Origin of the sequence: Rhizobium sp. RU33A (genome assembly GCF_900156055.1) — a bacterium.
Taxonomy (GTDB): domain Bacteria; phylum Pseudomonadota; class Alphaproteobacteria; order Rhizobiales; family Rhizobiaceae; genus Allorhizobium.
This window is the reverse complement of record NZ_FTMQ01000005.1, coordinates 1-324,919: the sequence shown is the minus strand read 5'-3', so window position 1 is coordinate 324,919 and position 324,919 is coordinate 1. Positions and strand designations below refer to the sequence as shown.

Genomic DNA, 324,919 nt, shown 5'->3' with positions numbered 1-324,919 from the left:
ACGCTCCGCCACGGGCTTGTTACCGACGATGCCAACGATGCCGCACATGAAATTCTCCGTTTCGTATCAACCACGCGGCTTTTCCTAGCGGTTCCGCCGCAATAGGCAATCGCGCGCCAGGTCAAATTGCGTTTCGTCTCGTAAGGTAGTCCTGGCTTTTCAGTGGGTCGTGAAGCGCTGCCGATGTGATGTGACTTGATGCGGCAGTTCGGCCCAGCGACAAGCGCAATTAGTCTTTAGCGCGGGGTACAGGACCAAGGATTCCCAGTGCTTCACGGGCGACAATGTGCCAGGTTCTCAAACTTGATTTTGCTTCGCTGATGCGTTGCCGAATGCGCCGCTGAAACTCAACCTTCTCCTCCAGATCATTTATGATCATAGCCAGTTCAACTGCATCGTCGGGTTCGAAGTAGAGTGCCAGATCCCCGCAAACTTCTCGCAGCGCTTCAGCCGTCGAACAGACCGCCGGAGTGCCGCACCAGAGCGCTTCGCCGGCTGGCAGGCCCCAGCCTTCAAGCTTGCTTGGCATCACCAAGGCAAGTGCGCCTTTGTAGAGCTTTACGAGGTCGGTCTGGTTAGGGTTGTCGATGAAGACGAGACGATCTTGGATGTCGTTGAATTCAGGTCTTGATGCGTATCGACGCAAACGCTTTCTGTGGGAGCCGGCGATTACAAGCTGCGGCACCGGCTTTCCACTCGCATGCAGTTGGCGCAAGGCCTCCAGAACGACCTCGATGTTCTTTCGGCCGAGATTAAGCGCCACCGTCAGGATATAGGCTTCTGTCGGTAAGGAGATCTCTGATGCTTCGGTGCCGTCAGGACAGTGATGAACGAGTTGCACAACTCTCACGCGGCCACTCGGTTTTGGAAGCATTCCCTTGTCGACAAAGCTTTGGAGCTCCTTCGCCGTGAAGTTCGAGTTCGTCAGGATCTGGCTGGCTTGCTCAATCAGGAACCGGTTGTCCGCTAGGAAGTTGCGGTCGAGCTTGCGAAAGCGTTTTGTTGCTCCGTCATGCAGCGGCATAAAGTCGTGCAGCAATGGTACGATATTTGCCGTCGATCCTCGTTCTCGAAGCGCCCTGACCATGTCCACGATCAGTTTTGGTCGCGCCGCTGAAAAGAAAGTGCCGCTTTCGATCCTGATAGGCTCCAGAAGTCCGGCATGCTTCAGCCAATTGTCCTTGTTTCTCTTGATCGTCGCTCGGTTCAAAATACGGAAAATGAGCGGCAGGATCGGGTTTCCGCCGAAGTAAGACCTCACCCATTTCTGGCCAATATCCTTCGGGAGATTAAATTCGACACTTCCGTCTTCTCGCTTGTGCCAAATCACTTCGTAGAACTGCTCTGTGCCAAAGGAAAAGACGACGAAGCGGATGTCATCTTGGAGAAGGGCTGTTTCTCGGCCGATCTCGTGCACGGTGCGGGAAATGCCGTAATACTGCGTGCGCTTGCCGGAGGTCGAGATCAGCGCCTCAGTGAGATCGAAATAGTAGGGACCGCTCATCTTGTTCCCTCGTCCTGCATGCTGTTGGACAGGGCATAGAGTAGGCCTGAGAGGAGACAGAGGTAATGTGTGTAGAATTTGAGGTTGAGGAATGCGTCGAACATCATTGCTCCCCCCCAGAATAGCGATACTCCTACTGTCAGCATGATCCTATCGGCCGCCGTTAGGCCCTTGGAAACGAACCAAGGGATCGCCAGGAAAATCAGGCCAAGTGTGAGCTGGATCACTCCGCCTGTGACCAGCCAGGTCAGGTATTGGTTGTGATTGTGCTCATAGCCATAGGTCGCATGGATTAGCTTTTGAAGATAAAGTGAGCCATGTCCGAAAATGGGGCTGTCCTTGATGGCGGTGATCGAAGTCTCCCACATGGCGAGGCGATGGCTGATGGCCTCATCCTTCGTGACTGCGACTGAAGGATTGCTCTCTGCAAGCGTTTCAGGTGCCGGCGAGGTGGCTGCAAAAGGCTCCCCAGTCTCAGGCGCTGGATCGACGTTGACGGCAGTTTGGTCCTCAGTCTCCGTCAGCTGCGTAGCCATCGACTGAAGGGTTTCGAATGTCGATGAAAATCGGCTTGCGGGGCCGCAGTCGGTAACCACGCCGATGAAGAAAGAGACCATCAGACCGGCGCTCGCAGCTAAGCCCAGATGATACCAGCTTGGGATCTTGCCTTTTAACGAAGGCAGAAAACCAAGGATCAGGAAAACGCCGAAGACCCCCACTTGTGCCAAAGCCACGCCCCGGGATCCAGTGTAGGTGGTCGAGATGACGATGCTGAATGCCATGAGGGCGACGCGGAGCCAACGTTCAGCCCCGGTCAGTTTTTCCCAGCTGACCAGACAAATGAATGTCAGCGTCGAAAACAACAGGGCAGGGATGAACGGCCAAGGCGCAAGGCCCCTGACCCGACAGGCATCGCGGATGCCGGCAAACATCATATAGGACAGGACAATGAAGCAGGCGACCAGAAGCCAGGGCATGACCCTTCGAAAGAGCAATGCAAGGTTTCTGATCTGCAAGCCGCGAATCAGTCCCACTGCCAACATGGCAATGGCAATCGCATAGGATTCAAGGCTTGGATTGACGGGCCTTGGATCTGAGGCCTCAAGGCCGGTGAAAAAGAAGAGTGTTAAAAGACAGTAACCAAAATAAAGGCTGAAGGGGACCAAAAGCCTCCAGATCGATACGTGGTAGTGCCTGTTCTTGAGGGCATTGAGGAGAAATGGAATCGGCAATAAGCCGGCGACAAGAAGAAGCGGCGTGACCTTGCTGCCGAGAAACAATGCAATGGCAAGTCCGATGAGGAACAGCAGGTCGGCTAAGCGCCATAATTGGTAGAGGTAAATGTTCATGAAGCCGCTTCGGATCGTCTATTGCCTGTTGCTTGCGTTTTGGTCGCTAACTGAGATTGACCGGTGTCCATGGTCATAGCTTACGCACGCAGTGCATATCGAAGCCTCACGACATCGTCGCGCAGCCTCCTGATATAGGTGCCGAGCCGTTTCCATTTGGGAAACTTTACAGATCGGTAGATGTCTCGTGTTGCAATTGTGGTCCCCCCTTGCGCAATCGTCGCGATGTTGTAGCGCGATGTATAGACTTTTGCTCCATGTTCCCAGCCTCTCTCGAGAGCAGCATCCCAAGGATAGCGCATGATGGTCAAGTGTTTGATCAGCTGCAAGGCACCCCGTCTGGTCACGCCGTAGCATGCCGACGATCCCAGAGGACCGTGGATGGCTCGACCGAACTGATCTCCAAGAGGCGAGGTTGCGCTTCGTTTGAAACCGACCACCCGATGGTTGAAAAACTTGATCACGTCGGCCTTTGGCATGGCAGTAAAGGCTGCCATTGCCCGGTCTTGGAGGCGAGGTTGCAACTCGATATCATCTTCGATGATCAATCCGACATCGACGCCGCTATCGAGGAAGACATGCAGCGCCCTGATATGGCTTCTGTAACAACCATATTCACCAGCGAGCATGAGGCGCCCAGTATTGCGGCGAAAGGCGAGATCATCAGTAGCTTCGCGCTGGTTTTCCCCTGTCGATTTGCCATCGACTGCTGAGACCCTTGTCACGCCTAGGCCAAGTTCGTTTGCCCGGCTCGATAATTTCTGCCAGCGATCGGTAGATCGATCGAGATTGATGGCGAATAGTCGAATGCTCATGAAGGTGTTCCTGCTAGTCCCCTCATGACTGACGCTTCATGAGTGTGTAAGGTTTGATATTCGTCTGCATTTGTCGATATCCGGGCAGATCACCGCAGCTCGTTTCGGCGACAATGTAATCGGCATCTACATCCGCCTGCTTGGCAATGCTGATCTTGTAGAAGCGTTGCATGTATGTGTGCAATGCCCAGTCCTGCCAGGCATTTTCGCAAGCGCTGATCGACGCTTTGCAGGTGCTCTGACCTGCACAAACAGTCCTTTCGATCACCATCGCCTGCTCGATCGTCTGTGCATCTGTGCCGGGGCGCCCCATATTTGCAATCACAATCACAACAGAGGCCACCAAAATTGCCAGTGCGGCCATGCTAAAAATCTTTGTCCACTCGTCTCTCAGTCGTGACAGAGCTTCCATGATCGTTGGCGAAATGAGGATTGCAAAACCTGCTGAATAGAAAAACAGCGACGTGTTGAAATAGAAGTTGGCAATACGCGGGCTGAGCATGATTGGCAAAGAAGCAGATATACCAATCAGGATCAGGAATGCGGCCCGTTTGACGCGTGGGTCTCGGTAGAGGCCAATACTTCGGCCAAGTCCAAAACGCCAGCGTGCGAGGACTGAAAGCGCAAGGATCGTGAGAGAATATCCGTTGACCGCGAGGATCGAGCGCAAGACATGGACAGACTTGTCAAACTGACTGTCGGCTCCAGTCAAGCTTGACGCCCGCTGTGCGATAATAAAGCGATCCATGGCATCGCGTGACGCCTCGAATGCATATAGCGTCGCAAAAAAGAGCAGGATCACAGCTAGGATGATCAATGTATCCAGCACCATGACCAGGAATGTCGGCCGGCGAAACACGAGCCAAGAAATGATAGGCGCTGCAAGTGGGAAGAGCCCGATCGGTCCTTTGGTCATCAGCGAAAAGCAAATGGCAACCCCAGTCAAGATGACGGGTGCTAAGCGCTTGGTGGAAAACATGGGACTTGGTCGATCGTAAGCGACGACCACAAGTAGGACTGCCGTCAGTGAGAAGACAGCCAGCAAATTGTCGATAATGCCATTGGCAAAGCCCCAATTGACCCGCCCGGCAATCAGCGTCATGACAAGGGCAAGAGGGAATGCTTTCTGAACGACGATGTCGTCGATGTTGACCCGCATCCAGATTTTGAACAGCAAAACGGCCGACAAGACGAATGTGATGAGCGAAAAGGCTTTTTCGACCACGATTGTGTCGCCGAAGAGAGAAAAGCCGATTGCCAGCAGCCAGAATATCAGCGGCGGATGTCCCACAAAGGTTGGAAAGAGCGTTTCTGAGAAATGTGGCGCCCAAATCGTTCCGCGCCCCTCTGAGAGGTTCCGGGCAACGCTTGCAACAATGCCGCCGTCGAAAAACATTGAAACATGGACGAGTTTAAGCAGGATCTGCAGGCAGACTGCAGCGCATAACAATATCCATACGGCGTTGATTACCGTTTGAGAGGGCAGGGAGCTTCGAGCTGATTTAGTGCTCATTCCCAGATGGACCTATTGGCGTCTAGGATTTTCCAGTCTACATCGATGGCAATGCCTGCAAGTGCTGCAATGAAGACCGCATGAATGAGGTTTTCATGGTCACGCATCGAGGCAGAGAGGTTGGCGAGGCTGGCGACCAATGAGAGCGCGAGGAAGTTAAGAGCGCCTGTAAGTGCGAGCTTGGCAAAACAAAGCTCGAAGGTCAATGAGTAAGCCTTGGCGCTGAGGCCTGGCTCATGCCATGCCACCCTATCGGCTTGACTACGCATGGTCATTCTCCGCCCACCCCGCCTTAGATTTGCAGACGTCATCCCTCGTTCTACCCGTGGCTGGGTAACATCTGGGCGCTTTTGCAGCAACAGGCGGCACAAATCTCACCATATTAGGACGTTTGTCTGCCGCGGGCCGTCCCAAGGGTGGTGAAAGGGGGGCAGCCGGATATACCGCGGCACCTCTTGCAGGCCGGTGCGTGTATCTCGTGCTCTGAACGACACGGGTTTGCTTGGTCCTGTATGGTCGATGTCGCAGTCGATAGAAACTCTGGGCTTTCTTCATTTCTCGTAGTCCTCCGCGATCAAACGGGCACTTGACCAGAGGACGGGTGACGAGGTTCTTGATCGCTTGCCCCCTATGACCTCAAAGGCCACAGTCTCATGCGGAACCCGACTAAGGTCGCCAATCAAGCCTACTCGCAGAGCTCGCAGTCACGCTGTGTTGCAGCTATTCATTGCTTTCATCGCGGGTATCAAGCGTCAATGCCTATATCCCTCATGCCCCGAGAATAACCGGTCCCATGGATACACAGTGCTTGCGTTGGAAGCTGCTAACTGTTCAGCGGCATTCGAGCGACTCAATACCCCTGGGTTACGGTCGGTCCACCTGGAGCGCTTCGAAAAGCGTCGACCTCACGCTGAACGGAGTATAGCGCAAGCTCTGCATCACTCTGATCAAGCCGAGACATGCGAATATCACGATCAAGACGATCGATTTCATTGCGGATGTTCCTGCGCGCTTGCTCGTCTTGGGTTTCGCTCATCTGCTGATAAAGATTGTTTATGGACGTATATTTAGACGAGATCCCGTCTCGGAGCGAACTCACGCGCGACCGGGCGCTATAGGCTTTTTGTCCGATACCGTAACCGCGAAGAAAATCCCCAGCAAGTTCGCTTGGGCAAACATTATAGTAAGCATCGCCCGCTTCACCACGGCTTAGTCCGTTGAGCGGCGTACAATAGCGCCTTACCCCGACTTGATAGCCTTGGTACCATCTCGTTTGGTCCGGCACGATCTTGATGCGGGCGCAAGATTTGACATGAGCGGCGAAGCGCTCTTGGGGATTTTGACCGGATGCCCCATCGGTTTCTCCAATGATGGCCCAGTCTGCGGCCGCGCACTCTTCTTTCGACATGGAATTACATGAACTCAGCGCAACAACTGAAACTACAAGAGCGCCCCATAATGCTACACGCATGATCACCCCTCAATAATACGCAAGCCGACTAGACGTTAACCGGTTTTTAACGCGCGTCAATTTCCATTAATCGTAAACTTTTGAGACGAGGCAACAATATTGCCACCCGCTAGCCCAACCCTCTGATTTCTTTTGCCCGTCAAGCAACCTTCGCAGACAGCCGATCACCCTAATCGCCTGCGAACTTGACAGGCGGCGAGCGATCGCGTCCGCGAAGCTGGTGTGATTTCGGGGGCGATTTGAGTGGAGTAAGCGGCGGAGATTGTGCTTTCGCTTTCCACGAGACGTCAGGTGGCCACCGGGCCCGTCGCAGAAGGTGGAGTTGCGAGACTTCAAGCTGATCGAATGGAGGACCCGATGAGCGACGACAGATTGCCTCTTGAGAAGCTTGCCGCAAAGAGTGGAAATCCGGATTTTCTCCAAATGACTGCCGAAAGCGTGCTGCAAATGATCATGTTGTTGGCGCCCACCGCTTTGAGAACCGGTGATCGGATGGCACCGGACAGGTTATCGGTCTCGGTGGTTTTTGAAAGGCAGTGCGCATCAGCAGGGCTTGCTTCGCGCCGGCGTCGGTGTCTGGCGCTTGATCGACACTTTCTGTGACAGGCAACGCGACAACCAAAGGCGAGACGTCCATCGTCTTGGCTGGAAGCAAATTGGAGGCTTGCCTTCTGAGCTGTAGAAACGCCTGGTCGTCTCTCTCATTCTGATGGGCTCGAACTGTTCATTGAGCCTATCGGCTTGAAGATCCGTGGCCAAAGCGGGGCGAGCACGTCCGGCTGCAAGCTTGACGAAGCCGAGGCTTAGATGATTGCCTTCTGTGACCACAAGCGCCAAGATGAAGCTGAAACACCGTTGTTGCAGATTTGGGGATGCAACAGAACGGCAGCTTGTCTCAGAAGCAGGTTACTAACGTGTCACAAGATTGTGCTCTGTATGCGAGAATTTCCGATCTCGGTCACTTGCCGGACATCCAGGAGAGAGCTCTCCAATACGGTTTGAGGATTCGGCGTTTGAGCGATCATTCTGAGCTTCTTAAGATTTATGGTTCGCTTGACGAAATTCGTACCTTTCTCATCGCCTCGGGATATCCGCGGAAACTGCCATGAGCAGAATACATCCCGGATAAGCCATTGTTACGGCCCTCTAGCCTAAGCAGTCTCTGAAGTTTTACATTGATCTATCGAGGACATTGTCCAATCCGTTGGCTGGGTTCATGATCGCAGTAGTTTTTCTACGACTATCCCTGTTGCAATGTTGCGTGACGGTGGCCCTGTCTTCACAAGCCTGTGCTGCATCAGCGCGCCTAATCGACGGCACCTCTATTGAAGTGGACGGTGAGACAATACGCATCAGCAACATTGAAACGCCTGGTATCCGCAACGCTCAGTGCGAAGCAGAGCGTCGTCTAGGCATGCGCGCGCGCAAGAGAATTAGAGAGCTATCCAGAACCGGCTCGATCGCTATACATGAAAGCGAGCTCGGCCGTCATGACGATGAGCCCGGCCGCCTCGAGGCAACGATTTCGATCGACGGGACGGACTTCGGAGAGAGACTGATCGAGGAAGGGTTTGCGCGGCCACGCACCGGTGAAGGCCGCGGCTGGTGTCGCTAGTGCAAGATTGCTGCCTGTCAAATTCTGCCGGTCCTAATTCTGTCCATTCGAGCCGGGACTATTCGCTGCAAATCAGTTGGTACACGGCTTACTGCTCAGCTAATGCTCGATCATGAGTTTTACCTCGCCATGATGCGTCTGAAGCAGGTGAATGATGATCGAGACCTTGACCAATGTTGCTGGTTTTTGCGTGGTCTGAAAGGGTAATCCAGAAACGTGAGAACATCCGGAAAGACGAGCGTGTCAATGAAGTGGGACATGTTTTTACTCGTTTTGATATGCCTTATGATCGCCGCGACGATTGTCTCTGGCGTGGTTCGGGTTTGGCACCAGTTGTGACCTGGTAAATCTGCCTCTCAATCGAGAGGCGGTCGCCGACAGGTTGCGTTTTCTATCGTTTACTCGGTCGAAATTCGGTCGGCTTTTGATTAGGACCATCTACGCCCTCGACCGCCGAAAGAGTTGAGGATGGGGGTAAACTTGGCACTGTGTTCAATCTCTTTCAGATCGAAAGCGAAGCCGCCATGTTAGGGGAAACGTGGATGTGAATCCTGTCGCGGCGACTTGAGAGACCCATGTCGCTTCGTCAATCATCGATATCATCGACGGATAGGAGCCGTGTCAGTTCCTTGCGCCACTCTTGGTCCTCGCTGAGGCTGGCCTTTTCGAAAATCATTTCGAGAACGCGCTCAGCTAGGATGATCTTCAGCTTGGTGTTTTCGGCTTTCAGCGCGACCATGCGATCTTTCTGGGCCGATCCGGTGGCTGTTGTCTTCGACAGCCAGTAGTAGAAGGTTGATCGTGCTATTCCGAACTTGCGGCACAGCTGGGCGGCGGGCATGCCGTCTTCATAGGCCTGAAGCGCCTTTTCCATGAGCTCAACATCGATTTGATCTTTTTTTGTCATGCCGAATACACTGCCGCTCGGAAATAAGCTAACGCCCTTAGGTCGGACCAGACGTGATATGGGCTGGTGGAAGGGCCAAGGTCAAGTCGAACAGCGCTTTAGTGCCAGATCCAGAGGATGAGGATTTCTACTTTTTTGCAGGCATCGGTTGCTATTGGGAAGTTGGTTTATTGAGCTTTCGATTGCACAGTGCCGCGATTCGCGCGATCATTGGACCCTGTATTTTAGGAGTAGAGCTATGCGTAAAGCCCCTGATGCTATCGACCGGCATGTTGGTGCGCGCATTCGACTGCGCCGCAACATGCTTGGGGTAAGCCAGGAGAAACTGGCTGAAGGATTGGGACTGACGTTCCAACAGGTGCAGAAATATGAAAAAGGCACCAATCGCGTTGGTGCAAGCCGTCTGCAGCATATCGCTTCGATCCTGAATACCCCCATCAGCTATTTCTTCGAAGAAGGGCCGAACCCTGCGACCTGTGCAATTGAGCATCAGGGCGACACATCGACCCTGCTTTTGACCTCAAAGGACTGCCTGGCGCTGGCGCGGGCATTTGTTTCGATTAAAGATGAGAAGGTTCAGCAAAAAGTACTCTCGCTCGTGCGCGCGCTTGGTTCCGGCAACGCTGCTCCCGGTGAGCTTGAGGATTGCTTACATTCTGGGCCTTGAACCTCGTTCCAACCCCCGCTTGGCGTTCGTTCGTTCGCCCTGAAGGCCACTCACTTAGACCGGCATGCGGTCCGCGATTCCACAGGACACTTTTGTGACGGCTGAGGAGTTCGATTCGTGTGACACGCGATAAGTCGCCCGTTCCAAAAGACCAGGACGAAGAATGTGTTTGGCAACTGCTGAGCGCAAATGAGCGGCGATTAATCGAAGGTCTTTCTCAATCCGGCATCTTCTGTTCCACAAGCGGCAAAATGGTGATTTCTTTTACACATCTCCTGTAAAACGGACTGGCCCGGAGTACACCGAACCATACAAGCTCAAGCGGGATGAGATGAACGGCGCTGCATTTTTTCTGGTCGTCAACTTTGTTGTCGCACTGTCGTTCAGTGTGGTTTTTGTCGTTGTCGCCATGCGCAGCCATTCACGCACGGCCGCAATTTGGCTGGGAGTTGGTTTTGGTGTCGCATCGCTATCAGCGATCTGCGAGCTATTTGTTGCCTATGCCGGTCCGACCCGGTTTTGGGCACTCTGCGCCTTTGCCACGGTGCTGTGCGGCATGGCCATGCTGACGATCGGGATCGCTCAAATGTACGGGCGCTCTATCCCGTTACCGATTGCTTCACTTTATGTTCTCGCCAGTGTGATGCTGGCCTACCTGATCTATGAGCTGCCGCGTGGCACCCCAATGCAAGCCTTGCTTTATCAAGGCCCGTTCGCGCTGGTTGTTCTCGTCGGCGCGATGACGGTGATGCTTGCGCGGCAACGTACCACCCTAGACCTCTTCCTCGGCATCCTCTTGACGATCACGAGCGCGCATTTTGTCGGCAAGGCTGGCCTTGCAGTCTGGGTTGGCTCGGGAGCGACGGCCAAAGATTATGTTTACACCGACTATGCCCTGATTTCGCAAAGCCTTACAGCTGTGCTGATCGTGACCGTCGGTTTGACGCTTCTGGCAAAGCTTGTGCTTGAGATACTGGCCGTGCACAGGACGGAATCAGAAGTTGACAGCCTATCAGGGCTCGCTAACAGGCGCGGTTTCGAGCGCCAGATCCATGAAGCGCTTCGGCAGTGTCGGCGAGGGCAGCATGCCATCATCATCACTGACCTGGATCACTTCAAGCGTATCAACGATACCTACGGTCACCATACCGGTGATCAGGTCATCAGGATCTTCGCCGAAGCTTTGCGCTCAAAGGCCCCGCAAGGCTCTGTGGTCGGACGGCTGGGAGGGGAGGAGTTCGCGGTCTTTCTTCCACAGACGTCTGTCCAAGAGGCAAGACGATTGGCTCAGACGTTTAGGCTTGCGACTATGTCTCTGCAAGGTCTGCCGCCAGCACTATGTGTAACTGCCAGTTTCGGGGTAGCAGCCGTCTCGTCTGCGGATGATTTGGATATGGCCTATCGTCAAGCTGATGTTGCGCTTTACCGGGCCAAGGGTGCTGGGCGCAACAGGGTCGAATTGGCGACCAGTGTGGGCCAATCAGTCGCTGCACCTTGTTGATCGTTTCGAGTGAGCCGTGTCTGAGGAAAATGTGGCATCAATCTGCTTCACTCTGGTGGCAATAGTTCCATAAGATACCTTATGCGATCTTTGTTTGTAGCCGCAAAGTTAGAATGTCCTGTTTCTGCAAAGTTGGAATGTCACACTTCCCGGCTCTGAAGGATGCCTGGGAGATTGCAGATGGGATTGATAGCGATGAGCGAGCGCGATCTGCAGCGGATCGAGGTTCTGTCGAAAGTGGTTGCCGGGCGGATGACCACGGTGTCAGCGGCACATGTGCTTGACCTGAGCGAGCGTCAGGTACGCCGGCTGCTGGAGCGTATTCGGACTGGCGGCGCAACACGTTCCATGATCGTGAACTGCCGGACTATGATGGCTACTACAGCACGCTTGCCAATGATCTGGCTCGGGAACGGCGATGCAGGCTGAGGAAGCTCAGACGTCATCCCGATTTGCGCGAGGAAATCATCAGTCATTTGAAGGCGCGCTGGTCACCGGAACAGATTGCCGGACGCCTGGTTTCGGACGGCGTATGCATGGTTCGTGTCTGCAAGGAAACGATCTATCGCTTCATCTACGACAAGGAGGATTACGGCTTAGGTCTCTATGAATACCTGCCGGAAGCGCGCCGCAAACGTCGTCCATTGCGCTCGAGGAAACCACGCGACGGTGCGTTTCCATCGACGCAACGGATCTCGGAAAGGCCTGATATCGTTGGGCAAAGACTGCAATTCGGTCATTGGGAGGGTGACCTGCTGATCTTCGAGCGTCCATTCGGCCAGGCAAACATCACCTCGCTTGTCGAGCGCAAGAGTCGCTACCTCGTGCTGATCAAGAAACCAAGCCGGCACTCCGGTCCGATCATGGACAAGATCATCAGATCATTCTCACCCTTACCGGCATTCGCACGTCGAAGCTTCACCTTTGACCGCGGTACCGAGTTCGCTGGATTCAGGGCTTTGGAGGATGGGATGGGCGCATCCAGCTGGTTCTGCGATCCCAGTGCACCCTGGCAGAAAGGCACGGTCGAGAACACCAACAAACGTCTTCGTCGCTTTCTACCCGGCAACACCGATCTGGTGTCGGTGTCACAACGCGACCTGACCACGCTTGCAAGGCATCTCAACAATCAGCCGCGCAAATGCCTTGGATACAAGACGCCGGCCGAGGTGTTCATGGCCAATTTGCACGGAAGCTCGTGATCCCCTACCCTTCGGACAGGCATGATGCACTTGGGTTGGCTCCTCCAAAAACAACATCGCGGGCGATCTCTGTGATGAGGACGAAGCGCACTAAAGTCCTATGAGGCTTGTAAAAGTATACAAGCCCAAAAATATCATTGCCCACATAGAAATTGTCAATGCAAGCAATAGGAAAATGCTCTGTCCTATAGGAATTCTTCTTTCCTTTTGCATGTTCAGCGATCCAATCGAGAGCAGATATTGTATTTAAAAAAAGTGTCGTCGGAATTGATTTTGTCTCTTGGTGTTTGTCGACTTTAATTTGTGTTCAATATGAGTGTGAACAATATCTTTGCGAATAACATAAAAATTTACATAGAAAATCCCCCGAATGGGGGATGGAAATCGGTTTTATGGAAAGACCGAACCAGCGTAACTCTCTTTCAAGATAAAGAACTCAGGCCCCATGGCAGCATTGGTTCATCGCGTTACGTGTTCTCCGACCGACCGCAGGCCGACCAAAAGACGTACCAACTGAACTTGGCGCTTCGCGCCTGTCTTGTGAAATACGGACTTTAAGTGAGAGCGCACCGTTTCGCGAGATATACGCATAACAATCGCGACTTCCTCGATGGAGAGCCCTGAGGCGATTTTCTGCGCTACAATTGCTTCCGTTTTGGTCAAATCGAATAGGCCGCAGATAACGCGCATATCGGTCGAGCCTGTCTCTCCAACTGGAGTGATAACAGCCAGAGCGCATGATCTTTGGAAGACATCTCTTGCCGCCCGGCGGATGGGCATCAAGTGCACGATGAGGCGCTTAAGATCATCTCGTGAAACTACTGGAATAGATTGCACCGGTGCTGCAAAACCAATTTTGATCTGCGCTAGCGCTGAGGCATAAAGTGCCTGGGCATTTGGGTTGTTGATTATCAGGCGATCGTTTGCGCCTGTGCTGACCTGCGGTGCAAGCGCCTCGAATTCTTCGTTGGTCGCAACGACAGAACCATCGTCGCCGATGACAGCGCTTGCGAGGCCGACCAGGCTTAAGCTCTGGGCGATCGATTGTGCTTCTCTCAAGCCGAGACGAGTGGCCAGAAATGCAGCCCGTGCCAGGTCCGGCTTTAGCTGGTTCATGCGGGCCACAGCCTTTTCAGAGAAGGGACCACACTCTGTTTTCATGAGTTGGCTGAAGATAAACAGGGATCCCGAGGGCTCCATGAATGCAGCGCCCATCTCCCAAGCAAGTCCTATTGGTTCGAGCAGCTCTCGGCGCACCAGCTCGGTCGTCAACTCTTTTGTCGTAAAAAGGTCAACATCGCGCAGGAAAAAATTTGGTGCCTTTTCTAAGCCTCTTTTGGGGCGCTCCGATCTGTCTGCAAGGCCGCTTTTCTCGTATGTCTCCATGTGTTCGGCGATGCACGCACTGGAAGTCCAGCGAAGCGGCGCGCCTGGTGCCAGTGTGATCACAGCCGTCGAGTAGGCGCCAATCTCTCGGCTAATCCGGTCGCAAACTTCCGGCCAAAGCTCCGGGATCGCAGCAGCTTCATAGACGCGGTCTGAAATATCGGAATCATTGTTTTTTTGCATCGGATATCTAACCCCTTGTGAAGCGATACCAGTAACCTTGAGTGAGGAAATCTTTATGCAGATTATTGCAGATTGTCCTTAGTATTGCGAAATAAAAGAAAGTTAAGAATGAATCTTTACGTTGCCAGCTCGGTCATGAAATTTGATCGGTTTGGCTTGGCGACCTCAGATTAACTCATTATCAATGTCGTTCGCGCCCGCCAGTTGGTGCAGCAATGCGACCTAAGCACACTCGTAATACAGCACAACAATTACCGGCTCAAATACCTTCATTACTGACGCCGGCGGATCTATACATGGCTAACTTGCACAGAAGCTCGTGATCCCTACGATGTAAAGCCGGCATGATGCAGTTGGATAAGCTGAGGGTAATGATGATCTGCCGCCCGCTGCACAAGGCATGCTGCGTTCGTTGTGGCGGCATCTCTCATCGTGAAGCGCAGCTAGTAGAGTTCGACAAGGAAATCCAAAAGCGGGTGCGTGACGATCTTGATGCGCGTCGGTTGACTTCAGTGCCCAAGATTGGCCCGGTGACAAAGGCAGCAATCGCGGCCCGTGCTCCAGATCCGGCGACCTTCCGCGAGAAACATGACTTCTCGGCATGGGTTGGCTTGACCCCGCTTGAGCGATCCACCGGAGGAAAACAGCACTTCGGAAGAATATCCAAAATGGGCGAACGGACGCTCAGGCGTCTGCTGATCATGGTTGTCAGGGCCGTCGTATCCTGGGGGCGGTGTGGGAAAATGCATCCAAGCGCCTGAGGGCCAGCATTCTGCACAGAAAGCCATCGATGCTGGCGATGTTAGCGTTAACGAACAAGATGGCTCGCATCGCCTGGGCAATTCTAAAGAACGGAAGGTCCTACTTGCCGCCAGCCTCATGAAGACCCGTGTAGCAATGAAGGTCTTAGGATCGCATGGCCGAGGAATTTGAACGAGGCTCGGAGAACGAGATTGAAGATAAGTGCTGGCAGCACCTAAGCCTGAAGTGGATCGAGCTCGCGTAATCCATACTGGCTGGCGAAGATGGCATCGTCAAAGCAAGCTTGGTCCACGATGCCAGCGCAATCCATGCAGGAAGGTATGGCCGAGGAGGCCAATCAATTGCTGTGCCGCATACTTCGGTGCGCGTGAAACTTGCGTCGGAGTCGGAAGCGCCAAATCCCAGATTTTAGTCGAGGATCTCGGAAGTTTCTTCGCTTGCATGGTCTATGCTGTAGAGATAAGCGGCGATCTCAAGCTGAAGATGACTTCGGTTGCCATATCGTTCGCAGATCGCGTTGACCTCATTACTGACGCTTTCGCTCAATTCCTCAGGGACCGCGAATTCTGCGATTACGTAGATTGAACGGTTAACTGCATATATCGGACAACCGGTTGCCAAGATTTCGGCTACAAATTGGGGGATCTGATCCGACGTCATCTATCTCTCGTTAGGCTTAAGCACGTTAACAAACACTTCTTCCATCATGCCAATACCCTTCAACACATGGTGCCGGAGGTAGCACGGACTCTGGGCCGTCTCATTGAATGACCCCAGCAGCCAAAAATGCTGTCTCTGACGTCAAATATCTAGTTATCGTTGAAGGGTGGTTGAACCCATGATGACCATTCTATTTCCGTTGACCAACTAGCTGTTCCTGTCGCGCTTGGGACGGCCCCGCTTAATGTACATCGCCGACGGAGGCGCCCATTCCCATGATCCATGAATCCAGTCTCACTCATTTGCTCCAACATCACTCCGGGTAAATTTAGTAAAGTAAAAAAGTCAAATGGCGAAGGCCTCACTGCTTCACTGATCGTTTGGATCCGGTGGGTTCATGGCGCCCCTTGAGCGCTTTGTATCTTTAAACGGGAGAATAAGCTCTGAGCCATCAGGCATTTTTCGCAGGGCCAACAGTTTGGTTTTCCGGCAGCTTGTGAACGGATAGAAGCAGCTGCCTCTCGCATCAGAGCCATTGGTCGGCCATATGAATAGCTAATCCAGATCTATGGCGTCCTGGACAAGAATACTCTTCCCTCATCAGTCCGCCGCGACTTTTGTCGAGGTCTGAGACCTGTGTGGCCCCGATATCATATGCTTTTGAGCAGCTGCGCTACAGGCCATGTCGTTTCCAACTGGCGCCGAGTGCTACATATCGGCGACATTATCGCCCCCGGTCATCGCCCAACCCGCCACAAGGTCCGTCCGTTTCAACGAGGTGGAGTTGGCGAAAGCCTTTCAAGCGGGCAGTCAGGACTTGTCGTCATCGACATGTGCGGCCACCTGATTTCCGTCACGCTCGTCTTTGATACCTCTTGAGATATCGGCGTCCAGCCGTCCCCAAATTGAAGATTTTTGTGCGTCGGGTTTTGGTTTGCGGGATGGTTTGCGCTCAATGATAAACGGTTTTGTCTGACGCATTGGTCCTCCAAGCAGCGATTCGCGATCTCAACGTTATTGCAAGGCGTGTCTGGGGCAAGTGGGCAATGTTCTGCTACAGGTTCGTTTCCCCAGCCGTTACAAGTTTCAGCCGCGGTGCAAGTGCGATTGACCAAGTATATCGCCTACGCTTTGCGGGAACGGAAGGCCAAATGGCGCTGTCGTCATCCCTTTCATTTGATGGTTTCCGACCGCCCATTGCGGCTCGATGAGGCATGTCTGAGCGGAGATCGGCTGCGCCTCGATCGCCTTACCGCAACGGCAGTCGCAGATTTCTTGCCCCGGAGCCAAAGCTTACCCACTCGCTTGGGCGAGCGGGTAAGCTTGAAGGTCCTCCTCGCCCTCCAACAAATCTGCACCTTGCCGCCCTCCATTGTATTGCGGCCTTAATCAGGTGCGGTCCGATCGTCTCCGTTCTTTGTGACAGCCATCGAGGCCGCGATGGGCGTGGCCCGAATACGAAAAGAAGGAATGAGTACAATGGCAACCATCGGCACTTTCACTGCAAACGAGAACGGCTTTACTGGCTCGATCCGCACACTCGCCCTCAACGTCAAGGCGCGCTTCGCCCGGGTCGAAAACCCCTCCGACAAGGGCCCGCAGTACCGCGTCTATGCTGGAAGCGTTGAGCTCGGCGCGGCATGGCAGAAGCGCTCCACCGAGACGGACCGCGACTACCTCTCGGTCAAGCTGGACGATCCAAGCTTCCCTGCCCCGATCTATGCCACGCTGACTGAGGTCGACGGCGAGGAAGGCTACCAGCTCATCTGGTCACGAGCGGCCAGGGACTGACGCGGATCCCGAGGCTCCGCAATCGGCGGAGCCTCTTTCCAGCCAAACGATCGTCAAGTCATTGCAGTAAAACACCTGGCTGGACACCTTGCTGTGAATTCAGGCAGGCCGACCACAACGGCGTCTTGTGGTAGACGCCGTCCTGGATGGAATCGCGGTCTTCACGCTGTTCATACAGCAGCCCGAGCCAGCACAAGCGTCGCAGGTAGCCGTATTTCAGGTCCATCTTCAAAGACCAGGCTTTCAGAAAGATCTCGACGTCTGACATGTGAGCGAGATCGGGATTGAGAGCTCGCAGGAGTTCGTTTGGTGAACAACCATGATCTGCCTCGATTTCAAGCCGTTCCAGAAGTGGTTTCCACAAAGGCATCCGCTCTTGCACCTCCCTCGCCTCTTCGCCCTCGTCCACGTGAAAATAGAGATACTGCGCAGCGATAAAATTGAAGTACGGCCGAGGATTAGCCAGAAACTCAAGGCCGCGTTTGCTTGCTAGAAGACGTTTCTTGTCCCGGAGAAGAAATTTCAGGCGTTGCAACAGGTCGCGTACTGGCCACAGAGGCGGCATGTCACTTTGGTCCAAAACCTTGTTCACGCTGTAGAGGTCTGCATCGCCAAAGCCTGGCCACTGGAAACTGACTGCGGCCCAATGCACAAACTTGCGGTTCATGGCGCCCGCTGGTGTCAAGCCAATGCCGTCATGGGTCTCTGCATAGGACAAAGCGAGCAGCATTCCCCTGAAGAGTGGGGAGAGAGCTGCCACATCAAGGTTACCATCGAGCCTGATTTCTGGAAGCATTTATGCCCCGTTTCCCACGTGTTTGGTCAAAGTTACACACGGGAAATAACAAGAAGATCTCTTGGTGGAAATGTAAGTGTTGCCGTGTTTCCATCTGCCTTGTGGCATTTGGTCTGGCCACGTTTGATCGAGTGCGCTGTTGCCATTTAGGGAAGGCTGGACTGAGCTCAGTTCATTCTCTCCGAAGTCGGGCCATCGTTCCGATCAGCACGCTAGAAATCGCGCGTCAACGCTTGAGGTTGACCAGCACTTCCATCAGCTCGGAGCCGGTCTGAAAGACCTTCGAATTCGCCGTGTAGTTTCGTTGCGCCTCAATCATTGCCGTGAGCTCTTCAGCGACGTCGACATTGGAATCCTCCAGCGCACCTGACAGGACATTTCCATTGCCGCTGCTGCCGGCGTAGCCCATGACGATAACCCCTGATGAGTTGCTCTGCGAATATGCGTTTCCGGAGACGGGGTTCAGGTTGTCTGGGCTTTGAACATCTGCAATCGCCAGTCGGTATCTGGGCTCTAAATCGCCGTTTGAATATTGCAGGAAGACAATCCCCTTTTCGTTGATCTCGTAACCGACCACCTGGCTGGAGGGGTTGCCGTCAACGCGTCCATTGGTGACTGCGAAGTCTGACGCTAGCTGGGTCGAGCCACTGATGTCGAGGGTAAGGCCGTTCAAAACGGCCCCTGCGACAGTCACGGCCTCTGTTTCTATTTCCGATGGACTGGTCAGCTGACCATTGCTGTCGAATGTCAATTCAATTGGAGACCCCGCAGTGGCCACATTTCCATTAATGGCGGCAGTCAAGGAGAAGGGGGCAGCGACTGATGTCAGGCCTGAGAAATACATGTTGATCGTGCCGGTCGACCAAGTTTCGATGTTTATCGGGGGTATGACTTCCGGAAGGGGGTCGATGTAGTTGCCTGCACCATCGAACTCACTATCATCAATATAATCAGTGGCGAATATGCTGCCCGCATGATCGAATTCCAGGTCCCAGCCGGACGCGGCGCGGGTGTAGATCACGCTGAACGGTCGGACAACGCCGTCGGTATCCACGAGAGAATAGCTCCCTGTCACCGTAGAGCCCACCGCCGCAGACATATCGAGGTTACCGGCGATATCGATGACAGAGGTTGGAGCAAAAGAAGGGCTGGTGATCGAGACGCCATTGAACTGGACGTCTAGTTCCCAGGTGTTCTCTGCGGTCTTCACATAGACATAATCGAGAAGCCGCGGTGCACCTTGGCTGTCATAGGCAGCGAGGGATGTCGTTTTGCTGTATCCAATTTCCGCCGACGCCGGCAAGTTTACATCCAGGTCGCCGGTTAACGAAGGCGCGGCACTTATAGAAGTTGAGGAGAGATTGATCTGGGTCAGGCCATCAAAGCCGTTTACGACGATCGTTGGATCGGCGGTCGAGGAATACTCATAGCCCATGAGCGTAAAGCCTGCGGCATTTTTGAGTGTCCCGTCGTCTAACGGGACGAAGCTCCCGGCACGGGTTAGATATTCGGTGCCATCTGAGCCCTCGACAACGAAAAAGCCCCGGCCGTTGATCGCCAGATCGGTTGACGACGTGGTGTAGCTAAAGGTCCCCTGGCTTGAAATCGCGTAGCGAACGTTTGTCTGAACGCCGCCAGAATTATAGGAGCCATTGGTGGTTGGCAGGATCATGGAGGAAAACTGAACCGAGGCCTTCTTGTAGCCCGTCGTGGATGCATTGGCGATGTTTTCACCGACTGTGCTGAGCCTGTTGGCCTGAGCAGACATGCCCGAAACACCAGTCCTCATGGTACCATAAAGGCTCATCTAAATTCCACCCCGCACAAACCAAGGTTGTTTTGATTGCTTAAGCCTGCGCGAGGCTTGCCAACCCTGCTTGGACTGTAGGGCGAAAACCTATAGGGCCGGATCGTCACAGGTGAGTCTACCTCCCTCAATGCCATTAATGCCGTCGACCGTTCGACTGCCATAATCGAGCTCGAATCCTGCCTCAGGCATGATGCTTTGCCGCTGCAGTCACTGCAGAAAGTGTGCTTGGGGTTTTCGCGATCGATAGGCTTGGATTTCTTGACCACGTGCATCTCGATCTCTGCCCCGCGGCCATCTATGCAGCGCCTCATTCAGCGGACTGGGTGGCGAGATCTGACGTTCTAGCGGCCTGCAACAAGAAGTGTGGCCGCTCCATTGGAGTCTGATCGAGGCCAATGGGGCGGGCGACCGCATCTTTTGGACACGGCAGCGCCTTGGGGTGCGCTCGGTCGGGGTCGGACCGCGCCCACTGTATATTTTAATGGCAATAATTCAGAAATAGCGACTGTTTTTCGCAGATAGTGAGTGCTTTCCGTTCAAGTGCTGAAAATACTATGTATGCGGATTATCCATGGGCTTTTAACAGCACGCCAGTTTACACAAACGCCTTGTAGCGCAGCACGCCGGATGAGAGACGAAATATGCGTTCTACTTGTTATGGCCGCGCTGGATGATGGAACAGAATATACGGTTTTACGACGGCATCGTACCGAAGGTCTAAAGGTGCTGATCCAGTGGAACCGAATTAAGGATCAAAAGCGGTATCAGCCCATCCAATCGTCGCGACGGTCACTTTAAGCCCAAGGAGTGTTCGTCAACTTGGTCGTGAGCTACCACCGACGGCCATCCAACCTTCAAAAACGGGGCCATGGGTTTGCCACGTCGATCGCTTTTAGTCCGCGCTGTGGGCTTCGATATCCCCTCGCCTTCTTCTGTCTCAGAAGCTCCAGAAACAGGCTCACGGCCTCTTCCTCCCGTTGGAAGGAGTGGATCCGCCTTTGTCCGCCCTTGCCAATTCGGCCCCATGCCCTGGTCAGGCAGATATCACCGAACAGGCTTGCCGAAATCTCCATGGCATAATAGCGCGCCATCTTCTTAGAGGCGTCCGTGCGTTCAACATAGAGCTGGTATGGCTGTGTGATCATGCTTCCAGCATCGAGAATTTTGAAAGACGCGTCCAACGAGAGTTATGAATCGGTTCGAGGGGACGGATTCATATCGTTGATCTATCGCTGTCTCATCTGAGGGCTCGTCGAGGACGCCAGAATGAAACAGGAAGGCATGAGGAAGGAAAAGCCGATACTCTCAAGACGCTATCGTTCGGGCCAGAAAGCGGCGCCAAGCCGGCTGCTTTCTAAAGCACGTCTATTGAAAATCCGTCCGCAGTTTTGCGTCCCTGCGGCGTTGAACTAGGGAGAGGGAGCGTGTTCAAGGATACGGTATTCACCGGATACTTTTGGATTTCCGTTTCTGGCCGAAGCGGCTTTCATTCAGGCAAATGCGCAATTCCGAGCGGCGAAACCACAAAGCCCGACCGCAGCGCAAAGGTGGATTGCCGCTGGTAAAGACGATCTGCTCGTCAGCCCGCATCTGTAGGACTTCATGCGGTAGGATCAACGGCCGGCTAGCCACTTGCGTCGAACGAGTTCTTGACGTGCCTTTCGCTTGAAAACTGCGGCTGATCTTGTCGATCTCGACGGTCGTCATGCCGCAACGCCTCGAAATATAGTCGGCCGTTTCCGGATCATTGATGGCTGAAAAACTGATCCAGCTTGCGCTCTCAAACCACTTACTGGCCGCATCCCGGCCACCGAAGCTCTCGCGCATCTGTCCGATGGATTGGTAAAGCAAGATGAGGCTGATGCCGTATTTGCGGCCAGCATCACGCGCGGTTTCAAGGATACGCATGAAGCCCAGGCGTGCGACCTCATCGAGGAGAAACAGAGCGCGTCCCGGCATTGCCCCGTCCCGACCATAGATCGCATTCAAGAACGTACCGATCATGACCCTGGCCAGCCCCGCATGCATTTCCAGGGTTTTGAGATCAAGAGCGATGAAGATATCAGTCTTTCCATTTGCCAGGTCGTCAGTGGCAAAGGTCGATCCGGAAACGAGTGCGGCGTAGTTGGGATAGCTCAGCCAATGGGTTTCCTTGATCGCATTGGCATAGACGCCGGAAAAGGTCTCAGGTGTCATATTGACGAATGTGGCGACATTCTCCTTGACGAAGTCAGACTGCGAAGTCTCGTGGATACGCTCGAGCCTTGCTCTCAATTTGGGCTCGGGCTCTGACAGGTTTGCCCTGACGGTGCGTAAGTTTTGGTTTCTTTTGTCCGTATGACCAGACAGGCAGACATCTGCAATTACGGCCGTTAGCAATTGTAAGGCCGATGCACGGAAGAAGTCGTCGCGGTGGCCGCTTGCACGACCGCTTTCACTCATGATCCAGGAGGCAACAGCTGCAATATCTTCCTCTTTGCTGGCGCCGTGACGACCGATCCAGTCGAGTGCATTGAAGCCGATAGTCGGATCCTTGGGATTGAGAATAAAGACATCTCGACCGTATGTCTTGCGATGCTCTTCGACCATAGGGGCCACCTCGTTTGATGGGTCGAGGACGACGAGCGTGCCGTCCCATTTGAGGGCCGTCGGTATCGTCACCGACGTCGTCTTGAAACCGCCAGACCCGGCAAAGGCGATCCCATGCGTTGATCCAAAGGAGGCATCGAAACACAAGAGCTTTGACTTGCCCCCTGCCCCCCAGGTCGTCTCATTATCCGCGCGAAACGCAACGCTTGCTGCGCTGTCATGGTCGACCCGGTAGCACTCACCGATCACGATGCCACCGCCCTCACCAAAGAGCTTGGAAGCCTTGGCCAAGCTCATCCAGTCGGCATTACCATGAAGAGCCCGTCTGCCGCGGATACGTTTGGGCTCACGTCGCTGAAATGCAGCATTGCCCAGGACTGCCACACGCAGAGCAAAGCCTCCACATAAGGCCAGGAGAACGGGACCGATCGCTGGTGCTACATCAAGCCGGGAGAAGCCCGAGGCGTCGATTGCATCGCCTCCACTCGACAAGAAATGACGAGAGATCTTAGCCGCCACGTCAAAGAGGAGCACCAGGATCGCACCTGCCGCGACGCCCCAGCCTGTCGCCTTGATACTGAGCGTCCCCCTTGTTGCGAAAAGCAGGACAAGGCCAGACGCAGCCGCTACCGCATGGGGCAGGATTGCGCTTAAGTGATCCAGCATAATGCGTGTTCTGTCGCTTCCGCCGAATGAGAGATGCCATGGAGAGATGACCAAAGGCAGGACAAGCGCGCAAAGACCCATCATTGCCGCGGCAGCTGTCGCGATGAGAATTCTAGTCGGGGTCATGACCAAAGGCCTTGACCCCGATCGCCAGTAGCCGGGCTTTCTCGTCGACACTCGCTTCGATCCTGCTTGCCCCGTCGATCAACAGGCCAAGCAGCAATGCGCGTTTTTCATAACGCAGCCCGGCTTTGACGATCAGGCCGCCGAGTTCGATCTTGTCGCGGGTATCGCGCTTTCTCGCTTCAACTGTCTTCAATCTTTGCATCCGCTCAGTCCTCGATATCTGGGCTTTGAGCCGTGAAAGCACCGTGTGGTTGGGTGTCCTTGGCTTCGGGGTCTCCTCCTCTTGCCTTGTTCTGGGCCCCTGGCCCTTGCCGGGACCATCCCAATTGTTGGGGCGCCTGGCATGCGCTCCGAAAGCAGTCTGCCAGTTCTTCGAAGGCTGATTGCAATTGGCTATCGTCAACGACGATCTCGCCGAGCCCTGCCTTCAAGGCGATGCGTCCGATCCGCTCGGCGTCTCGTGATTCTGCCTGTCTCAACTGCTCCTGCAAACGTGCCAGGTCTTCTTTGATTTTGGCCGTCGTCTTCTTCATCGGATGTCTTCTCCTCGTGGTGTCGATGATCACGCAAAGACAGGTTCACGGAATTTCTCGCATTGGGCGAGGTACAAATTTGTACCTCGCCCAAGACCGGCATCTGGCCAATGATCCCACCGCTCGACGAGAGCGGATCCGAAGGGCGCAATTATACGTCGCTGGCGCGACGTTGATCCTCAATACCCCAGGCCTCGGTTTCCTTTTCGGCGAAGCTATTGATTTCTATGGAAGAGGAAGGGGTCTCCGATGGCCGTTCCACATTTTTCCGTCAGCATTGTCGCGCGTGGTTCTGGCCGCAGTGCTGTCATGTCGGCAGCCTATCGGCATTGCGCCCGGATGGACTTCGAGCGGGAAGCCCGACGGATCGACTACACCCGAAAGCAGGGCCTCAGGCACGAGGAATTCGTAATCCCTGCCGATGCGCCGGACTGGCTTTGCAAAATGATCGGCGATCGCTCCGTTGCCGGGGCATCGGAGGCTTTTTGGAACCATGTCGAGATCTTTGAAAAGCGCGTCGATGCACAGCTTGCCAAGGATATGACAATTGCGCTCCCGGTCGAGCTATCGACTGCTGAGAACATTCAGCTGATGCGGGAATTCGTCGAAGTGTTTATCACCTCGAAGGGCATGGTCGCCGATTGGGTCTATCACGATGTGCCGGGCAATCCGCATGTGCATCTGATGACCACTTTGCGTCCTTTGACCGAGGATAGTTTCGGTGCGAAGAAACGGACTGTTTTGCTGCCGGACGGCCGACCGCTCAGGAACGATGCCGGCAAAATTGTCTATGAGGTATGGGCTGGAGGCACCGAGGACTTCAATGCCCTGCGCGATGGTTGGTTTTCGTGTTTGAACCGGCATTTGACGCTGGCCGGGCTCGACCTCTATGTCGATGGTCGCTCCTTCAAGAAGCAAGGCATCGAGCTTCAGCCGACAGTTCACATCGGGGTTGGCGCAACGGCCGTCGACCGGAAGTCGAAGGAAGTTCAGGCGCGAGATACGGTCGCTCTATCCGCTGGTTTGCTCGTGCCCGGGGCAGCGTCTGCGCCGCCCAGTGCTCCAAACAAAGCCTCTGGCTCTTCAGCTGACCGATGGGAGCTTGAACGCATCGCCTTGCAAGAGCAGGTCCGAGCACACAATCTGCGCAGGATCGAGGAGAATCCTCGTATTGTTCTTGACCTCGTCACCCATGAAAAGAGCGTCTTTGACGAACGGGACATCGCCAAGGTCCTTCATCGCTATGTTGATGACGCCGGACGATTTCAGGGGCTGATGACACGGATCATGCAGCATCCCGACATTCTGCGGCTCGACCAGGAGCGGATCGATTTTTCTTCTGGCATGAGACAGCCGGCTCGCTTGACCACACGCCAAATGATCCGGCTCGAAGCCCGGATGGCCAACCAGGCGATCTGGTTGTCAGAGAAGTCCGCGTTTGATGTCAGCCGAGCCCGTCTTGAGAGAGCCTTCTTGAACTTTCCCCATTTGTCGGATGAGCAGAAGGCCGCGATTAGTCATGTTGCGGCAGCGTCCCGCATTGCCCTTGTGATCGGGCGTGCTGGCGCTGGCAAGACAACGATGATGAAGGCAGCCCGTGAGGTCTGGGAGGCAGCGGGCTATCAGGTCGTGGGAGCGGCACTGGCGGGCAAGGCGGCCGAAGGTCTTGAGAAGGAGGCGGGTATCGTCTCGCGGACCTTGTCGTCGTGGGAATTGCGCTGGGATGGGGGCAAAAACCATCTCGATGAAAAGACGATCATGGTCCTGGATGAAGCTGGAATGGTGTCTTCCAGGCAGATGGCGCGGCTGGTGAAGGAAGCGACACTGCGCGGGGCAAAGCTCGTCCTGATCGGTGACCCTGAGCAACTGCAGCCGATCGAGGCGGGTGCCGCGTTTCGCGCAATCGCTGACCGGATCGGTTATGCTGAACTTGAAACCATCTACCGCCAGTATCAACCCTGGATGCGAGAGGCGTCACTCGATCTCGCCCATGGCCATGTTGAAAAAGCTGTGGCATCCTATGCAAAACACGATCGCATCCTGGGATCTGAGACCAAGATAGAGGCCGTCAGATGCCTGATTGCCGATTGGGACCGGGACTATGATCCGGGCTGTTCGTCTCTGATCCTTGCTCATCTTCGTCGTGACGTCAGACTGCTCAACCAGCTTGCCCGGGAAAGGCTGGTCGAGCGCGGTATCGTTGAGCCGGGTCACCACTTCAAGACAGAAGAGGGCATTCGTCTTTTTGCCGCTGGCGACCAGATCGTCTTTTTGAAGAATGATGCTTTGCTCGGCGTCAAGAACGGCCTGCTGGCCAAGGTCATTGCTGCCGGACCTGGTTTCGTCACGGCAGAGATTGGCGCTGGTGATGATCGTCGGCTCGTCAGGATTGATGAGCGTCTCTACGGCAATCTCGATCATGGCTATGCGACCACGATCCACAAGAGCCAAGGGGCAACGGTTGAGCAGGTCAAGGTGCTTGCCTCACTCTCGCTTGACCGCCATCTGACCTATGTGGCGATGACCCGCCACAGACAAGAACTCAGTGTCTATTACGGGAGACGATCCTTCAAAAAGGCAGGTGGGCTTGGGCGCGTGTTGTCGCGCAAGAACGCCAAGGAAACGACACTCGACTACGAGGAAAACAACTTCTACCGCGCAGCGCTTCGGTTTGCTGAAGCGCGTGGCCTGCATCTTCTCAATGTTGCCCGCATGCTTGTTCGCGATCGCCTGGAATGGACGTGCAGGCAAAAAGAGAGGCTGACGGAGCTTGGCTCACGCCTGATCGCAATTGCCGGCAGGCTTCGCCAAAAGCAGTCGGTCATGGCAACAGTCCAGACACCGTCTGATCCAGTCAAACCGATGATCTCAGGCATGACGGCATTTGCAAAATCGATCAGCGAGGCTGTCGAAGAAAAGCTCGCGGTCGATCCCGGGCTGAAACGGCAATGGCAGGAAGTTCTGGCGCGGTTCAACAAAGTCTACCGTGATCCTGAAATTGCATTCAGGGCGCTGCAAATCGACGCCATGATGAAAGATCCGGAGGCCGCGCCTCTGAAGCTTGATAGGGTTGCCAAGGCGCCGGAGAGTTTTGGAGAGCTCAATGGTAAGCCGGGGCTCTTTGCCAGCGCCCGTCAAAAGCGGGCCCGTGACGTGGCGCTCACCAATGCACCGGCGCTTGCCAGACACCTCGAACGCTATCTGAAAGCCCGCGCAGAGGCAGAATTGCGCTTCAAGCAGGATGAGCATGCGATACGACAGCGTGCATCGCTTGAGATTCCCGGCCTTTCTCCGGCTGCCATGGAGACCCTGTCACGCTTAGAAGCTCGACTGGATCGACAACAATCTCCCGGAGGCCTCGACACCCCCGAAATTGACGGCAAGGTCCGCGCTGAACTTCAACGCTTTGCCGAGGCCGTAGCCACACGCTTTGGTGAGCGGACATTGTTGTCACTGGCAGCCAAAAACGCTGATGGGGAGGTGTTTCAAAAGCTGACTGCCGGCATGACCCCGGCGCAGAAAAGCGAAGTGCAAGCTGCATGGATGGCCATGCGCACTAGCCAGCAGCTTTCAGTCTCTGAGCACCTGACAAAGGTGCGGCAGCATGTGGAGGGGCTGCGCCAGACACAAAGCAAGGGGCTTTCCCTGAAATGAGCGCGAATGCGGAACGTGATAGGATCGTCCGACAACGATGTTTTGTGGGCCAGGCTCTGTCGGCTGCTTTGGTTGCCGGTGCCATGATTGCGTTTCTGGGTCTGGTCGGTGGGTTGAGACTTAATCTGACCCCGAGTGCAGCCCTTGGGCTCTGGAGGATTGCACCGCTTGAACTCCCTGTCACGATCGGCCAGAGCGTCTTTGTTTGCTTGCCCAATGGGCCCGCCATGCAAGTGGCGCGTGAGCGTGGTTACCTTCGGGCTGGCTTGTGTTCCGGGGGCCATGCACCGCTCATCAAAAGGGTTGTGGCGATTTCCGGGCAGCGCGTGGTGATTTCGGATCATCTTTGGGTGGATGGTGTCAGAATCCAGGCCTTGCATCTTCTCAACCATGACGCCAAGGGGCGTCCGCTTCTCCATGACACCGGCGGCATCGTTCCCGCCGGTATGGTCTACCTGTTTTCACCTTATCCAGGATCGTGGGATTCGCGCTATTTCGGGCCGGTGCCGGCGTCCGGTATCCTGGGGCTTGCGCAGGAGATCTGGACCTATGCGCCATGAAAGCTGGAATTCCGTTAGCCATGCTTTCGGCCTCAGCAGCCTTTCGGGAGCAATTGCAGTCTTCGCCTGGACTGGGGATGCTACATCACTGCCACTTGCCCTTGTCTTTCCGCTCATCTGGTCGCGGGCAAAAACCCGGTTGGCGGCAGCGCTGATCTCTGCCTCTTACATCTTGGTCGCGTCCCGTGATTTGCCGCTGAGCGTTGCCGAGTTTTTTAAAGCCGATATCCTCTTGGGCCTTGGCGTCTGGATTGCCGCCGCCTTTTCCTTTGTCCTTGTGCATATCCTGCTTTGGAGTGAGGCAGCCGATTGGCGACGCGCCTTGCGTTATGCCCTGATCATGGCTCTCACTGGCTTTCCTCCGCTCGGGATCACGGGCTTTGCCCATCCTTTGACGGCAGCGGGGATTGTTTTTCCCGGATGGGGCTGGTTTGGGCTTTGTGCGACTGTGATACTCGCCTGTTGTCTGGTCACCAGGCACTGGTGGATGGCGGCACTTGCGCTGGGGGTACTGTGGCTGTGGTCGAGTGCCCCGGATTTTTCTAGCAAGATCGAAATGGTTTCGCCCAATGCCTCGCCCGAAAATTTGTCCCCCGCTTCGCCTGAAGCGAAGCCCCTCGCCTTGCTGGCGGCCGGGCCCACAGCCGAGCGGATAGCGTGGCCCAGGGCCTGGAAAGCCGTCGAGCTTCGCATGGGCAAGAGCCTTGGCCGTGATCCGTCGCTTCGTCATCAGCGTGAGCTCATGACGAAAGTTCTAGAGGCCGCTGGTCGCGATGAATCGCTCATTCTACTGCCAGAAAGTGCGCTGGGGCTTTGGACGTCTCCGCGAGAGCGATTTTGGAGGAAATCGCTCGAGGCTCGGGCGATAACGGTGATCGCGGGTGCAACCGTGATAAATGCCGATGGTTATGACAATGTTATTCTGGCGCTCGACAAGTATGGGAGCCGGGTTATCTATCGCCAACGCATGCCTGTACCCGTTTCCATGTGGCGACCCTGGCATGCATGGACCGGTCAATCAGGCGGCACGCGGGCACGGTTTTTTGACAACCCTGTCGCCGAGTTTGATGGGATGAGGGTCGCGCCACTGATCTGCTATGAGCAGCTGCTGCTTTGGCCCATCCTGCATTCGATGGCTTACGACCCCGATCTTCTTGTTGTGATCGGAAACGGATGGTGGACGGCAGGAGCTAAGATTGTTGCGGTTCAAAGAGCCAGTGCGACTGCCTGGACGAGGCTCTTTTCCTTGCCGCTCGTCATGGCCTTTAATCTCTGATGGTATGGCAATTCAGATGCCAGTTCGAAGGCGAGCTCGGCTCGTGGCAAGGCCAGGCATGATTAACAAACAGTTAATATATATGGTACAATACTCCATTGTCTGTTAATCAGTCTGATTACAAAAAATTCAGAAGCATGTATTTGGAAAATCGGTGGGGATAACGTGACCAAGCGTTACAACTTCAAGACATCGAAATCTGAGGCTGGCCGTCCGTCTGATGAAGCTCTTTTGAGCCTTCTTAAGATGAATATGCAACGATTGCCTCTTAATGACAACATATCCCCGACCGCTTCGGCAAAGCCTTTGGGCCTGTTTGCTTCAATTGGCTCCTCTGTAGCTTCTGGGGTTATTCTTTTGATAGGTGCTTTTATTTTGTTCATATTTGCACTGGTGCCCGCATCGAAAGACAGCGAACACTGAGGTTTTTGTTCGGAGAAGTTAAGCGTTACTGAAAGATAAACATCCGCTTACTGAACGCAGTAAAGCTCGTCGTCCTGAGACCATCCAGTCCACATGGACACTAACGTTTCAATGTTGCCAGCAGGGCGTGTTGTATGGCCCGCTAAGCCCCCCGGTGAATGCCGAAGCGCATCAAGGCTTGTCATGTGCGTGTTAACCATCAGCATCATTAGCTCTACAAGCTGAAGCAACGACGATTGACCTGTTGTTTATATTTTAGGAATGTTTGGTATTCGCGTTGAGGGCTGCATGATGGAGAGTTCCAGTACAGATGCGGGGTTCTTGGATCTGACCTTAGATCTGCAAGAGCGTGGGGGGCATGCGCGGATATTGGGTCTAAACCTGGACGAATTCGCCGAACGTGTCTCGTCATCAAACCGTTTTCGCGATGTCGATATCGTCTGGGAAGATTTCTACCGTTTCGGCTGGGCGATTGAAGATGCCTTCAGAACAGCCGGCCTTGATCACTGCGTTGTCTCAGGCGGTGGCTTGCTTGTGGTCAGAGAGGAAAAACTGGCCCTTACTCGTTAGTCTGTGGATCTGGGCTTCAAGGGCAGCCGCGGTAAGGTTGACCGGCCTTGCCTGGAAAAAACTGATGGACCGCGCCCGTGGCAGGATCGGTGGTAACTCCAGCCACCGCGGCGAGGCATTTGAGTGCTAAGATTGCCCAGATCAGCGCATGACGTCTCGGGGGGGCTGGAGCGTTCCCTACGTTGTTTGGCTCGCACTTCGCGACTGGGTTTCCTTGATCACCGAGAGGCTGAACTCTTCACAAATAAGTTTTAGCAGATCACAAACACATAACCTAACAACAACAAGATAATGCGTTAGTCCGCGTTTGATGGCTTGCGCTGCAGCTATGGATTATTTCTCGTTCTTGAGCCGTCAGCCAGTTATGACCCTGGGTATAGAAGCGAAACACCTCATCGTTGACGTTCTGAACCGTCGTGCTGACATGCCGGGCGGCATCGGCGCGCCAGGCGACATCACGGATCGATGCGAGTGCCAGAGGCCGTCGTGCCTGTTCGGCATCGGTCTCTGACGAGCTCGCCGCCGCAACACTCACACGTTCAGAGCAAATTCATTCATTGCGGGTTGCACCCCGGACCTGACGTGGTTGTAGGGTTTGATAGTTCGTTGTTTGATTAGCTATCGCGATGAATCCGGTGCAGTCACTATTAGACCGCTTGCACCCATGACGGCACCTTCTTTCTGGGAACAACCAGAAGAAAGTGAGAGCTGCCATGGGTATGCGTATGCGACGTGTGATCGTCGGTCTTTTTCCCTTGCTTGGTTTTGTCGGTGATGCCGGTTCGGTGGCTGCAGAGCAGCTTGTGCTGAACAGCTATGGCGGGCCTTACGAGGAACTCATCCGCTCAAGGATCATCGAACCGTTCGAGGCTGAGACCGGGATTGAGGTGGTTTATGATGCGGTCGGATCATCGTCGCAGGATTATGCGAAGATCAAGGCAACCGGTGGTCGCCCCGGTTTCGATGTCGTCGTCATGACGGCGGCCCAAGCCTTGCAAGGGTGTCAGGAAGGTCTGCTGGAAGAGCTGCCGGTTGATGTGATTGGTGAGCTTTCTCATCTGTCGCCGCGTCTATCTGATGCTGCCGGTCCCTGTGGGGCGGTGCATGAAGTGCAATACATGTCGCTGCTTTATCGCACCGATCATGTCGAGGGCGTGCCGTCCTCCTGGAACCTGTTGCTGGATCCGGCTCTTTCCGGTCGGGTGATCCTGCCGACCTTTCAGAATGTCATGGCAGTCAACCTGCTGCAGGTCATGTCGGTCATGAATGGCGGCGGACTGGTCGATGATCTTGACCCGGGTTTTGCTGCCATGGCCTCTGTGGCGCGTCAGTCGATTGGCTTTGAACAGTCGTCTGCCCTTCTTGAAAGTTATATCAGGGACGGTTCCGTCTGGGCCATGCCGTTCTGGAACGGACGGGCGCAGCTGCTTGTCGATTCCGGTGCGCCTGTCGATTATGTTCGTCCCGCGGAGGGCACGATCCCGCTGATTGCGACTCTGAGCGTGCCGGTCGGTGCTGAAAACAAGGAAGCCGCCTATCGCTTCATCGACTTCTTCCTGAGGAAGTCCAGCCAGGAAGCCTGGGTCGAAGGCTACCGTGTCAGCAGTGCGCGCAGTGATATTACTGTGCCGGAGGAGCTTCTGTCCCGTCAGATCAGCGCGGAAGAGCTTGATCAGCTTCTCCTGCCTGATCTCACAGTAATGGCGACACGCATGTCCGAATGGTCCGAGCGTTGGGACCGTGACGTCGTGTCGGCGGCGCGGTGAGGATCAGTCATGAGCAGTCTCTCTCTTGTCCTGCCCGCGGCGCTGCCGCGGGCAAAGGGACCGGCGCATCTGTATCTTGCGCTTTCTCCCTCCGTTCTGATGCTCCTGATCTTCTTTGCCCTGCCGATGGGTATGATGATGGGGCTCAGCTTTACCGATCCCGCATCAGGCCTGCCGTCGCTTGCAAGCTACCAACGCTTCTTGACAGATGGTCTGTCACTGCCGGGTATTCTTCGCACGGTTGTGATGTCGCTTTGCGTGGCGGTCTGCGTCACGGTGCTTGGCTATCCCGTCGCCTATTATCTGGCGCGGGCACGGGGACGGACTCGGGCTCTGGTCTTTGCTCTGGCGCTGGCGCCTGAGCTCGCCGGCGTTGTTCTTCGCACCTATGGCTGGCTGATCATTCTCGAGGACCGCGGCTTCATCAATGATGCGCTTTTGCATCTCGGTCTGATTGCCTCTCCCCTGCCCTTGTCGAAGAACATGTTTGCCGTTGTTGTCGGGCTGACCCATGTGGTGCTGCCCTTCGGCATTCTCTCTTTGATGACCAGTATTCAAGGCATCGATCCCAATCTGGAACGGGCAGCCCAGGTGCTGGGAGCGTCACGGATCAGCGTCATGCGCCATGTCGTTCTGCCGCTTTCCGTGCCCGGTATCATCAGCTCCCTTCTCATCTCCTTCACCATGGCGGCGAGTGCCTATGCCACCCCTGCCCTGCTGGGTGGCGCGGGGTTCAAAGTGCTGGCGACCATGATCGCCGAACAGGTGCTGTTTTATGTCAACTGGCCGTTTGCGGCCGTGATGGCCAATGCCCTCTTTCTCATGATGCTCGGGGTCTCCTTTCTCGGGATCCGCTTCGAGGCACGTCGTCGTATGAGGCTGAGTGGCCGAGGAGGTGTTGCATGATGAACCGTGTATCCAGTCTTCTGTTCTGGGTATCGCTTTTTGCGGTCCTCGTTTTCATCACCATGCCGATCATCGTGGTTCTCGCTGCATCCTTCAGCCCGACCTCCGAGGTGACGCTCAATCCCCTCAACTGGACACTTCGCTGGTATGGGGATCTCGTCGATCCACGTTGGCTCGAACCTTTCTGGCTCAGCGTCAAGATTGCCGTGATCGTCAGTGTCATCAGTGGATTGGCAGGACTGATGGCGGCCTATGCCATTGTCTTTGAGCGCTTTCCGAAAAGCGATGTCGTCATGTCCTTCCTGCTATCACCGCTTTCGGTGCCGCAGATCGTTAAGGGTGTTGCGGTCGTTCTGTTCATCTCGCAACTGGGCCTGCAGCAGTTACTTGGGACGGAAGCCCTGATTGCCGCCCATGTCGTGCTGACCCTGCCATTTGTGACGCGCATGGTGGCCGGTTCGATCGCGAATTTTGATCGGGGGCTCGACCAGGCGGCCCAGATCCTGGGGGCCGGCCGCTTTGATCGATTGCGCTACATCCTGCTGCCGCTGATCAAGCCGGGCCTTTTGTCCGGTGTCACCTTCGCCTTCATCATCTCCTTCAACAACATCCCGCTCTCGGTCTTCCTCGTTCGACCGGGTGATACCACGCTGCCGATCAAGGTGATCAATCACCTCGAATACAGCCTCGACCCGGTCATGGCGGCCGTCAATGTCGCCTCGATGATCTTCATTCTGGCGGCAATCTTCATCTTTGAAAAAATCGGCGGTTTTTCCGCTCAACTCCATGGTGGAAGCAAATGACCCCACTCGATATCGAACTCCAGTCGGTGAGCAAGTCCTATGGCGCAGTGCCCGTTGTGCGCGATCTCAGTCTGTCCGTGCCGCGCGGTGAATTTGTCAGCATCCTCGGGCCCTCCGGTTGCGGCAAGACAACGACACTCAACATGATTGCCGGCTTTGCCACACCGTCGTCCGGTGACATCAGGATACGCGGCAAGAGCCAGGTGCGTGTCTCGCCCGAACACCGCAATATCGGCCTCGTCTTCCAGAATTATGCGCTCTTCCCCCATATGACGGTCTCGGAGAATGTTGGCTTCGGGCTCAAGATGCGCAAGGTGCCCAAAGAGGAGATCGCGGGCCGGATCACCGATGCGCTTGAGAGCGTCCATCTATCGGGATTTGCCGAGCGTTATCCGCGCGAGCTCTCTGGTGGCCAGCAACAACGGGTGGCGCTGGCCCGGGCAATTGCACCACGTCCCTCCGTCCTCCTCCTCGATGAGCCGCTTTCCAACCTGGACTTGAAGCTTCGCGAGGCCATGCGCATCGAGCTGAAGGAAATTCAGGCAGAGCTTGGCATGACCTTTGTCTATGTCACCCATGACCAGGAAGAGGCCATGGCCATGTCCGACCGCATCATCGTCATGTGGGGTGGCGAGATTGCCCAGGAAGGACGGCCGGGCGAGATCTATCGCAATCCGAAGTCCCGCTTTGTTGCGGATTTTATCGGGCGATCGAACCTTATTCCCTATTCCGCCTGGAAGACGACCGGGCGAGGCACGGAGGTGATGCTGGCCGATAGCGGCATCTCGCTGGTCTCTGCCGCCAAAAAGGTGACACCGGAAACAGGCTTTGTCTGCATTCGCCCCGAACATCTGCATCTTTCGACTGCGGCAGAGGTCGGGCCGAACAGGCTTGCCGGACGCCTGAGGCGGGTCGTCGATCTCGGGGCTCAGTTGGAGCTTTCTGTCGAACTCGCTGCCGATCTGCTGATCACCCTTGTCTGCAGCGCCTCTCAAGGTCTCGCACTGCCGGCACCGGGCGGTGAGCTCTGGCTATCGGTGGCGCCGGAGGATGTCAGGCTGCTTTCATCCTGAAGGCGTGAGCGATCGGCCGCGCCTATCAATGGCGGCCGATCGCTATTGGAGCGCCGGGCAAGGACCGGCCTAGGGTTTGACAACGGCTGGGTGCCGTATCGGTTGAGGACTTCCTCGCCGCATTTCAAGGAGACAGGACTATGATGCTCAAGGAAAAGATCCACGCGACGCAGAACTCCACCAATGTCTGCGCCGAAGTCGAGGGATTTGATTTTCATGACTATGACGACCGCGATATCGCCGAGCTACGCCGGCTGTGGCTCGAATATGGCGTGCTGCGCTTCAAGCGCACTCAAATCTCCGACGCCGATCAGGTGCGCTTCTCGCGGTATTTCGGGGAGTTTGTCATTCACCCTAAGCAATTGCAGGAAGGTGGCCACCTGACCCACCCGGAAATCCTGGTGATTTCCAACCAGATGAAGGACGGCAAGCCGAGCGGCGCGCTCGGCAATAGCGAGGCGACCTGGCACACCGACACCTGGTTCTACGAGCGTCCGCCGGCCGGTGCGATCCTGCGCGCAATCCAGGTCCCGCCGTCGGGTGGTGACACCTATTTCCTCTCCACCTATCTCGCTTACGAGAGCTTGCCCGAGGCACTGAAAAAGGCTGTGACCGGCCGACAGATCTTCTTCCAGAATGTCTATGACAAGACCGGCAAGCTTCGGCTGAACAAGCAGGAGCCGAAAAGCAAGGACTTCCGGGAATGGGACGGGGTCGTTCATCCGCTTGTCCGCACCCATGGCGAAACGGGTCGCAAGGCACTTTATCTCGGTGGCACGATCGAAGGCGCTTGGATCGTCGGTATGCCACAGGACGAGAGCTTCGGCCTCTTGCAAGAGCTTTGGGCGCACACGACAGGCCAGAGCGACATCTTCGTACAGTCTTGGGAGGAAGGCGACATCATGATGTGGGACAATCGCTGCACCATGCATCGCCGTGATGGCTTCGATCCCAATACCATCCGCATCATGCATCGTACGACCACGTCGGGCGAACGTCCGGTCTGAGTGGCCAAGTCTAAGTGGGGCGGGAATGCGAGAGCAGGAGAAGACGATGCGAACAGACTATCAGGTCGAGCCCAACCAGCCTCCTCTGTCGAAGGCGCTCGTCGACCTGCTCTCGCAGACCGAAGCTGCCACGATCGGCCATGTGGAACATCTAGGTTTTGTCGGCGATGGCATATTGCCGATCACGCCGGCACGGGTTTCGGGTCAGGCTTTGACGGTCGCGGCACCGGGTCGTGACGGTGCGGTGATCTACAAGGCCATTGATCTCATTCAGCCCGGCGACATCTTGGTGATTTCGCGGGTCGATCGCGATGATATCGCCTGTGTCGGCGGTGGTGTTGCGCTTGCTGCTCGGGCGCGGGGAGCTGCAGCCATCATCATCGACGGGCCGGCGACCGATTTCGAGGAGATTATCGCGGTCGGCTTGCCTGTCTGGTGTCGTGGTCGTTCAGCGCGCACCACAAACCGCAAGATTGCAGTCGGCGGCTCAATTAATGTGCCGATTGCCTGTGGCGCTACCGCCGTTCTGCCAGGCTATGCCGTACTCGCCGATCACGAAGGGGTTTTTGTGGCTGAGCGGCAGCGCATGGAGGCGCTCGCCCATTTCGCCATCGAGCGGCAGAAACGTTCGGCACGTCTGCGCGCGCACTTGGCCAAGGGCCTTTCCATTTTTGATTTTGAAAGCGATCAGCAATCATGAAGATCTCTCTTATTCAGATGAATTCGCAGCCGGATCGCAAAGGCAACATCGCCCAAGCTCTGCGTTTGATGCGCGACGCCTGGGCTGTAGCAAAGCCCGATCTCCTTGTCTTGCCGGAGCATTTCGACTGGACGGGTGGAACGCCGGAGGACAAGCGCCAGGCGGCCGATCTTGTACCCGGTGGTGAAGCCTATGAAATGGTTCAGGCCTTTGCCCGTGAGGCAGGCGTCGCTGTCCACGCCGGTAGCCTGCTGGAGCGACGCCTTGATGATCCGAGTATCTTCAACACGACTGTCGTCTTCGGTCCAAAAGGCGAGGAAATCGGCTGCTACAGGAAGATCCATCTCTTCGACATCACGGCGCCTGACGGCAAGCGCTATGCTGAATCGGCAGTAGTGGCACCGGGGGATGGGTTGCTTGTCTATGAGATCGGCGGGTTCAGGATCGGCTGTGCCATCTGCTATGATCTGCGTTTCTCGCGCCTCTTTGATCGGCTGGCGAGCCTCGAGGTTGATCTGGTGATCTTGCCAGCCGCTTTCACTGAGCAGACGGGCCGGGACCATTGGGAGGTTCTCTGCCGGGCCCGTGCTATAGAGTTTCAATGCTATTTCGCAGCCTGTGGCCAATGCGGCAGCTACCGAGCTCCGGACGGCGAAGACCGCGCAATGTTTGGGCATTCCATGATGGTCGATCCTTGGGGTCGGATCATTGCAAGGGCGGGGCAGGACATCGGCATCGTCAACGTCGAGATTGACCGAGCAACCGTCGACAAAGTGCGCCAGATGATCCCTATGGCCGAGCATCGACGCGATCTGAGTCAGATGCCGGTCGCGTGTGCCTCGGTTGATCGCGGCCGGCAGGCCATGGGTTGAGAAGGGCAAGGCGCAATTTCACTCGGAGAAATTGAGATGGTCGTTGTGTCTCGGGTCGTACCGGGTCGAAGGGCGCATGGCTGCCCTGCATTGGCGGATATTGATCAGCGCTGGTGGAGCTGCGATATCGCAAGCCTGCCAAGATTATAGCTCTTGCGGCTCGGTTGGCATTCGTCGCTGGCGGCTTTCTTGCCTTGCCGCTGGTAGGCGTATTTTTTTCATGGATTGCCGACCATTCGCAGTTTCGTCCGCTTTGCCGCCTGGACAGGGTTGGCCGTCATCATCTTTGTCACGGTCGCACCGATTGGGGTGAGACCCGCGACGATAACCTCGGCAGATCTTGATCGAGCGATTGCTTTCGTCGTGATGTCGGCGCTGTTCGTGATCGCCTATCCGCGCCGGATACTTCCAATTGCCCTCGCGTTGTTGCTGGCTGTGTTCTTGATCGAGCTGGGTCAGTATTTTTCCGTAACGCGGCACCCCCAGTTTCATGATGCTCTGGTCAAGGCATTCGGCGTGCTGATTGGTGTCAGTACAGGCGGGTTGATGAACCGCGTGTCACGCAGAGGGGAAAAACTGCTTTAGGCCCATCCGGCTGGACGACGGACACCATCTACCGGCTTTAATCGAGCACCAGTATCTTGCTTACGGTAAGCCGGCCAAGCGCTTCACTATATCTCTTGCGGCTGCGAGTGACCCGCCTGCCGAATTCTCTGTAGAATTCGCAATCAATTGAGGTGCGGCGTAAACTGAGTGAACACCCATCAACTATTTCCCCTTTTGCCTTCAGTTTGGCGGTTTGGAGATACGCGAGTTCTTCGCATCGTTCTCCAACAGTGCCGGCGGCCGAGGCGGCTGTTAAACGCTACGGGTCATGCCGCGCAAATCGCAGAAGTAAGTCGCCTCGGTGTTCAAGGGTCGAGACGTCAGGCTTCGTTTTCAAGAACTGTCTTACCAGATTGCTCAATTGGCTGGATTTCTTGCTCCATGCTCTCATATGGAGAAGTTGTTGGACTGAACAACTTAAAGCTACACCCAGATTATGCCGATAGGCAGTCGAAGGAATGTCTTGCCTTCAACGCCGTGATCACAGTTTAAGTTACACAAACTTAACCGGATCTCGAAGCAACTCGGCCGCGCCCCGCTCCGCTGAGCAGATCTTCTTGCGCCCTATTGCATGCCAGGAGACATAATGTCTGCTAACTCCCTTCATGCCTTGATGCTGAGTGCCTTGCTCGTCTCCACTGCTCTTTCTCCGTCACTTGCTCGGGCCGAGGAGGCCTTCAAGGTCAGCGTTGAGGCTGGCTCTCAACAGCTTGTCGATGCGTTAAACCTCGCTCACGCCCATGGACAGTCCTCGCTCCTGGCGTCCGTTTATGAAAACACCCGCATCACGCCCTTTCGAGCGGTCGCCATCCAAAGCCAGGCCTTGGCTATTGCACCCGAGCTTGCAGATGCAATCCGGCTGGCAACGGCGGTCGGTGCCAGTCACCGGCGCACTCAGATCAACGCTTCCAGTTATTCATTTAGCGCCGCAGAAAGCATTCAGAATCGTGCTCGTCCGCCAGGTGCCGACAATTCCGTCAATCTCGCAAACATTCCGGAATTCGACCGAAACTATGGTCTTGGGCTCATCGGAGCACAAAAAGCGCTCGATCTTGGATTGACCGGCAGGGGCGTTGTTGTTGGCGTCATCGACAGTGGAATAGATAGGACGACCGATGGCGGCTCGCATCATGAATTCGCCGGGCGGATCGATCCACGTTCTACCTCTGTCTTCCACTGGTTTGATCCCAATGCTGCGGTCGCTGCCGGAGACGTTTCTGCCGGTTTTGTCAGACCGGCTGATGCGTCCGAAGATGGAAATGGACATGGGACCCATGTGTCGGGGATTATCGGTGCGGGCCAAAACGGGGTCGGCATGCAGGGTGTCGCACCAGGCGCAAACATCCTGTCGATTCAGGCGCTGCTTTCATTGCCCGCATCACAATGGCTGGACAGTCGTAACAATTTTACGATCGGTGACACGACGTATAACGCCCATTTTCTCGCGCTATGCGGGAGCGATGCCTATCTCACCGACGAGGATCAGTGCGTTCAGGCCAACCCGCTTGGGATTGGTACGGCCGGTGCGATCAGCTATCTGGCGACGCAGTCTGATGTCAGGGTCATCAATGGGTCATTCGGCCCCATCATCCCGGATGGATCGGTGACCTGGAACACCGGTGATCTTACAGATGAGGCAAATGCGGTGCGTGCCGCCTTAAGAGCCGGCCAGATTCTGACAATCGCTGCAGGCAATGACGGTGCTTCCGCACCGATATCGGCTGAGAACCCTTCTGGCATCGGCCTCTTTCCGTTTATCCGGCCCGGAAATGCCTCTGTCACCAATTCTGCGGGCCATCGGATCTATACCGGATCCGAAACGGCAGATTTCTCCGATATGACTGACACAGCCCTGGCTGCGGCAGAGGCCGCGGACGGTATCAAGCGGGGCCGCATCATCGTCGTGGTCGCTACCGATTCTCAAAAAGTGCTTGCCGAATACTCCAACAAGTGTGGTGTGGCGGCCAACTGGTGTCTTGCCGCGCCTGGAGGCACGTATGATGACAGGGTCGAACGGCCAATTGTTTCCACCTTTACCAACGGTACCTACCGCGCCCTTCAGGGGACCTCGATGGCGGCACCTCATGTTGCTGGCGCAATCGCTATCCTTGTTGAAGCGTTCCCAACATATACGCCGGCACAGATCACCAATATCCTATTTGAAACAGCTGAGGATCTGGGGGCGCCCGGTGCTGATTCTGTCTATGGTCGGGGCTTCCTGCGGCTTGATCGGGCGCTGGAATCGGGGCCGGCAGGTCTCGATGGCAATAGCACTGGCAGATTCGTTGCCACCGCAGGAAGTCAAAAGGGTGACCGACAGGTCTGGACAACGCCAATTACCAGCAGCGGTTCTTTGACCAAAACGGGACAAGGTACCCTGGTTCTGCTGGGAAACGCCACTTTCCAGCGGGGTGTCTCTGTCAATCAGGGGGAATTGCGCGTCGATGGTACGCTTACCGGATCCTCTATCGAGATCGGTCAAAACGGAAATCTCTCAGGAAATGGCACGATCGTCTCCAATCTCTTTTTACGAGGTCAGCTTTCTCCGGGACAATCGCCAGGCCTGCTGACGATCAATGGTGACTTCACGCTTGCTGCCGGTAGTCAGACGAATATTGAAATAGACGGTCTTATCGCCCAGGATGGCATAGGCGGGTTTGACCGGATTTCCGTTATCGGCGTCAACCGCGCCGTCGCAGTCGGGGGCACTCTGGCGCCTGTTCTTCGGGGTATCACCGGTGCGGCAAACAACAATTTCACGCCAAAGCTTGGTGATAGCGTCCGCTTTCTCGATGTTGCAAACGGTACGATCACTGGTTCTTTTACGGGGCTGGCACAGCCAGGAAGTGGGCTTGCAGCTGGGACCCGCTTCGATGTGGTCTATGGAACAGGAAGCCTTCTGCTTGCTGCGACACCGCTATCCTATGCCGACCTTTCGGGTCATGGTATCCGCCAGAGTGCAGCTGCCGTCTCTATTGGTCGAGCGATCGATGCCTCGCGACCTTTGGCCGGCATTCGACCAAGTGATGCCCTTCAGCCACTTTACTCCAGTCTGTATTTGGCAAATGCCGAGGGGTTGGCGCATGGTCTCGAGCAGGCATCGGGGGTGATCTACATCGATAGTGGGCAGGCCACCGTGATGTCTCTTGGGCGATTCGCAGATGAGATCTGGTCGCACCAGGGTGAACTCGCAAGAACTGACCTTTCGAGCATGGATGCTGCTCGCTTCTGGTCGAAAGGCGGCCGTTGGGATGGCGATCATCGGAGTTTTGCCGCCGAAAGCGCAGGCGTCACCTTCGGCCTTGATGTACCACTGGACCTGGGCTGGTTGGGAGGGGCCTTTCGTTACGAAGGAACAGATGTTCATGGCGGACGACATGGTCAAGCCGATTTGGCGACCTACCAGGCCGCTGTCTTCGGACAAACGGCGTGGTCAGGTTTCGACGTTGCTGCACGAGCAGGTCTTTCGCATGGTCGACTTGATGTGGCCCGTAGCATCAGCTTTGCGAAGGGATCGCAGACATTCCTGAACAGCAAGGATCACGGCTGGGGTGGGTTCGCGGAAGCGTCGATCTTTCAGACAATGGAACTCGGCGACACACGTATCATGCCCTCGCTTTCAGCGGGCTATAGAGGCTTCAGTTTTGGTGGAGCGCAGGAGGCCGGCACTGTCCTGCCCCTTTCGACACCCAACGATCTCTATGAGCAGGCCCATATCACCGCAGCCGTTAACCTGTCTCGAGAGTTTGCACTTGAAAGTGGTGTCAGCCTGATCCCGTCACTGACCATGGGCTATCGCCATGACATTATCGAAATGACGCATCAGGCAGGCGCTGAGGTACTAGGCACTGGATTTACTGTGAGCGGCGCGGAGATTGGTCGCGACGCCCTGATTGGCGGATTGAAATTGGCAGCTGTCAGCAATTCTGGGCTGTCTGTTTCTGCTGCCTATGATTTTGACATTCGTGAGGGTTCCAACCAGCACAAACTGACAGGCTCTTTGGATTTTAGGTGGTGAAAGACGACGTCTGGTGCCGGGCCGATGGAAAGCCCCGGCTTTCCCTTGGGCTGCGCTTTTGGTTAAAGCTGTCGGTCTACAAATGGCGCTGCAAAAATACCAAAGGCCTGTCAGACATTTCGGCCCTGCTTTCAGTTGTGCGGATTGCACCGCGCCGATCAATGAGGCCAAGTGTCTTTGAATGACCAGAATATCGACAGAGGCAAAGCAAATAGGTTTTCGCCGAAAGTGAGGACGCGCTCTCCCATATAGATGACGATGCCGACCACGGGACGGCCCGCACCTGGGCCTTCCTCTCGAAACCATCGCAGATGTTTAAAGTCCTTAGCTTCGACCGTAGTCGATGCCTTCACCTCAAAGCCGATAATCATCCTGTCCGATTCGGCTAGGATGTCGATCTCGCGTCCGCGTTGATGCCGCCAGTGATATAGTCGCCATTGACGCATCTGATAGGGCAGAGATTTCCAGATTTCATTGAAAACGAAATTCTCCAACACGCCGCCAAGTGCTGTGGGGTTCGCCCCGATACTGAAGCTCTGGGTGTTCATACTCCTCAGAGCTGCGACGATTCCGGTATCCACGAGATGAATTTTCGCTTGGCGTATGTCGCGTCCCGACTCTCCAGAAGTCCATGCTGGCAAACGACGCAATAGAGAGAGCTTGGTTAGAATATCGAGATAGGTTTCAGTCGTATTCCGTTGTAGACTGATAGTTGAGCTAAGCTCGTCTATGTTGAGTTCGTTCCCGACGCGCGTAGCCAGTTGATCGATCATCCTCCTCATCGCGTCTGATTTTCTTATTTTTAAGATGTACGCAACATCGCGTTCGACGACACTATCGACGTAATCCCTATATCGATTTTGTCTCCAGCGGTCTTCCAGAGTTCGTATCTCTGGAAATCCGCCTGCAACCATCAGGTCGATATACTGTGTCCTGGACAGTGTTTCTCCTATCGGAAGATTTAGCGGATCGGGACGCTCACTTGCCGACGCCCAATCGAGAATCTTCGCGGGCCCCACGCATTGTGTTTCGGCGACACTCATCGGAAGCATGGTGATCGTGTAGACCCGACCTGCCAACGAGTCAGCGACATGCGCGGAAGTGAAAACGTTGGATGAGCCTGTCAGGATGAACTGACCCATCGCGCGGTTCTCGTCCACGATCCTTTTCAACGCCAACGCTAGTTTGGTGGATCGTTGGGCTTCGTCGATAATCAGAGGGCCTGCCTTATTCTCAGCCAGCAGAGTATCCAGCTGTCCTTTTGGATCGGCCTCTATAGCTGCAAGCATACTCTCGTCATCCAAGGTGATGAATTTTCCAACGCTCATTAGGTCCCGTACAAGCGTCGTCTTGCCGACTTGGCGCGGCCCGATGAGGTTAACGATGCGCGCAGATGCGAGTGCAGCTTTTAGCTCTGGCTGCAAATGACGCGGGAGAAGACCTTCTTCCATTACAACCACTAAATTTCCCATCCTGGCAGCATGGGAGAAATGTTAATAGCAATGCGGGCGAAGTGTCAATAAAGATGCGGGGAAAGTGTCATTAGGAGAGTCGTGAAGGTGCCATCAAGTGCCAAAAATTTGTCGGCTCTCGTTGACAGATCAATAACGGAGACTTTGGCAAACACCGCCAACCGCAGGATTTCAGCTGATGGACATCGAGGATGTCCTGCGCCTCAAGTCCCGCTGGCGACTTAAAGGGCAATCGCCTGTTTTCAGCCGGATAGGTTTTCACAGGCCAGTCGATTCTCGTGCGTGCACAGGCGATGCAGTCAGGCGGCCAGTCAACCGAACTGCGGCTGCACTATTGCTACTTCGCATGCTGTTCACAAAAATGGGCGCAAGGTCATTTAAAGTTCATTATTATGAACGTAGTTTGACAGTGTGCTGAGCTCATGTCACGATGTTCGCGATGACGATGACCAAGAGCCTCTGCCTCAGCAAAGTGAACAAGGCGCCACCCCAATGCCGCGCAACAGAAGCTATTCCAGGGTCACGCGAGAAGCCCTCCTCGTCCTAGGCAAACTGATCCGCGTCAACCGAACAGAACGCGGACTGACGGCGCAAGAGCTTGCTGACCGTGCAGGCATTAGCCGGACAACCTTGTTCAACATCGAGAAGGGTTCGCCAGGCCCAGAGATCGGCATTGTCTTCGAAGTCGCGTCGATCGTCGGAATTCGTCTGTTCGACCATGATGAGCGTAACACGCTCAAGGCGCGCATGACCTATCTCGATGAAAAACTGACCTTGCTGCCCAAGAGTGTTCGTCACAGCGTGAAGGATGTTGACGATGACTTCTAAGGCAGAGGCAAAAGAGGCATTTGTCTGGATATGGCTGCCGGGAGCCACTGAGCCAGTCGTGGCCGGCCGTCTCGATCAGGATGGCGACCAGTTGCTCTTCATCTATGGTGCAAGTTACAGGCGGCGTAACAATGCGATCTCCATCTACCATCCGGAGCTCCCCCTGCAGGAGGGCGTTATCGAGCCTGCCAATGGGCTGAACATGCCAAGCGCAATCCGTGATGGATCGCCTGACGCCTGGGGACGCCGCGTGATCATGAACAGGCTGACGGCACAAGCGCCCGTCGGAGCGGGTGTGTCGGACCTCAGCGAACTGACATTTTTGCTGCAGTCCGGATCTGACCGGATCGGCGCGCTCGATTTCCAGCAGTCCGCAAGCGAGTACGTTCCTCGCGTGGCCGCGCGGGCATCGCTTGACGAGTTGATGGAAGCTGCGACGCGCATTGAGAGAGGACTGCAGCTGACGCCTGCTCTGGATCAGGCTCTCAACCATGGCACATCGATTGGCGGTGCCCGGCCCAAGGCGCTCATCGACGACAAAGACAAGAAATTCATCGCAAAATTCTCCGCCAGCAACGACACCTATAGCGTTGTCAAAGCGGAGTTCATCGCAATGCGGCTGGCATCAGCCTGCGGCCTTGATACCGCACCTGTGTCGATAACCCAAGCCGCCCACAAGGATGTGCTGTTGATTGAACGCTTTGATCGGCGACGCTCGGCAACGGGCTGGACACGACGTTCCATGGTGTCGGCACTGACGATGCTCGGGCTCGATGAGATGATGGCGCGCTATGCCTCTTATGAAGATCTGGCAGAGCTCATTCGACACCGCTTCAGCGATCCGAAGGAAACGCTTAAAGAACTCTATGGCCGCATCTGCTTCAATGTGCTTTGCGGCAATACTGACGACCACGCCCGCAATCATGCCGCCTTCTGGGACGGCAGACAGCTGACGCTAACGCCTGCATATGACATATGCCCGCAAGGTCGCACCGGCAGCGAGGCCACTCAGGCCATGCTGATCAAGGGCAACCTTCGTGCAAGCACGCTTTCCGCATGCCTCGCAGCGGCGCCCGATTACCATTTGACGCATGCACAAGCGTCTAAGCTTATCGAACATCAGCTCACAACCATTGCGCAAAACTGGCGCTCGATTTGCGATGAAGCCGAGCTGACCGAGGTGGACCGCAAGCTGTTTTCCAAACGCCAGTTCCTCAACAGCTACGCTCTTGAAGGACTTGATGTGCATGGCTCCTTGCGGGATTCCTATGAAAGTGCACAGGATACGCTGCTTGCCCGCGGAGCGACTTGAATGAGACGCATGAACGCGGGCAACCGGCGTCGTTAAGCCGGCGTGGTTTGATCGGCAGGTGCATCAGCTCCAGGAGAAACCCTGACGGGGCGCCGACCTCGCAACCGATTGCGGCGCCTGCCCGACGCAAGGCGCTCAATGCATGCCATGCCGCGTCTGGAGGTTTCCCTTGAGCAGGGTTTGGATGCGGATCTTTTCCTGGGCAGCAAGCGGTTGGCGAGCATCCGAACGGGCATGCGTGATGCGCATTGCGCTGCGCACGGCATGCCCCGGGTCCTTCGCGATGACTGTATCGATCCGGTCGTCGCGAAGCGCTTGTTCGCCGAAGGGCGTTCGTTCGTGCACAGCCACGGCAATCTTATCCAACTCGGCGTTCCCGGCAGCGGCGAGGATCGGCACCTGGGCCTCTGCGCTCAACACATACCCGCACGCATCACTCAATCTTTGGGCAGCGGTGTCGTCGGCGGCATGGACCAGAGGATCAGTGGAGTTCTGGCCGCCAGATACAATCGAGTACTTTCCCCGATGAAAACAATCTGGGCTTCAGGAAACTTCGAACTGGCTGGCGAGGCAGTTTGTCAATTGTGACGCAAAGCGTGCAGCAGCCACTGGCAAGGTGCGGCCCTTCAACTGACCGAGATAGAGGATGCCGGCGGGCACATCGCGTCCATCAAGCGGGCATGAGACCATCCGGCCCGTTGAGGTCTGGTCCGAGAGACCGATTGGTATCTGGAAGGTGAGGATGTTCTCCATCACCGCGTGGTTTCGCAGGAATTCAAAATTGTCGGACTGGATAACCGGATCGAGGCGCACGCCGGCGATGCGCATGGCAATGTCGAGCAGATGGCGCACACCATAGGCCGTCGTCGGCAGCGCGATCGGGTAATCGACACAATCAGATAGCCTCACCGTCGACCTCGCCGCCAGCGGATGATCGGGGGACATGACGACATGCACCGGTTGGCGCACGCGGATGAGCGTCATGAAATCCGTGAGACGCACAGGCTCAAAGACGATAGCAAGATCGGCGCTGTGATCGACGAGCGCGTGCTCGGCCGCCTCGCGATCCCGCAGATGGACGCCGAAGGTGACGTTCGGGTGTTCCTTGCGATAGAGCGCGATCTGGCTCGGCAAGAAGTAAGGCAAGAGCGCTTGGCTACAGGCAATCGACACATGGCCGCGCCGCACTCCAGAGAGATCGGCGATCTGCGAACGCACCCGCTCCATATCCGAAAGTTGGTTGCGAATGTGGTGAATATAGATCTCGCCGGCGGCCGATAGGCGCACACCATGGGCCAAGCGTTCGAAGATCGGCACGCCGAGCTCCTCCTCCATGGCGAGAATGCGCCGATTGAGCGCCGTCGAAGTGATCGCGAGCGTATCGGCGGCGGCCCGGATCGAGCCCGCCTTCACCACGGCATCGATGTATCGAATGGAAGCGAGGTAGCGCATGAAAGGCCCTGTTTAGGCTGCTGCATTTTTTGCAGCAGGCCGGCCAAAACATAGCACAAGACAGAAGCGCGTCCATCTGGATTACTGGCGTCGAAAGCCAGACGCTGAGCCCTCAAGATCGGGCCACGCCGGCAAAACAAGCAAAAACGGGGAACGTCCACATGTCGAAGATCCTGATGCCCAATCGTCGCCAGTTTCTGATGAACTCAGCCGGTCTCGCCGGCGCAGCTGCCCTTTCGGGTCTGCTGCCGGGTGGAATGGCACATGCGGCGGGCCTCACGGTCGGCTTCATCTATGTCGGACCGAAGGATGATTTCGGCTACAACCAGTCGCATGCCGAGGGCGCAGCCGCGGTCAAGGCTATGGAAGGCGTCACGGTAGTCGAAGAGGAGCAGGTTCCCGAAACGGTCGACGTGCAAAAGACCATGGAGAGCATGATCAGCTTTGATGGTGCAACACTCCTTTTCCCGACCTCCTTCGGCTATTTCGATCCCCACATCCTGGCTCTGGCACCGAAGAACCCGGAGGTGCGCTTCCAGCATTGCGGCGGCCTCTGGACGCCGGACAATCCGGCAAATGTCGGCTCTTATTTCGGCTATATCGGCATGGGCCAGTATCTGAACGGCATTGCGGCCGGCTATGCCACGAAGTCGAAAAAGATAGGTTTCGTGGCCGCGAAGCCCATTCCGCAGGTGCTGTTGAACATCAATTCCTTCCTGCTCGGCGCGCGTGCCGTCGATCCCTCGATCACCTGCCAGGTCATTTTCACCGGCGAATGGTCGCTGGCGGTCAAGGAGGCGGAGGCCACCAATGCGCTGGCCGATCAGGGCATCGACGTCATCACCTGCCATGTGGACGGCCCGAAAGTGGTGATGGAGACCGCGGCTGGTCGCGGGATGTATCTGTGTGGCTATCATGCCAACCAGAGCGCGCTCGCGCCGGACAAGTATCTGACCGGAGCGGAGTGGAACTGGGCCAAGGTCTACACCGACATGGTCAAGACCACGCTTGCGGGCGGCACGATCGACAACTTTGTCCGCGGAGGACTGGCAGACGGCTTCATCAAGATGAGCCCGCTCGGACCGGCCGTCAGTGAGGAGGCGCGCACCCGCTTCGAGGCAGTCCAGGGCGAGATCATGAAGGGCGGCTTCGCGGCGATCACCGGGCCCCTCAAGGACAACAAGGGCAATGTGGTGGCAACCGCCGGGCAGGCTCTGGTTGAGACCGATGTTGCGCTTGAGAGCATGAACTACCTCGTGGAAGGCGTCGTCGGCTCCACCTCCTGACAGAACAGCGCGAACAGGGGGCCAGTTCATGAGCCTGCAGGTCGATCAGATGGCGCCACTTAACCGATGGACCCGATTCCTGAACGAGGCCGGTGCCCGCCGTATCGAAGCGGTCCTTCTGCCCATGGCAGCCCTGTTTGCGGGAATGCTGGTCTTCGCAATCTTCCTTATTCTGCTAGGCAAGTCACCGGTCGAATTCTATGGGCTTGTCTTGAAGGCGGGCTTCGGCACCGCCTTCTCCTGGACGAACACCCTGACACGTGCAGCACCGCTGCTTCTGGCAGCGCTCTGCGTTGCACTGCCGGCCCGCCTCGGGCTCGTTATCATCGGTGGCGAGGGCGCGATCGTGCTTGGGGGCGTCGCGGCAGGCGCCGTCGCCATGCTGATGCCGGGCCTTCCGGCTGTCATCGGCATCACCCTCATGGCTATTGCCGGCATGGCGGTCGGCGGCTTCTGGATTGGCACGGTCGGTGCACTTCGCCACCTGCGCGGTGTGAATGAGACGATCTCAAGCCTGCTGATGGCCTATATCGCAATTGCCCTGATGAACCACCTGATCGAGGGCCCCTTTCGTGATCCAGCAAGCCTCAACAAGCCCTCCACTGCACCGCTGCCCGAAACCTGGCAGATCGGCGAGATGCCCGGCATCGGCGTTCACTGGGGGCTTGTCCTGGGCATTCTCGCCTGCATCCTCGCCTGGATACTGATTGAGCGGACCACCATCGGGTTTGCGGCACGCATCGTTGGAGGCAACGTCCGCGCGGCGGAAATCCAGGGACTTCCAGCGGGTACCCTCGCCATCGGTTTCACGGCGCTTGGCGGCGCCTTCGCAGGGCTGGCCGGCATGGTCGAGGTCGCAGCGATCCACGGCTCGGCCAACGCCTCGCTTGCGGCGGGCTACGGCTATACCGGCATCCTCATTGCCTTTCTCGCCCGCCACAACGCGCTCGCCATCATCCCGGCCGCCATTTTATTTGCCGGCATCGAGGCGTCGAGCGGGCTCATACAGAGGCGCATGGACCTGCCCGATGCGACTGTGCTCGTTCTGGAGGGCATGGTCTTTATCGCCATCCTATTGACTGACACGCTGCAGGGTCGCGTCCGCTTCCTCACTTTCCTTGAAAGGAGGCAGACATGACTGAAGATATCGGCCTGTGGGGTGTGCCTCTTGCAATCCTTGGCGGCGCGATCCGTGTCTCCACGCCGTTCATATTCGTCTCCATCGGCGAGTGCCTGACGGAACGATCGGGGCGTATCAATCTTGGACTCGAGGGCACTCTGGTCTTCGGCGCCATGAGTGGATATGCGGTCGCCTATCACACGGGATCGCCCTGGCTCGGCACCTTGGCCGCCGCCTTCTCCGGCCTGATCTTCGGCCTTCTGCATGGCTGGCTTTGCCGCCTGCCGCGCGTCAACGACATCGCCATCGGCATCGCGCTGATGATCTTCGGCACGGGCCTCGCCTTCTTGTTCGGCAAGCCTTACGTGCAGCCCGTCGCACCGGATCTGCCGGCCATCCCACTCGGTTTCTGGTCAAGCCTGCCGCAGGTGCAGGCCGCATTGAATGTCAATGTGCTGTTCCTTGTGGGCATCGTACTCGCATTCGCCACGGCCTGGATGTTGAAGAACACCCGCGTCGGGCTGACGATCCGAGTGACCGGCGACAGCGCCGATGCGGCGCGTGCCCTTGGGATCGACGTCAACCGGGTGCGGCTCTGGAGCACAGCGGCCGGCGGTGCTCTTGCCGGTGTCGGTGGCGCCTATCTCTCGCTCTACTATCCCGGAAGCTGGAACGAAGGCATCTCCTCCGGCCAAGGGCTGATGGCGGTGGCACTGGTGATCTTTGCCCGCTGGAATCCGGTCAACTGCCTCTATGCCTCACTGCTGTTTGGCGGCGCCGGCGCGCTCGGTCCGGCGTTGCAGTCCGTCGGCATCACCAGCGGCTACTATCTCTTTTATGCCGCTCCTTACGTGCTCACCCTGGGACTACTGGTCGCGACCAGCTCACGCACCCGCGCCATGCCATCGGCACCCGGCGAACTCAGCATAGTCAAGTAAACAGTGCCGCAGCCGCGGCAAGCGAATGGAGACCGTGATGACCACCATTCAGGCCGATCCCTATCTCTGGCCCTATAATGGAGATCTGAGACCGGACAATACGGTCCTGATCATCATCGACATGCAGACGGATTTCTGCGGGCCGGGCGGCTATGTCGACAAAATGGGCTATGATATCGCGCTCACCAGAGCGCCGATCGAGCCGATCAAGGCCGTGCTTCAAGCCATGCGTGACAAGGGCTACCACGTCATACACACCCGCGAGGGTCACCGGCCGGACCTTTCCGACCTGCCTGCGAACAAGCGCTGGCGCTCACAACAAATCGGCGCCGGCATTGGCGATGCTGGTCCCTGCGGGCGCATCCTGGTGCGCGGCGAGCCAGGCTGGGAGATCATCGACGAACTGAAGCCCATGGACGGTGAGCCTGTCATAGACAAACCGGGCAAAGGCTCCTTCTGCGCCACCGACCTCGAGCTACTCCTGCGCACCCGCGGTATCGAAAACATAGTGCTCTCGGGGATCACCACTGATGTCTGCGTGCATACCACCATGCGCGAGGCGAACGATCGCGGCTTTGAATGCCTGCTCCTCGAAGACTGTTGCGCTGCCACCGACCCCGGCAACCATGCGGCTGCGATCAAGATGGTGAAGATGCAGGGCGGCGTCTTCGGCGCGGTTTCCGACAGTGGCAAGTTTGTCGAGGCACTGCCATGAGCACCAAAGCTCAGCAAGCCAAGGCACTGACGCGCGCCATCGGTGTGGAAACGGTCGGCATGACGATGCGGTTTGGAACGTTCACCGCGCTGAACGACGTCTCGCTGAAGGTCAAAGCGGGCTCCTTCCATGTCCTGCTCGGCGAAAACGGTGCGGGCAAGTCGACCCTCGTCAAATGCATGATGGGCTTTTATCGTCCGACGTCCGGCCAGATGATGGTCGCTGACCGCGAGGTGCAGGTCCGAGACCCGCGCGACGCCCACGATCTGGGCCTCGGCATGGTCTACCAGCATTTCACGCTCGTGCCCTCGCTGACGGCAGCAGAGAACCTGGTGATCAGCCGCGCGGATGTGCCGGCCCGTATCGACTGGGGCAAGGAGCGCACTGACCTTGCCGCTTTCATGGAAAGAATGCCCTTCACCGTACCGTTGGACGTCCCCGTTGGACGGCTCGCGGCGGGCGAGAAGCAGAAGCTGGAGCTCCTAAAGCAACTTTATCTCGGGCGCAGATTTCTCATTCTGGACGAGCCGACTTCGGTGTTGACACCCTCGGAAGCCGACGAGTTACTCGGCATGGTGCGCGGCCTGACCACGGCTGGCGAGCTCACCTGCCTGATGATTTCGCACAAGTTCCGCGAGGTGACGGCCTTTGCTGACGCAGTCTCGGTATTGCGCCGCGGCGAGCATGTCGGCGGTGGCAAGGTGGCTGACCTTTCGACCGCAGAGATGGCAGCGATGATGATCGGCGAAAAGGAACTGATGCGTCCTGCTGCCCGCGTCCCGATGAACGGCGCGCCGGTGTTGACCGTCTCCAGCGCCAAGGCGCCGGATCGATCGGGCCTCAAGACGATCACCATTGATGATCTTACGGTACGTGCTGGAGAAATCGTCGGCATCGCCGGCATTTCTGGAAACGGACAGATGGAACTGATGGAGATCCTGTCGGGGCAGCGACCGCTGTCTGCGGGAAGTGTCAAGGTCTGTGGCACGCCGTTTCGGGCCAGCCGTAGCGAGATGCGGACTTTGAATGTCCGCACGCTGCCGGAAGAGCCCTTGCGCAACGCCTGCGCTCCAAAGATGAGCGTAGCCGAAAACATCTTCTTTCGCGATTTCGATTTCTTGGCAGAAAAGCGCAAATTCTGGCTGGATCGGCGCCGCATGTCCGCGCTGGCAGCCCGGCTGATTGGCGATTACAAGGTCAAGACTGCGTCGCTGGACACGCCAATAGCGTCCCTTTCCGGCGGCAATGTTCAGCGTGCCGTGCTGGCCCGCGAGCTGAGTGGAACCCTTGACCTGCTGTTGATCGCCAATCCCTGCTTCGGCCTTGATTTCTCGGCCGTGGCGGAAATCCGCGCGCGCGTCATGGCGGCGCGCAATGGAGGTGCTGCCGTCTTGCTGATCAGCGAGGATCTCGACGAGATCCTCGAACTCTCCGACCGCATCCTTGTCATGTCGGAAGGCGCAATCGTATTTGAGACGCAAGCTGACGGAGCCGATATCGGGGAAATTGGAAGACATATGGCAGGACATCACTGATGGCAGTTATCAAGGCACGCCCCTTCGACATCACGATCACCCCGCAAAAGACCGCTTTGGTCGTCATCGACATGCAGCGCGACTTCATTGAACCGGGCGGCTTCGGCGCCACGCTCGGCAATGACGTCACCCTTCTTCAGGCGATCATCCCTGCCACCGCGCGTCTGATTGATGGTTTTCGCCGTGCCGGCCTGCCGGTGATCCACACGCGCGAATGCCATGCGCCAGACCTTTCGGACTGCCCGCCTGCCAAGCGGGCGCGTGGAAAGCCATCCCTGCGCATCGGTGATCCCGGTCCAATGGGCCGCATCCTCATTGCAGGCGAAGACGGAGCCGATATCGTCGCCGCCCTTGCACCGCTGCTTGGCGAAACGGTCATTGACAAGCCCGGCAAGGGCGCGTTCTACGCGACCCCTCTTGACGAAATCCTTCAGGAGAAGGGCATTTCGCAACTCGTCTTTGCCGGCGTGACCACGGAGGTCTGCGTGCAGACCACCATGCGCGAGGCAAACGACCGGGGCTATGAGTGCCTGCTCGCGACCGATGCAACCGAAAGCTATTTCCCAGAATTCAAGAAGGCCGCCATCGCCATGATGACCGCACAAGGCGCGATCGTTGGCTGGGCGGCGACGGTGGACCAGATTGTCGAGGCCCTCGATGCGTGAGACCCTGCATATGGCACAGTTCCTGGCGAGCCGCTGGAAGGAAGCCCCCTTCGAACATTTTCGCGATGGCGTGGAGATCTGCCGTCTCATCCAGGGTGAACCGGAACTGGCGCTCTTGCGCTATGCGCCGGGCGCCAGCGTGCCGCAGCACAGGCATACGGGGCTGGAAACCATTCTGATACTGGAGGGCTCACAAAGCGACGAAAACGGCCACTATGGGCCAGGTTCGCTTGTCGCCAACCCCGAAGGCACCGTGCATTCCGTCTCCTCGGCAGAAGGCTGCGTCGTCCTCATCCAGTGGACGAAGCCGGTCGAAATCCTCTGACATCTGAAAGTGCCGTCATGAACATGATGACCATGCCCTTCACCTTTAAGCAGTTGCACACCGCCTATGCCGCAGGCCTCAGCCCGATGACTGTGATCGAGGAGGTCTATCGGCGCATTGAAGAGGCTGACGATCCTGGTATCTTCATCCACTTGGCACCGAAAGAGGCAATGATGGCGGCCGCTGCAGCCCTTGGCCCCTACGATCAGGCACGCCCGCTCTATGGCATTCCCTTCGCAGTAAAGGACAACATAGATGTCGCGGGCATGCCGACCACCTGCGCCTGCCCGGCCTTCGAGTATGCCGCAACGGCTGACGCCTTTGTGGTTGCAAAACTGAAAGCTGCCGGTGCACTTCCGATCGGCAAGACCAATCTCGACCAGTTCGCCACCGGCCTTGTTGGTGTGCGTTCCCCCTATCCGATCCCCAAAAACGCTATTGATCCTTCCATCGTGCCGGGCGGTTCCAGCAGCGGCTCGGCCGTGGCTGTGGCGCGTGGCATTGTGCCCTTTGCTCTTGGAACGGATACAGCCGGCTCCGGCCGCGTGCCAGCCGCGCTCAACAATATTGTCGGGCTGAAGCCGACGCTCGGCACACTGTCTGCCACCGGCATGGTGCCGGCCTGCCGCACGCTCGACACCATCTCGATCTTCGCCTTGACTGTCCCCGATGCATTCGCGGTCTACATGGCAGCCGCCGGCCATGACGAGGCCGACGCCTATTCCCGCGATCTTGCAGCCCCCTTCCTGGAAGTCCCGGGCGCGGGCTTCAGCATCGGCGTTCCCGATATAGCCTCGCGCCGCTTCTTTGGCGATGTCGTCCAGCAAGCATCCTTCGAGGCGGTGATTGCTGTTTTGGCGGGTATGGGACACCGCATCGTGCCTCTCGATTTCACACCGCTTTATCGCATCGCCGAATTGCTCTACGAAGGCGCATGGGTGGCGGAGCGTTATGCGGCCATAGAACAAATGATCCGCACCATGCCCGATTCGCTCTTTCCGGTGACCCGCGGGATCATCGGAAGGGCTGAAAGCTTAACCGCGTCAGATGCCTTCCGTGACATCTACCGACTTGCCGATCTCAAGCGCAAGGTAGCCCCATTGATCGCCACGGCGGACCTCCTTTGTGTCCCCACCATTCCGTGCTTCTTCAGCGTCACGGATCTGACACAGGATCCTGTCGGGCCGAATTCGAAGCTCGGCACATACACAAACTTTGTCAACCTGCTGGATCTATGTGGGATCGCCGTGCCGGTCGCGACGCGTGACGATGGAAGACCCGGAAGCGTGACCCTGCTGGCTGCTGCCGGGCTGGATGGCCGCATCGCCGGCATAGCGGCCAGCCTGCAGGTTGAAGCCTCCCCGCCACTTGGTGCCACAGGCTGGGAGCTCGAGCCGATCGCTACCCTTCCACCGGCAGCCGGCCCAGCCGAGATCCCTATCGCACTGGTCGGCGCCCATATGCGCGGCCTGCCGCTCAACGGCGAGATCACCCGTCTTGGTGGCCGCTTTCTTGCGCAGCGCCAAACCGCACCCGAATACCGCTTGCACGCACTTGCTGGCGGACCGCCTCAGCGGCCGGGGCTCGTCCGGTTGAACGAGGGGGGACAGGCGATTGCGCTTGAGGTCTGGGCGCTCCCCCTCGACCAGTTCGGTACCTTCATGACAACTGTTCCTTCGCCGCTCTCGATCGGGACCGTAAAGCTTGATGACGGATCTGCCGTCAAGGGCTTCCTTTGTGAACCGGCCGGCCTCCCTGGGGCCGAGGATATTACAGACCTCGGCGGCTGGCGCGCTTTCCTGGCAGCAGCGTCCAGATAGGGTGATGATCACAAGCCTCAACCGGTGCGATCTTGCTGGAACAATAGTCGCCCGACATCCTGTCACCTCAGGTAAGGCTGTGGGGTAAATGGGAAGGCCAACAACTCATGAGCCTCTGTTGGCCTCCCTTCCAATCCATAGCCATCTGAACGGCCTATCCGCTTGATGTAACAGGCTGAAGGATCGACAAGACAAGGCGGCACCTTGTTCTGCATGCGCAGCCTGGCGAAATCGAACGTCGTTCAGAATAGGTTCGAGAAAGCCGGACCGATCACGAAACGCCCTGAGAAGGCAAAGTGACAGCGGCTCGTGCCCTCGAAAGCTCAGAGTCTTGACCACAAGGAGCCACCACATATGGCGCTTTCTGCCCGGCTTTTGGTCGGGGTGTGGGAGGCGCAAGTCGTTCAAACGTCTCCCAGCGAAGTGCCCATTAAACCAGTTCAAATCGGATTGGCTGCGCCCCGTCCCACAGTGTCTTGTTGCCAAGCTCCGAAAGCTTGTCGAGGTTGGATGTCAGGGTGATGAAATGATTGCCAGCGAGCTGGCCCATTTTCGATGAGAAATCGACACCGCCATAGGCAAGCAGGATCTCGGTTTCGCTGATGCCGCCTGGATAGAGAATGATATGGCCTGGAGCAGGATGGCTTGTATGGTTCTCGTAGCCGACACCAAAGTTGTAATCGCCAAGCGGAATCCAGACACCTTCACCCGACCAGCGAACGTGGACGATCTGTCCGTCAAATGGCAAGCGCTCCATGAAGGCCTTGCACGTCTCAGGCGCCTTCTGGGTTTCAAGCACTGCGTCAAAGACGAAGGGGCCGGCGGTGACTTTCAGCTTCATGATCAGATCTCCTTCATGTTCATGCTGTCGATTGGTGGGCGGGTCTTGGCCGAACGGTATGTTCCGGCACCTTTCTCACCGACGAGAACCCCGTCTTCGACCATCACCTGGCCGGATAGAATGACGGTGGTTGGCCAACCGGTGACCTCAAGGCTCTCGTAGGGCGAATAGTCGGCTGCGTCGTGAAGATCGGCATGCCGTATATGCCGTCGCTGCTCCGGGTCCCAAATTGCTAGATCCGCATCGGCTCCGATCGCAATCGTGCCCTTTTGAGGGTAAAGGCCATATGTTTTTGCGTGATTGGTGGCCGACAGGGCCACAAAACGGGGAAGATCAATCCGGCCCTTCATCACACCTTCCGAAAACAAGATTGGAAGCCGGGTTTCAACCCCGGGGATGCCGTTTGGAATATGGCGAAAGCTCTTCAATCCCTTCGGATTGCGCTTGCCTTGCGCATCATCATAGCGGAAGGGACAATGATCGGAGGAAAACAGGTCGAAGGCACCGGTTTCTATGCCGAGCCAGCAAGCTTCTTGTGCCGCCTTGTCACGAGGAGGCGGCGAGCAGACGAACTTGGCACCTTCCCAATCCATTCCGTCAAGATCGTCAGCGGTCAGCATCAGATACTGCGGACATGTTTCTCCGATGACTTTGACACCCCGGGCGCGGGCCCGAGCAATTTCGTCCATAGCCTCACCGTTAGAGACATGAACGATGACAATCGGGACATCGACAATTTCGGCAAGCGTCAGCGCCCGATGGGTGGCTTCACGCTCGACAGCCGCCGGCCTGGTGGAGGCATGGGCGCGAGGAGAAACCATGCCCGCCTGCTCATGACGATCGATCAGAAAGCGGATCGCATCCTCGTTTTCGCAGTGGACCATGACAGTCGCACCGGTTTCTCTGGCAACATCAAGGGTCTTGAGAATGTCAGCATCGCTCAGGCGCAGATCCTGGTAGGTCATGAACACCTTGAAGGACGCATATCCATCGGCAGCAAGGGCTCGAAGCTCTTGCCCGATCAGACTTTCGGTCGCATCGCTGACGATCAGGTGAAAGCTCACATCCGTATAGCAATTCCCTTCTGCGAGCTTGTGATAGTCATTCAGAGCCTCGCGCAGAGGGCGCCCTTTTTCTTGAAGGCAGAAGGGCATAACGGTGGTGTTTCCGCCAAACAGCGCCGACAGCGTTCCGCTCTCGAAACCATCAGCCATGACGATCCCTTCGCCTGAGGGTTGCGCCAGATGGACGTGGCTATCGATGCCACCGGGCAGGACATATTTGCCATCGGCATCTATAGTCTTCCGCGCTCCGGCAAGGCCTTCGCCAATCTGGACAATGCGTCCATCCCGAACACCAATGTCAGCCTTAAAGACATCCGACGCCGTTGCAATCGTGCCACTGCGAACGATTAGGTCAAAGTCACTCATCGCCTGGCCTCAATGATGCAGGATCTTGCTGAGGAAGGCCTCAGTGCGCGGATTTGTGTGGTTGTCGAAAAACTCGTCCGTCGGCAGATCTTCGACGATCTCGCCCTGATCGATGAAAACCACACGGTTTGCGACCTTGCGCGCAAAACCCATTTCATGAGTCACGACCATCATTGTCATGCCTTCACGCGCAAGGCCCGTCATCACATCGAGAACCTCCGAGATCATTTCCGGGTCAAGCGCGGAGGTCGGCTCATCAAAAAGCATGGCTTTCGGATTCATCGCCAGCGCCCGGGCAATCGCCACGCGCTGCTGCTGGCCGCCCGATAGCTGACCAGGATACTTGTGGGCGTGTCCTGACATGCCGACCCGGTCCAGGAGATCCATTGCGCATTTGCGCGCCTCGGTCTCCGAGCGGTGCAGGACAATGCGCTGGGCCAGCATGATATTGTTTTCGATCGTCAGGTGCGGAAAGAGTTCGAAGTTCTGAAAAACCATACCGATGCGGGAGCGCAGATCAGGCAGGTCGGTTGAAGGATCGTTCACCTCGATCCCATCGACGCGGATGGATCCTTTTTGAATTGGCTCCAGCGCATTGACGCACTTGATCAGCGTCGATTTTCCCGACCCTGATGGTCCGCAGACCACGACCACTTCACCTTTAGAGACTCTGGTCGAGCAATTCTTCAGAACGGGGTGGTGGCCATAGTATTTGAAGATGCCGTTGATCTCGATCATGGCTGCCCTCCTTTGAAGCGAGAAATCGAAAATGCAGAAAGGTCTCGGCCTGGATCGCGACGGCATACCAGGTCTGCAGTGATCTGACCGACGATCGGGCCGAGCGTGTAGCCGTTGGACGTAACGGCATTGAAAAAGCCTGGCATGTCTGGATGCTCCCCGAGGATCGGCGCCCCATCGATATTGATGTTCATCGCAGCCCAGCTTCTGATGACATGCAGTTTGCGCAGTCCAGGCACGACATGCTGAGCGACCCACAGATTGCCCTCGATACTGGAAAAGATCGGCCGAGGATGGCTGTGGACGGGGTCGAGACCGGCAGTCCATCCACCTCCGATAATGAAGTTGCCATTGGCGGCCTGCTTCAACGTCAAATGACGGTCGGCATGAGCCACAAGATGGGAAATCGCAGGTGCTGCAGCCTCCGTGACGACCATTTGAAGCGGCGCGCCAAAGACAGGCACCTTCAGGTCAAGCATGGCACCAATTCGGGACGCAAAGGCGCCAGCAGCATTGACAATCCGGCCGGCCCTTATCGTGCCGCGCGACGTCTGGATCTCAAATCCTGCGTCAAGCCGAACAATTGCCTGTACCTCCGTCCGGTCGAAGATCTGCGCGCCAGCGGCGACGGCCGCGTCCTCAACATGACGCGTAGCGACCAGCGGATTGATTTTGCCCTCCTGAGGACAATAGGCGGCACCGATCAACTCAGGCGATAGCAGAGGTTCCAGCGCCTTAAGGTCGGCACGCCCTATCACATGGCATTCAATGCCTTGCTGTCTTTCAAGCCTGGTTTTCTCTTCCAGGAAGCGCATTTGCGCTTCCGTCTCGGCAACCATCAAGCCTCCGGTGATCTTCATTTCGAAGTCGACACCAAGCTCATCCTGAAACCGTTGCCAAAGCGCGATAGAATCCTTTTGGAGGGACAGGCTTCGCGCAGCGGGCCCGCCGCCGGCTTCAGCCCGAGCGCCGTGATCAAAGGAGAGAAGTTGCGCGTGGAGGCTTCCCGCATTGCCGCCGGAGGCGAGACCCCCAGGGAATCCACGTTCCAGCACGATCACGTCTTCGCCGGCCTGGGCGAGGAACATCGCTGTCGATAGACCTGCAATTCCCCCGCCGATCACCACCGTCGCTGCTTCCTTCAAGGGCAAAGCAGCGCCATGTGGGACGGGCGGGCGATCCGGCAAAAGCGCACGCTTGTGGCCACCCCATTCGGGCTTTTCGACCGCCAATGCTGCAAGCGGCAGCGGCCTGAGCGGCATTTGTGGGGCGAGCACACCCACCGTTTCATTGATGGGGTGTGCCGTAAGCGCAGTCAGTGTTGGAGAGCAGTACCGCCCCTGACAACGGCCCATGCCCGCACGTGTCAATCGCTTGAGCGTTGCAATATCGGGAGGGCCTTGTCTGGCAGCTGTCTTGAGGGTTCTCATCTGCACGCTTTCGCAGCGGCATACCAGGACATCGTCGGGAACCGTCAGTGTAGGTGTTTGAGACGCAAAGAGATGCCAGAGGGATTGTTGAAATGACTTCGCGCGGGTGAGCTTGCGCTCATGCGATGTCGCCGAGAGGACGGTGAGGCCGAGCTTTCTGGCAATGGCGCGTCCGGCCAATCTACCCTCGGCCAGAGCAACCTGCGCTCCTGCGAACCGTCGTGCCTCCCCGATGATGTAAACATCGGGCCGTGAACTCATGCCTTCGCCGTCGCATTCAGCGCGCAGTTGTCCGTCGGCCCCGACGCGATGAGCACAACCGAGCAGTCGGGGCAATTCGCTGGATGACGCAAAATTACCGCCAAGCAATACCGTATCGATCTCGAACGTGGTGTCGCCCTTTGGCCCACGCACGACAGCCGTTTTGACCTTGCCAGGTCCTTCGATCGACAAAACTTGTGATTGCCAGGCGACATCAACCCCGGCACGCTCAAGCCGTGCCAGTTCGCGCATTCCCTTGATCGCCAATGCTGGATCAAGCTTTAGAAGTGCGAGTGCATCGATTGGTTTAGACCAAGGAGCAGAGGCTCTCTCCACCAAAGCAACGACGTCAGCACCTGCCTTGACGAGCTCGGCTGCAACCTGAATGTTGAGCGGCCCATTGCCGGCGATCAGGATGCGTTTTCCGGGTACCGTGCCATAACTGCGCAAAAGCGTTTGCGCTGCGCCGGCTGTCATCACGCCCGGCAAGGTCCATCCAGGTACAGGATTGGGACGCTCATAGGCGCCTGTAGCGATGACCAGCATACGCGGACGGCAATAAAAGGCGCCATCGGGCCCAAGACACGAAATGACTGTTGCACTCCCGTCGCGACCAGCACCCCATACAGTGACACCTGGCAAGACTGTTACGCCGAGTGCACGGGCTTGACCGATCAGAGCACGACCATCAGCAGCCTGGCGATCATCGCTAAGAGAGCTAAGCGCAGTTGGCGTGTTTGGCTGCTTGTAGAACTGTCCCCCGAGCGTGTGCCGTTCGTCAACGAGAGTGACCCGGGCGCCAGCTTCGGCTGCAGAGATGGCCGCTCCGAGACCGCCTGGGCCTGCACCAACGATCATCACGTCCACGTCAAAGTCAGGGATGTTCTCAGGAACGGGTTTCAAGTCCTGGAGCGTCGGATCTGCGATATCGGGCTTTGACGCCTGCCAGTCGATCCGCATGCCATCTTCAACCTGTGTCATGCAGGATCGCTGGCTGGTTTTTCCGTCGATGGTAACCAGACACTCGTTGCAAACGCCCATACCGCAGAACAGCCCGCGGTTTGCACCTGCTGCGTCAATCGAAAAATCAGCGCAGCCGATGCTAGTCAGCGCAGCGGCAACAGAGAGGCCCGTCTCGACACGGTGTGCCACACCGTTGATCAAGAGGGTCTTGTGGTCGTCCTTCAAGGTTTCGGCTGCCACCGCGGAACTCCAATTTCGCCTTTAAGAGAAGGCCATGCCGAAACGCTCGACCAATGCCTTCATCTCGGCATCCTGCTGTGTTGGCAACGGGAGGCGCGGAGGAAGCGGAGCTCCCGCGGCAAAGCCCATATGGTTCAGAAGAGCCTTCGAGCCCGCAACATAGGCTTGACCGCCGACGGCCTGAATGATTGGCAACCACTTCAGATAGAGCTCACGCGCTTCATCATACTTTTTCTCATCAGCCACGAGCGTGAAAATTCGTGCCATGACCGATGGCGCCACATTGGATGCGACGGCAACCCAGCCTTCGGCGCCCATGACGAAAGACTCAAAGCCCAAAATCCCGCCAAATGGCGTCATCTTGCCCTTGGCCAGCCGGACGATATCGCGGATACGCGTCACCTCGAGCGTCGATTCCTTGACATAGTCGCAGCCGTCAATATCTGCGATGCGCGCCAGAAGCTCGGGCCTCATGTCGACGTTGGAGGTCGCAGGATTGTTGTAGACCATGATCGGAATGGTGATAGATGCGGCGATCGTCTGGTAATGCTTGACGATCTCATCCTCGGTTGGCGTCGAATAGAAGGGCGGGATAATCATCACGCCATCGGCGCCGAGTTCTTCTGCTTTCCGGCTCAGGCGAACAGACTCTCGCGTATCTTCGGCACCGGTCCCGATCAGGACAGGCACGCGCCCGGCAGCGGTCTCAATGACTGTTCGGGCGACAGCCTCCCAGTCCTCGTCAGACAGCGACAAAAACTCACCTGTGGAGCCGAGCGGAATGAGCCCGTGAATCCCTTCCCTGATCTGCCAGTCAGTGAATGCAGCAAGCGCTTTCAGGTTGACCCGGCCTTCGGGATCGACAGGCGTAATCATCACGGTGAAGACACCGCGAAACGTCTTGGACATGAAATCTATTCCTTGTTTTGTAGATATCAGCGCTGTTCTGCGAGCTGGACCGGTGCTGTCGATTGCCCGAAGCGTCTTTCGATCCGTCGCTGGATGAAGTCCCAAACAGTCGTGAGAAGCAGATAATAGAGGGCCGCAACGGCGAAGAGTTCGAGCACCATGAACTTCTCCTGGATGAGCACTTGAGTGCGGCGAAGCAGCTCTTCCATAGAGATGACAGAGGTAACGGATGTCGTCTTCAATAGCCCGTTGACGGAATTCCCGAGCGGCGGAATGATCACCTTGAAGGCTTGTGGCATCACGATATAGCGCATGATCTTTCGCTCAGTCATGCCAAGCGCTCTTGCAGCACGCGATTGCCCTTCGGGGACGGCCTCGATCCCGGCTCTGATGATTTCGGCAAGATAAGCCGCCTCGTTGAGCGCAAGACCGATAAGGGCTGCCTCCACCACGGAAAAACGCAGGCCCAGTTGCGGCAGGGCGGTATAGATGACGATAAGCTGGACCAGGAGCGGCGTGCCTCTGAATATCCAGATGTAGACCCAACCGATGCTTCGGAGCAGGCGGAGCTTTGAGCGACGCAACAAGGCGACGACAAAGCCGAGGACAAGCCCTGCGATCAGCGATACGCAGGTCAACCATATGGTCGTGACCACTCCACCCAGAATGAATGGGTTGACGAGATAGTCGAAGAAACCGGACCAACTCCAAAATGACATGCCCGAGGCCTTTCTGAGTTCATGAGGGTGCCGGCATTCACCGACACCCGGGATCAAACTGAACCGCTCTCGATTAGCGGTTCGGCCCCTTCACCGTATAATCGCCAGCGACCATAGGCATTCCGTAGGCATCGAAGAGCTTGGCAAGTGAACCGTCAGCCTTCATCTCCTGCAGGACCGCCGAGACCGCATCCGAAAGCGCAACACTCTTGAAGGCAACAGCCACGGGAGCCGGATAGAGCCCGCTTACCGCGCGCCGAAAATCACCGCGGGTATCGTATTCTTTTGCAACACCGTCGATCGACACCACGCCCTGCACCTGGCCTGCACGCAGCGCCTGATAGGCCAGCGCAAAATTGTCGAAAGTCTGGATTGCCAAACCTTCCTTGCCAGCCGCCTTCAGCTCCTCGTCGAGGAGCCTTGTCTTGGTTTCCTCAAAGCCTCCGATCTCGACCCCGATGCGCATGCCAGCGAGATCTTCCTTGGTCTTGACCGTCTCGTTGTCGGTGGCGACCGAGATGCTGATTGCCTGATCTTCATAGGGGATCATCTGCATCATGGCGGCGCGTTCGGGTGTGAAAAAGATGCCGGTATTGATCATGTCCCAGCGACCGGCCTGAAGTCCCGGGATCATCGCAGAGAATTCGATACGAACATATTCAGGTGTCAGGCAGAGCCGCTTGGCGATCTCTGTGCCAAGCTCGATGCGCATGCCCTTCAATTCGCCCGAGGAGTCAACGAACTGCAATGGCGGGAGCGTGGGGTTTGTCGACATGATGAGCGTGCCAGGCTTGACGAGCTCGCTGTCCGCGATCCTGGGGGTGCAATCTTGTGCATATGCTGAAACGGCAGTCGTGAGCAGCAGTCCGGCTGCAACGGAAATGGTGCGAAAAGACATGAGAACCTCTGGTGATTTTTTGATCTTCTGGTGGACCAACCCTCGAATGCTGAAGCTTCGCATTCAATTGGTATACCAAAGTCATACACAAAAATATTCGGCCCGCAAGCGGTTGATCGAGTGGCCGCACAATTTTGATAGAGTTAATGAGAGGAAGGGGGCAAAGCGCCGCTCAGTATGTCGACAGCACGTTGCGGCGGATATGCTCGAGATGCTCGGTCATGGCGTTTCGGGCCGCTTCAGCATCCCGGGCAGTCAGTGCGTCCAAGATCGCTTGATGGTCAGCAAGTCCAGGTTTACGTTGGGCAAGCTTGCGCTGGCGCTCGAATATTGTGGTGTACCGTCGCATCTGGCCAATGATGTCGGCGAGAAACCGGTTGCCGCTTGCAGCAGCAATACCATTGTGAAGGGCATCATCGAAGGCCCAGACAAACGCAGGTGCCGGGTCTGGATCAGCCTCGATCTTTTCCAGCATCTCTCTCAACGCCCCAAGCACCTCACCCGAAATCATGTTGCAGGCAAGCGCTGCCGCACTCGGCTCGAGCATCAGCCGGACTGCGATACTGTTGAGGTAATCTGCAAGCGTGATCACCTTGACGGTCAAAACGCCCTTGGCATTGCGCACCAGAAGCCCCTGCCCTTCGAGGCGCCCCAACGCGTCGCGCATGGGCGAACGCGACACCCCAAGGCGCAAAGCGAGCCGCCGTTCCTGGATGACCGCACCGCCGCTCAACTGCGCCGAGAGAATTTCGTCGAGGAGGCTGCTGTAGGTTTCGTCCGCAAGGCTCCTGTCAGTCGCAGCGGCTTCGTCCATGTCCCGTCACTCCAAGCCATTTGACATCTACGCCCCGTATGGACCATGGCTTGTCGCAAGAAAACCCTTTAGGCAGATTTCAATGGATCAAAGCACCGTGGAGGCCGGGAGGCCAGATGCATCGTGACGAATATTGATTCGCATCGTGAAATCGACAGAACTGCAAAAGAAGGCGGCCACAAGCTCGCAGCGCTCGCCTATAATGCAGTCTCCGATATGATCCGGCATCGTCGTCTGGGCGGCGGCCATGTCATCGTCGAAGCGCGTCTTGCTGAAACCCTGGGGGTGTCACGAACCCCTTTGCGAGAAGCACTGCAGAGGCTTGAGGGCGAAGGCCTGGTTCACAAGGGAGACGGTCGAAACTATGTGGTACGGCACGTCGATATTGGCGAATACATCCAGAGCCTGAAGCTTCGCTTGCTGATAGAGCCACAGGCAGCTGTTGAGGCGATGGACAACATCCCTGGGCGCAAGCTCATCGAGGTTCACCGCGAAATCGACGAGCTTATGGGAGCAACGGCCTACCATACCGACGCACACTGGTTCTCAGACGATCACCTGCACAACCTCATTATCGACTATTGCGGCAACGAAGTCATGGCTGGCGTACTTCGGAGCCTGAGAGCCACCACCCGCCTCTTCGAAATCGGACAATTGAAGGACCGGCTGAAGCCTGATTCAACCGAACACCTCCTGATCATCGATGCCTTGCAGCGAAAGGATTCGGTGGCCGCCCACAAGGCTGTCGCGGCGCATGTCGAGAGCCTTATCGCATTCGCCCGGATGCATATCGTGGTCAACGAATAGTTGCAGATGGCGCTCATGCGCGGCCTAGGCCCGCGACAACAGACGTGCCGGGGTCTCGACAAGCATGCGATTGATCTCTTCCGTACCGAAACCACGATCGCGCATCAGGGGGATCACATTCGAAATCATGTGGCCATACCCATGACCGCCGTAAGATTGAAGGCGTGAACGGGTGCAAATATCCTGCGAGATGACGACATTTGCTCCCAAGCCAGCATCGAACAGCCGCCTGATATCGTAGATGCGCATCCAATCAGTGGGCAGATCAGCGATACCGAGCCAGTATTGCGATTGCTCGATACCAAAGAAATCGTATTCCACGACACAGCCTCGGCGGGCTAATGCCAGGACGTTTTCTGGGTCTGTAAACGTGCGCTCCATATGATCGATGATTGTTCGGCTTACGTCGGCGCCTGCGTTCTCGAGGATGTCGAGGATCTGGTTGGGGGCGTCCGGATGGCGTCCGGGATGGACCGTAATCGCGGCACCGGTTTTGTCCTGGGCCTTGGCAGCGGCTCGCAGAGAGCGCTCTTCAAACGGGGTCAACGGCCATGAGCAGCCAATCTCACCAATAATCCCACAGCGCACATCCGTGCCCCAGGCGCCTTCAGTCAATTGTTGGATGATAGTTTCCGCCATCTCATCTGTGTCGAGTGAGAGGGTTTCCTCGTCCTGGTAGGGTTCCGTATAAAAGCCCGCGCCCAAAACGATGTTGACCCCTGTCTTGGCACTGATCAGCTGCAGGCTCAGTGGATCAGGCTGCAGCCCCCCGGTCGTCATCTCGACGATCGTACCACCACCCAGTGCACCAAATCGTGCCACCTCCTTGAGAGCAATCCCAACGTCTTGAAGCCTGTGGTTACCTGGATAATCGTTAGGGCGGTATGTGACGTCAAAGACGTTCTCCAGCGTGATAATCACCTCCTCTTGTGGGTCAACACGGCGCGCCCGCGGTGTGAGTTCGCACAAGACATGCTCATGCATCAGCGTCATGCCCAACTGCTCGGCATCAACACTGCCATTTACCGTCTGAACCATGCCGTCCTCCATTGTGATCCTCCAAGGTCGCTGCACCACTTGTTCGCAGCATAATATTGGTATACCAAACGAATACAAGCGAGCTTAAGGGATCGTTTCGACAGGCGGGGTGGGAGGATAGTTTGAACGGAAAACGACAGGTGGTTTATTCACCTCGCAAAATAGCTAGATGCCATGCGTTGTAATCCGGCACTTGAGCGCTTGGGCATTATTGGTTTCGGAGCAATCGGCTCGCGTCTTGCCAGATTTTTCGCTAGCGGCGAACACGGTCCGAAAACGAGTGCAATCCTGGTGCGAGACCATCAGCTGTCCAGCGCCCGTGCAGTGGTACCCGAAGCAACGGTCTGCACAAATTTCGAAGAATTTCTCGAGGCGTCACCGTCAGTCGTTGCGGAATGTGCATCCGCAAATACCCTGGCAACCCTTGGTCCCCTTCTGTTGGAAGCGGGCTGTGATGTCGTTCCACTGTCTTTGGGCGCCTTCGCCGATGAGCGTCAGCAGCTTCGGTTTTACGGTGCAGCAGCGTCAGGGCCCGGCCGTCTGGAGATTCCTGCCGGCGCACTCGGGTCAATCGGTTTTCTAGCAGGGGCACGCGAGCACGAACTTGAAAAGGTCACCGTCACCGTTGCGTATCCCACCAAACGTTGGAAATCGATGGGGGCGCTGCAGTTCGTTGATCTTGACCAGGTGCTCGTGCCGAAAGCATTTCTGGAAGCCAGCGCCCGTGAAGTAGCAAGGCTGTTTCCGGGCCATCTTAATGTCGTCACCGGGGCAGGCCTTGCAGGGCTAGGCCTCGATCGCACACAAGTCGTTCTGGTGGCAGATCCAACGATCACACAAGCCTGGTTCCAGATTGAGGCAATTTCGGGCTCTGGACCGATCACGATCAGGGTCGATGGCCGCAACGCTGCTGTCGATGAAGATCCTATCGATCATACAGCTTTTTCGGTCATTCGCCTCTTGAAGAGGCGATGCGCCTCTGTGGCCATCTAGGAGTACCCGCATGCAAGATATCCTCACGCAGATCTGGGACAGAGCACAGGAACACCGCGGCGAGATTATCTCGGGCCTGAGACAATACATCGCTGCTCAAGAGGACGGAGAACCGAAGGTTCAGGCCCTGTTTCGCCGAAATGCCGAAGCACTTGGATGTGATGTAGAAGCCAGCACCTACAACCCGGCCGACGTCGCCCTCGTGGAAGAATTTGCAAATGGCGCGACAATCAGTCCCCAGCCGCGCACCTGCATTGTTGCACATTTAAAGGGAGTGGGCAGCGGACGCAGCCTGATCCTGTTCGCCCACCCCGATTGCGAAGCATTCCGTGCAGACAATGGCTGGAAGCATGATCCTTTCAAAGGCGAAATGATCGATGGCAAGCTCTATGGCTGGGGCGTTGCTGATGACCTCTCGGGTATTGCTGCGGGATTGCAGGCGATCGCATTGCTTAACTCTCTCGGCTTTTGTCCTCTGGCAGACGTTCATGTTGCAAGCACCCCAAGCAAGCAGCACGCCAGGGGTGTTTCTCATGCCTTGCAACGCGGCATGAGCGCCGACGCTGTCGTTTACCTCCATCCCGCGGAGTCTGGTGTCGGCATGAAGGAGATCAAAGCTTTCACATCCGGCCAGATCGAATTTCGGATCGAGATCGAGGGCCAGGCACCACCGACGACAGAGCCTCACCAGACAGCTTTTGCGCACAGAGGCGTCAATGCGATTGAAAAGGCAATTCTTCTTGTTCAGGCTTTGAGGGCTTTGGATGACGAGCGGGCAGCAGCTGTTCACCATCCGGCGCTTGAAGGAGAGATAGGACGCTCGACCAACCTCATGGTGTCGTATATTAAAGCAGGCGATGAAGACCGGCTGTCTCGCGGTGCAGACCGCTGTATTCTCGGCGCTGCGATTGCCTTTCCTCCTTTCGAGAAGCTTGAGACCGTGCGTGCCGCGATCGAGGCGGCGATTGAACGTGTCACCGCCAACGATCCTTGGTTGGCAAATCACCCTCCGAAGATCCTGTGGGACGCTGGCGTTGCCGGTGCAGAAGTTCCCGTCGACCACGAATTGGTCAAGGCTGCGGCCTCATCAATTGAGACGATCTGCAGCTTCAAACCCTTTATCAATCCGATGCATACCGGCTCCGACATTCGAAATCCGATGGTGCAGAAGAACATCCCGACGATAGGTCTTGGGCCGCTTTGCGGTAACCTGACGCAGAACGGCGCAACTGATGAATGGGTCGACAGCGAAGATCATGTGAGATTTGTCGCAACGACGGCCATGATCATTGCCAAGTGGTGTGGCCTGGCCCGCTCAGCGACTGTTTCGACCTAGCAATAAATATAAGTGCCATGAACTGACGGCGATGACTGTTCGAGGTGCTCCAAATCGATCAACCTGCCAACCTATTTCCAGAGCCTGAACCAAGGAGACCCAAATGCTGACCATCAAACGCTTGAGCCTCACCGATGCCCGCATGCTGATCGAAGGCGCGCGCAACAAGGCCGAAGAGATCGGCGTACCAATGTGCATCGCGGTGACCGATGAATCGGGTCAGTTGATCGCCTTTGAACGCATGGACGGCGGAAAGATCACCAGCACGATTATCGCACAAGACAAGGCATATACTGCCGCAGGCGCAAAGCGCACCACAGAAAGCTACGGCGCCGCGAGCCAGCCAGGTAGTCCCGCATACGGCATCAACTCGGCCATTGGAGGCCGATTGATGGTCGTTGCGGGAGGCCTGCCCGTGATCATAGATGGTGAGGTCGTCGGCGCAATTGGTCTGAGCTCAGGCACTCCGGCACAGGATAGCGAATGTGCTCAAGCGGGTATAACGCACCTGATGTCAACACTCTGATGGTCCGGGGGAAAGGCTGAGAAGTCTCAAGCATTTTATGCGGGGAAGAAGCAAGCTACGCTTCTCCCGCACTGATGGCATTGCGTGCCAGCTGAACCATTACGGCTGGTGGCCTAAAGCGGCACCCGAAAAGGCTTTCGGAGCCTCCAAACTGGAGCGGGAGCGCGAGTTCTGCCTCAGCATTGGCCTGGAGCGGACGCGGCAGCTCCCCTCACCTGTATCGGCCGGCCATAGCGAAAAGTTTCAACCGCCGAAACCGAATTAACTGGCATGCCTGAAGCAAAATGCCGAAAGCCTCCAGACTGTTGAGCCCGACCGGCCAGACACTGAAGCGTTACTCTTAGTGCCCTATTCTCGATCCCCTGAACGACCTTGATCGGAGTCAGTCGCCGCCGCACAGAACGCAGGATGGTTAAGCCACCAGCATGAGTTGGAAAGCACCAGACAAGCGCATTTCTGCTGAGCGAAGCAACACACTGCTCTGCTGTGAGAACGGCGATCTTAGCCTAGGCGGTGGCCTGTCTTCGGATCGAAGAGATGAAGGTCATCAGTCGCGACATCGAAACCGAGTACCTCGCCTTGCCTGACGCGTAGCGACGCCGGCACTGATACAGAGAGTTCGTTTGAACCTATGCTGAGCGTCAAGAGCCGCGTCTCACCATGAAACTCATTGCGCTCGACCCGTCCTCTGATTGAACCCTGATCGCCGCTCAGACGGAGTGCTCCGGGCCTGATCCCGACGGTGACCGGGCCCGGCTTGACCGGGAAAGGTGTTGGCAGAGTTATATGGGTGTCCACGAGATCCTCGCCCGTCTTGTCGAGCGTCAGGAAGTTCATATTCGGTGTGCCAATGAAACCGGCCGCAAAGACGGTTGCCGGCTTCTGGTAGATCTCTTCCGGCGTTCCCATCTGCTCGATCCGGCCGTCTTTCATCAGGACAATCCGATCGGCAAGCGTCATCGCCTCGAGTTGGTCATGGGTGACGTAAATGCTTGTCGTCTTCAGATCGCGGTGCAGCTTGGCGATCTCGACGCGCAGGCTGCCGCGCAGCTTGGCATCGAGATTGGAGAGAGGCTCGTCAAACAGAAAGACTTCGGGCGTCTTGATCATGGCGCGCGCGATCGCCACGCGCTGTTGCTGGCCGCCTGACAGTTCCGTCGGCTTGCGGGCGAGATAGACGCCGAGCCCCAGCGCCTCGACGACGGGTGAGAGGCGCTGGTCGATTAGACCTTTCTGGATGCCTGCCCGCTCCAGCCCGAAGGTGATGTTCTCGCGCACGCTCATATGCGGATAAAGGGCATAGTTCTGGAAGACCATGGCGATGCCGCGATCGCCTGGATCGCGCTCATTCATCCGATTGCCACCAATGAAGAGATCGCCGCCGGAAATCTCTTCAAGCCCGGCGATCATGCGCAGCATGGTGGACTTCCCGCAGCCGGATGGGCCGAGGAAGACCACGAATTCATGATCATCGATCTTGAGATCGAAGTCGCGCATGACTTCCAGCGCGCCATAGACTTTGCGGATGCCGCGGCATTCGACAGTGGCCATCAGTTCCCCTCCCCGTCCACGATGATCTGCAGCTTCACATCTTCCGGCCGGCCTTCGGCTGCACGCTCAAAGGCAGCTATTGATTGCTCAAAAGCATAGGTGCCCGAGACCAAGGGTTTCAGATTGACCTTGCCGGCGGCAATTAGGGCCAGCGCCCGGTCAAAGACATTGGCGTAGCGGAAGACGGTCTCAATCCGGCATTCGCGAAAGCAGGCGGCTGCAAGGTCGACGGCGACCGGTTCCGGTGGCAGGCCGACGAGCACGATCGTGCCACCAGGGCGGACAAGCTTGAACAGATCCTTGATGGCCGCGCCCGCGCCCGAGCATTCAAAGACGATATCCGCACCCCAGCCGTCTGTTGCCGCGTTGACCGTTTCGACGAGATCCATCTGCTTGAGATTGACCCCGGTGATGCCGCCATAGCTTTCGGCAAGCTTGAGCTTAGTTTCGGAGAGATCCGAGATCAGCACGCGCGAGCAGCCACCGGCAAGAGCTGCAAGCGCCACCATGATGCCGATCGTGCCGCAGCCGGTCACCACGGCTGTGTCGCCTGGAGTGATCCTGGCTCTGGCAGCTGCCTGCATGCCGACAGCGAAGGGCTCGACCATCGCACCTTCCGCAAAGGTGACATTGTCCGGCAGCTTGTAGGTGAAGCTTGCCGGATGCACCGTCTCAGAGGTGAGCACGCCGTGGACCGGCGGAGTTGCCCAGAAGGCGACGGCCGGATCGACATTATAAAGGCCAAGCCGCGAGGCGCGTGATTTCGGGTCGGGAATGCCGGGCTCCATGCAGACCCGGTCACCGGGCTTCAGATGGGTGACATTGGCCCCGACTTCGGTCACCGTTCCTGCCGCCTCATGACCGAGCACCATGGGTTCATTGACGATGAAATCACCGATCCGGCCATGGGTATAGTAATGCACGTCGCTGCCACAGACACCGACGGTGTGGATGCGGATGCGGACGTCGTCCGGGCCCATCTCTTGGCTGAGATCGATGTCGCGCAAAGAGAGTTCACCGACACGCTCGAGGACAAGTGCTTTCATGGAATTATCAACCTTGATCGGATTTCTTGGAAAATGCGGCATTGAGGCCACCGGCCAGGACCCCGAGCAGGATCAGCGGCGGCAGAGACAGAAGGACGACGGCGGCGTTGAGGATGCCCCAGGGCACATTCATGCCGAGCTGCGACATCTCCGACGCGATGATCGGCAGGGTTTTCGCGCTTGAGGTGGTTAGCATCATGGCAAGCAGGAACTCGTTCCAGACCAGTACGAAGGAAAAGGCGATGGCACCGAAAACCTGGAACCGCGCGATCGGCAAAGCGATGCGGAAGAAGGTGGCGTAGGGACCCAAGCCATCGACGCGCGCAGCCTCTTCCACTTGCAGGCTGACACGCTCGAAAGCCGGCACCGACAGCCAGATGGTGATCGAGGCTGTGACAATCAGATAGGTCACGATCAGCGAGAGGCGGGTGTCATAGAGATCAAGTCCGAGCCAGATGACCAGCATGGGAATGGCGATTGCCACCGGTGGCAGGAAGCGCAGGGACAGGACGAAGAACTGGGCTTCTGCAGTCAGCCGGTTCTTGAAGCGGGCAATCACATAGGCCGCGGGCACCCCGAGCACGGCGCCGAGTGCTACGGCACTTGTGCAGATGATCAGCGAATTGGTCAGCGCGCGAGCCACCGAACGGCGGTTGAGCACATAGCTCATATTGTCGAGCACCGGCTGGAAGAAGAGTTTCGGTGTCGAGACCAGAAGGTCGGCATTGGTCTTGAAGGCGTTGAGCAAGGTCCATAGCAGCGGCAGCACGACAAGCGTTGCGGCAACGACCAGAATAAGCTTGAGCAGAAGGGTCGAGAGCTTCATCGGTTCAGCCTCTTCCAGGTAAAGGTGAAGGTGACGATGGTCAGCACCATCATGATGACGGCCATGGAGGAGGCGTAGGAGATCTTGCCGGCTTCGATGAAGCCTTGCGAATAGGCATACATGTCGAGCGTCTCGGTGGAGATGCCGGGGCCGCCACGGGTCATGACATAGACGAGGTCGAAGGAGCGCAGGCTCTCGATCGCCTTGACCAGAAGCAGACTGATCAGTGGTGCTTTCAGCATCGGCAGCGTGACGAAACGATGGATCTCGAAACGGGTGGCGCGGTCGATGCGGGCAGCTTCCAGCGGCTGTGGCGGCAGGGATTCCAGGAGCTTCAGGATGATGACGGCAAAAAACAGGCCCCATTGCCAGACATCGACAAAGGCAACGGCGAGAAGCGCGCCAAGCGGGGTTGAGAGAATGTCTGGTGTGATGCCAGTCAGTTCGCGAACCGGCCATGTCAAGGCGCCATAGAGCGGGTGAAATGCAAACTTCCAGACAAAGGCGGCGCAGACCCGCGGCAGGAGAACGGGGATGATGAAGAGTATGCAGAGCAGGTTGCGCGCCTTGGGGCTTGCGGCTTCGAACATGGCGATGCCCAGCACCACCCCTGTCACCATGGTGGCAGTAACGCTGATGATCTCCCACTTGAAGGAGACCCAGAGCGCGTTAAGGAAGCGGGCGTCCGAAAACAGCGCGAGATAATTGGCGAACCAGACATAGTCGGCATCGGGCGCCGACAGAGTGCGGTTCTGCAGCGAGATGTTCACTGCGTAGAGCGTTGGCACCAGGGCCAGGATGATCAGGATGCCCAGGGTCGGGCCCAGGAAAACATAAGGCAGCGAGCGGCCGCGGCGCATGGCGGATCCTTTGATGAAGAAAAAGGGGCGCGCCGGGGGACGCGCCCGAGTTGGCTGCTTGGGGGGCCTTAAAGCTTGGCGGCGAAGGCTTCGAGTTCGCCAAGCGTCGCCTTGATGTCGGTGCGGCTGCCGGTGATCAGCTCTTCCAGCATGATGCCCCACTGATTGCCCAGTTCCTGCCAGCGCGGATCCTGCCAAAAAGTGACCGTGGTCTTCTCACCGGTGGCTGCCATGGCGTCCGCCAGGTTCTGGCCGAAGGTCTTTGCATATTCTGGGCTCTGATAGGTGCTGGTGCGTGTCAGCTCGCCGGGCTGGCCAGCGGCGAGGCGACGGGCCTCCTGCTCCTTGGATGTTGCCCAGGCAACGAAAAGACCGGCGCAGGACTTTTCCTCATCTGTCGCATTGGCCTTGGAGGCGATGGCAAAACCATGGGCATAACCGCCACCGGGCAGCGGCGACGGCGGAACCGAGAAAGCGACCTTGTCGGCGACCTGGCTCTGCGCCTTGTCGACGGACATGCCGCCAAGCGGCGCGGATTCGATGATGATCGCCACTTTGCCCGAGCGGAAGGCGCCGGTCGATTCATCCCAGGAGCCGGTCTGCGTGCCCGGAGCCGAATACTTGAAGAGTTCGAGATAGGTCTCGGTTGCCTTCACGGCAGCTTCCGAGTTGAAGGCCGGTTTGCCGTCCTTGAACCATTCGCCGCCATTGGCCTTGAAGAAGGGCATCCAGCGCCAGACATTGGCGCCCGAACCACGTTGGCCGCGCAAGGCGGTACCGTAGACGCCATTTGCCGGATCGTGCAGCTTCTGGACGGCTGCGAAATACTCATCCCAGGACTTGGGCGGCGCAATGCCGGCCTTTTCGAGAAGATCGGTGCGATAGACCATCAGGTCGCCGCCGCCCTGGACGGGGGCAAACCACTGCCTGCCGTCATAGGTTGCAGCAGCCCGCATGCCAGCGTCGAAGTCGTTGTAATCATATTCGGACGGATAAAAACCATCCAGCGGCACGATCCAGCCGGAGGAGGCAAACAGCGCCAGATTGGCTTCGTCGACATAGTAGACATCGAAGCTGCCAACGGTCGAGGCGTCGGCCTGTGACTTGGCGCGGCGATCGTTTTCGTTGAGATAGCTGATCTCGAAGCCGGCACCGGAGAGGGCCTCGAACTCGTCGACATAGTCTTCGAGAAGGGTCAGACCGTCGCGCGGCTGCGCCAGGATGCGAACGTCATCCGTGCATTGTGCGGCAGCCAGAGCGTTCGAGCTGGCAAGGATAGCGATGACCGCGCAGCCTGCGCGGAGAGCATTTAATGTCATGATTTCCTCCCTTGATGGCAACTCCCTTGCCATCGACGGGGGCACTTTTGCCGAAGAGATCAGCGCGAACTAGTTGGACTTCGTCGCAGAAATAATACTATTTTGACATCTGTGTATCGTCACATGAGTCATCGCATGCCTATTGCACCAGATTTTCCGCAGTCTCCCTCCGAGACCTTTACCGCCACCCGTGAACAGATCGTCCTGCCCGGAGGCGCCTCCTATCTGATCCGCCGCGACGACTATCCCAATCCGATCTGTATCTGGAACTACCACCCCGAATGGGAGATCCACTTCATCCCGGACGCGAGTGGCTTTGCCTATGTCGGAGACTATATCGGCCCGTTTCGCCCCGGCCATCTGATGCTGACGGGAACCAATCTGCCGCATAACTGGATCACGCCCGGCGCTCCACCGCTTCCCGGCCGGGACATGGTCTTGCAGTTTGATGCCGATGCTCTGATCGGCGTCCGGGCGGTCTGCCCTGAATTCGATGTGCTGCACCGGCTCAAACCCCTGGCGCAACGTGGGGTCGAGATCCTGGGGCCGGAAGCTCAAAGGATTGGTGAAAAGATCCTCGAGCTCCATGCGATCGGCCATCGGGGTAGCCATCGGGGTGGCCATGGGGGTGGATTGGGGCTCTTCCTGGAGATCCTCGAGGCGATCGATGCAGCACCTGAAAAGCGTTTGCTTGCCAGTGAACATTTCATCTCGATCTACAATCAGGTGTCGGATCGCAGACACCGGCGTATCGACCAGGCCATCCAGATCCTGCAATCGGATCCCGGCGCGCAAATGCATGAGGTGGCGCAAGAGGTCGGTTTCGAGCCCTCCGCTTTCTCGCGTGCCTTTCGCCGCCTGACCGGCATGAATTTCTCCGACTACAGCCGTTCCGTTCGGGTCTGGCGCGCACGAACCCTGCTCAGCGAGACCCAGACGTCGATTACCGATATCTGCTTCGAGGCCGGCTTCAACAATCTGTCGAACTTCAATCGCACCTTCCGTTTTGAGACGGGTCTCACGCCACGGGCTTATCGAAAGGCGGCAAGGATCAGGGCTAAGTCGCTCGTCTGACCCTCGATCGGACCGGTGGATTGAATTTTTGAGCGATATCAGACGGTGCTCAAGCTTGGTCGGAGCTGCCTCCCCCGGGTCCTCGTCCCCCGCTTTGTCCAAGTCTTTGCCAAGACTTCGCCTCTGAAACCTTACCCCTCGGCTATCATCTTCTTTTGTCGCGTGAGCGAGGCTAAGGGAGGATCAGGTCACATGGAAGGCGATCAGACTGATACAAGACTGGCTTCAACCTTGCGGTTCACACCGCATCGGGCAGAGCCGGTCGTGCTTGGCGAAAAGGAGATCGCCGCCAGTGGCTCTGCGCTATCGGTGAGGGAAGTGCATGACGTGCTCGATCAGGCCTGGCACGATATCCGCAACGGTCGGGCACTGGGGCATAAGTCCGTGCTGTCGCTTCCCGAGGAGGCGTTCTGGCAAGAGGCGGGTTATCAAGGCCGACCAGTCGAGTTTGCCGGTGAGAGGCTCGGCTGGAAGCTCTCCTGTCTCTATGGTGCAAATCCCGAATTTGCCGGGGTCAAGGTCATCGGTGCCAATGCCTTCAACCGGCATTTCGGCCTTCGACGCTCCAGGTCGACCTATATTCTCATGGAGAAATTCTCCATGCAGCCGATCGCGATCATCGACGCGACCGCGCTTTCGGCCGCCCGCACAGGCGCGTACGCGTCGCAAGTGCTTGGTCTTTGTCCGATCGAAAAAGATCAGATTACGGTGTTTCTGTTCGGTGCCGGGCCAGTTGCCAAGGCGATCCTCGCCTCGCTGGCGGATCGCGCAGCCTTTCGCATCGGCCGCGTCTATCTCAAGGCAAGGAGGGTTGAACGCGCAAAGGCGCTGCAGGCTTCTCTATCCATGACACTGCCCTTCGATATCGTGGCTGTCGAAGACAGTGGTTTTCTGGCGGAAGCTGATTTCGTCATCACAGCCACAAATTCCGACCGACCGGTTTTCGGTGATCACGAGCTCAGACGCGATGCCTGTCTTCTTCATCTGGGGGGCGACGAAGTGCCAGCCGAGACCTTGCGCCGGATCCTGAGGCAGGGCCAGGTCGGCTGCGATGATTTGGCGACCGTCTCCAGGCGAAATTCGCAGAGCCTTGCCTTGCAGTTCTCAAGGGCTGGCAGCTCGCTTGAAGCACTCGGCCCCCATCTTGGCATTCTGGAACTATCGAAGACAAAAGACTGGCGTGTTCAGCCAGGTGCGCCGCTCTCTGTCACCTGTGTCGGTCTGCCAGTGCTTGACCTCTATGTGGTGGCGGCACTGTTTCAGAAGTATCGGGCAAGTCGCGAGACTTAAGGCATGGGTATTGGCGCATTCCGCCCTGACCTGAGAGGGAGGCCATCATGTCATCCATGACAGAACGCCTCGCACGACATGCGCTTCAAACCGATGTCGAGGCAGGCGAGCCTAAGCTGAAAGAGATCGCGCTTTGCTGCGTGCTTGATCTTCTGACGGCCGCAATTGCGGGAGCGGGGACAGCAGCACCGCATGCAGCACTCGGTATCACTGACATGCATGGCGAGGGAGATGCGCCCGTCTGGTTTGAGGCTCGGCAATCTTCCCTGGCGCTTGCCTTGCTGCATAATGGTCTTTGCGCCTCCGGCCTCGACTTGGATGACGGCAATCGGGCAGCCCGCGGCCATCCTGGTGCCAGCGTCATCCCAACTGTCCTGACACTTGGCGCAAGTCTGCCAGAGGTCACGGGTTCGGAGATCTTGTCGGCGATCATCGCCGGCTATGATGTCGGTGTCCGGATTGCGGCCTCGCAAAGGCTGGACGCCATTGCGACGCGTCAGACCGGGCGGTGGGCGGCCTTTGCATCCTGTGCGGCTGCCGGGCGTCTTCTTGGGGTCTCGCACGAAGTGCTGTCTGAGGGGCTCTCGATCGCCGGCGTTCTGGCGCCAAACCAGCGGGCCAATGGCAGTTCCGGTTATTCCAGGGCGACCGGCAATCTGGTCAAGGAGGGGATCGCGTTCAGCGCAAGGACTGGGCTTGAAGCGCTTTTCTTGGCGCAGCGCGGCTTTACTGGTCCCATCGATCTCCTTGATCATGACCGTTTTTATGATCAGGCCCGCCTTACAGCTGAGCTCGGTGATCGGTTCGAGATCCTTGACACCTATTTCAAGCCCTATGCCTGTTGTCGCTATATTCATCCAGCCCTTGATGCGCTGAGCCAACTGATGCACGGCCATGACCTGGTCGCCGATGACATCGAACGGATTGACGTGCACACCTTCGCGCAGGCGCTGCGGCTGGCCAACAGTTGCGCCCCGCAGACACTTGTCGGCCTGCAATACAGCCTTCCATTCTGTCTGGCAGTTCTGGCCATCGAAGGCGAAGAGGCGCTCCTTGCTGTTTCGCAAAGGCTTCTTGATCGCAAGGATCTTGTGCTTTTTGCCGAAAGGATCACCCTTTGCACCGACGAGGAGGCGGAGGCACGGTTCCCGCGCGAGACCCTGGCCAGACTTCAGCTCACCCTGAAATCAGGCAGGATAGTTTCCAGCGCATTGGTGACGCCTCGCGGCGATCCTAGCCAGCCCATGGACCGCGCGGATCTGGCCTTGAAGCTCCAGCGTGTGATGAGCAATCGCGGCATCACAGATGTTTATGAGCATGTTGTTGGTGCCGTCGACTGCTTTGACGGGGGCGATCCAAGGCCCTTGCTGAACGTGCTGGAAACAAGGCTCCAGCGGTCCTGACCAGGCTCGGAGACGGAAACAATGAGATCCCGGATATGATTGTCAGCAAAGGCAGGGCGTCTTAATCTTGTAATCGCAGCATGCTCGACATCAGGTGCAAGCCACCGGGCTCTTGGGGATGGATATGGCCGATCGCGCTGAAAAGACCGATGAGGAGAAAGGCGATGAGGTGCTTCGGCGCCTGCTCAAGACCCTGCCCGACCCAAAGCCCGGCAAACAGCCCGTGCCCGTGCCTCAAGGCTTGAGGCACGATGGGAAAATGCTTGAGAACTGAGCGCATATAAGTTCGTCTTGACCGGGTACTCTCCAGGCCAGCGGACTATGTCAGGACATTGTCGATACGCTCTGTCATCTGGCAGGCGGATTTGTAGCTAACGTTAAGCATGCGGTGAAGCTGATTGGCGTTCATGCGGTAGCGGTAGGCGCCCATGAGATGGGCAGCCAGGACCCATTTGTGCAAAGGGATGTTGGAGCCCTCCAGCACGGTTCCTATGGTGACCGAAAAAGGCTTGCGGCATTCCTTGCACTTGTAGAGGCCGGGCCGGGTCGATTTGCCGGCAAACTTCATGATCCGGAACTTGTCGCCATTGCCGCAATGCGGACAGATCGGGCCTTTTGGCCAACGCAGCTTTTCCAGGTGTTGGCGTGCCGTCTCTGGATCGTTGTAGAGATCAATCGTAAGGTCAAACATCCGTCTTGGTCCGGCCCTTGAGATATAAGCGCGCTGGTCAGGTGGTTGCGCCAGCATTGCCGCAGCAGATTTTCGTCATCGACCGTCCCCGAAGGTCGGCAGAAAATCAAGATCATCGTCGGATATGGTGAGCGCAGCCTGTGCCGTCCTGAGATCGCCGACCTCAATGCCGACAGTGCGTGCGACGACCAGAGACTTTTCAAGCTGGCAGCTCGGCTTGCCGGACTCAAGCTCGACAATGAACCGCTCACCCGTACCAGACCGTCTGGCCAACTCAGCCTTTGTCCAGCCCAGGAACTTCCGCCTTTGCCTGATGGCAGCACAGAAATTTCCTGCGGATCTGAACATGGATCAACTCCTGATTTGGCTGACCGTAGAGGAGGATTTTCTGAGAGACCATGCGGTCCTTACCGATCGGGAAGTATTGACGCAAAATAGCAAAGATCGACCCGATCGGGAAGTTTTCGGCTACCGCTGCCATTGAAGAACGGGTCTTGATTTCGGTATCGAGCGTGTTTGTCCCGCCCGGTATCATGGGCCTGACGGGTGAGGAACGTATTGTCTCTGGCGACTTCCCCTGCCCTGCCCTGCCCTCCTCTCCTCCCCCTCCTCTGCCCTGGCACGTCCTCAACGAGTGATCTCCAGAGATTGCCTTGCGTCACCCTGTGGTGAACCGATGCGCCTTTATTGCCCGGCATAAGGCTGCCTGAGGCGATTTGTCCCCGGATGACAAAACTTCGGGCCTCCCCCTTTATTGCAGGTGCGAAACCTGTATCTCCATAGCATGATGTTCCGGAGGTATTTATGGGGCCTGGTTTTATTCTGGTGGTGGTACAGATTCTGGCCGGCGGGACAGAGCTCGAGCATGTCTCGGCTTTCGAGAGCCGCAAGGAATGCGTGAGCGTTGGCGAGCAATGGGTCGATGACGCTTTCGGACGCCCGGGGTGACGAAACCAGTGCCGTCTTGTCCGCCTGGTACTATTGCCAGGAGGTCCGTGGTGCAAAGCGCTAGACGTCCTCAAGCGCTGAGAGGGTCAGGCCTGCCACGATCCGCCTCGTCGAGCTGGTTTTCATTTCTGCAATCCATAGGCCACGCCGGGAAACAGCACCCCATCTGATACAACCAGACGGCCGTCTTTGTAGACATGGCGGATCTTCGAGATGTTATACGGCTCTGCGATGACGATATCGGCTTTTCTGCCAGCTTTGAGCAGTCCTCGGTCGGCGAAAAGCTCGGGAAAGACATGCGCAACGTTGCCAGTTGCAAGTGCGACAGCACGTGGCAGGCTCCAGCCGTTCTTTCTCGTTATCCGGTGAAGAGCAGAACCAATGCTATCCCAGTCGCCGCCGGCATAATCCGTGGACAAGGTATCGATGAGACCCGCATCGACAAGCGCATCGAGATTGTTGGGGTGGTTTCGAAACCTCGTTTCGATCATGTCGAGGGTTGAAACGTCAATTGTAACACCGAGCGCTTTGAGCTCTCGCGCGTAAGCGCACGCCTCTTCAGGCCGGAACGATGGATGATTGGCATGGGCTGCCACCATCCGCGCACCCGGATACTGCTTGGCGAGCGCGATGAGCGTCGTGGCGGTTGGCAAGGCATGATGAAAAATGGCCGGCAGCTTCAGTCGCGCTGACGCTTCGGCAATTTCTTCAAGGCCAAGCCGCGCGCAATGAACCGGGGCAAGCACTTTTGTGCGTAGCAGTTCGGCAAGCGTGCGGGCGGTGAGATCGATCGCGTGCTCATCGAGCAGGTCCTGAAGCCCAGCCTCGCTGACCCTCATCTTGCCATTGAGGTCTCGGCCCAGCACCGCTTCCTTCAGCTGGCGTGCCAGATGTGCCGAGATCCTGACGCCCGTCTTTTCTTCGATGGCATCGGGGATAAAGCGATAGTCCTGGGCACCGCCACCGAGCGTCTGTCCCCCACCGGCTTCGCCAAGCACCCGGCACCCCCGTGAAACGAGATCCTCGATCCTGGCTGATCGATGACGCGATGTGAGCCCCTGGCCATCGATCTGGTCGGCTGCAGCAATGCTATGCGGTGTATGGCCACTCGTCATGTGGATGTCGAGCGCATGGGGCTCGAGCGCTCCGTCTCGTTCTTCGGGCAAAGCGAGCCCACAGACATTGATGAGTGATGTCGTTCCCGACAGGAGATGCCGATTACGTTGATATCTGACGTCATCGAGTGACAGCGGGGTAGAACCGCTCGGCATGGACGGGCCTGCGATCGTGGCATGGGCATGACCATTGATGAAGCCTGGCAGCATCAGATGCCCCTTGGTCGAAACAACGCTCTCGCCATCGCTCGCTTCGATCAGCCCCTCAGTGATGTCGACGATCACGCCGTCTCGGATCCGGATCGATGCGCTCTCAAGATGCGTCTTGCCGTCGCCGGTAATCAGACTGCCGCCTTCAAGGACAAGCTGAGTTCCGTGGTTGTTGCTTCTGCCTGTCATAGGGGGGCCTGTCATGGGGTGCTCCTCTCAAGGTCGAGATCTGTTCGATCAAGCGCATAGCCGTAGCCGCGCACTGTGCGGATGAGGTCCGGCCCACCTTGGGCGTTCAGTCGACGTCTGAGATGGCCGATATGGATATTGACCGTGCGGGCTTCGACAAAGACACCACGGGGCCAGGCTCGAGCAATCAGGCTCTCGCGGGAAAACACCCGGCCGGGTTCCCGCATGAGAGCCGACAGCAGTTCGAATTCAATGCCCGTCAGTCGGATTTCTCGGCGCCGCCGCCAGACTTTCCGAGCGGCGAGGTCGAGCTTGATATCGGCAAAGACCAGCCGGTTGCGATCGTTGACGCGGATCTGACCCGCAAGGCGCTGGATTGTCTCGATGAGACCGGCAGGGTCGAGCGGGCGGGGAAAGCTGTGAACTTTGCCCATGTATCTGTACCCCAACGGGTCGTCCGTCCCGTGATGAGCGCCAAGAGCCAGAATGGTCAGGCTTTCCTCTGGCATGACATCTGAAAGCGCTCGAAGGAGCCATGGCGCTTCTGGAAGCTGGCAGTCGATCAGGGCCATCACCGGTTCCTGGCTGACGATCTGGTCAAAGCCTTCTTTCGCCGATGTGGTAAAGATCGCGGCGATGTCTTCGCATTCGAGACTATGTCTCAGAAAGAGCGAAAGCTCCGTTGCTGCCGTGCAGACAACAACCAGCGGTGCGCTGTCCTGCGCATCTGGATCCAGGTTTTGCATGAGCAGGCCTCGTACTTGGGTTCTTTGCCCGCATGACGAAGATGCCACGACCCGTGAGAAGGTTCAAACGGCAAGTGTCGGATCTAGATGAAGAATTGTTGCGGGGGCAAGGCGGGTCACTCTAGCAGATTTGTCACTTGGCAAGCCGGATGGAATGGATGTCAATGATGAGCCTGCCCGCTCCGGTTGAGATCTTCATATGATCCCAAGGGCGCTGTGAAGTCTCGCGACAGTGGCGAGACAAACATGGAGTGCCTAGCGCATGCCGACATCGTCAATGTCTTCATTCCCGGCAAGGCCGGATCCGCGCCGCAAAGCCGAAGTCTTGCTGCTGAGCCTTGCCGATCGAGGCGGGCGGCGCATTTTGAAGGCCCTTCAAGCAGAACACCAGATCCGCTCTGTCGAGACGATCGAGCAATTGCGTCAAACGCTTCTCATAAAGGGGGTCGATCTCCTTATCCTCGATCGCTCGGCGAACCCCGCAGACGACGTCATCCAGTTGTGTCGGGACATCCGCCTGACCAGTTCGGTCGCCATCATCTTCATGGTCGGATCAGACGATCCCACTCTTCGCATCGAAGCGCTTGAGGCGGGCGCAGACGATTGCTTCTGGCGCAGGCTGGGCTTGCCAGAGATCAAGGCACGCGTCGTTAGTCTCTTGCGCCGGGCAGCATTTGGCGCGGCCGCGTTCTCGACAAATCGTGTGCTGTTTTTCGAAGGGTGGTCCATTGATCCCCATAGGCGGATCTTGACCGATCCGGCCGGTCGCCTGGTCGATTTGACGGCAGCCGAGTTCGATCTGTTATGGGCCTTTTGCCGCAATAGCGGCAAGACCCTGTCACGCCAGACGCTTCTGACCTTGACCAGAGTGGGCGCTGCGCGTCCCGTCGATCGCAGCATCGATGTCCATATCAACCGGCTTCGCAGCAAGATTGAAGTCGACCCTCACCGGCCGGTGTTTTTGCGCACAGTTCGGCTTGGCGGCTACATCTTCACGCCGGCAGTCGAGGTCGATCTCCTCCCCGAAAGGAACAGGGCGCGAAAAACCAGGACATGACCGAATTCCAGAATTGCTGATCAGGTGGTGTTTCTGGAGCGGGCTGGGCAAAACTGATCCCGGAAGATCCGACAGCTTGCAGCATGCGGCATGCCGTCATGTCAGAGTGGGTGCGAGCATTGTTAAATTTTGTTTCTTTTGTCTGTCAAAGTTGCGCGCGGCACATGTGCAGCTATAACTTGTCCGCATAACAATTGCAGATGACACTATTTTGTACCTGCCAGCGTCCCCTTAGGGACTGGCTCTTCTTTAGAGTTCAATCGATGCGCACGGAACCGGTCACCTGCAGTGGCCGGTCCTCGACCCTCACTGCCGAAAAGGATCTCTCCATGGGCAAGAAGCATCCATTTGACAGCCTCATCGAAGCCATCTCGACAGCCAGTGATCCCGATGCATTGACAGCTGCCCTGTCAGAGTTCGGAGAAAGACATGGCTTTCCCTTCTTTGCTTATCTCCGGCTGGACGGTTCGCGTTGGCGAGCGGTTTCCAACTATCCCTCTGAATGGCAAGATCGCTATTATCGCAACAATTACGGCCGTATCGATCCCATCGTCCGTGCTGTGAAACGCGGTGTCCATCCCTTCTGCTGGTCACTCGACGATCCCGTCTTTGAGACCGAACGGGCCGAGGTCGTCGCCTTTCGTGACGAAGCTATTGCCCATGGTATCAGGGCAGGATTTTCGATTCCAATCCGGGTCGGCTTCAGTCATCAGGCGGTTTTGACCTTTGCCTCATCCGACACGCATTGTTTGAACCTCGCCGCCATGCTCGACATTGTCGAGGCTGCGGCGGCCGCTGCAATGCTGCATGTTGCTTTTTCCCTTCCCCGCATGCGTTGGCATCAAGCTGTCCCCAGCGATCTCACCTCGTTTGAGAGGATGTGCCTGCGCTGGGTTGCGGAGGGCAAGACCATGCAGGACGTGGCCGATCTCCTCGATGCCAAGTATTCGACGGTGCGGATCTCGATCGACAAGGCGCGGGACAAACTGGATGCCGTGACGATACAACATGCGACGGCTGTCGCTATTCGCCTGTCCCTGATTTGAGCGCTCTTGTCGCTTGGATGACATTGAGAGGTTTAACGGAAAGCTATTGTGTCTTGCCCGTTGGTCAGACGAAACTGCGGCCCACTTCGAATGGTCAGGACCGATCATCCAAACACCAGGTCCTGATCAACCAGGATGTTGAATCGGTAGCCTGGTCTGATCGTCAATGTCGGCTGCGTGTCGAGGCCTTTTGAAACCGAGCCTTCGGCAAGCCGTCCGAAGGTTTCTGCAAAGCTGCGTCTGGCGGCGTCGGATGGGTCTGAGACCCCAAAAGCATTTCGCGACTGCGGAAGAGAAAGGTCGATGCCGGTGCCAATCAGCGCCACCAGCGCTGCAGTCCCGAAGTTTCGCATGAAATGGCGGTTGACCTTGTCCTTGAAGCCCGCCTCCCCTGCTTGGTCAATGCCGGCCATCGCGCCGAGGTCAAGACGCTGACCGTCCGGCAGGACGATATCGGTCCACACGACCAGCACCCGGGACTGACCGTAAGAGACCTTGGAGTCATACTGGCCGAGCAGTCGTGAGCCTTGCGGGATGAGAAGGTGTCGTCCCGTGGCGCTGTCATAGACGTTCTGGCTGACCTGGGCGAGAAGGCGACCGGGAAGATCAGCGTTGAGACCGCTCAACAGCAAAGCTGGAATGACGGAACCGCGCAACAATGTTCTAGAGCCCAAAGGCTCAAGGCGGGCCCCAGGGTTTCTCGCAGCTCTCGCTTTGTCGAGGAAGGCCTGCTTTTGACCCTGCCCGTTGGGATCGCCCATGCCCTCCCCCGCCATGCCAATGCTCTCGGCGGCCGCCATCAGCCGCTGTGTCAGGCGATCGCTTGAGCCAAGGTCTCTTCCGGAAGCTGCAGCCCCCTCCCCTTCAGGCTTTGTCGACAGTCTTTCAGATAACACGCTCGTATCGATCCTGAGCGGCGAAGCCTTTGCGCCCTCCGCCCTTTGCAGGCTTGCCATGACCTGGCGCTGGCGCTCATTGAGGATCTGTTCCTGGTGTTCGCGCTCCAGTCGCTTGCGCCAGAGATCATCCTCGTCGAGCTCAAGAGGAGCCGGCGAAACCGTCTGGTCTCTTCCCGGTCTGGTTTGCGTCACAAGCTTGGGCGCTTGGATCACTTCTGGCGGGTCCGCGATGCTTGAAGGAGGCTGGACTACGGGCGGTGACGGATTTTCCCCGATGATCCCGTCGCCGATCCCCTGTTTCAATGTGTCGGCAAAGCTGGTCGCTGGCCTGCGATCCAACCCATCTTCTGACCCTTGTCCACTGCGCCACAAACCGCGTGAAGACAGTCCAAAGACGATTGTTGCGATAACGAGAATGGCGCCTGCCAGAACGAGGATGACTGGCAGACGGTTGAGCCGCTGCATCCCCTGCTCAACCCCATTGCGGGATCTGGCTGTCAAGACCTGGGGCGCACCGGAAAGCTGCAATGCTTCGCTCATGGACCGTTCGCTCCGCCGATGGTTTCGAGGACCGGCGGTCCTGCAACATGAATGGCGCGCATTGTCGAGGCGCCGCCAGCATCATCAGCGACATCGCCAATTTGGGCGCTACCTGCCGCCTTCATGCGATACACTTTCGACAGCCTGATCGCCGGCGTCGTCACCCGCAGGAGGAGATCCTCTCCCACCTCGAAAACTTTGAGCTTGAGGAGGATGTCCTTGCCTTGCCTGTCATCTGCGCTACCGACACGATAGCCCTTGGTTGACAGGGTTTGTCTGAGGGCAGCACGCATGACCGGCGGCATATCCTGATCGAAGACAAGCTTTGCGGTTTTCGGGATGAGGCCTGCAAGATCCTCTGTGAGATCCGTTGCAATTGGCTGAGCGACGGCCGGGTTCTCAAGCGTCGACAATACCGCGTTTTGGCCGGTTAACATCGGCTCGCCGCTTTGCAGCTGGCAGGAGGCGAGCGAGAAGCCGATAACGAGCAGGCTCGGGACCAAGGCTGGGAGCGAGGTGGGGATCAGGGCTTGGGTGTTTTTCATCTCAACGCCCCCGCCTGATGGTGATTTTCTTCTGTCGCCAGCCCGTTCCTGCCAGAAGCACGGCTGCGTCCACCTGATGGTCGACGATCATCAGGTCCTTGTTGACCCGGTAGTTGACGATTTGCCGCGCCCCATCGGACATCAGGAAGAGAAGGGGCATCTCGCCATTGGCAATCCCGGCTGGAAACTGGATGTAGGTCTTATCGCCATCAAAATAGACACGTTTGGGCCGCCACTTTGCCTGCCCCTCGATCCTGTAGGCAAAATCAAGCCGGCCGGTCGATGGTGCATCGCCCCTAGCCGCAAGCCTCGCATTGACGATCGCGATCTGGCTTGACGCCGTTTGGGGGTAGGAAAAGCCGATACGCGCCATATAGCGGCTCTCATGCGATCTCAGTCGGATGTGATAGGTGCGCATCGATGTCGTGACGATCATCGAGGTTGCCAGATTGGCCTCTGTCGGGCGCACGATCAGATGAATTGTCTGTTGCGCGCCCTCGCCGGAGCTTGCAGCCTCCACGCTCCAGCGCACGCTGTCGCCGACCAGAACGTCTTTAACGGTCTCCTGTGCTTGAAGCTCGATAGCGCAGACCTGCAGCGGCGCACAGATGATCGAAGCCTGCCCGTCTCCGAAGACGAAGAGCACCTTGCCATCGGGGCCGTGTGTAACGCCACCCCGCCCGCCTTGCCAGGCACTGGAATGGCTGAGCGCCTTGACTTCGGCAGGTGTCATTTCCTGTGACAGGGCCTGCCGGCCTGCGTTTGAAAAGGCCAATATGCTGATCAGAATGCCCGTTACATGCTGTTGGAACCTGTATGTCACGACGATCTCCATTGCTGTCTGAAAAGCCGCCTGTCGGGTCGCTTGTCGGATCCCGTTGCTAGAGCTGTGCGGTCCAGTCGAAGTCATGCACGTAAAGCCCGATCGGATTGAGCCGGATCACGGCCTCATCCTGGGGTTCGGTCAGCGTTACCGACGCAATGGCGCGAAATCGTCGGCTTGCTGTTTCCCGCCCTCTGCGGTCTCTTTCAAACTCGCTCCAATCGATCTGATAGGTTCGTTCCGACAAAGCGACGATGCTCGAGACTTCGACTGAAACCGTGACCCGTTTGGCGGCCTCAAAGGGCGAATTGCTCCGAAACCAGGCATTGATTTTCTCGGTCGACGGATCGGATGCCCTCAAAAGCGCGTAGGTGCGGTCGATATACTGCTTTTGAACCACCGCATCGGGGGTGACAGAGCGAAAGCTCGATATGAAATTGCCAAGGATTGCCCTCACGACGCGCTGGTCGGCATATTCGATCTGTTCGGGTACCCCTGCTGCGACCGGACTACCCAAGCGGTCGATCTCGACGATGTAGGGAACCAGTCTGGTTGTCTGACTGAGGAAGAGAGCGTAGCCAAAGCCGATGGTCGCGAGAGCAAGACTTAAGACGGCAACCGCCCTCCAGGCCCTGGCCTCCCGCACGAAACCGCCATAGCGCTCATTCCATTCGAGCCGGGCCGACAGATAGGGGTTCTCTGGCACTGCATTGCTCTTCGTCATCACCGCCTCTCCCCAGTTCTTGGAGCTTCAGGGGATACCCCTGAAGTCGATGCTGTCTTGTTGGTGACTGATGATGCAGCCGCTTCGAGTTTGGCGTTGGCAAGGCCAAGCAACGAAGCGTGCTGGGCACCGGGTGCTGCAATCATCTTGTCGCGAGCCGCAGCGCCCAGCGCACGCGCCGCCTGCCCGGCGCCAGCTGAAAGCCCGATCATGGCGGCGCCACCGCGAGAGGCACCCCCAGCCCGTGCCGCATCGGCTGCACCAAATCCGATCTTTCCAGCGGTGGCGGCCAGGAAGGCGCCGCCTGCAGCCATGGTGCCCGCCTGCGTGCCATGGCGGATCACTTCAAGGCCCTGTGTGACCGAAACACCCTGAACGACACCCTGGACGATGGTCGGGACATAGAGCGAGATGAGGAACACCACCACAGACAGGCCGGCCATCGAGAAGGTCGAAAGCAGTGGATCACTGTCATTGACGGGGGCGGCGGCAAGACCAAGCAGAACGTCAGATCCGATCCGGGCGATCATCACCAGTGCCATCAGCTTCATACCTACCGAAAAGGCATAGACCAGATAGCGTAGCGAGAAATCCTTGGTGAAAGACGAGCCGCCAAGCCCCAGCATGATCATTCCGGCCAGAAGCCCGACATACATTTCCACCATGACAGCGACGAAGATGGCCGCGACGAGCGAAAAGCAGATGACCACGACACCCATGGCTATCACCGAGGCAATGGCCAGTGCATTGTCCTCGAAGACCCCGAAACGGGCCTGCTGCGAAAGACCGGAGGCCACCTTTATGCCCGCGTCAAAAATCTCGGCAGGCGAGGCGGAACCCTGCCCTGCCCCGATCGCAAACAGACTGTCGACCACTGACTTTGCAAAACCTGGCCCCTGTTCGAGAAGAAAGGCAAAGAAACCGATAAACAGGATCCGGCGCACCAGTTCGGCAAACCAGCCGTCAAGGGAAGCCGCTGACAAGGCAAGCCATATGGCCGCAATCCCGATTTCGATCGCGGCCAGGATCCAGAACAGGGATCGTGCGGCTTCCATGATGGTGGACTGCCAGTCGTGAGTTGCTGCAACCACCTGGTTTTCCAGCTCGGTGAGCATGGCGCCTTGCTGTGCAAGCACTGGTGTCGACAGGCAAACCAGGCTGATGGCTGCAAGCCAGATACTGGCTGACGCAGGCCAGGATAGGCAGCACAAAATGCACTGTTGTCGTCTTGATCTTCTCACCAGCGTGGCTCCATTTTCTGACCTTCCGGGATTTCCTCAATCGCATCGCCGAAGAAGGCCTCGCGCCGGGCCTGGGCCAGATCTCTCAAGCTCTGCTCGGATTGCAGCCATGCGGCAGACAGGGTCATCTGCTGGGCAAAAAGACCCCGCAGTTTCTGCAGTTGGGCGATCTGTTCGACGGCAATGTCATGGCCGACCTGCAAGGCCTTCATCTGCCCGTCGGATGTCTCGGACAGACGTTTGAGCGCCCGCGTGGTGGTGGCCTCGTTTTCAAATTGCTCTGTCGTCAGGCCGGCGACGCGCAAACTCGCTGCAATCGTCTCCTGATTGCTCTTCGACCAGGTTTGATAGGTCTCTGCGAAGCTTTCTCCGCCCGGACGCGCTTGCCGGAAGTCGGCATAGCTACCAAATCGCTGCGAAAGGATCTCGTCGGCATTGCCCATCGTAAAGGCGATGCCCTCGCCTTGCGCGGCAATGTCTTTGAGCTTCAGGAGATCGGCTTCGACATCGCCCCAGACATGCGCAGGCAAGGCTGCCGTGTTCTGCAGCAGGGTGGAATAGATCTGCAGCTGGTTCTGGATCTGCTGGGCAAGCTGGCTGATCTGTGTCAGTTGATGATTGACTTGCGTGCCTGAGCTTTCCAGAAGCGCGACGAGTTCGGCATTGTTGGCGAGCTGCGTCCATTCGGTCGCCGCCCCGGTGACGGAGCCAGCGAGCGCAGAGGAGATATGGCCAAGAACCATGGCCGAGGACAAGAACGCCAGCCATGGCCGCTTTTGGTGGGTGCTGTTATTGATCAAGCAGCGATAAGGCATCTGTCTCTCCTTTCAAGCTCAGCCAGTGCCTCGACCAGTCCGGGCCATGGTTTTGACAAAGTGTCTTGATCGTCCTGATCTGTTCAGCGTCCGACACGCCGGTGAAGGCGAGTGTCAAAGGACCAAGCGCCATCTCGAAAAGTCTGCGTCCTTTAGGCGTCACACAGTAATAGTCCCGCTTCGGGCGAGCCGTGGCGATGATCTCGATCTGCCGCTGGTTGAAACCGAGCCGCTCGTAAAAGGATGCCATTGACGTGGTCTGGGCTGCCGGATTGGCAAGGCAGATCTTGGTGGGGCAGCTTTCAATGAGAACATCGACGATCCCGGACCGTTCGGCATCGGAGATCGACTGGGTTGCAAGAATAACGGCGCAGTTTGCCTTGCGCAGCACCTTCAGCCATTCGCGGATCTTCTCACGGAAGACCTGGTGGCCCAGCATCAACCAGGCCTCATCGAGAATGATCAGGCTTGGTGCTCCGGTCAGCCGCTTTTCAATGCGCCTGAAGAGATGCACAAGAACCGGAACGAGGTTGCGCTCACCCATGGACATCAAGGCTTCGAGCTCGATGCACTGGAAGGACTGGAAGGCGAGCGTATCCATCTCTGCATCCATCAGATGGCCCATCGGCCCATCGATGGTATAGTGCTTCAAGCCATCCTTGATGTCCCGCAATTGAACGCCGCTGACGAAGTCCGACAGGGACCGACCGGAGGATGCCGCCATCAGAGTGATCTGGTGGGCAATTGCGTTGCGGTGCAAAGGTGTCACCGTGACGCCCTGGAAGACCAGAAGCATCTCGATGAATTCCGTGGCAAAAGCCTGGTCGGCATCGCTTTCGAGGTCGGCAAGCGGGCAGAATGACAGGCTTGCCCGTCCATCCTCTTCTGCGCCGATCTCATGATGGTCACCACCGACTGCGCGTGTCAGCGGCATCAGCGACATGCCTTTGTCAAACGCAAAGACCTGCGCATTTTGGTAGCGACGAAACTGTGCGGCAATCAGCGCAAGCAGGGTCGATTTTCCAGACCCGGTCGGACCGAAGATCAGCGTGTGGCCGACGTCTTCATGATGGAGATTGAAATGAAACGGTGTCGACCCTGACGCCACCTGGATCAAAGCTGGCGCATCGGACGGATAAAATGGGCATGGGGCAGTCGTTTCGCCGGTCCAGACCGAGTTGACCGGGAGAAGATCTGAGAGATTGCTCGTGTTGATCAAAGGGTCGCGGACATTGGCGTACCAGTTTCCAGGCAAGCTGCCGAGATAGGCTTCCGTTGCGTTCAGTGTTTCGATCCGGGCGCCGAAGCCTTCGGCCTGGATCATGCGTCGGACCAGTTCGGCGTTTTCAAGCAACCGATCAGGGTCATCGTCAAAGAGGATGATCACTGAGGTGTAGTAGCCAAAGGCGACGAGGCCCGAATTGGCCTGGGCGATGGCGGTTTCTGTCTCGGCCACCATGGCTGCAGCATCCTGGTCGAGAGAGCGCCCCTGCGTCTGAAACAGCTGATCGAGAAACGGCCTCACCTTTTGCTGCCATCGCCGCCGTTTCTGTTCGAGCCTTCGTCTGGCATCGTGAGCGTCAAGGAAGATGAAGCGCGAAGACCAGCGATAGGATAAGGGCATCTGGTCGAGTGAATTCAGGATGCCCGGCCAGCTTTGTGACGGAAAGCCATCGATCGCAACCACGCCAATATGCCGGTCGTCGAGCTTCGGCGTCGTGCCGTGCTCCATCTGGGCGGTTAAGATGCAATCGAGATACATGCCGACATCAGGAAGCCTGACCGGCATGTTTTCGCCGCTGATACAAAACCTGACGAACTGAAGCAGGCTGTCGAAGCGTGCCTCGCGAAGACCAAAGGCTTCGTTCAGGCGATGAGCCTGCATCCTTTGCAGCGAAATCGTTGCCGACAGATATTGCTCGATTTCCCTGATCGCGTTGGAAAAGGCGGCGAGCGCTCTATCGGCCGGACCAGCCTTTGCAGCGCCATCACTCGAGAAGACGAACTGCGATAACCCCTCCCCCGCCTGATGACCGGGCTTATAGGTCAAGACAAGGCTCTGCCGACTTTCGAAATGGCGATCCTGGACCGCAAAGTGACGTCGCCGCTCCTCGTCGATCGCTCGAGATACGGGGTCTGGAAAATGCGAGCGGTCCCGGTCGTGATACCCCGCGCTGGGGACCCGTAGACTGTCGACCTGCAACATCCAGCCAGAGCCAAGTTTTGATATTATGCTATTGATTTCATGTGATATTCTGTTCCTTTCATAGGCTGTCGCGCTCTCTGTGTCCGGCCCGAAGAAATACCAGCCGGCAAGCAGGCTGCCGTCCTTCAACAGCAGTGTTCCATCCTCGATCAGGGCGGCATAGGGCATGAGATCTGCAAAGGATGGGCCACGGTGTCGAAACCTTGAAAGGCCAACCATCTTTCTTCTCCTCTTCACCTGGCAAAGGGGGTGGATGTGGCGCGGTAGACGGGGCGGTAGCGGGTATGGCGCAGATAGATGCGGCGCATCATCGGATCCTTGCGTGCCATCAGACGCAGAACCGAAAGCACGATGACCCATGCCAGGGCGCCGAGAATGGCAGCGGTGATGGTAATCACCACAAACACCAGAATGACGCAGACAAGCCCGGTCAACAGGACGAGTTCGCGATCAGCGCCCATCAGAAGATTGGGACGCGACAAGGCGCGATGAATGGGATGAGTGATGAGAGCATTCTCAGCCACGGGCATCATAGCAAGCGCCCTCTGGCCTGTTCAAGGATGCGATTGGATAGCTCGAAGCTCTGAACGGCAGGTCTCGTGTTTGTTGCAAGTGTTGCGCCCGTGGCGCCAAACAGGCCGACGATCTGGCTTGCCCCAAGCAGAATGCCGGCTACGAGCACGACATACATCAGCCTTCGGGCAAAATCGTTCAACTCGCCGCCGAAGATCAGCATGCCGCCGGCGACAGCGACGGCCGCAAGGGCAATGAAGCCTGCGACAGGCCCCGTGATCGATTGCTGGATCTGTTCCAGCGGCGCTTCCCAGGGAAGTCCACCGCCAGAGCTTGCATGTGCGGTACGTGTCTCAATGAAGGTTGCAACCGCAGTTGATGCCACGTTCATCGTTTGAACAGCTTTCATCTTCAGCTCCTTTTTGATCAAACAAGCAGGTATCGTCCCGCGTCGAAGCCCTCGACGCTGACGACTTCGTCAATCCGGCGCTTGCCGTCTGAGCGCTTGATCGACACGATGAGATCGATCGCGTCTGCGATGACATGCTGCATGGGCATGTGGCTCACTTCGCAGACCAGTTGCTCCAGCCGCCGCAACGCGCCTGGGGCATCATTTGCATGCAATGTCGTGAAGCCACCGGGGTGGCCGGTATTCCAGGCCTTCAGAAGTGTGAGGGCCGCGCCGTCCCTCACCTCCCCGACCATGATGCGGTCCGGGCGCAGGCGAAGCGTGCTTTTCAACAGCCTGTCGATGGCAAGGCTGTCACTGCTTCTGAGCGTGACGGCGTTCTTGGCTGGGCAATCGATCTCGAGCGTGTCTTCGATGAGGACGATGCGATCGTCCGGGAAGCACTTGTGGATCTCCTGCAGCACGGCATTGGCAAGTGTCGTCTTGCCGGACCCTGTGCCACCACAGACGAGGATGTTGTGCCGCGCCTCGATCGCCCGCAGCAGACGATCATATTGCGGAGCGCTCATCGTTTCCTGCTTGACATAGTCCTCAAGGGCGATGCGGTTGACGGCACGTCGCCTGATCGAAAAGGTCGGAGCACTGACAGCCGGCGGCAGCAAACCTTCGAAACGATGCCGGCCAAGCGGGATTTCGCCAGAGACGATCGGCATCTTGTCGTTGACCTCTTGGTCAAGCGCATGGGCGACAAGTCCAATCAGAATTTCCGCCTGTTCAGGCTCAAGTGAGCCGGTACACTCCATTCCGCCGCGCAGTCTCTCGATAAACAGTTTGCCGTCGGGATTGAGCATGATCTCGATGACCTCGGGGTCCGCCAGGCTGAGGCAAAGATCAGTGCCGAGCGCCTGCTCCAGTTTGCGGTTCAGGCGGGTGCGGCTTTCAATCCTGTTCATCATGAAGCCCTTTGCTGGGTGGTCAGCGCGAGGAACGGCCGATAGCCCTCAGGCCGTAGCCTCTCGAACACCGCTTTCGAGATCTCAAGCGAACCGGCAACACTTTCCGTCTCGTTGATGACAGTGACGGGTCCGAGCCGCTTCATTGGCCAGCCGGCCATACGCAGGATACGCTCGAACCGGACATCTGTGGCCGTCACCAGTTCCAGGTACTCGTTCGACAGGCACCAATCGATGATGCCGGCCAGAAGCATTCTCGTTCTCAAACTGGAAAACGAAGGCTGGGCGATTGCGGCGGTGCGCTTCAGACGCTTATAGCCCGGTGACGGCGAAGGCTTATGCTTGTCGACGCAAAAGCGCGAGCTCTCGATCATCCTCGGATGCACATGAAGCTTTCCGCCCTCAAGCAGCATGGGAAAGACTTGCCTGAGCATGCTGCAGCGCGCTGCAGGGTGCAGCCTGACGCTGCCGACGACCTGATGGCTCCCTTCCACAAGCAGGATGTAGACCGGCGCTTGATCGTCAAATTGATCGCGCTCTTGGCCGTCCACGTTTTCGACATCCCAGTGGAGACGGTCGGCAAACACCTTCGACCTCAACTGCAGCTTGGCTTGCATGAGTGACGCGGAGTGTGGCTGCTGGGCATCTTCGATAACGACCAATTGCATGACGGTTCCCTCGTTTGTCCTCTCATGAGAGTGAAACGAGGCGAGGCGGTCCAGATACAAATCTGTTGAACGGCTGAGCTTCTGCCGGATGGGACGTGAGTCGGGACTTGTGTCGCTGAGAGAATCGGTTTTGCTCGATATCGTCGGTCAAAACCGCCGAGCATCCGTCCGTTCTACGAGGCTTTCCACGACAAATCTGTCGTGCGCTCCAGCGGATCTGCCTTGGGGAGAAGTGTCCAAGCCTCTGCTTTTTCAGGATCATTCCATCAAGGCGCAGTTTTCAAGCGCGCTGGCATTGTCCAAACTTGGGCATCGTTTGGGGGCTTCTTGCTTGCCAAGCGGGGGGAATCGGATAACAGTCCCGATAATTTCCGGATTTACACGAAAATATCGTGACTAGAGGCTTCCTGGCAAATGAATGTGAGACGGGCAATGCAGGATACGGTGACGAGCTTTGCCGATATCATCCTCGAGCAGGGCGGAGAGATCTCGGCCAAGCTCGACATGCTGCGCATGGAGAAGTTTCCGCCCAATGCGCAAAAGACACTTCGGCTGTTTCCATTGGCGGAAGTTGCGCAGTTCGTTGGTGTATCAGCAAGCTATTTGAAGAAGCTCCATTTGCAGGGCAAGGGCGTCGAGCCGTCGGTCACCTCGACAGGACGGCGATACTACACGGCGTCACAGATGGATGAACTGCGCGCCCTTCTCGACCGTGTCCCGCATCGGCGCAATGGCGAAAAGCTCCAGGTCCTGGCCGTTGTCAACTTCAAGGGCGGCTCCGGCAAAACCACGACGTCTGCCCATCTTGCCCAGTTCCTGGCTCTGAGCGGCTACCGCGTCCTTGCCGTCGATCTCGATCCGCAGGCGTCGCTGACGGCACTTTATGGCATCCAGCCCGAACTGGACGAGAAACCGTCCTTCTACGAAGCGATCCGGTATGATGACACCCGTCGCTCTATTACAGAAATCATTCAACCGACAAATTTCCCGAACCTGCACATCGTTCCAGCGAATCTCGAACTGCAGGAATATGAATACGAGACCCCGCTTGCGATGCAGCGGAAGGACTCGATGGAAGGTAAGCTGTTTTATACGCGGATCGGCAAGGCGCTTGCCGAGGTCGATGATCAGTATGATGTGGTCGTCATCGACTGCCCGCCACAGCTCGGCTATCTGACGCTGACTGCACTCACGGCTGCGACCTCCGTCTTGATCACAGTCCATCCTCAGATGCTCGACATCATGTCGATGTCGCAGTTCCTGCTGATGCTCGGCGATATCTTGAAAAGTGTCGAAGGAGCGGGCGTGAATGTCAGCCTCGACTGGTTTCGTTATCTGATCACGCGTTTCGAGCCCATGGATGTGCCACAGCAGCAGATGGTGGGCTTCATGCAGTCGATGTTTGCTCAGCAGATGATGAAGAACCACATGGTCAAGACCACAGCTGTTTCCGATGCGGGCCTGACCAAGCAGACACTCTACGAGGTCGAGCGTTCGCAGTTTACATCAGCGACATATGACCGTGCGCGCGAAGCCATGGATCTGGTCAATGGCGAAGTGGTCGACCTTCTGGAGCTTTCCTGGGGGCGTCGTCGTGGGTGAGCCGTTGTCAGCCGTACAGATTGATGTTTTGTCCAAGTTTTTCAGGATCTTGGGGCGCAAAAAGGACGAGTATCATGGCGCGTAAGGACATCTTTGCCAATATCACCTCGACGGAAGGGCCGCGACTTGAGCGTCGGGCAACGCCGGGCTACGCCAACAAGGGCGCCTCGCGGTCGATGATCAGCTCGCTCAGCGAGTTGGCAGAAAAGGCCGCGATGGCGGATCAGACACTGTCTGGTGAAGCTGTTCTCGAACTAGACCCTGTGCTGATTGATGATTCTTTCGTCTCGGATCGCATGGGAGAGGACGAAGAGGCATTTCAGGAGCTGGTTGAAGCCATCCGGGAGCGCGGTCAAGATACGCCGGTTCTGGTTCGCCCTCACCCGGATGCGAAGGATCGATATCAAATCGTCTTCGGTCACCGGCGCGTGCGCGCTGCACGGCTACTGAAGCGTCCGGTCAAGGCCGTGGTCAAGACGGTGTCAGACACCGATCATGTGATTGCCCAGGGACAGGAAAACTCTGCACGAGAGAACCTGTCCTTTATCGAGCGGGCAAGTTTTGCCCACCACCTGCAAGAGATCGGTCATGATCGACGCGTAATCCAACTTGCTCTGTCGGTTGATGGCGCGCTTCTGACCCGTATGTTGTCCGTCACAAGCAGGGTGCCCGCCAACGTGATCAAGGCGATCGGTTCGGCCAAGAGCATCGGTCGCGATCGTTGGCTCGATCTTGCCCAGACTGTTGAACATCCGGATCTTCGCCTTGTGGCGGAGGCCTCGATTGCCAGGGATGATTTTGCAGATCTGCCATCTGAAGCGCGATTCGAGCGTCTTGTTCAGGATTTGCGAAATGCACGCAAGCCAGCCAGGAAAACGCGCCCTGCAGGCAACTGGCAGTCGGGAGATGCCGCAGTCAGCGCCGAGTTCAAAGGTGCTGGCAAAAGCTACTCGATTTCCCTGAAGTCCCGGGAAGCCGTGAGTTTTGGTCGCTTTATTACCGAAAACCTGGAACGGCTCCATGCCGAATTCAGAGCCCAGTCAAAGTCGTAAGGAGACGAAACGCAAAAGAAAAAGGCCCCCCAAGCGTCGCCGCCCTGGAAGCCTTCCTCATATCCTAGCAGAATGAGAATCGCATCTCCGGGGATTTCAGTCAAGAGTCTTTGGCACCGTTTTTGGTGAGCAGTTTTCGTTTGCCTTCAAGAAGGTGAAGAAAAATGCAGAGGCATTCCATAACCACGCCCTTTGGGCGGGGATCGATCAAACTCGCCCATGTCAGCCGTCAATTCGAGGCGGCTAGGACTAAAGATGGCAGGACTGCCGACAAGTGGAAGGTGTTTCGTGATGTTTGCGAGGCACGCCTTTTGATTGGGATTCCGGATCGGGCCTTGACGGTTCTCGACGCCCTTTTGAGCTTTTATCCGCAAAGCGATTTGTCGGAAGAAGCTGGTCTGATCGTCTTCCCGTCCAATGCGCAACTTTGCCTTCGCGCGCATGGTATGGCTGATGCCACGCTCAGGCGTCACCTGGCACTCCTTATCGATGCGGGGCTGATTTCGCGCAAGGACAGCCCGAATGGCAAACGTTACGCCCACAAGGCACGTGACGGGCGGGTCGAAGATGCGTTTGGCTTTTCGTTGGCGCCGCTTCTTGCTCGCAGAGACGAGCTTGCGCAATTGGCCCAACAAGTGGTGGAGGATCGCCGGCGTTTGCAGCTGGCGAAAGAGGCACTCACGATATCAAGACGTGATCTGCGTAAGCTGATCACCGCTGCGATCGAAGAAGGTGCTGCTGGCGATTGGCATGCGCTTGAAGAGGTATATATCGACATTGTGTCCCGACTGCCACGAAGCCTGACGATCCAGCTTGCCGAGGATTGCCTGCAGAAGCTCACCGCCTTGCACCTGGAGGTTTCTAGCCTCTTGGAAAAGCAGCTTATTTCTCAAGATATGAGCGGCAATGGCGCTGAAAATGAGCGTCATATACAGAATTCAAATACCGAATCCTTCAATGAACTTGAACCTAGCTCTAGAAGAGAGCAGGGCGAAAGCCCGAGCCTGGAGCTGAAAGCGAAGCGGGAGCCGATAAAGGCATTCCCTCTTGCTATGGTGTTGAAGGCCTGCCCACAGATTATCGACTATGGTCCGGGGGGCGCGATTGGGAACTGGCGCGAGCTGATGCAGGCCGCGGTCGTCGTTCGGTCGATGTTGGGGATCAGTCCGTCAGCCTATCAGGACGCCTGCGAAACCATGGGGCCGGAAAATACGGCAGCAGCGGTTGCGGCGATCCTCGAACGGGCAGGGCATATCAATTCGGCTGGTGGTTACTTGAGGGATCTGACGCGGCGGGCGGAGCGTGGCGAGTTTTCGCTCGGTCCGATGCTAATGGCCTTGATGCGTTACAATCTGGAAGAAAAGAAGCGCTCGGCTTGACTGTAACTTGTCATATTTGGCACGGTTTCGGCGGTAATGGCGCAAATAGCAGGCAGGGCAGGGCGGGCGCGATTGTTCGTTTGATGCATGTAGAGGAAGACGAAGCACGTCATGGCCCATCAACTATGAGAAGGTCAGGTGATCGTGGGATGCTTTCGTCGGGTCTACTATCAGTAAAGCGCCGATCGATAGCGTACCGGGATTGGGGAAGTCTGAACTTCGAAGCATCACAACTCACTCACACGATGGTGGTCACCTCGCCACACCGCTTGGCGGCTACGAGTCTTCGGTTTTTCTGCGAACAACGAGAAGCATATGACCGCACGCTTTTGTGCGGCAGCTTTAGCCCGGGAAAGCACCCCGCAGCGACGTTGCTAACTCTCGGGCGTACGGATCTCGCGGTCTCACAAATGAGAGGATCCGACAGTGTTGCGTTGTTTGAAATCATGGTGAGCTTCGACCTCTGCAAGGCCGGTTATCAGTATTCGTCAGAGTTATCGTTCTAGACGCATATTTTAAATTAAAATTAGATTTTAGAGCGCTAGTTTAACGGGAATCGGTTTTTGATCACGACGCGTGTCCAATTCCACCAAGATTACGCTTCTGGTGGCGTTGCTGATGTCATCGTCGAGGTCTAATCAGTGCATCAAGGGCGTCCTCGACGCAGGTCCCCGCATTCAAACCTTGGCTTCTATGTGTTCTGAGAGTTTCTGAAGGCATCTTTGCAATGGACGAACGGCGATACGACAATGCGGTTGCAGCCGAACTCAGAGCGCTCAATCAGCTCTTTGCGACTGTCCGCTATGATCGCAGGGGACGCATCAAATCGGCAAATTATCGTTTCGTCCGCTTGCTCGGACATGAACTCGAAGACATTGTTGGCTTGAGTGCCGAGGTCTTTGAACGTTCAGGTGCTACGCCACTATTGCAGACGAGCGCCTGGGACCTAATCCTGGATGGAGAGACCCATCGTGAAGGGCGGTTCTGGTTGACGAAGACGGGCCAAGAGCTTTGGCTCGACATGACGCTTGTGCCGATCGGTACACCTTCTGACGACGATTTCGAGGTTGTGCAGATCATCTCGGATCTGACTGACCAGCAAGAGAAGATCGCAGACGAGATTGGCCAGATTGAAGCGATCGGAAATTCTCAAGCCGTGATCCAGTTTTCTGTCGATGGCCACGTGCTGGATGCCAATACGCTCTTCTTAGAGGCTATGGGTTACGAGCTGTCTGAGGTTTTGGGGCGGCACCATTCGATTTTTGTCGATCCCGACTTCTCCAGTCACCAGGAATACCGTGATTTCTGGGCTTCGCTGGGGCGAGGGGAGCATCAGTCGGGTGAGTATCGCAGGCGCCACAAGTCTGGCCGGGATGTCTGGTTGCAAGCCGTCTATAGCCCCGTCCTTGATTTCGCCGGTCGTCCCATCAAGATCGTGAAAATTGCCACAGATCGGACGGCTGAGAAACTGCGACAAGCGGATTATGAATGGCAGATCAATGCCATCCACAAGTCCAATTGTGTGGTAACGCTTGGAATGAACGGCACGATCCTTGATGCCAACGACAAGTTCCTCGACGCGGTCGGCTTCAGCCTTGAGGAAATCGCAGGCCGGCACCACCGTATTCTGGTGGATGGCGCTGAGGCCCATGGTTTGGCCTATAGTCAGTTCTGGCATGCATTGAGACGTGGGCAGCATCAATCAGGTCTGTACAAGCGCGTTGGCAAGGATGGTCGCCAAATCTGGCTTCAGGCAACCTATAATCCCATCTTTGACGCCAACGGAATGCCTTCCAAGGTGGTAAAGTTCGCTTCGGTTGTAACGGAAGAACGTCTTCTGCAGGCCGAATATCAGGGACAGATTGCGGCAATCAACCAGGCGCAATGTGTGATCTCGTTTGCACTTGATGGGACTGTCATCGATGCGAATGATAATTTTTTGGAACTCACCGGCTACAGATTTGGCGAGGTCTACGGACAACATCACAGCATGTTTGTCTCAGCCGATGCGGCGGCCTCTGACGAATATCGCAGTTTCTGGCGTGATCTTGGCTTGGGTCGACATAAAGCGGGTGAATATAAGCGCATTGGCAAGGATGGTCGCCAGGTCTGGCTGCAGGCAACTTACAATCCGATCCTCGATATGGAGGGAAGGCCATTCAAAATCGTCAAATACGCAGTCGATGTGACCGCCGAACGGCTGAGACAAGCCGATTATGAGGGGCAGATCGAGGCCATCAACAAGTCGCAAGGGGTCGTACAGCTTGCGCTTGATGGCACCATCTTGGAGGCCAACGACAACTTTCTCGCAGCCCTTGGCTTTGCACGTGGAGACCTGATCGGCAAGCATCACTCTGAGCTGGTCGAGAAGTCTTACGCCAAGAGCGTCGAGTATTCCATGTTCTGGGACAGTCTCCGCAGCGGACAGTATCACGCAGGCCTTTACAAAAGGCTCGGCAAAGACGGCAAGGAGATCTGGATACAGGCTTCATACAATCCAATCCTCGACCTGAACGGTTGCCCACGCAAAGTGATCAAATACGCGACGGACGTGACATCAAACGTCGCACTTGCTGAGGCTTTCGAGGATGCAAAACGGCAAGCGCATCTCGATGCAGGGACCTCTCTACCGAACCGGACCAAGCTTACCACATTCATGGAAACGGCGCTGGTAAGCGCCGCGTCGAGCATGACTGTATTCTACATTGATCTGGACCGCTTCAAACCAATCAATGACACACATGGTCATCACGTCGGCGATCTGGTCTTGGGAACAGTTGCCGATCGCTTGCGGCGTGCCATTCGTCCTGATCAGATGGTCGCTCGCGTTGGTGGCGATGAATTTGTGATCGCAGCCCCTGCGATGCCTGCCGAAACGGTCGAGCGATTTTGCACGAAACTTATCGAGACGATCGCCACCCCTATTCGCCATGAGAGCGGCGAATTGACTGTCGGCATGTCGATTGGTGTGGCGATTGCGCCGATGGACGGCACAACGCCAGACGAGCTCCTGCGTGCCGCCGATACGGCTCTCTATCGCTCCAAGCAATCGGGACGCGGCCAGTTCAGTTACTTTGCCGCTGAGATGAACGAAAAGATCATGTTGCAGCGGAAGATGACGGATGACATGCGCCACAGCCTGACCGCTGGTCAGTTTTTCCTCGAGTATCAGCCGCGATTTGATACGCGTGCCCGTCAAATGCGGAGTGTCGAGGCCTTGGTCCGTTGGGCGCATCCGGAGCGTGGTCGTATCCCGCCTTGTGACTTTATACCGTTGGCTGAACAAAATGGTTTGATCGTGCCGCTCGGCGATTGGGTCCTCGACACGGCATGTGAAGCTGCCGCGAATTGGTCTGGGATCGGCGTTTCGGTCAACGTCTCGCCAGTGCAGTTTCGTGATTCAAGATTTGTCGACAAGGTCAGGGATTGTCTTCAGCGCTCTGGTCTAAACGGTGAGCTTTTGGAACTGGAGATTACCGAGGGCGTCTTGCTCGAAGATGCCGAACGGGCGATTGAAGTACTCAACGAGTTGAAGGCTATGGGCGTGAAACTTGCCATGGACGATTTTGGTACCGGTTACTCTTCCCTGAGCTATTTGAGGAATTTTCCCTTCGACGTCATCAAGATCGATCGGAGTTTCATCAGCGATCTGGATACGCGAGAGAGTGCGCGGCCCATCGTTCAAGCAATTCTCGGCCTTGGCCGGGCACTCGGTTTGAGTGTCACGGCTGAAGGTGTCGAAACAAACGAACAACTCGCCCTGCTGACGGCCGACCACTGCTCTGAGATCCAGGGCTTCCTGATGTCGAGACCACTTTCGCAAGCCAAGATCTCCGAGCTGATCGAGAAAGTGCCGGAAATCACCAGGGAAGCGTTGCTGCAAACTGCGTGAACACCGAGACGACTGATCGGTAAGCACTAAAATGTAGCGTCACTATACGAAGAAAGGCGCTGAGTTCGCCGTCAGCGGGAATTCGTCGGTACCTAGAAGCGGTTTAAGATGCGAATGATATTTGACTACCACGACGCTCTCAAAGCACTCGCGCATCCGGCTAGATTACAATTCCTGACTTGGTTGAAGACGCCAGAGCAGTATTTTGATCCATCTGCATTAACGCGCGACGGTGGGGCAACTGCCGGTAGCTTTCAGCGGACTGGCCTTTCCCAGTCTGCCGTTTCGTCCCATCTTGGCATTCTTCACCGTGCGGGCTTGGTGACATCGCAGAAATCCGGCGCGAGCGTCTACTACCGCCGGAACGAGTTTAATATTACTCTCCTTAAGAGTTGGCTGAATCGCCAGATCTGACAAGTCGATGGGAAAACCCCTTGGCGACGATTGCTGCCTCGCTTTCGCAGGCGGCAATCGTCGCGTAACGCATTGGAATTCATAAATCTCATGGACGACCACGCCCACGTTTTTCCTGCAATCGACCGGGCTCTTGAGTCGATAACGAGTTACCAGGAAGTCTGCCGCGCGTTGGAGGCAGATTTCCTCAGCCCGACCGGGAAGGTTGCAGTAGTTGTGGACGTTTATATCGAGGCGGTTATGGCAAACAGCTCCGCGTCGGACGAAACAGCGCAAGCTGCTTACGATGTCCGCCGAGCGCTGCGCGAATATCAGAATGCGCGCAAATCGACCGTTTTCGGTTTGGGCGTGAGTGACCGCACTAAAGCCGCGAAGGAGGGTCTCTCAGAGAGCCTGAGCCGCCTGCAGGCGCTCAGTTCTATATGTGCATCGGATGGTTAGTGAGTAGTGCAGCCCCAATCTCGTCCATAGATGTAGACACCCGTCATCTGCATGGCGGCTAGCCTGAGTAGATGTAAGCAAAAAGTATTCGCCAGAAGTGGGCCTCGAAACGGAGGCGGGTTTAGTTCGAAGACGCTCTGACTTTGAATGTTCAAAGATGATCGACGTTTGCGCCGGCGCCTATTGTAAGCATGCAGTTTTGGGCCTTCGTTGACCAGATGGCGGGATGTGTCGCCATCCTGGTCTTGGCCTTGCGTCTATTCGGCGACAGGTGGTGCAAGGCGAGGCATGGCAGGAGGCATGGGAACAGGACGAGGGGTAGCGAGAGCCACTGACAGCGGGCAGGGCGATGAGGCCAGACCGCAAGTGCCACGCTCATTGCGGGGCTGAAGAAGTGGAGAAGTCCAAGCAAGGTATTCGCCTTGCACGACGGAAATCGACTTGCCACAGTAATGTTCTTTTTATTCAGTAGAAGCTAGGACGGTCGCGACTTGCATGCCTTGGCTCCGCGGAGACAAGATGCTGCGTTTGCTGTGACCGCTGTTTTTGATAGCTTCTCGGCTCCATCGGGAAGGCAACGAGGCTGGCGAAGCTATTCAACACAGCGGACACCATAAATTGCTCCTGTAAGTTGGCAAAGCCTTCTCGAGAAGCCGTTGCTCAGATTCCTTTTGGTGTAGTTTTTTACTCTTCCAAAACCTTTTGCATTGATGCTTTAGCCTGTTTTGCAACCCGTTAGTCACTGATAACACATCAGTAACATTGATTGCGACGCACTTTGTGCGTTTCGCTAATCCGAATAATCAAAACATCCACATACAAAGGTTGCAGGGGGCACTGATGGCCAATTTCGAAGCGATCTATAACACCGATCTTATTTATCAATCAGACTGTTGGAAACTTTGCGGCGACGCACATTGCTGTACGTTCGGTCGGCACAAGGCACGATTCAAGCTGATCGGCAGGATGTCTGCCCAAGAGTTACCGCTTCTTCCGGGAGAGCATGAGTTCCTCATTGAAAGCGGTCTGATTGATAGCTTCGCCGAACACAGTCATCGTTGCGTTGAATTCAGATTTGGCGACCATCGGCTTATGATCGAAAGCCTTGTTATCAAAGAGGCTATTTGCGCGTGTCGGCACGATGCTAGAACAACTGTTTGCAGGCTTTATCCGGTACTTCCTGTCTTTGACATCGGCGGGCGCATGATCGGGATCGACAAGCTTGGCATTTATGATCAATTGGAGGCAATGGACGGTGCTGCATCGATCTGCCAGATCAAATCGGTTCCCTTGACCGAACTGCCAAAGCTGCTTGCAATCGGACAAGCAATTGCGAGCGACCCACGCAGTCTGTTTTATGTGACAGCTTATCACTTGGCGCAAAGCCACGTGATACGGCAGGTTGAAATGTTTCTGCAGACCGTTGAGAGCGGTGGGCGGCCGGATCCCTTTCGTGCTTTTGAGACGCTGCTGCTCAGGCAAAAAGCCATCAACACTGGTGAGTTTGAAACGGAACTCATCAATCTCGCAGAGCGCTTCACCGCGCGCTATGGAGACGCGTTTAGGCTTTGACAGGCTTGTCGAGAGCGGTTGGACGGGCAATGTTGCATCGCCTTATGCCCCATTAGCCTTTTGAAGTTTCGATAGGCGCGCGCTTATCGTTATAAGCGTTAGAAGTGCAGTCTCCGATCAAGCCGAATCTTGATCCTGCCAAAGGGACTGGACCATCTTTTGATGCTCTTGTCCTCACAAGCGCGCTGAACAAATCGATACCCTATGAGACGTGGCGTCAGTATAGACGCAAGGGTGCCGACAGGCCCTTGACGATTGTAATGAAAGTATCCTCGATCTCCTTAGGAGTCGTCGCCTTCATGACATGCGTGGGATCGGCGGCACAGTCCTGGAAGCGTTTGGGGATGATCGGAAACAGACTATCTGTAACGAAGCCAAAACGCTTCTTGTCGTGATCGCTAATCTTGCCGAACTTCGGTTCGAGATATTCCATGTAGATGAAGTATATGTCTATTTCCTTGTTCTTCAGTGACTGGCAGGCCTTGGTGTTGAGGGCGTAGTTCACCTCATGCTTCGCATAGGCCTGTTGCGGCGTGTTGACCTGTGTCGACTGATGTAGGAACCAGTTCATTGCGGCAGTCCACGCTTGCCCGCTTTCTACCCCGTCAGTTAGCACGATCACATATTGCCGACGATCGTCGGGTCGCAGACCAGACCCGCTTTCTGGTAGAGTATCGCTGAGTTGCTTGAGCGCATTTTCGATGTTCGTCCCGCCCAAGGTTATTGCCATTTGGACCTCGTCTCGCAATTTCGACTTGAGGTACGAGCCATTTGATCCACGTTGATCGCCCTGCGGCACGACGGTGTTTATTTCGTTGCTGAACGTGTAAATGCCGAAGGTGACTTGATCGTTGAATTGTGACGTGCTGGTACTCGTATCGATGGCGGACATTGCTGCGGACCGGACAACATCGATCCGCATATCTGCGCCTGCAGCCCGAGCTTTATCATAGGAGGAACTACCCCTTGATTGGCCGATATGGCACGAAAAGGCACAGTTGAGCACTGAAGCAACCTTTTCTTGATCGGCATCCGTGGCACCGATGCCCATTGAGGCGGAAACGTCGATTAGGAAATTGATGTTGACATAGGAGCGCAGGTTGACGATGGCTCTGCCACGATTGCCGATCGGGATGGTCTTGTGTCCAAAAACGCTCAGTAGCTTCGTCGGATAGGTCGCCGTATAGTTGATTGTGGCGCTCAATTCGCTTTTATTGATCTTGGGCTCGACCTCAACACTGTCGAGCTCTGCAAACAGGGTGTTTCCGACATTTGCGCGGAAAAATGCCTCGCCTGAAGACTTGATGAGTTCCTTGAGGTCAACTTTCTCCTGCTGAACGAAAGCCTCTTGTGCTTCGGCGACGGCCGCTAGTGCTGCTGCGTCGGCCGCAGCTTTGAGCCGCTGGTGTGAATCCACCGCTAATCCGTAGTCCACGCCAAGGCCTGCGACAAAAATCAGCGCTGGCATGACGATGGCGGAAAGAATAGCAAAATTCCCGCTTCTGTCACTAAGGAGACGCTTCATCATGCCGGACACCTCGTCACAAAATCATCGCTCGCATGTTCCAGTACCGTTCCGCTTCTTGTGCGCCTTGAAGCGCTGACATGGAGCTCCACGCTTGGTAGGAGCCAGCCTTCGAGCAGTGGTCGATAGGGATAAGTGAAATCCGCAATGACGATTGGTACCCGTCCTGTTGCGCCTTGGCGGATCACGCCTCCGTTCAGTTTGGTTTCATTGGATACGACCGCAACATCGCACTGCATGTAGACCGGCGATTTGACGTTATCCTGGTAGAGAAAACTCCAAACCACTTTCGGCTCATAGGGACAGTCGCTCGAGCAGCCGGGCTTTTTTTCGAAACGCACCGACGATAGTGCCCGACTGTAGCCGTTCGCCCAGTTTCCGGGTTTGACCTGGGTTGCTGCTTGCGCCGTCGGGTTCATAATCATCCAGATGTCTTCGACGATATGTCTCTCGGACACTTGCATGACGCCATCGCCATCACGGCTGATGTATTCGGCCGCGAAGTTTGCAGCCATGGCTGCTCGCCTTGACTGCATGTTGTAGTTGACGAGTTCGATCGTTCCAAACAACAGGACGAGAAACAGCGGGAAGATGATGGCAAACTCAATCGCCGCTACGCCCTTATTATCGGACCATAGCTTGAGCAGCGGTTTCAGCATTCGGAGCCTCCTGCAAACATCGGCTCTCGACGAATGACTGCTCGGCTGCGGTAGTATTCGCCTCCGTTGTCGTTCACGACGTCAGCTATGACGATCGGGCTAACCAGTTCGGTGTAGGGATAAGTCAGCTCTATGATGACCGTGTCGCCTGCACAGCCGAGTGACCAAACTGATGACCCGATTATCATGTTTCGAAAGTCGACCATCCGCCCTTCAACTTCCGTCGCGCCAAGCCGAAGCTTCGTGCAGTCCAGCACTGACCCGACATAGTCCTTGCATGGACCTTTCGCTAAGTAGTCTGAAGACGTCGGTTCGGCATGCGCGAAGGAGGAGATATGCTGGGCGATTGTTGTCGTCGCTCTGTCTAGTTCCGACTGGATCAGCGCGTGATAGCCGACTTCAATGATCGCAAAGATCATCGCGAAAAACGGAATGGCCAAGATCGAAAACTCGATTGCCACTCCCCCATGCTTGTCCCTAAACCAAGCGCCAATCATCAGCTTACCCCACGAAAACAGCCCACAAAATTAGGAAGGTATCATGAAAATATGATTAAAGAGCTGGCTCGGGAAATCTGCACAGATCGGATGAGTGGAATTTCTGCCTGACTTCGGCTTAGATGCCGGGAACTGGCCTGCTGCCGGTTTCATGGACACCGAGTTAAGGTGTTCCTCCTGAAACCGGAGAGCATGAATGCAACGAAGAAAGTTCAGCCGCGAGTACAAGCTTGAGGCGGTAAAGTTGGTCAAGGAGCGTGGGGTCGCTGTTGCCCAGGCGGCCCGTGACCTTGATGTCCACGAGAATGTGTTGCGCAAATGGGTTCGCGAATACGGCGACGATCCCAGCCAGTCCTTTCCTGGAAAAGGCCAGATGAAGCCAGAGCAGCTTGAGATTGATCGGCTCTGTCGTGAAGTCGCCAAGTTGAAGGCGGAGCGCGACATCCTAAAAAACGATCACGGGCTTCGGTCCGCCTGTGCGCGGTAGAAACAGGCTGTGTTACGCTGCCCACCGGAGGGGAGTTGCCGACTGCTTATTGGAGGTGATCGACCCCGTTAAAAAACGTGGCACATGGGCTGTTGCGGACTTGAGAGTGGTGACGCTGTTTCGGCGGCGATCCCGGTTAGGAAAATGACGAACTTGCTCGGCCCAGCCCCTCCCGATCCAAAGGAGGAGAAGCCATGCCAAAGACAAGTTCATCCATGCCGCAGAACCTGACCCGCATGAACCCTGGAGCGGCGGCCATCGACATCGGGTCCACGATGCATATGGCCGCGGTCAATCCAGATTGTGCCGAGATGCCAATCCGCTCATTCGGGACCTTCACCCACGATTTGCATGATCTTGCCGCCTGGTTCAGATCCTGCGGTGTCACCAGCGTGGCGATGGAGTCGACCGGCGTCTACTGGATACCGGCTTACGAAATTCTGGAGCAGCACGGCTTCGAGGTGATCCTGGTCAATGCGCGTTATGCGAAGAACGTCCCTGGCAGGAAGACCGACGTCAGCGACGCGGCATGGCTTCGCCAGTTGCATTCCTATGGCTTGCTGCGCGGGAGCTTTCGGCCGAACGCACAGGTCGCAACGCTGCGTGCTTACCTGCGCCAGCGAGAACGGCTGGTCGAGTATGCGGCGGCTCACATCCAGCACATGCAGAAGGCTTTGATGGAGATGAACTTACAGCTCCACCATGTTGTCTCCGACATCACAGGCGTGACGGGCATGAAGATCATCCGTGCTATCGTCTCCGGCGAGCGCGATCCCGACGTTCTGGCATCGTTGCGTGATGTTCGCTGCCACTCGTCGGTCGAAACAATCAGAGCATCCCTGATCGGCAACGATCGTGATGAGCACGTGTTTGCCCTTTCCCAGTCACTGGAGCTTTACGACTTTTACCAGGCGAAGATGCTCGAATGCGACCGCAAGCTTGAGGCAACAATTGCGTCCATGACCGTGGACCCTGAAGCCGCTCCCGCGACTACCACAGGTCCGGACGAAGACCAAACAGACGAATGCACCGTCCTTCGATGTGCGAGCTGCACTCTACGGTCTCACCCGGACAGATTTGACCCAGATTCACGGCCTGGGCTCCTCGCTTGCGCTAAAGCTCATCGGCGAATGCGGAACGGACCTGAGGGCATGGCCCTCCGCCAAGCACTTCACATCGTGGCTCTGCCTCGCACCCGGCAACAAGATCTCCGGCGGCAAAGTGCTGTCATCCCGAACCCGTCGCTCGTCCAGTCGAGCGGCAGCATTGTTGCGGTTGGCTGCTACCACGATCGGGCGAAGTGGCACCGCCCTCGGCGCGTTTTATCGACGGCTGGCCGGGCGCATCGGTAAGCAGAAGGCAGTGACGGCGACGGCGCGGAAGATTGCAGTCCTGTTCTACAATACCTTGCGAGTTGGGATGGCCTATCGCGATCCAGGCGCTGCGGCCTACGATGAACGGCATCGTAGCCGCGTCATGGCCAACCTACAGCGGCGGGCCCGGTCCATGGGCTATGAGCTGGCATCCATGACTGCTGGAGATTGTGTTTCTTAAGGCCGCAGCCTACTTTGCCAGGGACGTGATATGAGGTTCGCGTTCATTGCAAAGCACCGTTCGATCTGGCCGGTGGCATGGCTCTGCGAAGCGCTAGGGGTTTCTCGTTCAGGTTTCCATGCCTGGCTCAATCGTTCTGCGAGTGAACGCGCTCGCTATGATGAGGTTCTGCTGGACAAGATCAGGCAGAGCTTCAAATCGAGCGACCGCACTTATGGTGCTCGCCGCGTATGGCATGACGTGCTGGAACAAGGATTATCCTGTGGCCTCCATTGTATCGAGCGGCTGATGCGCTTGAATGCGCTCAGGGCCAGGCCGCGACGGCGTGGCTTGCCGAAAGATGCCGGTGACCCTGCCGTAATCATGCCGAACGTGCTGGACCGTCAGTTCATGGCAGAGCGACCGAACCAGAAATGGGTGGCCGACTTCACCTATATCTGGACAGCAGAAGGCTGGCTGTATGTCGCGGCCGTCATTGACCTGTTCTCACGCCGTGTTGTCGGCTGGTCGATGAATGCCAACATGAGGGCCCAACTCGTCACAGATGCGCTGATCATGGCAATCTGGCGTCGAGGAAAACCAGACGCGCTACTGCATCATTCCGATCAGGGAAGCCAGGGCAGATTCAACCGGTCGCCGCAACACCCCAAACTTGGAGGTGTTTATGGTGACGGGAAGACGGAAGTCGGAGCGATCAACGCGGCGCAAATTGTCCTCGCCAGGTCGACCACCGGTGTGGCAGCGTCAAAACCTGTGCCGGTTCTGGCAAGGAGTGTCGGCAGGTCTGTCGAGTGAAGAAGCAGCCGTCGAAGACGGCGTTTCCGGCCCTGTTGGTATCCGGTGGTTTCGGAGTTCAGGTGGCATGCCTCCCACACATCTTTCGCCTGCAGCGGCGCCACTCACGGGCCGCAACCTGACTTTCCGGGAACGTGAGGAAATTGCTTTGGAATGCGCTCGGGGCAGTGGCATTCGTGCCATCGCACGGAAGCTGGGACGGTCGCGAATTAATCTCTTTCAAACCCTCCTTCGATACCCTCTACGCTCGATTGCGAAAAAGCCACATCCTGGCGCGGGAAACTTCAATTTAATGGCATCACGATGACAACATCCCAAAACGCTCTTAAGCGTCATGCCGTGTCCATTGAAGGTACCGGTGATGATCTTGTGGTTTTCGCCCACGGATATGGATGCGACCAAAACGTCTGGCAAAAGGTACGGCCGGCCGTCTCGGCGATGACCAAAACCGTCGCATTTGATACCACGGGAGCGGGACACTCGGATTTGTCTCACTTTCAGCCGTCCCGCCGACATGCTGGTTTAGAGGGATATGCATGCGACCTGATTGATGTCTGCGAAGAGCTGGACGCGCGCTCGATCACCTTCGTCGGACACTCGGTGAGCGCGATGATTGGAGTGATAGCAGCTGTCAAGAAACCGGACCTGTTTGACAGCATGGTGCTGATTACACCTTCTGCCTGTTATTGGAATGACGGAGCGTACCGCGGCGGTTTTGACCGACAACAGCTGGACGGGCTACTGGAGTTGATGGGAAGCAACTTCTCCAACTGGGCCGACGTCGTTGCTCCAATCATCATGAGCAATCCTTATCGACCCGGACTGGCGAGCGAGTTGTCACAGAGCTTTTGCCGATGGAATGAGCCGGCGGCAAAGCATTTCGGGTATCTCACGTTCATGTCGGATTGCCGCAGCTTCCTGTCCTCAGTCAGGCCGGATTGCTTGCTCCTCGAGTGTACTGACGACACGATCGCACCTCGGTCGGCCGTTGCTCATCTCCACGAAGCACTGCCCAGCTCCGGCTTGGTGAAGCTTCAGGCCCAAGGGCACTGTCCTCATGTCAGTGCGCCGGAAGAGACCGTTCATGCAATAACGCGCTACCTTCGCTCGCGAGGAAGGCTAAAGCTCAATGCGGCTTGACACCATGTCCCAAGTATCGATCGAAGACACCGCACCAGTAGGATTGGTCGAAACCGACCTCTTGGGCGGAATTACTCGTGCCAACCAGTTCTTGTGCAATATGCTCGGCATTTCCGGACTGGACGAGCTGGCCGGACAGCCCATTCAGGCGCTGCTCAGCCCGATCTCGAGAACGTTTTTTGAGACCCAACTCCGACATCTTCTGCATCTGAACGGCGAGTTCGCAGAAGTAGCGCTGCAACTGGCAGGTACTGCCTGCTTAGATGTTCTGGTCAGTGCAAAGCGGCATGGATCAAGAATGACCTTTGTCATCTATCCTGCTTCCGCCAGGCGCAATCGCGAGCGTGAGCTTGCTGCAGCAAGGGCGTTGACTGAAACCAAGAACAAGCTGCTGTCGCAGATCGAGACCATGGCCTCTATCGGTGGGTGGACGATTGAGCTGCCCTCGATGCAAGCGACTTGGTCGGATGCCGTGTTCGAGATCTATAATCTTCCCCAGGGGGAGCCGCTGGATCTGGGTCGCGCATTAGATGCCTATCCGGGGCAGGCGCGCCATGAAATACTCTCGCGCATCGAGCGAACTCTGTCCACCGGCGAGCCTTTCGACTACAATTGCGAATTTATCGCGGCAGGCGGGAAGAAGCTATGGGTTCGAACTCTGGCTGAGATCGAGTACTTCGCTGGCAAACCAGCGCGTCTGATCGGAGTTATTCAGGATGTGACGGCGCAACGAGCGTTACAGTCGGAACTGGCGGCAACCCAAGCCCTGCTCCAGACTGCTATGAACGAGATGGCCGATGGTCTAGCGATGTTCGATCAGGTTGGCCGGCTTACCGTCTGGAACAAGCGGTATACATCGCTTTTTCCATATGTGGACGCACAGAGCTGCTACGGTCAAACACTGGCCGAGATCCTGAGCGCCGGTATCCTGAAAGGGGAGATCGCGATCCCTCAGGATGTTACACCGGCGGATTGGGTCGAAGATGAGGTCCAGCGCAGTGCCTCGGCCGAGGCATCAGAATTGTTGTTGAGCAGTGGGCGGTGGGTGTCGAAGACAACCAGCGCTCTACCGGATGGAGGTTGGGTCACACTCTATGCCGACATTACGGAGAAGAAGGCGGCGATTGAGCAGCTGGAGGGGCTAGCTAACAAGGACGGACTGACGGGGCTGGCCAATCGGCGATGCTTCAATGAGCGGCTAGACGCCGCAGTCGAAACAGCCGAGCGCTCACACGAGCCGCTCTCGCTTCTAATGATCGATGTCGACCATTTCAAAGCTTACAACGACACCTATGGGCATCCCGCAGGTGATGACGTTCTGAGAGCTTTGGCCACAGCCCTTCAGGCGTCTTGTCGGGGTGGTGTCGACCTGGTTGCGCGCTACGGCGGGGAAGAGTTCGCGGTCATCATACCAGGAGCCGCGGAAACAGTGGGGCGCAAGACCGCAGACAGGATCGTCCAATCTGTTCGGGAGCTGGATATCCCGCATCTGTCTTCTGACAAAGGACGAATAACGGTCTCGATCGGGGTTTCGACACTGGAACGAGGGTCGATCGGTGACCCCTCAGGCTTGCTGGAAATCGGAGATCAGGCGCTTTACGCCGCCAAGTGCGCCGGACGTGATACCGTGAGAACTGCTGCCTATGGCAGCTTGATGACGCTGGCCGACTCGGCTCCAGCTTCTCAAATGATGATTTGGTGACTCGCATGCATAAGATCTGTTAGTCGAGAATTCGACTCGCACGACCGCTGCGTCTCTGAGCATTGTTGTAGTAGCTAGAGGCCTGCTGGACAGATCGGTGACGGGACTGCTCCATAGCCTCAGATAACGGTATCCCGCGGTTGGCAGCCTCAGTGAGGTAGCCCGAGCGGAGGCCATGGGCTGAAAACTCCTCCGGATTGAGCCCGGCCAGTTTCGCCCGCTGCTTGACGATATCATTGATGGCCTTGGGGTCGAGCGGACGGCGCGAAACATTCCCCCACCGATCAATCGCCCGGAAGATACTGCCCTTGTCGATATTCGACGCCGCAAGCCAGGTGTTTAGTGCATCAACCGGTCGACCGCTGAGATAGACCACTTCATCATTGTCGGCGCCGCTGGTCTTGGTGCGACCGAGATGAATGGAAAGAGAGAGCAGGGGAGGGCTCCCGTCGGGCTGGATCGCCTCTTCCGGCTGCAGCTGCTCGACCCTGAGGCTGGCGATTTCGCTGCGGCGGCGGCCGCCCGAGGCAAAGGTCACCATCAGGATAGCCCGGTCTCTGATATCACTTAGGTTTCCCGTCATGCAGGTAGCGAGCAGCCTCGACAGAATATCCCCTGTGACGGCCTTGGCGCTTTTCCGCTTCCTTGGCCGCGGTGTCGCACGCACGGCTAGACGGATTGCGGACTGGAGGGCAGGAGAACTGAAAAAGCCGTCCAGCCCACGCCATTTCGTCAGCGTCGACCAGGTGGCAAGACGCCGACGCACGGTGTCAGGCGCATGCGGGCCGGGCGATCGAAGCAGTCCTTGAATGCGGAGCTTTTGCTCGACGTCAGCTGGCATGCCGTGATCCAGATCCATTAGGCGCTTTTCGGCATCCCAGAGATGGTGCGCGACGAACTTGAGAAGCAGTGCTTCCGGCGCTGGCCAAGGGAGCGATCGGCCGGTGGCAGCAAGCGACCAAGCCTGTAGATAGGCAAGATCAGACGTCAGGGCTCGCAGGGTGTTTTCGCCCATGCCCTGGTTGACCAGATGGCGCAGCGTCTCGACATCCTGGTCGGTTAGAAGTTCCGCCAGTTCGTCGCGCCGCTCCATCGGCAGCACTGCGGCGATAGTATCGAGGTTCTGGATCCGGCGATCAACCGCACTCATTTGGGCAAGCCGTGTTCATCGTAAAAATCGGAATGGTCGGAGGTTGTGCCAGACGGCACGTTTTTACGGCCCTCCTCTGCCAGAGCAAGGAACTCGTGAAAAGGATCGATATTCCGCGCAATCGGTGTGAGCATTGCGACCGGTCTCTCGTCTCGGCAGATTACGATCTCATCGCCACGCAGTGACAGTTCAATCAATTCCTCAAGCCGCGTTGCCGCTTCCGTTACGTTAACGAGTATTTTCACAGCTTTCTCCTTACCAGACCCTGTCTTGCAGCACGGCATCGAACACCACGTCCGTCGAGATGAGTGCGCAATGCTCTAGCCGTGTCTGCGCGGCAAGGATCCGGTCCCAGGGATCCCGGTGTTCCCAGTCGAAAGCCGCCGCAAGTTCTGCATGCAAGTCACTGATGGCCAGTGTCTGGAAGCCGCTGGAGCTGATAGCGGCGCGCAACTCTTGCGGTTTGAGATCAAGCTTCTTCAGCCGCATCTTGTTGTCCAGTTCATAAAATGAGACGGCGCTGACGAGAACCGTGTTGCTCTTGTCCTCGATTAGGTAGCGTGCATTTGGTGAAAGTCGCGCACTACCGATCGTCCACCAATAGACCGCATGGCTATCAAGAAGAAGCTTCACGAGCGCTTGTCACCGTTGACCGCTTCACCTTGGAAGATTCCGACGTCGTCGTTCCAGTCGCCGGCGTCGATTTCGGTCTGTTCAGGATCATGCTCGTCAAACAGGTCGTCCGGCAGACCCCGCCGCGCCAGCAGTCCGAAAGGTCTCTTGCCGGCGGGATCAGCCGGACCAATACGGGCATAGATCTCATTGCCGCGCATGATGATGATCTCTTCGCCCTGATTGGCGCGGTCGAGAACCTCGGCGAAGTTCTTGCGCGCCTCGCTGATCTTGTAGTGCGTCTGGGGCAACACGGTCTCCTGTCTTCGCTTCGACGGCAAATTACCACTGAAGGTAAACGCGTACAACCGGTTTGTACGTCTGACCTCCGATAAGGGTTACTTATCGGAGGTCAGGGACCCCAGCCTCATTTATGCAATGTACAGAACCGTAATACCCATATAGCTTTCGCTTAACGAATCATTTACCATAAATTCAATGTCTTACGATCTCGCCAGATTGCCCATCCAGAGCCTGCTGCGGCCGATCTCCGAGGCAGCGGTCACTCTTGCCCGTCTTGACGAGCGCATTGGCCGCTCTCCCGTCGGCGAGGGCTTTCTCGAGCGCTCGCATTTCCTCGATGCACATGCCTCGCTCTGGGTCGACGGTGAACTTGTCCATCTCGAGGACCTCGTCCTGCATGACGCGCTTCGAGATATCCGTGCACCCACCCACGAACTCACCATCGCCCGCGACATCCTGAAAACCCGCCGTCGCATCGCCGCCCATCCATCCAGTTGGGCTCTCTCTGCTCAGGGCCTCGCCTCGCTCCGGGGGCAGGCGTGGCCTGCAGCATCATCGGGTGGAGACGGGGAGGGGGTGCCGCATGGCAATGTTGAGGTGAGCGACACTCGGGCTGGGGTAGGGGAGGCCGAAGATCCTGATACCGACGGTCTGAGTGATGCGTTTGCCGCAATCGACGCGGTACTCGCCCGATCCGGTGCTGCGATCGAAGAGGCCAAGAAGCCGGTGCGCGCCAAAAACGCTCCGGAGAGGGATCCCTTCGTCTACGATCTCGATTGGGATGAGGACGAACGGCTTGAGGAGTGGCGGGCCGTCTTGACGCGTGCCCAGGATTTGCCGCCGGTTCTGCTGGCCATCGTGGCGCTCGACGCCTGGAATGAAATCGCCGTACTCCAGCACGCGCCCTGGCTCGGCCGGCTGCTGGCCGCCTCGATCCTGCGCGAAGGCTGTGTGACCACCGGCACTCATCTCGTGGCGATCAATCTCGGGCTGAAGGCCATTCCCGTCGATCGGCGCCGGCATCCTGATCGCGAGACGCGGTTGCTGGCGATTTCAAGGGCGTTGGTGATTGCCGCGGAGACGGGGCTGAAGGAGCATGATCGCCTGGTGCTGGCGCGGCAGATGATTATGCGCAAACTTGAGGGACGCCGGACGTCATCGAGGCTGCCGGAGCTCGTGGAGCTCGCTATGGCCCGACCGCTGATCTCCGCCGGCATGGTGGCGAAGACGCTCAAGGTGACGCCGCAAGGAGCGCGGCGCATCGTGCAGGAGCTTGGTCTTCGCGAGATGACGGGGAGGGGGAGGTTTCGTGCGTGGGGGATTATCTAAGTGATCTACTCTTCGCTTCGGTCGCCCCGAAGCTGTTTTTGAGTTATAGAAAGGCTGGCTATAACTCAAAAAATGCAACTGGCAGAAAAGCCGATTGGGTAAATTTCCGGCATGACGCCGCAAGCCTACTGAAAAGCAGCTCGCAGTTTCGTCCCTTCGTGGGGGAGAAGGTCGGCTCTGGTTTCTCTTCCTGCTTCCCCGCGAGTCACTTGAAAGACGATATCATGTGAACTAAAATGATATCATTATTGTTGGCTTAATGAGGTCATAAAGATGCCGGCGGTTACCATTCGCAATCTTTCTGATGAAACCCACCGTGCGTTGCGTGTGAGAGCAACTCATCATGGCCGGAGCACTGAGGCGGAAATTCGGGCCATCCTCGAGGCTGCTGTTCGGCCCTCTCAGCGCGTAAAGCTTGGGACATTGCTTGTGGATATCGGGCGACAGGCCGACTTGTCCGAGAGCGATGTTGAATCGCTGCAACAGCGCGAAAAGGTGCCAGCTGAACCAATGACTTTCGAATGATCTTGATAGACACTAACGTGATATCAGAGCCTTGGAAGCCGGCTCCGGCTGCACAGGTAGTAGCTTGGTTGGATGCACAGGCAATCGAAACGCTCTTTATCTCGGCGATATCAGTTGCGGAGCTTAGGTTTGGGATCGCATCAATGCCTGCCGGGCGGCGTCAAGCCATCCTACACACCCGTCTTGAGGATGAAGTCCTACCGCATTTCGTTGAGCGTATTCTGCCCTTCACCGTAGGCGCATCGCGGTTTTATTCTGAACTAATGGCAGGCGCGCGAGTATCTGGTAAAGCCATCGGTATGGCCGATGGATTGATTGCGGCTACAGCTGCAGAGAAGGGTCTCGTGGTGGCGACGAGGGACACAAGCCCGTTCAAGGCAGCTGGATTGAAAGTTATCAATCCTTGGGACGGTCAGGACTTCGATTAAGGGTCATTGGTTCGAATCTGTTCAAGGCGGAGGCGCGGGGAAAATTCTTAGGTCGACACATCGCGAACACCCCCACTTTGAGCGATCCATGCGATCTGTTTCATGATTGCCATGGAGGCGAGAGGGCCATTGTAGCGGCTTAAGTTCGCACCAATGCACTTCAAGCCCAGTGAAAGCCGCGACCCTTGCTACTGCCTCACGACATAATCAATCCGCCGTCCACGTTGATTGTCTGTCCCGTAATGTATACCGCATCGGCTGATGCCAGGAACGCGACGAGAGCGCCGACTTCGGCGGGTGTTCCAGCACGGCCCATCGGAATGCCTTCGACCCATTCGGCCATCAGTTCGCCCGGGCCGTAATCGCCCAGCATCTTGCCCCATACACGATCATTGTAGTCCCACATCTCGGTGTGGATGATGCCAGGGCATATCGCATTGACGGTGATGCCTTCTCTGGCGAGTTCCTTGGCAAGGCTCTGGGTCAGTCCCACTACGCCGAACTTCGAGGCGGCATAGTGAGGGGTGTAGATGAAGCCTTGGCGTGCCTGCCCGGAGGCAGTGTTGATCAGGCGCCCCTTCGTACCGCTGGCGCGGAAACGGGCCACGGCTTCCTGACAGCAGAGGAAAACGCCCTTGGTGTTGACGTCGAGGTTGAGGTCCCACTCGCGCTCGCTGAGATCCTCGACTTTGGCGATTGTGATGACGCCGGCATTCTGGACCGAGATGCTCAGGGGCCCGAGACGCCCCTCTGCTTCGGCATAGGCCGCGCGCACGGCGGAAGCATTGGTGACGTCGAGTTGCAGGCCAAGCGTTTCGGCGCCCGTCTCTTCTGCAAGCCGCAAGGCGACGTCTCTTGTGTCAGGCTCAATCGCTGCGATTGCGACCTTGGCGCCCTCTTCGGCAAAGCGGCGGGCAATGCCCAGTCCAATACCCTTGTTGCCACCGGTCACGAAGACGGTTTGGCCGGAAAAACGCTGCATAGTCCTACTCCTCCTATATGCAGCCAATCCGACAGTCCGCCCAGCAGCGGGCGTCAGGCCGTCAGACGAGCCGCTGTGAACTTGTCCGTCACGAGGACGTCGATGATTCCCATTCTGAGGGCACCGGCGATCGCTTCGGTTTTCGATTCTCCGCCAGCAAGCGCCATCACCCTGTCGGCCTTGCGAAGGTCTTCTAGCGAGATCCCAATGACCCGCTCGTTGAGCGGTGTTTCGACCGGCTTACCGTCACGGTCATAAAAGCGGAACGAGATTTCACCGACTGCTCCCGCGTCGTGCAACATTGCCATTTCCTGGCGCGAGAAGACGTTGCCGGAGCGAGCCAACAGTTCAGACGGCTCAACGGCGCCAATACCGATGATGGCAAGCGTCAGACGGCCAAATAGATCCATCGTGCCCCTCACAACCGGGTCAGCCAGCATGACGAGCTTTGCCTCCCGCGACGAGGTGATGCCCTGGACAAGCAGCAGGCGCGGCTCACCGCCGGTAAGCTTTGCAAGCCTTGCAGTGAGCTGGGTGGCATGGGTCTGAACCGTGGCCTCGCCCATGCCGCCTAAGATCTGGACGATGTATTTGGCTCTCCCCGTCTTTAGCGGATGAATGTTGTCGACCATGCGTAGAATGGTCTGGCTCCAACTGGACACCCCGATGATTTCATCCTGCTGCAGGGTGACTTCGACGAAGTGCGCAGCCGCCTCGCCTATGCGGGCCATGATCGCGCCATCGCGGTCTTCCGAACAGTCGATAACGATCGCCTCTGTGAGGCCGTAACGATCACGCAGCGCCATTTCCAGGTCGGCAAAGGTGCCGGGCGGGGGAATAATCGTCGTTCTGACAATCCCCTCCATCTCTGCTCGCTTCAGCATGCGGGAAACGGTCGCCTGAGACATATGCATGATCTCGGCGATCTCGGCCTGCCGCTTGCCCTCGGCGTGATACATCTGCGCGACCCGGGCGATAAGTCGAAGCTCGTTGAGACGTCCCATAAACCCCTCCGGTGGGTGAATTTTTATTCACCCATAGATGAAGTCGGTGAAACGGTCGAGCGGAAGATTGCATCCTGCCAGGTCATCAGACGCCTGCTGACGTCGCTCTCTTTTGCATCGAGTGTCGCCGTCTTACGCGGCAGGGCCTTGATCGCGTCAGGACTGTCCCAAAGGCCGAGGGTTAGGCCCGCGAGATAGGCGGCGCCGAGTGCCGAGGCTTCGGCGGCATCGCATTGGATGACCGGATGGGCGAGAGCATCGGCCACGCACTGCATCAGGAAGCTGTTCTTACTCGGCCCACCGTCAACGAAAAGGCGGCCCAGCGGCGCCGGGGACTGTGCGGCCATGGCCTTGAAGACATCATGGACCTGGAAAGCGATGGAGTCGGTGACGGCCCGCGCCATCTGCGCCCGTGTCGTGTTGAACGTGATCCCGGAAAACAGGGCGCGTGCATCGGCATGCCAATGGGGGGCGCCGAGACCGACAAAGGCCGGCACGAAGCCCGGCCCCTCCGGCTCCGCTGTGCTCGCAAGGTCAACCAGCGCTTGAACATCTGGCAGACCGAGGATCTCCACCATCCATGGCAACGATGCGGCAGAGACAAGGATATTGCCCTCGAAGGCATAGGTCGGAGTGCCGCCGAGCGACCATGCAACTGTCGTGGTGATGCCGTTTTGCGGCGCGATGAAATGCGGCAGTGTCGTCATGATCGACGAACCGGTCCCGAAGGTGACCTTTCCATCGCCGGGCCCGAAGGCGCCATGACCGAAGAGGGCTGCGTGGCTGTCGCCGATTGCCGCGGCAATCGGTATCCCATCCGGCAGACCGGGGACACCAAGGGTCTCACCGAACCGCGAAGCGCTATCGCGAACCTCCGGAAGAAAGGCCTTTGGCACACCGAAAAGGACTGAAAGCTCGTCGCTCCACTCCATCCTGTTGAGATCGAGCAGCTGGCTGCGGGCCGCATTCGACGCATCGCAGGCATGAACCCGACCGCCGCTCAGGCGGTGGATCAGCCAGGCGTCAATCGTACCAAGGCGGATCGGCCTTCCCACAGGTGCGCGGTCGAGGAGCCATTTCATCTTGGGTCCGGGAAACATCGGATCGATCGGAAGGCCGGTCAAAGCCTCGACCCGGGCGGAATGCCCGGCCGCATTCAGCTCGGCGCAGACCGGCGCGCTGCGGCGGCACTGCCAGCTCACAACAGGGCCGAGCGGCTCACCGGTTTCGCCGTCCCAGATGGTCACGGACTCGCGCTGGTTGGAAATGGCAATCCCGGCGATGGACACCGGCGGTGCATTGACCAGGCAGGCGGCAATCGCTTCCAGCACCGATGTCCAGACGCGGTCAGCGCTTTGCTCCACCCAGCCGGGCTGCGGATGCGCGATGCCGACAGGCGATGCCCCGCGCGCCATGATGATACCATCGCTCGAGACAATTACGGCCTTGGAGTTGGTGGTCCCCTGGTCGATGGCAAGAATGGCGGTGATCATGTAGGGCTCCGAAAGCGGTCAGATGCCGCCGTGCTGCGTGCGGCGACATCCTGGAGAGTATTAGCCGTTAGCTGCGCCCGCGTTTGCGCGCCAGCAGTTCTTCGGCAGCGTTTGCCATGGCCTCCGGTGCCATGCCGAATTCGTCGAGCAGGAATTCCGCTGATCCGGTAGGCGCAAAGATACCGGGAACGCCGAGGATTTTCATCGGAACCGGCGCTTCTGCGACGATGACCTCGGCGATCGCGGAGCCGAGCCCACCATAGACCGAATGTTCTTCGGCCGTGAGAATGGCGCCGGTGTCACGGGCTGCAGCTATAACGCTGTCGACATCGATTGGGCGAACGGTCGCCATGTTGAGCACGCGTGCCTCGATGCCACGGGTGGCGAGGATCGCGGCGGCCTTCATGGCGCGGTGGGTCAGGGTGCCGTTGGCGATTAGGGTGACGGCATCGCCGTCGCGCAAAAGATTGGCCTTGCCGGGCTCGAAGACATGGCCCTGAGGCAACAGGTCAGGCACCCCCACGCGCGAGAGGCGCAGGAACACCGGCCCTTCGTAGCAGGCAGCCCATTCAACAGCCGCTGCTGTTTCGATGGAGTCGCAGGGTGCGATGACGGGCAGATTAGGCAGCACCCGCATCCAGGCAAAATCCTCGATCGAATGATGCGTCGGACCCAGTTCACCATAGGCCATGCCAGAGGAGATGCCGACAAGCTTCACATTGGCATTCGAATAGGCGATGTCGGCCTTGACCTGCTCAAGCGAGCGACCGGTCAGGAAGCAGGACGCACCACAGACGAAAGGCAATAGGCCGCCATTGGCGAGGCCAGCACCGACGCCGACCATGTTCTGTTCGGCAATGCCAACATTCACCAACCGGTCCGGCCATTTTGACTTGAACCCGCCGAGCTTCGAGGAGCCGACGGAGTCATTGCAGACAGCAACGACCTTTGAGTTCTCAGCGCCAAGGCGCTCAAGCACTGAGACGAACGCATCCCGGCAGTCATGCAGTTTTTCGGTCATAGTTACGGCGTTCATCACAGCACCTCCGAGAGTTCGGCCAGAGCAATTTTGTATTGTTCGGCGTTCGGCACCTTGTGATGCCAATCGACGCGGTCCTGCATGAACGAAATGCCGTGGCCCTTGTTCGTATGGGCGACGATGCAGTGAGGCTGATTGGAGCGGTGCTGCAGCGCCGGCACGATTTCCGCCATGGCGTTCCCGTTGATTTCAGTGACGTCCCAGCCGAAGGCCTGGAGCTTGGAGCCAAAGGGCGCCATGTTATTGGTGTCGCTTAAGGCGGCACCTTGCTGGAAACGATTGTGGTCGATGATCAGGGTCAGGTTGTCTAGACCGAACTGGGCGGCCGAGGAAATGGCTTCCCAGTTGGAGCCTTCCTGCATTTCGCCGTCGCCGGTCAAAACGTAAGTGCGGTAGGCAGCGCCAGTCAACTTGGCTGCCTTTGCCATGCCAACCGCCACAGGCAGGCCATGACCGAGAGGCCCGGTATTGGTTTCAACCCCTGGCACCTTGTTGCAGTTGGGATGCCCATTGAGACGCGAATGTGGCTTGAGGAATGTTGAAATCTCCTCTTCGGGGAAGAAGCCACGCTTCGCCAGCGTCACGTAAAATGCCAGTGCGACATGCCCCTTCGACAGCACGAAACGATCGCGCTCCGGATGCTTTGGCTGTTCCGGCCAGATCGTGAGGACCTGAAAATACAGTGCCGTCAGGATGTCGATCGCTGACATCTCGCCACCGATATGGCCAGCTCCCGCTTCGTACACCGCCTGAAGATCGCGGAGGCGGATCTGCCTTGCGATGCGGTCGAGATCATTCGGCTGCATGGAAACCTCTTAGTGAATAAATATACCGTAGCTCATATAATTGCATGAGGCGTTTGTCTGTCAAGCAGGAATGGCGAAATTAATTCTGATCGACCGGATGCGTGGGGCAGTTGACAGCCCCCGGAAGCCTGCGCTACGAATTTACAGACAGCAATGAATAATTATACCAGCACCGTTGCTGGAGCAGAATGGGAGGCATGGATGTCGATATCAACGACAGACCAGGAGCGCGGCGCTGGAGCGAGTGCTCTGGCAGCACTGAGGGGGACGACCGGTCCATTGATCGGGCTGATCCTGCTTTGCGTCTTCCTCTCGTTTGCCACCGACAAGTTCATGTCGGCGCGCAACCTGCTGAACATCCTCGACCAGGTGACTGTGCTCGGCATCATGGCGGTCGGCATGACGATGGTCATCATGATCGGCGGCATAGATCTGGCCGTCGGGTCTGTCCTGGCGCTAACGATGATGGTGATGGGCTATCTTGCCAACCAGGTTGGACTTCCCCTGCCTGTAGGGATCCTTCTTGCCCTTGGCGTCGCGGCTGCTACAGGAGCGGTCTCCGGCATATTGATCACTGCGCTCGGGGTGCCTGCCTTCATCGCCACGCTGGCGATGATGTCGGTGGCACGCGGCGTGGCCAATATGATCACTGACGGTCAGCAGATTGTCGGCTTCCCTTCCTGGTTCAGTCTGCTCGCCTACACCCGCTACGGCGGCTTCCTGACCCTTACCGTTGCTGTGATGCTGGTCGTCTTCGTGCTCGGCTGGATCTATCTGCGCTACACATCCGGCGGACGTTCGCTCTACGCGATCGGTGGCAATCAGGAAGTCGCCCGCCTCGCCGGCATCAATGTCAACCTCTACACGATCGGCGTCTATGTCGTGTCCGGCCTGCTTGCTGGTCTGGCAGGCGTGGTGCTTGCGATGCGTCTGGACTCGGTCCAGCCAACTGCAGGCGTTTCCTACGAGCTCGACACGATCGCCGCCGTCGTGATTGGCGGAACGAGCCTGAGCGGCGGCAAGGGTGGTATTCTGGGAACCATCATCGGCGTCCTGATTATCGGCGTGCTTCGGAATGGCCTGAACCTTCTCGGTGTCTCGCCCTTCACGCAGGCCGTCGTCATCGGCGTCGTCATTGCGCTCGCAGTCGCAGCCGAAGCCATCAAGAGGAAGTGACGCTTCGGATCAGTTTGACGGCTTAGCCGTCAGTTCACCGCCAGGCGTGTGCCAGGCAAAACTTCGGTCCTGCGATGGTAGCGGGGGTGCCGAAACAACGGAGGAGATCTACCATGAAACTTAAGACCATGCTTCTGGCCGCCGCAGCACTGGCGACGACTGCTCTTAACCCGCTCGGCGCTTCCGCCGCAGAGGTCAAGAAGATCGGGCTCGCAGTGTCCAACCTGCAGGCCGACTACTTCAACCAGATCAAGATCGGCGTCGAAGCCTATGCCAAGGAGAAGGGCATCGAGGTCATCACTGTTGACGCCAAGAATGACAGCGCGACGCAGGTCAGCCAGGTGCAGGACCTGCTGACACAGGATATCGACGCCTTCATCTATATTCCGGCAGGCGCTGCTGCTGCTGCCGTTCCGACCCGTCTTGCCAAGGAAGCCGGCATCCCTGTCGTCAACGTCGACCGCAATGCCGACGGCGCCCCAGGTGACACTTTCATCGCTACCGACAACGCAACCTCGGCTTACGAAGTCTGCAAGCACATTATTGGCCTTGCCGGTGGCAAAGGCAAAATGCTGATGATCCATGGACAGAAGGGTACGACGCCAGAAGTCGAGCGCACAAAGGGCTGCATGAAGGCGATCGAGGAGAATTCGGGCGTCGAACTGGTGGCTCAGCAGTGGAGCGAACAGTGGTCGCAGGCCGAAGGCCTTAACATCGGCCAGAACCTGCTTCAGGCTCACCCGGATGTATCGCTGATCTTTGCCCAGGCTGACGGCCTGGCTCTCGGTGCCGCACAGGCAGTCAAGGTCTCCGGCGTGTCGCAGCGCGTTTACGTTGGCGGTTTCGATGGCGACACCACGGCTCTGCCAATCCTTGCTGAAGGCGGCTTCGACGCCACCGCAACGCAGCAGGTTCGCGGCATTGGGCGTCTCGCGGTCGACAGCGCCATCAAGCTTGCTGCAGGCGAAACTCTGCCGGCCGAACAGCTGCTTCCAGGCTTCCTGACGACGCCGGAAAACGCTGCGAAGTTCGTTGCCGAGCATCCCTGATTACGACCGGAAGACAGCGCCATGACTGCCAATGACCTCCCTCCCATCCTCTCGCTCCGGCAGATCCGCAAGGTCTACGGATCGCTCGAGGTCCTGCACGGCATCGACCTCGATGTGAGGGCGGGTGAAGTCGTGGCACTGCTCGGTGAAAACGGCGCCGGAAAATCTACTCTTTCGAAGATTATCTCCGGCGCCGTTCAGCCAACTGCCGGGTCGATGACCTGGTTCGGCGCGCCTTATGCGCCAGCCACACCACGCGCCGCCATGGATGCCGGTGTCGGCATGATCCACCAGGAGCTGAAACTCCTGCCACAGTTGTCGATCGCCGAAAATGTCTTCGTCGGCCGCTACCTTACCAAGAGCGGACGCATTGACCGCCAGGCGATGGAAGAGCGTGCCCATGCCGGCCTCCAGAGGCTCGGTCTTGATGTATCTCCCCGACGCCTGGTGGAAGGCCTGTCCACGGCCAAGCAGCAGTTGATCGAAATCGCCAAGGCGATGACACTGAACGCTCGCCTTCTCATCCTCGACGAGCCTACGGCAGCGCTCGGAGGCGAGGAAACGCAGCTCCTGTTCCGTCAGATCGAGCGCCTGAAGGCCGACGGCGTCGGCATCATCTACATTTCACACAGACTTGAGGAAATTCGCCAAATCGCTGATCGGATCGTCGTTATGCGCGACGGTGCCAAGGTGCAGGAGTTTGAAAGTGGCGACGTTCCGGTGCGCACCATTGTCGAGGCCATGGTTGGCCGCTCGTTGGACCGCATGTTCCCCGCCGTGCCTGTTCCGTCCGACGACGTCATGCTCGAAGTGCGCGGCCTGTCCTCTCCATCGGGCACGTTCGGCAACATAAACTTTACGGTGAAGCGCGGCGAAGTCTTCGGCATTGCGGGTCTGGTGGGTGCGGGCCGGACCGAACTCGTTCGCGCGATCACGGGGGCGGACCCGATCGCGACCGGCGACGTGGTGCTCGACGGTGCGGTAATCACTCCGCGATCGCCCAGCGACGCGATCCGCAATGGTGTCGTCCTCGTTCCAGAAGACCGGAAGCTCCAGGGTCTCGTTCTCGAACACTCGATTACCGAAAACATCGGCTACGCCAATTTCGACGCGGTCTCTAAGTCCGGCTGGATAACCTCAAAGCGGCTAAGCCAATTCGCCAACGGCTACATCAAGAAGTTCGGCGTCAAGGGTCGCGGCGAGCAGAATGCAGGCGAGCTTTCGGGCGGCAACCAGCAGAAGGTGGTTCTCGCCAAGTGGCTGGCTAGAAATCCCAGGGTTGTTGTCCTTGATGAGCCGACGCGAGGCATTGACGTCGGCGCTCGCTCATCGATCTACGACACCATCATGGAACTCGCTCGTCAGGGCATAGCCGTCATCGTGGTCAGCTCGGATCTGGAAGAGGTTCTCGGCGTCTCCAACCGGATCATGGTAATGGCTCAGGGAAAACAGGCGGGCATTCTCGACCGCGCGGAAGCCAATGACGTGTCGGTGATGGAACTGGCCACGATCTGAATTGCAGGAGAAATACCCATGTTGGATATGACTTTGAACGCCCCGAAACTCTTCGATCTCTCGGGCAATGTCGCTTTGGTGACGGGGGCCGGCAGCGGCATCGGCCAGCGGATTGCGATCGGCCTTGCACAATGCGGTGCGGATGTCGCGCTTCTCGATCGCCGCACCGATGACGGACTGGCAACGACCGCGCGTCACGTGAAAGCCGCAGGCCGCCGCAGTATCGAAATCGCAGCGGACGTAACACAATCCGCCTCCCTGAACGAGGCCGTTTCCCGGACGGAGGCCGAACTCGGCCCGTTGACGCTCGCTGTCAATGCTGCAGGAATTGCCAATGCCAACCCGGCGGAGGAGATGGAAGAAGCCCAGTTCCAGACGATGATGGACATCAACCTCAAAGGCGTCTTTCTCTCGTGCCAGGCGGAAGCCCGCGCGATGCTGAAAAACGGCCGAGGATCGATCGTCAATATCGCCTCCATGTCAGGCGTGATCGTCAACCGCGGCCTCAACCAGTGCCACTACAATGCATCGAAGGCGGGGGTGATCCACATGTCCAAATCGATGGCTATGGAATGGGTAGGTCGTGGCATCCGCGTCAACACCATCAGCCCCGGCTACACGGCAACCCCTATGAACACCCGTCCCGAGATGGTGCACCAGACCAAGCTCTTTGAGGAGCAGACACCGATGCAGCGGATGGCGACGGTCGATGAAATGGTCGGACCGGCGGTCTTCCTACTTTCCGGTGGCGCAAGCTTTGTCACTGGTGTCGATCTTCTGGTGGATGGCGGTTTCTGCTGCTGGTAGTCGCGACACAATACAAACGTCTCCCAAGCCTGCACGGTGCTATCTGCACCGTGCTTTTTTCGTTTCGCGACCTTCACATACTGACTTGCGACACTCACGCCGGTAATTGCTGTATTTGCTCAGTTTCCTCTTGAAAAACCTATGTCTTCTCCCCTACCTTACTGATGTTCTCAGGGCGGGGTGAAACTCCCCACCGGCGGTATCCGGCTTTGCCGGGAGCCCGCGAGCGCTTTCATCTCGGTGAAAGGCAGCAGATCCGGTGCAATGCCGGAGCCGACGGTTAAAGTCCGGATGAAAGAGAGCATCGGCTATTGCGGCTCCCTGCACAGGGAGGCGCGTATGCTGTGTTCGCCCAAGGGATGGAATTGCGACCGTCAGGTCGTGTTTTGACCGCTCACGCGGTAACCCTTGAAAGGCACTGAAATGACACTGTCGAAAATTGAAGATGCATTGGAGACCCTCGCACGCGGGGGCATGGTCGTGGTCGTTGACGACGAGGATCGCGAAAACGAAGGCGACATCATCGTCGCTTCCGATTACGTGACGCCGGAGACCATCGCTTTCATGATGAAACATGCCCGTGGGCTTGTATGCGTCGCCATGGAAGGCGAAAGGCTGGATGCGCTCGACATCCCCCTGATGGTCCCGAACAACACCGAGTACCTCAAGACGGCCTTCACCGTGTCGGTGGACTATATCCACGGGACAACCACCGGGATCTCCGCGGCAGATCGAGCCGCGACAGTCCGGGCGCTTATGGATGAAGCAACCAGGCCCGACGACTTCGCGCGACCGGGACATATCTTCCCACTGCGTGCCCATCCGGAAGGTGTGCTAGGTCGCCCAGGGCATACTGAGGCAGCCGTCGATCTCGCGCGGCTCATCGGCGCCAGACCGTCCGGCGTGATCTGTGAGGTTGCCAACGATGACGGGACCATGGCGCGGCTGCCCGAACTTATCGAATTCTGCGACCAGCATGGTTTGCCGCTGATTTCGATCGAGGACCTGATCCGCTACAGGGTTGACAGCAGTGATGAATCTCCTGCCGCCGTCGCTGCCTAACGACAACTAGCGTGCCGTATCATGTAACGAGGGACTTTGTTCCTCGCTACATGAGCGTGCTTTTGTGCTTCAGGACCTGGTGAAGCTCCTGAGCGACGGGAGTGCCCTGCGCGAATTGGCATTGGCGGGATGAGCGGCGAAATTGAAATAGTGTGCCACCTTGCCGTTATTTAATCCGAAATGCAGACATTCGCGATTGACGGTTTCCCGTCTCATTGCAGGTCATCGGATAGACATCGACCCACATGCCGCCTCCAGCGGACTGTGCGCTCTATCTTGAGGCCGCGTTCAAAACCGATGACATAACGTCCTGTTCGCTGGAAATCGGCTGCAGCAGCTCATAGCACTCGATAACCTTCAATTCGTTGGATCCGTGATCCGGTGCGGGAATGAATTGGCGATAAGTCGTGTCAGTTAGTCCAAATAGACCAGATGTGTGATCTGTCGGATTTCTTTGGCGTCTCGCATCCGAAGTAATGTCGGGTCTCCGGTTCGTGTCCGTTCAAGGCGGAGGCCAAACCAAGTGCGTGCATTCTACAAGTGAGGTCTAGCGAACCCGGAAAGGCGCGGAAATACAACTCAGTGTAATTGCTCCCGATTGTGGCGAACATTTTGTTGACAAGCGCTTGGGAGTATTGGGCCAGGGCCTACCCGGCCTCTCAACTCTCCGGCGCTTGCACAACACAGCATGGTCTGCGAGCCTCAATTATTACCGAGGGACGCCGCCGAGCGCCAGCGCTGAAACTTCGGCATGAGAAGCGGCACGAGAAAGACTGCGGCTGCCATGGTCCAGAGCACGATCGAGATCGGGCTCGACCAAAGTATGCTGATTTCCCCAGCCGAAAGAGAGAGCGCCCTGCGGAGGCTCTGCTCCAGGATCTTGCCGAGCACCAATCCTAGGATCAGGGGCGCCATGGGTACCCCTAGACGTCTGAGCAGGTAGGCGCCAATTCCAAGAGCCACCATCAGGACCAGCTCGAACGTGGTCGACTTGCCCGAGTAGACACCGATTGTGCTCACGACCACGATGAACGGCACCAGGACCCAGGCTGGAACGGATAGCATACGGGCGAAGACACCAACGAGTGGGATGTTGATGGCGAGCAGGATGAAGTTGCCGATGAACAGCGAGGCAATCAATCCCCAGACGAGATCCGGCTGTGATCTAAACAGCGCAGGGCCCGGGGTCAGATTATAGAGCGTCAGGACGCCCAGCATGATCGCCGTCGTTCCAGAACTTGGGATCCCGAGTGTGAGCATGGGGATGAAATTGCTGTTGGAAGCGCTGTTGTTGGCGGCTTCTACGGAGGCCAGCCCACGCATGTCGCCCCTGCCGAACTGGCTGCCTTCAGGGTCGATCTTTTCAACTATGCGTTTTTCGGTCGTGTAGGCGAGCGCAGAGGCGACGGTTCCGCCCGCCCCCGGGAGAATGCCGACAAAGAAGCCGATGACGGACCCCCGGAGGGTGGCCATTCGGGTGAAGGCCATTTCGCTCCGATTGAAGAGGGAGCGGCCCATCTGCTTGATCCGGACAGCAGTACCGCCATGCATGGTCTCCAGCATGATCAGCAATTCGCTGATGGCAAAGAGGCCAATGACGACCGTGGCGAACTGAACGCCATCAACGAGGTTTGGCGTGCCGAATGTGTAGCGGTAGACTCCCGAATTCGCATCGATGCCGATCGTAGAAATCGCCAGTCCCAATGCGATAGCCAGCATGGCCTTCACCGGTTGGTCGGTCAGAAGTCCGGTCAGACAGGCAAAGGCGAACACCATCAGCGCCACGTATTCGACCGGGCCAAAGGCAAGCGCCCAACCAGCCAGGACAGGAGCGGCCAGAACTATGCCGATAGTCGCCACCGCCGAGCCCACGAAGGACGTCCAGGCCGAGAGCGACAGCGCGATGCCAGCCTTTCCTTGTTTCGCCAAGGGATAGCCCTCAAGAGCGGTCATGACCGCTGAGGCTTCGCCTGGAACATTGAGCAGAATGGCACTGATGCGGCCGCCATATTCCGAGCCAATATAGATGGCGGCCATCAGGATGAGAGAACTTTCCGGCGGCAGTCCGAGCGCGAAGACAACTGGGACTAGCATCGCGACGGCATTGATAGGCCCGAGGCCCGGCAGCACGCCAACCATGGTGCCGACGATCGCACCCAATGATGCAAGCAGAAGGTTGGTCGGCGTCAAGGCAACGCTGAAACCATGGATGAGATAACCGAGGGTTTCCATCAGATAAGACCTCCCAAAGGGCCGACGGGAAGAACCACATCCAGCACGCGATCGAAAAGCATGAAGGACGAGACGGCAAGAACGACGCCGGTCAAAGCGCCCTGCCACCACTTGGCTCCAAAAATCATCGCGATCGGCACCATGAGCGTGGCAGTCGAGATGACGAAACCGAGCGGCTGAAACAGGATGGCATAGGCGAGGAGTGAGCCCGACAGTGCGAGAACCGCTCTGCCGGGCATCGGAGTTTCAGAACCACCCGCAGCCCCCGATTTCAAGAGCAGGATCACGCCGCAAACGGCGATGATCGATGCGGCGATCAGCGGGAATGCCCGGGGGCCGACCGGTTCGTAGGCAAATGGTGCCTCGAGCCCGTACCCATAGGCGATCAGGATCGCTGCGACCGCGATTGCGGCCGCCCCGAGAATGCGGTCGGTATACATTGTTCTGAAACCTTACTTGGTCGCCAGACCGAAATCGGCCGCGAGGGTCTTGTAAGCGGCGACCCGTTCCTCGATGAATGCGGTGGTCTCAGGACCTGTCATGGAAAGAGGGAAGAGATTGCGCTCTTGCAGCGCAGTCGCGTAATCAGGCGACTTCATGGTTGCTTCGAACGCGTCCGACCACCACTTGTAATCCTCGTCGGAAACGTCGGGACCGACATAGAATCCACGCACGATCGGCCAGAGGATATCGAAGCCCTGTTCCTTGGCTGTTTGCACTTCGGCGAGCTTGCCGGGCAGCCGCTCCTCGGAGAAGATTGCCAGCAGCTTCAGCGGCGCACCGCCGTCGATGGCGGCCTGACTGTCTCCGACATCGTTCATGCAGACATCGACATGGCCGCCCTGGAGCGCGGTTGCGCAATCGCCGCCGCCTTCAAAGGCGACAAAGCGCATCGCCTTGTAGTCTATGCCGGCCGCGCGCGCCGCCATGGCGGCTTTCATCCAGTCCTGGCTGCCGATCGTTCCTCCCGCACCGATGATCACGGATGTCGGATCTTTCTTGATGGCACCCATCAATTCAATGAGGTTCTTGTAGGGGCTGTCAGCCTGGACCACGACCGCGCCATAGTCCGTGCCGATGCTGGCCACCCAGCGGACATCTTTCTCGGAGTAGGCGCCGAACTTGCCCTGAGCGATGTTGAGAAGCGAGCCTGCCGAAAAGGCGACGATCGTACCAGGCTCTGCCCGGCGCTGGCCGACGATGGCGTTGTAGGCCACCGCGCCGATGCCGCCCGGCATATAGGATACGCGAAGCTGCGACTGCAATGCACCAGACTGCTGAAGCGCTGACTGAGCAAGCTTGCAGGTGATGTCGAAGCCGCCGCCAGGCTGGGCCGGCGCGATACATTCGGGGTTGGCGGGCTCTGCAAGTGTGATGGTTGGGGCGGCGATTGAAAAAGCCGAAGCGGTCGCCGCCAAAAAGGCAGCGCGAATAGAAAGTGACATTGATTTCTCCTCCAAAAACTGATGCAGACCTCCAATCTGCACACATTGGATATATCGCAGCGAAGCTTTCATTCGGCTTTCAACGACTGACAGGTAAGGAAATCTTTACCAACAGACCGGTCCGGTCTTGCCGGTTTTGCAACGCCATCGTCCCACCATTTGCTCGGGCCACCGTGAGGGCGATTGCCAGCCCAAGGCCGCTTCCAGAGCTCGTTCCGCTTCTGAAGCGTGTACCGGCAAGTCGAATATCTTCCTCGCTCATGCCCTTGCCCTCGTCCATGATCTCGATCTCGGCGCGGCCGGTAGCAGTAGCAAGGGATACGGTGATCAGTGACCCTTCCGGGGCGTAATGAACGGCGTTGTCAATGATATTGGTGAGCGCCTCGCGCAGAAGGCCCTCGTTGACCCGCACGATCACTGCGTGTTCCGAGGCGTCGAATACGCAGTTCATTTTCCGGGATCGGATTCGCGGCCAGAGCATGCGGATCGTGTCGGCGATCGTCTCGGAGAGATCGAGCCTTTCCTGCGGATAGATTTCAGTCCCTTGAGCGGTGCGCGCCTTTGCCAGGGCAAGGAGTTGGTTGGTCGTTCTGATCGATCGCTCCAATACCTCACGCGAAGATACGAGCGTCGCCTTGACATCCGGGAGCGAGGACTGGTGCAGCGCATACTCGATCTGGGTTCGCAGGATGGTCATCGGCGTACGGAGCTGATGCGATGCGTCATCGAGGAACCGGCGTTGCTGGCTTGCCTCTTCGGCAGTCCTTTGCATGATCCCGTTCATCGCCTGCACGAGAGGTTGGACTTCGAGCGGCAGGGAGGCGACGGCAACCGGCTTCAGATCGTCGGGCTCGCGCGCATCGATTGTGTCCTTCAGACGGTTCAGGGGCTGGAGCGCCTTGAAGACGCCGAGACCAATCAGAAGACCAAGGATGAGCACGACGAGCACATCCCGAAGGATCGCCCGCTTGATTAGCGCATTCTGGAATGTCCCACGCGATACTTTGGTCTCTGCCACCTGGATGGTGATCTGGACCCCTTCGGGACTTGCCGGGTCGAGCGGACGTTTGAGGGCACCAACTCTGATATCCTGACCGAAATAATTGCCGTCATGAAACCGAATTTCGCCGCTTTCGAGTCCAGGCGTTTTCGGTAAAAGAACGTCACCGATTTGAACCAGATTGTCGCTGGTCGAGACATTGAAGTAGACCGTGCCCTGGGCAGTCAATTGAAAGAAGGCGAAGAGATTATAAGGAAGCTCGACGCCCACGCCGCCGCTTTCGCTAGAGATATTGGCATCGATCGCGCGGATGGCACCCGCAAGTGATCGGTCATAGGCACTGTCTGCAAGTTCTCGGATTGTCGTCGTGCTGAACCACAATGTCGAGGCCATCGCAACGATGATGGCTGGTAGGATCCAGTAGCCGATCGTGATCGCCAGGCGGCGTCCGCTGCGTTCCGGTTGATGTGTCATGGCAGGTTCGCTTCAAGAACATAGCCGATGCCCCGCAGCGTCGTAATCTGAACTGACCCCGATAGCTTCTTCCTCAGGCGATGCGCGATGACCTCGATTGCTTCGAGTTGGATATCGGCATCGTAGGAGAACATCCGGTCCATGATCTTTTGCTTCGACATTGGTTCGCCTGCATGTTGGATCAGGACACGCAGCATGGAGTGCTCACGCGGAGTGAGTTCAAGCGGCGCGTCATCAAACGTGAACCGCTGCTCCGCTGGAGAGTAGGTCAGGCCGCCGCAGGAAAACGTGCCCGTATTTCGGCCATGCGATCGTCTGACAAGCGCCACCAGTCTCGCCTCGAGTTCTTCGATCGCGAAGGGCTTTGCCAGGAAATCATCAGCCCCTTCGTGAAGGGTACCGATCCGCTCGGTGAGTGTGTCCCTGGCAGTGAGGATCAGGGTCGGTGTGTTGTCACCCCGGTTTCTCATCGCGGCAAGCAGCGACCTTCCATCGATCACGGGAAGTCCGAGGTCGAGGATCACGACGTCGAACTCTTCCGTCCGCAAACGGTTGTCCGCCACGGCGCCGTCCTCAGCCCAGTCGATGATGAAGTCGTATCGCTGCTTGAGCGCCTTGATCATCCAACGAGCCAGCTCGGGATCGTCTTCCACGAACAGGATCTTCAATTAGTCCTCCCAAACAGGACACGTACGAACGGTTCACATACGCTTATGCGCTGGTCCTCGTTGTTATCTCTAGTCGAATTGTGGGCAGGAGGGGTAGGGCCGAACGAATCAGATCACATACAGTATCTGGATGCGGGGTGACCTTCGACTCTGCTGAGTTCGTTTCTGGAGCACGCAAGCCGTCGGAGGCACGACTACAATGCTCGCGTTGGATCCCCAGCCGATTTCGCGAAGCTCCCAGAAGGACGACGGGTGGCCTGAAGAACTGCGCAACTGTTGCTCAAGTTGTTGAGAAGGCGTCGCTTTTTCTCTGAGAGATAGTCGCTGTTTTTCAGCGGAAAACCGACCTAAAATGGCCTGCCTGGAGAGGCTGGATTCTCACATGATTTCAATGGCTTAGAAAAATAGCCTTTGATTTTCCTCTGTTTTCCTGCCGCGAGCGACCGTGGATGCCATCTTTGTGCCCTGGCGTTGGGCCGACGTCAACATGGCGGACGAGCGGAATTATTTCCGTTTTTGGTTATCCAGGTTTCTGTCATGCTCGGCCGAATGGTGAGGGCTAAAGCCCTTCAATGGTGAGCTTGGACCCGCTCGTGTTCAGCCTGCCACGGCGTTGCATCCGACTGCGACGGAAGGAAACAAAGCTCTACGCGTGTGCCTTCCCACAAGCGAGAGGTGATTCTGACTTCACCACCAGACTGGCGGACGAACCCGTAGACCATGGCGAGCCCGAGGCCAGACCCTCCGGTTTTCGACCTCGTGGTGAAGTAGGGTTCCATCGCTTGGTCGAGGACTTCGGGTGACATACCGACACCTTCGTCGATGACTGCGATGGTGACCGTGTTTGCCTCCCCGCGCGCTTCAATTCGGACTGTTCCGCCATCTGGCATTGCGGCCGACGCGTTCAGGCAAAGGTTCAGAATGGATTGCTCGAGCAGCGCAGGATCGAGACTGACGGTTGGCAGATTGGCTGCGAGATCCAGCTCCAAACGATTGCGGGCGCCAATTGCCATTTCCAGTACATCCGCCATCCCTTGAAGGATCGTGGCGATGTCTATCGAGGCTGGCCGTATCTGCTGCTGGCTACCGACGGATAACATGCTGGAGGCGAGTGCGCGCCCTCGTTCAGCGGCCTTTCTTATGCGCCCGAGGTGCCGCTTCTGCCGTTCGGTGAACTCTGGTTCGCGCTCCAGTAGGCCAAGACTGCCGGTGATGATGCCGATCATATTGCCAACCTCGTGGCTTACCTGATGCGTCATTCGCATGACCACATCCAGGCGCTGGGCGCGGGCCGCCTCGATCTCCTGGCGATCCATGGCCGTCACGTCGCGGGCGAGCAGGACCACGCCGCCGTCAGGTTGCCTTGAAGCAGAAATCTCCACCACCTGGTCGTCAACAAACCGGTGCCGCAGCATCTGACGCTCCACAAGCGAGCCGCTCTCGTTTTCGGTGGGCATAAGAAGGGGATCGATCTCCGGGACCGTTCCAACGAACCGGCGCAGCGACATTTTTCGCGACGATCCCGTTTGGCGCATCAGTTCGATGATGCGACGGTTCATCGTGATCGGTCGGCCAGTCGGATCGAAGAGGGCAATGCCCTCATTCATCGACCGAAAAGTGGATCGGATCGTCCGAGCAGCCGCTTCTGCCGTGCGTCTCAGACGGGACACGCGATCGACGCTCTCCTTGAAAGCGCGAAAGGCGTCAAGCAAGCGGATCAGCTCCGTTTCAGTCCCGGCATAAACGGGCGGCCCGACATTTTCCTCTCCGCGAGCCAGCGCATTCATGCCGCGCGAGAGGTCACCTATTCCGTGTGAAACGCGCATAACTGAGCGAATTGAGAGAATAGCGAGGATAACGACCGCGAAGGATGCAAGCACGATCATGAAAAGCAGTTGGCGCAATGCGCTTGAGGTGGCTTCGAGATTCTTGTTCAGCGCGCTGGCAACGAATGCGCTCTGGGTTTCGGTTGCATGCGAGAGGTCGCGCGAGACTGTGTGCAGCCGTGAGACCGATGCGCGGATGGTGAACATCTCCAGGAGGTAACGGGTCTGTGCCTCAAAGATCCGACGGTAGGGTTCCAGTTGCTCAGGCGAGACCCTTAGATTGGGGCCTGGTACCAGCATTCGGACGGTCGTCTCGGCCACGAAGCGTCGTTGAAGTTCGCCAAGCTGGAAGAGACTGTCCGACGTGGAGGCTGATTGTGCGATGTCGTTCAGGCGCTGCCGTAGCTCCTGATCCTGAATGGCGCGAGCGGTAGCTATCTCTCCGAGTGCGACGGCCGCTTCTGCCTTGTGTAACTGTGCGGCATCTGCATTTGCCGCAAGTGCCAGTGTCTGGGCCTCGATCCTCTCAAGCAGTTCGATGATCCGGTGCGCGCCGGTGCCTGGCATGCCAGCGCCCGGCTTATCCGGTGCCATGGTTTGCAGAAGGGTGCCCACCTGGGCAACCACGGCACGGCTTTCACTCGAGACACGGTAGGGGGACGTTGCATTCATCAGGAAAGGTGCGCTCGAAACGAGGTCGGAAACCTGCCTTGAGACGAGCGAGGCCTTGGCGAGACTTGAGAAGGCCTGCACACTGTAGGCCGACATTTCGCTGCGCGCCCTCTGCAGACCATAGATGGCGACGGTCGACAGGAGGAGAACCGAGACGCAGATGAATGCAATTGCGAAGGGCAATCGAAAGGCGATGGACGAGAGGAATGCACGGTTAATCAAGGCAGGGATCCAGCATCGTCAGTGTGCAAGACATAGCCCTTGCCGCGCCGGGTCTGGATATGGCGTGGGAGGTCTGGGTTCCGCTCGATCTTACGCCTGAGACGTAGCACCAGGACATCGACGTTGCGATCAACGAAACGATCGGAGTCAGCGCCCATACGGTCGAGAATCTGGGCGCGGCTCACGGGCGCGTTCGGCGTCTCGGCGAGGATCTCAAGCAGGGCGAACTCTGCTGCCGTTAGCGCCTTGGTTGGATCGGTCAGGCAAACGGCGCGGCGCTGAGCCAAATCGACAGCCCATTCGCCGAGCCTGAGCGCCGTCGACGGCTGTTCGCGCTCAATCTCCCTGTCGTGGCGCAGTTGTGGATGGGTACGACGGAGAACAGCCTTGATCCGTGCGGTCAGTTCGTTCGGTTCGAAGGGTTTGACCACATAGTCATCCGCCGCAGTTTCGAGCCCCAGCACCCGATCGGTCGCACTTCCTGCTGCTGTCACCATGACGATGCCGACATCGGTCTGCGCCCTCAAACGCTGCGCGAAGGCTCGGCCCGAAAGGCCCGGCAGATTGTGGTCGACCAGAACCAGTTGAACCGTCTCATGTTGCAATCGTTCTTGTGCAACCTCGGCTGAGGGGGCGGTAACTGGTATCCATCCCTCTGCCTCCACCAGGTCACAGATAAGCTCCGCCATATCCGGATCGTCTTCGACGATCAGAATTTTCACCTTTTGGTTCAACACGTTGCAGTCCTCCCATCGGCATCATAACCGGGCAGGGAGAAAACGCCAAAGATTTGCTGGTTATCGCTGGACGTCACAATTGTAATATTTGAAATCCCTGAAACGCATGGAAGCGGCCCTGTTGAAAGATCGGTAACCATTCTCCGGGTTGCCAGCCGGAACCGATATGGACATGATTCAGTCATTGGAACGGGGAGGTTCCAAGGGAGGGCGACGTGAAGTTATTGACCGCCATCGGCGCAGGGGTGCTTGTAACCTTTGCCACGGCTACGAGTTCGCGGGCAGCCGACGCGCTCAACATTCTGTGCGGTGTCGACGAGGTCTGGTGCGCCGTCATGGAAAAGACCTACGAGGCGAAGACCGGGCTTGCCATCAACATGCCGCGGATGAGCACCGGAGAAATACTCGACCGTGTGCGGGCTGAGAAAGACGCGTCGACGGTCGATGTCTGGTGGGGCGGGACCGGGGTCACGCATCTGCAGGCAGCCTATGAAGGATTGCTTGAACCCTATCGTCCCCAGCAAGAAGCAGACCTTCTGCCCTGGGCTCGGAACTTCTTTTCCCTGTCCGGCGGCACGTCCGTCGGCCTTTATGCCGGGGCACTCGGATTTGCTTATAACGGTGAGCTTCTGGCGGCTGCAGGATTGCCGGCGCCCAACTGCTGGAAGGATCTCGCCAAGCCGATCTATCGCGGCCACATCCTGTCTGGAAACCCGCATTCGTCAGGCACCGCCTTCACAACGCTGGTGACGCTCGTGCAGTTGCTTGGCGAAGACGAGGCTTTTGGCTATATGCGCGAACTCGGCCAGAACATCACCGAATATACCAAGGCCGGTGCAGAGCCGGTCAAGGCGGCGGGCAGGGGAGAGATCACGATCGGCATCTCCTTCATGCATGATGCCGTCACGCAAAAAGAGGCGGGCGCTCCCCTCGTGATCGTCGCGCCCTGCGAGGGCACCGGCTACGAAATCGGAGCGGTCAGCATCGTCAAGGGCAGTCGCAATCTGGAAGAGGCGCGGCGATTCGTCGATTTTGCGCTGAGCCCCGAAGGGCAGGCGACCGGTGCTGCCGCGGGCCAGAACCAGGTGCCATCCAATGCCCGGGCCGTGCTGCCGCCCGCCGCTCCCGATATCTCGATGATCAAGATGGTGGACTATGATTTTGCCACTTTCGGATCACCCGAACAGCGAAGTCGGCTCCTGAGCCGCTTCGATAGCGAGATCAACCCGACGAACTGATTTTTCCACGACCGGACGATCTCAGACACGGTGCCTTCCAGGCACCGCCGCCGAAGGCTTGTCCGTTTTCTTCGACTTCCATCAGACGCAAGCAACAGGAGGATACCCATGCGACTGACAATACTCTCGACTCTACTCTTCGCCGGCACGAGCTTGTCTGCCGGTTCGGCTCTGGCTGCCGGTGAGCTCAACCTTATCTGCGCCGCCGACGTCGTGATCTGCGAACAGATGCAGGGCGATTTCGAAAAGGCACACGACATCAAGGTCAACATGGTCCGCATGTCCTCCGGTGAGGCCTATGCCAAGATCCGCGCCGAAGCCCGCAATCCGAAGACCGACCTCTGGTGGGCCGGCACCGGCGACCCTCATCTCCAGGCCGCTTCCGAAGGGCTGACGGAAGAATACAAGTCGCCGATGTTGGACCAGTTGCAGGATTGGGCAAAGAACCAGGCCGAAAGCTCGGGCTTCAAGACCGTCGGCGTCTATGCCGGCGCGCTCGGCTGGGGTTACAACACCGAGATCTTCAAGCAGAAGGGCTATAAGGAACCGGTTTGCTGGGCCGACCTACTGGCTCCGGAACTAAAGGGCGAGATCCAGATCGCTAACCCGAACTCGTCCGGAACCGCCTATACCGCGCTCGCCTCGCTCGTACAGATCATGGGCGAAGACAAGGCCTTCGAATATCTGAAGTCCCTCAACGCCAACATCTCGCAATACACCAAGTCCGGCTCCGCGCCGGTGAAGGCTGCTGCCCGCGGCGAGACCGGCCTCGGTATCGTCTTCATGCATGATGCGGTGGCCCAGACGGCCGAGGGCTTCCCGGTCAAGTCGATCGCACCTTGCGAAGGCACCGGCTACGAGATCGGCTCCATGTCGATCGTCAAGGGCGCTCGCAACATGGAGAATGCCAAGACCTGGTACGACTGGTCGCTGAAGCCTGAAGTGCAGTCGCGCATGAAGGACGCCAAGTCCTTCCAGCTTCCCTCGAACAAGACGGCGGAGATCCCCAAGGAAGCGCCGCGCTTCGAGGACATCAAGCTGATTGATTACGATTTCAAGACTTATGGCGATCCGGAAAAGCGCAAGGCGCTGCTTGAGCGCTGGGACCGTGAGATCGGCGCTGTCGCCAACTGACGCCTTACCCTATCAGCCGGCGGTCTCTGGACCGCCGGCCCATTTCTCTTCCCGCGAATCTATTGATGAGGTCGACCATGAGACATGGCAACCGCAGACTGGACCTGTTGCTGGCCTTTGGAGCCGCGTCCTTCATTCTACTTCCCTGGTACAGGCTGGAATCCGGCTTCTTCGGCCTTGATTGGCTCGGCGACTTTCCCTTCACGGAGAGCACTGCGCCAGGCGTTCTGCAGTTGGTGGGTCACGGGCGCCTTTGGCTTCTCGGTGTCGTGCTCTTCTTCGGTCTCGGTTTCGCAGCACGTTTCATTGCCGACCCGATGCGCCGTGGTGCGTTTTTTGCGGCAGCAGGTGGAGCTGGTCTCGTCTATCTCTGCCTGCAGGGATTGGCGGTCGGCTTCTCCGGCTGGACCTGGGGGATCAGCGAAACGCTTTTCGGAGCACTGTCCGACGGACAACCCTCGATGGGTGCCGGTGCCGTCACTATGGCAATCGTTTTCGTCCTGATGTTCGCCTTCGGTCTGGTCGAACGCGGCGTGATGAAGGGCGATGCCTTCGTCGTCGGGTCGATCTCGCTCCTTGTCTTCCTCGTCTTCGTCTTCGTCTTCTATCCAATCGGCAGCATGCTGGTGGCGGCCGTCCAGGATTTCGACGGTTCCTTCAAGCCGGATGGCTTCATCCGCAACCTGCAGGATCCGGGCATCTGGAGCCTGAGCTGCCTAGTGGGTGAGGGCCGCTGCGGCGTCGCCTGGCGCACCTTCACGCTCGCAATCATGACGGCGTCCGCCTCCACATTACTGGGCCTTGCCTTCGCACTCGTGGCGACCCGCACCCGCTTCCCGTTCAAGAAGGGCCTGCGCCTTCTCACGGTCCTGCCGATCATCACGCCACCCTTCGTCATCGGCCTTGCACTCGTTCTGCTATTCGGTCGCGCCGGCGTGGTCACGGAAACCCTGTCCAGCATGTTCGGTATCGAGCCGGGGCGCTGGCTTTACGGCCTGACCGGCATCTGGATCGCTCAGGTCCTGTCCTTCACCCCGATTTCTTTCCTCGTCCTGATCGGTGTCGTCGAGGGCGTCAGCCCGTCGATGGAAGAGGCTTCGCAGACGCTGAGAGCCGATCGCTGGCGCACCTTCTGGCGCGTTTCGCTGCCTCTCATGAAGCCGGGCCTCGCCAATGCCTTCCTGATCGGCTTCATCGAAAGCATGGCCGATTTCGGCAATCCGCTGGTGCTCGGCGGCAGCAATGGTGTGCTCTCGACCGAAATCTTCTTCGCCGTTGTCGGCTCGCAGAACGATCCGTCGCGCGCCGCGGTGCTGGCGCTGGTCCTCCTCTTCTTCACGCTGTCGGCCTTTCTTGCCCAGCGTCTTTGGCTGTCGGGGAAGAACTTCGCAACCGTCACCGGCAAGGGCGACAGCGGCGCCCATATTGCCCTGCCGCGCGGTATCTCGATCGGCGTACATGCTCTCGTCATCCCGTGGATGATCTTCACGGTCGTCATCTACGGCATGATCCTCGTGGGCGGCTTCGTCACCACCTGGGGCCTCGACAACACGCTGACCCTCGAACACTACGCCCGCGCGTTTTCGGTCAGCATCCAGAACGGCTCGATCGCCTGGACGGGTGTTGCCTGGAATTCCTTCTGGACGACCATGGAGATTTCGCTGATCTCCGCGCCGTTGACCGCAGCCGTCGGACTTCTGACCGCCTACATCATCGTCCGGCAGAAGTTCGCCGGTCGGAACATCTTCGAGTTTGCCCTGATGATGAGCTTTGCCATCCCCGGCACGGTCATCGGCGTCAGCTACATAATGGCCTTCAACCTGCCACCGCTCGAAATGACCGGCTCTGCCCTGATCCTCATCGCCTGCTTTGTCTTCCGCAACATGCCGGTTGGTGTCCGCGGCGGGATCGCGGCGATGAGCCAGCTCGACAAGAGCCTGGATGAAGCCTCTCTCACGCTTCGAGCCGACAGCTTCCGCACGGTGCGAAAGATTATCCTGCCGCTTTTGCGTCCAGCGATCACCGCCGCACTCGTCTACTCCTTCGTGCGAGCCATCACCTCGATCAGTGCTGTCATCTTCCTTGTCAGCGCCGAGCACAACATGGCGACCTCCTACATCGTCGGCCTAGTCGAAAATGGCGAGTACGGCGTGGCGATCGCCTATTCCTCCATGCTGATCATTGTGATGATCACGATCATCGGTGGTTTCCAGCTCCTCGTCGGCGAACGCAAGCTGCGTCGCGAAAACCGTATCGCCGGTCTCGGCAACAACAGTCCCGTTCCTCTCGGTCAGGAGAAAACCGCATGATCACTGTCAAAGCCGGATCCGTCACCTTCCAGAATGTCCGCAAGTCCTTTGGCGCCTTCACCGCCATCCATGATCTTTCACTCACCATCGAGCCCGGTACTTTGGTGACCCTGCTTGGCCCCTCCGGCTGCGGCAAGACGACAACTTTGCGCATGCTGGCGGGTCTGGAGCACCCGACGTCCGGAAAGATCCTGATCGGTGGCAAGGATGTGACCATGCTGCCGGCCAACGAACGCGACGTGTCCATGGTCTTCCAGTCCTATGCGCTCTTTCCGCATATGACATCGCTGGAAAACGTCGCCTACGGCCTTCAGTCATCAGGATCGGGCAAGAAGGAGGCGCGTGAGAAGGCCGAGGAAGGCCTCAAACTCGTTGGCCTCGCGGGCATGGGGCATCGCCTTCCGGCAGAACTGTCGGGAGGGCAGCAGCAGCGCGTGGCTGTGGCGCGAGCCCTAGTCCTAGAGCCGCAGGTGCTTCTGCTCGACGAGCCGCTCTCCAACCTCGATGCACGCTTGAGGCGCCGCGTCCGCACTGAGATCCGCGATCTCCAGCAACGCCTTGGCTTCACAGCCGTCTATGTCACTCATGACCAGGACGAGGCGCTTGCCGTCTCCGACCGGATTATCGTGATGAAGGATGGCGAGATCGCCCAGTCGGGGGCACCGCGCGAACTCTACGAAGCGCCGGCCTCGCCCTTCATTGCCGACTTCATGGGGGAGGCGAATGTGCTGCCCTGTGAGGTGGTCCAATCGGAGGGCGGCCAAGTATTGGTGCGTGTCAGCAATCTCGAGCATCGCCTGCAGTCCAAGGCGGGCCGAGGCCCTGCCAAACTCGCCGTGCGGCCCGGTGCCATCCGGATCGACTCTGCCGGCGCAGAGGGCCTGAGGGGCCGCGTCCTGCACTCCGCCTATCTCGGCGGTCATGTCGAATATGAGGTCGAGACCGATGTCGGCACGCTCTTCGTCATCGATCACGACGTGGACCATGCCCATGCTGCTACGAGCGACGTCACATTGGCGTTCAAGAACCGTGGCATTGCCGTCATCAGCGGCTGAAGATTTTTTAAAAGAAGACCAAGGAAGAAGAGAATGACAATGAATGATACGGCACTCGCAGCGCGCTTTGCCCTCGCCAAGACGCTGGCAGCGGAAGCGGGCGCCATGGCGCTCGACTATTTCAACCGGCGCGACACGCTGGTGATCGAAACGAAGCGCGACCTACAGGATGTGGTTTCCATCGCCGACCGCAACGTCGAGACCTTCCTCAAGGAACGCGTCGCCGAAATCTATGCGGATGACGGGTTCTTAGGCGAGGAGTTCGGCCATGACGAAGGCTCCTCCGGCTTCACCTGGGTTGTCGACCCGATCGACGGCACCGCTCCCTTCGTCAACGGGATGCCGACCTGGTGTGTTTCCGTCGCGATCGTCCGGGATGGGGAGCCGGTCGTGGGTGTGATCCATGTGCCCTGCTCGGATGAGCTTTACGCCTCGGCGCTCGGTTTCGGTGCGACGCTGAATGGGAAGTCCCTGCGCCTCGACCCCACCCGCAATCTGCAGAATGCAATGACGGGGATAGGCTGCAACAACTACGTCACCCCCGAACGCGTCGGTGCGATCATCGCAGGCCTCATGGAGGAGGGCGGTAATTTCATCCGCAACGGGTCCGGTGCGTTGATGCTAGCCTATGTCGCAGCAGGCCGCTTGGTTGGGTATTACGAACCGCATATGCGAGCGTGGGACTGCATGGCCGGTTTCTGCCTCGTCCGCGAAGCCGGCGGAAAGAGCCTTGCCTTTCCCGCAAGCGGTCCCGAGTTCCTGAATGGGCATCCGGTTCTTGCCGCAAACCAGTCCTGCTTTGATGAACTGATGCAGCTTCACCTCAACAATCTTTAAAGCCTAAGGGGTCCCGGTGACGATTTGCGGACAACTACGCCGACGTTGACCGTGGCGTTGTAGAGCTAGGGCCAAGGCCTCCGAAATGATGTCGGGCTCTTCTGGCTAAACGCGGACTCAGTCAAAATTGATGATCTGGCAGCTAAATACCACTTATTGTCTGCTTCCACCGTTCTAGCGGAAGCCGACCGTCCCCACTCGGCCCCCTTCGGGACATTCCAAATGAACCGGATGCATGATCTTGCTCGCTTTCCTGCGGGCTTGGATCCGAAGTTATGGCGGGTCGTCGGTTCATGTCCCTTCAAGGCGGAGGCTATCGGTGCTTGGCGCCGTTCAGCGCCAACTCTTGAGGCTTCACCTGCGGGGGAGCGCTTGCCCCTTTGACAGGGGCTGACCCGGCAAGGCCCGCGTCTCGTAACATACAGCAACACGATGAAACCCCATTGGCCGACCTAATCTCTAGTGTCCGAACTTCGAGATCGTCTGCGGCTCATAACTTTCCGCAGCCAACGAAGAGGTGGTTTCATGGACGGGAAAGCATGGCCGGGCCGGCCTGTACTTTGGCGTAATATCAGTTTCGCTTTTGCGGGCTGTGTTGGTCTTACGATTAGCGGTATGCCAGCCGGAGCGGCGGATCAGATGCCGGTGACAGTCGTCGTTGCCCGCCAGGGGCTTGTTACGGAGCAGATCACCGTGGTCGGCACGCTGGCCGCCCGTGAAGTGATCCAGGTTCATCCGTCCATTGAGGGACGAGAGATTACCGAAATCCTGATCGAGGTTGGCGAACGGGTAGAGGCTGGAGAACCGTTGGCGCTTTTGGACTCCAAGGAGACCCGGTTAGCGCTGGACAAGAATACGGTAAGCATACAGCGCGCGAAAGTCGCAATCGCTGCAGAGAGGAGCAAGGTCGATATCGCTCTGGTGAGCGAACGTGAGGCCTTGAAGAGGCTCGAGCGAAGCCGTTCCCTTCGGCCCAAGGGAGCCGTTTCGGATCAAACGCTGGAAGAGCATCAGAACGCCTATGATCGCGCAATAGCGGAATTGGAACTGGCGCGGTCGTCGTTGGCTTTGGCCGAAGCGGACGAGCAGCTGATTGCGAGCGAACGCCGCGAGATCGAATTGACGCTGGAGCGATGCACAGTGCGGGCGCCGAGCGCCGGCATTGTTCTCGAACGTAGCGCCAATGTCGGAGCCCTGACCTCCAGCTCAGCCGATCCACTATTCACAATCGCGCGCGATGGGGCAATCGAGTTTGTCGCCGAGGTCACCGATGCCAGCTTCGTTCGCCTGAAGGAAGGCATGATGGCTAGGATCGCGGTGCCTGGCGTTGAAACACCTGTGGCTGGAACTGTGCGATTGAGCGCTGCACGGCTGGATCCGAAGACGAGGAGCGGCTCTATCCGGATCGAACTTGACGGCGATGCCCCGCTCATACCGGGCGCCTATGCCCGCGGCGAGGTCGATACCGCCGAACGGTCCAATATTCTGTTACCGGGAACGGCGGTCAAAAGCGCGGAAGGCGTCAATAGCGTCTACGTCGTCAACAATGATCTTGTTTCGGTGAGAAATGTCAAAGTGGGCGCACAGCGCGACAACCTGGTGGAAATCCTCGAGGGTGTTGGAGATGGCGAGATGGTCGTCTTGAAGGCAGGCGGTTTTCTCAGGGATCGGGACCGCGTCATCCCTATCCCCGACCTTGCTTCTGCTGAGGTCACTACGCAGCGCGAGCTATCTGAGGCTCTGCTGCCGGCCGATGCTGGTGAGGGATTTCGTCGATGAACGCCAACTTATCGGCCTGGGCAATCCGTAAGCCATTGGCATCAATCCTCTTGTTTTTCATCCTGACGATCGTGGGGCTCTACAGCTTCTCGCGCCTGCCGGTCACCTATTTCCCGACCATCATTACTCCCCTCGTCAAGGTCACCATAGAACAGTCTGGAGCGACGCCGACTGAATTGGAAACCGAAGTTACCCGGCTGGTCGAGGATGCGGTTGCGTCCCTGCCAGAACTGAAAGAACTCAAGTCCACGATCAGCCAAGGTCGCTCGGTGACGTCAGTCGAGTTCGAAGTCGGCAAGGTGACGCCAGACAGGGCGATGGTCGATGTGCGCGATGCTCTAGCCAAGATACGTTCCGACCTGCCGCCGTCAATCGACGAACCCGTCATCGAACGGGTCGAGGAGGAGGGGCAGTCTGTGGTGACCTATGCAGTCGTCAGCCATGATATGACAGTCGCCGAACTCTCCTGGTTCGTCGATGACATCGTCGCAAGACAGCTTCAGGGATTGCCCGGGGTCGGGCGCATCGAGCGTGTCGGCGGCGCCGATCGCGAGATCCGCATTGAACTCGATGCCGACAGGCTTCACGCCTTTTCCCTGTCCGCAAACACCGTCAACGACGCACTTGTCAGAACGCAGGTGGATGCTTCAGGTGGTCGAAGCGATGTTAGCGGGCGCGAGCAGGCCCTCACCACGATGGCTGCGGCCAGGACCGTTGAGGGCTTGGCAGATCAGCGCATTGCTCTGTCCTCTGACGCCTCGGTCCGCCTCATCGACTTGGGCCGGGTTCAGGACACCATTGCAGAGCCCAGATCCTTTGCAACGCTGAATGGCAAGGACGTCGTCGGTTTTTCCGTTTATCGCACTCAAGGCGCCAGTGATGTCTCCGTCGCGGCAACCGTAGCGGATGCCGTGCTCGAGCTGGGCGCCAGTCACGAGAATGTCGGCTTCCGTCTCGTAAGCGACAATGTCGCTTATACTGCCGGCAACTACAGCTCTGCGATGCATACCCTGGTGGAAGGGGCGATCCTTTCCATCATCGTCGTTTTCCTATTCTTGCGGGACTGGCGCGCGACGGTAGTGGCTGCGGTTGCGCTACCACTTTCCATCATACCCACATTCTTCGCTCTGGAGTTCCTCGGGTTTTCTCTCAACATCCTGAGCCTACTCGCCATCACGTTGGTGACCGGCATTCTGGTCGATGACGCCATCGTCGAGATCGAAAACGTCGTTCGTCACCGCAACATGGGAAAGTCAGCCTATCGAGCTGCTCTGGACGCATCAGACGAGATCGGGCTAGCCGTCATCGCGATCTCGGCCACGATCATCGCCGTTTTCGCGCCGGTCGGAATGATGAGCGGCGTCGTTGGTCTGTATTTCCGTGAGTTCGGCCTGACCGTCGCCATTGCCGTCTTCTTCTCTCTGATCGTGGCACGCCTGATTACGCCTATCCTGGCGGCCTATTTCATGACAGGCAGCCCTCCGGTAGAGGCACCCAAAGGACGTTTTATCACCGCCTACGAACGCCTGCTGCGGTTCAGCCTGCGTTGGCGATGGGTGACCGTCGGAGTGGCAATGGCATCCTTTGTGTTTGCCATGATGGCCCTGCTCTCTGTTCCAACTGCCTTCCTGCCGGAAGAGGATACGGGCCAGCTGACTTTGACGATCGAGCTGCCTCCGGGTTCAGCCCTTAAAGAAACTCGCGAAGTTGCCGATGAAGCTTCTCGGCGGATAGGCAAATTTGAGGAGGTCGAAGGCGTATTCGTCCAGGCCGGTTCCAGCATGTCGGGTCAGCAGGATGTTCGCTTTGCCACTCTGCTGATTGATCTGTCGCACAAATCTGCGCGTTCACGGTCATCTTTCGAGATCGAAGCCGATATTGAAAACAATCTTGCCTCGATCGCGGATACCAAACTTCGTTTTCTCAACAGCCGCGGCGGGCGCGACATGTCCTTTGCCGTACTCGGGACCGACGGTAGCAAGGTACAGGAGGCAGCGAACCGCATCGTCAACGAAATGGCAACTGATCCATCCTTCATTGCCCCCGCAGCGGAGAATGCAGCGATGCGACCCGAACTCCGGTTCAAGGTCCAGACCGACAAGGCGACCATGCTCGGGCTGTCGCCTGCAGACATTGCCGATCTGATCAGAGTGTCGACCGTCGGTGATAGCGACAGCCGTTTGCCGAGCATGCTCGACGGATCTCGGCAGATCCCCATCCGCACTGTACTTGACGCCAAATCTCGTGATGATCTCCGTAGATTGGAACTGCTGACGGTCGCTCGTTCCGATGGAACGCGCATACCGCTGACAGCGGTCGTGGACGTCAGTTTCGACGAGACGGTTTCTGCCATCGAACGTTCAGATCGAAGCCGCCTCGTGGAGCTCGGCGCGGATATGGCCCCCGGAATGACCTCAGGGCAGGGGATGGAGCGGCTGCTGAAACTTCGAAGCGTGACGGATCTCCCGGATGGCGTGCGCATCCAGGCAACTGGGGATTCTGACACAGAAGGCAGTGTCTTCGAGAGCTTTGCTGTCGCCATGGGCTCGGGGATCATGCTCGTCTTGGTGGTCCTGATCCTGTTGTTTGGCAGCTTGCTGGCGCCTTGGACCATCCTTGCATCACTACCGCTTTCAATTGGTGGCGTGGCTGGGGGACTGCTCGTCAGCGGCAATGCCATGTCCTTGCCCGTTGTCATTGGCATCCTGATGCTGATGGGGATCGTGACAAAAAATGCCATCATGCTCCTGGATTTTGCCATTGAGCGTGAAGCGCACGGGCTGCCTCGGTTCGAGGCTATCATCGAAGCTTGCAGTGAGAGAGTGAGACCTATCATCATGACGACGCTTGCCATGGCGGGCGGCATGGTACCTTCGGCTTTCGGCGTGGGCGATGGCGGAGAGTTCCGCTCTCCGATGGCGATCGCGGTGATTGGCGGCTTGCTCGTATCCACACTGTTGTCGCTGATTGTCATTCCCTCCCTCCATCTCATCGTCTCAAATTTTGGCGATCGCATTGCCCGCAGCTGCAGACCGTTCCTCCATTCGGCCGAAGCTTAAGGGTACAGAGGCGTCGCCGATGTCAGGCGGCGCAAACTGAAAGGGGGCGGGCCTGCGTGGTCCGACCTTCTTCATTGGCATGGTTCGCAACAAAATGTAACAAATCGAAATATGAGGGACGCGCCCCGAATGCATGCTCTAGGCAAGGGCAAGAGGGACTAAACATGCAGCCATCAGCGGCAAATGTTCAGGTATTGATCGTGGAAGACGATCCCGACATCGGCAAACTCCTGGCAATGACGATGCGGGAGAATGGCATGACCCCGACGATCGCGGAGGACGGTCATGTCATGCAGTCGCTTCTACGAAACAATACATTTGACCTCATCATTCTTGACGTGATGTTACCCGGCGAGGATGGGCTGACGCTCTGCCGAAAAATCCGTGCCGAGAAGACGATACCGATCATTCTAGTGACTGCGTTGGGCGAAGAGGTCGACAGGATTGTCGGGCTCGAAGTGGGCGCCGACGACTATGTCACCAAACCATTCAGTCCAAGAGAAGTCGTCGCACGGGTGCGCAGCCTTCTCAGACGCGTCTCCTATGGTCTCGTGTCGACAACCGGACAGCGCAGGTTGCGCTTTGATGGCTGGCAGATCGATCCAATGCGTCGCCAACTCCATGATCCCACAAATGCCCGCGTCGCACTAACGACCACGGAGTTTGATTTGCTTCTGGCTTTCTGCCGGAATCCGGGTCGAGTGATCACCCGCGAGGAGTTGTTGTCCTTGACCCATGCTGGTCTTGCCGGACCGATCGAGCGCAGCATCGATGTCCATATCAGCCGTCTGCGCCAGAAGATCGAGGTCGACCCCCGCGAGCCATTGTTGTTGCAGACCGTTCGGTTGGTAGGCTACACGTTCACGGCCTCGGTCGAAGAACTATGAGCCGCGGAAAAGGAAATAGCGGTGTCTTGGGTCCGGCGCGACGTCAACGCGCGATGGAGGCCTCATGAAGCTGCCTTTCTTGGTCACGCCGAAGACGATCTTTGCGCAGATTGTTGTAATCGTGGTGCTGGCACTGCTGATCGTTGTGACCGCCGGGCCGATTGTTGAACGCTGGCTTCGGAACGATTACGAAACACCAGATATCGAGCAGCTCGCGGATCGGCTGCATTCCTTCGCTATTGTCTTGAGAAGCGCCACGCCAGACGAGCGCGAGACTATCATCGCCGCTACTCGGCGTTCAGGCTGGGATGTCACAATCGAGCCGCTCTCTCTGAGGGCCCAATTTGCGTTTTCCTCGCCCAAGGAGCACCTTTCCGACAGGATCATCGAATGGCTTTTCCCTCCCGACGATTGGATTGTTCCTCTTGACGGTTGGCGCACCTTTCTCGGAGACAGGCGGATCGTCGCCACGCAGATCGATGATGCCACGATGCTGGTCTCGACCGTTGCGACAAACGACATTTTGTTTATCAGCGATTTTATCGGTCAGGGAACTTACTATGTCGTGGCAATTCTGACGCTGGTCTTCCTCTTCTGCTCGTTCGCCATCTGGTCCATCATGCTACCGCTTCGGCGTATCTCTCATGCCGCAATAAACGCCGACCTCAACAACGAGGCCCCCATTTTCGAGGAGCGTGGTAGCCGCGAGATCGTCGTAGTGGCGAGAGCTCTGAACAGCATGCGCAACCGCATTTCCATGATGATTGAATCGCGCACCAGAATGCTGCGGGGCATCAGCCATGATCTGCGAACCCCTCTCACGCGCATTCGGATGCGGGCTGAAAGGCTTGGCGATGGAAGTGCCCGCGATGCGATGCTGTCGGACATCAGCCGTCTCGATCGGCTGCTGACAGAAAGTCTCGACTATCTGCGTGACAGTCATCGCAGGGAGGCGATCGAGCGCACGGATTTGGGTAGTTTGGTGCAGACAGTGTGCACAGAATTCGCCGATGTCGGCTTCAATGTCGAATATCGAGGGCCGAACCGGCTGATTGTCCATTGCCCCCCACTTGCCATGGCACGAGCAATCACAAACCTTTGTGACAACGCCACCAAATTTGGCCAGTCGGTTCTGGTCGAACTGCGCCAAAGTAGCAATGGCGTGACGATCGACTTATCGGACGACGGTCCGGGCGTTTCGGCGGCAGACAAGCAAAGGATACTGGAGCCCTTCTTCAAGGCCGATGCGGCTAGAACTGGACCCAATGACGGTTTTGGGCTTGGTTTGTCGATCGTGGCCGAGATCGTTCAGGCCTATGGAGGTCGACTTCATCTCATTGATCGCATGCCCCACGGCCTCTGCGTCCGTCTCGAGCTGCCGTTCACGTGAGAGGCGCGGGGGCGTGGCACATTGTCTTCGCTTTAGCCGATACTCTTTTCCATGATGTCGCCCAACCCTAAGGCTTAGGATCTCGCTGCTCCATCGTTCACGCAAACTCTGTCGCGTTCGTTTCGAAGACCAGCGAGTGGTGGATCGCCATCGCCGCTGTCATGCCGTCTGCGCAGGCCAGGGTCATGTTTGCTGTTTTTCTGCAGATGTCTCCCGCAGCATAGACATGGCGAATGCTAGTCATGTGCTGACCGTTGACTGCGATGGTCTGCCCGAGCGGGCCGGTTTCGATCGCACATCCCAGTTCTTCAGCAATCGAGCTGTTGAGTTGATGGCACGCGGTAAGAAACAGCGTGTCGAGTGGTTGAACCTGGTTGTCTGCAAGATAGATCCGCGCCAGATTGCATCCATCACCGGCTAGGCGTCTGACCGGCGCCGCCTCAATACGGATCTTGCGTCGCTCAAGGGCCTCTCTCATCGACGCGTCGCATCCGCTGCCATCGAGATAGAGGGTCGTCGGGCACCATTCCGACAAGAGCATCGCTTGTTCAGGGGACCGTGGAGAGGCGTTCAAGACGCCAACTGGTTTCCGATCGTAATTGAAGCCATGAAAATCTGGGCATGGAAGGACTGATACACCCCACCGTTCTGCGAGACCCGGTATGTCTGGTAAGTTGTCGGAGACGCCGAATGCGAGAAGCAACCGTCTTCCGGCAATATGCTCGCCAGACCAATTCGTGACAACAAAATCCTCCTGCTGGGCCTGGACCTTGACGGCTGCTTCGGCAAGAAGCGTGACCGTCGGGTAAGTCGCGACCTCGTCCCACAGGGATTGCAGGACACTGTGTGGATTGTCATCGTCCCGCCTCCACATACCTGTCGGCTGGGCTGAAAAGCGATGGCGGGGATCGCCGAGATCCAGGACGCATACATGTCTGCGCGCCCGAGCCAGATATCGGGCTGCCGTCAGTCCGGCGAAACTGCCGCCGACGATTATCGTGTCATACTGCATGGAGAGCTCCATCGCTCGAGATCAATCGGAGTGTCATCCACCTCGCGGAGGGCAAGCGCTCCCGCTGCCTGTGAGGAGAAGAGCTTGAACGGTTGTTGGTGGCCATCTGTCGCGGGCTTTTTGCCCTGTGGTAGAGGACTTGTTATGCGGCTGGATCAGTCCCAGGCACCCGCGCCTCTGGTCCTGGAAGATAGATGATCGCGTTGTTTCCGCAGATTGCGCGATTGCGCCGATCGGCACCCCATCGGCGCTTGTAGGCTTCTTGCGAGCCTCCGGCTTCCAGAGCCTTCAGGATCACATCTGCCAGAGCGAAATAACTGACGATCCAGGCTACTGGGCCTTTGCCGAAACGCCGTTTCGTTCCCCACCGCTCCCCAGGTTCGACAAGCGTTTCCCATGGCCGAGGCTTTCCATGGAAGACAACAATCTTGGCCAGCTGCGGCCTCCGGACCTTTGGGAGCAGGAGGTTGAGCGGAAAGAGCCTGACGCAGCTTCTCTTGAAACTGACACAGAAACCAGCCGGCCAATAACTCCGATCGCTGACCTTTTCAGTCAGGTACGTCTGGTCGTTTCTGAATCTGCTCGACATGGTCTCGGCATTCGCCTGAACCTGTTCATAGATCGGGCCAACCTTGGATGGACAAAAGCCAAAGACGGAGGATTGGCCGCCCCGATCGGGCCGGAGCCATTGCGGGAGAAGGCTCCAAAGCATGGGATTCCACTCTCTTTGCAAAACAAGGTGCTGACGCGCACGGACCACGGCAATGAATGGCGCAAGGGGGCGCAGAACCATGATGTCGAGATCAAGAAACAGGACGACATCCTCACGTGGAAAAAGGTGAGGACCAAAAACTGCGAGCTTGGGAAAACACCCCCGGCGCCAGGCTTCTTCGGGAAGCCCGAGATCCGGGATGGACAATGCCAAGATGCCTTTTGCAAGGTCGCGGTCATCATCCGTCAGGCAGACAAACGTGAAGGGTTCCTCCATGTTTCGCAGCACGCTGGCGTATAGCGTGTTGACGTGGTGGGCGGTGAATTCTTTTCCCCATTTCATGCAAATGATCGCGACCATGATACGGCTCCTTTTGAACTGTTTCAGTTCATAGGCTCGGCAGGGCTGCGACGGCGTTGTGACTTGTGACGAAGTGTTGCGGCTTGTTGCTAAGGCTTCAGTCGGCCGGCCCTCGGTAACCGAAGTCCGCATGCGACTTCATCTGTCAGGACTTCTTCAACGGGCCGGCGCGAAGGCGCTTGAGGTTGGGGACACGGCTCGTGCACTGTGTCAGGTTGATAGTGTCCGCTCCGGTTGGCCAGCGCATTTTCCGATCACGTCACCTAGGAGCGGAACACGTCTGCTCAACCCCGCGCAGCCGCAATGTCGCTCAGCACGGTAAGCCGGTCATCTTTCTCAGCATGACGTAACATGAGGCAACATATCGTCACGCCCAACCGCCGATGGACATGAGAGGTGAGCATTCCCTTACCATTCTCTAGGTCTCGCCATGAACGATGTCCAACCTCCCTTCCTTCAGCACTATCGCATCAATGCTCTCCGGGTCGCAGCCGCCATGGGGTTCGGTGCCATGGCAGTTACCGCAGCGCCTCCGCCCTTGCCGGTCTTGAGCCCATTCTTCGAGATGTGGGGCATTACCGCCATCTTCGTCGCGATAGCGGGCAGGGCCTGGGTGCTGCTTTACATCGGAGGGCGGAAGAATTCAGAGCTTGTCACCTATGGTCCGTACTCGATTACCCGCAATCCCCTTTACGTCTTCAGTCTGACAGGTATCACCGGCGTTGGCCTCCTAACCGGCAGCCTGATCTCGATGTCAGCCTTCGTCCTTTGCGCCTATCTCGCCTTTGAGATGGCAATACGCGGCGAAGAAACTTATCTCTCCAGCCGTTACGGTCACCGCTTCCATGCATACAGACAGGCCGTCCCGCGATTTTGGCCAGATTTTTCTCTTTGGCGTGAGAGCGATACTCTGCCGCTAAGCTCTGGACCGGCATTGGCAAGCTTGAGAGATGGGGTCGTCTTCATCCTGGCTTGGATCGGGATCGAATTGCTGAAGGTTGGGCAGGAAACCGGTCTTTTGCCGGTGGTCGTAACCTTGCCGTTTTGAGGGCACGCGCTCTTGCACCAAAATGCCGTGCGCAACTGGTTTTACGGCTGGCCGTGGGGCATTGAAGAAGTTTGGCCTTTGAATTGACCGGATTGTGCGGCACATGACGCTCGTCCTGCGGCGAGTGTGAAGGCGTGTCCCTCGGTCATTCCTCAGTCCCGGGACGTCATCCATACGCCAACCAATGTCACTGCCAGCCCGGCGACCATCGTCAAGGTCAAAGGCTCGGAAAAGAGCATCCAGGCCCATAGCATGGTGACAGGCGGGCTGAGGTAGATCGCGGCACTGACCTTGGCGGCGGGAAAGAGCCGCAGACTGGTATAGTAGACCGCATAGGCGAGGTAGGTCGCGATCAACACCAACCAGGCCATTCCGATGGCGAATTCTGAGCTGATCGGAGGGACAAGACTGCCTTGTGTCCAAGCGCAAAGGCCAAAGAGCACGGAACCCGTCAGCATGTGTATGCAAAGGCTCTGGTGGACGGGCATATGCGGTGTCTTGCGTCTTCTGTAGAGAACGGAGGCGCCTGCGAAGATGATCATGGACGCGATCGTCAGCCCATAAGCCCAAGCCGGGGCGGTTCCGAAGCTCAGACTGTCCAAGGACACGATCAACACGCCGGTAACTGCAATCGCCGTGCCCTGCCATTGCCGCGCGGTCAGCCGTTCGCCGAGTACCGGGTGTGAAAGGGCGGCAATGGCGAGCGGAAGAAGGTCGGCAATAAGGGCCACCAACCCGGTTGACACCTTCTGCTCGATGGCAAGCGCGAAGCCTCCAAGGTAAAGGAAGACCGACATGATGCCGAAAAGCGCCTGACCTTTCAGCGCATTGCGTGAGATCCTCGGCCCGATAGCCAGGGCGAAAGGCAGAAGGATCATTCCTGAAATCAATGTGCGCCAGAAGAGCAGTAGAATGACGCTCGCCTCCTGACTGGCATAGCGGATGCCGACAAATCCAGAGCTCCATCCGATGATCAAAAGCGTGGCAAGCACTGGCCATAACATTGGGTGGTGTCGCGCGGTCGTGTCGCTTTTGGCGGGATTTGTCATGGTGCCTCGATCAGGTGAACTGCCATCATCGCTAGAGGCAAGGCGGCATGGAAGCTCATGACAAATATCGATGGCTGCATGACAATCTCCTGACTGATGTCATGATCCCTATCGCCTGTGTTATTGAGACGGGGCAGCCAGATGGATGGGACAATGATCGAGTTGAACAGTCGCCGCCTCGAAATCGATGCACTGAGGGCCTTGTGCGCAATCAAGCACCATGGAGGTGTCACCAAGGCAGCGTCTGTCTTGGGGCTTTCGCAATCCGCGGTCAGCCATAAGATCCGGCGCCTGGAGCTGAGCCTTGACTGTGAGTTGCTGGGCCGCAAGGCGGGCGCTTCCATGTTCACCCCCGCTGGCCAGGAACTCCTGGACTATGCTGGCCGAATCCTTGCACTTCACGATGAGGCGTTGCTGAGCCTGTCAAAGACGCCGCTCGCCGGAAGACTTCTGCTCGGTCTGACCGAAGACACGGCCTGTAGCGACCTTGCGCGCATCCTTGGCCGTTTCGGGCGCCTCCACCCGAACGTCTCCGTCCGGACAAAGGTGCATATGAGTATGAACCTCCGCGGCATGCTGGAACGCGGTGAGTTGGACGCCGCCATGGTGCAGATCTTCGACCATGAAGTTCGACCATCAGACGTCATCCTTTACAAGGAGACCCTTCACTGGGTGAAACATCCGGAGCTGACGATCCAGTCGGATGCACCGGTTCCCTTTCTCTCGTTCCATGGCGAGTGCTTCTACCGACAATGGGCATTGGACATCGGCCGCGATGAGGCGCTTCTCGAAACGGTATTCGAATGTTCAAGCGCTGCAGGCATCGTGTCCGCCGTCAACGCTGGATTGGGGGTGGCATTGCTGAGCGCCCGTCATGTCCATGGCAACATGCAGCTTGTGACCGATCGGCTACCTGCGCCGCCATCGCTGGCCTATGTTATTCGCCGGGCACGCAGGTCGCGAAATTCGGCTCTCGACGGACTCATTGTCGAGATCAGGAGGGAAATCGATCGGCAGGGTGGCTTGGCCCTGACTGGCTGACCTGAGCAGGCTTCGAAGGTGGAGCCGTGCCGCCTGCGACCTTAGCCCGTGCCGCGAGACGCGCCGTTCGGTCCGGCCATCGGGTAAATAGATGCCGACCTCAGTATCGGTTCGCCGCAGACGGCCGTCCCCCAATGAAGGGCGATGGCTGTCGCAAGGAATTGAAGCCGGGCAGGCAACCCGGCTCCTGTTTAGAGTTGGGCGGACTTAGAACTTGTAGCCCACAAAGAGCGACACCGATGGCTGCACCTTTTCCTCAACGATTGGACTATCAGCTGCGTCACCTGTCAGAAATCCGACGCCGGCTTCCCCTTTCACCAGCCAATTCTCGGTCAAGAGATACGTCGCGGAGGCCGATACATCGACACGCTTAAGACCGGCTTTCGCTTCATACTCCGCAAGTCCCGATTTCGCTGACTGATCCGCGTTGACGCCGAAATAGGCTGCCATGTGCTTGTCGTTTGCGATAACCGCCTCGACGCCGGCACCGAGGATCAGACGTTCGGTGACAGGAGCCTTGTATTCGGCGCCGATCGTGCCGATCAGGCTTTCGCTTCCGTCTATCGTCTGGTCGATGGTTCCATAGAGTTCGAGGCCGTTCCACGAATATGACGCCTTGCCTCCGACGGTTGCGGCGAAGTCGATTTCTCCCAGTCCGCGGAGACGGTCGCCATCATCCTCGTCGCGGCCGCTTTCGTAGCCGACCCGTCCGGCAAGCTCGAACCCTTCGTGTTCGAATGCGGTGATGGTAACCCCTGTGGGGTCGATCTCAAGCCACTCGCCATAGGTGAACAAGAATACTGGCAAAGGGCTCGGCTTGAAATCCTTGCCTCCCTCGTATTCCGGTTCAAAGCTGCCTCCGGCGCCGATGATCAGGCTCCAGTTTCTGTCCGTCCCACCGTCGAAACGCTCCGCATCGAAGGGTGGTTCTGGGGCCGCTTCTGCTGAGACATCGTCTGCGGCACGCGTGATCGAGCCAGTGCCGACAACGGCTAGAATGACCCCCAGCATGCCTGGAACGAGGACGTTTGAACGAGAACGTCGATTGATTTTTTTCAGATAAGACATGAGTGCTCCGGTGGATTGGCACGGGGGGTCGCCGGCAGTCGCCTTTGGACCGTGCATACACCGACTCCATCCCACGAACGGCTCGTGGCGGGCATGTCGTTATGTTACGGTTTGTTTCGGTGGAACCTCCTCACAGTCGATCCCTCTGGTTCGACGCATTTACATTTAGGTACTCTACAATGTGAGGAATAAGGGCCACTTTAGTGTGGCCCTTATTCTCTCTTGCTCAGTTGGGCACGAAAACAACGACGGTGTTCTCGTCGTAGCTGACCTGGGCAATTTGCCCATCAAGTGTGACCGAGTCGAACTTCCCAGCAATTGCGCCGGCCCGGATAACGGTGATGGCTGAACCCTTTGCCGATGTGGCCGCCGAATCCAGAGCAACCTCAAGTCGCCCGCCAGCGAGCGAAATCGCCCCCGTGGCGTCGAGGCCACTGCTTTCAGCGTTGCTCCATGTGACGGCCAGCGTCCCACCGCTTTCCTGACTGAACCTGGCGCCGAGTTTGAGGCCTTCGGGTCCGACCGCGAGCACGCCGTCAGCCAGATAAACGTCACCGGTACCCAGAGCGGATGACGAGGCGGCAACCAAGGTTCCGACCTCGATGATCGTGCCGCCTGAAAACGTGTTCTTTCCGGCAAGGGCGAGCGTTCCCGTACCGGCCTTCGTCAACCGGCCTTCACCGGAGATGTCGTTACGCCATGTGTCCAGTTCGTGGAAACCACCCTGGCTGTGGTCCATGGTCACGGTGACATCGCCGTCGAATGCACCGAACCCATCGGCAGCTCGGAAGTAGTCCAGTCGTCCATAACCTTCTGCGTCGTTCATGACGGGATAGCCCGAAGGGAGTGCGGTCGTCTTGAGGACGACACGCCTTTGTTCGGCCGACAGATATGGCAATCTCGTTTCAAGGACCACCTCGGCCCCTTTCGGAACGACAGCGGGCTTGTCGGTCATACCGACCCGATTGAAGCCGTAGGTAAGGCGCGGAGTTATGTAGGCGGCATTGGACAACCAGTCGGCGAAGCGGTCCTCCTCGGCAGAGCTCGCATGGCCCAGGCGAACCAAATCGAGCGGGTTCTCCGCCCCGGTCTTGCTCATGAGCCAGGAGCGTGACTGATCGCGGGCGGTCTGCTTCAACTCGGCATTTTCAGGTCGGTTAAGGTTGTAGACCACGGCTGCCGTGCCGAGCATCCGGCCACTAATGACGTCGAGGGGCGAATGCATGCCCGCAATTATGCGACTGTCACCGAGTTCGACTGCGCGCGTGACCATTTCCTGAAAACGTTCCGGGACCAGATAAGCCATCGTCAGCCCATCTCGCCACGCCTCGGCAGTGTGGCCACTGGGATATCCACCATCCTTGGCAGGGGTGTCACTCTTTGCAGGCTCCAGTGTCGGCAGGACCGCTACATCGGTGCTCCAGCGCCAGGGGCGGGCGTATTTGAAGTAGCGTTTGGCCGGTTCCGTCGATGCATCAACCCCGACTGCGTCGAGGAGATCGACCGCCAGGCCGAGATCGGGATTGGCAGGCGTGCCCTTGTCAGCGTCCGCCTTGCTTCCGACACCACGATTGTTGCCCTCATCTTCATATTTTACGCTCGTGGCATCAGGGGCGACCTCCGTGATCGTGGTCACCTGTTTGGCGCCTTCGCGCCAAATGTCCGCAAATGGACCAAGGCCATCGACGAGCGAGGCGTTCTTGCCACGCCGATCGTCCAGATAGGCCTGAACCGCCTGCTCGGTCGTGCGTGCGCGCGTGGCTTCAACCACATAGGCGATGTTGTGGGCATGGACTGTCTGTTCGATGACTTTGCCATCAGTTGTACTGCCTGGAATGCCGTCCCACGGCGCCTTTGCGATCGCGGGGCAATTGCCTTCGGCGGGAGCTTCGACATCGGCATCAACGAAGGGGGTAACTGGGGTCCAGATATCAAGAAAACCGGAGAGGAGCCGAACCGCGGCATTCGTCTCCAGCGTCGCCATGCATGCCTTGCCACGCTGGTTCGTTGCTCCCGTATCGGCATAGGCGGGGACAGCGTTCAAAGCCGGTGCGGTATCGGTCCGGCCCAATCCGGAAGGCGGGGCCGGCAGATCGGCCGCACTTGCATGTGTCGTGAGGGCGCCCAGCAGGGCGGTCGACAGTATGAGTGTCTTAAATAAGGTCACGTCAATCTTTCCTAAGCTGACTGGAATGCGGGCCCGACTTACGGATGCTCTGTGACGCCTGTGTTACGACCGGGTCACATCGTCGGAGGTTTCAAGGTGCCGCCTGGCAGTCGAGTGCTACAGCTTCCCCGGCTCCGTCATCGGCATCCCGACGACAGAATTGTCTCCGTCCCGATCAATCGGCCGAGCGCAAATGTCACGCATTTGGGCGAGAGGACGCCGTGTTACGAACACTAAGCCAAGTCAGTGCAAGGCCGCAGAGAGACGTCAGCCCCTCTGCGGTCAAACAGGTGAGGGCGCGTGCCCGAGCTGTTTGCGTCGTCAGGCTCTTACCTGACCATCCCAGCTTCACCATCGGAATAGTTCACCGGCATCCAGTCGAAGTGTTCGCCTTCTTTGAGGACATTGCCGATCCCCGGAAAGGCGATGTGCGCGCCGGCGACGAGATAGCCATCCGCGATGGCTTCGGCGAAGGCTTCGCGCCGGGATCGCACCGCCCCCGAACGATCCACGTCGAACTCGATGGTCACCTCAGGCTGCTCGAACTGAACGATATCGCCATGGGTGATATCGCCCCAGAACACCAGTTTCTTGCCGCCGCTTTCAACCACGATCGAACTGTGGCCCGGAGTATGGCCAGGGCGTAGGATCGATTGGAAACCCGAAATCACCTCATCATCATCCTGGAACACTTCAACTCGACCCCGCTCTAGATACGGCCGAAGGCACTCCTCTGCCTCCTGGAACAGCTGCTGGTTCAAGCCTTCCGGTCGCGCCTCGGCCGGGGTCTTCAGCCAAAATTCAAGTTCACGCGCGGGAACATGCAGGGTCGCGTTCTCAAAGACGAGCTTCCCGTCCCGAACCAGACCACCGGAATGATCCGTGTGGACATGGGTCAGAATAACATGATCGATCTGAGAGGCCTTGTAGCCCGACGCTTCCAGGTTGGCGAACAGATGCCCGGCTTCCGCGCCTAAGTAGCTCCCACTTCCAGCATCAATGAGGATGAGACGCTCGCCGTCATTGACGAGGAAGGCGTTGACCGATGTGTCAGTCGGAATGTCACGGTAAGCTGCGCGCAGCAGTTGAGCGGCTTGCTCTGCGGTCACGTCACGATACATTTCCGGAAGAGGGAGCGGCAGTGTGCCATCCGAGAGAGCCGTGATTTCCAGATCGCCCAGAGCCATTCTGTAGAAACCGGGCGACTGAAAGTGTTGCTTGGGGGCAGCCGCGAAAGTGAGGGAAGGGGCTCCCGAAATGGCCGCGACTGTGGCCAGCATGGACGCCCCCTTGAGGACGTTTCGTCGTGTTACGCTATTCATGATAAATCCTTCATCCATTGTCACCGAGCAGCGCCAGTTCGATGCGCGCGGCGATTACGGGATGAAAGTAAGTGGTGGTCGTTCGAGCGATTAGGCGCCGAACCCTGATCGCGCTGTCAGCGATTCGATTACAATGAGGAAGGGTGCAGAGACGCCGCTCAGCTAAGCCGCAGCACGTTTTCGAGGTTCTCGCTCAGGTAGTCGATGAAGGATCTCACCTTGAGAGGCTGGACGCGTCCACCGGCCCTGACGGCATACAATGTGGCGCTGGGTCCGGACCATTCAGGGAGAATTCGGACGACGTCGCCGGCCTCCGCAGCGTTGTGGACGAGGTGCGGATTGGTCAGCTGAATGCCCTGTCCCCGGATCAGAAATTCGAACAGGGCCTCCGGGTCTGTTGCGACAACCGCCGGGTTGATCGGGAAATCCATGACCTCGCTCTGTCTTGTCAGAGGCCATGAGTGCTGAGGCCTGCCATAAAACAACTGCGTCACCAGACAGGCATGGTCTTTCAGCTGCGACGGATGTTCAGGGACTCCGTGCTGTTGAAGGTATTGCCTCGAAGCGTAAAGGCCCGTCTGAATGTCGGCCAGGCGACGGGCGGCGAGGTTGGAATCGGGCATGGGGCCGTTCCACAGGCGGCAGGCGACATCGATATCCTCGTGCACGATATTCTTGACGTCATGGTCGAGCAACAGTTGCAGCTTGACCTCCGGATAGGCCTCTCGAAACCCGACCATAAGCGGGGCGAGAGCCTTGGTGACCAGCCAATGCGGCGCCGTCACCCTCAACCACCCAGAGGGTTTGCCATGCACCTGCTCGACCGCACTCTCCGCGTCACCGATAAGGCGAGCAAGATCACGACATCGCTCGAAATAGATCGATCCCGCCTCCGTCAACCGTATGTTCCGCGTGGTCCGGTGGAGCAGCTTCACGCCCAGTCGCTCCTCCAGATCCTGGACCTTCTTGCTGATCCGCGCCTTGGATGTTCTCAGGCTCTCTGCCGCGGCGGTGAAGCTACCCCGCTCCACAACCTCGACAAAGGCTAACGTGTCGCTCATGTCTCGCAGCATTGGCAGGCTCCCTCAAGCGGCTTGGGTGGGCGGAAACACCTCACCGCCTGCCATGGCGAGATAGGCGAGACACATGCGCCTCAACTCATCACGAATGGCATTTTGTTCCGATGGAGGCAGGTTGCGTTCGAAGACGTTTCTGACGGTTCCGAAGATGACGGAAAGAAGCGTGACATTGACGAGACTGATATCGTTGTAGCGAGCATTTGGGGCGCTTAACAGCATCGCCTTGGTCGCGGCATCCATGCGCTTGGCGAAAGCATCAATCAACGCCTCATTGTCCAATTCGACCGCAGAGCTATAGAGCGCGCGCGTGACATCGCTGCGCTCCGTCTTTGCTTCCCAGTAGGCGGTGATGAGCGCCTCGACCATCTCGCCGGTTGGTCGGCCATGTTGTGTGCAGCAAGTCATTTCCACGCGTTCCGCCAATCTGTCCAGATAGCGTTCGTTGAGTGCGTATAGCAGGGACTGCTTGTGTGGAAAGTATTGGTACATTGTGCCGACCGAGACCCCTGCACGCTCTGCCACACGCGTGGTGGTCAGCCGATGCGTTCCCTCGGCGATCAAAACCTGAATAGTCGCTTCGAAAATGGCATCGATCGTAGAGGTCGAGCGGGCCTGACGCGGCTGTTTGCGGGCTTTCAGGTGGCGAGGGGGTGACACATCCATATGCGAATCCAAAAGCCGAACTATCCTTCATATATTTAGCCTCGCATGTTTTCCAAATGCAAAGGTGAATTGATGACTGACACAAAGAAAATCGCGCTCGTTACAGGAGCAAACAAAGGCATCGGACTGGAGATTACAAGACAGCTGGCGGAGGCGGGCGTCACGGTGCTGATGGGCGCCCGCGACGTCGCACGCGGTGAGGCGGCAGCGCGTGAACTGTCTGAGGCCGGATTGGCTGTAGAGGCCATTGAGGTCGATCTCAACAGAGAAGAGACGATCCCAGCTGCTGCCAAAGCGATCTTGGCCCGGTATGGCAGGCTCGACATCCTTGTCAACAATGCCGGCATTGTCGACGCTGAGGACGGGCCGCCGTCTGTAGCAACGGTTGATGCGGCAAGACGGCTGATGGAGACCAATTTTCTCGGCACCCTGGCGGTTACCCAGGCGATGTTGCCGCTCTTGATCAAGTCGAGTGCCGGTCGCATTGTCAATTTGGCGACAACCTTGGGCTCGCTCAGCGTCAATGGTGATCCGTCCTCGCCGTATTATGAGGCACGGCTGATTGGCTATAACGCCTCAAAGGCAGCGTTGAACATGTTGACGGTGCAGCTGGCCGCCGAACTCAAAGGCACCTCAATCGTCGTGAATTCGGTGGCGCCGGGCTATGTCAAGACGGACCTGACGGGAGGCAACGGCTACATGACGCCCGCAGAGGGCGCACGTCTTCCCGTCCAATATGCGTTGCTCGGCGACGATGCGGTGTCCGGCCAGTTTGTCGCCCCCGAAGGCCCCGTCGCCTGGTAGGGAGGCGTCATTTGGGGCCGGCGAATGCCGGCCCTGTTCACCGTCACTGTGACGAGACCGGGAAACAACGCCGTCCATCACGCATTAAAGACGGGCACAATCGTCATCAGAAAGAGCAACCAGACCGGCAAGAGGGCCATGATCGACTTAAGTGCACCAGTTGTTTATCCGGCCCCCCGGCCGACTTCGCGGGGGGTTGATAAGAGTGGGTTGTCGGGCGACCATAAGCCGCTGGATGCTATGATCCCTGATCGCACATCATCGCGTGGGCTGGAACGTTTCATAGCGGGGCGAACCTTGTTGAGCGGAGACAGCCTGGCCTGGAGCGACCTCTTTGTTCAGGTCTACTCGCGCCACCAGAACCAGGAGCCGTTCTTGGTCCCGGTCGTCGCCGAACCTCTTGTGGTTTGGGTCATGTCGGGAGAGGCCATAGTCGAAGAGCGAGATCTCGGTGGGGAATGGCAGACAGCCCATGTGAAAGTCGGCGACTTCTTTTTGACCCGGACAGACCGACCCTACGAGATGCGGTGGCGCGCTCTTGGATCTGATCCGTTTCAGGTGATGCATCTTTACATTTCGATGCCACTCTTCGAACGGGTAGCAGTCGACATTCTTGGCAGCGCTTCTCCTCCGCGGCTGCGAGACGTCTCAGGAGGACAAGATCCGCGACTTGCTCACTTTCTGGCTTTGATCCACGAGGAGCTCAACGTACAGGACGGGGGGAGTCGCTTATATGTCGAAGGGCTTGCCCAAAGTCTCGCGGTTCACCTGATCCGGACCTATGCTTCGAATGACGACGAAGGAGACCGACAGACAGCTTTACCCGGATTCAAGCTGCGGCGAGCCCTGGCGCATCTCGAGGAACATCTGGCAGAGCCCTTCAACCTGGCTGAGCTGGCAGAGAAGGCCGGCATGAGTGCGTTTCATTTCAGTCGCCTGTTCAAGAAGGCAACGGGAATGTCACCGTCTCGCCATTTCATCCGTCAACGGATGGTCCGTGCGCAGCAGCTCTTGCAGGAAACGGATCTTAGCATCATCCGGGTTGGAATTGCTGTCGGATATTCAAGCCCGAGCCATTTCGCCCGGGTCTTCAGGCGTGAGACCGGGGTCTTGCCGAGCCGCTATCGCAGAACCTGAGGCGACGCCTGTTGGAGGTGGGGCATTGTGCAGCCTGTCGACCTCAGCATTCGGGCGGGATCAGAGCACTGATTTTCCGGTCCCATCGCCAGGCGGTATGGCCTTCCAAGCGGGTTCCACCCCACCATCGATTAATGCCGCGGGCCTTAACGAAGTCGAGTTCGCCAGAATTAATTTTGTGGCCGTCATCAGTCAATCGAAGCTGGCTCCCAACATACGCTTCCCAGCTATCGGCATCAGCATGGAAGTCGTCCGCTCCCAAGCGCCCCTTCAGACCCTCAATGATTGGCGAATCGCCAGTCGAAAGAGCAGTCATCAGGTCGATAATCTGCGGGAGATCGATGAGATGGCAGGGGTCTTTGGCAAAAGCGCGTGCAACCTCGGCAACGGTAGATCCCCCCGTGGCGACGGTCTCAAAAATCAGTCGCTCGCAGGTACCAAGTCCCGTATCGGCACTTGGCAGATCCTCGAGAAGCACATCCCTCGTCTGGTTCATGAGAGGAAAGAGAGCGAGATCCTGATGGCCGAGACGCAGCCAAGCCTGCGGTGTCGCGGCTGTGTAGGCCGCCCAGATAGCGGCAGCTGCGATCAGATGCCGCTCTTCGACTTGGATTGACGACGCAATGGCGTCGATTGATGTGTGGGCGTCCTGCTGACCCCATGGCGCAATAGACTGAAATACCAACAGATTTGAGGCATTGATGCCAGCGCGAAAGGCCTGGCTCAGTAGATAGATCATCAGGAGTTGGCTATTGGGGTCGGGGTCAATGTAAAGCTCCACACAATCAGCGCTTCTAAAACGTTCCAGCAGCCGATCCATCATCGGCTTGATGGACGGCAGCACCTCCTGGTCGTTGCAGTGGCTGTTGTTCGGGCGGGTGACCGGGGACCTGATGAAGCGCCCAGACACGGGGACTATTTCAGCGCTGATTGAGGCAATGGCCTGGTTCGCCTTCAGGTAACCGGCGGCAGCTTCGTTGCAGGTCAGGCGCAATCGATTTTGCATGTCTAAAGCTCAACCTTTGTCATGAGGTAGGGATCAGCTGACGATGTAAGCTGCATGACCTGGAGTGCAACTGTAAAAAATGGGGGCGCGCAATCGCGGGTCCCGTACTTGCCGCGCTCGGAAAGATATGGACTTCACCAAATTCATCAGGAGAGGCGGATGAAAAATGATTTGATCAACCAACATGTTCTTGTGAACAGCTATCGCATTGCAGCCGGCACACATGGCAGCGGTGAACCCGTGGTCATGCTGCACGGAACGCCGTCCTCATCGCTCATCTGGCGGAACGTTACGCCACATCTTCTGAAACACGGTTGCAGGATCCACGTGTTCGACCTTCTTGGCTTCGGTCTCTCCGAGCGCCCGCAGGCGGAAGGTGTGGACACGTCGATGTCTGGGCAAGTGGCGGTTCTTGAAGCGATGCTGGAGCACTGGAGTCTCGATCGTTTCCATCTGGTGGCCCACGACATCGGAGGCGGGATAGCGCAGAGGTTCGGTGTCTTCAATCCGGGTCGATTGAAGTCGCTGACGATGATCGATGTGGTCAGCTTCGACAGTTATCCTTCTCAAAGGACAAGACAGCAGATGGAGCAGGGCCTGGAAGCCTTGATCAAGGCGCCGGATACCGTCCATCGTGGCCATTTCCGCGACTGGTTGCTGAGCGCCGTCCACCAAAAACAACGCTTTGAAGACGGTCCGCTCGAGACCTATCTCGACTACATCTCAGGTCCCATCGGGCAGGCGAGCCTCTTTGAGCATCAGGTCAGGCACTACGATCCTGTCCATACCCTGGAAATTGCCGACAGGCTTCACGAACTGGGCCAGGTTCCGGTGCAATTGATCTGGGGTGCCAATGATGCCTGGCAGGTGCCGGATTGGGCGCGCAGATTGAAGGAAGCCATCCCTAGCTCAACGCTGACCATCCTGGACAACTGTGGGCATTTTGCACCGGAGGATCAGCCCGAAAAGATCGCGGCGCTTCTCGTGCAGTTCATGGGGCAGGCTTGAAATTTTTTCCAAGGTGTGGCGAATCGCAGCCTTTGCGGTTGCGGGCCTGCACGCCCTTATTGCCCTTTCCTCAGGCTGACATGCCGGACCCATCCTGACGCTCGCGAACTTTAGCGCAAGATCCCAACAGGTGGAGCAAAAGCCCGAGAGATTGCTGCCGCCATCCGCCCCATCTTCCTCCCTGTCAGCACACAACTGCCGCCCAATCGGTGGCCAAGACAAGGAGTGAAGATGATGACTAACCTCAATGGAAAGATTGCACTCGTCACCGGCGCGTCGAGCGGTATCGGTGCCGCCACCGCAGCCAAGTTCGCGGAGGCCGGAGCCAAGGTCGGCATCGCCGCCCGCCGCACCGAAAAGCTTGAGGATCTCAAGCAGCAGATCGAAGCCAATGGCGGTGAGGCCCTTGTCCTGCAGATGGACGTAGTCGACCCGGTTTCGGTTGAAGCCTGCGTCAAGACGCTTGTCGAGAGCCACGGTGCGATCGACATCCTCGTCAACAATGCCGGCCTGATGCCGCTCTCCGATATCGACCAGTTCAAGGTCGATGAGTGGCACCGGATGGTGGATGTGAACGTGAAGGGCCTCTTCAACACGACGGCCGCCGTCCTGCCGCAGATGATAAAGCAGCATTCGGGCCATGTCTTCAACATGTCCTCGATTGCCGGGCGCAAGGTCTTCAAGGGTCTGTCGGTCTATTGCGCCACCAAACATGCCGTCGCCGCCTTTTCGGACGGCCTGCGCATGGAGGTGGGGCCGAAGCACAATATCCGGGTCACCTGCATCCAGCCGGGTGCTGTCGCCACCGAGCTTTACGATCACATCACCGATCCCGGCTACCGCCAGCAGATGGACGACCTCGCCGGCCAGATGACTTTTCTCCAGGGTGAGGACATTGGCGACACGATCGTCTTTGCCGCACAGGCGCCGGCGCATGTCGATGTGGCGGAGCTCTTCGTCCTGCCCGTTGAGCAGGGCTGGTGAGGCACCGTCCTTTTGGCCCCTGCCGTTGCGCAGGGGGCCTTTAGGAGATCCAGATGAAGGAACTACCCGCATCGCAGGCCTATCGCCTGCTCGAACCCGGCCCGATCGTGATGGTGTCGACTCGCGACAACGGCAAGTCGAACGTCATGACTATGGGCTTTCACATGATGATCCAGCACGATCCGCCGCTCATAGGCTGTGTGATCGGCCCTTGGGATCACAGCTATCAAGCGCTCCGCAGGACCGGTGAATGCGTGATCGCCGTGCCCGGACTGGATCTGGCCGAAACCGTTGTCGATGTCGGAAACTGCTCCGGCGCTGATGTCGACAAGTTCGAAAGGTTTGACCTGAAGACCAGGCCCGCGGAGAAGGTCTCCGCTCCGCTTCTCGAGGATTGCCTGGCCAACATCGAATGCCTCGTCGTCGATGACAGGCTCCGCGAGCCCTGCAACCTCTTCATCCTCGAAGCGAAGAGGATCTGGCTCAACGAAAGCCGGACGGAACGGCGAACCCTGCACCATCGCGGGGACGGAACCTTCGCCGTCGACAACGGCACGCTCGACCTTAAACACCGCATGATCAAGTGGCGTCACCTGCCGTGAGCAACGTGCGGAATGTGTTGCCCCATTTGACCACCATGGAAGGAAAACCCGATGACGAACATCGAAAACAAGATCGTCCTGATTACCGGAGCCAGCAGCGGGATCGGCGAAGCGACCTCGCGCGCCCTCGCCGATGCCGGGGCTGCCGTTGTGCTCGGGGCAAGACGAACGGATCGCCTCAATGCGCTTGCCCAGGAAATTTTAGCTGCCGGGGGCAGGGCGGTCTACAGAAGCCTCGATGTCACCTCCCGCGAAAGCCTCCAGTCATTCGCGGATGCGGCCGTCAAGGAATTCGGCCGGATTGACGTGATCATCAACAATGCCGGCATCATGCCACTGTCGCCCATGGCCTCGTTGAAGGTGGACGAGTGGGGCCGAATGATTGACGTCAACATCAAGGGCGTCCTCCATGGCATTGCAGCCGTGCTGCCCGTGATGACCAGGCAGAGATCCGGCCAGATCATCAATATCTCCTCGATCGGCGGCCTTGCCGTCTCGCCGACGGCGGCGGTGTATTGCGCAACAAAGTATGCGGTTCGGGCGATCTCGGACGGACTGGGCCAGGAGAACGATAAGCTGCGTGTCACCTGCATTTACCTGGGCGTGGTGGAATCCGAACTGGCCAACACGATCACCGACCCAGTGGCGGCGCAGGTCATGGAAAGTTATCGGCAGATCGCCTTGAATCCCGAGGCGATTGCCGCGGCCATCATGCATGTGATCGGCCAGCCTGATGGGGTGGACACGAGCGACATCGTCGTTCGACCGACAGCCAGTGCGTGACATCCTTGCACCTCAGCCCCGCTTGCCGCGCATTAGCGGCAGGCCCGTGGTGGACGCAAACGAGCTGTGCTCACTCAGCCCCCCGTTCGGCGCGGCGCCGCGGGCAAGGCGCTTCCGCAAGTCTGCGATAACGCTTTTGTCTGCGACGGCATCAATTGATCGAGCGTCACTTGGCTAAACCGCTCCAGCAGCAGGCTTTCCGCCTGCTGCATCGTCTCCGCCAGCGCTGAATTAACGGACTCTTCGATCTTGCATTCCGGATGCCTGCCACGCGAGCCGACGGCAAACAGCGTCGGCCGCTCCAGCGCTTCATAAATGGCTAAGAGCGTGACGTCCTTAAGGGGCCGAGCGAGTTGCCAGCCCCCGCCATGCCCCTTGCCCGAGATGACGTGGCCCGCGCGACGCAAGCCTGCCATCGTCCTGCGGAACACGGCCGGGTTGGTGCCCATGCTTCGCGCCAGAACCTCCGATGTCAGAGGCTCCTTCACCTGCGCCATGTGCAGCAGCACATGAAGCACGTCAGACAGTCTCGTATCCTTGTTCATTGCCTGCCCCGGTTCATGCGGCTTTATGCCCTCACCAATCATGTAGCATCACTTGATACAAGAAGCCAAACCATGTTACGCACCTTCAACTGATACAAAAGAAGGTTGGTCATGAGCGGCAATCGTAGTCCCTTCTCAGATCCGGCGGCCGTGAGCGCCTATGTCCGCGAAACTCCGCGCAAGGTGCCAGGGCTCGCAGACCTTCACAAAATGGCGGCGCTGCTTCTTGCCGAACAGGCGCCGGGCGCTGCGGATGTGCTGGTCGTGGGTGCAGGCGGCGGCCTGGAGATCAGGGCCATGGCGGAGACGCGGCCCCACTGGAGATTTACCGGCGTCGATCCCTCGCCCGCCATGCTCGACATCGCCCGCCAAACGACATCACCTTGCGCCGAGCGAACAGATCTTATTCACGGGACAGTGGTGGATGCACCTGCTGGTCCTTTCGACGGGGCAGTGTGCCTGCTGACACTGCACTTCCTCGACTGGGACGAGCGGCTGGAGACGCTGCGGGAAATCCACAGGCGTCTAAAGCCGGACGGTGTTTTCGTTGCCGCCCATCACACTGAGATCGGTGGACAAGCGCATCTCTGGTTGGGGCGATCTGCGACATTTGCCGCAGGCGCGAATTCGGAGCCTGGTCAGGCCGCAGCGTCGGCGAAGGCTATGGCCGAGCGTCTGCCACTGCTTTCGCCACATCAGGAAGAAGCGTGCTTTCAAGACGCGGGCTTTAAGCAACCAAACCTGTTCTACGCCGCTCTTTCGTTTCGCGGCTGGGTCATGACCGCCTGATGCTCCGCAGAACGCCCTGTCGATCAGAAGGGATCAGCCGTGATCGAAATCTTCAATTTCGCCTTCGGGCCCTATCCGCAAAGGGTGAATATCTACCTGGCCGAAAAGCAGCCTGAGGGTGTCGCCGTGACATTTTATGCGGAGCCGGACAGGCGTGCGAACACACCGCCGCCTGAAATCAGGGCTCTCACCCCCATGGGATCTCTCCCCATCCTAAGGGATGCCGATGGTACCGTGGTGGGGCAGTCGCTTGCGATCCTCGAATTTATTGAGGACCGGATCCGTTTTCCGGACATGCGAGGAAGCACACCAGCGGAACGGGCCAAGGTTCGCCAATTCGTTCACATTTTCGATGAGGCCCTTACCTTCTTCGGCCTTTGGGCGCGCCACGGCAGTGCGCTCGCAAAAGGCGTGGCGCGATCGAGCCAGGAGGTCGCAGAGATCTGCGCTGCCCGGTATTTTGCGCAACTGCGGATCATCGAGAACTTGATGAGCGAAGAGGGGTTTCTTGCCAGTGGGTCCGTCACGCTGGCCGACTGCGTGGCGATGGCGACTCTGCAGTATGCGAGAGATTTCTACTCCGTACCCATCCCTTCCGAATGCGCTAGACTTTATGCATGGTTCTATCGCTTCAGTGAGCGTCCCAGCGCCAAGCGGCCGCCGTATCCTGAGGAGCAGCGGGTCACGGCAAACGGCTTGATGGACCAGACGGGTGTCCGCTTTTGAAGTGTACCCCGTCCTTCCCATGTGCTCAGGTGGCTGAAACACATTGCAAGTGGCCATTAGCGTGGCTGAACGCTGGTTCGATTCCTGTCAAGAGCCTTTACCGAGTAACCGCTTCGCCGTCGTCGATACTTAGCGGATACACTGCGTGTTGATCAGGACTGAAGTCCGACGCGGGAGGTTGATTTACGTGGGATAAGGGTCGGAGCTGACAAGCGAATTCTGTCCTCCGCAGAGGCGGCTCCATTTGTCAGCAAGTCGAGCGCATTAGAGGCGATTTGTTCGAAAGGTACACGCACGGTTGTCAGCGGGGTCGGCAGATGGCTGACGATTGGTATGTCGTTATAGCCGACCACCGACACATCATCCGGAACTGAAAGACCCAGGCGCGATAAGCTTGATAGGGCTCCGATCGCCGTATTGTCGTTGACGGCGAATATTGCCGATGGCCTATCCATCAGTTGCATCAACTTTTCGGCAGCGTCGGCTCCTGCATCTAAGCCGAAGGTTGAAGGTACTATCCAATCCGGGTGGACTGCGAGACCGGCCTCGTCGAATGCGTGGCGATAACCTTCGATGCGCCGGCGGGCACTGGAGGCATAGGACGGGCCTGCAATCACGCCGATCTTGCGATGTCCAAGATCGAGCAAATGCCGTGTTGCCAGATAGCCGCCCAGCCGGTCGTCGCCGATGGCCGAAAGATTCCTGCCATCGGTCCGCAGGGCCAAGACGAAGGGAATGCCCCGCTCCACCAACGTATCGGCAAAATGGTCGCCTTCTCGGGCCGTCGAAAGGATCAGTCCGTCTACGCCCCGCTTCAGAAGCGATTCGGCTGCCAGACGATCTGCATTGGGTTGATCGTCTGTCGTCGCCACGATGGCAAACCGGCCGTTGCGGCTACATGCTTTCGCCAGCGCTTCGTAAAGCATGGCCATGACGGTATCCGTCAGCCGAGGCACGATGACTCCGATTGTCTGTGTGCTACCACGCCGCAGACTTGCGGCGGACACATCGCGTACATAGCCCATGTCTTCGGCAATTTTTCGCACCCGGCGCGCTGTCTCGTTGTCCGAGCGCGGCAGCCGTTCGTCGAGTATGCGCGATACTGTTGACTTCGATACCCCTGCAGCCAAAGCGACGTCGATTATCGTCACCCGCGTCTGGCGGCTCGCCTCGTCCGTGTTCGTTTCCATTTCGCTCATCACCGGCACCGATCAATATTCTGAACCCTGACCATGCACCAAAAAGGGGATTGACTCCAACACATTTGAAAACGATAGTGGGAACGTTCCCGCTAACGATCCCTACGCTGTTTCGGTAGAGGCAGCGAGCACGACAGGAGGAGATGTTCGATGCAAGCAATGGATTTAAGAGGTCTGAGCCCCGCTCCGGTAACCGTTTTCACCCGCGACGGTGAGGTCGACTACGCGGCCAATGCCCGTTTGGCCAAGTGGTTGGTCAGCATGAATGGCGTGAAGAGTTTGGTCATTCTTGGTCACGCTGGGGAGGGCACCTTCCTGACCGAGGAAGAGCGCCTGAAGCTCGTCAGAACTTACGTCGAAGCGGTCGATGGTGCGGTTCCGATCATTGCCGGCATCACCGGCGAAGGCACCAAGGTCGCAGCCGAAGAAGCGAAGAAGTGCAAGGCTGCCGGTGCAACCGGAGCGCTGGTCTATCCCAATCACGGCTGGCTGCGCTTCGGCTTTCAGAAGGGCGCACCTCAGGATCGCTACAAGGCGATCTGGCAGGAATCCGGGCTTCAGTGCATTCTATTCCAGTATCCAGACGCTACCAAAGCAAGCTACGACCTGGATACTCAGCTTGCGATCGCTACGCAGGATGGCGTTGTCGCGACCAAGAACGGCGTGCGCAATATGAAACGGTGGTACGTCGAGATTCCTGAGCTCAAGAAGGCAAATCCGAACCTTCAGATCCTCAGCTGCCATGACGAGTGGCTTCTCCCCACCATGTTCGATGTCGACGGTCTGCTTGTTGGATATGGCAACATCGCTCCAGAGCTTCTCATCGACCTGATTGTAGCCGGCAAGGCACAAGATTATCCCCGTGCTCGCGAAATCTTCGAGCGTCTGTTGCCAATCACGCGTGCCGTCTACCACCGCGGTTCGCATATGGAAGGCACCGTTGCGCTCAAACTCGGCCTCGTGCATCGCGGCGTGCTCGACCATGCAACGATCCGGGAGCCGCTGAAGAACCTCGGCGAAAAAGCGGAAGCTGAGATCTTCGCCGCCTTTGAAGCTGCCGGGATCGGTCGAGCCAAGGACTTGATCGCCGCCGAATAAGAACGCGGCCCCGTGTTCCTGGCGACGCGGGGCCAGTTCGACCGCATTTGATGCAGGATCGACGCACAGCGTGAAGAAACTGTATCAAGTTGGATGTCACGCCGCCGCACATTTCGGGAGGACGAAGTGTGTATGTGGCTCGAGGAGGAGGACACGCCTGTGCGTGAGCAAAATGATTCCGTGCTGCCGGCCATGCGCGCCGTAACTGTCGAGAATTCGAAACCGTCTGCCTTGACCTGGAGCGAGCGCCTGGCCCTTATAGGTCCGGCCTTCGTTGCTGGCGCCTGGCAGTTTGGTCCCGGCAATCTGACTTCAGCGGTGGAAGCTGGCAGCGCCTATGGCTATTCACTGATCTGGGTAATTGTCTTGTCGACGATCTTGATGATCGCCTTCACTGACATGAGCGTGCGTATCGGCATCATCGCCCGCGGCTCTATGATTCAGACGATCAAGGACACGTTGGGCAAGCCCGTCGGAGTGCTGGCCGGTATCAGCGTCTTTTTCATTACTCTTTGCTTTTCCGTCGGAAATGCCGCGGGTTCAGGCCTGGCCCTCTCCATGCTTTTTGGGGGCTCTTCGATCGTGTGGACACTCGTTTGCAGCGTCGCCGTCGGGTTTATTCTGCTGATGCGCAACGTCTACGGAGTTGTGGAGCGCATACTGCTTGCTCTTGTCGCGATGATGGCGATCGGCTTTGTCTGTAGTGCCATCCTTGCACGTCCCGATTGGATCGCCAGCGCGGCCGGTGTCATTCCAACCTTTCCCCCAAGCGCGCAGCTCCTGATCATTGCCCTTGTTGGGACAAACTTCTCCATCAATGCGGCGTTCTTCACAAGCTACGCTACGCGCGCCAAGGGGACACGCGCCGACCAGTACCGGGACTCGACTATCACCGACACGCTCCCGGGCATCATTGCGCCAGGTATCATGACCTGCCTCGTGATCATGGTTGCGGCCGCTGTGCTCGGTCATACGGGGGAGCGTGTGCAGACGCTGGTGCAGCTTGCCAATGTGTTTCAACCGTTGGCAGGGTCCGTGGGCAGCACACTCTTTGTCCTTGGCTTCTTCGCTGCCGCCTTCTCGTCCATGCTCGCCAATGCAACCGCGGGCGGGACGCTGCTGTCTGATGGCGTAGGCTGGGGCGGTTCGTTCGATGCCTTGCGGACAAAAATTCTGGTTGCGTGCGTACTCGCCTTTGGCGCTCTGGTGGTCGCGCTTGCACCCGGGTCTCGAGTCCAGCTGATTATCTTTGCCCAAGCTATGACGGTCTTGGTGGCGCCGTTCCTGGCGGGCCTGCTGATGATCATTTCCAATGGTCAGGAGATGGGTGCAATGCGCAACACAGTGACTCAGAACGTGCTCGGCGCTTGTGGCTTTCTGTCGATCTTGGCTGCCAGCGGCCTCCTAGTCTATAAGCTGTCGGCTATGCTTGGGAGTTGAAGGCGTCAACTGGCTCATTTCATGCACGGGGTTGAGCCCCGTGCATGTTCACGCTCATCAGCCTCTGGCTTACGCGCCGCACTATGGGCGTTGGATCTCATCCGCTTGTTCTGCCGCGTCTAAGGTCGTCCAGCATCATGCGGAGTAGGTTACGTTTCCCCCGCATATCGTCACTAGCGGTTTTACTTCTGCCATCTCATCCGCTTCAATATCTTCCAGATTGCGGTCCCAGAGAACGAGGTCTGCCACGTAGCCCGGCTTCAACATGCCCTTCCAGCTTTCTGCAAACTCTGCATAGGCACCGCGCACGGTGTAGGCGTCGAGCACCTCCATCAGCGTCTGGCGATTGTCCGGTAGATCATCGGACCATGGCTTCATCGTCATGGCCGAATGCGCTGAAAGCATAGGGGAAACCGGTGACACCGGCCAGTCGGTAGAGAAGATCAGGTCGATGCCGGCATCGCGGACCGCCCGCCACGCATAGGAGCGGGCCCAGTTCTTCCGCCCTATGCGCGAGAGTGTCGGTTCCAACGGCAGTCCCATCTGCCCCGGTGGGACGGTCGGCTGCATGGACGCGACTAGCTTCATCTCGGCCATCCGCGTGAGATCATATTGCCTTACGACCTCGAGGTGCTCGATGCGGTGGCGGCTGTCGCGCCTGCCATTGGTAGCTGCCGCGGCGGCATAGCCGTCGATGGTATTCGCGACAGCGCCGTCGCCGATTGCGTGGACGGCGATCTGAAGGCCTCGCTTGTCCGCTTCGATGCAGATGTGGTCGAAGGTTGCCTGATCGAAGCGAGGCTCTCCCTTCCAGCCGGGACGGTCGGCATAATCTTCGCACATCACGGCCGTATGGGAATCAAGCACACCATCCATGAACATCTTCACCGTTCCTGAGTTCAGCCATTCGCCCTGGAAGTCGGACCGCATCTGTGCTGCCTTGTCCATCTGCGTGGTAATATCGCCACCCGTATAGTGAAGCGGGATCCGTCCGCGGCACAGGAGGGCGCCTTCTGCCTCGATCTCGCGCAATAGTTCGAGCTGATAGCGGTTTCCGTCCATATTTTGGAAGCTGGTGATGCCGTGTGCGGCAAGATGCTGGAGCCCCCGTTTCAAGAGTTCCCGGTCATGGGCACGCTCTTCCGGGCTTGGCGTCGGATCCGGCTCCCCGCCGGTACTGAGGCCGAGCAGGTCTCGCCCACCATTGGCGCCGAGGGCGACTACGTCATCGAACGCATAGTGCTCGCGCAGTTCTCCCGTGGCGAGCCCATCATCGCCCATCACGATCTCGTTGCCCGGCGGAAGGCTCCGGCCATGGAGAATGCCGGCCTTTGTGAGTGCCATGGTGTTCGCCCAAATCGTGTGGTGGTCAGGGGACATTACCGCGAGGGGCCTATCAGGAAGGATCGCATCCAGGACATGTCGGTCGACATTCATGTGTTCGCTCAGTATCGTATAATCGCACCCGTTTGCGAGCAGCAGCGGTTCGTTCGGCCGGGACGCCGCGTAACTCCGGACGGCTGCCTTGAAAGCCTCGAAGCCTTTTATATTGAACAAAGAAAGCTGGTCCAACTCGCTGGAGCCACCGAAGATGTGAATGTGGCTTTCATTGATGCCGGGCGTGACAGACATGCCGCCCGCATCGAGCACCTGGGTGGCGGCACCCCGATAGGCCGTAATCTCATTTGCGCTCCCGACCGCCAGGATGCGCCCGCCGGAAATCGCAATGGCTTCCGCGTGCGGTTGCTCCGGGTTCATCGACAGGATGCGTGCGTTGGTGACGATCATTTCTGCTGCAATGTGCATGTTTGGTCCTTTGCGATTGGTGTTCGCCTGGATGTAGCTGGCTTGCTTATGCGGCGCGGGTCATGTGCTTGACGCCTAGATAGGCGGCCAAGCCCCAAGGCCCGAGTTCGCGTCCGATGCCACTCGCCTTGAAGCCGCCCCAGGCTGTATTGGGGAAAATCAGCTGTGGCGTGTTCACCCAGACGTGGCCCGCATCGATGCGTCGCGCGACCGCCTCGGCTGTATCCTTGTCACCGCCGACGACGGTGGCGGCGAGTCCGAAATCCGTACCATTTGCCAGCACAACAGCCTCGTCGACAGTTCTGAAGCTGCGGATCGCAAGGACTGGGCCGAAGATCTCATTTCGCCAGACCGGGTGATCGGCCGGGACGTCGCGATAGATCGTCGGCTGAATGAAGAAACCACCCAGGGCGGCGTCGGCTGCGCCGCCCGCGATGCAGTTAAGGCCGTCGGTTCGGGCCTGGTTCAGAACGGACGTCACCTTGTCAAACTGTTCCCGAGTGGTCAGGGGTCCCATTTGCGCATCCGGATTGTCGGGGCCTCCGACCACGATCAGCTTGGCCTTGGCGACCAGCGCCGCGGCAAATTCATCCGCAATCGAGGCCGCCACGATGAGCCTTGACGTCGCCGAGCACATCTGGCCGCAATTGAAGAAGATCCCGGCGCTTGCGATCTCGACCGCCTGATCGATATCGGCATCTTCGAGAATGATGATCGGTGATTTGCCGCCAAGTTCGAGCGAAACTGGAACGATGCGGTTGGCAGCGGCAGCCATCACGCGGCTTCCCGTGGCATTCGATCCTGTAAACGAGACTTTCCTGATACGACGGTCCGTACACAGCGCGGCTCCGACATCTGCGCCACCCGGCACGATGTTTAGCACACCGGGTGGCAGACCGATTTCGCTGGCGATATCGCCATAGATCAGTTCGGCGAGCGTCGTGAATTCCGAGGGTTTGAGGACCGCCGTGCAACCGGCAGCCAACGCCGGCGCCACCTTCCAGGCGGTGGTGACCATCGGGAAATTCCAGGCGACGATCAGACCGACTGGCCCCAACGGTTCGAAGTAGGTGCTTCCTGCGAGCGCCGTATCGCCGAGATCGACCGTTTGCCCCTGCTGTCCGTCAATCCCCTCTGCAAGATCGGCATAATATTCGAATGTAGCAATCGCATCATCAATATCGATTTCTGCCTCGAAACGCGGCTTGCCGTTGTTGAGCATCTGGAGCGCAACGAGGTCCGGCTTCCGCTTGGTGAGGCCGGAGGCGATGGCGCGCAGATTGCGCGCGCGCTCGGCGCCGGTCGTTGCTCTCCATGCACCAAAGGCGCGCGCGGCTGCCTCGGCTGCCAGTGCCACCTGTTCGACCGAACCAGGAATGAGGGTGGCGAAGGTTGTCGCCTTCGAGGGATCTACGAAGGCCAGATGCGAGGGACCGCCGCCGCCGACATGCCAGCTGCCGTTGATGTAAACCGCCTTGTCGCGCTGCAGGAGATTGGCGGGGACGGGTGTCGGCTGATTGGAATGCGTGGTCACGACTTGGTTCCTCCATTTCGAAATTCTATTGCGACAGGGACGTCGACTGCTTCTGCTATCGAGCCTTTACCGACGATGGGCGCCGAGGAGCTTTGGAAGGTCGCCGAAACGGGCGACCAGCGAGAAGATCACCATCGTGAGGAAAACGAACAGGACCGAAGCCGCTGCCATCACCGGCGTGTATCCGTAGCGCAGGGAGTTGAAAATGCGCATCGGCAGCGTTTCGAGAACGGCGCCCACGGTCATGTAGGCGATGAGATATTCGTTTAGCGACACGACGAACGCGAAGGCGAAGCCGGAGATCACATAGGGGCGAACGAGGGGTAAGATGATCCTCGCCAGCACCTGTCGGTCATCCGCGCCAAGCATGGCCGCCGCCTCCGGGAGGCTCCTGTCGAGCGCGCTGAAGCCGAGGGTCAGCGACACCAGCGGAAGCGAAACCAGGAAGATCCCGTGGCTGACAACGACGGTCCAGTATTGCCCGTAAAACCCGGACTGTGTCCAGAAGGACAGGAAGCCGAGCGCCGTGATGACGGGGGGAAGGAGGAAGGGCGCGAGGCCTACCGCAATCACGATCCTGACCCAGCTCAGGCGGTAACGCCAGCTGAACCAGGCGATCGGGAACGCGATGGCGACGGCGAGTGTGGCCGAGAGAAGGGCTGTGGTCGCGCTGTTCGCGATCGAGGTCGACCAGTCACCTGCACGGAAGAGATCCATATACCAGCGCAGATTGAACCCTTGTGGCGGGAAGGTCAGCGACTTCTTTTCGTTCACGGACACGCCGAGAACCACGAGCAGTGGCGCTGCCATGATGATGCCAAGGACCGTGAAGAACAGTCGTCTCACAGAGGTTTGCGTCATGCTGTCTGCTCCTTGCGCCCGAACTGGATAACCGTGAGGACGATCAGAAGCGTGACGACGACGAGGAACACGGAGAGTGCCGCAGCGAAAGGGACATTGGACTGCACCAGCGCCTGATCGCTGATCGCAACGGACAAGGTCCAGTGTTGCGGCCGCCCCAGGATCTGCGGCATGAGATAGCTGCCGAGCGTGAAGACCAGCAGCATCAGAAATGTGGTCACGATCGCATTGCGATGCATCGGCAGTGCCACGCGCAAGAAGGTCCTCAGCGGCGAGAGCCCAAGCGTCCGTGCCGCCTCTTCGATGTGCGGATCGACCCTGGAGAGAATGGGGTAAAGGACCAGAACGGCGTAGGGGATTGCCGTATACACCACACCTGTCAGAAGCGCCCCAATTCCGGGTGCATAGGAGGCAGGCCGGTCAATAAGGCCGATCAGCACGAAGAGATTGCTGATCCCCGCAGTCCTTGACAGCAATGTGGACCAGGCGAACCCTATGATCGATTCCGACAGGGAGAGAATGGACAGCAAGAAAATGAGCCAGCCGACCTGCGTGGAACGCGGGGCGTTGACGAGCAGATAGGAGAAGGGGAACGCGATCAGAATGGAAATCGCGGCAACGCCGAACGCAAGGCCGAAGGAGGCGGTTACCAGCCCGAGAAAGAAGGGGCTGAGCAGGCGCTGGTAGTTGGCGAGCGTGAAAGCGGTCTCCGCCGCCCCGATGCTCCTGTTTTCATAGAACGAGGTCATGACCATTGTCCCGAATGGCAGGACGAAGAAGACTGTCAGGAGAAGGGCCGGAACCAGGATTGGCAGATAGGCTATCAGGGATTTGGGCTGCCGGGTGCTCATCATTCACCTCAGGACGACGCAGGTCGCGCCGTTCACATGGACATGCACCGGGCGGCCGATTGAAAGGCTGCTCTCTTCTCTCGCGGGCACGGCGACCACCAGGTCCTTATCCATGCCGTCCACCGCGACGTTCACCTCGATGCTCGCACCGAGGTGCCGGGTGAAGGCGATCCGGCCCGCAAGGCTACTGCTGCTCTCATTGTCCTGCAGGTGTAGGTCCTCCGGCCGCACCGAGAAGGTAAACGGTCCTGGAGGCGGAGCCTGTTCGATTCCAACCGTGCCACCGGCAACCTCGACCCGGCCTCCGCCGAGCGATCTCGCACCAATCAGGTTCGTCGCGCCGATGAATTGGGCCACGAAGGCGTTGGCCGGTTTTCGATACATCTCAAGCGGTGGAGCGACTTGCTGGATCACGCCGCCGGACATCAACACGACGAGGTCGGCGGTCGTCATCGCCTCCTTCTGGTCATGGGTCACAAGCAGGGTGGTGATGCCGAGTTCCTGTTGCAGACGCTTGAGCTCGACCTGCATCGCCTCACGCAACTTCGCGTCGAGGGCAGACATCGGTTCATCGAGGAGAAACAGCTTCGGCTTAAGTGCGAGCGCTCGGGCAATCGCCACGCGCTGGCGCTGCCCACCCGAAAGCTGCAGGATCGAACGCTCGGCAATGCCGGGCAGATGCATAAGCTCCAGCAGCCTTTCCACCTCGCGCTTTTGAACCTCGCGGGACGCACCACGTATGCTCAACGCAAAGGCGATGTTCTCCCCGACTGACAAGTGGGGAAACAGCGCAAGGGACTGGAAGACCATGCCGAAATTACGCTGATGTGTCGGCACCTTCGTGATGTCACGGCCATCGAGAAGGATCTGTCCTTTCGACGCATCATCCAGCCCCGCGATTATCCTCAGGAGCGTGGACTTGCCGCAACCCGACGGCCCGAGCAGGCAGAGGAATTTGCCGTTCTCCACATCGAGCGAGATATTGCTCAACGCGGGCACCGGGCCGTAGGTCTTGTGGATCTCGCGGATGACTAGTCCAGACATGGTATCACTCCGGCAGACGCGCAGTGCGTCCCCTGCGTCAGGTTTCACTTTGTTCGGAGGAAGCAGAGCGTTTAGCCCTGCTGCATCTCCGTCCAGACCTGGTTGATGAAGTCGGTCTTCAGCGCCTGCATCTCGTAATGCGGGCGCACCGGATCAATTTCCGAAGACACCGAGTTAAACTCTTCGTCGGTGAGATCCATGGTCGAGCGTTCGACAACCGGAGCGCTGCCAAGTTTGCGCGCAAGTGTCGCCTGTGTTGAAGGCTGGGACATGTAGTCCATGTAGACATAGGCAAGATCGAGAGAGGCGGCCGCAGCTTTTGTTACCGCCCATGTGCCATAGTCGTAGATCCCGCCTTCGATGGGCATGGTGGAACGTACCGGAAAGCCGTCTTGGACAGCAAGCCTGGTGACGTCGTGGAAGTATTGTCCCATCGGGATTTCGCCTGACTTCAGAGCCTGTTCGAACTGGGCTTCGTCGCGGTACCAGAGGCGGACGTTCGGCTTCAGTTCGCCGACTTTGGCGCAGGCTTCTCGAATGCCGTCATCCGTATCGAGATGATTGATGCCGCCGAAATAGACCTTGGCGGCGACCTCCAGCAGATATGAGTTGCCGACATTGGCAAGCAGGCCCAGGCTGTCTTTGTATTTGGGGTCCCAGATGTCTTTCCATGAGGTCGGCGCTTCCGGATAGACGTCCGTGTTGGAGACCAGGGTCACATACCAACTCGTTGCACCGATCGCTACAACCTCTCCCTTAGCGTTCTGGCGTACAAGGTCGGGCTTGATGTATTTCATATTGGGAATTTTGTTTGGGTCGAGCGGCGCCCACAACCCGCTGTTTGCGCCGCGGATGACTGGCACACCAGCCATCATCGATACATCGACCGGCGAGGTGCCCGCCCTGGCGGCCTGTTCGAGCTGGATCAGCCAGACTTCACCGGTCGGCTCGCCAACGCTCTCGATCTCGATGCCTGTGGCGGCCGTGAAGTCGGGAAAGATCTCGGCGTCGAACGTGTCCTTGAAGTAGCCTCCGTAGAGACCGACGCGGAGTTTCTTCTCTTGGGCCCGGACGATGTTCGGAAAGCCGGTGATCAAGGGTGCGATCGCAAGACCTGATAGGCCCTTCAGCAAGCCTCGTCGTCCGATGGACGTATTCGCAACGTTCTTGATTGGCATGACATTCCCCTTTTTTTGAGTGTTTGATTGTCGAGGATGCTGACCGATCGCGCGGGTCGGTTACATATAAATATGAGTCCGATTACTTCGGAAAATCGCGAACCACTTCCAGATTTTGCGTCGGTACGGTCTTGTCCATCAATTGGGAGAGCTACGTCTATGATTGACAAGACACATCTCGATGCGCTGCGGGAAAGATACGCCAATGCCTCCGGCGGAGACATTTTCGATCCGGATTTCAAAGCGGTTGCGCAGTCGCAATTCAAGGGCGGCGACAAGCGGAAATGGCCTTTCGCCGGTATTCCGACGCTTCTTGATGCTCGCAGTTTCCCCGAGGCGCAGGACGCTGACAACTTCGGCGGGTTGGACATTGCGCTTGTCGGTGTTCCCATGGACCTTGGTGTGACCAACCGCAATGGTACCCGCTTTGGCCCCCGCGCGCTCAGAACAATCGAACGTATCGGGCCCTATGACCACGTGCTGCGCACATCTCCGCTGACGATGGCCGATGTTGCCGATATCGGCGACGTTCCCCTCACGAGCCGCTTTGATCTCGCGCAGTGCCATGCCGATATCGAAGCATTTTATCGCCGCATGGTAGCGGCCGGTGTCAAACCCTTGAGCGTCGGTGGCGACCATTCCATCACGTCGTCTATCCTGAAGGCGATAGGTGAAAAAGAGCCAATCGGTCTGATCCACATCGACGCCCATTGCGATACGGCCGGCCCCTACGAGGGTACAAAGTTCCAGCACGGCGGCCCGTTCCGCCTGGCCGTTCTTGACGGAGTTCTGGATCCTCGACGGACGATCCAGATCGGTATCCGCGGCCCTGCCGAATATCTCTGGGAATTTTCCTATGAAAGCGGAATGACCGTGGTCCACGCCGAGGAAGTCGGCGAAGCCAGCCTCCCCGCGATCATCGAGAAAGCGCGCCGGATCGTCGGCGACAGACCCACTTACGTTTCGTTTGATATCGACAGCGTCGATCCTGGCTTTGCGCCGGGAACGGGCACGCCCGAAGTCGGCGGTCTCCTGCCACGGGAAGTGCTACAGATCCTGCGGGGCCTTGATGGCCTCAACATCATCGGTGGAGACGTAGTCGAGGTTGCGCCACAGTATGATTCCACGACGAACACGGCGCAGATCGCGGCCCAGGTGCTTCACACGATCCTCTGCCTGATGCTGAACGCGCCCGGCGCAAGGAGCTGATCGCGTTCTCCCAAGCCGATCAGCAGTCGGCCAGGCGTCATCGGGGATGTCTGGTCGACCCCATTGTCCGGCGACACGTGGAGACGGAGAGTTGGCCATCCCGTACCTTTGGTGCATTCTATGTCCATGAAGATTTCGGGATCAGACATTCATCTGCTGCGGGTATTCGAATGCGTCGTCCGCAATGGCGGCATATCGGCCGCGCAGATGGAGCTGTCGCTCAGCCAGCCGACCATTTCCAACCACCTGACAGCCCTTGAGCAACGCATCGGGGTCAAGTTGTGCGAGCGCGGACGCCGAGGCTTTTCGCTTACGCATGAAGGCCGGCGAGTTTACGACATCAGCGTTGAAATGACGGGACTGCTGGATGCCGGCTCCGCAAGGCTGTCCTGTCTCAGAAGCGAGCTGGCCGGGAAGGTCAGCGTCGGCGTCGTAGATTGTCTGGCGACGGATCCGGCATTGAAGCTGGGAGACGCAGTGGCCGTCATTTCGCGCAAGGCGCCCGAAATCGAGCTCAACCTCAAGATCATGCGCCCCAACGACATCACGAAGGCTGTCGCCTCGAACGAGCTTGATGTCGGGATTGGTGGCTCCGACATCAAGGTCGCCAGTCTTGGCTACCGGACTCTTTATCGCGAGGAGCATGCTGTGTATTGTGGCTCGGGCCACCCACTGTTCACCGTCCCGGACGAGCAGATCTCGGGGTCTGATTGCTACGATTATCCTTGGGTACACCGCGGCTACTGGAACAGGGTCAGGGGGCAGCGCTTCGACGATCCTATCAAGCATCGTGTGGCATTTGATATCGAAGCCGAAACATTCTTGGTGCTGTCTGGTGCTTATCTCGGCGTTCTGCCGGTCCATTATGCGGAGACCTTTTCGCGGCAGCAAAGGTTGCGGCGTCTGCCTCTGAAGGATGAAACCTATTTCGCCGCCATCGATCTCGCCACCCGCACGGGCGAGCAGGCCGCCAACGTGAATTATGTCGCCCGAGCTATCCTGCAGGCGCATGCATTACATTTGTAAAATTCAATATACCCGTTTTTTGTTTGATATTCTCCAAACCGATCCGCTCTGTAATCCTCACCCTCGACAAGTGCGGGACCGATTTTGAGCCAGAGACAACGCTCGCTTCCCGCTACTGAGGTCCTCGCTGTCTGGCCAGGCCAGCCCGCGATTTCGGACAGGCGCTCGGTTGAGAGGGGAACGACATATGCAGAAGTGCGAAGGGAAGCTGCGCAATCTGATTTCGGTCGACAACGCCGATATCAGGCTCATCAAGATTTTCATCCGCGTGGTCGAGGCGGGCGGTCTGTCCGCCGCCCAGGCCGACTTGAACCTATCTCTGTCCACCATCTCCGGAAAGATATCCGCACTCGAAGAGCGGCTGGGCGTGACGCTTTGCAGGCGTGGCCGAAGCGGGTTCGAACTGACAGAAAATGGGCGATTAATCTTTGATGAATGCCAGCGGCTGACGGGATCGCTTGATCAATTCAGTCGAAAAGTCTCAGGCCTCAAATCGAACCTCAGCGGCACTCTCACCGTCGGGCTTGTCGACAATACGATCACAGATCCCCTGTCGCCACTCGCCAGAACGATTGCCAAGCTCGCCGAAATCGCACCCGCTCTCCACTTGTCGATCGATACCAAATCTCCGGGTGAGTTGCTGCGCGATGTGGTGTCGAGAAAGCTCGACCTCGTTGTCGGCAGCTTTCCCCGGATGACACTCGGGCTGGCCTATATCGATCTCTACGAGGAAACGCAGAATTTCTACTGCGGTGCGGGCCATCCGCTGTTCTCTGTGCCGGATGAAAACATCGGTGTCGAGGAAGCAAGGGTACACCGGATCATCGGTCGTAATTACTGGGCTGCACGTGACATCAAGATTTTTGCCATCAGCAACCCGCATGCGACTGTCTCCAACATGGAGGCAGAGGCGTTCCTCATCCTCTCGGGAGCTTATCTCGGCTATCTGCCGGATCATTATGCCGCCCAATTTGTCCGTTCCGGCCGCATGCGTCTCATTCGCCCGAACCTCTTTTCTTACAAGGCGAAGTTCCAGGTTGCGACGGTCGAGGATTGGAAGAGCAGACCGGCTGTCCGCGCCTTCGTCGATGCCATCACGAGCAACATCCCGAAGGCTCTGGTCCGGGTCGCCTGATAAGGACCTCATGTCATCGAAAAAGGCTCGGAGTGGGCATCCCATCCAACATGGAGGATGTCGTCGAATTCACTTCGGCAAATCACGAAGGATCAGCCCGTTCTGCCGGGTTAGATATGTCTTGCAGGACGTCACAAAAACATAATCTCCGCAATCGGAGCTGAGGGGAAGCGTAGCAATGGCCAAGACAAACATCTTTAATTCGGGCATGGCACTGCTGTTTACCGCCTGCCTCGTGGCGCCGGCCGTAGATGCCCATGCCGATCAGCTGTTCATCTACAATTTCTCCGACTACTTCGCGCCGGACACGATCTCGAAATTCATCGAGAAGACCTCCATCGATGCGCGCGTCGACTTCTTCGATTCGCTGGAGATCCTGGAAACCCGGCTTCTTGCGGGTGGCAGCGGGTTCGACGTCGTATTCCCCAGCGCCACGGCCGGCGAGCGACTGATCGCTTCGGGCGCCCTGCAGCCAGTCGATAAGAGCAAGCTGAAGAACTACGGCAATCTCAACCCTGAACTTGTCAAGCTGCTCGGCGCGCACGACAGCGGCAACACCTATCTGGTGCCCTATATGTGGCTGACGACAGGTATCGCCTACAACAAAGGGATGATCGAGCAGCGTCTTCCCAATGCGCCGGTCAATAGCCTCGCCATGGTGTTCGATCCAAAGATCGCTGCGAATTTTGCAGATTGCGGCATAGGCATCGTCGATGCGCCGAGCGAGATCGTCCCGATCGCGCTGAACTACCTCGGTCTTGATCCCTATTCCGCCAATCCGGACGATCTGAAAAAGGCGGAGGATCTGCTGATGGCCCTGCGCCCGAACATCCGGCACATGCAGAGCGGCAAGCTGGTTGCCGATATGGCGTCGGGACAGCTCTGCCTCGCCATCATGTGGAGTGGTGACACTGGCATTGCCGCCGCACGCGCCGAAGAGGCGAAAACCGGCCAGGAAATCCACTATTCGCTGCCCAAGGAAGGCACGATCGTTTCCTTCGACACGATGGCCATCCCGGCGGATGCGGCCAACGTGGATCATGCGCTGCAATTCATCGACTACATCTTGGAACCCAAGGTCGCCGCCGACATCAGCAACGCCGTCTTCTTGGCAAATGCCAATGCCGCAGCGACCCCGCTGGTGGATGAAGCCATCACCAAGGATCCGAACATCTATCCGCCGGCAGAAGTGCAAGCGAAGCTCTTCAGCGACAAGTCCCTGCCGCCGCGACAGAACAGGGAACGCACCCGGATCTGGACGACCTTCCGCGCCGGCCAATAAAAAACAAGAGAATGAGGCGCGCCATGCAGAAGCCATTTCTGACGGTCGATGGGTTGAGCAAGACCTACGGAAACTTCATCGCTGTGAGCGGCATATCGCTCGATATCGGCAGGGGGGAGTTCTTCTCCCTGCTGGGACCGTCCGGTTGTGGCAAGTCCACGCTTCTTCGAATGATCGCCGGGTTTGAGACGCCGACCGCCGGCAGCGTCCTCTTGGATGGAGCCGATGTTACTGCGCTTCCTCCGGAGAGGCGGCCCACCAACATGATGTTCCAGTCTTACGCTCTCTTCCCGCATCTCAGTGTTGCGAAAAACGTTGTCTTCGGCCTTGTACAGGACCGCCTGCCGAAGGTTGAGATCGCGGCCCGGCTGGCCGAGGTCGCCGGGAAACTGCAACTTGGTGCCCTGCTTGAAAGAAAACCGTCACAGCTTTCCGGTGGCCAGCGTCAGCGCGTGGCACTTGCCCGTGCCCTCGTGAAACGTCCCAAGGTTCTCTTGCTCGACGAGCCGCTCGGCGCGCTCGACAAGAACCTGCGTACCGAAACCCAGGATGAACTGGTGAGGCTGCAGAAGGAGCTCGGGCTCACATTCATCATTGTGACCCATGATCAGCACGAAGCGATGACGGTCTCGTCCCGTATCGCGATCATGCAGTCGGGCCGCGTCCTTCAGGTGGGGTCTCCTGAGGCGGTCTACGAGGCGCCGATTTCCCGGTATGTGGCAAAGTTCCTCGGCGAAGCGAACATCTTCGAAGTCGCCAGCGCAAGTTCGGATCAAGGACTGGCGAGCGTCGTTCTCTCCGGCATCGAGGGAACATTCCGCGTGCGCCTGCCGTCCGGCATGTCGACCGACGGTCCGCTGTGGCTATCCGTCCGGCCAGAGAGGGTTGAACTCGTGCGCAGCGGCGAAGGTGTTCCCGGTGTCGTCGAGGATATCACCTATACCGGTGCGCAACGGCGATATCGCGTTCGGCTCGCAACGGGCGCCACGCTTGACGCGATGAAAGTCAACAGCGGCGATGACGGCGTCCAGACCGGTGACGCCGTCATCGCCCGGTGGGCTGATGAGGCTGCCCACCTTCTCGCGGAGTGATGCCGTGGTCACCTTGAGATCCCTGCGACAGAGCCAGAGACTGCTGATCGTTCCGCCTTTCCTCTGGCTTGGCGTGATGTTTCTTCTGCCGACTCTGCTCGTGCTCGCCATCGCGCTGTCCTCCACACGTGTCGGAATGCCGCCCTACGAGCCGCTGCTCACCTGGGACGGCGCGATGCTGTCCATCAGCCTAAATTTTGAAAATCTTCAGTTCGTTCTCCGCGACGGGCTCTATGCCCACGCCTATCTGACGAGCCTGAAGGTGGCGATGATCTCGACACTGTTGACGTTGCTCATTGCCTATCCGCTTGCCTATGGCATCTCCTCTTGCAGGCGCCCCTGGCGTTCGGTCCTGGTGTTCCTCGTCATCGTGCCGTTCTGGAGCTCGCTGCTGATCCGCGTCTATGCCTGGATGGCCATTCTCAGCAATGATGGCCTGCTCAACAGTCTGCTTTTAGCAATGGGGGTAATCGATCAGCCCTTGCAGATCCTAAACACGCAGACGGCGGTCTATATCGGCATCGTCTATACCTATCTTCCGTTCATGGTCCTGCCGATCTATTCGAACCTCGCAGACCGCGATCGCAGCCTGCTCGAGGCAGCGCGGGATCTGGGATGCAGCCGGTTCTCTTCGTTCTGGCGCGTGACCTTTCCGCTCAGTCTGTCAGGCGTCGTCGCCGGCTGTGCGCTCGTCTTCATCCCCGTGGTCGGGGAATTCGTTGTGCCCGATCTTCTCGGTGGTGCCGATACGCAGATGATCGGGCGGACGATCTGGGTGGAATTCTTCAACAACAGGGACTGGCCGGTCGCAGCCTCTGTGACGGTACTCCTGGTCCTGCTCCTCGTCATCCCGATCACCTTGCTGCAATCCCGCCTTTCCAAGATGAGGGTCTGATCATGAGCCAGTCGTCGCAGGGGCCAAGCTGGTTCAACCAGCTGTCGATCTTCCTTGTAATGTCGTTTTTGTACTTACCGATCGCCATCCTAATCGTCTTCAGCTTCAACAAATCAAAGCTCGTGACGGTGTGGGGTGGATTCTCGACGCAGTGGTACGGCGCGGCGTTGTCCAATGCCGCCCTTCTTGACGGTGCGCGGGTGAGCTTCATGGTCGCGGCGATCTCGGCCACCCTTGCCACTGCGCTCGGGCTCCTGGCCGCCGTCGTCATGGTCCGTATCCGCCGCTTTCGCGGGCGGCAGCTGTTCATGGGCCTTCTCGCTGCCCCGATGGTCATGCCCGAAGTCGTGCTGGGGGTTTCCATGCTCTTGATGTTCGTCGCGCTCGGCATCGACAGGGGACCTGTGACGATCACGCTGGCGCATGCCACCTTCACCATGTGCTTTGCAGCCGTCGTGCTTCAGTCGCGGCTTGCCGAACTTGACCCTTCACTCGAAGAGGCGGCGAGGGACCTCGGCTGCCCGCCGGCGACCGCTTTTCTCAAGGTCGCGCTCCCGAACATCCTTCCGGCGCTGGCATCGGCCTGGCTGCTGTCCTTCACCCTGTCGCTCGATGATCTCGTCATCTCCAGCTTCACGACGGGTCCCGGTGCCTCGACGCTGCCGATGAAGATCTACTCCCAGATCAAGTTCGGCGTGACGCCCGAGATCAACGCCGTATCCACGATGATCCTCGGCGTGGTCGCCCTTGGGCTGCTCGTTGCAGCCGTGGCGACCAGAGGATCAGACAGCGCATTGCGGGGTCATTGACGATGGCCTTGTTGACTTCATCAGCCGGACAACATTGCGAGACTTCGCAAGGGAAGGTCCGCGTTTCTCATGAGCCGCCCATTCGTCTCATGAGAGCATTCCGCCGGTGAGGGCGATGACCCGTCTTTTACCCACAGGCCAGATCAAATTCCGCCCATCGCAACCCTATTTGTCCAGTCCATGAGGTATTCCGGTGAAAAGCAAGATACAACAGAACGGGATAGATGTCCTTCTTGCCAGCATTGGCGCGCCGGAGCTGGGCGAAGAAGACGTCGCGGCCCGGGTCCGGGCCCTCTATGGACTGGTGGGCACCCTTGGCCGGCTTGGAGGCGAGCGCGAGCAGAACTTCAGGCTGACCGCCGCGGATGGCCGCCAGTTCGTCGTCAAGGTCGCGTCGGTAGACGAGCCCACCGAAAGCCTTGAGTTCCAGTTGGGGGCGCTTGACCATGTGGCTGCCGTTGACCCTGGCTTTCCGGTGCCGAGGGTCATGCGCACCCTTTCCGGTGCACCGATGGCTTCGATCACCAACGAGCGGGGAGAGGCGCATGTCCTGCGGGTTTTGACCTTCCTGCCCGGAAAGACCCTGCTCGATGGTATCAACGCAGAGGGGAAGAGACTTAGCGCAGACGAACTTGTGGCATTGGGGGCAATGAGCGGACGCCTGGCCCGAGCATTGCAGGGCTTTTACAGTCGCGGTGCCCCGAAGACCATGCCGTGGGATCTGAAGAACGCCCCACTGCTCCTTGCCGGACTGCTGCATTACATGCCGGAGCGCGTAAGCTCCATCATCGCCGATCTTCTGCCGGCGCTTTCCGAGACCCTCACCGAATCCCTGCCGAAACTGCGTGCCCAGATCATCTACAACGACTTCCACGAGTCCAACGTCATTACGGCTTTCGATCCGTCGTTCAGCATCGCGGGCGTGATCGACTTCGGCGACATGGTCTTTGGGCCTCTGGTTCAGGACCTCGCCGTAACCATCGCTTCGCTTATACACTGGAGCTCTGATCCTGTGTTTGCCGCAGGCTGCCTGGTACGGGGATATCAGCGCTTCATGCCGCTGGAGGCGGCCGATCTCGCCGTGCTGCGCGATCTGGTGCTCGCGCGACTGATGCTTCAGGTGGGCATCGTTGCCTACCGCACCGCTGGCGATGACGCGACCCCGCTCGATGATCTTCAGGGCTTCTACATGACGGCGATCGAACGGATCGCATCGGTCTGCAGTGCGGACTTCGTGTCTTCTATGATGCCCTCGGTGGTTCCCGTCGCCAATGCCGCCCCTGTCGTTGCAACCGTTGCCATGCCATCTCTCCTGAAACAGCGCGAGGCAGTGCTCGGCAAGACCTACACCTTCTACAATGAGCCGCTTGAGCTCGTGCGCGGTCGTGGGTCCAAGGTGTGGGATGCGGCAGGCAAAGAATATCTCGACTGCTACAACAATGTCGCCAACCTTGGCCATTGCCATCCTTATGTCGTAGATGCGCTTGCGCGTCAGGCGAGCACGCTCAACACCAATTCTCGCTATCTGCACCGCGAGATCGTCAGGCTGGGAGAGCGTCTTTCGGCAACCCTTCCAGCTCACCTCGATACCTGGATCTTCGTCTGCACCGGCTCCGAGGCGAATGATCTTGCGGTCCGCATGGCGCGCGCGGTGAGTGGTAACGAGGGCATCGTCGTCACCGAAAACAGCTATCACGGCAACACCTCTGTCGGCGCGCCTCTGTCGCTGATTGATTATGACGCGTCGCAAAGGCCGACCTGGGTCGAAACCCTGCCGCCGCCCAACCTCTACCGGGGTCTTTATCGTCAGGGCGACAACGATGCCGGGACCAAATATGCCGGGCATCTGGATGAAGCGGCGGACCGGCTCGAGCAACACGGCAAGGGCCTTGCAGGCGTGATGATCGACTCCATCTTCGACGCCAACGGCGCCCTCGTGCCGCCACCTGACTATCTTTCGAAGGTCTACGCGTCGGTGAAGCGCTATGGCGGCCTCACCATTGCGGACGAAGTGCAGATGGGCTTTGCCCGCTCCGGCACGCATATGTGGGGCTTCCAGGCCTTCGACGTGGAGCCCGACATCGTCACCATGGGCAAGCCCATGGGCAACGGCCACCCGATCGCTGCCGTGGTGACGCGGCGCGAGATTGCCGCGCAACTTCAGACGAAGGGTGGCTATTTCAATACCTTTGGCGGCAATACGGTCTCCGCCGTGGTCGGCAACGCATGTCTCGATGTGCTCTTTGGCGAGGACCTTCAGGGGAACGCACGACGCAGCAGCGAGGCGCTCAAGGCCGGGCTTGAAAAACTGCAGATGCGTCATGAGATCATTGGCCATATCCAAGGCCGTGGCCTTTTCCTCGGCGTCGAACTGGTATTGGACCGCGATACGAAAGCGCCAGCCAAGCTCGCTGCCCGCTGGTTGCGCGAACACATGAAGGCGGCCGGCGTTCTCGTGTCCTCGACAGGCCCGTTCGGGAACATCATCAAGATCAGACCGCCGCTCGCCTTCAGTCTCGCAGATGCCGAGAGATGCTTGGAAGCCCTGGACGGCGCTCTCGGCCAGGTCCCCGGCGAACTGCTGACCGGCGCTTGACCGGACCGGTCACTTGGCCCCTTCTGTTTACGCACTCAATGGTCACGGAGCCCATCATGCCGATTTCTGATCTCGTTCATCCCGACCTTGGGGCCTATCGCAGCATGGTCGCCATGCCCGAGGACTTCGATGCCTTCTGGAGCTCGACAATTGCGGAGGCTCGCGCGGCGGGTGGCAAGGTCGAGATCGTCAAGGCAGAGACATCGCTCAAGGTGCTCGAGACCTACGATGTGACGTTTCCCGGCTTCGGCGGACATCCGGTCAAGGGATGGCTGATCATGCCTGTGGATCGAAAGGGGCCTTTGCCGCTGGTGGTGCAGTATATCGGCTATGGCGGCGGTCGTGGCCAGCCGCATGATCAACTGCACTGGGCTGCCTCTGGCTATGCCTATTTTCGGATGGATACACGCGGGCAGGGCAGTGTTTGGAGCGTCGGCGGTACGCCCGACCCCGTGGGATCCACGGCCTCTTTCCCCGGCTTCATGACGCGAGGGATCCTTGATCGGAAGGATTATTACTACCGCCGACTGCTGACTGATTGCGTGCGTGCGATCGATGGCTTGGTCGACCTGCCCTTTGTCGATGCGACCAGGATCGCCGTATGTGGGGACAGCCAGGGCGGGGGCATGTCCATTGCCGCTGCCGGTTTGGATCCACGGATCAAGGCGGCCATGCCGGACGTACCGTTCTTGAGCGATTTTCCGCGTGCGGTGAGAGTGGCCTTACGCGAGCCCTATACAGAGATCGCCCAGTTTCTCGCCCAACAGCGAGACAAGAAGGACAAGGTTTTCGAAACGCTCGCCTATTTCGATTGCGTGAACTTCGGGCAAAGGGCCGAAGCGAAGGCGCTTTTTTCCGTCGGCCTGATGGATGACATCTGCCCGCCTTCAACCGTCTACGCGGCCTACAATGCCTATGCCGGGGAAAAAGAGATCGTTGAGTACGACTTCAACAATCATGAGGGTGGACAGGCGTTTCAGGAGCGGAAGCAGATGAAATGGCTCGGTAGCATTTTTGACATTGGCTGACCGGTCATTGACATCAGAAAGAAGGCCGAGTCGGTGCTAAGCCGACGCGGCCTTTTTGTTTCGTCATTCTTTGCTCTGGTCGTTCAATACCCCAGGGCCATTCCATCCTTGCGCGATTCAGATGCTCCCATCAGGGTGCCGTTCTCCCAGTCGATCCGCACGACCTGTGCACCGCCGATTGGATCTTCGGCGGGGACGATTTCGAAGCCCCGGCTGGTTAGTTCGGCCACGGTCTCCGCTGAGACAGTGTGCTCGGCTTCAACGCGCGGGACCTTGCCGCCGACGGGGATAAGACGCGGCAGGTCGATCGCATCCTGCATGTCCATGTCGTAGTCGACCACCTTCGAAATCAGATGGGCATGGCCCATGGCCTGGTAGTAGCCGCCCATGACGCCGAAGGACATCTCCGTGCGGCCGTCGCGGGTGACCATGCCGGGAATGATGGTGTGCAGCGGACGCTTTTCCGGCGCGATCATGTTGGGATGACCGCGCTTGAGCGAGAAGCTTTGACCTCGGTTGTGGAGGATGACGCCCGAACCCGGGGCGACGAGGCCGGTGCCGAAGCTGTCGAAGATCGAATTGATGAAGCTGACCGCGTTGCGGTCTTCATCGACGATCGAGATGTAGACGGTGTCGCGATGCAGCGGCATCTCGAAATCCGGCAATTCGGTCATTGCGCGGGTCAGGTCAATCTTCTTAGCCAGTCCCTGCGCGAAGTCGGCCGAAAGGAGTTCATCGATCGGCACGTTTGCCTTGTCCGGATCGGCAATCCAGGCGTCGCGCGCGGCATAGGCGAGGCGAGTGGCCTCGATTTCCAGATGCAGTCGATCGGCGGAGTGCGGTTCCAGCGTGCTGTCGAAGCAGGAGAGGATGTTGAGGATCAGCAGCGCAATGATGCCCTGGCCGTTCGGCGGGCACTCGTGGACGGCGTAGCCGCGGAAATCGGTGGTCACCGGGGTCACGTATTCGCCCTCTGCCGTCGCAAAATCCTCCAGTGTGTGGAGGCCGCCATGGGCGTTCAGATGGGCCACCATGTCTTCGGCGACGGAGCCCTTGTAGAAGCCGTCGCGGCCTTCGGCGGCAATCCTGCGGAGTGTTGCGGCAAGCTTCGGCTGGCGGTGCGTTTCTCCGATGCGCGGTGCGCGGCCGCCGGGTAAGAAGATCTCGGCTGCTGCCTTGTCTGCGGCGAGAAGCTCCTCTTCTTTCTTCCAGTCGCGATGGACGCGCGGCGAAATGGCATAGCCCTCTTCGGCATAGCGAATGGCGGGTGCAAGAACCTCGGCGAAGGATAAGCGACCGTGGTCGGAATGCAGTCGGGTCCAGGCGTCAATGGCGCCGGGGATGGTGACGGCGGATGGGGACTGGCGCGGGACTTCGGTCAAGCCGCGCTCTTCGAACCATTCGATCGTCAGCGCCTTGGGCGTGCGGCCTGAACCATTGTAGGCGATGACCTCTGCGCCGCCTTTCGGAGCGTATAACGCAAAACAATCGCCACCGATGCCGGTGGAGCCGGGTTCGACCACGCATTGCACGGCGCAGGCGGCAATCGCTGCATCCATGGCATTGCCACCGGCCTGCAGGATGTTGATGGCCGTCAGTGTGGCATAGGGGTGGGAGGTCGCGGCCATGGCCTTGGCCGACACGGCCACCGATCGCGTCGGCTTCTCGAAATTGCGCATTCTTGTCAGTCTCCTCGTATTCTCTTGTGCCACGGTTTCAGCCGCGGGAACGGTATGGTGTCATCCGGCTCTCCAGGATGGCGATTGCCCGGACGATCAGGAAATTCAGGAGCAGGTAAATCGCGCCCGCGGCCATGAAAACTTCGATCGCGCGGTAGCTCTCGGATATCAAGTTGCGGGCGATGCCGGTCACTTCCAGGAGAGTAATGATCGAGGCAAGCGAGGTGCCTTTGACCATCAGGATGATTTCGTTGCCGTAGGCTGGGATCGCCTGGCGGAACGCGATTGGCAGAACGACCAGTCGAAGTGTGAGAAAGCGAGACATGCCGAGCGCCTGTGCTGCTTCGCCGAGTCCGCGCGGAACGTTCTTAATCGCTCCGCGCAGGATCTCGCTGCCATAGGCGGCGGTGTTCAGTGTGAGCGCAAGGATGGCGCACCAATAGGGTTCGCGAAACAGACCCCAGAGGCCGAGGGCCTGAAGGGAGGGGCGGAACTGGCCCAGGCCATAGTAGATCAGGAAGATCTGGACCAGGAGCGGCGTGCCGCGAAAGACGGCGACGAAGGTGCGGATCGGCCAGGTGGCGAGCCGGTGCTGGCCCTGTTGGGCAAGTGCCAGGACGAGCGCCAGCACAAAGCCGAAAAGGAGGGATGTGCCTGCGAGCTTCAGCGTCAGTGGTAAGCCGGCCAGGAGTTGCGGGATGATCTCTATAAAGAAGGTGACGTCGATCATCAGCGAGCAAGCCCCCGGGATGCGCGATCCTCCGCGACGCGGAAGGCTTGACCCGTGATCGCCGCGATCACGAAGTAGAGGCCGGCGGCAGTGACATAGAACAGGAAGGGTTCCCGGGTGGAACCTGCGGCGACCTGAGCCTGGCGCATCAGTTCGACGAGACCGATGACGGAAATTAGCGCGGAGTCCTTGAGCACGAGCTGCCAGACATTGCTGAGTCCAGGGACCGCATGGCGCAGCAGTTGCGGGACGACGACGAAGCGGAGCATCTGCATTCGCGTCAAGGCCAAGGCCTTGGCGGCGTCGAATTGTCCAGGTTCGACGGCGAGATAGGCGCCGCGATAGACTTCGGCCTGGTAGGCGCCGGAAATGATCCCCATGGCGAGAATGCCAGTTGCGAACGAGGGCAATCCGACAAATCCGTCGGATCCGAAGCTACGGGCGATTGCGGTCAGGGCAACGCTGCCGCCGTAATAGAAGAGGTAGATCGTGAGGAGGTCCGGGACGCCGCGAAAGACTGTGCCGTATGCGGATGCAAGTGCCCGAGGAATTCGCTTTGCAGACAAGGCACCGGCAGCTCCGAGAGCCCCGAACACAGCGCCGAGTACGAAGCCCAGCAGCGAAAGAACCAGCGTCACGCCGGCGGCACCTAAGAGGGCGGCGGCCCAGCCTCCTTCGGAGAAGCCGAGCAGATACAGTTTTTCGAACATACTGGCGATCCCTTTCATGCAATCGAAGCAGCCGGAGCCATCGACCCCAGCTGCTTGTGGTCCGCCTTCGTTACTTGAGCGGAGTGACGTCGGTGCCGACCCACTTCTCGGAGATGCGCTTGATCGTGCCATCCGCGATGGCGGAGTCGATGGCTGCGTTCAGCATGTCCTTGAGCTTGGTGTCCTCCTTGCGCAGGCCAGCGCCGGTGCCCATGCCGAAAAGACCGCCGACGAAGCCGGGGCCAGCGACCGTGTAATCGGCGAATTCCGGCTTGGCGAGGGTGGCGGCGAGCGCCGTTTGTTGGGCGAAAATGGCATCGATACGACCGGCGGCCAAGTCGAGGTCGTGCTGCTCGGTCGTCTTGTATTCGCGTATCTCGACGATATCGCTGAAGTACTTCTTGATGAAGTCCAGCATGGTGGTCGCAGCCTGGACACCGACGATCTTGCCTTCGAGGAGTGGCTTCAACTTTTCGATGGCTGCGGTCGCTTCGGCCTCATTGCCCATGTCGAAACGCTCTGTCGAGGTGCCAAGCTTTCCAAGCTCGCTGTCTTTGGCGACCGCGAAGCCACCAGGATCGACGGCGTATGGCTGCGTGAAATCGATCGTCTCCAGACGCTTCGGTGTAATGAACATGCCTGCCATGATCACGTCGAACTTTCCGACGGTCAGCGACGGGATGAGGCCATCCCAATCCTGCGCGACAATGGCGCATTTGATCTTCATACGGGCGCAGAGCTCGTTGGCGAGCTCGATCTCAAGACCGTCCAGTTCTCCGTTGGCATTGGTGAAATTCCACGGCGCGTAAGCGCCTTCGGTCGCGATCTTGATTTCGGTTGGTGCGCTTTGGGCAAATGCGACCGTTCCGAATGCGAGTGTCGTGAAAGCAGCCGCCAGCGCGGCCATGCGACGGATCGTCATGACTTTTCCTCTTCGTTGTTGAGCCGTGGATTACGGCGGTTCCCCGCCCGCGCCGGGTGTTCCCCCCAGCTACGGACAATTTCTCAATCCATGCTCACCGTCCGGGGCTGGCGTATTCGGCCAGGAGGCTCGGTGTCGCGATGATGTGCTCACGCATCACGGCCTCAGCATGGTCCGGATCGCCGGACCGCACGGCGTCGATCAAGGTCTGATGCTCTTCGCGAGCCGACAGGGGCTTGCTCACGTAGTCGAACCAGATACGCATATAGGGTTCGATCATCACATGCAGTGCGGTGATCTGGCGGATCAGCTTCGGCCGTTCGCTGAGATTGAAGATAAGACCATGGAATTGCTGGTGTCGGGAAACCCAGTCGCCGCTGCCTGACTGCCCGTCGCGCTCCATGCGGTCGAGAAGCCGTTCCAGTTCCTCGAAGACTTCGGCCGTCATCTTCGGTGTCGCAAGCCTGACTGCAAGTCCCTCCAGAACCGAACGGATCTCGAAGGTTTCATGAATTTCGTCGAGTGTCAGTCCGGCGACGACGCAGCCGCGATTGGGGCGAAGCGTCACCAGTCCGTCTGCCGCGAGCCTGCGAAAGGCTTCTCGGACCGGCATGCGGCTCATGCCGATCTCAGCGGCGATCTCTTCTGGGATCAACCGCTCGCCCGGCTTGTAGCGACCGGTTCGCAAGGCGCGCTGCAGATGGAGATAGGCCTCCTGCTCAGCCGTGGAGGCAAGATGCGCCGTAGTGCCGGTCGATATTGACATTGTTGGCTCTCTGGATTTTTGTATCCACTCATCCAAGCATCACGTGAGAGAGCCGTCAAGGGCTTTTTGATCAAGCGTTGCCGTCGATGTTAGCGAGCAGCAGGAAGACCGTGTGCCACCCTTTCCCGGACGAGACGGGTAAAGGCTGCGATCGTATTGCGGTCCGCGCCGGGCGACGCCACGAGGATGAATTCGACGTCCTCGATCGCTGGCAGGGCGGAAGGGGGCAGTTCCCGCAACCCGGATGGCGCTAGGTTGCGCGGCTGGACAAGGACGCCCATGCCGGCTCGCGCTGCTGCCGTCAGGCCGCTCAGGCTCTGGCAGGAACAGACGATGCGCCAGGGTTGCCCGGTGCGTTCCAGCGCCTCCATCAGCAGTGTTCTCGTCAGGCTCGGTGGTGGAAAAACGATCAGCGGCAGGATGGGTTTGGCCAGGACGGCTTCCGGATCGGCTGCCAGCCAGACCAGCGGTTCGCGCAGGATCGGCTCACCACGGCGATCGCCCAATCGGCGCTTTGCAAAGACCAGGTCGAGTTCGCCCTTGTCCTGCATGTCGGCGAGATCCCTGGAAAGCGCCACCGTCAGATGCAGCTCGACGGCAGGATAATCGGCGATGAAGTCCTGCAGAAGAACGGGAAGTTGGCCGGAGACCAGATCTTCGGAAATGCCGAGCCGCAATCTGCCACGTGGCTGGGCGGTCTCGAAGAGGGACGCCGTCTGCCGCTCGAATGACAGCAGTTGCCGGGCATGCGGAAGAAGGGCTTCGCCGTCAGCCGTCAAACGCACGCCATGGGTGTCGCGGTCCAGCAGCCGACGGCCGAGCACCTCTTCGAGGCGCTGCAGATGCTGGCTGACGGTCGATTGTCGCAGGCCCAGTTTCTGGCTGGCGAGGGTGAAGCTGGCGAGCTGGGCAATGGATACGAAACTGCGCAAGTGAACGAGGTCGAGCATATCACGTTTTCCGATGACTGTTATTTCTTGCATCGGTTTTGACGATAACTAGTCTCAGCCATCTGTCCAGATCGGCCGGAGCCTCAGATGAAACGCTTCCTCCCAGATACTTTCACGCTGCTGCTCGTCGCCATGGTCGTGCTGGCAAGCCTTCTGCCGATCTCCGGAGAGCCTGCGGAATGGTTCGGCCTTGCGACCAATCTAGCGGTTGCGCTCTTGTTTTTCCTGCATGGCGCGCGCCTTTCGACTGACGTGGTTATCGCGGGCTTCCTGCACTGGCGCCTTCAGAGCTTCATCCTCGCGGTGACCTTCGTGGTCTTTCCGCTGCTCGGTCTGCTGATGGGCTTTCTGTCGCCGTGGCTCATCCCGCCGGCGCTCTATCTCGGCCTTCTCTATGTCTGCGTCTTGCCATCAACGGTGCAGTCGTCGATTGCGTTCACCTCGATTGCCGGTGGAAATGTTCCGGCCGCCATCTGTGCTGCTTCCGCGTCGAACATTCTCGGCATGTTCCTGACCCCGGCGCTTGTTGCGGTCCTCTTCTCGGCCGGCGGTCATGTCGGGGTGTCGCTGGACATGATCTGGAAGATCCTGCTGCAGCTTTTCTTGCCCTTTGTCCTTGGCCAGGTGTTGCAGCCTTTCATCGGCAACTGGATCCGGGCCCGCAAGTCGCTGCTTGCGCCCGTCGATCGCGGTTCGATCCTGATGGTCGTCTACCTCGCCTTTTCGAACGCTGTGATCGAGGGCATCTGGTCCAAGTTTTCGACTGCCGACCTCGCTTTGGTGATCGGCCTCGATATCGTCCTGCTTCTCGTCGTCCTGGGAATTACGGCCTTCGGCTCGAAGCTTTTCGGCTTCAGCCGGGAGGACCGAATTGCCGCGATCTTCTGTGGCTCGAAGAAGAGCCTGGCGAGTGGTGTGCCGATGGCCGGCGTCATCTTTGCCGGCCAGTCGGTCGGTGCAATCGTCCTGCCGCTGATGCTTTTCCACCAGATCCAGCTGATGTTCTGTGCGTCGCTTGCGCGGCGATTGATTGCGCGAACGGCTACGACTGGCAGGTCACGAGTTGTAACCTAAGCGTTTCATAAGCGAAATACTGGCAGTCAGGACGCTAACTTGCTGAAGTCAGGCAGTTTTGAGGGGCGATGAATGAGGTCGCAGGACCTGATCTGTTCAAGGCGGAGACAACAGGCAGTGTCGTAGACGGGCGTTGATACTTTGCGCATCTGCCTCCAATCGGCTGAGCGACGCATCCGCCACTCTACGCTGCCTCCCATACCTGGTTGAGGATCCGCGCCGCCAATGCTGCTTTGTCCTGCGGCAGAAAGCGCCCATAGTGCTGCTGCACGACGTCAGGCGTGTCCTGGATGGCATAGCTTGCCTGCTCATAGGATCCTGTCTGCTTTAGGATATGTGTCGCGAGCACGTCTCGGACGTTGTGGGGGCCATGCGGTAGCAGACCCTTTATCGCGCCGCGGCCGGTATATGGATTGTAGATGCCGTAGCGTTGAATCGCCAACCGCCAAGCCTCGTAGAATGTTGTCTGATTATACGCCGCATCGATGCTGGTCGTTTTGACGGTTTTGACGAAAAGCGTCCCCGGATCATGCGCGCGACCCAGGAGCACCTTCCGATGCCGCTCGATATAGGCATTGAGATAGGTGTAGAGATCAAGAAGATCCGGCAGCACCAGACGAAACGGCTTCTGCCCAAAAAAAGATGAGCCCGAGTTCTTGAACGCGTTGGACGGGATGAAGACCTCCCACCCACGCTCCCGTTCGTTCCAACGCAGTTCGCCGCGCTTCATGTCTTCGAGCCGGCGTTCTGCCGTCGGGAATTGTCCGCGCGGGCAGACCAGCAATTGCCGAAGGTTTTTCTGCCTCAGGCCGAGATGTAAGCCAAGCCTTAGCATCAGGAACGAACGGACGGCCTCAGCGGCTGCTCTCGGGTAACGGTGCTCATCGGGCATTCGCTTTAAGATCTCCTCGGTGATCTTGCGATATTCAGCGAGCGGGCTATCTGCCTCGAGCACGCACATGATAGGCTCGAACGGATCGCGGTGGACCCGCATCACCCGCTGGATTTCTTTTGATCGGTTGGCTGCATGGCGATGGAAATCCTCGCATGCACCGTGCCAATCTCGACGAGCAGCATCAATCTCGTCTGTCGTGATCAGTCCTTCGATCGGCTTCACGTTGCGCAACAGTTCGGGATGTTGGCGGATCCAGCCGACTTCAGCGCGGGTGAGGGCCATGGCCACCATCAGCATGTCTTCCTCCCATTTGGTGAAGAAGCCGCGACGGCGCTCCCGCCATTGCAAATACCAGTCCCACACGCCAGGGAAGATCAGGAGACCGAAGGTGAGTTGGCTGAGCGGCACGCCTCGACCTTTGACAACCCCGTTCGGGGATGCCGCAAGTGCCCCAAACATCAGGCCTAGATGTTCGATCTTCTGGCTGGCTGTCTCCTCATTCCAGACGCCATTCCTGCGGTAGCCTATCTCTGTCAGTGTCGACGTCTTGAAGCGGATCAGGTCTGCCATCTCCATCGCAAGCCGAGGGGGTGCATCGACGACACCGGAGAGCAGATCGGGATCCTCCAGTGCCTCGGTCGTAGGTCCTTTTTCGTCCTCATCTCGCAGCCAGCTAAAGGCCGCCAGTCGAGGAGTGAGTGCACTCCCGCCATATGTGACACCAGGGAACCGGATCGCGTAGCGCTGCTTCGTCGCTGCTGCCTGGAAACGTCTGTAATCCGTCGACCCCGAGATGATGACTCGCCGGACCCATTCCAGGATCTCTTCGCGCTTCGAAAATGGCAGGCTGCCGAAGTCGTCGGGAAGATGCCAGGCAAGCCGGCGCCGCTCCGCCGGACTGATGTCCTCCAGATCGTGGCCATATAGCGATCTGGATTGATGGGGCAGTTTCGCTTTGAAGTAGCCGTTCGGCAGGCCGTATCTGCGCTCGATACGGCCAAGTATGTCGTAGCTGGCCACCGAGCGAGGCACACGCTGGCCCTCAATCCACGACAGCAAGGTCTTCGCATCAAAGGTTTCGTCTATGCGAACGACCGCCCGGTGAAGTTGCCAGTAACTCTCGCCAAAGCGGCGCATTTGATAGGCGAGTGCATCGGCGAATGAACTCGGGTCTTCGTTCGCCTCGAACAGTGGTTCTGGTTTGTCAGACACTGGTCTCGGCTTGGGGCCGGGGCGGTTAGGGGGTGGCGGGCTCTCGACCTCTGCGACCTCTCGATGATGGCTCGTCGAGGAAGGTGTGATCCTTTTCCTAGTGCCGGCTTTCAGCATTGCATGCGGTCTTTTGCCTCTTGGAGCGTCGTCTTCCACAGGCGGCTCCTTCAGCCAGCGCATAATCGCATCCAACGCTGGTCGCAGTTGCTTCTTCAGAGTTGTCGTCAGGGCTTCATCGATTCCGCAATCATGTGCAATGTGCCGCCAGTCATAGCGATTGTTCGCTAGAGCGGGTGTCTTTCGACAAGTGATCAAACCGATAAGGTACGGCCTTATGTTCTGTACGACCCAATCCGGCGCCACGGGTGCAATACGGACATCGCAGTAGGTCAAAATCTTCTTCTGAAAATGGTGATTGGAAAGATCTTCGTTTGGCATATGTCATTCCGCAGTTTCTCGGTGCCTCAGGCCGAGGGCGTGCGGAATTAGGGGCAGACAGTTAAAAGTTCGTAAAGCTGGCGAGGGCGACACGGTAACCCACGGAAGTCGTGGGGCGCTCTCGGCAGTTCAAGGGTCCTGCTCACTTCAATCCGGCTATGTTCCGGCGAAGCATCCCTGAAAACTTCTTCAACCCGCCTTGTTCAAGCGCGTCGACGAACGCCTCAACCGATGGGACTGTCTTACGCAGATTATGCCTCGCACTTCTGACGCTGGAGATTAGCGCTTCCGGAAACGCCGTATGGAGATCGGCAAGAAAATCATCTGGCGACTTGCTGGTCACACCATGTGCGAGAAGGTTTCTTGCGGGAAAGTCCTTAAGGTTCCAGGTAACGATGACGGAGGCTTTGCCGGCGATGGCTGCTGCGAGGACATGTCGATCGTCGGGATCCGGTAGCGTGAGATCCGCAATAAACGGGCGATGGTCTTCCACGACTGCCTCTGGGAGGACAGCGTTCATCCGGTCGCGCGTGGCTTCCAGGCGTTCGATGGACAAGCCTGGTGTGTTGGCGGCGAGATTGCGCATCCACTCGTCATGTATATCATCGGTCCAGCGCGCCTCGACGAGGCCATCGAAAGCGCACTGGATCAGAATGTTGCGCAGGTGGAAGGGGTAGAGGACGCAGGCATCGTAGACCGCGACTGGCGGATTAGAGGCCATAGGTCTCGATCAGGTCCTCTGTGTCCTCGGCTAGCGCTTCCATCGCCGTTTGTCGTTTGTCAAGCTTCGACTTCAACGCGAGCACGTCCTTAAGGAGAGCGCGGCGGTGTTTACCGACGTAGCGGAATGGCAACTCGCCCCGGTCCATACGTAAGACGACGAGCGGGCGGGAGATACCGAGGATGGCTGAAGCTTCGCTCGGGCTTAGTTCCTGGTCCTCGGCCAGCACGGCAACACGCTCTCCGCGCAGCATGTGCGCCAGAAGGGCTTCAACAGCTGCGGCGGCTGATGGCGGGATCGGGAGCGTCCGCTCCTTGCCACCTGCGCCACGAACGTGGAGTTCCAGCCTGTCGCCGGCAACAAACTTTGGTAGGGGCGCTGCCGTCTTTCGGTCGTGATCTGACAGTCTGGCGAAATGAACAATTTGGCTGGCCATGACGATATCTCCTTATCCGCCAATATAGCGAACAAGGCCTCTAACTGCAATAACTGAAAGCTCGAGTTGGTTGCAATGGTGGTGATGGGGGGAGGTTCTTCGGAACGCTGGTTCGATTCACATCAAGGCGAAGACAGCTAAAGCCTATTAGCGCAGCTGTAGATGAAGTCAGCGAAATCACCTCGCTCATGTCGCTAGAAATTCAGCCAGTGCAGCATTGAACAGACCGGCGGCTTCAAAATTGACGATATGACGTCCCGGCAGCGCCAGATGGCGACCACGCGAGACAGAAACGGCAATCAGTTCGAGATCGCTTGCGACGCAGACCGGATCATCTTTCCCGGAAATGGCGAGAACCGGGTGGTAGATGCGAGGGAGATCGGAACGGAGATCGGCATCTCGCAAAGCTGCGCAGCAGCCAAGATATCCATCGACAGTGGTCTGCTCGAATGTCGCCATGAATTTACGGACGCCCTCTGGCGCAGCCGACCGGAATTTTGGCGTGAACCATCTCTCGGCCGTTCCGGCGACGAGGAAGGAGAGCCCGTTGTAGTTTACGGCGTCGATCCGTTCCTGCCAGGATTCCCGATTGCCTAACCTTGCCGCCGTTGCGCAGAAGACGAATTTGTCGAAGCGGTGGCCGGCGTGGATCGCTAGCCATTGTCCAACGAGACCACCGATCGACAGTCCGCAGAAATGTGCCTTCTCGATCGCCAGATGATCCATTAACGCGATGACATCCTCCGCAAGCTCGGAGAGTTTGAACGGGGAGGGAGGTGCCGATGACAGGCCGTGCCCGCGGCAGTCGTAGCGCAGGATCCGTAAATCGTCGGCCAAAGCCTCGATCTGACCATCCCACATATGAAGATCGGTCCCAAGCGAGTTGCAAAAAATCAGCCAGGGTTTGTCGGCGCCTACCCCGTCGAGGCGACAGCTCAGCCTATGCTGATCGAGATCGAGAAAAGGCATGGATTGTTCCTTGGATGTGAAGGCCCGCGACGCGGGCCTTCTTTAGAGGTTTGGCTCAGGCCGCGACTGGTGTCCGCAAGACCTGCCGCGCATTGAGCGAGGCATAGCCGAGCATGGCAAAGACAGAAATGACTGCAGGGACGGCGAACAGCATGAAGTTCTGCTGCAATGGCAATTCCTGGGCGAGCAGGTAGCCCCCGAAGGTTGGCCCGACGATGGCGCCGATCCGGCCGACCCCGGATGCCCAGCCGAGACCCGTCGAGCGGATCGACAGATTGTAGAGTTGGGCGACGCTCGCATAGAGCAGGATCTGTGTCCCGATCGTCGTTGCGCCGGCGATGAAGACGCTGATGAACAGCAACACCGTCGGCAGCCCCGTGCCGATGAGGGCGATCGAAACAGCGGCTGCCGCAAAGAAGGCGACAACGACCTTGGGAAGTCCGAAGCGATCTCCCAGACGACCGCCGAGGATAGCGCCGGCCATGCCGCCGAAATTCAGGGAAAACAGGCTGAGCAGGCTGGCGCGCTCTGCATAGCCGGCCTCCTGCAGCACCTTCGGCAGCCAGGACGACAGGAGGTAAACGAGCAGAAGGCAGCAGAAGAACGACACCCAGAGCATGGCGGTGCGCAGGCCGCGTTCATGGCGGAAGAGTTCGAGCACCGAAGCCGATGCCCCATTGGTCTCGGCGAAAATTAACTTGTCGCCGTCAGCGAGCTGATCGCCTGGGAACAGTCTCGAATAGATGCTGCGCGCTTCCGACTGGCGGTTCTGACGGATCAGGAAGCCGAGCGATTCCGGCAACTGCCAGAGGATGAACGGCAAGAGCACGAGCGGGATTGCCGCCACATAGAACATCCACTGCCAACCGAAGGACGGGATGATGGCAATGCCCAGGCTGGCAGCGACCATGCCGCCGATCGAATAACCTGAGAACATCAGGGCGACCATGGTGCCGCGCAGCCGCTTCGGAGCATATTCGTTCATCAGCGCCACCGCGTTGGGCATGAGCCCGCCGCAGCCGAGACCGGCGATGAAACGGAAGATCTTGAATTGATCCGGCGACGCGGCAAAGCCTGTGGCAACCGTCGCCGTCGTGAACAGCACGAAGCTCAGGGCGATGCCTTTCTTGCGACCGATCTTGTCGGCGAGCGGGCCGAAAATCAGGGCGCCGAACATCATGCCGAACAGTGCCCAGGCCTGCAGCGCTCCAGCTTGCGGTTTGCTCAAGCCCCATTCAGCGATCAGTTTCGGCAGGACCGTGCCTGCGACGAAGACGTCGTAGCCATCGACGATCAGAAGCAGCCCGCAGAGGCCGAGGATCATCCATTGGAAACGGCCGAACTGACCGCTGTCTATTGCTTCAGTCACATCTATGTTGCGCATGTTCACTCCTCCCAGTGCTCGTGCATTTGATTGAAAATCAGCCGAGATCGCCGCCTGCGACAGGCAGAATGGATCCGGTGATGTAAGAGGCCTCGTCCGAGGCTAGGAACAGGATCGGAGCAACCTGCTCCGAAAGGGTTCCGTATCGTTTCATGAAACTCGATTGCTTGACCTGCTCGACGACGTCGCGCATCCAGGCCTTTTCTTCGGCCGTATCACCGTCGGCGTTGCGGGGAATGCGACGCGCGGGGGCTTCGGTACCTCCTGGCGCCGTCGCGACCACCCGGATGTTCCGGTCCGCCATTTCCATCGCGAGCGATTGCGTCAGCGCGTTGATCCCGCCCTTGGCGGCGGAATAGGGCACCCGGTGAATGCCGCGCGTTGCGTTCGACGAGACATTGACGATGGTGCCGGCACCACGCGTGAAGAGATACGGCAGGACGGCGTGACAGCTATAGAGCGTCGGCATCAGCGATCGGCGTATCTCCGCATCGATCTGCAATGCTTCGAAGGCATCGAAGGGCCGCATGCGGATTGCGCCGCCGACATTGTTGATCAGGATGTCGATGCCACCGAACGTATCCGCAGCATGGCGCATCGCCGCCGCCGCGCCGTCATACGTTTCGAGATCGGCCACGAATCCGATAGCGCTCTCTGACGCCAATTCGGCGACCACCTCATGGACGATTTGCGCTCTGTCGACGAAGAGCACTTTGCCGCCTTCGGTAATCGCCCTCGTTGCGACGGCAAGGCCGATACCCTGGGCCGCGCCCGTAACGACCAGTACCTTGTCCCGAAATCGTTCGTCGAAGGTGAGCGTGCTCATGCGCTTTCCTTCAAGGTCAGGTTCGGCGTGAACTTCTCGTAGTGGAAGCTGTTTGGCGAGATGTCATGGGCGCTAAGCCAAGTCCTCACAGCATCGACCATCGGCGGCGGCCCGCAGAGATAGATGTCCGTCTCACCGCTCAAGAGACCGGTCGGCATATGATCGGTAACCCAGCCCTTCCGGGGGTGTTTTGAACCTTGATCGGCAACCACGGTGGTGAAGGAGAAATCCGGCAGCCGATCGACATAGCTTTCCAGCACATCAATGAGAACGAGGTCTTCGTCTTTCGTAACCCCGTAGACGAGATGAACAGGCTGCCATGATTGCTTCGCCACCAGCACCTCGAGCATCGACAGGAAGGGCGCAAGTCCCGTGCCTCCGGCAAGGAACAGGAGCGGACGCTCGGTGTCGCGAAGATAGAAGCTGCCGAGGGGGCCAGTGGCCGTCACCCGGTCGCCGGGTTTCGCGTGAGAGAGCCAGTTGCTCATCAGCCCCACGGGCAGCTTCCTGATGAGAAAGCCCAGGTGGTTTTCACCTGGCGCAGTGGTGAAGGAATAGGAGCGGCTCGCAGCCGAGCCCGGCACGTCGATGTTGATATACTGGCCCGGCAAAAACTGTGGTCTGCAATCGCCCTCCATTTGCAGCTCCAGAACGACCGCGGCATCGCCGTGAGCCGTCACCCGGGTCACAGTGGTCGCGAGCTTCTGCTGTGCTGTCTTGCACACGGAAGAGCGGGTGGGAACGGAGACGATACCGTCGCTTGTCGGTCTCATCTGGCATGTCAGAACCAGCCTGGATGCGGCCTCACCGGCGGTCAAGGCATCTTCGATATAGTCATCGCCCAGATCGTAGGTCCCGGTTTCCGAGCGGCACTTGCAGGTGCCGCAAACACCGTCGGAGCAATCCATCGGCAGGTTGATCTGGTTCCGATAGGCGGCGTCTAGCAACTTCTCGCCCGCCCGACAGTCCAAGAAGCGCGTGACGCCGTCTTCAAAATTCAATGCGATCCGGTAACTGCTCATGGTTTCTCCTCCTCCAGAAAGGCGAGCCTTCTGGTCGATCAGATGTGGTAAATGTCGATGACCTGGCGGATGTAATCATTCTTCAGAACGATCTTCTTGGCGGCAATCAGGAAGCCAGTCTCCACCCGCCGCAGGGTCAGGAACACCGTGCCGAAGAAGTGGTCGGTGATCTTGTAGCGGTGGTTGAGCGTGTGAAAATTGTAGCGAAGCGAAATCTCCGTGCCCTGATCCGAGAGGATCTCGATGTTCGAGATCATGTGACTGGTGCGCGGTTCGGGCGTGGATGCCCCGGACCGCTCCGTCTTGATCCGAAAGACGCGATCTTCGAGCCCTCCGCGATCAGGGTAGTAGATCAGCGAGATCTCGCTGTGCGGGTCCTCGGTCAACTGGTCGTCGTCATCCCAGGCCGGCATCCAATAGGTCGCATCCTCGGCATAGCAGGTCAGCCATTCGTCCCACTGACGGTCATCTAGCAGACGGGCTTCGCGGTAGAGGAAGGCGGCAACATGCGAATGGATCGTGCTCATGCGCCGGCTCCTTCCATTTCATGGGCCAATGCGTCGCGCATGACCTTGGCCCAGTATTCGTGCTGGCGCACAAAGAGCCCTTCGTCCTCGCTGCGTTCGCCCGAAAGCAGCGGCTTCAGGCCCATGCGGCGGGCATTCTCATCAGGTCCGTCGATCCAGAGAGGTGCACCGCGCGATAGATCGTTCCAGAGGGCCGCCGTACCGGCATAACCGGTCTGGCAAGCGCGGAATTCCTCGAGGTCGTCGGCCGTTCCCATGCCGGACACATTGAAGAAGTCCTCGTATTGGCGAATGCGCAGTGCCCGTTCAGTCGGGCTTTCGCCTTTCGGGGCAAAGCAGAAGATGCTGATCTCGGTCTTGTCGACGCTGATCGGGCGCGTCACGCGGATCTGTGTGCTGAACTGGTCCATCAGGAAGACGTTGGGATAGACACAGAGATTGCGCGTCTGGTTGACGATGAAATCGGCCTTGTCGCTGCCGACGCGCTTGCGGATCTCCTCGCGACGGTTGTAGACCGGACGGACTTCCGGGTTCATCGTTTTGGTCCAGAGCAGGATATGCCCGTTGTCGAAGCCATAGACGCCGGCAACCGATTTGCTCCAGCTATTGGCGTCGACGGCCTTCGTACCCTCTTCTTTGCGCCGGCCCATGGTCGCTGCATAGTTCCAGTGAACCGAGCTGACGTGATAGCCGTCGCAGCCGTTCTCCATCTGCAGCTTCCAGTTTCCGTCATAGATATAGGACGAGTTCCCGCGCAGAACTTCGAGGCCTTCGGGAGCCTGGTCGACGATCTGATCGATGATCACCTTCGTCTCGCCCAGAAATTCCTCGAGCGATGCAACATCGGCATTGAGGCTGCCAAACAGGAAGCCGCGATAGTTTTCGAAGCGGGCGACACGCGTCAGATCATGCGATCCATCCTTGGCGAACTGCTCCGGATATTGCGTCGTCTTTTCGTCCTTCACCTTCAGCAGCTTGCCGCTGTTCGAGAAAGTCCAGCCGTGGAAGGGACAGGTGAACGAGCCCTTGTTTCCATGCTTACGTCGGCAGAGCATCGCGCCGCGATGGGCGCAGGCATTGATGACTGCGTTGAGCGTGCCCGTCTTTTCACGGGTGATGACGATGGGCTGCCGGCCGATCGAGGTGGTGTAATAGTCGTTGACCTCGGGGATCTGGCTCTCATGGGCGAGATAGACCCAGTTGCTTTCGAAGATGTATTTCATCTCCAGTTCGAACAGGTCTGCATTGGTGAAAATGTCACGGCGGCACCGAAAGACGCCTCTCTCGTGGTCATCTTCGACGGCGTTGGCCAGCAGGTCTTGCAGAGCGGAATGTTTGTCGATGATCTTGGACACGGTTTCTCTCCCACCTCGGAAGGGCTTTCCCTGCCGTGGCAACGATGTCGATGGATTGGGATGAAATGGGGAGGCGGTCCGGCTTGCCGGACCGCCCGTGGATCAGGCTGCAGCGCGCGGGCGCAGGGCATTCACCTGGTTGTCGATACCGTCGACGAGGGCCGTCAGTTTGATGTCGAAGACGATCTCGGCAAAGGGACCGCTCAGGCCGTTCGCCTTGATGCCGGCCTCATCGGTGCGCTCGACGACATCAGGTACCAGGCCGTCACGCGTGGCATAGGCAAAGTCATCATTGATCAGCGGATCACCGGCAATGTTGATCTGCGTTGTCAGCTTGCGATGCCCTTCGGCACTGACAAAGAAGTGAATATGGGCCGGACGCTGGCCGTGGCGGCCGAGCGCGGACAGGAGCTTCTCGGTCGGGCTGCCAGGAGGCACGCCATAGCCATGCGGTACGATGCTCCGGAACGTGTAGCGACCATGCTCGTCCGTGATGATCGTGCGGCGCATGTTGAAGGGCGCCTGCTTGCCCGTCGGATCGAAGTGCGAATAGAAGCCGCGCGTGTCGCAGTGCCATACCTCGACCTTTGCTCCGGCGCTCGGTCTGCCGTCGGCGCCGTAGACGGTGCCGTGCATGATCAGCGTATGACCGTCGGTATCCGTGCCGTCATCGAGACGGGCGAAGCCCTGACTTTCCGGCGCGCCGGCCACATAGAGCGGCCCCTCGATCGTCCGCGGCGTCTCGTTCTTGATGCCGAGCGCTTCGTCGATCGCATCCAGACGCTCGTCGAGGAAATGGTCGAGACCGAGGCCGGGCGAAATCAGGCCGGCCTGTCCGGTCGCACCGATCTCGTTGACCCAGGCAATCGCGGTCCAGTACTCGTCGGGCGTCACGTCGAGGTCGTCGATCGTTTTGAAGAGATCCGAGACGATCCGATTGACGATCTGCTTGACGCGCGGATTGCCGTCCTTCTGGTCCAGGCCGCTCAGGACCTTCAGAAAGTCTTGGATGTCGGGGCGGTTGAAGATCATTACGCTCATGTCATGTCCTCCTCACATGGGATGAATTGAGCCAGATTTCTCTGGCCTTGTCGTCAGCGGTCGTCGTCGCGAACAGCCGAGGGATGGCGCAAGAGCGGCATCACCTCGATGTCCATGAATTTGAAAAGGGGAAGGCCGGAGAGCAGCGCATGCAGCTCATCGTTGTCGGCCACGTCGAAAATGCTGATGTTTGCGTAGTGGCCGGCGATCCGCCAGATATGCCGCCATTTGCCTTGTGTCTGAAGCGTCTGCGAATAGGCCTTTTCCCGCGCCAAGATGTCGGTTGCTTGATCAGCAGGCAGGTCATGCGGAAGGTTTACGGTCATCTTGACGTGAAACAGCATGGTCTTCTCCTCAACTCTGCCCGCCGGTTGTCTGGCGCGATCCTTCGCGGGTGAAGCGCTTGAGCCTGTCCTCGTCGAGCGAGATGCCAAGACCGGGACCAGTGGGGACAGCCAGCGAGAAATTGCTGTAGTCGAGCGGCGTCTCCAGGATTTCCTCGGTCAGAAGAAGCGGGCCGAACAGTTCGGTCCCCCATTGCAGTTCGGCAAAGGTAGAAAAGACGTGGGCCGAGATCACGCTGCCAATTGCTCCCTCCAGCATCGTTCCGCCATAGAGTTCGATGCCAGCCGCATCGGCGATGGCCGCCACGCGCTGGGCGTTAAACGGTCCACCGCTTTGCTCCACCTTCACGGCAAAGACATCGGCGCCGTTGGTGCGTGCAATCTCGAAGGCGCTTTCCGGTCCGCTCAGGGATTCATCAGCCATGACAGCGATCGGGAAGCGACGGACGAGGCGGCCCAGTGCTGCCGTGGACTTGACCGGTTGCTCGACGAGTTCGCAGCCGGCATCGGCAAGAGCCGCTATTCCGAGGTTGGCTTCGGTTTCCGTCCAGGCCATGTTGACATCGACGCGGACGGCGCCGCGGTCCCCGAGTACGCGCTTGATCGCGGCGACATGGGCGACGTCCTCGCGCACGGAGCGCAGGCCGATCTTCAGCTTGAAGATCGAATGGCGGCGGAGCGAAAGCATGTGTTCGGCCTCGTCGATGTCGCGGGCGGTGTCTCCCGAGGCAAGTGTCCAGGCCACGGGCAACCTATCCCGGCGGCGACCGCCGAGGAGTTCGCTGACGGGCAGGCCGACGCGTTTGCCTTGTGCGTCGAGGAGGGCGGTTTCGACGGCACTCTTGGCGAAGCGGTTGTCCTTCACCATTTTGGCCACGCGCACCATCACGGACTGGACGCGTGTAGCATCATTGCCGAGCATGATGGGTGCGAAATAGCGATCGATGGCAAGCTTCATGCTCTCGGGGCTTTCGCCGCCATAGGCTAGGCCGCCAATGGTCGTGCCTTCGCCGACACCGACGATGCCGTCGCTGGAGTAGATCCGCACCAGCATCAGTGTCTGGCCAGTCATCGTCGCGACCGAAAGCTTGTGCGGCCGGATCGTCGGCAGGTCGACAAGCATCGTTTCGATGCGCTCGATGGTCGGGGTGGCGACAAGCGCCTCAAGGGTTGGGTGAATGGTCGCGTTCATGGGGATGATCATGGAAAAGATCGCGTGTCACGTCCAAGACCATTTAAGTGTCGCATGATACCCTAAGGGTATGATGTTTGATTTGCCTGCTGGTATTCTGGATTTCTTTAGCGCATTCTGTTGAAACTATGACAATCGCGCGGGTGCATGAATGGATCTGAGGCAGCTTCGATATTTTGTTGCGGTGGCGAAGGAGCGCAATTTCACACGCGCCGCTGATCTGCTGCACATCGCGCAGCCACCTTTAAGTCGGCAAATCCAGTTGCTGGAAGAGGAACTCGGCGTCGAACTCATCATCCGCTCTAGCCGTCCGGTCCGCCTGACGGAGGCCGGTCGCGTCTTCTACGAGCAGGCGCTCCAGATCCTCGGGCGCGTCGAGCAAATGAAGGAAGCCACACGCCGTGTAGGCCTTAACCAGAACAGCGTGCTTTCGATCGGCTTCGTGGCATCCACGCTGTATGGAGGACTACCCGCACTCGTGCGGAAACTCAGACAGCAGGCGCCAGATGTCGATATCCAGCTTCTGGAGATGATGTCGGTGCATCAATTGCCAGCCCTGAAGGAGGGGCGGATCGATATCGGATTCGGGCGACTGCGCCACAACGATCCGATGATCGTCAGCGCTGTCCTGCGCGAGGAACGTCTGGCTGTCGCCATCCCCGAGGGTACCCCGCTTGCCTCCCGAAACGATCCGCTTCCTCCCGAGGCGCTGACGGGCGAGAAGCTGATCGTCTACCCACGCGAGCCCCGACCAAGCTTCGCCGACCAGGTCTTGAATGTCTTGCTCGATCGCGATGTCCGTCCCGCCGAGATCCTGGAAGTGAGCGAGATACAGACAGCCTTGGGCCTTGTCGCGGCTGAAGCGGGGTTATGCGTCGTTCCATCATCAGCGCGGAAGCTGCGATCCGATCTTCACTACCGCCTGCTTGCAGGCGATAGAGCAACATCGCCCATCGTTCTAAGCCACCGTGCGGGCGATGTCTCCCCGCATATCGAGCTTGTGAAGCGGCTGATCCAGGAGATGTATCAGGAAAACCCACCCTGGCTTGGCCTGGAGCACAATGTAACGGTCTCACAATCGCTCTGAAGCTGAGTGGAAGACAACCAGCACAGTGCGGAGACTTTTTCTGCTTCGCGCCTTCACGGCGGTCGTTCACGTTATCCAGGCGCTATCTGAGGTGAGGAGGGAAAGGAAGCTCTCGGCTTTCTGTCACACCAATAAGAGAAGCGAAAAACCCACGCGTGGCAGACAGCAGAAGCAGACATCTCTGGTCGCCAGTAGGTAGGCCCACCCGCACTGCCGTCTGATTAGGCTGCGCGGCGGGATGTCGTATCAACACCAGCTTCTCGACCACTGTCAGATCGCTGATCCTTCCGCGGGCATTTGCTCAACAATTTTGCATCGACTCGCTAATTCATTAGCTAATCGTAAAGATTCGACTCCTAGATTTCATAGCCAGTGACCAAAGAGGGGACGCGAAAGCTTGCCGGACGCATAAGAAATAAGCGTCTGCTTAAATGCAAAGCTTAGCCTACTAGGGGGCACACACTCGTTCGATAGGTTTTGGGAAGGGGACACAATGACAATTAGGGTAAAACTTCTTGCATGCATCTCGCTGCTGACCGCAGCACTAATCGCGATCACGGCGTTCAGTTTCTACGCTATGCGAGCAGAAGCGGAAATCGCCAACTCGATCGTTCTAGACCGCGTTATGCCCATGGAGCAGCTCAAGCGGATCGGCGACGGCTACGCTGTGGATATCGTAGACACGGCTCACAAGGTCCGTTCGGGAGCCATGTCACAAAAGGATGGCTTGGGGAATGTCGACAGGGCCCTGGCTTCCATTGAGGCCCATTGGAATGAGTATATATCAACGACACTGACGGCAGAAGAGAAGCAAATCGCCGACAACTTCGCTGAGGTACGTGCTCAAGCAAATGCTGGTGTAGCGGAACTCCGGCAGATCCTTGCTTCGGGCGATCTAAACGCGCTTTCGGACTTCGCTGATCAGAAGCTCTATCCGACGATTGACCCCCTCGGCACTGACATCTCAAAGCTGATCAATCTGCAGATCGAGGTGGCTAAACAGGACCTCGATAAAGGCAATCAACTGACATCGTTGCTGACGACTGTTATGACAACGCTATCGGCGCTTGGTGCTGCCGTTGCCGTATTCTCTATGTGGACCATCTTGCGCGGCGTCATACGACCGATGAATTCCATCACGGCGGCAATGTCTGATCTCGCCGCTGGCAACCTTGAGGTCGAAATATACGGCGAAGGACGCAAAGACGAGATCGGCACAATGGCCTCGACAGTGGCGATCTTCAGGGACAATGCACAAGAGCGCGTCCGTCTTGAAAAGGAAGCAGAAGCGAGCCGTTCGCTCAGCGACCAGGAGCGCATCGAACGCGAACGCAGGCAGGCTCAGGAAGCAGCGGAAGTCCGTTTTGCAGTCGAGAGCATCGGTCACGCCCTGAACGAGTTGTCGAGTGGCAAGCTGAACTACCGGATCGAAAGCGTCTTCGCCGAGCGACTGGACCAGGTCCGCATCGACTTCAACGAAGCCGTGGCTAAGCTGGAGGATGCAATGCGCCGGGTCGGTCAGAATGCGCAGGCCATTGCTGCCGGATCCAACCAGATCCGCGCGGCGGCAGACGATCTGTCGAAGCGGACGGAACAGCAAGCAGCATCTGTAGAAGAAACAGCAGCAGCGCTTGAGCAGATTACGACAACCGTCTCCGATTCCAGTCGACGCGCCGAAGAAGCGGGCAAGCAGGTGCAGGACACACGTCAGTCTGCCGAGCGCTCGGGGGATATCGTAAATCGCGCAGTGCATGCGATGCAGGAGATCGAATCTTCGTCGCGCGAAATCTCAAGCATTATCGGTGTCATCGATGAGATCGCCTTCCAGACGAACCTCCTAGCGCTCAACGCTGGCGTCGAAGCGGCGCGCGCTGGGGAGGCTGGCAAGGGCTTTGCTGTAGTCGCCCAAGAGGTGCGGGAGCTGGCCCAACGGTCGGCCTCAGCGGCAAAGGAGATCAAGACATTGATCTCGAAGTCTGGCGAGCAGGTAGAGAACGGCGTCCATCTTGTCACAGAAACAGGCAAGGCACTTGAGCATATCGTATCTCAGGTCCAAGCGGTCAGCGTCAATGTTAACGCAATCGTGGAGGGCGCCAAGGAACAGGCGACAGGTCTGAAAGAGATCAATACAGCAGTCAACACGATGGACCAAGGTACGCAGCAAAATGCGGCGATGGTCGAGGAATCGACCGCTGCGAGCCACTCTCTCGCCAAGGAAGCAGAAGCACTCTTTCAGCTCATTGGTCGCTTCGAGATCGGCAACTCGCAGAACAGGTCTGCGCCTTCCGAAGTTACCTCCGCGAACGCCCCCACTGTGTCGCCGGCCCGCAGGTTGATCAACCGGGTTGCCACGGCCGTCAGAGGCAACACCGCAGTCAAGAACGAGGCGTGGGAGGACTTCTAGGCTTCCGGAAGGGTAAGGCTTAGTCTGGCGGGCCGCTCACCAGCGGTCCGCCAAACCATCCATTGAGAGTGTGCAGTGATGCAAGTTGGCACCGAGTTGATTACCGCGCGAACCCTGGGGCATGGCCTGAATAGCCTGCATGTTAGATTCACCAAAATGATTGGCGTGTTTAGCATCCTGATTGCCGTACTAGTGTTCTACCTTCTGGAGTACCAAGGCGGTGGCCTTGGACACAAGGTGGTTGCAGAGGGAGTCGAAAACGCCGATCAGCTCGAAGTTTTGAGGACACTCGGCTGTGACTTTGCGCAGGTTTACTTGTTCGGGATGCTATCACCGATATCCGAGCTCGCCGCTAGGTCGGCTGACGGCTTGACTACCGAGTTTGCAGCCGTGTCCCAGGGCCCATGATCATGACAGAAGATCAGATACCTGCCTTCGTAGAGGAGCTTTTAGCTACAGGTTGCCCGGTTTACGCGATCGGTCGCGAAGCTTATGTCATCGCAGAGTTCGAGGTACCTGAAACGTTCAGGGTGGCCATCAGCGAACAAGTCAACGAGATCTGCGAGCGCTACGGCAAGCGCGACCACCTCCTCCTGCATATTGCTCATTACCTGCGAACCGTCGGTTTCGGCGTCGAACTCACTTGTGAAATAGTCCACTGAACTGGACTCTGCGCGCGCGCAAATCGAACGACCATCGCAGTTGGTTTATTCTGCCACTTGCCGAAGTGAAGGTGCGAAGCCGCGCCAAAGCATTCGATAGCTAACGAGCCGCTGGGGCGGAATTCGGACAACGTCGTAAGATACTTCATTGTCCGCTTAGCCTATCGACGCTCCGACATCGGCCAGTCCGCTTCCGGCCTCAAACCAGCCTGCACCCTCGAAGTAGTCCATGTCTCCTATTGGCGCACAGGCGACGTTGACACCGCCATCGTTGGATGTCCGCTTTCGAGCGCCTCAGGGTATAGCCCCTAAGACCGAAATGAAGGCGCGAAGCCGCACCTACTGTTTATGCATCAGACGCATGCATTCGTGTGGCTCTAAAGACGACTCTCACGTTGAATCCGCCCACTGACCCGTTTTCAGAATTGCTACCAGTGGCCCTATCGAAAATAGCAAAATTGGAATTCACTTGCGATCAATCGCTTGTGCATCGCATGTAGCGAGGAGATGCAAGACTACAGCGCTGACAAATTTCGATGAGGACACATGGGCCGTCAGAACCCATTTGATGGATTGGCCGAATTCCTGGCGATCGCGAAACGGCAGAGCATTCGCAAGGCCGCTCTCGACCTTGAAGTAACCCCGGGAGCAATCAGTCAGGCGCTGCAGAAGCTTGAACGGCGACTGGGCACACCACTATTTCACCGAACAACGCGACGCATCTCACTGACGGAGGCTGGTGAAACTCTCTTGGCAGAGATCGCGCCGGCAGCGCAGGTAATTGAGGCCAGCTTGAATGTTGCATCCGATGCATCAAACGAGCCGTCGGGCACTCTGAAACTGCTTGTGGAACGCCTTGCCGTACCGTTCGTGATCGAGCCGATCCTGCCCGGTTTCTGTGCCGCATGGCCCAACGTCAAGGTAGATCTCACTGTCAGCAACAGGCATCATGATTTCGTGGCGGGTGGCTATGATGCCGGAATTCTCATCGGCCCTTATATCGCCCAAGACATGATTGCAGTCAGATTGTCACCGCTCTTCCATTGGGCGGTCTTCGGCTCGCCAGACTATTTCCGCAAACATGGTCGACCCATGGTGCCGGCAGATCTGGCCAAGCATAACTGCATCCGATTTCGCCGACCCGAAAAGGGCGACATCTATCGTTGGGAGTTTCTCGAGGACGGGCAAAATGTCAGCATCGAGCCCAATGGTCCGGTGACCGTCAACGACGGGGAGTTGATGCAAAGGCTCGCCGCAAGAGGTCAGGGACTGATCTATTCCTCCACCTATCACGCGTCGCAAAGGGTTGCTGCCGGTCAGCTTGAACCGGTGCTGCTCGACTATTCGCCCGGGACAGACGGAATGTTTCTCTATTTTACCAAGGCAGCCCAGTCACAACCTAAACTGCGTGCGTTCATAGACGCTTGCTCGGAGCTACGACGGTCCTTGACGGATTGACCACGGCTCTGACCTAGCAAGGCTTACAGGCCTGCCCAGATCCGCTGCGCAATATCCTCCCGCCAGATTGTTTATCCAGGCTATACAACAAGCGCAGTGTAAGCCAGTTTATCCGCGTCAATAAACAAGCCATGTTCCGCTGAACCTCAGGTCTTCAACGGAGCAGGCGCATGGCATTCAACCTCCAGATCAATGGACAGCCGCATTCAATCGATGCGGATGGCGATACGCCGCTTCTGTGGGTCATTCGCGACGTGCTCGGTATGACAGGCACGAAGTTTGGGTGTGGGCAAGCGCTTTGCGGTGCCTGCACCGTCCATGTCGATGGCGTTGCGACCCGGTCTTGCGTCACGCCGATCGATAGCCTCTCCGAGAGCCAGATCACGACGATCGAAGCCCTTGCAACGCTTGCGCATGGAAAGGCGCTGCAGGACGCCTGGATAGAACTGGACGTGCCGCAATGCGGCTACTGCCAATCGGGGCAGCTTATGTCGGCAGCCGCACTCCTGTCTGACATTGAACAACCAACTGACGAAGACATCGACGGCGCGATGTCGGGGAACGTCTGTCGATGCGGGACCTACCAGCGCATCCGCGCAGCCATCAAGCTTGCCAGCGCGTGAGAGGAGAACGGACCATGTCGACCAAAATTGCTAGCCCCAGCCTGAACCGACGCAGTTTCCTCAAGGCAAGCGCTGCACTCGGCGGCGGCCTCATCGTCAGTCTTGGTTCTGTTCCGACCGCAACCCTCGCGGCCACGGACTTCGCACCGAACGCCTTCATCCGGATCGATCGCAGAGGCCTGGTCACACTCGTCATGCCTCAAGTGGAAATGGGTCAGGGGATCTATACCGCTCAGGCAATGCTCATCGCCGAAGAACTGGACGTAAGCCTCGAGGAGGTGAGGATCGAGCACGCCCCCGTCAACGAAGCACTCTACGGGCATCCCATGCTCGGCCGGCAGATGACGGGCGGATCGACTTCGATCCGTGCGTTCTGGACGCCGTTGCGAACGGCCGGAGCGACAGCCCGGACGCTCCTGATGCAGGCTGCAGCCAAGGAATGGAATGTCGACGTCACATCGTGCCGTACCGAGCAAGGATTCGTGGTGAACCCGGACGGGCGCACAAGGCGGGCCTATGGTGAACTGGTCGACATAGCCGCTTCGCTTCCGATTCCTCCGGCCGAATCCATAGCACTCAAGCAGCCCTCCGAGTTCACGCTTTTGGGGACATCCGCGAAACGCCTCGACACCCGCGGAAAGACAAACGGCTCGTTGAAGTATGGCATCGATGCCTCACCACCGGGGACCAAGATTGCGGCCATCGCGATATCTCCGGTCCTGGGCGGGAAGCCGAAGTCTGTGAACGAGCCGGCAGCCTTGGCCATCAAAGGCGTGCGGCAGGTGGTTATCACGGACGATTCTGTGGCGGTCGTTGCAGACCATACCGGAGCCGCAAAGAAGGGTCTGGAGGCCGCGGCCATCGAATGGGAGGACGGTCCGAACGGTAGCGTGTCACAAGCCGATATCCTCCGGCAACTCGAAGAGCAGTCGCAATCCGCAGGAGGTGTGGCGCGCAGTGAGGGAGACGTGACCGCGGCCCTTCAGAGCGCCGCAGTCCGGATCGACGCCGTGTACCAATTGCCCTTCCTCTCTCATACGGCCATGGAGCCGATGAACTGTACCGTTCACATAGGCGAGAATAGATGCGAACTCTGGGTCGGAACGCAGAACCTCTCCTCAGCAAAGCAGGCAACCGCCACGGTTACAGGTCTCCCGCCTGAGAACATCATCATCAACAATCACATCGTTGGAGGCGGCTTCGGTCGCCGCCTGGAAGCCGACGGGATCGCTCACGCCGTCAAGGTCGCAATGCAGGTCAAGGGACCAGTCAAGGTGATCTGGAGCCGTGAAGAGGACATCCAGCACGGCTACTACAGACCATATTATTACGACCGGATATCAGGCGGCATTGATACGGATGGCAATCCGATCGCCTGGAGTCACCGCGTTGCCGGATCCTCGATTTTTGCCCGTATTGCACCCGCCGCCATGCAAAACGGTGTCGATCCTGACGGCGTCGAGTGCGCCGCCCATCCCCCTTACAAGCTTCCGGCGATCCATATAGAGTTCAAACAGGTGGAGCCGCAGGGCGTGCTCACGAGCTGGTGGCGCGGCGTCGGGCCGTCACACAACATCTTCGTGGTGGAAAGTTTCATCGACGAACTGGCCGCAGCGGCAAAGTCCAATCCCGTCGAATATCGCAAGCGGCTCCTTACAGAAAATCCGCGCGCGCTCGCCGTCCTGGAGCTCGCGGCGGAAAAGGCTGGCTGGGGCGAAGCGCTGCCACAGGGCCGAGGCCGCGGCGTCGCTGTCCAACTCGCATTCGGAACTTACCTTGCAATGGTCGCCGATGTGTCGGTAGCGGACGACGGAACGGTTCGCGTGACACGCATTGTGACAGCCGTCGACTGCGGCATGACGGTCAATCCGGATACGATCGCGGCCCAGATGGAGGGTGGCGCGCTCTATGGTCTGACGGCGGCACTTTATGGTGCGATCACGTTCAAAGATGGACGTGTCGAGCAAAGCAACTTCGACAACTATCTCCCGCTGCGCATCGAAGAAGCGCCTCGTGTGGAAACCCATATTGTCCGCAGTGCCGAAGCGCCTGGAGGAATCGGTGAGGCTTCCACCACAGCCGTCTTCCCAGCCGTCACCAATGCCATTTTCGCTGCGACGGGCAAGCGCGTCAGGACCTTGCCAATCAATCCTGAAGAACTGAAAGCACAATGATGCTGCGTGCACTACGTTTGATCCTGTCTATCGCCGCCGTCTCCATTGCGGGTCTGGCTGCAGCCTCAATCGCCGGAAATCCAGTTCGGGGCCAACAGCTCTTTAACCGCTGTTCCGGCTGTCATTCGGTTCAAGGCGAGAATAAGTCTGGACCTCCGCTCAACGGGGTCGTTGGCCGGGAAGCGGCGGTGGTTGAAGGCTACCGCTATTCGCCGGCGCTCATGAACGCTGGTCTAACTTGGACGGAAGATGCCCTCGACAACTACCTGGCAGGTCCGACCAAGGCCGTGCGTGGAACGCGAATGACTGTCAGCGTTTCCACAGAGCAGGATCGGGCTGACATTATCGCTTATCTCAAGTCGCTTGGTGGCCAGTGAAGCATTCTCTCAATGGTCTCAAACTGCCGACACCCATGAGGGTGTCCGTCGCGGACGACGTTGCCGCACTTCTTGAGTTTGCCCTCATTTGTCATGCTCAAACACGGGTGGCTATTGCGACACTCATTGAAGTTCGTGGCGGTGCTGCCCGTGCGCTGGGCTCGCATGTCGTGGTTGCGGCTGATGGCCGCTACGCTGGCTATCTGTCCGGTGGCTGCGTGGAAGCAGCCGTTGCGTTCGAAGCTCTGCTTGCAATCGAGGCAGGCAATGACCGAGTGGTCACGTTTGGCGACGGGTCACCCTTCTTCGATATCATCCTTCCCTGTGGAGGAGGCATCACCGTGGCCATCCATATCCTGCGCGAGCCTGACGAGATCGTCCAAGTACTCACCTGTCTTCAGCAGCGCCGGACTACCGCATTAAAACTCTCCATAGAGAAGCAAGCTTTGACGGTTACGGCACCACCAGCAACGACTGGATGGATTGGCCATTGGTTTAACATCCTCTATCGCCCACGGATCCGGATTGTCATTTCCGGTCAGACGGTGGAGGCACGCAGTGTGGCTAAACTCGCCCGAGGTTGCGGGTATGATGTGGTGTTCATCTCCGGTCAGGACGTCATCGCACACTTGACCGAACTCATCGACCCATACACGGCGGTCCTGCTCCTCCACCACGACATGGACCAGGAGCGACCAGCGCTTCAGGCCGCGCTCTGCTCAAAACCATTCTACATCGGCGCACTCGGAAGCAGAAGAACCCACGAGCGGCGGCTCGAGGCAATGCGGAAGGCAGGCTTCCGCGACGAGGACCTGGCTAACATCAGGGCCCCGATCGGTCTATTCGGTCCCACGCGAGACTCGACCTCCTTGGCTCTGTCGGTACTCGCCGAGGTCGCAGCTACAAGGCTGACAGGTTTCAAATGATGCATGTTGGTGAAACCGGGATCTTTGACCGGATCGAGCAGCCCGATGATATCGGCTCGGACAAACAATCCATAGACGGCCGGGACGATCACACAAATTCTGGGCTCAGGCATGGGGCCCCTGAAGATGGGATACCGCCGCAAGGGCGTTCGACTTCTTTCGCTCAAGGAGAGGACATACGGATCATCGAGTCCATTTACGACATCGTCGGCCTTCGCCAAGGGGTGCCGAAGTCAGTCTTGCAGGATGAGTTCGACTTCTTTGGCGCGATGGTGCGAGCAAAACGGATTTTTGCGAAACATAAGACGTGATGCCGTGCAGTCATGGCAGCTTTGTGGGTCAAGCAGGTACTCGTCGAACGTCTGACAGGAAGGCGCAAAGCGGAAATCATTTCCGAAACGGGGCCGAGTGGGGACGGTCGGCTTCTGTCGCTAGAACACTGGAAGCAGACAGTAAGTTGTATTTCGCCACTACATCATCAATTATGACTTCCGAACCGGTTCCGGGCCAGCTTTTAATACATCCCCGCCGCTTGGGACTCCCAGGAGCGGTGCTTGGCCCGCCACCACCAGTGGCGGGCCTCTTTTGAAGCGCCGAATGAATTCGCGTGGCGGCTTAAGGGACAATTTGACGGAATCACGTCGCAGCGCCAGCTCCGCAGATTTTTAACGATTTCAGCCGTTAGGCGGAGATTAGTGCTGGCCTTTCATGACATGTTCAAGTCTCGGACGTTCGAACCTCAGTCAGGATACAACAGGCATGGGCGGAGAGGTTCAGGCTGAAATCTAACTCCTAATATCCATGGTAGATGATCTGTTACGCGTCGCGTCTGTGGTGTTCCGGCGTGAGCCTGGTGTGGCAGTGGGTTTCATCGGACACTTAGTCCTTCCAGGGTAGGCTGCCGCGGGATAACCGTCCGCTTGCCAGTGTGGCGATAGTCGCCAACAGCAATACCAGTATTGTTGATAGGACAGCCACAGCGGCCGCAGCGGTGGAATTGCCCTCGCCCTGAGGGCAAAGACTATGACCCCGATCGTCTCGTTGCCAGACGACCAAAGCAGGGCCGAAAGTGTCAGTTCATTTAGGGCGGTCATCACCACCAGAATCGCTCCAGCTGTCGCCGCCGGCAGCATGCCGGGCAGGAAGATCGACAGGATCCGTCGGACGAGCCCGGCGACGGCCACACGCGCTGCCTCGTCCAGCGAGGAATCGACCGATTGCGCGGCGGCGGCCACCGGGCGCAGACCAGCGGCAGGAATCACGAAAGATAGGCGATGACAAGGGGCGCCATGGTTCCGTAGATCGAGACGCCGACCAGCGCGCGGGAAGCCTCGGCGACGGCGCGATCCTCATCGCGACCCTTGGATTTGGGTACGCAATCTTGTCCAACGCCAGCCCTTCGAAACCCCTATGGCTAGTTGAAATTCTGATCATTTGCTGAAAGTTTGTGCTTTCAATCTGTCGGGAATATTCAATTGCAGTTCTTACGTTCATTTGGGCCGGCAGTGACTGGCACGGCTCCAATAGAGGCTCTGCGCGCGGGCCTTGGAGCTTTCATCGGGCTTTGGCTGACCGGCCATTTCTTGATGTCTCCCGCCGTCGATCTTGAAAATGGCCTCTACCTCGTCGCACCGCTGGGCGCGACTGCCGTTCTTCTGTTTGCCGTTCCCAACAGTCCGCTTGCTCAGCCATGGTCTGCTGTCATCGGCAATACTGTCGCGGCTCTTGTTGGCGTTGCAATCTCGCTGTTCATCCACGAGCCGACGTTACGGATCGCCCTTGCTGTTTCGATTGCGATCTTTGTGACAATCATGCTGCGGGCAGTTCATCCGCCGGCAGGAGCAGTGGCCATGACGGCTGCCATGAGCCCGGAAGCTGTGGAGCACCTTGGCTTCTGGTTCGCGCTTGCGCCGATTGCGACGGGCACTGCAAGCATCGTCCTGATTGCGATCGCCTATGCCAAGCTCACAGGGCGTCGCTATCCATTTCGTCAATTTGACCAGCAAAACAGGCACGGCACAGCGGACAGGATTGCCGTCGAACGGCTGGGCCTCTCCGAGGCTGAGCTAAGCGACATCCTTCAACGCTATCGACAGTCATTCAACCTCGGCGTTGAAGATTTGGCACGCCTTATCGGTGCAGCAGAGCTCCAGGCAGCAGCGCACCAGACCGGCACTCCGACTGCGGGCGCTATCATGTCCTCTAACCTGATCACCGTGAAGGCAAACACAGATTTAGGCACGGTCGCGGATCTCTTCCGGCGCCATCGTTTCACATCGCTGCCCGTAGTCGACGATGAACAGCGATTTCTTGGCATTATCTTCCAGACGCATCTCATCAGCCGCGCAAGAGAAGACGCACTTCGTCTTGATCGAGGTCTCATCCCCGCTCTGCGAAGGCTGATCGACCCCGAAAGGGATAAACCAGTCCTCGCAATCGACATCATGAGTGTCACGGTCCCTCGCGCTATTGCGAACACGCCGCTCGGAGCTTTGTTGCCTTTGATGGGCGATACAGATGTCGATGCCGTACCCATTCTGGAATACGGCAAACTCATCGGTATCGTCACCAGAACCGACCTCATCGCCGCGATGGCCCGAGGGATCGCCAGAGCAGAAGTTTGATGGCATCTGCAAGATAGAGCCCGCGGGGGGGCTACGAACGCCCTGAATGTCGGCTGCGCACGGCCGTCGTCCGTCCCTCCATCGACTCAGGCCCTCATCCTTTCTGGCACGACGTTGCCGTCGGAAGGTGAGGTCAAACGGAAGCCAAGAAGCAGGCTCTGAAGAGTGGCGCTTTCGCTGTCTAAGGCTGCGCCAGCAGCGTTCATCTCTTCCACCATGGCCGCGTTCTGTTGTGTCGATTGATCCAGATGGTTCACCGCGACATTGACCTGCGAAAGGCCGACCGCCTGTTCCTGGGCTGCAATGGCGATGGCATCCACATGGCTTGCTGCTTCCTGCACGAGCTCGTCAATCTCGGCCAGTCCGGTACCGGTCTCGGAAACCAGCTCAACGCCTTGGCGAACAGCTAGTTCAGAGTTACCGATCAGTCCTGAGATTTCCCGGGCTGCCTGTGCCGAACGTTGTGCCAGCTCCCGGACTTCCTGCGCAACCACGGCAAACCCTTTGCCGGCCTCGCCGGCGCGGGCTGCCTCGACGCCCGCATTGAGAGCGAGCAGGTTTGTCTGGAAGGCAATCTGGTCGATCACATCGATAATTTGGCTGATCTGGCTCGATGCCTGCTCTATCTTGTCCATCGCCGCCACGGCGTTTCGTACCACTTCACCTGATCGATTTGCCCTTTCGCGTGCGCGCTTCGTCACGCTGCGGGCCAAATCTGAGCGTCTGGACGTGGCTGTCACATTTGCTGTGATCTGTTCGAGTGCAGCGGCCGTCTCTTCAAGCGAGGCGGCCTGCTGCTCGGTGCGCTTCGACAGGTCATCCGATGCTGAAGAAACTTCGGATGCTCCGCCGGTGACGGTCGTGACCGATTGGCCAACACCAACCAACGCTCGCCGCAACTGCACCACCGAGCGATTGAAGTCATGGCGAAGGACTTCGAACTGCGGTGCGAAGGCTTCGTTCACCTCACAAAGAAGATCGCCAGCAGCAAGTTTCCTCAAGGCCTGGGCCAGCGTTCCAGTCGCCTTGTTCACACGCGCTTCTGCCTCTGCCTCTGCTGCGATTTGCATGTCAACTCGGTCGCGTTCGGCCTGTTCGCGGGCACGCTCTGCGTCAAGCTCCAGTTCGCGATTGCGGATGGCGGCAAGTCTAAAGACTTCTACCGCTTTGACCATGTCTCCGACTTCGTCCTTACGGTCGGCAGATTGCCCGGTAGGTTCGAGGTAACCCTCCGCCAATCTGCGCATCGAATTAACGAGTGCCTTCAGAGGACGGCTGATGGTTCCTGCCAGGAACATCGACAAGGTAATGACCAGAATGGCCCCGACGATGCAAAGGATCAAAACCGTTCCGAGGCGAGTGAATGCGGCTGCGGCGATGGCGCGTGCCTCGCTGGCGAGACGTTCGAGGCTTGCCGTCTCCAGAGCCTTCATTGCGTCAATACGCTGACTGGCGGCCGCAAACCAGCGATCAGCACTCAAATCACTGGCCGCTGTTGAACCAATCCCAATCAAGGTCGACCGCGTGGCTTCGATCTCCTTCGATGCGGGAATGGATAGCTGCGAAGCGTAGGCGGATTGCCATTCCTTCTGTTGCAGGGCGAGGAAATTATCGATCAACACATTCTGCGCGCCAGCCATGCGGGCAAAGGGAGCGATGCGCTCGGGGTCAATGTTGCCTGAGGTGATGAAGGTGTTGCCGGTTGCGCGTTCCTGGCCTGCGATCTCCTTTGCCTGCATGAGCAGGTTATAAGCGATCAGTTCGGCCGCAATCCTCGACCCGAGACCCTGGAGGGACAGTTCCGAGGCGAGGTCCGAAAGCTCACCGATCAGGCCGCTATAGAAGTCAAAGGACTGTTTTCCGGTGAGTGACAGGTTGTCGATGGATCGCCTAGTGTCGGCGAGGCTTTTCAATGTGTCTTGTGCGAAAGTCCAGCGACGGTTGAGCTCTATGTTTTCGAACTCCGCCAAGGCATCAGCGAGATCTGGCAATTTTGCCAGAGCCGCATCCGTCGACTGACGTGCCGTCACAAGCGGTTGCTTGTCCGCACGTCCCTTTGATCCGATGTATCCCGCGCTCTGTCCCCGCTCTGCCTGAAGGACGTGGATCATCTCGCCCATCGCCGCGATGTTCTCGCTCACTTTGACGACGGTCTGCATCTGCTGGTAGGAACCCCACGAGTTCAGAAACTCCATCGAGGCAAGGGTGAGTGCTGCAACCAGGGGGATCATGATCGCTAGCCAGAGGCGTTTGCTGATCGAAAAGTCGGTGATGCGCATCTTACAGGTTGTCCTGAGCTGGGGCATCATGCCGAATATCGTAACATCATGATACGATGTGAGTTTTAGTGAGAATTGATGTGATCAGGTACAAATTTGTCTAACGTATTCCGGCTCGGTTTGTCGAATGCCAAGCGTCGAACAAATAAACCTCAGCGTGCGTCAATCCAACGGAGGTTTGGTAGGGATTTGAACCGCGAACTGCACATTTATGGGCAAACTTCAGGTGCAGTTAAGCGGATTGCGTGGAGGGGCCGATCATCGCCTGTCGCCTGTGTGTCGAGGATCAAGTGACAGCAGCCGTTCCATGAGATAGGCGACCGTCTCGTGTCCGGCGCAGCCACTAATCACGCATTCATGCATGTCGCAAATGGTGTCACAGGCTCGCTCACGCCGTGATCTAAAAATAACCGGAGGAGAAAACCTGTCGCGGTCTATACCTCGGTCCGGCTTCTGGTTCTTCAGCATGATCCCTCATCCTCGATAGGTTTGTTTTAGAGGGTCCCGCCGATAAAGCGTGGAAAGAGGACTTCATTCTCCAGATGCATGTGCTGGACCAGATCGTCGGCAAACTTCTGTAAGCCCGTGTAAAGCGCGCGCCATGAATTGCAGGCACCGTCCGGTATATGAAATCCGCCTGTCACGTGCTCGAGTTCCGCCAGATGCTCTGCCTCGACGTCATGTTCGTGGCGCATCTGCTCAATGGGTCTCGTCAGAGCTTGATGGTCGCCGCGTTCCATGAGCGGGAAGAGCATAAGCTCCTCGCGATGCATGTGGCTGTGGAGGTCGCTCTGAATACGCTCAAGGAGATTTGCCAGGCCGATTGGTGCATCGGGGTGATCGCCATGCACCCGTTCGACTTTGGCCGCGAGAGGGATCAGCGAGTTGAGTTCCGCACGGTGGGTGTCGTGGTAGCGAGTCTTGAGGTGCTTGATCAGATCGACAGTATCATCCGGTGCGTCTGTCGAGGCGGCATCGACAAGGCCCTGCAATTCGCCCACCAAGGTTTCCGGCGAGAGTCCTGCGGCTTCGGCCGCAACCTCGATACTATCAGAGCCACCGCAGCAGAAGCTGATGCCGTGACGGCGGAAAAGTGCGGCTGCACCGGGGAGGGAGGTCGCGATCTTTCCGACCGTCTGGCTTGCGTCAAGTTCCATCGAGTTCACCTTGCTTTGCGCTTCAATGCGTTACCGCTGTGGTGCCGACTATGGTGAGGAATACCGATCCGGTCGTTGCGCTTTCGCAAACAAGATGTGCTCGTACTCCCTCGCGCATCAGGGCGCGTGGGCATTGTTTTTTGCCTGCGATACCCAGGCCGCTCCCTCTTGCGCGTGATGAAAACCGTTCGAGAACTTGGCTGTGGGATAAGTATGCCCGACCAACTCGGTGGCCTCTTCGGGTTCCATGCTGCCCGACAGCGTTTCCTGGAAGATGACGGCGATGCGCGCCATGTCGCAGTCCTGTGGTGAGAGACGGAAGCCAGTGACCCCGGCCTCTTGCAACTCCTTCAGTTCGCTGAGCAGGAGTTGGCACGTGTGCGACATTGTCTGCACGCCATTAAGCACCAGGAATGACTGGCGATCGAGTGTCTTGATTGACAGGCCGTCCGGCTCTTCGCCACAGACGAACTGGCAATTGTCCTTGATCCTGCCCTTGGCACGGGCATGGGCGCAGCGAGCCGATATGGCAAGCGGCATACGACCGAATACCATGACTTCGAGAGCCACATCCGGCGCGTCGGCGGCAATCCTGGCGATCGAGCTGAGGGGAAGCTCCGGCGGAAGACAGATACGGTCTGCCCCGCGTTGTGCCAGCAAGCGCACAGTCGGGCCATTATAGACATTGACCAAGGGACCGACGAGATGTCGGCGGCCCTTGACCAGGCCGATGGCGGAGAGATCGTTGACCTCTATTGCGTAGTCCGATGACTCGATCAGCTCTTTCACAATCCGGCCTTCGCGCTCCAGAGTGACGAGCGCCAGCGACGAAAAGGCCACCGACTTTCCTGCCCGTTCCAGCCGTTCCACCACGTCCGCCAGGTAGGGCTCGATGAAATGCTGCCGTTTGGAGCAGACGGTCTCGCCGAGGATAACGCGATCCACGGGCGCTTCGTCTGCGATCCGATAATAGAAATCTCGCCATTTCGGGCCGTCCCAGAGATAGTAGACGGGACCCAAAGTCAGTTCGGTCATGCTCATCTCCAGCGCTTCTCATAGGCGCCGACCGTAGTTTTCTGTCCTTCGCTCAGCGCTCTCAGCCGGGTCAGCAAGGGGCCACGTCCCGAGGGGGCGGTTGCGAGCACCTTTCGCAGTGTTGATACGACTTCGGCCACATAGGCTTTGCCGCGCTGTCGCCCTTCGATTTTCAATGCGGATACACCGGCGTCCTTCAAGGCTTCGATTTCTCCCATGACATCGAGGGACACAGGGTCTTCGAAGGCGTAGCCACGGGCATCGCCGATGTCGAAGCGTCCCTTGCACAGTGTGGGATAGCCGGCGGCCTCGCCATGGCTGAACCGGTTGATCGTATAGGTGCCGAGCTCCGACACCATGTCGGAGCCGTCCTGCCGGTATCTCACATGGCTCGCCGGGGAGCAGACGCCGTTCATGTTGGGCGATTTGCCGGTGGCGTAGGAGGAGAGCGAGCAACGTCCCTCGGCCATGACGCAAAGCCCGCCGAAAACAAAGACCTCGATCTCGCATTTGACCTTGCGACCAATACGAGCAATGTCGCTGATTGTCAGCGTTCTCGGCAAGACGACCCTTTTTGCGTCGAAGGCTTCGACGAGAAAATTGATTGCTTCGGGATTGGAAGCAGATGCCTGAACCGAAACATGCAGGCGCTGCTCAGGATAGTGTTCCCTGACATGGGCCATGAGACCGAAATCGGCTAATATCAGCGCATCGGCACGGAGCCTTACTGCGTCGGCCGCCGCTCCATACCAGATCTCTTCGTCGCCAGCCCGCATGAAGGTGTTGAGTGCGACGAATGTCTTGCAGCCTTTCTTGCGGGCATAGGCAATTGCGTCGTGCAGCTCTTCGCAGCTGAAGTTGAGGCCGGGGAAATTGCGGGCATTGGTCTCGTCGCGGAAGCCGCAATAGACCGCGTCAGCGCCTGCATCGACGGCTTCACGAAAGGCGGCTGGCGTTCCCGCCGGACAGATCAGTTCCATCACTGGATCCCCTTGAGCGACTGGCGTCGGATTTCCTCGGCCAGCCTCAGAACGATGGGCGCGGCCGGTCCTCCGATCCGCGCGAGATCACGCGGCATGTCGATATCGCAGTCATCGAGTGCGTTTCTCATCGCCAGCATGGCCTCCATGTCCCCGATCACCTTCAGGTCGCGGGAAAAAAACAGGGCATCAGCATCGCAGCGCCCCTCAAGGAGCGCCAGCAGCATGACCAGCGGGGCCTCGACACCCGCATCCGCTGTGAACGCCTCGCTCCGACGCACCACCTTGAGACGAGGAAGGTCGGGCTCGATCAGAAAGATGAGGGGCAGATCAGTCGGAGCAAAGGAAAACCGGCTGCTCTTGTATGTGCCAAGGCGCTCGAACATGTCGCCATGGGCTAAGAGGAGGAGCCTGAAGAGGCGACTTGCCACGAGCTCAATCGACACGAGCGGCACGGCTTTCAGCGGGAGAGCCAGAAGGGATGTTATCTGCATTGCGCCAATTTTGATGGTTTGAACCGGCGCAAACCTATGGGAACGGCCGACAATCCAGATTGCTCCAGCGCAAAGACGCAACCGAATTCACAGGTCATAGCGGTCCGCATGACACAGAACGCACCGCCTCGTCGCTACGACGGTCTTCAAGCTTTCATGACCGAACTGGAAAGGCAGGGACGACTTCTCCGCGTCGCGCAGCCGGTGAGCCTTGTTCATGAGGTAACCGAATTCCACCGGCGCGTCCTGGCAGAGGGAGGCCCGGCCTTGCTCTTTGAGCGCCCGGTCCGGTCGGACGGTGCAGTGTCAGAGATACCGCTGCTTGCCAATCTGTTCGGCACGCGCGAGCGGATCGAACTTGGCTATGGGATCCCTGGCGGCAAGATTGGCGATCTCGCGGACCTTCTGGCCGAATTGCGCGAACCGAGACCGCCGGCGTCGCTCCGGGATGCCTTGAAGAAACTGCCTGTGCTTCGCTCCGCCATGGCGCTGGGATGCCGTAGGGTGTCTCATGCCGGATGCCAGGATATCGTCTTCGAAGGCGAGGCCGTTGATCTCAATCGCCTGCCGATCCAGTGGTGCTGGCCCGGCGAACCGGCACCGCTGATCACCTGGGGGCTGGTCGTCACCGCGTCGCCCTGTGATCCCAAGGATGTCAATGTCGGCGTCTACCGCCTGCAAGCGTTGGACCGCGGGCGACTGATCACGCGCTGGCTTGCCCATCGTGGTGCTGCAAAACACTTCCGGCAGTGGCAGGCCGTGGGGCGGCATATGCCCATTGCGGTCGTGATCGGCGCTGATCCTCAGACAATCCTCGCAGCCGTTATGCCGCTGCCAGAGACCATGAGCGAGCTTTCATTCGCCGGTGTGCTCCGAGGAAAGCGCAGCCGCGTGGTGCGGGCGCTCACCCAGCCCCTAGATATTCCGGCCACTGCGGAAATCGTGCTGGAAGGGACTGTTTCCATCGCGGAGACTGCGCTCGAGGGGCCTTATGGCGACCACACGGGCTACTACAATTCTGTCGAGCCGTTTCCCGTCATGACCTTGAGTGCGATGACGATGCGGCAGAATCCGGTTTACCTCTCGACCTTCACCGGCCGCCCGCCGGATGAACCTTCTGTGCTCGGAGAGGCAATGAATGCTCTCTTCCTTCCCCTCGTGAAGCGCCAGTTTCCAGAGATTGTCGATCTCTATCTGCCTCCAGAAGCCTGTTCCTACCGGGCGATCGTCGTCTCGCTCGACAAGCGCTATCCGGGGCAAGCCCGCCGCATCATGCTCGGGCTTTGGTCGATGCTGCCGCAGTTCAGCTACACCAAGCTCATCATCGTGGTCGATGCCGATGTTGACGTCAGAAACTGGAGCGATGTCATCTGGGCGCTTTCCACGCGGTTCGACGCCTCCCGCGATCTGGTGGTGGTGGATAACACACCCATCGACTACCTCGATTTTGCCTCTCCCAAGCCTGGGCTCGGTGGAAAGCTCGGTCTCGATGCCACCAACAAGCTTGGCGCAGAAACCGATCGGGAATGGGGCCGCGTGCTGCAAATGACGCCGGAGGTTTCGGCGCGCGTCGATGCGATCTGGCGCGAACTTAGACTTGGATCCATCAAGACAAGGGAAGGTGAGCTATGGTGAGGCGTGTCATTCTCGGGATATCAGGTGCTTCGGGGGCGGCGATCGGTCTTCAGGTCGGTCGGCTTCTGGCGGCGATGGATGATGTGGAACTGCATCTCGTCGTAACGTCAGCAGCGCGCCGGACAATCGCACATGAGGCGGGCAACGAGGCGCTGGGGCGGCTGATCGGGCTCGCCGCTCATTTCCATTCGGAAAGCGATATCGGTGCGTCGATTGCCAGCGGATCGTTCCGCACGGCCGGTATGATCGTCGCCCCTTGTTCGATGCGGTCTCTTGCCGCGATCTCGACCGGGATCACAGACAATCTTCTCACTCGCGCCGCCGATGTGCAGCTCAAGGAGCGTCGCAGGCTGGTTCTCCTTGCCCGGGAAACGCCGCTTCACCTCGGGCACCTGCGCAACATGGTGGCGGTGACGGAGATGGGGGCCGTGGTGATGCCGCCGGTCCCCTCTTTCTACCGCAATCCGGCGACCGTGGAGGATCTCGTCGCCCATATCGCGGCTCGTGCGGTGGATCTGCTCGGGTTGACGGACGCACCCTTGATACCGGAGTGGAGAGGGTGAGGGCGCTCATGGCTCCCTCCTATCCCTTTCGCGCTATCAACGGCATATAAAAGACCACGTAACCCAGGAATGCCACGATCCAGGCAAGGCCTGCGATCGGCAGCAGCAGCATGGTGTGCTGCGGCCAAATTGCGACCAGGATCCTCAGCAGTGCCGAGAGGATGATTGGTGCATAGATGAGCCAGGTTGTCGAGTGCGGGGACGTCAAAGCCTGGCCCGCATGGCCTCTCGTGGCGCGCGTCATCACCGCCAGCGTTACGACCCCGACCCCACCTGTCGTCCAGGCATGGATGCCTGCCGAGGTGAAGCCGGAGTGGTCCACCACCATGGACAAGCCGGTCAGCAGAAAGCCCAAAGGTATGAAGAGATAGCCGACATGCAGGATCGTCACGAGCGGCTCCCGGAGCGTGCGCTCGGGGCACCACCTGGCCTGTCTCACGAGATGGGCGATCCCGGCGATGAGCAGGAGCACGCCGGTGGGAAGACGGATACCTTGCAGGCCACCCGCTACGGCGATCCACATCGCCAGCGTCGTGCCGCTGAGAATCATCACGGCAAGATCGAAACGGGCAAAATTCTGGGGCAGCCGTCCCGGATTGTTCGCCTTCAGCCAGTTGCCGGTAAATGCCGGAATGATGCGTCCTGCGACTAGGGAGATGAGGATTAGGATCGCGGCCACGGCCAGACGGTCGGCCATCTCGACGCGTCCATAGCGCTCGATCTCGTAATGGAAAAGCATCTGAGCTGCGCTCAGGAGCGCCAGAACTGCGACGATCTTGTAGTTGCGTCGGTTCGAGGCAGCGACAAGTTCTTTCAGAACGAAGATGGCGAGCACCGGCAGGAAAGAAAGCGCAACGAGTGTCGCGCCGAGCATGCCGGTCCATTCCGAAAAACTGATCGTCAGCCGCCCGGCGATCCAGAGAAGAAACAGTGCAAGAAGCGGTATGCCCTTCAAACCGGGCCTGCCGGTCCAGTTCGGCACGGCGGTGAGAAGAAACCCTGCTATCACGGCCGGGACAAAGCCGAAGAGGAGCTCGTGCTGGTGCCAGGCAACCGGGGGCAAGAGGGTCGGAACATGCATGAAGCCGAGGAACCACGGGACCCAGATAGCGATGGAGACGGCGGCCAAAAGCGCGCTGCCCGGAAAGAACAGGCGGAAGCCTCCAGATAGGAGACGCTGTGGGATGGACGGGCCTGGAAATCTGGTCATGTCAGCACCTTTCCTGATCGACCGTTTCCGGTGACCAGAGCAGAGGAATATAGGCCTTGGCCCAAAGGAGAAATGAGAGCGAAAACAGCGCAGAGGTCAGACCGTAAGCGCCGAAGGGCAGGGAGAGGGACGGCGCGAATTCCGGGAGGATCCGGAGAAGCACCGACAGGACCAGAAGCTGGATCGCCGTCCGGGTTGTCTTCGAAAAGCGCAGCGGTTGACCGGTATGGAGCAGGCCTGCAATCGAGAGAACCTGGAGCACACCAAGACCCAAACCCCCCATCAACGCCAGATGCAGTCCGCCCAGCCAGGGCAGAGGCAGGCCAATGAGCGAGAGGCCGCAGACGAGAAGGCCGGTGCCGGCCAGCGCACTCGAGAGCCAAAGGCCACCCAGTTCGAAGGAAAGGCCTTCGCGACCGACAAAGCCCTCGGCGACCCGGTCGAGAAAGGCTGCACCTGCAGCAATCATCAGATAGCCGCGCACGGCGTCCGAGAGCGTGGCTGCCTCTGCCAGGATCACCAGCATGACCAATCCCGCCGAGAGATGGATCCGGCCCGGATGCGGTCTGTAGGGCGAGGTCTTTTCTGTCGGATCGAGAATCAGGTTGGTCACCGGCACGGTGATGCGGGCAAGGGCGAGACCGAGCAGGCCGAGAAGCGCGAACCCGAGAATTCTGATTGCACTTTCAGACAGATCGTAAAGTTCAAAGGCCATTGCGATCCGCAGCATGGCCGCAGCCGCAGCAAAGGTGGTGACGAACAGAATGAAGCCCAGGAGATCTGTGCTCTTCTTGGTCCAGGACAGGCGCAGCGCATAGGCGAGCAGGAACAGTATCCAGGCCTGATCGAACATCAGGCCGATCAGCCAGCCGTTCTCGACAGCAAGTAAGCCGAGCACCCGTGCGCCGGCCCAGAGGCCCGCAAACAGGAAGAGTGGACGACCGCTGATCCGCCGCGTGTCCGTCCATTCTGGCAGTGCAGAGGTGAGGAAGCCTAAAAGCGCGCCTCCAAAGGAGCCGACCAGCATTTCCTGCGCGTGCCAGTGACCGGGAAGGGACGAGGAAGCAAAAGGCAGATCGAGAGACCAAACGACCACCCAGAGAAACGGCCACAGTGCCGCATGCAAGGCGGCAAGGGGAAATATCAACCTCAGACCTTCGGCGGACATGGCCCTGGCGAGATCAGCCGAGGGAAGTATCCTTATGACTGGAAGCACACTCATGCCAGCCTCCGCTCGTCATGTTCGTCCACGACAGCAAACAGCGGATGATCTGAGATGAGCCGTCGCGCCGTCTCGAAGATCATCTCTTCGCTGCGGTTTCCGGGCGTCTCGGGGACGGTAACGCAGTCGAGTATTCCTTGGCCGTGGCGATCGAGAACCGCGATCCGGTGGCAGATCCGCAGCGCTTCATGCAGGTCGTGGGTGATGAAGAGCCCGCCCTTGCCGCTGTTTGAGACAGTCGAGACGACCAGGTCCTGCATCCGTTTCCGCAAGGCCGCATCGAGCGCGGTGAAGGGCTCGTCGAAGTAGAGGAAATCGGGGTCGGCGACGAGAGCACGGGCAAGCGCCGTGCGCTGGCGCATGCCACCCGACAACTGCGATGGAAACTTTTGCCAGTCGCTCTCTTCCAGCGATACGCGATCACAGGCCGCTGCAATTCTTGCCCTTCGCTCGGACCGCGCCACGGGGAGGCCAGATAGGCTGAGTGCCACGTTGGCTTCGACCGTCGCCCATGGGAGCAGGCGCGGTTCCTGAAAGACGAAAGCGCAGCGCGCATAGCCTCGCTCGACTTGGCCGTGGCGGGGGATAATCAGCCCGGCGGCGATTTGGGCAAGCGTGCTCTTGCCGCAACCGGACGGTCCGACCAGCGCGACCATTTCCCCCTGACTGACCTGCAGAGTGACCTGTTCGAGAACGGGGCGGCCGAGATAGACGTGCCCCACTGCTTTGAGCTGGAGGAGGGTCATCGGCGTACGCCCCAGGGTTGGGCGGCTTCCCGCCATGCCTCGGCTTCGGCGCGCAGTGGCTGAACAATTCCATATTCGACGCTGATCAGGGCGATGACCGAGAGGAGGATCCAGGCAAGTGCTGTTTCCACATCGAGTGCGGAACGGGCATTGGCGAGAGCGCCTCCGGTGCCGTCGGCATTGGCCAGAAGCTCGGCCATGACGGCTGCCTTGAAGGCCGTGCCGAGGGCCATGACCAGAGAAGGGAATAGGGAGTGCAGCGTTTGGCGCAGCGATATCTTGAACAGACGGACGAGCGGCGACAGGCCGGCCATGCGAGCCATGTCTTCCAACGCTCGATCCCGCGTCTGGATGCCCTCGGCTGCACCCATAAAGACAAGCGGCAAGGCGGCGATAGCTGCGGTGGCAATAACCGTTCCTGCCCCCATGCCGAACCAGATCATCAGAAGGACGATCCATGCGATCGGCGGGACGCCGATCAGCAAGGTCACCTGCGGACGCGCGAGGCGCATGATCGCCGGATGATATCCTGCCACCACGCCTGCCATCGTTCCAAACACGGCGGCGAGTGAAAAGCCGGCGAGCGCCCTCAGGCTCGTTGATAGCACCAACATCCGGTTGTCGGGATTTGCCGCCAGCTTGAACAAGGTCTGGATCGTCTCGGCTGGTGCAGGCAACACGAAGCTGCCATAGGCTTCGGCTCCGAGCTGCCAAACTGCGGCAAAGACGGCAAGGCCGCCAAGACCCGCCCAGCCGGACCAGAGAAAGCGCGCGACCCTTCCCGCACGACAAGCCACGCCCATGATGATCCTGCCTTACAGATAGAGTGACGCGTCCGGCATGCGACCGCCCACCATTTCGGGATGGCTCTGCGCCACGGCTTTGAGCAGTGTCTCGATCGGTCCGCGAGCGTCCGAAGCGGCAATGGCGACGAGGTTCGAATAGGGGATCGACGCCTCCAGCACAGGCCAGGGCAGTTCAAGTGCCGATGCGGCCTGGCCTGCAGCCGCTGCCGGGTCGGCGTTCACCTCGACTGCCGCCCGCGCAAGTCCCGCAAGAAGCGCGGTCGCCTGTTCCGGATGATCGTCCAGAAAGCTCTGGGTCAGGGCGAGACCTGCCTGGGGCATGACCGGCGCCGTATCGGTTACGGTACCCCATTCCTTCTGCATGTCGATGACGCGGTGAAGCGCCTGACCACCGGTGCTGGCCTTGAAGATGGCGGCAGAAACTGCCGGTTCGGGTAGGAGCGCCGTGTCGATACGCCCTGCGAGCAGCATCTGCACGGCTTCGATCGGCGTGCCAGCCCGCTCCACCTTGACCTTGCCCGTCATCCGATGATGGGCAAGGGCCGCATCGAAGACGAGTTCCGGCGTGTCATTGGGGAAAGGTACGGTAACAGTTTGACCTTCGAGATCGGCGATAGCCGCGATTCTATCGTTGCGTGACACGATATAGAGGAGGCCATTGGTCATGACGCTGGCCAGCTTCAGGCCAAGGCCGCGCGTATGGAGATTTGCCGCTGTCGTTGTCGGCATGACCGAGGCTTGCATCATACCGGACGACAGGCCCGCCCGCATTTCATCTGGCGTGCGCCAGACCCTGAATTCCACCTTGTCGGCGACATCGCGCAGCAGGCCTTTGCCAACTGCATAGGCAAGCGTGATAGACGGTCCGGCAGGAGGGCCGTAGAGGACGAGGTGGTCAAGGGCAGCGCGTGCCCGTGTGTTGAGAAAAGGGAGGGCAAGGCTCGCTGCGATGCCAGCGCATAAAGTGCGACGAGTTGGTGCATAGCCTGCCGCGTCGGCTTCAGTGATATCCGTCTTGCTCACCTGTTTCATGTTGTTGGGCATCCCGCTCCACAAAAATTGATTTGTTTACTCATGTTATAGCCGCCCGCGCGCGGATGTTTGATGTAGGGCAATGAGTGTGTGGAATTGCCGGATGGAACCGTTCTCACATGTCGAGCGCGAGGATGGGATCTGCGCCAAACAGTGCGGCATGGCCTCCCGCGAGCAGCCAGAATGTGACAAGCAGCGTCACGGCGAGGGCGGCTACCAGAGGTCCATCCAGACGCAACTTGGCGCGTCCTGAGAACAGGGCGCTCAACGGAAATATGGATGTTGATCTCTCGATTGGTGACCAGTGGTCCCCCATCCTGCGCCTTGCGCGCTTTTCCGTGACGCCAATACCGACAGCAGAAAACAGACCGAGCCCGCCGAAGACGAGCAGCGATCTCATGTCGCCGTTAGCCACGACATGGCCGACAGACCAGAGGAGGAAACCCCATAAAACCGGATGGCGCGTAATCGCCGTTATCGCACCAGGCACGGTGCCTTTCATGAAACTGACAGATGCTGGGTTGGGGCTGACGAGGCCTGCCGTGACCAGGAAGAGCCCGAGTGGCGACAACACGAAATTGGCAAGGGTGCTCCGGGAATCCGGCTGCCAGAGTTCGACATATTCGGTGCTCCAGGCCGCATGCAGGACCCAAATCAGGAGTGCCACGGATGTTGTCGAATAGACCAGAAGGTAGAGCCGCAATCCAAGCGCTGCGGTCAGCCTTCCCCGGATGGTTGGTAAGGCAGGCACCGAATGCAACAACAAGAATGCCGCAAGCGCAAGCACGACCTGGGTCATATCGGGAACACCTGCGTTTCGGGTTCCATGTCTAGGAGCTGCTGCAGCAGCATCTGCTCCGCAGTGATATGGCGCCGGACAGCTTCCTGAAAACCGCGAAGCATATGGGCCACCGTTTGAAGGCTCAGTCTGCATCGTTTGCGCGCGACAGCGGCCAAAGTGAGTGACAGCTCACGGGCCGCGCGACGGTCGACGCGATGTTCGGACTTGACCTGATCGAGAAGAAGAGAGCCGAAGCAGGAGCCGGCATGCAGCTCAAGGTCGGGGTAGAACGTTTGCTCTTCCAGAGTGTGGGCGGCTGCGACCAACGGTTCGATGTGCTTGGCAACCTTTTGGACACCAGGTGGAATCTCGCCCGTGTCAAAGTCTGCGGCCAATTCCTCCAGCTTCAAGCAGAGAATGAGAAGATCGCGGTGCTTGTCCTCAAGCGCCCTGACCTCGGAGGCCGTCAGGCTGGATCCAGTCGTTTCCATGGTTTTTCCCTTATTGGCCGATGAACAGGATGACGCCGATGGCAAGCGAAGTCAGAACGGCGGCTAGAGTGCCTCCGCCCTGGAGTACGCCCATGCGCTTCAGCATCAGGGCAAAGCCCATGATGACAGGTGTCGCAACGACAAGGCCGATCTGTGCATCCGTCATTTCCGTCATTCCCTTCAGTTCTGGCCCTTCAGTTCTGGAAACACTCTGCCTTGTCTTTCGTCAGTCTTCTTTGCGCTCCCACAAAGAGCGCGTCGGATTTTTCTCTAGAACCGATCCCGACCAACGGGAGATCTGACCATGGCTATGCAAACGAGCCTCCAGGACGAGGCAAAGGACGACCACCTGCTGCTCTGGATCCTGGTGTGGAGCGAGCTGATCGCTTTCGGCATCCTGATCCTTGGCTTCCTCGTCGTCTCTACCTTTGATGCCCAAGCCTTCGAACTGGCGCGTCTGCATTTGAGGCCGGGGATCGCCGGCGCGAACACGCTTATCCTGCTGGTCAGCGGCTACTTCGTCGCCGTGGCGATGCGAAATCGGCTTGAACTTCAGGCGGTGAAACGCCCGTTAACCATTGCTGCCCTGCTTGGCTTCTGCTTCGTGGCGGTCAAGCTCTTCGAATATTGGGGTGAGGTTCGCTACGCCCATGATGCGACGCTCGATACCTTCTTCGAGCTCTATTTCATCATTACCGGCTTTCATCTCCTGCATGTCTTCTTCGGCGCCATAGCGCTTCTTCTCGTCGCCTGGCGTCCGGCACGGGAGAACCTGATCCTGATCGCCACGCTCTGGCACGTGATCGACCTCGTCTGGTTGGTGATCTTTCCCATTCTCTATCTCGCGTGAGGCTTCCCATGACCCGCAGACAGCACGAGGAATTGGTGGGTGTGCTCGCCATGCTGATGACCTTCGCCATTGGCGGCGCAATTGTTGCGGCGCTCGCAGGGCCAACGATCGTACCGATTGCAGCCGTTCTTGGGATTGCCTTTGCCAAGGGACGGCTTGTGGTTCTCGACTTCCTCGAACTCAGGGGCGGGCATCACCCCATGCGGATCGCGCTCATCTGCTGGCTAAGCATCATTCTGATCGCCGCACTCTCTCGGTCGCTGGTGGTCCTTCTGTTGGGATGAACATTCGCGCCCTTGCTTGCCGAAGCGCAAAGAACAACTCCGCTCACTCTCTATGAAATGAACATCCCGCAGAGCCGGCGAGGGGATCGCCGGAGCCTTCGAGGCGGGCAAACCAGGTCGGGCCTCTCTAGCCCGGCAGACGGAAGGACAAGGGCATGGCAGAGCGCCTGACCAAGACCGGAGCGCGCAACGTCTTCTATGGCGGCTCCATTTTCTTTTTTGCGATTTTTGTGGGGCTCACCGCCCACAGCCATTACTACATCCGCACGGTATCGACCGACGAAACGACACTGACTGACAGCGTCGCGCGCGGCAAGCATATCTGGGAAAAGCACTCCTGTATCAATTGCCACTCGATCCTGGGTGAAGGTGCCTATTTCGCGCCCGAACTCGGCAATGTCTGGACGCGCTGGGGTGGTGAGGGCGATCGCGACGGTGCACGCGAGACGCTTCGTTCCTGGATGGCTGCACAGCCCTCTGGTGTCGAGGGTCGTCGCCAGATGCCGCAATTCAACCTGACCGACGAAGAGATCAACGATCTCGCCGACTTCCTCGAATGGACCAGCAAGATCAAGACGCAGAACTGGCCGCCAAACGAGGCGGGCTAAGTCCTTCGTGACCCAAGGAGACAAAAAATGAAATATCAAAGCCAGAAGGTCGCGATGCTGTATTTCTACGGCGCGCTTGGCCTCTTCGTTGCCCAGGTCCTGTTCGGGGTCGTCGCGGGCACGATCTACGTCCTGCCCAATACGCTCTCCGAGCTCCTGCCGTTCAACATCGTGCGCATGATCCACACCAACGCCCTGATCGTCTGGTTGCTCATGGGCTTCATGGGCGCGACCTATTATCTGCTGCCGGAAGAGGCGGAGACGGAGCTTTACAGCCCAAAGCTTGCCATCGTGCAGTTCTGGATCTTTCTGATCGCCGCCGCCGCCGCCGTCGTCGGTTACCTCTTCGGCATCCATGAAGGCCGCGAGTTTCTCGAACAACCCTTCATCATCAAGATCGGTATCGTCATTGTCGCATTGATGCTGCTGTTCAACGTCACCATGACTTCGCTGAAGGGCCGCAAGACTGTCGTCACCAACATCCTGATCTTCGGCCTCTGGGGGGTGGCGATCTTCTTCCTCTTTGCCTTCTACAACCCGATCAATCTCGCGCTCGACAAGATGTACTGGTGGTATGTCGTCCACCTCTGGGTCGAAGGCGTCTGGGAACTGATCATGGCCTCGGTGCTCGCCTTCTTGATGATCAAACTCAACGGCATCGACCGCGAAGTGGTCGAGAAGTGGCTCTATGTCATCATCGGCCTGGCGCTGTTTTCGGGCATTCTCGGTACGGGCCACCACTATTACTGGATCGGTGCCCCGGGCTACTGGCAGTGGATCGGCTCGCTCTTCTCCACCCTCGAAGTTGCCCCCTTCTTTACCATGGTCATCTTCACCTTCGTGATGACCTGGAAGGCCGGCCGCAAGCATCCGAACAAGGCAGCTCTTCTGTGGTCGATCGGCTGCTCGGTCATGGCCTTCTTCGGTGCCGGCGTCTGGGGGTTCCTGCACACGCTGTCTTCCGTGAACTACTACACCCACGGCACACAGGTGACAGCCGCCCACGGGCACCTCGCCTTCTTCGGCGCCTATGTCATGCTCAACCTTGCGATCATGGCCTATGCCATTCCGGAACTGCGCGGCCGCCAGCCCTATAATCAATGGCTGTCGATCGCGAGCTTCTGGATGATGTGCACGGCGATGTCGGTGATGACCTTCGCGCTCACCTTTGCCGGTGTCCTGCAGGTGCATCTGCAGCGCGTGCTCGGTGAAAGCTACATGGCAGTCCAGGACCAGTTGGCGCTGTTCTACTGGGTGCGCCTCGGCTCCGGTGCCGTGGTGCTGGTCTCCGCCCTGATGTTCGTCTGGGCCGTTTTGATGCCGGGCAAGGAAAAAGAGCCTGCCTTCGGCGGCTATGTCGAGCCTGCCGAGTGAAACAGCGGCCCCGCTGTTTTAAAAGCGGCGGGGCTCTCCCCAATTTTGAGGATCAGCACCATGAATATCATCGCCCGCAACATTCAGCCTGAAATCCCGGCCTATTCTCCAGCCGGCAACGAATGCACTCTCTTCGAGACAGCCTGGACGCGGCAACTGCCGCTTCTCCTCAAAGGACCGACAGGTTGCGGCAAGACCCGTTTCGTCAGTCATATGGCGCAAAAACTCGGCTTGCCGCTGACCACCGTCTCTTGCCACGACGATCTGGCTGCTGCCGATCTCACCGGCCGTTTTCTTCTGAAGGGCGGTGAGACGGTCTGGGTCGACGGACCGCTGACCCGTGCAGTCCGTGAGGGTGGTGTGTGCTATCTCGACGAGGTGGTCGAGGCGCGCAAGGATGTCGCCGTCGTGCTCCACCCGCTCACCGACGACCGGCGCATCCTACCCCTGGAGCGCACAGGCGAAGAGCTTGAAGCGCCGCCGGCCTTCATGCTCGTCGTCTCCTACAATCCTGGCTATCAAAGCCTCCTCAAAGCGTTGAAGCCCTCAACCCGCCAGCGTTTTGTCGCCATCGAGTTCGACTTCCTGCCCAAGGTAAGGGAGATCGAGGTTGTCTCGGCAGAAAGTGGACTGCCTGCCACGGCTGTAGAGCCATTGGTCGAACTGGCGCGGCGGCTGCGGGCGCTGAAAGGTCATGACCTGGAGGAGGGCGTCTCGACGCGTCTGCTGGTTTACTGCGCGAGCCTCATCGATGCCGGTCTTGCGCCACGCGACGCCGTTCGTGCCGCCATGATCGAGCCGCTGACCGACGAACCTGACGTGCGTACTGCACTCCTCGAACTGGCACAGGCGGTCATCCGCTAGGAGAATGTCATGCTGGACTTTCTGGAGCTTGAGGAGACGGTCGGGCGCGCCTGGCACAGGCTTGCCGGTGATACCCGTACCTGGCCGCGTTACCCCGAAGCGGGCGTCCTGCTGGAGGACGTGCTTCCGGTACTCTCTGTCTGCTTTCGTGGCTTCGGCGGCGAGAAGACGGTGCAACTGGTACCGGCGCGGGCTAAGACCTCTCAACACCGGTTGAAGTTTCGCCAACGCATGGGGCTCGGCGAAGAAAAGCTCATCCATCCAGCCCGGGACGAAGCGAGTGTGATGTTGCCCCCGGTCCTCGACCTCATGCCGGAGCAGTCGCTCAATCTCGACCTCTATGTGTGGCTCGCTGCCGCCATGGCCGTGATGCCGCTTCAACCAATGAACGATACTGATCCCCTCAGGGCCGATCTCGCCCTCCTGGACGCGGCGTCGGCGCTCGAAGCTGATGTCCTGAAAACCTTTCCCGGTCTCGTCGATCGCTATCGCAGGCTTTGCCGCGCCCTTCTTGGGGAGCGCAGACGCGGCTCGCTTCCGCGGGTGGAAGGCCTTTTGGAAGACCGCATCATCGATCTCCTGCGTTGTGGCGCAGGCCTTGCTCCGCTTTCGGCAGGGGATGACCTGCCGGACCGGGCGCCTGCGGGCTATTTGCCGATCTTGCCCGTGCCGCTCTGGCCCAATACAGTTGTTAGAGAAGAATGGGCTGGCCGCCAGGAAGTCGATCAGCCCGTCGGCTCCAGCCAGGCGGATGCCCAAGCCGCCGGACGCCATGTGGCGATCCGCGAGAAGGATTCCGTAGCCAAGGGCGAGCGTAGCCCTTTCATCCTCAATCGCTTCGAGAAGATCCTCGCCATGGCCGAAATGGTCAATGTCGACCGTCCCGCAGACGACAGTGACGATCACGATGCGTCTGCCGCTGACGAACTTGACGAGATGGTGCTTGGTGAACGCAAGGGCCGGCCTGCCGCGAAATTTCGGTTTGACCTGGACCTGCCGCCCGAGGCGCTCATCCATTCCGCGATCGAAGCGGAGCTGACCTATCCGGAATGGGACTACAGACGCGGTGTCTATCTGAAGGACCACTGCCGGGTCTTCGCCGGTCCGGCCTGCGAACAAGACATGGCGCCGGTCCAGTCATCCAAGATGAAGGCGATGATCCGCCGTGTTCGGCGCCAGTTCGAAGCGATGCGTCCGCGCCATGAAATGCTGCGGGCGCAGGTGGACGGTGCCGATCTCGATCTCGATGCTGTTGTGCGCAGCCGGACCGAGCTTGATGCGAGCGGCGAATGCTCTGACCGTATCCATCTGGCAAGCCGGCCGCAGGCCCATGATCTTGCGGTGACCCTGCTGGTCGACGTCTCGCTGTCAACCGACGCCTGGTTCAACGACCGCCGGGTGCTCGATGTCGAGAAGGAGGCGCTTCTGGTGTTGGCCGAAGGGCTGGCCGCCTGTGGCGACATGCATTCTATCTTGAGCTTCACGTCGAGACGGCGGGATTGGGTGCGCGTTGAGACGATCAAGGACTTTGACGAGCCGATGAGTGCGTTGGTGCGCCATCGCATCGCCGCGCTGAAGCCCGGTTACTATACCCGCATGGGAGCAGCACTCCGTCACGCGACGGCCAAGCTTGCCGAGCGTCCCAATCGCAAGCACTTGCTTCTTGTCCTGACCGATGGAAAACCGAACGATGTCGATCACTATGAGGGACGTTTTGCGCTTGAAGACACACGTCGCGCCGTGAGCGAAGCAAGGCGGCGTGGCATCCATGTCTTCGGCGTCACGGTCGATCAGGACGCTAAAACCTATGTGCCGGCTGTCTTTGGCCATCATGGCTATGCCGTCGTTCCCGACATTCGCCGCCTTCCAGCCACCTTGCCACAGATCTACCGCGCGCTCGTCCGCTGATCCGCGAACGCGCAAAGGGAAAGCCCGGACCGAGCGATCGGACCGGGCTTTCTCTTGTTTCGCCGCTTTGTCTCAGGCCGCCGTGGCGTGTGTTCTGCCCGTTTCGCCGAGATAGGCATCAAAGCACGACGCCACCGTTCGAACGAGGAACCTGTGCTTTGTGTCCACGCTCAGCACATCGCCACGCCAGGTGACAATGCCTTCCTCCAACAAGGTCTTCAGCGGTAAATTGGCGTTTCCAAAGCCCTCGTCCGGAAGTTCAAAGCCATCCGGCATGGCTGAAATATCCACCTGGAAGTCGCACATCAGCCGTTCGATGATCCAGGCTCGGACGCGGTCTTCTTGGGTAAGGCGATAGCCTTTCGACGTGGCCAGTTCACCGGATGAGATAAGACTTGCATAGCGTCCGATGGCGACGTCGTTTTGCGCGTAGCCTTCGCTCAGGCGTCCAATCGCCGAGGAGCCGAACCCGATCAGCGTCGATGCAGTGTCGGTCGTATATCCCTGGAAATTGCGGTGCAGCGCCTGGCGATCGGCGGCGATCGAAAGTTGATCCTCAGGAAGCGCAAAATGGTCGAGACCGATCCGTCTGTACCCGGCTTCGCACAGGGTTGCCGCGATGGCTTCCGCCTGCGCATGTCGTTCATGGGCATCGCCGAGCGCTGCCGTGTCGATCAGGCGTTGATGCTTCTTGAAGGCCGGGACATGGGCGTAACCGAAGACGGCGAAGCGTTCAGGGCGCATCGCCGAGGCCAGACGGGCAGTTTCAATCGCAGATTCGACATTCTGATGCGGCAAACCATAGATCAGGTCGAAGTTGACACTTCTGGCTCCTGCCTTGCGCAGGTTCGAAAGGGCTGTTTCGGTCTGTTCTGCTGACTGGATGCGATTGATCGCTTTCTGCACCTTGGGATCGAAACTCTGAACGCCAAGGCTAGCCCGAGTTATCCCCGCCTTCCCCAGTGCCTCCGACATTTCTACGGTCAGTGTTCTGGGATCTATTTCCACCGCAAATTCGGTCGCGCCGCCGATGCCAAAAGCTGCGGCGAGCGTCGCATTGAGGTCGAGGAATTCCTCTGGCGTCATGATCGTCGGAGTGCCGCCGCCGAAGTGAATGTCGCTGACATCCTGTCGTCGCCCGATGGCTTTCGCCACCAATCTGATTTCCTGTTTGAGCACTGTCAGATAGTCGAGGATTGGCGTATCTTTCTGGGTGATGGTGGTGTGGCAGCCGCAATACCAGCACATGGATCGACAGAAGGGCACGTGAAGATAGAGTGACACCGGATCGCTTTTCGGCACCGCGGCCAGCCAGTCCCGATAGGTGCCGGCTCCGATACTGGGCGAGAAGCGGGGGGCGGTCGGATAGCTCGTGTAACGGGGCAAGCGGCTTTCGCCGTAACGGCGGATAATCTCTGCGTTCATGATATCGCTCCGGTTTCATGCCGCAACGATAGCCGCTCGCCGAAGGACTTCGTTGTCGAAAGGCAAAGAGGACAGGCTTTCGGGGATTTGCTTGTCACAGCACAACGATGCCTAGGCGCGGGTGTTTCAGTATCCTGTGGTGCAGCCGAGCTGCATGCGACCCCGCAAACCCGCATCGAAGAAAGCCAGCGAATGACTGTTGTAGACGATCATATTCTCAAGCTCGACGTGCGCGAAATTCCGCGCGTGGAAAGGCATCCTCGTATATTCGGAATGTTGAATTCGCTGCTTCCGGATTATCAGTTGATCTTGACCGTCGATCATGATCCGGTTCCGCTCTACTACCATCTCGAGATGCATTATGATGGGGTGTTCGGGTGGGAATACCTTTCCCGCGGTCCGGAGATATGGGAAGTCCGCATTCGCCGGAAGAAACACGAAGGCTGCAGCTGCAACTGCGGTGGTGGTCATTGAACTGCATGGGAGCGACCTGTCGACAGCGGCCGCTCCCATGCACATTCATCGTGATCGGACAGGTGAAGTCGAAAATTGGGAGGTCACGTGTCGACAACAGCCAACTTCAAAGAACTCGACGTGCGGCCCATCCTTCGTGACGGAGGTGAGCCATTTCCTGCGATCATGCATGCGGTTCAGTCGTTGAAGCCAGGGGAAGGTTTGCGCCTGCTTGCAACCTTTCGCCCGATGCCGCTGTTGAGCGTCATGGCGCGCCGCGGCTATTCGGCCGAACTCAAGGAGTTGGATGGTGGCGAGTGGGAGGTTCTGTTCATCCCGGCGCCAGACATTTCTGCAGAAATTCTCCATTCGATCGGTGCAGAGGAAGCGGCGGCCTGGCCCGATCCATTGTGGCGGCTCGACCTGACAGAACAACAGCCACCGGCTCCCATGGAAAAAGTTCTCTCGCTGATCGAGCTCATGGAGCCGGGCGAAGTGCTCTTCGCGGTATTTTCTGAGGAATCGCGCTTTCTCGGCGCGGAGCTGGAAAAACGCGGTCACCAATGGGTCGGCAATCTCGATACGTCAAAGCGTGCCTATCGCATGTTGATCCGCGTGGGCGGTGAAGGTTGACGACCGGCTTGCCGCTGAACTTGGCAAAGTAGACCAGCATTGTCGGCGAGAAAGAAGACAAAGGCGGCAATCCAGAACAGTCCAGACGCAGACATCAACGGCGCATAGTATCCGGGAATGAAATCGGCTGTTATGCGCAAGCTTGCCGCGATGAGCAGGCATGGAACGGACAGCCGCTGGCACCAGGAGAATTTCTCATGTCGACCGGTATGAAGCCGGATCGAACGCATCATGATTGAAAGCATCATTCCCGTCACGGCACCGATGGCCAGAAGATGAATTGCAGCGAGCGGGCCAAGCATGCCGAGCGCTGTTGCTGCAATCCCCAACAGCCCGATAGCCAAAAAGCCGTAAGACACCTGCATCGCTGCGATCATGGACGATCGCAGAATGATTGGCCTGAACCATTGTGCTGCGCGCACGAGGTGTAAGCTGGCTGCGACAAGGGCCATGATGGCGGTGAGTGGGCCAAACGGTTCAAAGGTCCAGATCATCGCTGCAAGGATAGTGGCGATCAGGACAAAACGATCAATCATGCGACTGGTAGGCGCGAGGCGTGACCTGCCTGCCTGGGCAAGCCAGTTGTTTGTAAAGCTCGGGATGAGCTTGCTCGCGGTCGCCGTGATCAACAGGATATAGACGGAAAGGCCTGCCCGCGCCCAGACCCCCACATCCCCTCCGTCCATGGCAACGATGTGGAACCCGCCATTGATCAGGGCGAGACACGTGAGGCAAAGGATGGGCTTCGCATCCGCAATTCGCTTGGTGACCCAGACTTCTCTCACGCAGAAATAGGCGAAGAGTGGAAGGAAGATCCAGTCGATCAGGAGGGTAATGAGGGCCGATGTATCTGCGATCAACAGCATGGAAATGCGACCCGCGATCCAGATAAAGGCAAGTCCCGCAAGCGGGCGACCGGACAGGGGAAAGCGACCGGTCCAGTTTGGAACTGTTGTCATCAAGTATCCGACGAGGACCGCTGGCATGAAGCCGAACAGCAATTCATGCGCATGCCAGGCGGATTGGCCGTAGACTTGCGCCACCTCAAGCCAGCCGTTCATCGCGCAAATCCAGATTGTGATGGTCGCGATGGCCCATAGAGGCGCCCCGAGATAAAAAGGCCGGAACCCATAGGACAGCAGGACGAGGCCGTCGCGCCTCAGGCCCCGCGGGATCCCGCCACTCGTCGGTCTTTCCTTATCCTTCATAAAAACAGCTCTCCAAAATACTTGATCGTTCCTGCGCACTGATTTCCAAGCAAAGTAATTGATCTCGATCAAAGGGCGCCGACAATTCTATTGTTGGGTAGGCGGCTCAATGACGCACTCTCCCTCATGAGTTCTTTGTTCTGGAACAAATAAAACTGGGCGCCATCAAGTAAAACAGTCTCAACAGTTCGGGCGAAACGCTCACTGCACGACAAGGAGAGAAGATTATGACCCAGAGCCTGAATTTGACCAGAAGAACAATGCTTGCGGGGGCTGTCTTTGCAAGCGCGCTTATCCCAGTTCTGACAGGGACTGTGGCACGCGCCGAAGGTGGCGACATTAAAACGAATGCCGCCGCCGTTGCAGGTGACATCGCCAAGCTGGAGCGGGTGAAGGTCGATCTCGTCGCACCTCCCTTCGTCCATGCACATAGCCAAAAGGCCGAAGGCGCGCCCAAGGTCGTTGAGTTCACGCTCACCATCGAGGAAAAGAAGATCGTCGTTGACGATGCAGGCACCGAGGTCCATGCGATGACCTTCAACGGCTCGGTCCCCGGTCCGATGATGGTCGTCCATGAGGGTGACTATGTCGAGGTAACGCTTATCAACCCCGATACTAACAGCCTTCAGCACAATATCGACTTCCATTCGGCAACTGGTGCGCTAGGCGGCGGTGCTCTGACCCTGGTTAATCCGGGCGAAACAGCCGTCTTGCGCTTCAAGGCTACCAAGGCCGGGGTCTTCGTCTACCATTGCGCACCTCCCGGAATGGTGCCGTGGCATGTGACCGCCGGTATGAATGGCGCGATCACGGTCTTGCCGCGCGATGGCCTGAAAGACCACAAGGGCAATGATCTGCCTTATGACAAGGTATATTATGTCGGCGAGCAGGACTTCTATGTCCCCAAGGATGCCGACGGCAATTACAAGAAATACGAGAGTGCCGGCGACGCTTATTCGGATGTGCTCGAAGTCATGAACACGCTGACCCCGAGCCACATCGTCTTCAATGGTGCGGTCGGAGCTCTGACAGGCGACAATGCGATGACGGCAGAAGTCGGCGACCGGGTCTTGATCCTGCATTCGCAGGCCAATCGTGACACCCGTCCGCACCTGATCGGTGGCCATGGCGACTATGTCTGGGCAACCGGCAAGTTCGCCAACCCGCCAGAGCTCGACCAGGAAACCTGGTTTATCCCTGGTGGTGCTGCGGGTGCTGCCTACTACACCTTCCAGCAACCGGGCATTTACGCCTATGTCAACCACAACCTGATCGAAGCCTTCGAAAAGGGTGCAGCCGCTCACTTCAAGGTCACCGGCGACTGGAATGACGATCTGATGACCGCCGTGGTCAAGCCGGAAAGCTGATCCTTGCGAATGCACGGGGTGCTCAATGAGCACCCCGTGGACGTCCTCTCAAACTCGTTGGAAATCGCCATGTCCGGCGCCGTTCTCACTCCCAGGCAGCCCAATTCGGTCGGCTCGGTGCTGCTGCCGCTTCTGCTCGTCAGCGCTCTGTCTACCGCCGTCGCGTTTCAATCGGGCATCGTGCAGATGAGTGGTGGCGCCGATCTGCCACCACCTCAAACTATTTCGGTGGCGGCGGGACGTTTCGCCTACCGTCAACCTGGCGAGTTTTACCGCGCCGGATACGCCGTCGATGGGCCGAAGGCAGAATACGTGATGACGGCTCCTCTCACGATTATGAAGTATCAGGTCAGCACCCAGGACTACGATGCCTGCGTGGCCGATAGAGCCTGCCCGGCTCGGGAATCGGTCACTCCATCGCGCTCTGACATGCCGGTAACCGGCGTCAGCCACGACGACGCGACAATGTTTGCCCGGTGGTTTTCGAAAAAGAGTGGTGGAATCTGGCGACTGCCAAGTGACGTGGAATTGGCCTTTGCCGCTGGTCAGAAGTTTCCGGATGACGCCCTCGGTATCGACCCGGACAATCGCAACCCGGCATTGCGTTGGCTCGCCGACTATGAGCGCGAGGCGGCTCGCAAGAGATCCAAGGAACCGGCACCGCTTGCCCATGGAAGCTTCGGCGAGAACGAGCATGGGCTTGCCGATTTTGCCGGCAACATCTGGGAGTGGACAACGACCTGCAATCGGCGTGTCGACCTCGTCAACGGAGGGCAGCCGGTCACAACCGAAGCCTGCGGCGTCTACATCACCGCTGGCAAACACAGATCGCCATTAAGCTCGTTTATCCGAGACCCGAAAAGCGGAGGCTGCTCTGTCGGAGTTCCCCCTGACCATGTCGGTTTCCGGCTGGTCGAAGATCGTCGCTGGTACGCTCCTTTGCTCTTTTCGATCGGTGCCTTGTGAGGTAGGCTGCCCCTCGAATGGACACTCGCCATAATGGCCACTATTGGGCTCTTCGAGCCTTGAGAATGTGGGCTGGTGGCGGGAGAGGGATATATTTTGAAACTTGATCGGACGATCATCAAGTCTTTGTCATTGTTCGACAAGATGACCGATGACGAGTTGGACGCGCTACTTGTTCCCGCTCAGACGAAGCGACTGCCGATCGGCGAGTCCGTGTTCGAGCAAGGCCAGCCTGCCGCCTATTTCTTTCTCCTCCTGCATGGCCGCCTAAAGGTCACCCAGGTCACCAGCGCCGGTCAACAGATCATCGTGCGCGTGGTGCATCCCGGTGACCTGTTCGGCTTCGCCAAGGCGCTGCAGCGGCAAGACTATCCGGGAACAGCTCTTGCTGCTGCCGAAAGCATAGTTCTGTCCTGGCCCACAGAGATGTGGCCGAAATTCGTGGAGCGAAATCCAAGGCTCGCTGTCAGTGCGATGGAGACGATCGGACAAAGGCTCGAGGAAGCCCATGTCCGCATTCGCGAAATGTCGACGCAAGAAGTCGAAAAGAGAGTAGCACATACCGTATTACGGCTGGCACAGAAGGCTGGTCGCCCAGAGGCTAAAGGGATACGGATCGATTTTCCAATCTCTAGGCAGGATATTGCCGAGATGACCGGAACGACAATTCATACGGTCTCGCGCATATTCAGTTCCTGGGAGAGCAAGGGCCTGATCGAAGGTGGTCGGCAGAAACTCCTTGTGCGCGATATGGCGGAATTGGCATCGCTGGCGGATTCTCTCCCAGAACGTCGCTAACTGGATGAAGCGTTCTCTTACTTGATATTGCGCAAAGAAGGCTCGTCCATCCTGGCCTATCTCTTTTGCAACGGAACGAGGTGTTCTGTCTAAGGAGATGAAAATGAAACTGCGTAGTGTAACCATGGCAGCCGTTCTCTTGCTTTCGGCCCCGGCCCTCTCAATCGCTGCCGATTTCGAAGTCAAGATGCTGAACAAGGGCGCCGAAGGTGCCATGGTCTTTGAACCGGCCGGTCTGAAGATTGCCCCCGGCGACACCGTCACCTTCGTCGCCACCGACAAGAGCCACAATGCCGAAGCCATCAAGGGCATGATTCCGGACGGTGCGGCAGAGTTCAAGGGCAAGATGAACGAGACGATCAAGGTGACCTTTGACGTTCCCGGTCTCTATGGCGTGAAATGCGCGCCGCATGTTGGCATGGGCATGGTTGCCGCCATCCTCGTCGGTGATGCGCCCGCTGCCAATCTCGATGCTTTCAACGCCGCAAAGCTGCCGAAGAAGGCGCGCGAGCGGATTGATGCAGCCGTCGCTTCGGCCCAGTAGATTTGCCCACTCGTTCATATTGCTTGGTCGACGCCGCCAGGGTGCTAACCCCGGTGGCGTCGCCATTTTTGCCGCGATAGTCGGCCGTGGCAGGGATCAGATCCCGCCATCAACCAGCAGGCCGCTATGCGCTCGGTCGATGGCATTGCGTAGCTCGTCGACCGGAGATGCGGTGGGAAGCTCTTCGCCTTCCAGTTCTTCCGGCATCCGCCACCCGGGATCAATTCCCTGCATGTTCGGGAGTTCGTGGGCGATGCCCTTGTGGCAATCAATGCACGTCGCCTTGCCGTTCAGGAGATAACGCGTATGGATCTCAGCTGCACGTTCCGTCTGTTTCGACAGGTCCATGGCAACCGAAGAGTGGCAGTTTCTGCACTCAAGACTGTCATTGGCTTTCAGTCTCGCCCATTCGTGCTGCGCCAGCCGCAATCTCTCATCGAGGAATTTCTGACGTGTATTGATCGTGCCAAAGATCGTGCCCCAGACTTCCTTGGAAGCCTGCATCTTTCGGGCAATCTTGTCCGTCCATTCGTGGGGTACATGACAGTCCGGACAGGATGCCCTGACACCGGAGCGGTTGGAGAAATGGACGGTCCTCGTCATCTCCTCATACACGTTGGTCTTCATTTCGTGACAACTGACACAGAACTCTTCCGTATTCGTGAGTTCAAGCGCCGTGTTGAACGCGCCCCAGAACATCACACCGCCGACAAAGCCGCCCAGCGTCAGGAAGGCAAGGCTGAGCGTTGCCGCTGGCGTCGCCAGAACGCGCCATATCCATGCAAACAGGTTGCGGAGCCTCTGCATCGCTAGTGCTCCTCGCCCATCAGCTTGACCCCCATGTCGCTCATGTCGCGGAAGGTGTTGCCCACCAGCGGGTTGATCTCCGCCTGCGGTACGTGACAGGCTGTGCAGAAATATCGTCTCGGCGAGACGTCTGCCAGCATCTGCCCTTCACGCGTGATGTAGTGGGTTACGCTGATCATCGGCGCACCGGACCCCTCCGTGAACTCGCGCTTATGGCAGGAGAGACATCGGTTGGTGTTCACCGACAGCTGGTAGCCATCGATCGAGTGAGGAATGACCGGAGGCTGGTCCGGATAGGCGCGCATCTTGCGCACGTCATCCACATTCCATTTCGGCAGGGGCTTTGCGGCAACGCTATCCATCTGTTGGGGCGGGCCGGACAATTGCGGAACCGATTGTGCGACTACGCCGCCACCGATGAGACAGGCTGCCAACAGGGCAACAATACCAAGTCGGCCTCTTATCAGGCCACGGGAACGATCTTGACTGCGCATTTTTTGAAATCCGTTTGTTTGGAGATCGGATCGGTGGCGTCAAGCGTCACCTTGTTGATCAACTGGCTGGCATCGAACCATGGAACGAAGATCACGCCGGGTGGCATGCGGTTGCGGCCGCGGGTCTCGACACGTGTCCGCATCTCGCCGCGACGCGATACGATGGTGATCTCTGCCCCCTGATTGATCCCGCGTTTTCGTGCGTCGTCGGCGTTCATGAAGCAGCGGGCGCCGGGGAAGGCCTTGTAGAGCTCAGGCACTCTCATTGTCATCGAACCGGAATGCCAGTGCTCCAGCACGCGGCCTGTTACCAGCCAGAAATCATATTCCTCATCCGGCGATTCGGCCGGCGGTTCATAGGGCACAGCCAGAATGACCGCCCGACCATCGGGTTTGCCGTAAAAACGCACCCCTTCGCCGGGCTTGACATAGGGGTCATAGCCCTCTCGGTAGCGCCACTTGGTTTCCTTGCCATCGACGACCGGCCAACGAAGGCCCCGTTCCTGATGATAGACGTCGTAGGGCGCCAGATCATGGCCATGTCCGCGCCCGAACTCCGCATACTCCTCGAAGAGGCCCTTCTGGAGATAAAAGCCAAATGCTTCGGCTTCGCGATTGGCATAGTCGGCGTCCACCTCGGAGAGGGGGTATCGGTCCACCTTGCCATTGGCGAACAGCACCTCGAAAAGTGTCTTGCCGCGGTAATCAGGGTTCTGCGCCAAGATCTCCTCGGTCCAGACTTCATCCGTCGTGAAGCGTTTGGAAAACTCCACCAGCTGCCACAGGTCCGAGCGCGCTTCGCCCGGCGCATTGACCAATTGATGCCAGACATGTGTTCGACGTTCTGCATTGCCATAGGCTCCTTCCTTCTCGACCCACATGGCGGCCGGCAGAATGAGGTCGGCAGACATGGCGGTGATGGTCGGATAGGCATCGGAAACCACAATGAAGTTGTCCGGGTTCCTGTAGCCGAGATAGGTCTCGTTGCGGGTATTGGGAGCCGCCTGAACGTTGTTGTTGACCTGAACCCAGTAGAAGTTCAGCTTGCCGTCCTTCAGCATCCTGTCCTGTTCTACGGCATGGTATCCCGGTTTGTCTGGAAGTAGACCGTCCGGTAGTTTCCAGATTTCCTCGGCATGATGCCGGTGCTCCGGGTTGGTTACCACCATGTCTGCCGGCAGGCGATGCGCGAAGGTGCCGACTTCGCGCGCTGTTCCACAGGCCGATGGTTGGCCTGTCAGAGAGAAGGGGCCGTTGCCGGGCTCAGAGATCTTTCCCGTCAGCAGATGCAGATTGTAGATCATGTGGTTTGCCCAGACACCGCGCGTGTGCTGGTTGAAACCCATGGTCCAAAGAGACATGACCTTGGTGTCGGGGTTGGCATAGAGTTCGGCGAGTTGCTCCAGAAAGCCGGGATCGGACCCAGTCAGCTCGGCGACTTTTTCCAAGGTGTAATCTGCGACAAAGGCCTTGAAACTGTCGAAGTCTATCGGCTCCATCTTGGTCGGATCACCGGCGTTCTTCGCCTTCATCTCCAGCGGATCGTCGGCGCGAAGACCATAACCGATATCGTCCACCCCCTTCATGAAGGTCGTATGCGCGCGGACAAAGTCCTCGTTCACCCGACCGGTCGAGATGATATGATTGGCGATATAGTTCAGGATCGCCAGATCCGTGCTCGGCTTGAAGATGATCGGAACGTCGGCAAGATCCATGCTGCGATGGGTGAAGGTCGAGAGCACTGCGACTTTCACATGCTCGTGGCCCAGGCGCCGGTCTGCAAGGCGTGTCCAGAGGATCGGATGCATCTCCGCCATGTTGGAGCCCCAGAGCACGAAGGCATCGGCGTGCTCGAAATCGTCGTAGCAGCCCATGGGTTCATCCATGCCAAAGGTGCGCATGAAGGCGTAAGCCGCGGATGCCATGCAATGGCGGGCATTGGGGTCGAGGTTGTTGGACCGGAAGCCGGCACGCATCAGCTTGGTCGCGGCATAGCCTTCGAAAATCGTCCACTGGCCGGAACCGAACATGCCGACCGCTGTCGGTCCCTTTTCCCGCAGAACCTTCTTGCACTGCGCGGCCATGATGTCGAAAGCTTCGTCCCAGCTTATCGGTTCGAACTCACCGTCCTTGGCATATTGCCCGCCACGCTTGCGCAGGAGCGGTGTGCTCAGGCGATCCTCGCCATACATGATCTTTGAGAGGAAATAGCCCTTTATGCAGTTGAGGCCGCGGTTTACCTCGGCTTGCATGTCACCGTGTGTGGCGACGACCTGCCCTTCCTTGACGCCGACCATGACGCCACAGCCGGTGCCGCAGAACCGACAGGGCGCCTTGGACCATTTGATCTCAAGTGCTTCCACGCCACCGGGAACGGTCTGCGCATGGGCCGGCAAGCTGATGCCAGCGGTGGCTGCGGCAATCGCGGCAGCATGGGCCTTGAGCAGACTACGCCGCGTCAGGTCTGTGTCCATTGATTAAACCCTCCTCCAAATTCTCTGCATGCTCAAAAACCATGTTGGCGGCCATGACGTCTGGAAGGCCTGAAATGGCGGCCAGTGTCGCGCCCATTTCGCCGCTGGACCTGCCTTCGATCACGATGATGATCTTGCCGCGATCTGCGGCATGCACTTCGACGTTCGGGATCTCTGACAATGCTGCAAGGACACCATTTGCTTTTGCCGGTGAGGTCAGGACGACGGCGCTGGAAACATGGAAGCGTTCAGGGTTGCGCGTCGACATGCGAGCCACTCCTCACCGATAGGGAAATTGCGTCCGTTGGGCAGTGGCTGATGCAGGCGCCGCAGCCCGTACAGTCGTCGTCCACAATCTGCGGATGCCATGGTCCGCCGGCGCGTGGACGAAAAAGGATTGCGTCGCTCGGACAATGGTCACGGCATGACTGACAGTCGACACTGTTGAGCGCCAGACAGTGCGACTGCACCTGTGCCATGTGGGGGAAGGAGAGGTCGGCGTCGAAGAAGACATCCGCCTGCGGACAGCTCTCGTGACATTTGCCGCAGAAATCGCATCCGCTGGCTGAGAAATCGAGCGCCGGTATGCCGGACTGGATCGAGATGATCGACTGCGGACAGTGATCAACGCATGCCCTGCATTGCTCGCAGATCTCTGAGACGGGACGGGAGAGACCCGGTGGGAGGATGCGGAACTCTTCCCTGATCTGTCCGCGAAGGAGGGCTCGTCGCGAAAGTAAGGTCACTATGGCCTCCTCCCTCAAGCTGGAGGACCGGGCGGACCGGCGATGATCTGATACATCCAGACCATGAAGCCGAAACCTCCGACAGCCGCTACCGCAAGGATCGGCCAGATCCCGAAAGCGAGGATGAAAAAGGTCGTTAATTCGGATCGACGCCGCATGCGGCGGTCGGAGGCAGACGGTGTGGTGGTGTTTTCGGTGCTGTGACGCACGGGCGTTCCTCCTCTTCCTCACGGCGGATGGTAAGGGAGATCACAGACCTGTCAATCAAAGTGATATTTCGTGATATCGCAATGGTTGTGTAAGCCGTCGGGCGCCTCGGTGTCGCCGGAGGCAACAAGCCAATGAAAAGTATTGAAAAAAGCCGTGCTCAAAGTCTCCAATCGTCCAATCGTTTGCCCCGCTCAATTGCTCAGCATGCGCAGCTTTTCCGGCTTTACGATCTCGATGCAGCGTGCATTGCGAAGCGTGATGATGCCCATCTCCCGCAGTTTCGAAATCGTGCGCGAGACCGTTTCGATGGTGAGGCCGAGATAATCGCCGATGTCGATACGGCTCATGGGCAGGTCGATTAAGTCAGTGCCACCTTGGCGATCAGCCAGATCGACCAGGAAAACGGCGATCTTCTCGAGGGAACTCTGACGGCCGACGACCAGCAGGTGCTCCTGGGCGCGGATCATTGCCTTCAAGGCAACACCAACCAGACGCTCGTTGAGCAGGCCGCCCGCCGTGCGTTCGACAGTGGTCAGACCGGTATTCACCATGGCCTCGGCATAGAAACCGTGGGTTTCGTTGATCTCGAAACCGAAGGTCTCGCCGACGAGATGAAAGGCGACGATCTGCCTGCGACCATCAGCGAGAAGACGGTAAATGCGCACCGCCCCGTATTCGATCTGGTAGAGCGATCGCGTGCGCTCGCCCTGCGCATAGATCACGCAGTCAGGCGCATGAAAGGTTACCGGCCTGATATGCGATTGGCTGCGTGCACGCGGCGGGGAAGAGAGGTGCGAATTCAGTGTGATGGAAGCGGCGGTTTGCATTGGCATGTCCCCGTTGGTTGCAGGGATCATGTTGGATGAGAGGTTTTGCCGCTATTGAGTTCTTCCACTACGGGGTCTTACGTAGGGCTGATACGGCATTGGCAATATCAGGCCCGTTAAGGGGCTTTGAAAGCACGCAGATGCCTTGAGGGTTTCCACCCCCATAGTCCTTATCATCCTCCGCCAGGACGACGAGCTTCATGCCGTGGTTGGCCAGGCTGAGGCCAGCCGTCAGATCGGCGGCTGGCAGGCACGTGTCGAGAATGACGCAATCCGCACGACTGATCGCCTCAGCTGCCATGGTCCAGTCGTTGAATTGCTGCACCGCCTGGCCATGCGTTTTAAGGGCAAAGCTGATCGACCGCAGCAAGGCTGGGTCTTTGACAACAGCAACAATGGCAGAAAGCGTGGACAATGGGATCCCAGAAGCTCGGTCGTGATCTTTCACCAAGCTTTCAGATCGCATCCTCGCCGACGCGCCACCTTGTCATGGATCAAGCGTTACGTCGGATTGCGCGACATATTGGCTAGACGCTGACGGTCAGCGACATGCGCACCAGCTCTGGCAGACTGCGTGCTCTCATCTTCGTCATGACATTCGCTCGATGGACTTCGACAGTTCGCGGGCTGATCTCGAGATTGAACGCGATAGCCTTGTTCGGTTGGCCGGCCACGACCGCCGCCAGAATTTGACGCTCCCTTTCGCTCAGGCTGCCAATGCGCAAGCGGATGTCATCGACGCTCAGCGTGCCCGCCGACGAATCAGCCAGTTTCTCGGCCGCCCGCCGCACCGCCTCGATGATGACCGACTCTTCAAACGGCTTCTCGATGAAATCTACAGCACCCGCCTTCATCGCTTCGACGGCCATGGGAATGTCGCCATGCCCTGTCACGATTATCGACGGTATGGGGGGAGAAATGCTCGAGATCTTGCGCACCAGATCAAGCCCGCTCATGTCCGGCATTCGCATGTCCGTGATCAGGATCGCATTGCGAAGGCTCGAGGCGATTTCCGAAAAGGCGGTTGCGGACACATGAAGCCTCACGCCGAAGCCGTTCACCGTGAGCATGAAGCCCAGTGATTTGCGAAGGGCCTCTTCGTCGTCAACGATATGGACGGTGAAGTCATCAGGCTGCATTCTGATCCTCGTCGTGCTGGATAAGGGTGAAACAGAAGGAGGCACCGCCGAGTTCACTCTTGGAGACGGTCATTTCTCCGCCATGGGCTTCGACGATCCGCCTGGAAATGGACAATCCGATCCCCATGCCTCCAGCCTTTGTCGTCGTGAACGGCTTGAAGATATCCTCGGCGATTTCCGGAGAAATTCCGGGACCGGAATCCTCGACCGTCACCGTCAAAAGTCCCATCTTGTCGGAACAGACGCTGACTCGGATTTCCTTTTTCTCGGTCTGCTTCATCGCCTCGATCGCATTGCGCATGAGGTTGGTCAGCACCTGCTGGATTTGGATTCGGTCGACGAAGACCTGATCGTTGTCCGAGGTGAAATCGAACACGGTGCGCACGCCCTTTTCCCGCGAGCCGACGAGAGCGAGCGCTCCGGCCTCTTCAACGAGTTGACGCAGGCTCTCCGTGCGCTTTTCCGTCTCGCCTTTGGTGACGAACTCGCGAAGGTGTCGAATGATCTGCCCGGCGCGAATGCTCTGTTCGCCCGCTTCTCGTAAGGCATCGCGGACCTGGATATCGCGATCGTCAACCGCATTCTCAAGCAGACGCGCGCAGCCGTGGACATAGTTGGCAATTGCCGACAATGGCTGGTTCAACTCATGCGCCAGCGTCGAGGCCATCTCTCCCATCTCGTTCAATCGGCCGAGCCTTGCGAGCTCGGTCTGGATCTCCTGCAGGCGGGCGGCGGATTCTTCTCGCTCCGTGAGGTCGCGAACGAACCCGGTGAAGAACCGCTTTCCGCCCCGTTTGATCTCGCCGACCGCAAGCTTCATCGGAAAGGTGGAGCCATCCTTGCGCTGGCCGACCACGACGCGGTCGACGCCGATGATCCTCTTTTCGCCCGTTGCCATGTAGCGACGCATGTAGCCATCGTGCTCGACGCGGTAGGGCTGAGGCATCAGCAGCTTCAGGTTCTGCCCGATGGCTTCGGCTTCCGAATAGCCAAACTGGCGGACGGCTGCGGAGTTGAACGAGATGATTAATCCGTTGTCGTCGCTGACGATGGTGGCATCGAGAACCGTGTCGAGGATGGATGCCATCCGGGCGTCGCGATCATCCAGCGCTTCCCTGAGCTCTGCCAGGGTCTCCCGCTCCTGGTCTCTTCGTTTGGCAAACCAGACGATCAACGTCGCCAGGACGGCAAGCGCGACTGCTTGGGCAATCACGATTTCCGAGCCGGATGAATGCACGTTGAGAAGCCAAAGGGCGAGGCCGAAGACAGCTGCGAGCAAAGCCGGACCCGCGCCCCCGATCAGCGCTGTGGCGATGACTGGGATCGGCACAAGCAGGCATAGCGCTTGCGAAGCGGCGCCGCCCATGAGGAGCGGCACGCCGACGACCGCGACCGTTCCGAGAACCGCAACGATATAACCCCAGGAATTGGGGAGCAATCGTCTTTCATTTCGTTGCGTCTCGGCCATTTTGCCCCTGATTTCACACCCAATCAGCCAAAACAATGCAGACGGTGCAATGATCCGCGCCGATTCCGCTCGATTCGACATAGCGACATGGGAAGCTAGCCCTTGTGTCCAATTGATAGAAGTCAAAAAGCTCCGAGGTCGAGTTTGTCTCCACAGATGGTCTGTTTCCACGGCATCAGATAGCCCGCGCTGTCATGCCGTCGGGAGGTGAGCCGGCCTTGCTTGACTTCCGTGTCCGAGCCGGCCATCTTTCGATCATGTTGATCGAACGCTTCCATAGCATCCGCACACGGATGTGCCTCATCGCAGGCATCTGACCCCCGGCCTAATCGCGTCGCGATACGGTCGTGGGGCATGGGTAGCGTCCCCGCGAGGGAGCAACGGGCTACGAAGCGACATTCAATCCCAGTTCTTAGTTTCAGAGCGGTGCGCCGGATGCGCGACCGCGCGTCTTATACAGGAGGCCTGACGATGGCTCTCGAAAAGAAACGGCAGCGCAAGCCGGCAATCATCCTCACCCGGACCGATCATGAAAGGCTCTACCGCCTCGCGGAGGCCCATGCCGGACGGAACCCCGATGTTTCCGAAGAGCTTCTCATCGAGCTCGACCGTGCGCGTATCGTTCAGGACACCAAGATCGGCGCCAATGTCGCACGTATGGGATCCAGGATCCGCTTCACCAGCGATCTCGGGGAAGACCGCAGCGTCACGCTGGTCTTCCCGGCTGAAGCGGATATTGCGGCGAACAAGATCTCCATCCTGACACCGATCGGTGCGGCCCTGATTGGTCTTTCGACTGGTCAGTCCATCGATTGGGTGGCACGGGATGGGCGTTCGCACCGCCTCCATGTCGAAGAGGTGGCATCTCCTGAAATGGTCGATCCGGCATGATGTTGCCAGTCGTTTCCCGCCTCGCGACCCGGGGAGGTTGTCTCATCGCAGGATAGGCTCCCCTGCGCGATCTTCGCGCAGGGGTATCTCCCGCTCATGTCGATGGACGCGCTGGCGACGGCGCGATGGAGAACTGCGAAATGTCGAACGACACTTACATTCTGACTACAAAGGATTTCACCATACTCGAAGCCTTGTGCGACAACTGGCAGGGCCGCAATGATCGGCTCGTCGCGCTTTGCAGGCGCAAGATCCAAAAGGCCATCGTCGTGTTCCGCGACGATCTTCCGGGGGATGTCGCCAGCATCAACAGCCGTGTGCGCTTTCGCGCCCATGCCGGCGAGAGCGATATCCGCGTGATCTCGACCGGCCAGGCAACTGGCCCGGTCGGCCTGTTCCTGCCTATCACGACACTGCGTGGCCTCGCTCTGCTCGGACTTCGCGCAAGCCAGAAGATCGAGTTTGAAAATTCGAATGGTCTCGTAGAGACCGTGTTGCTGGAAGCAGTGGAATACCAGCCCGAGGCATCGCGGCGAGAACGGCAGATGATGGGTCAGGAGGCGGTCACGAGCCTGCAGAGACCGCACTTGCGTCTCGTGTCGGGCGGCATGGATGGGCGTCACGGTCAGCTTGCCGGTGCTTGCGACGGTCCCGACGATCCGGGTCCTTCGGCGGCTTGACTCCTATTCCATCACTCTGTCGGACGCTTGCTCTTCCCGGGTACGCGTCCGACCTGAAAGAACCGAACATGCAAAAAATCGCACAGTTTCAACATTCCGATTTCATCCAGGGGCTCCTCTGGATGGCCCTTGGTATGATCTCATTCGTTGGAATGTCCGTCGGATCGCGAGAGCTCGCCAGTACGCTGTCGATCGAACAGGTGCTTTTCTTCCGCGCGCTAATCGGACTTTGTGTCATCGTCGTCTTTGGCCGGATGCTGCTGCCGGAATTGCGTCATGCGAAGCTCTTCAAACTGCATCTTGCGCGCAACCTCGTGCATTTCATGGCCCAGTATCTTTGGACGATTGGCGTCGTCATGCTGCCGCTCGCTTCCGTGTTCGCCCTGGAATTTACCATGCCGATCTGGGTTGCCCTGTTTGCCTTCTTGTTTCTGCGCGAGAAGATGACGAGGCCAAGGATCTTCGCAACGATCAGCGGCTTCATCGGCGTGCTTGTAATCATCCGTCCCGGTATCGCGATGGTCGACCCGGCTGCGGGTCTCGTCCTGATCGCCGCCGCCGGTTACGGGCTCTCCCTGATTTTCGTCAAAAGGCTGACGCGCGACGTCTCACCAGCTGCGATCGTGGTCTGGATGATCGTCATCCAGCTGCCTCTCGGCCTTGTGGCTTCGCTGACCGACTGGCGGCCGGTGCATGTCGCGGATATCCCCGACCGCGGCCAGACGGTCTAGCGACATCACGGCGAGGTTTGGCGGCGAGGAGTTTGCCGTTCTCCTGCCCGATACCGACGGCGACACGGCGATCGCGATTGCTCAGAAGATCAGAACATCGATCCGTGACCTCGGCATGCTGCACGAAGGCAGCGAGCATGAGATCGTGACAGCCACCCTGGGTGCCACCGGCTTTACCCGCGAAACCGCTGTAAGCAACGCTGCTTAGCTTGTGGGGCGTGCAGATCTTGCGCTCTACCAGGCGAAGGGCGCTGGGCGTGATCGTGTTGGATTGCAGAGGCTGAATGATGAGCGTCCAAGAAAGGCCGCGCAGCCGCGCTGATCAGACTGTCCCTGACAATGTGCTACTGTATGTGAATTCTTATCTAGCCGATTTTCAAGAAATTAAGCGGTTCGGAATACAAAGAGGGACCTCATTCCGCGAGTTTCTCCATGAACCGAATGTTCCGCCAAAAACCCTTTTTAACCGTTGTGCTGCCGCTTATCGTCGCCACGCTCACAACCGGGCTGTTGTTCGGCGCTTTATTGCTCTCTACCCTAAAGTCAGATGAAGCCGCGATTCAGCGTCAGCGGGATCTTTTGAGCTTGGTTATAGACAAGCTTGAAGATGAAGTGGCCCACAATCAAGAAAGCGCAACGGTCTGGGACGACGCAGTCACACATGTGCAGCAGCGTAACCAGGACTGGATGTCGTCAAACCTTGGCGAATGGATGCATACCTACTTCCGCCATGATGCTGCACTCATCCTCGACAATCAAGGCGGCCTTGTCTACGAGTTCATCGCTGAACCATCTAAAACTGCTTCCGGCGTAACCATCGCAAATGTGGCAGCGCCCCTGGTTTCGAAGCTTCAGCAAAGACTTGTTGCCGGGGAAGTGGCCTCTGGCACCACCATTTTGTCCGTTGGCGAAAGTGATCTGCTCGACCTTGATGGGCGGGCTGCGATTGTCAGCGTCAAACCGATCGTTTCTGATAGCGGAGAAATCGAGCAGGAGCCGGGCACTGAGAATCTCCATGTTGCCGTCCGCTATCTGGATGGAGTGCTTCTTTCGGAACTGGCTACCGACTATCAGTTCGAAAACCTTGCCTTCGTTCGCACTCCGGCAGTCGCTGCCGACGTTTCCAACGTCTCTGTGCGGTCTGGATCCGGGCAGACGATCGGCTATTTCCAGTGGCAACCCTTCACCCCAGGAGCCAGCGTCATCCAGGCTGTATATCCAGTCGTTCTTCTCGTAGGCGTTTCGGCCTTCCTTCTGATGAGTTTCCTCGGGCGTGCGATATGGCGCAGGTCTCGCAGCCTTGCGGCGAGCCAGCGAGAGCTGAGGCAACTTGCCATGCATGATCCACTTACAGGACTTTCAAACCGGACGACTTTCTATCGCACCCTTGTGCAGCGCCTCGAACGCGCCGACACCGAAAACGGCGTTGCGGTCATGTTTGTGGATCTCGATCACTTCAAGGAGGTCAACGACACCTTCGGCCACCCGGTGGGAGACGCACTCATCAAGGAGGTTGCGAACCGCTTGCTGGAAATCGCACCATCGGCGCTTGTGTCTCGCTTGGGTGGCGATGAGTTCACAATCCTTCAAGATGTAGACGATCTTGTCGAAGTCGAATTACTCGCCGGGCGGATCATCGAAAAACTGCGTCTCCCGTCCCAAATCGAGGGCAATCTAATTACGGTTGGAGCGAGCATCGGCATTTCGCTTGCAGTACCGGGATTGGAAGCGACTGAGATGACAAGACGCGCCGATATCGCGTTGTATCATGCCAAGGCTGCTGGTCGGAATAAGTTCGCAGTCTTTGGCAGTCACATGGAAGAAGTGCTCAGGCGTCGACGGATGCTGGAAACCGATCTGGCGATCGCACTCGAAACCGGGACGCAACTCGGCGTTCATTTTCAACCCGTTTACGCAGCAATGGACGGACGAATGTCGTCCATGGAAGCCCTTTGTCGGTGGATGCATCCAACGTTTGGCGCAATATCGCCTGATGTTTTTGTGCCAATTGCAGAGGAATGCGGTTTGATACAGAAACTCGGACTTTACGTTCTGGAAGAAGCCTGCAGTCTGCTGGCCGACGTTCCCGACTGCGATGTTGGAATTTCTGTCAATGCGTCGGCGATCGAACTCATGGCGCCTGGTTACGCGCTGCGTGTCCTGACAATGCTGTCGAAGTTCAGCCTTGATCCATCACGCCTCGAGATCGAGATTACTGAGAGGGTCGCGACAGATACGGAAGACAAGGCCGCGGCTGCCATTAGATCATTGCGGGAAGCGGGCGTCAGATTCGCCATCGATGACTTCGGAATGGGGACTTCCTCGTTCGGGCAGCTCCTCAATCTGAACGTGGATCGCATCAAGATAGACAAAATGTTCGTTGACCAGCTTCATGAAAATGGCGGTGCGCCGCTGGTCGAAGCCATCGTGCAGATGGCGCGGCACAAAGGGCTGAAGACCACCGCGGAAGGTGTCGAGACGGCCGATCAACGAGAAATACTCGCATCGCTTGGCTGTGACAGTCTTCAGGGCTTCGAGCTGTCAAAGCCGCTGAACCGGATCGACACGAAAAAGTTGATGTCTAAGCATGAGAGTGGATCGCGTGAGGCTTTTGGTTGATCGTGCGAACGAGTGATCTTTTCGGCAAACGCAGTACCTGCACGCTTGTTGTGTGAGCCTTTGAATTGCCTGCTCAAAGAGACGGGTGCAAGTTTTGATTCCTTTCACAACGGGGATGACAGGAGCAGAGCGCGGATCGGCTGCACATAGAGCGTTCGCTCCAATAACGGTTCTTGGGTGCGAGCCTATTGATAAAGACGCTGCCCCCCTGGAAACCATTCGCGAGATTTGACGAAGGCAATGAAGTCGTCAGCAGCCATCGGTTTGGCGAAGGCATATCCCTGCAGCACATGGCATCCCAACTGCCGCAGCAGTTCCGCATGCGCCGCTGTTTCGACCCCCTCGGCGACCGTTTCGATATCGCGGACCTTGCCGATATCGATGAGGGAACGAACGAGGCTCTGTTGTGCCGCTGACTCCAACAGCGGAAGCACCAAGCGCCGGTCGATTTTCAGTCGTTTGGGAGAAAGTTCGAGGAGACTGATTATTGAGGCGTGTCCTGTGCCGAAGTCATCGATCTCAATGTCGATGCCAAGTGCCTTGATCGCCTCGATCGCATGCATCAGCCCTACGTCTACCGCATCAAAAGAGATGGATTCCAGCAACTCGAAAGTCAGTGCGCCGGGCCGAATATTCATGGCCTTCAGTTTCTCGATAAGGCTTTCGTCCCGCAGGCGTTGACAGGAAACGTTCACCGAAACACGGGGAATGCCGAGCCCTTGGCTTTCCCAACGCATGGCTTGAAACAGAGCCTGCTCCAGTATCGTGTGATCGATCCTGGCAACAACACTGAGACGTTCTGCGACAGGCAGAAACACATCAGGGGCAATAAAGCCACGCGTTGGATGTTCCCATCGGGCAAGGGCTTCAACGCCGACGATTTCGAGCGTCTCGGCATCGAATTGCGGTTGAAAAAAAGGCCTGAATTCGCCGTTTTCGAGACCGCGCTGGATGTCGTCGCCAAGCCGTTTGACTTCCACCGTACGTTGGCGCAGGGCGCCGTTGAATACGTGGGCGCGGTTTCGGCCGCGGCGCTTGGCCTCATAAAGCGCGATATCCGCATTGACGAGCAATTGTTCTGGGGTTTCGGAGTGGTCGATGCGCGTTGCAATCCCAATGCTTGCGCCAATACGGCAATCATGGTCCTGAACGGTCGTTGGCTCGCTAATCGCTTCGATCAGCCGAGCCGAGAGCACAGGAAAGTTGGCTTCCGCCGGATCGCGACGCGACAGCAGGACGAATTCATCACCGCCAATCCGGGCGATGAAATCTTCGGTCGGCACATGGGCGCGCAGTACAGCCGCAGCCTGTTTGAGCACCTCATCACCCGCCGCGTGACCCAGGGTGTCGTTGATGTCCTTAAAGCGGTCAAGGTCGATATGCAGCAAGGTCAATGGCTGAGGATCATCGCTTGAGTTGGCCAGCGCGAGCTGTTGATCGAGATAGCGTCGATTGGGAAGACAGGTCAGGGCGTCGTGCATAGAGCGATGCTCCAGAACGAGACGGGCATCTTCAAGGGCGGCGTTTTGGGCCTCCGCTGTGAGCTTAGCTTTCAGAAGCTCGTTTTGGAGTCGCACATCTTCCGTAACATCCCAGTTCGCACCAGCGACGCGTTTAGCGCCAGAAGAAGCATGGTAGGTCATGCCATGTGCGCGGATGTGGCGAATGGTGCCATCTCGTGCGACTATCCGAAAGGCTGTAGTGTAGGGCTGTCCCGCTTCGATGGAGTTCGCAAAAACCTGTTCCGCACTTTCCAGGTCTTCGGGGTGAAGTGTGTCGCGCCAATCTTCATATCGACAGATGGCCTGCGCCGGCTCAATATCGTAGAGTTCTCGCATACGTGCGTCCCAAGACAGCTCCATTGTCTTGCAATCGTATTCCCACACGCCCACCTGCGATGCATCCATGGCCAGCTGCAGGCGATGAGAGGCAGCTTCGAGCCTGTCTTCTCGGTCTTGAAGTGCGATGATACGCCGATGCCGGTCATTCATCAGATAGCCGACCCAAAACATCGGAATGACGATGACCATGGACAAAAGCGCCAGTCCGCCTCTGAATAGGCCGAGGTCGTTTGGTGGCTGCTGCCACCCTTCCAGAGGTGACGCGGACATGGTCCACACGTCGTGACCGATCTTCATGGACATCACCACCGGCTCAAAGTCCACCGCGGTATCCGTGTTGAAGAACGTTTTGGCGCCTCCACCATCATGCGCGCGGCTGGACATCGAGACTGCGATACCGAGATCTGATTTAAAGCCGCTGTTTTCTAGAAGTTTGTCGAGATCGATGACCGCGGAAGCGATGCCAAAAAACGTGTTGTCCGGCCCGGTATAGATGGGATATCGCGCGATCACTGCGCGCCCACCCTGGACCAGTTCCACCGGGCCGGTGACAACAATTCTGCCTTGCTCTTTGACCTGCATAGCCGCGTCGCGCTGGCGTTCGTTTTTGCGGTAGTCGAGCCCTAAGCTCTTCTCATTGCCCTGGAGAGGATAAACGAGCGCAACTTTGAAATCAGGTGCGATTGCGAGGCTGCGTAGCTGGTGGTCGTCGTCCAAAACGCGGCTCGCAAGACTGGCATAACGTTCGGGGGTCATGCCCGGCTCGGTCTCGACGGTTGCGACCAGCCCCTGAACCAATTTGATATTGCCTTGAATGCGGCTTTGTAGGCGAGACCGCAGTTGGCCAAGTTGTTCTGTCGTGGCAGAGCGCAGATATTCTTCTTCAAGCTGGCGCTTCTGCCTGTCGGCGAGGAAAACGGCGATCAGCACGGCGAGCGTGGCGACGATGGCGGGGATGTAGTATCCCAGCCCTCGGAAGGAAAGTGGACCGTTCCGAGTGTTCATTGCAATCCCTTTCCCCCGCGCATCCGAGTCTGTGGCGGCACGCATAGCCCAAGAGTCGCTATGATCGGAACAATTGCAAATGTAGCTTAATATTTTCTGAGGGTAACACTTCTGTCTCGGTCTACCTACCATGCATTTCCGCAAGGTTCTTTTCGAACTTGCGCTTGCCGATGAAGCCGAGACCTTTGTGGCTGTCGCTGCCACCAACGTTGTGATCCCTCCGCCCAAGGCCGATAGGGTGGGGCGAAACGAGAATCCGCATTACAAGCCGGCCGCTCATGTCACTCCCCAGCGGGCGACCCCAAAATCAAGCACATCATCTTGCGGGGAAAAACCCGCAGTCGAAGAGGACGCTCCGTCTCTATATGCACGTGCATGGTAGAGGAGAACCGAAGATGAGCGAGTACCATGCGCATAAGCGCCTGCCCAGTCTGGCGACGATTACCATTGGGTTCGTCCTGATCAGTGCGATGGTCGGTCTCGGCACTGCCTATGTGCTCATCAGTGAGCGCGCCAGATCCTTTGAAGAAGCGAGCCTTCAAAGGGCGCTCGAAACGCGGACCCGCGGAATCCAGACGGCGATTGCGCAGGCACTCTATAGGGAATGGAACGCGTTGAGCGCGATAAGCGAGCAGGCAAGCGGGCTCCCTTTGACGGATCTTCAAGACCGGCTGAACGGAGTTTCCGGTGATGGCAGTATCGTCTCCTGGGCGGGCCTGGCCGAGCCGGATGGTACGGTGATTGCAGCCACCAATGGTCTCCTCGTTGGTCGCAATGTCGGCGAGAGGCCCTGGTTTCTTCAGGGATTGAAAGGAAAATATGCGGGTGATGTCCATGAAGCTGTGCTCCTCGCGGCGCTACTGCGGCCTCAGGACGAGCCCATGCGCTTCATCGACTTCGCGGTGCCCTTCCTGGATCAGGAGGGGGCTGTTCGGGGCGTTGTCGGTCTGCATCTCGACGTGTCCTGGATCAAACGGCTGGTCGACGAGCTTGCACATGCGTTGAACGTCGATATCGTCATCGTCGGTGCAAATGGCGAGATCTCTGCGTCGTCTGTCTCGGATCTTCCGGATCTTTCCGGGCTGGGCAGCCTGCAGCGCGCACGTTCCGGTGTGCTTGGCACCAGTCTTGAACGCTGGCCCGACGGAGGGTTGTATTTCACCCTGACGGTTCCAGAGCTCACCTATAACGATTTGCCGAAATTCGGATGGAACATCGTCGCGCGTATCGATGGTCGCGCGGCGACGGTGCCAGCACGGGAGATGTCGGACTATCTCATCGTGCGGCTCCTGGGCATGGCGACCATCCTGTTATTGCTCACAGCGCTCTACGTCGTTGCCTTCGTCAGACCCTTCGCGCGCTTGGCCGCCAATGCGATGGAGATTGCAAATGGCAAGGATACCTATCCGATGGAAAGCAACCGTACCCGGGAAATGAGCATGCTCAGCACCGCATTGGCGAGGCTGCAGGCTCACAGCCAAAGGCATGATCGGGATCCTGGCTCATAGGCGGCTGGCGCGCTTGAACACGGCATTGACGATTGCGCTAAGCTTGGTTGAGGTGATGCTCGGAACGACACCTTCGACATAGAGCCGCTTCAGCAGCAATTCATACTGTAGATCCGAAAGCTCAAGCGATAGCAGCGACCCGTCGCCCCTGGCTTCTAGCACATGCGCGGGCATATCTCCGAGATCTCGAAACTTGATCTCAAGCGGTGCGCCGGGTTTAAGCGAAAGGCCGCGAATGCGAGCCGTGCCCTGGGTCAGATCGGTCAGCCACACGCGCTTGAGGCGCCCCTCATATAAAATAATGCAGCGCTCCGGATGGTCAGCCAGATGCTGTTCGACACGCGGAAGCTCGACACATACGGCGAGTGTGACCATGAGAATGAACAGATTGTAGATGGTCCAAAATAGGATCACGGCCTTGCCTTCACCTGCATCATTGAAGGCGAAGCTGTCGTTAAAAATCCCGATGATCAGTCCAAGGACCGTCGCCAAAAACAAGACGAGGAAGGGCATCATCAGCCGCCACTGGATCACGACCTTCGTGCGATCGCCGCCCTTGGCCGTGACACTGAAGGGATGGCCTTTCGGCTTGATCAGGCCGACAATCGCAGCCCTGGTGATCGGGATCGCGCCGAGCAACTGGCTCACATCATTGACGACGGGGACGATGAGGCCTCCGGAAACGAAGTTGAGCGAGAACAGTACCCACATGTAGTAGGGCGTGAAGTAGGTAATGATATCCGGAACGTTCGCGTCGACGACGGTGATGTTGAAGAACCAGTAGAGCAGCGGAAATGTGACGGCTGCCAGACGAAACGAAAACGTGCTGAGCCAGAAGATCACGGAATCGGCCACGCTCCATCGATCACGCAGTCGCAGGCCGTTTTGACCAAAGGGTCCAAGGCGGCTACGGGCAATCTGCATGAGACCCAGGCACCATCTTGCGCGCTGCGTCACATATTCCTTCAGTCCCTCTGGGGCGAGGCCTTCGGTCAAGGCTTCGTTAAGGTAGACAGTTCTGTAGCCGGCCTCCTGGAGAACAAGCGTCAGCATGAAGTCTTCTGTGATGCTTTCCGTCGGAAAACCGCCGACCTTCTGCAACGCCTCCCACCGGACAACGGACGATGTGCCGCAGCAAAAGGCAATGCCCCAGGCATCGCGGCTTGGCTGGAGATGATCAAAGAAGAAGCGCTGTTCGTCCGGATAGGAGCGGCTGAGGCCAAGATTGTGCTGGATCGGATCGGGGTTGAAAAAATGCTGAGGTGTCTGGACCAGGCCGATTTCCGGTTTGTGAAAGAGAGCAAGCGCCCGTGGCACGAAATCCGTATGAGGAACGAAATCGGCATCAAGGACGGCAACGAAGTCGGGGTGAACTTCCTCGGCCGCGAGCAGTGAAAGAGCGTGGTTGATATTGCCGGCCTTTGAGCCCTTGTTGTCCGGCCGCTGTACGTAGCGAACGTTCTGAAGCAGGCAGAACTGCTCCAGCCACGGCCGCCTCCCATCGTCGAGCACCATGACGTCGCAATCGGGGTGGCTGCTTGACTTGGCGCCGATGATGGTTCGCTCAAGAACGGTACGGTCTTCGTTGTAGGTGGCAATCAAGATGGCGACCTTGGGGGAGGCCTCTCCCCACCAGTCACGGTGCTGATCAACCTCGAGACTGCGCGACCGGGTCCGGCTCAATATGAGAAAGGCACTGAGTGACGAGAGACCGGCTGCAGCTTCAAGGCCGAAGAAGGCCCAGCTGAACAGGCATTCCAAAGACCAGGCCGCCGGTGGCAAAGTTTCTGTTGCGCGCCAGAACAGGTAGCGGAGTGTCAGGCAACCGCTGACCAAAAACAGTAGGCTACGATGGGTGGTGCTCGTGCGATCCAGCAAGGCCGAGCTAATCAAGGCCAGGCCGAAGACGATGAGGCACAGCATGGCCGCTGACCACAATTCGCTGCCATAGAAAAAGCTTATCATGCTTAGTTCCACATCCGCCGCAGCCAGTCCAAGGGCCTCTCTTCGAAGAAGACCCGTCCGGTGCGACCGATCAGGCAGCGCAGCTCGGGTTCCTGACGCAGCGCTGGAACATCGAGGGTGACGTCGAAGCGTTCCAGATGCCGTGCGCTTGGTGCGATCGCGAGGTTCTCATAGACAGTGGATGCGCCTGAACCGGCCACCCGGGTGACCAGGCCAGGCAACAGCCGATTGCTGCCGTTCATCCGGAATTGAGCCGTGCTGCCCAGCGTAATCTGGTTGTAGACACGCTCGGTTACCGACAGAGTAACGATCGTCGACTGGCAATCGACAAGGCTGAGGAGATCCTGACCACGTTGCACGGTTTCGCCGGAAATGGCGAGATAGTCCCAGATCAGTCCGGAGACATTGGCTTGTAGAGAAGCGGAATTCAGCCGGTTGACCCGCACCTGCTCTGCCCGGATCCGCATGTCCAGGGCCGCAAGGACGGTGGCCTGAGCCGCTGCACTGGCCTGCAGCTGGTCCCTTGCTACCTCCAGTTCGGAGACGCGCTGTTCGGAATAAGGTGCATCATTGTAACCATCTCCGAGAAAGATGCCGCGTTCAGCCGCCGCCAGATTGATCCGTGCAACACGGACCGTCTCCTGCGCATTCACCAGATCCAGCTCAGCGACTTCTGCGAGAGAGCGGGATTGCTCGAGCGCCTCGCCGGTTCGGACGCCCTGATCGCTCAGCCGATTGGATCGTTCAAGGCTGAGACGCGCATATCGCAGTCGCGCTTCGGCCGCGTTTGCAGAAGCCTCTGCACCGTCGATTTGTGCCTGCAACTGCTGGATACGTTCGCGTCTGTAGTTTTGCGCTCGCGTGCCGAGTTCTTCGATCGATGCGGTAAGACCCTCGGCAGTCTTTGTTAGCCGATCCAGCTCGGCCTTGGTCACCATCCGCTGCTGCTGGAGGTCGGAAAGTCTCACATTGTCGACGAGCGGATCGGCAATCGTGCCCAGATTATCGCCGATACTGACCCTTGCCCCCAGAGGGCGCGATATCGCGTCGAACGTCCCTGAGATCGGTGCCCGCGTTGTCGTCAGGCGGGCATTGATGAATGCGTCAGCGCTGACACCTGCGGTCTGCTCTCGCACGATGATAAACAGGGCAAGGAACAAGATGACCAGCCCTGCAACGATCTTGACCGACCTCATACTCAACCCTCACTCGCATGCTGTTGTCTCATGGGGTTAACTAGCAGCAGGGGCGGAGAGGTTCAGGCTGAAATCTAACTCCTAATATTCATGGTTGATGATCTGTTAATTCTCGCGTCGGCGATGAGCAGACTGCTCGCGATCCAGCAACCTGGCAGCAAGCACGCCGCCGGAGAAAGTGATCCATGACCCCTGCACCTGACCTGCGAGATCTGGCTTACACGGCCCATTTTATGACGGGCCCGTCTTCTGTCCCTTGTCCTTCAGCAGGAAAGCTGCCTCGCTGGCGGGAAGGGCCTTCGCGTAAAGATAGCCCTGTCCAAGCTGACAGCCGCGCTCTACCAGGAGCCGTTCCTGGTGGGCATGCTCGATGCCTTCGGCGACAACCCTGATGCCCATGCGCCTCGCAATATGGAGAAGCCCTTCGACAATCGCGGTACTTGCCTCGTCAGTCCCAATGAGGTCGATGAAGCTCTTGTCGATCTTGATGATGTCGACCGACACTGACACGAGATGGGTCAGGGACGCATAGCCTGTGCCAAAATCATCGAGCGCGATCTTGAAGCCCGCTTCGCGCAGCATGGCGATCTGCGGCGCGATCCTTCCATTGCTGTCGCCGAGATAGACCGATTCGGTAATCTCAAGGATGATGTGCTTCAGGGGGATGCCGGTCGATGCGAAGACCTCCGTAAGGTAATGCACAAAGTCATCATCGGCCAGATCGCTTGCCGAAACATTGATCCCGACATGCTGGAACGGGACAGATGCCGAAATCCAGGCGCTGACGTCTCTTGCGATACATGCGATCATCTGTCGTGTGAGTTCAGCTGCGACTTGCGCATCCTTTGTCGCCTCATGGAATTGGGCTGCAGCCACAACACTTCCGTCTGCGGCCCTTATCCGTGCAAGTGCCTCGACCCCGACCAATTCCTGAGTGTCCAGCCTGCAGATCGGTTGGTACCAGGCTTCGACCCGGCGCTCTGCCAATGCATCAGACAGGAGCTGGACTGCCTGCGCGCGTTTGCTGATTGCGGTCGCTACATTCGCATCAAAAACCGTCCATGCGCCTCGTCCCGCCGATTTTGCGTGATAGAGAGCCTGATCGGCTTGGCTCCACAAATCCATGGCGGACTGCGTAATGCCGGTGTTGAAGGCGAGGCCCTGAGTGACGCTAGGCCGGATGTTGACGCCAGCACAGACCGTGGGCTTGGCACAGGCATGGCGGATCTCCTCGGCAAGTTCATAAAGGACGTCCGGTGCTGCCCCATCAACAACCAGGGCAAACTCGTCACCGCCGATCCTGAAGGCCTGCATCTGTTCGCCTGTCGACAGAAGACGTTTCGCGGTGCTAGCGATCAGGGCATCGCCGACGTGATGCCCAAAGGTATCATTCACTTGGCTGAGGTTGTCGATGTCGACCAGCAGGATCGAACGCGGCCCGATCGGTCTCATTTCGATCTTTCGGCTAAACGCTGCTCGGTTGGGCAGGCCCGTCACACTATCCGTGTAGGCGAGCCGCTGCATCTCTGCCACACGCTCCTTGTGTTCGAGGACGATCATGCAAAGCGACAGGCAGCCTTCGACGATGCTTTGTTCCAGAGGTGTCGGTCCGCGAGGCTCTGTAAAATAAAGCGCAATCGTGCCGATCACCTTGTCTGCTCTAGACAAGACCGGGCTTGAGAAACAGGCGACCAGACCAAAGGGCAGGATCAGATGCGCAAAATCCCGCCATCTTTTCGAGCGCTCCAAGTCGATATCGGTGATCGTCTGCCGAGAGTGGGCCGCTGCGCCGCATGAACCTTGAAACGGGCCGATCGGTTGTCCTTGTATGGCGCTGGTGAACGAGGGGGCAAGGCTCGGCGCCGCGCAAGGCTGCAATCTGCCTGTATCGTCGACCAGAAGTATGGTTGCGATGGTCGAGGGCAGCCGCTTCTCCAGCCAGCGACAGAGGGCATCCAGGGCGTTTGAAGGTTCTTCCCCCTCCGCCAGCATTTTTAACACGACATTTTGCACATCGAGCAGCATGCATGGCGCCTTTTTCATCGGGTCCGGCAGCTAGCCGTGCCCCTTGTGAAGAAACCAAGAGCCAGGGCATCGAGCCGCCAGCTCTCCTAGAACATCGAACCTACGGTATGGGTTCAAGGCTGTCTGCTACTTTTGGTGAATGAATCTTACCTGCCGACAAGGACAGTTGCGCTCGTGCCTGTCAAACCAACGGGCGATCCAGACCGAAAGCGGCAGACAGAGCAACTTCGGATATGGCCATGAACGCATTGGAAACAAGGTATCATCGCCTGTCGTGTCGTTGCACTCAATTGCCTCGACCCCGAGCCTCATCGGGATGGGACAATCCGAGGAAAGCGTCCTGCCGCAGAGAGGACCCTGCCTTCCGCGCTGCGATTTAAAGACCGGAGCTCGACGAGCTGAGAACCGATTGACAAGAAAGAGCGGTGATGCCTGATCGTCGCCGATTGCGACGTCAATTAAAGCTGACGTCCAGAGCCTGCCTGTTTTGGGAGACGATCCTGCATTCTGTCTCGAAACCGTCCGCCTCGATGCTGAGTACAAAGCGTGGAGGGATCAGGGATGTGTCCGATACGGCGAGGTTTGCCCCATCCGCGCCGAGGGCCCGGATCGTGCAGTCGATTGTCGAACGACGCTCATTGATGATGATGCGCCCGGACTTCAGGACCCGACGGCGGGCACCACTGTCTGCAGCATCTTTAGTCCTGCCCCAGCCCTCGCATCGGTCTCGGCCGGTTTCTTTCGCGCAGTACATGGCAGCATCGGCCTGAGCGAGCAGCGTATCAACGTCCTTGGCAATGATGGAGGTCGCTGTGACGCCGAAGCTCGCGGTCACCGCAAGAGACCCCGCACCGTACTCAATCGGCGTCGACGCCAAGATCTGGCGCAATTTCTCCGCCGTAACAAGTGCATCCTCTCGACCGACATGTGGCAATATGATCGCGAATTCTTCGCCTCCAAGCCGTCCAAATAGGTCGCCTGCACGCAATTGATCTTTGCATAGCGATGCCACGGCCTTCAGCACCGCGTCGCCTACCTGGTGCCCGTGCTTGTCATTGATCGACTTGAAGTGGTCGATATCAAGCATGATACAGCTGACGTCGTGCCTGTGGCGAAGGGCCTGTTCGACGAGACGATGCGCTTCTTCGCGAAATGCACGGCGCGTGGAAAGACCAGTGAGCCCATCGGTCGCAGCGAGTTTTGCAAGTGCCACTCGGTCCATCACGGCGCCAGCCAGTTCTTTGAGAACGCGCAAATCGCGTTTGCCAAAACTGCCGGGCCTAGTGTCAATGGCGCATATGGTTCCAACAACATGACCGTCCTCGGTCTTCAATGGGAAGCCTGCATAAAAGCGAACATGCGGTGGGTTGCCAACGGCTGGATGCGCGCGAAAACGTTCATCCAGCAAGGTATCTTGAACAACGAGCGGATTTTGCGAGTCCAGCACGTATCGACAAAACGTATCCTGTCTTGGCATTTCATCCACGGGCATGCCGGCGCTTGCCTTATACCATTGGCGGTGGGCATCGATGAAGGACACGATCCCGATTTCGACGCTGAAAATTTCCTGGATGAGCCGCACGATACGATCAAAGCCCGGGTCCTTGGGGGTGTCCAACAAATCGAGTTCTTCGAGTGCCTGAAGCCTGGCGGCCTCGTTCCGTATCGCCTCGGCCGACATTTGACCAAATACTCGCGTGTTTCCCATCTCATCCTCCGATCGGATTCAAGGTAAGATGCTAATCGTAAAGAAAGATTGGCAGCCTGCGGCAACAGGGAAGATTGCAGTGGCGCTTATTCGGATATCATGGAGACTGGAGACTGGAGACTGGAGACTGGAGACTGGAGACTGGAGACTGGAGCCGAGGCGCTCGCGATGAGCGCGGTTGCCAGAGGATGTGCATAAACAATCCTCGGCCGCAAACCGGGTCGGTGTGAAGCCACCTTGAAACAATGGGATAAGGCGGTCACTCCATCGGCAAGAGCGCAAGGTGTGAATGGCATCGTCGCTTTGGGTGCCCCTACCGGACATGCGCCATCAAAAAGATGCTCGCTCGTTTTGGCGTGGCAACAACAGGCTCTCCCTGGCAATCCCCGCCAGATGCACCAGTTCCTCGAGGTCCTCAAAGCCGCTCCTGACGAGATCTATCACGACCCTGCGGACCCCGCTCGAGTGATCATCGAGTTGTCGTAGCGCACTCTGGACGATGAGGTCTTCCCCGTGAAGCAGCATGGTACGTTCCTACCGCCGTTGTGATTTGCAGTAAGCCCAAAAAAAGTCACGGTGTCCAACCCCTGTTTTTAATCGGTTATTTTCTTTTACTTTGCACTGTCGCCGCGCGCCGACTCTCCTCAACATGGAACGGCCGTCAAGCTCGCAAGGATATCGATGACCCTTGAAGCTGCCCAGACATCGGCGTCCGGATGACCGGGGAAGGGTGGGTGCATTGCCGTCTGTTCACCTGTCGTCGTGCATCGCCTGGCGGACGAAGTCAGCCGGATCCTCAGTAAAGTCTCTGTAGAGCTTGAAGTGCTCGGTCTGGCGCAGTTCTGTGTCTGCCAGACCACGATGGCCTATCTCCAGAAGACGGGCGCCAGGGACAGCCATGAGGATTGGCGAGTGGGTTGCCATGATGATCTGGGCACCGCCGGAAATCTGGATGGAATGGAGAAGGCGAAGGAGTTCAATCTGCCGTTTCGGAGAAAGCGCACTTTCCGGTTCATCGAGCAGATACAGTCCCTGTCTCGAAAGGCGCTCTTCGAAGAAACGAATGAAGCCCTCGCCATGGCTAAAGGACAAGAAATCAGGCGGTGCGGCATTGGCATCGCGTGCGGCTTCATCAAGGTAACGCGCGACGGAGAAGAAGGATTCGGCCCGAAAGAACCATCCTGCGGTGACCTTGGGCAACCAGGAGGCGCGCAAGACCGAGGCCAGCGACGCACCGCTTCGATCGACAGCTCGAGAGTGATCGACCGGCCGGTATCCGTTGCCACCACCGGCCTCGTCAAAGCCGCAAATGGCGGCCACGGCCTCGATCAGCGTGGATTTGCCAGCACCATTTTCGCCGACGAGGATCGTCACCGGTGTCGACAGTTCGAGGACAAAATCCTTCCCGAGCCAAGGCAGGTTGAACGGGTACTGCTCGTCCAGGACGGCGTCTTCGCGCATGAAAAGGCGCTTCAGATAAGGCGACGGCAGGCGTGTGCCTCTTGATCTTCTTGATGTCGGCATGGGCGAGAGATTGGTCCTTTCAAAGACCACAGGTTTCGACAGACGGGTCAACTGCCGCCATTGCGTTCGACATGCAGCAGCGTGGTAAATAGTGGTTGCTGCCGGGATCTAGCAACCTTAAGTCGCGATGTCACAGATCGTGACGCCAGGATGCTGAAGGGTCAAGATCCACGGGGTTCCTGTCACCGGTCCTCAGGATCCCTTATGCGTCGCAAGCGTCTGCATTCCCGGAGAAACAATCCGTCGAGAAAAAATCGACAATCAGGCGGAACATAGTTTTCGCTGCTGCGTTCGTGCGTGGCTGAGGGGAAATTGTTGATGGATGAATGGCGGTCTGGTGTTGCTTCGGCGGAGCCGCGGCTAAGGCAGGTCGCTTTGATCATGACGGGCGATGAACGTCTTGCCGATGAAGCTGTCAGGCAGGCTCTGCGCCGCGCACACCAGTGCAAAGATGACGCCGCAGATCTCCCTTGTGCCTTGAGCTGGCTGGTGGAGAACCTTGTCAGGCTGCCTATTTTCGACAAACAAAATCCCGATGTACCGATGGTGGTTCCCACCTATGGGTTCAGCTTCCTCGACCTGCCGCTTGAAGAGCGTCTGTGCCTTGTGCTGGTCGATGGGTTGAAGTTCGACAGTCAGCTTGTGTCACGCATCGTTCGTGATCCGGTGGAAGAGGTTGAGGCGCGACTACTACGGGCACGAGAAATGTTCAAATGTCTGACGGATGCAGCTCTGCATTCGAAACCTCCACCAGAAGCGGAGCGTTGAGATGAGCGCATCGTCGCCACGTAAGCTGGGAGAGATTGCTAAGGCGGGTTTTACCCCAAACGAGGCGGCTCCAGGCAATCAGCAATGTCCTGACCCCTACGCGTGCAAGCTCTCCTCATCTCGGGGTGGACGCGTGTGTCGGCATGTCGCTTCCGCCGAAGAATGCGAAGCCATAGGGAGCATCGGTAACGGGCAGGCGTCCCGGTATCGAGCCTTTGGAAACGATCGACATCGGGCAAGTCGCCACCGGCCGGGACGCGGCGAACCGTCTTGGTATTTTGAATTTCGGCTGACGATGCGTGGTATCGCGGTCCAGGAAGGACGGCCACTACGATTGCTTCAGAGCCTTCTTAAAATGGGGATGCCGATATCGGCACGGGGAGACAGGGAATGGTAGGCGACCACAACGGGGTTCTGGTGACCCTGTCAATCTTCATTGCTGTGGCTGCGTCATACACAGCCCTCAATATCGCGCAGCGTGTTGGGGAGGCCTCCACGCAGGTCTCGCGCGTGGCATGGCTGGCTGTTGCTGCCCTGTGCATGGGTGGAGGAATATGGTCGATGCATTTCGTCGCCATGCTCGCCTATTCGATGCCCGGCATTCCAATTAGCTATGATCCGTTGTTGACTGCGCTATCCCTGGTGATTGCCATCCTGGTGACAGGCGGTGGCTTTGCCTTGGTCAGTCGCCAGCAGGAGAGCGGCCTGGCCTTGTGCCTGGGCGGTCTGTTCATGGGAATGGGTATCATCGCCATGCATTACATCGGCATGGCCGCCATGCGCATGCCAGCCGCTCTAAGCTACAGCGTGCCCTGGGTCTTTCTGTCGATCCTCATCGCCATTGCAGCCGCAGTTGCCGCCTTATGGCTTTCCTTCCGAGGCAGCCGGATCCTGCATCAGGGGGCCGCAGCCTGCCTGATGGGCTTTGCGATATCCGGCATGCATTTTGCCGGAATGAGGGCAGCATCGCTTCACGGGGTTGAAGACAGAGCAGTGCAGACTTCGCATGCATTCAACCAGGCTGGCCTGGCAGTTGGCATCGTTGTGGTCACCTTGATGATCCTTCTTGCCGCGGTTGTCGCGGCCATGTTCGATCGTCGCTTTGCCGCATTGATCCAGAAGGAAGCTCAATCGCTTCGCGAGAGTGAAGAACGTTTTCGGAAGCTCTATCGCAGCGCTCCCTTGCCCTTGCATGCGCTGGACCAGAAGGGGACAATCCAGGAGGTCAGCGACGCCTGGCTTTCGCTCTTGAACTTCACGCGGGAAGACATTTACCAGCGGTCTTTCACGGCGTTGATGACGGAAGAATCCTCCGTGCAGCGCATGCAGACGGACTGGCCGGACTTGATGGCCAAGGGAAACCTGAAAGACAAAGCCTATCGTCTTGTCGCCTCCGATGGTCGCATACTGGATGTCGTCGTCTCGTCTCGCGTCGAGCGCGTCGAAACTGACGGCAGCTTGCGCATCGTTGAGGGTTTGGTCGATATGACCGAGCGCAAGGCGACAGAAGAGGTCTTGAGGCAAACACAAAAGATGGAGGCCATCGGTCAATTGACCGGTGGTGTCGCCCATGACTTCAACAACCTGCTGACGGTGATCATCGGAAGTCTGGATCGGGCCTCCCGGAAGATTGAGGATGAGGCCCTCACAAGGCTCATTAGCAATGCGCTTCAAGCTGCCCACAGGGGAGCAAGCCTGACCCAGCGTCTTCTGGCATTTGCTCGAAGGCAGAACCTCGATCCGCAGGTCGTCAGCATGGCGGCGCTCGTCGAGAGCCTGCAGCCGCTTCTTAACAGCTCTTTGCCCTCGACGATTTCTCTGGCATTTGAGGTGTCTGCGGCCACACCTTTAGTCAAGGTCGACCCGCATCAGTTGGAAATGGCTCTCCTCAACCTAGTGGTCAATGCCCGCGACGCCATGCCCAAGGGGGGTAATATCACCATCTGCGCTTCGTCAGACGAAACCCCGCCTCCCGCACTTGAGGGCGGACATTATGTGTGCTTGAAAGTGATAGATCAGGGCGAGGGCATGGACGCGGAAACGCTGTTAAAGGCGCGCGACCCGTTCTTTACCACCAAGGGGATCGGCAAGGGGACAGGTTTGGGTCTGCCCATGGTCGCCGGCTTTGCCGAGCAGACCGGCGGTTTGATGGTTCTTCAAAGTGACACCGGCAGGGGAACCGTTGTCGAATTATGGCTGCCGCAAGCGCTGGAAGCAGCAGGACACCTCAGCCGACCTTCAAGCGTCAATGACAGTGCCGAGACGGTCGATCTTAAGGGTCACATCATTCTCGCAGTCGATGACGACGCTTTGGTCCTTATGAACACAGAGGCGATGTTGGAAGATCTGGGCGCCACCGTGATTGCCACCACGTCACCGCTGGAGGCTCTGGAGTTGATTGCAACCAGACTGGATCTAACCTGCGTAGTATCCGATTATGCCATGCCGAAAATGACAGGCGGTGAACTCTTGATGCAAAGCCGCACCCACCGGCCAGACCTGCCCTTCGTAATCGCCACGGGTTATAACGAAGCCCCCGTTTCGGGACCTGCGACGACATTGCTTGTAAAGCCTTTCACCGACCAGGCCCTTCACTTGGCCGTTCGCGAAGTGTGCGCGTTCAGGGCAGAAAAGACGACGCCCGTGTTACAGTAGAGAGGTGAGCAGACGAAGGCTTGGGATCGTCTGCAGTCCAAACTGCAAGACAGGCTCACCCTTTGCCAAGCCGCTCCTTGATGGCATCCACCCCATCAGTTCACCTTCCTTGGTGCTGCCATGTCTGGGTTGGCGTTGCGATTAGCAGCAATCCGCTTTCGTTGGAGTTTGCCGAAATTCGTTTACGGCGACCCAAAATAGAGCGTCGCCCAAAGTGGTTGAACAGCTCTTATCGAAGAGCGTATTTCATCCAGAAGGTTCTCTGTGCTAGTTGAGAGGCAGCAAAAGGGAGATCTTGTGGCTCGAACATTGATCCGTCCAGGTGGACGATCCGAACGAATCCAGCTTGCCGTCCACAAGGCTGTTCACGAACTGACGGATGAACAGCCTGATCAGCATTTGACAATCGCAATGATCGCAGAGCGGGCGCAGGCAGGCGCGTCGAATGGCTGGCCCGTTAGGCGCCCATGTCGTACGTGCGGCACGCTACTGGACGAGGCGATATGAGGAGGCGGCAAAATCCGAACAGTGGACGCGGGAGAAGGAGGATGTGATCGAGGTGCCGGGGTTAAGTCCGCGGAGTGAAGAAATCCTGAAGCAGTTGGATGGACTCGAGCGTGCGGAGAAGCCTGCGTTTCTCGAGAAGCTTGTCGGGACACCGGAGGGGCGGCGGGCACTTCACGAGGCGGAGGCGGTCGCCGATGCGATCAGGCAGCGGTTTGGGACCGACGATCTGCGCCACAAGGACCTGGTGGGCCTGACGAGGGGGCAGGTGGAGAGGGGGGATTTGGCACGGCTGGCCGAGATGGCGCGGATCACGCATCAGGCGAAGACGGCCACGAATACCAGGAAACATGATCTGGTTAGAAGCCAGATTAAAGGACTGTCGATGGGCATTTGAATGTCTCAGCCGCCCGGCTATGCCTGGCGGCTGAGAGTGATCGAGATCCGTCTTGGCTTCGATCTTGATCGAATTGCTTCCAATCGTTGGCGGGCGTCGACGGCCCGTCCATATCTCGCTTGCCTTGGTGGTTACTTCGTCAAACTAGCCTTGATTTCTGCCACTTCCGACGATTCCATCTGGCCCACGGTTGTTACCTCGCCATCGGTGATCTTCCAGAGCCTGAACGGACCGGTGATGTCGCCATACTGGTCGAAGCTCACAGGGCCGATGACGCCTTCATATTTGATCGGCTTGCCGTCCTTGAGCAGGCCGAGCGCCTTCTCAAATTCCGCCTTGCCAGCGTAGATCGGCGTGCCGCCAGGCGCCGTTACCTCGGAAATCGCGGTCTTGATCGCGTCCTTGTCGGCCTTGCCGGCCTTGGCGATGGCAAGGGCTACGATCGCACCGGCATCGTAGGATCGATCGGCCGCCGGGGCAGACGGTTCAATCCCACCGGAGAATTCCGCGTAATTGGCGTTGAAGTATTCGGTCGAGGTCGTCGGCGTTGTTCCCGACGATGTGCCGTAGGCCTCGTTCAGATATTGTGGGCCGACGCTGGCGATGAAGTCCTTGGAGTTCATGCCGTCGTTGAACAGGAATTTCTGCACGCCGCCGCCAGAGATCCAGGCGCGGGCAATCGTTGCACCGTCGACCGGTGTCGAGATGAGGTAAAGCGCGTCCGGTTCGCCTTCCATGGCAACCGAAGCTTCCGACGAGTAGCTCGCCTGCTTTTCGTTATAGGGTGTCGTCGAGGTGATCGTTCCGCCGAGCTTGGTATAGGCGGCGGTGAACTCCTGCATCAGATTGTTGCCGAAGTCGTTGTTGACGTGAATGATGGCGATCTTCTTCATGCCCTGATCGAGCGCATATTTCGCAGCCGCCGTTCCCTGGAGCGCGTCCGAGGTGATGGTGCGGAAGAAGACGCCATTGGTCTTGCCGTCACGACCAAGCGCTGTCAGCGTGGGGGAAGAGGATGCCGGCGAAACCTGTACGACGCCTGCTGGTGCCGTGACGGAGGTCAGGATCGGGATCGAGACGGAAGAAATGATCCCGCCGATGATGACAGGCACCTTCTTGATGTTGACGAGCTGTGTGGCCTGATCCACGGCGACATTGCCCTGGCTCTGGCTGTCACGTGTGTCCATGACCAGCTTGCAGCCGTCAACGCCGCCCGCCTCGTTGAAGTCACGGAAGGCCATCTCGACGGATTTCGCGCCGGCCTTGCCGTATTCGCCGGCAGGGCCGGTCAGTTCCATGACCACGCCGACGGTAATGTCGCATTCTTGTGCTGAGGCAGGTGCTGCACCGATTGCAAAGCCCGCGAGCATGGTGGACGCGAGGACGAGGCGTTTCATCTGATTTCCCTTGTTCATGTCATTCCCCTTTGTTGAGATTATATTTCATGATGCTGCCGTGACGCCCGGTGCGGTCCCGCTCGAGCGTATAGACGTCGCCTTCCAGTTCGCGTGCGCCCGCCAAGGCGGTCTCGATCTCCGACAGGTCGGCGTCTTTGAGGACGACATTGGATATGGCGAGGTTGGAGGCGAGGTGATCGCGATTGCGCGCGCCGACGATCACCGCCGTGACACCGGGACGGCGGAGCATGGCGGCACTGGCAATCGTTGCGATGTCGGTTGCATGCCGGTCGGCCACCTTGCGAAGCGTTGCCAGCAGTGCCTGGAAAAGATCCCAGCCACCGAGGTCATCAATGATCAGTTTGTACTTGGTCAGCGAGCGATTCTCGAGCGGATGCTCCGGCTCGGTCTTGCCGAGCCAGCGATCGGAGAGGAAGCCGCCGGCGACCGTGCCGTAGCAGAACAGCGCAAAATCATGATAGGCGGCCAAGTCCACCATGCGCTTTTCCGGACGCCGGTCGAGCAGCGAATACTGCAGTTGCAGCGAGGTCAGCGGGATCCCTCCATCGAGAATTGCCGTGACATGGTCGCTGTCGAAATTCGTGGCACTGATCTTGTCGATCCGTCCATCTTGCTGGAGCTCTTTCAGCCAGCCGAGGGTGTCGAGCCAGGCCGGCAGCTCGTAGTCCCACCAGTGAAACTGGACGAGATCTAGGCGCTCCATGGCAAGCCGCTTGCGCGACGTGTCGATAACGCCTTCCACATAGGCCTTCGTGATCGTCGGCAGGACGCCGAGATCGGGTACGAACTTCGTATGGACGCGAATGCGATCGAGGGCCGTCTGGCCCTGCATGTCCCGGTAGCGCAGCCGGAAGCGTCCGATCAGATCTTCCACGCCAGTGTAGATGTCCGCGCAGTCGAAGGTGGTGATGCCAGCATCGGCGAAAGCCACCATGTCTTCGATGGCCGCCTCCTCATCGATGGCGCCATGGCCACCGGCAAGCTGCCATCCGCCGCGGATGACGCGGGAGATCTCGTAACCGGGGGCGATGGAGATACGCTGCATGTTACTCTTTTCCTTCGAGGGGCACGGCTGTCGTGGCGGCATGGTTGAAACGGCGAAGGCCTGTGCGCCGAATTCGCAATCGGGTGGAGCAGTTGGGATCTGGACAGGCGATGTCCGCATCCGTCGTCATCCAGTCATGCGCATGGGTCGGGCGCTGCTTGGCGGCGAGAAGCGGAAGGACGGAGGCGAGGGAGTAAATCGATATCCCCTGTCCCGGCGGAAGATAGAGCATCTCGCCCTGAAGCTCGAAATAGTCGCCGGGTTTGGCGCCGCAGTAGACGGTACCATTTTCGGGGATCACCACCTCGACACGCAGGTCAAAGAGTTCGAATGTATCGTCCGTTCCGCTCATCTGTGCCTTCCCTCACGCCGCTTCTTCGCCGGCGTCGAGACGCCCGCGCACGAGATCGAACGAGCGGCCGATGTCATTGGAGAGCGCGTTGACGGCTGCGTCTTCATCACGCGCTTCGAGTGCTTCAATGAGCGTCCAGTGGTGATTGGTTGCGGCAAGGCCGCCCTGTTCGTCGTGAATGTGGGCGGCGGCGCGCACGACCGGACCAGACTGGAGCCAGAGGCTTTCCACCATCGGGATCAGGACCCGCGAGGAGGCGGCGCGATAGATCTGGAAATGGAAGCGATGGTTGATTTCAGAGGTGACCGGGCCGACGTCCTGGCCATGCCGTTCGAAAGCCGCCTCGCAATCCCGGTTGATCTGTTTCAGGCTTTCGATGTCTTCCGTCGTTAGTCGATGACAGGCGAGCGCCACCAGGCGCCCCTCGATCAGGATGCGGGCACGTTCCAGGTCGTCGAGACGTTCGCGGGTAATCAGAGGCACCCTGACGGAGCGATTGGGCAGGGCTTCCAGAGCCTGTTCGGATACAAGCCGGCCGAGCGCCTCTCGCACCGGCATGGTGCTCGTCTTCAGCCGATCGGCCATGTCGACGATCCGCAGCATGTCGCCTGCGGCAAAGCCGCCGTTGATCAGCGTGCGGCGCAGCTGGTCGTAGACGCGATCCTGTAAGGTCTCCCGGCCGACAGGCGTGAGGAAGTCGTCCGACTGGGCAATCGTGTCCGTCATCCCGCCTCCAAGCCTCCCGGAAATATCGGTTGATTTTCGCGTCCACGTAAAGTTTGATCAAACATCACGGATCAAATCAAGGCTCATTTTTGCAGATGGCTGCCGCCCATTCCCAACCATCACGATCGTTTCAGAGTGCCGCAGCACCGCCTGCCATCGAAGCACGGCATCTGACGAAGCATTTCGATGGGCTGACCGTGGTCTCCGATATGTCGCTTCGTCTCGCCCGGGGCGAGATCCTGGGCCTGATCGGCCCGAACGGTGCGGGAAAGACCACCATGTTCAATCTGCTGGCAGGCAGCCTCAAGCCCAGTTCTGGCGAGATCTGGGTCGAGGGTCTTGAAGTCTCGAGCCAGGCGCCGGAGCAGCGCATCGCCCATGGGGTCGCGCGGACTTTCCAGATCCCACGCCCTTTTCTGGAAATGAGCGTGCTGGAGAACCTGTTGGTCGGCGCGCAAAAGCAGACCGGCGAAGGCCTGTTTGCCAATTTCCTCAAAGCTGGTCTGGTGCGCCGCGAAGAAAAGGCAGCACTTGAGAAAGCGCATGCCATCCTGGAGTTTGTCACGCTTTCGCGGCTGGCTCATGAGCCCGCACGCGTGCTGTCCGGCGGGCAGCGCAAGCTTCTGGAACTCGCGCGCGTTCTGATGGCCGACCCGCAGGTGATCCTCCTCGACGAGCCGGCCGCGGGGGTAAACCCCGCTTTGCTTGAAGTGATCATGGAGCGGGTGGTGGCGTTGAATGCTGAGGGCAGGTCTATCCTGCTCATCGAGCACAACATGGACATGGTATCGAGGCTGTGCTCGAGGGTGGTGGCCATGGCGCTTGGCAAGCTGCTTGCCGAGGGCGCGCCAGCTGACGTGGCGGCTAATCCTGCAGTCGTCGAAGCGTATCTTGGCGGTGGCGCATGACCGATCCTGTTCTCAACACTGCAGCGCTGGTCGCTGGCTATGAGCCGGACCTTCCCATTGTTCGCGGTGTCGATTTTTCCGTCGCACAGGGCGAACTCGTGATCCTCTTGGGGCCGAACGGCGCTGGCAAATCCACTTTCGTCAAGGCGATCGCTGGCATGGTGCCGGTGCATTCGGGGCGAATTCATCTGGCAGGCCGGGACATCACGGATGTCGCTCCCCATCGCAAACTGGCCGAAGGTCTGGCCTTCGTCCCACAGACGGACAATGTCTTTGCCAGCATGAGCATTCTGGAAAACCTCCAGATCGCCGTGGCACTCCTGCCGAAATCAGAGCGTAACCTCGCCATCGAGACAATGCTGACCCGCTTTCCGGATCTTGCCGTTAAGCCGAAACGGCTGGCCGGCGCGCTCTCCGGCGGGCAGCGACAAATGCTGGCGGTGGCACGCGCCCTGGCGCTCGACCCGCCGGTACTCATCCTCGACGAACCATCTGCAGGCCTCTCGCCCAAAATCGTCGGCGAGGTCTTTTCCATGCTGAAGCGCATCAATGGTGAGGGCGTGACGATCGTTCTGGTCGAGCAGAACGTTAAGGCGGCCATGGCGATTGCCGATCGCGCCGTCATTCTGGCCGAAGGGCAGATCCGCCACGAAGGGACGCCTGCCGATCTCGCCGATGATCCCCTCATCGGCAAGATTTATCTTGGCACGACGGGTCGCGCAGCCAGTGAGGTCGCGCCATGAACCCGCAATTCCTGATGGATGGCCTGATTGCTGGCGCGATCATTGGCCTCGGCGCGGTCGGCGTGACGCTCACCTATTCCATCCTGCGCTTCTCGAATTTTGCGCATGGAGAACTTCTGTCCTGGGGTGCCTATCTCGCACTCGGCATCAGCAGTGCGCTTGGCGTGTTGGCAGCAGGGCTTACCACGCCGATTGGACCGTTTTCCTTTGGCTGGTCGCTTCCGATCGCAGCGGTACTCGCCATCGCATTGACGGGGCTCCTGGCGCTTGCCTTGGACGCAGCACTATTTTCCAGCTTCCGGCGACGCGGCAGCGCCATCATCATCATGGTCATGGCAAGCTTTGGCGCGTCGCTTGCGCTGCGCAGCCTGCTCGAATTCCTGTTTACCTCGAAGCCCGCCTATTTCAGTCAGGCGCTGCAGATTGCCATGAAGCTGGGGCTGGGTCTGAGAGCAACACCAGACCAGTTGGCCATGCTGGCAATTGCGCTGGTCTCTGTCATCACGGTTCATCTCGTCATGACGCGGACGGATATCGGCCGGGCCATGCGTGCGGTCAGCGAGAATCCAGGCCTTGCCGGTATCGCCGGCATCGATGTCCGCCGGGTCATCCGAACGGCCTGGTTCCTGGGTGCTGCACTCGCCTGCATCGCCGGCATCATGAGCGGCCTGATCATCCAGATTCGCCCCTATCTCGGGCATGACCTTCTGCTGCCCCTGTTCGCGGCCGCCATCCTCGGCGGTATCGGTTCGGTCCCGGGCGCCATGATTGCCGGCCTGTTCATCGGCCTTTCCGAAGCCTTCACGGTCCAGCTCATCGGGGCTGAATGGCGGGCGGCTGTGTCCTTTGCCATCCTGATTGCGGTTCTTCTCGTCCGCCCTCGCGGCCTGTTCGGAAAAGCGACATGAGCATCGATCTTATCGCCTATGGCGCCTTCTTCCTGACCATGGCTTTCACCTACGCGATAATCTGCCTGGGACTGAATGTTCAGTGGGGCATGACGGGATTGTTCAATGTCGGTATCGCAGCCTTCGTCGCGGTCGGCGCCTATACCTCGGCCATTCTGACTACACCTGAAACGGCGGAGCGCTTTGGCGGCTTCGGTATGCCGATTGCCGTTGGGTGGTTGGGTGCAGCCATCGTCTCGGGAGCGCTTTCCTGGGCCGTCGGTGCGCTGACGATCCGGCTCAGATCCGACTACCTTGCCATCGCAACCTTCGGCGTTGCTGTCACCGTCCAGCTCTGCATGCTCAACCTCCAGAGCGTCACCGGTGGAGCCTTCGGGATCGGCTTCATTCCGCGTCCCTTCGCCGATCTGCAGGGCAATGCGCTGCTCTTCAGTCTCGCCAATTGCGGACTTATGGCCCTTGTCGTGCTGGCCCTATACCTCGGCCTGCAGCACTTGGCGCGCAGCCCCTGGGGCCGCGTCTTGCGCGCAATTCGCGAAGATGAAGTGGCCGCGCAGGCGCTTGGCAAGCGGCCCGTCCGCTTTCGCCTGCAGGCGTTCACCGTTGGTGGCGCCATCATGGGCCTTGCAGGGGCCGCACAGGCGCATTTCATCGGCTTTATCGCACCTGACAACTATATGCCGGTTCTCACTTTCCAGGTCTGGGCCATGTTGATCGTCGGCGGCTCCGGAAACAATCGCGGTGCGATTGCCGGCGCCATTCTCGTCTGGGGGCTCTGGGCGCTAACGGCGGCGACCGTCTCCGCTTTCGTACCGCCCGAGGAACAGGCGAGGGCCGCCGCCCTGCAGATCGTCGCCATCGGCGTCGGGCTCTGCCTGATGCTCCTGCTGCGTCCGCGCGGCCTCTTCGGCGAGGTGAGCCCGCTCGCGCGCCTCAGCCGTAACAAACCATCCTGACCATCGAGGAATGATTTCCGTGTCAAAGCATCCCGAACGCATCAATCTCACCCCGGACCTGTCGATCAGCCGGCTCGTCTGCGGCCTCTGGCAGGTTGCCGATATCGAAAAGAATGGCGCCACGGTCGATCCGGAGCAGGGGGCTGATGCCCTTCAGGCCTATGCGGAGGCCGGGTTCGACAGTTTCGACATGGCCGATCATTACGGATCGGCGGAGATCATCACCGGCCATCTCCTGAAGCGCTATACCGCTGGCGAGAAGCGACCGGTTGCCTTCACCAAATGGTGCCCTGAGCCTGGTCCGATGACCCGCGATGTGGTGCGTCGGGGTGTGGAGGAGAGACTCATCCGCCTTGGCGTCGAAAAGGTCGATCTTCTGCAGTTTCATTGGTGGACTTTCGAACATCCGGCATGGCTCGATGCCCTGCATGAAATGCAGGCGATGAAGGAGCAGGGCCTGATCGGGGCCCTCGGCCTTACCAATTTCGATGCAGCCCATCTCAATCTCGCACTGTCAGATGGGATCGAGATTGCCAGTAACCAGGTCTCCTTCTCCCTGGTAGACAGGCGCGCGGCCGGCGACTTGTCGGCTCTATGCCTCAGTCGCGGCGTGAAGCTTCTGGCCTATGGCACGCTCTGCGGCGGCTTCCTGTCGGAGAAGTGGCTCGGTCAGCCGGAGCCCGTGTCTATCCCTGACTGGAGCCGCTCGAAATACAAGCGCTTCATCGATACGGCCGGCGGATGGGCCGTCTACCAGGGTATTCTGCGGGCAGCATCCGCGATTGCCCGCAAGCACAGCGTTTCGATTTCCAACGTGGCCAGCCGCTGGGTTCTCGAACATCCGGCCGTTGCCGCCACGATCATCGGGGCACGGCTTGGTGAAAACGAGCATCGCGACGACAATCTGAAGGTCTTCAGCTTCAAACTGGATGGCGATGACCGCGCTCTGCTCGACGGCGCCTTTGCGAAAGCTAAACCTATTCCCGGCGATTGCGGTGATGAGTATCGAAAGCCGCCATTCCTGACGGCATCTGGTGACCTTAGTCATCACCTCGATGCGATCCCGTCTGTCTACAAGGCGGTTCCCGTGCCGGGGCGCCAGGATCGCTTCCGTGTTTCCTCCGGTAGCATCTGGGAGCCGCTTGCCGGTTACAGCCGTGCAGTGCGGGTCGGCGATCGAATTCTGGTATCTGGGACCACGGCGACTCACGGAAGTAACCGCTGTGTGGCACCCGGCGATCCGGGCGCTCAGGCGACCTATATTCTCGACAAGATTGCCGCATCAATTTCCGCGCTTGGCGGAAAGATGGAGGATGTCGTTCGCACCCGCATCTATCTCAAGGATGTGTCACAGTGGGAACCGGTCTCGCGGGCCCATGGCCGTTTCTTTTCCGAGATTCTTCCGGCGAATACCTTGATCGAGGCTGGCGCTCTGGTCGGCAATTATGAAGTCGAGATTGAAGCGGAAGCTGTGGTTTAGATTGTGATCAGCTATTGGTCTGTGCCACAGTGGTGGTGGTACGGTTGTCTTTCAATCTCTCATGTTTCCATCATCAGATTAATCTGATCGTTCCGCCATCCACTCTGAACTTGCTTCCGTGGTATGCGAGGTTTGCTTCGAGGCCAAGAATACTGCGACTTCGACAAATTTCTCAGACCGCATAGAGCGAATGATTTTTTCACGATGGGAAGATTTCCTGCGCGCGTGCTAGACGGTTCCTTGTAACCGCGCGGTCAAACGCGTCCGTGCCATCATCGCAGGCTTCAGGGACCAGGGTGGCAATTTCAACCGCAATGGTCCGGTGCCTGATGCCAGTCCCGTGAGGGCGCGGTCCGGCAGACGATTACATCGCGGGCTACAAGCGGGACGGCCTGAGTTGCCCGATTAGCTTCGTACTTGATGATATATTGTTCATCGCTCGACGGACCTGTAATACGCGCGAATTTTCGGCAATTAGCAGGTGCAGAAAACAGCAGGTGCACAAATCTTGCGCGCCGCAGCATCTCTGCGATGGATTCATGCAGTTTTAAGGGCTGATTTCGAAATTATGCTTCCAATCTCAGATTTGCAAGACTAAGCTGAACGAAATAGCGGCACCTGAGCCCCGTTTCGATCGCGTCCATGACGCGCATCGGCGGGGCTTTTTGCATTGGGGTTCTAATGAAGCGGATCGTAGACATTGGTGTGCTTTTGTCACGCAGCGGCATGTATGCCGCCTTGTCGCGCGCTAGCCGCGACGGCGTGTTGCGTGGCGTCGAGGAGGTCAATGCCGATCCGGGCCTCGATCTATCCTTCCGCGTCACCGAACGCGACCCTGACGGACGGCTCGACCGTTATGCGCCTCTCTGCCGCGAAATCCTGCGTGGCTCCGGCGCGCGCCATATCTTCGGCTGCATCACATCCGCAAGTCGCAAGGAGGTCATTCCTGAACTCGAGCGCTTCGACGGAATCTTGTGGTACCCAGTGCCTTATGAGGGATTTGAGGCGTCCGAGCGGGTCGCCTACATGCATTCCTGCCCGAACCAGCATCTGCTGCCGCTTCTGGACTGGGCGCTGCCGACGCTTGGAAAGCGCGCCTATCTGGTCGGCTCCAATTATATCTGGGGCTGGGAGATGGCGCAGATCGCGCGAGAGAAGATCGCAGCTGCGGGCGGACAGGTCCTCGGCGATCGCTACCTTCCGATCGGTGACACGGAACTCGACCACATCATCAGTGATATAAGGGCATTGAAGCCGAGCTTCATACTGAACTCGCTCGTCGGCGACAGCGCTTATGCATTTCTGGCGCGGGTCGCCCAGTTAAAGCAGGAGGCCGAGTTTGCCGATGGCTTGACCGTGCTGTCATGCAACTTCACCGAATGCGAGATCGAGGCGGCAGGCGAGGCGGCCGAAGGGCTGGTCTCGGCAGGTCCCTGGTTCGAGCCTGACGGCGGGAGAGGCGGATCGTTTTACGAGATGGCGCGCCAATCCGTGCATGAACTGGCCCTGCTTCTGCATGGTCGCCCCGAGGCAGAAGAGCTTGCCCTGGCGGAGCTGCTGCACACGGCGCTCAAAGCGGGCCGTACGACGCGCCTTGATCCCGTGCACCTGCATGCGCGCCAGCCGGCAATCATCGCGCGTCTGGAAAATGGTCGGTTTCAGGAAATCAGGCGACTGCCTGTAACGCGCGCCGATCCCTACCTCACGCAGAGGTCGCAGCCTTTGCATACGGGCTCCCACCTGAAGGTGGTGTCATGACCCGCATCAGGACAGAAAATCTGGGTGGAGCAACCGCGTGGATCCTGCACCGACCTCATCCTTCCGTAAATGGGCTTGTCCGCCAACTCGGTGTCATTGGCCTTGAGGTCCACGAGGCCTGGCCCGAGCTTCCGGCCGAGACGATCGGGGCAGACTTCATCTTCTACGATGCAGACATGGGCCACGACGAGCAGTTCCCCTTTGCGCCCGGTCAGTCACCCATGCCGATGATTGCACTGATCGGTTCGGAAGCGCCGGGCCGCTTGCGCTGGGCGATGCAAATGGGCGCGCACGCCCAGCTCCTGAAGCCCATGAGCGACAAGGGCGTCTATGCCGCTCTCCTCGTCGCGCGCAGCAATTTTGATCGGGCCAAGGCCTCCGAAGCACTGATCGCCGATCTGCAGAGCCGCCTTTCGGCGCGTCAGACGATCGTGCGCGCCGTGATGCTCTTCGTGATGAAGGGCAAGACGGAAGCCGAGGCCTATGACCTCCTGCGCCAGACTGCGATGGCCTGGCGCGTGACGATCGAGGTGGCCGCCGAGCGGCTGGTGGCCAATCACTCGCATGAAAGGGGTGCCGACGATGGCAGACGCATCGATCCCGCCTGAACCCTTGGTCGTGCCGGAAAGCGGGCCATCCGTGTGCCGGCAACTGGCTGAGCGCAAGCTGGCGCTATTGGGGCTGCTGATCACCTTCGTCTGCGTCGGTGGCGCGATCTTTGCCCCGTGGCTTGCACCCTTCGATCCTTACGAGCAATTCTTCGACGGCCTCACCATCGAAGGCGCACCCTTGCCGCCGAACGCGATGTTCTGGTTCGGAACGGATCTTCTGGGCCGAGACCTGTTCTCGCGCATCCTGTATGGCGCGCAGACCTCGCTCGTGATTGGGCTGGTTGCCAACGGAACCGCCTTGCTGATCGGCACGCTGGTGGGCGTGACCGCGGGTTACTTCCGCGGCATCATCGGCGCGGTGCTGATGCGCTTCACCGATCTGATGATGGCCTTTCCGGCACTGCTTCTGGCGATCTGTCTGGCTGCGATCTTTTCCCCGTCCCTCTGGATCGTTGCGATGGTGATTGCCTTTGTAAACTGGGTGCAGACCGCCCGCGTGATCTTCACCCAGACCTCCTCGCTTGCCGAGCGCGATTACATCGCTGCTGAAAAGACGCTGGGCGCCGGCCATGGGCGCATCCTGTTCAAGCATATCCTGCCCCATCTGATCCCGACTTTGATCGTCTGGGGGACGCTTGGAATCTCGACCACCGTCCTTCTGGAGGCGACTTTGTCATTCCTCGGCATTGGTGTTCAACCGCCGATCCCGTCCTGGGGCAACATCATCTTCGAGAACCAGACCTACTTCCAGTCTGCACCTTGGCTGGTCTTCATTCCCGGGGCGGCGATCCTGTTGCTGGCGCTTGCCTTCAACCTCGTCGGCGACGCGTTGCGCGACATTCTAGATCCAACGCAACAGGGGCGTGACTGATGGCTGCCTATATCCTCAGACGTCTCGTTCAGTCGGCGCTTATCCTGCTCGGCGTGTCCTTCATCACCTTCGTCCTTCTTTACGTCCTGCCGGCAGACCCGGTCCGTCAGATCGCCGGTCGCTCCGCAACGGCTGCAACAGTCGAGAGCATCCGCCAGCAGCTCGGGCTGGATCAGCCGTTTCTCGTCCAGTACGGCAACTATCTCCTGAACCTTGTCCAGGGCGATTTCGGACGCTCCTATCTGCAGAAAACGGAAGTCGCCGAGCTTTTGTTTTCGCGCCTGCCGGCAACCTTGCTCCTGCTTGTCGCTGCGATCGGTTGCGAGCTCCTGATCGGCCTGCCGCTTGGCATCGTGGCTGCGCTCAATCGCGGCAAGGCGATTGACAACGGGCTGATGCTAACGAGCTTCCTGACAGTCTCTGCGCCGCAATTCGTGGTGGCGCTGTTGTTGCTCTTCGTCTTTGCGGTGAAGCTCGGCTGGTTCCCGATCGGCGGATACGGCACCTTCGCCCATCTCGTCTTGCCGGCCGTGACGCTCGGTATTCTCGGCTCAGGCTGGTACTCGCGCATCATGCGATCCTCTATGGTCGACGTATTGCGTGCCGATTTCATCCGCACCGCCCGCGCCAAGGGCCTCGGCCGCAGCAGGGTCATTCTTGGACATGCCCTGCCCAACGCCATCCTGCCGATCATCGCGATGATCGGCATCGACATCGGCCTCTTCATGTCCGGCATTGTCGTTGTCGAAAGCGTCTTTGGCTGGCCCGGCATCGGTCAGCTCGCCTGGCAAGCGATCCAGCGCGTCGACATTCCGATCATCATGGGCGTCACGCTCGTCTCTGCCTGCGGCATCGTCATCGGCAACCTGATTGCCGACCTGATTTCGCCGCTCATCGATCCGCGCATCAAGCTGCGCTGAAACCGTCAACCCACAGGAGTAAGGCCTATGAAGAAGCTTATCCTTTCAACTGCGCTCGCAACCCTCATGGCCCTGCCGGCCTTTGCGCCGGTCATGGCCCAGGAGCCGAAGCATGGCGGCAACATGGTGGTGACCTACAAGGACGACGTCGCGACGCTCGATCCGGCGATCGGTTATGACTGGCAGAACTGGTCGATGATCAAGTCGGTCTTCGACGGTCTCATGGACTACGAACCCGGCACCACCAACCTGCGTCCGGGTCTTGCCGAAAGCCATGAGATTTCCGAGGACGGCCTGACCTATACCTTCAAGCTGCGCCCCGGCGTCAAGTTCCACAATGGCCGCGAACTCGTTGCTGACGACGTCGTCTACTCGATCAACCGCGTGATCAACCCGGCCACGCAGTCACCCGGCCAGGGTTTCTTTGCGATGATCGACGGCTATGACGCTGCCGCCGAGGGCAAGGCCGAGACCGTCTCGGGTGTTTCTGCGCCTGATGCCAGCACCGTCGTCTTCAAGCTATCGCGTCCGGACGCAACTTTCCTGCACGTCATGGCGCTGAACTTCTCGTTTGTCGTCCCGAAGGAAGCGGTCGAAGAAGCCGGCGCGGATTTCGGCAAGAAGCCGGTCGGCACAGGGGCTTTCAAGCTGACCGAATGGACGCTCGGCCAGCGTCTCGTCTTCGAGAAGAACGCCGATTACTGGATCTCCGGCGTTCCCTATCTCGACAGCTTCACGGTTGAAGTTGGCCAGGAACCGGTCGTCGCCTTGCTGCGCGCCCAGAACGGTGAAGTCGACATTCCAGGTGACGGCATTCCGCCGGCCAAGTTCGTCGAAGTGATGCAGGATGAGGCGCAGAAAAGCCTCGTGGTCGAGGGCGGCCAGTTGCATACCGGCTACATCACCATGAATGTCACGAAGGCGCCGTTCGACAAGGTCGAGGTACGCCGTGCCGTGAACATGGCGATCAACAAGGATCGCATCGTGCAGGTCATCAACGGTCGTGCGGTGCCGGCAACCCAGCCGCTTCCGCCATCCATGCCGGGCTACACGGAAGGCTATGAGGGCTACAAGTTCGACCAGGAAGGCGCAAAGAAGCTTCTGGCCGAGGCCGGTTATGCAGACGGGTTCGAGACCGAACTCTTCGTCATGAACACGGATCCAAACCCGCGTATCGCCCAGGCGATCCAGCAGGATCTGAAGGCTGTCGGCATCAACGCATCGATCAAGTCGCTGGCGCAGGCCAATGTGATCGAGGCGGGCGGCGCCGGCAATGCGCCGATGATCTGGTCCGGCGGTATGGCCTGGATCGCTGACTTCCCGGATCCGGCGAACTTCTATGGGCCGATCCTTGGATGCGGCGGTGCCGGTGAAGGTGGCTGGAACTGGTCGAAATACTGCAATGCGGACCTCGACAAGATGGCCGCAGACGCCGATTCCATCGTCGATCCTGCCAAGGTTAACGAGCGCCTCGCCAAATGGTCCGATATCTACATGAAGGTGATGGAAGACGCGCCCTGGGCGCCGGTGTTCAACGAGCAGCGCTATACGATGAAGTCTGCCCGCATGGGCGGCGACAACGCCCTCTTCGTCGATCCGGTGTCCATCCCGGTCAACTACGACTACGTCTTCATCAAGGAGTGATGGAAGCCATGTGCAAGCATTGCAACCATACGATCCACGCCCATCAGCATCATTTCGGCTGGGACAATTCCTTTGCGCCCGCGCTCAATGCTGCACCGGGCGAGACGATCCTGTTCCAGTGCCTTGACAGTTCTGGGGGCCAGCTTGGCCCCCAGTCCACCGTCGAGGATGTGCAGGCGCTCGATTTTGCCAAGATCAACCCGGTTTCAGGGCCGATCTATGTCGATGGTGCCAAGCCCGGTGACGTGCTGAAGGTGACGATCGAAAGCTTCACGCCGCAGCTTCGTGACGGCGCAGGCTTCGGTTGGACAGCGAACATCCCGGGCTTTGGGCTGCTGGCCGACCAGTTCACCGTGCCTGCGCTCAACATCTGGAAGTTCGATGCGACGAGCATGGAGCCCGCGCTGTTCGGCAGGAACGGGCGCGTGCCTCTCAAGCCTTTTGCGGGCACCATCGGCAATGCGCTTGCCGAAAACGGCCATCATACGGTCGTTCCGCCGCGGCGCGTCGGCGGCAATCTTGATATCCGCGACCTCTCTGCTGGAACGACGCTCTACCTGCCGGTCGAGGTCGAGGGTGCGCTGTTTTCCGTCGGCGATACCCACGCAGCCCAAGGCGATGGTGAGGTCTGCGGCACGGCTATCGAAAGTCCCTTCGATGTCGTTTTGACACTCGACCTGATCAAGGATCAGCCACTGAAAATGCCGCGTTTCACAACGCCAGGGCCGGTCACGCGTCATCTCGATTCCAAGGGCTATGAGGTGACGACTGGCATCGGTCCAGACCTCTGGGCTGCGGCGAGGGATGCCGTCTCCGGCATGGTCGATCTTCTCGCAACGACGCAGAAGATGGATCCTGTCGACGCCTATATGCTCGTCTCGACCTGCGGTGATCTTCGGATTTCCGAAATCGTCGACATGCCGAATGTCGTGGTGAGCTTCTACTTCCCGAGGGCCGTCTTCGAATGACAGCATCCCCGCTTTCTCCCGTGGTCAAGCCGATGGCTGACGTCGTCTTGTCGGTTCGCGACCTGCAGGTGTCTGCCCGCTCGGACCAGGGGCTTGTCCCGCTGGTCGATGGGCTGAGCTTTGATCTGCATCGAGGTGAGACCCTTGCGATCGCGGGAGAAAGCGGTTCGGGCAAGTCGATAACCTCGCTGGCCTGCATGGGCCTTTTGCCCGAACCCGGGGTGCGGGTGACAGGCGGTTCAATCCGCTTCGGGGACACGGAACTCACGACCCTGCCGGAAAAGCGGATGCAGGCGATACGTGGCGCGCGCATCGCCATGATCTTCCAGGAGCCGATGACCGCGCTCAATCCGGTTATGAGCATTGGCCACCAATTGATCGAAGCGATCCGCGCGCACGAGCACCTTTCGGTGTCGCAGGCGCGAGCCCGTGCACTCGAAGCGGTCAAGGCGGTGCGTCTGTCCCAGCCCGAGAAGCGGCTCGAGCAATATCCGCATGAACTCTCTGGCGGCATGCGGCAACGCGTGATGATCGCCATGGCGATTGCGCTGCGACCCGCCGTTCTCATCGCCGACGAGCCGACGACGGCGCTCGATGTCACGGTTCAGCGTGAGGTTCTCGATCTGCTCCGGGACCTGCAGAAGGAACTCGGGACCGCCGTCATCCTGATTACCCATGACATGGGCGTTGTTGCCGAAATGGCCGATCGCGTGATTGTCATGCGCAAGGGACAGATGGTCGAGGCCGCGAACACGGTCGATCTCTTCGATGCGCCGAAAGACCAATATACGCGCGACTTGCTGGCGTCAGTGCCGCGCATCGGGGGCGGGGCTAAGCGCCCCATTCCGGAGACCCGCGATGTGCTCGTGCGCTATGACGAAGTCTCGGTGAATTTCCCAATCCGTGCAGGGCTTCTTGGACGGGTTGCGGCGCGCGTGCATGCGGTCGAGCATGTTTCGCTTGAGATATTCCGCGGCGAAACCCTGTCGCTTGTCGGCGAGTCCGGTTGCGGGAAGTCAACAATGGCAAAGGCGCTGGTCGGATTGGTGCCCCATGAAGGCCGCATCGAGATCAACGGCCAGGCCATGGGGGAACTCGGCGCTTCCGGCCGCAAGGCGATCCGGCGCGATCTGCAGATCGTTTTCCAGGACCCCATGGCAGCGCTTGATGCGCGCATGACCGTCGGCGAGCTTATCCGCGAACCGCTGGTCATCCACAATATTGGAACGCCTGCCGAACAGAAGGCACGCGTGCGCGAACTCCTGGAGCGCGTCGAGATGTCGCCGAGCGTCTACAACCGCTATCCGCACCAGTTTTCCGGTGGTCAGCGTCAGCGCATCTGTATCGCGCGCGCCTTGGCTCTGAAACCAAAACTGATTGTCTGCGACGAAAGCGTTGCTGCGTTGGACGTATCGATCCAGGCTAAAGTGCTTGATCTCTTACGCGACTTGCAGAAGGAAAGCGGCGTGACCTATCTCTTTATCAGTCACGATATGGCAGTGGTGGAGAATATCTCCGATCGTGTCGCAGTCATGTATCTCGGCCAGATCGTGGAAATGGGAACGCGCGCGCAGCTGTTTGGCAATCCCCAACATCCCTATACCAGGCGCCTTCTGGACGCTGTCCCGGTTCCAGACCCGCGCCGCGAGAGGTCAGCAGCCCCCCGCTTGGCGGGTGAGATCCCGAGCCCGGTGTGGAAGGTCGGCGAAGCCCCGAAACAAGTACAGCTCGTCGACATCGGCGGCGGACATCTTGTCGCCGACACGCGCTATCAATGAAACATGACCGTCGTCTGGCTTTGGCACCTTCCAACACCGCGCGGTGTGACAGGGGCAGGGGTATGGGCAGGGGAGTGAACCACACTGGAGGTACCGCGCGACACTGTCGCTGCGTTGGCACGGAAACTGCGCGTCACGATTTCAAGTCGTACCCGGCGAAGCACTATTCTGTTTGAGGTGCACATTGATTGGCGGTGACTCAAGATATCCGCATGGTAAGACTAGGAAAACGGCCAACAGGACATTTTCGTGACGCCGTCCCAGTTCGACATGTTTGAAGACGAGACCACGTCTTTGCCGACGCAAGCTATGCCGGCCAGGACTCTGTCAGCCAGAACTCTGCCAGCAAAACCCGTGCCCCGGTCGGTGCCGTTCGCAATGGATGAGACAGCTATGGTCGCCCATCTTGCCGCTACCGGACGTTATCGCATCCTGCATAGGCTCGAAGCACGGCCGATCGCAAAAGCGCCCAAACCCGAATACCCGCTATCGGGGGTCGTTCTTGATACTGAGACGACCGGGCTCAATCACCGCAAGGACGAGATCATCGAAATTGGGTTGATTGCATTTTCCTTCGACGCGACTGGGCGCATAGGTAATATCACCGGCACCTATGGCGGTCTGCGCCAACCAGCTTCGCCCATTCCCGCCGAGATCATGCGGTTGACTGGCATCACGGATGAAATGGTCGAAGGGCACACAATCGATATGGACGCGATCCGATCGATCATTGAACCGGCAGACTTGATCATCGCGCATAATGCCGGTTTCGATCGTCCCTTCTGCGAAGCCTTCTCGCCTTTGTTTTGCAATAAGGCCTGGGCCTGCTCCAACGCCGAAATCAACTGGTCTTCGCGCGGCTTCGAAGGCACTAAGCTTGCCTACCTGATCGGCCAGGCGGGGTTTTTCCATGATGGACATCGTGCCGTCGACGATTGCTTTGCGCTTCTGGAGGTGCTCGACCGCAGTCCAGACGACGGTGCCTCGACGCCGTTGGCGGAGCTTTACGCGGCAAGCCAGCGTTCGCGTGTCAGGATTTTTGCGGAAAACAGTCCTTTCGATCTCAAGGACCACCTGAAGGCGCGCGGCTATCGCTGGTCTGACGGAAGCGAGGGGCGTCTAAAGTCCTGGTGGATCGAGATTGAAGAGCAGGACCTTGCCGATGAGCTCTTATATCTCAGGACCGAGATTTACCGTTATGCGGATGCAGATCCTCCAATAAAATTCCTTACGGCAATTGATCGTTTCAAGGCGTGACAACCTCCGAGCACTGTTGCCCCCGAAATCCTATGCGTTGGTCGCATGGCTGTGTTGCTGCGCAGCATATGGTGCCGCCGGGAGGCTACCTGAATAAATATTGTCATTGAAGCGATGCACTCCTCCCGCAAAGCTTCGGGTTTCAGATGCTCTACTCCTCCCTCCCAAAGGGCGACTGAAAGAGTGGCGACACTCCTCCTCCCAGTCGCTGTTCCGTTCTTTTCTGAAAAGCCTGCCGCACCTCCTCCCGCGGCAGGCTTTTTTGTTCGTGGCCCGGACGTCACGCGTTCAAAATAAATCCTTAAGCTGTCATTTTGCGAATTCGATGGTTGTTTTTGTTCAGCCGACTGGACGGTTAGGGGCAAGGTAGCTTTGCTTTTGCGTCAGTCCGCGGGATACATTCTCTGGTTGATAGATGCGGATCAGTTGACGCAAGACAGGAAGGGCTGTGCATGTAATGCTGGAATGGCTCCTGCGTTGCATGCCAAGTTTCGTTCACTGAATGAACGTTTAGGCTCGTCGTGCTCTTAATCGTGAACATGGTGCCATAAACCCCTACGTCTTGGCCTTGGCGCAAAGAATCGCTAGCCTCGCCATAGACGAGTGTCGCTTGACGGATTGGACTAGCCTCGATCCGGTCTCATGAGTTCCTAGATGATCGACCTTCCAAACCTACAAGCCTCGACAAGACGAAACGGCAGGCGTTGCGGAGCATGTCCTCACGCGAATTCGGGAGGCAGGCCCTGGCCGTGTGTGGTCGCGGACTGGTTTTCTGGATTTCGGCAGCTCATATGCAGTGGAAAAAGCGCTGCAACGCTTGGTGCAGCGAGGGAGGATCCGCAGGGTTTTGCGCGGCCTTTACGACCGGCCCACAAACGACCCGATCACTGGAAAGTGGGAAGTCCCTTCCATTCTTTCCTTTGTCGATGGGATTGCTAGACGCGATGGCCTCAAGGTTTTGGTCGACGGCCTGACGGCGGCACATGCGCTCGGGCTGACCTCTGACAGGCCTTTTTCAACGGTCGTTTACGCAAGGACCCGTCCTCGCTTTATCACGATTGACCTCAGCATCGGCCGAAGCGGCAATCGCGTGCCAACCACTTACAGGCTGGATTTCAAGAGAACCTCCACGAGCTTGCCTGCACTGTGGGCGGGCCGACCTTCCAGGCCTCTCATCCAAGCTCTGCATTTGATGCATGACCGGAATGAGGATCTCAATATTGTGACGCAAAAGGTCATGCAAACCATGCGCATGAATGGCAGCGGACATGTGGTCGCTACGGAACTCCGGTCAAACACAGCCGCGCTGGATATGTGGATGAAACCCTTCGTCTTACAGATCGCAGATGCGCTGCTTCCGCCGCAGAACGCAGTATGACGTAGCATCAGCTGACATCTCCCTATTTTCAGCCATCACACGCTCGTTTTCCTCATCGCCTTGGCCACTACGATCGGAACGATTGAGGGACCTGAAGAAAGCTTTGCAAGCGAAAACAGTTTGCCAGGAACAGCAATAGCACGTCGGCAACTCCACTTTTTGCAGTGCGATAAAAAGTTCCAGATCATTGGACGATGACATCTTCACGATATCAAAGGGGCGCTGTCTGGCCGACGAGTTAAGTTCGATTATGCCGCCAGCGACACTGATTTGCCTTCGATGAGATCGAGGCGATGCCCCTGAGCTTGCAGGCAGGTAAGTGCCGCCGCTGCTAGATGCCTAGCTTGCGCAGCTATCCTGGAGAGGCGATGCAAGAGAGCTCAATGCACGTGCCGAGTGCTTCGCAACTGGACGAAGGGCCAGCGCAAAACAAATTGGGGTCAGGGGTGCTCACCCTTCCGGGCAGCGTCTCACAAAAGGAAGCGCGGTCGATACTTAGCGCTCCTGGAGCGGAACGTCGGCAATACAGTGCATAAGCCCGCGGATCTCGAGATTCGCGTGCCCACCTTGAACGAGAAGATCAAACGCCATGGCCTCGGATATTCTGGCACGAGTTCGGGGGAGCATCATTACGGTGGATGGGCCGCATCAGCTGCCGCAGACGGCCGGCCGGTGCCCGTCATGTTAAGTGGCGACCTCAGCGGGTGGTCTCCATCACAGGGAGGTTTGCGCCTCTGCGAATGGCCTCCTGAGCTCTGGCTGCCTCTTCGACGACGGCCTGGACATCGACACCGGTCAGTCTGCCCCCTCGTTTCCGGGTGATGCCATCGACAATCACTGTGTCGACATTTGTGGGAAGGGCGTACCGTACGATCTGGAAAGCCGGATTGGTGTTGGCAGCAGGCGTATGTAGGGCTCATCTGTTCACGTAGGCAGATTGCGTGGGGAATGAACCCGATTCTAGGTTGAGCGATGCCGTAGCCTCTTCAGCTTTTTTTCCATCAGCCAATAAGACACAGCCGCAATCGCGATCGAAAGCGTAGCGGAAACGAGGAAGGCCGTGATAGGTGTCATGTCATCCCGAACGTACTTCGCGATGGGATAATGCCAAAGATAGACTGAGTAAGAAATAGTTCCGATATACACCAGCACCGGGTGTGATAGAGTTTTAGATATTCCGGTGGGGACGCCTGATGTTAAAGAAAATATCAAGCCCGATGCTGCAATATCTGCAACAATCCCACCCCAGATAACGGAATCGATGTTTCTGACACGGAGTATGAGCAGCAGAAGAAGCAGAGTGTAAGTGGAGGCTATAAGTATTTTTACAATCTTTTCTTCGCTGGGTTTCCACGTATTGAGTGCGATAATGCTGCCTGCCACCAAGCCCGTAAACCGCGTATCGAACCGAAAATAGGTCCGAAACCAATCCTCCCAGATTAACCCGTCAATTATTCGCCATAAAGATCCAGCCACGAACAAGCCGAACAGGCATCGGATCAGTATCATCGTTGGAAGGCGGCGTGTAATCAGTAGGAGCAGCGGCCAGATCAGATAGAAATGTTCTTCAACCGACAGTGACCATGTGTGGGAATTGATGAGGGGCTCGCGCCAGAAGGCGACGGAGTAGTCGGATAAGTACAACAGCGGAAGAATTGTCTCTAAGGCCGGGTTGGCTTCAGGGAACACATAAGGAAAAGAAAGTCCGCACGCTAGCAAGAAAAGAATGAGAGGAGGCCAAAGCCTCAGCATCCTTTTGTAATAAAATCGCCTCAAGGAGATGTCGCCTGTGGTAGACAGTTCGCTCCGCAGAATTGAGGTAATCAGGTATCCGCTGAGTACAAAAAAGACATCGACGCCGATCATGCCTCCTGAAAAACCAGGAACCCTGCAGTGAAACGCGATGACGGTTATGACTGCGACAGCTCGAGTGCCATCCAGAGCGGGATTGTAGACCAATTGCGAAGACGGTAACAAATGCCCCTCCAGATCACCAGTGATTGAAGCCGTCCTTGTCGGATTCACACCATAGGATTGCAAGGGTACGATTTGCTGTGAAGGTGATTGCATATTCGTTAATGGAAGGCAGGAATCTCGCTTTACATTAACGGTCCTTATTTCTCGCGCTTCGACTAGGAGGCCGCTTGGACAGTTCGGAGCTGCCTTAGAACATCCACGTCAAGCAGTTGTCCGGGCAATCACGCCATGCTGGCCTCGAAGTCCGGTCTGTCAGTGCGGTGAACATCGATATTGACCTCTTGGGCTACGCTTGGCTCGTTTATTGTGAGGCTTGGAAGCCCGACGCTCACAACTAAAGGCTATGAGTTCTTTCACCGGCTCGGCATGGCGCTATCAATTGCCGTTCCCGCCGCCGTTGCCGTTCCCGCCGCCGTTGCCGTTCCCGCCGGCGTTGCCGTTTCCGCCGCCGTTGCCGTTCCCGCCGGCGTTGCCGTTCCCGCCGGCGTTGCCGTTCCCGCCGGCGTTGCCGTTCCCGCCGGCGTTGCCGTTTCCGCCGGCATTGCCGTTCCCGCCACCGTTGCCGTTCCCGCCACCGTTGCCATTGCCGCCGGCATTGCCGTTTCCGCCACCGTTGCCGTTGCCGCCGGCGTTGCCATTGCCGCCGGCATTGCCATTGCCGCCGGCGTTGCCATTGCCGCCACCGTTGCCGTTCCCGCCACCGTTGCCATTGCCGCCACCGTTGCCGTTCCCGCCACCGTTGCCATTGCCGCCGCCGTTGCCATTGCCGCCGCCGTTGCCATTGCCGCCGGCATTGCCGTTGCCGCCGGCATTGCCATTGCCGCCGGCGTTGCCATTGCCGCCACCGTTGCCGTTCCCGCCACCGTTGCCATTGCCGCCGCCGTTGCCATTGCCGCCGGCATTGCCGTTGCCGCCGGCATTACCGTTGCCGCCAGCATTGCTCTTGCCAGCGCCCTGACCACCGGCATTGTCCTTGGATTTGCTCGCGCCCATGGCGCCCTTGGCTTCTTCGGGTGTCGATGTCACCTTGTTCACAGCGCCAGCGGCCGGGACCTTGGCATTCGAGGGCGCGACACGCGTGATCTGCGGTTTTTCTGAGAGCCCGGCGACGGTCATGCCGGATGCATCCACCTGCGCACCCTGGCCGGCACCGAGGTCACTCCGTTCACCGGTGCTGAAGCTGGTCACTTGAACCAGGCCCCGTTCGACAGCGACCGCAGCATTGGCCTTGCCGACCTTGACGGTGAATTGCGTGCCCTTGACCACGGCCGCCAGGAATGGGGTCTGCACCGTCGTATGCGGACGCTGCCGTTTCTCGATTTCGAGGCTGATCTCGCCCACCTGCTGGACCACCTCGGTCTTGCGGCTGATATCCTGGCCCCGGGTGATGATCGCGGCCAGTGTATTCGGCTGAAAGGCGATGCTTTCCGCGCCGCGCACCAGTTGCAACCGCCCGCGTGGTCCGGTCGAGATCCAGGCCTTGTTGGGAACCTGCATACCTCTCTTGAGCGGAACCCAGGTCTTCTTGTCGACGGTGTAGGCGACCTGTGCCGTCGCCTTGGCCGCCATCCAAGCTTCGCCCGCGGCCGATGCCGCACCGGCAAGGCAAGTCAGGAAAAGACAGAGGACGGTTGAAACGATGAAGCGCATGATGGGTCTCCCTTGAGCTCCTAATTCAGCACGCGTTCCTTAAGATTCTTCTGAATTTGCTGTGGCGGGTTTATCAATTGCCTGATGATTCGATGAAAAAATCTGCAATGTGCAATCGCTGTGTTTCTAGACTTGGTTGATCGTCGCGTGTCGGAGAGGGCCCAAATAGAACGTTGGTTTGGTGAGCAGTTGACTGAGCGCAGCGGTTGCGGAGCGAATACATTTCTCCGACAAAGACCTACCTAACGACTTTATGGACCGTCGCCCGGACGAGGGGACTTCCCAATGCCCAAAGGTCATTTTGCGCTTGCTGTCCGTCAGCGCATGGGCAAAAGCGATCCTTCAATCGCGTCGGCACCCGAAACGCTTTTTTTCGGTGGGCAAGCATTATCCAGAAGCCGGATGGTCTCTGCGCAGCCATCTAAATTGTTAAGCAACCAGTCCCTGGCGTATCGTTTTCGCAATGAAACTGAGCCTATTTGTTGCGCCTATCTTCTTCATGCCCGACCGAATGTAATCATTTACAGTGTACTCAGAGAGGTTGAGGATGATTGCCACCTCCGGGGAGGTTTTGCCCTCGGAGACCCAGCGCGCAATCTCCAGTTCCCGCCTGGTTAAGTTCGCAGGTCTGATATCAGCCGTGAAGCTGGCGACGGAAAGTGCCGCATCCATATCATGAGAGCATTTGTAGGCGTTTTCTGGGTCTGTCGGCAGCGAGATCACTATATAGGTTGCGCTCAATACAAGCGGAAAGGCGACATATCGAAGGGCCACTGTGTCTCCAAGGTGCACTACGGAGGGTCCATCGAACTTTGCCCCTGCATGCGACAGCAGCCGTCGCCACTGCACCTCGAGCGCAAAGCTAGCGCCAGCATCCAAAATGAGACTATCTGGATCCCCACCATTATCCCATCCGTAGATCAGGTCATTGACGTCTTGGGTATCACAGCACTGGTGTTCGTAAATTGCCAGAGTTGAGGCATGCCAGCGTCTGGCCACGCCATTGATGTGCTCGTAAAGATCCAAGCTGGCGTCGGATCGGGTCTTGTCCTGTTCTCCGTAACGAGCGCTGTCGGTTTGCGAGCCCGAAATGGTCATGCCTCTCCAGCCCCCTAGAAGTTGGTGATTGCAATTTTTGTCATCAGTGTCAGCATGAGTTTGTTCCGAGGGGGCAGGGTTTTCTTGATGGCGCATAGCCATAGAAAACGTCTGCGGCGGCGAGCCTGTCCCCCTCGGGCCCCAATAATGGGCCACCTAATTGTCTTCACGGGGCAATTCCCAAGACGTGCGGCGGCTATGTCTTGGCAGTTGCGCAAAAGAGCGTGAGTTCTTTTAGGCATTGCGAGTGTCAGATTTATTTTACAGTTATTCTACCAACTATTGGGCGAAAGCCGAAAAAATCTAATAAATTTAAGAAGTGAAGCTCCGTCCCGGCCGTGGGAACCACCATGTTCTGGCGAAAACGCAGAAAAACTGGTGCGGGATCTTATTAAGTATCATTTCTAGCACGTTAATTCCGCTAGATTTGAAATTTTTGATTGTCCTTTTGTTTCGCACATGGGTCTCGTACAAACTCGGGGGGCAGCTTGGCGCGATCCACACCTTAGCACGAAATACTACCTCAGGTAGATTTCAGTGGATATCGGTTTGATTTCGTTTAAATCGCTGGGGTTCTTGAAGACCTCAAGCACCACCCACGAGCCCGAATAAGTCAGCGGTAACCCAATGGCGATGAAGGGCGAGACTGGGAATTCCAAGTCGCTGAGCTCGACAGGAGTCTAGCCCCATCAGGCGCGGTAGTTTAGCGGTTCAAACCCTTCGGGAATATCCTGCCAGCCGAGGCCGAATAACGATACTACGCCACGCTGGACGCGTGAGCCCTAGCCGCATAACTTAAACGAAATGGCCTCCGGCAAAGCCGGGGTGGTCCATAAGCATCGTTTCAAGAATTCGACTACGCTTGATCTGCCTCACGAGTTCCTCGATGATCGACTTTTCAATCACTTGCACGCCTCGACAAGACGAAACAGCAGGCGTTGCGGAGCACATCCTCACGCGCATACAAGAGGCCGCTCCGTTAGGCGTGTGGTATCGGACCGACTTTCTGGATTTCGGCAGCTCCTACGCCGTGGAAAAAGCGTTGCAACGCCTTGTACGGCGTGGGAAAATCCGCAGGCCGTTGCGTGGCCTATATGACCGGCCGATCGAAGACCCGATCACCGGAAATTGGGAAATCCCTCCCATTCTTTCCTATGTAGACGCGATTGCTAGACGTGACAGCCTTGCGGTTTTGGTCGACGGATTGACGGCGGCGCACGCATTTGGGCTGATTTCAAGCAGACCTTTCTCGACCGTAATATACGCAAGGGCCCGTCCGCGCCTGATCACGATTGACGCTAGCATCGGCCAAAACAGCGGTAATGTGCCAACGATTTACAGGCTGGATTTCAAGAGATTTTCTGAAAGCACGCCTTCATTCTGGGCAGGGCGACCTGCCATGCTTTTGATCCAGGCAATCCATTTAATGGACGCTCGAAATCACGATCTTGATGCCGTTGCTCAAAAGGTCATTCAAACCATTCGCAGGAATGGGAATGGACCCGCGGTCGCGATGGATCTTCAGTTGAACGCTGCAGCGCTGGAGATGAGGACGAAACACTTCATCCTAGAAATCGCAGATGCATTGCATCAGCCGGAGGGTGCACGATAACGCAGCATCAATTGAAACTACCTGTCTTCAGTCATCAGAGACGAAGGTTGAGTGACTGCTTGAAGATAGGGCATGTCAGTAGCGCGATGCGATCTCCAGTCGAGTTCGGGAAGCAGAAAGAGTTTGACCCGAGATATCTCCGAAAACTTGGGTTTCTTCGGACACTCACCCCATTAGCTTGCTTGCTGAACAGAAGCGAGGCAAATCAAACCATGGGTAAAAGCATTCCCTTCGGGCTCTTCTCAATTATATATCTCGACAGGAATCAAATATGGGTTGTCTCACGCCGTTGAACTAACGGTTCTATGCAAACAGGCACTGGGTAATGAGGGATATAGATTTAAAAGACAGTCACTTTAAGATCGAGACAATCTTCAGAAAAAACCCTGATGAGCCTAAGATTTTTGAATTTTCTGTCGAGTTGCGCCAATATGCGGTTTCAGATGACTCAGGTTGTCTTGCCGTCCCAGGGTACCTCGGCGGTTACGTGGTGCAGGCAGGGTATCTCCCTCAAAGCGACGATGATTGGTACTTTGACATCTTTGATATGCGCAGCGATCACGCCCTGGAGGCATTTCATATTCTGGCAGATGAAAGATCTCTGTTGCGTAAAGCTTTGGGGCAAGGTGGAGTCTTGGAGGAATGCACCTGTGTAGCCCATCTGGAGCAGTTATCGGTGCATCCATCGCTTAACGGCCATGGGGTCGAGCGGCGTTTGATCTGCGAAGCGAAGCGCGTGCTGGCTCGCTCTGGGTTGCTCGTGTTGATGAAAGCCCAACCTGAAAGCCTCACCGTGTCTGACGCTGATTGCGCCAGACACGCGGCTGATGATCAGCTTGGCTTTACTGCCATCTCGCAGCACAGATATCCCGGGTGGTTGGCTGGAATCTGGAACCAATATTCGGCCGAGCCTGCTGACGAGACAGTGTCGCAAAAGTTGACCTGGGGCGCAGACGTCAGTTGAAGTTGTCGATCTGGCTCTATCGCTTCGATTTGCTGTGCGAACACAAATCGTTGGTCGACATTCGGTGGGTCTTCGAGGCGCGGCGATCAAGATCTGAGTTTGGTCCGGGTTTTGTTTTATTCCAACCGTCAACGATCGAGCGCTCCTGATTTCTGGTTGCCTCTGCAGCGACATCTCGGAGACGATCAACCGACCTAGAGACAGTCTTGCAAGTAAGAAGGTTTTTGGAACAGCAACGCGCGCCGGACGCGCTTGATTAGGGGGAACGCGCCTCAGACAGAGCGCAGAACCCGCGTTATGCCGCCTCGCTCTGCGCTACATTAATCGGGCCAGGCCTACCAAGTAGATATCCCTGCACCTCATGGCAGCCTTCAACACGCAGGATCTCCAACTGATCGGATGTCTCAACCCCTTCAGCCAGAATGGGTATGTTGAGCCCGTGGCCCATGGCCAGTACTGCTCGGATCATTGCTCTTGAGCCGCTTGTGCTTTCGAGGTCGGTCATGAAACTGCGATCGAGTTTGATTTTGTCAAACGGGAATGACCTCAAGGTGTCGAGCGACGAATAACCCGTGCCAAAGTCGTCAATTGCAATAGACACGCCAAGAGCCTTGAGGCTGGTCAATGCGGCCATCGCCCTATCCTTGTCGACGATAATCGATGACTCGGTGATCTCCAGCTCAAGTCGCTTTGGATCAAGCTTCGTTGCTCGAAGTACCTCTTCAACGAGACCCTTGATGTCGGCATGGGCAAACTGGATCGGAGACAGATTGACCGCAACTTTGTGAGCGCTTTGCCAGCTTGCAGCATCCTGACAGGCTCTGCGGAGCACCCATTCGCCAATAGGAATGATTGCGCCACATTCCTCGGCGACCGGAATGAACTCAGCTGGAGAGACGGCACCTTTGGTCGGGTGCTGCCAGCGCAGCAAGGCTTCATAGCCGGTGATCTTGCCGGTCGCGACCGATTTCTGCACCTGGTAGTTGAGGCTGAACTCGCCTCTGTCCAGCGCTTGCCAAAGGTCCTTCGCCATACGGGCCCGGTTTCGCGCAATTTCGTCCATCGCTGGCTCGTAAAAGCAGACCTGCTCGGACATCGATTCTTTTGCGCGGTACATTGCGAGATCTGCATTTGCGAGAAGCAATTCGAGGGTCAGTCCATCATCGGGATAGCCCGCAATCCCGATGCTGACGCCGCAGCTTAAGCGGTGTTCGTCGATGGTGACCGGGCGGACGAGCTCGGCGCGTAGCCGCTCGACAAAATCCAAGAGTTCGCCATGATCATCATAGCGCTTGAGAGCGGCAAACTCATCACCTCCGAAGCGGGCAACAAGCTCGTGGTCTTGCAGAACAGACGACATGCGGGCAGCAAGCTCGACAAGCACGCGGTCACCGACCGCGTGACCCAGCTGGTCGTTGATCTGTTTGAACCGGTCAAGATCCAGACCAATCATGGCAAGCTTGCCGCCACTATGCTCGGCAAAGGCGATTTCATGCGTGGCATAGTCGGTGAAGGCCGGACGGTTTGGCAGCTTGGTCAGACTATCGTTCTTGGCCAGGAAAGCGATGCGTTCTTCGCTTTGCATGCGCTCCGTGATGTCTTCGAAGGTTGCAACCCATCCCCCGTCCGCAAGCTTGTTGAAATTTGCAAGCACGGTACGGTCATTCGCAATCTTGTGCACGAGACTGCGTTGCCCTTCCCTGATGGCCTTCATTGTCTTTTCGTAGTGGTTCTTGCTCCGGCGGCGGGCCTCGCTAACCTCTGAAATGGCATTGAGATAGCCAGTTTCGACAATGTCGACATAGCTGGCACCTGGTTGAGCCACAGCTTCGTCAAAGCCGAAGATCTCTGTGTAGCGCTGATTTGCAAGCACGAGTTTTTCGTCCTTGTCGAACAGACACAATCCCTGGATCATCGATTCCAGTGCGAGATCAAGGTTGCGCGATACCTGTGTGATCTTGTCCTGTGCGGCCTTCTGCTCAGAGATGTCGCGGGTGATTTTGGCAAAGCCCACATGTTCACCCTCGCTGAAAATCGGCTGGATCAGGACCGAGGCCCAAAACTGCGTGCCGTCCTTCCTGAGCCGCCATCCTTCGGCTTCATACCGCTTATTGATGAGGGCTTCATTCAAGGCCCCGGATGGAAGATCTCGGGCTTGATCGGCGTCAGTGTAGAACACCGAGAAGTGTTGGCCGACGATCTCTGATGCATCATATCCCTTGGCTCTTTGGGCACCGGCATTCCAGTTGGTGATAAAGCCCTTGGTGTCCAGCATGTAGATTGCATAGTCGGTGATCCCCGACACCAGAAGGTCAAAGGAAGCCTTGGCCTTGCGAGTGGAGCGCTCTGCCCTTGCCGTGACATTGAAGACGGCCGCGCCACCGGCAACGAGCGCGACGCAGACAACGAGGATGGTGGTGATCATCCAGGATTTAGAAAGCGAGGTCGTGCCCAGATCATCTTGCGGTCCTGGAACCACGGTCACCGCACCCATTGCAGTAAAATGCAAGGATACGATCGCCACGGTAAGTGCTGCGGCCGCGCCCACCATGTCACGAGGGGATTTTCGGTCTGCAAGCCAGAAGCCTGTAGGAGAAACCACGCCGCAAAACATAATGGCTGCCAGGACAAGCGAGCGATCCCATATCAGATAACCGCCAGCCTCAATGCCCGACATGCCGGTAAAATGCATGCTGCTGACACCGAGCCCGAAAATCAGGCCAGCGCCAACGGCCCCGGCAATAGACCTGTTCGTTAATGAGAGCGTCAGCGCCATGAATGACGCAATGATTGCTATCCCGAGCGAAACCAAGGTTTCGAGCAGCTTGTAGCTGACGTCGAAACCGGGATCATAGGCAATCATCGCCACAAAGTGTGTGGCCCATATGCCAAAGCCGCCGCTGGCTGCGGCAAATGCAATCCAACTCCACCGGTCTCGCTTGAGCTCATCGCCTTCCCGGGCTTTGGAAAGCACGAAAACAGTCAGAGCGTTTGAGGAGATGCAGATGACCGCAGCAAGCGCCACTAGATAGAGATTATGCTCGTAAACCAGGCAAGAGACGACAGCATACATGAGAAGCCCCAAAATCTGGTTCTATTGTATGCCGATCTTCTTAAAGGTCTGACAACCTGCGCTAGCTTCAGGCATCAACAGATCGCGCTGAAGAATTTTTGCCGATGCTGAGAGTTCAAATAAGCGTGAACCCGCGCGCAAGAGAACCTTGTGCTCTGCAAGAATGTGGGGGAGTTCATTCAACGCTTTTGCGACTACCCCTGCAATTTTCAAGTCGAAGTATAGGGCGTGAAACAGCCTGGCAGAGGGCCAGAGGAAATGAGGTCTTCATCTCCAGGTGATTATCTTATCTCCATGATATCTGCAATCACTGTGTGTCAGGTAGCAAATCTGTTGAGCGGTGCGCTGTTAGAAACGGCTCATTCGTTTCGAAGTTAGCGAAATAGCGCCTGATTGCGCGGGCCACCTGAAGATTCTTCTTGCCTCTCATGCGGGTGCAGGGGCAAGCCAATTTTCTTCACCGGCAGCCTCCTTGGCTGCCTGGTGCAACTGCTGGCGTAACCATTCTAAGCTGGGGTCCGTTGCTTTGTCGGCCAATGTTGCAATCTGTAGTCGCGGGGCCAAGAATTGGAATGGCAAAGGCAGCACTTGGAGGTCGTAGTGCCGCGCCGCAATTCGCGCGAAAGGTCCGGGCAGAACGGCAATAAGGTCTGTTGTGTTAAGAATCGATGGAATGAGGAGGCAATTCGAAACCTCGCATACAACACGCCGCGATACGCCTTGTGACAGCAAATCGGCCTCGATGTGGGCTCTTATCCGCGAATCCTGACGAAGGACCACATGACCGACGTCGCAGAACTGCTGCTTGCTGATGTCACCCTGTAGTACTGGGTGACCGCGGCGCGCGACCACCACGCCATGGGGTCTGTGCAACGGCACGAAGTTCACACCCGGCGCTTCGCGCATGAAGATGTCCACGGCGATATCCGCCTCGCCAGACACTAAGGCATCCAGCGCCGGCATCGCTTCCTGCCCGATTATGTAGAGCTTGATGCCAGGTGCGCGCTTGGTAATCAGATTGATTAGGTTGGGGATCAAGCCTGCCACGGTGTAGTCATTCATGGCGATCCTGAAGTTTCTGACCGCATTGCTCAGATCAAAATCCCGATTGATCGACAGGCTGTCACGCAACAAGGATAGCGCCGTGCGTATTGGATGAATCAGGCTTTCCGAAAATGGCGTTGGCGCGACGCCCTTGTCAGCCCTTTGAAACAACGGATCATTAAACTGCGACCGCAGCCGCCCGAGCGCATTGCTGACAGTTGGCTGGTTCATGTTGAGTTGTTGCGCTGCGCGGGTGATACTTCCAGCGGTATAGATCGCCTCGAAAATGATCAAGAGATTGAGATCGATATGGCGCAGGTCTATGTTTTGCTTCATGCTTGTGGTGGACCTTTGCTCAGTTTCGCTTACTGGCGCCATGACGTCGTCGGAAAAGTCTTGCAATTAGGCGGCCTTTTAGACTCCGGGCTCGACATACCAGAATACCGTCCAGCTAGCGAATGCCTTCATCATCGTGTTGCTGAACCCGATGGTGAAAAAGCAATGTCCGTCAATCTTGTCGCTCACCCCGGGAACGAGCGAGGAATAAAGAGACATTTGCAGTGGCAAGCAAGCCTTGCAATCGCGCCTTTGGCATGCCCCAGGCGCTATATTTGAATGGACGCCACAGCATGAGGGTCGCCTCATATCTTCGTTCGCAAAGATGATGATCTCTGTTTCTTTGGAGGGATCTGACAGATCGCGGTTCCATCCAAGCTTGAACGATGACTGCCTGCAATCAGGCTATTCATCCTCAAAATGTTGATTATAAGTACTTCTCCCCGAGTCGAGGTGCCGTTGGTAAGGTGCTGCCTGCCTTTTGTTGGCGACTCATGTACTGATCATGACGTCTCAGGTGTATGCATGAAGGTCGTTTATTGGCTCCTGTTTGCGATTTATGCGGCCAACTATCTCGACCGCCAGATTTTCAGCGTATTGCTGGAGGCCATTCGACTTGAACTAGCGCTCGGGGACCTCGAGATGGGATTGCTGTCCGGGCTTACATTCTCCGTTGCTTTTGCGTTGGCGTCCATTCCCGCGGCTCTCGCAGCAGCAACAGGAAACAGGCGAAACATCGTCGCGGTTTCGGCGACCTTCTGGGGCCTGGTTACCGTTGCCAGCGCATTCGCGAGCAGCTTTCTTCATCTCCTCCTCGCCCGGGCGGCGATCGCCGCGGCCGAAGCGGCTTCAATCCCCGCGTCGCATTCGATTTTGTCCGATTCCACCAACGCGGCCGGTCGGGTCCGACTGTTTGGACAGTTTGTTAGCGGCTCGGCCTTGGGAGGCCTGATGGCGCTCGTAATAGGCGGCGTGGTAGGCCACCTTTATGGGTGGCGCGTCGCCATGCTCTGTGCTGGTGTACTGGGGATCATCCCGGGACTTCTTATGTTTCTCGTAAAGGAACCGCTACGGGACTATCGCAGTGAGACAGCCGGTTCCGAAGCGCTTTTGTTGGGAGCTCTGGGCAAGATCTGGAAAGAAAAACGATCTCGACTGGTGTTCGTCGCGGAAATCGTCAACCAGATCGTGCTGTCAGGCGCGGTTGCATGGTATCCGGCGTTTCTCATGCGCAAGCACGGCTTTTCGCAAATCGAAGCAGCCGCCACGGTCTCGATTGGCGCCTTGCTGGCGATTGCGGGTACGATCGTTTCAAGTCGCGTGATTGGCAACCTCGCGCGAAAGGAATGGAACTGGCTTGCTCGTGGCCCCGCTATCATACTTCTTGTCACCAAACCGTTGTCGCTGCTTTTCCTGTTGGCCGATCAGCCGACACTTGCCTTGGCAGCATTTGCCATCCCGGCATCCCTGGCGCTTTCTAGCTATCCTCCCACCATAAGCCTTTTGCATGAAATTGTTGATCCGCCTGAACGACCGATAGCATCGGCGGCCCTGATGGCCCTTGCGACTGTTGTTGGCCTCGGACTTGGACCGACGCTTGTCGGCGCAGCCAGTGTCGCCATAGGAGGCGCTTCGTCCCTCAATATCGCTCTCGTCTGCCTTCAAGGATTTGGTGTGATCGCTGCCGTCCTATACTGGCGCGCATCCTGTCTCGTTAGTACCGACGCACCAAACATAAGGTGATGATGGCTTCGCGGCCCATAATTCCAGCCTTCCGATATCTGCGATGATCATACCGACCCACTGGCTCCGTCAGGCCGGCGTGGGTCAACGGCCCTTTGCCGGTCACGTTACACAATTGTGCAATAGCGATCTGCAGTTCAGATGCGCCTTGTTGTTGCCTTGGAGCCCTTTTTTGGCCCGCTCCGGCCAATATTGAAGGCTCTCATCCCCATAAGGATTGTTAGGTAAGCATCATTCTTTTTCTGAATAATAGATATTTCCTTCACTTGGATTGTTTGACTAAAAAACAGACAATACAACACACAGGCGCGACAGAGTATTGGAGCCACCGGGCCACGCTGAGCTGCTTGTTGGGAAAGTGAAACCCAACGCAAGTTGGCCAGTCTTGTGCCTGGGTCTCATGGTTTCGGCGGCTTTTTCTTTGGCCTTGGGAGGCGAGGAGGATGCCTCCGATGCGCAGATTGCCTCTCCAAGACTTTGTGGTGTGGCCGGATGCAGAAGTGTGAATGTGTGTTAGGGGGGCTTTGTGGTGGAACGGAAACTTGCGGTCGCATTTGGTGCGATGATGTGGGCGCTGGCTTTGCCGGCTACTGCCACCGAACTGCGGGAGGCTGTCGAAACCGCCCTGACAACCAACCCGGAGGTGCTTGCGGCGGCGCAAAATCGCGAGGCGACTGAGTTCGAGCTGCGGCAGGCAAAAGGGCTTTATCTGCCAACCCTGGACCTTGAGATGTCCGCGGGCAGTCGCCGACTCGATAGCCCGGGGCGGCGTCGGCTGGGGATCGAAAACGACGAGCTGGACTCAGCCGATGTTGGACTGACGTTAAGCCAGACGCTGTTTGACGGAGGGTCGCGACGCGCCGCTCTTGAGCGCCAAGCGGCGCGCGTTGATGGCGCGTCCTATCGGGTCGGCGAACGATCCGAGGCATTAGCACTGGCGGTGACCCAGGAGTACTTCGAGATCCTCCTGCAGGCCGAGATCGTCGCCATCGCCAAGAAAAACGCTGCCGCGCTGTCACAAATCGTTTCCGATATCTCCGAAGGCGCATCCGGCGGTACCTTAACGGTAGTCGACCGGACCCAAGGCCGAGAACGTTTGCTGTCCGCGAAGGCACGGCTGAAAGAGGCCGAGGAGGATCTGGAACAGGCAAAAATCCGGTTTGCCCGCCTGGTCGGTGTGGCGCCTGCCTCCATGAAAGCCATGCGTCAGCCGCCCTCGGTTTCATCGGTCGTTCCAGGCACTGTCGATAACGCCATGGAGATCGCCCGGCGCCAGAGCCCGGCAATCGCTGCCGCCCGCGCGGATATCGATGCTGCTGAAGCAATGGTGAGAGGAGCACAGTCCTCCTACCTGCCAAAGGTCGCGCTGGAGGCAACGGCCCGGGTTGGCAGCAATATCGATGGCAGTGAGGGCCGGACCCACGACTTGGAGGCAAAGGTTGTGGCACGTTGGAACCTTTATCGAGGCGGGCGCGATCAGGCCGCCGAGCAGGAGGCAATACGCCGTGCGAGCCAGAGCCGCCAGGACAATGCTTTGGTGTACCGGGAAGTCCGGGAGTCGATCCTTTCGGCGTGGAACAAGCGAGCAAGACGAGCCGAACAGGCATCCATTCTTCGCGAACAAGTAAGCGTCGCCAACGAGCTGGTCGCGTCTTACCGCGATCAGTTCAGGATCGGCGAGCGGTCGCTTCTTGATGTTCTGAGCGCTCAAAACACATGGTTCAACACTCAGGTCCTCGCCAAGACGGCGCAATATGCCGCTGTATATGCCGATTACCAGATCTTGGCCGCCATGGGCTCGCTGGTCGGCTCATTCAAGCTCAAGGCCGGGGCTCAGTCGGAGGCTTACGCGCGCAAGGAATTCGACGTCCGGACCAATGAACGCGAGCCGGCCTACAAAAAACTACCGTCGCAGCAGCAAAACGACCTGCCACTCGATCTGCTCGCGCCGGTTCGATCGCCGTGATTGCCGGAAACGCAAGACAAGCACAGCGGACAGAGCGACCATGAATTTCCGGGAGGCCTTCAGGGAAATCAGCCTTTATTTTGAGCGTAGTGGCTCAATGACGGTTCTCTATTCCGGTATTCCTGAGGACCAGCTCGAAGACCCTGATATCGAGGCGGCCGGTGAAGTGGCCGGGCGAATGGGCTTGGAGGTCACCGAACGCAGTATTGACGACATATCCGGTGGGAATGCCAATTACCCCGCTCTCCTGAGAACGCGCACTGGTGCTTTTATCCCCGTACGCGGTCGGGATGAATGGGGTCGGCTTTTGAGCCTGCGAGCGGGAGAGGAAGCCAGGCCGATCGATTTTGAGGGCGATGACGCAGAGCCACTCGACGGTAAAGCCTTCGACTTCAAGCGGCACTACCTGAATCAGAACGAAGAACTCGGCCAGTTGCATGATGGGAGGCTGGAAAAACCCCATTGGCTGGCATCGGCTGTGAAGCCCTATTGGCGGTCCTTCCTTCGGGTTGGCACTGCCGCGCTGTTTATCAATATTCTGGCCCTGGCATCGCCTATCTTCGTGATGAATGTCTATGATCGGGTCCTGCCGAACGAGGCCATGGCTACGCTTTGGGTTCTGGCCGTCGGCATATCCGTGGCCTTTGCTTTCGACTTCCTGCTCAAATATGCCCGGGCCACGCTCATCGATTACACGGGTCGCAAGATCGACCAGAAGTTGTCCTATATCCTGTTTCAGAAGGTGATGAACACGTCTCTGGCGGCACGGGCCATGTCGACGGGAGAATTTGTCAGCCGGATTTCACAATATGAGTTCGTGCGCGAATTCTTTACCTCGAACACCATTGCGACCTTGATAGACACGCTTTTTATCTTCATCTTTATTGCGGCTATCTTCGCGGTTGGCGGTCCCTTGGGCTTTGTGCCGACTGTCGCGCTCCTGGCCGTCTTAGGGATTGGCTTTGCCGCTCAGGCACTTATCAGTCGTAAGGTCGCGACCGCCGCAAACGAAGCAGCACTTCGCCAGTCTCTCCTGGTGGAAACCATCCACACAACCGAGACCATCAAGGCCCTGAGGGCTGAAGGCGTGCTGCTGAAGCGCTGGAGAGACCTCACCGTTAACAGTGCTGCAACCGGCGAAGAGATTAAGCGCATATCGGCGCTGGCGGTGAATGCCACCCAGTTCATTCAGCAGATCGTGACCGTAGCGATCATCCTTCTTGGAGCCTATCTTTTCCAGGCCGGCGACGTAACGACAGGCGCGATCATCGCCTCGGTCACGCTCTCAGGTCGCGCAATTGCTCCGCTCGGCCAACTTGCCATGACGCTCGCACGTTTTCGCCAAGCGGTTCTTTCCCTGCGCATCCTTGACAAGATCATGGGTGAGCCGGAGGACACGCCACAGGCGTCCGGCTTCGTCAACCGTGTGGTCGAGCGCGGCGACCTCGCCTTCGACAACGTCCGGTTCCGCTATCCCGCAGCAGATCAGGATGCGCTCTGCGAAGTGTCTTTCAGGATTAGAGCCGGCGAACGGGTTGGCATTATCGGCCGTATCGGATCGGGCAAGACCACGATCGGCCGATTGATGTCGCGTCTTTATGTGCCGGGCGACGGACGTGTCTTGATCGACGGCATAGACAGCCAACAGTTTCACCCAGCCGAGGTCCGGGCCGCCGTCGCTGTCGCCGGACAGGCCAGCGACCTTTTTTCGGGCTCCCTCAAAGACAATCTTCTGATGGGCAATCCGCGTGCCTCGGATGAGGAATTGGTCGAGGTTTCGCGACGGGTCGGCATCGATTTGTTCGCGGCGCGCCATCCCAGAGGGTTTGATATGCCTGTCGGGGAAAGTGGGGGCAATCTGTCGTCTGGCCAGAAGCAGGCGGTGACCATTGCCCGGTTGCTTCTTTGCCGCCCGAAGATCATTTTTCTAGATGAGCCTTCCGGCGCCATGGATCTCGCCAGTGAGCGCCAGCTGATCGGCTGCCTGCGGGACGCCGTGCCTTTAGGCACGACGCTGGTGATTTCGACCCATCGATACAGCATGCTGGAACTGGTTGATCGTCTTATCGTCATTGACCATGGCAAGGTGGTGGCTGATGGCCCCAAGGAGACCGTCATTGCCGCCCTGCAGCGAAAGCTGGAGGACGCACAATGATGCGGCAGGAGGACCGTCCGCCGATTGCGCCGCGGCTTATCATCTGGATCTGCCTTTGCTGCGTCATCGCGTTCATTGCATGGGCAGCCTGGGCAGAAGTTGACGAGATATCACGGGGGGACGGCCGGGTGATACCACTGTCCAAGACCCAGATCATCCAATCCAGTGAGGCGGGCGTTGTACAGGAGATCGCCGTAAAGGCCGGTCAGGTCGTCAAGAAGGGCGACCTGCTTGTGAGGCTTGATAGTTCCGTGAATCTCGCCAGCCTGGGCGAAGCCCAGGCGCGGTTCGATTCTCTTCAGGCGCGGATCGCTAGGTTGCGGCTGGAGATCGGAGGATTGTTCCGGTCGGATTTTGTCTGCCCAGAGCCCACCGCCCGCGTTTCATCCAGTATCTGCGATAATGAACGGGACCTGCTCGAGGCGCGGCGCGCCAATTACGGCAACAAGCTTCAGGTGCTGGAGGCGCGTCGCCAGCAAAGATCAGACGAAGTGGCTGAGGCTCGAAGCAGCATCAACCAGGCCAATACCGTCGTTCAGGCCATGTTGGCCGAACGAGCGAAAATTGCCCCTCTGGTGGAGCGAAATCTGCATCCGGAAATCGAACTGCTCCGCTTGGACCGTGAAATCGCACAACAGAGCGGTCAGCGTGAGACCATCAGCCAAAGCCTCAACCGCTTGCAGAACGCGCAGCGGGAGGCAGAACTTCAGGTCAAGGAACTGCAGTCCGATTTCGAGCAGGAGGCGCGTCGCGAGCTTGGCGAAACCCTTGCCGATACCAGCGTTCTGGAAGCGACCATAAGGGGTGCGATTGACAAGGTGCAAAGGACAGACATCGTCTCGCCGGTCGATGGCGTCGTGAATACCATGGACGTCAACACCATCGGAGCCTTTGTCCAGCCGGGCGCTGTTGTTGCCGGCGTCGTTCCCGCCACTGAGACGCTTCTTGTCGAAGCCCGCATCTCACCGCGCGACGTCGCCTTCGTCCAGCCGGGACAAACAGCGCTCGTCAAGCTGACGGCATACGACTTTTCCATCTATGGAGGGCTTGAAGGCCGTGTCTCAAACGTCTCCGCCGACAGCATCGTCAATCCGGAAACCGGCGAAACTCACTATCAGGTCCTCGTCCAGACAGGAGAAGCCCGGATCGGCAAAGGGCCAGCCGCCCATGAAGTCCGGCCCGGCATGGTTGCATCCGTCGAGATACTGACCGGTCGCAAGACAGTTCTGGACTACTTGATGAAGCCATTGAGCAAAGCACGCCACGAGGCACTGACCGAGCGTTAGTGCAAGGGCGGGGGCTAAGGACCAGCGAATGATGAGGGATCATGACCAACTGAAACCGCATTTCCGGGCAATTCGTTCGGCCGGGAAAAGGCATGGCTTTAACCTCGAGCGGGTTTTCTGGACGGCGCTCGATGAAGTGGCACAAAGCGAGGGAGTATCTGTTGCCACCTATCTCGAAAACCTAAGCGATAGAAGAGAGGGGACCAGCGGACTGAGTTCCCAGCTGCGTGCTTCGATAATGCATGGCATACTCGACCGCTACGAGGCGTTGAAGCAGCTAGCCAACAGCCATAACTCCACACGTATCGTGGCCGCCTGCCCGGCACCTGCGTTCATTCTGTCACTCGACAAACGGATCCTCTTCCAGAACAGCGCGTTCTTGATGTATCTCAAGACGCGGTTCTCCAATCTCGAGTTAAACGGCTCATTCACCAGCCTTCGGCTGACGCTCGACAATTCGGTCACCGACATCATCAAGGCGATGAAAGAAGATGATGGACGTGGGCGGCAGACAGGCTTCACCATCACATATAACGATCGTAAGGCCCGAGGAGTACTCAGTATGGCGCTCGCGTCGGATCTCGAAAAGTCCGATGCCGTGATCGCCTTCGTGACGGGTTCTGGCTGAATACGTCCAACGTGCAGGATCGTTTGATGTTGGCGCGCTGCTTACGCATTCCGACCTTGGCACGGCATGTCCAGACCGTGTTTGGAAAGTCCGGGTCGATGCTTGCCATGTCCTTCAGGGATGCCGTCATGTTCTGTTTGTCGCCCGTGTGGCCGACAACCTTGGTTGGCGGAACTCGAGAACGAGCCGAGTAGGGTGTAGCGTCACTTTTCGGGATCGAATACGTCCGCCATGCGGTGGAGGATGCGCGTTTGGTCCTGGAGTATGACGGAAAGAATGGCGTTAAACAGTCGAGGGTTAGTGCCTTTGACGAAGACCATTTCCGTGGCGGTCAAAGGAGTGCTGAGACGTGGCAGAACGGCCATCTTGAGGAAGGACAGTCTTCGCAGTCGCCGCCGAAGCGCGCCAGCGTTTCCTCAGGCATCGGCCAATGGCGGCAGCGTCCATAGTTTTGCTAGTCGACGCGGTCGGCGATCAGGCTGTTGACGGAGGCCGCGACGCGGCAGATCTGGGCGATAATGTCGCCGTCGCCAAGATCGACGGGGGGCGGCCAGATCGGGGAGCGGTTGACGCAGACGGCGGATGCGCCTGAAGCGGCTGCCTTCCGGATCACGCCGGATATGCGCGGGCCGCTCAGGATCTTGCCGGATCGAACGCGTTGAGCCCAAACAACGACGGTTCCTTCCTGACGGTCCGGATGATGCCATCGCCAACGGAAGCAGCTGCCTTCAAGATGGAAGCTGAGACATCCCAGTCCCGAATCGACGCCAGCTCTTGGCAGTTTCCTTCGCCGGGCGCCGTGTCATGTCATGAGTTTGGGCTGCCGCCATGAGAACGGCTAAAGCGGCTGGCACAAGCGGTAGGAGCCCGTTGCGGACCAGGCTGTGGGTGGTGAAGATGCGGGATAAGTGAATTTGGGTCGGGCTGCAGGCGCCGTCTCGTAAAGTGCTAGGGGAGGCGCAAGCGGGCCAGCAGTATCGACTTGCACTAAATCCCCGGGTTCTGCGCGTCGTGGCTCATTCGCAACTGCTTGCATAGCCGCCGTACATTTCAACAATGTCATTAAAAAATGGCAGGCAACTAATATTTTCTCCTAAATCTGAATAAACAACATAGTTACTACATTAAATATTTTGTATGCAGAAGCATTAATTTGAATTCTTTAATATGGGAAAATCCTCGAGATCATCTGTCTGAAAGAACAAGGATGGCATATATAGATATGCCAAGATATTAACTATATGTTAATTCATTCGACTTGCGCATACATAGGTATGCCACGGGCGATCCGAAGCAATTGTTGACAAAACACCGACCGGTTAAGACCGGGTAAATGTATTCGGGGAGTTTTGGAATGACTGAGGATCTCGCTTTTCAAGCCACGGAACACCTGTTTGATGGCAGGGGTGCTGATAGCAGCCAGGACGATGTCCTGATGGCGCAGATAGTTGCCGGTGCCGGCATTCCAGCGGGCATTGAAACATCCGGCGAAGTGCCTCGCGTCCGCGTCATCGTTCCTGATGCAGGAAACAGGGTGAGGCTTGCTGCCAACGATAGCCTCGAAAACGTCAAGCTCGACGGGGACGACCTGCTGCTGATTCAGCCGGACGGTTGGCTGCTGCGGATTAGCGGCGCTGCCTTGAATGTACCGACCTTTATCATCGGCGACATCGAGGTGCCACAGGAGGCTCTGCTCGCAGCCCTCGAGAGGAGCGGCTTTGATATCGCTGCCGGACCGAACGAGATCTATTCGGTGACGCCCCAACCGCCGTCCGGTTCCGGCGCTAGTTTCGAAGATTCCAGTGGCGCATCGATCGCCGGCATCGGACGGCAGCAGGTACTGGATCTGCTCGGTGACGATCAGGGCGCTGATGATTTTGGAACTGGGAATGCCAACAATCAGGAGGCTGGAAACCTTGCCTCGGTGTTGGCCGGTGCCGACCCGACGGTCTCTATCACCGGGACCAACGACACTCCGGAGGTCTCCGGTGCGGTGACGGGCGCGGCGATCGAGGACGGGGCTTCGGTCTCGCTCCTGGCGCTTGCCAATGCATCGGATGTCGATGCGGGGACGAGCCTTGCGGTCGTCGGCCTGCCGGCAAC

288 protein-coding genes, 6 pseudogenes and 1 riboswitch are annotated in these 324,919 nt (G+C 58.1%); of the genes and pseudogenes, 151 read left to right on the top strand and 143 right to left on the bottom strand.

All coding sequences use genetic code 11. From position 1 onward, the window contains the following. Positions 1-229: 229 nt before the first annotated feature. The 6 genes from BW978_RS18975 to BW978_RS18950 all read right to left on the bottom strand — a co-directional run bounded on the left by BW978_RS18975 (position 230) and on the right by BW978_RS18950 (position 6,652). Positions 230-1,504: a glycosyltransferase family 4 protein gene (locus BW978_RS18975; protein WP_076397378.1), complete on the bottom strand. Its 1,275-nt coding sequence runs from the start codon at positions 1,502-1,504 to the stop codon at positions 230-232. After that, positions 1,501-2,853, bottom strand: a complete 1,353-nt coding sequence (locus tag BW978_RS18970) for an O-antigen ligase family protein (RefSeq protein ID WP_076397377.1) — start codon at positions 2,851-2,853, stop codon at positions 1,501-1,503. Before BW978_RS18970 ends, BW978_RS18975 begins: the two co-directional genes overlap by 4 nt. 80 nt (positions 2,854-2,933) lie before the next feature. Continuing rightward, entirely contained in the window at positions 2,934-3,668 is a 735-nt protein-coding gene (locus BW978_RS18965; RefSeq protein ID WP_076397376.1) for a glycosyltransferase family 25 protein, read from the bottom strand. Positions 3,669-3,690: 22 nt separating this feature from the next. Next, positions 3,691-5,181 carry an ArnT family glycosyltransferase gene (locus BW978_RS18960; protein ID WP_076397375.1) on the bottom strand — a complete coding sequence of 497 codons (1,491 nt, stop codon included), beginning with the start codon at positions 5,179-5,181 and terminating at the stop codon, positions 3,691-3,693. Next, complete coding sequence (locus BW978_RS18955) at positions 5,178-5,450, bottom strand: class I SAM-dependent methyltransferase (RefSeq protein ID WP_076397374.1); 273 nt, start codon at positions 5,448-5,450, stop codon at positions 5,178-5,180. The genes BW978_RS18960 and BW978_RS18955 overlap by 4 nt, the downstream gene beginning before the upstream one ends. Positions 5,451-6,031: 581 nt before the next feature. Beyond that, positions 6,032-6,652, bottom strand: coding sequence for a DUF2799 domain-containing protein (locus BW978_RS18950; protein WP_076397373.1), 621 nt, complete (start codon positions 6,650-6,652; stop codon positions 6,032-6,034). A 357-nt stretch (positions 6,653-7,009) separates the two neighbouring features. Here BW978_RS18950 and BW978_RS18945 point away from each other — a divergent pair, with 357 nt between their 5' ends. Next, a complete protein-coding gene (locus BW978_RS18945) occupies positions 7,010-7,255 on the top strand; it encodes a hypothetical protein (RefSeq protein WP_076397372.1) in 246 nt (81 codons plus the stop codon). Between the two features lie 613 nt (positions 7,256-7,868). Further along, positions 7,869-8,267, top strand: coding sequence for a thermonuclease family protein (locus BW978_RS18935; protein ID WP_076397370.1), 399 nt, complete (start codon positions 7,869-7,871; stop codon positions 8,265-8,267). 586 nt (positions 8,268-8,853) lie between these two features. Here BW978_RS18935 and BW978_RS18930 read toward each other — a convergent pair. After that, a complete protein-coding gene (locus BW978_RS18930; RefSeq protein ID WP_076397369.1) occupies positions 8,854-9,174 on the bottom strand; it encodes a transposase in 321 nt (106 codons plus the stop codon). A 238-nt stretch (positions 9,175-9,412) separates the two neighbouring features. Between BW978_RS18930 and BW978_RS18925 the strand changes: the two genes are divergently transcribed. The 4 genes and pseudogenes from BW978_RS18925 to BW978_RS18910 form a co-directional block, all read left to right on the top strand. Continuing rightward, positions 9,413-9,841 (top strand): helix-turn-helix domain-containing protein, encoded by a 429-nt coding sequence (locus BW978_RS18925; protein WP_076397368.1) that lies wholly within the window; start codon positions 9,413-9,415, stop codon positions 9,839-9,841. Between the two features lie 331 nt (positions 9,842-10,172). After that, complete coding sequence (locus BW978_RS18920; protein ID WP_076397367.1) at positions 10,173-11,342, top strand: GGDEF domain-containing protein; 1,170 nt, start codon at positions 10,173-10,175, stop codon at positions 11,340-11,342. 180 nt (positions 11,343-11,522) lie between these two features. After that, a pseudogene (locus tag BW978_RS23395) lies at positions 11,523-11,681 on the top strand (helix-turn-helix domain-containing protein); the annotation flags it as partial. Continuing rightward, a pseudogene (locus tag BW978_RS18910) lies at positions 11,675-12,544 on the top strand (IS30 family transposase); the annotation flags it as partial. The pseudogenes BW978_RS23395 and BW978_RS18910, both read left to right, overlap by 7 nt. Positions 12,545-13,003: 459 nt before the next feature. Here the strand turns inward: BW978_RS18910 and BW978_RS18905 are convergent. Beyond that, entirely contained in the window at positions 13,004-14,113 is a 1,110-nt protein-coding gene (locus tag BW978_RS18905; protein ID WP_076397366.1) for a helix-turn-helix transcriptional regulator, read from the bottom strand. Between the two features lie 344 nt (positions 14,114-14,457). On the opposite strand from BW978_RS18905, the gene BW978_RS18900 reads away from it, so the two are divergent. After that, entirely contained in the window at positions 14,458-14,874 is a 417-nt protein-coding gene (locus BW978_RS18900) for a transposase (RefSeq protein WP_076397365.1), read from the top strand. Between the two features lie 1,471 nt (positions 14,875-16,345). Here the strand turns inward: BW978_RS18900 and BW978_RS23645 are convergent. Further along, complete coding sequence (locus BW978_RS23645) at positions 16,346-16,516, bottom strand: hypothetical protein (RefSeq protein WP_175616916.1); 171 nt, start codon at positions 16,514-16,516, stop codon at positions 16,346-16,348. Positions 16,517-17,014: 498 nt separating this feature from the next. Between BW978_RS23645 and BW978_RS18890 the strand changes: the two genes are divergently transcribed. After that, positions 17,015-17,326, top strand: a complete 312-nt coding sequence (locus BW978_RS18890) for a DUF736 domain-containing protein (RefSeq protein WP_076397363.1) — start codon at positions 17,015-17,017, stop codon at positions 17,324-17,326. A 58-nt stretch (positions 17,327-17,384) separates the two neighbouring features. Here BW978_RS18890 and BW978_RS18885 read toward each other — a convergent pair whose 3' ends face one another. From BW978_RS18885 to BW978_RS18860, 6 genes are all read right to left on the bottom strand, one after another. Further along, positions 17,385-18,122, bottom strand: coding sequence for a hypothetical protein (locus tag BW978_RS18885; protein ID WP_076397362.1), 738 nt, complete (start codon positions 18,120-18,122; stop codon positions 17,385-17,387). A gap of 226 nt (positions 18,123-18,348) precedes the next feature. Then, positions 18,349-19,929: a flagellar hook protein FlgE gene (locus BW978_RS18880; protein WP_076397361.1), complete on the bottom strand. Its 1,581-nt coding sequence runs from the start codon at positions 19,927-19,929 to the stop codon at positions 18,349-18,351. An 857-nt stretch (positions 19,930-20,786) separates the two neighbouring features. Beyond that, a complete protein-coding gene (locus BW978_RS18875; RefSeq protein ID WP_076397360.1) occupies positions 20,787-21,077 on the bottom strand; it encodes a WGR domain-containing protein in 291 nt (96 codons plus the stop codon). A 298-nt stretch (positions 21,078-21,375) separates the two neighbouring features. Continuing rightward, positions 21,376-23,313, bottom strand: coding sequence for a Ti-type conjugative transfer system protein TraG (gene traG, locus BW978_RS18870; RefSeq protein ID WP_076397359.1), 1,938 nt, complete (start codon positions 23,311-23,313; stop codon positions 21,376-21,378). Beyond that, entirely contained in the window at positions 23,300-23,515 is a 216-nt protein-coding gene (traD, locus tag BW978_RS18865) for a type IV conjugative transfer system coupling protein TraD (RefSeq protein ID WP_076397358.1), read from the bottom strand. Before traD ends, traG begins: the two co-directional genes overlap by 14 nt. A 4-nt stretch (positions 23,516-23,519) precedes the next feature. Next, positions 23,520-23,846: a TraC family protein gene (locus BW978_RS18860; RefSeq protein ID WP_076397357.1), complete on the bottom strand. Its 327-nt coding sequence runs from the start codon at positions 23,844-23,846 to the stop codon at positions 23,520-23,522. Between the two features lie 249 nt (positions 23,847-24,095). Here BW978_RS18860 and traA point away from each other — a divergent pair, with 249 nt between their 5' ends. The 14 genes from traA to BW978_RS23905 all read left to right on the top strand — a co-directional run bounded on the left by traA (position 24,096) and on the right by BW978_RS23905 (position 42,080). Then, positions 24,096-27,500: a Ti-type conjugative transfer relaxase TraA gene (gene traA, locus BW978_RS18855; protein ID WP_076397356.1), complete on the top strand. Its 3,405-nt coding sequence runs from the start codon at positions 24,096-24,098 to the stop codon at positions 27,498-27,500. Then, a complete protein-coding gene (traF, locus tag BW978_RS18850; protein ID WP_076397355.1) occupies positions 27,497-28,060 on the top strand; it encodes a conjugative transfer signal peptidase TraF in 564 nt (187 codons plus the stop codon). Before traA ends, traF begins: the two co-directional genes overlap by 4 nt. Continuing rightward, positions 28,050-29,336: a conjugal transfer protein TraB gene (locus tag BW978_RS18845; RefSeq protein WP_076397354.1), complete on the top strand. Its 1,287-nt coding sequence runs from the start codon at positions 28,050-28,052 to the stop codon at positions 29,334-29,336. The genes traF and BW978_RS18845 overlap by 11 nt, the downstream gene beginning before the upstream one ends. Before the next feature lie 165 nt (positions 29,337-29,501). Continuing rightward, positions 29,502-29,759, top strand: coding sequence for a hypothetical protein (locus tag BW978_RS23390; protein WP_139330599.1), 258 nt, complete (start codon positions 29,502-29,504; stop codon positions 29,757-29,759). A 288-nt stretch (positions 29,760-30,047) separates the two neighbouring features. Further along, a complete protein-coding gene (locus BW978_RS18840) occupies positions 30,048-30,329 on the top strand; it encodes a hypothetical protein (protein ID WP_139330598.1) in 282 nt (93 codons plus the stop codon). Between the two features lie 725 nt (positions 30,330-31,054). Further along, complete coding sequence (locus BW978_RS18830) at positions 31,055-32,095, top strand: ABC transporter substrate-binding protein (RefSeq protein ID WP_244552013.1); 1,041 nt, start codon at positions 31,055-31,057, stop codon at positions 32,093-32,095. A 9-nt stretch (positions 32,096-32,104) separates the two neighbouring features. Continuing rightward, positions 32,105-33,001, top strand: a complete 897-nt coding sequence (locus BW978_RS18825; RefSeq protein WP_076397350.1) for an ABC transporter permease — start codon at positions 32,105-32,107, stop codon at positions 32,999-33,001. Continuing rightward, a complete protein-coding gene (locus tag BW978_RS18820) occupies positions 33,001-33,804 on the top strand; it encodes an ABC transporter permease (protein WP_076397413.1) in 804 nt (267 codons plus the stop codon). Before BW978_RS18825 ends, BW978_RS18820 begins: the two co-directional genes overlap by 1 nt. Beyond that, positions 33,801-34,877 carry an ABC transporter ATP-binding protein gene (locus BW978_RS18815; RefSeq protein WP_076397349.1) on the top strand — a complete coding sequence of 359 codons (1,077 nt, stop codon included), beginning with the start codon at positions 33,801-33,803 and terminating at the stop codon, positions 34,875-34,877. Before BW978_RS18820 ends, BW978_RS18815 begins: the two co-directional genes overlap by 4 nt. Positions 34,878-35,017: 140 nt before the next feature. Continuing rightward, positions 35,018-35,884, top strand: coding sequence for a TauD/TfdA dioxygenase family protein (locus BW978_RS18810; protein WP_076397348.1), 867 nt, complete (start codon positions 35,018-35,020; stop codon positions 35,882-35,884). Between the two features lie 46 nt (positions 35,885-35,930). Further along, positions 35,931-36,584 (top strand): RraA family protein, encoded by a 654-nt coding sequence (locus tag BW978_RS18805; protein ID WP_076397347.1) that lies wholly within the window; start codon positions 35,931-35,933, stop codon positions 36,582-36,584. Then, positions 36,581-37,456, top strand: coding sequence for a carbon-nitrogen hydrolase family protein (locus BW978_RS18800; RefSeq protein ID WP_076397346.1), 876 nt, complete (start codon positions 36,581-36,583; stop codon positions 37,454-37,456). Before BW978_RS18805 ends, BW978_RS18800 begins: the two co-directional genes overlap by 4 nt. 225 nt (positions 37,457-37,681) lie before the next feature. Next, positions 37,682-38,041, top strand: coding sequence for a hypothetical protein (locus BW978_RS18795; RefSeq protein WP_076397345.1), 360 nt, complete (start codon positions 37,682-37,684; stop codon positions 38,039-38,041). Positions 38,042-38,648: 607 nt separating this feature from the next. Next, a complete protein-coding gene (locus BW978_RS23905; RefSeq protein ID WP_175616915.1) occupies positions 38,649-42,080 on the top strand; it encodes a S8 family serine peptidase in 3,432 nt (1,143 codons plus the stop codon). Positions 42,081-42,238: 158 nt separating this feature from the next. Here the strand turns inward: BW978_RS23905 and BW978_RS18785 are convergent, their stop codons facing one another. Then, complete coding sequence (locus tag BW978_RS18785; RefSeq protein ID WP_076397344.1) at positions 42,239-43,531, bottom strand: ATP-binding protein; 1,293 nt, start codon at positions 43,529-43,531, stop codon at positions 42,239-42,241. Positions 43,532-44,044: 513 nt separating this feature from the next. On the opposite strand from BW978_RS18785, the gene BW978_RS18780 reads away from it, so the two are divergent. Continuing rightward, positions 44,045-44,380, top strand: a complete 336-nt coding sequence (locus BW978_RS18780; protein WP_076397343.1) for a helix-turn-helix transcriptional regulator — start codon at positions 44,045-44,047, stop codon at positions 44,378-44,380. Then, complete coding sequence (locus BW978_RS18775) at positions 44,370-45,692, top strand: type II toxin-antitoxin system HipA family toxin (RefSeq protein WP_076397342.1); 1,323 nt, start codon at positions 44,370-44,372, stop codon at positions 45,690-45,692. Before BW978_RS18780 ends, BW978_RS18775 begins: the two co-directional genes overlap by 11 nt. A 135-nt stretch (positions 45,693-45,827) precedes the next feature. On the opposite strand, the gene BW978_RS18770 is transcribed toward BW978_RS18775, so the two are convergent. Both BW978_RS18770 and BW978_RS18765 read right to left on the bottom strand, forming a co-directional pair. After that, positions 45,828-46,109, bottom strand: coding sequence for a type 1 periplasmic-binding domain-containing protein (locus tag BW978_RS18770; RefSeq protein ID WP_175616914.1), 282 nt, complete (start codon positions 46,107-46,109; stop codon positions 45,828-45,830). Positions 46,110-46,235: 126 nt separating this feature from the next. Then, positions 46,236-47,144 carry a LysR family transcriptional regulator gene (locus BW978_RS18765; protein ID WP_076397341.1) on the bottom strand — a complete coding sequence of 303 codons (909 nt, stop codon included), beginning with the start codon at positions 47,142-47,144 and terminating at the stop codon, positions 46,236-46,238. A gap of 161 nt (positions 47,145-47,305) precedes the next feature. On the opposite strand from BW978_RS18765, the gene BW978_RS18760 reads away from it, so the two are divergent. The 8 genes from BW978_RS18760 to atzF are packed head-to-tail and all read left to right on the top strand — an operon-like array spanning position 47,306 to position 55,548. Further along, positions 47,306-48,430 (top strand): BMP family ABC transporter substrate-binding protein, encoded by a 1,125-nt coding sequence (locus tag BW978_RS18760; protein WP_076397340.1) that lies wholly within the window; start codon positions 47,306-47,308, stop codon positions 48,428-48,430. Between the two features lie 49 nt (positions 48,431-48,479). Continuing rightward, entirely contained in the window at positions 48,480-49,568 is a 1,089-nt protein-coding gene (locus tag BW978_RS18755) for an ABC transporter permease (RefSeq protein ID WP_244552011.1), read from the top strand. Continuing rightward, positions 49,565-50,488 (top strand): ABC transporter permease, encoded by a 924-nt coding sequence (locus tag BW978_RS18750; RefSeq protein WP_076397338.1) that lies wholly within the window; start codon positions 49,565-49,567, stop codon positions 50,486-50,488. The genes BW978_RS18755 and BW978_RS18750 overlap by 4 nt, the downstream gene beginning before the upstream one ends. Positions 50,489-50,525: 37 nt before the next feature. Beyond that, entirely contained in the window at positions 50,526-51,203 is a 678-nt protein-coding gene (locus tag BW978_RS18745) for a biuret amidohydrolase (protein ID WP_244552005.1), read from the top strand. After that, entirely contained in the window at positions 51,200-52,738 is a 1,539-nt protein-coding gene (locus BW978_RS18740) for an ABC transporter ATP-binding protein (RefSeq protein ID WP_076397336.1), read from the top strand. The genes BW978_RS18745 and BW978_RS18740 overlap by 4 nt, the downstream gene beginning before the upstream one ends. Next, a complete protein-coding gene (locus BW978_RS18735; protein ID WP_076397335.1) occupies positions 52,738-53,403 on the top strand; it encodes a cysteine hydrolase family protein in 666 nt (221 codons plus the stop codon). The genes BW978_RS18740 and BW978_RS18735 overlap by 1 nt, the downstream gene beginning before the upstream one ends. Then, on the top strand, positions 53,396-53,728 hold the full coding sequence (locus BW978_RS18730) for a cupin domain-containing protein (protein WP_006725485.1): 333 nt from the start codon (positions 53,396-53,398) through the stop codon (positions 53,726-53,728). Before BW978_RS18735 ends, BW978_RS18730 begins: the two co-directional genes overlap by 8 nt. Before the next feature lie 17 nt (positions 53,729-53,745). Next, positions 53,746-55,548, top strand: a complete 1,803-nt coding sequence (gene atzF / locus BW978_RS18725; RefSeq protein ID WP_083697647.1) for an allophanate hydrolase — start codon at positions 53,746-53,748, stop codon at positions 55,546-55,548. Between the two features lie 430 nt (positions 55,549-55,978). On the opposite strand, the gene BW978_RS18720 is transcribed toward atzF, so the two are convergent. From BW978_RS18720 to BW978_RS18685, 8 genes are all read right to left on the bottom strand, one after another. After that, positions 55,979-56,389: a DUF3830 family protein gene (locus tag BW978_RS18720; protein WP_076397333.1), complete on the bottom strand. Its 411-nt coding sequence runs from the start codon at positions 56,387-56,389 to the stop codon at positions 55,979-55,981. A gap of 2 nt (positions 56,390-56,391) precedes the next feature. After that, complete coding sequence (gene hydA / locus BW978_RS18715) at positions 56,392-57,819, bottom strand: dihydropyrimidinase (protein ID WP_076397332.1); 1,428 nt, start codon at positions 57,817-57,819, stop codon at positions 56,392-56,394. A 9-nt stretch (positions 57,820-57,828) separates the two neighbouring features. Next, positions 57,829-58,557: an amino acid ABC transporter ATP-binding protein gene (locus tag BW978_RS18710; protein WP_076397331.1), complete on the bottom strand. Its 729-nt coding sequence runs from the start codon at positions 58,555-58,557 to the stop codon at positions 57,829-57,831. Next, positions 58,554-61,451 carry an FAD-dependent oxidoreductase gene (locus tag BW978_RS18705; RefSeq protein WP_076397330.1) on the bottom strand — a complete coding sequence of 966 codons (2,898 nt, stop codon included), beginning with the start codon at positions 61,449-61,451 and terminating at the stop codon, positions 58,554-58,556. Before BW978_RS18705 ends, BW978_RS18710 begins: the two co-directional genes overlap by 4 nt. Before the next feature lie 21 nt (positions 61,452-61,472). After that, complete coding sequence (locus BW978_RS18700) at positions 61,473-62,360, bottom strand: dihydrodipicolinate synthase family protein (RefSeq protein ID WP_076397329.1); 888 nt, start codon at positions 62,358-62,360, stop codon at positions 61,473-61,475. Positions 62,361-62,386: 26 nt separating this feature from the next. Continuing rightward, positions 62,387-63,079 (bottom strand): amino acid ABC transporter permease, encoded by a 693-nt coding sequence (locus tag BW978_RS18695; protein WP_076397328.1) that lies wholly within the window; start codon positions 63,077-63,079, stop codon positions 62,387-62,389. Positions 63,080-63,152: 73 nt separating this feature from the next. Further along, positions 63,153-63,977 carry an ABC transporter substrate-binding protein gene (locus tag BW978_RS18690; RefSeq protein ID WP_076397327.1) on the bottom strand — a complete coding sequence of 275 codons (825 nt, stop codon included), beginning with the start codon at positions 63,975-63,977 and terminating at the stop codon, positions 63,153-63,155. A gap of 172 nt (positions 63,978-64,149) precedes the next feature. After that, positions 64,150-64,791, bottom strand: a complete 642-nt coding sequence (locus tag BW978_RS18685; protein WP_076397326.1) for a GntR family transcriptional regulator — start codon at positions 64,789-64,791, stop codon at positions 64,150-64,152. Positions 64,792-64,914: 123 nt separating this feature from the next. On the opposite strand from BW978_RS18685, the gene BW978_RS18680 reads away from it, so the two are divergent. Then, the gene (locus tag BW978_RS18680; RefSeq protein ID WP_076397325.1) at positions 64,915-65,598 is read left to right on the top strand and encodes a GntR family transcriptional regulator; all 684 of its coding nucleotides are present in this window, start codon (positions 64,915-64,917) and stop codon (positions 65,596-65,598) included. Positions 65,599-65,622: 24 nt separating this feature from the next. Here BW978_RS18680 and BW978_RS18675 read toward each other — a convergent pair whose 3' ends face one another. Then, complete coding sequence (locus BW978_RS18675; RefSeq protein ID WP_175616913.1) at positions 65,623-66,636, bottom strand: phosphotriesterase family protein; 1,014 nt, start codon at positions 66,634-66,636, stop codon at positions 65,623-65,625. Positions 66,637-66,837: 201 nt separating this feature from the next. Between BW978_RS18675 and BW978_RS18670 the strand changes: the two genes are divergently transcribed. The 3 genes from BW978_RS18670 to BW978_RS18660 all read left to right on the top strand — a co-directional run bounded on the left by BW978_RS18670 (position 66,838) and on the right by BW978_RS18660 (position 69,491). Next, positions 66,838-67,629, top strand: coding sequence for an aspartate dehydrogenase domain-containing protein (locus tag BW978_RS18670; protein WP_076397323.1), 792 nt, complete (start codon positions 66,838-66,840; stop codon positions 67,627-67,629). Positions 67,630-67,639: 10 nt separating this feature from the next. Continuing rightward, on the top strand, positions 67,640-68,965 hold the full coding sequence (locus BW978_RS18665; RefSeq protein WP_076397322.1) for a M20/M25/M40 family metallo-hydrolase: 1,326 nt from the start codon (positions 67,640-67,642) through the stop codon (positions 68,963-68,965). Between the two features lie 103 nt (positions 68,966-69,068). Continuing rightward, on the top strand, positions 69,069-69,491 hold the full coding sequence (locus BW978_RS18660) for a GlcG/HbpS family heme-binding protein (RefSeq protein WP_076397321.1): 423 nt from the start codon (positions 69,069-69,071) through the stop codon (positions 69,489-69,491). 501 nt (positions 69,492-69,992) lie between these two features. Here the strand turns inward: BW978_RS18660 and ugpC are convergent. From ugpC to BW978_RS18635, 5 genes are all read right to left on the bottom strand, one after another. Beyond that, positions 69,993-71,042, bottom strand: a complete 1,050-nt coding sequence (ugpC, locus tag BW978_RS18655) for an ABC transporter ATP-binding protein (RefSeq protein ID WP_076397320.1) — start codon at positions 71,040-71,042, stop codon at positions 69,993-69,995. Beyond that, on the bottom strand, positions 71,042-72,088 hold the full coding sequence (locus BW978_RS18650; RefSeq protein ID WP_076397319.1) for an NAD(P)-dependent alcohol dehydrogenase: 1,047 nt from the start codon (positions 72,086-72,088) through the stop codon (positions 71,042-71,044). Before BW978_RS18650 ends, ugpC begins: the two co-directional genes overlap by 1 nt. Before the next feature lie 7 nt (positions 72,089-72,095). After that, on the bottom strand, positions 72,096-72,914 hold the full coding sequence (locus tag BW978_RS18645; RefSeq protein WP_076397318.1) for a carbohydrate ABC transporter permease: 819 nt from the start codon (positions 72,912-72,914) through the stop codon (positions 72,096-72,098). Next, positions 72,911-73,774, bottom strand: coding sequence for a carbohydrate ABC transporter permease (locus tag BW978_RS18640; RefSeq protein WP_076397317.1), 864 nt, complete (start codon positions 73,772-73,774; stop codon positions 72,911-72,913). Before BW978_RS18640 ends, BW978_RS18645 begins: the two co-directional genes overlap by 4 nt. Positions 73,775-73,842: 68 nt before the next feature. After that, positions 73,843-75,093, bottom strand: coding sequence for an ABC transporter substrate-binding protein (locus BW978_RS18635; protein ID WP_076397316.1), 1,251 nt, complete (start codon positions 75,091-75,093; stop codon positions 73,843-73,845). A 135-nt stretch (positions 75,094-75,228) separates the two neighbouring features. Between BW978_RS18635 and BW978_RS18630 the strand changes: the two genes are divergently transcribed. The 4 genes from BW978_RS18630 to BW978_RS23640 all read left to right on the top strand — a co-directional run bounded on the left by BW978_RS18630 (position 75,229) and on the right by BW978_RS23640 (position 79,134). After that, the gene (locus BW978_RS18630) at positions 75,229-76,167 is read left to right on the top strand and encodes an AraC family transcriptional regulator (protein WP_076397315.1); all 939 of its coding nucleotides are present in this window, start codon (positions 75,229-75,231) and stop codon (positions 76,165-76,167) included. Positions 76,168-76,359: 192 nt separating this feature from the next. Next, entirely contained in the window at positions 76,360-77,457 is a 1,098-nt protein-coding gene (locus tag BW978_RS18625; RefSeq protein WP_083697645.1) for a hypothetical protein, read from the top strand. Between the two features lie 47 nt (positions 77,458-77,504). Continuing rightward, positions 77,505-78,860, top strand: coding sequence for an MmgE/PrpD family protein (locus BW978_RS18620; protein WP_083697644.1), 1,356 nt, complete (start codon positions 77,505-77,507; stop codon positions 78,858-78,860). 124 nt (positions 78,861-78,984) lie between these two features. Beyond that, positions 78,985-79,134, top strand: a complete 150-nt coding sequence (locus BW978_RS23640; protein WP_175616912.1) for a hypothetical protein — start codon at positions 78,985-78,987, stop codon at positions 79,132-79,134. A gap of 45 nt (positions 79,135-79,179) precedes the next feature. On the opposite strand, the gene BW978_RS18610 is transcribed toward BW978_RS23640, so the two are convergent. The 3 genes from BW978_RS18610 to BW978_RS23635 all read right to left on the bottom strand — a co-directional run bounded on the left by BW978_RS18610 (position 79,180) and on the right by BW978_RS23635 (position 80,032). Further along, positions 79,180-79,551 (bottom strand): transposase, encoded by a 372-nt coding sequence (locus BW978_RS18610; RefSeq protein WP_076397313.1) that lies wholly within the window; start codon positions 79,549-79,551, stop codon positions 79,180-79,182. Between the two features lie 75 nt (positions 79,552-79,626). After that, positions 79,627-79,899, bottom strand: a complete 273-nt coding sequence (locus tag BW978_RS18605; protein WP_076397312.1) for a helix-turn-helix domain-containing protein — start codon at positions 79,897-79,899, stop codon at positions 79,627-79,629. Beyond that, positions 79,826-80,032, bottom strand: a complete 207-nt coding sequence (locus BW978_RS23635) for a hypothetical protein (protein WP_175616903.1) — start codon at positions 80,030-80,032, stop codon at positions 79,826-79,828. The genes BW978_RS18605 and BW978_RS23635 overlap by 74 nt, the downstream gene beginning before the upstream one ends. Positions 80,033-80,355: 323 nt before the next feature. On the opposite strand from BW978_RS23635, the gene BW978_RS23630 reads away from it, so the two are divergent. Continuing rightward, positions 80,356-80,499 (top strand): hypothetical protein, encoded by a 144-nt coding sequence (locus BW978_RS23630; protein WP_175616911.1) that lies wholly within the window; start codon positions 80,356-80,358, stop codon positions 80,497-80,499. Between the two features lie 122 nt (positions 80,500-80,621). Here BW978_RS23630 and BW978_RS18600 read toward each other — a convergent pair whose 3' ends face one another. Beyond that, positions 80,622-82,028 (bottom strand): amidohydrolase family protein, encoded by a 1,407-nt coding sequence (locus BW978_RS18600; protein ID WP_244552004.1) that lies wholly within the window; start codon positions 82,026-82,028, stop codon positions 80,622-80,624. Next, a complete protein-coding gene (locus BW978_RS18595; RefSeq protein ID WP_076397310.1) occupies positions 82,025-82,759 on the bottom strand; it encodes a winged helix-turn-helix transcriptional regulator in 735 nt (244 codons plus the stop codon). The genes BW978_RS18600 and BW978_RS18595 overlap by 4 nt, the downstream gene beginning before the upstream one ends. A 262-nt stretch (positions 82,760-83,021) precedes the next feature. On the opposite strand from BW978_RS18595, the gene BW978_RS18590 reads away from it, so the two are divergent. Together BW978_RS18590 and BW978_RS18585 are read left to right on the top strand one after the other, a co-directional pair. After that, entirely contained in the window at positions 83,022-83,816 is a 795-nt protein-coding gene (locus BW978_RS18590) for a response regulator transcription factor (protein ID WP_083697642.1), read from the top strand. A gap of 329 nt (positions 83,817-84,145) precedes the next feature. After that, on the top strand, positions 84,146-84,862 hold the full coding sequence (locus BW978_RS18585) for an autoinducer binding domain-containing protein (protein WP_076397409.1): 717 nt from the start codon (positions 84,146-84,148) through the stop codon (positions 84,860-84,862). 104 nt (positions 84,863-84,966) lie between these two features. On the opposite strand, the gene trbI is transcribed toward BW978_RS18585, so the two are convergent. The 11 genes from trbI to BW978_RS18530 are packed head-to-tail and all read right to left on the bottom strand — an operon-like array spanning position 84,967 to position 95,198. After that, positions 84,967-86,301: an IncP-type conjugal transfer protein TrbI gene (gene trbI, locus BW978_RS18580; RefSeq protein WP_076397308.1), complete on the bottom strand. Its 1,335-nt coding sequence runs from the start codon at positions 86,299-86,301 to the stop codon at positions 84,967-84,969. Then, positions 86,298-86,846, bottom strand: coding sequence for a hypothetical protein (locus BW978_RS18575; protein ID WP_076397307.1), 549 nt, complete (start codon positions 86,844-86,846; stop codon positions 86,298-86,300). Before BW978_RS18575 ends, trbI begins: the two co-directional genes overlap by 4 nt. Before the next feature lies 1 nt (position 86,847). Further along, positions 86,848-87,669 (bottom strand): P-type conjugative transfer protein TrbG, encoded by an 822-nt coding sequence (trbG, locus tag BW978_RS18570; protein WP_244552003.1) that lies wholly within the window; start codon positions 87,667-87,669, stop codon positions 86,848-86,850. A gap of 58 nt (positions 87,670-87,727) precedes the next feature. Then, a complete protein-coding gene (gene trbF / locus BW978_RS18565) occupies positions 87,728-88,393 on the bottom strand; it encodes a conjugal transfer protein TrbF (protein ID WP_076397305.1) in 666 nt (221 codons plus the stop codon). Further along, positions 88,393-89,571: a P-type conjugative transfer protein TrbL gene (trbL, locus tag BW978_RS18560; protein ID WP_076397408.1), complete on the bottom strand. Its 1,179-nt coding sequence runs from the start codon at positions 89,569-89,571 to the stop codon at positions 88,393-88,395. The genes trbF and trbL overlap by 1 nt, the downstream gene beginning before the upstream one ends. Before the next feature lie 59 nt (positions 89,572-89,630). After that, the gene (gene trbJ / locus BW978_RS18555; RefSeq protein ID WP_076397304.1) at positions 89,631-90,449 is read right to left on the bottom strand and encodes a P-type conjugative transfer protein TrbJ; all 819 of its coding nucleotides are present in this window, start codon (positions 90,447-90,449) and stop codon (positions 89,631-89,633) included. Beyond that, the gene (locus BW978_RS18550; protein WP_076397303.1) at positions 90,424-92,874 is read right to left on the bottom strand and encodes a VirB4 family type IV secretion/conjugal transfer ATPase; all 2,451 of its coding nucleotides are present in this window, start codon (positions 92,872-92,874) and stop codon (positions 90,424-90,426) included. Before BW978_RS18550 ends, trbJ begins: the two co-directional genes overlap by 26 nt. Positions 92,875-92,888: 14 nt before the next feature. Next, on the bottom strand, positions 92,889-93,185 hold the full coding sequence (locus BW978_RS18545) for a conjugal transfer protein TrbD (protein ID WP_076397407.1): 297 nt from the start codon (positions 93,183-93,185) through the stop codon (positions 92,889-92,891). Next, positions 93,185-93,577, bottom strand: coding sequence for a TrbC/VirB2 family protein (locus tag BW978_RS18540; protein ID WP_076397406.1), 393 nt, complete (start codon positions 93,575-93,577; stop codon positions 93,185-93,187). Before BW978_RS18540 ends, BW978_RS18545 begins: the two co-directional genes overlap by 1 nt. Before the next feature lie 17 nt (positions 93,578-93,594). Next, the gene (gene trbB / locus BW978_RS18535; protein WP_076397405.1) at positions 93,595-94,530 is read right to left on the bottom strand and encodes a P-type conjugative transfer ATPase TrbB; all 936 of its coding nucleotides are present in this window, start codon (positions 94,528-94,530) and stop codon (positions 93,595-93,597) included. Next, on the bottom strand, positions 94,530-95,198 hold the full coding sequence (locus BW978_RS18530; protein ID WP_076397302.1) for an acyl-homoserine-lactone synthase: 669 nt from the start codon (positions 95,196-95,198) through the stop codon (positions 94,530-94,532). The genes trbB and BW978_RS18530 overlap by 1 nt, the downstream gene beginning before the upstream one ends. Before the next feature lie 414 nt (positions 95,199-95,612). Between BW978_RS18530 and repA the strand changes: the two genes are divergently transcribed. The 7 genes from repA to BW978_RS23385 all read left to right on the top strand — a co-directional run bounded on the left by repA (position 95,613) and on the right by BW978_RS23385 (position 105,550). Beyond that, the gene (repA, locus tag BW978_RS18525; protein WP_069044341.1) at positions 95,613-96,800 is read left to right on the top strand and encodes a plasmid partitioning protein RepA; all 1,188 of its coding nucleotides are present in this window, start codon (positions 95,613-95,615) and stop codon (positions 96,798-96,800) included. Positions 96,801-96,823: 23 nt separating this feature from the next. Further along, positions 96,824-97,852 (top strand): plasmid partitioning protein RepB, encoded by a 1,029-nt coding sequence (repB, locus tag BW978_RS18520; protein WP_348529168.1) that lies wholly within the window; start codon positions 96,824-96,826, stop codon positions 97,850-97,852. A 164-nt stretch (positions 97,853-98,016) separates the two neighbouring features. After that, complete coding sequence (gene repC, locus BW978_RS18515) at positions 98,017-99,231, top strand: plasmid replication protein RepC (RefSeq protein ID WP_076397300.1); 1,215 nt, start codon at positions 98,017-98,019, stop codon at positions 99,229-99,231. Between the two features lie 727 nt (positions 99,232-99,958). Next, the gene (locus tag BW978_RS18510; RefSeq protein WP_076397299.1) at positions 99,959-103,123 is read left to right on the top strand and encodes a bifunctional diguanylate cyclase/phosphodiesterase; all 3,165 of its coding nucleotides are present in this window, start codon (positions 99,959-99,961) and stop codon (positions 103,121-103,123) included. Between the two features lie 114 nt (positions 103,124-103,237). Beyond that, positions 103,238-103,537, top strand: coding sequence for an ArsR/SmtB family transcription factor (locus BW978_RS18505; protein WP_076397298.1), 300 nt, complete (start codon positions 103,238-103,240; stop codon positions 103,535-103,537). 90 nt (positions 103,538-103,627) lie between these two features. Further along, positions 103,628-103,978: a hypothetical protein gene (locus tag BW978_RS18500; RefSeq protein WP_076397297.1), complete on the top strand. Its 351-nt coding sequence runs from the start codon at positions 103,628-103,630 to the stop codon at positions 103,976-103,978. A gap of 840 nt (positions 103,979-104,818) precedes the next feature. Further along, positions 104,819-105,550 carry a hypothetical protein gene (locus tag BW978_RS23385; RefSeq protein WP_139330596.1) on the top strand — a complete coding sequence of 244 codons (732 nt, stop codon included), beginning with the start codon at positions 104,819-104,821 and terminating at the stop codon, positions 105,548-105,550. Positions 105,551-105,767: 217 nt separating this feature from the next. Here BW978_RS23385 and BW978_RS18490 read toward each other — a convergent pair whose 3' ends face one another. Genes BW978_RS18490 through BW978_RS18480 form a run of 3 tightly spaced genes read right to left on the bottom strand, consistent with a single transcriptional unit; the run spans position 105,768 to position 108,195 of the window. Further along, positions 105,768-107,078 (bottom strand): TadE/TadG family type IV pilus assembly protein, encoded by a 1,311-nt coding sequence (locus tag BW978_RS18490; RefSeq protein WP_076397295.1) that lies wholly within the window; start codon positions 107,076-107,078, stop codon positions 105,768-105,770. Next, positions 107,075-107,734 carry a TadE/TadG family type IV pilus assembly protein gene (locus BW978_RS18485; protein ID WP_076397294.1) on the bottom strand — a complete coding sequence of 220 codons (660 nt, stop codon included), beginning with the start codon at positions 107,732-107,734 and terminating at the stop codon, positions 107,075-107,077. The genes BW978_RS18490 and BW978_RS18485 overlap by 4 nt, the downstream gene beginning before the upstream one ends. Then, positions 107,728-108,195: a TadE/TadG family type IV pilus assembly protein gene (locus BW978_RS18480; RefSeq protein WP_175616910.1), complete on the bottom strand. Its 468-nt coding sequence runs from the start codon at positions 108,193-108,195 to the stop codon at positions 107,728-107,730. Before BW978_RS18480 ends, BW978_RS18485 begins: the two co-directional genes overlap by 7 nt. A 232-nt stretch (positions 108,196-108,427) precedes the next feature. Between BW978_RS18480 and BW978_RS18475 the strand changes: the two are divergent. The 7 genes and pseudogenes from BW978_RS18475 to BW978_RS18450 all read left to right on the top strand — a co-directional run. Next, positions 108,428-108,682 (top strand): annotated as a pseudogene (locus tag BW978_RS18475) (transposase); the annotation flags it as partial. Between the two features lie 230 nt (positions 108,683-108,912). Next, a pseudogene (locus BW978_RS23825) lies at positions 108,913-109,617 on the top strand (IS110 family transposase); the annotation flags it as partial. A 142-nt stretch (positions 109,618-109,759) separates the two neighbouring features. Continuing rightward, complete coding sequence (locus BW978_RS23820; protein ID WP_244552009.1) at positions 109,760-110,272, top strand: transposase; 513 nt, start codon at positions 109,760-109,762, stop codon at positions 110,270-110,272. Then, positions 110,273-110,890 (top strand): annotated as a pseudogene (locus BW978_RS18465) (IS3 family transposase); the annotation flags it as partial. It abuts the gene before it with no gap. 244 nt (positions 110,891-111,134) lie between these two features. Then, positions 111,135-111,269: pseudogene (locus tag BW978_RS23815) on the top strand (helix-turn-helix domain-containing protein); the annotation flags it as partial. Positions 111,270-111,406: 137 nt separating this feature from the next. Beyond that, positions 111,407-112,207 (top strand): alpha/beta fold hydrolase, encoded by an 801-nt coding sequence (locus tag BW978_RS18455; RefSeq protein ID WP_175616909.1) that lies wholly within the window; start codon positions 111,407-111,409, stop codon positions 112,205-112,207. Then, positions 112,197-113,909 (top strand): sensor domain-containing diguanylate cyclase, encoded by a 1,713-nt coding sequence (locus BW978_RS18450; RefSeq protein ID WP_076397289.1) that lies wholly within the window; start codon positions 112,197-112,199, stop codon positions 113,907-113,909. Before BW978_RS18455 ends, BW978_RS18450 begins: the two co-directional genes overlap by 11 nt. Positions 113,910-113,928: 19 nt before the next feature. Here BW978_RS18450 and BW978_RS18445 read toward each other — a convergent pair whose 3' ends face one another. The 4 genes from BW978_RS18445 to BW978_RS18430 are packed head-to-tail and all read right to left on the bottom strand — an operon-like array spanning position 113,929 to position 115,982. Then, the gene (locus BW978_RS18445; RefSeq protein ID WP_076397288.1) at positions 113,929-115,059 is read right to left on the bottom strand and encodes a site-specific integrase; all 1,131 of its coding nucleotides are present in this window, start codon (positions 115,057-115,059) and stop codon (positions 113,929-113,931) included. Beyond that, a complete protein-coding gene (locus tag BW978_RS18440; RefSeq protein ID WP_175616908.1) occupies positions 115,056-115,304 on the bottom strand; it encodes a type II toxin-antitoxin system Phd/YefM family antitoxin in 249 nt (82 codons plus the stop codon). Before BW978_RS18440 ends, BW978_RS18445 begins: the two co-directional genes overlap by 4 nt. A 10-nt stretch (positions 115,305-115,314) precedes the next feature. After that, a complete protein-coding gene (locus BW978_RS18435; protein WP_076397286.1) occupies positions 115,315-115,692 on the bottom strand; it encodes a type II toxin-antitoxin system VapC family toxin in 378 nt (125 codons plus the stop codon). Continuing rightward, positions 115,689-115,982 (bottom strand): type II toxin-antitoxin system Phd/YefM family antitoxin, encoded by a 294-nt coding sequence (locus BW978_RS18430; protein WP_076397285.1) that lies wholly within the window; start codon positions 115,980-115,982, stop codon positions 115,689-115,691. The genes BW978_RS18435 and BW978_RS18430 overlap by 4 nt, the downstream gene beginning before the upstream one ends. A gap of 187 nt (positions 115,983-116,169) precedes the next feature. Between BW978_RS18430 and BW978_RS18425 the strand changes: the two genes are divergently transcribed. From BW978_RS18425 to BW978_RS18415, 3 genes are all read left to right on the top strand, one after another. Next, on the top strand, positions 116,170-117,303 hold the full coding sequence (locus tag BW978_RS18425) for an RHE_PE00001 family protein (RefSeq protein ID WP_076397284.1): 1,134 nt from the start codon (positions 116,170-116,172) through the stop codon (positions 117,301-117,303). A gap of 273 nt (positions 117,304-117,576) precedes the next feature. Then, the gene (locus BW978_RS18420) at positions 117,577-117,828 is read left to right on the top strand and encodes a FitA-like ribbon-helix-helix domain-containing protein (protein WP_076397283.1); all 252 of its coding nucleotides are present in this window, start codon (positions 117,577-117,579) and stop codon (positions 117,826-117,828) included. Beyond that, the gene (locus BW978_RS18415) at positions 117,825-118,256 is read left to right on the top strand and encodes a type II toxin-antitoxin system VapC family toxin (protein WP_076397282.1); all 432 of its coding nucleotides are present in this window, start codon (positions 117,825-117,827) and stop codon (positions 118,254-118,256) included. Before BW978_RS18420 ends, BW978_RS18415 begins: the two co-directional genes overlap by 4 nt. 196 nt (positions 118,257-118,452) lie before the next feature. Here the strand turns inward: BW978_RS18415 and BW978_RS18410 are convergent, their stop codons facing one another. From BW978_RS18410 to BW978_RS18390, 5 genes are all read right to left on the bottom strand, one after another. After that, positions 118,453-119,238 (bottom strand): SDR family NAD(P)-dependent oxidoreductase, encoded by a 786-nt coding sequence (locus tag BW978_RS18410; RefSeq protein ID WP_076397281.1) that lies wholly within the window; start codon positions 119,236-119,238, stop codon positions 118,453-118,455. Positions 119,239-119,291: 53 nt separating this feature from the next. Next, positions 119,292-120,242: a sugar-binding transcriptional regulator gene (locus BW978_RS18405; RefSeq protein WP_076397280.1), complete on the bottom strand. Its 951-nt coding sequence runs from the start codon at positions 120,240-120,242 to the stop codon at positions 119,292-119,294. Between the two features lie 23 nt (positions 120,243-120,265). After that, positions 120,266-121,732 (bottom strand): FGGY family carbohydrate kinase, encoded by a 1,467-nt coding sequence (locus BW978_RS18400; RefSeq protein WP_076397404.1) that lies wholly within the window; start codon positions 121,730-121,732, stop codon positions 120,266-120,268. Positions 121,733-121,802: 70 nt separating this feature from the next. Further along, positions 121,803-122,771: a transketolase family protein gene (locus BW978_RS18395; protein WP_076397279.1), complete on the bottom strand. Its 969-nt coding sequence runs from the start codon at positions 122,769-122,771 to the stop codon at positions 121,803-121,805. Beyond that, complete coding sequence (locus BW978_RS18390; RefSeq protein ID WP_076397278.1) at positions 122,771-123,580, bottom strand: transketolase; 810 nt, start codon at positions 123,578-123,580, stop codon at positions 122,771-122,773. Before BW978_RS18390 ends, BW978_RS18395 begins: the two co-directional genes overlap by 1 nt. A 201-nt stretch (positions 123,581-123,781) precedes the next feature. Between BW978_RS18390 and BW978_RS18385 the strand changes: the two genes are divergently transcribed. The 5 genes from BW978_RS18385 (at position 123,782) to ribB (ending at position 129,189) form a co-directional block, all read left to right on the top strand. Beyond that, a complete protein-coding gene (locus tag BW978_RS18385; protein ID WP_076397277.1) occupies positions 123,782-124,756 on the top strand; it encodes an ABC transporter permease in 975 nt (324 codons plus the stop codon). Positions 124,757-124,869: 113 nt separating this feature from the next. Further along, positions 124,870-125,805, top strand: a complete 936-nt coding sequence (locus tag BW978_RS18380; RefSeq protein ID WP_076397276.1) for a substrate-binding domain-containing protein — start codon at positions 124,870-124,872, stop codon at positions 125,803-125,805. A gap of 21 nt (positions 125,806-125,826) precedes the next feature. Beyond that, entirely contained in the window at positions 125,827-127,320 is a 1,494-nt protein-coding gene (locus tag BW978_RS18375; RefSeq protein WP_076397275.1) for a sugar ABC transporter ATP-binding protein, read from the top strand. An 18-nt stretch (positions 127,321-127,338) separates the two neighbouring features. Continuing rightward, on the top strand, positions 127,339-128,127 hold the full coding sequence (locus tag BW978_RS18370) for an SDR family oxidoreductase (RefSeq protein WP_076397274.1): 789 nt from the start codon (positions 127,339-127,341) through the stop codon (positions 128,125-128,127). A 162-nt stretch (positions 128,128-128,289) separates the two neighbouring features. After that, a riboswitch (FMN riboswitch) is annotated at positions 128,290-128,434 on the top strand. Positions 128,435-128,550: 116 nt separating this feature from the next. Beyond that, positions 128,551-129,189: a 3,4-dihydroxy-2-butanone-4-phosphate synthase gene (gene ribB / locus BW978_RS18365; protein ID WP_076397273.1), complete on the top strand. Its 639-nt coding sequence runs from the start codon at positions 128,551-128,553 to the stop codon at positions 129,187-129,189. 702 nt (positions 129,190-129,891) lie between these two features. Here ribB and BW978_RS18360 read toward each other — a convergent pair. From BW978_RS18360 to BW978_RS18330, 7 genes are all read right to left on the bottom strand, one after another. Further along, positions 129,892-131,421, bottom strand: coding sequence for a tripartite tricarboxylate transporter permease (locus tag BW978_RS18360; protein WP_076397272.1), 1,530 nt, complete (start codon positions 131,419-131,421; stop codon positions 129,892-129,894). Beyond that, the gene (locus BW978_RS18355) at positions 131,421-131,861 is read right to left on the bottom strand and encodes a tripartite tricarboxylate transporter TctB family protein (protein WP_076397271.1); all 441 of its coding nucleotides are present in this window, start codon (positions 131,859-131,861) and stop codon (positions 131,421-131,423) included. The genes BW978_RS18360 and BW978_RS18355 overlap by 1 nt, the downstream gene beginning before the upstream one ends. Positions 131,862-131,873: 12 nt before the next feature. Continuing rightward, positions 131,874-132,866 (bottom strand): tripartite tricarboxylate transporter substrate binding protein, encoded by a 993-nt coding sequence (locus tag BW978_RS18350; protein ID WP_076397270.1) that lies wholly within the window; start codon positions 132,864-132,866, stop codon positions 131,874-131,876. Positions 132,867-132,945: 79 nt separating this feature from the next. Continuing rightward, complete coding sequence (locus BW978_RS18345) at positions 132,946-134,340, bottom strand: sensor histidine kinase (RefSeq protein ID WP_076397269.1); 1,395 nt, start codon at positions 134,338-134,340, stop codon at positions 132,946-132,948. Beyond that, positions 134,337-135,008 carry a response regulator gene (locus BW978_RS18340; protein ID WP_076397268.1) on the bottom strand — a complete coding sequence of 224 codons (672 nt, stop codon included), beginning with the start codon at positions 135,006-135,008 and terminating at the stop codon, positions 134,337-134,339. Before BW978_RS18340 ends, BW978_RS18345 begins: the two co-directional genes overlap by 4 nt. 569 nt (positions 135,009-135,577) lie before the next feature. Further along, positions 135,578-137,728, bottom strand: a complete 2,151-nt coding sequence (locus tag BW978_RS18335) for a sensor histidine kinase (protein ID WP_076397267.1) — start codon at positions 137,726-137,728, stop codon at positions 135,578-135,580. After that, on the bottom strand, positions 137,725-138,465 hold the full coding sequence (locus BW978_RS18330) for a response regulator transcription factor (RefSeq protein WP_076397266.1): 741 nt from the start codon (positions 138,463-138,465) through the stop codon (positions 137,725-137,727). Before BW978_RS18330 ends, BW978_RS18335 begins: the two co-directional genes overlap by 4 nt. A 335-nt stretch (positions 138,466-138,800) precedes the next feature. Between BW978_RS18330 and BW978_RS18325 the strand changes: the two genes are divergently transcribed. From BW978_RS18325 to BW978_RS18285, 9 genes are all read left to right on the top strand, one after another. Then, positions 138,801-139,703 carry an ABC transporter substrate-binding protein gene (locus BW978_RS18325; protein ID WP_139330603.1) on the top strand — a complete coding sequence of 301 codons (903 nt, stop codon included), beginning with the start codon at positions 138,801-138,803 and terminating at the stop codon, positions 139,701-139,703. Positions 139,704-139,811: 108 nt separating this feature from the next. Further along, positions 139,812-140,837 (top strand): ABC transporter substrate-binding protein, encoded by a 1,026-nt coding sequence (locus BW978_RS18320; protein WP_076397264.1) that lies wholly within the window; start codon positions 139,812-139,814, stop codon positions 140,835-140,837. A gap of 77 nt (positions 140,838-140,914) precedes the next feature. After that, positions 140,915-143,146 (top strand): ABC transporter permease, encoded by a 2,232-nt coding sequence (locus tag BW978_RS18315; protein ID WP_076397263.1) that lies wholly within the window; start codon positions 140,915-140,917, stop codon positions 143,144-143,146. Continuing rightward, positions 143,143-144,201 (top strand): ABC transporter ATP-binding protein, encoded by a 1,059-nt coding sequence (locus tag BW978_RS18310; protein WP_076397262.1) that lies wholly within the window; start codon positions 143,143-143,145, stop codon positions 144,199-144,201. The genes BW978_RS18315 and BW978_RS18310 overlap by 4 nt, the downstream gene beginning before the upstream one ends. Positions 144,202-144,234: 33 nt before the next feature. Continuing rightward, the gene (locus BW978_RS18305) at positions 144,235-145,038 is read left to right on the top strand and encodes an inositol monophosphatase family protein (RefSeq protein ID WP_076397261.1); all 804 of its coding nucleotides are present in this window, start codon (positions 144,235-144,237) and stop codon (positions 145,036-145,038) included. Positions 145,039-145,563: 525 nt separating this feature from the next. Next, positions 145,564-146,817, top strand: coding sequence for an efflux RND transporter periplasmic adaptor subunit (locus tag BW978_RS18300; RefSeq protein WP_076397260.1), 1,254 nt, complete (start codon positions 145,564-145,566; stop codon positions 146,815-146,817). Beyond that, positions 146,814-149,876 carry an efflux RND transporter permease subunit gene (locus BW978_RS18295; protein ID WP_076397259.1) on the top strand — a complete coding sequence of 1,021 codons (3,063 nt, stop codon included), beginning with the start codon at positions 146,814-146,816 and terminating at the stop codon, positions 149,874-149,876. The genes BW978_RS18300 and BW978_RS18295 overlap by 4 nt, the downstream gene beginning before the upstream one ends. Positions 149,877-150,040: 164 nt before the next feature. Continuing rightward, positions 150,041-150,763: a response regulator transcription factor gene (locus BW978_RS18290; protein ID WP_076397258.1), complete on the top strand. Its 723-nt coding sequence runs from the start codon at positions 150,041-150,043 to the stop codon at positions 150,761-150,763. A 64-nt stretch (positions 150,764-150,827) separates the two neighbouring features. Further along, positions 150,828-152,153, top strand: coding sequence for an ATP-binding protein (locus BW978_RS18285; protein WP_076397257.1), 1,326 nt, complete (start codon positions 150,828-150,830; stop codon positions 152,151-152,153). 97 nt (positions 152,154-152,250) lie between these two features. Here the strand turns inward: BW978_RS18285 and BW978_RS18280 are convergent, their stop codons facing one another. Then, positions 152,251-153,165 carry an NAD(P)/FAD-dependent oxidoreductase gene (locus tag BW978_RS18280; RefSeq protein WP_076397403.1) on the bottom strand — a complete coding sequence of 305 codons (915 nt, stop codon included), beginning with the start codon at positions 153,163-153,165 and terminating at the stop codon, positions 152,251-152,253. A 142-nt stretch (positions 153,166-153,307) separates the two neighbouring features. Beyond that, on the bottom strand, positions 153,308-154,237 hold the full coding sequence (locus BW978_RS18275) for a hypothetical protein (protein WP_076397256.1): 930 nt from the start codon (positions 154,235-154,237) through the stop codon (positions 153,308-153,310). 430 nt (positions 154,238-154,667) lie between these two features. Between BW978_RS18275 and BW978_RS18270 the strand changes: the two genes are divergently transcribed. Beyond that, positions 154,668-155,285: a methyltransferase family protein gene (locus BW978_RS18270; RefSeq protein ID WP_076397255.1), complete on the top strand. Its 618-nt coding sequence runs from the start codon at positions 154,668-154,670 to the stop codon at positions 155,283-155,285. 152 nt (positions 155,286-155,437) lie between these two features. On the opposite strand, the gene BW978_RS18265 is transcribed toward BW978_RS18270, so the two are convergent. Continuing rightward, entirely contained in the window at positions 155,438-156,334 is an 897-nt protein-coding gene (locus BW978_RS18265; RefSeq protein WP_076397254.1) for a DMT family transporter, read from the bottom strand. A 153-nt stretch (positions 156,335-156,487) separates the two neighbouring features. Between BW978_RS18265 and BW978_RS18260 the strand changes: the two genes are divergently transcribed. Beyond that, entirely contained in the window at positions 156,488-157,375 is an 888-nt protein-coding gene (locus BW978_RS18260) for a LysR family transcriptional regulator (protein ID WP_076397253.1), read from the top strand. Positions 157,376-157,582: 207 nt separating this feature from the next. On the opposite strand, the gene BW978_RS18255 is transcribed toward BW978_RS18260, so the two are convergent. The 5 genes from BW978_RS18255 to BW978_RS18235 form a co-directional block, all read right to left on the bottom strand. Then, positions 157,583-158,443, bottom strand: coding sequence for a MipA/OmpV family protein (locus tag BW978_RS18255; RefSeq protein WP_076397252.1), 861 nt, complete (start codon positions 158,441-158,443; stop codon positions 157,583-157,585). A gap of 226 nt (positions 158,444-158,669) precedes the next feature. Continuing rightward, complete coding sequence (locus tag BW978_RS18250) at positions 158,670-160,610, bottom strand: acid phosphatase (RefSeq protein ID WP_244552002.1); 1,941 nt, start codon at positions 160,608-160,610, stop codon at positions 158,670-158,672. A gap of 329 nt (positions 160,611-160,939) precedes the next feature. Continuing rightward, positions 160,940-161,890: an MBL fold metallo-hydrolase gene (locus BW978_RS18245; protein WP_244552001.1), complete on the bottom strand. Its 951-nt coding sequence runs from the start codon at positions 161,888-161,890 to the stop codon at positions 160,940-160,942. A gap of 200 nt (positions 161,891-162,090) precedes the next feature. Further along, positions 162,091-163,005 carry a LysR family transcriptional regulator gene (locus tag BW978_RS18240; RefSeq protein WP_076397250.1) on the bottom strand — a complete coding sequence of 305 codons (915 nt, stop codon included), beginning with the start codon at positions 163,003-163,005 and terminating at the stop codon, positions 162,091-162,093. Positions 163,006-163,017: 12 nt separating this feature from the next. Then, a complete protein-coding gene (locus tag BW978_RS18235) occupies positions 163,018-163,674 on the bottom strand; it encodes a TetR/AcrR family transcriptional regulator (RefSeq protein ID WP_076397249.1) in 657 nt (218 codons plus the stop codon). A 72-nt stretch (positions 163,675-163,746) separates the two neighbouring features. Here BW978_RS18235 and BW978_RS18230 point away from each other — a divergent pair, with 72 nt between their 5' ends. Both BW978_RS18230 and BW978_RS18225 read left to right on the top strand, forming a co-directional pair. After that, positions 163,747-164,478, top strand: coding sequence for an SDR family oxidoreductase (locus BW978_RS18230; RefSeq protein ID WP_076397248.1), 732 nt, complete (start codon positions 163,747-163,749; stop codon positions 164,476-164,478). A 240-nt stretch (positions 164,479-164,718) separates the two neighbouring features. Next, positions 164,719-165,615, top strand: coding sequence for a helix-turn-helix domain-containing protein (locus BW978_RS18225; RefSeq protein WP_244552008.1), 897 nt, complete (start codon positions 164,719-164,721; stop codon positions 165,613-165,615). Positions 165,616-165,658: 43 nt separating this feature from the next. Here the strand turns inward: BW978_RS18225 and BW978_RS18220 are convergent, their stop codons facing one another. After that, entirely contained in the window at positions 165,659-166,621 is a 963-nt protein-coding gene (locus BW978_RS18220) for a hypothetical protein (RefSeq protein WP_076397247.1), read from the bottom strand. A gap of 159 nt (positions 166,622-166,780) precedes the next feature. Here BW978_RS18220 and BW978_RS18215 point away from each other — a divergent pair, with 159 nt between their 5' ends. The 4 genes from BW978_RS18215 (at position 166,781) to BW978_RS18200 (ending at position 169,998) form a co-directional block, all read left to right on the top strand. Beyond that, a complete protein-coding gene (locus BW978_RS18215; protein ID WP_076397246.1) occupies positions 166,781-167,629 on the top strand; it encodes an alpha/beta fold hydrolase in 849 nt (282 codons plus the stop codon). Positions 167,630-167,863: 234 nt separating this feature from the next. Further along, a complete protein-coding gene (locus BW978_RS18210; RefSeq protein ID WP_076397400.1) occupies positions 167,864-168,613 on the top strand; it encodes an SDR family oxidoreductase in 750 nt (249 codons plus the stop codon). 53 nt (positions 168,614-168,666) lie between these two features. Then, positions 168,667-169,215 (top strand): flavin reductase family protein, encoded by a 549-nt coding sequence (locus BW978_RS18205; protein WP_076397245.1) that lies wholly within the window; start codon positions 168,667-168,669, stop codon positions 169,213-169,215. 51 nt (positions 169,216-169,266) lie between these two features. Then, positions 169,267-169,998 carry an SDR family oxidoreductase gene (locus BW978_RS18200; protein WP_076397244.1) on the top strand — a complete coding sequence of 244 codons (732 nt, stop codon included), beginning with the start codon at positions 169,267-169,269 and terminating at the stop codon, positions 169,996-169,998. 74 nt (positions 169,999-170,072) lie between these two features. Here BW978_RS18200 and BW978_RS18195 read toward each other — a convergent pair whose 3' ends face one another. After that, a complete protein-coding gene (locus BW978_RS18195) occupies positions 170,073-170,543 on the bottom strand; it encodes an Rrf2 family transcriptional regulator (protein WP_076397399.1) in 471 nt (156 codons plus the stop codon). A gap of 111 nt (positions 170,544-170,654) precedes the next feature. Here BW978_RS18195 and BW978_RS18190 point away from each other — a divergent pair, with 111 nt between their 5' ends. Next, positions 170,655-171,332, top strand: coding sequence for a class I SAM-dependent methyltransferase (locus BW978_RS18190; protein WP_076397243.1), 678 nt, complete (start codon positions 170,655-170,657; stop codon positions 171,330-171,332). 39 nt (positions 171,333-171,371) lie between these two features. Further along, positions 171,372-172,058: a glutathione S-transferase family protein gene (locus BW978_RS18185; protein ID WP_076397242.1), complete on the top strand. Its 687-nt coding sequence runs from the start codon at positions 171,372-171,374 to the stop codon at positions 172,056-172,058. Positions 172,059-172,210: 152 nt separating this feature from the next. Here the strand turns inward: BW978_RS18185 and BW978_RS18180 are convergent, their stop codons facing one another. Further along, positions 172,211-173,248, bottom strand: a complete 1,038-nt coding sequence (locus tag BW978_RS18180; RefSeq protein WP_076397241.1) for a LacI family DNA-binding transcriptional regulator — start codon at positions 173,246-173,248, stop codon at positions 172,211-172,213. Positions 173,249-173,407: 159 nt separating this feature from the next. On the opposite strand from BW978_RS18180, the gene BW978_RS18175 reads away from it, so the two are divergent. Both BW978_RS18175 and BW978_RS18170 read left to right on the top strand, forming a co-directional pair. Further along, a complete protein-coding gene (locus tag BW978_RS18175; RefSeq protein WP_076397240.1) occupies positions 173,408-174,355 on the top strand; it encodes a dihydrodipicolinate synthase family protein in 948 nt (315 codons plus the stop codon). A 132-nt stretch (positions 174,356-174,487) separates the two neighbouring features. Continuing rightward, positions 174,488-175,795: an Nramp family divalent metal transporter gene (locus BW978_RS18170; RefSeq protein ID WP_210216992.1), complete on the top strand. Its 1,308-nt coding sequence runs from the start codon at positions 174,488-174,490 to the stop codon at positions 175,793-175,795. A 135-nt stretch (positions 175,796-175,930) separates the two neighbouring features. On the opposite strand, the gene BW978_RS18165 is transcribed toward BW978_RS18170, so the two are convergent. From BW978_RS18165 to BW978_RS18140, 6 genes are all read right to left on the bottom strand, one after another. Next, positions 175,931-177,601 (bottom strand): amidohydrolase, encoded by a 1,671-nt coding sequence (locus BW978_RS18165; protein WP_076397239.1) that lies wholly within the window; start codon positions 177,599-177,601, stop codon positions 175,931-175,933. Positions 177,602-177,647: 46 nt separating this feature from the next. Next, positions 177,648-179,135 carry an aldehyde dehydrogenase family protein gene (locus tag BW978_RS18160; RefSeq protein ID WP_139330594.1) on the bottom strand — a complete coding sequence of 496 codons (1,488 nt, stop codon included), beginning with the start codon at positions 179,133-179,135 and terminating at the stop codon, positions 177,648-177,650. Positions 179,136-179,201: 66 nt separating this feature from the next. After that, positions 179,202-179,996: an ABC transporter permease gene (locus BW978_RS18155; RefSeq protein WP_076397238.1), complete on the bottom strand. Its 795-nt coding sequence runs from the start codon at positions 179,994-179,996 to the stop codon at positions 179,202-179,204. Further along, on the bottom strand, positions 179,993-180,847 hold the full coding sequence (locus tag BW978_RS18150) for an ABC transporter permease (protein WP_076397396.1): 855 nt from the start codon (positions 180,845-180,847) through the stop codon (positions 179,993-179,995). The genes BW978_RS18155 and BW978_RS18150 overlap by 4 nt, the downstream gene beginning before the upstream one ends. Positions 180,848-180,850: 3 nt before the next feature. Next, positions 180,851-181,891, bottom strand: a complete 1,041-nt coding sequence (locus BW978_RS18145) for an ABC transporter ATP-binding protein (protein WP_076397237.1) — start codon at positions 181,889-181,891, stop codon at positions 180,851-180,853. 71 nt (positions 181,892-181,962) lie between these two features. Then, a complete protein-coding gene (locus BW978_RS18140) occupies positions 181,963-183,069 on the bottom strand; it encodes an ABC transporter substrate-binding protein (protein ID WP_139330593.1) in 1,107 nt (368 codons plus the stop codon). A gap of 159 nt (positions 183,070-183,228) precedes the next feature. Here BW978_RS18140 and speB point away from each other — a divergent pair, with 159 nt between their 5' ends. The 9 genes from speB to BW978_RS18090 all read left to right on the top strand — a co-directional run bounded on the left by speB (position 183,229) and on the right by BW978_RS18090 (position 194,140). Beyond that, positions 183,229-184,278 (top strand): agmatinase, encoded by a 1,050-nt coding sequence (gene speB / locus BW978_RS18135; protein ID WP_076397236.1) that lies wholly within the window; start codon positions 183,229-183,231, stop codon positions 184,276-184,278. A gap of 120 nt (positions 184,279-184,398) precedes the next feature. After that, positions 184,399-185,304 (top strand): LysR substrate-binding domain-containing protein, encoded by a 906-nt coding sequence (locus BW978_RS18130; protein ID WP_076397235.1) that lies wholly within the window; start codon positions 184,399-184,401, stop codon positions 185,302-185,304. A 187-nt stretch (positions 185,305-185,491) separates the two neighbouring features. Beyond that, positions 185,492-186,439 carry a LysR family transcriptional regulator gene (locus BW978_RS18125; protein WP_076397234.1) on the top strand — a complete coding sequence of 316 codons (948 nt, stop codon included), beginning with the start codon at positions 185,492-185,494 and terminating at the stop codon, positions 186,437-186,439. 178 nt (positions 186,440-186,617) lie between these two features. Then, a complete protein-coding gene (locus tag BW978_RS18120; protein ID WP_083697636.1) occupies positions 186,618-187,721 on the top strand; it encodes a polyamine ABC transporter substrate-binding protein in 1,104 nt (367 codons plus the stop codon). 23 nt (positions 187,722-187,744) lie between these two features. Continuing rightward, complete coding sequence (locus BW978_RS18115) at positions 187,745-188,812, top strand: ABC transporter ATP-binding protein (protein ID WP_076397233.1); 1,068 nt, start codon at positions 187,745-187,747, stop codon at positions 188,810-188,812. 76 nt (positions 188,813-188,888) lie between these two features. Beyond that, positions 188,889-189,707, top strand: coding sequence for an ABC transporter permease subunit (locus BW978_RS18110; RefSeq protein ID WP_076397393.1), 819 nt, complete (start codon positions 188,889-188,891; stop codon positions 189,705-189,707). 59 nt (positions 189,708-189,766) lie between these two features. Beyond that, positions 189,767-190,516: an ABC transporter permease gene (locus BW978_RS18105; RefSeq protein WP_244552007.1), complete on the top strand. Its 750-nt coding sequence runs from the start codon at positions 189,767-189,769 to the stop codon at positions 190,514-190,516. Between the two features lie 193 nt (positions 190,517-190,709). Then, complete coding sequence (locus BW978_RS23175) at positions 190,710-193,112, top strand: aminotransferase class III-fold pyridoxal phosphate-dependent enzyme (RefSeq protein WP_083697633.1); 2,403 nt, start codon at positions 190,710-190,712, stop codon at positions 193,110-193,112. A 56-nt stretch (positions 193,113-193,168) separates the two neighbouring features. Beyond that, positions 193,169-194,140, top strand: a complete 972-nt coding sequence (locus tag BW978_RS18090) for an acetylxylan esterase (protein WP_076397231.1) — start codon at positions 193,169-193,171, stop codon at positions 194,138-194,140. An 83-nt stretch (positions 194,141-194,223) separates the two neighbouring features. Here BW978_RS18090 and ggt read toward each other — a convergent pair whose 3' ends face one another. The 6 genes from ggt to BW978_RS18060 all read right to left on the bottom strand — a co-directional run bounded on the left by ggt (position 194,224) and on the right by BW978_RS18060 (position 199,897). Further along, positions 194,224-195,819, bottom strand: coding sequence for a gamma-glutamyltransferase (gene ggt / locus BW978_RS18085; protein WP_076397230.1), 1,596 nt, complete (start codon positions 195,817-195,819; stop codon positions 194,224-194,226). Positions 195,820-195,856: 37 nt separating this feature from the next. Further along, positions 195,857-196,549, bottom strand: coding sequence for an ABC transporter permease (locus BW978_RS18080; RefSeq protein ID WP_083697632.1), 693 nt, complete (start codon positions 196,547-196,549; stop codon positions 195,857-195,859). Continuing rightward, on the bottom strand, positions 196,549-197,259 hold the full coding sequence (locus BW978_RS18075; RefSeq protein ID WP_076397229.1) for an ABC transporter permease: 711 nt from the start codon (positions 197,257-197,259) through the stop codon (positions 196,549-196,551). Before BW978_RS18075 ends, BW978_RS18080 begins: the two co-directional genes overlap by 1 nt. 70 nt (positions 197,260-197,329) lie before the next feature. After that, positions 197,330-198,181 carry a transporter substrate-binding domain-containing protein gene (locus tag BW978_RS18070; RefSeq protein ID WP_076397228.1) on the bottom strand — a complete coding sequence of 284 codons (852 nt, stop codon included), beginning with the start codon at positions 198,179-198,181 and terminating at the stop codon, positions 197,330-197,332. A gap of 94 nt (positions 198,182-198,275) precedes the next feature. Next, positions 198,276-198,947 (bottom strand): GntR family transcriptional regulator, encoded by a 672-nt coding sequence (locus tag BW978_RS18065; RefSeq protein WP_076397227.1) that lies wholly within the window; start codon positions 198,945-198,947, stop codon positions 198,276-198,278. 89 nt (positions 198,948-199,036) lie between these two features. Next, positions 199,037-199,897, bottom strand: a complete 861-nt coding sequence (locus BW978_RS18060) for a LysR family transcriptional regulator (RefSeq protein WP_076397226.1) — start codon at positions 199,895-199,897, stop codon at positions 199,037-199,039. 87 nt (positions 199,898-199,984) lie between these two features. On the opposite strand from BW978_RS18060, the gene BW978_RS18055 reads away from it, so the two are divergent. Further along, on the top strand, positions 199,985-200,971 hold the full coding sequence (locus BW978_RS18055; protein ID WP_076397225.1) for a bile acid:sodium symporter family protein: 987 nt from the start codon (positions 199,985-199,987) through the stop codon (positions 200,969-200,971). Positions 200,972-201,155: 184 nt separating this feature from the next. On the opposite strand, the gene BW978_RS23620 is transcribed toward BW978_RS18055, so the two are convergent. The 12 genes from BW978_RS23620 to BW978_RS17995 all read right to left on the bottom strand — a co-directional run bounded on the left by BW978_RS23620 (position 201,156) and on the right by BW978_RS17995 (position 213,333). Further along, entirely contained in the window at positions 201,156-203,516 is a 2,361-nt protein-coding gene (locus BW978_RS23620; RefSeq protein ID WP_076397224.1) for a hypothetical protein, read from the bottom strand. Between the two features lie 142 nt (positions 203,517-203,658). Continuing rightward, the gene (locus tag BW978_RS18045) at positions 203,659-204,237 is read right to left on the bottom strand and encodes a PIN domain-containing protein (protein ID WP_076397223.1); all 579 of its coding nucleotides are present in this window, start codon (positions 204,235-204,237) and stop codon (positions 203,659-203,661) included. After that, on the bottom strand, positions 204,227-204,673 hold the full coding sequence (locus BW978_RS18040; protein ID WP_062284952.1) for a MerR family transcriptional regulator: 447 nt from the start codon (positions 204,671-204,673) through the stop codon (positions 204,227-204,229). Before BW978_RS18040 ends, BW978_RS18045 begins: the two co-directional genes overlap by 11 nt. A 186-nt stretch (positions 204,674-204,859) precedes the next feature. After that, positions 204,860-205,642 carry a 3-oxoadipate enol-lactonase gene (pcaD, locus tag BW978_RS18035; protein ID WP_076397222.1) on the bottom strand — a complete coding sequence of 261 codons (783 nt, stop codon included), beginning with the start codon at positions 205,640-205,642 and terminating at the stop codon, positions 204,860-204,862. Positions 205,643-205,697: 55 nt separating this feature from the next. After that, complete coding sequence (locus BW978_RS18030; RefSeq protein ID WP_076397221.1) at positions 205,698-207,026, bottom strand: MFS transporter; 1,329 nt, start codon at positions 207,024-207,026, stop codon at positions 205,698-205,700. Between the two features lie 37 nt (positions 207,027-207,063). Next, positions 207,064-207,852: a benzoate diol dehydrogenase BenD gene (gene benD / locus BW978_RS18025; RefSeq protein ID WP_076397220.1), complete on the bottom strand. Its 789-nt coding sequence runs from the start codon at positions 207,850-207,852 to the stop codon at positions 207,064-207,066. Then, positions 207,849-208,874, bottom strand: a complete 1,026-nt coding sequence (benC, locus tag BW978_RS18020; RefSeq protein WP_076397219.1) for a benzoate 1,2-dioxygenase electron transfer component BenC — start codon at positions 208,872-208,874, stop codon at positions 207,849-207,851. The genes benD and benC overlap by 4 nt, the downstream gene beginning before the upstream one ends. 38 nt (positions 208,875-208,912) lie before the next feature. Then, positions 208,913-209,401: a benzoate 1,2-dioxygenase small subunit gene (benB, locus tag BW978_RS18015; RefSeq protein ID WP_076397218.1), complete on the bottom strand. Its 489-nt coding sequence runs from the start codon at positions 209,399-209,401 to the stop codon at positions 208,913-208,915. Further along, positions 209,398-210,756 carry a Rieske 2Fe-2S domain-containing protein gene (locus BW978_RS18010; protein WP_076397217.1) on the bottom strand — a complete coding sequence of 453 codons (1,359 nt, stop codon included), beginning with the start codon at positions 210,754-210,756 and terminating at the stop codon, positions 209,398-209,400. Before BW978_RS18010 ends, benB begins: the two co-directional genes overlap by 4 nt. Before the next feature lie 102 nt (positions 210,757-210,858). After that, complete coding sequence (gene catA, locus BW978_RS18005) at positions 210,859-211,797, bottom strand: catechol 1,2-dioxygenase (protein ID WP_076397216.1); 939 nt, start codon at positions 211,795-211,797, stop codon at positions 210,859-210,861. Between the two features lie 53 nt (positions 211,798-211,850). After that, positions 211,851-212,141 (bottom strand): muconolactone Delta-isomerase, encoded by a 291-nt coding sequence (gene catC, locus BW978_RS18000; protein ID WP_076397215.1) that lies wholly within the window; start codon positions 212,139-212,141, stop codon positions 211,851-211,853. Between the two features lie 10 nt (positions 212,142-212,151). Then, complete coding sequence (locus tag BW978_RS17995; RefSeq protein WP_076397214.1) at positions 212,152-213,333, bottom strand: muconate/chloromuconate family cycloisomerase; 1,182 nt, start codon at positions 213,331-213,333, stop codon at positions 212,152-212,154. 151 nt (positions 213,334-213,484) lie between these two features. Here BW978_RS17995 and BW978_RS17990 point away from each other — a divergent pair, with 151 nt between their 5' ends. The 10 genes from BW978_RS17990 to BW978_RS17935 all read left to right on the top strand — a co-directional run bounded on the left by BW978_RS17990 (position 213,485) and on the right by BW978_RS17935 (position 225,668). After that, positions 213,485-214,420: a LysR substrate-binding domain-containing protein gene (locus BW978_RS17990; RefSeq protein WP_076397213.1), complete on the top strand. Its 936-nt coding sequence runs from the start codon at positions 213,485-213,487 to the stop codon at positions 214,418-214,420. A gap of 493 nt (positions 214,421-214,913) precedes the next feature. After that, a complete protein-coding gene (locus BW978_RS17985) occupies positions 214,914-216,824 on the top strand; it encodes a HAMP domain-containing methyl-accepting chemotaxis protein (RefSeq protein ID WP_076397212.1) in 1,911 nt (636 codons plus the stop codon). A 410-nt stretch (positions 216,825-217,234) separates the two neighbouring features. After that, positions 217,235-217,486: a hypothetical protein gene (locus BW978_RS17975; protein WP_076397210.1), complete on the top strand. Its 252-nt coding sequence runs from the start codon at positions 217,235-217,237 to the stop codon at positions 217,484-217,486. Positions 217,487-218,032: 546 nt separating this feature from the next. Next, positions 218,033-218,944 carry a LysR family transcriptional regulator gene (locus BW978_RS17970; RefSeq protein WP_076397209.1) on the top strand — a complete coding sequence of 304 codons (912 nt, stop codon included), beginning with the start codon at positions 218,033-218,035 and terminating at the stop codon, positions 218,942-218,944. Positions 218,945-219,114: 170 nt separating this feature from the next. Then, positions 219,115-219,567 (top strand): (2Fe-2S)-binding protein, encoded by a 453-nt coding sequence (locus tag BW978_RS17965; protein WP_076397208.1) that lies wholly within the window; start codon positions 219,115-219,117, stop codon positions 219,565-219,567. Positions 219,568-219,581: 14 nt separating this feature from the next. Then, complete coding sequence (locus BW978_RS17960) at positions 219,582-221,741, top strand: xanthine dehydrogenase family protein molybdopterin-binding subunit (RefSeq protein ID WP_076397207.1); 2,160 nt, start codon at positions 219,582-219,584, stop codon at positions 221,739-221,741. Next, positions 221,738-222,118 carry a c-type cytochrome gene (locus BW978_RS17955; protein ID WP_210216991.1) on the top strand — a complete coding sequence of 127 codons (381 nt, stop codon included), beginning with the start codon at positions 221,738-221,740 and terminating at the stop codon, positions 222,116-222,118. The genes BW978_RS17960 and BW978_RS17955 overlap by 4 nt, the downstream gene beginning before the upstream one ends. After that, complete coding sequence (locus tag BW978_RS17950; protein WP_244551999.1) at positions 222,115-223,044, top strand: XdhC family protein; 930 nt, start codon at positions 222,115-222,117, stop codon at positions 223,042-223,044. The genes BW978_RS17955 and BW978_RS17950 overlap by 4 nt, the downstream gene beginning before the upstream one ends. Further along, positions 223,044-223,355: a hypothetical protein gene (locus BW978_RS17945; protein WP_139330591.1), complete on the top strand. Its 312-nt coding sequence runs from the start codon at positions 223,044-223,046 to the stop codon at positions 223,353-223,355. Before BW978_RS17950 ends, BW978_RS17945 begins: the two co-directional genes overlap by 1 nt. 1,164 nt (positions 223,356-224,519) lie before the next feature. After that, a complete protein-coding gene (locus BW978_RS17935) occupies positions 224,520-225,668 on the top strand; it encodes an HPP family protein (protein WP_210216990.1) in 1,149 nt (382 codons plus the stop codon). Positions 225,669-225,754: 86 nt separating this feature from the next. On the opposite strand, the gene BW978_RS17930 is transcribed toward BW978_RS17935, so the two are convergent. The 5 genes from BW978_RS17930 to BW978_RS17910 form a co-directional block, all read right to left on the bottom strand. After that, complete coding sequence (locus tag BW978_RS17930) at positions 225,755-227,947, bottom strand: methyl-accepting chemotaxis protein (RefSeq protein ID WP_076397203.1); 2,193 nt, start codon at positions 227,945-227,947, stop codon at positions 225,755-225,757. Positions 227,948-228,441: 494 nt separating this feature from the next. Continuing rightward, positions 228,442-229,104: an iron-sulfur cluster repair di-iron protein gene (gene ric, locus BW978_RS17925; protein WP_076397202.1), complete on the bottom strand. Its 663-nt coding sequence runs from the start codon at positions 229,102-229,104 to the stop codon at positions 228,442-228,444. 117 nt (positions 229,105-229,221) lie between these two features. Then, positions 229,222-230,139 carry a ubiquinone anaerobic biosynthesis protein UbiV gene (locus tag BW978_RS17920; RefSeq protein ID WP_244551998.1) on the bottom strand — a complete coding sequence of 306 codons (918 nt, stop codon included), beginning with the start codon at positions 230,137-230,139 and terminating at the stop codon, positions 229,222-229,224. A gap of 2 nt (positions 230,140-230,141) precedes the next feature. Further along, on the bottom strand, positions 230,142-231,119 hold the full coding sequence (locus BW978_RS17915) for a ubiquinone anaerobic biosynthesis protein UbiU (RefSeq protein ID WP_076397200.1): 978 nt from the start codon (positions 231,117-231,119) through the stop codon (positions 230,142-230,144). After that, complete coding sequence (locus BW978_RS17910; protein ID WP_076397199.1) at positions 231,119-231,613, bottom strand: ubiquinone anaerobic biosynthesis accessory factor UbiT; 495 nt, start codon at positions 231,611-231,613, stop codon at positions 231,119-231,121. The genes BW978_RS17915 and BW978_RS17910 overlap by 1 nt, the downstream gene beginning before the upstream one ends. Before the next feature lie 108 nt (positions 231,614-231,721). Here BW978_RS17910 and BW978_RS17905 point away from each other — a divergent pair, with 108 nt between their 5' ends. Together BW978_RS17905 and BW978_RS17900 are read left to right on the top strand one after the other, a co-directional pair. Continuing rightward, positions 231,722-233,248, top strand: coding sequence for a UbiD family decarboxylase (locus BW978_RS17905; RefSeq protein ID WP_076397198.1), 1,527 nt, complete (start codon positions 231,722-231,724; stop codon positions 233,246-233,248). Next, on the top strand, positions 233,242-233,811 hold the full coding sequence (locus BW978_RS17900) for a UbiX family flavin prenyltransferase (protein WP_076397197.1): 570 nt from the start codon (positions 233,242-233,244) through the stop codon (positions 233,809-233,811). The genes BW978_RS17905 and BW978_RS17900 overlap by 7 nt, the downstream gene beginning before the upstream one ends. A 19-nt stretch (positions 233,812-233,830) precedes the next feature. Here BW978_RS17900 and BW978_RS17895 read toward each other — a convergent pair whose 3' ends face one another. The 8 genes from BW978_RS17895 to BW978_RS23615 all read right to left on the bottom strand — a co-directional run bounded on the left by BW978_RS17895 (position 233,831) and on the right by BW978_RS23615 (position 240,265). Then, on the bottom strand, positions 233,831-235,021 hold the full coding sequence (locus tag BW978_RS17895; protein WP_076397196.1) for an NnrS family protein: 1,191 nt from the start codon (positions 235,019-235,021) through the stop codon (positions 233,831-233,833). A gap of 1 nt (position 235,022) precedes the next feature. Beyond that, positions 235,023-236,243 (bottom strand): NnrS family protein, encoded by a 1,221-nt coding sequence (locus BW978_RS17890; protein WP_083697630.1) that lies wholly within the window; start codon positions 236,241-236,243, stop codon positions 235,023-235,025. Then, the gene (locus BW978_RS17885; RefSeq protein WP_076397194.1) at positions 236,240-236,989 is read right to left on the bottom strand and encodes an ABC transporter ATP-binding protein; all 750 of its coding nucleotides are present in this window, start codon (positions 236,987-236,989) and stop codon (positions 236,240-236,242) included. Before BW978_RS17885 ends, BW978_RS17890 begins: the two co-directional genes overlap by 4 nt. Next, on the bottom strand, positions 236,986-237,792 hold the full coding sequence (locus tag BW978_RS17880; protein ID WP_076397193.1) for an ABC transporter permease: 807 nt from the start codon (positions 237,790-237,792) through the stop codon (positions 236,986-236,988). Before BW978_RS17880 ends, BW978_RS17885 begins: the two co-directional genes overlap by 4 nt. Positions 237,793-237,804: 12 nt before the next feature. Beyond that, positions 237,805-238,827 carry an ABC transporter substrate-binding protein gene (locus BW978_RS17875; RefSeq protein ID WP_076397388.1) on the bottom strand — a complete coding sequence of 341 codons (1,023 nt, stop codon included), beginning with the start codon at positions 238,825-238,827 and terminating at the stop codon, positions 237,805-237,807. Positions 238,828-238,942: 115 nt separating this feature from the next. Continuing rightward, positions 238,943-239,626, bottom strand: a complete 684-nt coding sequence (locus BW978_RS17870) for an NnrU family protein (protein WP_076397192.1) — start codon at positions 239,624-239,626, stop codon at positions 238,943-238,945. Further along, the gene (locus BW978_RS17865) at positions 239,623-240,099 is read right to left on the bottom strand and encodes a hemerythrin domain-containing protein (RefSeq protein ID WP_076397191.1); all 477 of its coding nucleotides are present in this window, start codon (positions 240,097-240,099) and stop codon (positions 239,623-239,625) included. The genes BW978_RS17870 and BW978_RS17865 overlap by 4 nt, the downstream gene beginning before the upstream one ends. A gap of 10 nt (positions 240,100-240,109) precedes the next feature. Next, entirely contained in the window at positions 240,110-240,265 is a 156-nt protein-coding gene (locus BW978_RS23615; protein ID WP_165222442.1) for a hypothetical protein, read from the bottom strand. 138 nt (positions 240,266-240,403) lie between these two features. Between BW978_RS23615 and BW978_RS17860 the strand changes: the two genes are divergently transcribed. From BW978_RS17860 to BW978_RS17835, 6 genes are all read left to right on the top strand, one after another. Beyond that, on the top strand, positions 240,404-240,949 hold the full coding sequence (locus BW978_RS17860; protein ID WP_076397190.1) for a cytochrome c oxidase subunit 3: 546 nt from the start codon (positions 240,404-240,406) through the stop codon (positions 240,947-240,949). An 8-nt stretch (positions 240,950-240,957) separates the two neighbouring features. Then, positions 240,958-241,233, top strand: coding sequence for a cytochrome C oxidase subunit IV family protein (locus BW978_RS17855; protein WP_076397189.1), 276 nt, complete (start codon positions 240,958-240,960; stop codon positions 241,231-241,233). Positions 241,234-241,388: 155 nt separating this feature from the next. Then, entirely contained in the window at positions 241,389-241,841 is a 453-nt protein-coding gene (locus BW978_RS17850; protein WP_076397188.1) for a c-type cytochrome, read from the top strand. Positions 241,842-241,868: 27 nt separating this feature from the next. Beyond that, on the top strand, positions 241,869-243,215 hold the full coding sequence (locus BW978_RS17845) for a nitric-oxide reductase large subunit (protein ID WP_076397187.1): 1,347 nt from the start codon (positions 241,869-241,871) through the stop codon (positions 243,213-243,215). Positions 243,216-243,275: 60 nt separating this feature from the next. Then, positions 243,276-244,079: a CbbQ/NirQ/NorQ/GpvN family protein gene (locus BW978_RS17840; RefSeq protein ID WP_076397186.1), complete on the top strand. Its 804-nt coding sequence runs from the start codon at positions 243,276-243,278 to the stop codon at positions 244,077-244,079. Between the two features lie 9 nt (positions 244,080-244,088). Next, complete coding sequence (locus BW978_RS17835) at positions 244,089-245,987, top strand: nitric oxide reductase activation protein NorD (RefSeq protein WP_076397185.1); 1,899 nt, start codon at positions 244,089-244,091, stop codon at positions 245,985-245,987. Between the two features lie 72 nt (positions 245,988-246,059). On the opposite strand, the gene hemN is transcribed toward BW978_RS17835, so the two are convergent. Continuing rightward, positions 246,060-247,412 (bottom strand): oxygen-independent coproporphyrinogen III oxidase, encoded by a 1,353-nt coding sequence (hemN, locus tag BW978_RS17830; protein ID WP_076397184.1) that lies wholly within the window; start codon positions 247,410-247,412, stop codon positions 246,060-246,062. A gap of 192 nt (positions 247,413-247,604) precedes the next feature. On the opposite strand from hemN, the gene BW978_RS17825 reads away from it, so the two are divergent. Both BW978_RS17825 and BW978_RS17820 read left to right on the top strand, forming a co-directional pair. Next, entirely contained in the window at positions 247,605-247,886 is a 282-nt protein-coding gene (locus BW978_RS17825; protein WP_076397183.1) for a DUF2249 domain-containing protein, read from the top strand. Between the two features lie 87 nt (positions 247,887-247,973). Continuing rightward, complete coding sequence (locus BW978_RS17820; protein WP_069041052.1) at positions 247,974-248,498, top strand: DUF2249 domain-containing protein; 525 nt, start codon at positions 247,974-247,976, stop codon at positions 248,496-248,498. Here the strand turns inward: BW978_RS17820 and BW978_RS17815 are convergent. Next, positions 248,462-249,778, bottom strand: a complete 1,317-nt coding sequence (locus BW978_RS17815; RefSeq protein WP_139330590.1) for an NnrS family protein — start codon at positions 249,776-249,778, stop codon at positions 248,462-248,464. The two genes, BW978_RS17820 and BW978_RS17815, sit on opposite strands and share 37 nt — an antisense overlap. A gap of 155 nt (positions 249,779-249,933) precedes the next feature. Here BW978_RS17815 and nirK point away from each other — a divergent pair, with 155 nt between their 5' ends. The 4 genes from nirK (at position 249,934) to BW978_RS17795 (ending at position 253,381) form a co-directional block, all read left to right on the top strand. Continuing rightward, entirely contained in the window at positions 249,934-251,073 is a 1,140-nt protein-coding gene (gene nirK, locus BW978_RS17810) for a copper-containing nitrite reductase (protein ID WP_069041054.1), read from the top strand. A 69-nt stretch (positions 251,074-251,142) separates the two neighbouring features. Further along, positions 251,143-252,039 carry an SUMF1/EgtB/PvdO family nonheme iron enzyme gene (locus BW978_RS17805; RefSeq protein ID WP_076397387.1) on the top strand — a complete coding sequence of 299 codons (897 nt, stop codon included), beginning with the start codon at positions 251,143-251,145 and terminating at the stop codon, positions 252,037-252,039. 96 nt (positions 252,040-252,135) lie between these two features. Next, the gene (locus BW978_RS17800) at positions 252,136-252,837 is read left to right on the top strand and encodes a Crp/Fnr family transcriptional regulator (RefSeq protein ID WP_076397181.1); all 702 of its coding nucleotides are present in this window, start codon (positions 252,136-252,138) and stop codon (positions 252,835-252,837) included. Positions 252,838-252,934: 97 nt separating this feature from the next. Continuing rightward, positions 252,935-253,381: a pseudoazurin gene (locus BW978_RS17795; RefSeq protein ID WP_076397180.1), complete on the top strand. Its 447-nt coding sequence runs from the start codon at positions 252,935-252,937 to the stop codon at positions 253,379-253,381. 96 nt (positions 253,382-253,477) lie between these two features. Here the strand turns inward: BW978_RS17795 and BW978_RS17790 are convergent, their stop codons facing one another. The 10 genes from BW978_RS17790 to BW978_RS17745 all read right to left on the bottom strand — a co-directional run bounded on the left by BW978_RS17790 (position 253,478) and on the right by BW978_RS17745 (position 261,546). Next, positions 253,478-254,188, bottom strand: a complete 711-nt coding sequence (locus tag BW978_RS17790; protein ID WP_076397179.1) for a NapC/NirT family cytochrome c — start codon at positions 254,186-254,188, stop codon at positions 253,478-253,480. 2 nt (positions 254,189-254,190) lie between these two features. Beyond that, positions 254,191-254,682, bottom strand: coding sequence for a nitrate reductase cytochrome c-type subunit (locus BW978_RS17785; RefSeq protein WP_076397178.1), 492 nt, complete (start codon positions 254,680-254,682; stop codon positions 254,191-254,193). Then, positions 254,652-257,156, bottom strand: a complete 2,505-nt coding sequence (napA, locus tag BW978_RS17780) for a periplasmic nitrate reductase subunit alpha (protein WP_076397177.1) — start codon at positions 257,154-257,156, stop codon at positions 254,652-254,654. The genes BW978_RS17785 and napA overlap by 31 nt, the downstream gene beginning before the upstream one ends. Continuing rightward, positions 257,131-257,424, bottom strand: a complete 294-nt coding sequence (locus BW978_RS17775) for a chaperone NapD (protein ID WP_076397176.1) — start codon at positions 257,422-257,424, stop codon at positions 257,131-257,133. The genes napA and BW978_RS17775 overlap by 26 nt, the downstream gene beginning before the upstream one ends. Further along, positions 257,405-257,902: a ferredoxin-type protein NapF gene (locus BW978_RS17770; RefSeq protein ID WP_076397175.1), complete on the bottom strand. Its 498-nt coding sequence runs from the start codon at positions 257,900-257,902 to the stop codon at positions 257,405-257,407. Before BW978_RS17770 ends, BW978_RS17775 begins: the two co-directional genes overlap by 20 nt. Before the next feature lie 14 nt (positions 257,903-257,916). Beyond that, complete coding sequence (gene napE / locus BW978_RS17765; protein ID WP_280173600.1) at positions 257,917-258,111, bottom strand: periplasmic nitrate reductase, NapE protein; 195 nt, start codon at positions 258,109-258,111, stop codon at positions 257,917-257,919. 192 nt (positions 258,112-258,303) lie between these two features. After that, positions 258,304-258,939, bottom strand: coding sequence for a helix-turn-helix domain-containing protein (locus BW978_RS17760; protein ID WP_083697629.1), 636 nt, complete (start codon positions 258,937-258,939; stop codon positions 258,304-258,306). Positions 258,940-259,006: 67 nt separating this feature from the next. Then, complete coding sequence (locus tag BW978_RS17755; RefSeq protein ID WP_139330589.1) at positions 259,007-259,309, bottom strand: hypothetical protein; 303 nt, start codon at positions 259,307-259,309, stop codon at positions 259,007-259,009. 157 nt (positions 259,310-259,466) lie between these two features. Then, positions 259,467-260,078 carry a response regulator FixJ gene (fixJ, locus tag BW978_RS17750; RefSeq protein WP_076397173.1) on the bottom strand — a complete coding sequence of 204 codons (612 nt, stop codon included), beginning with the start codon at positions 260,076-260,078 and terminating at the stop codon, positions 259,467-259,469. Next, entirely contained in the window at positions 260,068-261,546 is a 1,479-nt protein-coding gene (locus BW978_RS17745) for a PAS domain S-box protein (RefSeq protein ID WP_244551997.1), read from the bottom strand. The genes fixJ and BW978_RS17745 overlap by 11 nt, the downstream gene beginning before the upstream one ends. Positions 261,547-262,017: 471 nt before the next feature. Between BW978_RS17745 and rnk the strand changes: the two genes are divergently transcribed. The 5 genes from rnk (at position 262,018) to BW978_RS17720 (ending at position 266,467) form a co-directional block, all read left to right on the top strand. Next, positions 262,018-262,437, top strand: coding sequence for a nucleoside diphosphate kinase regulator (gene rnk, locus BW978_RS17740; protein WP_112241146.1), 420 nt, complete (start codon positions 262,018-262,020; stop codon positions 262,435-262,437). Positions 262,438-262,577: 140 nt separating this feature from the next. After that, entirely contained in the window at positions 262,578-263,117 is a 540-nt protein-coding gene (locus BW978_RS17735; RefSeq protein WP_076397171.1) for a GreA/GreB family elongation factor, read from the top strand. A gap of 68 nt (positions 263,118-263,185) precedes the next feature. Next, positions 263,186-263,848, top strand: coding sequence for a DMT family transporter (locus BW978_RS17730; RefSeq protein WP_244551996.1), 663 nt, complete (start codon positions 263,186-263,188; stop codon positions 263,846-263,848). Beyond that, a complete protein-coding gene (locus BW978_RS17725) occupies positions 263,811-264,056 on the top strand; it encodes a diguanylate cyclase (protein ID WP_076397170.1) in 246 nt (81 codons plus the stop codon). Before BW978_RS17730 ends, BW978_RS17725 begins: the two co-directional genes overlap by 38 nt. Positions 264,057-264,280: 224 nt before the next feature. After that, on the top strand, positions 264,281-266,467 hold the full coding sequence (locus BW978_RS17720) for a putative bifunctional diguanylate cyclase/phosphodiesterase (protein WP_076397169.1): 2,187 nt from the start codon (positions 264,281-264,283) through the stop codon (positions 266,465-266,467). Between the two features lie 185 nt (positions 266,468-266,652). On the opposite strand, the gene BW978_RS17715 is transcribed toward BW978_RS17720, so the two are convergent. Then, a complete protein-coding gene (locus tag BW978_RS17715) occupies positions 266,653-269,313 on the bottom strand; it encodes a bifunctional diguanylate cyclase/phosphodiesterase (RefSeq protein WP_076397168.1) in 2,661 nt (886 codons plus the stop codon). Positions 269,314-269,708: 395 nt separating this feature from the next. Between BW978_RS17715 and BW978_RS17710 the strand changes: the two genes are divergently transcribed. After that, positions 269,709-270,821 (top strand): cache domain-containing protein, encoded by a 1,113-nt coding sequence (locus BW978_RS17710; RefSeq protein ID WP_076397167.1) that lies wholly within the window; start codon positions 269,709-269,711, stop codon positions 270,819-270,821. Here the strand turns inward: BW978_RS17710 and BW978_RS17705 are convergent. The 5 genes from BW978_RS17705 to BW978_RS17680 all read right to left on the bottom strand — a co-directional run bounded on the left by BW978_RS17705 (position 270,816) and on the right by BW978_RS17680 (position 279,239). Further along, the gene (locus BW978_RS17705; RefSeq protein ID WP_076397166.1) at positions 270,816-272,786 is read right to left on the bottom strand and encodes a glycosyltransferase; all 1,971 of its coding nucleotides are present in this window, start codon (positions 272,784-272,786) and stop codon (positions 270,816-270,818) included. The two genes, BW978_RS17710 and BW978_RS17705, sit on opposite strands and share 6 nt — an antisense overlap. Positions 272,787-272,788: 2 nt before the next feature. Next, complete coding sequence (locus BW978_RS17700) at positions 272,789-273,982, bottom strand: HlyD family secretion protein (RefSeq protein ID WP_076397165.1); 1,194 nt, start codon at positions 273,980-273,982, stop codon at positions 272,789-272,791. 231 nt (positions 273,983-274,213) lie between these two features. Further along, on the bottom strand, positions 274,214-276,007 hold the full coding sequence (locus tag BW978_RS17695; RefSeq protein ID WP_076397164.1) for a bifunctional diguanylate cyclase/phosphodiesterase: 1,794 nt from the start codon (positions 276,005-276,007) through the stop codon (positions 274,214-274,216). 454 nt (positions 276,008-276,461) lie between these two features. Then, a complete protein-coding gene (locus BW978_RS17690) occupies positions 276,462-277,715 on the bottom strand; it encodes a sensor domain-containing diguanylate cyclase (protein ID WP_076397163.1) in 1,254 nt (417 codons plus the stop codon). Positions 277,716-278,465: 750 nt separating this feature from the next. Further along, positions 278,466-279,239: an AAA family ATPase gene (locus BW978_RS17680; RefSeq protein ID WP_076397161.1), complete on the bottom strand. Its 774-nt coding sequence runs from the start codon at positions 279,237-279,239 to the stop codon at positions 278,466-278,468. 318 nt (positions 279,240-279,557) lie between these two features. Between BW978_RS17680 and BW978_RS17675 the strand changes: the two genes are divergently transcribed. From BW978_RS17675 to BW978_RS17665, 3 genes are all read left to right on the top strand, one after another. Then, positions 279,558-280,007, top strand: coding sequence for a hypothetical protein (locus BW978_RS17675; protein WP_076397160.1), 450 nt, complete (start codon positions 279,558-279,560; stop codon positions 280,005-280,007). A gap of 939 nt (positions 280,008-280,946) precedes the next feature. Next, a complete protein-coding gene (locus BW978_RS17670; RefSeq protein WP_244551995.1) occupies positions 280,947-282,662 on the top strand; it encodes an ATP-binding protein in 1,716 nt (571 codons plus the stop codon). Positions 282,663-283,107: 445 nt separating this feature from the next. Then, positions 283,108-283,563 carry a hypothetical protein gene (locus tag BW978_RS17665; RefSeq protein WP_076397158.1) on the top strand — a complete coding sequence of 152 codons (456 nt, stop codon included), beginning with the start codon at positions 283,108-283,110 and terminating at the stop codon, positions 283,561-283,563. 131 nt (positions 283,564-283,694) lie between these two features. Here the strand turns inward: BW978_RS17665 and BW978_RS17660 are convergent, their stop codons facing one another. From BW978_RS17660 to BW978_RS17645, 4 genes are read right to left on the bottom strand one after another with little or no spacing between them, the layout of a single operon-like run. Then, positions 283,695-284,933 (bottom strand): ABC transporter substrate-binding protein, encoded by a 1,239-nt coding sequence (locus BW978_RS17660; RefSeq protein WP_244552006.1) that lies wholly within the window; start codon positions 284,931-284,933, stop codon positions 283,695-283,697. A gap of 46 nt (positions 284,934-284,979) precedes the next feature. After that, positions 284,980-286,026: an aldo/keto reductase gene (locus BW978_RS17655; protein ID WP_076397157.1), complete on the bottom strand. Its 1,047-nt coding sequence runs from the start codon at positions 286,024-286,026 to the stop codon at positions 284,980-284,982. 1 nt (position 286,027) lies between these two features. Then, on the bottom strand, positions 286,028-286,378 hold the full coding sequence (locus BW978_RS17650; protein WP_076397156.1) for a TIGR04076 family protein: 351 nt from the start codon (positions 286,376-286,378) through the stop codon (positions 286,028-286,030). A gap of 12 nt (positions 286,379-286,390) precedes the next feature. Continuing rightward, positions 286,391-287,104 (bottom strand): GntR family transcriptional regulator, encoded by a 714-nt coding sequence (locus BW978_RS17645; protein WP_076397155.1) that lies wholly within the window; start codon positions 287,102-287,104, stop codon positions 286,391-286,393. Positions 287,105-287,199: 95 nt separating this feature from the next. Here BW978_RS17645 and BW978_RS17640 point away from each other — a divergent pair, with 95 nt between their 5' ends. From BW978_RS17640 to BW978_RS17575, 14 genes are all read left to right on the top strand, one after another. Beyond that, on the top strand, positions 287,200-288,012 hold the full coding sequence (locus tag BW978_RS17640) for an ABC transporter ATP-binding protein (protein WP_076397154.1): 813 nt from the start codon (positions 287,200-287,202) through the stop codon (positions 288,010-288,012). Next, positions 288,009-288,755, top strand: a complete 747-nt coding sequence (locus BW978_RS17635) for an ABC transporter ATP-binding protein (RefSeq protein WP_076397153.1) — start codon at positions 288,009-288,011, stop codon at positions 288,753-288,755. Before BW978_RS17640 ends, BW978_RS17635 begins: the two co-directional genes overlap by 4 nt. Further along, a complete protein-coding gene (locus BW978_RS17630; protein WP_076397152.1) occupies positions 288,752-289,663 on the top strand; it encodes a branched-chain amino acid ABC transporter permease in 912 nt (303 codons plus the stop codon). Before BW978_RS17635 ends, BW978_RS17630 begins: the two co-directional genes overlap by 4 nt. Next, positions 289,660-290,619, top strand: coding sequence for a branched-chain amino acid ABC transporter permease (locus tag BW978_RS17625; protein WP_076397151.1), 960 nt, complete (start codon positions 289,660-289,662; stop codon positions 290,617-290,619). The genes BW978_RS17630 and BW978_RS17625 overlap by 4 nt, the downstream gene beginning before the upstream one ends. A 10-nt stretch (positions 290,620-290,629) precedes the next feature. Beyond that, the gene (locus BW978_RS17620) at positions 290,630-292,099 is read left to right on the top strand and encodes an aldo/keto reductase (RefSeq protein ID WP_076397150.1); all 1,470 of its coding nucleotides are present in this window, start codon (positions 290,630-290,632) and stop codon (positions 292,097-292,099) included. A gap of 681 nt (positions 292,100-292,780) precedes the next feature. After that, positions 292,781-293,857 carry a transporter substrate-binding protein gene (locus BW978_RS17615; protein ID WP_076397149.1) on the top strand — a complete coding sequence of 359 codons (1,077 nt, stop codon included), beginning with the start codon at positions 292,781-292,783 and terminating at the stop codon, positions 293,855-293,857. Beyond that, the gene (locus BW978_RS17610) at positions 293,854-294,465 is read left to right on the top strand and encodes an ANTAR domain-containing response regulator (RefSeq protein WP_076397148.1); all 612 of its coding nucleotides are present in this window, start codon (positions 293,854-293,856) and stop codon (positions 294,463-294,465) included. Before BW978_RS17615 ends, BW978_RS17610 begins: the two co-directional genes overlap by 4 nt. Beyond that, the gene (locus tag BW978_RS17605; protein ID WP_210216989.1) at positions 294,440-295,339 is read left to right on the top strand and encodes an ABC transporter permease; all 900 of its coding nucleotides are present in this window, start codon (positions 294,440-294,442) and stop codon (positions 295,337-295,339) included. Before BW978_RS17610 ends, BW978_RS17605 begins: the two co-directional genes overlap by 26 nt. Next, entirely contained in the window at positions 295,339-296,259 is a 921-nt protein-coding gene (locus tag BW978_RS17600) for an ABC transporter permease (RefSeq protein WP_054149568.1), read from the top strand. Before BW978_RS17605 ends, BW978_RS17600 begins: the two co-directional genes overlap by 1 nt. A gap of 27 nt (positions 296,260-296,286) precedes the next feature. Further along, entirely contained in the window at positions 296,287-297,903 is a 1,617-nt protein-coding gene (locus BW978_RS17595) for an ABC transporter substrate-binding protein (RefSeq protein ID WP_076397147.1), read from the top strand. An 8-nt stretch (positions 297,904-297,911) separates the two neighbouring features. After that, positions 297,912-298,871: an acetamidase/formamidase family protein gene (locus BW978_RS17590; protein ID WP_076397381.1), complete on the top strand. Its 960-nt coding sequence runs from the start codon at positions 297,912-297,914 to the stop codon at positions 298,869-298,871. After that, positions 298,868-300,649: an ABC transporter ATP-binding protein gene (locus BW978_RS17585; protein WP_139330588.1), complete on the top strand. Its 1,782-nt coding sequence runs from the start codon at positions 298,868-298,870 to the stop codon at positions 300,647-300,649. Before BW978_RS17590 ends, BW978_RS17585 begins: the two co-directional genes overlap by 4 nt. Before the next feature lie 378 nt (positions 300,650-301,027). Continuing rightward, positions 301,028-301,906 (top strand): 3'-5' exonuclease, encoded by an 879-nt coding sequence (locus tag BW978_RS17580; RefSeq protein WP_244551994.1) that lies wholly within the window; start codon positions 301,028-301,030, stop codon positions 301,904-301,906. Between the two features lie 727 nt (positions 301,907-302,633). After that, positions 302,634-303,284: a DUF6088 family protein gene (locus tag BW978_RS17575; protein WP_076397146.1), complete on the top strand. Its 651-nt coding sequence runs from the start codon at positions 302,634-302,636 to the stop codon at positions 303,282-303,284. A gap of 960 nt (positions 303,285-304,244) precedes the next feature. Here the strand turns inward: BW978_RS17575 and BW978_RS17570 are convergent. From BW978_RS17570 to BW978_RS17560, 3 genes are all read right to left on the bottom strand, one after another. Further along, the gene (locus tag BW978_RS17570) at positions 304,245-305,354 is read right to left on the bottom strand and encodes an acyltransferase family protein (RefSeq protein ID WP_083697626.1); all 1,110 of its coding nucleotides are present in this window, start codon (positions 305,352-305,354) and stop codon (positions 304,245-304,247) included. Positions 305,355-305,636: 282 nt separating this feature from the next. After that, positions 305,637-306,911, bottom strand: coding sequence for a FecR domain-containing protein (locus BW978_RS17565; protein WP_076397144.1), 1,275 nt, complete (start codon positions 306,909-306,911; stop codon positions 305,637-305,639). Between the two features lie 429 nt (positions 306,912-307,340). Beyond that, positions 307,341-308,009 carry a helix-turn-helix transcriptional regulator gene (locus BW978_RS17560; RefSeq protein ID WP_076397143.1) on the bottom strand — a complete coding sequence of 223 codons (669 nt, stop codon included), beginning with the start codon at positions 308,007-308,009 and terminating at the stop codon, positions 307,341-307,343. An 886-nt stretch (positions 308,010-308,895) separates the two neighbouring features. Here BW978_RS17560 and BW978_RS17555 point away from each other — a divergent pair. Both BW978_RS17555 and BW978_RS17550 read left to right on the top strand, forming a co-directional pair. Further along, positions 308,896-309,621 carry a DUF6088 family protein gene (locus tag BW978_RS17555; protein WP_076397142.1) on the top strand — a complete coding sequence of 242 codons (726 nt, stop codon included), beginning with the start codon at positions 308,896-308,898 and terminating at the stop codon, positions 309,619-309,621. Between the two features lie 325 nt (positions 309,622-309,946). Further along, the gene (locus BW978_RS17550) at positions 309,947-310,585 is read left to right on the top strand and encodes a hypothetical protein (RefSeq protein ID WP_076397141.1); all 639 of its coding nucleotides are present in this window, start codon (positions 309,947-309,949) and stop codon (positions 310,583-310,585) included. Positions 310,586-310,880: 295 nt separating this feature from the next. On the opposite strand, the gene BW978_RS17545 is transcribed toward BW978_RS17550, so the two are convergent. Together BW978_RS17545 and BW978_RS17540 are read right to left on the bottom strand one after the other, a co-directional pair. Continuing rightward, complete coding sequence (locus tag BW978_RS17545; RefSeq protein WP_076397140.1) at positions 310,881-313,658, bottom strand: bifunctional diguanylate cyclase/phosphodiesterase; 2,778 nt, start codon at positions 313,656-313,658, stop codon at positions 310,881-310,883. 426 nt (positions 313,659-314,084) lie between these two features. After that, on the bottom strand, positions 314,085-315,038 hold the full coding sequence (locus BW978_RS17540; RefSeq protein ID WP_175616905.1) for a LysR family transcriptional regulator: 954 nt from the start codon (positions 315,036-315,038) through the stop codon (positions 314,085-314,087). 525 nt (positions 315,039-315,563) lie between these two features. Here BW978_RS17540 and BW978_RS17535 point away from each other — a divergent pair. The 5 genes from BW978_RS17535 to BW978_RS17515 all read left to right on the top strand — a co-directional run bounded on the left by BW978_RS17535 (position 315,564) and on the right by BW978_RS17515 (position 322,816). Next, a complete protein-coding gene (locus BW978_RS17535) occupies positions 315,564-316,781 on the top strand; it encodes an MFS transporter (RefSeq protein WP_076397138.1) in 1,218 nt (405 codons plus the stop codon). 529 nt (positions 316,782-317,310) lie between these two features. Next, positions 317,311-318,747 (top strand): TolC family outer membrane protein, encoded by a 1,437-nt coding sequence (locus BW978_RS17530; protein ID WP_244551992.1) that lies wholly within the window; start codon positions 317,311-317,313, stop codon positions 318,745-318,747. A gap of 40 nt (positions 318,748-318,787) precedes the next feature. Further along, positions 318,788-320,902, top strand: coding sequence for a type I secretion system permease/ATPase (locus BW978_RS17525; protein WP_076397136.1), 2,115 nt, complete (start codon positions 318,788-318,790; stop codon positions 320,900-320,902). After that, positions 320,899-322,188 (top strand): HlyD family type I secretion periplasmic adaptor subunit, encoded by a 1,290-nt coding sequence (locus tag BW978_RS17520; RefSeq protein WP_076397135.1) that lies wholly within the window; start codon positions 320,899-320,901, stop codon positions 322,186-322,188. The genes BW978_RS17525 and BW978_RS17520 overlap by 4 nt, the downstream gene beginning before the upstream one ends. A gap of 28 nt (positions 322,189-322,216) precedes the next feature. After that, positions 322,217-322,816, top strand: a complete 600-nt coding sequence (locus tag BW978_RS17515; RefSeq protein WP_076397134.1) for a ribbon-helix-helix domain-containing protein — start codon at positions 322,217-322,219, stop codon at positions 322,814-322,816. A 454-nt stretch (positions 322,817-323,270) separates the two neighbouring features. Here the strand turns inward: BW978_RS17515 and BW978_RS23610 are convergent, their stop codons facing one another. Beyond that, positions 323,271-323,429 carry a hypothetical protein gene (locus BW978_RS23610; RefSeq protein ID WP_175616904.1) on the bottom strand — a complete coding sequence of 53 codons (159 nt, stop codon included), beginning with the start codon at positions 323,427-323,429 and terminating at the stop codon, positions 323,271-323,273. Between the two features lie 741 nt (positions 323,430-324,170). On the opposite strand from BW978_RS23610, the gene BW978_RS17510 reads away from it, so the two are divergent. Next, positions 324,171-324,919, top strand: a 749-nt coding sequence (locus BW978_RS17510; RefSeq protein ID WP_139330587.1) for a hypothetical protein, incomplete at its 3' end; no start/stop codon positions are given.

Bases quoted from the DNA above. Each gene is read 5' to 3' on its own strand.
- BW978_RS18975 (WP_076397378.1), bottom strand. From the start codon at position 1,504: ATGAGCGGTCCCTACTATTTCGATCTCACTGAGGCGCTGATCTCGACC.
- BW978_RS18970 (WP_076397377.1), bottom strand. From the start codon at position 2,853: ATGAACATTTACCTCTACCAATTATGGCGCTTAGCCGACCTGCTGTTC.
- BW978_RS18965 (WP_076397376.1), bottom strand. From the start codon at position 3,668: ATGAGCATTCGACTATTCGCCATCAATCTCGATCGATCTACCGATCGC.
- BW978_RS18960 (WP_076397375.1), bottom strand. From the start codon at position 5,181: ATGAGCACTAAATCAGCTCGAAGCTCCCTGCCCTCTCAAACGGTAATC.
- BW978_RS18955 (WP_076397374.1), bottom strand. From the start codon at position 5,450: ATGCGTAGTCAAGCCGATAGGGTGGCATGGCATGAGCCAGGCCTCAGC.
- BW978_RS18950 (WP_076397373.1), bottom strand. From the start codon at position 6,652: ATGCGTGTAGCATTATGGGGCGCTCTTGTAGTTTCAGTTGTTGCGCTG.
- BW978_RS18945 (WP_076397372.1), top strand. From the start codon at position 7,010: ATGAGCGACGACAGATTGCCTCTTGAGAAGCTTGCCGCAAAGAGTGGA.
- BW978_RS18935 (WP_076397370.1), top strand. From the start codon at position 7,869: ATGATCGCAGTAGTTTTTCTACGACTATCCCTGTTGCAATGTTGCGTG.
- BW978_RS18930 (WP_076397369.1), bottom strand. From the start codon at position 9,174: ATGACAAAAAAAGATCAAATCGATGTTGAGCTCATGGAAAAGGCGCTT.
- BW978_RS18925 (WP_076397368.1), top strand. From the start codon at position 9,413: ATGCGTAAAGCCCCTGATGCTATCGACCGGCATGTTGGTGCGCGCATT.
- BW978_RS18920 (WP_076397367.1), top strand. From the start codon at position 10,173: ATGAACGGCGCTGCATTTTTTCTGGTCGTCAACTTTGTTGTCGCACTG.
- BW978_RS18905 (WP_076397366.1), bottom strand. From the start codon at position 14,113: ATGCAAAAAAACAATGATTCCGATATTTCAGACCGCGTCTATGAAGCT.
- BW978_RS18900 (WP_076397365.1), top strand. From the start codon at position 14,458: ATGATGCAGTTGGATAAGCTGAGGGTAATGATGATCTGCCGCCCGCTG.
- BW978_RS23645 (WP_175616916.1), bottom strand. From the start codon at position 16,516: ATGCGTCAGACAAAACCGTTTATCATTGAGCGCAAACCATCCCGCAAA.
- BW978_RS18890 (WP_076397363.1), top strand. From the start codon at position 17,015: ATGGCAACCATCGGCACTTTCACTGCAAACGAGAACGGCTTTACTGGC.
- BW978_RS18885 (WP_076397362.1), bottom strand. From the start codon at position 18,122: ATGCTTCCAGAAATCAGGCTCGATGGTAACCTTGATGTGGCAGCTCTC.
- BW978_RS18880 (WP_076397361.1), bottom strand. From the start codon at position 19,929: ATGAGCCTTTATGGTACCATGAGGACTGGTGTTTCGGGCATGTCTGCT.
- BW978_RS18875 (WP_076397360.1), bottom strand. From the start codon at position 21,077: ATGATCACACAGCCATACCAGCTCTATGTTGAACGCACGGACGCCTCT.
- traG (WP_076397359.1), bottom strand. From the start codon at position 23,313: ATGACCCCGACTAGAATTCTCATCGCGACAGCTGCCGCGGCAATGATG.
- traD (WP_076397358.1), bottom strand. From the start codon at position 23,515: ATGCAAAGATTGAAGACAGTTGAAGCGAGAAAGCGCGATACCCGCGAC.
- BW978_RS18860 (WP_076397357.1), bottom strand. From the start codon at position 23,846: ATGAAGAAGACGACGGCCAAAATCAAAGAAGACCTGGCACGTTTGCAG.
- traA (WP_076397356.1), top strand. From the start codon at position 24,096: ATGGCCGTTCCACATTTTTCCGTCAGCATTGTCGCGCGTGGTTCTGGC.
- traF (WP_076397355.1), top strand. From the start codon at position 27,497: ATGAGCGCGAATGCGGAACGTGATAGGATCGTCCGACAACGATGTTTT.
- BW978_RS18845 (WP_076397354.1), top strand. From the start codon at position 28,050: ATGCGCCATGAAAGCTGGAATTCCGTTAGCCATGCTTTCGGCCTCAGC.
- BW978_RS18840 (WP_139330598.1), top strand. From the start codon at position 30,048: ATGATGGAGAGTTCCAGTACAGATGCGGGGTTCTTGGATCTGACCTTA.
- BW978_RS18830 (WP_244552013.1), top strand. From the start codon at position 31,055: ATGCGACGTGTGATCGTCGGTCTTTTTCCCTTGCTTGGTTTTGTCGGT.
- BW978_RS18825 (WP_076397350.1), top strand. From the start codon at position 32,105: ATGAGCAGTCTCTCTCTTGTCCTGCCCGCGGCGCTGCCGCGGGCAAAG.
- BW978_RS18820 (WP_076397413.1), top strand. From the start codon at position 33,001: ATGAACCGTGTATCCAGTCTTCTGTTCTGGGTATCGCTTTTTGCGGTC.
- BW978_RS18815 (WP_076397349.1), top strand. From the start codon at position 33,801: ATGACCCCACTCGATATCGAACTCCAGTCGGTGAGCAAGTCCTATGGC.
- BW978_RS18810 (WP_076397348.1), top strand. From the start codon at position 35,018: ATGATGCTCAAGGAAAAGATCCACGCGACGCAGAACTCCACCAATGTC.
- BW978_RS18805 (WP_076397347.1), top strand. From the start codon at position 35,931: ATGCGAACAGACTATCAGGTCGAGCCCAACCAGCCTCCTCTGTCGAAG.
- BW978_RS18800 (WP_076397346.1), top strand. From the start codon at position 36,581: ATGAAGATCTCTCTTATTCAGATGAATTCGCAGCCGGATCGCAAAGGC.
- BW978_RS23905 (WP_175616915.1), top strand. From the start codon at position 38,649: ATGTCTGCTAACTCCCTTCATGCCTTGATGCTGAGTGCCTTGCTCGTC.
- BW978_RS18785 (WP_076397344.1), bottom strand. From the start codon at position 43,531: ATGGAAGAAGGTCTTCTCCCGCGTCATTTGCAGCCAGAGCTAAAAGCT.
- BW978_RS18780 (WP_076397343.1), top strand. From the start codon at position 44,045: ATGCCGCGCAACAGAAGCTATTCCAGGGTCACGCGAGAAGCCCTCCTC.
- BW978_RS18775 (WP_076397342.1), top strand. From the start codon at position 44,370: ATGACTTCTAAGGCAGAGGCAAAAGAGGCATTTGTCTGGATATGGCTG.
- BW978_RS18765 (WP_076397341.1), bottom strand. From the start codon at position 47,144: ATGCGCTACCTCGCTTCCATTCGATACATCGATGCCGTGGTGAAGGCG.
- BW978_RS18760 (WP_076397340.1), top strand. From the start codon at position 47,306: ATGTCGAAGATCCTGATGCCCAATCGTCGCCAGTTTCTGATGAACTCA.
- BW978_RS18755 (WP_244552011.1), top strand. From the start codon at position 48,480: ATGGCGCCACTTAACCGATGGACCCGATTCCTGAACGAGGCCGGTGCC.
- BW978_RS18750 (WP_076397338.1), top strand. From the start codon at position 49,565: ATGACTGAAGATATCGGCCTGTGGGGTGTGCCTCTTGCAATCCTTGGC.
- BW978_RS18745 (WP_244552005.1), top strand. From the start codon at position 50,526: ATGACCACCATTCAGGCCGATCCCTATCTCTGGCCCTATAATGGAGAT.
- BW978_RS18740 (WP_076397336.1), top strand. From the start codon at position 51,200: ATGAGCACCAAAGCTCAGCAAGCCAAGGCACTGACGCGCGCCATCGGT.
- BW978_RS18735 (WP_076397335.1), top strand. From the start codon at position 52,738: ATGGCAGTTATCAAGGCACGCCCCTTCGACATCACGATCACCCCGCAA.
- BW978_RS18730 (WP_006725485.1), top strand. From the start codon at position 53,396: ATGCGTGAGACCCTGCATATGGCACAGTTCCTGGCGAGCCGCTGGAAG.
- atzF (WP_083697647.1), top strand. From the start codon at position 53,746: ATGAACATGATGACCATGCCCTTCACCTTTAAGCAGTTGCACACCGCC.
- BW978_RS18720 (WP_076397333.1), bottom strand. From the start codon at position 56,389: ATGAAGCTGAAAGTCACCGCCGGCCCCTTCGTCTTTGACGCAGTGCTT.
- hydA (WP_076397332.1), bottom strand. From the start codon at position 57,819: ATGAGTGACTTTGACCTAATCGTTCGCAGTGGCACGATTGCAACGGCG.
- BW978_RS18710 (WP_076397331.1), bottom strand. From the start codon at position 58,557: ATGATCGAGATCAACGGCATCTTCAAATACTATGGCCACCACCCCGTT.
- BW978_RS18700 (WP_076397329.1), bottom strand. From the start codon at position 62,360: ATGTCCAAGACGTTTCGCGGTGTCTTCACCGTGATGATTACGCCTGTC.
- BW978_RS18695 (WP_076397328.1), bottom strand. From the start codon at position 63,079: ATGTCATTTTGGAGTTGGTCCGGTTTCTTCGACTATCTCGTCAACCCA.
- BW978_RS18690 (WP_076397327.1), bottom strand. From the start codon at position 63,977: ATGTCTTTTCGCACCATTTCCGTTGCAGCCGGACTGCTGCTCACGACT.
- BW978_RS18685 (WP_076397326.1), bottom strand. From the start codon at position 64,791: ATGGACGAAGCCGCTGCGACTGACAGGAGCCTTGCGGACGAAACCTAC.
- BW978_RS18675 (WP_175616913.1), bottom strand. From the start codon at position 66,636: ATGGTTCAGACGGTAAATGGCAGTGTTGATGCCGAGCAGTTGGGCATG.
- BW978_RS18665 (WP_076397322.1), top strand. From the start codon at position 67,640: ATGCAAGATATCCTCACGCAGATCTGGGACAGAGCACAGGAACACCGC.
- BW978_RS18660 (WP_076397321.1), top strand. From the start codon at position 69,069: ATGCTGACCATCAAACGCTTGAGCCTCACCGATGCCCGCATGCTGATC.
- ugpC (WP_076397320.1), bottom strand. From the start codon at position 71,042: ATGGCCACTGTCGAATGCCGCGGCATCCGCAAAGTCTATGGCGCGCTG.
- BW978_RS18650 (WP_076397319.1), bottom strand. From the start codon at position 72,088: ATGAAAGCACTTGTCCTCGAGCGTGTCGGTGAACTCTCTTTGCGCGAC.
- BW978_RS18645 (WP_076397318.1), bottom strand. From the start codon at position 72,914: ATGAAGCTCTCGACCCTTCTGCTCAAGCTTATTCTGGTCGTTGCCGCA.
- BW978_RS18640 (WP_076397317.1), bottom strand. From the start codon at position 73,774: ATGCGCCGCGGCCGCTCGCTGCCTTATGTTTTCCTGGGCCCGACCCTG.
- BW978_RS18635 (WP_076397316.1), bottom strand. From the start codon at position 75,093: ATGACATTAAATGCTCTCCGCGCAGGCTGCGCGGTCATCGCTATCCTT.
- BW978_RS18630 (WP_076397315.1), top strand. From the start codon at position 75,229: ATGCCTATTGCACCAGATTTTCCGCAGTCTCCCTCCGAGACCTTTACC.
- BW978_RS18625 (WP_083697645.1), top strand. From the start codon at position 76,360: ATGGAAGGCGATCAGACTGATACAAGACTGGCTTCAACCTTGCGGTTC.
- BW978_RS18620 (WP_083697644.1), top strand. From the start codon at position 77,505: ATGTCATCCATGACAGAACGCCTCGCACGACATGCGCTTCAAACCGAT.
- BW978_RS23640 (WP_175616912.1), top strand. From the start codon at position 78,985: ATGGCCGATCGCGCTGAAAAGACCGATGAGGAGAAAGGCGATGAGGTG.
- BW978_RS18610 (WP_076397313.1), bottom strand. From the start codon at position 79,551: ATGTTTGACCTTACGATTGATCTCTACAACGATCCAGAGACGGCACGC.
- BW978_RS18605 (WP_076397312.1), bottom strand. From the start codon at position 79,899: ATGTTCAGATCCGCAGGAAATTTCTGTGCTGCCATCAGGCAAAGGCGG.
- BW978_RS23635 (WP_175616903.1), bottom strand. From the start codon at position 80,032: ATGGCAGCGGTAGCCGAAAACTTCCCGATCGGGTCGATCTTTGCTATT.
- BW978_RS23630 (WP_175616911.1), top strand. From the start codon at position 80,356: ATGGGGCCTGGTTTTATTCTGGTGGTGGTACAGATTCTGGCCGGCGGG.
- BW978_RS18600 (WP_244552004.1), bottom strand. From the start codon at position 82,028: ATGACAGGCCCCCCTATGACAGGCAGAAGCAACAACCACGGAACTCAG.
- BW978_RS18595 (WP_076397310.1), bottom strand. From the start codon at position 82,759: ATGCAAAACCTGGATCCAGATGCGCAGGACAGCGCACCGCTGGTTGTT.
- BW978_RS18590 (WP_083697642.1), top strand. From the start codon at position 83,022: ATGCCGACATCGTCAATGTCTTCATTCCCGGCAAGGCCGGATCCGCGC.
- BW978_RS18585 (WP_076397409.1), top strand. From the start codon at position 84,146: ATGGGCAAGAAGCATCCATTTGACAGCCTCATCGAAGCCATCTCGACA.
- trbI (WP_076397308.1), bottom strand. From the start codon at position 86,301: ATGAGCGAAGCATTGCAGCTTTCCGGTGCGCCCCAGGTCTTGACAGCC.
- BW978_RS18575 (WP_076397307.1), bottom strand. From the start codon at position 86,846: ATGAAAAACACCCAAGCCCTGATCCCCACCTCGCTCCCAGCCTTGGTC.
- trbF (WP_076397305.1), bottom strand. From the start codon at position 88,393: ATGACGAAGAGCAATGCAGTGCCAGAGAACCCCTATCTGTCGGCCCGG.
- trbJ (WP_076397304.1), bottom strand. From the start codon at position 90,449: ATGCCTTATCGCTGCTTGATCAATAACAGCACCCACCAAAAGCGGCCA.
- BW978_RS18550 (WP_076397303.1), bottom strand. From the start codon at position 92,874: ATGGTTGGCCTTTCAAGGTTTCGACACCGTGGCCCATCCTTTGCAGAT.
- BW978_RS18545 (WP_076397407.1), bottom strand. From the start codon at position 93,185: ATGCCCGTGGCTGAGAATGCTCTCATCACTCATCCCATTCATCGCGCC.
- BW978_RS18540 (WP_076397406.1), bottom strand. From the start codon at position 93,577: ATGAAAGCTGTTCAAACGATGAACGTGGCATCAACTGCGGTTGCAACC.
- trbB (WP_076397405.1), bottom strand. From the start codon at position 94,530: ATGAACAGGATTGAAAGCCGCACCCGCCTGAACCGCAAACTGGAGCAG.
- BW978_RS18530 (WP_076397302.1), bottom strand. From the start codon at position 95,198: ATGCAATTGGTCGTTATCGAAGATGCCCAGCAGCCACACTCCGCGTCA.
- repA (WP_069044341.1), top strand. From the start codon at position 95,613: ATGAATGTGAGACGGGCAATGCAGGATACGGTGACGAGCTTTGCCGAT.
- repB (WP_348529168.1), top strand. From the start codon at position 96,824: ATGTTTTGTCCAAGTTTTTCAGGATCTTGGGGCGCAAAAAGGACGAGT.
- repC (WP_076397300.1), top strand. From the start codon at position 98,017: ATGCAGAGGCATTCCATAACCACGCCCTTTGGGCGGGGATCGATCAAA.
- BW978_RS18510 (WP_076397299.1), top strand. From the start codon at position 99,959: ATGGACGAACGGCGATACGACAATGCGGTTGCAGCCGAACTCAGAGCG.
- BW978_RS18505 (WP_076397298.1), top strand. From the start codon at position 103,238: ATGATATTTGACTACCACGACGCTCTCAAAGCACTCGCGCATCCGGCT.
- BW978_RS18500 (WP_076397297.1), top strand. From the start codon at position 103,628: ATGGACGACCACGCCCACGTTTTTCCTGCAATCGACCGGGCTCTTGAG.
- BW978_RS23385 (WP_139330596.1), top strand. From the start codon at position 104,819: ATGGCCAATTTCGAAGCGATCTATAACACCGATCTTATTTATCAATCA.
- BW978_RS18490 (WP_076397295.1), bottom strand. From the start codon at position 107,078: ATGATGAAGCGTCTCCTTAGTGACAGAAGCGGGAATTTTGCTATTCTT.
- BW978_RS18485 (WP_076397294.1), bottom strand. From the start codon at position 107,734: ATGCTGAAACCGCTGCTCAAGCTATGGTCCGATAATAAGGGCGTAGCG.
- BW978_RS18450 (WP_076397289.1), top strand. From the start codon at position 112,197: ATGCGGCTTGACACCATGTCCCAAGTATCGATCGAAGACACCGCACCA.
- BW978_RS18445 (WP_076397288.1), bottom strand. From the start codon at position 115,059: ATGAGTGCGGTTGATCGCCGGATCCAGAACCTCGATACTATCGCCGCA.
- BW978_RS18425 (WP_076397284.1), top strand. From the start codon at position 116,170: ATGTCTTACGATCTCGCCAGATTGCCCATCCAGAGCCTGCTGCGGCCG.
- BW978_RS18420 (WP_076397283.1), top strand. From the start codon at position 117,577: ATGCCGGCGGTTACCATTCGCAATCTTTCTGATGAAACCCACCGTGCG.
- BW978_RS18415 (WP_076397282.1), top strand. From the start codon at position 117,825: ATGATCTTGATAGACACTAACGTGATATCAGAGCCTTGGAAGCCGGCT.
- BW978_RS18410 (WP_076397281.1), bottom strand. From the start codon at position 119,238: ATGCAGCGTTTTTCCGGCCAAACCGTCTTCGTGACCGGTGGCAACAAG.
- BW978_RS18405 (WP_076397280.1), bottom strand. From the start codon at position 120,242: ATGGGACGTCTCAACGAGCTTCGACTTATCGCCCGGGTCGCGCAGATG.
- BW978_RS18395 (WP_076397279.1), bottom strand. From the start codon at position 122,771: ATGAACGCCGTAACTATGACCGAAAAACTGCATGACTGCCGGGATGCG.
- BW978_RS18390 (WP_076397278.1), bottom strand. From the start codon at position 123,580: ATGCAGCCGAATGATCTCGACCGCATCGCAAGGCAGATCCGCCTCCGC.
- BW978_RS18385 (WP_076397277.1), top strand. From the start codon at position 123,782: ATGTCGATATCAACGACAGACCAGGAGCGCGGCGCTGGAGCGAGTGCT.
- BW978_RS18380 (WP_076397276.1), top strand. From the start codon at position 124,870: ATGAAACTTAAGACCATGCTTCTGGCCGCCGCAGCACTGGCGACGACT.
- BW978_RS18375 (WP_076397275.1), top strand. From the start codon at position 125,827: ATGACTGCCAATGACCTCCCTCCCATCCTCTCGCTCCGGCAGATCCGC.
- BW978_RS18370 (WP_076397274.1), top strand. From the start codon at position 127,339: ATGTTGGATATGACTTTGAACGCCCCGAAACTCTTCGATCTCTCGGGC.
- ribB (WP_076397273.1), top strand. From the start codon at position 128,551: ATGACACTGTCGAAAATTGAAGATGCATTGGAGACCCTCGCACGCGGG.
- BW978_RS18360 (WP_076397272.1), bottom strand. From the start codon at position 131,421: ATGGAAACCCTCGGTTATCTCATCCATGGTTTCAGCGTTGCCTTGACG.
- BW978_RS18355 (WP_076397271.1), bottom strand. From the start codon at position 131,861: ATGTATACCGACCGCATTCTCGGGGCGGCCGCAATCGCGGTCGCAGCG.
- BW978_RS18350 (WP_076397270.1), bottom strand. From the start codon at position 132,866: ATGTCACTTTCTATTCGCGCTGCCTTTTTGGCGGCGACCGCTTCGGCT.
- BW978_RS18345 (WP_076397269.1), bottom strand. From the start codon at position 134,340: ATGACACATCAACCGGAACGCAGCGGACGCCGCCTGGCGATCACGATC.
- BW978_RS18325 (WP_139330603.1), top strand. From the start codon at position 138,801: ATGGAAAAGACCTACGAGGCGAAGACCGGGCTTGCCATCAACATGCCG.
- BW978_RS18320 (WP_076397264.1), top strand. From the start codon at position 139,812: ATGCGACTGACAATACTCTCGACTCTACTCTTCGCCGGCACGAGCTTG.
- BW978_RS18315 (WP_076397263.1), top strand. From the start codon at position 140,915: ATGAGACATGGCAACCGCAGACTGGACCTGTTGCTGGCCTTTGGAGCC.
- BW978_RS18310 (WP_076397262.1), top strand. From the start codon at position 143,143: ATGATCACTGTCAAAGCCGGATCCGTCACCTTCCAGAATGTCCGCAAG.
- BW978_RS18305 (WP_076397261.1), top strand. From the start codon at position 144,235: ATGACAATGAATGATACGGCACTCGCAGCGCGCTTTGCCCTCGCCAAG.
- BW978_RS18300 (WP_076397260.1), top strand. From the start codon at position 145,564: ATGGACGGGAAAGCATGGCCGGGCCGGCCTGTACTTTGGCGTAATATC.
- BW978_RS18295 (WP_076397259.1), top strand. From the start codon at position 146,814: ATGAACGCCAACTTATCGGCCTGGGCAATCCGTAAGCCATTGGCATCA.
- BW978_RS18290 (WP_076397258.1), top strand. From the start codon at position 150,041: ATGCAGCCATCAGCGGCAAATGTTCAGGTATTGATCGTGGAAGACGAT.
- BW978_RS18285 (WP_076397257.1), top strand. From the start codon at position 150,828: ATGAAGCTGCCTTTCTTGGTCACGCCGAAGACGATCTTTGCGCAGATT.
- BW978_RS18280 (WP_076397403.1), bottom strand. From the start codon at position 153,165: ATGCAGTATGACACGATAATCGTCGGCGGCAGTTTCGCCGGACTGACG.
- BW978_RS18275 (WP_076397256.1), bottom strand. From the start codon at position 154,237: ATGGTCGCGATCATTTGCATGAAATGGGGAAAAGAATTCACCGCCCAC.
- BW978_RS18270 (WP_076397255.1), top strand. From the start codon at position 154,668: ATGAACGATGTCCAACCTCCCTTCCTTCAGCACTATCGCATCAATGCT.
- BW978_RS18265 (WP_076397254.1), bottom strand. From the start codon at position 156,334: ATGACAAATCCCGCCAAAAGCGACACGACCGCGCGACACCACCCAATG.
- BW978_RS18260 (WP_076397253.1), top strand. From the start codon at position 156,488: ATGATCGAGTTGAACAGTCGCCGCCTCGAAATCGATGCACTGAGGGCC.
- BW978_RS18255 (WP_076397252.1), bottom strand. From the start codon at position 158,443: ATGTCTTATCTGAAAAAAATCAATCGACGTTCTCGTTCAAACGTCCTC.
- BW978_RS18245 (WP_244552001.1), bottom strand. From the start codon at position 161,890: ATGCTGGCCACAGTCGCGGCCATTTCGGGAGCCCCTTCCCTCACTTTC.
- BW978_RS18240 (WP_076397250.1), bottom strand. From the start codon at position 163,005: ATGCTGCGAGACATGAGCGACACGTTAGCCTTTGTCGAGGTTGTGGAG.
- BW978_RS18235 (WP_076397249.1), bottom strand. From the start codon at position 163,674: ATGGATGTGTCACCCCCTCGCCACCTGAAAGCCCGCAAACAGCCGCGT.
- BW978_RS18230 (WP_076397248.1), top strand. From the start codon at position 163,747: ATGACTGACACAAAGAAAATCGCGCTCGTTACAGGAGCAAACAAAGGC.
- BW978_RS18225 (WP_244552008.1), top strand. From the start codon at position 164,719: ATGATCCCTGATCGCACATCATCGCGTGGGCTGGAACGTTTCATAGCG.
- BW978_RS18220 (WP_076397247.1), bottom strand. From the start codon at position 166,621: ATGCAAAATCGATTGCGCCTGACCTGCAACGAAGCTGCCGCCGGTTAC.
- BW978_RS18215 (WP_076397246.1), top strand. From the start codon at position 166,781: ATGAAAAATGATTTGATCAACCAACATGTTCTTGTGAACAGCTATCGC.
- BW978_RS18210 (WP_076397400.1), top strand. From the start codon at position 167,864: ATGACTAACCTCAATGGAAAGATTGCACTCGTCACCGGCGCGTCGAGC.
- BW978_RS18205 (WP_076397245.1), top strand. From the start codon at position 168,667: ATGAAGGAACTACCCGCATCGCAGGCCTATCGCCTGCTCGAACCCGGC.
- BW978_RS18200 (WP_076397244.1), top strand. From the start codon at position 169,267: ATGACGAACATCGAAAACAAGATCGTCCTGATTACCGGAGCCAGCAGC.
- BW978_RS18195 (WP_076397399.1), bottom strand. From the start codon at position 170,543: ATGAACAAGGATACGAGACTGTCTGACGTGCTTCATGTGCTGCTGCAC.
- BW978_RS18190 (WP_076397243.1), top strand. From the start codon at position 170,655: ATGAGCGGCAATCGTAGTCCCTTCTCAGATCCGGCGGCCGTGAGCGCC.
- BW978_RS18180 (WP_076397241.1), bottom strand. From the start codon at position 173,248: ATGGAAACGAACACGGACGAGGCGAGCCGCCAGACGCGGGTGACGATA.
- BW978_RS18175 (WP_076397240.1), top strand. From the start codon at position 173,408: ATGCAAGCAATGGATTTAAGAGGTCTGAGCCCCGCTCCGGTAACCGTT.
- BW978_RS18170 (WP_210216992.1), top strand. From the start codon at position 174,488: ATGTGGCTCGAGGAGGAGGACACGCCTGTGCGTGAGCAAAATGATTCC.
- BW978_RS18165 (WP_076397239.1), bottom strand. From the start codon at position 177,601: ATGCACATTGCAGCAGAAATGATCGTCACCAACGCACGCATCCTGTCG.
- BW978_RS18155 (WP_076397238.1), bottom strand. From the start codon at position 179,996: ATGACGCAAACCTCTGTGAGACGACTGTTCTTCACGGTCCTTGGCATC.
- BW978_RS18150 (WP_076397396.1), bottom strand. From the start codon at position 180,847: ATGAGCACCCGGCAGCCCAAATCCCTGATAGCCTATCTGCCAATCCTG.
- BW978_RS18145 (WP_076397237.1), bottom strand. From the start codon at position 181,891: ATGTCTGGACTAGTCATCCGCGAGATCCACAAGACCTACGGCCCGGTG.
- BW978_RS18140 (WP_139330593.1), bottom strand. From the start codon at position 183,069: ATGCCAATCAAGAACGTTGCGAATACGTCCATCGGACGACGAGGCTTG.
- speB (WP_076397236.1), top strand. From the start codon at position 183,229: ATGATTGACAAGACACATCTCGATGCGCTGCGGGAAAGATACGCCAAT.
- BW978_RS18130 (WP_076397235.1), top strand. From the start codon at position 184,399: ATGTCCATGAAGATTTCGGGATCAGACATTCATCTGCTGCGGGTATTC.
- BW978_RS18125 (WP_076397234.1), top strand. From the start codon at position 185,492: ATGCAGAAGTGCGAAGGGAAGCTGCGCAATCTGATTTCGGTCGACAAC.
- BW978_RS18120 (WP_083697636.1), top strand. From the start codon at position 186,618: ATGGCCAAGACAAACATCTTTAATTCGGGCATGGCACTGCTGTTTACC.
- BW978_RS18115 (WP_076397233.1), top strand. From the start codon at position 187,745: ATGCAGAAGCCATTTCTGACGGTCGATGGGTTGAGCAAGACCTACGGA.
- BW978_RS18110 (WP_076397393.1), top strand. From the start codon at position 188,889: ATGTTTCTTCTGCCGACTCTGCTCGTGCTCGCCATCGCGCTGTCCTCC.
- BW978_RS18105 (WP_244552007.1), top strand. From the start codon at position 189,767: ATGTCGTTTTTGTACTTACCGATCGCCATCCTAATCGTCTTCAGCTTC.
- BW978_RS18090 (WP_076397231.1), top strand. From the start codon at position 193,169: ATGCCGATTTCTGATCTCGTTCATCCCGACCTTGGGGCCTATCGCAGC.
- ggt (WP_076397230.1), bottom strand. From the start codon at position 195,819: ATGCGCAATTTCGAGAAGCCGACGCGATCGGTGGCCGTGTCGGCCAAG.
- BW978_RS18080 (WP_083697632.1), bottom strand. From the start codon at position 196,549: ATGATCGACGTCACCTTCTTTATAGAGATCATCCCGCAACTCCTGGCC.
- BW978_RS18075 (WP_076397229.1), bottom strand. From the start codon at position 197,259: ATGTTCGAAAAACTGTATCTGCTCGGCTTCTCCGAAGGAGGCTGGGCC.
- BW978_RS18070 (WP_076397228.1), bottom strand. From the start codon at position 198,181: ATGACGATCCGTCGCATGGCCGCGCTGGCGGCTGCTTTCACGACACTC.
- BW978_RS18065 (WP_076397227.1), bottom strand. From the start codon at position 198,947: ATGTCAATATCGACCGGCACTACGGCGCATCTTGCCTCCACGGCTGAG.
- BW978_RS18060 (WP_076397226.1), bottom strand. From the start codon at position 199,897: ATGCTCGACCTCGTTCACTTGCGCAGTTTCGTATCCATTGCCCAGCTC.
- BW978_RS18055 (WP_076397225.1), top strand. From the start codon at position 199,985: ATGAAACGCTTCCTCCCAGATACTTTCACGCTGCTGCTCGTCGCCATG.
- BW978_RS23620 (WP_076397224.1), bottom strand. From the start codon at position 203,516: ATGCCAAACGAAGATCTTTCCAATCACCATTTTCAGAAGAAGATTTTG.
- BW978_RS18045 (WP_076397223.1), bottom strand. From the start codon at position 204,237: ATGGCCTCTAATCCGCCAGTCGCGGTCTACGATGCCTGCGTCCTCTAC.
- BW978_RS18040 (WP_062284952.1), bottom strand. From the start codon at position 204,673: ATGGCCAGCCAAATTGTTCATTTCGCCAGACTGTCAGATCACGACCGA.
- pcaD (WP_076397222.1), bottom strand. From the start codon at position 205,642: ATGCCTTTTCTCGATCTCGATCAGCATAGGCTGAGCTGTCGCCTCGAC.
- BW978_RS18030 (WP_076397221.1), bottom strand. From the start codon at position 207,026: ATGCGCAACATAGATGTGACTGAAGCAATAGACAGCGGTCAGTTCGGC.
- benD (WP_076397220.1), bottom strand. From the start codon at position 207,852: ATGAGCACGCTCACCTTCGACGAACGATTTCGGGACAAGGTACTGGTC.
- benC (WP_076397219.1), bottom strand. From the start codon at position 208,874: ATGAGCAGTTACCGGATCGCATTGAATTTTGAAGACGGCGTCACGCGC.
- benB (WP_076397218.1), bottom strand. From the start codon at position 209,401: ATGAGCACGATCCATTCGCATGTTGCCGCCTTCCTCTACCGCGAAGCC.
- catA (WP_076397216.1), bottom strand. From the start codon at position 211,797: ATGAGCGTAATGATCTTCAACCGCCCCGACATCCAAGACTTTCTGAAG.
- catC (WP_076397215.1), bottom strand. From the start codon at position 212,141: ATGCTGTTTCACGTCAAGATGACCGTAAACCTTCCGCATGACCTGCCT.
- BW978_RS17995 (WP_076397214.1), bottom strand. From the start codon at position 213,333: ATGAACGCGACCATTCACCCAACCCTTGAGGCGCTTGTCGCCACCCCG.
- BW978_RS17990 (WP_076397213.1), top strand. From the start codon at position 213,485: ATGGATCTGAGGCAGCTTCGATATTTTGTTGCGGTGGCGAAGGAGCGC.
- BW978_RS17985 (WP_076397212.1), top strand. From the start codon at position 214,914: ATGACAATTAGGGTAAAACTTCTTGCATGCATCTCGCTGCTGACCGCA.
- BW978_RS17975 (WP_076397210.1), top strand. From the start codon at position 217,235: ATGACAGAAGATCAGATACCTGCCTTCGTAGAGGAGCTTTTAGCTACA.
- BW978_RS17970 (WP_076397209.1), top strand. From the start codon at position 218,033: ATGGGCCGTCAGAACCCATTTGATGGATTGGCCGAATTCCTGGCGATC.
- BW978_RS17965 (WP_076397208.1), top strand. From the start codon at position 219,115: ATGGCATTCAACCTCCAGATCAATGGACAGCCGCATTCAATCGATGCG.
- BW978_RS17960 (WP_076397207.1), top strand. From the start codon at position 219,582: ATGTCGACCAAAATTGCTAGCCCCAGCCTGAACCGACGCAGTTTCCTC.
- BW978_RS17955 (WP_210216991.1), top strand. From the start codon at position 221,738: ATGATGCTGCGTGCACTACGTTTGATCCTGTCTATCGCCGCCGTCTCC.
- BW978_RS17945 (WP_139330591.1), top strand. From the start codon at position 223,044: ATGCATGTTGGTGAAACCGGGATCTTTGACCGGATCGAGCAGCCCGAT.
- BW978_RS17930 (WP_076397203.1), bottom strand. From the start codon at position 227,947: ATGCGCATCACCGACTTTTCGATCAGCAAACGCCTCTGGCTAGCGATC.
- ric (WP_076397202.1), bottom strand. From the start codon at position 229,104: ATGGAACTTGACGCAAGCCAGACGGTCGGAAAGATCGCGACCTCCCTC.
- BW978_RS17920 (WP_244551998.1), bottom strand. From the start codon at position 230,139: ATGACCGAACTGACTTTGGGTCCCGTCTACTATCTCTGGGACGGCCCG.
- BW978_RS17915 (WP_076397200.1), bottom strand. From the start codon at position 231,119: ATGGAACTGATCTGTCCGGCGGGAACGCCAGCCGCCTTTCGTGAAGCC.
- BW978_RS17910 (WP_076397199.1), bottom strand. From the start codon at position 231,613: ATGCAGATAACATCCCTTCTGGCTCTCCCGCTGAAAGCCGTGCCGCTC.
- BW978_RS17905 (WP_076397198.1), top strand. From the start codon at position 231,722: ATGACACAGAACGCACCGCCTCGTCGCTACGACGGTCTTCAAGCTTTC.
- BW978_RS17900 (WP_076397197.1), top strand. From the start codon at position 233,242: ATGGTGAGGCGTGTCATTCTCGGGATATCAGGTGCTTCGGGGGCGGCG.
- BW978_RS17895 (WP_076397196.1), bottom strand. From the start codon at position 235,021: ATGACCAGATTTCCAGGCCCGTCCATCCCACAGCGTCTCCTATCTGGA.
- BW978_RS17890 (WP_083697630.1), bottom strand. From the start codon at position 236,243: ATGAGTGTGCTTCCAGTCATAAGGATACTTCCCTCGGCTGATCTCGCC.
- BW978_RS17885 (WP_076397194.1), bottom strand. From the start codon at position 236,989: ATGACCCTCCTCCAGCTCAAAGCAGTGGGGCACGTCTATCTCGGCCGC.
- BW978_RS17880 (WP_076397193.1), bottom strand. From the start codon at position 237,792: ATGGGCGTGGCTTGTCGTGCGGGAAGGGTCGCGCGCTTTCTCTGGTCC.
- BW978_RS17875 (WP_076397388.1), bottom strand. From the start codon at position 238,827: ATGAAACAGGTGAGCAAGACGGATATCACTGAAGCCGACGCGGCAGGC.
- BW978_RS17870 (WP_076397192.1), bottom strand. From the start codon at position 239,626: ATGACCCAGGTCGTGCTTGCGCTTGCGGCATTCTTGTTGTTGCATTCG.
- BW978_RS17865 (WP_076397191.1), bottom strand. From the start codon at position 240,099: ATGGAAACGACTGGATCCAGCCTGACGGCCTCCGAGGTCAGGGCGCTT.
- BW978_RS23615 (WP_165222442.1), bottom strand. From the start codon at position 240,265: ATGACGGATGCACAGATCGGCCTTGTCGTTGCGACACCTGTCATCATG.
- BW978_RS17860 (WP_076397190.1), top strand. From the start codon at position 240,404: ATGGCTATGCAAACGAGCCTCCAGGACGAGGCAAAGGACGACCACCTG.
- BW978_RS17855 (WP_076397189.1), top strand. From the start codon at position 240,958: ATGACCCGCAGACAGCACGAGGAATTGGTGGGTGTGCTCGCCATGCTG.
- BW978_RS17850 (WP_076397188.1), top strand. From the start codon at position 241,389: ATGGCAGAGCGCCTGACCAAGACCGGAGCGCGCAACGTCTTCTATGGC.
- BW978_RS17845 (WP_076397187.1), top strand. From the start codon at position 241,869: ATGAAATATCAAAGCCAGAAGGTCGCGATGCTGTATTTCTACGGCGCG.
- BW978_RS17840 (WP_076397186.1), top strand. From the start codon at position 243,276: ATGAATATCATCGCCCGCAACATTCAGCCTGAAATCCCGGCCTATTCT.
- BW978_RS17835 (WP_076397185.1), top strand. From the start codon at position 244,089: ATGCTGGACTTTCTGGAGCTTGAGGAGACGGTCGGGCGCGCCTGGCAC.
- hemN (WP_076397184.1), bottom strand. From the start codon at position 247,412: ATGAACGCAGAGATTATCCGCCGTTACGGCGAAAGCCGCTTGCCCCGT.
- BW978_RS17825 (WP_076397183.1), top strand. From the start codon at position 247,605: ATGACTGTTGTAGACGATCATATTCTCAAGCTCGACGTGCGCGAAATT.
- nirK (WP_069041054.1), top strand. From the start codon at position 249,934: ATGACCCAGAGCCTGAATTTGACCAGAAGAACAATGCTTGCGGGGGCT.
- BW978_RS17805 (WP_076397387.1), top strand. From the start codon at position 251,143: ATGTCCGGCGCCGTTCTCACTCCCAGGCAGCCCAATTCGGTCGGCTCG.
- BW978_RS17795 (WP_076397180.1), top strand. From the start codon at position 252,935: ATGAAAATGAAACTGCGTAGTGTAACCATGGCAGCCGTTCTCTTGCTT.
- BW978_RS17790 (WP_076397179.1), bottom strand. From the start codon at position 254,188: ATGCAGAGGCTCCGCAACCTGTTTGCATGGATATGGCGCGTTCTGGCG.
- BW978_RS17785 (WP_076397178.1), bottom strand. From the start codon at position 254,682: ATGCGCAGTCAAGATCGTTCCCGTGGCCTGATAAGAGGCCGACTTGGT.
- napA (WP_076397177.1), bottom strand. From the start codon at position 257,156: ATGGACACAGACCTGACGCGGCGTAGTCTGCTCAAGGCCCATGCTGCC.
- BW978_RS17775 (WP_076397176.1), bottom strand. From the start codon at position 257,424: ATGTCGACGCGCAACCCTGAACGCTTCCATGTTTCCAGCGCCGTCGTC.
- BW978_RS17760 (WP_083697629.1), bottom strand. From the start codon at position 258,939: ATGCAAACCGCCGCTTCCATCACACTGAATTCGCACCTCTCTTCCCCG.
- fixJ (WP_076397173.1), bottom strand. From the start codon at position 260,078: ATGCAGCCTGATGACTTCACCGTCCATATCGTTGACGACGAAGAGGCC.
- BW978_RS17745 (WP_244551997.1), bottom strand. From the start codon at position 261,546: ATGGCCGAGACGCAACGAAATGAAAGACGATTGCTCCCCAATTCCTGG.
- rnk (WP_112241146.1), top strand. From the start codon at position 262,018: ATGGCTCTCGAAAAGAAACGGCAGCGCAAGCCGGCAATCATCCTCACC.
- BW978_RS17735 (WP_076397171.1), top strand. From the start codon at position 262,578: ATGTCGAACGACACTTACATTCTGACTACAAAGGATTTCACCATACTC.
- BW978_RS17730 (WP_244551996.1), top strand. From the start codon at position 263,186: ATGCAAAAAATCGCACAGTTTCAACATTCCGATTTCATCCAGGGGCTC.
- BW978_RS17725 (WP_076397170.1), top strand. From the start codon at position 263,811: ATGTCGCGGATATCCCCGACCGCGGCCAGACGGTCTAGCGACATCACG.
- BW978_RS17720 (WP_076397169.1), top strand. From the start codon at position 264,281: ATGAACCGAATGTTCCGCCAAAAACCCTTTTTAACCGTTGTGCTGCCG.
- BW978_RS17715 (WP_076397168.1), bottom strand. From the start codon at position 269,313: ATGAACACTCGGAACGGTCCACTTTCCTTCCGAGGGCTGGGATACTAC.
- BW978_RS17710 (WP_076397167.1), top strand. From the start codon at position 269,709: ATGAGCGAGTACCATGCGCATAAGCGCCTGCCCAGTCTGGCGACGATT.
- BW978_RS17705 (WP_076397166.1), bottom strand. From the start codon at position 272,786: ATGATAAGCTTTTTCTATGGCAGCGAATTGTGGTCAGCGGCCATGCTG.
- BW978_RS17700 (WP_076397165.1), bottom strand. From the start codon at position 273,982: ATGAGGTCGGTCAAGATCGTTGCAGGGCTGGTCATCTTGTTCCTTGCC.
- BW978_RS17695 (WP_076397164.1), bottom strand. From the start codon at position 276,007: ATGCTGCTCGATGTGCAAAATGTCGTGTTAAAAATGCTGGCGGAGGGG.
- BW978_RS17690 (WP_076397163.1), bottom strand. From the start codon at position 277,715: ATGGGAAACACGCGAGTATTTGGTCAAATGTCGGCCGAGGCGATACGG.
- BW978_RS17680 (WP_076397161.1), bottom strand. From the start codon at position 279,239: ATGCCGACATCAAGAAGATCAAGAGGCACACGCCTGCCGTCGCCTTAT.
- BW978_RS17675 (WP_076397160.1), top strand. From the start codon at position 279,558: ATGGATGAATGGCGGTCTGGTGTTGCTTCGGCGGAGCCGCGGCTAAGG.
- BW978_RS17670 (WP_244551995.1), top strand. From the start codon at position 280,947: ATGCATTTTGCCGGAATGAGGGCAGCATCGCTTCACGGGGTTGAAGAC.
- BW978_RS17665 (WP_076397158.1), top strand. From the start codon at position 283,108: ATGGCTGGCCCGTTAGGCGCCCATGTCGTACGTGCGGCACGCTACTGG.
- BW978_RS17660 (WP_244552006.1), bottom strand. From the start codon at position 284,933: ATGCTCGCGGGCTTTGCAATCGGTGCAGCACCTGCCTCAGCACAAGAA.
- BW978_RS17655 (WP_076397157.1), bottom strand. From the start codon at position 286,026: ATGCAGCGTATCTCCATCGCCCCCGGTTACGAGATCTCCCGCGTCATC.
- BW978_RS17650 (WP_076397156.1), bottom strand. From the start codon at position 286,378: ATGAGCGGAACGGACGATACATTCGAACTCTTTGACCTGCGTGTCGAG.
- BW978_RS17645 (WP_076397155.1), bottom strand. From the start codon at position 287,104: ATGACGGACACGATTGCCCAGTCGGACGACTTCCTCACGCCTGTCGGC.
- BW978_RS17640 (WP_076397154.1), top strand. From the start codon at position 287,200: ATGGCTGCCGCCCATTCCCAACCATCACGATCGTTTCAGAGTGCCGCA.
- BW978_RS17635 (WP_076397153.1), top strand. From the start codon at position 288,009: ATGACCGATCCTGTTCTCAACACTGCAGCGCTGGTCGCTGGCTATGAG.
- BW978_RS17630 (WP_076397152.1), top strand. From the start codon at position 288,752: ATGAACCCGCAATTCCTGATGGATGGCCTGATTGCTGGCGCGATCATT.
- BW978_RS17625 (WP_076397151.1), top strand. From the start codon at position 289,660: ATGAGCATCGATCTTATCGCCTATGGCGCCTTCTTCCTGACCATGGCT.
- BW978_RS17620 (WP_076397150.1), top strand. From the start codon at position 290,630: ATGATTTCCGTGTCAAAGCATCCCGAACGCATCAATCTCACCCCGGAC.
- BW978_RS17615 (WP_076397149.1), top strand. From the start codon at position 292,781: ATGAAGCGGATCGTAGACATTGGTGTGCTTTTGTCACGCAGCGGCATG.
- BW978_RS17610 (WP_076397148.1), top strand. From the start codon at position 293,854: ATGACCCGCATCAGGACAGAAAATCTGGGTGGAGCAACCGCGTGGATC.
- BW978_RS17605 (WP_210216989.1), top strand. From the start codon at position 294,440: ATGGCAGACGCATCGATCCCGCCTGAACCCTTGGTCGTGCCGGAAAGC.
- BW978_RS17600 (WP_054149568.1), top strand. From the start codon at position 295,339: ATGGCTGCCTATATCCTCAGACGTCTCGTTCAGTCGGCGCTTATCCTG.
- BW978_RS17595 (WP_076397147.1), top strand. From the start codon at position 296,287: ATGAAGAAGCTTATCCTTTCAACTGCGCTCGCAACCCTCATGGCCCTG.
- BW978_RS17590 (WP_076397381.1), top strand. From the start codon at position 297,912: ATGTGCAAGCATTGCAACCATACGATCCACGCCCATCAGCATCATTTC.
- BW978_RS17585 (WP_139330588.1), top strand. From the start codon at position 298,868: ATGACAGCATCCCCGCTTTCTCCCGTGGTCAAGCCGATGGCTGACGTC.
- BW978_RS17580 (WP_244551994.1), top strand. From the start codon at position 301,028: ATGGATGAGACAGCTATGGTCGCCCATCTTGCCGCTACCGGACGTTAT.
- BW978_RS17570 (WP_083697626.1), bottom strand. From the start codon at position 305,354: ATGCAATCACCTTCACAGCAAATCGTACCCTTGCAATCCTATGGTGTG.
- BW978_RS17565 (WP_076397144.1), bottom strand. From the start codon at position 306,911: ATGCGCTTCATCGTTTCAACCGTCCTCTGTCTTTTCCTGACTTGCCTT.
- BW978_RS17560 (WP_076397143.1), bottom strand. From the start codon at position 308,009: ATGACCATTTCGGGCTCGCAAACCGACAGCGCTCGTTACGGAGAACAG.
- BW978_RS17555 (WP_076397142.1), top strand. From the start codon at position 308,896: ATGATCGACTTTTCAATCACTTGCACGCCTCGACAAGACGAAACAGCA.
- BW978_RS17550 (WP_076397141.1), top strand. From the start codon at position 309,947: ATGAGGGATATAGATTTAAAAGACAGTCACTTTAAGATCGAGACAATC.
- BW978_RS17545 (WP_076397140.1), bottom strand. From the start codon at position 313,658: ATGTATGCTGTCGTCTCTTGCCTGGTTTACGAGCATAATCTCTATCTA.
- BW978_RS17540 (WP_175616905.1), bottom strand. From the start codon at position 315,038: ATGAAGCAAAACATAGACCTGCGCCATATCGATCTCAATCTCTTGATC.
- BW978_RS17535 (WP_076397138.1), top strand. From the start codon at position 315,564: ATGAAGGTCGTTTATTGGCTCCTGTTTGCGATTTATGCGGCCAACTAT.
- BW978_RS17525 (WP_076397136.1), top strand. From the start codon at position 318,788: ATGAATTTCCGGGAGGCCTTCAGGGAAATCAGCCTTTATTTTGAGCGT.
- BW978_RS17520 (WP_076397135.1), top strand. From the start codon at position 320,899: ATGATGCGGCAGGAGGACCGTCCGCCGATTGCGCCGCGGCTTATCATC.
- BW978_RS17515 (WP_076397134.1), top strand. From the start codon at position 322,217: ATGATGAGGGATCATGACCAACTGAAACCGCATTTCCGGGCAATTCGT.